This is a genomic window from Streptomyces sp. SLBN-8D4 (assembly GCF_049739545.1).
Taxonomy (GTDB): domain Bacteria; phylum Actinomycetota; class Actinomycetes; order Streptomycetales; family Streptomycetaceae; genus Streptomyces; species Streptomyces canus_C.
This window is the reverse complement of record NZ_JBMGQC010000001.1, coordinates 9,065,046-9,515,237: the sequence shown is the minus strand read 5'-3', so window position 1 is coordinate 9,515,237 and position 450,192 is coordinate 9,065,046. Positions and strand designations below refer to the sequence as shown.

Sequence of the window (450,192 nt, the reverse complement as noted above, 5' to 3'; positions counted from 1 at the left end):
GTGCATGCTGATCGACAGCTCTGTGCCGGTCAGCCGCAGTGTCAGGGCGCAGGGGCCGGGAGCATGCCGCAGAACGTTCGAGATGAGTTCGCTGACGACCAGTTCGGCGTCCGTGACCCGGGACGCCTGGACGGCGGGGCGGTCGCAGCGGGTAGCGTGGGCGAGGACGGCACGCACATCCCGCCGCGCCTCTGCGGCGTGGGCCATGCCGGGGCCCCAGGCCGCGGCATAGCACAGTTCCGCATGATCGTCCCTGCCCACCTCGTCTGCCGCCTGCTTCATAAGCGGGATGACCATGTGGAGCTCTTTCGTCGCTTTCACCACTCGTGGCTGCTTGCCGCTCCAGCGGCTACCCGGGCGCAGGGCTTCTACGCAGACCGTGCGTGGGCGGTCGGCAGATCGCGTCTGCGGGACGGGTGACGCGCCGAGCCGGACGGCGTGTTGTCAGGCCTGGCCGGCGCGGTCCGCGCGGACCCGCTGGGCGACGTCGCGCAGCTTGATGTTGTGCTGCTGCGAGATGCAGCGCAGCACGCTGAAGGCGTCGTCCTCGCTCAGCTTGTGCCGTTCCATCAGGATGCCCATGGCCTCGCCGATGGCATGGCGGGTCTTCATGGCGTCCTCGAGCTGGTCGATGGCGCGGGCGTCGGCCAGGGCGACGGCGGCGTGCGAGGCCAGCATCCAGCCGGCGGTCTCGATGTCCTTGCCGAAGGCTCCGGGGCGGCGGGAGTAGAGGTTCAGCGCGCCGAAGTCCTCGTCGTGGGTGTAGAGCAGGACCCCGGTCATACTGCCGATCCCCAGGTCGCGAGCCGCCTCGGCGAACCGCGGCCAGTCCGGCTGCGGCTGGGTGATGTCCGCGATCCGGAACACGCGCTCGCCGTTACCGCCCTTGGCGCGGGCGGCCAGATCGAAGCACGGGCCCTCTGCCAGCTCGCCCTGCAGCCGGTCGGACGACTCCACCACGTCGCCGCACGAGGACAACGTCACCGCCCGGCCCTTGCGGACCGCCAGGACCCCGGCCGCGTCACAGCCCTCCACGAGCTGCACCGCCGACGCCGCGATCTCGTCCAGCGTGCCCTGCACCGTCTCCTGCGCGAGCAACTTCCGCGCGAGCTGGGCCATCGCCTCGGCGAACTCCCGCCATTCCACCGCCACCACCCACCTCCACCGGTTCGGCCACCCTACCGCCGACCCGCTCTCCGTCTCGCACCGAGCCGCCGCAGCACGGTTCACACCGTCAGGGCTGCGGAGAAGGGTGGACCTCACCTGAACGCGGCCTCCCCGGCTCGTTGGCTGAACCGGAGAAGCCTGGCCGGTGCGGCCCCCATGGGTACGCCGCCACGCCCGGCCTGCCCTTCAAGTCCCCACCTCTGCCCGCGCTACTCCTGCGCAGCCGGCGCCGGAAGAGGCGGGGGCCTGAGCCGTACGGGAGCCGGCAGGTCGCCGGCCCTCATGAACGTTCCTCGTGCCGGACCCGGACGACGAGCTTGCCGGTGGCGCGGTCGTGTTCCATGTCGTCGTGGGCCTGCGGCACCTGGTCCAGGCCGTCGTAGACCCGGTCCACGGGAAAGGCCAGCCGGCCGGCGGCGACCGCGTCCAGGATCTCCTGGAAGGCATCCCGCGGCAGGTCGGACGCGTCGCCGAAGTAACCCGCGAGGCGTACGCCCCTCGGCAGGTACTCGTTCGGGGAGAAGTCCCGCACCGTCCACTGGTTGGAGAGGCTGCCGCCGAAGCAGCCCGTGCCGTGCACGCGTACCGCGCGCAGGGTGTCGGGCAGGGTCGGCGTGCCGACGAGGTCGAGGGCGGCGTCGACGCCGTCCGGGTACAGCTCGCGCACGGCGGGCGCGAGCTCGCCGGTGTCGAGCAGCGGGTGGTCGACGCCGTGCTCCGCCAGCAGGGCCAGGCGGTCGGCCCGCCGGGTGGAGGACAGCACCGTGGCGCCACGCCAGGTCGCCAGCGCGGCGGCTGCCAGGCCGACCGAGGAGGTGCCGCCGCGGATCAGCAGGGACTGGCCGGGCTTCAGGTCCAGGCCGACGGTGAGGGAGCCGTAGGCGGTCTGCACCATCTCCGGCAGGGCGCCCAGCACCTCCCAGGGCAGGTTCGTGTCGACGGGGATGACCTGGGACAGCGGCACCGAGGTGTACTCGGCGTAGCCGCCGTCGTAGGTGCGCCCCATGTCCCCCATCATCGCGACGACCTTCTGCCCGGGAGCCAGCCCGCTGCCGGCCGGGGCCGCGTCGACGATGCCTGCCGCCTCGATGCCGGGTACCCGGGGAAAGCTGACGCCCTCGCTCACACCCAGGCGGAGCTTCAGCTCCGAGCGGTTCAGGCCGAACGCCTCGACGCGGATGCGCACCCAGCCGTCCCTCTCGGGCGGGAGCGGCAGGATGGTCGGCCGCAGGTTGTCCACGGGGCCGGGAGCGGAGAGCCGGACGGCGCGCATCATGCGTGGCGAGGACGTCATGAGCCTGCTTTCTACCCGGTGACAGGAGAGTCGGTCGGCGGTGGACAACACGTTGCCGTTGCGGGTTCATTCCCAACGCGTCCGGACGATCACTCGTTCGAAAGCGACCCGCGTGACGGAGGTGACCGATTTCCTGAACACATGCGCGAGCTGAGCTACGCTCGTCTCCCGCCGGGGGGAACTGGCGTGCATCGAATGTGACTTCGGGGGATTTCTTGGCGGGACAGCGGCCGGCGTCGGCGGACGACGCGGCTGCCGCGCTGCGGCAGACCGGTGCCTTACCCCTGCGGCTCGGCGACCCGGGGCGCGTCGGCCCCTACGCGCCGGTGGCGCTGCTCGGCAGTGGCGGCATGGGAAGGGTCTTTCTGGCGCGTCCCGTGGACGACAGCCCGGGTCTGGTCGCGGTGAAGGTGATCAGGCCGGAGTACGCGGAGGATCCCAGGTTCCGGCGCCGCTTCGAGCGCGAGGCCGCCGTACACGCCCGACTTCGCACCCCGCACGCACCCCGACTGTGCGGCACGGGCTTCGAGGACGAGCTGCTGTGGATGGCCACGGAGTACCTCCCGGGCTTCGATCTCGCGGAAGCCGTCAAGGAGTACGGCGCCCTGGAGACGACCGCGGTGTGGCGGCTGGCGGCGGAGCTCGGGCAGGCACTCGCGGCCCTCGCCGTCGAGGAGATCGTGCACCGGGACCTGAAGCCGTCCAACGTGCTGCTGTCCGTCCGCGGCGCGCACGTGATCGACTTCGGGATCTCGAAGGCCGCGGACGCGAGTGCGATCACCGGCACGGGCAACCGGGTGGGGACCCCGGCCTACATGTCCCCCGAGCATCTGAGGGAGGGCCGGTCCGACACCGCCTCGGACGTGTTCTCGCTGGCCGGGACACTGGTCTACGCGGCGACGGGCCGTGCGCCGTTCGGCGACGGCACCGGGGTCGACGTGATGCACCGGGTGGCGTACGAGAACCCCAACCCCGAGGTCGTCGGCGAGATCTCGGCGGCGGACGAGGAGCTCGGTGCCCTGCTGACCGCCTGTCTGGACAAGGACCCCGCGCGGCGGCCCACCCCGCAGGAGTTGGTCGACGCCGCCCGGGTACGCCCGGTGACCGCCCCCTGGCCGGACCCCCTGGGCGGCAAGGTGCTCGCCCGACAGCGGGCGTACGAGGCGCTGCACCGTCTGCCCGTCGCGGACCTGAGCCGTTTGCGGTCTGCGGGCGACCTGCCGCTGCCCCTGTCCGCGCGTCTTCCCCGACCTGCTCCCCTGCCCGCCGCTCCCGATGCGCCGCCGCCCGTGAAGGCTGAGAACGCCCCTCCCCCGCCGGGCCGGTCCGGGGACCCGGCCCGGCATCGCAGGAAGGCGTTACTGGTCGTCGCCGCGGTTCTCACGATCTGTGTCGTGGCCGCGGTGGCGTTGCTGCTCGTCCGTCAGGACCCCCCTGCCGTCGCCTCTCCGAAAGCCGGCGCCACCAGTGCGGACGGCACCGGCCCCCGTGGCACCTCCCACGGCTCGGTGTCCCCGCGCGTCGGCGGACTGAGCCGCCCGGACGTCGACGGCGCCGCGGTGGAGGACCGCGACCCGACGGCGGGAACCGCCTCGGCGAAGCCCCAGGCCTCGGGCTCCGCAGGCGACCGGGGCGGCGACTCCTCGCCCCCCGGTCAGGCTCCGTCCACCACGCCGTCCGCCACCTCGTCCGCCGGCGCCCCCTCCGCCGGGACCGACACCGCTCCCTGGCTCTCGGAGTGCACGTACTACGGCGGCAACGGAAGCACTCGCCTCGGCGACAGCGGCAAACGCGTCCGGCAGGTGCAGTGCATGCTGACAGAGCGCGGATACAGCGTGGGAAGCACCGGCGTGGACGGGGAGTTCGGGTCCGGCACGGAGACCGCGGTCCGGGCCTTCCAGGACGAGCGGGGCCTTGACGCCGACGGCGTCGTGCGGCACGACACCTGGGTCGCGCTGCGCAGCGCCGAGTGAAGGCCCCCGCCCCGCGAGGGATGTGCCCCGCTCACTCGTCGATCACGGCGCCGAAGCGGGCGCCGTGGCCGCTGCCGCCGAGAGCGGCGGCACCGTAGGAGCGGGACCCGTCGGCGAGCAGACCGTCGCCGCTCGCGGGCAGCAGCCACACGGCGCCGTCACCGGCGTTCTCGTCGGGCGCCGCCGCCACCAGCTCGGCCCGGCCGTCGCCGTCGGTGTCCACGAGGCGCACCTGGGCGCCCCAGCCGTCACCGGCCTCGGCGGCACCGGGGATGCCCGGGGTGTTCTGGTCTAAGGACTGGGAGCCGGTGCCGGTCACGCCCTCCTGGGAGCCGCGCAGCAACCACACCGCGCCCGCCCCCTGTTCGCCGTCCGCGTCCTCGCCGGGCGCGCCGACCGCCACGTCGGCGAAGCCGTCACCGTCGACGTCGGCGACGGACAGGTCGTTGCCCCAGGCGTCGTGCTGCTCCCCCGCTCCGGGCACGCCCGGGGAGTTCTGCGACCACCACTGCGGGGCCGTGCCGGGGCCCTCCGTACCGGCGGGCCCCTCCCCGTCGCCGTAGTAGACGCCGACCAGGCCGCCGGGCGCGTCCGCGTCACCGGCCGTGTCGTCCACGCCGCTGAGCTGGCCGACGACGAGGTCGTCGTAACCATCTCCGTTGATGTCACCGGAGGCGGTGCCCAGGCCGCCGTGCAGGTCGTGCCGGTAACTCAGTCCCTCGACGCCACCCGCGTAGTAGGCGGACCAGCCCTTGGCGTAGTCGTCGTCGGGGCTGTAACCCGAGACCACGAGGTCGGCGAAGCCGTCACGGTCGTAGTCGCCGGTGGTCAGGTAGGCGCCCTGGAGGGTGTGGCCGGTGGCGTGCGGGGTGCCGACCTGGCGCAGGACACCCGCGTGGTAGGTGAAGACGTGCAGGCCCACCTTCTGGTCCAGGACGACGAGTTGGTCGCCGACGATGTCCCCCGTGAACCGGGCGGCGGCCGCCGCGTGGCCGAACCGGGCGCCCTCGGCGGGCTTGGCGGCGGTGAAGGTCGCGGTGCGCTGGGTGTCGAGGCCGTGCGCGGATCCGTAGACGACGGTCACCCGGCCCGCGTCCTCGAGAGTGCCCTCGTCCTCGCCGGGCGCGCCGATGACGGCGTCGCGAAGCCGTCACCGTCCAGGTCGCCGGTCGCGACGGCCTGTCCGAAGCGGTCACCGGTCCCGGAGGTGCCGGGCACGCCCTTGGTCGACTGTGCCGCAGCAGCGTGGCGACGGTCATCCCGGCCGGGCCCGCACCGATCACCACGACGGTCGTGGACTCGGGAGCGTCCTGCAACTCACTTGCCTGTACGGCCACTTGGGCACCTCCGGCGCCAGCCTGGCGAGGCCCGGCGCGCGCCCAGCCGGATTCGATCAGCAGCGTCCTCGCTGATCGAATCCGGCTCCCGGAACGGGGTGCGCTCAGCGGTGGCAGGTGGTGATACCCGGTCGCCAGGGGCAGGCGAGCCCGGCGAAGCCGCCGTTGGCCACGACGTCGACGGCGAGCGTGTCGCCGCCCCGCAGCACCCGCCGGTCCTGGACGAGACCGTCGGCCCCGTCCCGGATCGTCTCCACCAGCCACCGGCCCGGACCGAGGGACAGCGGTACCTCGGCCGTGCGTGCGGCACCTGCGTAGATCCCGCCCAGGAACCAGCGCGCTCCGCTGCGGCGGGCCAGCACGGCCTCCTGACCGGGTGCGCCCGCCAGGAGTCGGGTGTCGTCCCAGGCCGCGGGGATCTGGTCGAAGTAGGCCCGGGCGAGCGGCCTGGCCTCGTACGACTCCGGGGTGCCCGCCAGCATCTGCAGCCCCGACTCGTAGGCGACGGCGAGGCCGACCTCGGCCGCGTCCGAGTTGGGCCGCAGGCCCACGCGCTGGAAGGCGCCCGGTGTGAAGTCCATGGAGCCGATGACATTGCGGGTGAAGGGCAGCGTGGTGAGGTGGGCGGCGGTGTTGGTGCGCTTCTCCTCGCCCGCGACGCCTTCCAGGGTCATGACCTGCGGCCAGGTGCGCTGGATGCCCTTGGGGATCGTGGAGCCGTGGAAGTCGACCATGAGGTGGTGGGCGGCCGTCTCCGCGAGGATGGTGTCGTACCACTGGAGCATGGGCTGGGCCTCGGAGTTCATGAAGTCGATCTTGACTCCCTTCACGCCCCACTTCTCCAGGGTCGGCAGCCACTGGGCCCGCTCGGCGGGGGTGTCGAGGTCGCGCTGGTGGATCCAGACGATGATGCCGACGCCCTTGGCGCTGGCGTACCGGGCGAGTTCCGGCATCCAGCTGTCGGTCTGCCAGTCGGGGTCGGTTACGTCCCACTCCCCGGGCCGGTAGTACCAGCCGGCGTCAACTGCCTCGTAGGGCCAGTGGCGTTCGGCCGCGTAGTCGACGTAGGCCTTCTGCGCGGCGAGACTCTGACCCGCCTCCCGGCCGCCGGCGAGCCACGTCCACAGGACGGTACCGGGACGGATCCAGGAGCTGTCGCGGACCTTGGACGCGGGAGCGAGGTCGTCCGTGAAGGTGGAGCGGGTGACGGTGGCGAGGTCGCCGGTGACCATGGCCCGCCAGGGGGTGGTGAGGGGTCCGTCGCTCCGCACCCGCTCGTCGGCGAGTTCGACGCGGTAGGTTCCGGTGCCCTGGGTGTGGGCGAGGCGGGCGCCGGAGTAGGCGCCGGTGAGGTCGGACTCGGCGAGCAGGGCGTAGCCGCCGTCGGTCGAGAACAGGGCTTGGTCGGAGTACGCGCCGGTGGGTGCACTGGCGGCGGTGTACTGCGCGAACTGGCCCTCGTTGTCGACCCGGTAGGTGCCGAGCCATGCCTTCGCGTCAGCGGGGAGGTTGAAGGCGGACGCCTCGCCGAGGACGTCACCGGCTCCGGCGGGCAGGACGTAGCGGTAGGCGATGCCGTCCGCGGAGGCACGCACGACGAGGTCGAGACGGGCACCCGCGGCAGTGGCGAAGGACAGGCGGGTCTCGTTCATACGGACCCGGCGGTCCAGCCGTTTGCCGGACTTGGTGCGGTAACGCTCCTCCACCGTACGGTCCTTGCGGTGCAGGAAGCGCAAGTCCTCGGACAGGTCGGCCTGTTCGGTGACGAGGCCGACGGGTGACGGTTCGATGACCGTACGGCCCTCCCGGGACACCGCGAGGCTCAGCGTGCCAACGGTGTCGTCGAGCGTGATCTGTGCGCGCGGGGCGCGTACTCCCCCGGACAGGGACCAGGACTGGCCGTGCCGGTCGTGCTGTTCTGCTTGTGCGGGTGCTGTGGTGAGGAGTGCGGCCGCCAGCGAGGCGCAGAGTGCGGTGACCGCTGTTCTGATCGGAACTGCCATCAATGTCCTCCGAGTTGTGTTGCCTGTGCCGACCTTTACGGCAGTCCCCACGCCGGTCCCGGCTCGCTGACGGCGACGGGCGCGATGCTCAGGTCGGGACGGGAGCCGGTGTGGACGAGCACCTCGCGGCCGCGGGGCAGGTCGATGCCGAGGACGCCGTCACCGAGGTCGTGGGTGCGGGCCGCCGTGCCGTCCTCCAGTACCGCGGTGAGGCGGCCGGTGAGGCCGTGCCGGAGCTTGAGGGGTTCGCCCGCCAGGCTCTTGACCCTGATGAAGCGGGTGACTCCCGCCTTGCGGACGGCGCTGACCAGAAAGGCGCCCTGGGTGCGGAAGTTGTGCAGGGTGAGGTCCGCCCAGGCGGCCGGGACGGCCGGGAAGACACGGATCATCCCGCCCCAGCTCTGGCAGAACATGTCGTGCAGGGACTGCGAGGCGGACAGCGGGGTCTCGATGACCGGGCCGGCCTCGGTGTAGTGGGTGTTGGCCCGGCAGGGGTAGCGGGTGGTGGGGTCGAAGAACTTGCGGAGGTAGGTGATCGCGGTGTCGCCGTCACCGGTCATGGCGTACATGGAGGCGGCGCCGGTGTAGCTGTAGCCGCGGTGGGCGCCGGTCAGTTCGTGCCAGTGGACGACCGACTTGGTGATGAGGTCCCGGTTCTCGGGCTGGTCCCAGTTGACGAGGTAGAGGGGATAGACCATCAGCAGGTGGGAGTAGTGGCGGTGGGACTGGGCGTAGGGGGTGTCGGCGCCGATCATGAAGCCGTTGGCGTCGACCGGGTACGGCGTGAGCTTGGCCAGCACCTCCTGCCAGCGCGGCTTCAACTCGTCGTCGACACCGAGGCGTTCGGCGGAATCGAGAAGGGTCTGGCAGCCCCAGCGGATCAGGGCCAGGTCGTAGTTGGTGTCCTGCGGCGGGACGACGGGGTACTCGGGCGAGAGGGTGCTGGGCAGGTGGAGCCTGCCGTCGCTGCCCGGGGTGAGGAAGTGCAGGTAGTAGTTGATGGCGCGGCGCAGCACGGGGTAGATCGTGTCGCGCAGCAGGGACTGGTCCATGGAGTGGCGGTAGGACAGCCATACGTTGTGCAGGGCCCAGGTGAGGTCGCCGGTCTCGGCTCCGGTGCCCGGCCGGCCGACGCCGCGGTTGGCGAACATGTCGGAGCTGCGGCCGATGCCCGAGCTGTCGGTGCGGTAGGCGGCCGGCACGTTGGCGATGAGCTGTTCCTGGTTCTGGCGCAGGGTGGTGGCCAGGGAGTCGAGCTCCGGATGGTTGAAGGCGTGGATGAGCCAGTACTCCAGTTGGACGTTGAGGTTCCACCAGACCGCGGGCCAGGGTGTGGGCTCCAGCCAGGGTCCGCAGGTGGCCATGACGGGACCGCCCGCGCGGCTGGCGGAGGCGACCTTGTAGAGCTGGATCCAGTGGAAGCTCTGGAGGCGCTGGTCGGGGAACGACACGAAGCTCTTGCGGTAGAACGCGTGCCACCAGCTGGTATGCCGTTGCCTGAGCGCGTTGTACGACTTCGCGCGGCTCAGGTTGCGCAGCGAGTCGGCCTCCGCGGCGGTGTCGGACGGGTGGCTGTGACCGACGCTGAGCAGCAGGTCGTGGCCGGACCGGCGGTGGGCGGTGGCGGTCTGACCGCCGCCGGTGAGGGGCTGGAGCACCTGTGCGGTGCCGTCCGAGGCGGTGCGGGTGGTCCAGGGCGGGTTGGTGGTGTAGCCGGAGGGCGGTGCCTCGCTGATCTTGCGGGGGCTGATGGCTTCTTCGGGGTGGAAGGTCCAGGTGGCCCGTTCACCGCCGTCGGCTGTGACGCGTACGGCGAGAACCTCGTCGTGGACGAGGGCGGCGAGGGTGAGGGTGCCGGCCGTGGTGGTGACGGTGCCGGTGAGTTCGGCGTTCCACAGGCTCAGCCGCCAGTCGACGGCGGTGATGGTGCCGGCCGGTTCGAGGGTGAGGTGGCCGACGGGGAGGCGGCAGGTGCCCCAGCCGCTGCCGAACTCGGGCCGGTGGTCCTGGACTCGGCCGTGCTGGACGGTGAAGCGGATCCGGTTGGCGCCCGGCTCCTGGTAGATCATGCTGCCGAGTTGGCCGTCGCCGAGGAACGGGCCCTCGTGCCAGAGGGTGGGCAGCCTGGTCCACAGCAGGTCCTGCGCGCGCAGGAACCCCTCCCAGGCGCTGTCGGTGGTCATCGTGTCGCGAAGCTTCCAGGGGCGTCCGGTGCTCCCCTGCGCAGACGTCGGTGCTGCGGCGTGCGCCGTTCCGGGTAACGCGACCGCCGCGGCTCCGCCCAGCGCGGTGCCGAGTACGGCTCTACGGGGCGGCTGCGGGTGTTCCTCCGGCTGTGAGGTCATCGTCGTCCTCCAGGGCGGGTCCTTGATACATCGGGTGTATCGGGAACCTAAGAGAGGCTTGTATACCTGTCAATAACCTCAACACTCCTCGAATTTCTGCAGAGTTAAGCCTCATAAGGGGTCATTGGACTGAGGTCCGCACGTCAGCAGGCCTAGACCATCCTCCTGTGACCCCTCCGATGTATATTGCCTGACCGCATCAAAAGGACGGCCTGAAGGGGGCGTTGACACCCATCGGGTTCGGCGTCACGGTGAGGGTTCTCCCCGCGCATCGGGCTCGGAGGTCTTGTCTTGGCTGGTTCATCCGCACCGAACTCGGACGCCGAACTCGTCGAACGCGTACGGAAACTTCAGCCTCTCATCCGGTCGCACGCCCTGCGCACGGAGCAGGAACGCCGGGTGACCGGCGAGGTCGTCACCGCCCTCACGGACGCCGGGGTCCATCGCATGAACGTCCCCCGCCGGTACGGCGGTTACCAGTCCTCGGCGCGTACGCAGGTCGATGTGCTGAGCGAGGTCTCCGCCGCGTGCGGGTCGACCGGGTTCACGACGCTCATCCAGGCCGGGTGCGCGTTCATCGCGGCGCTCTTCCCGGACGAGGCGCAGGACGAGATCTTCGCCGACCCCTGCGTACGGGTCAGCGGCACCCTCGTCCCGAAGGCGAAGGCCCGTCCGGCGGAGGGGGGTTACGTGGTCGACGGCACCTCCCCGTTCGCGACCGGCTGCCAGGACTCCGACTGGCACCTGCTGACCACGGTCGCGGACTCCGGGGACGGCCGCCCACCGGAGCTGCTGTGGACGGCCGTTCCGATGACCGACCTCGACGTGGTCGACGACTGGCACGTGTCCGGTCTGGCCGGGAGCGGCAGCAACAGTGTCGTGGCCCGTGCCGTCCATGTCCCGGCCCACCGCGCACTGCCTCTGGGGCCGCTGCTGGGCGGCTCCTTCCCCTCTCGGCTCAACAGCGCCGACCCCTTCTACGGCATGCCCGTCCTCCTGCTGTTCTGCGTCTGGACGGCGGCCGGCGCCCTCGGTCCGGCCAGGACCGCGCTGGCCGAGTTCGGCGAGCTCATCCATCAGCGGGGCATCACCTACACGATCTACGAGCGTCAGCACGAAGCCCCCCTGACCCATCTGCAGTTCGCCGAGGCCGCGATGAGGATCTCCTGTGCCGAACTGCTCACCGCCGAGTTCGTCTCGCTGATCGACGCCCGTGCCGCCGACGGCAACCGGTACACGCCGGAGGAACGGGCTCGGATCCGCGCCCAGAGCGGTTACGTGGCGCGGCTGTGCAAGGAGGCCGTTGATCTGATCGGTTCCGCCTCGGGTGCGTCGTCGCTGCGCCTGGAGGTCCCCGTCCAGCGTGCCGTACGGGATCTCAACGCCCTGAATCTGCACTCCTTCGTCAACCCCGCAGCGAATCTGGAGTTGTACGGCAGGGTGTTGTCGGGGTTGGACGCCGGTACGCCGTTCCTCTAGGTGATGCACGTCGGCACCTGCGACTCCCTTTACTCAGGCCGGAGTTGAGTACGTGTGCTCATACCCGGCGCTCGCCGCGCGGGCAGGGTGGGTGCACGGCGCCACCGAGAGCGCCGGTGTGGTCCAACTGAACCTTTCGGGGGAATCCTCATGTCGCGTCGTATCGTTCTGTCGGTGGTCTCCGGTGTCGTCGTGCTCGGTGGTGCGGGTGCCTTCGCCCTCGCCTACGCCGGGGACCAGTCTCCGACGCTGGCGCACAGCACGGCCCGCTACACCGCTCCCGACGGGGACCGCGCCGGCTCGTTGACCTTCACCACCGACGTCACGGAGTCCTCAGGTGTCAAGAGCGTGAAGGTGCTGGCCTGGCCGGCGAACTCGTCCTTCGCCAAGCAGGGGCTGACCACCAAGGACATGGCCGCCGTGGAGTCGGCCGTCTGCAAGCCCTCGGGCGGGGACACCGAGCGATGCACCTACAAGGTCACCGTCACCCGCGCCGATGCCGACGACTCCCCGCAGGGTGCGTGGCACGTCGCCGTCCTGGCCACCGCCAAGGACGGCGACACGACGCTGGACACCAAGGCCGCCGACTTCAAGGTGGGCTGAATCCGCACGGCGGCGGGTGAGCGTCCGCTCGTCACTTGTGCGCTGTCGTCTCGACGGGAAGGGGTTCGCCTGAGCGCAGGTGCTCCCTCAGCCACTGCTCGGTGTTGCTCACATGCAGCAGCGCGGCGGCCTGGCTGAGGGCGGAGTCCCGAGTGGAGAGCGCCCTGAAGATCGCCTCGTGCTCGGCGAGGGTGCGGCCCGCGGCCTTGTCGTCGATCAGACCGCGCCAGATGCGGGCGCGCAGGGTGCGCCCGGAGATCCCTTCCAGGAGGGTGAGGAGGGTCTCGTTGCCCGTGGCCGAGACGACGGCGCGGTGGAAGGCGGCGTCGTGGGCGTTGAGCTGTGCGACGTCATCGCGGGCCTCGCGCATGGCGTCCAAGTGCCGCTTCACCTCGGCCAGTTGAGCGTCGGAGATCCGAGTGGCGGCAAGGGCCGTGGCCATCGGTTCGAGCAGCCGCCGTACCTCCATGAGGTCCTGCAGCGCGACCGAGTCGCCCTGCAGCAGTTCCACCGCACCGCCGAGCCCCTCCAGCAGCAGACTCGGCTGCAGGCTGGTCACATAGGTGCCGTCGCCCCGCCGGACCTCCAGGACCCGGGCGACGGCCAACGCCTTCACGGCCTCCCGGGCGAGGTTGCGGGACAGGCCCAGCTGGGCGGCCAGCTCCGGCTCCGGCGGGAGCTTCGAGCCCGGCGGCAGCGCACCGGACCGGATCAGCTCACGGATGTCCTCGATGGCCTTGTCCGTCAGAGACACCGCTCATCACTCCCCCCACCGTGCGCCGCGGGCGCGTCCGGCCTGATCAGAGCCCGAGTACGGAGAGCACCCCGGAGGCCGAGGGGAGTCTGCCGATCATGGTGTTCCACGTTCCGTCCGACCTGTTCGGGGTTCGCACGCCTGGGGCGACGTTGATGATACTGGGACGCGTCCGCGGCCCCGCAGGGTGGCGTGGAGAGGGCGCTCGGAGGGGCTGGACCATGGTGCGGTGTCGTCGGCGACACGTACCTCCGGGACAAGGGTGACGGCGCGCCGGTCAGCGGCTGACGCGGACATCCGAAGTCCGGTGACGAAGCCCGTTTCGGCGGTGAGCGCGTCCGCCACTTCGGACACGGCGACTTCGTCCAGAAGCTGCGCACCCGCTACGGGGCCGGCACGACCATCGTCGCGGTGGGCGCCGGCCAGTACGCCGGCCATGTCCAGCAGGTGGTCAGGGCGCGCAACGACCGCCTCATCGCCGACCGGCTCACCTCGTTCGTCGCCGGGCTACCGGCGGGCTGGTGAGGAGTGCAGGCACCTGGTGGGGCCCGGGACCGGGACGCACCGGCCGAGACGCCGTCCACCGGAAGCGGCTCTAGGCTGGAATCAGCCGCTGGAAACCAGCCCTGAGGTGATGGGCACGGCTGTCCGGACGGAGGAGTCGCGGATGGACATGGCCGACAAGAAGGATGCCCCCGCTGCCGCGCTCGTGGTGGGTCCGGACGGCCTGGTGAGCGGCTGGAGCGAGAGCGGACGTCTGCTGCTGGGCTGGACGGCTGAGGACGCGGTCGGTCGCCACCTGACCGACCTGCTGGCCGTTCCCCCACCACCGGGCTTTCCCGACAGCTTCGGCACCGGTCCGGATCACACGAGTCCCGTTTCCCTGCGTCACCGGGACGGCTCCACGGTGGACGCCATCGTGACGGCTCACCCATTGGGCGGCCCGGAGGGCAGGGCGCTGGGCCATGTGGTGACCGTCCAGCGCTGGGAACGTCGCCCGGTGATCGCCGACTGGGCCTTCGAGCAGTCCCCCTTCGCTCTGGGCGTCTACGACCCTGAGCTGCGGTTCCTGTGGATCAACGCCTCCTCGGGCCGGGTGATCGCGCACTCCGAGGAACAGGTGCTCGGCAGGAAGTACCGCGAGCTGTTTCCCGAATTCGATCGCTCGATGTTTCCCGAGAGGGACGACAAGCCGTACACCGACGCGCTCGCACAGGTGGCGAGGACGGGCGAGCCCACGCGGCTGATCACCGTCTTCCAGCCGCGCGGCAGCGACTACGCCAACGCCTGGGCGACCAGCATCTGGCCCGTACGGGATGCCGAGGGCCGGCTCCGCGCGGTCGCCAACTGGGGATTCGACATGAGCGCCGAGTACTGGGCTCGGCAACGCCTGCTCATCCTCAACCAGGCCAGCGGTGGCATCGGCCGGACACTCGACGTGGTCGGCACCGCCCAGGAACTGGCCAGGACCTCGGTGCCGGGATTCACCGACCTCGTCACCGTGGATCTCTTCGACGAGGTGCTGCGCGGGGAGGAACCGCCCTCCCCTGCCACGTTCGCTCCCGGCGACACCCTCACGCTCAGCCGTGCCGCCCGGCACAGTGCGCAGGAGGACACCGACCTGCCTGCCGGGACGGCGATGCCGGTCCGCCATGCTCGCGACTCCGCCGCCGCCCGCTGCCTGACCACCGGCCGCTCCACGGTCCAGCTCGCCGCCGAACCCAGCCAGGGCGGCGAATGGGCCTTCGGACCCGGGCTCGCCGCCGACCCGGCCCACTGGCCGCCGGGAAACCCGTTGATCGACGGGTCCATCGCCGCGGACGGGCTGACCGGCCGGATCACCGTGCCCCTCCGGGCCCGCGGCGCGCTGCTCGGCGTCGTCGCGTTCTCCCGCACCGACCGGCCCGAGGCCTTCACCGCCGACGACCTGATCCTCGCCGAAGAGCTGACCGCCAAGGCGGCCATCGCGATCGACAACGCCCGCCGGTACTCACGCGAGCGTGCGACGGCACTGACCCTGCAACGTAGCCTGCTGCCGCAGCGACTGCCGAGCCAGGAGGCCCTCGAGGTGGCGTCCGGCTATCTGCCCACCGGGACCGACGCGGAGGTGGGCGGTGACTGGTTCGACGTCATTCCGCTCTCCGGGGCCCGGGTCGGCCTGGTCGTCGGCGATGTGGTCGGCCACGGGCTGCACGCCTCGGCCAGCATGGGCCGGCTGCGCACGGCAGTCCGCACGCTGGCCGACGTGGACCTGCCGCCGGACGAGCTGCTCACCCACCTGGACGACCTGGTCCTCCACCTTGCCAGCGACCTCCAGCCCGCCGGCCCCTTCCAGCCGACCGGCGAGTTCGGGGCCACCTGCCTGTACACCGTCTACGACCCGGTCTCCCGCCGCTTCACGCTGGCGAGCGCCGGCCATCCGCTGCCGCTGGTCATCGCCCCGGACGGCACCCAAACCCCGGTGCACGCACAGCCGGGACCACCGCTCGGCGTCGGTGGGCTGCCTTTCGAGGCAACGGAGATCGAGGTGGCCGAGGGCAGCCTGCTCGCCCTCTACACCGACGGGCTGGTGGAAAGCCGCGAGCGCGACGTCAACCAGGGGGTCACCGAACTGCTGCGGGTCCTGAAACGATCCGCCACCTCGCTGGAGGACCTGTGCGACACGGTGATGAACGCACTGCTCCCCGAACGCCGCACCGACGACGCCGCCCTGCTGCTCGCTCGCACTCACGCCCTGGATCCCCAGCACGTCGCCGACTGGGACGTCGAGCCCGACCCCGCGCAGGTGCCGCGCGCCAGGAAGTTCGCCCTCGACCAACTGGACGCCTGGGGCCTGGACGAGGCCTCCTTCGTCACCGAGCTGGTGGTCAGCGAGCTGGTCACCAACGCCATCAGATACGGCGCGCCTCCGATCAAGCTGCGGCTGATCCGTGACACCTCCCTGATCTGCGAGGTCTCCGACGCCAGCAACACCGCCCCGCACCTGCGCCGGGCGCGCGCCTTCGACGAGGGCGGCCGGGGCCTGCTCCTCGTCGCCCAGCTCACCCAGGGATGGGGCACCCGGCACACCACCTACGGAAAAACGATCTGGTGCGCGCAGGCCCTCCCCGATCCCGAGCCGCGATGAGACCGGGAAAGCCGCACGCCACTTGAACCGGGGGCGCCCCGACCCGCATGATCCCTTCGGTCAACTCCCCTCAACGGCACAGGCGGTGCCGTTGAGGGTGTAGGAGGTGGGCGCGGCCGTGTCGCCCCCGTGTGGGTGGCCTGGAAGCCGATGCCCACGGAGGCGCCCGGGGCGATGGTGGCGTTGTGGGAGAGGTTGGTGGCCGTCACCTGACCGGAGGTGGGCGAGTAGGCCGCGTTCCAGCCGGACGTGATGGCCTGGCCGCCGGGCAGGGCGAAGACCAGGGACCAGCCGTCGATCGCGGTGGTGCCGGTGTTGGTGATGGTGATGTTGGAGGTCAGACCGCTGTTCCACGCGCTGACGGTGTCGGTGACCCGGCAGGTGGCGGTCCCCGGTGACGGGTCGGAGCCCTGGAACTGCGTGAAGAACTTCCACACCTCTCCCGGCAGCCAGGTCCTGCCGCTGTCACCGGGCGCCCCGTCCTGCGGAGCGGCGATGTGCCCTTCGTCGAACGCGGCCCAGGCGACCGGATGGCCGGCCGAGCAGCCCGAGTAGGTGGTGACCCGGTGCGTCAGGCTGCCCTGCGCGGGCTCGGGCGGGTTCTGGGGGGTGCAGCCGTTGTTCCTGACGAACCTGTCCCGCATCGCCCGTCCGCCGGAGATGGCGAGGACGTTGTCCCGGAGGCCGTGCACACCGAGGTAGGCGATGGGCTGCGTTCCGCCGCTGCATCCGCTCAGCTGCCCGCCGCTCTGGACCGCGACCGCGCGGAAGACCGTCGCGCGGGAACAGGCGAGGGCGTACGACATGGCGGCGCCGTAGCTGAATCCCAGAGCGAAGCGCTGGGTCGTGTCGACGCACAGGTCCGCCTCGATCCGCCGGATCATGTCGTCGACGAACGCGACGTCCTCCCCGCCGGAGTTGGCCCAGCCGTTGTCGAGGCCTTGGGGAGCCACGAAGATGGCGCTGTTGTTCGCCAGCCGCTGGAGCCCGTAGTAGGCCCAGGTGCCCGTCTCCACGGTGCGGCCCGTGGAGACGTCCGTGGAGGTGCCGCCCCACCAGTGGAACCCGAGGACCAGCCGGTAGCCGCGGTCGCGGTCGTAGCCGTCCGGGACCCGCAGGATGAAGCTCCGGTTCTTGCCGCCGCTCTGGATCGTGTACGTACCGCTCGTCAGGCCGGGTGCCTTGCCGCAGCCGGGGCTCGCGGCAGCGGTGCCGGAGGCCATGAGCGGGGTGTTCTGGCCCTGGCCGCGGCCCACTGCCGTGCCGCCCATGCTCAGCACGACAAGCACCGCGATCAGGGCGGGCCATAAGACGGATCGTGTCCTTGCCATCGTGCAACTCCCCTTCATGGCTGGTGGGTCGGGGCCGCGGTGGCGCCGGGAGTGAACTGCCACCAGTTCATGTTGAGCAGGTAGCCACTGCCGCCGGTGAATCGCAGGTAGAGGTCCTGGGTTCCGGTCGCGCCGCCGACCGGGCAGGTGACCGTCGTCCAGGTCTGCCAGCCCCCGGTGTTCGGCACACCGCACCGGCCCACGACGGTTCCGCTCGGGGAGCCGAGGCGCAGTTCGACAGTGCCGCCACCGCTGCCGGAGGCCACGCGCGCGGTGAAGGAGGACGCGCCTGTCCCGAAGGCCACGCCCTTGACCTTGATGTAGTCGCCGTTGTCGATCCAGCCGACGTTCATTCCGCCCTCGCCGGCCGGCTCGGTCTCGATCCCGGAACCCCAGGCGATCGTCTCGGCCTCCTGGCGCACGTACGGATTGAGCGTGCCGGCCTGGGGGGCGCCCGTGTTCGTCATGTTGATCGTCGGGATGGTGCCGTCGGCGTTGTAGGAGAACCTCTCCACCGCGACCGAGCGGGTGAAGCCACCGCCGCCCGGGAGCGCGCCGTTGTGGTAGAAGAAGTACGAACTGCCCTTGAAGTCCACGATCCCGGGGTGGTTGGTGAAGCTGCTGCCCTGGGTGGGCATGACCGTCCCGCGGTAGGTCCAGGGCCCGGTGGGGCCGGGTGCCGTGGAGTAGGCGATGAACTCCGAGCAGCACTTGGCCGCGAACACCAGGTAGTACAGGCCGTTCCGCTTGTAGACCCAGGGGCCCTCCTCGTACAGCGTGGGGCGGTTGGGGTCACCGGTGCGGGTGCCGAACCCCGCGGTGGTGAGCGGGATCCTGGTGGGGCTGCCCGAGTAGGAGGTCATGTCGGCGTTCAGCCTGACGTACGTCAGGTTCGGGTTGCCCCAGTACAGGTAGGCCTGGCCGTCGTCGTCGATGAAGACGGTCGGGTCGATCTCGCCGTTCTCGACCAGCGGACGGCCGAGGGCGTCCCGGAACGGGCCGGTGGGGCTGTCCGACACCGCCACGCCGATGGCCATCCGGCCGGTCGCCTTGTTCTTCACCGGCACGTACCAGTAGAACCGGCCGTTGCGCTCGACGGTCTGCCCCGCCCACGCGTCGGAAGATGCCCAGCTGAAGGTGGTCAGGCTGAGCGGGGAGCCGTGGTCGGTCCAGTTGACCATGTCGGCGGTGGACCAGACCCGCCAGTCCTTCATGGTGAAGTAGGTGGAGCCGTCCTCGTCGTGCCCGGTGTAGAGGTAGACCCGGCCGTCATGGACCAGCGGGGCCGGGTCGGCGGTGTAGACGTGCTGGACGATGGGGTTGTCGGCCCGGGCCGCGGTGGGCTGCACCGCGGCGGGGACGACGGCGAACACCAGCAGCAGGCCCACCACCCAGGCTGCTGCCCGGGTGAGCCTCGTACCGGTGGGGGGCAACGGTCGAGCCGTCATCATCGTGGCCTCCGGGGGTCGCCGGCTGGTGGGTGGGCTGCCGGCCAGTGCTCTGGGCCCCTCACGTGCGGGTCCACTTCTGGTTGGCCTGGCCGTTGCAGGTCCACAGGACCAGCGGGGTTCCGTTGGCGGTGGCGGCCCCGTTGACGTCGAGGCACAGCCCGGCCCGGACGTTGCGGATCGAACCGTCGGAGCCGACGGTCCACTTCTGGTTGTCCTGGCCGTTGCAGGGCCAGGTGATGACCCGGGTGCCGTTGGTGGTGCCCTGGTTGTAGGCGTCCAGGCACTTGTCGCCGTAGACGCGGATCTCCCCGCCCGCCCAAGTGGTCCACAGCTGGTTGGCGGCCGTGTGGCAGTCCCAGATCAGTGCCGTGGCCCCGGCGGCGGTGGAGGCGTTGTCCACGTCCAGGCAGCGGCCGGAGGCGCTGCCGCGCAGTCGTGAGGTGGTGGCGGCCAGCGGGCTGCCACCGCTCACCCGGAACACGGCCACGCCGTGCGCGGGGACGCTCGCCGAGATCTGCCCGGACGTACTCGACGTGCCGCCGGTCCACAGGTCGGTGAGGGTGAACGGCCCGCCGGACAGGCCGACTTGCGCGGCCGTGGCGGTGACCGTCGCGGTGCCGCCGCCCCGGTTGAACAGGCCCACCGCGACCGAGCCGTCGGACAGCGGCTTGGCGAACACCTCGGTGTCGCCGTCGTCGCGCACCCTGCGCCCGCCGGCGCCCAGCGCATCCTGGTTCACGGCCAGCAGGCGGGGGTTGCGCAGGATCGCGCTCACGTCGGCGGACATGGTGCGGATGTCGTTTCCGGCCATGAGCGGCGCGCTCAGCAGGGCCCACAGCGCGAAGTGGGAGCGGGACTCGGTCAGCGACAGGCCGGGGCGGCCGACGACCAGCATGTCGGGGTCGTTCCAGTGCCCCGGGCCCGACTGCGCCGCCAGCGGCGCGGTGATGTCCAGGACGTTGCCCACGCCCATCGGATAGCTGTTGGTGTTGCCGTTCTGCCAGATGTCGAGCAGGTCCTCGGTGGTCCGCCACAGGTCGGCGACCTCGCCCCAGTTGTAGGTGGCGCCGGTGATGGCGTGGAAGCTGTTGGGGTTGATGCTGTAGACGATCGGCCGCCCGGTGGCACGCAGGGCGTCACGCATCAGCGTGAAGCGCGCGACCTGTTCGTCGCGGGTACCGCTCGACGAACACCAGTCGTACTTGAGGTAGTCGACGCCCCACGAGGCGAACGTGGCGGCGTCCTGCGTCTCGTGCCCCCTGCTGCCCGTCGAGCCCGGATAGGCACCGCTGGTCTGCGCGCAGGTGCGGTCGCCCGGCACCTGGTAGATGCCGAACTTCAGACCCTTGCCGTGGATGTAGTCCCCGAGGGCCTTCATCCCGCCCGGGAACTTGGTCGGACTGGCCCGCAGGTTGCCCGCCCCGTCACGCTGCGGGTCGAACCAGCAGTCGTCGACCACGACGTACCGGTACCCGGCGTCCCGCATGCCCGAGGACACCATCGCGTCGGCGGCCTGCCGGACCTGCGCCTCGGTGACCCCGCACCCGAAGCTGTTCCAGCTGTTCCAGCCCAGCGGTGGAGTGAGTGCCGGGCTGCCCGGCGCGGCCGTGGCGGGGGTCTGGACCGCGGCCGTGACGGACGCGGCGACCGTCAGGACGGCGGACGCGAAGACACGGAGCAGTCGTCTGCCTGTTCGTCTGGACACGGGGGCTCCTTTCAGGGCGCCGCCAGACAGTGGATGACTGGAGTACGCCTGTCGGCTCATAGCAGGTGCATGACATTCACTGTCGTTCGAAATTTCGATCTCTTTCCGGACGTCGCCGCCACGGATACTAGGGAGGCTGACGGGGTTGTCAACCACACCGGTCATGCCAAATTCTCCTCGACGCGGCTCCGCCAGGTTCGGAAAAGGCGAAACATTTCGGTGTCCTCCACGAATCATGCGAGACATATTGACGGGAGCTCTCCACCCCCTACCATCCAGGGTGTCCCCCGGCCGACTAACGTTCGCAATTTCGAACAGGGGTTGGATTTGGAATGGATATGTCATGCTCTCGTCAACCCATGGACCGTCGCCGCGCCCTGGCCGCCGGCGCCGGCCTGGTCACCGGCGCCCTCCTGCCTCTGACCGGAGCCCCCCGGACCGCAGCGGCCGCCGAAGCCGCCGCGACGTACACGAACCCGGTCATCTGGCAGGACTTCGCGGACATCGACATCATCCGAGTCGGCGCCACCTACTACGCCTCGGCCTCGACGATGCACTACTCGCCCGGGGCGCCCGTCCTGCGCTCGTACGACCTGGTGAACTGGGAGATCGCCGGTCACTCGGTGCCCGTGCTCGACTTCGGCGCCAAGTACGACCTGAACGGGGCGCGCGGCTACGTCCGGGGCATCTGGGCCTCGTCGCTGGCCTACCGACCGAGCAACAGGACCTTCTACTGGCTCGGCCAGATCGACTTCGCCAGGACGTACGTCTACACCGCCACCGCCGCCGAGGGGCCCTGGAACCGACTCACGACGATCAGCACCCCGTACTACGACGCGGGACTGCTCGTCGACACCGACGACACGCTGTACGTGGCGTACGGCAACACCAACATCAGCGTGGCCCAGCTCTCGCCCGACGGACGCAGCCAGGTCCGTACGCAGCAGGTCTTCACCACACCGTCGAGCGTCGGCACCCTTGAGGGCTCCCGCTTCTACAAGATCAACGGGCAGTACTACATCTTCCTGACCCGCCCCGCGAACGGCCAGTACATCCTGAAGTCGTCGAGTGGCCCCTTCGGTCCCTACACCATGCGGCAGGTCCTCCTGGACCTGCGCGGGCCGATCCCCGGCGGGGGCGTCCCGCACCAGGGCGGACTGGTCCAGACCCAGGGCGGCGCCTGGTACTACATGGCCTTCGTCGACGCCTACCCGGGCGGCCGGATGCCCGCCCTGGCGCCGGTCACCTGGACCGCGGACGGCTGGCCGGTCGTCCAACTCGTGAACGGCGCCTGGGGCACGTCCTACCCCAGCCCGGCCGTGCCCACCCCGCCCCGCCAGGTCACCCCGATGACCGGCGTCGACACCTTCGACGGCACGAGCCTCAAGCCGAGGTGGGAGTGGAACCACAACCCGGACAACACCAAGTGGTCCGTGGACAACGGACTGACCCTGCGGACCGCGACCGTCACCAACGACCTGTACTGGGCCCGCAACACCCTCACCCACCGCATCCAGGGACCCACCTCCACCGCGACCGTCCAGCTCGACTTCTCGGCGATGCGGGACGGCGACCGGGCCGGACTCGCGCTGCTGCGCGACTCCTCCGCCTGGATCGGCGTCAGACGCGACGGCGGCGTGACCCGGGTGGCCATGGTCAACGGCCTGACCATGGACGGCAACTGGAGCACCACCGGTACCGGCACCGAGGCCGCGAGCGCACCCGTCTCCGGCGGCCGCCTCTGGCTGCGCGCGAGCGCGGACATCCGCCCAGGATCGGCACGTCCCGGCACCTTCTCCTACAGCACCGACGGCACGAACTTCACCCGCCTCGGCCCTTCCTTCTCGATGGGCAACGACTGGCGGTTCTTCATGGGCTACCGATTCGCCCTCTTCAACTACGCCACCCAGGCACTCGGCGGCTCGGTCCGCGTCCCGCGCTTCGAACTGTCGACGCCCTGATCCGGCCCTCTCGACCGCACCACCCAACCCCCCGCACACCATGGAGGACAACCATGAACCCGCTCACGCGGCTCGGCCGTCGCCGAGCCTCGGTGTTAACCCTGCTGGCCGTCGGCGCCCTGGTGACACCGGCGGCCGCGACCGCCGCATCCGCTGCACCCGACGCGGTCCGGGCCTCCACTCTGGGCGCCCAAGCGGCCCAGTCCGGACGGTACTTCGGCACCGCGGTGGCCTCCGGAAGGCTGGGCGACGGCACGTACACCGGGATCCTGGACCGCGAGTTCAACTCGGTCACCCCAGAGAACGAGATGAAGTGGGACACGACCGAGCGATCCCGCGGCTCGTTCAACTTCGGCCCCGCCGACCAGATCGTCAACCGCGCGGCCTCCCACGGTCAGCGCATGCGCGGCCACACCCTCGTGTGGCACAGCCAACTGCCCAGCTGGGTCGGCTCCATCAGGGACGCGAACACCCTGCGCAGCGTGATGAACAACCACATCACCCAGGTGATGAACCACTACAAGGGCCGGATCTACGCCTGGGACGTGGTCAACGAGGCCTTCGCCGACGGAGGCAGCGGCCAGATGCGCAGCTCCGTCTTCCGGGACGTCCTGGGCACCGGCTTCATCGAAGAGGCCTTCCGCACCGCGCGCTCCGCAGACCCGGCGGCCAAGCTCTGCTACAACGACTACAGCATCGAGAACTGGAGCGACGCCAAGACCCAGGGCGTCTACCGCATGGTCCGCGACTTCAAGTCCCGGGGCGTGCCCATCGACTGCGTCGGCTTCCAGTCCCACTTCGGCGCCGGCGGCCCGCCGTCGAGCTTCCAGACGACGCTGTCGAACTTCGCCGCGCTCGGCGTGGACGTCCAGATCACCGAGCTCGACATCGCGCAGGCGTCCTCAGCCGCGTACGCGAACACGGTGAGGGCCTGCATGAACGTGGCACGCTGCACCGGCATCACCGTCTGGGGCATCCGCGACAGCGACTCCTGGCGCAGCGGTGAGAACCCGCTGCTGTTCGACCGGAACGGTAACAAGAAGGCCGCCTACCAGTCGACGCTCACCGCGTTGGGCGGCGCCTGATCACGCCGAGGCCGGCCTCGGCAACGACCTGCCTGCCGACCGTGGCCCCCGTCAGGGCGCCGTCAGGGCGGTGACCAGTTCGGCCAGTCCACCGAATCGGCCGTCGAAGATGTCACGGCTCGTAGGCGGTTCCCCGACCGGCCGGTGGACGTAGGCGGTCCGCATGCCCGTCGCCTGGGCTCCGCGCAGGTCCCAGGCGTGGGCAGCCACCATGAGCACGCGGTCCGGCGCGCATCCGGCGGCGCCGAGGGCGAGTCGGTAGACCTCGGGCGCCGGCTTGTAGGCGCGGACGGTCTCCGCGGACAGGGCCTGGTGCCAGCGCAGTCCGGCATGGGCGTTGAGTCGTGGCAGAGCGGCGTGTGCCGCGTTGGAGAGCCCGAACACGGGGAACCACCGTGACAGCCGTTCGAGACCGGCGACGGAATCGTGCCACGGCGGCAGGCGCTGCCCCGCCGTGGCCAACCGAGCCACGGTCGAAGGATGCGTGCACCCGGCGCGGGCCGCGACCAGTTGCGCGGCCTCCGCGTCGAGAACCGAGCTGTTGACGTACGCGCGCTCCCCCTGGGCGATGCGGCGCCGCTCCCGCTCTCCGTGCCCCTGCCACAGAGCGAGCAGTTCGTCGACGCGCGCCTCGTCGGAGGCGGGCACCGCTTCGCGGATCCCCGCTCGGAGGCCGCCCGGTTCGTCGACAAGGGTGCCGAGGACATCGAGGACGACGACCTCGATGTCGCGGATCACGGCCATGCGGGCTTCCCTTCACGCCGCTGTCACCTACTCGACCGGTGATGATCCTGCCAGCCAGGATCATCACCGGTCAAGAGGGTCACGCGCGCGCTACAGGTCCGAGGGCCTCAGCCGTTGGCCAGGAGCTCCAGCGTGTCGATCACGCGGTTCGAGAAGCCCCACTCGTTGTCGTACCAGGCGACGACCTTCACATGGCGGCCCTCCACGCGGGTCAGGGCCGAATCGAAGATCGACGAGGCGGGGTTGCCCGTGATGTCCGAGGAGACGAGCGGGTCCTCCGAGTACTCAAGGACACCGGCCAGGGGCCCCTCGGCCGCCGTGCGGTACGCCGCCAGTACGTCCTCGCGGGTCACGTCACGGGAGACGGTCGTGTTCAGCTCGACGATGGAGCCGACCGGGACCGGGACGCGGATCGAGTCGCCGGACAGCTTGCCGTCCAGGTTGGGCAGCACGTGGCCGATCGCCTTGGCGGCGCCGGTCGTGGTCGGCACGATGTTGACGCCGGCGGCGCGGGCGCGACGGGCGTCGCGGTGCGGACCGTCCTGGAGGTTCTGCTCCTGCGTGTAGGCGTGCACGGTCGTCATGAAGCCGTGCTCGATGCCCGCGAGCTCGTCGAGCACCGAGGCGAGGGGCGCGAGCGCGTTGGTCGTGCACGAGGCGTTGGAGACGATCGTGTGCAGGTCCGGGTCGTAGGCGTCGGTGTTGACCCCGTACGCGAGCGTGACGTCGGCGCCGTCCGAGGGCGCGCTGACGAGGACCTTCTTCGCGCCCGCGTCGAGGTGGGCGCGAGCGGCCTTGGCCGAGGTGAACCGCCCCGTGGCCTCCAGCACGATGTCGACGCCGAGTTCGGCCCAGGGAAGCTGCGCCGGTTCGCGCTCGGCGAGCACGGTGATGCGACGGCCGTCGACGACCAGGGTATTCCCGTCGACGGTCACCGGACGGCCGAGTCGGCCGGCCGTGCTGTCGTAGGCGAGCAGCCTGGCGAGCGTGGCGGGCTCGGTGAGGTCGTTGACGGCGACGACCTCCAGCGCGCTGTCGCGTTCGAGGAGCGCGCGCAGCACATTGCGTCCGATACGGCCGAATCCGTTGATGGCGATGCGAGTCATGAATGGTGTCCCTTCCCTATGCCCACCAGGCTCGCGCGCGGCCTCCCCCGCTGACAGTGGCGCGATCGCCACGGTTCAAAAGGATCGCGCCAAGATCGGCACAGGTGCCACCTGGCCTGAGGGAGGGACTACTCGCCCCGGGTGAAGGTGCGCCGGTACTCGCTCGGCGTCGTCCCCAGGATCCGCTGGAAGTGCATCCGCAGATTCGAGCCGGTCCCGAGCCCGACGTCGGTGGCGATCTGCTCGACGCTCCGCTCGGAACGCTCCAGCAGCTCGCGGGCCATGTCGATGCGGGCGCGCATCACCCACTGCATCGGCGTGTATCCGGTCTCCTCGACGAAGCGGCGGGAGAACGTGCGCGGCGAGACCGCGGCCTGCCGCGCGAGGAGGTCGAGGGTGAGGGGTTCGTCGAGTCTGCGCAGGGCCCATTCCCGGGTGGCGGCGAAGCGCTCGCCGAGGGGCTCGGGCACGCTGCGCGGCACGTACTGCGCCTGACCGCCACTGCGGTAGGGGGCCGCGACCAGGCGCCGGGCGGCGTGGTTGGACGCGGCCACGCCGAGGTCGCCGCGCAGGACGTGCAGGCACAGGTCGATGCCGGAGGCGGCGCCGGCCGAGGTCAGCACGCTGCCCTCGTCGACGAACAGCACGTTCTCGTCGACCCGGACGAGAGGATGCTTCGCCGCGAGTGCCCTCGTGTAGTGCCAGTGGGTCGTGGCGCGCCGGCCGTCGAGGAGACCGGTCGCGGCCAGCGCGAAGGCGCCGGTCGAGATGGCGGCCAGCCGCGCGCCCCTGCCGTGGGCGGCGACCAGCGCTTCGACCACGGCCGGCGGCGGATCCTCCCGGTCCGGGAACCGGTAGCCCGGGATGAAGACGAGATCCGCCCAGGCGAGCGCCTCCAGACCGTGGGCGACGTGGTACGACAACCCGTCCCCACCGCTCACGAGCCCCGGTGCCGCACCGCACAGCCGTACCTCGTACGGCATGCTCGCGCGCGTGGTGAACACCTGCGCGGGGATGCCGACGTCCATGGGTTTCGCGCCTTCGAGCACGAGAACGGCGACACGGCGAAGGCGGGAGGCTGACACGGGGACAGGCTACGCAGAGCTCAGGCGTCCTCGACGGTCGCGGTGACCGGCGTGCCGATCTCGACCGTGCGGCTGACCGTGCACAGGCGGTCGTGGGAGGTCTTCACCGCCCGGGGCAGGATCGTGCGGGCCCGGTCCGCGCCCTCGCCGTCCGGGAAGGTGACGGTGAAGGTGACGGCGAGGTCGGTCAGTCGGTTGCCGAGTTCGTCGTTGACCTTGTTGCCGCTGACCTCGACGGAGAAGGAGTCGGGCTCGGCGTGGCGGGTGGTGGCGAGGTCGACGTCCACCGCCGTGCAGCCGCCGAGCGCGGCGAGCAGCAGTTCGACCGGGGTGAACTCGCCGTCGGAGCCGGTGCCGAAGCTGATGGTGCCGCCCCGGGCGTTGGTGGCGACGAAGTGGCCGGTGCCGGTGCGCTCGACGGTGACGGACCGCGCGGAGTTTTCGCTCATGCCGAGGACATTAGTGCCAGGTCAGCGAAGCTCGCAGATCACCACTCGTCCTTCAGCGCCTCCGTCAGCCGGGAGACGGCGGTCAGGTCGGGCAGGCCGCGCAGCTTGGCCACGGCCTCACGACTCCCGAACGCGCGCTGCTCGGCGGTCACCGTAGGATCGACCGCGCATTCGGCCTGTACGTAGACGTAGTTGAGGTCGGTCGCGAAGAGCATCGAGAAGGCGTCCACGCTCTTGACGGCCGCGCGGCCCCCGGCGTCCCGGTAGGCACGCACCAGGCGCCGTGCCGCATCGGCGTCGAAGCGGTTGCCGCCCGACCACACGTGGACGGCACGGGCCAGTTCGCGCTCGGCCGAGACGGGCCCGGCGTTGTCCCAGTCCAGCAGGACCGGTCCGTCCGGGCCGACCAGGACGTTCTGCGGACGCATGTCGAGATGGGAGGTCACCACGTCACCGGGAGACGACGGCGAGACATGCCGGGCCAGCTCTACGGCCGTCGCGGCCACGAACCGGCCCAGTTCGGCTGCCCAGGGCAGGCCGGCCCGCTCCACCTTGCCGAGCAGTGCGGCCCAGTCGGACTGCGGGTTGCACCGTTCGTACCAGCCGCTCGGAGTCCCGCTCGCACCCTGGCCCGCCTTGTGCAGGAGGGCGAGCGTACGGCCGCACCAGCTCAGGATCTCCGGGTCCGACGGGTCGGCCGGGGTGCCGTCGACCCAGTCGTACAGCTTCGCCCAGGAGCCCTCGGGGAGCCGTACGACATGGGCGCCGGTGCGGTCGGGCAGGAGACGGGGCGCGGAGACGCCCAGCGTCTCCGCCGCGTCGCGCAGTGCGGCCTCGGCGCGGACGTCCGGCTCGTTCTTCTCGAAGAGCAGCTCCTTCACCGCCCACGCGGTGCCGCTCCCGGACAGCTTCCAGATCTGTCCCAGGGCGCCGCGGGCGACGGGCGTCATCGTCCAGGTTCCCGCGCCGAGTTCATAGGCGTCCGCGATGAACGCGCCCGTGTTCCGCATACAACTCCCCGCTGCCGTAGGCCGGTTGACGAAGCCTATCCGCAGCAGTCCGGCGCGCCGGTGTCCAGTCGGCAGAAGCAGGACGCCTCGACCGGTACGTCTGCCAGCGCCAGGGCGATCCGCAGCTGCTGGGCGACGATCCGCGCCTCCCCTTCCTTCTTCCCGCGAATCAGGCACTCGTGGAGGCCGTGCAGCGCCCATACGTTGCCCGGGTGCTGGAGCGGACGCGGGAGGGTGTCGTCGAGACCGAGGTCGGCGCGGTAGACGGCCTCGGCCTCGGCGATACGGCCCTGTTCCAGCAGGAGGGCGCCGTAGGCGTGGCGGGTCGGCTGCATCCAGCCCCAGGGCTCGTCGTAGGGGAGGTTGTCGTCCAGCTCGACCGACCGTTCCAGCGCCGCGAAGGCGGTGTCGAACTCTCCCTTGCGATAAGCGAGTTCGCCGTCCAGCATCGCCGAGGCGATCGCCAGGACGTCGGCACACGTGTTGTTGAAGAGCATCCGGGTCTCAGGGACCCGGGCGACCGCCTCGTGGAACAGCGCGCGTTCGCCCTCGGCCTCGGTGATGCGGCCGAGCGCGGAGCAGGCGACCCCGCGGGCGTAGTGGAGCATCGCGGTCGTCACGCAGTACAGGCGCCGGTCGGTGGGCAACGGGAGGTCCAGGATCTCGGGCCAGCGGCCGAAGCGGATCAGGACGTGGACGCGCATCGCGAGGAAGGCCTCCAGCCAGTCGGCCATGGGCGGGCTCTCGACCCGCAGCAGGTCCTCAGGGATCGACTCCTCCAGCTGCGCGGCGGCCTCCTGGGCGGTCTCCGACTGGCCCAGGAACATCGCGCCGTAGATCTTGAAGTGGTGGTTGTGCGAGCGGTAGAGCGTGTAGAAGTTCATCGCTCCGGCCCGGGCCAGGGCCTTCTCGTCGGCGGCGATCGCGGCGCTGTTGTCCGCCACGACCCGCCGGTAGTCGCCGCACAGCACCTCCAGGTGCGAGGGCATGTGCAGGAGATGCCCGGCGTCCGGCACCAGGCCGCGCAGCCGGTCCGCGACGGGCAGGGCCACTTCGGGGGTGGGCGACATCTCCATGAGGTGGACGTACAGGTGCAGGACACCCGGGTGGGTGCGGCCGGTGGTGCCCGCCAGTGACCGTTCCAGCACGGCCCGGGCCTCGTGGGTGCGGGCGCCCGCGGCGGGCTCGCCGGTGCGCAGGTCCCACAGCTGCCAGGGCGTGAGGTTCATCAGCGCGTCCGCGTACAGCGCGGCCACGTCCGGGTCGTCCGGTGCGAGTCCGTGGACGGCGCGCATGCTGTCGGCGTACGGCACGTTCCACACCGCGCAGTCCTCGGCGGGCTTCGCCTGCGGGTAGCGGGAGCGCAGGGCGCCGATCAGGGCCCGCTCCACGACGGTGGCCCGGACGGCCGCCTTCTCGTTCGCCGTCTCGACCGCCGCATGGGTGCGTCGGACGGTCCGGGCCAGGTCCCGGTCGTCGAAGAACTCCCAGGGCTTGTTGTAGTTGGGGCCCAGCGCGTAGGCGATGCCCCAGTGGGCCATCGCGCAGTCCGGGTCGGCGGCGGCCGCCTTCTCGAAGCAGGCCACGGCCTCCTCGTGATGGAAGGCGTACGTCCACACCAGGCCGCGGTCGAACCAGAGTTGGGCCTCGGCGGAGTCGGTGGTGACGGGCCGGCCGTGGGGCCCGAGGTCGTAGTACTCCATACGCCGCTCCTCGTACCGCGCGCTGTGCTGTACGGGAGTCGATTCTGCCCGGAGAGGGGCCTTTCGGGCGCGTGCGCGGCGAGCTGTCCCCCGAACGAACGCAGGTGCCGGAGAGGGGACTCGTGAAGCCGTCAGTCCGCTCTCCGGCACCGGCCGGCCGGTGCTAAGCCGTCACACACGGAAGATCTCGAGGAAGCTGCTCCAGAAGCCCTTCTTGGCCGGCTTCTGGGCGGCCGCGGGTGCGGGGACGCGCGCCGCCTGCTGCGGCTGCTGGACGACGGTCGGGCGGGGCGCGGTGGGCACGCCGTACGCCGAGGCCATCCGGGTGGCCGGGGTGGGGCTGAACTGCACGGGAAGGGTGGCCAGGGCGCGGTGGAACGGGCCGGGACGCCACTGCAGTTCCTGGGCCGGGACGCTCAGGACCAGGTCGGGCAGCGCGTTGAGGATCAGCTCGATGGCCGTGACCGCGATGACCTGGGCCGGGCTCTTGGCCGGGCAGGCGTGCGGTCCCGCACCCCAGGCGAGGTGGGCGCCGCGGCTGTGGGCCTGGCCCGAGGAGGCGAGCGCGGGGTCGCTGTTGGCTCCGGCGAAGCTGATGACCAGGGGGGAGTTCGCCTGAACCACCACTCCGCCGAGGTCGACGTCCTGCAGCGGGAAGTGCGTCGCGTAGTTGGCGATGGGCGGGTTGTTGAGCAGGACGTGGTCGAGGGCGTCCTCGATCTGCATGCTCGGCCCGTCCTCGCCGTCCCGGTCCAGGAGCAGGAGCAGGGCGTTGGCGATGAGGTTGCGCTCGGGCTCCACGCCGGCGCCGATCAGCATCACCAGCTGGTCCTTGAGTTCCTCGTCGCTGAGGCCGGCGGGGTGCTGGACGAGCCAGGAGGTGATGTCGTCGCCGGGTTCGCGGCGCTTGAGGGAGACCAGCTCCATGAAGCAGGCGGTGAGTTCGTCGCTGGCTTTCAGCGCGTCCTTGCCGTCGAACATGTCGGCCATCGCGCTGGTGACCCGGTCGCCGATGGCGGCGGGGCAGCCGAAGAGCTTGTTGATCATCAGCAGCGGCAGCAGCTTGGCGTAGTCGTTGATCAGGTCCGCCCGGCCCCGCTCGCTGAACTGGTCGATGAGGTAGGCGGCGATCGGCTCGACGTCGCGGCGGATGCGGGTGACGTTGAGGCGGTCCAGGCTCTCGGTGACCGCCTTGCGCAGCCTGAGGTGCTGGGCGCCGTCGGTGAACAGGCAGTTGGGCCGGTAGGCCATCATCGGCAGGACGGGGCTGTCGAGGGGGACCCGGCCGTCGTTGAGGGCGGTCCAGCGGCGGCCGTCGCGCGCGAACAGGTTGGGGTTCTGCAGCACGCGCAGGGCCGTCTCGTGGTCGACGACCAGGGTGGCGTCGACACCGGGGGCCAGTTCGACCGGGCCGGCGGGGCCGTGCGCCCGGAGGTAGTCGTAGACCTTCTGCGGGTCGGCCGCGAAGGAGTCGTCGTACATGGGGCATCTGGCCGCACCGGCGGCGGCCGTGTCGTGAACGTCCATGTCTGTGTCCTTTGGTGGCCCGGACCGTGCGGTCCGGGCGGGGGGTGGTGGTTCAGGCGGCGCGGTCGAGCAGGTGGCGCACGAGGGCGATCAGGGCGCGGGCGGAGGAGCGCTGGTCGCGGGCGTCGCAGTAGATGACGGGGGTGTCCGGAAGCAGGTCGAGTGCTTCGCGGATCTCGTCCTCCTCGAAGTGGCTGGTCTGCGAGAAGGTGTTGACGGCGATCGCGTACTCGAGGCCGTACTCGTCGATCAGGTCGATGACCGGGAACGTCTCCTCAAGCCGCGAGGGGTCGACCAGGAGCAGGGCGCCGAGCGCGCCGCGCGCCATGTCCTCCCACAGCTGCATGAAGCGCTGCTGTCCGGGGGTGCCGAACAGGTACAGCACCAGCTCGTCGCTCAGGGTCAGCCGGCCGAAGTCCAGCGCCACGGTGGTGGTCGCCTTCTCCGGCGCTCCGCGCAGGTCGTCGACGTGCATGGACGCCTGGGTCATCTTCTCCTCGGTACGCAGAGGAGTGATCTCCGACAGGGACCCGATGAAGGTCGTCTTGCCCACAGCGAAGTGTCCGACCACCAGGATCTTCGCGGCGGTGGTCACCTCGGCGGACACGTAGATGGAGCCGTTCGCCCCGGGGTCAGCCGATGTTGAGGGTTTCGAGTCCATGCAGAACCTTCTCGAGTATCGCTCGGGGAACGTGCTGGGCGGGGGCCGGTTCAGCGCGGCGCAGGAGGTGCCCCTGCTCGAATAAATCGGACAGCAGCAGTCGGGCCACACCGACCGGCAGTCCCAGATGACCGGCGACTTCGGCGACCGACAGGTAGCCGCCCGAACAGAGCTCCCAGATGGCCCGTACCTCGGGGCCGGCCCCGAGCGGCAGGGTCCGGTCGGGGGCCAGGCACACAAGCGTGTGCAGGGCCAGGTCGTCGTCGGAGGGGAGACGACGACCGCCCGTGATGACGTAGGAGCGGACGAAGTCGCTGGTTACCGGAGCGTCCTCGCCTGGCCAGGTCATGCGTCTACGCCGGTGTTCTGGCGCGGGGTCGCGCTCATCGCCTTGGTCAGCGCGCCCACCGTCTTCTGCATCCGGATCGACATGGCCTCCATGTCGACGTCCAGCGCGGTCGATACGGCGAGGTAGGAGCCGCTGCCCCCGGCGATGAGGAAGATCCATCCGCCGTCGAACTCGATCAGTGTCTGCTTCCAGAGGCCCTTGCCGCCCCCCACGAAGGGGGCGACGCTGCGGCACAGGGACTGCAGGGAGCTCATCGCGGCGGCGTTCCGCTCGGCATCGTCACGGACGATGCCGTCGGACCGCTGCATCAGCAGGCCGTCCGCCGAGACGAGGATGGCGTGACGGGCTCCGCGTACCTCGAGCACGTCGTTCAGCACCCACGACAGGTCGGGATTCACTGGTTCTGAGGTCCTTCCGTGTTGTCCGAGTCCCGCCCGAGCAGGGTTCCGCGAGCGAATGCCTTGAGCCGTGAGGCGGTCTCCTCGCCGGCCGCGTCCAGGTCGGGAACCTCCGCGCCGGGCGTGGCGACCACGGAGACGGCGCCGTTCCGGCGCCGACGGCGCTTGGGCAGGCCTCCGGCCGTCTGTCCGACGACGAGGGAGGCGACCGGTGTGGGCTTGGCCGCCGCGGGCAGGCCCTCGTGGTCGTCGAGTTCGACGGGCGCGGGTGCGGGCACGTCCGCCGTCAGGAGGTTCTCGGGCACCCGGATCACGGCACGCACACCGCCGTAGGGGGAGACCGCGTCGACGGAGACGTGGAATCCGTAGTGGGCGGCGAGCTTCCCGGAGAGGGCGAAGCCGAACTTGGGCGGGTCGCCGAGGCTCGTGATGTCCACGGCCCCACCGGTGGTCAGCAGGGACGCGGCGCGGGCCTTGGTCTCCTGGTCCATGCCGAGGCCGGCGTCGTCGACGATCAGGCAGATCCCGGTGGGGACGGCCTGGATGTTGATCTCGACGGGGGTGCCGGGGGCGCTGTACTTGGTGGCGTTGTCCAGCAGTTCGGCCAGGACCATGGCGACCGGTTCGACCGCCCGGCTGGTGATGGCGACGTTGGCCTGCGCGTGGACCTTGACCCGCTCGAAGTCGCGGATCCGCCCCTGGGCGCTGCGGGCGACGTCGTACACCGAGGCGTCCCGGTCACGCCGGCCGAGCCAGCCGCCGCAGAGCACCGAGATGCCCTTGGTACGCCGGCTGAACTGGCTGCCGGTGTGGTCGACCAGCATCAGGTCGGCGAGGACCGCGTGGTCGTCGCCGTACTTCTGCTGGAGTCCGTCGAGCAGGGACAGCTGCTCCTCGGCAAGGGTCGCCAGGGTGCCGACGGCCGACTTCAGGGTTGCCTTGGTCGCCGACTCGGCGTCCTTGCGCACCTCCTCCAGATCCGCGGCGTGCCGTGCGCTCACCGACGAGTAGGTCGTCTGGAGCTCGGCGAGCTGACCTCGCACACTCGCCACGTCGCCGTGCAGTTTGTTGTTGTTCGCGCGGAGCTGGAGGTTGGTTCTCCGTGCGCGCATCACTGCGAATACCGCAGCGATGAGTACCACGAGCAGGACCCACAGGAGTGGATCTTCGAACAATGACGTCATGAGACTCTCTTCAAGTCGCCTCGCGTCGGGAGACTGACCGTGCATGGGACCCCCGGAACCGCCCGCCACCGTGCGGCGCGGACCTTACCGGCGGACCAACCGTCACTCCTTCACGATGGGGCCGTTTTGGCTGTCCCCCGTACGCGCGTATGACGCGTCATCAGCCTACTGAAAAGTGTAATGATCTTATCAGTCGTCACAGTGTCAACAGGCGTACCATGCGCCACACTTGACGACTCTCCACAAAGATCCCGCAAAGGCCCTGCAGGCGTTCATGATCAACAGCCGCAGCCTACCAAGGCCATGTGAACGCCTTCCCCCCGCTCACGCACAACTCGTTTGCGGCCGTCGCGCCCACCGACGCGCCGGCCGACCGGCCGCGTCTGGTGGCGTACGCCCTGGTGTGGGACGAATCGAAGGGCGAGCAGGCCGGTGAACTCCTCCTGGAGGCCGTCGAGACCAGGGCGCCCGAAAGGGCCCAGGCGAACGGTGCCTCGAAGGCCGTGCTCCATCTGCACCTGAACGCGGCGCCCACGACCGACCTGGCGCTGATACGGGCGCACGGCTGGTCGGTCGTACACAGCTATCACGTGCTGGAGCGGGCGCTGCGGTCCTGCGCGGGCCTGCGCCGACGAGGCCGACCGCAAGCAGACGCACGCCCTCTACCAGGCCGCCTTCGCCGAGCACTTCGACTTCCAGCCGCGCTCGCAGGAGCAGTGGCTGGCCGACATCCACGCCGACCGGCTCGACTGGTCCCTGGCGTGGCTCGTCTCCACCGAGGACCTCGGGGACGTCGGCTTCCTGATCGCCCGCGACGACCGCGAGGCCATGGGATGGATCCGCAGCCTCGGAGTCGTCCGCGAGGCCCGCGGCCAGGCCTCGGCGCGCTGCTGCTGCGGCAGGCGTTCGCGGCCTTCGCGGCCCGGGGGCGGGACACCGCGGGACTCGGCGTGGACACCGAGAACGCCACCGGCGCCCCCGCGTTGTACGCGCGCAACGGAATGTCGGTCCATTACGCTGTCGACACCTGGGAAATCGTGGTGAGTTGAATTCCTGCGGCAGCGGAAAAACGACTACCGATTCTTTCCGTGCAGCAATGCGCAGACGAAGTTCTCCTCAATGGCACGCATCTTCCCCAGCTTTTCCGCGTCGGAGGACTGGGTGATCTGGGCGGTGACCGAGAAGGTCAGTGAACGGCGGCCGTCGGGGGTGGCCGCGATCAACTGGGTGTACCCGAGCGTGTTGCCGGTGTGGCCGAGGACGACTCCGCATCGCGTCTCGTACCGGAAGAGGGCCAGGCCCGCGGAGTTGCGGCCCGGTCCGGCGGGTTCGGACGCGCCCTCGACCCACTGCCGCTGCTGCTCGACGACGGACTTGGCGTACAGCCGTCCGCCGGCGTAACCCCGGATGAAGCGGGTCATGTCGGCCGGGGTGGAGACGATGCCTCCGGAGGCCCAGACGCCCGACATGCCGATGACCTCGCTGACGTCCTCCGGGGACGCGGGCGAGCTCACGTCGTAGCCGTGCAGGTAGGGCACGGGCATCCGGTAGCCCTGCGGGAGGCTGGTGGAGTGCAGCCGCAGGGGTGCGTAGACGAGTTCGCGCAGGAGGTCCTCGTACGGCGTGTGGGTCGCCGCCTCCGCCATGAGGGCTACGGCGATGTTGTCCGAGTTCGAGTAGCGGTACTGCGAGCCCGGCTTGAACAGCAGGGGTTTGTCGGCGACGAAGTCGAGCAGGTGCCGGGAGTCGAAGTGGTGGTGCGGGTCGGCCCGCAGCTCGTCGACGAACCCGTCGCTGCGGGAGTAGTCCGGCAGTCCGCTTGTGTGCTTGAGGAGTTGACGGAGCGTCACCGCCCGCCACGCGGCGGGGAGTCGGGGAAGCCGTTTGCCCAGGGTGTCGTCCAGGCGCAGCGTGTGGTGGTCGACCAGGGTGAGGGCCACCGCCCCGCTGAAGGCCTTGGCCGTGCTCGCGATGCGCATGTGGTCGTCGGGGGCGGGCGAGCGACCCGTGCGGAGGTCGGCGACTCCGGCGCGCACGACGCGGGTCCCCCGCTCGGTCCGCAGGACGGCGATGGCTCCGGGTGGCCCGCCGGATTGGTGCACGAAGTCGTCGAGCTGGCGCTGAAGCGTCTGGTCACCCGACGGGCCGGCGGTGGCACCGGCCGTGGTCGGGGTCAGCGCGGTGAGGCAGACCGCGAGGGCGGACGCCGCTCGCAGGCGGGATCGGCGCAGAGACATGGGGGCTCCCGGAGGGGGACGACATGGCCCGTCAAGCCTCACCGGGAGCCATGAACCCCTGCATCCCGTGCTGCTGCATACGGACCAGTGGCAGGGCCACGGAGTGGTGCCGTGAAATTGTCCCGCGGGTATCAGCGGTCGCCCTTGTCCAGCTCGGCTCGCGGATACAACTGCATATCCCGAGGCGGCCGCCGGGGGTACGGTCCGAATTCGGTTTCCCAAACCAAGAATAACCACGTCGATCTCGAGGTGCCATGTCGGCGGGGGGCCGAGCAGGGGTGGCTGTCCGCCGATGGAGCCGCGCGGCGGACAGCCACTTCTGCTTCTGGTTCGAGCCGCTTCCGGCTCGTGCCGGTCGGTGTCACATGGAGCGGCGGCTGGTTCGTCGCAGGAGAACGAAGCCGGAGATCAGGAGGATCGCGCCGAGCGCGGCCGGCCACAACTGGGTGCCGGTCTCGGCAAGGCTGCCCTGGTTGCCCTGAGGTGCCGGCTGTGCGGCGAGAGGGGGCTGGGCGACAGCGCCGGGGGCCTCGGTGGTGGTGTCGTCCTGGGGGGTGGGCTGGGTCGCCTGGTCGTTGCCGTTCCCGTTTCCGCTTCCGTTGTTACCGGTCCCGGTCTCGCTCTTGGGCGAAGGGGCGGTCGTGCTGTGGGCGGTGGGTGAGCTGTAGGTCTTCGGCTCGTTGTCGGCCGGGGCGGTCGTCTGGCCGCCTGCCGGGGCTTCGGCGGTCTGCGTCGGCTGCTGCGGCTCGTCGCTGTTTCCGGGGTTGTCCTGGGAGCCGTTGCCGTTGCCGTCCCCGTTACCCGGGTCCTGGCTGGCGCCCGGGTCCGGGGCGGAGCCGCCGCCGTTGTCGCCGTTGCCGCCGCCACCGTTGCCGTTGCCGCCGCCACCGTTGCCGTTGTCGCCGCCGCCGTTGCCGTTGCCCGGGTCGTCCTGGCCCGTGCCCGCGCCGCACTCACGGCCGTCGTTGATGCAGCCGACCATCTCGTTCATCAGGTTCTCGTCGAAGACGTTGATGAAGTCGCCGTGGTCGGTGACGGGCTTGTGCAGCTGCTCCGGGAAGGAGTCGACCGCGAACAGCGGAGTCGTGCGGCCACCGTCGTTCAGGCTCGGTGCGTCGACGTCGTAGACGATCCGCTGGACCAGCTGCGGAATGGCCTTGAAGCCGTTCGGGCAGGTGCCGTCGTTCTGGGCGAACGCCACGTGGGTGCGGTGGTTGGCGCTGTCGATGTTGCGGCCGTCCCAGCAGCTCTGGAACTTGAAGGTGCGCACCACGTCGCTGCCCTGCGGGCACAGCGGGTACTTGTCCTTCAGCTGCCGGTCCTCGAACCCGGTGCAGCTCCAGGACGCGTTGGCGTTGGCGGTGCCGTTGACGAAGGCCTTGGCGTCGCCGGTGATGATGCGCAGCAGCCGCGGCATCGCGGTGACCTTGCTGCGGGGGTTGCCCACGAACGTCAGCGTCACCTCCTTGGGGGTGACGATCTTGCCGGCATTGCCCTCGACGCCGCCGCCGGGCTTGTTGGCGTCCTGCTCCTGCGTACCGTTCTGGAGCCGGATCACGGGCCAGTAGTACGTGGACTTGTCGCCCTGGTCGGCACAGCTCGTCTCGGCGTTCGCCAGGTCCTGGTCGCTCGCGAAGGCGGTGTTGGACTGGTTGCCGACGTAGTCGTGGAAGTGGTGCGCGCCGTTGGAGACACCCGGGGCGACGATGACGTTGTCCGAGTTGAACAGGCCGTTCGCGTTGACACCGCAGCTGGTGACGAAGGTGCCGCGGGAGGCGTCGCCCTGAGCCGGCGGGGCCTGTGCGGCGGGTGGGGCGCTGTTGATGTCGGCGTAGTCCGCGGCCACTGGACCGTTGCCGGCCTGCCCGCCGTTGCCCTGCTGCTGGCCGCCCTGGTCCTGGCCGCCGCCCTGCTGGCCGTCGCCCTGCTGCTGGTCCTGGTTCTGGCCGTCCTGGTTCTGGCCGTCGCCCTGCTGGTCGCCCTGCTGCTGGTCCTGACCGTCGCCGTTCTGGTTCTCGGTCTCGCGCAGGGTGCAGCCGGCCATGTCGCCGAGGCCGTCCGGCTTTCCTCCCGTGCGTTCGAGGGCCGCGGTGATGCGCTCGATCGTGGCGGCCCGGTTCTGCTGGAGCGGGTCGACGATACGGCTCTGCGCGGACTCGCGGTCCTGCACCGACGGGTCCTGGAGCTGCTGGTAGGCCTCGGCTATCTGCTGGTCCAGCAGCGCGAGTTCCTTGTCGACGTCCGCCCTCGACCCGTCGGGCACGTCGGTGAGCGTGTCGCCGACGTCCGGGCAGTCGATCGTGACCGCTCCCCACGACGTCTGCTGCGGCGTGCCGCTCTCCGTGGCGGAGGCGTACACGTTCACCGCGACCAGGCCACCACCCCCGAGCATCAAGGCCACTGCGGCGAAGGTCGCACGTCGTGCGCCTGTCGGTCGTCTGCGATTGCTGCGTCCCACGGATGTACTCCTGCGCGTGTCGGCTCTCCGGGCATGCAAGTCCCCCGCCCCATACGGACGGCGGGCGCCCTGTGTTCAAGCGCCTCGGAAATTCACAGCACTCTCATACGGAACACGGGGTTCCACCACCCCTTCCGAAGCGCCGTGCAGGGAAAACGAGATGACTCGCACACATCTGCCCCCCTACGGTCCTCGTCATGAACAGCACGTGCACCAAGCCCCTCCTGAACGTGGTGGACGTCGAAGCCACGTGCTGGCCCGGTTCCCCTCCCCCGCGCGCGGTCTCCGAGATCATCGAGATCGGGCTGACGGTCGTCGACCTGTCGACCGCCGAGCGCGTCGAACGGCACCGGATCCTGGTGCGCCCCGCCCGGTCCGAAGTGAGCGACTTCTGCACGGAGTTGACCGGACTCACCCAGGACGAGGTCGACGGGGGCCTGTCTTTCGGGGAGGCCTGCCGCCGACTGGCCTCCGAACACGCCTCCGGCGCCCGCCCATGGGCGAGTTGGGGTGACTACGACCGTCACCAGTTCGCCCGGCAGTGCGGGGCCACGAGGACGCCGTACCCCTTCGGCCGCCGCCACACCAACGCCAAGGCGGTCTTCACGGAGGTGCACGGCCTGCGCAAGCGCCCCGGGATGGCGCAAGCGCTCGGCATCGCGGGGCTGCCCCTCGAAGGGCGGCATCACCGCGGCGAGGACGACGCGTGGAACATCGCGGCCCTCGTGCTGCACCTGGCGGGGCGGGACGGCTGGCCCTCGGACCGAGCGAGCCCGTCACCGGGTCCGACGGCGGCACCCTCGTCGTGGCGGCCGCCGTGATCACCCACCCGGTCCCCACGCGTTCTCGTCTTTGCAGGACCGCGGGTCCTGACGTCTTCCACCTGCCTGGCCGCGAACCCGACCCGGGCAAGGACCTGGAGACGGCACTCCTGCGCACTCCGGGCTGTCGCAGCACCGTGCGTCGAGGATCCGCACGGGACCGGGCTGCCTCCATGCCCTGGGCCAGGGTGGCCAACCCGCCGCGATCTTCATGAATTTCGGCTACCCGGGCCCAGGCCGGAGTTCTGGGCGATCACGCCGGCGCCGGCAGGCCGGGCGCCCGAGGCGCTGCAACACCCGTTCGCAGCTCTCTCCAAGGGTCTGCCGATGCCCGTGGTGGTCGGCAACCGCGCCCGCCTGCGGCTGATGCGGACGCGTGCCGCTCCTGCGGTCCCGGGGCCGCCTTCTCGACTGAGACGCGACCCGGCCGGGGGGGTGCGGTATCGCTCGGGGCGGACCCGGCCGCATCTCCCCGGACCGAAGTCCGACACTCCCGCCACCGACCCCTCCGCCGGTCGAAGTCCGTCCCCCTGCCTCCACCACGGGCTGACCTCCCCTGGCCGGAGGCCGACAGCGCCACTTACCGAAGGCCGAGCAGTCCTCAGGCCGCAAACGGCCACACCAGCCGAAAGCCGACTCCTCCCCCACCGAAAGCTGACCTGTTCCCGGCCGACGGCCAACGCCCGCACCACCCCAAGACCCGGCCCCCTGGCCGCACCCCGACACATCCACCGGCCCTGGACCGACACCCACGCCCCCCAACGCCGACGTACCCCTGCCCCACCGGCCGAAGGCGACGGCTCGCGCCGAGCCCGATGTGCCGCCGTGTCGACGGCCGGGCCCCGGGTACTCGGGCCTCGCCGTCCCGGCCCCTCCGGTGTGGGCCGGTCAGGAAGGGGGCACTGATGACGCAGCACGCCGACGACGACGTCGCCCGCCACGGGGGCGCCGCCGGACTGCGACTGGCGACGGGGAGCGCCGCCGACGCGCTCGCCGCGAGCCTGCCCGTCGACCGCAACCAGGCGATCCTGGAGGCGGCCAAGCAGGTCGGCGCGATTCTGAAACGGGAAGGGCACCCGTTCGCACTCGCGGGCAGTGTCGCCGTGTACGCACATGGCGGCGCCCAGAACCTTCAGCACGACGTCGACTTCGCGATCCTCCCCGAGGACGCGCCGTCGGTGGCCGAGACCCTCCGCAAGGCGGGTCTTCAGGTGCGGACCCCTCCGGAGGACTGGCTGCTGAAGGCCGACTGCATGGGCCAGCAGGTCGACCTGATCTTCGAACTGGCCCATCAGCCCGTCACCAGGGAACTGCTGGCGCGGGCCCACGAACTCTCGGTGGACTCGGTGTTCATGCCCGTGCTGTCCCCGACCGACCTGCTGCACAGCCTGCTGTCCGCGTTCTCCGAGCACCACTGCGACTTCGGGGCCGTCCTGCCGATCGCCCGCGCGCTGCGGGAGAAGGTCGACTGGGACGCCGTACGCCGGGGCTGCGGGGACGCGCCGATGCCGGACGCGTTCTTCTACTTCCTGGAACGGCTGGAGGTCATCGAGCCGCGGAGCGAGGAGGAACGGTCATGAGCGGGTCCGCGCCCGAACAGTCCGAGGAGAACGTCGAGTACCGCGTCGCCCACCTGCGCGACCGGCTCGCCGCGGAGGAACTCGGCGAGCTGGGAGTGCGCGCCGAGGTGCGGGCCGGGGCCGTCGTGGTCACCGGCACCGTGCCGTCAGCGCAGTGCCGGGAGACCGTACTGCGGACCGTCCACGAGGAGTTGGCCGGGCTGTCCGTGCACACCGACGTGGTGGTCGCGGAGACCGCCACGCCCGACCATGCGGAGGAGCTGCCGTGATCCGCGTCGCCGCCGTGGGGGACATCCACATGGGCCTGGAGAGCCAGGGGGTGCTGCGTCCCGCCTTCGAGACCCTGCCCGACTGCGCCGACCTGCTCCTGCTGGCCGGGGACCTCACCCGGCACGGCACGCCGGAGGAGGCCCGGGTGGTGGCCCAGGAGGTACGGGACCTTCCGGTGCCGGTCGTGGCGGTGCTCGGCAACCACGACCACCACGACGAGCAGCCCGAAAAAGTCGCGGCCCTCCTGGAGGACGCCGGTGTGCGGGTCCTGGAGGGCGAGGCGACGATCGTCGAGTGCGGCGGCACGCGCGTGGGTGTCGCCGGTACCAAGGGGTTCGGCGGCGGGTTCGTGGGCCGCAGCGCCGGGGAGTTCGGCGAGCCGCTGATGAAGGAGTTCGTACGGTACTCACGGCGCTGCGCGGACGGACTGCGCACCGCGCTGGAGGAACTGGAGCGGCAGGGCTGCGGTACGCGGGTGGCGCTCACCCACTTCTCCCCCGTGGCGGACACGCTGGGCGGGTGAGCCGCCGGAGATCTATCCGTTCCTCGGCAGTTATCTGCTGGCCGAGGCGATCGACACCGCGGGGGCCGACCTGAGCGTGCACGGACACGCCCACGCGGGCACGGAGCACGGGATGACGGCCGGCGGCGTGCGGGTGCGCAACGTGGCCCAGCCCGTGATCCGGCGGGCGTTCAACGTGTACCACCTGCACGCCGACTGACGGTTCCTCGGAACACCGACCGGGGGCGCGCGCACCGGGTGCGGGCCCCCTCAGCCGCGGACGGACGCCCGGTCGTGGTCCTCCCACGCCGCGTCCCGCAGCTCCGGGCGCAACAGGACCTCCACCGCGGTACAGGCCAGCGCCTCCGCCGCCGCGAGCATCACCCGTCGGCCGCGCTCGGAGCCGGCCGCGACGGCGAACTCGGGAGTGTGGTCCGAACCGTCCTCCTCCATGATCGCCACGAACGGGTGGATGGCGGGCACCCGTCCGCTGACGTTGCCGGCGTCGGAGGAGCCCAGGTAGACGCCCGGCGCGGGCGGTGTCATCTCGATCCCCGTCCCCGTCAGGTGCCGGGCGAACCGCGCCGACAGCACTGTGCTGTCCCGGAAGTGCTCGTAGCGCGGCGTGGCCCGTTCCACCGTGACCGTCGTGCCCGTCGCCCGCGCGACCCCCTGGGCGCAGGTCAGCAGCTCCCCCGCCAGGTCCTCCAGGGCGGCCGTGGTCACCGCGCGCAGCCCGAAGAGACCTTCCGCGTACTCGGGGACGATGTTGGTGGCCTTGCCTCCGTCCGTGACGATGCCCTGCACATGCGAGCCCTCGGGCAGCCTGCGCCCGACCATGGCCAGGGTGTTGAACAGCTGGATGAGCGCGGCGAGCGCGTCGATGCCCTCGGTGGGATTCCCGGTCGGGTGGGCGGCGCGCCCGCGGAACCCGACCCGGTACTGGGCCTGCGCGGTCAGCGGCGCCCACTGCCAGCTGTGCACACCGGGGTGGAACATCAGTGCCGCGTCGACGTCGTCGAACACCCCGGCGTCGGTCTCGGTGACCTTGCCGCCACCGCCCTCCTCCGCGGGCGTGCCGATCGCCCACACGGTGCCCGCGTCCCGGTCGAGCACCGCTCGGGCGGCCAGCGCCGCGCCCAGGCCCGCCCCGGCGATCAGGTTGTGGCCGCAGGCGTGGCCGAGGCCGGGCAGCGCGTCGTACTCCAGCATCAGGGCCACCGCGGGGCGGGCCCTGGTGCCGGAGCGTGCGGTGAACGCGGTGGGCAGTCCGGCGATGTCCCGCTGCACCTTGAACCCCGCCCATTCGAGTTCGCCGCACAGCAGGGCGGCCGCCCGGTGCTCCTCGAAGGCGTACTCGGGGTCTGAGTGCAGCATCCGCGCCATGTCCCACAGCCGGTCCGCCCGTGCGGCCACCTCTCCGCGCACTCGCGCGAGCACGTCGTCCACGGCGTCGGTCACAAAGGCCTCCCAAGAGCGTCGTTCGGCTGTGTCCTGGTGCGGGTTCCTTCCGGCGGCCTCCCTTACACCCGGACACCGTTGGCAGGTGTTGTCAGGGAGGCCGCTCATGAAGGCGGACCGGATCGCGGATCCCTGGGGCGCCCGGACGCCGTACCGTCGCCACGAGGACCGGCCGCCCAGGGTGGACACGTATCTCGCGGAGGGCGTGGAGGCCGGCGCGGTGCGGAGGTGGGTGGGGGCGGCGTCGCTGCTGCACTCAGGCGGTGACGCCATGGACATCGCCGTCGTCGACGGCCGGATGGCGGGCATACGGGGACGGGCGAGGGACCGCGTCAGCCGGGGCAGGCTCGGGCCGAAGCACCTGTTCGGCTGGCAGGCGACACCTCGTCGGACCGGCTGACCAGGCCGTTCGTACGGTGCGACGGGCATCTCGTGGAGACGGACCGGGACTCCGCGATGGAGCCGGTGGCCGCCCGCACCCGGGAGCTGCTGGAGTTGTCCCCACAGGTCCTGACAAGCCTGTGACCAGGCGTAGAGGGTGCGGCACAGGGCACCCGGGGGACGGAGGTGAAAGAACATGGGACACGGAGGAAACGTCATCGACGAGCTGGTGACCGATCACCACGAGGTCGAGGAACTGTTCGGGAAGATCGAGGCGCTGGCGCCCGGTGAGAAGAAGCGGAAGGTGTACGCCGACCAGGCCACCATGGAGCTGATCCGGCACTCGGTCGCGGAGGAGGAGTACCTCTACCCGGCGGTGCGGAAGCACCTGGTCAACGGGAACACCATGGCCGACCGGGAGATCGAGGACCACTCCAAGGCCGAACAGCTCATGAAGGACCTGGAGCGCTGCGAGGCGGACGACCCCGAGTTCGACCGGCTCATCGGCGAGCTGATGGGCGAGGTCCGCTCGCACATCGCCGAGGAGGAGGAGACCCTCTTCCCGCAGTTGCGTGTCGCCTGCTCGGAGAAGGAGCTGAACGACCTGGGCGAGAAGGTGCGCCGCGCCAAGAAGACGGCGCCCACCCGCCCGCACCCGTCGGCCCCGGACACTCCTCCGGCGAACAAGCTGCTCGCTCCGGGAACCGGCCTGGTCGACCGGCTCCGGGACGCGCTCTCGGGCCGCGGCAAGGAGGACTGAGGTTCGGGGACGCGGGCGCCCGTTCTCAGGCGGCCAGCGCCTCGTCCGACCCCAGCCGGTCCAGCAGCTCGCCCCGGTGCAGCGCGGCCACTGTTGCGACCAGGTCGGGGTGGCGGAGCAGGGCGGCGGCATTCCGGTCCGTAGCGTCCGGGGCGAGCAGACGGCGGAACGCGGCCGGTGAGCCCGTCGTGTGCTCGCCCTGCGCGAGGTCGGCCACCGCCCGTTCGGCCAGTGCGGGGTCGGTGAGCAGACAGGCCGCCCAACTGGCCACGACCTCGTCCACCCAGGTACGCCAGGCACGGTCCTCGGCGTCCCGGTCGGTGGCGTCCGCGCCGGTGGCCCAGTCGAGTCGGTCGGAGCCGCCCGGACCCGCCATCCCGACGAGCGCGGCGTCCATCGCCGTCGGATAGCGCAGCCATGCGGCGACCGTCACGGCCTGCCGCGCCTGCACCTCGCACAGCGCGGCGGCCAGGGCGCCGCCCACGGGTGGATAGGCGCGGGTCAGCCAGTGAGCGGTCGCCGCGATGACCGGGGAGAGATCTGCTTGCACTGCCGGGCCGCCCGAGGTGCTGGGGAGAGGGGACTGCGCGAACCGTAGCCCGCGGTCCCGCCGGGAGGACATGGCTCCGGCCTCCCCCGGCACGTGGCTTCGGCCACACCTGCCCCTTCGCGCGTCTAGGCCTCCAGCCAGAACCGGGTGCGCCTCAACCACAGCTCCAGCAGCTCCGCGTCGCCCCGCGTCTCGACACCGGGCGCCGGGCGGGCGTAGAGGAACAGGAGCAGGTCAGTGACCGGCCCGCACACGCTCGCGGCGGCCACGCCGGTCCCGCGCCGCCACACCGGTCGATCTCCGCCGAGGTCGAGCAGCCACTCCCCCGCGACTCCCGCGTCGAAGCCCAGGATCCGCCGGTTCCCGAGCAGCTCGGGCACGCCCGGCAGCGGCTCGTAGGCCTCGGGAACGGTGGAGAACTCCAGCCACTCCTCCAAGGCGTCCACCGCGAGAGACTCCTCGACCACGAACTCCGCCCCGGTCACGAGTGCCGCGTCGGCCCGGTGCAGCAGGGTCTCGTACGTCATGCGCCGCGCCCAGAACATCGCGGACTGCTGGACCAGTTGCTCGTCGGCGGGGGTCCACACCGGCACGTCGGGCCCGGCCGCGCGCAGGGTGCCGGCCAGCCTCGTGGCGCCCTCGGCGAGCCAGTCGCCGAGCGCGGAGTCGTCGAGGCCGGCGTAGGCGGCGGGGTCGTTGACCGGGTCGTCGTCGAGCGGCTCGGTGGCCCGGGTCCGTACGATCTCCTCGGCCCAGCGGTGATCGCCGCCCACGTGCCGCAGCAGCCGGCCGAGGTCCCATCCGGGGCAGGTGGGCACCTGAGCGGCCGGGTCGGCGCCCTTGACGTGCCGGGTGAGCAGATCGGTCTGGGCGACGATCGCGTCGCAGTACTCGTCGAAGGTCAACAACGCTTCCCCCATCGCTGCACGATTCGTTGTTCGTGCCACCTAACCTGACTCCTTCGAGTACCACCACTGAATGGAGGGAGTCTCGGCCATGCTGGTCAGGGCGGGGAACACATGGCTTCGGATGGCCCATGCGGCGTTGCCGGCGGGTGTGCTGACGGGCTGTTCGGAGGCCGGCGAGAGGGACGACTCCACAGCGTCCGGGCGCCCGTCGGCGACAGCGGAGACTTCCGGCCGGGACCGCTCGGCCGTGAGCAGCGGCGGCACCATCGGCGCCGCCGGCTCGGCGTGCGAGCTGCCCGTCACCTTCGACCTCGCCGAGAGCTGGAAGGCCGAGGCGGTGAAGGCGCCGCTGAGCCAGGGGCCCGTCGCCCTGGCCTGCGAGATCGACGCCAAGCCGGCAGGCAGCATCGGCTTCCTGCGCGTGTGGACCGGAAGGTCCGGCGACGCCGACGCCCGGACCGCGCTGGAGGCCTTCGTCGCGGCCGAGGACGGAGTGAGCAAGGAGAAGTACAGCGCTTTCACGTCCGGTGGCCTCTCGGGGACGAAGGTCGAGTACCTCTACGCCAGTGAGCTCCTGGACGAGACGAAGAAGGAGAGCGCCTTCGCCGTCACCACCGCCAACGGGCCGGTGGTGGTGCACCTCGGCGGCCTCGACACCGAGGAACACGAGGAGATGCTCCCGGCGCACGAGCTCGCGCGGCGGACCCTGCGCGTCGGCTGAGCCGGAGCCGGGGCGTCAGGCTTCCGTTCCCGTGTAGAACGCGATCGTCGCGGCCGTCGTCCTCGCCGCCGTCTCCCGGTCCGCGCCGGAGGCGGCGTACGCCTCGCCCCACCCCTCGCCCGAACCGGTGATGAACGCGCTGCCGTCGGGCGTGGTGTGCCAGGTCGCGGCCTCCTCCTTGTCGAGGCCGCCGCCCGCGAGGTGCAGGGCGAGCCCGTAGAGCCCCAGGTCCCAGCCGACTCCGACGGCGCCGGGCCCGAACTGGTCCCAGAAGCCGTCCGGTACGACGGCCACGTGCTCCAGTTCGAGGACCGTGCGCTCCCCGTCCTCGGCGGTCAGGCGCACCTCGACCTCGCTGAAGCCCGGGTCGGGGCCGTACAGCCAGCTCACCCGCAGCCGCTCGGGTTCCACGCACTCGAGGATCTCGCCGCCCGCGTTGCCCTCCAGCTGGTAGCGGCCGCCGACCTTGAGCTCGCCGCTGACCGGCATGAACCAGCGCGCGATCCGCTCCGGAGAGGTCACGGCGTCCCACACGTCGGCGACCTCGGCGTCGTACGTACGGCGCAGCAGGACCGTGCGGGCCTCGCCGGCCTCGACCTGCCGGGTACCGACCCGCCGGTGCATACGGTTGATCGCGTCGGCGATCTCACTCATGCTCGCTCACCTCTCCTTGCAGCCTGCGCTCGCGTTTTCCTCGCGCGAGCTCCGTTCCGAGTGCGTCGAGCCGCTGGTCCCAGAAACCCCGGAAGCGCTCCAGCCAGGCATCCACCTCCCGGAGCGGGGCGGCCTCGACGGCGTACAGCCGCCGGTTGCCGTCGGCGCGCACCGAGGCGAAGCCGCTCTCCCGCAGCACTTTCAGATGCTGCGAGACGGCCGGCTGGGAGATCCCGAACTCGTCCCGGATCACGGCACTGACCTCGCCCGACGCCTGCTCGCCGGAGGCGAGCAGTTCCAATATCCGGCGTCGGACCGGATCTCCGAGTACGTCGAACGCGTGCACGTCACCCACTATGCCATCCACCGCTTATATAAGCCAAGCCTTAAACAGATGTCGGGCCGCGGAGTGTTCCGCGGCCCGACCTCAGCACGTGGTGGCGACGGTCACGCCGGCACCACCTCGGATCGCAGCGCCGGATGGCGCTCAGTGATCTCGTCCAGCACGGCGAAGGCACCGGTGAGGGTCAGGGCGTGCGGCACCAGCGCGGCGACGGTGGCCTCCAGGACCTCCGGCAGGTACCGGACCTGCTCGGCGGTCAGCCGCTCGTGCGCGAGCAGTTCACCGCTGTGCGCGGCCACATAACGCAGGGCGAACAGCCGGTGGAGGTGCTCCAGCAGGAGAGCCACCTGCGGGTCGGTCGCCTGCGCCGCCGCGGCAAGGAGTTGCTGTGCGGCCAGCCGGTGGACGTGGGCGTCGACCAGGGACAGCGCCGCGCCGGAGGCGCCGTTCCAGCGGTCGAGGGGCGAGCCGGCCCGTTTCGTGCGCAGACGGCCACGGGCCCGCTCGTGACGTATTCGCTCCAGGTCGCCCATCAGGTCGTGCAGGTGAGCCGGATCGTGCAGGCTCCGGGTGGCCGGGGGCACGTCGCTGGGGGGCGTCGGGCTGAAGCCGCCCAGCAGCATCTCCCCTGCCGCCTTGACCCAGATGACGGTGTTGTCGCCCTCCGCGGTGATCGTGCCCTCGTTGGCCGCGAGCTGGCCCGCGATCCCGTTGGAGAGCAACAGGCCCTGTGCTCCGCAGCGTTCCCGGCACTCGGTCATCACGGCTCTGGCCTGCCAGGTGATCCAGCCCTTGGCCACTGCCACCAGCCGCTCGGCCTCCTCGCGCTCACCCTCCGCCGCCTGCGCCCATCGCCGTACGACCTCACGCTGCAGCAAGGTGGCGGCGTAGGTCGTGGCGAGCGCCTCCACCAGCGGGGCGTGGTGGGTGCGATGCGCGAAAAGCGGCACCCGCTGCCCGCTGGTCATCCCCGAGGTGACCCGCTGATGGGCATGACGGACGGCGACGGTCAGGGCGTGCCGTGTCACCCCGAGGCTGTAGGCGCTCATGCACAGTTTGCCCATGGTCACGCGGCCGATGGAGCGCAGGAACCGTTTGCGCGGACTGCCCAGGCAGGAGACGAGCTCGCCCTCGTCCGTAAGCCGACCGTGTTCGCCCTGGAGCATGGCCGTCCGTGGCAACCGCACCCCGTGGAAGGAGGTGGCGCAGTGGTCGACCGGGCTGCTGGCCGTCTCGGGCAGCAACTCGACCTCCACGCCCGGCAGATGACGGCCGTTCCCGTCGGTCAGCGCGGTCAGGAAGAGGAAGACGCCCTGGTCCTTGCCGTCGATCACCAGACGGGCCGCGACCAGGGCGTCCTTCGGGCCGCCGGCCACGGAGGTGTTGGGCATCCACTTGCGGGCTCCCCGCGTCGGGGTGGTGAGCACGAAACCCCCCGTGGCCCGGTCCAGGGTCGCGGTGGTCTCCAACTGGGGGGCGTCGTTGCCGTGCGCCTGCTCGGTGCACAGGAAGGTGCCGATGCGTTCCATCCGCAGATAGGGGCCCAAGTCCCGGCCCTCGTGGTCGTGTTCGAGCAGACTGCCGAGGAACAGGTTGTAGTGGATGCTGGCGAGCGTCGTCATGCCGGCGTCCGCCACCCCGGCCCATTCGTGCAGGGCGCTCAGGGCGATCGGGTCGCGCGCCAGGGCCTGGGGATCGGGCACCGCCGCGTTCACCGTGCGTAGGCGTTGATAGGACAGTTCCGTGCGCTCCTGGTGGGTCAGCCCCTCGTGGTAGGCGAACACGTCGGAGCTGAACAGGCGTCGCCAGGGCTCGTGGATCTCTGGCTGCGCGCCGAAGAGGAGGTGCCGGATCGCGGCCGTCTCGGTCAGCGGGGGTGTCGTTACGGGGAGTTGAGAGGTGATCACAGCGGCAACGTAGTCCGAGACACCCTCTGATCACATCATGATCATCGCCACGATTGAACACCCGTGCGTGGTGGTAGTTACCCCTTAAACGGCCTCTGTAATACCACAAGTCACGATCTGCACAAGGGTGATTCCCCTCCCACGCGGCACTTTACGCCTGCCCGTCGGAGCGACATCGGTCACGGCCTCGGCGTGTCGTTCCTGCAGGGCAGACCGCCTTGCCCCGCCGACTCTTCCAAACACCCTACACAACCGCCCACTTGACGGAGATGACGGGGACGAGGGCGCATAGGGACGACGTGACGTGGGGCCGAGGGGGTGGCAGAACGCGCCTCGACACCTGGACGTGGCAACCGGATCACCACCCGCTGACGCGGCTCCAGAAGGCCTGGACGGCCGGCGCGCCGGCCGACGTCCGCGTGCTGTCGACGACGTGGTAACCGTGGTGCTGGGCCGCCGTGGCGCAGGCGTGGTTGGGCAGGATGCGCAGGCGGGTGCCGAGGGGCAGCTCGGGCAGGCGGGTGCCGTCGCGGGCGGTGAGGGTGCCGTGTTCCTGGCTGGCGGCCGTCATGACCAGGCCCGGGATCGGATTGCCGGCGAGGTCGGTGACCAGGCCGTATCCCTGGTCCTGCGCCTGGGCCGCGGTGCCGCGGTCGCGGGACATGGCCATCCAGCCACCGTCGGTGAGGAGCCAGCCGTACTCGGGGCGGTGTCCGATGACGGTGACGACGACCGACAGGGCGAGGTCCTCTACGCGGCAGACTCCGAGGCCGGCCATCACCAGGTCGAAGAACACGTAGTTGCCCGCGCGCAGTTCGGTGACGCCGGTGAGGTCCTCGGCGGCGTGGGCGGTGGGGGTCGAACCGACGCTGACGGTGGACACGGTCAGGCCCGCCGCGCGCAGTCGCTCGGCCGCGGCGACGGCACTGTCGCGTTCGTTCTCCGCGGCCAGGCGCTGCTCGTCGGCGGTGCGGGCGAAGTAGGACTCGCCGGCGTGGGTCAACACCCCGTCCAGGCAGCCCGCTTCGTGCAGGATGCGGCCGATCTCCGGGAGGCCGGGAGCGTCGGGCGTGAGACCGCCGCGGTGACCGTCGCAGTCGATCTCGATCTGGGTGGGGACGCGAAGTCCGGCCCGGCGGGAGGCCTCGGCCACGAACTCCGCCTGCTCCGCGCTGTCCAGCAGGACGCGCAGGGTGACGCCGCGACGCAACAGGGCGACGACGCGCGGGAGTTTGTGGGGGTCGATGCCCACGGCGTAGGTGATGTCGGTGTAACCGCCGTCGGCGAACGCCTCCGCCTCGGCCAGGGTGGACACCGTGACCGGGCAGGGCCGGTCGCCTGCGTGCAGGAGGGCGGCGACATCGAGGCTCTTGGCCGTCTTCACATGCGGCCGCAGGGTGACACCGAGCCGCTCGGCCCTGGCCGCCAGCCGCTCGACGTTGCGCCTGACCTTGTGGACGTCGACGACGGCGAACGGGGTGTCGGGATCGGCCAGGGTCCGCACGGCGGCGCCCGCAGCGGTCTGAACAGGGCTCACAGGACCAGGACTCACGCGGCTCACAGGGAGATGTCCATCTTCTCCAGTAGGGCCAGACCCAGATACAGGTCCTGCCCTCCGATCCCGGAGCTGTCGAAAACCGTGATGTCACCGTCGGCGGTACGGCCTTCCGTCCGACCGGTGAGGACGTCTCCGAGCGGGGTGAGGACCGTGTCCGCGGGGGCGTGCTGGCTCTCGCCCATACGGCGGGCCTGTTCGGGCAGGTCGCAGAACACGCGGGCGCGGGGGAACAGTTCGGGCGGGAGTTCCCGCTTGCCGGGTGCGTCGGCGCCCATGCAGGAGAGATGCGTGCCGGGGCGGATCCACGAGGCTTCGAACAACGGCGGGGTGTCGGCCCGTGCGGTGGTGGCGGTGACGATCACGTCGGCCCGTGCGCAGGCCTCCACGGCGCTCACGGCGCGGGCCTCATGGCCTTGTGCGGCCAGTGCCGCCGCGGTCCGCTCAGCGCGTTCGGCCGTACGTCCCACGACCAGGACCGCGCCGACGGCCCGGACCCGGCTGACGGCCCGCACCTCGTAGGCCGCCTGGTGCCCGGTACCGAAGACGGCGAGGGTGGTGGCGTCCGGACGGGCCAGCAGGTCGACGGCGAGGGCGTCGGCGGCAGCGGTCCGGTAGGCGTTCGCGATCCCGACCTCCAGAACGGCCGCGAGCCTGCCGGTGGTCTGGTCGAGCAGCAGCAGGGTGGAGTGGTGGCGGGGCAGCCCGTGCTCGGCGTTTCCCGGCCAGTACGTGCCGATCTTCACGCCGGCGTGCCTGGCGGACGCGGACGGCTTGAGGGTGAACCTGTTGCGCGGGTCGGATCCGTGCACGGCGAGCGAGGGAAAGACCGGGCCGTTCACCGTCGCGGCGAAGGCGGCGCGGGCCGCGTCCAGGGCCAGGTCCTCGTCGACGAGCGCGGCGGTCCGCTCCTCGGGGATGTGCAGCAGGGGGCGGGCGGCCGGTGGCGGGCCGGGGTGCGGTCCGGCGGTGGTCATGAGCAGCCCTTCATTTGCTGTAGTTGTAGACGGTCGCCCGGGACACGCCGAGCAGATCCGCGATCGTCTGTGCGGCGTCCCGCGAGTCGAAAAACCCGTCCCGGTGCAGCCGCCGTACGAGCGCCTTCTTGTCCTGTCTGCTCAGCGACCGGGGTGTGGCGGCGCGTTCCGCGGCCAACTCCTCCACCGTCCGGCGCAGTTCGCGGGTGGTGCGGTCCCGCAGGGTCTCCAGGGGCTGTTCGCGGTGCTCGGTGTCCGTGGCCACGAGGTTGGACAGGGCGAGCGTCACGGGTGACAGCACCGACACGTCGAGATTGAGACACAGGGCCGCGACGTACTCACCGGCCTCGTTCTTGATCCCGATGGACGTGCTCTTGGCCGGGCGGCCGTCGGGGAACCGATTGGGATAGTTCTGGAGGACGCTCGGGTACTCCGGATCGGCGATGCGGGCCAGTCCCAGCTCGGTCGCGGAGTCCCCGACCCGGCGGCCGGAGAGGTTGTTCTCGATCGCCCGGATCGCGTGCCGCGGATCCCGCAGGTCGTGCAGGACCACCTCGCACAGGCCCGGAAACATACGGCCGAGCGCGACAGCGATCTTCTCGGCCTCACCGATGAGGTGCTCGTCCGCACCGTCGACGACCTCTTCGAGCACCGGCACTCCGTCCGCGAGCCGCATAGACTCATTGTCTAGATCTGGACATTGAGACTAAGAGTCCGACCGACGGTTGTCCAGCGGAGTGAGCGAGGTGTACATATGAGCCGCCCGGGTGCGGGCCGGTGTCCTTGTGGCGCATTCTTGCTGTGTCGCCCGCGGGACGGTGCACGGACTAGGTAGGGCCGATGACTGGGAGCGTCGAGGACCCAGACCCGACGGCCGGGCGGCTGACGGCACTGCTGATCGACGCCTCGACGGAGGCGGTCAGTGCGGCCGGCGGCCACGCCGGAGGGGTCTATCTGCGCTCCCGCACGCCCGGACTGCTGCGGCTCGCCGTTCTGTCGGGACTGCCCGGACCGCTGTTCCGCCCGTGGTGGCGGCTGCACGTCGACCGTCCTTTCCCCGTCGCGGACGCCTACCGGCTCGGGGTCCAGGTGGTCCTGCCGAACGCCACCGAGACCATGCGGCGCTACCCGCAGTTCGCCGCCGGGCTGCCGTTCCAGTTCGGGTCGCTCTACGTGCCCGTCATCGGTGGTTCCACGACGTTCGGTGTGCTGGCCGTGCTGCGCCCGGCCGTCACCGACGCCGCCGAGGTGCTGGCCGGCCGGGACCGTATGGTGCGCCTCGCGCAGGAGCTGGGCGAGGCGCTGCGGGACCTGGAGGACGGGAAGCCGGACCAGGTCGCCTGGGAGGGGGAGCCGGTCTGTCTGCGGCCGCCGACCGCCTCCGCGTCCGTGGGACGCGCCGGGCGCTTCGCCTGGGACCCCGCGTCGGCCGGGATCACCCTGGACGAGGACCTGCACACCCTCCTGGGTCTGCCGCCCAGCGAGTTCGCCGGCACCGTCGAAGCGTTCGCCGAGGCCGTGGCCCCCAGCGACACGCACCGCATCCTGGCCACCCTGCGGGACACCGCCGCCGGCCGCCCTCCCGCGCTGCCCCTCTACCTGCGGGACAAGGACGGCGCGCTGCGCCTGCTGGACCTGTGGAACGCCTACGAACCGCCCGCCGCACCCGCGGTCCGGGGCGTCGTCGTGGCCCCGGGCCCCGCCCCCACGGCGGACTCGGCGGCCGACCTGCTGCCCGACGGCGTGTTCTGCGTGGACCGTCTTGGCCTGGTCGTCTACGCGAATCCGCGCGCCGCCGAGCTCCTGGGCCGCCCCCGCGCCGAGCTCGTCGGCCGCGACCTGTGGGAGGCCGTGCCCTGGCTGGCCCGCCCCGACTTCGAGGACCACCTGCGGGCGGCCCTGCTCACTCCCGACCCGGTCCACTTCCATCTCGTACGACCACCCACGCGGGAGCCCGAGCCGCGGCCCGCTGCCCAGGACAACGGGGCACTGCGGTCGGCTCAGGGCACCGGGTCACCGCGCTCCGAACGGGAGGACGCGCCGCCACGGGCCGACCAAAACGACGCACCGCCGCGGGCCAATCGGGACGACGCTCCACCGCGATCCGACCAGGACGACCCACCGCCACGGGCCGATCGGGAGGACGCGCCACCACGGGCCGAGCAGGACGACCCACCGCCGCAGGCCGACCGGGACGACGCGCCACCGCGATCCGACCAGGACGACGCTCCACCAGGGGCCGATCGGGAGGACGCGCCACCACGGGCCAACCAGGAGCACGTCCCACCGCGCTCCGCCAGAGATTCCGGGCCACAGCAGTCCGCTCGCCACGCCGAGTCACCACAGTCCGCTCGCCACGCCGAGTCACCGCCCGCCGCCGACACCCAGCCACCGCGGCCCGCGCCGGACGCCGCGACACCACCGCACGCCCACCACCCAGGGCCACCACCCACGGGCCAGGCCACTCAGCCATCACCCCCAGCCCGGCACGCCGAGCCACCGCCGCCCGCCGACGACGCCCAGCCACCCCCACCCGCACAGGACACCGAGCCCGCCCCGCAGCCGTACGAAGGCGACTGGCTCGCCCTGTCCGTGCATCCCGGTCCCGACCGGCTGACCTGCACGGTCCGGCCCGCGAGCCGGGTGGCGGGCAGTCCCGCGGCGCAGGAGACGGCCGAGGGCGCGAGCCCGCTGGCACCGCTGTACCGGCCGATCGCGCTGGCCATCGCCCTGACCGAGGCCGCCACCGCACGGCAGGTGTCCGCCGTCGTGATGCGGGAGCTGCTGCCCGCGTTCGGCGGCCGCCGGCTCGCGATCTACCTGCTCCAGGAACGACATCTGTACCTGGAGTGGGAGGCCGGCTTCCCCCAGGGCTTCCTCGCGCCCTTCGACGGCGTGGACATGGGCACGCACCTGCCCGGCGTGGAGACCCTCACCACCGGCCGTCCGCTGTTCTTCGACTCGATGGAAGAGCTGACGGCCGCCTACCCGGGCATCGCCCTGGACGCCACCGAGGGCGCCAGGGCCTTCCTGCCACTGATCGCCTCGGGCCGGCCGGTCGGCTCCTGCATCCTCGGCTTCGACCGGCCGCGCAGCTTCAGCACCGAGGAGCGCACGGTGCTCACCGCGCTGGCCGGACTCATCGCCCACGCCATGGAGAAGGCGCAGCGCTACGAGTCGGAGACGGTGCTCGCCCGCGGCCTCCAGCAGGCACTCCTGCCGCGCCGTCTGTCGGCGCACCCGCAGTTGGAGACGGCCGGGCGCTATCTGCCGGGCACCGCGGGGATGGAGGTCGGCGGGGACTGGTACGACGTCGTCGAGTCCGGCGACGGGCTGGCCCTGGTCATCGGGGACGTCCAGGGCCACGGCGTGCAGGCGGCGGCCACCATGGGGCAGCTGCGCAGCGCGGTCAGGGCGTTCGCGCTCGGCGACCGGCCGCCGGACGAGGTGATGAGCAGCACCAACCATCTGCTCATCGACCTCGACCCCGGTCTGTTCGCCAGTTGCTGCTACATCCGGCTCGACCCCGCCACCGGGGTGGCCAGGGCGGCCCGCGCCGGGCACCCGCCGCCCCTGCTGCGCAGCGCGGACGGCCGCACCCGAGTCCTGGACCTGCCCGGCGGGGTGGTCCTCGGGGTGGCCCCGCGGGCCCGATATCCGGTCACCGAGCTGCAGATGGAGCCCGGCGCGATCCTGGCGCTCTACACGGACGGGCTGGTGGAGCGGCCCGGGAGCGACATCGACGAGGGGATCACCGCACTGCGGGTGGCCCTCGCGAAGGCCGGCGCTCCGGCTGCCCGGCCGGGCAGCAGGTTCCTCGCCGGTGTGGCGGACCGGCTCACCGCGACCGCCCGGCACGCCCTGGACCGCCCCGACGACATCGCGCTGCTGCTCGCCACCCGGCGTGCGGCACCGTCCGGGTCCCCATGACCAGGGTCGGGCGGGTTTGTTCATGTTCTGTCACACCGCGTGACGCCCCTCGCCTCCTGGGGCGCGGCAGTGTAGACATGGGCACATGGTCCGACTCCTGGGCCGCTTCGGGGGCGGATCGGCCCGTCGCCCCGGCGGCCCCCGCCCACCGCAGACACCCGACCATGCTCACGACCGGCACGAGGTCCCGCTGAAGGGCAGTTCGCCCACGCGGGCGGAGCGCGACGGAGCCCGGACGCCACGGCGTCCGGGAGCCCTGCGGGCGGTGGTCGGCGGTCGCAGCGTGGCCGGCCAGGTGTTCGTCCTCCAGGTCGTGATCGTCCTGCTCCTGGTCGTGGCCGCGGTGGTGGCCCTGGTGCTCCAGGTGCGGCACGACAGCACCATCGAAGCCCGCAACCGTTCGGTGGCGGTCGCCCAGGCCTTCGCCAACGCCCCCGGCACCGCTGAGGCCCTCAGCGGTCCCGACCCCTCCGCGGTGCTCCAGCCACGCGCCGAGGCGGCCCGCAAGGCGACCGACGTGGACTTCATCGTCGTCATGGACACCAACGGCATCCGGTACACGCACCCCAAGCCGGACCGCATCGGCAAGAAGTTCGTCGGGAACATCGCCCCCGCGCTGGCCGGACGGGTGGTGACCGAGGACATCACGGGCACCATCGGACCGCTCGTGCAGGCCGTCGTCCCGGTCAAGGCCGACGACGGCAAGGTCGTGGGCCTGGTGTCGGCCGGCATCACCACCGCCAAGGTGGGCGGTACCGCCGACCAGCAGGTGCCGTTGCTCCTGATGGCCGCCGCGGTGGGACTCGCCCTGGCCACGGCGGGCACGGCGCTGGTCAGCCGACGGCTGCTGCGCCAGACGCACGGTCTGGGCCCGCACGAGATGACCCGCATGTACGAGCACCACGACGCGGTGCTGCACGCCGTACGCGAGGGTGTCCTGATCGTCGACGGCGAGGGCCGGCTGCTGCTCGCCAACGACGAGGCCCACCGGCTGCTCGACCTGCCCGCCGACGCCGAGGGCCGGCACGTCCTCGACCTCGGACTCCCCGCCGACACCGCCGGGCTGCTGGCTTCCGGACGGGTCGCCACCGACGAGGTGCACCGGGTCAAGGACCGCCTCCTGGCGGTCAACCAGCGGCCCACCGACATCCAGGGCGGCCCGCCGGGCAGCGTCGCCACCCTGCGCGACTCGACCGAGCTGCGGGCCCTGTCCGGGCGCGCCGAGGTGGCCCGCGAGCGCCTCGACATGCTGTACGACGCCACGGTGGGCATCGGAACGAGCCTGGACGTGACCCGCACAGCCGAGGAGCTGGCCGAGCTCGCCGTGCCGCGGTTCGCGGACTTCGCCACCGTCGACCTCTTCGACGCGGTGCTCAGCGGAGGCGAGCCGGAGGCGGCGACCACCCTGCGCCGCGTCGCGCTCAGCGGCATCCGTGAGGACGCCCCGCTGTACAAGGTCGGCGAGCGCATCCCCCTGGTCGACTCCGCTCCCCAGGCCCGCGGCATCAGCAGCGGCCAGGCCGTCCTCGAGTCGCGCCTCGCCGAGGCCACCGGGTGGCGCGCGCAGGACTGGGAGCGCTCCGCCCACGTCATCGAGTACGGCATCCACTCTCTGATCGCGGTCCCCCTGCGGGCCGGCCATCTCGTCCTGGGCACGGTCAGCTTCTGGCGCTCGGACAAGCCCCAGCCCTTCGACACCGAAGAGGTCGTGCTCGCCGAGGAGCTGGTCACCCGGGCCGCGGTCTCCATCGACAACGCCCGCCGCTACACCCGCGAGCACACCATGGCGGTGACGCTCCAGCGCAGTCTGCTGCCGCGTCGGCTGCCCGAGCAGGACGCCCTGGACATCGCCTACAAGTACCTGCCCGCGCAGGCCGGGGTGGGCGGCGACTGGTTCGACGTCCTGCCGCTGTCCGGTGCCCGGGTCGCGCTCGTGGTCGGCGACGTCGTGGGCCACGGGCTGCACGCCGCGGCCACGATGGGCAGGCTGCGCACGGCGGTGCACAACTTCTCCGCGCTCGACCTGCCGCCCGACGAACTGCTCGGCCTGCTCGACGAGCTGGTCGCCCGGATCGACCAGGACGAGGCGGAGGAGAGCGGCAACTCCCCCGTCACAGGCGCGACCTGCCTGTACGCCGTCTACGACCCGGTGTCCCGGCTGTGCACCGTCGCCCGCGCCGGACATCCCCCGCCCGCCCTCATCCACCCCGACGGCCGGGTCGAGTACGCCGACGTGCCCGCAGGGCCCCCGCTCGGCCTCGGCGGCCTGCCGTTCGAGACGGCCGACCTGGAACTCTCCGAGGGCAGCCGCCTGGTGCTCTACACCGACGGCCTCGTGGAGGACCGGGAGCGTGACATCGACGTGGGTCTGGAGCTGCTGCGCACCGCCCTGGAGCAGGCGGGGCCCTCGCCCGAGGACACCTGCCGGGCCGTACTGGACGCGCGGCCGCCGTCCCGGGCCACCGACGACATCGCCCTGATCGTGGCCCGCACCCGGGCGCTCGCGGCCGACCGGATCGCCGAGTGGCAGGTCCCCGCGGACCCGGCGGCCGTCTCGAACCTACGGGCGGCGGTGTCCCGGCAACTCGCCCACTGGGGCCTGGACGACCTCGCGTTCACCACGGAGCTGATCCTGAGCGAGCTGGTCACCAACGCGATCCGGTACGGCGGCGACCCCATCCACGTCCGCATGCTGTTCGACCGCACCCTGATATGCGAGGTGTTCGACAGCAGCAGCACCTCACCACATCTGCGGTACGCGGCCATGACCGACGAGGGCGGCCGCGGACTGTTCCTCGTCGCCCAGCTCAGCGAGCGCTGGGGCACCCGGTACACCCCGGAGGGCAAGGTCATCTGGGCCGAACAGCCGCTGCCGTGACGCGAATCGAGGACTTTCGGCCACTCATAAGGTGGTCTTATGAGCTCATAGATTGGACCCGCGTACCGACTTAGGCTTGCCTTAGCTTAGGCTTCCCCCGAGTTGATCTGTCACCGCTCGAAGGGAACCTGATCATGCCCCGCCCCCTGCGGGTAGCCATCGTCGGAGCCGGCCCCGCCGGGATCTACGCCGCCGACGCGCTGCTCAAGTCCGGTGTGGCCGCCGACCCCGGTGTGTCCATCGACCTCTTCGAGCGGATGCCGGCCCCGTTCGGACTGATCCGTTACGGCGTGGCTCCGGACCACCCCCGGATCAAGGGCATCATCACGGCCCTGCACCAGGTGCTCGACAAGCCGCAGATCCGCCTGTTCGGCAACGTCGACTACCCGACCGACATCAGCCTGGACGACCTGCGCGCGTTCTACGACGCCGTGATCTTCTCCACGGGCGCGACGGCCGACCGCGAGCTGCGCATACCGGGCATCGAGCTCGACGGCTCCTACGGCGCCGCCGACTTCGTCTCCTGGTACGACGGCCACCCGGACGTGCCGCGGACCTGGCCGCTTGAAGCCGAGAAGGTCGCCGTCCTCGGCGTCGGCAACGTCGCCCTGGACGTGGCCCGCATCCTGGCCAAGACGGCCGACGAACTCCTGCCGACGGAGATCCCGCCGAACGTCCACGAGGGCCTCAGGGCCAACAAGGCGCTGGAGGTCCACGTCTTCGGCCGCCGTGGCCCGGCGCAGGCGAAGTTCTCCCCCATGGAGCTGCGCGAGCTGGACCACTCCCCCAACATCGAGGTCATCGTCGACCCCGAGGACATCGACTACGACGAGGGCTCGATCGAGACCCGGCGCGGCAACAAGCAGGCCGACATGGTCGCCAAGACCCTGGAGAACTGGGCGATCCGCGATGTCGGCGACCGCCCGCACAAGCTGTTCCTGCACTTCTTCGAGTCGCCCACCGAGATCCTCGGCGAGGACGGCAAGGTCGTCGGCCTGCGCACCGAGCGCACCGCCCTGGACGGCACCGGCAACGTCAAGGGCACCGGCGAGTTCAAGGACTGGGACATCACCGCGGTCTACCGCGCGGTCGGCTACCTCTCCGACAAGCTGCCCAAGCTCCCCTGGGACATCGACTCGGGCACGGTCCCCGACCAGGGCGGCCGGGTCATGCAGGAGAGCGGCGAGCACCTGCAGTCGACGTACGTCACCGGCTGGATCCGGCGCGGCCCGGTGGGCCTGATCGGCCACACCAAGGGCGACGCCAACGAGACGGTGGCGAACCTCCTGGACGACTTCGCGAACGACCGCCTCCAGACCCCGGGCTCGCCCGAGCCGGAGGCCGTGGACGCGTTCCTCGCCGAGCGGAACGTCCGCTTCACCACCTGGGAGGGCTGGTACAGGCTGGACGCCGCCGAGAAGGCGCTGGGCGAGCCGCAGGGCCGCGAGCGGGTGAAGCTCGTCGAGCGCGAGGACATGCTGCGCGAGAGCGGCGCCTGATCCGCACCTGACGCCGGTCGCGCCGAGGCCCCGCAGGGGCGGTGCGACCGGCGTCGCGCTGGGCACGGAACCCTCGCCGCCGTCCCGTCGTTGCCTTCGTGTCCGTACGACCGTGCGGGCCGACGCGGGACGAACGGGGTGGGTGTGGCACGCGTACTGGTCATCGGCGGCGGGATCGGTGGTACGGCGACCGCTCTGGCACTGCACAAGGCGGGCTTCGAGACCGTCGTGCACGAGGCCCATCCCGATTCGGCCGAGGACATCGGCGCGTTCCTGACCCTGGCGAGCAACGGCATGCGCGCCCTGGCCCAGTTGGACGCCTCCGCGGCGGTCACCGCGATCGGCTTCCCGCTGACCTCACTGCGGGTCCTGGACGACACGGGCACCGAGCAGGCGCACGCACCCATGGGCGAGGTCTCCGACCCGCTGCTGCGGTACCGGTGCCTGCGCCGCGGCGACCTCAGCACCGCGCTCCAGGCGGAGGCCCGGCGCCGCGGCGTCCCCGTCCGGCACGGCGCGCGGCTCGCCTCCGTCGAGGACGGCCCCGACGGGGTCACCGCGCACTTCACCGACGGCACCACCGCGACCGGCGACCTGCTGATCGGCGCCGACGGCCTCAACTCCGCCGTACGACGGTCGGTCTCCCCCGGGACGCAGCCGTGCTACGCCGGCCAGTACGTCTTCTACGGCTACACGCGCACCGCGTCTCCTCCCGGCACGGACGCGTGCATCACCATGGTCCGCGGCAGCGGGGCCGCGTTCGGCTACGCGGTGTCGCCCGACGGGGAGGCGTACTGGTTCGCCCGGGTCACCGGCGATCCGCTGCCCGCCGAGGAGCTGGCGCAGGGCACGGCCACCGGCCGGCGCGATCTGCTGCTGCCGCTGCTGCGCAAGGACGCCACACCGGCGGCGGACCTCGTCGCGGCCACCGGCGACGAGCTCCTGGTCACCAACGCCACCGAGATCCCCACCGGCACCCCGTGGCGCTCCGGACGGACCCTGCTCATCGGTGATGCCGCCCACGCGGCCTCCCCGGCAACCGGCCAGGGTGCCTCGATGGCCCTGGAGGACGCGGTGGTCCTCGCCAAGGCCCTGCGGGACGCACCGGACACGGACAACGCGCTCGCCCTCTACGAGACGCTCCGCCGCCCCCGCGTGGAACACAACATCACCGTCAGCGGCAACATCTCCCGCGGCTCCCACACCCCCTCGGCCACCGCCCGCCCCTGCGACGAGGACCTCGCCCGTCTCCTGGAATGGGACACAGACCTCTGGGCCGCACGGCACCCTGTTTAGGAGTTTGGCCCCCTCAGGAGAACAGGGCCTGGATGTCCGGCTTCTTGCCGCCGAAGATGCCGTCCTTCTCACCGAGGGCGGCGAGCTTCTCGAGCGAGGCCACGTCGACCTGGGGCGGCCAGCTCGGGAGTATGAGCCTGGTCAGCACATCGCCGCTGATCTTGGTGTAGACGGTGAGGATCTGCCGGGCCTCGTCCGGATGGCCCGTGGCGTACTCCAGCGACTCCGTCATGGCCTCGGTGAACTTCTTCACCAGCTCCGGGTTCTGCTGCGCGATCTTCGTCGAGGTGAACCAGGTCGCGACGGTGAGCTTCGGATCGGTCTCGGCGAACGGCGAGGCGACGACCCGGGCGCCCTGCGCCTTGGCGACCGTCTGGGCCGGCTCGCCCATCCACGCCGCGTCCACGCGACCGCCGTCCAGCGCGGCCGGCATCTGGTCGAAGGGGATCTCGACGAACTTCACCTTCGCCGGATCGCCGCCGTCCTCGCGCACCGACTCGCGGACCGTGGTGTCCCCGATGTTCTGGAGGGTGTTCACCGCGACCGAGCGTCCGGCCAGGTCCTTCGCCGACTTCACCGGGCTGTCCTTCTTCACCAGGACACCGGTGACATCGGCCCCCACCTTCCCGTTGGAAGCCGCCCCGTTGACCACGGACTTCACGGGAACGCCCTTGGTCTGCGCGAGCATCAGGGACGTGGTGTTGCTGAAGCCGAACTGGAACTGACCGCTCACCACTCCGGGGATGATGGCCGCACCGCCCTGCGCGGTCACCATCTGCAGCTCGATCCCCCGACGGGCGAAGAAGCCCTTCTTCTGCCCCAGATAGAGCGGCGCCACGTCGACGATGGGGATGACACCGACCGTGACCTGCGTCTTCTTTCCTCCGCTCGCGGAGGACGTGCCGCCCCCGGAGTCCGACGACCCACATCCTGCGGCGCCCGCGAGGGTCACCACCGCAACGGCAAGTCCGAGCAAGCGCCTTCGCATGGGGCCCTCCTGACGAGGCGACAGAACGCCTCACGACCCGTCCACTGATGTTGTGCACATCATTGACGCCCGCAATGTACACGCCTACTTTCGCCGGTGTCAGTCCCCCCGACCGCAGGAAAAACGGACGGCCCCCAAGGAGCCCACGTCTCGTGATGCACCGCATCCGCACCCGTACGCTCGTCACCGTCGCGGCCCTGCTGCTCGCCGCCCCCCTCGCACCGGCCGCCCACGCCGCCGAGGACGTCCATGTCGAGGGCCGGCTGCCGTCCGGCGCGACCTACCTCATGGACGTACCGGCCGGCTGGAACGGCACGGTCCTCCTCTACAGCCACGGCTACACACCGCCCGGCGTCCCCAACCCGGCCCGCAACGCCCCCGACGACACCACGAAGTCCCTTCTCCTGAAGGAGGGTTACGCGCTGATCGGGTCCTCGTACGCCACCACCGGCTGGGCCGTCACCGAGGCCGTGCCGGACCAGCTCGCCACCCTCGACACCTTCACCGCCCGCTTCGGCCGCGCCGGCCGCACCATCGCCTGGGGCACGTCCTACGGCGGCCTCGTCACGACCGCTCTCGCGGAACGCCACGCGTCCCGCCTCGCCGGTTCGCTGTCGATGTGCGGGCTGGTCCAGGGCGGTGTCGCCAACTGGAACAGCACGCTGGACCCGGTGTTCGCGCTGAAGACGCTCCTCGCGCCCGGATCCGGCATCCGGCTGACCGGCCTGCCAAGCCCGGCCGCCGCGGCCCAGGCCTCCGACGCCATGACGGCCGTCCTCACCGAGGCCCAGCAGACCGCCGACGGACGGGCCAGGATCGCGCTCGCCGCGGCCCTGCACAACATCCCCGGCTGGAACGACCCTTCCCAGCCCCGGCCCGCACCCACCGACCGGGACGCCCAGCAGTCGAACCAGTACCAGGCCGTCGTCGGGCTGGTGAAGTTCCCCGCGTTCGTCTGGCGCCAGGAGGCCGAGTCCCGGGCGGGCGGCACCATGTCGTGGAACACCGGGGTCGACTACCACGCCATGCTCCGCAACTCCCCCTACCTCAAGGAGGTCAAGGAGCTGTACGCCAAGGCCCACCTCTCCCTGAAGTCCGATCTCCACGCCCTCGACAGGGCCCCGCGCTCCCGAGCCGACACGAACGCCGTCGACTGGGTGAGCCGCACGAGCTCCTTCACCGGGCGCCTCACCAAGCCCCAGCTGAACATCCACACCACCGGCGACGCCCTGATCCCGGTGCAGTCCGAGAGCGCGTATCGCCGGGCCGCCACCACCGCAGGCTCGGCTCCGCTGCTGCGGCAGCGCTATGTCGACAACGCGGGCCACTGCACCTTCAGCCCCGGCGAGCAGATCGCCGCCCTGCACACGCTGGAGGACCGGATCAGGAGCGGCCACTGGCTCGGCACTGACCCAGCCGCGCTCAACTCCCGTGCCACCGCAGCCGACCCGGCCTCACCGGCCCGCTATCTCCCCTACTCCCCGACCGCCTACCCCCGCCCCTACGACCGGGCACACCCGTCCGACGGGCCCCGGACCTAGTCCTCGGCCGTCACGGCTCCGAGGTCTCGGACTCCAGCGACGCGCGCGTCGCCCTGCCGTAGACGCCGGAGTCGTCCTGCAGGACGAAGCGGGTGACCTGGTAGGTGCGCACGGCGCTCTGGACCTGCTGGTCGAAGTCGCCGTCGGCCTCCCCGTCGTAGACGCCGACCTGCCGGAGCCGGAGCTGGAGTTCGACGACCTCGGGGCCGTGGTCGCCGAGGCTGAGCACGGGAGGCTGACCGCTCGACACGGTCGGGCCTGGGGCCACCGTGGCGGTGGCGGCGGCGCTGGACGGGGCCCCGACCGGGGTGGTGGTGCCCGTAGGTGACGCGCTGTCACTGGGCCGCGCGCTCGGTGAGGAGGAGGGCGGTGCGGACGACTGCGTCGAGGACGCCGCAGGAGAAGAAGCGGTGACGGACGGGCCGCTCGACGACGGCGGCGCCTCCGGCACGCCCGCGCGTACGCCGCCGGCCGCGGAACCGTCCCGTGAAGGTCCGTCGTAGGTGAAGAGTCCGCCGAGGAATCCGCCCGTGACGAGGACGGCGACGGCCGCTCCCGTCCCGGCGAGGAGCACCGTCCGCCGCCGACGGTCCGGGGCGATGTCGGCCGGGGACGCCACGGCCGGCTGCCCGATGGGCTCCTGTCCCGCGTCCGCCCCGATCGAGGTGTCAGCGGCCAAGTCCCTTGCAAGAGCGGGCAGTTCCGGCTCTTCGGCCGAGTCAGCCGGTTCCTCGCCGACCTCCACGAACGGCCGGATGCGCACCGGGTCGAAGTCCTCCGCCGCGGCCGCCTCGGCCGTACGGGACTCGCGGTGGGCCTCGGAGGCACGGTGCGCGCAGGCGCAGGAGGGAGTGCCGTCCGCCGCCCTGGGCGCCCCGCACTCCGGGCAGACGAGGACTGGTGGTTCACTCACGCGCGTCCCCTCTCCCTACGATCTTCATATCGTAGACAGATATGCCGCGCGGAAATTCCACAACTCGTATCCCTCGGAAACCCCGGCATCCACAGGGCCGAGATTCAGCCACCGTGCGTGACGGAGAGATGAACGGTGGCGGGCGCGGGGCCCCAACGACCCGTCAGACGCAGGGCACTTGACGAACCAGTGCCACGCAAGACCGCGACAACGAGGGGTAACCAGCGGTAACTTCTGTCCCGCCCCGCCCACCCCAACCGCGCCTCCCCAGGAGACACTCCCCATGCGCAGACTCCTCGCCGCCCTGGCGGCGACCACCGCCGTCCTCGGCGGACTCACCGCGGCCGCCCCGTCCGCCACGGCCGCCGACTCGGGCACCTTCAACGTCCTCGGCTACAACGTGGCCGGCCTGCCCGAGGCCATCTCCAGCGCACCGACGCCCCGCGAGTCGAGCACCACGACGATCGGCCAGCGCATCGCGCCGTACGACATCGTCCACGTCGAGGAGGACTTCAACTACCACGCCTTCCTCTACGCGGCCGACACGAACCACGCCTACCGCACCCCCACCAGCGGCGGCGCCGGCATCGGCAGCGGCCTGAACACGCTGTCGAAAATCCCCTACGACGCCGACGACTTCGAGCGGGTGCGCTGGAACTCCTGCCAGGTGGACTCGGGCGACTGCCTCACCCCCAAGGGCTTCACCTTCATGCGCGAACGCCTCGCCGAGGGCGTCTACGTCGACTTCTACAACCTTCACACCAACGCGGGCACCAACGACGGGGACCTCGCCTCGCGCGCGGACAACCTCAACCAGCTCACCGCGTTCATCAAGTCCCACTCCGCAGGCAACGCCGTCGTGGTCATGGGCGACACCAACACCCGTTACACCCGCTCCGGCGACACCATCGCCGAGTTCGCCGCCGCCAACGGCCTGACCGACCCCTGGGTCCAGCTGATCCGCGGCGGCACCCCGCCCGCCAAGGGCAGCGACGCCCTGGTCTGCGACCAGACCGGCACCACCGTCCCCAACACCTGCGAGGTCGTCGACAAGGTCCTCTACCGCGGCAGCAAGCTGGTTTCCCTCAACGCCACCTCGTACAACAACGAGCACGCCAAGTTCCTCACCAGCGACAACCTGATGCTCTCCGACCACGACCCGATCACCGTCGGCTTCACATGGTCGCGCAACTCCGCCTACCAGCTCAGCGACCAGTACGGCGGCCCGCACGGCGACTACTACAACGACATCACCAACGTCCCCGCCGGCGCCCGCGCCACCACCATCGGGCTGCGCAGCGGTTCCCGCGTCGACCAGATGAGCCTCACCCTGGCGAACGGCACCACGCTCGCCCACGGCGGGACCGGCGGCACCGCGTCGTCCCTGACCCTGGGCAGCGGGGAGTACGTGACCGCGGGCCAGCTCTGCCAGGCCGAGTACAGCGGCCACACGCGGATCTTCTACGCCAAGTTCACCACCAGCCTCGGCCGCACCCTGGCCGGCGGCACCACCACCGCCGACTGCGTGACCCGCACCGCCCCCTCCGGCTGGCAGATCGCCGGATTCCACGGACGCTCGGGAGACGCGGTCGACAAGATCGGCTTCATCTACACCCAGCGCTGACCCACCTGACCCGGGGCGCTCCCCCGCACCCCGGGTGCACAGGAATCACAAAAGAGTGACAGGACGATTGACGGGCTCATGGCCAGGCCCTTACCTTCTGATCGATTTGCCGAACCATGTTCGAAATACCGGTCATTGAGGTGCCCCCGCACGCCACCCTGGAGAGCACGATGAGCGCAAACCCCCACCTGTCCCGCCGCGGCCTCCTGGGCATGACGGCCGCCGTGCCGCTCGCCCTGACCCTCGGCGCGGGCACCGCGCAGGCCGCCGACTCGGCGTACGCGATGGTCTACTTCACCGAGTCGACCAAGCTCGGCGACGGCACCGACTACGGTCTCCACCTGGCCGTGAGCCCCGACGGGCTCAACTGGACCCCGCTCAACCAGAACAACCCCCTGGTCACCCCCACCGCCGGCGCCCTCGGCCTGCGCGACCCGTTCCTCATGCGCAAGCAGGACGGCACCTTCGTCGTCCTCGCCACCGACCTCAAGGGCACCGACTGGAACTACAACAGCCAGTACATCCACGTCTGGGACTCCGCCGACCTGCGCACCTTCACCGGCTACCGGCGCCTGAAGCTGCACGACATGACGACCCACAGCTGGGCACCCGAGGCGTTCTGGGACGCCGGCCGGGGTCAGTACGCGGTCATCTACTCCGCGGTGAACTCCAGCGGCCACAACGTGATCATGGTCAACTACACCAGCGACTTCGTCACCGCCTCCGCCCCGCAGGTCTTCTTCGACCCCGGCTACGACGTCATCGACGGCGACATGGCCGTGGGCGTGAACGGCTACAACTACCTCTTCTTCAAGAAGAACCAGACGCTGGTGAGTGCCCGATCCACCACCCTGAACCCGGGCAGCTTCACCGAGTACAGCGCGGGCGTGGCCCATGGCGGCACCGAGGCCCCCACCGTGGTCAAGTCCCTCACCTCCGGCACCTGGTGGCTGTGGGGGGACACCTACACCCCCAACGGCGTCTTCTACGCCTGGCAGTCGAGCAGCCCCGCCTCCGGCACCTGGACCGCCCTGGACCAGAAGACCTACACCCAGCCGGTCAACTCCAAGCACTGCGGCATCGCCACGATCACCACGGCCGAGTACACCAACCTGCTCGCGAAGTGGGGCGCGCCGGCCTGGAACCGGCTCAAGTCCTACAACTACCCGGCCCGTTACGTCCGCCACTCAGACTACGTGGGCCGCATCGACGAGTACCCCGTCGAGCCGTACAAGGACTCCCTGTGGACCCTCGTGCCGGGTCTCGCCGACAGCTCCGGCGTGTCCTTCCGGTCGGTCAACTATCCCGACCGCTATCTGCGGCACTACAACTACCAGCTCCGGCTCGACACCAACGACGGCACCTCCACCTTCGCCGGTGACGCGACTTTCTACCGCACGGCGGGCCTCGCGGACGCGAGCTGGGCCTCCTTCCGCTCGTACAACAACCCGACCCGATACATCCGGCACTTCGACTACGTCCTGCGCATCGACCCGGTCTCCACCGCCACCGAGAAGCAGGACGCCACATTCCGGGTAGGTTACTGATTCAACCGAAAAGCCCCCCTGGCGCTCCGCGTTTGTATACGCTCCAGGTCGTCTTCACCAGACCTTCACAGGGGGGCTTTTTCCATGCGCAGAGGACACATAGCCGCCGTCGCGGCCGCCGCGGGCGCGCTGACCGTGCTCGCCACGATCCCGGCCCACGCCGCCGAGTACTCGTCGGCGCTGAAGATCAAGGGCATCCAGTACGACGCCCCGGGCCGGGACTCCAACAGCTGCTCCACCGGCAACACCGACGAGGAGTACCTGACGATCAAGAACTACTCGCGGACCGCGACGGTGAACCTCAAGGGGTACGTCGTCAAGGACGCCACCGGCAACAAGTTCACGTTCACGAAGAACCACACGCTCCAGCCCGGCGACTACGTGAAGCTGCGCGGTGGCCGCGGCACCGACTCCGACGCGCACAACGTCGTGTACCGCAACAACTGCAACTTCATCTGGAACAACGACAAGGACACGATCTACCTGTACAAGCCGTCGGGCGCGCACGCCGACACCCACGCGTACACCGCGAGCGCCAACGACCGGGACGGCAACGGGTACATCACGTACCACGGCTGAGCAGGTCACGTCCGCTCACGACGGCCAGCGCGGCGGTCAGTGCGACCAGGGCCGCCGCCTGGGTCAGGACGCCCACGCGCAGCGCCCCGGGCAGGAGGTCGAGCCACGGGTAGACCGCGGTGATCCGGACCGCCAGGAGGAGCAGACCCAGCGCCGCGAGGGCGGCGGCCTCCGCGGCGGGGACGCGGTTCTCGCCGCGGGCGCGGTACAGCAGCCAGGCGAGGGCCGTCACGAGGTAGCACGTCACGAGGGCCCAGACGGTGTCGACCCCGCCGGGCAGTGCCACGACGGAGCCGCCCATCAGCACACAGCAGGCGGCGAAGACCAGGCCGGGCGCGCCCGCGGGCAGAGCCGCCGGGGGCGCGTCTCGGTGGTGGGCCGCGCAGAGCGCCAGCGCGGAGGCCCAGGCCAGCACGGCGGCCGCGACGACGTAGGCGGAGTCCGAGGGGGCGAAGTCGCGGGCCCAGAGATCCACCAGCGGAAAGAGCGTCGGCAGGGCCGCGACGAGCGCCGCCACCTGGGCGAGGCGGCGGTGATCGCGCAGCAGGGCGAAGTAGGCGACCGTCCACAGCAGCGGGAGGACCCACTGGGCGACCGCGCCGGCACCGGCCCACACTCCGTGGCCGGTGAAACCGTCCGTGAACAGGGCCCACTGGCTTCCGCCACGGGTCGACGCCCAGGTCAGCCCCAGAACCCGGTCGACCACGGCGGACGCCGCCTGGAGCAGGACGGCGAACAGGGCGAAGAGGCGGACGGCCGAGCCGAGTACGGCGTAGCGGCGGGGCGCGCCGCCCGCGCCGAGCCTGCTGCGCACGGCCAGCGCGAGGATGCTCGCCACCTCGCCGAGGGTGGGCCGGCTCTGCTCCTGGGTCTCCTGGTCGACGTCCCAGAGGTAGGTCTCGACCATCTCCTCCTCCCGCTCGCGCCGGTAATAGGCGGGCAGCAGGCGCAGGACGGCGCGGTAGCGGGATTCGAGCAGCGTGGTCATGCCAGACCTCCGGCGAGTCCGGGCCGCGTGGCGGGCTTGTCGGTCGTTCCAGGAGCACTTGCGGGGGTACGGCGTCCCTCGGCGATCCGCTTCTTCGCGGCGCTCGCTCCGGCGGCCAGCCGCTCCGCCTCGGCGGTCAGGGCCGCGGTCCCCTCGTCGGTGAGGCGGTAGTAGCGCCGGAGTCTGCCCTGCTGCACCTCCTCGCGGTCCAGCACGATCAGCGCGTCGGCGGTGAGCCGGTCCAGTACGCCGTACAGGGTGCCGACGCGCATCTGCACGGCCCCCTCGGAGAGTTCCTCGACCTCGCGCAGGATGCCGTAGCCGTGCCGCGGCTGATCGGCGAGGGCGGTCAGAACGAAGAACGCCGCCTGTGTCATGTTCCTCGGTGCCATGAACACGAATATATCGGCTCCCGATATATTCAGCCAGCCGAATCGCGGAGGCGGTCGGGGACGACGAACAGGGCCCGCCCCAATGCGGATGGTGGGCGGGCCCTGTTCGAGAGGTCATTTTGGCGTGCCGGGCCGCGGACCGGGCACGAGTGAACCGCGGCCACTCGGTGCGAAGCGTGTGCGCCCCGTGTGCGCGGGGCAGATCACGGTGAGCGTCCCGTGTCGGCGGACGCCCCCGCGCCGCACATGTCCGCCTGCCGGACCCGCCTGGTCCGCACGGGCCGCCGACGACGATACTTGGCCCCGGCACGCACCACTCCCTCTCACAGATGGACCCATGTCAAGCACTCCCACGGCAGACCCCACGGCACCCTCCACCGTCTGGCTGGCCCGCGGCCGCCATCTCGGATCCGACGCGGCCGACGTCCTGCGCCGGAATCTGGAGCTACTGAAGGAGAGCGCGACCCTCGACGACTTCCAGGAACCGTCCGAGACCGGGGACGCCCCGGAGCGGATCTTCGAGGCCCGCTGGCGGGTCGCCGACGAGGTGACCGTCCGGGCCCGGCTCTCCCTCGCCCCCGTGTCGAGCGGCGGACAGGAGTGGGTACTGGCGGCCGAGGCGGAGCAGCCGTGGGATCTGCGGTGGCCCTCTCCCGCGACCATGTTCTGGCCCGACAGCGACGACGTCTTCTGGGACCGTGACGCCGCCACCGGGCTGCGGCTCAGGGACCTGAGCGTGCTGCCCGAGGAGGACAAGGACGTACGGCGGGTGCTGCGGCAGGCCGTGCGCGGCAGCTGGGCGGTGCATGTCGTCGTCCACGAGGCCATGACCACCGACCAGCGCGGCCGGCGCCCGCTGGCGGACATGATGCCGCCGGGTCTGCGCCACCGGATCGTCGAGCACCGGGCGCTGCCGCACCAGCTGCGGGTCCTGAACTGGGCCGTGAAGGAGTTCGGCGTGGAGGTGCCGCGCGGCGGTGCCGTGGTGCTGCCCGGGACGCCGGTGCCGCCCGGCTACGACGGCCAGGACTTCTCCGTACGCAGCGTGTTCCTCGACGGTTCGGAGCCCACCGAGCTGATCGCGACCGTGACACGCTACGCGGCGATGCCCAAGCCGCTGCCGGAGGGCGGCGAGGCGGCCGTGACCGCGCTGCGGGAGCAGTGGCAGCTGCTGACGCCGGCGGAGGAGCTCGAACGCGAGCGGGCTCTGGTGGCGATGTACGCCGAGGCGCTGGAGGCCATGACGAAGTCCCGGGACCTGTACCGGGAGGCCGCCGAGCGGGCGAACGAGGCGCTGGCGATCTACCGCGAGAACGCCCCGGCACCGGAGCCCCGGACGGATCCGGAGGCCACCTCGCCGTTGCAGCAGCTGTCGAAGACGTTCGGGCGCTGGAAGGGCACCCTGCGGCCCCCGGCCCGCGACGAGGACCAGGACCGGCAGATCAGCTGAAGAGCGGAAAGCGGTCCGCGTCCGCGCCGAGGGCGAGCCGTTCGGGCTCTGTGAGCGGTGTGCGTCCGGTGGCCGCGCGGGCGTAGTGCTCGTCCTTCCAGTCCAGCGGGACGGGGCCCGCCGAGGAGCCCGTCCAGGGTGGCGCGCACCGCGGCCAGGCCCGCGGCGGACGGGCCGGGGGCCTCCGGCAGGTCGACGACGAGGTCGAGGTGGTGGACGGTGGCCTCGACGGCGAGCGTGAGCATCAGGTCCCCGGCCGTCAGCACATGTCCCTGCGTGGAGACCGGCAGCTCCGGCGGGGTGTCCGCGACGGCGTTCACAGTGGCCGCGGTGGTCTCCAGGTACAGCTCGCGCAGCTGGCGGAAGTCGAGGAACATGCTGGCGCTCACCCGGTTCCAGCGCTGGCCGTTCGCCGCGCCGACGGGGTCCGGCGCCCAGTCCCGCCAGTAGGTCACCGCGTCCAGGTCGGGCGGTCCGGCAGCGGGTGTGTGCAGGGCGACCAGGGCCCGCTGGGCGTCCCCGGCACAGTGGAAGACCAGGTCGCGCACGGCCCAGCCGGTGCAGCCGGTGGGCCGCCAGGACTCCTCGTCGCCGAGGGGGCGTACGACGGCCGTGAAGGCCTCGTAGGCGGCGCGCAGCACGTCGGCGTTCATGGCGCCAGCCAAGGGGGGCACTTTCCCGGGGTGACAGGAGGTGTCGGAGGGCCGACCGTGGATACGCGGTGGGGACAGCTCATCGGTTCGTCCGGAAGGTCACCTTCATCATGAGCCGCGAGAACAGCGACAGTGCCACCTGCTCCGGGACGACGCTCACGGTCAACGGCAAACCCCACACCCTACTGGTCGACCACCGGCGCGTCCTGCTCGACGTACTGCGCGAGGACCTGGAGCTGTGGGGTGCCAGGAAGGGCTGCGACCACGGGCAGTGCGGGGCCTGCACGGTCCTGGTGGACGGGCGCCGGGTCAACAGCTGCCTGCTGCTCGCGGTCGCCCTGGACGGCAGCGAGGTGCGTACTGTCGAGGGCCTCGGCGGCGACGGGGGCGAGCTGCATCCCCTCCAGCAGGCCTTCCTGGACCGTGACGCCTTCCAGTGCGGCTACTGCACCCCCGGCCAGCTCTGCTCGGTGATCGGCATGCTCGACGAGGCGGCGGCGGGCCACCCCTCGCGCGTCACCGGCGACACGCCCGACGGCGGTCCCGAAACCGGCCGTCCCCAACCGGACCGTTCCGCATCCGGCGGTCCCGTACCGCTGGACCGGGACGAGATCCGCGAACGGCTCAACGGCAACCTGTGCCGCTGCGGCGCCTATCCACGCATCGTCGACGCGGTCGAGGACGTGATCCGGTGAAGACCTTCGACTACGTACGGGCCGGCAGCCCCGAAGAGGCGGCGGAGCTCTTCGCCGCCCGGCCCGGCGCCCGCTATCTCGGCGGCGGCACCAACCTGGTCGACCTGATGAAGCTCGGCGTCGAACGGCCGGACGTGCTCGTCGACGTCAGCCGACTCCCCCTGGACGAGGTCGAGGAGCTCCCGGACGGCGCACTGCGCGTCGGCGCGACGGTCCGCAACAGCGACCTGGCGGCCCATCCGGCCGTCCGCGCCCGCTACCCCGCCCTCTCCCAGGCCCTGCTGGCGGGCGCCTCGGGCCAGCTGCGCAACGCGGCCACCACGGCCGGCAACCTGCTCCAGCGCACCCGCTGCCCGTACTTCCAGGACGTCTCCAAACCGTGCAACAAGCGGGCGCCGGGCAGCGGTTGCGGGGCACGCGAGGGCGTGCCCCGGGACCACGCGGTACTCGGACACTCCCCGCACTGCATCGCCACGCACCCCTCCGACATGGCGGTCGCGCTCGCCGCGCTGGACGCCCAAGTCGAGGTGTACGGCACCGAGGGCGCCCGGAGCCTACCCGTGGCCGACTTCCACCGGCTGCCGGGGGCCCATCCGGAGCGGGACACCGAGCTCCGCCCCGGCGAACTCGTCACCGGGGTGCTGCTGCCGGCGGCCTCGGCCGGGCTGCCGTCCGCCTATCGCAAGGCCAGGGACCGGGCGTCCTACTCCTTCGCCCTCGCCTCGGTGGCCGCCGTGGTGCGGGTGACGGACGGGGTGGTCGACCATGCCGGGATCGCCTTCGGCGCGCTGGCGCACCGGCCGTGGCGGGCCCGCCGGGCCGAGCAGGCGCTGGTGGGCGCCGCGCCCACGGCGGCCGCGTTCGAACACGCGGTCGACCTGGAACTCTCCGCCGCCGAGCCGTTGCGGGACAACGCCTTCAAAGTGCCCCTGGCGCGCTCGCTCGCCCTGGATGTCCTGACCCGGCTCACCGCGGCCGCCAGGACCTGAGGAGGACGCCATGGACGCCACCACCCGGGGCACGACCGCTCCTGCCTCCTCGCCCGCGCTGGGCGCTTCCGTCGAGCGCCGCGAAGGGCGCGAGAAGGTCACCGGCACCGCCCGCTACGCAGCCGAACAGCCCTGTCCCGGCCGTACGCACGCCTGGCCGGTGCCCGCCTCGATCGCCCGGGGACGGGTCACCGGCATCGACACCTCGGCCGCCCTGGAGGTGCCCGGGGTCCTGGCCGTGCTCACCCACGAGAACGCGCCGGAACTGTCCGAGCCGGACGACGCCACGCTCGCCGTGCTGCGCGACTCCCGTGTCCCGCACCGCGGTTGGTTCGTCGCCCTGGTGGTGGGCGAGACCCTGGAGGCCGCCCGCGCGGGTGCCGCCGCCGTCCGCGTCGACTACTCCGTCGAGGGCCACGACGTCACCCTGAGCTCCACCCACCCGGGCGCGTACGCGCCCGAGCAGGCCAACGACGGATACCCGGGGACCCGTGAACACGGCGACCCCGAGGGCGCGTTCGCGTCCGCCCCGGTCCGGATCGACACCGACTACCGGGTGCCCCCGCTGCACAACCACCCGCTGGAACCGCACGCGACGACGGCCGAGTGGCGCGACGGCCGGCTCACGGTGCACACCTCCACCCAGGGCGCCACGACCGTACGTACCGTCCTGGCCGGCCTGTTCGGCATCCCGGAGGATCACGTCACCGTCCGCGCCGAGCACGTGGGCGGCGGTTTCGGGTCCAAGGGCACGCCCCGTCCCGACGTGGTGCTCGCCGCGATGGCGGCCCGGCACACCGGACGGCCGGTCACCCTGGCGTTCCCCCGCCGCTTCATGCCCGCCGTCGTCGGACACCGCGCCCCCACCCTGCACCGGCTGCGCCTCGGGGCCCATCCCGACGGACGGCTCGCCTCCCTGATCCACGAGGTCACCACCCACACCTCGCGCGTCAAGGAGTTCGTGGAGCAGGCCGCGGTGCCCGCACGCGTGATGTACGCCGCCCCCGACTCCCGTACGGCGCACCGCGTGGTGCCCCTCGACGTGCCCACCCCGTCCTGGATGCGGGCCCCGGGCGAGGCGCCCGGCATGTACGCGCTGGAGTCGGCCATGGACGAGCTGGCCACCGAACTGGGCATGGATCCGGTGGAGTTGAGGGTCGTCAACGAGCCGGACACCGAACCCGACAGCGGCAAACCCTTCAGCAGCAGGCACCTGGTCGAGTGTCTGCGCGAGGGCGCCCGGCGCTTCGGCTGGGCCGGGCGGGACCCGCGACCGCGCTCCCGCGCCGAGGGCCCGCTGCTGGTGGGCTCGGGGGTGGCGGCCGCCACGTACCCCGTGCTGGTCCATCCGTCCACAGCGGCGGCGCGGGCCCTGCCCGACGGGACGTTCCTGGTAGGGATCAACGCCGCCGACATCGGCACGGGTGCCCGGACCGTACTCGCGCAGATCGCCGCGGACGCGCTCGGCGTGCCCGTGGACCGGGTGCGGACCGAGGTGGGCAGCAGCGACCTGCCCGCAGCCTCACTGGCCGGCGGCTCGTCGGGCACCGCCTCCTGGGGCTGGGCGGTGCACGAGGCCTGCGTCCGGGTCGCGGAGCGCCTGGCCGAAGGGCCGCTGCCCGCGGAGGGGATCGAGGTCCGCGCCGACACGGCCGGCCGGGCCGACGCCGACAGCCCGTTCGCCCGGCACGCCTTCGGCGCCCACTTCGCGGAGGTCGCCGTCGACACGGTCACCGGGGAGACCCGGGTCCGCCGTCTGCTGGGGGTGTATGCCGCCGGACACATCCTCAACTCCCGTACGGCGCGCTCCCAGTTCGTCGGCGGCATGACCATGGGGCTCGGCATGGCGCTCACCGAGGGCAGCACGATGGACGCCGCGTTCGGCGACTTCGCCGAATCCGACCTGGCCGCGTACCACGTGCCCACGCACGCCGACGTGCCCGACATCGAGGCGCACTGGATCGACGAGGACGACACCCGCCTCAACCCCATGGGCAGCAAGGGCATCGGCGAGATCGGCATCGTGGGGACGGCGGCCGCGATCGGCAACGCCGTCTTCCACGCGACCGGCGTGCGCCTGCGCGAGCTGCCCCTCACACCGGACCGCGTACTGAGCGGCCTCCGCGGGAGGGGCGGCTCCTAGGACAGAGGGGCGGCTCCTGGGCCAGGGGCCGGCGGGGCGTCGGCCGCCTTTCGGATGGCCTCCGCCGTCCGCCGTTCCGCCAGGACGCGTTCCGGCGACGGCGGCGTGGCGAGCTGCACCACGAGGGCGGTCAGGGCGGCCAGCGACGCGCCCACGGCCACCGTCCCCACGAGCCAGGCCCGCGCCAACGGCAGCTCCAGGACCCGGGAGAGCCCGGCCGAGCGGAACCGCCCGTCGAGCAACTGACCCGCGGCCACCGCCGCCGGTACGGCGACCGCGAGGGCCAGGACCGGAACGACGGGGCGCACCAGCAGCAGGGCGAGCAGGACGCACAGGACCGACACCCCGAGCGCGAACCCGTACACCTGCATGGATGCCCCGTCCCGGTGCGCGGGGAAGCACACGACACCGCAGACCAGCAGGGCCAGGGCGGCGATCCTGCTCGGCCAGGCCGGTGCCCTTCGGGTCGGCCTCGACGCGGGCGGATGCGGCGGCGGGGCCGGATAGGCATCCGCCCCCGGCATCTCCGGTTCGGACCGCCCCTCCTCGTCGTACAACTCGTGCTCCTCGAACAGCGGCTGCGGGGGTTCCTCCGTCGCCAGGCGTCCGATGAGCTCGACGAGTTCCTCGACGGGCCGTCCGGTCACTGCCGCGCGCACCGCCTCCTGCGCGCAGTGGGGACGCAGTTCGGACCGGTTCAGCAGGGCCACCAGACGGGTCACGTCCTCCACGGGACGGGACTCGGCGGCGGCCCGGATCGCCTCGTCGGCGCTGTCCGCGTCCCGCGGTGGCCGGGTCAGCAGGGAGACGAGCCGGGTGACGTCCTCCACCGACCGGTCCACGCCGACGGCACGGAGGGCCGCGACGGTGGCCTGCGCGTACTCGGGAGACTGTTCCAGCAGGGTGATCAGGTGGACGACGTCCTCCAGGGGACGGTCGGCCACGGCGGCACGCACCAGGTCGCCAACGGGATCGCCGTACGACCGGTCCATCGGTATGGCAGGTTCGTTCGGGTGAGCTGTCGGGCCGGTGGTCATGCTCTGCTCCAGACAAAGAGTGCGGTCACTCCTACGCGCCCCCGTCGTGCGCCCGCGACATTGCGATGCCCCATTCGTAAGCGGGTACCCGACGGCATGCCACTCGGATGAGCCACGGGTGTGAGGGCGGCCCCGGTGAGCCATAGGGCGACCGGATGCGGGAATCCGTCAGAGAGCGGGCCGTTCGGCGCCCGGAGGAGGAGGTCGGCCCGTGGATTCGACCACAGCACTGATCGTCGTCGTGGTGCTCGCGGCGCTGGCGCTGGCGGTGGCCGTGGGGCTGCTCGTACGGCTCGTGAGAACCCGCCGCGGTCTGCGGCGGGCGGGACTTCCCACCGGGCCCCGCTGGGTCTTCTGGGGTGCCCTGTTGTACTTCGTCCTGCCCACGGATCTGGTGCCGGATCCGGTGTACCTCGACGACATCGGTGTTCTGCTGCTCGCCCTGCGCACCCTGCGCGGTTCCCCGGCCGACCGGGCCGCCCTGCGGCTCGACGAGCGGGACCCGGAGGCCTCCCGCCGACCCTGATTACGCAGGGTAAGGAAACCAATCACTCGTTCGATTCGTATAAGTCTCTGGAAGCCGAAGGAAGTCGGCTGACCTGACGGCGTCGTGGGGTGACGTCCGTCCGGGAGAGGCAGTACCGGCGAGGGAGAGACGATGCAACCGTTCGCGCTCAACTACGCACGTCCGGCAGCGACGTCGGAGGCGACCACTCCGTACGCCTACGACTCCGGCATGCAGTTGAACGTGCTCATGGACGGCCGGGTCGCGGCCCGCGACCACGCGCTGATGAGGGAACTGGGGACCACCACGAGCACGGCGGGCTCCAAAACACACTTCGACGACTGAACACGGCCGACTGTCGATGACCGTGTTGATTCTTACCTGCGAAGAGGACGTGACGGCCGACATGGTCGTGGTGCACCTCAACGCCACGGGGGTACCGGTGGTCCGGCTGGACCCGGCCGACCTGACCGACGGGGTCGCGCTGTCCGGGGAGTACGTGCACGGCGGCTTCCGCGGCCATCTGTCGGCCGGCGGCCGTCTGGTGGGCATCTCCGGGCTGCGCTCGATCTGGGTCCGCCGCCCCGGCATCCCCGCGGCGCGGGCGGCCGCGCCCTCGGAGTGGCTGACCGAGGAGTCCGCCCAGGCGCTGTACGGCATGCTCCGGGGCAGTGACGCCCGCTGGATGAACCATCCGGACGCGGCCCGCCGGGCCCGTCACAAGCCCTGGCAGCTGCGGCTCGCCCAGCGCTGCGGCCTGCCCGTCCCGGCCACGATCGTGACGACGTTCCCGCAGGCCGCCCGGGAGTTCGCCGAGCGCTATCCCGACCTGGTGGTCAAGCCGGTCTCCGGGGCGCACCCGCAGGACCCGCCGCGGGCGGTGCCGACCAGCCGGGTCGCCCCGGACGCCGATTTCGCGGCCGTCGCGTTCGGCCCGACCCTGCTGCAACGGCGGGTGGCCAAACAGGCCGACATACGCCTGACCGTCGTGGGCGAGACGATGCTGGCCGCCCGGAAGGCAGCGGGCGCGGACGACGAGGTGGACGTCCGTTTCACCCCCTCCACATCTCCGTGGCAGCCCGCCGACGTCCCGCCACGGGTGGCCACGGCCGTCCGGGACTATCTCCGGGCGGCCGAACTGGCTTATGGGGCCTTCGACTTCGCCGAGGACGGCGACGGGACCTGGTGGTTCCTGGAATGCAACCAGTCGGGGCAGTTCGGCTTCGTGGAGGTGGAGACGGGCCAGCCGATCGCGCGCAGCATCGCGGAATGGCTGGCCCGGCCCGGTCCGGACCCGCGCTCCCGTGCCAACGGCGCCGACACCGCGGTGTCCTGAGACCGGATCAGTAGGGCCGCGGGGCTGCGGGCGGCAGGGCGGGCACCCATCCCTGCCCGGGCGAGGCCGGGCGCTCGGGGACGGGCGGGGGCATGAAGGACTGCAGCGGCCGCATGACGTACTCCAGTTCCCTGCGTACGCGCTCGGCCTCCCTGCGGGCTAGAGCGGGGACGTCGCCGCGCTCGGCGACGAGTCGGTCGTAGATGGGGGAATCCTGGAACACCCGTCAACGCGCCTTTCGTTTTCGCGGGCCCACGCGCATGGGCACGGCTGACGAGTCTAGGCGCCTCCACGTACCGACGTGCGAATTCCGAGTCGGGCTTGACGGCCCGCGGGGGGTCATGCGCCGGTGGTGGACCCCGGACGGACGATCATCAGGATGGTCACGGTCGCCCACAGAAGGTTGAAAATGCCCGTGAACATGGCCAGTTGGGCGGTGGCGCGGTGTTCGACGCTCCCCTGTCCGGTCAACTCCTCGAGGAGTTCGCTCTGCCGGGGAAGGACGAAGGCGGCGAGAACTCCCGCGGCCGCGGCCGTGAGAGCCATGGACGTGGTCAGCCAGGCGTCGCCCAGGACGCCCATCGCGGCTGCGGTGGCGATGCCTAGGACGGGGACCGCGATGCCGATGCCCGCGTAGACGCGGCAGATGCGGTGCAGCAGCCGTACCGTGCCGACGCCCGCCTCCTCCGCGTGGGCCCGGCGGGCCGCGGGCGGGAACATGCTGGCCGCGACGGTCACCGGTCCCACGGCGACGATGGCGACGAGGACGTGCAGGGCCAGCAGGAACTTGGTCATGGGGTGGCGTGTCCTTCTCCGGTGCGGTCGGCGGTGCCCGTCCACGCTAGGTACCCGCCGGGTGATCACACAGAGGCTGAAACGACAGCTTCCAACGGATTCCCGCCAACGCGTCCGACAGGGAGTTCCGCCTGATCCCGGGGTCGTGGCCATGGCGGGAATCCACCTATCGTGGCGGTCATGCACTCCGTGGCGATCCTGGTTCTCGACGACGTGGTGCCGTTCGACATGGCGGCGCCCATGCAGGTGTTCGACTGGACGCGGCTGCCCGACGGGCGCCCCGCCTACCGGGTCCGGCTGTGTGCCGAGTCGCCGGAGGTCCGTGCGGACGGCGGTTTCACCCTGCGGGTCGAGCACGGCCTCGAAGCCCTCACGGAGGCGGACACGATCGTCGTGCCGGGATGCTCCCCGGTGGCCGGACCGCCCTCTCCGCGCGTCCTGGCGGCGCTGCGGGAGGCCGCGGCGGCCGGCACCCGGATCGCGTCCGTGTGCGTGGGCGCGTTCGTGCTGGCGGAGGCAGGGCTCCTGGACGGGCTGCGCGCCACCACGCACTGGGTGGCCGCGGACGACCTGGCGCGCCGCTTCCCCGCCGTCGAGGTCCAGCCGGACGTGCTGTACGTCGACAACGGGCAGATCCTGACCTCCGCGGGTGCGGCCGCGGCCCTCGACATGTGCCTGCACATGATCCGCCGGGACCTGGGCTCGGCGGTCGCCGCGCATGCCGCCCGGATGTCGGTGATGCCACTCGAACGGGAGGGCGGACAGGCCCAGTTCATCGTGTACGACCACCCGCCCGTGCCCCGTGGTTCGACGCTGGAGCCGGTCCTGGAGTGGGTCGAGGACAACCTGGCCCACGAGATCACCCTCGGGGCGATGGCGGCCCGTTCGGGGATGAGCGAGCGCACCTTCAGCCGCCGTTTCCGCGAGCAGACCGGCAGCACGCCGCTGCAGTGGCTGCTCCGGGCCCGGGTACGGCGGGCCCAGTACCTGCTGGAGAACACCGGTCACCCGGTCGAGCGGATCGCGCGGCAGGCGGGGTTCGGCTCCCCCACGGCCTTCAGGGAACGCTTCCGCCGGGTCGTCGGCACGACCCCGCAGGCGTACCGCGCGGCCTTCCACGCGAAGGACGCGGTCCCGGCGGCGGCACGCTCCTGACCGCCCGCCGGGTCCGGCGTGGCGTCAACCGGCCAGCGGCAGGCTGCTCTCCCCGTCCGGGTCCGCGCATCCGGCGGCCGGCAGCAGGGCGTCGGCCCTGGCGACCGCTTCACGGACATCGTCGGTGCCCATCATCACGCACAGTGTGTAACTGACGTCCTCCAGCTCACGAGCCGTCGACGGCCTGTCCCTCTCCGCCTGGGCGATCCTCAGTGACGCGTAGCGGGTCAGCAGGGTTCTGACGGCCTTCGGGTCCGGAATGAGCACGAAGCGCCCCTCTCTCGAATTTTTCGCTGCGTATGCCCCCTCCGCACCGGCCCAATCCCATCCGCCGCTCCCCGGCACGCGATTGGCGCAATACCGTGCGGGCGGACCCGCTTCCCCAAGGGCCGCAAACCGTTGAACAAGGGGCATCCCTCGCACAGTGAACGGTATACGCCCATGAACCGCTCCGCAGGTCTCCTCAGCGCCCTCTATCTCGCGACGAGCACCGGACTCGCCTGGACAGCGGTCCTCGCGCTGCGCTCCGGCCCGCCGTGGGCCGTGTGTCTGTTCGCCGCCGCGAGCCTGGTCCCGGTCATCGCCGTCGTGCGCGAGAGCGTGCTCTGCGACCAGCGGCGCGCTCTGGCCGAAACGCGCAGGCGCGTCGCCGTCCCCGAAGGACCGGGCGCGGGAGCCGCCGACGACATCGTCCGCGCCGAACTCGACACCGCGTGCTGCGAACGCTGGTGGACGAGCTGCGGCACCGACCACGACTCGACATGCCCCCGCCGGGTGCCGAAAAGCAGCGCGGCCTGACACCCAGCAACCACACCGGGCGCACGGCCGCCGACGACACCGTCCGCCCCGAACCCGACACCACATGCCGCCAACACCGGTGCACGACCCGCGACCACAACTCGACGCGCCCCCGCAGAATGCCGAAAAGCAGCGCGCCCTGACACCCAGCAACCACACCGGGTACGGGGCCGCCGACGACACCGTGCGCGCCGAACCCGACACCGCGTGCTGCGAACGCTGGTGGACGAGCTGCGGCACCGGCCACGACACGACATGCCCCCGCCGGGTGCCGAAAAGCAGCGCGGCCTGACGCCCGGCAGGCGGGCCGGGGTTCAGGCGAGCTGTCCGGCGTGCAGCGCGGTGTAGGCGCCGCCGCGGCGCAGGAGTTCCTCGTGGGTGCCGGTCTCCAGGATCCGGCCCTCCCCCATCACCACGATCCGGTCGGCGCGCCGCACGGTCGACAGCCGGTGCGCGACCACGAAGGTCGTCCGTCCGTGCAGCAGCCGGGCGAGCGCCTGCTGGACGAGCGCCTCGGAGCGGGTGTCCAGGGCCGAGGTCGCCTCGTCGAGGACCAGCACCCGCGGGTCGCGGATCAGAGCCCGCGCGATGGCCAGGCGCTGGCGCTGCCCGCCCGACAGCCGGGCTCCGCGCTCGCCGACCAGGGTGTCCAGGCCCTGCGGCAGCCGGTCGACGAACTCCAGCGCGTTCGCGTCGCGCAGCGCCGCGCGTACGGTCTGTTCGTCGGCGTCGTCCATGCCGTAGGCGACGTTGTCGCGGATCGTGCCGTCGAACAGGACGGACTCCTGCGGTACGACGGACAGGAAGCGCCGATAGGTGCGCAGGTCGAGGGTGTTCATGTCGGTCCCGTCGAGCAGCAGCCGTCCCGAGGTGGGCCGGATGAAGCCGATGACGAGGTTGAGGACGGTGGACTTGCCCGCGCCCGACGCGCCGACCAGGGCGATGGTCTCCCCGGGGTCGACCGAGAGGGTGAAGTCCCGCACGGCGGACCGCCCGGCCTCGTACGAGTGACCCACACCCCGGAACTCGACGGCCCCGCCCACCGAGTCGACCCTGGCCTTGCCCTCGTTGTCCTCCAGTTCAGGGGCCTGGAGCACCTCACCGACGGAACGGACGGACTCCAGGCCCTTGGTGATGACCGGGGCGAGCCCCGCGAGCGTCGTCGTGGAGTTGGTGAGCGTGGTCAGGAACGCGCTCAGCATCACGACGTCGCCCGCGGTCACACCCCAGACGCCGTAGTACGACACCAGCGCGGCCCCGGCGAGGACCAGCACGCCGACCACGTTGAGCACGACCCAGGCCAGCGAGCCGAAGCGGCCGTTGACGAGGTCGAGGCGCATCCCGGAGGTCAGCAGCCGGCGCAGGGTGCCGTCCATGCGGCGCAGCGCCTTGCCCTCCAGGCCGTGGGCGCGGGTGACCGGGATGAGGCGGGTCATCTCGGTGACCTGGGACGAGAGGGTCTCGACCTCGTGCCGGAAGTGCTCGTTGTGGGTGCGCAGCCGGGCCCTGAGGCGGGCCACGACGAGGGCCCCGGCGGGCACCACGACGAGGAAGACCGGCACGAACTCCGGTGTCCGTACGGCGATGATGGCCAGTCCGCCGATCAGCACCGTGGTCGCGCCGAGGCCGGTCTCCGCGGTCTGCTGCACCATCTGTTCGACCGTCTCGACGTCCCGCACGACCTTGGCCTGGAGCACACCGGCGCTCACCCGGGAGTGGTAGCCGATGGACAGCTGTTGCATTCGGATGCACAGGGCGGAGCGCAGGGTGGTGCCCATGCGGCGGACGCTGCCGTACAGGAGGCGGACGTAGAGGAGGTGCAGGGGGTAGTTGATCAGCAGGATGAACAGGATGACGCCGGTGCTCGTCCAGAGGCGGGTGACCGGCTGGTGCTGGACGACGGTGTCGATGATGGACGCGGTGATCAGGGGCAGCAGCCAGATCGGGCTGTGTTTGACGGTGAACACCGCGACGGCCCCGGCCAGTCGGCGGCGGTCGGCGCGCAGCAGATAGGCGAGAGTGCGGATGGGGTGTTCGCCCCGGTAGCGATGGTCGAGCGGTCTTTCCAGCGACGACGCCATCGTCGGTGGTCCTTCCGGTTGCCGAGTCGAGGGCAAGCGCTTTCTGCCCCTCGTCGGCAAGGAGTACACCAGGTGGCGGCGAGCACTCCTACTCGTCCAGAGTGCGGGCGAGCTCCGTGGTGGCGTGGGCGATCTCGCTGTCGTCGTCGGCCATCAGCCGGCTGAGGACGCCGCTCTTGGCACGGACGGCCTGACGGGCCCGGCGCTCCCACACCACGGGGTTCTCACGGTGGTTGAGCAGCTTGGGGTAGACGGCCGCCGTGCTCTCCCACTGGCGGGCGCCGGCGATGCTCCTGAGCAGCTGGATGATCTCCGCCCGGCAGGTCACCTGGGGCAGTTGGGCCAGCTCCCAGAGGAAGGGGACCGTGGCGGCGGTGGCCTGCTCGACGACGAAGCCGTACTGGCAGATGCGACTGCGCAGGTCGCCGAGTGCGGCGCCGGCGGTCTCGCGGTCCCCCCAGGCCACGCTGTTGAGGAGCAGGGGGATGGCCGCGGCGCAGCCGGTGGAGTCCTGGATCTCGCCCCAGGGCACCCGGCTCAGCGCCGCGAGCGGCGTGGTCCGCGCCACCCCGGTCGTGGGAACGGGGCAGCTGGTGCGCTCGTTGCTCGGCTGGTCCGGAGCGGTGCGCATGGCGTGAAACCTTTCCGCGGCGGTCATGTCAGGGAGGAGGAGTGGTCGACAGCTTGGCCCAGACGGTCTTGCCGGCCGGGGGCCGTGAGGTCCAGCCCCACTCCTGGGCCAGGGCGTCGACGATGTACAGGCCCCGGCCGTGCTCCCGCAGGGCGGTGACATCGCAGGGCGTGTACGCGGGCGGCTCGTCACCGGGGTCGGAGACGGTCACCAGCAGATGGGTGGGGTCGAAGGACAACCCCAGCCACACCTCGGCCGAACCTCCCGGCGCGGGCCGGAGCACCGCGTGGGCCACGGCGTTGGCCGCCAGCTCGGTGATCACGAGGGTGGCGTCATCGCTGCGGTGGTCCAGGGACCAGCAGCTGAGCGTCTCGCGGGTGAAAGCACGGGCCCGGGCGAACCCCTCCGCGCTGCAACTGATGAGCAGCGCGGCGGAGACGACGGGGTCGAGCCCCGACGGTCGCCGCTGTGCGCCGGCGGCACCCGGGCGCCGCAGGGTCTCACCGGCCGGGCCCGCATCACCCACCTCCGGCACAGCCTGGCTCGGCGGCCGGAGCACGTGGTTCGCAGGTGACGACACGGCATCTCCTTGATGCGACGTCAAGACGGGGCGCAACCGCGGGGGTTGACGCCGGAGCTATTATCCACGCTGAAGGCGCCCGCGTGCAATTGCACGAGAAATTGCGCGAACGACGGATGGGGCCACGGAGGTTGCCGTGGCGCCCCTGACCGTCCCGCACGGCCGGGCACAGCGCCCGGCACAGAACGTGAACAGCAAGGAGACTGCAGTGCCAGCAGTGCAGAACGGAGTGCGGGCGAGTTCGCTCGACGCCCGCTGGGTCAAGAGCCGTCACAGCAACGCCGAGGGCAACTGCGTCGAAGTGGCCTCACTGATCGACGGCTGTGTCGCGCTGCGCAACTCCCGTGATCCCGACGGTCCCGCGCTGGTCTACACGCCGGCCGAGGTCGCGGCGTTCCTCGCCGGCGCGAAGGACGGGGAGTTCGACCACCTTCTGTGAGTGCCGGGGGCCCGGGGGCGACGGCGGCCCGAACTCCCGGGCCGTCACCGGCATCTACGGAATGGTGCGTCACGGCCACGCTGCGTGCGATAGTGTGAGTCGTCTCTGTGCCGCTTTACTGGGAGTCAGGATGTCAGCCGCGTCCCATCGCACCTCCCGCCTGGAACCGTATCTGGACCGCACCGAGCCGGCTCCCACGCTGCTGAAGATGCTGGTCGGCGTGCAGTTGGCGGGTTTCCGCGAGGATGCCGGGTACGCTCAGGACCAGGCGGCGCGGGCCCTCGGGTTCAGCCCGGCGAAGCTGTCCCGTATCGAGTCGGGCAAGGGCCGCAAGCCTCCGTCGGAGAGCGACGTCCGTGCCATCCTGGAGCTGTACGGCACCGAGGACTACGAGGCCTCGGTGCTCCTCAAGCTGCTCCAGCGCGCCGGCGACCCGGGCTGGTGGCAGCGGTACGACAAGCGGCTGATGCCCGAGTGGTTCGACCGGCTGGTCGGCCTCCAGGAGGCGGCCGCGGCCATCCGTACCTTCGAGATCCAGTACGTCCCCGGCCTGTTGCAGACCCCGGACTACACGCGTGCGGTCGTGCAGCGGGGGCTGCCGCACGCGGCGGCGAGCGAAGTGTCGCGCCGCGTCGAACTGCGCATGCGGCGCGCGCAGTTGCTGCTGCGCGAGGACGCACCGCAGCTGTGGGCGGTGATCGACGAGTCCGTGCTGCTGCGGGTGCTGGGCAGCCGGGAGGTCATGCGGGCACAGCTGGCCCACCTCGTCGAGATGGCCCAGCGCCCCAATGTGACGGTGCAGGTCATCCCCCTGGACGTGACGAACGCCTCCGCCCCGGCCATTCCGATCACGTATCTGCGCTTCGGCGGGCTCGACCTGCCGGACGTCGTCTACCTGGAGCACATCAAGAGCGCCAACTTCCTGGAGGACCGGGACGAGACGGAGGAGTACCGGCTCGCCCTGGACCGGCTGGCGGACGACGCGCTCGAACCCCGGGCCTCGCTGCAGCTGTTGGAACAGACGATGGAGCAGCGGTACGGCGGCTGAAGGGCCCCGGTCGATCAGTCGTCACGGCCGAACAGGCCCGTCCACAGGACCGGTTCGCCGAAGCAGTGGGACTCGGGCGTGCAGGCGAGACCGCCCTCGAGCCGCCCCTGTCCGTTGAAGTCCGCATCGGACAGTTCGGATCCCACCGCCCCCTCGGCGAAACAGGCGACGCCGAAGCGGCCGCCGGGCGCGAGGTGCCGTTCGAGGAGTGCCAGATAGCTGATTCGGCGGTGCGGCGGCAGATGGTGGAAGCAGCCGGAGTCGTAGATCAGTTCGTAGGTGCCGAGGAGTCCGCTGCCCGACAGGGCGAAGGCGTCACCGCACGGGAAGCGGATATCGGCCACGGCCCGGCCCGCAGCCGAGAGCGAGGCCGCGGCCGGTGCTGACGAGGCCGCGGTCGAGGTACGACACCAGGTTCTCGTCCGGCTTCGCCACGAAGAAGGGCACCGGCCTGGAGCGGTCCGCGTAGAAGCCGTCCCACCAGGAACGTCGACCTGGGGAGCGAAGGACCCGGATCTTGCCCGCTGCCGACGACACGCGTACGCCCCCGGCGCGGGACCTTCGCGGTGGCGCCTGGGGCGTTCGTGGGCCGGGTCAGACGATGCGGGCGACGCCGCCGAACTCGATCCACTCGTGCGTGAGTTGACGAGGGGCCACCTCGGTGTCGGGACGCCAGGTGGAGACCTCCACAAGACCCGGTTCGAGGACCTCCAGGCCCTCGAACCACTCGGCGACGTCCTTCTCCTGGCGCACCCGGCCCCAGTGGCCCTGGGTCGCCTGGTCCATGAAGTTGGTGACGAAGTCCCGGACCTCGGGGTCCTCGCTGACGAGCTGGCACATCACCATGAAGCTGCCGGGCGCGAGCCGCTCGCGCACCCGGCGGGCCAGAGCGGCCGGACCGTCCGTCTCGCTGTCGGGGATGCAGTGCATGACCGAGTTGAACAGCACGGCGACGGGCTGCGAGAAGTCGATCAGCCGCTGGGTGTCCCCGTGGGCGAAGATCGCGTCGGTCTCCCGCATGTCCGCGTGGATGACGGCGGTCCGCTCGTCCTGCTCCAGCAGCGCGCGGCCGTGGACGAGGACCATCGGGTCGTTGTCGACGTAGACCACATGTGTGGTGGGGTCGATGCGCTGGGCGACCTGGTGGACGTTGTCCTGGGTGGGCAGGCCGGAACCGTGGTCCAGGTACTGCCGGATGCCGAACTCCGTCGAGAGGGTCCGCACCACCCGCTGCAGGAAGTGCCGGTTGTTGACGGCGAGCCTGCGGGTGCTCGGGACGACCTTGTCGAGTTCCTCGCAGGCCGCCCGGTCGGCCGCGTAGTTGTCCTTGCCGCCGAGGTAGTGGTCGTACATGCGCGCGGCCGTGGGTACCGAGGCGTCGATCGACGTGGACAGGTTCTTTCCGGTGCTCATCTTTCCCCCAGCTTGTGCCGCCAACTGGCCCGGCAGGACAGGGAGTCCATCCTAGGGACACCGCGATCGCCGGTGCCAGTCCGCATGTGGGCGGACGAGGAGTCAGGCGGCGTCCAGCTCCGCGAGTTCGTCCTCGGCGAGCACGAGATCGGCCGCGGCGAGCGAGTCGCGGATCGTCTCGGGGCGGCTCGCGCCCGGGATCGGCACGACCACCGGCGACTTGGCGAGCATCCACGCCAGGCAGACCTGCTGCGGGCTCACCCCGTGCTTGTCGGCGATCCGTGCGAACGGGGCGTGCGCCGAACCCAGTTCACCCGCCCGGGAGATGCCGCCGAGGGGGCTCCAGGGCAGGAAGGCGATGCCGAGTTCGTCGCACAGGCGCAGTTCCGGCTCGCTGGAGCGGAAGGCCGGGGAGAACTGGTTCTGCACGGAGACCAGCCGGCCGCCGAGGACCTCGTTGGCGAGCCGGATCTGGTCGGGGTTCGCGTTGGAGATGCCCGCCCGGAGGATCTTGCCCTCGTCGAGGAGGTCGCGCACCGCGCCGACCGACTCCTCGTAGGGGACCCGGGGGTCGGGGCGGTGGAACTGGTAGAGCCCGATCGCCTCCACACCGAGCCGGCTCAGCGAGGCCTCGCAGGCCTCCTTGAGGTGGCGGGGGCTGCCGTCGAGCGTCCAGCTGCCGTCCCCGGGGCGCAGATGCCCGCCCTTCGTGGCGACGAGGACGTCACCGCCCCGGTCGTGGGAGGCGAGGGCCTTGGCGATCAGGGTCTCGTTGTGACCGACCTCGTCGGCGTCCCGATGGTAGGCGTCGGCGGTGTCGATCAGGGTCACGTCCGCGTCGATCGCGGCGTGGATGGTGGCGATGGAGCGTTCCTCGTCCGGTCGTCCCTCGATGGACATGGGCATCCCGCCCAGACCGATCGAGCTCACTTCGACATCACCGATACGGCGGGTGTGCATGACCTTGGACCTCTTTCGCCTGTCACGCGGATCTGGGCTCTCCTCAGCCTGGCCGCCGCACCCACCGAGGTCCAATAGAAGAACGAGAACGCATTCAGCGACGGGACTGCTGAATCCCGGACCGTGCCACCCCTCGTCGACCGGCCGGCGAGACGGGGTTGCGTGTCCGCACTGTCGGTGTGACACCCTCACCTCGACCGGGCAGATGGTCCAGACCGGTCATCGTGAGGTTCGGCAGTACGGCGAGAGAGGCGACGGCATGCGCATCGGACTGCTCGGCACCGGCCCCTGGGCCAGGATGGCCCACGCCCCCGCGCTCGGCGCGCATCCGGAGCTGGATTTCGTCGGAGTGTGGGGGCGTCGCGCGGAGGCCGCCAAGGAGCTGGCCGACGAGCACGGCACACGCGCGTACGACGACGTCGACGCGTTGTTCGCCGACGTGGACGCCGTCGCCGTGGCCCTGCCTCCGGCCGTGCAGGCCGGGCTCGCGGCACGGGCCGCACGGGCGGGCTGCCATCTGCTGCTGGACAAGCCCCTCGCGACGACCGTCGAGCAGGGACGGGCGGTGGTCGAAGCGGTCCGGGAGGCCGGGGTCGCCTCGGTGGTCTTCTTCACCTCGCGCTTCCTCGCCGAGACCGAGGCGTGGATCGGTGAACAGGCGGGCGTGGAGGGCTGGTTCACGGGGCGGGCCGAATGGCTCGGGTCGGTGTTCACCGAGGAGAGCCCGTTCGCCGACTCGCCCTGGCGGCAGGAGAAGGGCGCCCTGTGGGACGTGGGTCCGCACGCCCTCTCGGTGCTGCTGCCGGTGCTGGGCGAGGTCCGTGAGGTGGCGGCGGCCGCGCACGGTCCCGGTGACACCGTCCATCTGGTCCTCCGGCACACCGGCGGCGCGTCGAGCACCCTGACCCTGAGCCTCACGGCTCCGCCCGCGGCCGCGGGAGCCGGCGTCGAACTCCGGGGCACGGGCGGAGTCGCCCTGCTCCCGGAGTCCTCCGAGGGTGTCGTACCGGCCGTGCTCCGAGCCGCCGACGGCCTGCTCACCGCCGCCCGCACCGGCCGGCCCCACCCGTGCGACGCCGCGTTCGGACTGCGGGTCACCGAGATCCTCGTCGAGGCGGAGACCCTGCTGGACCGCGGAACCGCGGCGACCCCGGCGTAGACACCGACCGACGCCCTGCCTGAAGGCGGGTCACCAGGGATGCCTCGGATGCTGGGCAGCGGTCCGTGGCCCGCTGTGCGTGCCGGGACAGGTCACCAATGAGTTCTGGCCCGTCTCCTCGGCAACGAGGATTAGGCGCAGACGCCGTACCCGCCGAACGAGCGACGAGACCGACCCGCCCGCCGACGAGTACCGCCCGCCGACGCGCCGACAGCAGCGAATAGCCCAACGCCCGGGCCAACTGCGGGTCGGGTGCAGCCGCGTGCTCGCTACACGGTGTGGCGGACCACCTTCTTCACTGCAAGCTCCACGCCGGCCCGCACCGCGCCCTGCTCCTGCGCATGCACGGTGACCGCGCCCCGGACGTCTTGGGCCAGGTCACGCCATACCTGCCACGCGGTCTCGTAGGCGGGAGGGTCACCTTTGCTGCGCAGGGCTTGGACAGTCGCGTGCGCCTGGTCGGCGGCGCGTTGCTTCTCCACGAGTTCTTCGAAGGTGTGTGCCACGTAAGGACCTTAAGCCGTACACGACTGGTCCGCCCCGCGCCATGCGCGCGCCTGCTCCTCTATTGGGCCGTCGCCGCTCGCGCCCTGCCACCCGCCCCGAGCAGACGTTCACCCGGACGACCGGCATGGCACCCGGCACCGACAGCCGGACCTGGGCTCAGGCCGTGCGCGACGGCCAGTAGTTCAGGCGTTCCCGGACGACGGGATAGCCCGCCTTGGCGAAGTTCGCGGCCATGGGGAAGTTCCCCTGGTCCGTGGCGCCGGTGACGAACTCGGCGCCCTGCTGGACCAGGTAGTGGGTGCACTCGGCGAGCAGGTCGTAGGCGTAGCCGTGTCCGCGATGTTCCGGCACGACCCCGATGAACCCGACGCAGGGTCCCGACGGGTTGTGCAGCGGAATGTGGACCCCGGCCGGCTCGCCCTGCGGGGTGTACCCGATCTGCCACCACTCGCGGGGCGAGGGGCACCAGTGGAAGAAGTCGAGTTCCTCCTGGGCGGCCCGGTCGAGTCCGCCCTCCTCAATGGCCTTGAGGGAGTGCGCGTCGAGCGTGGCGGAGTGGATGCGGCGCAGCAGGTCGAAGAAGACCGCGTCATCCGGCTCGGGCCGGAACTCCAGGCGTCCGGGCCGCTCGGGCAGCCCGTGCTCCGGCGTCCACCGGTACAGGTACCGCTCGACCAGAAGTTCGTGTCCGGCCTTCTGGACGGCGGTGAAGCGGGCCTCGGCGGCGGCCCGCAGCCGGGGGTCCTCGCGCCAGCCCGCGGGCAGGTTCATCTCCAGCTCGACCTGCCAGGGCGCGGAGCGCAGGAGTTCGGCACCGGCCTCCTCCTCCCCTTCGGCAACGTCGAACCAGTTGATGTTGAGGGGTGAGGTGTCGTCGGGGCCGCCCCACCAGGCGCCGCGTGCCACGACCTCGCCGTCGCGCAGGGCGACGCGCTTCCAGTCGGGGCGGTGTCGGGTGAGCCGGTGGGCCTCACGGGCGCCGAGAGGGTCGGGAAGGGCGTCGAAGAGATGGGCTGTGCGCTCGTCGAGCGCACGGATGACCAGATCGGTCATGGGTGGATTCCTCCGGGATGCGTACTGCGGGGAGCGCTCCCGGTCAGACGAGGCACGCCGGGACGACGGAAAGGGAGCGCGGGACGGTCGTGAACTGCATGGCACTCGCCTCCTTCCGCTGGTCTCGGGGCGTGGCTGCTCACGCTACGGGATCCCCGGGGCCGCGTCCACCGGCTTTCCGCGGCCAACTCCGCTGCCTCTGGCGCCACTTAACCGGCCCTTAAGGCCGGATTAAACGCTGTCCGACGTCTGGGCCGCGGCACCCATGGTCCGTACCATCAGGCCTCACCCCCACATGAGAGCGCTCTCAAGAATCCGAGGAGACCCCCACATGACCCCTCGTCACCCGCGCCGGCTCGGCCGCCGCAAGGTCCTCTTCGCCCTCGGCGGCGCGATGGCGGCCGCCCCCGCCGTCGCCGCGCTGGCCCCCCACGCCCTCGCCGACAGCAACCGCACCACGGCGGCCGGGTCGCTGCCGCTGACCGTCGTCAACGACACGGGCGCCTTCGACAACGCGAACGTCCACGTCTACATCGTGGGCAACCAGGACGGCAGGCAGGTCCGTGTCACCCCGGACGGCACCCTCGCTCCGGTCGCCCTCTCCGACAACGGCGCCGACGGCTACACCGACTACGCGATAGGCCTGGCCGCAAGCGGCGAGACCAGCCTGTCCCTCCCCCACCTGTCCGGCCGGATCTACGTCTCCCTGGGCGCGAAGCTCAAGTTCAAGGTCGTCACCGACGGCAACGGCAATCCCGCCCTCCAGTACCCGGCCGGCTGGGTGGCCTCGGATCCCAACTACCCGGTGCTGCACGACTGCGCCGAGTTCACGTACAACCCGTCGGGCATGTTCTGCAACACGACCATGGTGGACATGTTCAGCGTGCCGCTGAGCATCCGGCTGACCGGAGCTCAGGACCAGACGACGGGCACCCTGCGCGCCGCCGGGCGGGCCGGCGTCTTCGCCGCCGTACGCCAGGTGGAGGAGTTCGCGCCCCTCGTCGTGGACGACACGCGGGTCATCGCGCCCGGTCACGGTCTGGACGCCGGCCTGTTCCCGGCGGACTACCTAGCGCCGTACATCGACGAGGTGTGGAGCACGTACACCGGCAGGGACCTGACCGTCACCACGAACGCGGGCGCCTTCACCGGCCGGGTGCGCGGCGGGCAGTTCGTGTTCACCGGGCCCGCGCAGGTCTCCTTCGCCCGGCCGTCGACTCGGGACGTGCTCTTCTGCGACGGCACCCTCGCCGCTCCCAACGACGGCACGACCGGGCCGGTCGCCGCGGTGCTCGGTGCCGGGTTCAACCGGTCGACGCTGGTCAGCACCTCCGCGCAGCCGACCACCGACCCCGCCTCCTTCTACCGGAACGCGTTCACCAACCACTACGCCAAGGCCGTGCACGCGGCCACGGCCGACGGCAAGGCGTACGGCTTCGCCTTCGACGACGTGGCCGACTTCGCCTCCTACGTCCAGGACACGGCACCGACGGGGATCCGGCTGACGCTCACCCCGTTCTAGCCACGGTTCGGCGTGCGGGGCCGGGCGGGTCGTAGCAGCGTGGTGGTGTGAGCGGAGTGCGCGAGCGTGACCGGCAGAGCTGGCTGCGGGGCGCGCCGCCGCCGGGCTGGGTACGGGTGCTGCCCGTCGCGCTGCTGGCGGGGGTGTGCGCGGCAGCCCTCGCGAGCCCGGAGCCGCTCGACATCGGGTTCCTGCTGGGAGCCATCCCGCCGCTGGCCGTGCTGTCGTACCGACCGCTGGCGACCGCCGTGCTCGGTGTGCTCGTCCTGGTCGTGCTGCACGTGCCGGCGTTCCGGCTGAACGACCCGGGCAGCACCGACGCACTGACCCTCGGTTTCGTCGCGGCGCTCAGTGTGGTCGTGTCGTTCGTCCGGAGCCGGCGGGACGCCCAGCTGGTGACCGAGCGCGCGATCGCGGAGGCCGTGCAGCGGGCCGTGGTGCCGCCGCTGCCCGAGCGGGTGGCGGGCGTGCGGTGCGCGGGGCTGTACCGGGCCGCGCAGCGCGGGACGCTGGTCGGGGGCGACTTCTTCGATGTGCGGGAGGGGCCCTGCGGGGTGCGGGTGGTGATGGGCGATGTGCAGGGGCACGGGCTGTCGGCCGTCGCCACCGTCGCCTCCCTGCTGGGGGCCTTCCGGGAGGCGGTCCTCGACCTGCTGGATCCCGAGTCGGTGGCCGCGCGGCTGGACCGCCGGCTGGTGGTGGACTCCGCGGCCGTACGGCACTCGGAGCTGTTCGCGACGGCGGTGGTGCTGGAGTTCGGCGCCGACGGGAGGGCCGTACGGATCGTGGCGTGCGGGCAGGCCGGTCCGGTCCTGCTGCGCGACGGGCGGGCCGTGGCACTCGACGTCCCGGTGGGCACCCCGCTCGGCCTGGGCCTGTCCGACGTCTCGCCGCCGACCGGGGTCACGGTCCGGCTGCGGCCCGGCGACCGCCTCTTCCTGGCCTCGGACGGCGTCTGGGAGGCACGTGACGCCTCTGGGGCCTTCTATCCGCTGCTCGACCGGATCACCGGGTTCGCGGGGGACCTCCCGGATCTCGCCGAGCGGGTCTGGGCCGACCTCGTCCGCTATGCCCCGGCACTCCAGGACGACGTCACGATGCTCGCTCTCGAGCCCGCTGCCCCGGAGACCCACTGACCGCTCCGTCCTGCTCCCCCTCGGCGTCGATGTGCGGCAGGATCCGGTCGAGCCAGCGCGGTGTCCACCAGGCGCGCGGGCCCAGCAGGGTCATGACGGCCGGGACCATGAGCAGCCGTACGACGGTCGCGTCGATCAGCACGCTCACCGCGAGGCCCAGTCCGAGCATCTTGACCACGATGTTGTCGCTGACGATGAAGGCGGCGAAGACGCTCACCATGATCAGGGCCGCGCAGGTGATGACCCGGGCGGTGATCTCCAGGGCGTGGGCCACGGAGTCCTTGGCGTCCCCGGTGCGCAGCCAGGCCTCGTGCACCCGGGAGAGCAGGAAGATCTCGTAGTCCATGCTCAGTCCGAAGATGATCGCGAACATCATCATCGGCACATAGCTCTCGATGGGCACCTTGCCGGAGACGCCGAGCGCGGGACCGCCCCAGCCCCACTGGAAGACGGCGACGACGACGCCGTAGGAGGCGGCGATCGACAGGACGTTGAGGACGGCCGCCTTCACTGCGACGAGCAGTCCGCGGAAGACCGCGAGGATGATCAGGAAGGCCAGGGCGACGACCACACCGATGATCAGGGGCAGCCGGCTGGCGACGATGTCGCGGAAGTCGACCTGGGCGGCGGTGGTGCCGGTGACGTACCCCTTGGCGTCGGTGCCCTTGACCGCGGTCGGCAGGGTGGTGTCGACCAGGCGGTTGGTGAGATCCGTGGTCGTGGCGCTCTGCGGGGACTGCTTGGAGTAGACGGTGGCGAGCAGGACGTCCCCGTCCTGGGTGGGGGTGAGCGAGGTGACCGCGGCGGCCCCGGACACGCCGGAGAGGGTCTTCTGCGCCTGGGAGGACAGGGCCGAGCGCTGGGAGGACGGTACGGACGTCTGGTCGATGACGACGGTGAGCGGGCCGTTGGAGCCGGGGCCGAAGGCGTCGGTCATCAGGTCGTAGGCCCGCCGGTCGGTGAAGGACGTCGGGTCGGCGCCGTCACCGATGTGGCCCAGTTGCATCGAGAAGACCGGGATGGCGAGGACCACGACGACCGTCACGCCCGCGGCCAGGTAACGCCACGGCCGCCGCTCGACTCTCTTGGCGTACCGGTGCCAGGTCCCGTGCGCCGTCTCGCCCTCGGCGGCGTCGGTCTCGGCGACCGGCTTGCGCACCCGGTAGCGGTCGATCCGGTTGCCGATCAGGCCCAGCAGCGCCGGGACCAGGGTGAGGGCGCCCAGGACGGCGGAGACGACCGTGACGGCGGCGGCGAGCCCGAGCAGCCCGATGAAGGACACCCCGGACGTGGACAGCCCGGCCAGGGCGATGATCACCGTGCAGCCGGAGACGAGCACGGCACGTCCGCTGGTGGCGGTGGCCCGGCCCGCCGACTGGACCGGATCCTTGCCGTCCATGAGGCTCTGCCGGTGGCGGGTGAGCTGGAAGAGCGCGTAGTCGATCCCGACGCCGAGTCCGATCATCGTGGCCAGGGTGGGCGAGACGGTGGCGAACGTGAACGCCGAGGCCAGCAGCCCCAGGCAGGCGAGCCCCCCGATGACGCTGATCAACGCGGTCACCAAGGGGATTCCGGCGGCGATGACACTGCCGAAGCCCACCAGCAGGACGACGATCGCCACGCCGAAGCCGATCAGTTCGCTCACTTTGTCGTTCGCGGCGGGCCGCGCGAGTTCGCCGAGCGGACCGCCGTACTCGACGTCCGCGCCTGCCGCCCGCAGGGGCTGTACGGCCTTGTCGACCCCGTGCAGGTAGCCGTCGCCCAGCGTCGAGGGCTGGACGTCGAAGCGGACCGTGATGTAGGCCGTCTTCCCGTCCGAGGACAGCGGGCCGACCTTCGAGGCGGGCGTGGACAACGGGTTCTGCGCCGACAGGACGTGCGGCAGTTTCTGCAGGTCGGTGACGGTCGTGGACATCTGCGAGCTCAGCGAGGAGAGCGCCTTGTCACCGTCGTGCAGCACGATCTGGCTGCCGTAGCCGCCGGCCGCCGGGTCGTGCTGCTTCAGCACGTCGAGGCCCTTCTGCGACTGGACGCCCGGCAGGGAGAAGTTGTCGGAGTAGTCCCCGCCGAAGGACCGGTTCAGAAACTGGAGGGCGACCAGTGCCACGAGCCAGGCCACCAGGACGATCACGAAGTGCCGGGCGCACCACTCCCCCAGTCTGCGCAGGCCGCCCTTGGAGCTGTTTCGCGTTCTGGCCATGGCATCGTCTTCCCTGCCGTACCGGGAAAGCAGTACTCCCATTACACGCCTTCACGATCATCCGGGCATCCCGGGCGCTTCCGGATGCAGGGTCGGCCCAGGCGTTGAATGGTGATACCAGACCCGTTGACACCACCGGGCCCGCACAGCGATCCGGATCCGAGGAGCACTCATGCCGACGTCACAGCCCGACGTGTCCGGGCCGTCCGAGGACCGCGCCACCCCGGACGACCTGCTCCACGCCCGTACCGGCACCGAAGTGTCGCCGGAGGACGTCGTCCTTGCCTCGGGCAAGGACATCACCCCGCAGAGTCTCGAATGGGCCCGTCGCAAGCTGGCGGCGGAGGGCCCGGCAGCGCTCGACAAGCTGCTGCCCTGACCACGACCGGGTGCTCGGCTGTCCCAGGGCGGCCGAGCACGCACAGCACACGCCGCACGCCCTCATGACACGGCGACCACGGCGTCGTGCGGCTCCTCAGCGCCCCGGCTCCGTGAACTCCTCGTCCAGGCAGACCACGTCGACCCGCTGCACGAGGTTGTTGGCGAATCCGCCCCGGTTCCAGGGCTGTTCCAGCGGCTGGGTGTGCCCCTCGGCGTCGGTGGCCCGCGCGCTGAGCACGAACTCCCCGGGTTCCGCACGCCAGTTGAAGTGCCAGCGCCGCCATGCCCAGCGGTGACCGGTGTCCGGTTCGAGGTCCGCCTCGTCCCAGGAGCGCCCCCCGTCCGTGCTCACCTCGGCCCGGGTCACCGGCGCCCGCCCCGACCAGGCCCGCCCCTCCAGCGTCACCGTGCCGGGCCGGACCACGCGGGCCCGGGACATGAAGTCCGGGAATCCGGGCGGGACGAGCAGGGCGCGCGGCGCGATCCAGGTGACCGGCTCGCCCTCGTCCCCCGGGTCCTGCCGGAGCCGGTAGGCGACGGTCTGCTGGAAGCCGGTGAACGGCGTGTCGGTGACGGTGAGCTCGCGCAGCCACTTCACATGGGCCATTCCGTACCAGCCGGGCACGACGAGCCTCAGCGGATGGCCGTGCTGCGGCGGCAACGGGGCGCCGTTCATCTCGTAGGCCACCAGCACCTCGGGTTCGGTGCCGGTGGCCACGTCGAGCGGCAAGGCCCGCTGGTAGTCCTGTTCGACACCGCGCTCGACGCCGTGGTCGGCGCCGGTGCCCACCACGTCGACGGCGCCGGTCCCCACCCCGGCCGCGGCGAGCAGGAGCCGCAGCGGTACGCCGGTCCACTCGGCGGTGCCTACGGCCTCGACCAGCCAGGGCTGGCTGACCGGGCGGGGCGTGAGCAGGGCCCGCCCGTTGCCCGCACATTCCAGCGTGACCCGCGTGGTGACCTGCGGAAGGGCCCGCAGGTCGGCCAGGTCCAGGGTGAGCGGACGGCGGACCCGGCCGCTGACGGAGAGTTGCCAGGGGGTGTCCTCGGGGACGTACGGGATGTCGTAGTGCGTGAGGACGTAGTGCAGGCCCGGCGGGGTGAGGTCGTGGCGCATCGCTTCGAGCGGCAGGCCGTGGTTGCGGGCGGCGAGCGCCAGTTCGTCCCGGCCGATGCCCTCGTCGGGGGCGGCGAGCCGGGCCGGGGTGCTCGTGTCGGCGAGTCGGTGACCCATGGCCGTATTGTCCCGCGGGCCGCCGGGGCTGTCGCGGTCTGCGGCACATTTCCGGCGGCCCGCTTCCGGCGGCCCGGCGGCAACTGGCCGCGCTCCGAGCCGATGCGGAGTTCGAACGCTTTGCCGCCCGCCCTATCGAAAGGGGCCCCGCGACTGCCAGACTTCCGAGGGTGCCCGACTTCGACATGCTTGTCATCGGATCAGGTCCGGGTGGCCAGAAGGCCGCCATCGCCGCGGCCAAGCTGGGCCGCCGGGTCGCCGTCGTCGACCGCCCCGACATGGTCGGCGGGGTCTCCATCCACACCGGCACCATCCCCTCCAAGACCCTGCGCGAGGCGGTGCTGTACCTGACCGGCCTCACTCAGCGCGACCTGTACGGCCAGAGCTACCGGCTCAAGGAGGACATCACCGTCTCCGATCTGACCGCGCGCACCCAGCACGTGGTCGGCCGTGAGGTCGACGTGATCCGCAGCCAGCTCTCCCGCAACCACATCTCCCTCCACGCCGGCACCGGCCGTTTCATCGATCCGCACACCGTCGCCCTGCGCGAGGTCACCGGTCACGAACGGCTGCTCAGCGCGGAGAACATCGTCATCGCCACCGGCACCCGCCCGGCGCGGCCGGACAGTGTGGAGTTCGACGGCCGTACGATCATGGACTCCGACAACGTCCTCGCCCTCGAACGCGTCCCGCGCTCCATGGTCATCGTCGGCGCCGGGGTCATCGGGATGGAGTACGCCTCCATGTTCGCCGCGCTCGGCAGCAAGGTGACGGTCGTCGAGAAGCGGCCCGGGATGCTCGACATCTGCGACGTCGAGGTCATCGAGGCGCTGAAGTACCACCTGCGGGACCTCGCGGTGACGTTCCGGTTCGGTGAGACCGTCGCCGCGGTCGAGCGCCACTCCCGCGGCACGCTGACCATCCTGGAGAGCGGCAAGAAGATCCCGGCCGACGCCGTGATGTACTCGGCGGGCCGGCAGGGCCTGACCGACGAACTCGACCTGGACAAGGCCGGGTTGACCGCCGACCGGCGCGGCCGGATCACGGTCGACGAGCACTACCGCACCGAGGTGCCGCACATCTACGCGGTGGGAGACGTGATCGGCTTCCCGGCGCTGGCGGCGACCGCCATGGAACAGGGCAGGTCGGCCGCCTACCACGCCTTCGGCGAGCCGGTCGGGCAGATGCACCACCTGCAGCCCATCGGCATCTACACCATCCCGGAGATCAGCTTCGTCGGGCGCACCGAGGACCAACTCACCGAGGACAGCGTGCCCTTCGAGGTCGGCATCTCCCGGTACCGCGAGCTGGCCCGCGGCCAGATCATCGGGGACTCCCACGGCATGCTGAAACTGCTGGTCTCCCCCGAGGACCGCACTCTGCTCGGAGTGCACTGCTTCGGCACCGGGGCCACCGAACTGATCCATATCGGGCAGACCGTGATGGGCTGCGGCGGCACGGTCGACTACCTGGTCGACGCGGTGTTCAACTACCCGACGCTCGCGGAGTCCTACAAGGTCGCGGCGCTGGACGCCACCAACAAACTCCGCCAGATCGACCGGATCGGGGACTGACGCCCGTCACAGTTCGTCGGGGTCCTCGACCACGTGGACGGCGGCCTCCTCCGCGCCGGCCGCGCCCGCGTCGATGCCGACGTCGGTGGCGACCTCGTCCTTCGTGGTGGTGGGATGGGCGCCCTCGTCGGGGGCGACGAGGCGTCCGGCGCGCTCGGTACCGGCCTGCGGGTCGACCGGCTCGCCCTCCCCGCCGGGCAGGTCACCGATCTCGTCGCCGAGGGGCGCGGTCGCCTCGGGGACCTCCTGGGCGAGGCGTTCGTCGAGGGTCTCGCCCTCGTGCTGTTCGGCGGCGGTGGTGCCGTGCCGGGTGACGCCGAGGGGTTTCTCCGGCGGCGAGTAGCCCTCGTCGAGGGTGTCGTCGTAGGTCCGTTCGTCGAGGGCGTCCTGGAGGTCCAGCGGGGCCGCGTCCTCCTGCTCCTCGTTGGTTCCGGTGGGCTGGTAGGCGTCGTCGGCCATCGGCTCGGCAGGTGTCGGTTCGGTGCCCATGGGCTGCCTCCCTCGCGCGTCGCGTACGGTTCCTGCGGTGTCCTGATCCGCGTTTCCCCGTATGCACTCGCCAACCTCAAAAGGCTGCCGGAGTAAGGCATTCCACAGCCGGAAGGTTACCCCCCAGTTAATCTTGAAGGGTCAAGGAATAGGGCTATCATCACTCGCACACACGGAGTGACCGGTCGTCCACGCAGCGGCGCACGGTTTCCGCACCCCCTTGATCCCTCCCTTCACCGCCCCTGCCCGAGGCCATCCCTCTCGCGGTCCGGAGCGGAGCCACCCCCCACCCCCTTTGCGCCGCACGGTCCCCTCCGCCGTGCGTCGTGCCCTACGGAAAGCAGCACAACCATGAGCATCAGCAGGGGCAGAGGGCTGCAGGCCAACGCCCTCGGTACCTTCGACACGGTAGTGATGGCCGTCGCGGGCAGCGCGCCGGCGTACTCGATCGCCGCGACCACCGCGGTCCTGGTCGGCTCGGTGGGCCTGGCCAGTCCGGCGGCTCTGCTGTACTGCGCGATACCCATGCTGGGCATCGCGCTCGCGTTCAGCTACCTCAGCCGGATCGACGTGAACGCGGGGGCCAGTTACTCCTGGGTGGGCCGTACTCTCCATCCCTTTCTCGGCTTCGTCTCCGGCTGGGCGCTGGTGATCTCGGCGACCATCTTCATGGTGGCCGGTTCGCTGCCCGCCGGTTCGATGACGCTGGCCCTCTTCGACGAGGGCCTCGCGGACAACACCGCGCTGTCGACGGTCGTGGGCGCGGCCTGGTTCGTGCTGATGCTGCTCGTGGTGCTCGGCGGCGCCCGGCTCACCGTGCGCGCCCAGCTCGTCATGTCGGGTGTGGAGCTGGCGATACTGGCCCTGTTCGCGGTCCTCGCCCTCTTCCACACGGGCAACGCGCGCACCTTCGAGTGGTCCTGGCTGGGCTTCGGCCACTTCGACGGCATGCAGGGCTTCGCGTCGGGCGCGCTGATCGCCGCGTTCTACTACTGGGGCTGGGACGTCACCAGCAACCTGAGCGAGGAGACCCGCAACAGCCGCCGTACGACGGGACTCGCGGGCCTCATCGGCGTCGGCATCGTCTTCCTCCTCTTCGAGGTGTTCACCATCGCGGTGAACGTCATCCTCACCTCGCGGCAGATCGAGGACAACGACGCCAACGTGCTGGCCGTGCTCGGTGAGGAGGTCTGGCCGGGCTGGGGCGGCAAGCTGCTGATCGTCGCGGTGATGCTGTCGACCATCGCCACGCTGGAGACCACGCTGATCCAGGTCACGCGCTCGCTGTTCGCGATGGGCCGGGACCGTACGATGCCGTCCGCGCTGGGCAAGGTGCACCGCCGCTGGAACACCCCCTGGGTGGCGATCGTGGTGGTCGGAGCGGTGGCGCTGATGATGTTCATCGCCTCCAACGCCCTGGGCTCGGTGGGCGACATCCTCTCCGACGCGATCTCGGCGATCGGTCTGCAGATCGCCGTCTACTACGGCCTCAGCGGCCTCGCGGTCGTCGTCGCGTACCGCAAGATGCTGCTGAAGTCCCCCACCGACTTCCTGCTCGGCGGGCTGTGGCCGCTGCTGGGCGCCCTGTTCATGTTCTGGATCTTCGTCGAGTCGCTGGGCGAGCTGAGCACCGCCGCGATCGCGATCGGCGTCGGCGGGCTGGCCGTGGGGCTGGTTCCGATGCTCTGGTACTGGAGGCAGGGCAGCGACTACTACCGGCCGGCACGGCTTGACGCGAGCCGTACCGTCGAGACGGACTACCTGCCCGACGGCGCGACGGCCGGGCCCTCGCTCGTCCACGAGGGTCTCCCCACCGACTTCTGAGGGGCTGTGCGATGGCGAGAGACCGTTTCGCCCCCGAATTCGATCCCGACTGCGGGGACGTCCCGCTCACCAGCGCCCGCCAGGACATCGTCATCGGGCGCTGGCAGGGCCTGCGTGAACTGCTGCGGGCCACCGGACCCGACTGGCTCTCGCGGGGCCACCGGGTGCGGATGCTCGCCCAGGCCTGCGCGGGCAGTTCGACGGTCGAGTCGTGGCTGGCGGCCGAGCCGCACAACGGGGACGCCCTCGTGCTGCGGGCGGCCACCGAGACGGCCAGGGCGTTCAACATGGCCATCGCCGCGGGCCGGGGTGTGCCGATCGACCAGCGGCGCGTCGACGCCGCGGTGATGGCCTGTCTCCAGGCGTCGGAGGCGTTCGTGGACGACCCCACGCCGTGGATCTCCCTGATCTCGGTGGCGCGGCTGTACCCGGCCGGGGTGCGGCGGCAGGAACTGGGGCGCTGGTGGGACGAGTTGCACGGGCGCGATCCGTACAGCGTCGAGGGCCACCTCCAGGTGCTGCACTACTACTCGGCCCGCTGGCACGGCTCGAACGGCCTGATGTACGACTTCGCCCGGGACGCGGCCGGAGTGGCGCCGCCGGGTTCCGCGCTGCCGGTGCTGGTGCAGTACGCGCGGGTCGAGGAGTACCGGACGGCGACGGACGCGGCCGAGGACCGCCGCACGTCCGTGGGGCTCGGGCAGCACTGGAAGAACGACGGGGCCATCAGTGACGTACGGCGCACCTGGCAGCGCTGGATCGTCGGCCGCGCCGACCGGACGGTGGCCCCAGGCGAGCTCCGCGACCTCAACTACCTGACCCACGCGGCCTGCCACGCGGGCCTCGCGGAGGTCGCCGTCCCCCTCCTGCGGTTGCTGGACCGCCGGGGCACCCGTACGCCGTGGTCCTACACCGGGGAACCGGAGCAGGAGTTCAGCAAATGGCGCAAGGAGTTCAGGGTGCGGGTGTGAGCCGGCGGGCAGGGGCCGGCGGGGCGTAGTTGTTGCGGTGACACTTTGGAATGGTCAAGGCGTGCTTGCCTGTTCCGTCGATGTCCGGGCCGCCATCCCCGCCGTCCACTTCTCCTCGATCCGGCCGACCTTCCACACCACCAGGGCGACGATCCACGTGGCGAAGAACAGGCCCACGATGACGAAGCCGAGGAGGTTGAGGTCGAGGCCGCTGATCCAGTCCCAGAAGGGGCCGTGGAGGCCGAGCCTGTCGGCGAGCAGGCCCAGGAGTTCGGCCGTGCCGATGAGGAGGGCCACCGCGACCGACAGACCGGTGATCGTGAGGTTGTAGTAGACCTTGCGGACCGGCTTGGAGAACGCCCAGCCGTAGGCGAAGTTCATGAAGGAGCCGTCGATCGTGTCGAGCAGGGACATGCCGGCCGCGAAGAGGACGGGCAGGGTGAGGATCGCGTACCAGGGCAGTCCCGAGGCCGCGCCCGACCCGGCCAGGACCAGCAGCGCGATCTCCGTCGCCGTGTCGAAGCCCAGGCCGAACAACAGACCCAGCGGGTACATCTGCCAGGGCTTGGTGATCGACTTCATGACACGGCCGAGCAGGCGGTTCATGAACCCGCGGTTGTTCAGCTGCTCCTCCAGCGCGGCCTCGTCGTAGCGGCCTGAGCGCATCCGCCGGAACACCTTCCAGATGCCCACCAGGACGACCAGGTTGACCGCGGCGATCAGATAGAGGAACGCGCCCGAGACGGTCGTGCCGATCAACGCGGTCACGTCATGGAGGCGGGAGTCGTCGTCCCGCACCGGTCCCGCGAGGGCCTTCACGCCGAGCGAGAGCAGCAGCGCCAGGACGAAGACCACGCTGGAGTGGCCGAGCGAGAACCAGAAGCCCACCGACAGCGGCCGCTGCCCCTCCCCCATCAGCTTGCGCGTGGTGTTGTCGATGGCCGCGATGTGGTCGGCGTCGAAGGCGTGCCGCATCCCGAGCGTGTAGGCGGTCACGCCGATGCCGATGCCGAAGGACTTCTCGCCGACCCCGTAGTGGTGGGGGGCGACGATCGCGACGAGGACGAACCAGCCGATCACGTGCAGCGCCAGCACCACCGCGGCCATGCCGCCCGCCCTGACCCACTCCTGCCGCGTCATGGAGCCACGGACGCGGTGCCATACCGAGCCCCTCGCGGGGACGGTGGCGGGGAGGAGGGGCGGAGCGGGGTCAGGGGCGGCCGTCATCGGGCGGAGAATCCTTCTGCAGGGGCTACGGCCGCGGTCAACAGCCTTGTGCCATCCTGCGGTACCTGCAAGTCATGTGCAGTAAAGGCAGTGACAGGTCTTTCCCACGACTGGGGAAAGTGCCCTGTCCACGGGGTATCGGGCCGCCAGGAAGCAGGGGCAGCCACACGGTCAGCAGCCGGTGGCCGAACATCGCGGAGGCGACTGCCACGGCGGGCACTGCCGGCGGTGAGGGCCAGGGCCCGTCGGCAGCGCGGCCACAGTGCGGTGCCCAGGAGCGGGACGAGCGCGACGGCGGCGACGGCCGGCCACACCGCCGGCAGGCGCAGCGGAGCGAGGACACCAGGGCAGGCCGTCGGGAGTACGGCGATCAGGGCGGACCGCACCAGCCCGCCCGCAGTGGCCTGCACCGCGAGTGCGGTCGCCGCGCGCCCCGCGGCCGAGCAACCAGCCCTGGTCGGCGACGGCCAGGACGGTGAGTGCGGGGGCGAGTCGCCCGCAGGCGCGTCCGCGGACGGAGGCGACGGCGGTCCGCTCGGCGGTCACCCCGGACCGTGTGCGCTCACGTTCGGCGCCACGTGGAGGTCCATCCCGGCGGCGGGCACGGTGGGCCAGTCGCGGGCGTAGGCGGGTGGCGCACCGCCGTGCCGGGTGAGGACGGCGACGGGCATACGGCGGGACGCCCCGACGATCCCGGACTCGGAGCTGTTGGTGTTGGGGCCCCGTGCCGCCGCGGAGCTGCACCCGGCGTAGTACGCGACGGGAACCGACAGATGGCCGGTGAGCAGACAGGGCGGGCGCACCCCGAGGCGGTGCAGCTCGGCCGCGGTGCGGGCCCAGTCGCGGTGGTGGCCCGTGGTGCGGTTCACCGTGCGCTCCAGCACCGCGAACTGCACCGCCAGGTGGCCCGTCAGCCCGATCGCGAGCAGCACCGCGGCGACCGGACGCCACCGCCCGGCCGGGGTGGTCGCGAGGTGGAACAGCGCGTCGGCGACCGGGATCGCGAGCAGGGCGTAGGCGGGCAGCAGGAAGCGTGGGGCCGCGTACCCGATGAGGAAGAGATAGGGCACGGCGGCCGTGGCGGCGCAGGCCAGCGGGACGAGGCCGGCCCGGGTGCGCCCGGCGCGGACGGCGACCGCCAGTCCGACGGCGGCCAGCAGCGGGAGGACCGCCCACCAGGCCATGACGGCGGGGTCCGGCAGCGGCCCGGTGCAGGGGCGGCACAGGGCGCGGCCGCCCAGGCTGCGCAGCTGGTCGTCGACGGCGAACTGCGGGCCGAGGCCGCCCTGGATACGGGAGCCCTCGTGCAGGCGTTCGATCAGACCGCCGTAGCTGACATACGCCTCGATCACCCACTGCGCGCCGCCCGCCACGAGTCCGGCGACGAGAGCGAGGGCGAATCGTGGGCGGCGGCGGACGGCGGAGGCGGCGAGCAGCGGGAGGGTGACCCACACGGCGTCGGTGGGCCGCATCCACGCCATGAGCGCGGCACCCGCCACGACCCCCCACAGGGCCCTCGGGTTCTCGCGGGCCCGTAAGAAGCAGCCGACCGCGGCCAGCCCGCCGACGGCCACCCAGTAGTTGGGCATGGCCTGCGGGCCGTAGAAGAGAGTGATCCACAAAGACGCGAACAGGGCGCCGCCTGCGGCGAGGACGCGGGCCGGGAAGAGGCCGCGCCAGGCGCGCAGGGCCAGGTAGAGGCCGAGGCCGGACAGCACGGCGAGATAGACGCGCAGGAGTTCCGTCGAGGTCGACCAGCTCGCGATCGGCGCCACCAGCAGGGACACACCGCGGGCGCGCGGGGCGCTGAAGAAGGCGGCCGGAGCCTGCGCACCGACCTGGCTGACGTACACGGTCTCGTCCCAGCCGAGGCCCATGCCGGGGCGGACGAGGACGAGTTGGGCCAGGGTGAAGGCGGCGGCCACCGCCGCCAAGGGCCAGTGGCCCCGAGCCGGCCGGGTACGGTCGGAGGCAACCGGCGGTGTTCGTCGGTTGCCTCCTACGAGCAGGGCACTGTCGCCGCGGGCCATAGTCCACCCCTCACCCCGTATGCCACGGGGACTTGGTCCGATCCACAAAGGCTCGGACAAGGTAACCCGCGGCAGGAGGGAGTGAGGGGCGGAGTTCGGCCAAGCGGCGCCTGTCCGGGGCGCCCGTCCGGGTCAGCGGGCGTGCGGGGCCCGGTGCGGGGGCTGGCTCGGGGCCGGACGGTCCCTCGGGGCCGGGACGGGGCGGACGACGGGACCGTCCCCGTTCACGGTGAGCGCGGTGCCGTGGTGGCGGATCGTCAGAGGCTCACCGGCCATCAGGGTGTACGTCGCCTTGTCCGGACCGATCTCCACGCGCAGACAGCGGCCCATGAGCTGGAGGTTGAAGGCGAGGCGGCTGAACCGCTCGGGCAGGCGGGGTGCGAAGCGGAGGGATTCGCCGTCGCGGCGCAGACCGCCGAACCCGGCGACGAGAGCCGTCCAGGTGCCCGCGAGGGAGGCGATGTGGAGCCCGTCGCGGGTGTTGTTCTCCAGGTCGGCGAGGTCCATCAGGGCCGCCTCGGCCGTGTAGGCGTAGGCGAGGGACAGGTGTCCCGCGCGGGCGGCGACGACCGCCTGGACGCAGGCCGACAAGGACGAGTCCCGTACGGTCAGGGGCTCGTAGTAGGCGAAGTTGCGGGCGATCTGCTCCTCGTCGTGGAACTCCTCGAACCAGCCGCTGCACAGGTACATCGCCAGCACCAGGTCCGCCTGCTTGACGACCTGCTTGCGGTAGATGTCGAAGTAGGGGAAGTGCAGCATCAGCGGGTACTGGTCGGCGCGGGTGCCGGCGAAGTCCCACCGCTGGTAGCGGGTGAAGCCCGCGTGCTGTTCGTGCACGCCGAGTTCGTCGTTGTAGGGGATGTGCACGGCCTCGGCGGCGTCCCGCCAGGCGGCGCTCTCCTCGACGCCGACGCCGAGCGCGGCGGCCCGCCCCGGATGCCGGGCGCAGACGTCGGCGGCCGCGAGGAGGTTCGCGCGGGCCATGAGGTTGGTGTACGTGTTGTCGTCGGCGACCGCGCTGTACTCGTCGGGGCCCGTGACGCCGTCGATGTGGAAGACGCCGTGGTGGTCGTGGTGGCCGAGCGAGCGCCACAACCGGGCCGTCTCCACGAGGAGTTCGACGCCGGTGTCCCGTTCGAAGTCCGTGTCGCCGGTGGCCTCGGTGTAGCGCACCACGGCGTCCGCGACGGCGGCGTTGACGTGGAAGGCGGCGGTGCCGGCGGGCCAGTACGCCGACCCTTCCGAGCCCTCGATGGTCCGCCACGGGAACGCGGCACCGTTCAGGCCGAGTTGTACGGCCCGCTCGCGGGCGGCGGGCAGTGTCCTCTGCCGCCAGCGCAGGGCCTCGGCCACGGCACGCGGCTCGGTGTAGGTGAGCAGGGGCAGCACGAAGGTCTCGGTGTCCCAGAAGGCGTGCCCGTCATAACCGGAACCGGTCAGTCCCTTGGCCGGAATGGCTCGTTGCTCCGCGCGGGCGCCCGCCTGGAGCACGTGGAAGAGGGCGAAGCGGACCGCCTGCTGGATCTCCTCGTCGCCGTCGACCTCGACATCGGCGCGGGCCCAGAAGTCGTCGAGGTAGCCGCGCTGTTCGTCCAGGAGGCCGTCCCAGCCGCTGTGGGCGGCGGCCGCCAGGGCCGCGTCGACCTGGTCGCTCATCGCGGGCCGGGAGCGAGCCCCGGACCAGCCGTGGGCGACCAGCTTCTCCACGCGCAGCCGCTGCCCCGGCTCCAGGACGGAGGTGACGGTCAGCCGGGCGAGGTCCACGGTCTCCTCGCTGCTCGTGGTGGTGCGTTCGGGCCCTTCGATCACATGGTCGGCGGCCACGGCGACCCGCAGTCCGCTCTGCCGGGTGCGGTGCACCAGGCGCAGCCGGGTGCCGTCGGCGAAGCCCTCCTCGTGCTCCAGCGGTGATTTGAGGGCCTTGGAGGCGCGCGGGTCGCCGTTCGGTCCTGGCAGGCTCTCGTTGGTGACGAGTTCGGACTGGATCACCACCCGGGTGCGGCTGTCGACGGGCTCCACCTCGTAGGCCACGGCGGCGACCGCCCGCTGGGTGAGCGAGACGAGCCGGGTCGAGCGCACCCGTATCCGCGAGCCGGCCGGCGAGACCCACTCGCAGGACCGCTCCAGGACGCCCCGGCGCAGGTCGAGGTTGCGTTCGTGGGCCACCAGAGTGCCGTAGCGCAGGTCGAAGGGCTCGTCGTCGACGAGGAGCCGCAGGATCTTGCCGTTGGTGACGTCGATGACGCTCTGGCCGGACTCCGGATAGCCGTAACCGGCCTCGGCGTACGGCAGCGGGTGCAGTTCGTGGACGCCGTTGAGGTAGGAGCCGGGCAGGCCGTGCGGTTCGCCCTCGTCGAGGTTGCCGCGCCAGCCGACATGGCCGTTGGACAGGGCGAACACGGACTCGCTCTGGGCCAGGACGTCGAGGTTCAGGGAGGTCTCGCGGACGGCCCAGGGCTCGACGGTGTAGGAGCGGTGGGTGATCACGCCTCTCCCCCCAGCTCGGCGAGGCCCTTCACGACGATGTCCGCGCCGTGCTCGTACAGGGCGTCGGTCTGTCCGACGCGGTCGAGGCCGACGACGTATCCGAAGCCTCCGGCGCGGCCCGCGTCCATACCGGCGAGGGCGTCCTCGAAGACGGCGGACCGCGCTGCGTCCAGGCCCAGGTCGTGGGCGGCGGCGAGGAAGGTGTCGGGGTGCGGCTTGCCGGGCAGCCCGCGCTCGGCCGCGACCACACCGTCGACGCGTACGTCGAAGAGGTCCTCGGCGTCGATCGCGCGCAGTACGTCACGGCAGTTGGCGCTGGAGGAGACGATCGCGGTGCGCAGGCCCCGGGCGCGGGCCGCGCGGATGTAGGTCAGGGTGTCGTCGTAAGCCTCGACGCCGTCCGTGCGGATCTTCTCCAGGACGAGGGCGTTCTTGCGGTTGCCGAGGCCGTGGACCGTCTCCGCGCCCGGTGGATCGTCCGGGTTCCCGTCCGGCAGTTCGATGCCGCGGGAGGCGAGGAAGGCGCGCACACCGTCGGCCCGCGGCAGGCCGTCGACGTACTCGTCGTAGTCGTGGTCGTCGAAGGGCCGGAAGTGTTCGCCCTCGCGTTCGCGCAGGAACGCGTCGAACATCTCCTTCCACGCGGCCGCGTGTACGACAGCCGTCCTGGTGACGACCCCGTCGAGGTCGAACAGGCAGGCCTTGATCTCTTCTGGCAGACCGAGCTCCGTCATACAGAACCCCGTTCCCTGCCAGGCGCCGTGTCAACAGACGGATTCAGTCGTGCGGGAAGGAGTGGTGCTCGTGAGACACCAGCCAACGGCCGCGCTCCTTGCGCAGACCTAAGGTGAGCCTGAGCCGGAAGCCGGGGTGGGCGGCGAGTTCCTGCGGGGTGGCGCAGCGCACCAGGGCGTGCGCGTAGGCGACATCGGTGCCCGCGGTGATGTGGAGGGACTCGATGTCGAAGCAGGCGCCCTGGGCCTGCCACGCGAAGAGGGGCGGCCAGGCCGCACGGTACGCGGCGAGGCCCCGGATGCCGTGCTGGGGCGACGCCACGTCGAACATCACGATGTCCTGGGCGTGGTCCGCGCTCACGCCGGCGAGGTCGCCGCGGTGGACGGCCGCGGCCCACGCGGTGATGAGGGCGCGGATCCGCACCTCGTCGTCAAAGTCATGGGGCACGGGCTGCCCTCCTTTCTCCCCCTTCCGCATCCAGGGTGCCTGGCCGACCCGCCTTCGCCGAATGGCAGACTCGGCGTGTGCCGCTGACCTTCGACGACCTCGTGACCCGCGCTCGCTCCCTCGTCCAGCCCGAGGGACGGGCCATCCTGGGTATTTCCGGCAGCCCCGGCGCGGGCAAGACGACCCTCGCCGAGCATCTGGTGCGGGCGCTGAACGGCCCGGGCGAGCCCTGGGTGGCGCACGTCCCCATGGACGGCTTCCACCTCGCCGACGCGGAACTGGACCGGCTCGGTCTGCGCGACCGCAAGGGGGCGCCCGAGACCTTCGACGCGGCGGGGTACGCGGCCCTGCTGCGGCGGCTGCGCGAGGAGACGGACGGGGACACGGTGTACGCGCCCGGATTCGAGCGGGTCCTGGAGCAGCCGGTCGCCGGGGCGATCCCGGTGCCGCCGACGGCCCGTCTGGTCGTCACCGAGGGGAACTACCTGCTGCTCGGCACCGGCGCGTGGAGGCGGGTCCGTTCGGCCCTGGACGAGGTGTGGTTCTGCGCGCTCGACGAGGACGCGCGGGTGCGCAGACTGGTCGCCCGGCACGAGGAGTTCGGAAAGACCCACGAGGAGGCGGTGGCGTGGGTGCTGCGCTCGGACCAGCGCAACGCGGAGTTGGTGGCGGCGACCCGGGACCGGGCCGACCTCGTGGTGTCGGTGTCGGCGCTGCCGCGCGTGGACGTGTGAGGGAGGGGGGCGCACCCCCTCGCGCCCCCTCCCTCGTGCGTCAGCAGGCGGACAGCGTCAGTTCCGGCTCGCCGTGGGCGTCGCCCGCCGGGTCGCCGATCCTCGCCGTGAACGCCTCGGTGCGTACCGTCAGTCCGGCGCCGTCGCGCGCGAAGGCCGCCGTCAGGACCGCTCCGGGGCCGTAGCGGACGGCGAAGGCGTGCAGGTCGTCCGGTGCGTCCGGGACGGGGTCGGCCTCCAGGGCCGTGGAACTGACCAGGTGGCGCCAGCCTTCGTCGGGGTTGCCGTAGCCGCGGGGGTCGGCGGCCAGGGCGAAGGCGGCCTGCTCCTGGGTCGTCTCCGAGCGGGCGTCGAAGTGGTCGACGCCCTCGGCCTCGGGGTGCGTCAGCCGCAGGGCGCCCACGGAGGTCACCGCGCCCTCGGCCGTGCGGCGCACCCGGTCGCCGTCGTCCTCGGCGTAGGGCAGGCCGGCCAGCAGGTAGGGCGTGCCCGGGAGGCGTTCCACGGTCACCGTGGTCCACAGGCTGGTGCCGTCGGTGACGTAGAGGGACTGGACGTGCCGCAGGACGTGGTCGCGGCCGACGACCGGCTTGGTGACGAGCTTGGCCGCGAGGCCGTCGGAGCGCACGTCACGGACCCGGACCTCGCCCATGGGGCGGCACAGCAGGAAGTCGTCGACGACCGGTCCGAAGCCGTGCTGGCGGTTGACGGCCGCGGGCAGGTAGTAGGTGCCCGCCGCCTCGACGACCGCGGGAGTCATCTTCGAGTCGAAGGCCACCGAGACCGTGCCCGCGCGCAGTTGGTGGCGGGCGGTGGCGGTGGACGGCTCCCGGTGCCAGCGCGAGGTGTCCTGGCTCTGCCAGACCAGCATCCAGGCGAAGTGGCCGTCCACCCCGCCGTCCTCCTTGACGGCATGCCGGGCCCAGCGGCTGTCGGCCCGGTAGCGGCCGAGGTCGGCGCCGATGCGGGCGCCGAAGTAGCGCAGGCCGAGGACCGACTCGAAGGCGGAGTGCTGCTCGCTGTAGCGCGGGCCGCCGTTGTCGAAGCCGCCGTTCGTCAGACGGGCGTCGAGGTAGCGGGCCAGCGTGTCGCCGTCCTCGGCGAACATCTCCTCACCGCTGATCCGGTGGGCCTGGGCGAGGAAGGACAGGGAGATCGGGCCGTAGTTGTTGTCGTACGCCCCGCCGTGCTCGGGCGGCAGCAGCGCGCCCCGGTCGCGGACCCGGTGGGCGCGGATCTCCTCGGTGTACAGCCGGAGCGCCCGCTCGCGGACCGACTCCCCTTCCCCGTCCGGCAGATGGTTCGCCAGCATCAGGCCGCCGACCACACAGCCGATCGCCTGGTTGCCGGCTTCCTGCGGGTTGAAGAAGGTGGCCTCGGTCAGCCAGCGCCAGTAGCCGCGGGCCACGTCGAGGAGTTCGGCCCGCCGGCCGTCGTCGACGAGTCCCTCCGCCGTGTCCAGCACGTTGACCGCCTGGAGCAGCGCCCACACCGTGCTCGGCCAGTCGCCGATGGGGTGGGCGCCCGCCGCCAGGGTGTAACGGGCGTACGGCAGACCGGAGTCGCGCACCCTCAGGTTCGGATAGCCCGGGTTGTCGTCGGTGTACACCCGCTCGCGCAGGTGGAAGGCGAGGCTGCGGGCGACCGCCTCCGGCAGCCTCGGGTCCTTGCCGCGCTGCCAGGCGTGGGCGAGCAGCGAGGTGATGCCGAGGGAGGTGTCGCCGATGTCGTCGTCGCAGTCGGGGTGTTCGAGGTTGCCCTCGGGGGTCAGCCGGGCGAGGGCCTGCTCGGTGACGTCGGCGAGGACGGCGTCGTAGGCCTCCGGGGTGTCCGGCAGGTCGTGCAGCGGCGCGAGCTGGCGAGGGAGGTGCAAGGAGATCAGCCCTTCATGCCCGGGAGGTGGCACGCAGTGTGAGAGTCAGTGTCTGCGGTCCGTGCCCACCGAGGTAGACGCGGTTTCCGGTCGTGGCGTCGGTGCCGCCGACCACGGTGTGGTCCTGCCCGGGGTCGTAGCGCAGTACGTCGCTCCGGTCCGGTCCGGCGAGCGGTTCGCCCGTCTCGACGGCGGCCTCGACCCGGATCTCGTCGTCGCCGACGCGGTAGGTCAACGGCTCGGTCGTCAGACACCAGCTTCCGTCGCCGAGCGGTACGGCGCCCTGCGGCTCGCCGCCCGGCCGGAAGGTCAGTTCGAGGGCCCAGGGCACCGGCGGGCCGCTGATGTCGATCCGAAGGTCGGCCCCGTCCTCCCGCAGGTCGACCTCGACCCGGGTCGTGTGGGAGATCTCGTCCTGAGGGCGGTCGGGGAAGGCCATCGCCGCGGAGAAGCGGCCCTCGTCCACCAGGCGGTAGGCGCCGTCGTCTCGCCTCCGGTCCTTCGGCAGCGGCTGGTAGTAGGCGGTGGTGAGGGTTTGGGTGAGCCGGTAACGGTTGCCGGCGAGCTGTTCCATGTCTGCGGCACGGAACGGACCCAGGTCGAAGAACACCCGCGAGAGGCGGACCGCGTCGAGGACGGCCTCGCCGGCGAACAGGCGCAGGAAGGTGGGGTTGCAGGCGAGGCCCGAGCGGATGCGCCGGTGCTCGGGCACGTCGGAGCCGCCGTACACCACGGTGTGCGCGGTGGCCGAGACGTGTGCGGCGAGACGTGCGGTGGGGAGGTACCGGTGGCGGGGGAGCTGCTCCGCGTCCGGGGCCGGCAGGGCGCGGCACAGATCCGGGGTGAGGAGGGTCTGGGCGAGCAGGTCGGGGTCGTCGATGCCGTCGGCGGCCGCCAGCCGGGCGGCGCGGGCGAAGTCGCCCCGGCCGGTGCGGATCGCGAGCAGCCGGTAGTGCGGCAGGTAGGGCCAGAGCGCGAACGAGAGCCTCTGGTCCTGGCGGCGCGAGTGGACCGTCTCCACCGTGCCGTCCGGCCTGATGAGGTCCAGCGTCGCGGCGAGGTTCCGTTCGACGACGTCCCGCAGGTCGGCGCGGTCGAGTACGTCGGCGAGGAGCAGCAGCGACGGGTTGGTCACGATGGACGCGTAGACGGCACTGCGTTCCGAGTACAGGCCGTCCGCGTCGATGTCGACGCCCTCGGCGAGCCACTCCTCGGCGCGGGCGAGCAGCCGGTCGTCGGGGAAGGACCGGTGTAGCCGGGCCAGGGCCGCGCTCAGCTCCCAGCGGTGGTTCGGGGTGTGCACCCCGCCGGTCAGGAGAGGGACGGTGGCGGCGCCCGCGATGTCGGCGAGCGCCGCCGTGACGTCAGCCAGTTCCGGCCCCGCGCCCGCGGCGAGGACGTGCGTGTCGCACACGTCGTTGACGGTGAACGCGGAGTCCGGCGGCGACTGCACGTTGTCGCCGCCCGCGAAGAGGCCGGAGGCCGTCTGCAGGGACCGCAGGGCACGGAGATGGGTCAGCGCGGCGGCGACGGCCCGCTCGCTGCCGTGCAGGGCCGACTCCGGCGAGCGGTACGCCGCGACCAGGGTCTTCACCCGCCGGGCCAGGGCACGGTGCAGTCCGATGAATTCCGTCGACGGGTCGGCCGCGAGCAGGGTTGCCGACCTGTCGGCGGCGAGCGCCGCTGCGCGGACGAACTCGTGGTCGCTCGGAGCGGGCAAGGTCAGTCCTTCAGTCCGGCATTGATGTCGGCGCCCATCACATAGCGCTGGAAGACCAGGAAGATCGCGATCAGCGGGATCATGGAGATGACCGACGCGCCCAGCAGAACCGACCAGTTGATGTTCTGCGCGCCGACGATGCTCTGGATACCGATCTGCACGGTGAACTTGTTCGGGTCGTTGAGCATCAGCAGCGGCCAGATGTAGTCGTTCCACCGCCACTGGAAGGACAGGATGGCGAGGGTCAGCATGATGGGCCGGGAGAGCGGCACCATGATCCGCAGGAAGATCGACAGTTCCTTGGCGCCGTCGATGCGTGCGGCCTCCACGAGCTCGTCGGGCACCGTCAGGAAGAACTGGCGGAACATGAAGCATCCGGTCGCGGTGAGCACGGCCGGGAGGATGATGCCGGCGAAGGAGTTGTAGAGGCCGAGGTTGCGGACCACCAGGAACTCGGGGGCGAGCATGACCTCGCCCGGCAGCATCGTGGTGGCCAGGATGCAGAGGAAGAAGGCCTTGAGCCATCTGTTGTCGTACTTGGCCAGCGCGTACCCGGTGCAGCAGCTGACCCCCACCGTGAGGATCGTCGTGATCACGCACACGAGGGCCGTGTTGATGAAGTACTGGGAGAAGTTGGCGCTGTCCCACGCTGCCCTGAATCCGGACAGGGTGGGGTTGTGCGGGACCAGCGTCAGCGGATAGGAGAACAGGTCGCTGGCCGGCTTGAAGGAGCTGAGGACGAACCACAGCACCGGGAACCCGTACAGGCACGCCATGATCCACAGCAGTGTCGTCGCGGACACCGCCTGCCTGAGCCCTCCGGTGGCCGTCTTGCGGGGCCGCTTCTTGGAGACGCTCCGTCCGGAGCCGACGTCGGCCGGGCGCGGGATGTCTGTGGTTGTCATCGGTTCTCCACCCGCCGGTTGACCATCAGCTGGACGACCGCGACGGCCATCAGGATGAGCATGAGCACGAACGACGCGGCGCTCGCGTAGCCGATCTGGCCCCGCTTGAAGCCGGTCTCGTAGATGTACTGGACGAGCAGGTTGTTCGAGGTGCCGGGTCCGCCGTTGTTGAGGGCGACGAACACCGGGTACTCCTTCATCGAGTTGATCGTGTTGAGCAGGATGACGATGAACGAGGTGGGCGCGATGCTCGGCAGCGTGATGCTGAAGAACTGGCGCCAGGGGCCGGCGCCGTCGAGCGAGGCGGCCTCGTAGTACGACACCGGCACGTTCTTGATCGCCGCGATGAACAGCAGCATCGTGAAACCGGTCCAGGCCCAGGCCGCCGCCATCACCACCACGAGCAACGAGAGGTCCGCGTTCGACTGCCACGGAATGGCGTCTCCGCCGAACTTCACGATGACGTAGTTGACCAGTCCGAAGTTCTCGCCGAACATCCACCGCCACAGGACACCCACGACGATGGGCGACAGCAGCCACGGGATGAAGAAGAGGACGCGGGCGACCGACCCGCCCTTGGCGTGCTTGCTCACCACCAGGTTGGCGGCGAGCAGCGAGACCACGAAGTTCAGCGGGACGAAGAGGACGGTGTACAGCAGGGTCCGGGTCAGCGCGTCGTAGAACGTGGAGTCCCCGAACAGGTGGTGGTAGTTGTCCAGTCCGACCCACTGGAACACCCCCACGCCCGTGTAGTTCGTGAACGAGTAGATGAGCCCGATCACCGCCGGCCAGACGAAGAACAGCGAGAAGAGCACGACGTTGGCCGCGATGAGGACGAGCGGCGCAAGGGTGTACTTACTGCGTCTCCTGGGCGGACTCGGCGGGCTCACAGACACGTCCGAGGCGCGTTTTGTCATCTTCCTGACTCCGTGCTGGTGGAAGGGATTGCGGTGGGCTCAGGCCGTGAGCCCGGCATCACGTGGCCGGCCGGGGCCGGGCGGCGGGGTCGGGACACCGCCGCCCGGGCGCTTGGGGCCTGCGATCAGCCGCCGACCTGCTGGTTGTAGCCGTCCACGATGTTCTGCAGGGCCTTGTCGGCCGACTGCTGGCCGTTGATGGCCTTGCCGAGTTCCGTCTTGGTCGGGTCCTCGGTGATGCTCTTGCCCTTCAGCACCCACTCCGTCTGCGCGTTGTTGAAGTAGCCGGAGATCGGGGCGTAGAGCGGGATCTCCTGGTTGTAGAGCTTGAACGCCGCCTGCGCCGCATCGGACTTGAAGGGGTACGTCGGGTTCAGACCGCTCTCGACCGGCAGGAACCCGGACGCCTCGCACAGGGCCTTGTAGTGGGCCGGCTCGTACAGCCAGGACAGGAACTTCGTGGCGGCCTTGGACGCGTCGCCGTTGTTGTTGAAGCCCACCACCATGCCGCCGCTGTTGACGTCGCTGGCCTGCACCGGCTGGGCGGGGGTCGGGACGCTCGCCCACTCGAACTTCTTGATGCTGTCCGCGAAGGAGGCGACCTGCCACACGCCGGACCAGTAGGCGACCACGTCACCGCTCTGGAACATGGCGGACGGGTCGGCGCCGCTCGTCCACACCGACTTCGGCATGGTCTTGTCGTCGTTCCATCCGACGAAGGTGTTCACGGCCTTCTTGGTCGCCGCGTCCACGGAGAACTTGCCGGAGTCGTCGGCGTGGACGTACTTGCCGCCCATCTCGTACACCATGGCGCGCAGCCGCGAGGGCGACTGGTCGAAGGTCAGGGAGTACTTGGCGCCGGTCTTCTCGCGGACCTTGTTGGCCGCGGCGATGAAGTCGGTCCAGGTCCAGGTCTTCGACGGCTCGGTCGGGAAGGAGACGCCGGCCTTCTCGAACAGCGACTTGTTGATGAACAGGCCGGAGGCGGTGACGTCCGAGGGGATGGACAGCACCTTCCCGGACGAGTCCTTCGCCAGGAAGTTGGCGTTGATGTTGTTGCTCTTGTTGTTGGCGATGGAGCTGAGGTCGAGCAGCTTGCTCGACCAGATCGGGTCCAGCGCCGGGACGGCCGCCACGTCGGGCAGGGAGTTCGCCTGCGCCGCGTTGTGCAGCTTCGTGGTGTAGCCGTCGTAGGGGATGTTGACGAGCTTGACGGCGACGCCGGTTTCCTTCTTGTACTGCGCCACCGACTTCTTCCAGCCCGCGTCCTGCCCGGGAACCGTGGAGATCCAGAACGTCAGGGACTTGGAGGTCCCGCCGGAGCCGCCGTCCCCGCCACAGGCGGTGAGCGTCAGAGCACCTGCCGCGAGAGCGGCAGCGAGGGAAACCAGGCGGCGCGTGCCGCCGCGGCCGAGACGGCTAGAGCGCCGCACACCCACAGTGGTCATCTTCGATCCCTTTTTTTCGTCGTAGGGGACGGAGCACGGCGCCGACCGAGGCGGCACGGGTGCATTTTGCAGGAAGGGTTGCTTTCCGAGGTCGCGGCCTCGCCCGGCCACGTCATCCTGGCGGGCAAGGGTCCCCGGCCGCTGTGGCCGTCACCGCACGGGCACGCCCTCGTGCGGTTGCCGTACGTCGAGTACGGGCGGGACGCTCGCCCAAGCCGGCGTCCCGGCCGACTTAGAAAGCGCTTGTCCGGACATTGGCAGACCGAGTCCGAAACCGTCAATCCTTCGTTCGCGCGGCCTCGGTCACGGTTTGGACTCCTCGGGCGACCGCGAGCCGTGCGGCGCCCACGACAGTGCCGAGATCACCGACCTGGCTGCTGACCACCTCGGTGGGCCAGCTCAGCCGCTCCAGCTCGGCCCGCACACCGGGCAGGAGCTGCGGATACGCGCCGGTGCTGCCGCCCAGCACGAGGAGTCCCGGGTCCAGCACCGCGGTCACGGCGGCGGCCAGCCGGCCCACGTCCACGGCATGTCTGGCGACGACCGCGTCGGCCGCGGCGCTGCCCTGTCCGGCGAGGGTGAAGAGCTGCTCGGCGGTACGAGGGCAGGCACCGTCGGATTCCGGCCAGGCCTCGGCGGCCCGGCGCAGCAGGGAGCGGGACCCGATGTACTCCTCCAGGGCCTCGTGCCGGGGCTCCAGGTCGTCGTCCCAGGGGTAGGGCAGTCTGGCGAGCTCTCCGGCGGCTCCGTTGGCCCCGGCCAGCACATGTCCTCCCACGACGATGCCGAGACCGATACCGACGCCGATCCGCAGGTAGCCGAAGGTGTGACGGCCGCGGGCCGCGCCCTCGTGCAGTTCGGCGAGGGCCGCGCAGTTGACGTTGTTCTCCAGGTGGACGGGGACTCCGGGCGGCAGCGCGACGGTCACCGCGTCGAAGACGGGTCCGGCCTTGGCCGTGGCGGGGCGCATGCGCTGCGGCGGGGTGACGTCACCGACGGCCACGACGATGGTGCGCAGCGGGGCGTCGGCGGGCAGCGCGGACAGGGCGTCGCGCACCACGTCGGCGGCGTCGTCCCGGGGTCCGGTGGCCTCGGCGAGCAGGGTGCCGTCGAGGGCGCAGCCGCGCACCCGGGTGAGGGCGGGGCCGAGATCGACGGCGAGCACGGCGCCCGCGGCCGGGCCGAGGCGGTACACGGCGGCGCTGCGGCCCGTACCGCCGGAGGAGGTGCCCGAGTGGGCCGCGAGATGGACGCCCTCCAGTTCGGCGACGGCGGAGGAGACCGTCGGCTTGGACAGGCGCGCGAGGCTCGCCAGCTGCGGCCGGGTCGCGGTGCCGGCGCCTGCGCCAGCACCGCGAACACCGCGCCGGCGCTCTCGGTCAGACGGGGGGCTCTTGCCACGTCGTGTTCCACACTTCCCCCAGGTCACAGGCCGCTCTCCCGGGCCGAGCGGCTCGGCGGGAGGCGGCGGCGGGTTGCTCCGGCGTCCTGCGTTCCCGCCCGGGACGGGGAGCCCGGGAAGTCAGGTGCGGGACGCCTATTGACAGGCACTGTACTTCGTTAGTTAACTTCCTAACGAACGTCACGGTACTCGCCTGCCGTGGTCCGTCAGAGGCCCGTCCCGGGGCTTCGCTAGTGCTTCAACTGCCTTGCCCTCAGACACGGTTCGCCCACCGTCGCAGCACACAGCGCAACGACGAAAGAGGTTCCGTGCAGGACACCGCACCCCTGGTTGTCGGCATCGACGTGGGCGGCACCAAGACGCAGCTGCGCGCGGTCGCGGGCGACACTCCTGTCGCCGATCACGTCCGGTCCAGCAGCGGCTGGCGGCCCCACGACCCGGTGGCCGCCGCCGGCTGGCTGGCCGCGCTGGCCGCCGACGCGCTTCCGGCGGGCGCCCGCCCGTCCGCCCTCGCCGTCGGCGGCCACGCCTGCGAGACCCCGCGCCAGTGTGCGCAGATCCGCACCGCTCTTCAACTGCACTTCGACGCGCCCGCACTGGTCGTGGGCGACGCCGAACTGCTCGTTCCCGCAGCGGGCCTGGACAAGGGCGTCGGCCTGGTCGCCGGCACCGGTTCGGTCGCCGTGGGCCGGTTCGCCGACGGCACACCGGTCCAGGTCGGTGGCTGGGGCGCGCTCCTCGGCGACGAGGGCGGCGCCGCCGGCCTGGTCCGCGAGGCCGTCCGGGCCGTATGGGCGGCGCACGACCGCGGCGAGGAGCCCGACGCGCTGGCGCTCGGTCTGCTGTCCGGGTTCGACGTCCCGGAAGTACCCGCGCTCGGCGCCGCGCTGGAGCACACCACGGCCGCCTCCGCGGACTGGGGCCGGCACGCCCCGGCCGTGTTCGCCGCCGCCGAGGCCGGATCCCCGCTCGCCCGCACCGTGATCGCCGAGGCGGGCCGCGCCCTGGCCGCGCTCGTCGAACGGCTCGCCGCCCGCGGGGTGGTGGTCGACGACGTCGTGGTCGCGGGCAGTACCGTCCTCGCCCAGCCTTCGCTGTACGACGCGTTCGTGTCGGCACTCGCGGACGGCGTACCGACGGCACGCCCGCGCCCCCTGCGCGCGCCGCCGGTGGACGGCGCGGTGGCGATGGCCCGTTCACTTCTGTGACATCCGCCGGCCGCCGACTCTCCTCCGGTCCGACATGACTCGCCAGTAGATCTACGCTCCTACGACTTTCAGAAAGCGCATTCGACCCACGCGTCGTCCAGCGCATCATGAGTCGCACCCGCACCAGCTCCCCGGCCGCACGGCCGCAGAACTCAAGAGAGGCCCACCCATGCCGTCTTCCGCCGGGCAGCACTCCCCCGCGCCGGTCACCGAACGTGCCATGCGACGCAGGGGATTCCTCAAGACGTCCCTGGGCGCCTCCGCCGGGGTCCTGGGCGCGCCGACCCTCGTCAGCTGGCTGACGGCCGCGGACGCGAAGGCCGCCGCCGCGACCCTCGCGTTCGTCGACGACTACAAGACCAACCTGTCCGCGAACCGCACGCCCGAGACCAACGCGGTCGTCCGGGCCCTCGGCGGCTTCGCGCAGATATGGAAGACCGGCGACGCGTGGAACAGCGGCACGCCGCTGCGCCACGACATCCTGCGCGCCAACGTGCGGTACTGCATCGACGTCACGACCCGGCGCACCCCGGCCGAGGCGAAGCTGGCGTTCCTCTACGACCGTATGCACCAGAGCTACTCGACGATCGACGGTCTCGGCCCGCTCTCCCCCCTGTACAAGGCGGGCGCCAAGGCGGTCACGTCGATCACCAGCGCGCCCGACGGCACGCCCCCGACCACGATCGACGACGCCGTGCCCGCGAACGCCCCGGCCGGCTCCGCGCTCGGCGCGGGCTCCCACGACTCGGCACTCGGCAAGGTCGCCGAACTGGTGGACACCCTGCGCGGCAACTGGGCGTCCGGCAACCCGTCGAAGTACGCCTATCTGTATCCACGCCCGTGGCGCATGAACGAGGACAGCCAGGTCGTCGACACCGGCAGGAAGGACGACCTCGGCTACCCGGTGTACGACTCGAAGGTGGTCGTCGCGCCCCAGCTGCTGCGCCAGCGCAGCAGCTCGCCGGCGGACGACGGCGGCTTCCCCAGCGGGCACACCAACGCCTACCACCTGGCCTCGCTGGCCTACGCCTACGCCGTGCCCGAGCGGTTCCAGGAGCTCGTCACACGCGCGATGGAGCTCAGCCACACCCGGATCCTGGCGGGCATGCACTCGACGGTCGACGTGATGGGCGGCCGGATCATGGCGACCGCCCTGGCCGCCGCCACGCTGGCGGACCCGGCGAACGCGGAACTCAAGGCAGCGGCCCGCGCCCAGGCACTGGCGTACTTCACCCAGCAGACCGGCACCACGGCCGACACCCTGTTCGCCTACGCCCACTCGGACCCGGCCGACGCCTACGCCGACCGGGAGGCGAACAAGCGCGCCGTCACGCCCCGCCTGACCTATGTGCTCAGGCGGGAGGGCCACGGCAAGCCCCTCACGGTGCCCAAGGGCGCCGAGGTGCTGCTGGAGACCCGGCAGCCGTACCTGGACGCCGCCCAGCGCCGTGCGGTGCTGCGGACCACCGCGCTGCCCTCCGGGTACGTCCTCCTCGACGGCTTCGAGCAGTGGGGCCGGATCGACCTGTTCGCCGCGGCGGACGGTTACGGCTCCTTCGAATCCGACGTCACCGTCACCCTGGACGCGGCCAAGGGCGGCTTCCACGCGGCCGACTCCTGGCGCAACGACATCGACGGCTGTGGCTCGCTGACCAAGCGGGGCAGCGGCACGCTCACCCTGACGGGGCACAACCGGTACACCGGCGGGACCGTGCTCAAGGAGGGCGTGCTGGTCGCGGGTTCGGCCCACGCCCTCGGTCACGGCGATGTGCGGGTGCAGGGCGGAAAGCTGGCGCTGGGCGGCGGGTCGCTCCAGGTCCACGGCACGTACGCGCAGGAGTCCGGCGCGCTGGAACTGACCCTGCGCTCGGGTCAGGAGCCGGTCCTGGAGGTGACCCGGCGGGCGGTGCTCGGTGCGGGCAGCGTGCTCTCGCTGAAGCTGGACGCGAAGAACCCCCCGAAGGCGGGTCGCACGGTCCGCGTTCTCGGCTGCCACGGTCTGCGCGGGCAGTTCGACCGCGTCGAACTGAACTCCGAGACCCTGCGGGCCGTACCCGTCTACACGACGGAAGGTCTGTCGGTACGACTCCTGAAGCGGTGACGCCCGCGGGGCGGGAGCTGATGCGAGAGTGGCCCTCATGAGGTGCCTGCGGATCGCTCCCGCCACCGCCCGGCCGGTCTCACCGCGGGGCGGATGATGGCGAGCGAGCAGCAGACGGTCCTGGACACGGTTCCCACGTCCGGGGCCCGCGACGACGAGGTGCGGCGGCCGCGACCGGTCCGGCGGTGGCTGGTGCCGCTCCTCGTCGTCGTGCTGCTCGGGCAGATGGCGGCCGCCATGGTGACGACCGCCGTGCAGCAGACGCCCACGATCGACGAACCGGTCTACGTGGCCACGGCCGCCGAGTACCTGCACGGTCAGGGCATCCGCTACAACCCCGAGCACCCGCCGCTCGGCAAGTTGGTGATCGCCGTCGGGGTGGCCATCGCCGACCCGCACGTGGACACGGCGTTCGACGGGCCCCAGATCGGCCTGGGCCCCCATCTGCTGTACGAGTCGGGCAACGACCCCTGGCGGCTGATGTTCTGGGCCCGGCTCCCGGTGATCGTGCTGACGCTGCTGTTCGGCCTTGTCGTGTTCGCCTTCGCCCGGGAACTCGCCGGGAGGGCGGCAGGGCTCGCGGCACTCGCCCTGTACACCTTCTCCCCCGACGTCGTCGCCCACGGTTCGCTGGCCACGCTCGACGTGCCGATGGCGGGCTTCCTGCTCACCTCGGTATGGCTGCTGTGGCGGGCCCGCGTACGGCCACAGCGGTACGTGCCCCTCGCCGGTCTGGCGCTCGGCGCGGCCCTGGCGACCAAGATGAGCGCGCTGCCGGCCGTGCCGGTCCTGCTGGGGCTGGCCGCCCTCTCGGTGTGGACCGCGCGTCGCGGTGACGAGAAGCGCCGGCGCCTGCTCCACGTGCTCGCCGGGGCCGCGGTCCTGACCCTGGCCGCCGTCGCCGTCGTATGGGCCTCGTATCTCGTCGTCGATCCGCGGCTGCGGTGGACCTCCCAGGACCAGGTGCCGGTGGTGCACGGGCTGCGCGGGCTCCTCGTCGATCTGCTGCCGTTCCCCCAGGCCTACGCGGACGGGATGCGGATCCAGTTCCACTTCGAGAACTACCCGTGGGAGGGCTTCCTGTTCGGGCGGGTGTACACCGGACACCTCTGGTACTACCTGCCCGCCGCCCTCCTGGTGAAGACGCCGCTGGGCCTGCTCGCGCTGTGGGCCGCGGGTGCCGTGGTGCTGGTGGCGGTACGGCGGCTGCGGCCGGCCGCGCCGTATCTGCTGGTGCCCGCCGGGGTGCTGCTCGCCTCGGCCATGACGGGCTCACGCGACTTCGGCACCCGGTACGCGCTCTTCCTGCCGATGTTCCTGACGGTGGCCGCGGGCTGTGTCCTCGCGGTGCGCCGACGCTGGGCGACGATCGCGACCGGGGCACTGGTGCTGTTCGTCGCGGTCAGTTCGCTGCTGACCTTTCCCTTCTATCTGCCGTACTCCAACGAGGCGTTCGGCGGACCGGCCCGTACCCATCTGCGGTTGCACGACTCCAACGTCGACTGGGGCCAGGACCTCGGCCGGCTCGCCGACCGGCTGCGCGAGCGCTACCCGGGCGAGCGGATCTGGCTCGTCTACAAGGGCAGCGGGGTGCCCTCCGTCTACGGCATCGAGGCCTCCGACCCGCGCGAGGCACCGGTGGGCGAGGTGCGCGGACTGCTGGTCGTCTCGGACTCCTCGGTCGCCAAGGCGAGGGGCCGGCTGGCCGAGTTGATCGACAGCAGCCGTCCCGTCGACGAGGTCGGTCACTCGATCACGATCTACCGCCGATGACCCCCGCGGCCCGCGTGACCCGTCTCCGTTCAGCGGACCGCCTGCTGGAACCCCTCGGCGCTCACGTGCGGCATCGCCCCGCTCGTCACGCGGTAACGGCCGTTGGGCACCTGGTCGGACCGGGAGATGTGCACGGTGAGCGGCCCCGCCCACTCGTAGCCCTGCCGCTCGCCGTGCCGGGCCAGGCTGTCCGTCAGCTCCTGGCCCACATCGCTGCCCCGGCGCACCAGTTCGTCGTAGGCGAAGTCCGCGAGCTCGACGTCGTACGCGTTCGGGACCACCACCCTGCTCTCACTGCACACCACCACATTGCTGTCGCACTCGCGGCGCAGCGCGTCGAGGAGTTCGACGGGTTCCCGGCCGACGACCCGGGCCCACAGCGTCTCCCACCCGTGCTCCATTGCCTGTTCCAGCGCGCTCAGCGCACCCATTGCGTCTCACCTGCCGAAAGCTCTGGTTTCCCGTCCGGTGTCATTCCTGGGCGAAGTCGTCGGGTTCCACGCGCGCTTCCTCGAACGCCTCGCGCAGGGTGCGTCCGCTGCCACCGGGGGCCGGGGCCTCGCTCTCCTCGTGGTGGTCTGCCAAGAGGCCGTCGGTGGTGCCGGTCTTGCGCCGGTTCTCCTCGGGGACCGTCATTCGGGGCTGCTCCTCAGGTGTCGTCGAAGGTCTTGCCCAGCGGCGGGTTCCCGCTCGGGCGCCGCGTACCCGTCCCGATCCACGCTCGCCGGACGCCTTGTACAAGCGCTGGTCATCGAGGGGTGTGAGCTATGTTGACTCCCCGTGGCAGACAAAGGAGGCGCCCCGGTGTCATCGCCGCAGCAGGCACGCGCCCAGGCATCCGCGATCACCTCGGGCAAGACCGCACCGGAGGCGGAGGCCGCCCCGGCCTCCCAGCTCAGGACACTCTTCGACCGGCCCCGGCTCTCCCCCGGGCAGCGGCGCATCGCGCAGTACCTGATCGAGCACATCACCGAAGCGGCGTTCCTCTCCATCACCGATCTCGCGGATCGCGTGGGGGTGAGCCAGCCCTCGGTGACACGGTTCGCCGCGGCCGTGGGCTTCAGCGGCTACCCCGCCCTGCGGGAGAAGCTCCAGGCCATCGCGCTCGGCACGCTCGCCGGCGGACCGGTCGCCGACGACGAGTCGCGGGGCAACGAACTCCAGGCCGCGGTTGACGCGGAGATCGAGAACCTGGAGAACCTGCGCCGCGACTTCGGCGACCCCGACCGGATGATCGAACTCGGCCGCAAGCTGTCCGAGTCGACCCCGCTGACCATCCTGGGCCTGCGCATCTCGGCGTCCCTGGCCGAGTACTTCGCCTACGCGGCACGCCGTATCCATCCCGACGTACGGCTGGTCACCCGCGGCGGCAGCGTCGCCTACGACGCTCTCCTTCAGTCACGCGAGGCGGGCGGCACCTGGGTGCTCGCGTTCTCGATGCCCCGGCACGCCCAGGAGACCCTCACCGCCCTGCGGGTCGCCCGCAGTGCCGGACTGAAGATCGCCCTCGTCACGGATCTGGCGCTCGGGCACGTGGCCGACGAGGCCGACGTCCTGTTCTCCACCGGCACGGGCTCCCGGCTGGTCTTCGACTCCTACGCCGCACCCGGTGTGATCGCCGCCGCCCTGCTCCAGGCCATGACCGACGCCGACCCCGAGCGCACCCAGGCGCGGCTGGAGGAGTACGAGCAGATCTCCGACCAGCACCAGTTCTTCCTCAGGGACTGACCCCTCCCACCCCGGCCATACGCCTTCAGACCAGGCCTATCCGTAATAAATCGAGCATGAATGTTTTCATACGCCTTGCCAAGCGCTCGGCATATATAAATACTGCTCACGGATCACCCCCGGACCACTCCGGGACCGTCCGCACCCCTGTCCCCGTCCCCACCCCCACAGCGCCCGAGAGGGCTCCTGTTACGGACATCCCGAGCCGTCGTCACCTACCCGCGTCGGCGCTTCGGGGTGTTCGGTAGGGCCTCGCCTGCACGCGAGCCCGTGGCGGCCCCGGTCATCCCCTAGACCGGGGCCGCCCAACCACGTCGGACCACCCGCCACGACGCCGCACACCCGGAAGCGAACACCATGGCTCTGATGACGACCACGCGCACCACCACCCGTCCTGGCCCGGACTGGCCCTGCCAGGTCAAGGCGCCCGGCAGCTACGACTGGGAGCGCTCCGCGGTCAAGTGGCTGCGCGAGCTGGTACCGGCGCGGTACGCGAGCTATCCGGCCCTGATGCGGCACACCGTCCTCCTCGCCCGGCACGCGCAGATCCAGGTCCAGCACGAGATCCGGGTCGCCCGCACCGCGCTGCAGACCGCCCGGGCGGACCTGCCGGCGCTCGGGCTGCCGGAGTCGGTCATCGAGCACACGATCAAGCTGTACGCGGCCGAGGTCCTCCAGCTCCAGCACATCGCCCGCAGCATCCGCGCGGTCACCCAGGCCCTGGTCGACCACCACCACGGGCGCTGACCCTCCCGCAGGGCATGACCCACGCCGTACGTGGGACCCGTGGTGAACATGAGCACCACCGACGTACGACGCGGCGATCCGGTCACCACGGTCCTCACCTGGGAGGTGCGCCCCGGCCGGGAGCAGGAGTTCGAGCGCTGGACGCTCGGGATCACCCGCTGTGCCCGGCGGTTCCCCGGCAACGAGGGCGTCTCCTGGCTGCGTCCCGAGGACGGCCACCGCTTCCACGCGGTACTGCGCTGGTCCGACTCCAGCCGGCTCAGCGCCTGGCTGGAGTCGGACGAGCGGGCGGCCTGGCACGCGCGGATCGACGGCATCGCCACGGAACTCGGCAGCGAACGGCAGTCGACGACGGGGCTCGAGACCTGGTTCAGTCTGCCCGGCACCACCGTGCGGCCCCCGGTCCGCTGGAAGATGGTGCTGACCACGTTCCTCGGCGCCTTCCCGTGCACACTGCTGATCCAGTGGCTGGTGGCGCCCCACACCGCCGCCTGGCCCCTGCCGCTGCGGGCCGCGGTGTTCCCGGTGGTGCTGCTGCCGGTGCTCACGTATCTGGTGATGCCCCTGCTGAGCCGGGTGCTGCGACGGTGGCTCTACCCGCCGCCCGACCACTGACCCGCGACGAACCGGGGGCCCGGCCGGTTTCGTCAACCGCCGGTGTCACCGGTGTGTGGGATGCGTGTTCACAACAGTGCGATCGGCACCTGGCCCATGTGCAATGCTCAACACGTGACGAGCGAGTCAACCGGCCCTACGCACGCCGGCACCGCGCCCGACATGGCCGCGCTGGCCAAGGTCGTGGCCAGACAACGTGCCGAAATGGACCGATTGCGGGACCAGGCCGTCACCTCGGCGGTGATGGAGCGTGCCAAGGGCGCGATCATGGCGCTGACCGGGTGCACTCCGGACGCGGCCGGCGAGGAACTGCTGCAGCGCGCCAAGGCCGGCGACCGCACGCTGCTGGAGGAGTGCTGGATCACCCTCGGCGCCCTGCCCCCACTCGGCACCGCGACGGAACCCCGCGTCGGCGACGACACTCCCGGCGCGACCCTGCCCGCGATCCCCGCCCCGGCATATCCCCTGTCCGTCCGGCCGGGTACCGCCGTTCCCGCCGGGCGGGACAGCTGTGACCTGGACGACGGCTTCACCGCGCTCGGCCGCCTCGGCAAGGCCCTCGTCCATGTGGCCACTGCCCAGGACCTGGCCGGCTCTCTCCTGGAGGAGCTCAGGGCGGACGTCGACGCCGACGCGCTCCTGCTCTTCCGTTCGCTGCAGGCCGGAGGGCTCGAACTGATCGGCCATGCCGGCATCGACGCCACGCTGGCCGCCCAGTGGGGGCGGGTACCCCCGCTGAGCGGCGTCGCCGCGCTCGAAGCGCTCCGGGCTCGGGAGCCCCGCTGGCTGGAGGACTTCGCGACGGACCGGGACCGGCATCTGCTGATAGGGAACCCGCCCGAGCGCTGGCTGTCCCGCGCCTGGCTGCCGGTGCCGGCCGGCGACGAGGCCGAGGTCTGCATCGGGATCCTGCGCACGCGAAGCGGGCCGTTCTCCGCGCAGGACCGACAGCTCCTGCGGGCCGTCGTCCGGCTGTGCGCGGGCTGGCTGCGGTCCTTCGGCGCCCGGTCGGAGCACAGCACCGCCGCGGCGACCGCCGCCGTCCAGCCCGTGTTCGAATCGCTGCCCGGCTCGGCGATGCTGCTCACGCCGCTGCGCGGCCCCGCCGGAGAGGTCGAGGACTACCGCATCGACGCCGCCACCGAGCAGGCCGTCGACGTCGTGGGCCGCACCGGCAGGCAGCTGCTCGGCCGACGCATCCTGGAGTGCTTCCCGAGCATCGCGGACGATGCGGTGTGGCACGGCTGTCTGCGCACCCTGGCCACCGGCGAGCCGTTCGAGGGCGAGCCGTTCGCCTACCAGGAGGTCGTGGACGGCGCCGCCGAACTGTCCACCTACGCCCTGCACGCGGCCCGCCTCGGCGGCGCCCTGGTCGTCACCTGGGTCCGCCACGACTCCTCCGACCGGCAGGAACAGCGCCTGGCGGACGTGCAGCGGCTGGGGAACCTGGGCTGGGCGAACTGGAACCTGGTCACCGGCGAGGGCAGCTGGTCCTCCCAAACCTTCCTCGTCATGAGCCGGGACCCCGTGCTCGGACCGGTCCGGCTGGCCGACCTTCCGGGGCTCGCACTGCCCGAGGACGCTCCGGTGCTGGCCCACGCCGTGCGGGAACTCCTGCGCTCGGGGCGCCAGTTCGACGTCCCGTTCCGGATCCGGGCCGGGGACGAGGTCCGCCATCTGCGGATGGTCGCCGAAGTGGTGACGGACACCGAGAACGAACCCGTGGAGGTGCACGGGTTCGTCCAGGACCTCACCGCGCAGCGCAGCGCCGAACTCGCCCTCGTCGAGAGCGAGCAGGAGATCGTGACGCAGCACGGGGTGCTGCACGCCGAGCGGACCCTGGCCGCCCGTCTCCAGCACGCGCTGCTGCCCCTGCCCACCCGGCCGGTCCGTCTCGCCGGCCTGCGGGTCGAAGTGGCCTATCTGCCCGCCCATTCGGGGATCCACGTCAGCGGCGACTGGTTCAGCGCCATGGAACTGCCCGACGGCGACGCCCTGTTCGTGGTCGGGGACGTCGCCGGGCACGGCATCGACGCCGTGGCCACGATGGCGCAACTGCGCTTCACCGCCAAGGGCATGGTCATCACGGGCTCGTCGCTGACCGGCGCGCTCGCCCGTCTCAACACCCTGCTGCTGCACTCCCGCGACTCCCACGGCACCGCGACCATGGTCCTGGCCCGCTACGACCCCGGTGAGCGCTGCCTGGTGTGGGCCCAGGCCGGTCATCCGCCACCGCTGCTGGTACGCGGTGGAGAGGTGCGCTATCTGGACCGCCCGCTCGGCATACTGCTGGGGGCGTGCTCCGATCCGGACTTCCAGGAGGCACGCTGCGTCCTGGAGCCGGGTGACCGCGTGCTGTTCTACACCGACGGCCTGGTCGAGCGGCCCTCGGAGGGCATCGACCTCGGTCTGGACCGGCTCGCCGCGGCCGTCGCGGTCCACCACACGGACGAGCCCGGCTCCCTCGCCCCGCTGCTGGCCTCGGTGCTGGAGGGCGAGCGGCGCGACGACGTCTGCGTGGTGGACATCCGGGTGCCGTCCGGGCCGGAGTGAGCCGCCGGAACAACGCGCGGTACGGGCGTCCGGGCTCAGTCCGCCGGGTGGCCGGGCGAGATAAAGGTCGCGTCCGACAGCCGCAGCAGCCTCGCGCCCTCGGTGTCCTCGCGTGCGCCCCACGTCTCCGGTTCCAGGACAAACCCCACGTGGTCGCCGCCCTCGACGCGCAGCACGACCGTGCCGACGAACCACGCCGCGGCCTCGTCCAGCACGACGGCCCCGCCGGCCTCCTCCCGCCAGCGGACCCGGGCGAACTTGTCCGTGCGGTCCCCCGTCTCCCCGCCGAACAGCTCGGCGAGGCCACGCTGTTCGCGGGTGAGCAGATGGACGGCGAGGCGGGGCGCGGTCCGGGCCACCCGGTAGGTGCGGTTGGCCTTCGACAGCCACACCGCGTACCGCACGGGCTCGATCGAGCACTGTGAGGCGAATCCGACGAGACAGCCCGCGCGGTCGCCGTCCGCAGCGGCGGTCACCACACACATGTCGGGATCGAGCCGGTCGATGAACGCGTCCATGCCCGCCATCCTCCCCGATCAGCCGCCCGTACGGGACTCCAGGTCACGCCGTGTGTCGTCGCCGTACACGCCGTCCTCGTCGCCGCGGATGCCGTACCAGAGCTGGAAACGGGCCACGGCTTCGGTCAGGGTCGTGTCGTAGGTGCCGTCGGTGGAGCCGTTGTCGTACACGTTCGGGATGTGCCGCAGACGTTCCTGGAGGTCGCTCACCTCGGGGCCGCTGTCTCCCTGGCGGAGCGTGCCGGAGCCGTCGGGGTCGGTGGCGCCCGAGGCCGTCGGGGTGGGTGTGGGGGCTGCGGACGGGGTCGCGGTCGGCCTCGGGGCCGCCGCGGCGGTGGTCTCCCCCCGGTCCGCGAGCAGGAGCGCGCAGCCGAAGCCGACCACCGCGGCCGCGGTCACGGCCATCGCGATCGCCGTACGGCGCAGTCCCGGCACCCGGCCGCGGGGGATGTCGCGGGAGCGTCGCGTGCGGTCGTGGTCGTCCCTGACGGGCGGCAGTTCCTGGGTCGACGCCTCGGTTCCCGACGGCGGCCCGGGCAAGGCGAAGGAGTCGTATCCGACCGGCGCCCGGGGCGGCATGTCCTTCATCAGCTCCGCGAGCGCGTCGGTACGGCGCGGACGCAGCACCCTGATGGGTTCGAGGGGCGTCCGGTCCGGCGACGCCCCTCGGTCGGACGGTGTCGGCATCCTGGTCTCCTTCCGTCCCGCGCACACGGGTCTGAGCCGGCCCCCGGCAAGTGATACGGCGCCGCGGGTCCTGGAGTTCAGCGCACGGAGAACAGCACTCAGTTCCCTGGGGGACTGCACCCAGTGCCATACGGCGTTTCAGGTGCTACGTTCGCGACCATGAGCTCCACCAAGCCCGCCATGCGGGACGCGCTGGTCGCGGCCGCCTTCCAGTTGTTCCTGGAACGGGGTTACGAGCAGACCACCGTCGACGACATCGTCACGCTCGCCGGGGTCGGGCGCCGCTCGTTCTTCCGGTACTTCCCGTCCAAGGAGGACGTGGTCTTCCCCGACCACGAGCGGTGCCTGACCGACATGACGGCCTTCCTGGCCGCGAGCGACCCCGGGTGCGACCCGCTCGAACGGGTCTGCGAGGCGGTGCGGCTGGTGCTGCGCATGTACACCGAGAACCCGACCTTCTCGGTCCAGCGCTACCGCCTCACCAAGCAGGTGCCGGGGCTGCGCGCCTATGAGCTGTCCGTGGTGTGGCGCTACGAGCGCTCCTTCGCCGAGTATCTGCGCGGGCGCCTGAAGGGGCTGCACGACGGAACGCTGCGGGCCGACGTGATCGCCGCCGCCGTGGCCGCGGCCCACAACAACGCCCTGCGCTCCTGGCTGCGCTCGGACGGGCAGGGCGACGCCGAGGAGGCGGTGGAGCACGCGCTCGGCTATGTCCAGGCCGCTTTCGGGGCGGCCGGAGCGCCGGCCGCCGACGCGCCGCCCGAGGACGTGGTGGTGATCGTCGCCCGCCGCGGCGCCCCTATGTGGCGCGTGGTCCAGGAGATCGAGTCCACGCTCGACCGGGACTGAGCCGCGCCGGAACCGGCCGGGGGAGCCCGCGAGCCGCCCGCCCAAAAAGAGGGTACGCAGTACCTTTACGGCCGACACTCAGTGCCATACGCTGACGATGTGCACGGCGGCACGAGGAGCCGCGCACGTCCGTGCACGGTTACCCGAGCACGTGGGATTCCGGCCGAGCGCAGGGAGTTGACCAGCGTGTACCACCACTCAGGAAGCATGGCTCGTCAGGCAGCCGGATCCGGGACGGGCTTGCTCGAGCCCGCCGCCCCGGCCACGGACGCGATCCTCTTCCAGCGCTGCACCTGGTGCGGCACGGCGATGTACCACCGGCTGCTGTGTCCGGTCTGCCAGGGCGGAGACCTGCGCACGGAGCGCAGCGAGGGGGTGGGCACGGTCCGCCACTCCACGGTGGTCCACCGCAACACCCCCGCGGCCCGCAATGTGTCGCTGATCGAGCTGGCCGAGGGCTTCGTCGTCCGGGGCCGGGTCATGGGCCCGCCCGCCGCGATCCACAGCGGTGACCGGGTGCGGATGTCGACGGCCAAGGACCCGGTCCGCGGCGAACCGGTGTTCCAGCTCCTCGACGAGCCCTACCGCGCCTGGAGCTGACGCGCCGTCGGTCCCGCGCGGGGCGCACGGGCCCGCATGTCTCACCATGCCCCGGGGATCAGATCGCGCACCCGCACCGGCTGCCCCGTCTCGAAGCACCGGTTGGCGGCGATGCCCACGCCCAGCGCCAGGGCACCGTCCCGTTCGGTGGCCGTCGGATGTGTCGCGGCACCGGCGTCCTCACTCGCGGGCACCGCACCGCTCTCCACCGGCCCGAAGAGGGCGTCGAGCATGCGCGGGTCTCCCCCGCCGTGCGCTTCGTGGGCGGTGACCAGCGGCACGTCGACCGGGGGCTGCCACAGGGGCCGCAGGGTGAGACGCGCGCCGCCCGCGTGGTCGGCCGCGGTGTCCCCGTGCAGCGCGCCGCTCGCCGAGGTGATCCTGGTCCGGGGCGCCTGCCAGCGGCTCTCCTCGACCTCCAGTTCCAGCCGGCCCGCGCTGCCGTTGAACATGACCCGGTAGCCCTCCCAGGGGGAGTAGGCGGTGAGGTGGTACGTCATCGTCGCCCCCCGGGCGTGGCGGACCACGAGTGCCATGTCGTCCTCGATGGTGACGGGCCCGTCGAAGACATTGCGGTCGCGCAGGTATCCGTCGTCCCGCTCCGCATCCAGATACAGGGCCCGCAGGGTGTCGTCGGCCGCGAGATCGAGGGCGAAGGGGTCGTCGGCGGCCGGGGCGGCCCCGTGCGCCCGGGTGTAGTCGCGGCGCAGGCCATGGCGTGCGCCCGCCTCAGGGCCGTAGAAGCCGAGCCGCCCGTAGCCGAAGACCTCCTGCGGCTCGTCGGCGAGCCACCAGTTGACCAGGTCGAAGTGGTGGCTCGCCTTGTGGACCATCAGGCCACCGCTGTACCGCTTCTCACGGTGCCAGCGGCGGAAGTAGTCGGCTCCGTGCCGGGTGTCGAGGAGCCATTCGAAGTGCACGGAGAGGATCTCGCCGATCGCCCCGTCGGCGAGCAGGGCACGCACCTTCTCGTGCACGGGGTTGAAGCGGTAGTTGAAGGCGACGGTGAGGGAGTTGCCCGTGGCCTTGACCGTGTCCAGGATGCGGGCGCAGCGGTCGGCGTCCACGGTCATCGGCTTCTCGGTGACCACCCGGCAGCCCGCCTGGAGCGCGGGGACGATGTAGCGGTCGTGTTCGGCGTCGACTGTGGTGACGACGACCTCGTCGATGCCCTCCTCGGCGAGCAGGCGGGCGAAGTGTTCAGGCTCCCCCTGGGCGGCGGCGGGTTCGCCGGCCTCGGCCAGCAGACGGTTGTGGAAGGCCATACGGGTGGGACTGGGATCGCACAGGGCGGCGACGCGGTGGCCGGGGCGTGCGGCGAGGGCCCGGGTGAACAGCTGGGCGCGGTGGCCGGTGCCGACGACGGCCGCGCGGAGGTGGGGAGTTCGGCTCATGGACAGCGCCTCCCCCGACCGGTGATCCGCTAGTCCCCGCGACGTCGTTGGCTTGTTCGCGTCGTCGGCCCGCGATCCCCGGTTGCGCACAGACAACCCACAGACACCCCTCCCCCGTCCTACGTGACGCGAGAGGCGCCCGGGACCGACGGGACGTCTGCGCACGGGGTTTTGAGGAGAGAACCATTGAACCCTGCCCGGCGAATATGCGTGACCGCCGTGGCGGTGCTGGCGGCCCTGGCGGGCTCGCCCGGACTGGCACAGGCTCAACAGCCGTCCCAGACAAGGCTGTTGAGCACTACGGACGACAACAGACTTCCGCGGGGATGGCGGATCGACGGGGAGCACGGGTCGCGTGAGCTGGTCTGGCGCGCGTCGAAGTCCGTGCCCACGGGGGACGCGCGCGTGGAGTTCCGCGCAGGCGACCGGCTGCTCGGTGTACCGAAGCCGGCGAAGGACGGGCGGACCTTCCGGCTCGCCCTCGACGAGGTCGGCTCCACCGCACTGACCGACCTGCAAGTCACCGCCGCGGGACGCCGGTTGGACGCGGCGGCCGACCAGCCGCGCGAGTCCGACGCACCAGGGGTGCGGCTCCCCGCGCAGGCACCGGCGAACGGTGTCGATCCCGGGAAGCCCGGCTCGTACCGCACGGTCAGCGGCTCGTACGACCTCGCCCCCGTGCGCCTGCCGGGCTTCGCCACCCCGGTCGAGATGCGGGCCCAGGTGGTGGCGCCCAAGGGTGCCGCCGGCAGCCGGCCCCTCGCGCTGTTCCTGCACGGCCGCCACTCCACCTGCTACAAGCCGGGCAGCGAGGACGACACGACCATCGACTGGCCCTGCGCGGACGGCTACAAGCCGATCCCCAGCGACAAGGGCTACCTGCGCGACCAGAAACTCCTGGCCTCCCAGGGCTATGTGACCGTGTCGATCTCGGCCAACGGCATCAACGCCCAGGACTGGCAGGCCGAGGACGCCGGCGCGCAGGCGCGTTCCTCGCTGGTACGGCAGCACCTCGCCCACTGGGCCGACTGGGCCGCCCACCGCTCCACCGCCCCGGCCGTCGTACGCCAGGCCCCGAAGGCCGACCTCTCCCGGGTCCTGCTCGTCGGCCACTCGCGTGGCGGCGAGGGCGTCAACCGGGCCGCCATGGACAGCCTCTACCCGCCGCCCGCCGCCGCGGACGGTTACCGGGGGCCGGTGCGCTGGAAGATCCGCGGGACCGTGCTGATCGGACCGACGATCTTCGGCCAGAATCCGGTCGCCGACGTGCCGTCCGTGACCCTGCTGCCGGGCTGCGATGGCGATGTCTCCGACCTCCAGGGCGAGGACTTCGTCGACGGCACCCGCGGTGTCAGCCGGGGCACCGCGCTGCACAGCGCGGTCTACGTGGTCGGCGCCAACCACAACTACTTCAACAGCGAGTGGACTCCGGGCCAGGCCGAGGCCCCGGCCCAGGACGACTTCGGGACCGACCCGGACCAGACCGACCCGGTGTGCACGCCGGGCGCCCCGACCCGGCTGACCGCCGCCCAGCAGCACAAGGCGGGATCCACCTACATCGCCGCGGCGGCCCGGCTCTTCGTCGCCGGGGACGACCGGGTGCGTCCGCTCCTCGACGGTTCCGGCAAGCGGGCCCCGTCCGCCGACCCGGCCCGGGTGCTGACCACCCCACGCCGTCGGCGGCCGCCGCGGCGGCGGCTTCCTGCCCGACGCCGGGGTCAAGGTGACCGGTGCCCGGCTGTGCTCGGCGATCGACCCCGATCCGGCTGTGGCCTGTCTGGACCCGGAGACCCCCGGCTCGTCCCCGCACTTCGCAGGGTGGGAGACGGAGAAGGAGACCGGCCGCGGCGCGGTGGACCTGAAGTGGTCCGCACCGGGCGCGGCCGCACGCGTCACCCCCGCCAAGCCGCTCTCCCTGCACGGCTCCCAGAAGCTCGCGCTGCGGGTCTTCGTTCCGCCGAACACGATCGGTACGAAGTTCGACGTGTCCGTCACCGACTCCGCGGGCCGTCGGGTGACGCTGGGCCGGGCCGAGGTGGCGGGCCTGCCGGGCTCCGCGAGGACCGCGTCCTACTGGGCCCAGGAACTGCGGGTCCCGCTGACGGCGGCGACCCGGGCCGGGCTCGATCTCCGGCACGTGAAGTCCCTTGAGCTGACGCCCCGTTCGCGGTCCGGGCGGGCCTGGCTGATGGACGCCTGGGGCTGGGCGCCGGGCACTCCCGCGGTCAAGGCGGCCGCGCTGCCCCGCGTCGACGTGGGGCGCACGATCGTCAAGGAGGGCGACTCGGGCACCCGCACCTACCGGATCCCGGTCAAGATCTCCGGGCACGGCAGCGGCCAGGTCCGGGTGTACGTCCTCGAACCGGACAGCGGCCGGGCCCAGAGCAAGCTGGTGACGGTGCGGCCCGGCAGCCACGCGATCGACGTGCCGGTCGAGGTGAAGGGCGACACGGTCTACGGCGAGGACGTGCAGCACGACATCGCGGTCAAGGCCGTCCACAGCGCCGTCATCGGCAGTCACCGGGGCGGGCTCACCGTAGAGAACGACGATCCCGAACCGGTGATCACCCTGTCGCCGGTCGCGGACCGGGTGACCGAGGGAGAGACGCTGACCTGGCGGCTGTCCATCGACGCGCCCGTGACGGTGGACATCTGGCAGCCGGTGCGGGTGCTTCCGGTCACCGAGGGCACCGAGCTGTCCACCAAGGACGTGGACCCGCAGTGGCTCAAGGACTGGTCCGGTGACGCGCCCGACCCCGAGCGCCGGCTGTCCGACGCGAACCTGTGGGTGTGGCTGAACATCCCGCCCGGGAGCACCAGCGTGGACTTCATCACGCCGACCGTCCGGGACCAGGTCGCCGAGCCGACCGAGTCGATGCGCCTGGCGCTGACCGACCGCAACGCCGACCCGCTGCCCGGCCGGCCGGCGCTGACGGGAACGGTGCTCGACCGGCCGTGAACCCGCTGCCGTCCGGCAGCTCGCGCTGACCCTCTGAGCGGGGCCCGGTCCGACCGGGCCCCGTTCGTCACAAGGTCACGCGGATTCCGACCGTCCCGTCCGTTCCCCGGCGCAGCCTGCTGCCGAGGAGCGTGAGCCGGCCGAGGATGCCGTACTTCCGGGCCAGGAGCTGCCGGTAGCGGGCGGTGGTCGCCGCGTCACAGATCTCCGCCGTGGCCGGGATCTGGTCGCCGGTCGGGTTGCCCCGCACGTCACAGGGGCCGACGAGGACGTCCGCGCGCGCCCTGATCCGCTTCACCTTCCAGGAGTCGGCGGCTGACCAGGCGCCGAGCGCCTCCCCGTCGCGGACCACCCAGACGGGGGTGGCGACCGGCGTGCCGTTCTTCCGGAAGCTGGTGAGCAGCAGGTACTTGCCGTTACCGAGCCGCTCCAGCGGCGTGTCGTCCATGCCGGAAGTCTAGGCAAACATGTTCGATCGGCGCAGGTGCGGTGCGCGCCGGTGCGGTGCGGGTCGCGGGGTGTGGAGCACGGGGGCGGGGCGCGTGCGTGCCCTTCATCGTGGACCACCCCGTCGACCTGCTGCTCGGCCCAAGGGATGGCAGGTCTTCCACATGGCGCCCCTCAAGTAGCGGCACATGCGGACCGGCGACGCCCCTTCGGCTCACGTGGACGTGTACGGGCGGGCCGCGCCCTGCCGACCGGAGCGCACAGCCCGGGTCTCACCGGAAGGGGGCCGTATGCGGGGAGATCCGGCCAACACAGGTCCACGCGTGGCTGGTTGAAGCGCCCCCGCAGGCCCCCGCCGTACAGGATCACCCCCTGTCGTGAACGCGCCCGGCCCGGGGCGCGTATGCAAGGAGGGTGCTCAACGACCGGAGGGCCCCGCGGTGCAGACACCGCTTGTTCTGGTTCGGGAGCCATGCATGAGGCACGCACGACGACGGGTCGTCCGGCGAGTGACACGGCTGGCGGCAGTCGGCGGACTCCTCCTGGGGGGTGCGATGGTCACGCGGGCCGTCGCCAGCGAGCCTCCCGCGACCACCGCCGTGCCGCGCACCTACGCCATGGAGGCGGGGCGGACGGGGGAGGATCTCGTGTCTCGGCTCGGCAGCTCCCGTACCGCCGGCACCTGGATCGGCGCCGACGGCAAGCCGGTCGTCGCGGTCACCGACGAGCAGGCGGCCGCCGAGGTACGCGCCGCGGGTGCCAGGCCGAAGGTCGTCGGGCACAGCATGGACGAGCTCAAGTCGGCGGCGAAGACGCTGCGTTCCGCGCCCCGGGTCGCCGGGACCGCCTGGTCCATGGACTACCGGACCAACGAGGTGGTGGTGCAGGGCGACAGCACCGTCTCGGCGTCCGACTGGGCCACGATGACGAAGGTCGCCCACGGCATCGGCGGCTTCGTCCGCATGGAGCGCACCGAGGGCAGCTTCACGCCCCGCCTGAACGGGGCCCAGCCGATCCTGTCGACCGGCGGACGCTGTTCGGCCGGCTTCAACGTGACCAACGGCCAGAGCGACTTCATCCTCACGGCCGGGCACTGCGGCCCCACCGGTTCGACCTGGTTCGCGGACACCGGGGGTACCAACCAGCTCGGCAAGACGGTCACGCAGAGCTTCCCGGGCAACGACTTCTCGCTGGTGCAGTACGCCGACGGGAAGGCGGGCGACGGCGCCGGTGTCGTCTTCATCGGCAACGGCAAGGGCGTGCAGATCACCGGCGCGGGCGATCCGTCCATCGGCCAGCGGGTGTTCCGCAGCGGCAGCACCAGCGGGCTGCGCGACGGTCAGGTGACAGGGGTCAACTCGACGGTGAACTACCCGGAGGGCACGGTCACCGGGCTGATCGAGACGAATGTGTGCGCCGAGCCCGGGGACAGCGGCGGTCCGATGTTCTCCGAGGGGATCGCGCTCGGCATCACCTCGGGCGGCAGCGGTGACTGCACCCAGGGCGGGACGACGTTCTTCCAGCCGGTGACGAAGGCGCTGACGGCACTGGGCATGCGTTTGATCGTGTCGAACCCGACGGCCGCCGGCGGGGCCTCCCCCGCACCGTCGGCCACCTCCGCACAGGGCTCGATCGCTCCCGGTGCCGCCTCTCCCGGTTCCTCGGCCGCGGTGCAGGGGGCCCAGGGCACGCCCCTGCTGAGCCGGCTCACGGACACCCGGAACGTGGGGCCCGGTCTGCTGGTCCTCGGCGGGAGTCTGATCGCGCTGGTGGCGACGCGGTACATCCGCTCGGAGCAGGACCGCAGGGCGTATCAGCGGTATTACGGGGCGACTTGGGGCTGAGCCACGGTCCTGCTCAGCCCGGGCTTCTCATCCCAGGCTGAGCAGGACCGTGGCGATCCCCGCCCCCAGCAGGCCCACCATCTGCTTGGGGCTCAGGCGCTCGTGCAGCAGGGCGAGTCCGAGGATCACGGGAAGGGCCGGGTAGAGGGAGGCCAGGACCACCGCGACGGCCAGCAACTGCCGCTGGGCGGCCAGCAGATAGAGGATGAGCGCGAGGGCGGCCCCCGCTCCGACGAGCACCGCCTGGACGGCGGGCAGAGGCGGCAGGCGCAGGCGCCGGGGGTGACGTGCCGCCGAGGGCAGCAGCACGAGTACGGCGGCCACCCGTCCGGCGGCCACCGGCCACAGTCCGCCAGCGGCACCGGCCTGGGCGAGGGCGATGTACTGGAGGGCGACGCCGGCACTGGCCAGCAGCCCGTCGGGGACGAGGACGATCCCCAGCCAGGCCACGGCCGTCGGCCGGTCCCCCAGCAGCACCCCGCACACCACGGAGAGGCCGACCCCGGTGACGGCGCTCACAGGTACGACGACGCTCATCGCGCCGTGGCTGAGGCCCCGGTTGAGAAAGTGCATGGCGGCGCCGCTCCCGACGCCGGAGAGCGCGCCCCACAGGAGGTCGACGGGCCGTACGGAGTCGGCGGGAAGGAGCAGCGCGGCCGTGGTCGCGAGCAGCAGGCCGCCGACCTGGCCGAGAAAGGTGACGGCCGCGAAGTGCGCGCGACGGGACAGCAGACCGCCGGTGAAGTCGACGATGCCGTAGCAGACCGCCGAGGTCAGTGCGAGGAGAGGGCCCATCCCGTCAGGGGTGCCCAGGGACGGGGCGGTGATGCCCCGGGGAGGTCCTCGGGGTCAGGCCGCCCGGACCGGCTGCGGAGCGGCGGCGGCCCACTCCAGGACGAGGCGCTGATATTCCTCGCGCTGCTCGCCGCTCAGTGTCCCGCCCGCCCGGCGCCACAGGGCCCGGATCTCCTCGTTGACCTCGTCGGCCGATCGATCGGTCACGGGTTCAACAGTGGTGGACATGGTGTGAAGCATACGGCTCCGGAAGTGAAGGCGCCGTGAGTAATCACAACAGAAACGGGCATATCGGATCGTGTTGCTGATCACGTCCCTGTGCTTGCGCCTCCCTGTCAAGACCTGTGGCCCGCTTCACACTTCGGCCACACCGAGGACCAGCACCTGGATCGCCAGTACGGCGGCTCCGCGGGCCCAGTCGTGAAAGTCGGACACTCTGGTCTCCAGGTCGATCGGGGTGGCCAGGGGGTGGCGGCGGGCGCGGATCGTGTCCTCCACGGTCTTGCCGGCCACGTCCATCAGCCCGACGCCCTCTCCGGCGAGCATGATCTTCTGCGGCATGGCGAAGTTGGCGATCTGGGCGACGAGGACACCGAGAGCGCGCCCGGCCTCGTCGATGACACGGGCGGGCATGGGGTCGCCCGCCGCGGCGAGGGCGAGGATCTCCTCGTAGCTGTGGTCGCGGCCGGTGGCGGCCTGCACCTGGTAGCGGATGTTGGGGATGGTGAGCAGGGAGACGGCGCTGCCGCGGTTGCCGTCGGGCGTGAGGGGCCCGTTGGGGTCGATGATCCAGTGCCGCCCGAAGCCCCGGTCCTCCTCGGCGTAGGGGACGCGCCGGCCGCCGAGGACCAGGCCGTAGCCGATGCCTGCGCCGATGGTGAGGACGACGAAGCGGTCGAGGCCGCGTCCCGCGCCGAACCACGTCTCGGCCTCGACGAGGGCGGCGACGTCGTTCTCGACGACCACCGGCAACCCCGTGCGCTCCTCGACGAGTTCTCCGAGGGGGACGTCCCGCCAGTGCAGGAACGGGGACTCGCCGACCACGGCACGCTCCTGGACGAAGCCGCCGACCCCGATGCCGATACCGGCGAGCCGCGGGTACGCGCGGGCCAGCTCGTGGGTCATCTCCGCGAGCAGGTCGGCGACTTCGGCGGGGTCGTGGCTGACAAGGGGCCGGTCGTGGCGGGCGACGATCTCGCTCCGGAGGGTGGTGACGACGCCGTAGACCATGTCCTCCGTGATCTTGAAGCCGATGAAGGACCGGGATTCGGCGACGACGTCGAGGGGCTGCGAGGGGCGCCCCTGGCGCACCTCGGCCGGGGTGCCCGCCTCGGGGACCTCGATCAGCAGACCCGACTCGATGAGCGGTTTGGTCAGCCGGGTGAGGCTGCCGGCGGAGAGGTCGAGGCGGCGGGCGAGTTCGGTACGCGACAGCGGGCCGTGGACGAGCACCTCGATCGCCACCGAGCGCTCACCGGCGCTCAGGGGTAGCCAGCTGGCGGCAACTGCGGTCATGAAGGTCAGACTCCCACATGATTTCTTTCACCATAAAAGCAATGCACCCAGATTAAGGTCACGAAGGCTGTCCTGAAAAGGCACCGCCCCACCTCTTGACGGTTGGATTCTTTCGAGACAAAAGTAAGTGGCCGAGGACGAGCCACCGAAGACGAGGGAGTCTCCCGATGACCATCGCCTCCAGCAGCCCTCCGTCGCGTCTGCCGCTCGGCGGCGCCGAGGGGGCACGGACCGAACCGGGCACGGACCGGCTCCCAGGCGGGTCGAACGGGGGTGACGGGCGTCTGGCCGCGGTGTTCATCGCCCCGGCCCTGGTGGGCTTCGTGGTCTTCCTGCTCTGGCCGACGCTGCGGGGCATCTATCTGAGCTTCACCCGCTTCAATCTTCTGACCCCGGCGGAGTGGGTGGGGTTCGCCAACTACGACCGGATGATCCACGACCCCATCTTCTGGGAGTCGCTGAAGGTCACCGTGGAGTACGTGGTCATCAACATCGGTGTCCAGACGGTGTCCGCCCTGGCCATCGCCGTGCTCCTGCAGCGCCTCACGCAGTCCCCGCTGCTGCGCGGGATCGTGCTGACGCCGTATCTGATGTCGAACGTCGTCGCGGGTCTGGTCTGGCTGTGGATCCTCGACAACCAGCTCGGCATCGGCAACGAGATCATCGCCGGGCTCGGCTTCGACCGCGTCCCCTTCCTCGCCGACGAGACCTGGGCGATCCCGACGATCGCCCTGATCAACGTGTGGCGGCACGTCGGCTACACCGCGCTGCTGCTGTTCGCGGGGCTCATGGCCATCCCGAACGACATGTACGAGGCGGCGAAGGTGGACGGCGCGAGCGAGTGGCGGATGTTCTGGCGGATCACGATGCCGCTGCTGCGTCCGGTCCTTGCGGTCGTCCTGATCATGACGGTGATCGGTTCGTTCCAGGTGTTCGACACGGTCGCCGTGACCACCGGGGGCGGCCCGGCGAACGCGACCAACGTGCTCCAGTTCTACATCTACCAATCGGCCTTCGGCCGCTTCCAGTTCGGCTACGCGTCCGCGATGTCCGTCGCCCTCCTTGTCGTGCTGAGCGCGATCACCGTCCTGCAGTACCGGCTCACCCGGGCCGGCCAGACCGATCTCGGCTGACCCGGAAGGAGTCCACATGGCTGCCGTGACCACCACCACGCCCACGACGACACGTGTACGGCCCACCGGGCGCCGCCCCCTCACCCCCGGCCGGGTCCTGGCCTGGACGGCGATGGGCGCGATCGTGCTCGTGACCCTGCTGCCGTTCTACTGGATCCTGCGCACCGCGCTGTCCACCAACTCCGGCCTCGCCGCCCACGCCTCCGACCCACTGCCGGTGGACCCGACCGGCACCGGATTCGCCCGCGCCCTGGGCCTGGAGTCCACGAAGGACGCGATCGCGCAGGGCGGTGCGGGCGGCGGGCTGAAGTTCTGGCGCTATCTGCTCAACTCGGTGATCGTCTCGACCCTGGTGACCGTCTGCCAGATCTTCTTCTCCGCGATGGCCGCCTACGCCTTCGCCCGGCTGCGCTGGCGGGGCCGCGACCAGGTGTTCGCGCTGTTCCTGGCCGGGCTGATGGTGCCGACCATCTTCACGCTGCTGCCGAACTTCGTGCTCATCAAGGAACTCGGTCTGATCGACAACCTGTTGGGCATCGCACTGCCGACGATGTTCATGACGCCGTTCGCGGTGTTCTTCCTGCGGCAGTTCTTCATGAACGTGCCCCGCGAGGTCGAGGAGGCGGCCCTGCTGGACGGCGCCGGGAAGGTGCGGATCTTCTTCCGGGTGCTGCTGCCGATGGCCTCCGCGCCGGTCCTCACCCTGGCCGTGCTGACGTACATCACGTCCTGGAACGACTACTTCTGGCCGCTGATGGTGTCCTACAGCGACGGCTCCCGCGTGCTGACCGTCGCGCTGGCCATCTTCCGGGCCCAGACCCCGCAGACGGGCGTCGACTGGTCGGGCCTCATGGCGGCGACGCTCATCGCCGCGCTGCCGATGCTGCTGCTGTTCGGGTTCTTCGCGCGCCGCATCGTGTCCACCATCAGCTTCACCGGGATCAAGTGAGGGACTACTGATGCGACTTCGTACGCTGACCGCTCTGGCCGGCGCACTGGCCCTGTGTCTGACGGGGTGTGCCCGAAGCGGCTCCGCCGGGTCGTCCTCGAACACGGTGACGTACTGGCTGTGGGACTCCAACCAGCAGCCCGCCTACCAGGCCTGCGCCGCGGACTTCGAGCGGCGGAACCGCGGACTCCACGTCAAGATAACCCAGTTGGGCTGGGACGACTACTGGACCAAGCTCACCGCCAGTTTCATCGCGGGCACCGAACCGGACGTGTTCACCGACCACATCCAGAAGTTCGGCCAGTTCGCCGACCTGAAGGTCCTCGAACCCCTCGACGACCTGGGCATCGACGAGTCCGCCTACCAGCCAGGGCTTGCGGCCAACTGGATGGGGCAGGACGGCCACCGCTACGGCGCCCCCAAGGACTGGGACACCGTCGCCCTCTTCTACAACAGGAAGCTGACCGACGCGGCCGGGCTCACGGCGGACCGGCTGAACAATCTGGCCTGGAACCCCAAGGACGGCGGCACCTTCGAGAAGGCCGTCGCCCACCTCACCGTCGACAGGAACGGCAAGCGGGGCGACGAACCGGGCTTCGACAAGCACAATGTCAAGGTCTACGGCCTCGCCACCAACGGCGGCGGGGACGGCGACGGCCAGACCCAGTGGAGCACCTTCACCGCCTCCGCCGGCTGGAGCTACACCGCCAAGAAGCGGTGGGGCACGAAGTACCGGTACGACGGCCCCGCCTTCCAGTCCGCCGTCAAGTGGTACTTCGGACTGGCGAAGAAGGGCTACATGGCGCCCTTCACCGACTACAACTCCCAGTCCAACCAGGCCAACACCCAGATCGCGGCGGGCAAGGCGGCGACCGCCTTCGACGGGGCCTGGATGATCTCGACCTACGCCGGGTTCAAGGGCCTCGACATGCGCACCGCCGTCACCCCCGAGGGCCCCACCGGCAAGCGGGCCACCATGATGAACGGGCTCGCCGACTCCATCACCAAGAACGCCCGCAACAAGGAGGGCGCCCGCAGGTGGGTGAAGTACCTGGCGTCCGACGAGTGCCAGAAGACGGTGGGCGGTTACGGCATCGTCTTCCCTGCCACTCCTGACGGCACCGCCGCCGCGGTGGCCGCCTACAAGAAGAAGGGGATCGACGTCACGGCCTTCACCGAGCCGGTCGCCGACAAGAAGGACTTCACGACCTTCTCCTACCCCATCACCAACTACGCGGCGGACGTGTACGCGTTGATGCATCCCGCCATGCAGGACATCTTCGGCAACGGCCGGTCCGTGACCAGCCTCGACGAGACCAACGACCAGATCAACCTGATCCTCTCGCAGTGATCCCGCGACCAGTGAAGGGCACGCACTCCATGACGTTCTCCCTCGGCATCGTCGGCGCCGGCCAGTTCTCCGGCCAGTTCGCCACGCTGTTCCAGGCCCACCCCGGTGTCGGCGACGTGTACGTCACCGATCTGCTGCCCGAACGGGCCGAGCAGCTCGCCTCGGCGCAGGGGCTGGCCGGCACCTTCCCCACGTACGAGGCCATGCTGGAGTCGAAGGAGGTCGACGCGGTAGCGATCTTCACCCAGCGCTGGACGCACGGACCCCTGGTGCTCCAGGGCCTGAACGCCGGCAAGCACGTGTACTCCGCGGTCCCCATGGCGATCACCACCGAGGAGATCGCGGCGATCATCGACGCGGTCCGGGCGACCGGGCTGACGTACATGATGGGCGAGACCAGCCAGTACAACCCCGCGACCGTGCACGCCCGCAACCAGATCGCCGAGGGCGCCTTCGGACGGCTCTTCTACGCCGAGGGCGACTACGTCCACGACATGGACCTGGGGTTCTACGAGGCGTACCAGTACAGCGGCGGCGAGAAGTGGAAGGAGACCGCCAGCTATCCCCCGCTGCTCTACCCCACGCACTCGGTGGGCGGGGTGCTCGGCGCCTGGCAGACGCACGCGGTGAGCGTGTCGGCGATCGGGGTGGTCGACGACCGCGGGGACGGCGTGTTCGACAGGGAGGTCAGCCAGTTCGGCAACGACTTCTCCAACGCGACCGCGCTGTTCGAGGTGGCGGGCGGCGGGTCGTTCCGTACGAACGAGTTCCGGCGGGTGGGCTACCCCTCCCACATCCGGGAGTCGCGTTTCCGGTTCTTCGGGACCGAGGCGAGCATGGAGCAACTCGCCACGGTCGCCCTGTGGCAGGACAAGAAGGGCGTGCAGGACATCAGCGAGCTCCTGGAACCCAAGCCCACCATGGCTCCTGACGATCCGTCACTCCAGCACATCGCGCCGGACCTGCGGGCCGCGTTCACGTCCGGGTCGGCGCCGGTGCACGACCGGGCGCGGCTGCCGCGGGAGTTCGACCACCTGCACAACGGCCACGAGGGCAGCCACCACTTCCTGGTGGACGACTTCGTGACCGCGGTGAACAGCCGCACCCTGGCGTCGGTGAACGCCTGGGTGGCGGCCCGCTACACCCTGCCGGGCATCGTCGCGCACGACTCGGCGCGGCAGGGTGGAGCCAGGCTGGAGATCCCGGACTTCGGGGACGCGCCCGAGGCGTGAGGAAGGCCTCGCGCCGGGCGCCTGGTGTCTCAGGTGCCCGGCTTGCGGCCGTACACGAAGACGTCGTCGCCCGTCTTGAGGAGGGACCAGTACTTCTTGGCGTCCTTGGGCGTCATGTTGGTGCAGCCGTGCGAGCCGGGCGGGTTCCACATGCTGAGATTCACCGAGTGGAAGGCCTGGCCGCCGTCGAAGAACTGGCTGTAGGGCATCGGCACGTTGTAGATGTTCGAGACGTGATCGATGTCACGCCAGTAGATCTTCTTCAGACCGGTGCGGGTCTCGTAGCCGTTGCGGCCCGTGCGGACCGGGACGGGGCCGTAGACGAGCCGGCTGCCGTCCTGGATCCAGCTCAGCTGGAGGGTGAGGTTCACGCAGGCGATGCGGCCCTTGTTGGTCGGGCACTTGCCGTCCCTGTTGGGGTTGCTGCCGACGGCCTTCTGCTTGTTCATGAGGTCCATCACGCCCCAGGTGACGGAGCCCGCGTACCCGATGTTCGGTGTGATGCCGTGCTTGGTCTGGAAGGCCCTGATCGCCGTGCAGTCGGCGGCGGACTGCCTGCCGTCGACCGGGCGGCCGAGGAACTTCTCGACCTGCTTCTGGTACGGCCCCGCCTGCGTGGTGCAGCCGGCCGCCTGCGCGGGCGCGGCGCCCAGCGCGATGGTCAGCGGTGCGACGAGTCCGGTGATCCCGAGCGCGACGGCACCCCGTCTGCGTATGTCCCCCATGGCCTGTCCCCTTCATAGGTCCTGCGATCTCTAACCTCTAGACAGGTCTTCGAGCCACTTCGTTGTACCGCGGGGGACGCTGGAACGGAACGGTGACAAATCTCATGACGGAGCCCCGCGGTCCGGATGGACCGTCGCGTGGAAGCCGGTGTTGACCGCGGTGAGGCCTCCGTCGACGACCAGCGCGGTGCCGGTGATCCACGCCGCGTCGCGGGAGGCGAGGAAGGCGACCGCGGCGGCGATGTCCTCGGGCTCGCCGACCCGGCCGAGAGGATACAGGCGCCGCATCTCGGTGAGCTCGCTCTCCCGCCCTTCCCAGGCCGAGGTGCGGACCGTGCCAGGGACGACCAGGTTGACGCGTACCCCGCGGGCGGCCGCGTGCCCGGCGAGGGTGCGGGTCAGGGAACCGAGACCCGCCTTGGCGGCGCTGTAGGCGTGGTTGCCGAAGTCCTGGAGGCCGTTGACCGAGCCGATGTTGACGATCGCCCCGCGACCGGAGGCGACCAGGTGCGGCAGCGCGGCCCGCGCGCAGCGATACGGTCCGCCCAGGGTGATGTCCAGGTCACGCGCCCACTCCTCGTCAAGGTCGTCCTCGAAGAGCGGGGTCTCCGGGGTGCACCGGGCGGCGCAGTTGACCAGGACGTCCAGCGAGCCGAACGCGTCGACGGTGTGGGCGACCGCTGCCTCGACGGCCGTACGGTCCGCCACATCGCACTCCAACGCCCGTGCGGTGAGGCCCTGTTCACGCAGGCGCGTGGCCGTGTCCTCGACCGTCTGCCCGTCGCGGTCGGTCAGCACGACCCGCGCCCCCTCCTCGGCGAGCCTGCGGGCCGCCGCCGCGCCGATCCCGCGGGCGGCGCCCGTGACCAGTGCCGTGTATCCCTCGAAGCGCTCGGTGTGGGTCATGGGCCGAAGATAGCTGCTCGGTGATCAACGGGGCAGATACCGTGCGCCCATGTCCGCGTTCATACAACAGCTCCCCGCGCTCATCGGCGTCGTCATCGGCGCACTCGGCTCCTACGCGGCGGTGGTGCGGGGCGACCGGGTGCGGTTCCAGCGGGAGCAGGCGGCCCGCTGGGAGGACCGCAAGTTCGCGGTGTACGCCGAATACGCACGGGCGTTGAAGAGGTCCGTCACGCTGACCTACCGGGTCGCCGCCCACTTCGGCAACGATCCGCACCCGCACCCCTTGACGCCCCAGGAGGCCGAGCCGCAGCTGGCCGAGGCGACGATCGCACGGGACCCGGCCGGGGAGGCGCTGATCCTGCTCGGCAGCCCCACGGTGGTGGAGCGGGCCCGGACGTGGGTCGTCACCGTGATGGAGATGGAGGCCTTCCTGCGGGCGGAGACCCGTGACCCGGCCGCGTGGCAGGCACTGATGGACCGGCAGCGCGCCGGACGCGAGGGGTACTACCGGGCCGTACGGGAGGATCTCGCGCTGCCGCCGGGCCACTCGGCGCGCTGGGCGCTGACGTCGAGCGGCCCGCCGTCTCAGCGGTAACCGGTCACATCCGCCGGCTTGTCCGCGTCCTGGACCTCGACCAGGTAGCGCCAGGCGTCGGGGCGGCTGCCGTCGAGGTCCGTGAAGCCGTACGTCCGGGCGAGCGAGCCGCTGTCGAGGGACTGGCCGTTCCAGCGGGCCACGTCAGGGTCGGCGGCCAGCGCGGCGACCGCGCGGCCCACGTAGTGCGGGGTCTCGGAGATGGCGAAGTGGGGGACGCGGTCGAGGGCGTCGCGCCAGTTGTCCTCCCGCACGCCGAAGGCGTCGAGCATCATCTCCGAGCGCAGCCAGCCCGGGGTGAGCGCGACGGCGGTGGCACCGCGCGGGCCGAGCTCGTGGCCGAGCGCGAAGGCCATGCGGATGACGGAGGTCTTGGCGAGGTCGTAGAAGAAGGAGTTGCGGTAGTTCTGGCGGTTGTAGGTGTCGGTTCCGTCGGTCATCTCGACGACCAGGCCGCCTGGGCGGCGCAGCAGCAGGGGCAGGGCGTGGTGGCTGGTGATGGCGTGGGTGTCGATCGCGAGCCTGAGCAGCCGCAGGCCGTTGTCGAGGTCGTGCTCCCATACGGGGCTGTCCCACTCGAAGAGGTGTTCGCCGCCCCAGATGTCGTTGACGAGCACGTCGAGGCGGCCCTGTTCGTCGGCGACGCGGTCGACGAGCGCGCGGACCTGCGCGGGGTCCAGGTGGTCGGTGGGTACGGCGATGCCGTGGCCGCCGGCCGCGGTGACGAGGTCGGCGGTGTCCTCGACGGTCTCGGGGCGGTCGTAGTCGGAGCGGCGGGCTCGGGTGCTGCGCCCGGTGACGTAGACGGTGGCGCCCGCCGCCCCCAGTTCCACGGCGATCCCGCGTCCGGCTCCGCGTGTGGCCCCGGCGACCAGCGCGACCCTGTCTGCCAGCGGTTGTGACATGTCCGACCTCCCGTTGTGTGCGATGTGGAGTCGAGCATCGCCGGAAAGTCGGACAACCTCTGTCGTGATTTACCGGAGAGTCACCCGGCCGCGCGCAGTTTCTCGTCCAGGGTGTCCAGATCGGGCAGGAACCAGATGTGGCCGCCCTGGTTGGTCTCGTGGACGAAGTCCCTGAGGGCCGTGCTGTCGTCGAGGTGGCGGGTGACGTCACCGACGACCGCCAGCCGGACCCGGTAGGTCACGAACTTCTGCATCACCGCGCCCGCGACCCCCGACCGCAGCCGGAAGAACTCCTCGGCGACCCGTGCCACGGGTACGGCGACCACCTGGGCGTCGCGGCCCATCGCGTCGCCGATCAGGTCGAGGGCCGCCCGCTCGCCGTCCAGCGGCGGGCCGTCGGGGGCGCAGTGCAGGACGTTCAGGCCGTTCAGGTGCACGAGGTCGTCAGTGGCCACGGTCGATCCATTCCTGCAGGTGCGGGGCCTCGGCGCCGATCGTCGTCGGGTCGCCGTGGCCGGTGAGGACCTTCGTCTCGGGCGGCAGGGCCAGCAGCCGCTCGCGGATCGAGTCGATGATCGTCGGGAAGTGGGAGTACGAGCGGCCGGTGGCGCCCGGACCGCCCTGGAAGAGGGTGTCGCCGGTGAAGACGGTGCCGAGGCCCGGGTCGTAGAGGCAGACCGCGCCCGGCGCGTGGCCGGGGGTGTGCAGCACCTGGAGGTCGATGCCCGCGGCCTCGATGACCTGGCCGTCGCGCAGATGGGCGTCGGGGTCGCGGTCGGGGTGGGTCTGCTTCCACAGCGGCAGGTCGTCGGGGTGGAGCCAGATCGTGGCGCCGGTGCGGTCGGCGAGGGCGGGCGCGGCGTCGATGTGGTCGTTGTGGGCGTGGGTGCAGACGATCGCGCTCAGCCTGCGGTCGCCCACGGCCTCCATAATGGCGTCGGCGTCGTGGGCGGCGTCGATGACGATGACCTCGTGGTCGTCACCGACGATCCAGACGTTGTTGTCGACGTCCCAGGTGCCGCCGTCGAGGCTGAACTGCCCTGAGGTCACGAGGCGTTCGATGCGGGCGGCCATCAGAACACCACCACCGAGCGCAGGACGTCGCCGTGGTGCATGCGCTCGAACGCCTTCTCCACCTCGTCGAGTTGGATGGTCTCGGTCACGAACGCCTCCAGGTCCAGGCGGCCTTGCAGATGCAGGTCGATCAGCATGGGGAAGTCGCGGGAGGGCAGACAGTCGCCGTACCAGGACGACTTGAGCGAGCCACCGCGCCCGAAGACGTCGAGGAGCGGCAGATCCAGCTTCATCTCCGGGGTCGGCACACCGACCAGGACGACCGTGCCGGCGAGGTCGCGGGCGTAGAAGGCCTGCTTGTACGTCTCGGGGCGGCCGACCGCCTCGATGACGACGTCGGCGCCGAAGCCGCCGGTCAGTTCGCGGATCGCCTCGACCGGGTCGGCGTCCTTCGAGTTCACGGTGTGGGTCGCGCCCATCGTGCGGGCCTTCTCCAGCTTCCGGTCGTCGATGTCCACAGCGATGATCTTCGCCGCGCCCGCGAGGTTCGATCCCGCGATCGCCGCGTCACCGACGCCACCGCAGCCGATGACGGCGACGGTGTCGCCCCGGCCGACGTTCCCCGTGTTGATCGCGGCGCCGATGCCGGCCATCACACCGCAGCCCAGGAGGCCCGCCACCGCGGCCGAGACCGAGGCGTCGACCTTGGTGCACTGTCCGGCGGCGACCAGCGTCTTCTCGGCGAAGGCACCGATGCCCAGGGCGGGCGAGAGCTCGGTCCCGTCGGTGAGGGTCATCTTCTGGCTCGCGTTGTGCGTGTTGAAGCAGTACCAGGGCCGACCGCGCCGACAGGCGCGGCAATTGCCGCACACGGCACGCCAGTTGAGGATCACGAAGTCGCCGGGCGCGACATCGGTCACCCCCTCGCCGACCGACTCGACGACACCGGCGGCCTCGTGACCGAGCAGGAAGGGGAAGTCGTCGTTGATCCCGCCCTGCTTGTAGTGCAGGTCGGTGTGGCAGACCCCGCAGGCCTGCACCTGTACGACGGCCTCCCCCGGTCCCGGATCGGGCACGACGATCGTCTCCACCCGCACCGGCTCGTCCTTGCCGGGTGCGATCACCCCGCGTACCTCCTGCGCCATGGCCCTGACCCCTTCCGTCGCCCGGTGTACGTCCCTTCGACCCTACGCGTGACTGATCAGTAACGGCACCGGTTCCAGGACGGAAAAATACCCCCGGGGGTACCTCACCCCGGGTTTTCGCGAGGCGAGGAGTGCTCTCGTGTACTTCGTCGACGCCATCGAGGTGCCGGGGCTGGGCAACCGCGGCTACCTGGCGGGCGGTGCCCGCAGCGCCGCGGTGGTGGATCCGCCGCGGGACGTGGACCGGGTGATCGCGGCCGCGGCCCGGCGCGGGGTGCGGATCACCCATGTCGTCGAGACGCACGTCCACAACGACTACGTGACCGGCGGCCTGGAGCTGACCCGGATCACGGGGGCCGCCTGTCTGGTGCCGGCCTTGGCGCGGGTCGCGTAGCCCGGACCCGGGTGCTCGGCACGGTGACCGGGGTGCTCGGCGCGGTGACCGGGGTCCTTGGCGTGGGCGGCGGATTTCTCGCCGTACCGGCCCTGGTGAATGTCCTCGGCCTGCGCATGAGGGCCGCCGTCGGCACCAGCCTCCTGGTCATCACCGTCAGCTCCCTGGCCGCACTGGCGGCCCGGGCGGGCACGACCGTGGACGTCGACTGGGGTGCCGTCACCCCCTTCGCGGGGACTGCGGTGCTCGGCGCGTGGGACGGCAGGCGCCTGGCGGCCAAGGTGTCGGCCGGCGCACTCCAGGGGACGTTCGCCGTGTCGCTGCCGGCCGTGGCCGCGTTCATGCTGGCGGACGCCGTCCTGTGACGGTCACGCCAGGGACAGGAACAGCTTCTCCAGCCGGGCCTTCATCTGCGCTGTCGTCTCGCCGTCGACCCGGTTCCCCTCGGGATCGGTCAGACACTGCTGAAGCCCGGTCGCGATGATCGCGAAACCGGCCCGGTCGAGGGCGCGGGAGGCTGCGGCGAGCTGCGTGACCACGTCCTCGCAGTCCCGGCCCTCCTCGATCATCTTGATCACTCCGGAGATCTGCCCCTGCGCCCGGCGCAGCCGGTTCAGCACGGACTTGAGCTCATCGCCCTCGAACTGAAGCTCCACCATCACTCCTCTGTATACCCGTGGGGGTATTTTACCTCCTCGGGTCACTTCCAGCTGTCATCAGCCTCTCAGGAAGGTTCACGTACGCCATGACCCATATGACCCCCATGACTCCCACCGCTCTCGACGCTTCGCAGGCAGCCGCCCGCCTGGACGAACTGACGGTCGTCGACGTCCGGACCCCGGGCGAGTACGCCTCCGGACATCTGCCCGGCGCGCTCAACATCCCCCTGGACCAGCTCGGTCGGGCCGTGCCCGCACTGCGGGAGCTCCGCCGCGGGCTTCTCGTCGTCTGCGCCTCCGGCGTGCGTTCACTGAACGCGTGCGGGGTCCTCGCCGAGCACGGCGTACGGGCCCTCACCCTGACCGGCGGCACCCAGGGCTGGGCGGCGGCCGGGCAGCGGCTCGACCGGCCGGCCGCGGGCGCCCGTGCCGTCTGGGCCATGGAACGCCAGGTCCGCCTCACCGCGGGCACCGTGGTCCTGGCCGGGCTCGGGCTCGGACTCCTGCACCCCGCCTGGCAGTTGCTCTCCGCGGCGATCGCGGGCGGACTGGTCTTCTCCGCGCTGACCAACACCTGCGGCATGGCCGCCCTGTTGGGCAGGCTGCCGCTCAACCGGTCACGGGCCACCGACCTCGACACGACCCTGGCCGCGCTCGCCCACCGCTGACCCCGGCGGCGCCGGAACCGGCGAGCCCCGCGGGAGAGCGCCGACGTAGCCTGAAGGCTTCGCACACCGCCGGGACCCGAGGAGCACCGTGAGCAGCACCGAGACGGAGACCGGGCCGCCGACCTGGCGGCTGCTCCTCGGATACGTACGGCCGCATCGGTGGACTCTCCTCCTGGGTGCCGTGCTCTCGCTCCTGACGGGGGCCACGGGTCTGCTGCTGCCGCTGGTGGCACGGGAGTTGATCGACGATCTGTCCCACGACCGCACGATCACCGGCGCGTTGTTCGTGATGTCGGGGCTGGTCGTCGCCAACGCGGCGGTGGGCGCGCTGGGTTCGTACGTGCTGCGGCGCACCGCGGAGTCGGTGGTGCTCGGAGCGCGGCGCGCGCTGTCGTCGTATCTGCTGCGCCTGCGCATCACGGCCGTGGACCGCACCGAACCCGGCGACCTGATGGCCCGGATCACCTCGGACACCACCCTGCTGCGCGAGGTCACCACCGACTCGCTCGTGGGCCTCGGAACCGGCGGGCTCACGCTGGTGGCGACCGTGGTGATGATGGGCCTGGTCGATCCGGTGCTGCTGGGCGTCACGCTGGCGGTGATCCTGGTCGCGGGCACGGTCCTCGGGGTGATCGTGCCGCGCATCAACCGGGCGAGCCGGCAGGCCCAGGACGCCGTCGGTGTGATGGGTGCCGCGCTGGAACGCATCCTCGGGGCGCTGCGCACGGTCAAGGCGTCCGGTGCCGAGCACCGCGAGGAGCGTTCGCTGCACGCGGCGGCCGAGGAGTCGTGGCGGCAGAGCGTGCGGGCCGCCAAGTGGTCGGCGGCCGCGGGCAACACGGCGGGGCTCGCGATGCAGATCGCGTTCATCACGGTGCTCGCGGTGGGCGGCGCGCGGGTCGCCACCGGGGCCATCGAGGTCGGCACGCTGGTCGCGTTCCTGCTGTACGTCTTCTATCTCATGTCGCCGATCCAGCAGGTGGTCGGTGCGATCACGCAGTACCAGACCGGGTCCGGGGCGCTCGCCCGTATCCAGGAGGCGCTGCGACTGCCCGCCGAACCGGCCGCGCTGCCCGCGCCGTTGCCCGCCGACGGGGCCGCACCGGCGTCCGTCGCCTTCACGGACGTCCGGTTTCGGTATGCCGACGATCTGCCGTATGTCCATCACGGGGTGACCTTCGATGTCCCGGCGCGGGGGATGACGGCGTTCGTCGGGCCGTCGGGGGCCGGGAAGACGACGGTGTTCTCGTTGATCGAGCGGTTCTACGATCCCGGGGCCGGGGTCGTGACGGTGGACGGGCGGGACCTCGCGGAGTGGGATCTGCCGCAACTCCGGTCCGCGATCGGGTATGTGGAGCAGGACGCTCCCGTCCTGTCGGGGTCGCTGCGGGAGAATCTGCTGCTCGGCAATCCGGAGGCGGACGAGGACGCGGTGACGCGCGTCCTGAAGACGACGCGGCTCGACGGTCTGGTGGCCGAACTGCCCAGCGGGTTGGAGACGCTGGTCGGGCACCGTGGGACCAAGCTGTCGGGCGGGGAGCGCCAGCGGGTGGCGATCGCCCGGGCGTTGCTGCGCCGGCCCCGGCTGTTGCTCCTTGACGAGGCGACGTCCCAGCTGGACGCGGTGAACGAGGCGGCCCTGCGGGACACGGTGGCGGATGTCGCGCGGACGACCACGGTGCTGGTCGTCGCGCACCGGCTGTCCACGGTGACGATGGCCGACCGGATCGTGGTCATGGACGCGGGACGAGTGCGGGCGGTGGGGACGCATCGGGAGCTGGTCGCCGGGGACCCCTTGTACGCGGAGCTCGCGGCTACGCAATTCCTGGCCACCGCGGGGTGAGCGCACTGCCGGGCCTCGCCCGTCAGCACCCCGGCCGCTCTCCGTCGCCCGCGCGAGGGCGCGGCGGCATGGGCGTCGACTACGCCGACCCGGAGCGCCGCTTCGACTGGACGGCGTACGGCGAGGGACTGGCCCGGCTGTCCGACACGCACCGCCTGGGCGTCGCCGTGACTGCGCTTCACGTCCAGCACCTCGCTCATGTATCAGCCGCAGTACGCCGTCAGCGCCCGGTACTGGCCGTGGACGACTGGCCGCATCCCTGGCCCCGGCCGGCCGCCGCGGGTGAGCGGGTGCTGTTCTCGCTGGCCGGCGCCTACGCGTGGAACATCTCGCACCACGACTCCCTGATGCACCCCGGCCCGGGCTCCACTTCCTGGACGCGTGAGACGACATGCGTCGAGGGCCGCCCGGTGATCCGGGCGGCCCTCGGTTCTTGTCCGGGAGGGTCAGTGGACGGCCGGCACCAGCCCGGTGACGGGGGCGACGAGGCCGGTGACCTGGCCCAGCTGGTTCAGGTCGTTGACCCGGTTGAGGCCGGCCAGCTGCCGGGAGACCGGCGGGATCTCGTCCTTGTGCTCCGCGGGGATGTCACTCATCGCGAGCGAGTCGATCACCGCGATCGGGGTGAGCCGCCCGGCGTTCGGGGCGGCCGCGTCGGCCGCGTTCGCGAGGGGGGCGGCGATGCCGGTGACGCCGACGGCGAGACCGACGGCGGCGACGATACGTCGAGTTGAGATCATGCTCTCAGCAACGCGGTCGGGCCCCTCGCGGTCACGGCCGCCTGCCGCCCCTCACCCGTCAGGCGGAGCGCCCGCTCTGCGCTTGCCGTGGTCGCCGGGGCGGAGGAGTCTCGAAGAAACAGGGCCTGCGCGGTCCGCTCTTCGTCGGGCCGGGCCCTCGAAGGAGGTCACCATGGGCACCGCGGCAAGCTCGGGCTTCGACACCGACACCCTGCGCCGGGGCATCGAAGGGCACACCCCCGAGACGCTTCTGTCTCTGTACGCGGACGACGCGGAGATACGCCTCGTCAACCGGAACGCCACACCCAGCCACCCCAAGGTCCTGCACGGCCGTGACGAGATCGGCGAGATGCTGAGCGACGTCTACAGCCGCGACATGACCCACAAGCTGGAAGGGTGCGTGGTCCAGGGCGATCGCGCGGCCTACAGCGAGTCCTGCCAGTACTCGGACGGAATGCGCGTCCTGTCGGAGTCGATGGTCACCCTGCGCGACGGCAAGATCTCCGAGCAGATCATGGTCGAGGCGTGGGACGAGTAGGAAACCCGAACCGAGGGGGCCCGTCGTGTCACGACTGTGACCTGGGCCTTCTCGGTCCGTCCGGGGCGGACTCGGCGGCACGATCCGTTTCCGCAGCAGCCGCGCGAAGCCGGCAACTGCGGCTGCGGTCCTGGCCCGGGAGATCGCCCCGGCTCCCGGGGCCGCCCGGACGGCTCCGCCACAGGAGAGGTTAATGTGAGCGCCGGACCGTGACTGGCGCTGAGGTGGAGCACCACCGTGGAGCGGTCCGCACACTCGATGCCGTGCGCCTGGGCGATTCCTTCGATCGGCTCAGGAGTGGATCATGTCTCAGGCACGGCTCATTGACGGCACCGCGCTCGCCCGGCGCATCGTCGAGGACACCGCGAAGCGGGCGGCCGACCTCACCGGGCGCACTGGACAGGCGCCCTGTCTCGCGACGGTCCTGGTCGGCGAGGACCCCGCCTCCGTCACCTACGTCCGGATGAAGCGCAACCGGTGCCGCAAGGCCGGTATCGAGTCGCGGCACGTGGAGTTGCCCGCTGCCACCACCACCGAGGAACTGGTCGGCACCCTGCGCGTCCTCTCCGCCGACCCCACCGTGCACGGCATCCTGCTCCAGCACCCGATGGGCCCGCACATCGATGAGCGGGCCGCGTTCGAGGCGATCGCGCCGGAGAAGGACGTCGACGGGGTCACCTTCGCCTCCTTCGCGACGATGAGTTTCGGGCTGCCGGGCTTCGTGTCGTGCACGCCCGGCGGGATCATGCGGCTGCTCGACGAGTAGGGCGTCGACCCGGCCGGAAAGCGGGCCGTGGTCGTGGGCCGCAGCGCGATCCTCGGCAAGCCGGCCGGGATGCTGCTGCTCGCCCGGGACGCCACGGTGACCTACTGCCACTCCCGTACGGCGGACCTGTCGGCGGCCGTACGGGAGGCGGACATCGTGGTCGCGGCGGTGGGCCGGCCCCGGCTGATCCGGGGCCAGGACATCAAGCCCGGCGCGGTCGTGGTCGACGCCGGCTACAACGAGGGGAACGTCGGTGACGTCGACTTCGACTCCGCGGTGGAGCGGGCCTCGCTGATCACGCCGGTGCCGGGCGGGGTCGGTCCGATGACCATCGCCACGCTGCTGGAACAGACCGTTCGTGCAGCGGAGGCGGCCGCCCGGCAGGGCTAGGTCAGCTCAGCGTCCACTTCTGGTTGGCCTGGCCGTTGCACGACCACAGCACCGTCTGGGTGCCGTTGGCGGTCCCCGCGTTGTAGGCGTCCAGGCAGAGACCGGCGTTGACGTTGGTGATCGTGCCGTCGCTGTTGACGTTCCACTTCTGGTTGTTCTGGCCGTTGCAGTCCCAGATCACGACCTTGGTGCCGTTGGTCGTGCCGAGGTTGTAGGCGTCCAGGCACTTGTTGCCGTAGACCACGAGTTCCTTGCGGGAGGTGTACGTCCACTGCTGGTTCTGGCCGCCGTTGCAGTCCCACAGCTCGGCCTGGGTGCCGTTGCCGATGGTGTTGTCGTAGAGGTCGAGGCAGCGGCCCGACTGGGTGCCCACGGCGAGGGTGCTGTCGGTGCCGGGCAGCGGGTGGACCGTGATGTCGGCGAGTGTCGGGGCGCCCGTGAAGGTGAGCGTGTTGGTGGCGCCCTTGGACAGGCCGGCCTGGACCGAGACGGTGCCCTGGGAGGAGCCGGTGGGCGGGAAGGAGACCGTGGTCGCGCCCTGGCCGTTGACCTTGAGGGTCGCGGTGCGGGGTGCCGAGGTGTTGTTGGTGTAGGCGATGTCGACGGTCTTGATCCCGGTGTTCCCGGCGACCACTCCGGAGAAGCTCGACGTGCCGGTGTAGGTGCTGCTCGCGGCCTCGGTGCCGCCGGTGACCGTGAGCATCACCGAGCCGCCGGCCGGAACGCTGCTGGTGTAACCCGTGCCGTACGAGCCGACGTCGGCGCGCGCCCACAGGTCACGGACGGAGGCGTTCGCGCCGGTGAGGCCCAGGTCGGACCAGCGGACGGTGATGTTCTGGGCGGCGGAGGTGCGGTTGAGGAGGACGACGGCACGGTTGCCGGTGCCGGACAGGACCTTGCCGTAGACCTGGAGTCCGGTGGTGTCCTCGGCGACCTTGACGCCCTGGAGACCGCGCGGGTCCTGGTCGACGGCGACGACCTCGGGGTTCTTGAGGATGTTCGCGGTCTCGGTGGTCATGGTGGCCAGGTTGTTGCCGGCCAGGAGCGGGGCGCCGGACACGGCCCACAGGTTCATGTGGGTGCGGTTCTGGGCGGCGGTGAAGCCGTCCATGCCGACCATCAGCATGTCCGGGTCGTTGTAGTAGCCGGTGTGCTGGGCGGTGGGGTGGAGGTTGCGGTCGTAGTTGGTCAGCAGGTTCGTCATCGACGGCTTGTTGCCGTAGAAGATGATGTCGTCGTTGGTCCGCCACATCGCGCCCTGCCCCGGGGCCCAGTTCCACGGGTTCTGGCGGCCCCAGTTGCACAGCGACAGGGTCATCGGCCGACCCGTGGTGGCGGTGGCCCTGGTGATCGCGTCGCTGATCGACTGGTACGTCGTCTTCGCGTCGAGTCCCTCCGCGTCACCGCCGCACCAGTCGACCTTCACGAAGTCGAAGCCCCATTGGGAGAACTGGAGCATGTCCTGGTCGTAGTGGCCCTCGCTGCCGGAGCCGGGGGCGGCGGGGCGGCCCGTCGGGTAGTAGTAGCCGCAGCCGTCCTTGCCCGCGTCCGTGTAGATGCCGGCCTTGAGGCCCTTGCCGTGGATGTAGTCGGCGATGGCCTTCATGCCGCCGGGCCACTCGGACTCGTCGACGGTGATGTTCCCGGCGCTGTCGCGCGTGCCCTGCCACCAGCCCTCGTCGATGTTGATGTACTTGTATCCCGCCGCCGGGAGGCCGGACGCGACGAACGCGTCGACCTGCGCCTTGATGACGCTGTAGTCGATCTTCGCGGCGAAGCTGTTCCACGAGGCCCAGCCCATCGGTGCCGAGGGCACCGGTATCTGCCGGGAGGTGGCGGCCTGCGCCGGGGCCGGCGGGGCGAGGAGCAGTGCGGCGCAGGCGGTCAGGGCGAGGACGAGAGCGCGGACGGTCGCGGCTCGGAAGCGTCCTGCGAGACCTCTGCGGGTCGTTCGCGGCGGGGGGTACATGCGGCTCCTTCGGCGGGGGGACACCGACATATGGTCGATATTTCGAACGCGGGCCGGTGATTCGAACATCGTGCGCGCTGAAGCTAGAGCCACGTGAGGGTGAAGTCAACGGCTGCGACAAGGGTGAACTGGCCTGAGAGCACAGGCCCTTCGTGCGGGACAGCCGCCCGCGGCGCCATACTGTCCGGCGTGCGAGTAGCGATCATGACAGCGGGTTCCCGGGGCGACGTGGCCCCGTTCACGGGGTTGGGGCACGGTCTGGCACGGGCCGGCCACGAGGTCACCCTGGTCACCCACGAGCGCTTCGAGCCGCTGGCGACGCGGGCCGGCATCGGCTTCCACGCGCTGCCGGTCGATCCCCGGGCGGAGCTGGAGTCCTCGCGCGGGCAAGCGCTGCACCGCAGCACGACCGGAGTGGGCAAGATGGTGCGGGTGGTCGCGATGGCCCGGTCCCTGGCCGGGCGGATGGCGGACGAGCTGGTGACAGCCGCCCGGGCGAGTGACGCACTGCTCCTGTCCGGATCGGTGGCCCCGCTGGGCCATGCCGTCGCCGAGGGCCTGAGACTGCCCAGCCTCGGGCTCAACCTCCAACCCCTCGCGGCCACCCGGGAGTTCGCACCACCCATGCTGGGCGTCGGCTCCTGGGGGCCGTTCGGCAACCGGGTCGCCGGGCTGGGCCTGAACCTGGCGGTGGAGCAGGTCTTCGGCGCGGCCCTCCCGCCGGTCCGGGCCCGCCTCGGTCTGCCCCCGCTGGGTACGGCGGCGGCACTGCGCATCCGCGAGCGGCAGGGCTGGCCGGTCCTGCACGGCTTCAGTCCCCGGGTGGTCGCCCGGCCCCGCGACTGGCGGTCCGGACTCGACGTGGCGGGCTACTGGTGGCCGTACGACGGCGACGCCCCGCTCCCCCACGACCTGCGGGCATTCGTAGAGGCCGGCCCTCCCCCGGTCTTCGTGGGCCTGGGCAGCGCGACCGTACCCGAACCCGCGCGCCTCAGCGCCGAGATCGTACGGGCGCTGCGCCGGGCCGGGCTGCGCGGTGTGATCCAGCGCGGCTGGGCGGGTCTGACGGCGACGGGGGACGACCTGCTGACCATCGACGAGGTACCCCACTCCGCGCTGTTCCCCCACATGGCGGCGGTCGTGCACCACGCGGGCGCGGGCACGACGGCCGCGGGCCTGCGCGCGGGAGTTCCGGCGGTGCCGGTGCCGATCCAGTTCGACGAGGGCTTCTGGGCCGCACGGCTGGTCGCCCTGGGCGTGGCCCCGCGCGCCCTGCCTTTGCGGCAGCTGACCGCCGAGGCGCTGGGGGAGGCACTGGTCCGGGCGACGAAGGACGCGGGACATCGGGAGCGGGCGCGGACGCTGGGCGCACACATCCGGGCGGAGGACGGCGTGACCCCCGTGGCGGAAGCGGTGAACCGACTGGAAGGCTGACGACGGCGTCGTTTCGGGGACACCGTCGGCCGGGTCGAACGCCGACGTGGCCGCGTGGGACGGGACCGCCCCCGAGCACCGCCCCCCTCACCCCGGGGCCGGCTCCCACCCCGCCGGCCGGAGAATCCCCAACAGCTGCCCCACCAGCTCCTCCACGACCTCGTCCAGCGTCGCGTCCACCCACCCCGCGCTCCAGTCGTGCAGCAGCCCGTTCACACTGCCGATGAACCCGGTCGCCGCGAGCCGGTAGTCCCGCGGGGCCGCCTCCCCCCGCCCGACGGCCCGGTTCGCCTCGGCGCACACCAGGTCGACCCAGTGCGACCGGCGGGCCAGCCGTTGCTGCTCCAGACGCGGACTGACGCCGATGATCTCCACGAAGGTGATCCGCACACGGCGTGGATCGGAGGTGACGTTCGCCGCGTAGGCGCGGAAGATCGCGGCCGCGCGCTCGGCGAGCGGCAGGTGGTCGGCGTCGGCCACCGCGGCCACCACGGCCGCCGTCGCCCAGTCGTTGACCTCCAGGTGAAGCGCGGCCAGGACGTCCTCGAGGGTGCGGAACTCCTCGTAGAACTGGCGGGTGGAAAGGGCCGCGGCCTCGCTGAGGGCCGCGACGGTCGTGCCGCGGTAGCCGGGAGCGTCCCCGAAGAGCTGGAGGGCCGCGTCCAGGAAACGGCGGCGCCGCTCGGCCTGCCGCTCCGCGGCCGTCTTGCCGCCGTAGCGACCGGTCGGGGCCTTGAGCCTGCCCGTCACCGCACCTCCCACCCGGGCCGGCACGTCCGGCCTTCCGTATGAGCGCCAAGTTTGTCGCGTACGCAGTCTTGTGGAGAAGGGCCCCCCTTCCTTACTTTTCAGTAAGTTGACTCTGAAAGCACCCGTCTTCAGTTTTGCCGCCTTGGCATGCCCCCGTCATGAGCCGCCCAGAGGGAGACCCGTCATGCCTGTTCTCAACCCCAGACACCTGTGTGCCATGGCCGCAGCCGTCGTCCTGACCGTCACCGTCCCCGCGACCGTGGCCTCCGCCGCGGACACCGCCGCCCTGCGCGAGGTGCTGTTCGTGGGCAACAACTGGGACGGCACCGCCGACGTCATCAAGTCCTCCGGCGACCTGGCGAAGATCGGCCGGATCAACGTCGTCCCCGACAAGGACGCGCGGATGGCGGAGATCAACGCCGACCCGATCAAGTGGATCTACTTCATGGCGATCCGCAACAGCGTCGGCGAGGGCCACGACCAGTTCGTCGACGACATGTACTCCACGCCGGACGGCAGGTCGGTGGTCGTCTCACGGCCGAGCTTCGCGGACGTGGTCTCGATCGACCTCGCCACCGGGAAGATCAACTGGCGCTTCAAGGTCTCGGGTTACCGCGCCGACCACATGGCGGTCTCCCCCGACGGCACCCGGGTCGCGGTGTCGGCCTCCACCGCCAACACCGTGCACGTGCTGAACATCAACACCGGACAGCAGCTCGGTTCGTTCGCCACCGGCGACAAGCCGCACGAGAACATCTTCACCAGGGACGGCAAGTACATCTGGAACATGGCGATCGGTGACGTGAACACCGACTCGGACGCGCCCTGGCTGGACTGGACGAAGGGCGACCGGCACATCACGGTGGTGGACGCGACCACCTACAAGCAGGTCAAGACCATCGACATGCGGGACAAGCTGAACGCGATCGGCCTCACGGACTACTCCGACGCCGTCCGGCCCGCCGTGTTCTCGCCGGACGAGTCCAAGCTCTACTTCCAGGTGTCGTTCTTCAACGGCTTCTTCGAGTACGACCTCGCCACCGACAAGATCACCCGTACGAAGACCCTGCCGAAGAACCCGGCGACCAGCGACGACCGCACCACCATGGTCAACGACTCGCGCCACCACGGCCTGTCGATGAGCCCGGACGGCAGCAAGCTGTGCGTCGCGGGCACGATGGACGACTACGCGACCGTCGTGAACCGGACCACCCTCCAGGAGGGCCCGCTCGTCCCCGCCTCGAAGCCCTACTGGGCGACCGTCAGCGGTGACGGCAAGAGCTGTGTCGTGTCCGAGAGCGGTGCCGACCAGGTCACCGCGATCGACTTCGCGACCGGCCAGAAGACGGCGTCCGTGCCGGTGGGCGACCATCCGCAGCGGGTGCGACTGGGCCACGTGGCCGCGGACTGGACCAGCCCCTCCTCGTAGGCCGCGGGAATCCGGAGCGTCGGAAGCCGGGTACCGCCTCCGGGAGGAGGCGGTACCCGGCTTCGTGTGTCGGACCGGGCCAGACGGCTCCGGAGGGGCCGGCCGCCGGACAAGCCGGCCCCGCCGTGCTCAGCCGATCTTCTGGGCCACCCAGGTGGCGAGTTCCGACTTGGCCGCGCTCAGCTGGGACGCCGAGGGCGAGGTCGCCCCGTTGGTCACCAGCGCGTAGTGCAGGACGCCGGAGTCCGCGTCGGTGAGCAGCAGGCGGCGGCTGCCGGTGCCGCCCGGTTCGACCGCCGCGCCGACCGGGGTGGACGAGGTGTAGGACGGCGGGCCGTACACCGTGCCCAGGTCGGAGACGACGGTGGTGGCCGCGGTCGGGAAGGAGGCGGGCAGATGGAGTTCGGTGGGCGCCGAGCCGCTGCCCGAGCGCCACACGAGCACGGAGTACTGGCCGGACCCGACCAGTGACGAGACGTTGGGCAGGCTGCTCGGCACCGGGTTCCAGGTCAGGGTCGTGGAACCGTCGCGTGAACGGTCCTCGTAGGTGAAGGCGACCGTGGAGCCGGAGGTGGCGCTCGGGTAGACCCGGTCGAGGAGCCGGGCGTCCTGGCGCAGTACCGCCGCGCCCGAGTCGTTCAGCTTCACGGCGGACAGGTCCTCGCCGTTCCAGGCGTCGCCCGAGGTCATGACCTTGTCGGGGTTGTCGTTCATCAGCTCGTGGTGACGGCCGTTGTAGATGTCCCACTGCCACTGCGTACCGGAGAGGACCGCTCCCGAACCGGCGGGCGTGGACCACCAGTTGGCGCCCTTCACCCGGGAGTCGAGGGCCTGGTACATGGCCTTGAGGACGGTGGGCGCCTTGCCTGCGGTCGAGCCGTTCAGCGGGTGCCCGAACTCGCTGACCACGGCCGTGGTCCCGGCCGCCGCCGCACGGTCGCGGACCGTGCCGAAGTCACCGACGTACTGGCCGTCGGAGGCGTTGCCCCACATCAGGATGCCGGAGATGGCCTTCTGGTCGTAGAAGTGGGTGTTGAAGACGTACCGGGAGCCGAGCGTCCCGGCGTCGAGGAGGCCGCCCTCCTCCTTGCTGACGTTTCCGTTCCAGAAGAGGTTCGGCTCGACCAGGGCGGGCTTGTCCGTCCAGCCCGCCGCGTCCATCCGGGCCCGGAACTTCACGTAGAAGGGCCACAGCAGGTCGCGTTCCCAGGTCCGGCTGTTCTGCCCGGAGTCGTAGCCGCCGGCGTAGGGCTCGTTGTAGGGGTCGAAGCCGACCACGCCGGCGAACTCCTCGCCGGCGAGGTTCGCCTTGAGGTAGGCCATGGTCTTCTGGGCGGTGGCGAGGAAGGAGTCCTGGAGGCCGTACCTGTTGTGCCAGAAGTCGTACTGGCCGGCCTTCACCGCGCCGTTCTGGGTGATGTTCTGGCCCCACATGATGCAGATGCCACAGGACTCGGCGGAGTAGTTGCCGAGCGCCACGGCCCAGGCGGGGGCGCCGTCGCCGGTGTACCAGCTGCCCGAGTTGAACAGCCAGCGGGAGTACAGGTCCTGGTGGAAGTCGGGGTAGACCCGGATGCCCGCGTCGAGGAAGGCCCGCATCTGCGCGGTGGCGTTCGCCAGGTACGTGGTGTCGACCTGGCCCTTCACCGGCTCCGCGTAGGCCCAGGAGAGCAGGAACCGCACGGAGTTGCCGCCGCCGAGGGCTCTGAGCGCGGTGGCCGACTTCCTGGCGTCGGCGACCGAGGCGAAGGGCAGGCCCTTGTTCTCGGCGAGCTTGGTCTCGCCGGAGACGTTGTAGCCACGCAGCACGACCTCGCGGCCGTTGCCGTCGACGAACCGTCCGTTCTGGACGGTGAGGGGGGTGTCGTCGAACGAGAGGGAGTCGGTGAGGGCGTCGGCGGGGGCGGGCCGGGCGCCCGCGACCGTCAGGAATCCACAGAGGACAACCAGAACAACGAGCAGACGTGCGCGTTTATTCGGCATGTCCATTACAGTCCGACCATTTCGGTACAACGTCAACACCATCTGACTGATGAGTAAGTTTCACTTTCGTCGCATCTGACACCTCATCCGCCGACTCGACGTGTCACGTTCAACAGATACTCCTGCCGGTTGAGGGGGTTGTGATCACTGCGTGGGCGTCGCGGAACGGTTCCGTGGGAGACCGGCGCGTAGTGGTCGAAGCCGGTCTCCAACTCCCCCTCGCCGCGCGTCAGTCCGGGCAGCCGCTGCTCCAGTCCGTGCACCCGGGCGGCCGGCACCGCCCCCTCCAGGACACACAGGTCGCCCGCGGTCCGCGTCGTCTGCGGTACGGCCCGCAGCGCGGCCAGCACCGGCAGCAGGGCGCCGAGGGTGTCGGCCGGGGCCTCGACGCGGAACCGGTGCATCGGCTCGTACACCCGGGTGCCCGCCCGGCGCAGCGCCTCGACGAGGACCAGCGGGGTCGGGCCCCGGAAGTCGGCTCCGGTGCTGGACATGCTCTTGTCGAAGCCCTGGTGGGCGTGGCTCTGCCGGGGGCATTGACATGCTCCTCGCCCTGAAGGGCGAGGTTCCGGCCTTCCCTGACTGGCTACTGTGACGCTACGTGGCACAGTAGCCAGTCAGGGAATCCGTGGCTTCCTGTTTCTTCGCGCTGCGCCAGAACGGGTTCTGGTCTTACCGGCGCTCCGCAGGCTGATACCGCCAGTCCGGCGGCCGTTTTGACGTTGATCGCGGCGTTGGTGTCCCGGTCGTGGACAGTGCCGCAGGCGCTGCATGTCCATTCCCGGACGCCGAGGGGTTTGGGCCCGTCCTTGACTCCACAAGTGGAGCAGGTCTGTGAGGTCGGTGTGAACCGGCCGATCTTGACCAGGGTGCGGCCGTACCGTTCCGCTTTGTATGCCAACATGCCGATGAAGGATGACCATCCGGCGTCGTGCACGGACTTGGCCAGCCTGGTGCGGGCCAGGCCGGCCACCGAGAGGTCCTCCACGACGATCCCTTGGTTCTCGGAGATCAGCCGCGTGGAGAGCTGGATGGGGGTCCCCCCGCGCGAGCGCAGCCGAGCGTGGGGGAGGAACTCACGGCGGGCGTCAGCGACTCCGGCGTGGGCGCGGGCGACCTTCAGGCGGGCCTTGGCCCGATTCTTGGATCCCTTCTGCTTGCGGGACAACTCCTTCTGGGCATTCTTCAGTTTCTTCTCCGCGCGCCGCAAAAAGCGCGGGGAGTCGATCTTCGTGCCGTCGGACAGGACCGCAAAGTGGATCAGGCCGAGATCGATGCCGCTGATGCGGTCGCTCTCCGGCATCCGCATCGCGTCGGCGGCGGGGTCGGTGTCAATGACGAAGGAGGCGAAGAATCTGCCGGCCGCGTCCTTGACGACGGTGACGGAGGTGGGGGTGCTGGGCAGCGTGCGGGACCACTTCACCTTCACCGCGCCGATCTTCGGCAGCTTCAGACGGCCACTGCCGGTGATGCTCCAGCGAGCGTTGGCAGTGAACCGGATCGGCTGCCGGGCATCCTTACGGGACTTGAACCGTGGTGCTCCCGCCTTCCGTCCCTTGCGCTTGCCTTTGAGGGACTCGAAGAACTTGCGGTACGCGCTCTCGGCGTCCCGCAGGGACTGCTGGAGCACCACCGCGGAGACCTCACCCAGCCAGGACCGCGCGGCAGTCCGTTTCGCCTCCGTGATCAGCCGCGTGGACAGCTGACCGGCCGTCGGGAAAGGCTGCCCGGCCTTACGGGCGTCCTCACGGGCACGCACCGCGTCGTTGAACACGACACGGGCGCACCCGAACGCCCGGACCAGCGCGGCCTGTTGCGTGGCATCGGGGTACATGCGGAAGCTGTACCGGAGCTGTATGGCGATCACACTAGGCACGTCGAACCCATGTCGTCACCGGGAACGTGTGAACGATCCGTCACCGTCGCGAGCAGGGTCTGGCTCCGCCGGAACGAGACCGCGACACGGCGTCGCAACCACAAGATTCGCTTCACCCCGGCCTGAAGGACTCTGCTGAGAATTCCGCGAATCGGGCTGTCAGGCCGCGAGTGTGAGGGCTTCGAGGTGGGAGGTGCGGGTGGCGCCGAGTGGGTGCCGGTCAGCCATCGGTCGATGCGGATGATGTTGATCGCGGTGCCGGCGAAGGCGTGACCGAGGCGGGTCGCCAGCAGGTTGCGGTAGCGGGTGCAGCGGAAGGTCGGTGACTTGGACGGCCTGGGAGATCGTGCCTTCGACCCCGGCCGCACCAGCTCCCCGGCGGTCGATCTTGTTGACGAAGACCAGGGTCGGGATGCGCAGCCGCTCCAGGGTCCGCATCAGGACCCGGGTCTGCGCCCCAGGGGTTCACCGTCGCCACCCGGCTGACCGCGTCACCCGCGAGCTCTCGCACCGCGATCCGACCGGGCGATGGCGGCGCTCGCCGCCGCGGTGCCCGACTGGCGCGGGGGTACCCGGCTCGGTGAGCTGCGTGCGCGGGTTCCTGGACCGCTGGGAGCAGCGGGGGACGGCTCGCGGGGCGGTCGTGGTGGTGCTGTCGGACGGCTGGGAGCGTGGCGATCCGGAGCTGCTCGCGGCCCGGATGCGACGCTTGCACCGGCTGGCGCACCGGGTGATCCGGGCCGCGCCGCTCAAGGCGCGCCCCGGTTACGCGCCCCTGGCCGTCGGGATGGCGGCCGCGCTGCCGAGCGTGGACGCGTTCGTCGAGGGGCACGGCCTGGCCGCGCTGGAGCGTCTGGCGGCGGTGGTGAAAGGAGCCGGCGATGCGTGACATCCTCCCGGTGCTGAACGGCTGGTACACGGCAGGGCTGCCGTTCGGACTGGCCACGGTCGTCTCCACGAGCCGCAGCGCGCCGCGCGATCCGGGCGCGGCCATGGCTGTCGGCCCGGACGACGAGGTCGTCGGCAGTGTGTCCGGCGGCTGCGTGGAGGGGGCCGTCTTCGAACTGGCCCAGGAGGTCGTGGCGAGCGGCGAGGCCCGCCTGGAGACCTTCGGCTACAGCGACGAGGACGCGTTCGCGGTCGGACTGACCTGCGGCGGGGAGATCACCCTGCTCGTCCGGTCCGTGACGGCCGCCGGCGACCCCGCGTTCGCCGAGATCGCGGAGTCGGTCGCCGCGGGCCGCCCGGTGACCGTGGCGACGGTGGTGGACGGCCCGGCGCCCCGCGGTGCCACGCTCGCCGTGTGGCCGGACCGCGTCGCGGGCACCCTCGGCACCACCGGCCTCGACGTGGCGGTCACCGCCGACGCGCGCGGTGAACTCGCTCTGGGCGCCACGGGGTTGAGGCACTACGGCCCGCGCGGGGAGCGGCGCGAGGACGCGGTCGGCGTCTTCCTGCACTCCTTCGCCCCGCCGCCGCGCATGCTGGTCTTCGGCGCGATCGACTACGCCGCCGCGGTCGCCCGGATCGGCGCCTTCCTCGGCTACCGGGTCACGGTCTGCGACGCCCACCCGGTCTTCGCCACGCCGAAGCGCTTCCCGGCGGGCGTGGAGGTCGTCGTGGACTGGCCGCACCGCTACCTCGGCGGCACCGCCACCGACGATCGCACGGTGATCTGCGTCCTGACCCACGACCCGAAGTTCGACGTGCCCCTGCTGGAGGAAGCGCTGCGCCGGCCGGCGGCGTACATCGGGGCGATGGGCAGCCGCCGTACGCACGACGACCGGATGAAGCGGCTGACCGCATCGGAGCTCACCGAGGCCGAGCTGTCACGGCTGCGCTCGCCGGTCGGACTGGACCTCGGGGCCCGTACGCCCGAGGAGGTCGCCGTGTCCGTGGCCGCCGAGATCGTCGCCCTGCGCTGGGGCGGCAGCGGGGTCCCGCTGACCGCGACGGCGGGGGCGATCCATCCGTCCTCGTGAAGCCTGCCTGTTCGTGAAGCCTGCCTGTTCGTGAAGCCTGCCGGGAGGAAGTCATGGAACCGCACCACGAGTTCACCGTGCCCGTCCCGGTCGACGAGGCGTGGCGGACGCTCGTCGACATCGAGCGGGTCGCGCCCTGTATGCCCGGGGCATGGTCGAGGACTACGACGGCAAGACCGTGACCGGCTCCGTGAAGATCAAGGTCTGGCCGATCACCGTGACGTACTGGGGGACCACCGTCTTCGAGGAACAGGACGAGGCCGCGCACCGCATGGTGCTGATCGCGAGCGGCAGGAAGATCCGCGGCCAGGGCGCCGCGCGGGCCTCGGTGACCGGCTGGTCGGCCGGTTCGCCGTGTGTCTGGCGGAGCGGCTGGGCGAACGCGAGGACGCCCCGGAAGCGGCCCGGCCGGCCCTGGAAGCCGACGACGAACCGCTCGACCTGCTGCGCGCGATCGGCGTACCGGTCGCCAAGCGGTCGGCGGCCGCGCGGGCGGCCACCGCCGTCGTGGTGGTCGCGGTCACGGTGGTCGCGGTCGCGCGGATACGACGACGGATTCGAAAAGTTTGAGGCGCAAAAGTGTGAGGCGCGCTCGAAGGGGTAGTCGCCGAGTACGGGAGAGGGCGTCCGAGCCCTCACCCCGCCTCCATCGGGAAGGAGGTCCGTGAAAGCGCACACTCGCAGCGTCCGGGCCGCTTCCTTGTACACGGAGCGGCCCGGATCTCATGAGCGCCGGTGGGCCGGTGCGAGCGCGCCCGGCAGCGGAGTCAGCGCCGGCACGGCGGCGGCCGCGTAGAAGCAGGCCGCGCCGAGGGCCACGGCGTAGCCGCCATGTATCCGTCGTATCAGCCGGCACTGACAGTGCGGGCCGGCAGGCGGAGCAGCGTCACGTCCGTGAGACGGCCGTCCGACACGGTGGCCGTCATGTAGGTGCAGTGGGGCTGGCGGCGGCGGTCGGTCGGCGAGCCGGGGTTGAGCAGCCGCAGTCCGCCGGGGGCGGTGGTGTCCCAGGGAATGTGGCTGTGGCCGAAGACCAGGACGTCGGCGTCGGGATACCGGGCGGCGCAGCGGGCCTCGCGCCCCTGGGCGGCACCGGTCTCGTGGACGACGGCGAAGCGCAGGCCGCCCAGCTCGACGTACGCCACCTCGGGCAGCCTGGCGCGCAGCTCGGGCCCGTCGTTGTTGCCGTGGACGCCGACCAGCCGTGCGCTGCGGCTCTCCAGCAGGTCCAGGGTGGCGATGTCCACCCAGTCTCCGGCGTGGAACACGACGTCGGCGCGCGGGAGTTCGGCGAGCAGCGGGGCCGGGAGCTGCTTGGCACGCTTGGGAAGGTGGGTGTCGGACATCAGCAACAGGTGCACGGCGTCACCCTAGAGGGGTGCGAGGCCGGCCCCGGTCATCTGCGGGGCGCGCCTGTGCCTGCCTCGAAGTCCGTGTCGATGTCGCGGAACCGGCGACGCCCGTCTGCCATCTTCATCAACGCAGTACCACGATCGCGGCGTCGGCCGTCGCCGCCTCGCCGCCGCGGGTCCGCAGCGCGTCGCGCCGTCGCCCAGTGTGCCGGCGGTCAAGGCAGCCTGCTGCCACGGCACTTGCTCGGCAGCGTTAACATCGGCGCACAACGCGTCAATCCGTGACGTAAGCCACAAGCCACCCAAGGAGTCCGGACACCGATGCCGGTCAAGGTCAGCGTCGTCATCCCCGTCTACAACCCGGGGAACTACATCGAGGACTGCGTCGCCTCGCTGCGCAGGCAGTCCCTGCCCCCGGACGAGTTCGAGGCGATCTTCGTCGACGACGGTTCGACCGACGACACGCCGGCCCGGCTCGACGCGCTGGCCGCCGAGGTCGAGAACATCACGGTCATCCACCAGGAGGCCTCCGGCTGGTCGGGCAAGCCCCGCAACGTCGGGATCGAGGCCTCCCAGGGCGAGTTCGTCATGTTCGTCGACAACGACGACTACCTCGGCGACGAGGCCCTGGAGCGGATGTACGACTACGCGGTCGCCCACGGCGCCGACGTGGTCGTGGGCAAGATGGCCGGCCAGGGCCGGGGCGTCCCGGTGGAGCTGTTCCGCCGCAACCACCCCCGCGCCACCGTCGACAACGCCCCGCTGATCGACAGCCTGACCCCGCACAAGATGTTCCGGCGGGCCTTCCTCGACCGGATCGGTCTGCGCTTCCCCGAGGGCAGGCGCCGCCTGGAGGACCACGTCTTCGTCACGGAGGCGTATCTGCGCGCGGACAACGTCTCCGTGCTCAGCGACTACGTCTGCTACTACCACCTCAAGCGCGACGACGCCTCCAACGCGGGCTTCCAGCGCTTCGACCCGGTGGGGTACTTCGCGAACCTGCGCGAGGCGCTCGACGTCGTCGAGAAGTACACCGAGCCGGGGCCGACCCGCGACCGGTTGTTCCGTCGCTGGCTGCGCAACGAGATGGTCGAGCGGATGCGCGGCAGGCGGCTGCTCGCCGCGCCCGAGGACTACCGCAAGGAGCTCTTCACCGAGATCCGCGGCGTGGTCGTCGAGCGCTTCGGCCCCGGGGTCGCGGCCGGTCTCCAGCCCACCCAGCAGGTCGTGGCCGCGCTGATCGCCGACGGCCGGCTCGACGACCTGGTCGCCTTCGCGGAGTGGGAGGCCTCCGTCGCGTCCGTCGTCGAGCCGGACGGCGTCGAGTGGGACGGGGGTGTGCTGCGGGTCGGCCTGTCCGCCGAGCTCGCGTCCGGCGGTACGCCGATGACGTTCCCCGCCGAGGGCAGCTCCGCCCCGCTCACCGAGCCGCCGGCTTCCGTGGCGGAGGCCGTGGACCGGGTCGGCGCCCACAGCGTGGCCGGTTTCAAGCGCGCCACGGTGGACCTGCTGCTGCGGGAACGCTCCAGCTCCGCCCAGTACTTCCAGCCGGTGGAGTTCACCCGGGAGACCGTTCCGGCGCAGGACGGCCGGGTGCGGCTGGTGCTGCGGGGCACGGCAGCCCTGGATCCGGCCACCGCGGCCGACGGCGGCCCCCTCGACGCCGGGCTGTGGGACGTGTTCGTCCGCGTCAAGCTGGGCGGCTGGACCAAGCAGTCCCGGCTGGGGCCGGTCTCCCTCAGGGGACGTACGGCCGCGGACGCCGGTGTGGCGGGCGGCCGGGTCGTGCTGCCGTACTGGACCGCGAAGCAGGGCACCCTCGCCCTGGACGTCGACATGGCGGGCGAGCGCCTGGAGCTCGGGCGGGTCACGCCCGGGGAGGTCACGGTCACCGGTGACCGCGTCGAGGTGCCGGTGCCCTTCCACGTGCCCGGTGACACGCCGGTGCTGCTCAAGCTCACCGGTGGTTCCGGCGCCGCGCCCGCCAAGGAGGTGCCCGGCACCCTGCGTCCCAAGGGCTCCGCGGCCCTCCTGGAGGCGGTGCTGCCGGTGGGCGACCTGACCGGAGGGGCCTGGCGGGTCGCGCTGAGCCCGGCGCCCGACGCCGAGGAGCCCCGCTTCCATCCGCTGCCGTTCACACTGCGGGTGAAGGGTGGCAGCGTCCAGGTCGTGGCCGTGCGCCCGCCCCGGAGGCCCGCCGCCGGACAGCCGCTGGTCCGCAGGGCGAGGCGGCTGGCCGGAAAGCTGGTCCGCCGGCTCAGGGCACGCGGCAGGTAGAAGCCGGGCCGCAGGGCGAAACAGAGCCGGGGAGGACGCGTCCGCGTCCTCCCCGGCTCTGTGCGCTCGGCTCAGCCGGCGTCGCTGAGCTGCTGCAGGCTGGTGCGCAGGTGCTCCCAGCTGCGGTCCCGCTTGCTGCCGCGGTTGCGGGCGTTCACCAGCGCCTTCCAGAAGGCGGCGTCGATCAGCGTCTCCGGCTTGATCGCCACGGTCCGCTCCAGGACCGTCTCCGGCACCTTCTGCGGGTCGGGGACCACGTACTCCGCGATGATCTCGTCGTACTTGTCCTTGAGCACCGTGTTGGTCGGGTCCGCGCCGAAGACGACGAGCTGCCCGGTGGGCTCGGTGTCGACCAGGACCGTCACCAGGTCGGGCCGGTAGCGGTTCAGGACCTCGATGACCTTGTAGACGTCACCGGTCCAGGCGTTGGTGTGCCGGTCGCGGGCCGCCTCGTCCACGTTGCGCGGGAGCATGTCGTCGAAGACGATCACGCTGGCCCAGTCCGCGTACTTCTCGACGTTGATGAAGTCGCGCAGCGCGTACTCGAACAGGTGCATTCCGTCGATGAACGCCAGGTCGAGCGTGACGTCCTTCCAGTAGCCGAACGGGCTGCGGTTGCGGACGATGTTGCGCAGCGGGTGGCGGCCGCCCTTGAGGTGCTGCAGCGGGTTCTCGCGCGCGAAGAAGTCGTCGCTCGTGGCCTTCGCCAGATGGACGTCGCAGCGGATCTCCGAGACCACCTTGAACGCCGGGTCGATCGCGATGCTCGGTACCCGGGAGAACGTCAGGCTGCGGCCGTCGTTGACGCCGATCTCCAGGTAGTTCCGGTTCGCGCTGGCTTTGTGGAGCCCCCGCAGGAACTCGTGACGTTTCACTGGGAATTCTCCTTGCGGATGTGTGGCAGTGCTTCGTGCAGGGCGGACCGCCGGTCCCGGTGCGAGGCCGGCGCGACCTCCGTCCACCGTCGTGCCCTAGGGCGCTGTAGGCGGGGCGTGGTGCGGGCCCGCTCACGGCCCCGCTGCTGATGGGGCCGTCCCGGTCCGGGTCGGCCGAGGTGCCGGGACAGTCCCCGCCCCGGTCCGTACCGGCTGCCCGGGCCGGAACCGGTTTCCGTGGAACATACCTGCTGTGAGCTTCCCATGACAGGACTTCGCGCCGAGGAGCGTGATCCGGAGGGAAAAGACGGGCAAAGTGCGGAAAGACGGAGGGTGGCGCTCCGGGTGAGGGGCGCGGTGCCGGGCTCGTCGGCGCGGACGGATGCGGCGGCAAGGAGACTCATGAAGAGATCCGCACCTCGCCGTGGTCTCCACGGACAGGGACGGGGCGGTGACGCAGGGGCACGCCCGCCAGGTGCCGGCGGGCGTAGGCGATGTCCAACTCGCCTCGCCGGAACGGCTCGATGGCCCGTACGGCGTCGGGGAGGACGGGCGGGCACAGAGGCACGCCATGGTGGGCGCGGTCGTTCCCGGGCTGCTCCGGCTCTTCCTCCGGGCCGAACCCGGGTCTGTCGCCGACGATCACCTGAACCTGGGTGGCCCTCACGTCGGTGAGGGAATCCAGGCCGCCGGACAGCGCGAGAGCCTTCATCTGCGCCACCCTAGCCCGGATCAGGAAGAACCAGCCATGGCAGGGGTGCGACTTGGGAGTGGCGCGGGGTGGACGCTCAGTCCTCGCCGCGGAAGATGTTGTCCTCTCCCGTGTGCGACGTGGTGGGTCCGACCCGGTCCGCCACCGCGGGCAGGCAGGTCCGCAGGTCTCCCTTGCCGTGCAGGCGGCGGGCCCTGGACCAGCCCGACTCGGGCCGGCGTGCGACGGATTTCTGAACGGTCTGCGGGGTCACGGCGGTTCACCGTCCTTCCATGCTGCCCTCCGGGTCCCCCGGAGGGCGCGGGACAAACGGACCGGGTGACCCGTCGGCCCCTCGCCCCGCACACACATTCGTCGAGGAACCAGGGCGCCGGAACTTGACGGCCCGCCGAACCGGCCTGCCAGGCTCAGGTGTTGGGCCGTGCCACGCTGACGTCGCCCAGAGCCGATCCGGGATCGCGTTCCATGGCCGTGTCGCCGAGGGAGACGATGCCGACGGCGTGACGGCCACCAGGTCGTCGCTGCACGCGCCGGCCACGGTGATCTGTTCCGGGTCGCAGCCCTCGGCCAGGGAGCGCACGACGAGGTCGCGGTCGGTGGCCAGGCCGCGCAGTTCGTCGCCGTCGCTGACCAGGACGGCGCCGAGGTCCTGGTCGCGCATGATCCTGGCGACGGCCGTCACGGAGGTCTGCGGTTCCACGATGACCGGGGCGCTGGTCATGATGTCGCTGACGTGCTGAGTCATGACGTACCTCGCCGTCTGCGGGGACGGTCCGCTCCGGGTACCCCTCCTCAGCCGTCGAGCGCGATCTCGCTCCACACCTGTTTGCCGCCGCTGACGGGGACGCTGCCCCAGACCGCCGACACGGCCTCGACGAGCAGGATGCCGCGGCCCCCGGTGGCCTCCCACCCGATGTTGGTGGGCTTGACGGGGGTGCGCGGCGAGGTGTCGGCGACGGAGACGCGCAGCCGCCTGCCGATGAGGGTGAGGTCGAGGCGGACCTGGCCGCCGGTGTGCACGAGGGCGTTGGTGACGAGTTCGGAGACGACGAGCAGGGCGGTGTCCATGGCGTCCTCGGGGACGCCCCAGACGCGCAGGGTGCGACGGGTGAAGCGGCGGGCGTGCCGGGCGGCCTCGGGGACCCGCCAGACCGTCCAGGTCTCCCGGAGCGGGTGGGTGGCCATGCCGTCGTAGCGCAGCAGGAGCAGGGCGACGTCGTCGCTGCGGCGGGCGCCGCCGAGCAGCACGTCCGCGACGAGGCCGAGGTGACCCGGGTCGGACACGCCCAGCCCGTGCGCGAAGCGGTCCATGCCCACGTCGATGTCGGCCTCGGTGGACTCGACGAGGCCGTCGGTGGTCAGGGCGACCACGGTGCCGGGGCGCAGCCGGAGCGGGGTCATGGGGAAGTCGGCCTGGGCCACCACGCCGAGCGGGGGGCCGCCGTCGCTCTCGGCGATCTCGGTGCTGCCGTCGGGGTGGCGCAGCACCGGCGGCAGATGTCCGGCGCGGACGCACCAGGCGGTGCCCTCCTCCATGTCGAGGTCCACATAGGTGCAGGTGACGAAGAGGTCGGTCTCCAGGTCCATGAGGAGGCGGTTGGCGTGGGCGACGACGACGTCCGGGGGGTGGCCCTCCACGGAGTAGGCGCGCAGGGCGGTGCGCATCTGGCCCATGAGGGTGGCGGCGGCGGCGCTGTGGCCCTGGACGTCGCCGATGACCAGGGCGACGTGGTTGTCGGGCAGCGGGATCACGTCGTACCAGTCGCCGCCGAGCTCCAGGCCCGCGGTGCTGGGCAGATAGCGGGCGACGGCGACCGCGCCGGGCAGGTGGGGCAGCCGGCGCGGCAGCAGCTGGCGCTGGAGCATGCCGACGAGTTCGTGCTCGGCGTCCAGGGCGTGGGCGCGCATCAGCGCCTGTCCCGCGAGACCGGAGGAGGCGGTGAGCAGGGCGCGTTCGTCGGCGTCGAAGTGGTGCGGGGTGTCCCAGCCGATGAGGCAGGCACCGGCCATGCGGCCCGCGGCGGGCAGCGGCAGGACGGCGAGGCCGCCGGGGCCGACCTCGGCGAGAGCGGGTTCGAGGACGGTGCCGGCCGGCCAGATCTGGGCGCGGCCCTCCCGCAGGGCGGTGGCCAGGGTGGGCATGGCCCGGACGGGTGCCTCGGGCCACTCGCTGCGCCACTCCAGGCGCCACAGCTCGGGCCAGGACTCCGGTTCGGGCGGGTCGAGGACGGTGACGACGAGCCGGTCGTTCTCCAGCTCGGCGAGGGCGATGCGGTCGGCCCGGAGCGGGGCGCGCAGGGCGGAGACGACGGCCTGGCTGACGTCGCGGACGGTGCCGGCCATGGCGAGGGCGGCGGCCAGGCGCTGGACGCGGGCCACGTCGGTGACGTCGGAGCGCAGGGTGGAGGCGTCGGCGACGGTGCCCACGAGCCGGGCGGGGCGGCCGTCGCCGGCCGGCATGCGGCCGCGCAGCCTGAGCCACTTGGGCGGCCCGGAGGGCTGGAGGATGCGGAACTCCAGCTCACGGTCGCCGACGGACAGGTGACCGGCCTCGAACAAGGACATCAGCGAGGGCAGGTCCTCGGGCACGGTCAGGCCGAGCAGGGTCTCGATCCTGCCGTCGAAGGCGGCCCGGCTCAGGCCGAACAGCTCCAGGATCGCGTCGCCGACCTCGACCCGGCCGGTGTCGACGGCGAGGCTGAACGCGTTGGAGCCCAGTTCCGCACCCTCCGGGGCGGGGACGGGCACGGGGCAGACGACCGCGTCGGCGATCAGTTCGAGGCACTTGCGGTCCTCGTCGTCGAAACCGTGCGGGTCCTCGCTGACGGCGACGAGGCAGGCCCGGCTGTCGTCACCGTGCGCGGGCAGCACGGCCAGGTGGAAGTCCCGCCGGGCCACCCTGCGGGACTCGGCGCAGCCGGCGAGTTCCTCCGGACCGAGGAAGACCGGCCGGCCCGAGCGGTACGCGTCGGCGGGCGGGGAGTCGCCGGAGCCCGCATAGCTGTCGCGCAGCCCGTAGACCGTCCGGGGGACGCCGGCCGACTCGACGAGGTACAGCTGGTCGCCGTCCTCACCGGGCCGGTACACGGCGGCGAGGGTCGCCCCGGTGAAGACGAGCGCCTGTTCCAGGACGCGGCGCAGCCTTTCCGGCGATTCGGGACCGTCCGTGAGCGAGGTCAGGGCGTTTTCGGCACGCAGTGCTCTCGTTTTGCGTCCCGTAGCGCCCTCACTCACCACTTGGCCATTACAGCGCTAATACGGCACGTGCGCAGCCCCTGTGAGCGTTCCGTGGAGCGCCCCCGGCCCCCGCGCTCGAAACCCCTCGAACAAATCTTGACGCATGCGTTTCGCACGGTGATCTCGTGACAGCCGTGACTGTCCGTGGCCACCTCCGCGCTGGAAGGCTCTGGGGCGGGCCAAGAAGGGGGACGCATGGACAAGCGCTACGAGGTGTACGCGCTCGCCGACAGACACTTCTACGAGACGCCCGACCGGATCTCCGCCGGTGAGGCGCCCGTCTACGAGACGGCGCGCCGCGCGGTGCCGGCCGGCTGGGACGCGGCACGCATCGGTGACTGGCTGACGCTGACTCCGCTCGGCGCGGACGGGAAGCCGGCGCCGGGCCCCTCGCAGGGCTGGAAGATCCACGCCTCGGCCACCCGGGCGAACGCGGAGCGGATCGCCGCGATCGTGTGGGACTACTGCGTGCCCCGGCGCATCTCGTTCAAGTTCGTTCCGGGCCCGCATCTGCTGCACCTGCGCAACACCAAGTACGCGGCCCGCGACACCAGCGGCAAGTTCGTCACGATCTACCCGGCCGACGAGGAGCAGCTGCACGAGGTGCTCCGTGACCTGGGCAAGCTCCTGGAGGGCTTCGAGGGGCCGTACATCCTCACCGATCTGCGCTGGGACGAGGGCCCGCTCTACGTCCGCTACGGCGCGTTCGCGCGCATGTTCGTCGTCGACGACCGGGGCTCACTGGTGCCGGCGGTGCGGGACGGCGAGGGCAAGCTGGTGCCGGACCGGCGCGAGCCGTCCTTCCAGGTGCCCGACTGGGTGACCCTCCCGGACTTCCTGAAGCCGCATCTGGAGGCGCGCAACACCACGACGGTCGGCGAGCTGCCGTACAAGATCGAGAAGGCACTGCACTTCTCCAACGGCGGCGGGGTCTACACGGGCACCGACACCCGCGACGGGCGCAAGGTCGTCCTGAAGGAGGGCCGGCCGCACGCGGGCCTGGCCGCCGACGGGGCGGACGCGATCGCCCGGCTGGAGCGGGAGAAGGACGCCCTGGAGCAGGTGGCGGGAACGGGCGTGGTGCCCGAGGTGCGGGACTGGTTCACCCTCGGCGACCACCGGTTCCTCGTCATGGACTTCCTGGAGGGGCGCCCGCTGAACTCGTTCTTCGCCGAGCGGCATCCGCTGCTCGGTCCGGACCCCGATCCGCAGGCCGTCGCCGACTACACGGCGTGGGCGGTGCGGATCCACGGGGCGGTGGAGCGGGCCGTGGAGGCGGTGCACACGCGCGGGATCGTCTTCAACGATCTGCACGTCTTCAACATCATGGTCGGCCCCGACGAGGCGTCGGTCTCCCTGCTCGACTTCGAGGCGGCGGCCCCGGTCGAGGAGAACGGCCGCCAGGTGGTCGCCCACCCCGGCTTCTTCGCCCCGCCGGACCGCAAGGGCATCGACGTCGACCGCTACGCCCTGGCCTGTCTGCGGATCGCCCTGTTCCTGCCGGTGACCACGCTGTTCGTGGTCGACCGCGGGAAGGCGGCCCATCTGGCCGAGGTGATCCTGCGTCAGTTCCCGGACGTGCCCAAGGAGTTCCTCGACGAGGCGGTCGCGGAGATCACCCGGGACATCGCCACCGACACCGGCGGCGAGCGTACGACCCCGAAGGCGGTGCCGTCCTTCGTCGAACCCGGCGACTGGCCCTACAGCCGCGACTCCATGGTCAAGGCGCTCCTCGCCTCGGCCACCCCGGAGCGCGAGGACCGGCTCTTCCCCGGTGACATCACGCAGTTCAACGACGGCGGCGGCCTCGGGCTCGCGCACGGCGCGGCCGGGGTGCTGTACGCACTGGACGCGGTCGGCGCGGAGCGGTACGAGGAGGGCGAGCGCTGGCTCCTGGCCCGCACCGCGCCCCCGCCCACGGGCACACCGCTCGGGCTCTACGACGGTCTCGCGGGCGTCGCCCACGTCCTGGACCGGCTCGGACACCGGCAGCGCGCCCTCGACCTGGTCGAGCGCGTCCTCGCGGAACGCTGGCAGAACCTCGCCTCCGACCTGCACGGCGGCCTGGCCGGGCTCGGCCTGGTCCTCGGCGAACTGGCCCGCACGACCGGCGAGTCGGAGCTGCGGGAGCGGGCCGCCGAGGCCGCCGACGTCCTCGTACGGCGGCTCGCGCAGCCCCTCGCGGACACCCCCAGGCGGCGCCGGGCCGGTTTGCTGCGAGGGTGGACCGGGCCCGCGCTGTTCCTGCTGCGGCAGTACGAACACACCCATGAGCCCCTGCTGCTGAGGGCGGCCGAGGTGGCGTTGCGCAGGGATCTGGAGTGCTGCGTGACGCACCCGAGCGGCTCACTGGAGGTGGACGAGGGCTGGCGGACGCTGCCCTACCTCGGCGAGGGAAGCACCGGCATCGGGATGGTCCTGGACGACTACCTCGCCCAGGGCGCCGACACCGAGGGCGAGTTCGAGCGGGCGCGCGCCGGGGTGCTGACCGCCGCCACCAGCCGCTTCTACGTCCAGCCCGGTCTCTTCCAGGGCCGTGCCGGGATGATCCTGCACCTCGCCCGCACGGACACCCCCGGCACGACCCGCGAGCGGCTCGCCGAACAGATCGACGGGCTCGGCTGGTTCTCCATGGACTACCAGGGCCAACTGGCCTTCCCGGGCCACCAGATGATGCGGCTGTCGATGGACCTGGGCACCGGAACGGCAGGGTGCCTGCTCGCGCTCGGCGCGGCCCACGCGGCCCCCGGCGCCCCGGCCACCGCACACCTGCCGTTCCTGCCGCCGCTCCGGCGGCCCCACGAACGCGGTTCCGCGATGTGACGGAGCCGTGAACCCAACCCCGTCCCCACGGGTGGACGACACCGAGGAAAGGAAACCGAGATGGCACTTCTCGACCTGCAGACGATGGAGTCCGACGAGCACACCGGCGGCGGCGGCAACAGCACCCTGAGCCTGCTGTCCTGCGTCAGCGCCGCGAGCGTCACGCTCTGTCTCTGACGGGCATAGTGCGCCCATGACTCCGGGCGGTCCACTCCCGCGAGGGAGGGACCGCCCGGGGTTCTGCACACCTCCGGAAGGCCGCCGTATGACGACTCGCACCTCGCCTCCGGCCCCGCACGGCCTCCTGGGTCCGGCCCCCGCCCGCTGTCTGCTCCTGTGTCTGGTGAGCACGGCGGCGACCGGCGCCGGACTGCTGCTGCCCGCGGCCCTCGGCCGCACCCTGGACCTGCTGCTGGCGCAGGCGCCGGCGACCCGCTGGGTCCTCTGGTGCGCCGGACTGGTCCTCCTCATCGCGCTGCTCGACGCCGCGGAGACCGTCCTCGGCGGCACCCTCGACGCCCGCACCACCGCCTGGCTGCGCCGCCGCCTCACCGGTCACGTCCTGGCCGTCGGCCCGCGCGCCACCGCCCGCTTCGGGCCCGGAGACCTCGTCGCCCGCCTGGTCGGCAACGCCGCACAGGCCGGCACGGCACCGACCGCCCGCGCCGCCCTGCTCGCCGCGCTCGCCGGACCGGTGGGCGCCGTGGTGGCCCTCGGTCTCGTCTCCCCCTGGCTCGCGGCCGTGTTCCTGGCCGGAGCACCGGTGCTCGCCCTGCTGCTGCGTGCCTTCGCCCGGGACACCCGGGAATGCGTGACGCGCTACCAGGAGGTGCAGGGGCGCATCGCGCAGGCCCTCTCGGAGGCCGTCGGCGGACACCGCACCATCCGGGCCGCGGGGACGGAGGACCGGGAGACGGCCCGCATCCTGCGCCCGCTGCCCGAGCTGTCCGAGGCCGGTCACCGCATGTGGCGGGTGCAGGGCCGGGCCTCGGGCCAGTCCGTCGCCGTGGCCCCGCTGCTCCAGCTCGGGGTCCTCGCCGTGGCCGGGGTCCTGCTCGCCCGGCACCGCATCACGGTGGGCGAGGTCCTCGCCGCCTCCCGGTACGCGGTCCTCGCCACCGGCGTCGGCGTCCTGGTGGGACAGCTGTCCGGCCTGGCCCGGGCCCGGGCGGCGGCCGGCCGGCTGGACGAGGTCCTCGCGGAACCGGCCGTCCGGCACGGCGAGCGCGGGCTGCCGCCCGGGCCCGGGCGCCTCGAACTGCGGGGCGTCACCGCCCTGCGCGGCGCGCGTGCGGTGCTCGACGGGGTCGACCTCGTCGTACCGGGCGGGACGACCCTCGCGGTGGTGGGCCGCTCGGGGGCGGGCAAGTCCCTGCTCGCCGCGGTCGCCGGGCGACTCGCCGAACCGGACGCCGGGGAGGTGCTGCTCGACGGGGTGCCGCTGCGCGAGCTCACACCACGACGAACTGCGCCGCTCGATCGGCTACGCCTTCGAACGCCCCGCCCTGCTCGGCGGCACCGTCGAGGAGGAGATCGGCCTCGCCCTCCCCTCCCCCGCCCCCGCCCTCGTCCGGGAGGCCGCCCGCACGGCCCGTGCGGACGACTTCGTGCGCCGCCTGCCCAGCGGTTACGACACCCTCGTCGCCGACGCCCCGCGCTCCGGCGGGGAGTCCCAACGGCTCGGTCTCGCCCGGGCGTTCGCCCACGGCGGCCGGCTGCTCATCCTCGACGACGCCCTCTCCAGCCTCGACACGGTCACGGAGGCGCGCATCGCCGACGCCCTGGTGAGCGGCGGGGCGGGCGGCACCCGCCTGCTCGTCGCCCACCGCACCGCCACGGCGGCCCGCGCGGACGCGGTGGCCTGGCTGGACGGGGGGCGCGTGCGGGCGGTGGGACCGCACGAGGAGCTGTGGCGGCTGCCCGAGTACCGGGCGGTGTTCGGGGGCGGGGCGGACGCCGCGGACGGGGGGCCGGCGTGAGCGACGGCTCGGCACCCGGCGGGATCCACAGGCGCGGTCTGCGGTACCTGCGGGCCCGGTGGCGGGTTCTCGTCCGGCTCGGCGGGTGGTCCGTGCTGGAGACCGGACAGACCTTCCTCACCGGGTACGCGCCCGCCCGTGCCCTGGACGAGGGGTTCCTGGCCGGGCGGCCCGGCGTCGGACTCGGGTGGCTCGGGGTGGCCGGGATCGGCGTGCTGGTGGGCGCGTTCGGAACGGTGCGGGTGTACGCCGCCGTCGCCGCGCTGGTCGAGCCGCTCCGGGACGTCCTGGTCGGGCGGGTCGTGGAGCGCGGGGTGCGGGAGGCGGACGCGGGGGCGCTGTCCGGGCTGACCCAGCAGGTGGAGATCGCCCGGGACACGTTCGCCGGGCTGGTGATGGTGTCGCGCTCGTTCGTGTTCACAGCCGTCGGCGCGGTGGTCGGACTGGCCTCGCTCGACCCGCTGCTCCTGCTGGTCGTGCTGCCGCCGCTTGCCGCCGGACTGGGCCTGTTCGCGGCCACGTTGAGGCCGCTTGCCCGCCGCCAGGAGGAGTTCCTCGTCGCCGACGAGGCACTGGCGGACGGACTCGGCAGGGTCTGCCCGGGGCTGCGGGACATCACGGCGGCCGGTGCGGAGGCTCGGGTCGCCGCCGACACGGGCCGTCTCGTCGACACCGAGCAGCGGGCCGCGTACTCCCTCGCCCGCTGGTCCGTCCTGCGCGTGGCCTCCCTCGCCCTGGGCGGCCAGCTCCCGATCGTCCTCCTCCTCGCCTGCGCTCCCTGGCTCCTGGCCCGCGGGGTCACCACGGGCGCCCTGGTCGGCGCCCTCGCTTACGTCACCCAGTCCCTCCTCCCCGCCCTGCGCAACCTCGTCCACGGCCTGGGCACGAGCGGCTCCCGGCTGGTGGTGGTGCTGCGGCGACTGGTCCGCGAGCCTGCGGCAGCTCCGGCCGAAGGAGGGCAGGCCGTGGCGGCCCCGGGCGGGCGGGTCGTGGCAGGGGCACCACACGGCACCCCCGCGCCGCACGGCCGCACGGACACGCCCGGCCCGGACGACGGCCCCACCGACGCGAAGCCCGCCGCCCGGTACGGCCCCGGCAGCGCACCCCACCCGGCAGACCGGGCCCCCGCCCTCTCCCTCACCGCCGTCTCCTTCGCCTACGGCCCCGCCGCCACCCCCGTCGTCGACCACCTCGACCTCGCCCTGCCGGCCGGCGCCCACCTGGCCGTCGTAGGCCCCAGCGGCATCGGGAAGTCCACGCTCACCGCTCTGGTCGCCGGTCTCCTTCAGCCCACCGGCGGAAGCATCCGGTTGTGCGGACACCCCGTGCCCTCCCCCGACGCGGCCGCCCTGCGCGTGCTCATTCCGCAGGAGGCGTACGTCCACACCGGCACCCTCGCCGAGAACCTCGGGCACCTGCGCACGGACCCGGTGCCCGAGCCGGAGCTGCTCGCGGCGGCGGAGGCCGTCGGGCTGGCCCCGCTCCTCGAAGCGCTCGGCGGGCCGCAGGCGAGCGTCGACCCGGCCGCCCTGTCCGCCGGTGAGCGGCAGCTCGTGGCGCTGACCCGGGCCTATCTGTCGTACGCCCCCCTCGTCCTGCTCGACGAGGCCACCTGTCATCTGGACCCCCGGGCCGAGGAGCGCGCCGAGCGGGCCTTCGCCACCCGGCCCGGCACCACGCTGGTGGTCGTCGCCCACCGGATCAGCTCGGCCCGCCGTGCCGGCCGCGTGCTGCTGATGGACGGCTCGCGCACGGCGTACGGCACCCACGACGAGCTGGTGCGCGACTCGCCCGCGTACCGCGAACTCGTGGGCGGCTGGACCGCCGTACCCCCGAAGCGGTCAGAGCCAGCCCTGCCCCTGGGAGATCCGGATCGCGTCGATGCGGTTGCGGGCCCCGGTCTTGCGGGTGATCGCGGCCATGTAGTTGCGCACGGTCCCGTGCGACAGGCACAGGTTCCCCGCGATCTCCGCGATGGAGGCCCCCTCGGCCGCGAGGGATAACACGCTCAGCTCCCGTCTGGTCAGCGGCATCTCCGCGGCCTGGAGGAAGCCGAAGCCCAGCGAGTCGTCGACGAAACGTTTCCCCTCGGCAACCCGACGGATTCCGCGCACGAGCCGCTCCGGCGCCGCCCCCTCCTTGTCCACGTACCCGAGCGCCCCCGCCTCGACGGCCCGCTTCAGCAGTCCCGGCCGGTTGGCGCTGGCCATCACGAGAAGGCGCGGCGGACTGCGGTCCGGCTCGCGCACGGCTAACTCCCCCAGCGGCGGGATGCCGTACGTGTCCGTGCTGTCGAGGTCGGCCGCGCAGACGTCGGGCCGCACGGTCCGCAGACGACCGGGCGCGCTGTGCCACGGGGTGTCGAACACTCCGAGATCGGGTTCCCGGCGGAGCCACTCCGCCAGGGCCGATCTCACCAGACACGCGTCGTGCACCAGAAGCACCCGGATCACTGTTGGTCCCCCTCGATTCGCCGTACTCGGTTCCGTGGGCATGAAACGCGTGCCCCATTGTTCGGGTCCCGGACCGACCTCGGGCGCGAAGAATTGGCCATCAGGGTGCGCGGGGGCGCACGAACGGCGCCCGTGTGCCGTGTCGCGCTTCGACTGTGGGGGCATGGGCCGGGGCCGAGGGGGTACACGGCCGTCCTCGCCGTCACGTGGGCACTCGTGTGCCCGCACCCGGAAACGCTCGCCGTGCGGGACGCTCCGTAAGGGTGGAGATTTGATCCTTGGGGGCCCGGCGTGCGACAGCGGCCCGCGCTCCTTCCGGGCCGCGCCCGTGCGAGGAGGTGGTCGGCGTGTCCGACGGGCATACGTCCCCGGCGCCGGCGAGCGCCCGCACCCGGGTGGGACGGCCGCTGCTCTCCCTCGCCCTGGCGTCGATGATGGACGAGGTGCACGCCCACTCCGGAGCCGTGTATCTCATGGCCGCCGACGAACCCGTACTGGAGATGGCGGTGATGGCGGGCCTGCCGCGGGCGTTCGCGGCGCCCTGGGAGCGGGTGGGGCTGAGCGCGCCGATCCCGGTGGCGGAGGCGGTGCGGGAGCGGCGGCTGGTGTGGGTGGGCGGTGAGCACGAGATGGCGCGCCGCTATCCGCGGATCGCCGTGGTGCTGCCCTACCCCTTCGCGCTGGCCGCGGTGCCGGTGGCGACCTCGTCCAAGGTGTACGGCGCGGTCTTCGTGACCTGGCCCGGTTCGCACCCCCCGGAGCTGACCGACCGGGAGAGGGACCATCTGACGGCCGCCTGCGGGCGGCTCGCGGTGCGGCTGGAACGGGCGGTGGAGGACAGCGTGTCGCCGCACGCCGAACCCGATCTGCTGGCCTCGGCCCAGGTCGGCGGCGCGGCCGGGACGCTGGGCACGGTCGAGGCGGCGCGGATGGTGGCGCGGCTGCCGTACGGGCTGTGCTCGCTCGATCTGCACGGGCGGATCTCCTTCGCCAACGCCGCGGCGGCCGAGCTGATCGGCGTCCCGGCCTCCCAGTTGCTGGGCTCGCAGCTGTGGGCGGCGGCACCCTGGCTCAACGACCCTGTGTACGAGGACCGTTACCGGGCCGCGCTGCTCAGCCAGCACAGCACGTCGTTCGTGGCGCTGCGGCCGCCCGGGGACTGGCTGTCGTTCCGGCTGTACCCGAGCACCACCGGGCTGAGCGTCCGGGTCAGCCGGGCGCGGGCGGTGGCGGAGATGAGCCGGGCGGGTCCGCAGCCCGGGGACGCGCCGTCCCGGCTGGTCACGATCTCGCAGGTGCTGAGCCTGGCCGGGGCGCTGACCGAGGCGGTGGGCGTGCAGGACGTGGTGCAGCTGGTGGCGGACGAGGTCGTCCCGGCGGTGGGGAGCCAGGCGGTGGTGATGCTCGCTTCGCGGGCCGGACGGCTGCGCGTGCTCGGGCACCGCGGGTATCCGGACGCACGGGTCGTGGAACGGTTCGACGGAATGCCGCTGACCGAACCGACGCCCGGCACCCATGCACTGAACACCGGGGCGCCGGCGTTCTTCGACTCCAGGGAAGAGCTGGAGCGCCTGTATCCGATACGGCACGCCACCCCCGACGGGTTCGCGGCCTGGGCCTATCTGCCGCTGATCGCCTCCGGCCGCCCGGTGGGCACCTGTGTGCTGGCCTACGCCGAGCGGCATCCCTTCCCCGCGGACGAGCGGGCGGTGCTCACGAGTCTGGGCGGACTGATCGCGCAGGCGCTGGAGCGGGCCGTCCTGTACGACGTGAAGCACCAGTTGGCGCACGGTCTCCAGGCGGCCCTCCTGCCGCACACCCTGCCGTCGCTGCCCGGCATCGACGCGGCGGCCCGCTATCTGCCGGCCACTCAGGGCATGGACATCGGCGGCGACTTCTACGACCTGGTGCCGGTCTCCGGGCTGGCGGCCGCCGTGATCGGGGACGTGCAGGGCCACAACGTGACGGCGGCCGGGCTGATGGGGCAGATCCGGACGGCGGTACGGGCGTACACGACCGTCGGCCAGAGTCCGGAGGAGGTCATGCGCTCGACCAACCGGCTGCTGATCGACCTCGGTGCCGAGCTGTTCGCCAGCTGCCTGTACCTGCGGCTCGATCCGGAGCGGGGGCGGGTGGTCATGGCCCGGGCGGGGCATCCACCGCCGCTGCTCCGGCGGCCGGACGGCCGGGTGCGGGTGCTGGACCTGGCCGGAGGCCCGCTGCTGGGCATCGACGGCTCGGCCGTCTACCCGACGACGGAGGTGAAGCTCGCGCCCGGTTCCGTCCTCGTCCTCTACACGGACGGCCTGATCGAGTCTCCCGGCGTCGACATCGAGGACGCGCTCGCCGAACTGGGACGGCAGCTCGCCGAGGCCGGTGACCGTCCGCTCGACGAGCTGGCCGACGAGCTCGTCCGCCGCAGCGCTGCCGCGCGGGAGCGGATCGACGACGTGGCGCTGCTGTTGCTGCGGGCGGACGGCTGACACGGCGGTCCCCCACACACCGCCCGGTCTGCCGGAGAGCGCGCCGGTCCGGCCCTCCCGCCGGAGGGCCGGACCGTTGCACCTCCCGGGCCGGAACCGCAGGGTGGCCGGGAGGTGGTCTTATGGCCTGCGTCGGCAGCGGAGGGTGTGGGGGGGGCCGCTGCCGACGCGGCCGGTTCACGGTGTGGTGCCGGACCCGAGCGGTCAGTTGTGCGACTGGCCCGTGGCGTCGCCCGTGGCATCGCCGGCGCCGTTTCCGGTCGCCTGGCCGTTGCCGGTTGCCTGGCCGTTTCCGGCCTCCTCGCCGCCGATCACGTCACCGCCGGCCTGGTCGCCGCCGACTTCCTGACCCGCGCCGGCCTCGCCACCGGGGCTCGCGCTGGCGTCGCCACCGGCGCCCGCCTCGCCACCGGGGCTCGCGCTGGCGTCGCCGCCGACGCCCGCCTCACCACCGGCACCGGCACCGGCACCGGCACCGGCCTGGTCGCCCGCGCCGCCAGCCGCGTCACCCGCGCCGAGCGTGGCGCCGACCGCCTGGAGGGCGGTGGTGACCGGCTGGAAGAAGGTCTCGCCGCCGACCGTGCAGTCGCCGCTGCCACCGGAGGTCAGGCCGATCGCCGAGCCGTCCTGCGTGAACAGCGAGCCGCCGCTGTCGCCGGGCTCGGCGCAGACGTCGGTCTGGATGAGGCCGGTGACGGTGCCCTCGGGGTAGTTCACGGTGGCGTCGAGTCCGAGGACCTGGCCGTCGGCGAGGCCCGTGGTGCTGCCCATCCGGAAGACCTGGAGGCCGACCTCGGCGTCCGCCGCCTGGCTGATCGCGACGGTCTGGCCGCCGCCGACGTTGACCTCACTCGGTGCCTGGGTCGCCGGGTCGTCGTACTTGACCAGGGCGAAGTCGCCGTCGCCGGGGAAGGTGGCCTGGTCGACGGTGGCGATCGGCTGGCCGTCCTGCGTGTCCGACCACTGCTTGGCCGCGACCCCGCAGTGACCGGCGGTCAGGAAGGCGGGGCTGCCGTCGCCCGCGGTGACGTTGAAGCCGAGCGAGCAGCGGGCGCCGCCGCCGAAGATGGCGTCACCGCCGGACACGAAGGTCTTGAAGGTGCCGGCCGACTTCTTCACGGTCGCCATGCCGGAGCCGAGGCTCTTCACGGTCGACTCGAGGGTGTTCCACTTGTCGCCGGTGACCGTGCTGTCGGCGGTCACCAGGATCTTGTTGGTGCGCGGGTCCACGGCCCAGGCGGTGCCCGGGATGGTGGCCTCTTCTTTCAGGGTTTTCGCGCCGGCCGCCAGTTCGGTGAGGCTGTTGTCGACCTCGCGGACCTTGGCGCCGGCCTTCTTCGCCTGGACGACGACGTTGCTGTCGCCGGATATGACGTTCACGACGAGCTGTCGGCTGTCGGCGTCGTAGTAGGACCCGGCGAAGGCGTCACCCAGCGCCTTCTGGAGCTGCGAGGCGAGGTCCGAGGCGTCCGTCGCCTTCAGAGTCTTCGGCGCGATGGCCGCCGCGTCGTTCGACGAGCCGTCCTGGGACGCGTTGGCGTTGGGCAGCAGAATCGCGGCGGCGCCGAGCGCCACCACGGTGCCTGCCGCGAACGCGGCCTTGCGCTTCGGAATTCGCTTGTGACTCAAACTTCTCGACCTCCTGGGGGACCGGAGTCTGTGACCGCCGTACGGCAGTCGGTTGTTCGGGGCGCCTGGATGGCCATGGGTACGCACGGTGTGCGCGGGGCGTTCAATGCCGTTTCTTTACGCACCGGTTGCCACGCCTATTCGGCCACGGCTCGTGCCGGGCGGGCGGCGGGCGGGAACAATCCCCCATATGACGATGACGCCCGCCGAAGCCGACAAGGTCCTCGCCGACAGCTTCGCCCCTTGGGTCCTCGACCTCGGCCTGACGGTCGAGACGCTCGGCGGCGACCATGCGGTGCTGCGTCTGCCCTGGTCACAGCGGTTGGCTCGGGAGGGCGGCGCGTTGTCGGGCCAGGCTCTGATGGCCGCCGCCGACACCGCCACCGTGATCGCCGTCTCGGCGGCCCGGGGCGCCTACGGACCGATGACGACGGTGCAGCAGTCCACGAACTTCCAGCGGGCGGTGACCGGTTCCGATGTCCTGATCAGGGCGGTCGTCACCAAGCTGGGCCGCCGCATGGCGTTCGCCGACATCACGATGACCGACTCTGCGACGGGCGACCTCGCGGCCCGCGCGAGCACGGTCTATGCACTTCTGGACTGACACGCTCAGCAATCGGTCGACAGCGGTCCGTTGTGAACACCGCCTCGAATCCTCCCTTCAGCGAATCTGCACATCGAATGCGCAACCAAGTCACCGCAAGCGGGAGTTCTGCACAAGCGCGGACCCGCACCCATGCCATTGGCGAGGTGTGTCGCATTCGCCACGACGACAACAAAGGCCGCTTCACGCCGCCGTGACGTCACATGTGAAGAAGTCGGCACCAAGGCGTGCGCACGCCTGCACGGATGGAGGCTTCTGTGACTCAAGTGCCCTGGTGAGACCGCTGGTTAATTGGAAGGGCGGAGCCGCAGCGTGCTTTGATCCATCGCACCGCAGGGTCGTTGGGTTTCCCGGAAACGGGATCCGGCGCCATGCGATTGCGGCCGTCACTGTCCCCAGAGGGGGCCGCTCCCCCCTTGTGAAATACCCATACGAAGGGAAGTTCCATCATGAACTCCACCCCCCAGGTTGAGACCGTCGAGATCTCGGACGCCGACCTCGACAACGTCTCCGGCGGCCTGCAGCTGAACGCCCTCGGCACCGTCACCAGCCTGGTGGACGGCGTTGCCCCGGTTTCCGGCCTGGTCAACACGGCCGTCGGCACGGTCGAGGGTGTCACCGGCCTGAACACCGCCCCGGTCACCGGCCTGGTCGCTGGTCTCTGATCACATTCTTCGTGATCTGATCACTGTCTTGTGGTCGACCCGTCCCGGAGCCGCAAACCGGCGGTTCCGGGACTCTTGGGTGTCGTAGTCCGGCCGGCTCGCGCGAGCCGGTCCTTTGTCATTGGCAGCATGCGTAGCAATTCGCACGCTTTCGCAGGTGAGGGAAGACCGTGCAGTTCCGCCAACAGGCCCTCGCCAAGCTCCAGTCACCGGAGGAGCTCGACCTTCCGGTGCGCTTCGCCCGCCCGCAGGGCTGGCTCGTGATGTCCGTGACGGTGGTCGTGATGGCCGCCGCCTCCGTGTGGGCGGTGACCGGCTCGGTGGCCTCCACGGTGAGCGCGCCCGCCATCCTCACGCACGGGCAGGGCAGTTACATCCTGCAGAGCCCGGTCGCGGGCCAGGTCACCCAGGTGATCGCCAAGGAGGGTCAGCAGTTGCCCGCCGACTCCCCGGTGCTGAAGGTCCGTACGTCGCAAGGCGACACCGTCGTCCGCACGGTGGCGGCCGGCCGGGTCACCGCCCTCGCGGCCACCATCGGTCAGATCATCTCGACCGGAGCGAACGTCGCCGCGGTGGAGAAGGTCGCCCACACCTCCGATCCGCTGTACGCCACGGTGTACGTGCCCGCCGAGAACGCGGCCTCCATACCGGATGACGCGGCCGTGGACCTCACCGTCTCCTCGGTGCCCACCCAGGAGTACGGGGTGCTGCGCGGCCATGTGAAGTCGGTGGACCGTTCGGCCCAGTCGGCCCAGCAGATCGCCGCCTTCCTCGGGGACAGCCAGCTCGGTGAGCAGTTCACCAAGGGCGGCCGTCCCGTCGCGGTCCTGGTGAAGCTGGACAAGTCGAAGGGCACGAAGAGCGGTTACCAGTGGTCCTCCGCGGACGGTCCTCCCTTCGCCCTCACCTCCATGACCGTGGCCTCGGGTTCGATCCGGCTGGCCGATCAGCGCCCCGTCGATTGGCTGCTGCCGTGAGCACCGCACAGGACACCCGCAGCAGGCGCCGCTCCGCCCCGCCCAAGCGGCCGGTCCCCACGGGGAAGGCGAAGACGGTCCGCACGCCCACCGTCCTCCAGATGGAGGCCGTGGAGTGCGGCGCCGCGTCCCTCGCCATGGTCCTCGGCCACTACGGCAAGCACGTCCCGCTGGAGGAGCTGCGCATCGCCTGCGGTGTCTCCCGGGACGGCTCGCGCGCCAGCAACCTCCTCAAGGCGGCCCGCAGTTACGGCCTGACGGCCAAGGGCATGCAGATGGACACGGCCGCGCTCGCCGAGGTGAAGACGCCGGCCGTGCTGTTCTGGGAGTTCAACCACTACGTCGTGTACGACGGCATGGGCCGCCGCTTCGGCCGCCGCGGGGTCTACATCAACGACCCCGGCAAGGGCCGCCGCTTCGTCCCCATGGAGGACTTCGACGGCAGCTTCACCGGTGTCGTCCTGGTGATGGAGCCCGGCGAGGGCTTCACCCGGGGCGGCCGCAAGCCGGGCGTCCTCGGCGCGATGCCGGCCAGGCTGCGCGGCACCGCGGGCACCATGCCGGCGGCGGTCCTCGCGAGCCTGCTGCTGGTGCTGGTCGGCGCGGCCACTCCCGCGCTCTCCCGCACCTACATCGACATGTTCCTGATCGGCGGGCAGACCTCGCTGCTCGGCGTGCTGTTCGCGTCGATGGGGGCCTGCGTGGCCCTCACCCTCGCCCTGACCTGGCTCCAGCAGGCGAACCTGCTGCACGGCCGCATCATCTCCTCGACGCTCTCCAGCGCCCGCTTCCTGCGCCACCTGCTCCGCCTGCCGGTGACGTTCTTCTCCCAGCGCAGCCCGGCCGACCTGGTCCAGCGCCTGCAGTCCAACGACCAGGTGGCCGAGACCCTGGCCCGCGACCTCGCGGCGGCGGGCGTCGACGCCGTGGTCGTGGTCCTGTACGCGATCCTGCTCTACACCTACGACCCGCAGCTCACCTACGTCGGCATCGGTGTGGCCCTGCTCAACGTGGTGGCCATGCGGGTCGTCATCCGGCTGCGCTCCACCCGTACCGCGAAGCTGCGTGCCGACAGCGCCCGGCTCACCAACACGGCTTACACCGGCCTTCAGTTGATCGAGACGATGAAGGCGACCGGCGGTGAGGACGGCTACTTCCGCAAGTGGGCGGGCCAGCACGCCACCACGCTGGAGGAGCAGCAGCGGCTCGGGGTGCCGAGCGCCTGGCTGGGTGTGGTCGCGCCGATGCTGGCCACCTTCAACAGCGCGCTCATCCTGTGGATCGGCGGCATGCGGGCCATCGAGGGCGGCATCTCCGTCGGCCTGCTGGTCGCCTTCCAGGCCCTGGTCACCCGCTTCACCGCGCCGATCACCCGCCTCAACGGCGTGGCGGGCCGCATCCAGGACTTCGCGGCCGACGTGGCCCGCCTGAAGGACGTCGAGAACTTCAAGGCCGACCCCCTCTACGGCCGTCCCGGCGCCGGCGACTCGACCCGCCGGCTGCACGGCCATGTCGAGCTGCAGAACATCACCTTCGGTTACAACCCGCTCGACAAGCCGCTGCTCACCGGCTTCGACCTGACCGTCGGCCCGGGCCAGCAGGTGGCGCTGGTCGGCGGCTCGGGCAGTGGCAAGTCGACCGTGTCCCGGCTGATCTCGGGGCTGTACGCGCCCTGGGAGGGCGTGATCCGCATCGACGGCCGGCGCCTGGACGACATCCCGCGCGGCGCGCTCGCCGCCTCGGTGTCCTTCGTCGACCAGGACGTCTTCCTCTTCGAGGGCTCGGTCCGTGACAACGTGGCCCTGTGGGACCCGTCGATCCCGGACGACGCCGTGGTGGACGCGCTGCGGGACGCGGCCCTGTACGACGTGGTCATGCGGCGGCCCGGCGGCATCCACAGCAGGGTCGAGCAGGACGGCCGCAACTTCTCCGGCGGTCAGCGTCAACGCCTGGAGATCGCACGGGCGTTGGTGCGCCGGCCCAGCATCCTGGTCCTCGACGAGGTCACCAGCGCGCTGGACGCGGAGACCGAGCAGGTCGTCATGGACAACCTCCGCAAGCGCGGCTGCGCCTGTGTGGTGATCGCGCACCGGCTCAGCACCGTGCGCGACAGCGACGAGATCGTCGTACTCCAGCACGGCACGATCGTGGAACGCGGGCGGCACGAGGAGCTGGTGGCGCGCGGCGGCGCGTACGCGGCGCTGGTCAAGGAACGGTGAGATGACTACCGCACACGAAGGGGACGTGGTCCTCACCTCCCTCGGTCAGATGGGCACGCGCATCGACTGCGCGGGGTTCAACCGCATCGACCTCGAAGGGCCGCAGGTGCTGTGGCTGGTCGTGTCGGGCGCGGTGGACCTGTTCGCGGTGGACGCCGAACAGCAGGGCCACTGGCACCACCTGGGCCGTCTGGAGCCCGGCGCGCTGCTGCTCGGCCCGGTGCCCGGCCCGCAACACACCCTGGTGGCACGGCCCTTGCGGGACTGCGTCGTCCACCGCATCGGCCTGCGCGAACTGTACGAGCCCGCGCACACCCAGACCTGGTCGTACGACGAGTACGGCAACCCCCAGTACGTGCCGCCGACGACGAGCCCGCTGGAGTACGCCCTGGCCCTCGGTGTGGGCCGGAGCCTGTCGATCCTCTTCCAGGCGCCGATGGCCGACGAGCGGGCCGCCGCCCCGACCGACGACGACGTCTTCTGGATGCAGGTGCCGCCGGGCAGCGTGCAGTACGGCTCGCTCTACGGCGCCGAGGCGGCCGCCGACCTGCTGATGGACCCGGCGGTCTGGCAGTCCATGGTCGACCAGCAGTACCGGCTGCTGACCACGCTGGACCGCTGGATCGAGCAGTTGGAGCGCACCCACGAGACCCGGACGGCCGCCGGTATCAAGGCCGGTGAGGCGGTGCGCGCCCAGGCCGACCGGACCCTGCTGGCGTCCATCGGCAGGTCCAAGCAGCGCGCGACGACCGCCGACGCGGACGCCAGCTACGCCGCGTGCAAGCTGGTCGCCGACGCGGCCGGGATCCCGCTCGCCGAGAACGCCCAGAGCGGCACCGAGAGCGACCGCCTCGACCCGGTCGAGCGCATCGCCCTCGCCTCCCGCGTCCGCATCAGGTCCGTACGCCTGGACGGCCCCTGGTGGCGGGACAACATCGGCCCGCTGGTCGGTCACCGGGCCCTGTCGGGCGCGCCGGTCGCGCTGCTGTGGCGGCGCGGCGGCTATGTGGCCGTCCATCCGGCGACGGGCCGTGAGACACCGATAGAGAAGGACAACGCGGAGGAGTTCGAACCGCGCGCGGTGATGTTCTACCGCCCGCTGCCCGACCGGAAGTTGAGCCCCCTCGGTCTGCTGCGGTTCAGCATGCGCGGCACCGGTGGCGATGTGACCAACCTGCTGCTCAGCGGCCTGGTCACGGTGGCGATCGGCGCGCTGGTGCCCATCGCGACCGGCAAGGTGCTCGGCGAGTTCGTGCCCAGGGCGCAGACCGCTCTGATCGTGCAGGTGTGTCTGGCCGTGATGGTCAGCGGTGTGGTGACGGCGGCCTTCATGCTGCTCCAGAACCTCACGATGCTGCGCCTGGAGGGCCGTATCGAGGCGACCCTCCAACCCGCGGTGTGGGACCGGCTGCTGCGGCTGCCGACGAAGTTCTTCACCGAGCGCTCGACCGGCGAACTCGCCAGCCAGGCCATGGGGATCAGCTCGATCCGCAGGATGATGGCGGGCATCGGCCCCACGGTCGCCCAGTCGGTGACCATCGGCGCGATGAACCTGGGACTGCTGTTCTGGTACAGCGTCCCGATGGCGATGGCGGCGATCGGCATGCTCGTCGTCATCGCCGCCGGGTTCCTCGGCCTCGGCCTGTGGCAGGTGCGCTGGCAGCGGCGGCTGGTCGTGCTGAGCAACAAGCTGAACAACCAGGCGTTCCAGACGCTGCGCGGTCTGCCCAAGCTGCGGGTGGCGGCGGCGGAGAACTACGCGTACGCGGCCTGGGCCTCGGAGTTCGCCCGCAGCCGCGAGCTCCAGCAGAAGGTGGGCCGGATCAAGAACCTCACCTCGGTGATGGGCTCGGTCTACCTCCCGCTGTGCACCCTGCTGATGTTCATGCTGCTCGCGGGTCCGGCGCGCGGCTCGATGTCGGCGGCGGAGTTCCTCACCTTCAACACCTCGGTGACGATGCTGCTGACCGCGGTCACCCAGCTCACCGGCGCCTTCGTCTCGGCGGTGGCCGCGCTCCCCCTGTTCGAGGAGATCAAGCCGGTCCTGGAGGCGCAGCCGGAGGTGCGCACGGCGAGCACCCGGCCGGGACTCCTCACCGGGGCGATGGAGGCCCGCAGGCTCTCCTTCCGCTACTCGGACGACGGCCCCCTGATCCTGGACGACGTGTCCTTCGAGATCCGGCCGGGCGAGTTCGTGGCGATCGTCGGCCCGAGCGGCTGCGGCAAGTCGACCCTGCTCAGGCTGCTGATCGGCTTCGACCGGCCGGTCTCGGGGAGTGTCCTGTACGACGGCCAGGACCTGGCCGCCCTCGACCAGTCGGCGGTGCGCCGGCAGTGCGGTGTCGTCCTCCAGCACGCCCAGCCCTTCACCGGCTCCATCCTGGACGTCATCTGCGGCACCGAGCCCTACACGCCCGAGGAGGCGATGGCGGCGGCCGCGATGGCGGGGCTCGCGGAGGACATCCAGCGGATGCCGATGGGGCTGCACACCATCGTCTCGGGCAGCGGGGCGATCTCCGGGGGCCAGCGTCAACGGCTGATGATCGCCCAGGCGTTGATCCGGCGGCCGCGGATCCTCTTCTTCGACGAGGCGACCAGCGCCCTGGACAACGACACCCAGCGCACGGTCATCGAGTCCACCAAGGCCCTGAACGCCACCCGGATCGTCATCGCCCACCGGCTGTCCACGGTGCTGGACGCCGACCGCGTGATCGTGATGGAGAACGGCAAGGTCGCCCAGCAGGGGCCGCCCGCGCAGCTCCTCGCGGACACGGGCGGGCGGCTGCACGAGCTGGTGCGGCGGCAGATGGCGTGAGGGGTCAGTCCATGCCGGGGACCGGCGCCCCCGAGGGCACTCCCGCGTCGACGTACGCCTGATAGAGCTCCTTCCACGGGGGTCCGTCCCGGTGCTCGCCGCGGACCCGTGCGTCGAGGCCGGTCAGGCACACCTCCCACCCGGCGCCGTTGCGGGCGGCGGTGTCGGCGGCGGTCAGGACGTTGGTGAGCGTGAAGCGCGTCCGCTTCTCGTCCACCGGCTCCAGGTCGAAGTGCAGCTCGTCGCCGCCCCATTCGAGGGACAGATGCCGGGGTTCGTCGACGGCGAGCACCCGGCCCGTGGAGTCCTCCATGTGGGGGTCGCCGCTGAACTTGACGGTGCCGCCGGGGCGCAGCTCGATCTCGGCGCGGGACGGGAACCAGTGGGCGAGTTCGTCGGCGTCGGTCACGAGCTGCCAGACGCGGGCGACGGGGTGGTCGTAAGTGCGGCTGAAGCGGACGGCGGGGCGTCCGTCGTCCAGGGTCAGGTAGGTGCCGGTGAGGTCTGCGGCCATGGTGGATCAGTCCTTCGGGGCGGGTTCCTCGGGGGTGTCCGGCGCCGTCTCGTCGAGGCGGTCGCCCAGGGCGTCCAGGCTCGTGTTCCAGAGCTTGCGGTAGGGGGCCAGCCAGGCGTCCAGTTCGGCGATCGGGCCCGGGTCCAGGGCGTAGACGCGCCGCTGCGCGTCCTGCCGTACCCGGACCAGGCCCGCTTCCCTGAGCACCTTGAGATGCTTCGAGGTGCCCGGCTGGCTCAGTCCGCACGCCTCCACGATCTCCCCGACGGGCCGGGGCCGCTCCAGGAGCAGCGCGACGATGGCCCGCCGGTGCGGGTCGGCGAGGGCGGTCCAGAGCAGGGCGTCGGACATGAACCCAATATGCCTCGCCAGTTATATGCCGGTCAAGACATGCAGTCGGGGCCGTCCGGACATCCACCCCTCTAGCGAAACGTTGCCGTTTCGTTCGGCGTGGTCTAGTCTCGACGCGTACGAAACCGTTTCGTTTATGAACCGGACGTGTCCGGCCGACTTTCCCTGGAGTTGTTCCCATGTCCCAGAAGACTCTGACCGAGAGCGGGCGGGACGGTGCTGTCGCGGCACCGGCCGACGCCTCGGCCAAGCGGTGGTGGATCCTCGCCGTCATCGCGCTCGCCCAGCTGATGGTGGTCCTCGACGCCACCATCGTGAACATCGCCCTCCCCTCGGCCCAGGCCGACCTCGGCTTCTCCGACGGCAACCGGCAGTGGATCGTCACGGCCTACGCGCTGGCGTTCGCCTCCCTGCTGCTGCTCGGCGGCCGGATCGCCGACCTCTTCGGCCGCAAGACGGCCTTCCTCGTCGGGGTCGTCGGCTTCGCGGCCGTCTCCGCGCTCGGCGGTGCCGCCACCAACTTCGAGATGCTGGTCACCGCCCGCGCCCTGCAGGGCGCCTTCGGCGCGCTCCTCGCGCCGGCCGCGCTCTCCCTGCTCAACACGACGTTCACCGACGCCCGCGAGCGGGCCAGGGCGTTCAGTGTGTACGGCGCCATAGCCGGCGCCGGTGGCGCGGTGGGCCTGCTGCTCGGCGGCGTCCTGACCGACGCGCTCGACTGGCGCTGGACGCTCTACGTCAACGTCGTCATCGCCGTCGTCGCCTTCGCGGGCGGCTGGATACTGCTGCACAACCACCGTGACGCCGCGAACTCCAAGCTGGACGTGCCCGGCACCCTGCTGGTCGCCGCCGGTCTCTTCTCCCTGGTGTACGGCTTCTCCAACGCCGAGACGCACGACTGGAGCTCTCCCGAGACCTGGGGCTTCCTGATCGCGGGCGGTCTGCTGCTGGCCGCCTTCGCCTGGTGGCAGACCCGCGCCGCGCACCCGCTGCTGCCGCTGCGGATCCTGCTGGACCGCAACCGGGCGGCCTCCTTCCTGGCCGTGCTGATCTCCGGCGGCGGCATGTTCGGGGTCTTCCTCTTCCTCACCTACTACCTCCAGCTGAACCTGGGCTTCAGCCCGACCAAGACCGGTGCCGCCTTCCTGCCGATGGTCGCCGCGCTGATGGTCGCGGCCCAGGTCAGCACCACGATGCTGGTCCCGCGGATCGGACCGAAGGTGGTCATCCCGGCCGGCTTCGCGGTCGCCGCGGCCGGCATGGCCTGGCTGACCGGGATCGGCGTCGGCTCCAGCTACGTGTCCCACGTACTGCCGCAGCTGATCGTGACCGGCTTCGGCCTCGGCCTGGTCATGCCGCCGGCCATGCAGCTGGCCACCGGCGGGGTCGCGGCCGAGGACGCGGGAGTCGCCTCCGCCACCGTCAACGCCATGCAGCAGGTGGGCGGTTCGATCGGGACGGCGCTGCTGAACACGCTGGCCGCGAGCGCCGCCACGGACTACCTGGTCGGCAAGGACCCGACGAACAAGCTGGTCCAGGCCCACGCGACCATCGAGAGCTACACCACCGCCTTCTGGTGGTCGGCGGGCCTGTTCGCCGCCGGCGCGCTGATCGCCTTCCTGCTCTTCCGGCGCGGGGTGCCGGAGCAGGACGCGGACGCCGCACCCGTCATCCACATGTAGCAGCCGCCGCAGGAGCCGCCGGTACCGGAGGGCCGCCGTCCGCAGGGAGACGGCGGCCCTCCTCGCTGTCCACTGCCACCGCTGTCCGCAGCGCGTCCCACGTACTGTCGACACGCGGTGGCCGAGAGTGACGCCCTGTCAGATCGCCTGACGTTGGAAGGGGTTCTGCGTGGGTACCCACAGAGCCATGCGGATAAGCGTGGTGGATGTGGGTTCGAACACGGTGCGACTGGTGGTGGCGGACGCCGAGGACGGGGTGCCATTGCCGGTGCACACCGCGAAGTGGCGGCTGAGACTCGCCGATCATGTGCGGCCGGGCGGCCCGGTGCCCGAGGAGGCCGTGGAACAGTTGGTGGAGGCGGTGGAAGGCGCGTGCCGGACCGCCGCGAGATGGGGCGCGGCAGGCCCGCTGGCCTTCGCGACCGCGGTGGTGCGCTCCGCGCCGAACCGCCAGGAGGTGCTGCGCACCGTCCGCACCCGGACCGGCATCGGGCTGTACACCCTGCCGGGCGAGGTGGAGGCGGAGCTCACGTTCCTCGGGGCCCGGCGCTGGATGGGCTGGCGTGCGGGGCCGCTCGCGCTGTTCGACATCGGTGGCGGATCGCTCGAAGTGGCCTTCGGACGCGGGCGGTTGCCTGACTACGTCGCCTCGCTGCCGCTGGGCGCGGGGCGGCTCACCCACGAGTTTTTCGAGGGGGAGGACCCGCCGCTCCCGGAGGCGATCCGGGCACTGCGCCGCAAGGTCCGCCACCAACTGCGGGACGTGGCGTCACGGATCCGCTGGGAGGGACCGCGCACCGCGGTGGCCACCTCACGCACCTTCGAGCAGCTGGGGCGGCTGTGCGGGACCCCGCCCGGGCGGCGCGGACCCTTCGTGGAACGCCGGATGCACCGCGCCGATCTGCGGGAGGCCGCCGAGCGCCTGGCCGCCCTCCCGGCCGCGCGGCGCGCCGAGCTGCCCGGCATCTCCGCCCCGCGCGCCGCACAGAGCCTGGCCGGCGCCGTGGTGGGCCACACGGCGATGAAACTCACCGGGATCAGAACCGTCACCATCTGCCCCTGGGCGATCCGCGAGGGGGTTCTGCTGCGGCACATCGAGGACGGCCCCTCCTGGTGGGCCGAGATCGCCCGCCGCAACGAGGACGACGCCGTTCCCCCCGAGCCGGTGACCCTGCGTATCGCGAGCGCCACCACCTGAACGAGGAAGAAGGGAGGACGACCGTGCCGGAGAACAAGCAGAAGCAGAAGCCCGACACCGCCCTCGACGAGGTCCTGCACGAGGTCGAGGACGCCGAGAAGCGCGTCCGGGACTCCGACGGGGAGCGCGCACACAAGGGCGAGGCCGGGGACGCGACCACTCCCAATCAGCACGCCCAGGAGGAATCCGCCGGAGAGTGACCCTTGCCCGGTCCCGGGCGGGCGGAGAGTGACCCTGGACCGGTCCCGGGCGGGCGGGGGGTGATCCGCCGACGCCCGGGTACTCGGGGCCCATGCCTCAGGACCCTCGAGAACCACAGCTGCCGCAGGCCCGGGGCCCGGTCTCCGCCGCAGTCCAGGAATATCTGCTCGGCGCCGGACCACTGCCGCCTGACGAGACCGTCGCCAGGGCGGACGTGTACGGCGACGACCTCCAGCTGGCCCTCTACATCTGCTACGAACTGCACTACCGCGGCTTCGCGGGCGTCTCCTGCGACCTCGAGTGGGACCCCGGCCTGCTGCGCACCAGGGCCGCCCTGGAACACCGCTTCCTCTCCGCCCTGCGCACGGACACCCCGGTCCACGACAGCGTCGAGGACGCGCTCGCCGGGCTCCTCGTGGAGCCGGTCGACGGCACGGGAGTCAGTCACTTCCTGAGCAAGGAGGGCGAGCTGTGGCACGTGCGCGAGTACGCGGCCCAGCGATCGCTCTATCACCTCAAGGAGGCCGACCCGCACGCATGGGTACTGCCGCGGTTGTGGGGCAGGGCCAAGGCGGGCATGGCCGCGGTGGAGTTCGACGAGTTCGGCGGCGGCCGCGCCGACCGGGTCCACGCCCTCCTCTTCGCGAACCTGATGACGGACCTGGGCCTGGACACGACGTACGGGCACTACCTGGACGCGGCCTGCGCGGAGATGCTCGCGACGGTGAACCTCATGTCCCTGCTGGGCCTGCACCGCAGCCTGCGCGGAGCCCTCGTGGGCCATTTCGCGGCGGTGGAGATCACCTCCTCCCCCGGCTCCCGGCGACTGGCCGAGGCGATGCGCCACACCGGCGCGGGAGCGGCCGCCGAGCACTTCTACGACGAGCACGTCGAGGCCGACGCCGTCCATGAACAGGTCGTACGCCACGAGGTGATCGGCGGCCTGGTGGCCGAGGAACCGCACCTCGCCGCCGACGTCGCCTTCGGCATTGACGTCACCGGACATGTCGAGGACCGGCTCGCCGACCGCCTGCTGCGCGACTGGGCGCAGGGACGCTCGTCCCTGCGCACTCCCCTTCCTTCCGAAATCCACCATATTTCCTGAATGTCGGGGTACTTGAGCAAGGTGAGATCACTGAACCCCCCACTGGTCCTCCCCGGCGTCTACGGCCCTCAGGAGGACACCGCGCTGCTGGCCGGAGCCCTGTCCGAAGAACCGCTGCCGCCCGGCGCGGACGTCCTGGACGTGGGCACCGGGACGGGTGCGCTCGCTCTCCAGGCGGCACACCGGGGCAGCCGGGTGACCGCGGTCGACGTGTCGTGGCGCGCGGTGTGCACGGCCCGGGCGAACGCCTGGCTGACCGGTGCGTCCATCCGCGTCCGGCGCGGAAACCTCTTCCGCCCCGTGCGGGGTCAGTCGTTCGACCTCATTCTGAGCAATCCGCCGTACGTGCCGGCGCCGACGGGCGTCCGGCCGCCGCGCGGAAGGGCCCGGGCCTGGGACGCGGGCCACGACGGGCGTTTCGTGCTGGACCGCGTCTGCCGGGAGGCGCCCGCCCTGCTGCGTCCCGGAGGAGTGCTGCTGATCGTGCACTCCGAACTGAGCGACTCCGGACGGACGGTGGGGCATCTGCGCGAGGCCGGCCTCAAAGCCGCCGTGACCCGCCGTCACCGCATCGCGTTCGGGCCGGTGTTGCGCACCCGGAAGGACTGGCTGCGGGAGCGCGGTCTGCTCTCCCCCGCCGATGAGAAGGAAGAGCTGGTGGTCGTCCGTGCCGAACTCCCCCTCTGACTCCGGCCGGCCGTGCCGCATCCGGGTCCAGCACCGCGGCCCGCTGCTCGTGGAGGGCCCCGTGGAAGTGGAGCTGGAGGACGGCTCCACGGTCGTCTCCGACCGCTTCCGGGTGGCCCTGTGCACCTGTCGGCGCAGTCGTCGCTACCCGTGGTGCGACACCAGCCACCGGGAGCGGACCCGTTCATAGACAAGAAGTCGACGCACTTGAGTCGGCGTTCCCCGATTTCTCGAGTTCCCCGATGCTCCGAACAAACAGTGACCCGAAGGTCCGGCGGACGGCCCCACTCCGTCCGCCGGCCCTCGGTGCGGGATCACGGGGGTTCCGTGAGAGGGGCGGCACTCCCCAACTGCGGGCCCCTCGGGCAGATCACGGGCACCACGCGACCCCGGTCCCTCAGAACGCGAAGAGACTCCCGTAGGAGTTCTTCACGCACTCGTTGGCGAAGGTCCGTTCGTAGGAGACGCGCTGGCCCCGCCAGACGCCGTCGACCGTGACCACCACGGGGTGGTACTCCCTGGTGCACAGGGCGTCGGAACCGGCTCCGAGAGCGTCGAAGTCCCCTCCGGTCGCGCGCAGTTCGGCGCAGGCCGGAGCCGCGGCCGGATGGGTGCCCGAGGAGGTCGGGGCACAGGTCAGGGTCACGGCACGTTCCGGGGTTGCGGTGGCGGCGCTCTCGCCGTGGCCGAGGGTGAGCACGAGGGCCGACGGAGCGTAGAGGCCCGAGGCGGCGGCCGGTTCGGCGAGAGCGGCTCCGGTCAGGGGTCCGCAGACGGCGGTGGCCGTGAGGCCGAGGGTCGCTGCCCAGCGCGCGGTGTTCCGCATTGTGTGCATCCTTCCGCTGGATTCGAGGGTGTGCCCTCCGACTCGGTCGGTGCCGGAGCGGCGACGGTGAGTCTGCCGACTCCTGGCTCCGACTTCACATCGACCCCACAGCTTTCAGTAACCTTGCGTGTTGAATCAGTGGCGTGAAGTCACATCATCCGAACAGCTGAGCCCTTTGACTGGGCGGTTCTTGATCGCCCGATCCGGCCGTATGGCCTGAAAACCCCACCTCGGCAATAGGCCTGAAACATTCCGCTTCAGCCGTCAGCGCACACCGTCACGACCCCTTGCGTTCATGAAGCGGCGGAGTAATCGTCATTACATGATTACCGACGAACAGCGAGAGAAGCTGCGCGGCTGGTTCACCGGCCGCTTGCCCGACGACCTCTTCGAGGCCCTGGTCGAGGTGGTGGTCGACCGCGAGGAGATCACTGTGATCGGCCGCATCCCCGGCCCTCGGCTCGCCGAGGGCGTCTCGGCCGCCGAGCGGGAGGCGGCCGTGCAGGGCCGGATCCAGGAGTTCCGGGAGCGCACCCGGGAGGACCGCGTCGAGGTCGCCCGCGAGGCCGAGCACAAGTTCCGCCGCAAGGTGTCCTGGGGCGTGGAGTGCGACGGCGACCGTGCCCTGTTCACGCATGTGGCCGCGCCCGTGATGACCCGGCTGCGCCAACCCGAGCGCCAGGTCCTGGACACCCTGATCGCCGGCGGGGTCGCCCGCAGCCGCAGCGACGCGCTCGCCTGGTGCGTCCGGCTGGTCCAGCGGCACACCGACGACTGGCTCGCCGAGCTGCGGGAGTCCCTGGAGCACGTCCAGCGGGTGCGGGAGCGGGGTCCGGACTCCGAGGGGGTGGCCGATTCCTCCGCAGGGGACCCGGAAGACGAATAGGACATGCGGTGCCCCACGCTGCCGCGGGTCCGTGCCCGTCCGTCCTGGTGCACTGCAACCCCCTAGGGACGCGGGGAACTGCGCGACCAGCCACATCGGGCCCGCACCCGCCCAACAACCGAACCAGGCACCCCTGCAGGCGCCCGGGGAGCCGTCAGTGCCGTCGGCTACGTTGCGGACATGACTCACTTCGTACTGGTGGCAGGAGCAAGGCTCGGGGCGTCCGCGTGGGACGAGGTCGCGGCCGAGCTGCGCGCGGCCGGGCACCAGCCCCATCCGCTGACCTTGTCGGGCCTCGCCGAGAAGCAGGGTGTCCCGGTGGGCCGGCAGACCCATGTGCGGGACATCGTCGACGAGGTCGAGCGCCTGGACCTGCGCGAGGTCGTGCTGGTCGGGCACAGCTACGCGGGCGTCCCCGTGGGCCAGGCGGCCGAGCGGATAGGTGACCGGCTCGCGCGGGTGGTGTTCGTGGACTCCAGCGTGCCCGTGGACGGGGAGTCGTTCCTGTCGGGGTGGCCGAGCGACCACGTACGCGAGGAGATCGAGGAGCACGACGGCTATTGGCCGCCGGCGGGCGCGGACCACTACGCCGACCAGGGGCTGACGGACGAGCAGATCGCCCGGATCATCCGGTGCTCGTCCCCGCACCCGGGAGCGACGCTCACCGAACCCGCGGTCCTCACCCGTCCGCTGGGCGAGCTTCCGGCGACCTACCTCAAGTGCCTGCTCGACGACGAGGAACCGATGCCCGTCGTGGCCGAGCTGCTGAAGAGCGAGCAGTGGGAGCTGGTCGAGATGGACACCGGCCACTGGCCGATGTTCTCCCAGCCGGTCGAACTGGCCCGGATCCTCGCCGAAGTCGGCGCGGCCTCCTGAGCCGAGGCGGGCGCCGCCTCCTGACCCGCGCCTGCCCCCGGATATCGTCGGCGCACCCGACGAGGAGAGGCGGTTCGGACGGATGGCCAAGCACTGGGCGGACTTCCAGTACGAGATCTATCTGAGCGGGATGTCGGGCGCGGTGCCCCGGCTGCCCACCGACCTGACCCGGCTGGAGGAGCTCACGGAGCAGCGGCTCGGCCCCGGGCCGGTGGGTTATGTGGCGGGCAGTGCGGGGGACGGCAGTACGGCGCGGGCGAACCGGGCGGCGCTGGAGCGGCGTCGGATCGTCCCGCGCATGCTGCGGGACGTCCACGAACGCGACCTGTCGGTGGAGGTGCTGGGCCGCCCGCTGCCCGCCCCGCTGGCCCTCGCCCCGGTCGGCGTCCTGTCGATCATGCATCCCGACGCGGAACCGGCGGCGGCCCGGGCGGCCGCGGCGCAGGGCGTGCCGTACATCCTGTCGTCCGCCTCCAGTACACCGATGGAACAGGTCGCCGAGGCGATGGGGGACGCCGAACGCTGGTTCCAGCTGTACTGGCCGAAGGACCCGCAGGTGGCCCTGAGCTTCCTGAACCGGGCGAAGGCGGCCGGGTTCACGGCCCTCGTGGTCACCCTGGACACCCCGTTGCTGTCCTGGCGGCCCCGCGATCTCGACCAGGCGTATCTGCCGTTCCTGCGGGGCGTGGGCACCGCCAACTACTTCTCCGACCCGGCCTTCCAGGCGGGTCTGGCCAAGCCCGTGCACGAGGATCCCGACGCGGCCGTGCTGCACTTCGTCGGCATGTTCGCGGACCCCGGCAAGACCTGGCCCGACCTCGCGCTGCTCAGGGAGAACTGGGACGGGCCGATCGTCCTCAAGGGCGTCCTGCACCCGGACGACGCCCGCCTCGCCGCGGACGCCGGGATGGACGGGGTCGTGGTCTCCAACCACGGCGGTCGACAGGTCGCCGGGGCCGTCGCGGCGGCGGACGCGCTGCCGCGGGTGGTGGAGGCGGTCGGCGACCGACTGACCGTGCTCTTCGACAGCGGTGTCCGCACCGGCGACGACGTCTTCAAGGCCCTCGCGCTCGGCGCCCGCGCGGTGCTCCTCGGACGGCCCTACGTCTACGGCCTCGGACTCGACGGGCAGGCGGGCGTCGAGCACGTGATCCGCTGTCTGCTCGCGGAGTTGGACCTCACACTCGCCCTCTCGGGTCACGCGAGCCCGGCCTCGGTCGGCCCCGACGACCTCGTGGAGGACCACGCCTGAGGGGTGGACCCCGCCCGAGGGGAGCCCTCCGACGAAGGGAGGCCTCCATCAAGAGGCCTCCCCGCCCTCGGCGGACCTGCGACGGAACCGTCCCTATACCCGGTCCGTGAGCTGCGCGGGCCGGGCCCGCGGGGCCTCGGTCCCGGTGACCGACAGCGAGCCGGGGTTGGCGCCGGAGGCCGCGTCGGTCAGCCACCGTTGCTGGTCCGAGCGGTCGCGGACCTTGACCACGACATCGGCGCCCGGGTCCGCGCCGGTGGAGGCGAGGGCGAGTTGCTCGTCCCAGCGGGGCAGTAACTCCCCCTGCACCGTGAGGTCGTAGCGCACGTCGCCGGCCCGCTTCGCCTTGGCGTCGGCGCATTGGCCGAGGATGACCACGCCCGCGTCCGCGTGCGAGTCCAGGCACAGCTCGGGATCCGCCTCGCTGCGCAGCAGACCGTCCTCCTCGTACGACCACTGCTGGGTCCGCTCGGTCGAGCAGGCCGCGAGTTCGGTGCCCGCGCCCGCTTTCACCGCGCCCCGGATGTCGAGGCAGAGGTCGGCGGCGGCGTTGCGCAGCCGGGTCACCGCCGGTGCGGTGGGCAGCTGGGCGGTGCCCGGAGTGCCGGCGCCCGGGACCGTGCCGCTTCCACTGGCGCTGGTGGAGGCGGCCGGGTCGGCGCCGCCGTCGTGCGACCACAGGCCGGCGGCGAGCATGGCCGCGAGGAGACCGGCGGAGGTGAGGCCCACTCCGGTGAGCAGCGTCCGTGAGGACCGCAGGCCCCCGCTCTCTCCGGGAGCGCGGCGGCCGGGAGTCGGGATGCGGTCGAGGAGACGACGGCGTTCCGCGCCGTGCCGGCCGGCGCCTCGGCCGCGGGCCGGCGTCTGGGGCGTACGCCCGGCGCGCAGTTCGAGATAGCGGCGGGCACCCCAGCCCAGCACCGCCTCGGCGATCAGGATGCCCAAGCCGCCCTCGAAATGGCTCAGTTGTTCCGCGGCGGAACGGCAGTAGCGGCACTCCGCGAGATGCTGCTGGACATCCGGCAGCAGGGCTCCACCGCGGCGAATCGGAACGTCTAGGAGGCGGTTGTAGAAGCGGCAATCCTTCGTGGGCGCGAGTTCCCGATGGGCATGTACACATCCTTCGCGGAATTTTTCACGCGCCTGTTCGAGCGCTGCCGACGCCGTGTCGGTATCCATGCCGAGGAGCGCGGCGGGCACGGCAATCGACTCCGCCTCCACCTCGGTGTGCCACAGCAGACAGCGGGCGAGTCCGGGAAGCGACTGGAATGACCGTTCGGCGAGCTTGCGATTTTCGGGGGTCATGGACTTCGCGGCCCGCATACCGCGGCCGCCGTTCGGTTTCACCAGGTCCGGCAGAACAGCGGTCGTCCGGTCCTCGGCCGCCCACTCCTTGACCGTGTCCCGCACGGCCACGAGGGTTCTGGGGCGCAGCGCGAGGGCCGGTTCGCCGAGCGCGAGCCGGTCCAGGACCTGGTGAAAAGCGGCCGCGGCCACCATCGAGGCGGTCTCGGAGGGAGAGGCGAGGCAGATGACCGCGTAGTCGTGCGCCGGTTTCCAGTGGCGCGCCATGAGCAGCGCGACGGCCTGGGCCGCCTCACCGTCGGGGCGGCCCCTGAGCCGGGCGGCGAGATCCTCGTCGGATTCTCCGGAGGCGCCGCCGGGCGGAGGGTAGGGAGGGAGCGGTGGGTGGGGGGTTGGCACTGAGCGGGTTTCCTTCCCACAGACATGGGACTCACAGAAGTTCTCCTGCCGAAAAGGAGTGCCGAAGACGCATCCCTTTTGGGCGGGCGAGTGGGAAGCACGAATTCGCCGACGCCCCTCCGCCCCGGTTCCCCACGGGACGAATGCGACCCGGCCCTTGCCCCCCACACAGGTGGTTCACCCTTGCACAAGTCACTCACGGCCAACAAGGCACCTGGGCAACATCCGCGTCAATTGAAAGATAGTCAGACAGCGTCGCAACTGCGTGCCTTCGCACCGGCTTTCGACATTTCATGCGCCCCGTGTGAAACCCGCGCACGCGCCGGAGCTCCGCGCACGCTCCCCCGGCGCGGTGACCGGTAGTCCACTGGAAGCGGCCCTTCTCGGAGGCCCCGCGCGGGACGGCGGCTCTCCCGCGCGAAACCCCGGCCGCCGACCCCGTTCCTCCCGCCCTCGGTCGGCGGCCCCGGGGGCGAGGTGGTCGGCGTCCGGCCGGGGCACCCCGCTCCGGCCGCGGCTCGCTGCCCGTGCGGACGGGCCGGACAGGTGGACGGGGGCTCAGATCTGCCAGGAGCGCAGCCGGTCGGCCGCGCCGTACACGTCGGTCTTGCCGGAGATCAGGTCGCGGGCGAGGTCGACGAGGGCGCCGTAGGGCGGGTCGATGCCGACGCCGCTGACGAACATGTAGGCCACGGCGGTGGCGCAGGCGAAGCGGGCGTTGGCCGACGGTAACGGCTTGAGCAGGGCCAGGGTGTGCAGGAGGGCGGCGGCGCGCCAGGCCGGGTCGGAGTCGACGCCGAGGCGGGGCGGGTCGACGCGGTGCCGGGCGACGGCGGCGACGAGGGCCGAGAAGTCGTTGATCGTGGGCTGGTCGGGCAGGACCTCTTCGTGCCGCTGGAGCAGCCAGGGCACGTCGATGTGAACCACGGAAGCCATCGGTCAGCCGACCCGCCCCGCACCCTTGGCGGCCGGTTCGTCCTCGGGGAAGGCGGCCGCGAACTCGTCGGCGTGGGCGGAGAAGAACCGCCGGAACGCCTCCGCGCCTTCCTGCAGGGCCCGGTGCCGGGCGATGTCGGCCGCGGCGGCCTCCCGTACCAGGGCCTTCATCGACGTACCGCGCTCCTTGGCGATCTGCCGCAGGTCCTCTAGCTCGCGATCGCTGAACTCCACGTTGAGAGCTGGCATGCCTTCACGGTACCTCGCGGGTACTTACCCGTAAATACCAGCAGGTCAAGATGGTCTTCGCGCGGTACCGGAGCGTCCGAGCGCGGTGTCCGATTCCCGCCGGACCGGCGGGGGACCGGGGCCCACACTCGAAGGGGAGGAGGAAACGACATGACCGTCACCCCCGACCTGGCCGCCGCCCGGGTCGCCGAGACCGACTGGGCCGCCCTCGGCGCCGAGTTGGACGTCCACGGCTGCGCGCCCACGGCGCCGCTGCTGACGCCCGCCGAGTGCCGGGGCCTGACGGCGCTGTACGAGAAACCGGAGCTGTTCCGGACCACCGTGGACATGGCACGCCACCGCTTCGGATCGGGCGAGTACCGCTACTTCACCCACGCGCTGCCCGCCCCGGTCGCCGCCCTGCGCGCCGCGCTCTACCCCCGTCTGCTGCCCGTCGCCCGCGACTGGGCGGCCCGTCTCGGACGCCCGGCCCCCTGGCCGGACTCCCTGGAGGAGTGGCTGGAGCGCTGTCACGCGGCCGGGCAGGACCGCTCGGCGCAGATCCTGCTGCGCTACACCGAGGGCGACTGGAACGCGCTGCACCGGGACGTCTTCGGTGACCTCGTCTTCCCGCTCCAGGTGGTGGTGGGGCTGGACGAGTACGGCGCCGACTACACCGGCGGCGAGTTCCTGATGGTCGAGCAGCGGCCCCGCGCCCAGTCCCGGGGCACGGCGACCGTGCTCCCCCGGGGCCGTGGTGTGGTCTTCACGACCCGTGAACGGCCGGTGCGTACACAGCGCGGCTGGTCGGCCGGCGCGATGCGGCACGGGGTGAGCGTCGTGCGCTCCGGCCGGCGGCACGCGCTCGGGATCGTGTTCCACGACGCGTCCTAGCCGCCCGCCCCCGCCCCCGCCCCCGGTGAGGCGTGGGTCACATTCCGGCCGGGGATGTCACATTCCGGGGCCTCAAGGCCTCGCAGTAGTGAGCGCGCTACTGGGAGGCCACACGAGATGTCCGAGATCCCCGTTCCCGACGCCGAGGCGGCGACCGGTGTCTTCGTCGAGCACCGGGAGCTGTTGTTCGGTGTCGTCTACAACATGCTGGGCAGCGTCGCCGACACCGAGGACGTGCTCCAGGACACCTGGCTGTCGTGGTCGCGCCGGGGGGCGGGCGGGATCGACAACCCCCGTGCCTACCTGGTCCGGATCGCCGTCAACCACGCGCTCCAGCGGCGGGCCGTGGTCAGCCGCCGCAGGGAGACCTATGTCGGCCCCTGGCTGCCCGAGCCCCTGGTCGCCGACGAGGACGGGGCCGACGACCCCGCGCTGCGGACCGAGTCCGTGTCGCTGGCGATGCTGGTGGTCCTGGAGTCGCTGTCCCCGCTGGAACGCGCGGTGTTCGTGCTGCACGAGGTGTTCGGGTACGCCCACACCGAGATCGCCGGGATCCTGGACCGCACTCCGGCCGCCGTACGGCAGCTGGCGCACCGCGCGCGGGCCCATGTGCATGCCCGCCGGCCGCTGTACGAGGCGCACCCCCGGGTCCGCCGGGAGGCGACGGAACGTTTCGTGCGGGCCGCCCTCGGCGGGAACATCGCGGAGCTGATGGAGATCCTCGCGCCGGACGTGACGGTGTGGACGGACGGCGGCGGCAACCGCAAACCCTCGGCCCTGCGCCCGGTGCACGGCCGCGACAAGGCCGTACGGCTGCTCACCGGTTACGCGAGGCGGGGCGCCGAGCAGGGCGGGGCCGGAGCGCACGTGCCCGCTCTGGAGCTGCGTTACCGCAGGGTCAACGGCGACGACGCGGCCGTGCTGTTCCAGGACGACGCGCCGTACGCGGTGATCGTCCTGGACCTCACGCCGGAGGGCGACCGGGTCTCGGCCCTCTTCGTCGTGAGCAATCCCGACAAGCTCACCCATGTGCAGAAGGAGGAGGCGTGACCGCCACGGAACGCCCGGCGGAGCCGGGGAAGGGCGAGCGGCTGTCCGGCTGGCTCGACGGACGGCTCGGCACCCGCACGCTGGGCGCGAAGTACCTGCGCAAGGTCTTCCCGGACCACTGGTCCTTCCTGCTCGGCGAGATCTGCCTGTACAGCTTCGTCGTGCTGGTCCTGACCGGGGTGTGGCTGACGCTGTTCTTCCACCCTTCGATGAACGAGGTGACGTACCACGGCAGTTACACCCCCCTGAACGGCGTGCGCATGTCGGAGGCCTACGCCTCGACGCTGGACATCAGCTTCGACGTGCGCGGCGGGCTGCTGATCCGGCAGCTGCACCACTGGTCGGCGCTGATCTTCGTCGCCGCGATGCTCACGCACATGATGCGGCACTTCTTCACCGGGTCGTTCCGCAAGCCGCGCGAGGTCAACTGGCTGTTCGGCTGGCTGCTGCTGTTCCTGGGCCTGTTCGAGGGCCTCTTCGGCTACTCGCTGCCCGACGACTTGCTGTCGGGCACCGGCCTCAGGTTCGTGTACGGCGCCACCTTGTCGGTGCCGGTCGTCGGGACGTATCTCGCGCTGTTCCTGTTCGGCGGCGAGTTCCCGGGACACGACATCGTGGCCCGCTTCTACTCGCTGCACATCCTGGTGATCCCCGGCATCATGGCCGCCCTCGTGGTGGCCCACCTGATCCTGGTCGTGTACCACAAGCACACCCAGTTCGCGGGCCCCGGAAAGACCGAACGCAACGTGGTCGGGACGCCGTTCTTCCCGGTGTACCTGGCGAAGGCGGGCGGCTTCTTCTTCCTGGTGTTCGGGGCACTGACCCTGATCGCGGCCGTGGCGTCCATCAACCCCGTCTGGTCGTACGGCCCCTACCGCGCCGACCAGGTCTCCACGGGTGCCCAGCCGGACTGGTACCTGGGGTTCGCGGAGGGACTGGTGCGGGTGATGCCGGGCTGGGAGGTCACCCTGTGGGGCCACACACTGATCCTCGGGGTACTGATCCCGGTCGTGATCTTCCCGCTCCTGCTGGTCTTCATCGGGGTCTATCCGTTCCTGGAGGCCCGGTTCACCAAGGACCGGAGCGAGCACCACCTCCTGGACCGCCCGCGCAACCGTCCGGTGCGTACGGCGATCGGCGCGTCCTGGATCAGCCTGTATCTGATCCTGCTGGCGGGCGGCGGCAACGACATCGTGGCAACCCGGCTGCACCTGTCGATCAACACCGTCACGTGGGCGGTCCGGATCGGGATGTTCGTCGTCCCGGCGGTCGTCTTCGTCGTCACCCGGCGGGTCTGTCTGGGCCTCCAACTCCGGGACCGGGAGCTGGTGTTGCACGGCCGGGAGACCGGCGTGATCAAGCGGCTGCCGCACGGTGAGTACGTCGAGGTGCACCAGCCGCTCGATCAGGCCCGGCTCCACACGCTCACCGCGCACGAGCGGCCCGGTGAGCTGGTGGAGCATGCTCAGGTCAGTCTTGATCCGCCACGAAGGACGCCATCCGGGTCAGAGCGGAGTTCCAGTTGATGGTGTGCTCGTTGGTCGACCAGGACTGGATGTCGTCGATGTAGCAGAACTGGCCGACGCAGCCCTGGAGTTTGCTCTGTGCGTAGGGGTCCTGGATGCCCGAGTTCGGCCCGCCCGCGAGGGTGCCCTTCGGCGGGTTCGGCATGTTCGGGTCGAGCTGATGGGCGTACCAACGGGCGTGCTGGTTGTGGGAGTTGACCTCGCCGTAGCCGGTCACGTACGAGATGTTCAGCGCGTTGCGGCCGAAGATGTAGTCGATGCCCTGGAGAGCGCCGTCCCGGTACTTCGAGGCGCCGGTGATGTCGTAGGCGGTGGCGATGACGATCCCGTTGTGCAGGATCTGGTGGTTGGAGCCCCAGTCGTAGAGGTTGCCCTCCGGGGCGTACGGCATGCCGTACGGGTGGGCCTTCAGGGTGGCCAGGTAGCGGTCGGCGCCCTTGACGACCGACTGGCGGACCTTGGCACGGCCGGGCAGCCTGCTCGGCACGGTCGCCAGGTCCAGCCGGGCCGCCGCGGCCGTGCGGGCCCAGTCGTAGCCGACGGGGCTGAAGATGTCGGCGGTGTGGACGGGTGAGGCGAGCACGTGGTCCTGGAATGCCTTCTCGCCCGTGGTGAGGTACAGCTCGGCGGCTGCCCAGTAGAACTCGTCGCTGACGTTGTTGTCGGCGTAGGTGCCGCCTCCGGTGCCGTCGCTCTCCGAGGCGTACAGGTCGGGGTGGGCGAGCGCCGCGGTCCAGGCCTTGCGGGCGGCCGCCAGGGCCTTGGCCGCGAACGCCTTGTCGTACGGTTTGTACAGGCGGGCGGCCTGTGCGGCGGTGGCGGCCAGGTTCAGGGTCGCCGCGGTGGACGGCGGGTGCAGTTCGCGCTTCTGCGGGTCGTCGCTCGGCAGGAGCGGCAGGCCGGTCCACTGCTCGTCGTGGATCTTGTGATGGGCCATCCCGGCCAGCGGCTGCCCGTCCGGCACCTGCATCTTCAGCAGGAAGTCCAGCTCCCAGCGGGCCTCGTCGAGGATGTCGGGCACCTTGTTGCCGCTCTCGGGGATGGCGAGGGTGCCGTCGCCGAGCTTCGCGGGCTGCCCGGTGCGGGCCAGCAGTTCGCGTTCGTACGTGCTCAGCAGCTCCCAGGTGGAGATGCCGCCGTTGACGACGTACTTGCCGTGGTCGCCGGCGTCGTACCAGCCGCCGGAGACGTCGAGGGTGTAGTCGCACACGCCGGGCTGGCAGGGCACGTTCTTGTCGCCCTGGTTGGGGGCCACGTTCACGTGGCCGGCGGGGCGGCCGTAGCCCGGGCGCAGGTCGTCGCGGATCGCGATGCCGCTGCGCTGGGTGTAGTAGTACTTCGCCGCGTCGAGGCGGAGCTGTTCGTAGGCGCGCGTGCCGATGTCGAAGGGCCGGCTGGTCTCGCCGTCCGCGACCAGGGTGAGGCCCGTGCCGCGCTTCCTGTAGGCGCCGAAGTCGATGGAGTGGACGTTCTGCCCCGAGGAGGCGTCGATGCCGCGCGGCAGGGTCCAGCCGTGGGCGACGACGGCGCCGGAGGCACTCTTCAGCTGCCAGGGCAGCTTCGTCGTGGCGTCGGTGACCAAGGTGGCGTTCTTCGGCCCGGCGGGCAGATAGGCGACCTGGTTGACCCGCACCCGCGGTCCGGTGTCGGGCTCGTACACCTCGGGCGGGACCCCGCCCAGCAGGGAGGCGTCGTCCATGCAGAAGCGGAACGGGTCGGCGCTGCCGCCGAGTTGGAAGCCGACCTGGCCCTGGGCGGTGTCGACGGGCGAGGTGAACGTGTAGGAGTAGGAGTTCCCGGAGACGCTCAGCTGCGGGCTCACCTCGAAGTAGGTGTCGTAGGGCGCCACTTGCAGCCCCACGATCGCCCGCACGACGTGCCCTTCGGGCGAACCCTTCGCGGTGAAGGAGAACTTGTACGACTGCCCCTTCACCAGGGAGACGTCGTTCTGGCCGACGGCGGCGTCCCAGCGGTTGGCGGTGCCGCCCGGCACGTCCGCGCAGAGCTGTCCGTCGGACAGGCCCGCGGTGACGTTGCTGGTCGTCCACCAGGGCTCGGTGGTGGTGTCGAAGGTGCCGTTCTTGAGCTGCTCGACCTCGTCGGCCGTGGCCGGGGAGGCGGGCGAGGCCACAAGTGCCGCTCCCAGCAAGGCGGTCAGGGTCAGCAGGGCGGTTCTGCGTCTGTTCACGTCCGGGCTCCTCGGGGGAGTTACGGGCGGCGCCCAGCATGGGAGCGCTCCCAATCGACGGTCGCAGGCCATGCTTGTTGCAGGCATGACACCTCGTCAACGGTCCGGACGGGACTGATTTCCCGTCCGGACCGCCCGTGGCGGGATCAGCTCCCCGGCACCTCCAGCCTGCCGATGCGCGCCGCGCCGCGGGTCTCCCCCGGATACGCGCTGGTCAGCGTGAGCCGGAGCCGGGAGGCGCGAACGGCGTCGAAGGTGATCACCGTGGGTTCGTCGGAAGCGGTGGCCCAGGCGACGGAGACGCCCTCGACCGGCACGTATCGCGTCCCGTCCCACACCGCGGCCTCGACGGAGGCGGGCAGGCTGTGGGTCGCGCTCAGGGTGAAGGAGATCTCCGCGCGGTCGAAGGTCCTGGTCCGTCCGAAGTCCACCGAGACCCAGTCCTCGGCCCGCGCGCCGCTGAAGGCGGGCAGCAGGGCGGTGGCGGCCTTGCTGAAGGCGTTGGACCAGCCGGTGGCGGGGTCGCCGTCGAGCATCGCGGCCGGGAGGGTGTCCGGGCGGCCGGAGTAACTGGCGTCCGCCACGGGGTAGTTCGGAGGGGCCGGATGATCGGGGTTGAAGGCGGCCGGCTCGGTGAGGGCCATCGAGCGGGACGGGGTGGTACGCACTTTCGCGGTACCCGCCCGCAGCCCGTCCGCGCGCGCCGTCACCTTCAGGACGCCCGGCTCGGTGCCGGCCCGCACGATCGCGAGGGCCTTGCCGTGGAACGCGGTGCGGGTACTGGCCTGATAGCGCTCGGCACTCTCCTCACGGCCGTTGTCGAGCCCGGCGAGCGAGCCGCCGGCGACCGCGAAGGAGATCAGGTGCTCGGCGTCGGGCACGACCACTCCACGGGCGTCGACGACGTCCGCGGTGACGAAGACCAGTGAACGGCCGTCCGCGGCCAGGGACGTACGGTCGGGGGTGAGGCGTACGGCGTGGGGCCGGCCGGCCGTGCGCAGCACGTCGGTGGCCACCGTCCTGCCGTTCCTCCTCGCCACCGCCTTCAACTCGCCCGGCGCGTACGGCACTTTCCACGTCAGATGCAGCTTGCCCGCGCTGCCGTTCGGGCTGGTGTAGCTGCCGGGGTAGGGGCCGTCGGTGAAGGTCTTGTCGTCGCCGGTGGCCTCCGTGGTCTCCAGGTAGGCCCGGCCGTCGGTGGTCTTCTTGGTGTCGAAGGTCCGGGTGCCGAGGGACCTGCCGTTGAGGAACAGCTCGACCTCGGGGACGTTGGCGTACGCCCACACCTCGACCGTGTCGCCCTTCCCGTGGTTCCAGGTCATCGGCACGAGATGGACCATCGGCTCGTCGACCCACTGGCTGCGGAAGAGGTGGTACATGTCCTTCGGGAAACCGGCGGTGTCGACCGCGCCGAAGAAGGACGCCTTCACCGGGAAGACGTCGTACGGCGTCGGCTCCCCGATGTAGTCGATCCCCGACCACAGGAACTGCCCGGCGAACCACTCGCGGTCCCGGTCCTTCTTGTGGCCGTACTCACCGCTCATGGTCCAGGAGGCGAGGTTGTTGTCGTAGGACGAGGTCTCCCGCCTGCCGGGGGTGTGGTTCTCGCCGGTGTTCAGGTGCTCGGGCTCCTGGTAGGCGCCCCGCGTCGAGGTCTCGGAGGACGACTCGGACTCGAAGAGGAACAGGTGCGGGTAGGCGGTGTGCAGCTGGTCCACCGACTTGGCCGTGTTGTAGTTCAGACCGAGGCCGTCCAGCTTGGCCAGCATCAGATCGGCCGCCGAGCCCTTGGCGGGCAGGCGGCGGTACTTGTCGGAGCCGATGATCAACGGGCGGGTGTCGTCGGCCGCCTTGATCGCGGCGATGATCCGGTCGGCCATGGCGAGTCCGGCGGTGGAGGTGGAGTCGGGGATCTCGTTGCCGATCGACCACAGCAGCACCGCGGGCGAGTTGCGGGCCGCGAGGACCATCTCGGTCGCGTCCCGCTCGCACCACTCGTCGAAGAACCGGCCGTAGTCGTAACGGGTCTTGGGGGTCTTCCAGCAGTCGAAGGCCTCCACCAGCATCACGATGCCCAGTTCCTCGCAGACCTGGATCATCTCCGGGGAGGGCGGGTTGTGGGAGGTGCGGAAGGCGTTGACGCCCATCGACTTCATGAGGGTCATCTGTCTGCGGATCGCGTCGATGCTGACGGCCGCGCCGAGGGCGCCGAGGTCGTGGTGGAGGTCGACGCCCTTGAGCTTGTGATACGTGCCGTTGAGGTGGAAGCCCTCGTCCGGGTCGAAACGGAAGGTGCGGAAGCCGAGGGGGGTGGTGTACGTGTCCGTCGTGGTGCCGCCGACCCGCAGCTCGGTCCGCACGGTGTACCGGTGCTGCGGTGTCCCGAGGTCCCACACCTTCGGTTCGGGGACCGTGAGTTCGTGGGTCTCGGTGACCCTGTCGGTGACGGCGACCGTGGAGGAGACACGGGCGACCGTGCGGCCGTGGGGGTCGACGATCCGCGTGACCACCTCGACGTCGGTACCGGGTGCCGGACGCGTTCACCACGGACGTCGCCACCCGGACCAGGCCGCGCTCCTCGGTGAGCTCCGGAGTCGTGACGCGGGTGCCCCAGCGCTCCACGTGCACCGGGTCGGTGACCACCAGGCGGGCCTCGCGGTAGATGCCGCTGCCCGAGTACCAGCGGCTGCTGGGGAGCCGGTTCTGCACCTTGACCGCGATCACGTTCTCGGTGGTGCCGTCGGTGTGGAGCAGGTCGGTCAGGTCGAGGGCGAAGCCGGTGTAGCCGTAGGGGTGGCGGCCGGCCTCGGTGCCGTTGCAGTAGACGTACGCGTCCATGTACACGCCGTCGAACTCCACCGAGATCCGCTTGCCGGCGAGGGCGGCCGGCAGGGTGAACGCGAGGCGGTACCAGCCCAGGCCGCCGGGGAAGAAGCCGGTGCCGCTGGTGGTGCCGTTCTGCGGGGTCGGGGCGAGTTCGATGCTCCAGTCGTGCGGGACGGCGATCTCACGCCACTCCGCGTCGTCGTAGCCGGGGGCGGCGGCCTCCGCGTACTCCCCCGTCGGGTCCGTGATCCCGGCCGGATCGACCAGCGCGAAGCGCCAGCCGTCGCGCAGCGCGACCGTACGGCGTCCGGACCCGTGCCCGGACGACTCGGCCGCACCGGCCGCGGGAGGGGCCAGGAGAACGCCCGCGGCCGGTGCGGCCGTGGAAGCGAGCAAAACCGTTCTGCGTGTGACCGTCATGGCGGCTCTCTCTCATCGGGCCCAGAAGTACTCACAACTGATCGTGAACAAACACAATCTGACGGTGAGCCACTTGTGGCAGTCAAGGGTGCGGTGAGCCGCCTGCGTCCCAGGCGTCACCTCGACCGGATTTCCCTCTTGACGGCGCCCCGGCCAGGGGTGGGGCGTACACAGGGGTTCACCGTCCGCGGGTGAGCGCGACCCACTACGCTGGAACCCAAGTGACGTGTTTGTTCACTGAGAGTGCGCGCAATGGAGTGGCGGCGATGACCCTCGTGTACCCGTTCGACGACGCGGCGACGGCTCGGGCCGTCGTCGGTGAGGACGGCACGCTGGTCGCGTGGAACGCCGGGGCGCAGCGGCTGCTGGGCTGGTCGCCCGTCGAGGTCGTGGGCAGACCGGCGGTGAACCTCCTGGTCAGCGGGGGCGAGGAGACACCCGACGGGCCCGTGGGCGGCCGCTGGGACGGCACCCTCACCCTGTGCCACCGCGACGGCACCGCCGTATCGGTGTGGCTGCTCGCCCACCACCAGCACTCCTCCGACGGCGGCCCCGGGCACTGGCTCGTGGTCACCCCGCTGGACCCCGGCGGCCCCCGCTCCCCCGACGACCCGCTGGGCGCGGCCGTACTGACCCAGTCGCCCTGTGCCCTCGCCGTCTACGACGAAGAGCTGCGGCTGCGCCGGGTCAACGACGCCATGGCCGACGTGATCGGGCTGCCCGAGAAGCGCATCCGGGGCCTCAGACTCTCCGAGATCGGCGGCAAGCGGCAGAGCGAGGAACTGGAGGGGCACCTGCTGGAGGTGCTCACCACCGGCCGGGCCAAGGACGTGCAGACGTACATGCGGACCGGGGGCGAGGACGGCGCGCACGCCTGGCTGGCCCGGATGGCGCCCGTCACCGACCCGGCGGGCCGGGTGCGGGGCGTGTGTCTGGCCGCCCACGACTTCTCCGACAACTTCCTCGCCCGGGAGCGGCTCCAGCTGGTCAACGAGGCGAGTGTGCGCATCGGCACCACCCTCGACGTCACCCGCACGGCCCAGGAGCTGGCGGATGTCTGCATTCCGGCGCTCGCCGACTTCGTCAGCGTCGACCTGCTGGACCCGCAGGAGAACGGCGAGACACCGGCGACGCTCACCGCGCCGGTCGAGCTGCGCCGCGCCGCCCACCAGTCGGTGGACCCCGGCAATCCCCTGGCCGTGGTCAAGCCCGGGCACTCGGAGGTGTATCCGGCCACCTCGCCGCAGGCGGACTCGCTGACGGCGGGCCGCACCATCTCCGCCACGGTCGCCTCCGGGCGCCTGGACCGGTGGCTCAACTGGAACAGGACACGCGGCGAGCGGGTCAAGGAGTACGGCGTCCACTCCACGATGTCCGTGCCGATCCAGGCCCGCGGCCAGACCCTCGGGGTCGCGGTCCTCACCCGCTACCGCCGGCCCGACCCCTTCACCCCGGACGACGTGCTGCTCGCCGAGGAGATCACCGCGCGCGCCGGGATCTGCATCGACAACGCCCGCCGCTTCTCCCGCGAGCGCGAGACCGCCCTCGCCCTCCAGCGCAGCCTGCTGCCCCGCTCCCTGCCGCGCACGGCCGCCGTGGAGGCGGCCTCCCGCTATCTCCCGGCCGCGCGCGCCGGAGTGGGCGGCGACTGGTTCGACGTGATCCCGCTGTCGGGCATGCGGGTCGCGATGGTCGTCGGGGACGTGGTCGGGCACGGCATCCAGGCCTCGGCGACGATGGGCCGGCTGCGCACCGCCGTCCGCACGCTCGCCGACATCGACCTGGCCCCGGACGAGCTGCTCACCCACCTCGACGACCTGGTCGTACGGCTGTCCGCGGAGGCCGGCGGTGAGGGCAGTCCCGGTGAGGTCGGGGCCACCTGTCTGTACGCGGTGTACGACCCGGTGTCGCGGCGCTGCACGCTGGCCCGTGCCGGGCATCCGGCGCCTGTGATGCTGATGCCGGGCGGGGTGGCACGCCAGGTGGACCTTCCGGCGGGGCCGCCGCTGGGCCTGGGCGGGCTGCCGTTCGAGTCCGCCGAGCTGGCGCTGCCCGAGGGGACCGTGCTGTCCCTGTTCACGGACGGGCTGATCGAGTCCCGGGAGCGGGACGTGGACGCCAGTCACGCGCTGCTGTGCGAGGCCCTGGCCGCGCCCTCCGACTCCCTGGAGGAGAGCTGCGACCGCATGCTGCACACGCTGCTCCCGGCGGGCGGGTCCACGGACGACGTGGCCCTGCTGCTGGCCCGCACCCTGGGGCTGCCCGCCTCCCAGGTGGCGACCTGGGACATCCCCGCCGACCCGTCGCTGGTGGCGCCGGTCCGCAAGCAGGTTGTGGAGCAGCTGGGCCGCTGGGACCTGAGCGAGGCGTCGTTCACGGCCGAACTGGTGACGAGCGAGCTGGTGACGAACGCGATCCGGTACGGCGCCCGTCCCATCCGGCTGCGGCTCATCCATGACGCGACCACGCTGATCTGCGAGGTCTCCGACACCAACCACACCGCACCGCATCTGCGACGCGCCAAGACGTGGGACGAGGGCGGCCGGGGACTGCTCCTGGTCGCTCAGCTCACCCAGCGCTGGGGCAGCCGGCACACGCCCGACGGCAAGACGATCTGGGCCGAGATCGGGCTCCTCGACCTGGAGTAGAGCCTCGCGCGGGCCGCCCGGCCCGACACCGGGAAGGCGGCGCTTCGGTGGCCGGCCGGCTCCCGGCGGCCGTATACGTCCGGAAGTGAGCGAACTTTTCCGGGCCGTCCCGCATCGGAGCTTGGTGACAGGGCATGCGCGGTACGCGCGCGTGCGTGGATTCTCCGGGAGTGTGGAGACATGACGAACAGGTTCCTGGGTGTGCGGCGGACGGCACTGCTCGCGAGTTCGGTCGCGATGCTCGGCCTCCTGGCGGGTTGCGGCGACGGGGACGGCACGGCGAGCGCCCCGTCCACGGAGTCCGGCACGGCGGCCTCCGCGACCGGCACCGCGACGCCGTCCGACTCCGGCACGGGCAGCGGGGTGCCGACCGACGCGGTGAGCAACTCCCTCACCCCGTCCGCATCGCCCTCCCCCGCCGGTGGAACCCGCTGCCACACCTCCGAGCTGAGCGCCTCGGTGGGCCGCAACAACCCGGGTGCCGGGCAGGAGAACTTCCCGGTCGTGCTGACGAACGAGTCGAGCCGCACCTGCACCCTGCACGGCTATCCGGGCACCGCGTTCGTCGACGCGGCCGGCAAGCAGCTGGGCCCGGACCCCAAGCGCTCCGCCACCGAGCCGGAGACCGTGAAGCTGGCGCCGGGCCAGAGCGCCTGGGCCGGGCTGTCCTTCTCGAACCCTGAGGTCAGCGGGGCGGGCACGGCCACCCCTGCCGCCCTGCTGGTGACCCCGCCGGACGAGGAGGACCCGCTGAAGGTGACGTGGAAGGCCGGGCGGATCCCGGTGTCCGGCAACGAGTCGTCGGTGCGGCTGATCCCCTTCAGTCCCGGCACCGGGGCCTGAGCGGCCGCGGTCGGGGTATTGGCAGGTTTCTTACTTCCGCCTGGTTTCATGACCGCGCACGAGCTGCACACGTACCGAAGGATCTGCCCTGAACACCCCGCTCGCCGAAGCCCTGTCCGTCGTCCTGCTCGCCGCCGTCCTCGTATGGGCGGTTCTGCGTCCCTTCGGCCTCCCGGAAGCGGTGGTCGCCGTCCCGGCGGCCGGGCTCGCGGTCGTGACCGGGGCGATCTCCCCGGAACACGCGTGGGCGGAGGCCGAACGCCTTGGACCGGTGGTCGGATTCCTGGCCGCGGTCCTGGTGCTCGCCCACTTCTGTGACGTCGAGGGGCTGTTCCATGCCTGTGGCGCCTGGCTGGCACGGCGGTCCGCCGGCTCTCCGGGGCGGCTGCTGACCGGTGTGTTCGGGCTGGCCTCGGTGATCACGGCGGTGCTCAGTCTGGACGCCACCGTGGTGCTGCTGACGCCGGTGGTGCTGGTCACCGCGTCCCGGATGGGGGCCCGTGCGAAGCCGCACGTCTACGCGTGCGCGCATCTGTCGAACACGGCCTCGCTGCTGCTGCCGGTGTCGAACCTCACCAACCTGCTGGCCTTCGAGGCGAGCGGGGTGAGCTTCACCCGGTTCGCGCTGCTGATGACGCTGCCCTGGCTGGCGGCGATCGCCGTCGAGTACGCGGTCTTCCGGCGCTTCTTCGATACCGACCTCACCGTCGTCGACCACTCCCCCGAGCCGTCCGAGGAACCCGCGCTGCCGTTGTTCGCGCTGATCACCGTCGGCTGCACACTGGCCGGGTTCGTGGTCGCCTCCGCGTTCGGCGTCGATCCCGCCTGGGTCGCCTGCGCGGGGGCGCTCGTGCTGGCGGGCCGCGCTCTCGTCCGGAAGCAGGCCACCCCCGCCTCGGTGGTGCGGTCGGCGGCCCCGGCCTTCCTGGCGTTCGTGCTCGCCCTCGGCATCGTGGTGCGTGCCGTCGTCGACAACGGGCTCGCCGACGCCCTGGGCCGCGTCCTGCCCGAGGGCACGGGGCTCGTCGCGCTGCTGGGGATCGCCGCGCTGGCCGCCGTCCTGGCGAACCTGATCAACAATCTGCCCGCGGTGCTGGTCCTGCTGCCGCTCACCGCCGCGGCCGGACCCGGCGCGGTCCTCGCCGTGCTGCTCGGGGTGAACATCGGCCCGAACCTGACCTACGCCGGGTCCCTGGCCACGCTGCTGTGGCGGCGCATCCTGCACCGCGACGACCACGAGGTCGGGCTCGGGGACTTCACCCGGCTCGGCCTGCTCACCGTACCGACCGCGCTCGCCGCCGCGGTGGTGGCCCTGTGGGGCTCGCTCCAGCTCGTCGGGGCCTGAGCGGGCTCAGCGCCCGCCTCCGTAGCCGCCGCCGTAACCGGGGCCACCGGGATAGCCGTAGCCGCCGGGGGAGCCGTACCCGCCGCCGGGTCCGCCGTTCTGGCCGCCCCAGTTGCAGTAGTACGGGTTGGTGGCGCAGTTGTCGCCGGGGGACGCGCTGCTCGACGGGGTCGTCGTGGCCGTCGGTGTGGCGGACGCCTTCGGGGTCGGTGGAGTCGTCCGGGAGGGCGCGGGGGCGGACTTCGGGGTCGGCGTGGGGCTGCTGTCCGCGTCCCAGTTGACCGCTTCCATCTGGGGGTCGGGCTTCGAGGTGTCGAACACCCAGCGCTGGGCGGGGCCGTCGTCGCGGTTCTTCACGACCAGCGCGCCGGATCCGTCGGTTGCGGCGGGAGTCAGGGCGAGGTCCTGGCCCCAGCGCGGTACCAGGGTGCCCTGGAGGGTGAAGTCGTAGCGGATGTTCTTGGCGTCGGGCGCGGTGGCACCCGTACAGGTCGCGAGCCGCACCGAGAAGCCGAGGTGGGAGTCCAGGCACAGGTCGGGGTCGGCGGCGCTGCGCAGGAGTCCGTCGGTCTCGTACGTCCACTGCTGGCCCTCGTCCGCGGAGCACTCGGCGAGCTCGGTCTCGGCGCCCTGGGCGATCTTCTTGCCGACGACGCCGACGCACAGCCCGGACTCGACGTTGTGCAGGCGGCCGCGCAGGTCGCCCTGGCGTGCCTCGCCCGCTCCGGCCCGGGACGGGTCCGTGGTCGAGGAGGCCGTGTCCGAGCCGGGCGCCTCGGAGGGGGCTGCCTCCGCCGGGCCGCTGCCGTCCGAGTGGAACGAGGACCACATGACCAGGGGGAGGACGACGAGTCCGCTCACCGTCAGGACGGCCGCGGTGAGGTTGCGGCGGGAGGTGCGGCGGGCGGCCTTGTGGGCCGAGCGGCGGGCGGCCGAGCGCGTACCGGCACGGGAGCCGGGGGCCGCGGGCGCCGCGTCGGCGAGTCCGGTAGCGGCGGCCGCACCCGGGGCGGGGAAGGGCATCGGAGCGCCGAAGGCCTCGGCCACGAACGGCCTTTCCGGCGCGTGCTGCCGGGCCTCCCGCGCCGCTCCCGCGTCGTCGACGCTCAGCCGTGCCTGCACGTAGGCGGCGGCCCCCCAGCCGAGTACGGCCTCGGCGAGCGCCAGGCCGAGCTGCCCGTTGAACTGGTGCAGTTGGTCGGCGGTGTGCAGGCAGTGCCGGCACCGCTCCAGGTGCTCGCGCAGGTCGGGGTCGAGTTCGACACCGCCGCGCCGGTAGGTCACGTCGAGCAGCCGCAGATAGTGCCGGCACTCCTGCTCGGGGGCGAGTTCGCGGTGGACCTGGAGGCACTCCTCGCGCAACCGCTCGCGGGCCCGGCGCAGTTCGACGCGGGCGTCCTCCTCGTCCAGGCCGAGGAGGGCCCCGGGGACGCCGATCGGCTCGGCCTCGACCTCGGTGTGCCACAGCAGGCAGCGGGCGGACTGCTGCAGGCGCTGGAAGGCACCGGACAGCAGACGCCGCTCGGCGGGGGGCAGCAGGCGGGCCGCGGCTCTGTCGCCGCCCCCCTCGGTTCTCAGCGCGGGGTGGAGCATCTCCCGCCGGCCGTCGGAGTCCCACTCGGCCGCGATCCGGCGGACGGTGACGAGCAGATGGGGGCGCCACGCGGCGGTCGGCCCGGTGTGCCGCAGGGATTCGCCGAAGAGGCGGGTGAAGGCTGCCGTGGTGAGCATGCCCGCGGGGCGGGGACCGTCGGTGCACAGCCGCGCGTAGGCGAAGGCGGCTTCCCAGTGCCGGTCTAGGAGTTCACCGACGGGCTGCAGGGCCGGCGTCGTGCCGCTCCACTTCTTGAGCTCTGCGCTCAGCTGCTCGTCCGTGACGTCGTACGGGCGAACCGGAGACGGGGAATTCGACAGTCCTGCGTCATTCACGGCGGCATTTCCTCCCGAGGGCATGCTGCATTGCTTAAAGTCCATACCAATGGGTGCGTCCGCCTGGGACAGCTCTTTTGAAGCGCGAAGGGCGTACGGAGGGGGTCATGAGCACACAGCGGAAATAAGCATTGTCTGTGTGCTGACAACGCACACCTTTGCACAGGTCAGGGACGCCCAACAAGTGATCCCACCGTTTTGCGCATCCTGTCGGCCCGCTGTAGATAGACAATTCGTCAACACCGACGGCTCGACGATTGCCGCTCTCCTGACGGCGTAAAGGGAAACGGGATTCAGTCAACTCCGCGAAGAGTTCCAGCCAACCATTGAACATCCACTACACAGCCCATCCGGTGGCCCCACTGGTTCATGCCTCAACCATTGAGCCGGCCGACCCGGTAGGCCCCGGGCGGTGTCCCGTAGCGGTCGCGGAAGACGCGGTTGAAGTGGAAGGGGCTGGCGAAGCCCGACGCGGCGGCGACGCGTTCCACGGACAGGTCGGTGCTTTCCAGCAGCCGGGCGGCGTGCCGCAGGCGTGCCTCACGCAGTGCCCGCATGGGCGAGCGGCCCACCTGCTGCGTGAAGAGATGGGCGAACCGGGTCGGTGACAGCGACACCTCGACGGCGAGCGACCGGACCGTGTGCGGGGCGCCGGGGTCCGCCGCGATCAGCTCCTGGGCGCGCTGTACCCGGGGGTCGACACCGGTCCCGGTCCGGGACACGCGCGCGGCGCCGGCGGTGAGCAGGACGACCTCCTCCAGCGCCCCCAGGGCGAGTTCCCGGGCGGTGGTGCCGTGGGCCACGGCGACGGCGACCCGGTCGTCGGGCTGGGCGGTGTCGGGCGGAGTGCCGGTGCCGGTCCAGCGGGCGTCGGCGAGCATCCGGCGAAAGGCCGCCTCGATGCGGGCGTGCGGGCCGCCGTCCGTGGGGTCCGGGGTGACGACGTACAGGCCGTCCCCCCTGCCGTGCCGCCCCAGCCAGGCCGTCCAGGCCGGTCTGGCTCCGCAGTGCGCCCACCAGAACTCCCAGTGGTCGGCGCCCTGTTGGACGCCGTAGCGGTGCGGAGTACCGGGAGCGAGCACCACCAGGTCCCCGGCACCGGCCCCGGTCTCGGCCCGTCCCTGGCGCAGGGTGCCCCGGCCGCCCACCGTCCAGGTGAACAGCCAGCTGTCGGCGCCGCGCGGTCTCTGGACGGCGTAGCCCGGGAGTTCGTCGTAGCGGCCGACGACCACGAGGTCCGGCGGTGGGCCGGGGTCGCCGGGCGCAGCGGTCTCGGGCAATGCGTCGGCGGTCACGGGCATCCTCCTTGCACGGGCTGCGGCCTAGCGTGACGAGTGGAGCACATCCGACCAGGGACGACCAGGGAGTGGCCGCATGACAGTCACGGGCATCGAGACAGGGTTCCGGCAGTTCCAGGAGGACGGCTTCATGGTCGTCCGCGGGCTGTTCGCACGCGACGAGATCGACCGGCTGTGCGGAGAGTTCACGGCACTGCACGCCGGCGGTCCGGTGCCGGGGCACTTCGAGCCGAGTGCGCCGAGCGGGTCGACGGACCCGCTGCGCAGGTATCCGCGCGTGATGCAGCCGCACGAGATCAACGAGCTCGCGCTGCGGTTCCTGCTGGACGCCCGGCTGCGGGAGGTGCTGGAGACGCTGCTCGGGGAGGAGGTGCTGGCGGCGCAGAGCATGTTCTACTTCAAGCCGCCGGGGGCGCGGGGGCAGGCGCTGCACCAGGACAACTTCTATCTGCGGGTCGAGCCGGGCACATGTGTCGCGGCCTGGGTGGCCTGCGACGAGATCGACCGGGACAACGGCGGCCTCGAAGTCGTCCCGGGCACGCACCGGATGGACCTGTTCTGCCCCGAACTCGCGGACTCCGAGGTGTCGTTCGCCCGGGAGTACGTGGCACCGCCGCCGGGGCTCACCGCGGTTCCCGTCGACATGGCGCCCGGGGACGTCCTGTTCTTCAACGGCAGCCTGGTGCACGGGTCGCAGCCGAACCGTACGGCCGAGCGGTTCCGGCGGTCGTTCATCGGGCACTACGTGGGAGCTGCCACCGAGCGGATCGGGCACTACTACCGGACGTTGTCGATGAGCGGTGCGCGGGTGCCGTTGGCGGAGAGCGAGGGGGCGGGTCCGTGCGGCACGGAGTTCGCACCGCACGGACCGCACTAGTCAGCCGTGACCGAACTCAGCCGTGACCGACGATGGGGCGGGCCGTGTACGGCCCCTCCAGCTCCTCGATCTCCTTGTCGCTGAGCTCCAGTTCGACCGCCGCCACCGCGTCCTCGATGTGGTGCGGCCTGCCCGCGCCCACGATCGGGGCCGCCACCGTGTCCTGGGCCAGCAGCCAGGCCAGGGCCACCTGGGCGCGGGGGACGCCCCGCTCTCCGGCGATACGGGTGACGGCCTCGACGATGGTGCGGTCGCCCTCCTGGTAGAGACGGCTGCCGAAGTCGTCGGCGGAGCTGCGGTCGGTGACCGTGCCCCAGTCCCGGGTCAGGCGGCCGCGGGCCAGCGGGCTCCACGGCAGGGCGCTGACCCCCTGGTCGGCACAGAGCGGCAGCATCTCGCGCTCCTCCTCGCGGTAGAGGAGGTTGTAGTGGTTCTGCATGGAGACGAACTTCGTCCAGCCGTGCCGCTCCGCCGTGTACTGCATCTTGGAGAACTGCCAGGCGTACATCGAACTCGCCCCGATGTAGCGCACCTTGCCGGCCTTCACCAGGTCGTGCAGCGCCTCCATCGTCTCCTCGACCGGGGTGTGCGGGTCGAAGCGGTGGATCTGGTACAGGTCGACGTAGTCGGTGCCGAGGCGCCTGAGGCTGTGGTCGATCTCCGTCATGATCGCCTTGCGGGACAGCCCGGCGGCGTTCCGTCCGGAGCGCATCCGGCCGTGCACCTTGGTCGCGAGCACGATCTCGTCGCGGTTGGCGAAGTCCGCGAGGGCCTTGCCGACGATCTCCTCGCTGGTGCCGTCGGAGTAGACGTTGGCGGTGTCGAAGAAAGTGATCCCGGCGTCCAGGGCCTGCCGTATCAGGGGCCGCGACGCCGCCTCGTCGAGGGTCCACTCGTGCACGCCGCGGTCCGGCAGGCCGTAGGACATGCAGCCCAGACAGATCCGCGAGACGTCCAGGCCCGTCGAACCGAGCTTCACGTACTGCATCGTTGCTGCTCCTGCCTTCGAGAGGGGTCCGAAGGGGAGCCTACGACTTCGGGTGCGCCCGGTGTCCCCGAGTCGCGGACCCGCGTTCACCAGCCTTTCGGCTCGACCAGGTCCAGCGCCCGTTCCCAGCCGAACTCCTCGCCCTCGGCGCCCTGGTAGGGGTATCCGAACCGCACGCCCATCCCCCGTAGCCGGATCAGACTGTCCTGGTAGGCGGGGTGGCCGGCGAGGTCGTCGGAGACACAGGTCAGGACGCCGACCGGGACGCCCCGGCCGACCACCTCGCACAGCGTGCCCACGGCGAGGGTGTCGGCGATTCCGGCCGCCCACTTGTTGATCGTGTTGAAGGTGGCCGGGGCTACCACGACGGCGTCCGGGTCCGGGAAGGGCCGCGCGTCCCCCGGGCGGCGCCACGCGGAGCGGACCGGGTAGCCGGTCTGCGCCTCGATGGCGGCCGTGTCGAAGAAGCCGTTCATGGCGGTGGGCGTGGCGATGACACCGACGTGCCACTCCCGCTCCTGCGCGGCGGTGATCAGCTTGCCGACGCCCGCCGCGATGCCGGCGGCGCAGACGACGACGTACAAGAAGGGCGGTATCTCGTCCTGTTCGGTCACGCCGGAACCCTACTGAAGCGGGAAGGACAGCCCTCGCTCGCTCTCGGGTCGCGGTCCTTGGATCCGGCGCTCGTTCGCCTCGATGGGCACGTCGTTGATGCTCGCCTCGCGCCGGGTCATCAGGCCGTGCTCGTCGAACTCCCACAGCTCGTTGCCGTACGACCGCCACCACTGCCCTTCGGCGTCCTGGCACTCGTACTGGAAACGGACCGCGATGCGGTTGCCGTCGAACGCCCACAGGTCCTTGCGCAGCGCGTACTCCCGCTCGCGCGCCCACTTCGCGGTGAGGAACGCGACGATCTCGGCGCGGCCGGTGACGAAGGTGCCGCGGTTGCGCCACGCGGAGTCCTCGGAGTAGGCGAGTGCCACCCGCTGCGGATCGCGGGTGTTCCAGGCGTCCTCGGCGGCCTGCACCTTCTGGGCGGCGCTCTCGCGGGTGAAGGGCGGCAGGGGCGGGCGGTCGGTCATGTCGTCCTCCGTGGCCGAGGCGGCCGGAAAAGGGGGAGAACGTACGTTCTCCAGGTGCCTGCTACCGTAGGAGAACGCACGTTCTCGCGTCAAGGAGGGGTCGTCCATGGACAGCGCAGTGGCCCGTGAGCGGGTGCTGGACGCCGCCGAGGAGCTGTTCTACGGGCGGGGCATCCAGTCCGTCGGCATGGACGACATACGGGGCGCGTCGGGCGTCTCCCTCAAGCGGCTCTACCAGCTGTTCCCGGCGAAGGAGCAGCTGGTGGAGGCCTATCTGGAGCGGCGGGACGGACGATGGCGGAGCCGGCTGGCCGAGTTCGTGGACCTCCGCCCGGCGCCTGAGGAGCGGCTCCTCGCGGTCTTCGACTGGCTGGAGGAGTGGTTCGGCGAGGAGGGCTTCCGCGGGTGCGCGTGGATCAACTCGTACGGAGAACTGGGCGCGACCTCGGACCGGGTGGCGACCCAGGTCCGGGCGCACAAGAAGGCGTTCGGGGACTACCTCGCCTCCCTCGTGACCGCGGCGGGACGGCCCGCGGCGCTGGCCGGGCCGCTCTTCCTGCTCGCCGAGGGGGCCATGGTGACGGCGGGGATCACACGGAGCACCCGCCCGGCCGCCGAGGCGCGCGAGGCGGCCAGGCTGCTGCTGGACTCCCGCTGAGGTCAGCCGGTGGCGAGTGCCTTGACGCGGTCACGGGCCTGCGCGAAGGAGTCGGCCTCAGCTCGGCTCCCCGGAGGACGCGGCCGTGCTTGCCGAAGAAGCTCGCCGGCCGGGGCCCGGCCGAAGGTCCGGGGCGCTCCCGCCGTCCCGGGGGCGGGGCTCGACCGGCATGGACGGCTGGTGGAGGCCTTCCTGGCCGCCGCGCAGGGCGGTGATTCGGCCGCTGGACGTGCCGGCACCTGATGCGGTGCGCCGGGCCGGGCCGGTCGCGCTGCCGCCCGGAGTGCCGGTGGAGCTGCGGGACGCACGGGCGGTGGCCGAGGGGACCTTGGCCCTGCGTGAGCGGTCCCGATTCGCGGCCGGCAGCGGGGACCTCGGCCCCGTCGCCGCCCCGGGCGAGCGGCTGCTGCGCGCACTCACCCTCACCGTCACGGGCGGACGGATCACCACCTACGACGTGATCACCCAACCGGGCAGGCCGCGGCGGGCCGAACTCGGGGCGCTCGACCCGCCTCGCCGGATCAGCTCGTCGTCTCCGACACGGTGATGGCGCCCACAGGACAGGCCCGGGCGGCCTCCCGGACCCTGGGGTCGCCGCCGCCGTCCTCCCTGCCGGGCAGGAGCGTGCTGAAGCCGTCGTCGTCCTGGGTGAAGACGCCCGGGGCGGCCAGGGCGCACTGGCCCGCCCCGATGCAGACGTCCTTGTCGATGTCGATGTCGTCGATGTCCCTGTGCATCGTCGGAGCCTCTTACCAGGTCACGGGGAGTTCCAGCATCCCCTGGATCGTGTCGCCGGGTTTGAAGGGGATCTCCTCGGCGGGGGCGGCGAGACGCAGGGTGGGCAGCCGGTCGAAGAGGGTGTGCAGGGCGATCTCCAGTTCGGCGCGGGCGAGGTTCTGGCCGAGGCACTGGTGGATGCCGAAGCCGAACGCGATGTGGTGGCGGGCGGGCCGGTGCCAGTCGAGGGTGTCGGGGTCGGCGTAGACGTCCTCGTCCCGGTTGACGACCGAGGTCGAGAAGACGACCCCCTCGCCCGCCCGGATCGTCGTGCCGGCCACCTCGATGTCCTCCAGGGCCATCCGCAGCAGTCCGTCGGCGATGGACAGCATCCGCATGAGCTCCTCGACCGCGTTCGGGATCAGCGCGGGGTCGGTGCGCAACTCGGCGAGCCGGTCCGGGTGCTGCAGGAGGGTGAAGGTGCCGAGCGAGATCATGTTGGCGGTTGTCTCGTGGCCGGCGACCAGCAGGATGATCGCCAGGGAGATCAGCTCCTCACGGTTCACCTCGCCGTCCCGCAGCTGCCGATGGACGAGTTCGTCGAGCACACCGTCGCCCGGCTCCGGCTGTTTCTGTTTGCGGTCGATCAGCTCGTCGAAGTACTCCTCGAGCTGGTCACGGGCGTCCATGACGTCGTCGGCCGTGGGGCCGCGCAGCAGGCGCCGGGACTGTCCTTCGAAGAAGTCGTGGTCGGCGTAGGGGACGCCGAGCAGGGCGCAGATCACGGTCGAGGGGACGGGCAGCGCGAAGGCGCTCACCAGCTCGGCCGGCGGCCCCTGGGCGATCATCGCGTCGACGCGTTCGTCGACGATCTCCTGGATGCGGGGGCGGAGCTCGGCGGCCCGGCGGAGCGTGAAACCGGGCACCATCATGCGCCGCTGGACGCGGTGTTCCGGGTCGTCGACACCGAGCAGCGCGGTCCTCCGGTTCCTGACCGCAGCGAAGCGTGCCGTGGGCGCGGGAAAGCCGTCTCGGGTGCGGTCGGTGGACAGCCGGGGGTCGGCGAGCAGGGCGCGGGCGGTGCCGTGTCCGGTGACCAGCCAAGCCGGACGGCCGTCGAAGAGGGTGATCCGGGACAGCGGGCGGTCGGCGCGCAGGGGGTCGTAGCCGGTCGGCGGGTGGTAGGGGCAGGTCCGGTCCTGGGGGAAGGCGACGGGTTCCGTTTCCGTCATGGAAGACCTCGCAGACGAAGGGTGCGTCGTGCAGATCCTCATTAGATGCCCGGGGCATCTATAGGGCGACGAGAAGTTCGGCCAGATCGGTGGCGGGGTCAATCTGGCCGGAGATCGCCGCCGTGGGGCGGGCTGCGGAGGGCGGCCTTCACGGCGGGGCGGCCGTGGGCCGGTCTGCTGCCGCACCTGGCGGGTACGGAGCCTGCCGTCTCGGCCGCCGTGGCGCGTCCGCCGCCCTCGGTATCCGGCCACGCCCCGTTCGCCCGGCCCACGCCCGGGTGGCCATGATCCGCCGTCCCCGAAGGCCGGTGGGTCGAACCCGGAGTCCCGGGGAACCCGGAGGGGATGATTCCCGTTCAGAACGGTGTTGAAGTCCCGTGCGGGAACCCCGTAGCAGACAGCGAGGAGACGGAAACCATGCCTCTTGAGGGCGAGTACGAGCCCAGCCCGACCCAGTGGGTGCGTGAGCAGGTGGAGTTGTACGAGAGCTCCGGCGGCACCAAGGGGAACACGCTCATGGACACGGGGATGCCGGTCATCCTGCTGACGACCCGCGGCGCGAAGAGCGGCAGCCTCCGCAAGACGCCGTTGATGCGGGTCGAGCACGACGGGCGGTACGCGGTGGTCGCCTCGCTGGGCGGCGCGCCCAAGCACCCGGTCTGGTACCACAACGTCAAGGCCGACCCGCATGTCGAGCTCCAGGACGGCACGGCCAAGCGGGACTTCGTCGCCCGCGAGATCACCGGCGCCGAGAAGGACGAGTGGTGGGAGCGCGCCGTCGCCGCGTACCCGCCGTACGCCGACTACCAGAAGAAGACCGACCGGGTGATACCCGTCTTCGTTCTGGAGCCCGTCGACGGGGACTGACCGCCCTCGGAAAATTTCTTCGGCCCAGGACGCATGAAGCGGCTTCGGCCGGGCAGCCGAGCGTCAGGCCCCGCCGCGTTCCCCCGTCGCGGCGGGGCTTTCTCGTGCCTCCTCGGCCGGCCGGTCGGTCACGTCGAGGAAGATCTGGTCCGCCTCGGGCACGGTCCGGGAGATGGACCGCTTGATCCGTACGGCGACCTCCTCGACCCGCTCGCTGTCCAGGCCCGGCACCAGGTCGACCCGGGCGGCCACCAGGACCGAGTCCAGCCCCATCTTCATGGTGAACAGTGCCTCCACACTGTCGATCTCGGGCTGCGCGTCCAGCACGGCCCGGATCTTGGCACTGGTCTCCGGGTCGGCGGCCTCGCCGATGAGCTGTCCCTTGGCCTCGCGGCCCAGCCGGTAGGCCACGTAGACCAGCAGCACCCCGATGGCCAGCGAGGCGGACGCCTCCCACACGACCTGCCCGGTGACCATGTGCAAGGCCATGCCGGCCATGGCCAGGGTCACGCCGAGCACCGCCGTGCCGTCCTCCGCGACGACCGTGCGCAGGGCCGGGTCGCGCATCCCCTGGGCGGCCCCGCCCTGCTTGTGCACCTGGTGCAGCGCCCGCAGCAGCGAGATCCCCTCCGCGACGAAGGCCACGCCCAGCACGATCAGGCCGGCCACATAGCCGCTGAGCTCCTCCTCGGCGCCGTTGCGCAGTGCCTCGACCCCCTGGAAGACGGAGAAGCAGCCGCCCATCACGAAGATCCCGACGGCGGCGATCAGCGACCAGAAGAACCGCTCCTTGCCGTAACCGAAGGGATGGCGCCGGTCGGCGGGGCGGCGGCTGCGGCGCAGCGCGGCCAGCAGGAAGACCTCGTTGAGGCTGTCCGCGACGGAGTGCGCCGCTTCCGACAGCAGTGCGGGCGAGCCCGCCAGGAGGCCGCCGACTGCCTTGGCCACCGCGATCACCAGGTTCGCAGCGAGCGCCACCAGTACGGTGACGCGTGTTTTCCGGTCCGCTTTGTCGTTCGTCGATGTCCCGCTCACCCACGCCGACTGCCCGCCCCCGGGGCACTCACACCGTGCCGATCGCCGAAAACGGGGAACGCGTCCACCAGGACAGGCACAGACAGGAGGAAGCATGGGCAGCGCCGACGACGGCAACAGCGCGTACGGCCACAAGGCGTTCAAGCGGTCCAAGAGCCATTTCACGGACCGGGTCACCGCCGACGGCCGGGACGGCTGGCCGGTGGAGGCCGGCCGCTACCGCCTGGTGGTCAGCCGCGCGTGTCCCTGGGCGAGCCGGGCCGTGATCTCGCGGCGGCTGCTCGGGCTGGAGGACGCGCTCTCGATGGCGATCGCCGACCCGATCCAGGACGACCGCAGCTGGCGTTTCACCCTGGACCCGGACGGCCGCGACCCGGTCCTCGGCATCCGCTACCTCGGCGAGGCCTACGACAAGCGGGAGAGCGACTATCCGGGCGGGGTGAGCGTGCCCGCGCTCGTGGACATCCCCAGCGGGAAGCTCGTCACCAATGACTACCAGCAGCTCACCCTGGACCTCGCCACCGAGTGGACCGCCCTGCACCGGGAGGGAGCGCCCGACCTGTATCCGCGGGCCCTGCGCGACGAGATCGACGCGGTGATGGCGGACGTCTACGAGGACGTCAACAACGGTGTGTACCGGGCGGGTTTCGCCTCCGGCCAGGAGGAGTACGAGGAGGCCTGCGCGGGCGTGTTCCGCCGGCTCGACCTGCTGACACCGCGGCTGGCACGGCAGCGGTATCTCGTCGGGGACACCATCACCGAGGCGGACATCCGCCTGTTCACCACACTGGTACGTTTCGACGCCGTCTACCACGGTCACTTCAAGTGCAACCGCTGGAAGCTGGCGGAGAACGAGGTGCTGTGGGCGTACGTCCGCGACCTCTACCAGACGCCGGGCTTCGGTGACACGGTCGACTTCGACCACATCAAGCGGCACTACTACCAGGTGCACACCGGTATCAACCCGACCGGCATCGTGCCGCTCGGGCCGGACCTGGCGGGCTGGCTGGCGCCCCACCACCGTGAGCAGCTCGGCGGCCGTCCGTTCGGCGACGGGACCCCGCCGGGGCCGGCGCCGACGGCCGAGGCGGTCCCCGCGCACCACCGACCCACCACCGACCAAGGAGACTGACGTGGCAAAGAAGAAGAAGCTGCCCCTCGCCTACAAGCCCCTCGGCTTCGTACTGGGCTGGACGAGCGGAACGCTGGCGGGACTGGCCTTCCAGAAGACCTGGAAGGCGATCCGGCACGAGGACGACGCGCCCGACGCCCTGGACCGTGACCGCGGCTGGGGAGAGATCCTGCTGGCCGCGGCGGTCCAGGGCGCCATTTTCGCCGTGGTCCGCAGCGCGGTGGACCGCGCGGGCGCCACAGCCATCGAACGCTCCACCGGAGTCTGGCCGACCGACGAGAAGGGCGGCCGCGACTGACTCAGCCCTGCACTGACTCAGCCCTGCTTGGGCGCGGTCGGGGTGACCAGGCGCAGCGTGAAGGAGTGTCCGGCGGGGTCGGCGTACCCGCGTTCCTCGAACGGCCCCGCCGCGTCCTTCGTCTCCAGTGGGCGTCCGCCGAGCTCCACCACCTTGCGCTCGACCTCGTCCAGGTCCTCCACCACGAAGTCGATGTGGGCCTGGAGGGAGTTCTCGGGGCGGGGCCAGCTCGGCGGTGTGGCGTTCACGTCACGGCGGAACGCGAGCCGGAAGCCGTCCGCTCCCCTGATCTCCACGCGGTTCGCGGTCGCGTCGGTCTCCTCGGCCGCCAGCAGCTCCTTGTAGAACACGGCGAGCTTCTCGGGCTCGGCACAATCGAGCACGACGACCCCCGCTTTCACCAGTGCCATGTCTCCTCCGAAGGGTCCGGCCACGGGGCGCCTGCGCCCCGCGGCCCTGTACCTTGCGGATATCCCGGCACGGCCGATTCAGTCGGCGACCAGCCACTGTCCGTCCCGCATGAGCACACGCCCCGTGAGTTCGTTCTCCTCCCGCCAGGCCTGGACGCGCCGTGGATGGACACGGAAGTACAGGTAGGGCGTGGTGAGTTGCCGGGGGTCGAACCCGGTCCGCTCGGCGAACCGGTCCCCCTCCTCCGCGGTCAGTTCGGCCTGGGTGATGGTGTCGACGGTCCCGTCGATCATCACGACGTCCCGGGTGGGCCCGAGGCCGAGCCGCACTCTGCCGGTCGATCTGAGGTTCCGTCCGGTGGGGCTGCCGGCAGGGGTGGCGAGGAGAAGGGCGGAGCCGTCCCAGAGGAACGAGAGCGGGACCAGATACGGCACACCCGAACCGTCGTCCGGGGCGGTGGCGACCCAGACGTCCTCGTCGTGCTCCAGTCGGTGCAGGGTGTCCTGCTTGCGCTGCTCGGCGGGGCGTGGCGGTTGCGGGGCCATCGGCGTGCGTCCTCCTGCTGGATCATCGGCTGACGGCATCAGTCTGGCCGTTCGGACCGGGTTCCACCTCCCTCTTTCGACCTGAGGCGTGCCGACGCGTCACGGCGGGCGTCCTGAGCGGCGGCTGCCGGCCCTCGGCGGCCGTCCAGCGGCGTACGACACGGCCGGGTGCCCCCGTCACCACGGCATGGCCGGGCACGGCACACCGGACTCTGCGCGCGGGGTGTGTGGAAGCTGTGTTCTTAGCCCCGACCGAGCGTGCGCGATTCACCCGCCACGGATGAGGCGAAGGCGCCGGAGCCGTGCTGCGATGGTGGGATGATCTGGCGCAGCTTGGTGGATCCCTTCGACGTCACCGGACGGCTGACGCGCTACGCACTGGGCACCGTCGGCCCGGTCGTCGACCGTCTCGTCCGCGCGGGGACGGCCGCCGTCGTGGACCGGCTCGACCTCGACGGCCTGGCCGCGCGTCTCGACGTCGACCGGATCGCCGACCGGATCGACGTGATGCGCGTCGTGCGGCGCGTCGACATCGACCTGATCGCGGACCGGGTCGACGTGGACCGCATCGCCGACCGCGTGGACGTGAGCCGGGTGACTGCCCGGGTGGATGCGGACGAGATCGCGGCCCGGCTGGACGTGGACCGGATCGCGGCGCGCATCGACGTCGACCGGATCGCGGCGCGCATCGACGTCGACCGGATCGCCGCCCGGCTGGACCTCGACGCCGTGATCGCCAGGATCGACCTGGTCTCGCTCACCCGGGCGGTGCTGGAGGAGATCGACCTGGGCCGGATCGTCCGGGACACCAGCGGCGGGATGGCCGAGGAGACGGTCGACGCGCTCCGGCTGCGCAGCATGCGGGCCGACCGGATGGTGAACCGCGTCACCGACCGGCTCCTGCACAGATCCGGCGTGGCCCCGGCACACTCCGACGGGCACGGGCAGCCACCGTGACGCAGGGGGACCGGGACTTTGGGGCCGACACCGCGGGAATGGTGTCGCGATGCCTCGCGGCGCTGGTCGACGTGATCGTGGTGGCCGCCATCGGGCTCGCCGTGCAGTTCGCGTACGGCGGTCTCCGGCTGCTCGTCGCCGGGCCCCCGTTCCGTATGCCGGACCCGTCCGCCTGGCTGACGGGTGTGCTCGGCTGGGCTGTCGCCGTGCTCTATCTGAGCGTGAGCTGGGCGTCGACCGGCGGCACCCTCGGCGACTGGCTGCTGGGCCTGCGGGTCACCGGCCGCGCCGGGCGGCTGCTGGGCGCCCCCCGAGCGCTGCTGCGGGCCGTGCTGTGTGTCGCCTTCCCCGTGGGCCTGCTCTGGATTCCCTTCAGCCGGCGCCACGCCTCGGTCCAGGACGTGGTCATGGCCAGTGCTGTGCGGTACCACCGGTTCTGACGAGAGGCCCGCACGGTGGCGTCCGGCGAGGGTCCTCGGCGCGGCGGCCGGCGCGAGGAGCAGGGCCGGTTCCCGTGGTCACCCTTACGAGGTGACGACCGGCTCGTGCGGGACGTGTAGGAGTCGGAGGAAGCATCGCACCGGCCATGACCGTGACCTGGGCTCGGGTGCTCGGCTGACACGTCCGAAGGAGGTCCGCCATGGCAGACACCGGAGGCCGTTACGTCCCGCCCGGGCTGCGCACGCTGTCGGCGTACCGGCGCGAGTGGCTGGTCAAGGACGTCGTCGCGGGCGTCGTCCTCACCACGCTGCTGGTCCCGCAGGGCATGGCCTACGCGGAACTGGCCGGGCTGCCCGCGATCACCGGGCTGTACACGTCGGTGCTCTGCCTTCTGGCGTACGCGGTCTTCGGGCCGTCGCGGATCCTGGTGCTCGGTCCCGACTCCTCGCTCGGCCCGATGATCGCGGCGACGATCCTGCCGCTGATCGCCTCCGACGGAGACAGCGGGCGGGCGGTGGCGCTCGCCTCGATGCTCTCCCTGATGGTCGGCGCCATCACGATCCTGGCCGGGGTGTGCCGCCTGGGCTTCATCGCCGACCTCATCTCCAAGCCCACCATGATCGGCTACATGAACGGGCTGGCGCTGACCATCCTGATCGGGCAGCTGCCGAAGCTGTTCGGCTTCAAGACGGATGCCGACGGGCTCGTCGCCGAGGTGCGCGCCTTCGTCCGGGGGCTGGCCGACGGCAAGGCGGTGGGGGCCTCGGTGGCGGTCGGGGTGGCGGGGATCGTCCTGATCCTGGTACTTCAGCGGTGGCTGCCCAAGGTGCCCGCGGTCCTGGTCATGGTGGTGCTCGCGATCGCCGCAACCTCGGCCTTCGACCTGGGTCGGCACGGGGTCAGCCTGGTCGGCGAACTCCCTCGGGGATTCCCGCCGTTGAGCCTGCCCCACGTGCACTGGGGCGACTTCGGGCCGCTGTGCGCCGGAGCGCTCGGCATCGCCCTGGTGTCCCTCGCCGACACCATCTCCAACGCCTCCGCGTTCGCCGCACGCACCGGCCAGGAGGTACGCGGCAACGAGGAGATGACGGCGATCGGAGCGGCCAACGTGGCGGCCGGGCTGTTCCAGGGGTTCCCCGTGAGCACCAGCGGCTCACGGACGGCGGTGGCCGAACGGGCGGGCGCCAAGAGCCAGTTGACGGGAATCGTCGGCGCGGGCCTGATCGTGCTGATGCTCGTTCTGCTGCCCGGGCTCTTCCGCAACCTGCCACAGCCGGCCCTCGCGGCCGTCGTCATCACGGCCTCGCTCTCTCTGGCCGACATCGCAGGCACGGGACGCCTGTGGCACCAGCGCAAGGCGGAGTTCCTGCTGTCGATCACGGCCTTCCTCGGGGTGGCGCTGCTCGGCGTGCTGCCGGGCATCGCGGTCGCCGTCGGCCTGTCGATCCTGAACGTCTTCAGGCGGGCCTGGTGGCCGTACAACACCGTGCTGGGCCGGGTGCCGGGACTGCCCGGTTATCACGACGTCCGCTCCTACCCCGAGGCCGAGCAGCTGCCGGGCCTGGTGATCCACCGCTTCGACGGGCCCCTGTTCTTCGCCAACGCCAAGGCCTTCCGCAACCACATCATGCGGCTGACCCGCTGCGAGCCGCCGCCGGTGTGGGTGCTGCTGGCGGCCGAGCCGATGACGGACGTGGACACCACGGCGGCCGACGAGCTCGAGGAGCTCGACGAGGCACTGAACGAGCGAGGGATGAGCCTGGTGTTCGCCGAACTGAAGGATCCGGTGCGGCGCAAGATCGAGCGCTATGAACTGACCCGCACCATCGATCCGGCCCACTTCTACCCGACGCTGGAGGCCGCGGTCGCCGCATACCGCGCGCAGACCGGCGCTCGGTGGACACCGGCCGCGGACGGGCGGTCCCCGGCGGAGACCGCTCTGGAGAAACCGCCGAGCGGCTAGGGCGTCTCGGAGGGCGGTCGGCCCCAGTGGACTTCCTGGACAGGTGTCCCGCTATAGTGGACACACGTCCACGAAGTGAGGGAAGCTGATGGAGATACTGGCGAATGTGCTGGTCGGCCTGGTGGCGGCGCTGCACGTGTACATCCTGGTGATGGAGATGTTCCTGTGGCAGAAGAAGCCGGGGATGTCCTTCCACGGATTCGACCGGGAGATGGCCAGGGCCACCGCCCCGATGGCCGCCAATCAGGGGCTGTACAACGGCTTCCTCGCGGCCGGGCTGGTGTGGGGGCTCGTCGCCGGGGACCCGACCGGGTTCCGGGCTCAGGTGTTCTTCCTGGTGTGCGTGATCGTCGCCGGTGTGTACGGCGCCGTGACCGCCAACGTCCGGATCCTCGCCGCTCAGGCCCTGCCGGGTGCGCTCGCCCTGGCCGCCGTCCTCGTAGCGCAGTGAACCGCCCCGCACCCGAGGACCCGCGGGCGGCCCGCACCCGGGCGCGGCTGCGGGAGGCCCTGCTCGCGGAGTGCGCCGAGCGGCCGCTGGAGGAGGTCGGCGTGGCCGCCCTGGTGCGGCGGGCCGGGGTCGGCCGGGCCACCTTCTACGTGCACTACGACGGCCTGGAGGCGCTCGCGGTCGACGCCTGCGCGGACGTCGTACGGGACGCCGTGGAGGCGCTGCACGCCTGGCGCGGGCGGCCCGACCCGGTGCACGCGCCGCCCGCGCTCGCGGAGTTCTTCGCCTCGCTCACCCCGCACGCCGCCCTGTACCGGTCCCTGCTCGCCCCGGGCGGCGGTGGACCCTTGGGCAGGGTGCTGCACCGGGATCTGCGGGCCTACAGTCTGCGGGAGCGGGAACTCGCGGGTGCCGCCGACGCCCCCCTGATCGCCTCCGCGGTCGCGGCCACCTTCGCCGGCGTCCTCGCCGACTGGCTGCACGACCTGCTCGACGCCTCCGCGGCCGACATCTCCGACCAGGTCTGGCAGTTGCTGGTCGCCCTGCACGCCAGCCGGTGAACTCGCCTTACATGCAGGCCACTCGCTCCTTGATCAGGGGCCAGGCGTCCACACCGTCGGGGGTGCGGACGTACGCCGTGCGGTGGTCGTCCGTCAGCCACAACTCCTGGTCCCCATACCGGTATCCGGTGTCGCGGGCGTCCGCCGGCAGGGTGGCCGAGCCGTCGTAGGGCGCGGTGAGCAGGCCGGGTTCGAGCAGGCCCTCCGGGTCACGGGCGTACCTGCGCCCGCCGAGGTCGAGGAAGTGCACCTGCCGCCAACCACAGTGGTCGTCCCCCGCGCCGCTGCTCACCTCGGTGGTCGGCACCCGCCGGCCCGCACGGTCGGTCCAGATCTCGTAGCCGTGGGAGGCGGTCCACGCGGCCGGGAGCTCGGACGGGTCGCAGGACGCGCTGGTCTCCGGGCCCCAACCGGGCCTGCCCTGCTGGTCCTTGGCGACCACGACCGCCACCTTGGTCCGGCCGCCCACGTCGTAGGAGTACAGCACGCGGTCCGCCTCCCGGCGCTCCACGCGGTAGCCGGAGCGGGGCTCGCCCGGGTCGAACAGGTCGAAGTACAGCTCCAGTCCCTCCTGCGGACTGCTCCCGCCGTCGTCCCTGCTCCACCCGTCGGGGCCGTTGCCGTTGGCGATCTCCCCGGCGCACTCCAGGGCCCGTCCGGCGGCCCCCGAGGCGAGCCGCAGCGCCTGCGGAGTGTGCTCGTCCAGTTCCTTCGTGGGGACGTCCATCGGCCCGTCGTAGACAGTGACCGGTGCCGTGCCCTCGACCACCAGGCCCTCTCCCGACTCGCAGCCCACCACCGTCATGGCAACCGCCGCCAGCACCACCCACGGCCCTCTGCGCATTCCCGCCCCCTGTACACCGTCCGGCTTCGTGATCCTTCGACGCCCCGGAGGCCGGGAACGTTCAGCGCGCCGCCGTCTGGAACGTGCGGCGGTACACCTGAGGTGACACCCCGATCGCCGCGTGCAGGTGCTGGCGCAGGGACGCGCCGGTGGCGAAGCCGACGCGGCCGGCGATCTGGTCGACCGACAGATCGCTGGACTCCAGGAGGTGCCGGGCCCGGGCCACGCGCTGCTGGATCAGCCAGCGGCCGGGACTGAGGCCGACCTCCTCGTTGAAGCGGCGGGCGAAGGTGCGCAGGCTCATCCGGGCGTGCGCGGCCAGGTCGCCGAGGGTCAGGGGCTCGTCGAGGCGCCCCAGCGCCCAGGCGCGGGTGCCGGCCGTGCTCGCGGCGCCCTGCTCCGGGACGGGCTGCTCGATGTACTGGGCCTGGCCGCCGTCCCGGAACGGCGGGACCACACAGCGGCGGGCGACCTTGTTGGCGAGTTCGCTGCCGTGGTCCTTGCGGACGAGGTGCAGGCAGATGTCCACGCCGGAGGCGGCTCCGGCCGAGGTGAGGATGCGGCCGTCGTCCACGAAGAGCACATCGGGGTCGAGGTCGACGTGCGGGTACATGATCCGGAACATGTCCGCGAGCTGCCAGTGGGTGGTCGCCCGGCGGCCTTCCAGGAGACCGGCGGCGGCGAGGACGAAGGCGCCGGTGCAGATGGAGACGATCCGGGCGTCGGGGCGGATGTGGGCGAGGGCCCGGCGCACCTCCTCCGGGAGCTCGGCGGGCATCCGCTCCGCCGAGACGGGGGTGATCACCACGGTGTCGGCCGTGGCGATGATCTCGGGCCCGTGTTCGACGCCGATCGTGAAGTCGGCGTTGCTGCGCACCGGTCGGCCGTCCACGCTGCAGGTCACCACCTCGTACCGGCCGTCGGCGGCGCCGAGGATCCGGCTGGGGATGCCCAGCTCGAAGGGGTACACGCCGTCCAGGGCCAGCACCACGACCCGCTCGGTCCGCTCCACATGTCGCATGGCACGATCCTATCGAAGCTTGGCAATCGTGCCATTTCCCGGACGGGCGCGGCCGGGCAGGCTGGACGACCATGAGCACTGTGAACACCATGCGAGCCATCAGCCAGGACACCCTCGGCGGTCCCGAGGTCCTCAAGGAGATCGAGGTCGAACGCCCCGCGCCGCACCCGAACCAGGTACTGGTCCGGGTGCGGGCGGCCGGACTGAACCCGACCGACTGGAAGCATCGCGCCACCGGCGGCTTCCTCGGCGAGCCGCCGTTCGTCCTCGGCTGGGACGTCTCCGGCGTGGTCGAGGCGGTCGGCATCGGCGTCGCCACCTTCAAGCCGGGCGACGAGGTGTTCGGCATGCTGCCGTACCCGTGGGGCCACGGCTCGCACGCCGAGTACGTGATCGCGCCGGTGCGGGCCCTCACGCACAAGCCGGCCTCGATCGACCACGTCCAGGCGGGCGCACTGCCCCTCGTGTCGCTGACCGCGTGGCAGGCGCTGGTCGAGAACGCGGAACTCCGGCCGGGACAGCGGGTGTTGATCCACGCGGCGGCCGGCGGGGTGGGTCATGTGGCCGTGCAGATCGCCAAGGCCCGGGGCGCGTACGTGATCGGCACCGCGAGCGCGGGCAAGCACGACTTCCTGCGCGAACTGGGCGCGGACGAGGTGATCGACTACCGGGAGACGGACTTCACCGAGGCGGTGAAGGACGTCGACGTGGTGCTGGACACGCTCGGCGGCGACACGTCCGTGGACTCGCTGCGGGTGCTGCGGCCGGGCGGGATCGTGGTGTCGATCCTGCCGGTCGGCTCGGACGAGTTCGGCACGGAGGCCGAGCGGCTCGGGGTGCGGGCCGTACGCATGCTCGTGGACGCCGACCGGGCCGGAATGCAGGCGATCGCCGAACTGGTCGAGAAGGGCGAGCTGCGGCCGACGATCGCGGGGACGTTCCCGCTGGCCGATGCCGCTAAGGCGCATGCGCTGGGCGACACCGGCCGGACGACGGGAAAGCTGGTCCTCGTGACGGACTGACCCGGGCTCAGAACGTCAGCACGGGTTTGATCGCCTTGCCCGCGCCCATGTCCCGTACCGCCTGGTCGATGTCCGCGAACGGATAGGTGCTGATCAGGCGGTGCAGCGGGAGCCGCCCCTCCTTCACCAGACGGACCAGGGCGGGGATGAAGCTCTGCGTCTCGGCGTCACCGAGGGTGAGTCCGACCACCCGCTTGCCGCCGAGCAGCCCGTTGACGTCGAGGGAGACCTCGGTGCCGAACGGCGGGGCGCCGACGACGACCAGGGTGCCGCGCGCGCCGAGCGCGTCGACGCCCTGGCGCAGGACGGCCACGTTGCCGGTGGTCTCCACGATGCCGTCCGCGCCCTGGCCGCCGGTGATCGCGGCGAGCGCCTCGCCGAGGTCCTCCGCGGCCGCGTCGACGGTGTGGGTGGCGCCCAATTCCTTTGCCAGGGTGAGGCGTTCGCCGACACGGTCGACGGCGACGATCGTCGTGGCCGGGGTGAGGGCGGCCGCCATCACCGCCGACAGGCCGACCGCTCCGGCGCCGAGCACGACGATGGTGGAACCGGTGACCGGCTTCAGTACGTTCCAGACGGCACCGACTCCGGTCTGCACTCCGCAGCCGAGCGGGGCGATGGACTCCAGCGGCACGTCCGGATCGACCTTGACGAGGCTGCGCTCGTCGACCAGCGCGCGCTCGGCGAAGGAGGACTGGCCGAAGAAGTGCCCGCCGAGAGGTTCGCCGTCCCGGCTGATGGTGCTGGTGCCGTCGGCCCGGCGGCCGCCGAGGAGGTTCAGCGGCAGCCAGCCGGCGCAGTAGGCGGGGTGACCGCCGTCGCAGTTGCGGCAGTCGCCGCAGGACGTGAACGACAGCACGACATGGTCGCCGGGAGCAATGCCGGTGACGGCCGGGCCGACGGCCTCGACGACTCCCGCGCCCTCGTGCCCCAGGACTCCGGGCAGCGGGAAGGGCAGCCCGCCGCTCGCCACGCCGAGGTCGGTGTGACACAGGCCGGTCGCGACCATCCGGACGAGGGCCTCACGGGGTCCGGGCTCGTCGAGGGTGACGTCGGAGAGGGTGAAGGGTGCGCCGCCGGACTCGACCACTGCGGCACGGGTGGTGATGGACATCGTACGAACTCCTCTGCGAGCGCTCAGTCGAGCGAGACGACGACGGACTTGACCTTGGTGTAGGCGTCGAGCGCCTCGGGGCCGTACTCGCGGCCGTAGCCGGAGTCCTTGACCCCGCCGAAGGGCACCGCGGGGTCGAGCATCGCCCAGTCGTTGACCCAGACGATGCCCGCCTGGAGGCGGTCGGCGACCCGGTGCGCGCGGGCGAGGTTGGTGGTCTGGACGCCCGAAGCCAGGCCGTAGGGCGTGGAGTTGGCGAGCGCGACGGCCTCGTCCTCGGTGTCGAAGGGCTGCACGGTCAGGACCGGACCGAAGATCTCCTCCTGCACGACCCGGGAGTCGTTGGAGAGGTCGGCGATCACCGTGGGCCGGTAGTAGAAGCCGCCGTCGAGGTCGAGGCGTTCACCGCCGCAGACGATCCGGCCGCCCTCCTTGCGCGCCAGGTCGACGTACTCCTCGACCTTCTTCAGGTGCTTCTCCCCCGCCATCGGACCGACGACGGTCCCGGGGTCGCGCGGGTCGCCGACCGGTACGCCGGGCACGGCCTCGGCGAGGATGCCGAGCAGGGTGCTGTGGACCGAGCGGGCCACGAGCAGGCGCGGGCCGCCCATGCAGAACTGGCCGGTGTTGAAGACGAACGCCTTGATGATCGCCCCGACCGCCTTCTCCAGGTCGGCGTCCTCGAAGACGATGTTGGCCGCGTTGCCACCGAGCTCCATGGTGACGGGCTTGAGGGCCTCGCCCGCGGTGGCCGCCACGTGCCGGCCGACCGCGGTGGAGCCGGTGAAGGCCACCTTGTCGACCCCGCGGTGGCGCAGCAGGGCCTCGCCGGCCACCGGTCCGGTGCCGGTGACCACGTTGACGACCCCGTCCGGGACGCCGGCCCGCTGGAGCAGTGCGGCCAGGTAGAGGGCGCTGAGCGGCGTCTCGTCGGCCGGCTTGTGCACGACCGTGTTGCCGGCGGCGAGCGCGGGGCCGATCTTGGAACCGGCGAGGATCAGCGGGAAGTTGAACGGGGTGATCGCGGCGACCACGCCGAGCGGCTCGCGCTTGGTGTAGGCGAGGGCGTTCATGGGCGTGTTGCGGACGGCGCCGTCCAGGGAGTGGGCGAGGGCCGCGAAGTGCTCGTAGTCGTTGGCCGCGTTGGTCACGTCCACGGCGTGGCACAGCGAGATCGGCTTGCCGACGTCCAGGCTCTCCAGCTGGGCGAGTTCGTCGGCGTTCTCCCGGATCAGCTCGGCGACCCGGTGCAGGATCCGGCCCCGCTCGCGGCCGCTGAGGCCTGACCAGGCGCCGCCGTCGAAGGCCTCCCGTGCGGCGCGGACGGCCGCGTCCACGTCGGTGGCGCCGGCCTCCGCGACGGTGGTGACGACCGCACCCCGGGACGGGTCGACCACCTCGGTGCGCGCTCCGTCGGCGGCCTCGCGCCACTGGCCGCCCACAAACAGCCGTCCGGGTTCGATCTCGATGGAGGACATCGCCGCTCCTCAGCTTCGTCGCCAAGATTTCAACAAACAGGATTCCTGTCGGTTCGCAGTCTCTTTACAGACAGGTTTCCTGTCAATGGTCTAGCCTGAACCCATGCTCGACACACAGGTGACCAAGGCGCCCCCGTCGCTCCTCTACATGGTGAAACAGGTGGAGCTAGTCGTCCGTTCCCATCTGGACGAGCTGGTCAGGCCGTCAGGGATCACCGCTCTGCAGTACACGGCCCTCACCGTCCTCGAGCGGCACGACGGGCTGTCGGCGGCGCAGCTGGCGCGGGACTCCTTCGTCACCGCCCAGTCGATCGCCGACCTCGTGCGCTCCCTGGAGACCCGCGGGCTGGTGCGCCGGGAGCGCAATCCGAGGAACCGCCGGGAACTGCTGATCCTGCTGACCGAGGAGGGGCGCGCACTGCTCGCCCAGCACGCGGGCCCCGTGCGGGAGCTGGAGGAACGGATGGTGCGGGACCTCACCGCGCACCAGACCGAGCAGTTCCGTCAAGCGCTGACCAGGGCCTGGCACGCCCTGTCGTGAGCCGGGCGCGAGCCCCGCGTGAACCCAGCGCGAACCGACGGTCGCAATTCGAAGACATATGTCAATCGAACATGCTCAAATTCACTCCATCGAGGGTAACTTGCAGAGCGGGGAACGGATTTGCATGCCCCCGGGGCACGGTGACCTGCACCCCGTGCCGCCTGTGCAGTCGGTTGGAGGCGATGTCGTCGTGCAGCAGGAACCTGCGCCGCTGTCCCGGCATCTGCGCATCCACGAGGAGCGCGGTCACACCGTGCTGCAGTTCCACGGGGAGATCGACATCGCCGCTGCCGTCGAGCTCCTGCCCGTCCTGGACCGGGTCACGGGGCATCCCGACGCGCGGCTGGTGATCGACCTCAGTGCCGTGGAGTTCTTCGACTGCTCCGGGCTGCGGCTGCTGTACCGGGCCCGCTCGCGGGTGCTCGCCAACAACGGACGGCTGCTCCTGGTCTGCACCCACCCGCTCACCCTGCGGATCATCCGGGCGACCGGCCTTTCCCGGCTGCTGCCTCCGCTGCCGTCGCTGGACGCGGCCCTCAGTCGGCCCGAGGCCACGTCCGAGACGTTATGACCGTCCACCGCTTCGCACTTCTCGCCGGGCTACTCGTTCCGCGGCGCGTCGAACAGGGCGCTGACGGACTCGCCGTTGTGAATGCGGCGTACGGCCTCTGCGAGCGCGGGCGCGATGGACAGGATCCGCAGCTTGTCGGTGCGTTCCTCGACCGGGACCGGCACGGTGTTGGTGCACACGATCTCCAGGACGTCGGGCTGCTCGCCGATCCTCTTGAGGGCACCGTCGGCGAACAGCCCGTGCGTACAGGCGACCCGGATGGAACGCGGGCCCAACTCCCTTAGACGATCCAGCAGTTCCAGGACCGTGCTGCCCTTGGCGATCTCGTCGTCCAGCACGATGACGTCCCGGCCTGCGACCTCGCCGATGACGTCGCTGATGCTGACCCGGTCGTCGGCGAAGCGCTGCTTGGCGCCCGCGGCCACCTGGGCGCCGATCAGCCGGGCGAAGGCGGCCGCCTCCTTGGCGTTGCCGAGGTCCGGGGAGACGACGGTGGTGCGCGAGAGGTCGTACTGCCGGAAGTGCGCGGCCAGCTCGCGCAGGGCGTGCAGGTGGTCGACGGGCACCGAGAAGAAGCCGTGCACCTGCGGGGAGTGCAGGGTCATGGCGAGGACGCGGCCGGCTCCGGCCGACACCATCAGGTCGGCGACGAGCCGCCCGCCGAGGGAGATACGGGGCTCGTCCTTCTTGTCGGAGCGGGCGTAGGAGTAGTGCGGCATGACGACGGTGATCCGGCGCGCGGAGGCCCCGCGGGCCGCGTCGCACATCAGCAGCAGCTCCACCAGGTGCTCCTGCACGGGCCTGACCAGCGGCTGAACGAGGAAGACGTCCCGCTCCCGGCAATTGGCCTGGAGCTGTACCTCCAGGCAGTCGTTGGCGAACCGGCTGACCCGGGTGGGGCTGAGCGGCACACCGAGATGCGCGCAGACCTCCGCCGCCAGCTCGGGGTGGGCGCTACCGCTGAACACGGCGATGTCTCGCACGGACCTGCTCCTAGGATGATCATCTCGGGTTGCCCGGCTCATGCTACTGGCCCGCCCGCCGGCCGCCCGGCGGCAGAAATTCGGTTGCGGTGGCCGGGCCTGCGGACGCCATCATGGCCAACGTCCGTGTTCCCTCCCGTCAGGATCCCTCGCATGCGCCGACTCCTCGAATCGACCCAGCGCCCCCTTCGGCCCACGGTTCTCGAGGACTCGACCCCGTATGCACCCCCTGAACATCGGAATTCTGGCCCACGTCGACGCCGGTAAGACCAGTCTCACCGAGCGGCTCCTGTTCGACCACGGCGCGATCGACCGGCTCGGCAGCGTCGACACCGGCGACACCCGCACCGACGACGGCGCGATCGAGCGGCAGCGCGGCATCACCATCCGCTCCGCGGTCGCGTCGTTCACCGTGGGTGACACCCGGATCAACCTCATCGACACCCCCGGCCACTCGGACTTCGTCGCCGAGGTCGAGCGCGCCCTGGAGGTCCTCGACGGGGCGGTGCTGCTGCTGTCCGCCGTGGAGGGCGTCCAGGCGCAGACCCGTGTGCTGATGCGGACCCTGCGCAGGCTGCGGCTGCCCACGCTGATCTTCGTCAACAAGATCGACCGGGCAGGTGCCCGGGACGAGGGCCTGCTCGCCGACGTCCGGCGCAGGCTGACGCCGTACGTCGCCCCGCTCACGGAGGTCACGGGCATCGGCACGACCGGCGCCGGGGTGACCGCCCTGCCCGAGGACGGCCGCCTGGCCGACGCGCTGGCCGAGGTCGACCAGGACATCCTGGCCGCGCTGGTGGACGGCCCCGAGCCCACCCGGGACGACCTGCGCACGAGCCTCGCCGCCCGCACCGCCGACGGCTCCTTCCACCCGGTGTTCTTCGGCTCCGCTCTCGGCGGCCAGGGTGTGAGCCACCTGGTGGAGGGCGTGACCCGGCTGATCCCGGCCGGGACCGCGACACCGGAGGGCGAACCACGCGGCACGGTGTTCGCCGTACGCCCCGGACCCGGCGGGGAGCGCACCGCGTATCTGCGGCTGTACGGCGGTCAGGTGACGGAACGTCAGCGGCTGACGTTCCTGCGCCGCGAGGCCGACGGCGAGACGAGCCGGGTCCGCGGGCGGGTGACCCGCCTCAGCCAACCGCTCACCGCCGGCACCATCGCGGCACTCACCTTCTCCCCCGGCCTCCGCGTGGGCGACCGCCTCGGCGAACTGGCGGACCGCGCACCGCAGTTCTCGCCCCCGACCCTGCAGACCCTGGTCACCGCCCGCCACCCCGAGCAGGCGGCCCGGCTGCGCTCGGCCCTGCTGACCCTCGCCGACCAGGACCCCCTGATCCACGCGCGCCCCGCACCGGGAGGCGGCACCTCGCTGCTCCTCTACGGCGAGGTCCAGATGGAGGTGCTCGCGGCCACCCTCGCCCAGGACTTCGGTGTCGAGGCGGACTTCGAGCCCGGCCGGGTGCGGTACCTGGAGCGTCCGCGCGGTACGGGGGAAGCGCGCGAGGAGAACCCCTGGCATCTCGGGGCCCGTTACTGGGCGACGATCGGACTGCGGGTCGAGCCGGGCGAGCGGGGCTCCGGCGGGGTCTTCGGGTACGAGACCGAACTCGGCGCGCTCCCCCGGGCGTTCCACCAGGCCGTCGAGGAGACGGTCCACGCGAGCATGCGGACCGGGCTGACGGGTGCGACCGTGACGGACTACCGGGTCGCCCTCGTCCGCTCCGGTTTCGTGGGCCCGCTCAGTACCGCCGCCGACTTCCGCGGGCTCACGCCGATCGTGCTGCGTCGGGCCCTGGAGCGGGCCGGGACGCGGCTGTTCGAGCCGTGCCACGCGTTCGAGGCGGAGATCCCCCTCGATGCGCTGGCCCCGGTGACCTCGCAACTGGCTGCAGCGGGTGCGGAGTTCAAGGGCACGACCGCATCCACCACCGCATGGCTGATCACCGGGGAACTCCCGGCCCGGCGGGTACGCGAGGTCGAACTGCGCCTGCCCGGGCTCACGCACGGTGAAGGGGTGTGGTGGTCCAGGCCCTCGGGCGACCGGGAACTCACGCCCCACTAGGAGTGCTCACCAGGACACCGGCAGCCGGCGCGGCCCCCGGGTCATCTGTCCCGCCCGCCACGCGATCGTCTCCGGGGTGAACTCGGCCCGCAGGCCCGGGAACCGGACCGCCAGCCGGTGCAGGGCCAGGCCCAGCTCCAGGCGGGCCAGCCACGCGCCCAGGCAGTGGTGGGGGCCGGCGCCGAAGACCACGCTCGGTGTCGTCAACGGGGCGAACAGGTCGGTCTCCTCGGGCCGCGGAAAGACGTCCGGGTCCCTGTTCGCCGCGTTGGTCTGGACGGCGACCACCGCCCCGGCCGGAATCGTCACCCCGCCCACCTCGACCTCCTCGACGGCCCGGCGGATCAGGCCGGGCAGCACCCTGCCCTCGCTCAGCGGGATCGTCCGCAGGAGCTGTTCGACGGCGGTCTCGGCGGCCTCCTGGCTCTCGGCGAGCCCGGGCCAGGCATCCCGGCCGTCGGTGAGGAGGTGGACGACGATGTTGCCGAGGGCCGTCATCGTCGTCTCGTGGCCGGCGACGACGAGGCCGAGGACCAGGACGGCCAGTCGGGGCTCCTCGATCCCGAGGCCGTCGCCCGCGACGACCAGGGCGCTCACCAGGTCGTCGCCCGGCTCCTTGCGCCGCTCGGCGATCAGTTCCGCGCAGAACAGGCCGAACTCCCGCATGGCCGCACCCACTTCCTCGGCGGTGTGCGCGCCGCCGGACAGGGCGTGGTCGGCCCAGTCGCGGATGCGCTCCCAGTCGGCGTGTTCCAGCCCCATCAGCCGGGAGATCACGGAGACCGGCAGGCGGCGGGTGAACGCCTCGACGATGTCGGCGGGCTGCGGCTGCCGGGCCAGGTCGTCGAGGAGGGTCTCCACCACGGAGGCGGTCCAGGGCCGCCAGCGGGCGATCGCGCGCGGGGTGAAGGCCCGCTGGACCGTGCCCCGCAGCAGTTGATGGGGCGGTCCGTCCTGGTTGAGGAGGCCGTCCGGGGAGTCCAGCAGGTTCGGCACGAGGAGCAGCGGCGGGGCGTCCTCGTCCCGGAGCGACTTCCGGTCGAAGCGGGGGTCCATGAGCACCTGGCGCACGTCGGCGTAGCGGGTGACGAGCCAGACCGGAGTGCCGGTGGCCAGGGTGGTGAGCCGGGGTGGGCCGTTCTCGGGCAGGGGGATGCGGTGCATGGGACGAAGGGTCCGGGCTGTGCTGTCTGTGCTCATCCGGGTCTCCAGACGCGCCGGTACGCAGAGTTCCCCACGGTAGTGCGCCCCCCTGTGTCCCGGCAGTGTCCCAATCAGCCAACAAGACGGTCCCGCGGGGCTTTTGGGGGTCATCCCTGGGCATCCGTGCAGTAGGAAGGAGGGCCGTCGCATGACGACTCCCATCAGGCGCGTGTCCAGGCGCATGCCCGGCTGGGCGAAGATACTGACCGCCGTCGTGGTGGTGCTCGTGGTGTTCTTCGCCGGGATCCGGTTCAGTGTGCTCCCTGGCCTCAAGGACCTGTTCGGCACCGAGACCCACGACCGTACGGGTCCCGCACTTCTGGAGTCCATCCAGGACATCAGCCGTTACGACGCCGCCTCCGGCAACTTCCAGGTCGTCGTGGACCTGGAGAAGGACACGAAGTTCCTGCCCGACGCGATCCGCGGCTCGCGCACCCTGTACGTGGGGGCGGGCGCCGTCGACGCCTATGTCGACCTCGGCAAGGTCGCCAAGAACGACGTGACGGTCAACGAGGACCGCACGGCCGCCACCCTGCATCTGCCGCACGCCCAGCTGGGCAAGGCCACGCTGGACGCCGACCGCTCCTACGCGGTCTCCAAGCAGCGCGGTCTGCTCGACCGGCTCGGCGACTTCTTCTCCGACAACCCCAACAGCGAACAGGCCGTGCAGAAACTCGCGGTGAAGCACATCACCGAGGCGGCGAAGGAGAGCGAGCTGACCAAGCGGGCCGAGACCAACACCACCAACATGCTCAAGGGACTGCTGAACTCGCTCGGCTTCAAGAAGGTCGAGGTCACCTACGGCACCTGATCAGCCGCCGAGCATGCCCGGCAGGGTGAGGGCGCCGAGCACGGTGGTGCCGACCAGCACCCACGCCACGTAGTCGCCGACGTGCCCGGACTGCAGGCGCCTGAGCCACAGCGCCCGGTCCGGTGCGGCGAACGCCTTCGGGCGGGCGACGGCGAGGAGGGCGAGGACCCCGGCCAGCAGGGTCGAGACGAGGCCCAGCAGGACGCCGGCCGGGGTCCAGTGGACGGACGTGAACACGCCCGCGGAACCGGTCTCGTTCACGGCACGCGCGGCCACCTTCGCGAAACCGGGGGCCACGCCGACAGCGACGGCTCCGGCGAGCAGGACGGCGGGCACCGCGGTCATGGTGTCCGGAATCCGGCTGAGCCGGTGCCGGGTCTCGGGCCGCTCGCCGGAGCCGGTCGTCTCGTACCCGGAACCGGTCTCGGGCCTGGGGCCGAGGCCGCGGAAGACCCGGGCGGCGACCCGCAGGACGGCCGCGGCGGTCACCGCGCTCGCGGCCACGTAGAGCACGGTGAGCGGTCCTCCCACGGCCTCCTCGGTGACGGACTTGCCCAGTGCCGTGCCGAACGGCGGCAGGCCCGCGAGGCCGAGGGCGCCGAGGACGAACAGCACGGCGACGCCCTTGAGTTCGCGGGCCCTGCCGTGCAGGGCGTGCTCGTCGACGCTGCCGTAGCGGTCGAGGAGGATGCCGGTGCACGCGAACAGGGCGGCTTTCACTCCGGCGTGGCCGAGGACGTACAGGGCGATCCCGTCGTCGGCCTCGGGCTTCAGGACGCCGATACCGATGAGGAAGAGCCCGGTGTGGGCGACCGTCGAGTAGGCCAGGAGCCGCTTGATGTGCCGCTGGTACCAGCACATCACGGCTCCGATCACTGCCGTCAGCGCGCCCAGCGTGACGAGGGCCCGCTCGAACTCCGGGGCCGGGACGCCGCCGGGTCCGGAGAAGACCGTGCCGTACACGCGCCAGACGCCGAAGGTGCCGAGTTCGACCATGACACCCGAGAGCAGCATGCACACGGGGGTGGGGGCGACGGCGTGCGCGTCGGGGAGCCAGAAGTGGAAGGGGACGGCGGCCGACTTGACCAGCAGCGCGGTCATGACCAGCACGAAGGCGGCGAGGACCAGGGCGTCGGGGTGTCCGTGCGCGTCCAGCCCCCGGCCGATGGCGTGCATCCCCAGTTCACCGGTGCGCGCGTACAGCAGCCCGATGCCCATGAGCATGGCGTAGGCGCCGAGCGAGGTGACGACCGCGAAGGTCAGCGCCCCCTGGACGGCCCTGGCCTCCTCGACCCGGTGGCCGGTGAGGGCGTACGCCACGACGCTCATCAGCTCGAACCACACGAACGCGTTGAACAGGTCGCCCGCGATCGCGAACCCGCACATGCCGCCCTGGAACAGCAGCAGGAGCGCGGGGAAGGACCCGGCGTGACCGCTGGGCGGCTCGTCGAAGTAGTGCCAGGAGTACGCAAGTGACGCCAGGGTGAGCAGCGAGGCGAGCGCCGCCATGCCGAGACCGGGCCCGTCGCCGATCAGGACGATGCCGACGCTCTGTCCCTCCACGGGGGTCCAGCCGCCGGACCACTCCAGGAAGGGCGGCGAGGAGTTCAGCAGGAGGACGAGGGCGAGGGCGGCCGTGCCCGCGGAGACCGCGCAGCCGACGGACTCGGCGACGGGCCGGGGCACCAGGCGGCCGCCGGCGACGAGCAGGGCGGCTCCGAGCAGCGGTACGGCCACCAGCAGGGGCAGCGAGGCGTCCATCAGCCGCGCAGCTCGGAGAGTTCGTCGGGGTCGACCGTGCCGTGCCGTTTGGAGATCTGCACGACGAGGGCGAGCAGCAGGGCGGTGACGGTGGCGCCGACGACGACGTCGGTCAGCGTCAGGGCCTGCACGACCGGGTCGACGACCGGGCGCGCGCCGGGTTTCAGGTCCGAGAAGACCGGGGCGGTGGCGCCGTCGCGGTAGCCGACGGCCAGCAGCAGGACATAGGTTCCGGCCTGGCACACGGACAGGCAGCCGACGGCGTGGATCAGGTTCCGGCTGGTGGCGAGGCCGTGGCAGCCGACCAGGAAGACCCACCCGGCGACCAGATAGGGAAAGACGTCCATCACTTCCCGTTCCCCTCCTCGATCTCGACGGTCTGGTCCAGGAAGCGGGCGAGCAGGACGACGACCGCGCAGGCCACCTCCATGCCGACGGCCGCGTTCAGCAGGGGGACGGTGCCGCCGGAGGACAGCGTGTTGAAGGTGCCGTACGGCAGCACGGTGTTGGCGAGGAAGGCCGAGCCGCCGATCAGTCCGGCGAGGCCGGTGACGACGTAGGCGGAGGTCGCGATCGCGTCGCCGGTCTCGTACAGGGCGACCGGCCGGACGCGTTCCAGCGCGCGGTAGTCGGCGCCCAGGTAGAGCAGGTGCAGAGAGGTCGCGGCGACCACCCCGCCCTGGAAGCCGCCACCCGGACTGAGCTGCCCGTGGGCGATCACGTAGAGGCCGGTGAGGAGGGCGACGGGGAGCACGAGGAGGGCGTACCGGCGGACGGGACCGGCCACGTTCTCCGGGGCGGGGCGGCCGCGGTGTTCGTCATGGGTCCTGCGCAGCAGGATCACGCAGCCGATGACGGCGGCGAAGAGGATGGTCATCTCGCCGAGGGTGTCGAAGGCACGCTGGTCGAAGTTGACGGAGGCGATGACGTTCGCGGTGCGCCGGGCCAGGGAGGCGTGGACGGCCCGGTCACCGTAGGGGTGGTGGTCGCCGCCGAAGGCGGGCAGGTCGAGGGCGGCGGCCACGAAGAGGGCCGCCAGACCCGCGCCGCCCACCGCCACGAGCCACAGCCGGGCGCGGCGGCTCACCGGTGGGGTCCTTCCTTCTTGCCGCGCCGCCTGACCTTCTGGACGGCGAGCAGCAGCAACAGCGGGGTGAGCGCGGAGCCCACGGCCAGCTGCGACAGGGCCACGTCGGGGGCCTGGAGCACGGTGAACAGGACCGCGAGGACCAGGCCGAGCACGGACAGGACCAGGGCCTGGCGCACGGGGTCACGGACGGCCACCGCCGCGGTCGCGGAGAGGGCGACCAGGAGCAGTGCGACGACGATCACCGCGTCAGCCACGGCGGACCTCCGGGAAGGTGCCGGACAGGGCGCGTGAGGCGATGACGTTCCCGCCGATCAGCAGGGCTCCCACGACCAGCAGCTTGGCCAGGGCCCGGCTCGGTCCGGTGGCCACGCACAGCGCGGGGACGACCACCGCGCCGACCGCCGCGGCCGCGTAGGTCAGGCCCCAGGCGCTCGGCGGGTCCTCGGCCAGTTCGTCGGCGAGCAGCCGGGCGAAGACGAGGGTGCCGACCGGGCCGAGCAGGGCGAGGACCAGGGCGAGATCGACGTAGGAGGGGCGGTCGTAGCCCTGGGAGAGCAGCAGGAGGGCGGGGCAGGCGAACGCGGTGCACAAGTTCTGCGCCACGACCCGGCGCCTGAGCGGCCCGGTGGCGACGCCCCACACGGTGGCGCCCACTCCCCCGCCGAGGACGACGGCCGCCGCGAGGATCCAGCCGTTCACCGTCCGGTCACCGCCCGCCGGGCGGCCCGGGCGGCGAGTGCGCCGAGGCAGGCGGCGCCCGCGCCGACCGCGAGTTCCAGAGAGTCCACGGTGCTGATGAACACGAGCCAGAGCACAGCGAGCGCGGCCCACCAGCCGAGGAGTTCGGCCGAGGCGAGGAGTGTCGTACGTCCGTTCATGCGCCACCTCCTCCGCGTCGCGACCCGGGAATCGTCCGTCGCGCGCCATCCAAACACCGGCCGGAGGGCGTGCGGTGGCGACGCGCGCGGTACTCAGCCCCCAGTGCCCCGAGCGTACGAAGGAAAACCGGGGGTCGGTCGGTGCGCTGCGGCATTGTCGCGCCGTTCAGGGGTAATCGCCCCACGACACCGGGAAGTTGGAGAGTGGAGGACTAATGGCCTGGGCGCCCTCACGTTCGCGAGCGGGGTCAGACGCCGGCACCGCCAAGGACGAGCGCGCGGCGAAACCCGACCGCCCCCGGCGAGGTCCGCTCTCCCTCGTCGTCCGTTTCGTGGCGATGGTGTTCGCATTCGTGTTCATGGTGGCGTTCGCCGTCGTCCTGGCCCGGCTGACCCTCGAACCGTCGCCCGCGTCGGTGGATCTGACGCACACCAATCTGCACCCCGGTGCCTCGCTCAAGGCCTATCTGGACCAGCCCGAGATGCGGGACGCCTTCAAGCAGATCGGCGGGAACATCCTGCTGGGCATCCCGTTCGGCATCCTGGTTCCGATCATCGCCCCGAAGACCCGCGGGCTGCTGCGGATCCTGCTGCTGACGGCCGTGGTGATGCTGTTGGTGGAGTTCGCGCAGGGTGCGCTGGTGGAGGGGCGGGCCTTCGACATCGACGACGTCATCCTGAACACCTCCGGCGCCCTGATCGGTTATCTGCTGCTGGGGCGGCGGCTGAGCCGGGCGGTGCACAAGAAGCCGGTCGCCAAGCCGGCGAAGTAGGAGTGAGGAGTACGGACCAGGCTCAACTTCTGGTCCGTACCAAAGTATTGACCACCCCTTAACTCACCCCTTAAATCAAGAGGCGACACCTTCACCCCCCACCCCGAAGGAAGAGCCGTGGCCGCCTCACGCCTGCTCCGCAGATGTCTCCTCGCCGCGCTGTCCGCCGTACTGATCTCCGCCGGGACCGCCGAGGCGGACCCGCCCACCGCCTCCTCCGCCGATGCCGCTGCCAGTGCCGCCGCGGTGACGTTCTCCGACACCTTCGACGGGCCCGCCGGAGCCGCCGTCGACTCCTCGAAGTGGCAGATCGAGACCGGCGACAACGTCAACAACCACGAGCGGCAGTACTACACGTCGGGCAACAAGAACGCGGCACTGGACGGCCAGGGTCATCTGGTGATCACGGCCCGGCGCGAGAACCCCGCGAACTACCAGTGCTGGTACGGCACCTGCCAGTACACCTCGGCCCGGCTGAACACCTCCGGGAAGTTCACCGCGCAGTACGGGCACGTCGAGGCGCGCATGAAGATCCCGCGCGGACAGGGCATGTGGCCCGCGTTCTGGATGCTCGGCACCCCGGTCAACTGGCCGGACTCGGGCGAGATCGACATCATGGAGAACGTCGGCTTCGAGCCCTCGACCGTGCACGGCACGATCCACGGCCCCGGCTACTCCGGCTCGGGCGGCATAGGCGCCGGCTACTCCCTGCCGAACGGCCAGGCCTTCGCGGACGCCTTTCACACCTTCGCCGTCGACTGGGCACCGGACTCGATCACCTGGTCCGTGGACGGGAACGTCTACCAGCGGCGCACCCCGGCCGACCTGGGCGGCCGCACCTGGGTCTTCAACAAGCCGTTCTTCCTGATCCTCAACCTCGCGGTCGGCGGCTACTGGCCCGGCGACCCGGACGGCTCCACGGCCTTCCCGCAGCAACTCGTGGTGGACCACGTGTCGGTGACCACCGGCGACACGGCCACCGGGGCGGCGATCCGGGGTCTGGCCGGCAAGTGCGTGGACGTGGCCGGGGCGAACCCCGCGAACGGGACCGCCGTACAGCTCTACGACTGCAACGGCACCGCCGCCCAGCAGTGGACCGTCGGCGCGGACGGCACGATCCGCGCGCTCGGCAAGTGCCTGGACGCGGCGAGCGGCGGCACCGCGGACGGGACGGCGGTCCAGCTCTACGACTGCAACGGCTCCGGGGCCCAGCGCTGGACCGTCACGGGCGCACACGACATCGTCAACCCGCAGGCCGACAAGTGCCTCGACGTGACCGGCAACAGCTCGGCCAACGGCACCCGGCTGCAGTTGTGGACCTGCACGGGCGGCGCCAACCAGAAGTGGACCGTCGGCTGAGCCTGCGGGTCAGTGCCGGGTCCAGGTGAACTTGTCGCCGCCCACCCAGCGCACCACCTCCGGGTCGTCCAGGTCGTGGACCGTGATGCCGAAGGCGGCGGCCGCCTCCAGCACGTCGGTGACGGCCCTCGCCTCACAGACCACTTCCCCGTCGATCTCCACGATCCGGAAGGGCGGCGTGGTCGGCTGGACCCCGAGCACGATGATCCGCGGGCGCGCGATGTGCGGGCTGGCGATTTCGGTCATGGAACGAGCGTAGAACGCATCCCGCGGGAGGGAGAGGCGGGCGCCCCTGCTCCGGGTACGCGGGCAACCGGTCCCCGCGGTGCCCGCGGTGCCTGCGCGCGGGATACGACGATCAGGGCGTCCTCGTCCCCGAGCAGACGGCCCGACTCGGTGCCGGTGCGCGGTCTTCAGGGGCGCCGCCACTCGTCGCCGCCGAGGTGCGAGCCGGCCTGCGGGCCCATGCGGAGCATCCCGCCGTCGACGCTCCAGGACGCGCCGGTGACGTAGGTGGCCTCGGGGCCGGCGAGGAAGGCGATCACGGCGGCGACCTCGCGGGCGTCACCCGGGCGGCCGAGCGGGACCCCCGGGCGCTCCTCGGTGTGGACGTCGGTGTCCTCCTGGCCCGCCATCGGGGTGGCGATCTCAACCGGGCGCGACCGCGTTGACGGTGATGCCGTGCTCGGCGAGTTCCAGGGCCATGACCTGGGTGAGCAGTCCCGGGCCGCCCTTGGCCGCGCAGGACGGGGCCGCGCCGACCCGGGGCTGGTGCTCGTGGACGGAGGTGACGTTGACGATCCGGCCGCCTTCGCCCTGGCGGACCATGTGCCGGGCGGCCCGCCGGCCGCACAGGAAGGGGCCGGCCAGGTCGACGCCGAGGACCTCGCGGACCGTGTCGAGCTCCAGGTCGAGGAAGGGCGTCATGGTGCCGGTGCCCGCGTTGTCGACCAGGACGTCGAGGCGGCCGAGCCGGTCGCACAGCTCGTCGACGGTGCCGGCGGCGACGGGCAGCCGGGTGAGGTCCATCTGGGCCACGGCGGCCCGCTGTCCGAGCGCGCGGACCTCCTCGGCGGTCTCCTCGGCGCCCTTGAGGTCGCTGTGCCAGGTGATCCCGATGTCCATCCCCGCCCGGGCCCGCCGGACGGCGGTGGCCCGCCCGGTGCCGGAGTCGGCTCCGGTGATCACGGCCACCTGCCGCGGGGAGGGGTGGGGTCCGAGATCAGAGGGAGGTCCGACGCGCCATCGCGGTACCCGGCGGCGAACCCGACAAACCGCTCGTCCGTCGTGCGGGCCCCGGGCGCCTGGGGAACTCTGGAGGTGGAGGTGGCGATGGATCCCGTCGAGGCCCTGGAACGGATCGCCTTCCTGCTGGAGCGGTCCCTGGCACCGACGTACCGCGTCCGTGCCTTCCGTACGGCGGCCCGGGTGCTGACCGGGCTGCCCGCGGACGAGGTGCGCGAGCGCGCGGCGGACGGGTCGCTGGAGTCGCTCAAGGGCATCGGCCCCAAGACGGCCCAGGTGGTGCGCGAGGCGCTGGCCGGAGGCGTGCCCGGTTACCTGGAGAAGCTGGAGGCGGAGTCCACCGCGCCCCCGGCCCGGGGCGGCGAGGAGCTGCGGGCGCTCCTGCGCGGCGACTGCCATCTGCACTCCGACTGGTCGGACGGCGGCAGCCCGATCGAGGAGATGGGCCGCACCGCGGCGGAGCTCGGCCACGAGTGGGCGGTGCTGACCGACCACTCACCGCGGCTGACCGTGGCCCGGGGACTGTCCCCGGAGCGGCTGCGGGAGCAGCTGGACGTGGTGGCGGCGCTGAACGGGACCTGGGCGCCCTTCCGGCTGCTCACCGGCATCGAGTGCGACATCCTCGACGACGGCTCCCTGGACCAGGAGCCCGGACTCCTGGACCGCCTGGACGTGGTGGTCGTGTCCGTGCACTCCAAGCTGCGCATGGACGCCCGCTCGATGACCCGGCGCATGGTGGCCGCCGTACGCGATCCGCACGCGAACGTCCTCGGACACTGCACGGGACGGCTGGTGACCGGGCGGGGGCGGCCCGAGTCGGAGTTCGACGCGGACGAGGTGTTCGCCGCGTGCGCCGAGTCGGGCACGGCGGTGGAGATCAACAGTCGCCCGGAGCGCCTCGACCCGCCGCGCCGGCTGCTGCGCCGGGCGGTCGACGCGGGCGTGCTGCTCTCCGTCGACACCGACGCGCACGCGCCCGGCCAGCTCGACTGGCAGATCCTCGGGTGCGCGCGGGCGCAGGAGTGCGGGGTGCCGGCCGAGCGGATCGTGACCACCTGGGACCTCGACGAACTGCTGGCCTGGTCCCGGGAGGGCCGGATACCGGCCCGAGTGGCGGGCGCCTGAAGTGGTACCCGTGCGACCCGACAGCGAAGGAGCGGTACATGGAACGGGCGGCAGTGTTCGACGTCGACGGCACCCTGGTCGACACCAACCACCTGCATGTGACGACCTGGTGGGAGGCACTGCGGCAGGCGGGCCACCGGGTACCCATGCACGCCGTCCACCGGGCCATCGGACTCGGCTCCGACGACCTCGTCGCGCATCTGCTCGGCGAGGACCGCGACAAGGACCGGGACGAGGAGCTCAGCGCCGCCCACAAGGCCCTGTACGGGCAGTACTTCGACCGGCTGCCCGCCCTCCAGGACGCGGGCCGGCTGCTGCGGCGTCTCGACCAGGAGGGCTGGCGGGTGGTCCTCGCCACCTCGGCGGGCGGCGCGGAACTGTCCGCGCTGCGCCGGGCGATCGACGCGGACGACGCGATCATGGCCACCGCCAGCGCCGACGACGTCGAGCAGGGCAAGCCCGCCCCCGAGCCCGTCCAGCACGCCCTGGAGCTGGTCGGGGTGCCCGCCGGGCGCGCGGTCTTCGTCGGCGACACCGTCTGGGACATGCGGGCCGGCACCCGCGCGGGCGTGCGCTGTGTCGGCGTGCTGTGCGGCGGCATCCCCCGCGCCGACCTCAAGGAGGCGGGCGCGCAGGCGATCTACGACGATCCGGCCCACCTGCTGGCGTCCCTTGCGGACAGTCCCTTGGCATGACCTGCCGGACCGCACGGAACCCACTGCTCATGACAGGTGTGACAGAAGCTCTCCGCCGACCGCCCCGTCCCACGCAGACGCTCCGGCAGAAGGCCGGTGCGGTCGGCCGGGCCGCCAGCGCCGCCTGCCGCGGGCCGGGACGCGAGCGCGATCTTCTCGTGCAGTCGCTCAAGGCCTCGGCCGCCGCGATCCTCGCCTGGCTCGTGGCGGGCGTGTGGATGGGCGATCCGATGGCCCTGATGGCGCCCTGGGTGGCGGTGGTGCTGGTGCAGGCCACCGTCTACAGCTCACTGATCCAGGGCGCGCGGCAGCTGGCGGCGATCTGCTGCGGGACCGTGCTGGCGTCGGTGGCACTGGCCGTCACCGGAAGCACGCTGGGCGCCGTGGCCCTGTCCGTGCCGCCGCTGGTGCTCCTGGCGAACTTGCCGCGCTTCGGCGACCAGGGGATCTACGGCGCCACCACCGCGCTGTTCACCCTGGCCACCGGGGCCGCCGGGGCGTCCGCCGTCGGCCACCGGGTGGGACAGGCCGCGCTCGGCGCGGTCATCGGTGTCGCCGTCAACGCGTTCGTCCTGCCGCCGATCCATCTGCGGGACGTACGGGAGAACCTCGCGGCACTGGCCCGGGAGGCGGGCGACACCCTGCACACCGTGGCCGGTGACCTGCGGGACGGTGAGTGGGACACACAGCGCTGGTCGCACGCCTCGGCCCGGCTGGAGCGCCGGCTGGGGGCGCTGCGGTCCGCCCGCGGCTGGAGCCGGGAGAGCCTGCGGCTGACCGCCGCCCCGCTGCGAGCCGTACGGCGGCCTCCCGCGTCGCTCCCGCCGGAGGAGGACGACGAGCGCTGGAGCCGGGTCACCGGGCACATCGGCGCGCTGACCCGGACCCTGACCGTGGCCGCCGACGAGGGCCGCGCGCCCGCCCCGCCCGCCGGGCCCGTACTGGACTCGTACGCCGACCTCCTGCAGCTGATCGGCGACGCCTGCCACGCGGAGAGCGACCGGCTGCTCGCGGCCGGCGGTGCGGGCCGGCCGGACGACCACGCCCAGGCGGCGATGCGGGAGCTGCGCGATCAGCTCCAGGACGGGCTCCGGGAGCACGCCGGGCAGGGGGCCGAGGGCACGACCGTGCTGGGGACCCTGCTGCTGCAGGCCGAGAACCTGTGGAGCGAGACCGTTCCGACCGGTCGGAACGGGTGACGCAGCTCACCCGGGAACACGCCGAACGGCGGAACACCCCAGGGTCGTTGCCCGTTGAACAGACCGTGGGTGCGGATGGGACAGTGTCCCCGGGCCTCACCTTTTGCGCACAGGGACGATCGTTCGGCTGAAGCCCTGTGGAGCCTTTCGCCGAGAGGCGACCGCCATCCGTGCCCACCACTTGACCGCCCCGACCGTGATTCCCCCGTCCGGTCGGGGCTTCCCCTTTTCCGGGCCGGTGCCCGGCGGGGCGCGCTTGACTTCGAGAGCACTCCAATTCGTAGCGTTCCCGTCATGAGCACTGCACAGCACAAGATCGGTTCGGGGTTCGACGCCCACAGCACGGCAGACGACGTCCTCGCGGGCACGGACCTGTCCGGCAAGCTCGCGATCGTCACCGGCGGCTACTCGGGGCTCGGCCTGGAGACCACCCGGGCACTCACGAAGGCGGGCGCCCGGGTGGTCGTCCCGGCCCGGCGTCCCGACACCGCCTGGAAGGCCCTGGCGGGGCTGAACGGCGTGGAGCTGGACGAGCTCGACCTCGGTGACCTGGAGAGCGTGCGCGCCTTCGCCGAGCGGTTCCTCGACTCGGCCCGCACGGTCGACTTCGTCATCGACAGCGCCGGGATCATGGCATGCCCGGAGACCCGGGTCGGGCCCGGCTGGGAAGCCCAGTTCGCGACCAACCACCTCGGGCACTTCGCGCTGGTCAACCGGCTGTGGCCGGCCATCGAGCCCGGCGGCGGCCGGGTGGTCTCGGTGTCCTCGCGCGCCCACCACTTCTCCGGCATGCGCTGGGACGACGTCCACTGGCGGAGCGGCTACGACAAGTGGCAGGCGTACGGCCAGGCCAAGACGGCGAACGTCCTGTTCGCCGTCCACCTCGACCGGCTCGGCGCCGAGCGCGGGGTGCGGGCCTTCTCGCTCCATCCGGGCGGCATCCTGACCCCGTTGCAGCGCCACCTCCCCCAGGCGGAGATGGTGGAGCGCGGCTGGATCGACGAGCAGGGCAACGTGCTCAACCCCTCCGGCTTCAAGAGCCCGGAGCAGGGCGCGGCCACACAGGTGTGGGCGGCGACCTCGCCCCAGCTGGCGGGGATGGGCGGCGTCTACCTGGAGGACTGCGACATCGCCGAGCCCGCCGTCGAGGGCGACCAGAGCAACGGCGTCAGGGCGTGGGCGACCGACCCGGAGCAGGCGGAGCGCTTGTGGACCCTGTCGGCGGAGCTGACGGGTGTGAACGCGTTCGCCTGAGCCGACGCCTCTACAGCCGATCGAGTTCCTTCGTCCCGTACAGCGCGGCGGGTGCCCCCGTCTCCAGGGCCCAGTAGCGGTCGCCGTACGACCAGTGCCACCACTCGGTCGGGTAGTTGACCAGGCCCGCCGCGCTCAGTGCCGCGCCCAGCAGGGCACGGTTGGCCCTCGCCTCCTCGGTGATGTTGCCGGCGCCCGTGTAGCAGGCGCCGTCGCTCTCCTCCGGGCTGGCGTTCATGGCGGTGCCGAGGTCGAGTTCGCGGCCGCCGGCGTCGGTGAGGGTGAGGTCGACGGCCGCGCCGGCGCTGTGCGGGGCTATGTCGGGCGGGGAGACATAGCGGCTGGCCGCGGTGTGGATCCGGTCCGCGGACCAGTCGGGGTGGGCGACGCGCAGTTCGGCCGCGTACTGCTCGAAGTAGTGCCGCTGGAGCGCGGGCGGCCGGTAGCCCTCCACGAAGAGCAGGCGCAGGCCGTCGGGCAGCATGGCCTGCGCGCGGAGCAGCCGGTCGAGGACACCCTGGCGCAGCTGGATCTCGGCGCCCAGGGAGTCCTCGTGCTTGCGGTCGTCGACCAGGAGGTGCTCGCGGACGTCCACGAGTGGTTCGCCGTTCTCCTCGACGGGGACGGCGGCGACTCGGGCGTCGGACATCAGGATGATCTCACTCATGGGGTGATCATCCCGTTGCCGCGGGCCGGGCCGTGCACCGCGTGCCCCGCGTGCACCGCCGGAGGCCGGGTACCCGGGCGGTTCCCCGCCCCAGCGGCCCGAAGGAGCCGAAGGTGAGCACTTCAACCGGCAGCAGGATCGTGGTCACGGGCGCCACCGGCAACGTGGGAACCAGCGTGGTGCGCCTTCTCTCGGAGGATCCGGAGGTGGGCTCCGTACGGGGCCTGGCCCGGCGGATCCCGGACTGGTCGCCCAGGAAGACGGAGTGGTCCGCGGTCGACCTGTCATCGGAACGGACGGATCTGACCGAGGAGTTCGCGGGCGCCGACGCGGTGGTCCATCTGGCGTGGGCGTTCCAGCCGACGCACGACCCGGCGGTGACCTGGCGCACCAACGTCCTCGGCTCGATCCAGGTGTTCGAGGCGGTGGCGGCGGCCAAGGTGCCGACGCTGGTCCACGCGTCGTCCGTGGGCGCGTACTCGCCGGGCCCCAAGGAGCACGCGGTCGACGAGTCGTGGCCGACGCACGGCTGGCCGGACGCCGCGTACTGCCGGGAGAAGGCGTATCTGGAGCGGGCCCTGGACACCTTCGAGCGCGACCACCCCGCTGTCCGGGTCGTCCGGATGCGTCCGGCGTTCCTCTTCAAGCGGGAGTCGGCGAGCGAGCAGCGCCGCATCTTCGGCGGCCGGTTCCTGCCGGGCCAGCTGGCCCGGCCCGACCTGCTGCCCTTCCTCCCCGACATTCCCGGCCTGCGGGTGCAGGCGCTGCACACCGACGACGCCGCCAAGGCCTACGCGCTGGCGGTGCGCTCGGAGGTGCGGGGCGCCTTCAACCTGGCGGGCGAGCCGCCGGTCGACGCCGAGCTGCTGGGCGAGCTGCTCGGCGCCCGTCCCGTACGGCTGCCGCGCACCGCGGCCCGTTCGGCGATCGCGGCCGCGTGGGGTCTGCATCTGCTGCCCGCGTCGCCGCATCTGTTCGACGCGGTCCTGCGGCTGCCCCTGATGGACTGCACGCGTGCGCGTACGGAACTCGGCTGGCGTCCGGAGCACACCGCGGCGAAGGTCCTGGAGGAGTTCCTGCATGGGATGCAGCAGGGCGCGGGGGCGCGGACGGAGCCGATGAAGGGCCGGAAGGTGGGCTGAGACCCCGGCCGGCCCAGGGGCCCGCCGATCAGGGCGGGCCCGCGGGTCAGCCGGAGGACTCCTCGGCGCCCGGGTGCTCGGGATGCACGGTGTCCGACCGCGGCGCGCCCTGCCGGCTGGTCCCCGCCTCGTCGGTGTCCGGGACGTCCTCCGGCTTGTCGGTGCCGGGCTCCTCGTCCGGGACACTCGCGACCTCCCAGGGGTCCTCGCCCTCGCCCGCCTGCTGGTCCGGCAGATCCCGCGGGACGGGATCGCCGTTCTCGCCCGGTCCCTCGTTGCGGTGGTCCACGGCGTCCTCCGTTCGTGTTGATGGCGGGAGCGCGAGTACCTCCGCGCAGATCGGCGAAACGTCAGTGCGGGGAGCGCTCCTCCAGGGCGGCCCGCCAGGCCGGTGCCGGTCCCTCGGGCGCGGGTTCGGGGCGCCGGCCGCCGCGGGCGAAGAAGTCGGCGAGCGGAAGGATGGCCGCGCCCACGGTGACCGCGTCGGGTCCCAGGCGGCCGAGGTCGACGGTGACCTTCTCCGCCGGGTACCGCAGCGCGTACGCCGTCGCGTGGCGCCGTACGGCGGGCAGGAACCGTGCGCCCAGCTGGAGCCCGGCCCAGCCGCCGACGATGATCCGCTCGGGCTGGAACAGGTTGATCAGGTCGGACAGGCCGGCGCCCAGGTACTCGGCGGTCTCCTCCAGGACGGCAAGCGCCACGGGGTCGCCCGGGCTGTCGTCGGCGGGGTGTGCGGCGGCGAGCATGGCGGTCAGCGCGGTCTCCTCGTCGACGCCCTCGGGCGGCCGTCCCCCCTCCTCCCGCCAGCGCTCCAGCAGCGACTCGGCGCCCGCGTAGGCCTCCAGGCAGCCGAGGGCACCGCAGCGGCAGCGGCGCCCCCTGACCCGTACGGTCAGATGCCCCCACTCGACCGCGCGACCGTGCTCCACCTCGGGCGTCACCAGGCAGGCGCCGACGCCGGAGCCGAAGAGGACCACGACGGCGCTGCGGGCACCGCGGCCGCCACCGAACCACATCTCGGCCTGGCCGAGGGTCTTGGCGCCGTTGTCGATGAAGTAGCGGACGCTGCCGGGCAGCGGGGAGCCGGTGCGCAGCAGTGCCTCCAGCGGGACGGCGTCCCAGCCGATGGTCTGGCCGTGCACGACGGCCCCGCTCTCGGGGGTGTGGGCCACGATGCCGGGCACTCCGATGCCGACGCCGAGCAGCGCCTCGGGCTCGATCGCGGCACCGGCGAGCACTTCGGCGATGCCGTCGCGGATGTGCCCGACGATGGCCTCGACGTCGTAGCTCAGCTGGGTCAACGGCCGTTCCGCGCGGGCCAGTTCGGTGAGGGTCAGGTCGAACAGCTCGACGCGTACCCGGGTCTCGCCGACGTCGACGCCGATCATGTGGCCGCTGCCGGGCGCCACCCGCAGCAGGGTGCGGGGGCGTCCGCCGTCGGAGTCGACGCTGCCGGCCTCCTCCAGCAGGCCGTCGGCCACCAGGTCGGCGACGACGTTGCTGACCGAGCCGGAGCTCAGTCCGGTGACCGGGCCGAGTTCGAAGCGGCTGAGGGGTCCGTCGAAGTAGAGGCGCTGCAGCACGGCCGTGCGGTTGGCGCGTCTGAGGTCGCGTACGGTGCGTCCGTTCAAGGGTGTTCAGGCTCCCGTGACCCTGGTGAGGGCCTCGATCTCGTCCAGGGCGGCGACGAGTTCCGGGGCCACCGCCGACTGGACCCAGCGTTCCTTCTCGTCGTCGACCGCCCGGGGGACGGTCTCGGTGAGCATGATCAGGTAGAGGTAGGCGCGGTAGAGGGCCAGGCGCGCCCGGGCCGGGACGTCGAACGCGGCCCGACCGCCCGCCTCCCGGTAGCCCGCGAGGAACGCCTCGTCCTTCTTGATGTCGCCGAGCAGCGCCAGGGAGACGAAGTCGGCGAGGGGGTCGCCCCAGAACATCCGCTCCCCGTCGATGAGCCCGCCGACCCGAAGCTCCCCGTCGGCCGGGCGGTGCAGCAGGATGTTCCCGTCCCACAGGTCGAAGTGGACCAGGGCGGGCACCGTGATCTCGTCGAGGGCGGGGAAGCCGGCCCGGAGTGTGCCGGCCACCTGATCGACGGAGCGCGGCAGTCGCGCCTCGTAGTCCCGGGCGTCGTCCAGGATCGCCTCGATCATGGTGGTGAACGCGGTCCGCCAGTCGGGGGCGAGCGGGCCGAGGGCGCCGGAGGGGTAGCCGAAGCCGGGCCCGGTCACCGTGTGCAGCCGCGCCACCTGTCGGCCCAACTCCCTTCGCAGCGGGGCCCGTTCGGCTTCCGTGACCGACGCGTCCCAGGGCTCGCCGGGACACGCCGTCATCAGCAGATGAGGTACGGCGGTGTCCCCGCCGAGGGCCACCACGCGTGGTGCCGGGACCTCGGCCACGGCGGCCGCGCGGTAGAACTCCGCCTCGGAGAGCAGGAGTTCACGCTCGTAGCGCAGGCCCGGGACGGTGGACGCGGGCGGGACCTTGAGGACGTAGCGGGTGCCGTCGGTGAGCAGGAGCTCCTCGACCGAGTTGTACGTGCCGCCGCTCAGCGGCCGCAGACCGGCGAGGAGGCCGGGGTCGAGACCCGCGCCCTCCAGTGCCCGCCGGGCCCACTCCCAGGAGTCCACCAACGTCCCGCCCCTTCTCTCACCCGGCGGCGTACACGTCCTCGATGTAGCGCCCGTCCAGCACCGGCCCGGCGAGCCACCGCTCGGCGGCCGTCTCGTCGGCGTCGGACATGTGCTCCCGGAACAGGGTACGGAATGCCTCCCGCACGCCGGACGCCCTACGGTGATCCGTCTCCGCAGACGTACACACGAGCGCCGGCCCGGAGAAGTTCCCGGACCTCCTCGCCCGGGCTGACGACGGACGGGGGCAGCCACCGACTGCGGCGGCTGTCGGCGCGGTGGGACGCGGGAAACCGGACGGAACCGGTCACGCGGGCCTACGCGCCCGGCGTGCTGACCACCGGCGTCCGGCCCCCGGTGACCTCCCCTGCGTGAGCCGCCCCCTCCGGGGTGCCGAAGCGGGCCAGCGTGTGCCAGACCATCTTCAGGTGCTGGAGTTCGTAGCGGCCCGTCCGGGCGGCGTCACCGATGATGCGTGGGTCGACCCGTCCGTCCTCGGCGATGCTCGCGCCGCGGTCGGCGTACTCCTGTCCGCGGTAGTCGGCGTGGCGGTGCAGTTCGGCCACCGTGATCCGGTGACCGGGGTGCCACTCGACGGGGACGGGCAGCAGGCGCGCCGCGGCCTCGACGGGGGTGTTCCGGTAGCTCGCGTCGAGGACGAGGGCCTCCACATCGCGGGCCAGGTCGACGCCCCCGTGCACCTGGGCCTCGATGTAGTCGTCGAGGGCGTCCCGCTCGTCGGCCTCCGCGAGGGCGATCAGGGACATGCCGGCGGCCACCCCGAAATGGACCGGCTCGGCCGCGCTGTCGGGGTAGCAGAAGGTGGCGCGGGCGAGCGAGGCGCCGGTCAGCCGGAAGTGCGAGGAGCCGAACCGCGGGGCGGCGCCCACCACTTGACGGCGGAAGTTCAGCGCACCGTACACGGGCCGCTCATGGGCGTCCGCGTCGTCGTAGGCGCCGCCGAAGATCCGGCTCTCCCAGCGCCAGCGGTCACCGCCGGGGTGCGCGGTCAGACCGCCGTTGCTCGTGCCGGTGACGAACTGGGAGTGGTAGACGCCGTCCTGGGCGAGCGCCTCCAGGAGGGGCAGGCCGCGCGCCAGGCGGTCCGGGTGGAAGTTCAGCGTGATGCGCACGTCCGGGTCGACGGGCGGACCCTGCGACGCCGCCGCCACATGACTCAGCGCCGCCCGCGCTCGTGCCGACGCGACTGGACTCACCGGGGCCTCCCCACTCCTGACTCACCCACGCCTCAGATGATCACCTGCCGAGGAGGGCGCCCGCACCTCATTTGCTGATGTCCGGCCCGACGGCGAGCACGATCTTGCCCCGGTTGTCACGCCGTTCCAGCCGCTCGTGGGCGGCCCGTGCCTCTTCCAGGGGTACGACGGTCTCAATCGGTACGCGGTAGACGCCTGCGGCGACTCGCTCGGCCAGTTCTCGCAGGTCGGGACGCGGGTCGTAGCCATGGATCTGCAGGTTGGTGAGCTGGAAGCCGAGGATCGAGGCGTTCTTGGGATAGAAGTCGCGGGTGTCGACGGTGCTCGGTTCCAGGGCGACGTTGGCCAGGGCCACCACCCGGCCGCCGTGGGCCACTTCGCGCAGGCTGCGCCCGAAGGCCCGGCCGCCGACCGTGTCCAGGACGACGTCGGCGCCCCGGCCGTCGGTGAGCCGCAGCACCTCCTCGACCTCGGCGTCGTCGGGGTGGGCGGAGGTGTCGAGGGTGACGTCGGCGCCGAACTCCCCTGCCCAGGCGGGGGCGGAGGTGTCGAGGGTGACGTCGGCGCCGAACTCCCCTGCCCAGGCGGCCTTCTCGGCCGAACCGGCGAGGGCGATCACCCGCGCCCCGGTCTCGGCGGCGATCTGCACGGCCGCCGTGCCGACGCCGCTCGCCGCCGCCTTCACCACGACCGTGTCGTCCTTGGTGACGCGGGCGAGACGGCGCAGGCAGTACCAGGCGCTGAGCCAGGCGACCGGCAGCGCGGCCGCCCGGGTCAGGTCCACGGCCTCGGGGAGTACGACCAGATGGGTGGCGGGCACGGTGGCCAACCGGGCATAGAAACCGGATGACTTGCCGCCGTCGAGGGCCATGACCCGCTGTCCCGGCACGACTTCGGTCACTCCCTCCCCCACCTCGACGACGACTCCCGCCGCCTCGACGCCCGGGACGAGCGGCGGACGCCCGGCACGGTGGTAGAGGCCGGCGCGGAGCAACGCGTCGGCCCGGTTCACCCCGGCCGCGGCGATCCGCACCAGCACCTCTCCGGGGCCGGGCACCGGGTCGGGAACGTCGACCGGTACCAGTACCTCCGGCCCACCGAAGCTGTCGATCCGCACCGCACGCATACCGCACCTGCTCCCTGCCCGGTCACCCGAGCAACTGACACCGGTTGAAGTGGTGTCACTCTCTGACACCACTTCAACCGGTGTCAAGAGGCTTCGCGCCACGATCCGACACCGCATGAACCGGTGTACTCTCGACGGCATGACCGGCAGCCCCGCCCCCGCCGACCCGGCCCTCGCGTTCCCGTTCATCGGCGGCCGCCCCTGCCTGGACTTCGCGGCCACCCTCGGCAAACGGCACACCACCCCGCTGGAGCGGCTCCCCGACACCGCCGCGCTCGCCCGCTGGTTCACCGAGGCCGAGCTGACGACCGACGAGGGCCAGGTGCGGGTCACCGCGCGCGACCTGACGGAGGCCCGTCTCCTGCGCGAGGCCCTGTACTCCCTGGTCCGCGCCGCGATGGCCGGGCGGGAGCCGGACCCGTCCGACGTGGAGCGGGTCAACGCGGCCGCCGCCCAGCCGGACCTCGCACCCCAGCTCGGCCCGGCCCGCTGGACGGCGCGCAGCCCCGCCCGCGCGGCCCTGGCGACGGTGGCGCGGGACGCTGTACTCCTGGTGCGGGGTTCGCTCCTGGAGCGGGTCAAGGAGTGCGAGAACCCGAACTGTTCGCTGCTGTTCCTGGACGACTCGCAGGCCCGCCGCCGCCGTTGGTGCTCGATGGACCGCTGCGGCAACCTCGCGAAGATCGCCGGTTACCGCTCCCGCAGCCGGGCCGCCTCCACTCGGTGAAGGCGGGTCAGGACAGCGAGGGCGCGGACGTCGGGGTGGGCGCGGCCGATCCGGTAGACGGGACGGACCCCGCCTGGCCAGGCGCCGGCCGGTGACGGGTAGCAGGTCGAGTGCGTCGTCGCGGTACCGCACCCGGTCGAGGGGCCGCTCGCCGCTGCCCGCGGCGGCCGTGCCTCGACTGTCCGCGGCTCATGGCGTGGATGCGGGCGCGAGCGGCTGGCCGGGCTGTTCCGGGGGCGCGGTCCGGCAGGCCACCGGAGCGGTGAGGCGAGCGCGGTACGCGCAGTCAGAGGCCTCGACGGCGGAGACGCCGGTGCCAGGGGGCGCCACTCCCGGTACGGCCGTGCAGGGGGTGGCGAGCAGGGTCAGGATGGTGGTGGGCCGTATGCAGGTCGCCGCCCCGCGCTTTCGCCCCGGGTCGGCGCGGGCCACCGTCGAGTGGTGCTCTCAGAGATCACCCGAGGTGGTGCCCGGGTGTCCGCCGTCACTGCCCGGGGTCCTTGCTGTGAGCCGGACGCAGCCCACAATGGGGGCACGCTTGCGGACCGTCACAGTCCGTATACGCGTTCACCGGACGCCTACGTGGAAGAGGAACACACTGAGGATGCGAGAGGTACGTGAGGCGACGGCGTCCCTGGTGCGGTTCGTGAAACGGCGCCGGGACCCCGTGATCGTGCAGACACTGCGGTCGGCGGCCGCGGCGACGATCGCCTACGTCATCGCACTGCGGCTCAGCCCCGAGGCGGCCCCGCTCACCGCGCCCCTGACCGCGCTGCTCGTCGTACAGGTCACCCTCTACTCCACTCTCACCACCGGCATCCGCCGGGTGAACTCGGTGGTCACCGGTGTCCTCGTCGCCATCGCCTTCAGTCTGCTGGTGGGCCTGACCTGGTGGAGCCTCGGTCTGCTGATCGTGGCGTCGCTGGTGGTCGGACGGCTGGTGAAGGTCGAGGAGTTCGTGCCCGAGGTGGCGATCAGCGCCATGCTGGTGCTGGGGGTGACGACCGTCGGGGACACCGCCTGGGCACGGATCGTGGAGACACTGATCGGCGCGGTCGTCGGACTGGCCTGCAATCTGCTGCTCGCTCCCCCGGTGTGGGTGGACGAGGCCGGCGAGTCGATCGAGGGGCTGGCCCGCCGGCTGCGGAAGCTGATGCTGCGGATGGGCGAGGAGGCCGCGGGCCGTACGCCCGTGGAACTGGCGACGGCCCGGCTGTACGAGGCGCGCGAGCTCGACCACGACATCGTCGAGGTGGACGCGGCCCTCCGGCAGGCCGAGGACAGCCTCAAGCTGAACCCCAGGGTGAAGGAGGGCCTGCTGCACCGGGTGGTGCTGCGCACCGGCCTGGACACCCTGGAGATCTGCACGGTCGTGCTGCGGGTCCTCGCCCGCACCCTCACCGACCTCGCCAAGGAACGCGACCCCTTCGCCGACGACCCGCATCCGCTCGACAAGGACCAGGCTCCCGAGCCCCTGTTCGGGCCGGAGACCGGTCGGACCGTGGAGCAGCTGCTGTCCGAGATCGGCGACGCCGTGGTCAGCTTCGCGGTGCTGGTGACCACCCATGTGAGTGTGAGCGCCGAGTCCGCGGAGGCCCGCCTCACCGCCGAGCTGCGCCAGGCCTCGGCGACCCGCGACAAACTGGCCCAACTGCTCCTGGAGGAGGTCCAGCGGGACACCCGCCAGTGGCACCTGCACGGGGCCGTGCTCACCGAGGTCAACCGCATCCTCGACGAGCTGGACACCGAGCATCGCTCCCGCCGTCTGCTGGAGGAGCTGGACCGTGCGTCCAAGGAGCAGCGCGAGCGGATGCCGCATCTGACCCGGATGCAGGAACGCTGGCGCAGGAACCGCTCGGCACTCTCCGGTCGTTCCAGGTGACACAGGCACACCGGACAATCACAGGGGGCGGGTCGATGACCGACACGAGCGTGCGGATCGACGGGAACACACTGCGGCTGCCGGGCGGTGCGGCGGTGCGGTTCGTCCGCACCCTGCGGCTGCCCGAGACGGGCACGCATCCGCTGCCGCCGGGGCTCGGTGAGTTCCCGGTGCGCCGCGTCTCCGACTATCCGGACACCGTGCCGGAGCAGTGGCGGGCCCGCGGCGGGGTGATGCTGCCGGTGTATCTGCGCGAGGCCATGTGGCTGAGCTTCGGGGGCACCGTCGAGCCCGCCGCCCTCCAGGTCGGGGTGGGCAAGGTGTGCGCGGTCTCCGGGAAGCCGTGGAGCGACCGGCTCGCCCGTGACCCGCAGAACTACGTGGTGCTGCCCCGCCAGCCCTGGCTGGACGGCATCAACTCGGGCAAGGGGACGGTCCGCCAGTTCGTCGCGGTGCCGCTCGGGCTGGGCGCGACCGTCGAGGGGCAGGTCACGGGCGAGGAGGTCTGGGGCGGCGTACAGCTGCAAGCCTTCCGGCTGGTCGAGGAGCGTCTGAGCCAGTGGCGGCAGGCGCAGGAGCGGATGCGGTCGGCGAGCGGGCCCGGCATGGCCTACGGCGCGGCCGTGCCCATGGCCATGGCGGCGCCGGCCGCTCCGGGGGGCCCGCCCCGCAGCGCCCCCGCGATGGGGCTCGGCGTCGGCGGTTCCCTGCGCCAGGAGGTCTACCGGGACGACCGGCCGCTGTCGGACTGGGCGGACACACCGGCCGGGCGGGTCTTCGTGCACCTGGTGACACCGCCCGAGTGGCGCCGTATCACCGGCGAGGCGCCCCCGCCGTCCCCCGTGGACCGGGCGGCCTACACCAGGGCGGGGCTGCCCTGGTTCGACTACTACGACCAGGACGCGGAGGATCTCGCCCCTACGGAACCGCTGGAGGGCGTGAAACCGGTGGGCGAGTGGCTCGGTGACGATCACGAGCCCTGGCAGCAGCCCACCTCGCAGCAGGTCAAGCCGCTGGGGGACGCGCCGGGCAAGCCGGTCGAGGACGGCGACTGGTAGGGGGCGGCGGGGCTCGGGTTGCACCGGCCGGGCGATCCGGGTGAAGGTGGCTGTCCAGGTCCGAGAGGGTCCGACACCATCGATCACCCGGGGTGCGCAGGGATGAGCAGTGCGAACGGCGGCTGGAGCAGGCGCCGGTTCGTCGGCGTCCTCGCAGGTGCGGGCTCGGGGCTCGTCGGCTGCGCGACGTCCTCCGGTCCTTCGTCGGCGTCGGCGCCCTCCAAGGCTCCCGGCTCCACCGGGTCCGCCTCACCGAGCCGGACGCGAACACCGTCCGCCCCGGCTCCGACCGGCCCCCGCCCCCTCTATCTCGGTACCTACACGTCCGTCGAGGGCGGCGGCACCGGGATCGGCATCGCCGCCTACGACGCCGGGAGCGGCCGGATCACCGGCAAGGGCACGATCACCGGTGTCACCAACCCGTCGTATCTCGCGGCGCACCCCGACGGCCGCACGCTGTACGCGGTCGCCGAGCGCGACGCCGGTGCGGTGACCGCCGTACGCCTGTCCGACCGCAAGATGCTGGGGAGCCGGAGCACCGGCGGGGCGGGGCCGTGTCATCTGTCGGTGCATCCGGGCGGGCGCTGGCTGCTCAGCGCGAACTACGGCTCCGGCAGTGTGGCCGTGCATCCCATCGACTCCTCGGGCGCGCTCGGCGAGCTCAGGGACTCGGTCACGCACTCCAGTCCGGCGCCGGGGCCCGGCCAGGAGGGGCCGCACGCCCACCAGTTCCTCACCAGTCCGGACGGCGGCCATGTGCTGGCCGTCGACCTGGGCACGGACACCGTCTACAGCTACCGCCTCAACGAGCGGACCGGCACCCTCACGGAGGTCTCGCGGGCCCGGACCCGTGCGGGGGCCGGGCCACGCCATCTCACCTTTCATCCGGGTGGCCGGTACGCCTATCTCGCCAACGAGGTCGACAACACGGTGGCGGTGTGCGCGTACGACCGCAGGACGGGCCATGTCTCCATCGGAGGGCCGCAGTCCACGGGGACGGGCTCGGGCACGAACTACCCGGCGCAGTTCCTGGTCACCGCGAACGGCTCGTACGCCTATCTCGCCAACCGGGGCGACAACAGCCTCACGCGGTACGCGGTGGAGGCGGACGGCGCCCGGCTCAGGCTGCTCGACACCGTGCCGGTGCACGGTGACTTCCCGCGGCAGATCTCCTTCTCCCCCGACGGCAGACTGCTCTTCGCGGCGAATCAGAGGTCCGGCACCGTCAGCGTCTTCCACGTGAACACGACGAGCGGTGACCTGCGACTCGCCGGAGAGCCGTTCGCCTCACCCGTCGCCGTCTGTGCGCTGCCGCTGTAGGGCACGCGGACAGGACGCGGCGCTCGCCTGGGTGAGCAGCACATGCATGCGCTCGGTCAGCCCCGCCACGTCGTCGGCGGGCGCGTGGAAGGGCAGCCGTACGTCGCCGTGGGCGCGGGCGCGCTCGATGCGCAGGGTCAGTCCGTGCCGGTCCACGGCGAGAGGCTGGACGCGGACCGCGCCGTGGAGGCTGTCGGGCTCGACGAGCCTCGTGAGCCGCTCGACCGCGTCGGGGTGGCAATCGGCGAGGTGGGTGAGCAGCCGGGCCTCGGCCGTGGCGAGCGGGTCGGGTGCGGCGGCGGCGAACTCGTCGAGGTCGACGACCACCGCGCCGGACGGCCGGCGCAGCACCACGCGCGTGGCCTCGAACGCCAGCCGGCCGTCCCCTGCGGCGAACCAGCCGGCGATCCACAGCCGGGCGCGGATACGGCTGCGCAGGGGAACGGGTGCCACGTCGGCGAACTCCAGGACGGCGGACGGCTCGCCGCGGGGCGCACAGATCGCGGCCGCGACCAGAGTGCTGTCCTCGGGCACCTCCAGGGTCACCCGCCCGTCCTCGGCGACCTTGTGCGCGCCGACGAACTCCTCGCGGCCGCCCTCGGCGGTCACCGCGCAGGACCACGCGGCGGCGAGCACCGACCGGGCGTGTTCCGCCGCGGAAGGCGCGGCCGTCCAGGTTTGGCTGTCACCCATCCATTGCCTCCTAAGGTAAGCCTTGCCTAACTTAGCGAAGATCGGCGACGAAGCCAACCACGGAGGGCGTGACGGACGTGCTGATTCCGGTCAGGGCCTGAGAACGCCGAGCAGGGCCCGCGCGCACAGGTCGCGCACCTGTTCCCGGGAGAGGTCCGCACCCCGCAGCCACTCCAGGCAGACGGCCGTGGTGAAGGCCAGCCAGCCCCGGACGGCCAGCTGAAGGTCGGGGCGCTCCTGCGCCTGTGCGCCGAACTCCGGATCCGCGGCCAGCGCCGCCAGGATCTGCCGCTCCTGTGCGGCCAGCGCCCGGTGATAGACCCGGCGCACGGCCTGGTCCCCGGCGGCGTCGGCGCGATGGAAGGCACGGAAGCCGTGGGCGTGGGCGTGGACGTACTCCAGATACGTGTCCAGCCCCGCTGTCAGCTGCTCGCGCACCGGGACGCCGGGCACGGCCGCGGTCATGGCCAGCATCCGCTCGCTCTCGCGCTCGACGACCGCCGCGAAGAAGTCCTGCTTCGTCGAGAAGTAGTGGTAGAGCAGCCCGCGCGAGACGCCGGCGATCTCGGCGACCTGCTCGATCCACACGTCGTCGTACGGACTCTCCGAGAACAGCCTCGCCCCCACCGACAGGAGCTGCTCCCGGCGCTCCCCGGTGCTGAGCCTGCGGCGCGCGCGCTCGCCCTGCTTCCCGGCCATGCCCGCACTTTACTTGACGCCGATTCAACAAGGGGACCAGACTGAGCGCGCTGTTGAACCCACGTACAACGCGCCCAACTGCCGCTGGATCAAGGGAGATCTCGTCATGGCGGAGACGACGACAACGGCCACGCGACCGACGGGTTTCCGCAGCGCCGAGCTGGGCTGGCCGCAGCTGCACCGCATTCCGCATCCGCCGCGTCGGCTCCCCCTGCTCGGCGACGTGCTGGGCGTCAACCGGGCCACCCCGCTCCAGGACTCGCTGCGCTTCGCCCGCGGGCTGGGACCGATCTTCCGGCGCAGGGCGTTCAACCGGGAGTTCGTGTTCACCTGGGGAGCCGAGCTGGTGGCGGACCTGGCGGACGAGTCGCGGTTCGCCAAGCACGTGGGCCTCGGGGTCGCCAATCTCCGGCCGGTCGCGGGCGACGGGCTGTTCACCGCGTACAACCACGAGCCGAACTGGCAGCTGGCGCACGACGTCCTGGCACCGGGCTTCAGCCGGGAGGCGATGGCGGCCTACCACCCGATGATGCTGGCCGTGGCCGGGCAACTGACGGACCACTGGGACCGTGAGCAGACGGCGGGCCGGTCGGTGGACGTGCCCGGGGACATGACCAAGCTGACCCTGGAGACCATCGCGCGGACCGGGTTCGGGCACGACTTCGGCTCCTTCGAACGGGAGCGGCTGCACCCCTTCGTGACGGCGATGGTCGGCACCCTGACCTACGCGCAGCGCCTCAACTCCGTGCCCTTCCCCGCTCTGGTCCGGCGTGCCGCGCGGCGCAACGCCGACGACATCGCCTACCTCAACCGCATGGTCGACGACCTGGTCCGGGCCCGGCGCGGGGCGCGCGGGGACGGTGACCTGCTCGACCGGATGCTGGAGACGGCCCACCCGGAGACCGGTGAGCGGCTGTCGCCGGAGAACGTCCGCCGGCAGGTCATCACCTTCCTGGTGGCCGGCCACGAGACCACGTCAGGCGCGCTCTCCTTCGCGCTGCACTACCTCTCCCGCCACCCCGAGGTCGCGGCACGCGCGCGTGACGAGGTGGACCGCGTGTGGGGCACCACCGACGCGCCGGGGTACGACCAGGTGGCGAAGCTGCGGTATGTGCGCCGGGTGCTGGACGAGTCGCTGCGCTTGTGGCCGACGGCGCCCGCGTTCGCCCGCGAGGCGGTCGAGGACACCGTGCTGGCCGGTCAGCACCCGATGCGCCGCGGGGCCTGGACGCTGGTGCTCACGCCGATGCTCCAGCGCGATCCCGAGGTGTGGGGCGCCGACGCCGAGCGGTTCGACCCGGACCGCTTCGACCCCAAGGCCGTACGGTCGCGTCCCCCGCATGTCTTCAAGCCGTTCGGCACCGGGGCCCGGGCCTGCATCGGGCGCCAGTTCGCACTCCACGAGGCCACGCTGGTGCTCGGTCTGCTGCTGCGCCGCTACGAGCTGCGGGCCGACCCCGGCTACCGGCTCAGCGTGACCGAGCGGCTGACGCTGATGCCGGACGGGCTTCGGCTGCACCTGGAACGGCGGGCGGGCAGCGCCGCCATGGCCGCCCCCGTGGCGAATCCGGACGAGGCCCCGGTTCAGGCCTCCGAGTCACGCTGTCCAGTGCACAGGGCGGGTGACTGACTCCGGCAGCCGGGTTCCGGCGCTGCCCCTGGCCGCGTTCAGCTGGGGCTGGGTGAGGAAGAACGCGCCGGTCAGGTCCGCGTCCGTCAGATCGGTGTCGCGCAGGTCGGCGCCGATCAGATCCGCGCCGCGCAGGTCGGCGCCGCTGAGGTCGGCCGCTATGAGGTAGGCGCCGCGGAGACTGGCGCCGCGCAGGTCGGCGCCCTTGAGACGGGCACCCATCAGGTCGGCGCCCCGGCGGTTCTTCTTCTTGCTCCCGCCGCCGAGGCCGGCCCGCACCAGCTCGCTGGTGCGCAGCAGGAGGACGTTGACCTGCTGCCGGTGCGCGGGGACGTCCAGAGCCGCGAGCTCTTCGGCGGTCCCCCGGGTGAGCGCCTCGGTCCGCTCCAGCATGCGGCGCAGGTCGGCGTGGACCGGGCGGGCGGCGGGCAGGGTGAGCGCCTCGGTGAGGTACCAGAGCAGTTCGTGGAGCTGGCGCACGACCGGGAAGACGTCGAACATCCGGCGGGCGTCCGCACGCGGACCGTCACGCCAGTCCCGGCCGCCGAAGGTGACCTGCGAGACCTTCTGCCCGGCGCCGAAGCAGTCGTAGACCGTGCATCCGGTGTAGCCCTTGTCCCGCAGCCTGGCGTGGATGCCGCACCGGTGGTCGTCCCGGAGGTTGGGGCAGGGCGTGCCGGCCGGCTTGTCGCGGGCGAAGTCCGCGGAGGCGGTGAAGGGCAGAGCGACACAGCACAGGCCGAAGCACCGTGCGCAGTCGCCCCTGAGGTCGATCATCTGTTCTGGCATCACAGCCAGCCTAACGGGCCCCGGGGACCGGCCTGCCCGACAGGAACTCACTGACGAGTTTCCGGCGATGTGGGGGTCTCCTCATCCGACGGAAAACAAACTCCGCTACCACAGAGACACCGGCCGACCGAGGCAGGAGCCGAACGCATCGAGGAGGCGTCATGTGCAGCCACCAGCCCCCGTGCCCCACCGTCGACAGCCCCGACCACCACACCGCGGTGATCGTCTCCGCCCATCCCGAACAGGGCTGGAGCCTGCTGTGCAACGGCACCGTCGTCTTCGACGACACCGGTGAACTTCTGCCGGACGGACGGGTCGTGAGCCCGCATCGCACGTCCGGGGCACCGGCCGTGGCGGCCTGAGTCGGCGGGCGCCGCCCGGCAGGTCGAGCCGGTCGTCCGTGGAAGCGAGACGATCACATGATGCACGGCGTGGATCAATAACGTTGCGCCTTCGCCAGCTTGGGCGTCAGCACCGGGTCGGCGGGCTTGCGGCTGACAGCGACGGGCTGGGCCTTCTCCCCCGGCTTCAGGTCCTCGGCGCCGACGTACCGGGTCTCCACCACCTTGCCCGACGAGTCCAGGAAGTCGACCTGGACGGCGTACGAGGCCGTCGCGTCGGTCTTGTTGGTGATGGTGACGACGACGGCGAGCAGGCCGCCGGTCCCGGAGCGCGGCTTGCCGGTCATGGTGACCTCGGACCTGGCGTTGCCCGGTCCGTCCACCTTCGCGAGCTCGGTCCGCGCGGCCTTGGCGGCGCGTGCCGTCTCGGCGGAGACGGCTGCCTCGAAGGAGGAGGCGGCCGCCGAGGCGGACGCTGCCAGTTCGGAAGCCTTGGCCCGCGCCGAGGCCTCGGCGGACGCGAGCGCGGAGGCCGCGCTGCCGAAGAAGGAGGCGGTGTCCGGGGCGGTCGGCCGTTCGGTGGAGACCGACGTGCCACCGGAGTCGTCGCCGCTGCCGCACGCCGCCAGGGTGAGCGTGCCCGCGGCGGCCATGACCACGGCGAGGGCGGCGATCCGGGACCGTCCGTGGGGTGACGGTGGGCTCATCGGTGACGTCCTCTCGACTCCGGCGTCGGCACTTGATCGAAATGAACCTTATGCCGGAATCGAAAGGGGGGCATGTCGTCGCCCACGGGCCGCCCGCGCCCACGGACGGCGCCGGTCTTCGGCGTCAGACCTCGCCGCGGACGAGGGAGAGCAGCCGGTCCAGTACCCGCGGGCCGCCCGCACGGACGCCGTCATGCTCGAACTCGTCCGTCACCCAGGTGCGCAGACCGCGGATCGCGCGGGCGGTCCGAAGGGAGTGGGCCGTGTCGACGTACATGTCGTCGTGGTAGACGGCGGCGGCGACCGGAACCTCGTTGGTGGCGAGGCGGGCCGGGTCGTACAGAGGCTGCCAGTCGGTGCGGGCGGCGAGGAGTTCGGCGGTCTCGCGCAGCGGCCGCAGGGCCGGGTCGCAGTCGAACAGCCAAGGGTGGATCGACTCGCCGGTGAACAGCAGCGGCTCGTCGCCGGCGAGGGACTTGGCCGCGTCGAACTGCGGGAACTCGGCGCGTACCCGTTCGGCCGACCAGGCGGTGGGCCGCCCGTCCTGGCCGTAGGTGGCCTCGTGGACGAGGGCGTAGAGCGGGTGGGGCGCGTAGGAGAGGAGGCCCTGGACCTCTTCCTGGAAGGCGTCGGAGAGCTCCGGGCCCCGCGGGGTGCGGACGAAGGCGTGCTCCAGGAGGAAGTGCAGCCGGTGGCTGCCCTCGCTGCCGCCCAGGAGGATGCCGAGCGACTGGAAGGCCTCGACGGTCAGCCGATAGCCGTTCGGCAGGGTCACCTCGTGGGTGAGGAGGTGGTCGGCGATACGGCGGGCCCGCTCGACGTCCTGCGGATAGCGGGCGTAGTGCGCGGCGACCTTGCGCTCCACGCGCGGGTAGGCGGCCCGGTAGACGTCGTCGGCGTGGGCGCCGAGGGAGGGCAGACCGCCGGTGATGACGGCGGCGGCGAGGCCCTCGGAGGCGAGGGACAGATAGGTCGTGGCGCAGAAACCGCCGAAGCTCTGACCGAGGACGGTCCAGGGGGCGCCGCCCGTCACCTGGGGGCGGATCGCCTCGCAGTCGCGGACGATGGAGTCGGCGCGGAAGCGGGCCAGGTACTCGGCCTGTTCGGCGGGGCCGCCGCGCAGCGGGAGGGTCTGGCGGTTGGCGGGGCTGGAGTGGCCGGTGCCGCGCTGGTCGAGCAGGAGGACGCGGTACTCCTTCAAGGCCCGGCCGAACCAGCCCCCCTTGCCGACGAATCGGTTCGCCCCGAAGCCGGGGCCGCCCTGGAGGTAGACCAGCCACGGCAGGTTCTGGCCCGCCTTGTCGCTCGCCACGGCCTCACGGGCGTAGAGCTCGATCGTCTCCCCGGCCGGGTCGTCGTGGTCGAGGGGGACGCTGAAGCGGCGGTCGGTGAGGACGAGGCCGGGCTGGCGGTAGGTCGCGGACAACTGGGCTCCCGGGACGGACGGATTCTTCAGGGCGCGTCCCAGTTCAGCACATGTTCGTCCGCCGTCGGACCCCTTCGATCATGAAATCTTACTGACTTGCGGGTCAGCGGGCGGCCAGGCTGGAGCGCCGCACCACCAGTTCGGGCTGGAGCACCACCCGGCGGTGCTCGTGGCGCTTGCCGGTGGTCTCCGCCTCCGTCTCCTCCAGGAGCAGTTCGGCGGCCAGGGCGCCCATGGTGACGGCGGGCTGGCGGACCGAGGTGAGCGGGACGGCCGCGGCGGCGGCGAACTCGATGTCGTCGTAGCCGACGATGGCGAGGTCGTCGGGGACCGTGATCCCCGCCGCGTACATGGCCTGCAGCACGCCGAGGGCGAGCAGGTCGTTGGCGCAGAACACGGCGGTCGGGCGGTCCGCGAGGCCGAGCAGGCGGGCGCCGGCGTCCCGGCCCGCGGCCACGTCGAGCCGTTCGGTGGGCAGCTCGCGCAGGTGGTCGGGGCCCAGGCCCGCCTCGGCGAGAGCGTTCAGGGCGCCGGTGCGGCGGTCGCGGACCTGGTTGAGGCCGGGCGGGCCGCTGACGTAGGCGATGGAGCGGTGCCCGGCGTCCACGAGGTGGCGTACGGCCAGCGCGCCGCCGGCGACGTCGTCGACGGAGACCGAGCACTCGGTGGTGCCCTCGGCGACCCGGTCGACGAGGACGAAGGGGATGCCGTGGCGGCGGAAGGAGTCGATGTTGCGACCGGAGGCGTCGGTCGGGGTGAGCAGGACGCCGCGCACCCGCTGCTCGGCGAAGAGGGACAGGTACTCCGCCTCCTCGCTCGCGCTCTGGGCGCTGTTGCAGACCATCACGCCGAGGCCGTCGTCGCGGGCGGCCCGCTCGGCGCCGCGTGCGACGTCGACGAAGAAGGGGTTGCCCATGTCGAGCACGAGGAGGCCCATGATCCGGCTGCGGCCCGCGCGCAGCTGGCGGGCGGACTCGCTGCGGACATAGCCGAGCCGGTCTATCGCGGACAGGACGCGCGCCCGGGTCTCGGTGGCGACGGAGTCCGGACGATTGATGACGTTCGAGACCGTGCCGACGGAGACTCCGGCGGCTCGGGCGACGTCCTTGATACCCACCGACTGGGCCATCGGGCAGGGACCTCCAGGGAGACGAGGGGCGACAGGACGACCTTCACATTATCGTCGAGCCGCCCCCACACCGGTCACGATCAGGTGGGCAACGCGAAGTCGACGACGTGGAGCGCCGAGGGGGTCGTACCGCTGGATTTCTCCTGGTACATGAACGACAGCACGTTGTCCTGCGCCACCCGCGTCTCGTCGATCACGACCTCGCCGAAGGCGTTGAGGCCGCTGCCGTCGAACAGGATCTTCCAGTCGGTGTACCCGGACGCCTTGGACGCGGCGGCGATCCGGCCGAACGGGAAGATCGCGTAGGCGTTGTCGTACTTGTCCAGGATCAGCTTGGTGCGCTGGCTGGAGCCGAGCACGACCGGGATCTCGGTCTTCTGCCAGGTGCCCGAGGAGTTCTTGCGGACGTGGAAGGCGCGGCCGCCCGCGGTGCGGTCGGAGACGTAGTCGGTGGTGCACTGGCCGAAGCGTCCTGGGACGTAACTGATGATCGCGTGCGGCAGGCCCGAGGAGTCCGTGGACTGGCTCTCCTGGTTCATCAGGGAGTGGTCCGGGTTCAGCGCGTCGATGACCAGGCCGCTGTCGGTGACGGCGACCTTGTCGGAGCCGCCGGTGCTGCCCACGACGGTGCCGGCGTTGTTGCGCCAGGTGCGGCCGCGGTCGTCGGAGTAGACGTAGCCGGTGTCGTGGTTGGTGATGCCGCCGCTGTTGCACATCACGGCGCCGTTCTGCTCGCGCCAGGTGAAGAAGGAGTGCAGCCGGCCGTTCTTGTCGTAGTCGATGCCGTGCAGGTACATGTTGCGGGCCGTCGAGGAGCCGTGCTCGCTGGTGTAGGTGCCGGTGGAGGCGGACCACTCGCCGAGGTCGGTCCAGGCCGAACCGTCGTACTCCGCGAGGGCGTTGCGGCCGTTGCCGGATATCCCGCGCCGGTAGCTGAGCTGGAGTTTGCCGTCCGGGGTGGAGACGAACTGCGGGTAGGTGAACTGCGACGTGAGGGCCACGCCGTCCAGGGTGGACTGGGGTGCCCCGAACCGGGCGGCGGTCCAGCTCAGTCCTGACGGGTTGTCCAAGAGGCCCGCGACCGACTTGACGTAGGTGAAGCCGTCGCTGTGCGAGTCCATGTTGAGGTGGAGGCGGCCGTCCACCTTGGAGACGCCCATGGAGATGACGTTGTGGGAGTCGCTGGTCTTGAGGGTGTGTCCGACCTGGACGGTGGACCAGGTGCTCCCGCCGAGGACGCGGCGGCCGACGACGGCGTTCTTGTCGGCGGTGTACCAGACGGCGTACTGGTAGCCCTTGTAGGTCAGCAGGCCGTTCTTCTGGAACGAGTTGTTGTTGACGAGGCCGTCGTAGGAGACGAAGAAGACCGCCTGGCTGTCGAGCGTGGTGGTGCCGGTCCGGGTGACGGAGGGACCGGGACCGGCGGCGCGGGCGGTGCCGCCGGTGAGCGCGGTGGTGGACATGGCGGACACGATGGCACCTGCGAGCAGCGTGCGTCTTTTCATGGTGCGGCTCCTGTGGTCCTGATGGGGAGGTTGTCAGGCGAGGTGGAACACCTCGGTGAGCGGTTTCATCGCCTCGTCCGGGCGGGCTCCGTCGAGTGACTCGAAGAACTCGCCCATCTCGGCCTGCCAGCGGGCGTTGACCTCGGTGGCTTCCATACCGGCCTTGGCGGCCTCGAAGTCCTCGGTCTCCAGATAGCCCACGAGCAGGCCGTCGTCGCGCAGGAAGAGCGAGTAGTTGTGCCAGCCGGTGGCCGAGAGTGCGTCCAGCATCTCCGGCCACACGGCGGCGTGTCGTTCGCGGTACTCGGCGAGCTTGTCCTGACGGACCTTGAGGAGGAAACAGACGCGCTGCATGAAGTACCGCTCCGGAACTAGAAGTTGAACTGGTCGATGTTCTTGGCGGTGAACACGGTCGGCTTGCCGAGGTTGATCACGCCGTCCTTGCCGATGGTGTACGTGGTGCCGCCGGCCTTGAAGGTCTCGCCCTCCTTGCCGGTGATCTGACCGGAGACCAGCGCGACGGCGGTCTGGGCGGCCAGCGCGCCGAGCTTCGCCGGGTCCCACAGCTCGAAGCCCTCGACGGTGCCGTTCTTGACGTACTTGCGCATGTCGTTGGGGGTGCCGAGGCCGGTCAGCTTGACCTTGCCCTTGTACTTGGAGCCGGAGAGGTACTGGGCAGCCGCCTTGATGCCGACCGTGGTCGGGGAGATGATCCCCTTCAGGTTCGGGTACTCCTGGAGCAGGCCCTGGGTCTGCTGGAAGGACTGCTGGGCGTCGTCGTTGCCGTACGCGACCTTGACGAGCTTGATGTTCTTGTACTTGTCGCCCTTCAGTTCGTCCTTCATGAAGTCGATCCAGGTGTTCTGGTTCGTCGCCGTCTGGGCGGCGGACAGGATCGCGATCTCTCCCTTGTAGCCGATCTGCTCGGCGAGCAGTTGCACCTCGGTGCGGCCGAGGTCCTCGGCGGAGGCCTGCGAGACGAAGGCGTTGCGGCAGTCGGCCTTGGTGTCGGAGTCGTAGGTGACGACCTTGATGTCGTTCTTCATGGCCTGCTTCAGCGCGGTGCACAGGGCGCCCGGGTCCTGCGCGGACACGGCCATCGCGTTGACCTGCTGCTGGGTGAGCGTGTTGACGTAGGAGACCTGGCCGGCGGTGTCGGTGGCGCTGGACGGACCGACCTCCTTGTACTTCGAGCCCAGCTCCGTCAGGGCCGTCTCGCCGCCCTTGTCGGCGGAGGTGAAGTACGGGTTGTTGACCTGCTTGGGCAGGAACCCGACGGTCAGGCCCTTCTTCGTGGCCGCGTTCGGGTCGGCCTTGGCGGTGGAGGCCGCCGACGCGCCCTCGTCCTGCACGTCCTTCTTGGTGGTGCCGCCGCACGCGGTGAGCGCGAGGGCGAGCGAGGTGCCGGCGGCGAGGGCCGCGCAGGAACGGCGGAGGGATGACTTGCGCATGACGGATCTTCCTTACGAGGGTGAGCGGATACGAGGTTTCCTTGAACGCCCGGGCCTATGCGGCCGGGGTGGGCGCCTTGGACGCCGGTGTCGAGGCGGCTCGGCGGCCGGCCCTCGCAACCGAGATCTGCCGTGCGACCCGGGGGCCGAGCACGGAGAGGACGAGAAGAACGCCGGTGACGACGATCTGGGACTGGGCGGAGACGTCCTGGAGGCTCATCACGTTCTGGAGGGCGCCGAGGAGGAAGACTCCCGCGATCGCGCCGCCGAGCGTGCCCTTGCCGCCGTCGAAGTCGATGCCGCCCAGCAACACGGCCGCCACGACGGAGAGTTCGAGCCCCGTGGCGTTGTCGTAGCGGGCGCTGGCGTAGTGCAGTGCCCAGAAGATCCCGGTGAGTGAGGCCATCAGGCCCGTCACCGTGAACAGGATCAGCTTCTGGCGCTTGACCCGGATGCCGGCGAACCGCGCCGCCTCCTCGCTCGCTCCGGTCGCGAACACCGACCGCCCGAACGGCGTGGCGTGCAGGACGACCACGGCGATCGCGAGCAGGACGAGGAAGGGCAGGAAGGCCTGCGGGATGAACGTGTCCCCGATCCGGCCCGCCGCGAAGTCCAGGTACTGCGTGGGGAAGTCGGTGACCGCGTCGGAGCCCAGCACGATCTGTGCGATGCCCCGGTAGGCGGCGAGGGTGCCGATGGTGACGGCGAGGGAGGGCAGGCCCAGGCGGGTCACGAGCAGACCGTTGACGAGTCCGCATGCCACGCCCAGCACCAGGCAGATCGGGATGATCACCTCGATCGTCAGGCCCTGGTTCCACAGGGCGCCCATCACCGCGCCGGACAGGCCGGCGGTGGAGGCGACCGAGAGGTCGATCTCGCCGGAGACCACGAGCAGGGTCATGGGCAGGGCGATCAGCGCGATCGGCAGGGTGTTGCCGATCAGGAAGGACAGGTTCAGCGCGTTGCCGAAGCCGTCGACCGTACCGAAGGACAGCAGGAGCACGACGATCAGTAGGGCGCCGACCACCGTGTCCCAGCGGATCGCGCGGCTGAGGGACTCAGGCATGGCGGGCGTTCCTCTTCTTCAGGGCCAAGGCCACGCGCAGCGCGACGATCCGGTCGACCGCGATGGCGAGGATGAGCAGGATGCCGTTGATGGCGAGCACCCAGACCGAGCTGACGCCGAGGGCGGGCAGCACGCTGTTGATGGAGGTCAGCAGCAGGGCGCCGAGGGCCGCGCCGTAGACGCTGCCGGAGCCGCCGGTGAAGACAACACCGCCGACCACGACCGCGCTGACGACGGTCAGTTCGTAGCCGGTTCCGGTCCCGGAGTCGACGTTGCCGAACCGGGCCAGGTACATCGCGCCGGCGAGGCCGGCGAGGCCACCGCAGAAGGTGTACGCGGCCAGGATCCGCTTGCGCACCGGGATGCCGGCGAGCCGTGCGGCCTCGGGGTTGGAGCCGAGCGCGTACAGCTCGCGTCCGCTGCCGAAGTGCTTGAGGTAGTAGGCGGTGGCGACGAGAACGGCCAGCGCGATCAGGGCCAGCCACGGGACCGCGGAGATGCCGCCGGAGCCGAAGTTCACGAAGCTGTCCGGGAGGTCGGCCGCCGTGATCTGGCGGGAGCCGACCCAGATGGAGTCGATGCCCCGGATGATGTAGAGCGTGCCCAGGGTGACCACCAGCGCGGGCACCTGGCCGAGGCTCACGAGGAGGCCGTTGAGCAGGCCGAAGCCGATGCCGAGCAGGACCGCGAGGACGATCGCCAGGACGGGGTTGCCGCCGCCGTGCAGGTAGGTGCCGGTGGCGAAGGCGCTGATGCCGAGGATGGAGCCGACCGAGAGGTCGACGTTCCTCGTGATGACCACCAGCGACTGGCCGGTGGCGACCAGCACCAGGATCGTGGCGTTCAGCAGCAGGTCCTTGATGCCCTGCTCGGTGAGGAAGTCGCTGTTCCCGATCTGGGTGACGACGATCATCACCAGGAAGACGACCAGGATGGCGAGCTCGCGCATCTTGAAGACGCGGTCGACCAGCCGGGTGCCGCTGGACTTGGGTACGTCGGTCACGGGGGCCTGGTTGGGAGTCGTCACCGTCATGCGGCGGCCCTCCCGGTGGCTGCGGCCATCACGGTTTCCTCGGTGGCGTCGGAGCGCGGGATCTCGGCGGTGAGGCGGCCCTCGTGCATCACGAGCACGCGGTCGGCCATGCCGAGGATCTCGGGCAGGTCGGAGGAGATCATCAAGATGGCCACCCCGTCGGCGGCCAGCTCGCTCAGCAGCCGGTGCACCTCGGCCTTGGTGCCGACGTCGATACCGCGGGTCGGCTCGTCGACGATGAGCACCTTGGGGCCGGTGGCCAGCCACTTGGCGAGGACGACCTTCTGCTGGTTGCCGCCCGACAGGGTGTTGACGGTGTCGGCGATCCGGGCGTACTTCACCTGGAGCTTGACGGCCCAGTCGAGGGAGCGGCTGCGTTCGGCGCCGCGGTCCATCAGGCCCGCCTTGACGGTCGTGCGCAGGCCCGTGAGGCCGATGTTGCGCTCGATGGACATGTCCATCACGAGGCCCTGGGCGCGCCGGTCCTCGGGGACCAGGGCGAGGCCGGCGGCCATCGCGGTGGACGGGGCGCCGTTGACCAGCGCCCTGCCGTCCACGGAGACCTCGCCGGCGTCCCAGCGGTCGATGCCGAACACGGCGCGGGCGACTTCGGTACGGCCCGCTCCGACGAGTCCCGCGAGACCGACGATCTCGCCTCGCCTGACCTCGAACGAGACGTCGGTGAAGACTCCCTCCCGGGTCAGCCGGCTCACCGTGAGCGCGACCTCGCCGGGGCGTACGTCCTGCTTGGGGTAGAGCTCTTCGAGGTCGCGGCCGACCATACGGCGGACCAGGTCGTCCTCGGTCATGCCCTCGATCGGCTCGCTGGCGATCCAGGCGCCGTCGCGCAGGGTGGTGACCCGCTGGCAGATCTGGAAGATCTCCTCCAGCCGGTGCGAGATGAAGAGCACGGCGGCACCCTGCTCACGGAGCGCCTTGACGACGCCGAAGAGCCGGGCCACCTCGCTGCCGGTCAGGGCCGCGGTGGGCTCGTCCATGATCAGGACGCGGGCCTCGAAGGACAGCGCCTTGGCGATCTCGACGATCTGCTGGTCGGCGATGGACAGGCCGCGCGCCGGGCGGTCGGGGTCGAGCTCGACTCCGAGGCGCTGCATCAGGGCCAGGGTCGCGGCGTGCGTGGCCTTGTGGTCGATCCGGCCGAGGGCCCTCCGGGGCTGGCGGCCCATGAAGATGTTCTCGGCGATCGACAGGTCGGGGAAGAGCGTGGGCTCCTGGTAGATCACGGCGATACCGGCGTCGCGGGCGTCACCGGGACCGTGGAAGACGACCGGCTCACCGTCGAGCACTACCTGGCCGGTGTCCGGTCGGTGCACCCCCGCGAGGGTCTTGATGAGGGTCGACTTGCCCGCGCCGTTCTCGCCGGCGAGGGCATGCACCTCCCCGGGAAACAGCTCCAGGGAGACGTCCCGCAGGGCGCGAACCGCGCCGAAGGACTTCGAAATGTCCTTGAGCGCGAGAACCGGGGCCGGACCCGTGGTGGACGGGTGGGTCATTGGGGGCTCCTCGACGACGCCGGCGGGACGGCCCTCACGGCGTCGTGAAAGGTTTCAACTTGGTTGCCGGGACGTTAGGCATGGAGCGCATGTCACGTCAATGGGTTCGTGTCGAAAAATTTCGATGAACTCAGGTCACAGGGGGGTCACGGGCAACAGCCTTGGTCGCAGGGGTTGACACCCCCGCAGGGGCCCCATACTTTCCCGTCTTGAATCGTTTCATAGGGAAGCAGTTCGAACAGCCCTCAAGACCCGACGTCACAGGAGCCCTCAAGTGACCGAGCTCGCCGCGGTGAAGGCCGCTCTCAAGACCCAGGCCGTCGAGACGCCGTCGTGGGCGTACGGGAACTCGGGAACCCGCTTCAAGGTGTTCGCCCAGCAGGGCGTACCGCGTACCCCGCAGGAGAAGCTGGAGGACGCGGCACAGGTGCACGCGTTCACCGGGGTGGCCCCGACCGTCGCCCTGCACATCCCCTGGGACAAGGTCGAGGACTACGCCGCGCTGGCGAAGTTCGCCGAGGAGCGCGGCGTGAGGCTGGGCGCCATCAACTCCAACACCTTCCAGGACGACGACTACAAGCTGGGCAGCATCTGCCATCCGGACGCCTCGGTGCGCCGGAAGGCACTGGACCACCTGCTGGAGTGCGTCGACATCATGGACGCCACGGGGTCCACGGACCTGAAGCTGTGGTTCGCAGACGGGACGAACTACCCCGGTCAGGACGATCTGCGGGCCCGGCAGGACCGACTCGCCGAAGGTCTCTCCGAGGTGTACGACCGTCTCGGTGACGGGCAGCGGATGCTCCTTGAGTACAAGTTCTTCGAGCCGGCGTTCTACTCGACCGACGTGCCGGACTGGGGGACGGCGTACGCGCACTGTCTGAAGCTCGGACCCAAGGCGCAGGTCGTCGTCGACACCGGGCACCACGCTCCCGGGACCAACATCGAGTTCATCGTCACCACGCTGCTGCGGGAGGGGAAGCTCGGCGGGTTCGACTTCAACTCGCGGTTCTACGCCGACGACGACCTCATGGTCGGTGCCGCCGACCCCTTCCAGCTGTTCCGGATCATGTACGAGGTCATCCGGGGTGGTGGCTACACGCCGGACGTCGCCTTCATGCTCGACCAGTGCCACAACATCGAGGCGAAGATTCCGGCGATCATCCGGTCGGTGATGAACGTGCAGGAAGCGACGGCGAAGGCGTTGCTGGTCGACCGTGATGCGCTTTCTGCTGCGCAGGCTTCCGGGGACGTTCTTGAAGCGAACGCTGTGTTGATGGATGCGTACAACACGGATGTGCGGCCGTTGCTTGCGGAGGTGCGGGAGGAGATGGGGCTTGATGCGAACCCCATCGCTGCGTACAAGCGGTCCGGGTGGGCCGAGAAGATCGTGGCCTCGCGAGTGGGCGGGGAACAGGCTGGTTGGGGGGCGTAAGCGTCTGCCTGGATCTGTCGTCTGCGGGGTGCGGGTCCGTTGTGGCTGGTCGCGCAGTTCCCCGCGCCCCTAAGTAGGAAATCTCCCCCCTCTTTCAAGAAGGACTGACGTTCATGGCACTCCACCCCGAAGCCGCCGCCCTGCTCGCCCGCTCCCATCGGCTGGGCTCCGACCCCCGTAACACCAACTACGCCGGCGGCAACGCGTCCGCCAAGGGCACCGACACCGATCCCGTCACCGGGGGTGATGTCGAGCTGATGTGGGTCAAGGGGTCCGGGGGTGACCTCGGGACGCTGACCGAGGCCGGGCTGGCCGTGCTGCGGCTGGACCGGATGCGGGCGCTCGTCGACGTGTACCCGGGCGTCGAGCGCGAGGACGAGATGGTCGCCGCGTTCGACTACTGCCTGCACGGCAAGGGGGGCGCCGCTCCCTCCATCGACACCGCCATGCACGGGCTCGTCGAGGCCGCGCACGTCGATCACCTGCACCCCGACTCCGGGATCGCGCTGGCCTGCGCCGCCGACGGGGAGAAGCTGACCGCCGAGTGTTTCGGCGACACCGTGGCCTGGGTGCCGTGGCGGCGGCCCGGGTTCCAGCTGGGGCTGGACATCGCCGCCATCAAGGCCGCCAACCCGCAGGCGATCGGGGTCGTCCTCGGCGGCCACGGGATCACCGCCTGGGGTGACACGGCCGAGGAGTGCGAGAAGAACTCGCTGCACATCATCCGGACCGCCGAGAAGTTCCTGGAGGAGCGCGGCAGGGCCGAACCCTTCGGGCCCGTCATCGAGGGGTACGGCGCGCTCGGCGAGGCCGACCGCAGGGAGCGGGCCGCCGCCCTCGCGCCGTACGTCCGCGCGATCGCCTGCCAGGACAAGCCGCAGGTCGGGCACTTCAACGACTCCGAGCCGGTGCTGGAGTTCCTGGCCCGGGCCGAGCACCCGAGGCTCGCCGCGCTCGGAACCTCCTGCCCCGACCACTTCCTGCGGACCAAGGTGCGGCCGCTCGTCCTCGATCTGCCGCCGACCGCTCCTCTGGAGGAGGCCGTCGCGCGGCTCGACGAACTGCACGCCGAGTACCGCGAGGAGTACGCCGCCTACTACCAGCGGCACGCCCTGCCCGACTCCCCCGCCATGCGCGGCGCCGACCCGGCGATCGTGCTGATCCCGGGTGTCGGCATGTTCTCCTTCGGCAAGGACAAGCAGACCGCCCGGGTCGCGGGTGAGTTCTACGTCAACGCCATCAACGTGATGCGGGGCGCCGAGGCCGTCTCGTCGTACGCGCCCATCGAGGAGTCCGAGAAGTTCCGCATCGAGTACTGGGCTCTTGAGGAGGCCAAGCTCCAGCGGATGCCGAAGCCCAAGCCGCTCGCGACGCGGGTGGCGCTGGTGACCGGTGCCGGCAGCGGGATCGGGAAGGCCATCGCGCAGCGCCTGGTCGCCGAGGGCGCGTGTGTCGTCGTCGCCGACCTCAACGCCGAGAACGCCGCCGCGGTCGCCGAGGAGCTCGGCGGACCGGACAAGGCCGTCGCGGTGACCGTGGACGTGACGGACGAGGAGCAGATCACCGGCGCGTTCAAGGCCGCCCTGCTGGCCTTCGGCGGCGTGGACCTCGTCGTCAACAACGCCGGTATCTCCATCTCCAAGCCGCTCCTGGAGACCTCCGCCAGGGACTGGGACCTCCAGCACGACATCATGGCGCGCGGCTCCTTCCTGGTGTCGCGGGAGGCGGCCCGGGTGATGATCGCCCAGAAGCTGGGCGGCGACGTCGTCTACATCGCCTCCAAGAACGCCGTGTTCGCCGGCCCCAACAACATCGCCTACTCCGCCACCAAGGCCGACCAGGCCCACCAGGTGCGGCTGCTGGCCGCGGAGCTGGGCGAGCACGGCATCCGCGTCAACGGCGTCAACCCGGACGGCGTGGTGCGGGGGTCGGGCATCTTCGCCGGCGGCTGGGGCGCCCAGCGGGCGGCCGTGTACGGCGTGCAGGAGGAGAAGCTCGGCGAGTTCTACGCCCAGCGGACCATCCTCAAGCGCGAGGTGCTCCCCGAGCACGTGGCCAACGCGGTGTTCGCACTGACCGGCGGGGAGCTGACGCACACCACCGGGCTGCACGTCCCGGTCGACGCCGGCGTCGCGGCCGCCTTCCTGCGATGAGCGCGTCCGTGAAGTCGTACGCCGCGGTCGACCTCGGCGCGTCCAGCGGACGTGTCATGGTCGGCCGCGTCGGCCCCGACAGCCTGGAGCTGTCCGAGGCACACCGGTTCGTGAACCGTCCGGTCCGCGTCCCGGAGGGCCTGCGCTGGGACATCCTCTCGCTGTACGGCGGTGTCCTGGACGGGCTCAGGGCCGCCGGGCAGGTCGACTCGGTCGGCATCGACAGCTGGGCCGTGGACTACGGGCTGCTGGACGCCGACGGGGCGCTGCTCGGCAACCCGGTGCACTACCGGGACCCCCGCACCGAGGGGGTCGCGCAGAAGGTGTGGGCGACCGTGCCCGCGCCGGAGCTCTACGCGGCGACCGGGCTCCAGTACGCGCCCTTCAACACGCTGTACCAGCTCGTCGCCGACCGACTCAACGGTGCGCACAGGCTGTTGCTCATCCCCGACCTGCTCACCTACTGGCTGACCGGCGAGCAGGGCACCGAGCTGACCAATGCCTCGACCACCCAGCTGATCGATCCCCGGACGCGCGGATGGTCGTACGACCTCGCCTCGCGCCTCGGCATCGACCTGGGGCTGTTCGCGCCGCTGCGGCAGCCCGGTGACCCGGCCGGTCTGCTCCGGCCCGAGGTGCTGGAGGAGACCGGTCTTCAAGGGCCCGTGCCGGTGACGGCCGTCGGGTCGCACGACACCGCCTCCGCGGTGGCCGCCGTCCCCGCCTCCGGTGAGCGGTTCGCCTACATCTGCACCGGCACCTGGTCCCTGGCGGGGCTCGAACTGGACGCGCCGGTGCTGACGGAGGAGAGCCGGGCCGCCAACTTCACCAATGAGCTGGGGCTCGACGGCACGGTCCGGTATCTGCGGAACATCATGGGGCTGTGGCTGCTCCAGGAGTGCGTACGGACCTGGGGCGACCCGGATCTGGGCGAGCTGCTCCCCGAGGCGGCCGAGGTGCCGGCGCTGCGGTCGGTGGTGGACGCCTCCGATCCCGTCTTCCTGCCGCCGGGGCGGATGCCGGAGCGGATCGCCGAGGCCTGCCGTGCCTCGGGGCAGCCGGTGCCCGTCACCCCCGCCGAGGTCACGCGCTGCATCCTCGACTCGCTGGCCCTGGCCCACCGCAAGGCGGTGGAGGAGGCGCAGCGGCTGGCCGACCACCCCGTGGACGTCGTGCACGTCGTCGGGGGCGGGACGCGCAACGCCCTGCTGTGCCAGCTGACCGCCGACGCCTGCGGGCTGCCCGTGGTGGCGGGGCCGACCGAGGCGGCCGCGCTCGGCAACGTCCTGGTCCAGGCGCGGGCCCACGGGCTCGTGGGCGACCTCGCGGGCGGGCGCGAGCTGCTCGCCCGTACGCAGCCGCTCACGCGGTACGAGCCGCAGGGCGACACCGCGCGCTGGCGCGAGGCACAGGCCCGCCTCGCCGGGGCCTGACCGGGGTCTCCCCCGGGCGGCGCCCCCCGACTACGCTTCACCCATCCGATGATCGACCACAAGGAGCCGCGATGCGTGTCGCCCTGTTCCTGACCTGTGTCAACGACACGCTCTATCCGGACACCGGGCGCGCTGTGGTGAAACTGCTGACCAGGCTGGGCGTGGACGTCGACTTCCCGATGTCGCAGACCTGCTGCGGGCAGGCGCACTACAACACCGGCTACCGGCATGAGGCGGAACCGCTGGCCCGGCATTTCTCCGATGTCTTCCGGGACTACGAGGCGATCGTGACACCGTCCGGCTCGTGCGGGGCGATGGTGCGGGAGCTGTATCCGCGGATGGGTGAGCGGGCCCGGGCCGAGGGGCGCGGGGAGAGCCTCGCGGCCGTGCTGGCGCCCGTGGTGCCCAAGACGTACGAGCTCACGGAGTTCCTGGTGGACGTGCTGGGGCTGACGGACGTCGGGGCGTACTACCCGCACACGGTGACCTATCACCCGACCTGTCACGGACTGCGCGGCCTGGGGCTGGGTGACCGGCCCCGGCGGCTGCTCCAGGCGGTCAAGGGCCTTGAGCTGAAGGAGCTTCCGGGCGCCGACGAGTGCTGCGGCTTCGGTGGCACCTTCGCGCTGAAGAACTCCGATGTCTCGGCGGCGATGGGCACGGACAAGGTGCGCAACGCCGAGTCGACGGGCGCCGAGGTCCTGTGCGCGGCCGACAACTCGTGCCTCATGCACATCGGCGGCACGATGGGCCGGCTGGAGTCGGACATGCGGCCGGTGCACATCGCGGAGATCCTGGCGAGCACGGAAGAGGAGCCGGCCGTATGAGCGGGACGTATCTGGGGATGCCGGCCTTCCCCGAGGCCGCGCACGAGGCCGTGGGCAACAAGACGCTGCGCGGCAACCTGCGCCACGCCACGCACACCATCCGCGCCAAGCGGGCGAACGCCGTCGCGGAGGTCTCCGACTGGGCGGAGCTGCGCGAGGCCGGCAAGCAGATCAAGGACCACACGCTGCGCCATCTCGACCGGTATCTGGTGCAGTTGGAGGAGTCGGTCGTCGCGGCGGGCGGCACCGTCCACTGGGCCGCCGACGCCGACGAGGCCAACGCGATCGTGACGCACCTCGTCAAGATGACCGGCGAGTCGGAGGTCGTCAAGGTCAAGTCGATGGCCACGCAGGAGATCGGCCTCAACGAGGCGCTGGAGGCCGAGGGCATCCGGGCCTACGAGACCGATCTCGCCGAGCTGATCGTGCAGTTGGGCAAGGACCGGCCCTCGCACATCCTCGTCCCGGCCATCCACCGCAACCGGAGCGAGATCCGGGACATCTTCGAGCGGGAGATGAGCGAGTGGGGCCGCCCGGCACCCGAGGGCCTCACCGACACGCCAGCCGAACTGGCGGAGGCGGCACGGCTGCATCTGCGGGAGAAGTTCCTGCGCGCCAAGGTCGGCATCTCCGGCGCCAACTTCATGGTCGCCGACACCGGCACCCTGGTGGTCGTGGAGTCCGAGGGCAACGGACGGATGTGTCTGACCCTGCCCGAGACGCTGATCTCGGTCGTCGGCATCGAGAAGATCGTGCCGAGCTGGCAGGACCTGGAGGTGTTCCTCCAGACGCTGCCCCGCTCCTCGACCGCCGAGCGCATGAACCCGTACACGTCCACGTGGACCGGCACCACCGACGAGGACGGCCCGCAGCACTTCCATCTGGTGCTGCTCGACAACGGCCGCTCCGACACCCTCGCCGACGAGGTCGGCCGCCAGGCCCTGCGCTGCATCCGCTGCTCGGCCTGTCTCAACGTCTGCCCGGTCTACGAGCGGGCCGGCGGCCATGCCTACGGCTCGGTCTATCCGGGTCCGATCGGCGCCATCCTCAGCCCCCAACTCCGGGGTACCGCAAGCGAGATCGACGCCTCGCTGCCGTACGCCTCCTCGCTGTGCGGGGCCTGCTACGAGGTCTGCCCGGTCGCCATCGACATCCCCGAGGTGCTGGTGCATCTGCGGGAACGGGTCGTCCAGGGCGGGCCGGTGGTCCGCGAGGGCAACAAGGTGGTGCTCAAGCCCGCCAAGGGGCACGCGGCCGAGCGGGCCGCGATGCGGGCGGCCCGCTGGGCGTTCTCCCATCCCGGTGTCCTGCGCACCGGCCAGCGGGCGGCGTCACGGACTCGCCGGGTCCATCCCCGCACCCTGCCGGGCCCCGGCAAGGCGTGGAGCGGCACGCGGGACCTGCCTGCCGTGCCCGCGGAACCGTTCCGCGACTGGTGGCAGCGCACAGGCGGCGGCAAGGAGGGCAGCAAGTGAGCAGCAGGGAGCGGATTCTGGGCCGGGTGCGGCGCGCGCTGGCCGATGCCAGGGGGGCCGACACCCCGATCGAGCGCGCGTACCTGCGGGAACACGGGGACCGCGGTGTCGAGGAGACGGTCGAACTGCTGGCCGAGAACCTCGCCGACTACCGGGCGATCGTGCACCGCTGCACCTCGGCCGACCTGCCGGCGACACTCGCCGGAATGCTGGCGGCCCGGGGGGCGAAGACCGTCCTCGTGCCACCGGGTCTTGATCCGGCGTGGCTCGCGGACGCCGACACCGAACAGGTGCAGGACCTGGCCGAGAGCACCCCGCACGAACTGGACCGGATCGACAGCGTGGTCACGGCGTGCGCGGTGGCCGTCGCCGAGACCGGCACGATCGTGCTGGACGGCGGCCCGGACCAGGGCCGCCGCCGCATCACCCTGGTCCCGGACCACCACGTCTGTGTCGTACGCGTCCCGGACCAGGTCGTCTCCTCCGTGCCGCAGGCCCTCGAACGCCTCGACCCGGTACGCCCGTTGACATGGATCTCCGGCCCCTCGGCGACCAGTGACATCGAGCTGGACCGGGTCGAGGGGGTGCACGGGCCGCGTACCCTGGAGGTGGTGCTGGTGGACTCTCAGGCGAGTGAGGACGTCAACTCGTAGTGCCCGGAGGGCAGTTCGTACGAGGCGACACCATCCTCGAAACCCAGGTACGTCACCCCCGGCACGCGTGACAGGAGGGTGCCGCCCTCGCGCACGGAGTCGGGGTCGGCCGTGGGGATGCGCAGGGTCGCGGTGCTGTTGGCGGGGACCGCGACCCGGTGCGTGAACGCGCTCTCCCGCACCGTCCATGCGCTGACGATCTCGCCGTACGGTGACCGGTGCGAGCCGGTGACCGTGGTGATCCTGCCGGTCGGGTCGAGGTGGGGCCGCAGGAAGAAGTGCCGGAAGCCCGGGTGGGCCGGGTCCTTGGCGATGCCGGCCATGCTCTCGTACATCCACTCCATGATCGCGCCGTAGGCGTAGTGGTTGAAGGAGTTCATCTCGACCGGCCCGAAGCCGTCCTCCTTCGAGTACGAGTTCCAGCGCTCCCAGATCGTGGTCGCGCCGTTCCGCACCGAGTACAGCCAGGACGGCATCGCGTCCTGGTGCAGCACCTTGTAGGCCAGCTCCACCTGTCCCTCCTCGGTGAGCACGGGCGCCAGGACGTTCACCCCGAGGAAGCCGACGGAGAGGGTGTTCTCGGCGTGTCCGACACGGGTGCTGTCCGGGTGGGCGGCTTTGTAGGCGGCGGAGTTGCCGATGTTCTGGACGAGGAGCTCGACGATCGCGTGCCGCTGGGCCTCGGTGTCGTACAGGCCGAGTTTGAGGACCCAGAGCAGGGCGGTCTGGCTGTCGTCCTCGGTCCGGGTGGGGCTGCCTCCCGGGGTCCAGGGCGGCGGGGAGCCGAGGCTGGAACGCACGGTGAGCCTGCCGTTCTCGGTGCTCAGGTACTTGGTGACGAACGCCCGCTTGATGTGCGAGAACAGCTCCTCGTAGGCCTGGGCCTCGGCGGTGCGGCCGGTGGCGCGGGCCATGTCCGCCATGAGCCGGGCGCTGTAGGCGTAGTAGGCGTCGCTGACGAGCTGGGTGCTGGTGACCTGGAAGGCCAGCCAGTCACCGAAGATCGCGCCCTGTCCGGCGTGGGTGTCGCCGGTGCACGCCCGGATCCAGTCCATGTAGGCCGTCATCGCGTCCCAGCTACGGTCGACGACGGTGGTGTCCCCGCTCATCTGCCACACCGTCCAGGGCACGACGACCCCGCAGTCCGCCCAACCGCTCGCCGGAACCGGCTCGTTGTAGCGGGCGCCGGGCGCGATCCAGGTGAACTGGGCGCCGTCCGCGCCGTAGGTGCGCTGGGAGTCGATCAGGATGTCCTGGAAGTGACTCAGGAAGGAGACCGCGTCGGTGTTGTAGAGGCCGGTCTGGGCGAACAGCTGGGTGTCGCCGGTCCAGCCGCAGCGCTCGTCGCGTTGCGGGCAGTCGGTGGGCACCCAGAGGTAGTTGCCGCGCTGGCCCCAACGGACGTTGCTGATCAGCTGGTTGACGTCGGCATCGTCCGTCTCGACGGTGCCGATGTCGTGGAGGGCGGAGGTGGCGACCCGGCCGGTCAGTTCGGTGAGGGTGACGGTGGCGGTCGTGGTGACGGAGACGTAGCGGAAGCCGTAGAAGGTCAGGGAGTCCTGGTGGGTCTCGCCCTCCGGATCGCCCTTGAGGATGTAGGTGCTCGTCGCCCGGGCGGTGCGGAGGTTGGCCCGGTAGACGGAACCCTCGGGGCCGTCCGCGCCCGCACCGGTGTCGTTGAGCATCTCCGCCGGTTCAAGGGCGACTTCGGCTCCGGCGGGGCCGCGGAGGGTGCAGCGGGCAACGCCGACGAGGTTCTGGCCGAGGTCGATCACGGCGGTGTCGCCGGGGTGCAGGGTGAGGGGGGCGGAGGCGGCCCCGGTGGGGTCGGTCACCGTGCGGGCAGGGTCGGCGACGAGATCGCCGCCACCGGTATAGACGGTGATCGACCGTGGCCTGCGGTCCCACGCGGGCATCAGCCGGGCCGACTCGCCCGGGTAGGCGACCAGTCGGGCGTCGGGGAACCGGGTGGTGAAGTCGTGCTCCTCCACTCCGGACCAGGCGGAGGCGTCGAAACCGTTGGCGGTCCAGCCGGGCAGTTCCCGGCGGGCGTCGTAGGTCTGACCGTCGTAGATGTCGTCGGCACGGTAGGGGCCGGTGTCCGTGGCCCTCCAGTCGTCGCCGGACGTGGTCACGACACTCTGGCCGGAACCGTCCTCGTAGCGGATCAGGAGCTTGGCCTTGAGGGCGAGGCGGTTGCCGGACTCCGCGTGGTAGACGCTGTTCTCGGAGACGCGGCCGTTGTACCAGCCGTTGCCCAGCACGGCCGCGAGGGTGACCTGCGGCCGGCCCGCCAGCAGGTCCGTCACGTCGTAGGTGAAGTAGCTGACGGTGGTGTCGTAGTTGGTCCAGCCCGGGGTGAGCAGTTCGTACGTGGTGCCGCCGTCCTGGGGCACGCCGACCCGTTGGCCGTTGACATGGGCCTCGTACACGCCGAGCGCGGAGACGTAGAGCCGGGCGTCGCGCACGCGGCCGGCCTTCAGCGCCGTCTGCCTTCTCAGGAGCGGCGAGCCCGGGCTGTGCGGCGCCTTGCCCGCCATGCTGATCCACTGCGCGCCGTCCCAGCCGCGCACGCCGTCGGCGCTGAGCAGGCCCGTCTCGAAACGGGCGACCGGGGCGTCGGGGAGCCTGCGGCCGCTCTCGTCCCAGACCTGGACCGTCCAGTGGTAGCGGGTGGAGGCGTGCAGTTCGGGGCCCGCGTAGCGCACCGCCACCGAGTCCGCCGAGTCGGTCCGGCCGCTGTCCCAGACGTCCGCGCGGCCCTCGGCCAGACGGTCGGGGCCGGACGCCACCAGGATGCGGTACGCCGTCTGCCGCCGGCCGCGGACCCGGGACGCGGTGCGCCAGCCGAACCGAGGGCGGGCGGCGTCCACGCCGAGCGGATCGGTGCGGTGCTCCACCGTGAGGCCCTCGACGTCGGTGCGGTGGACTCCGTCGGTCATGCCGTGGTCCCTTCGGCTGTGCGGCTGTTCGGCTGTTCGGCGTTGTATCGATTCAGCCGGGTCGGCGCTTGAAGCTAGTGGCAGATGGGAGGGGTGTCCACCGTCCGCGCCGCGAGGTGAAACCGTTCAGGACCGGCGGTCTCACCTCACCGTCGCGTCAGCTGTAGACGATCGGGCAGCCGCGCCGCAGGGAGTGCTGGGCGGCACGCAGGTACAGCGCCACGTAGAACGCGGCGTCCAGGTCCTCGGCCCAGGGTCCGGGCCGTGCGGCGGCGACCCGCTTCGCCTCACCGTCCAGGAACCACATGGTGAGGTCGAGGTTGTCGCAGGCTTCGGGTATCTCGTCGAGGGGCAGGCACACGGCTTCGGCCAGTCGTCGCGCGAGATCGAGGATCTGTGGGGCTCCGGCGATCACCGTGGTGTCCGAGTAGGAGGACTCGATGGGCAGTTCGATCTCCACGTCGAGCGGCACCGGCACCAGTACCGACCAGTCGAGAAGGGCCTCCGGCTCCGAGGGCGCCAGCCGGTCACGCGCCAGCCGCAGAAGGCCCTCCATGGACGGCACCAGCTTCTCCTCGAACCGCAGCCCCGACCCGCGGACGAACTCCGTCTCTTCGGGCAGGGACTCGTACGGCGGCAGCCCCCGGCGGCGCAGTTCCGCGTTCAGCCCGGCGGCGACAGCCCCCCTGCCCTCCTCCTCGTCGGTGTCGAACCACTCCCGCGCGCCCACGCTCACCAGATAGATCCCCATGCGCCGAAAAGTACAGCGCCCCACTGACAACGGCCTCAGCCGTCAGGGGCCGGTCAGCAGGAGCGTGGGCAGGGTGTCCTCCAGGATCCGCTCGCGGGGCAGGGTGAGGCCGAAGTGCCGCTGGAGCACCTCCAGACAGGCCCGGTGCACGGCACGGTCGTCCAGGTCCTCGTCGGGCAGTCCGGCGGCCGTGAGCCGCTGCTGGACGGCGGCGACCACGTCGGGGTCCCCCTCGGGACTGCCGTACCCCCAAGTGCCGTCCAGGTGCAGGTTGAACGCGCACATCAGGTTCTCGTCGTGGCGGTAGGCGAAGTTCGGGGGCACCGGCTTGCCGTTCTCCTCCTCGTACTCCAGGTGGTAGACATGCAGGCCGCCGTGGTCGACCGGCCGGGTGCCGGTGCCGAACTCGCCCTGCCAGCCGCCGTACTTGATGACGTAGGACCACTCGTCGAGCTCGCCGTGGCGCAGGGCGATGCCGTCCAGGACCTCGCCGTACAGGCCTTCCAGCAGGTCCTGCGCCTGGCGTCCGGTGAGTTCCCCGATGGCGCGGGGCCGGTAGGGCCGGTGTGCGGTCCCGGCGATCCGTCGCGCCAGGGATTCCGATTCGAGGTCGGGGGCGATCACCACGCTGTAACCGCCCCAGGCGATGGACTGCGGTTCGGCGAGCCAGGCTATTCCGTCGGTCATGGCGGTCAACCCTGCCGTATCCGCCGGACGGTGTCACTGAGTACACCTCGCAAGACGGGTTCTACGCCCAATGTCCTGCGACCTGCGGCTCCGTAGCTTCTTCTACGAGGCACACGGCGTGCCGGACGAAGGGGGACGACGATGTTTCGCACAGGTTCAGGACGTACGCACGACACGGGACCCGCCGCGGAGGCGCTGCGGCTGGTGAAGGTCAGCAGGACCTACGGCACGGACGACAGTGCCGTGACCGCTCTGGACGGGGTCACGCTGAGCCTGGCCCGGGGCACCTTCACCGCGGTGATGGGTCCGTCGGGGTCCGGCAAGTCCACGCTGCTGCAGTGCGCTGCCGGTCTCGACCGGCCGGACAGCGGGATCGTCCGGGTGGACGGCACGGAGCTGACGGGCGGCGGCGAGGCGGAGCTGACGCGGTTCCGGCGCGGCCGGGTGGGGTTCGTGTTCCAGCAGTACAACCTGCTGGAGACGCTGACCGTCGCCCAGAACACCGTCCTGCCGCTGAAGCTCGCCGGCCGGAAGGTCGACCGGAAGCGGGTCAGGGAAGTCCTGACGGCTGTAGGTCTCGGTGACCGCCTCGGGCACCGGCCCGACCAGCTCTCCGGCGGTCAGCGGCAGCGGGTGGCGATCGCCCGCGCGCTGGTCGCGGACCCCCGGGTGATCTTCGCGGACGAGCCGACGGGCGCCCTCGACACCCGGAGCGCGCGGGACGTGCTGCGGCTGCTCCAGGAGGCGGTGCGGGTGCACGGCAGGACCGTGGTGATGGTGACCCACGACCCGGTCGCCGCGTCGTACGCCGACTCCGTGCTGTTCCTCGCGGACGGCCGGCTCGCGGGCCGGATGGACGCGCCGACGCCGGACGCGGTGGCCGAGCGCCTCGCGCACCTGGGCGACGACGTGACGGCGGGGGTGTGAGCGATGTTCATGCTGGCGATGCGGTCGATACGGCAACGGCCCGGACGGTTTCTCGCGACCCTGCTGGCCGCCTTCCTGGGCGCGGGGATCATCATGACGTTCAACTCGCTGTACGACACGGCGGGCCGGCCGGGTGTCGACCCGGTGAGCTCGGACACCCTGACGACCTCGGCGAGTGTCGTCGGCGGCTACGGGACCCTGCTGGTGTTCTTCGCCGTGGCGTCGACCTTGACGGTCAACATCCGTCAGCGGGCGGGTGAGTTGGAGCTGCTGCGCTGTTCGGGGGCGACGCCGGGGCAGATCAGGCGGATGGTCGTGGGCGAGTCCGTGGCGGTCGCCCTGATCGGTGCCGTGCTGGCGATCGGTCCGGCGATGCTCGGCGGGCGGGCGCTCCTGGACGTCTTCCAGGACAGCGGGCAGGTCGCGGAGAGCGTCGAGCCCTCCTTCGGTCTCGTGGCGCTGATGTCGGGCGTCGACATCACGCTGGTCGCGGCGACGGGCGCCGCCTTCCTCGCCGTACGACGGGCCACCCGCGCGCGTCGGCAGCGGGGTAGGGCGCGCACGCTCCTCGCGTACGCGGCACTCGGCACCGGGGCCGTCTCGGTGACCTCCACCTTCGCCTTCTCGGCGACGGACGGGGCGCTCATGGCGACTCCGGCGTACGGGGCGATCCTGCTGTCCGTGGGGTGCGCGCTGCTCGCGCCGCGGCTGCTGAAGGGGGTCCTGGACCGGCTGCCGCTGACCGGGGCGAGCGGCTGGCTGGCCGTGCGGAACCTGCGCCGGCGGGCGGACCACCTCTCCGGGATCCTGATGTCGCTGATCCTGTTCACGGCGGTGTCCGTCGCCACGCTGTACATGCAGGGTGTGGAGAGCGACGCCGTGCAGGCCTCGGGCGCGGTGAAGACGGTCGACGCGAAGAACCTGCAGACGCTGAACCTCACGGTCGTCGGCATCATCGTGGTGTTCGTGTGCGTGATGCTGGTCAACTCGCTGTACGCGGCGACGACCTACCGCAGTCAGGAGTTCGGCCGGCAGCGGCTGGCCGGGGCGAGCCCGCGGCAGGTGCTGGGCACGGTGGGCGTGGAGGGGCTGATCCTCACGGCGGTCGGGCTGTTCTTCGGAACGGTGGCGGCGCTGGCCGGGATCATCCCGTTCACCCTCGTCCGCACCGACTCGGTGCTGCCCCACCAGGGGCTCGGCATCTGGCTGGCGGTGGTGGCGATCGCGGTGGCCGCGACGATCGGGACGAGCCTGGCCACGGCCCGCAGGGTGCTGCGCACTCCGGCGGTGGAGGCGGTGGGACTGGCGGCGTGAGAAGCACCGGCGGGCGACGGGCGTCACCTCGGTGACGTCCGTCGCCGTGCTCTTACCACCACGTGACAGAACCGGTGAACAAGCGCTTAGATAGTTGGCGGAACGAGTTCGCGCCGCCCTGGAGGCCCCGTTGCTGTTCACATCCGTCGACGACGTCTCCGCACGCCTCGCCGAGACCGGCTACCTCGCCTCGCCCGCGGTCGCCACGACCGTCTTCCTGGCCGACCGGCTCGGCAAGCCGCTCCTGGTCGAGGGCCCCGCCGGGGTCGGCAAGACGGAGCTGGCCAAGGCGGTGGCCGAGGTCGCCGGGGCGCGGCTGGTCCGGCTCCAGTGCTACGAGGGCGTGGACGAGTCCCGGGCGCTGTACGAGTGGAACCACGCCAAGCAGCTGCTGCGGATCAGCGCCGGCCGGGACGAGAGCTGGGACGAGGCGCGCACGGACATCTTCAGCGAGGAGTTCCTGCTCTCCCGGCCCCTGCTGACGGCGATCCGCGGCGACGAGCCCAAGGTGCTGCTGATCGACGAGACCGACAAGGCGGACGTCGAGGTCGAGGGCCTGCTGCTGGAGGTCTTGTCCGACTTCCAGGTCACGGTCCCCGAGCTGGGCACGATCACCGCGTCCCGCCGCCCCTTCGTCGTCCTCACCTCCAACGCCAGCCGCGAGCTGTCGGAGGCGCTGCGCCGCCGCTGCCTGTTCCTGCACATCGGCTTCCCCGAGGAGGAGCTGGAGCGGCGGATCGTACGGCTGAAGGTGCCGGGTCTCGACGAGACGCTGGCGAAGTCCGTGGTCCGGGTCGTGGGGGCGCTCAGGGCGATGGACCTGCGCAAGGTGCCCTCGGTCGCGGAGACCATCGACTGGGCGCGCACGCTGCTCGCGCTCGGCGCGGACCACCTCGAAGAGACGGTCGTACGGGACAGCCTGGGCGTGCTGCTCAAGCACCAGGACGACATCCTCAAGGCGGGGGCCAAGCTCGACCTGGACGCGGTGTGAGCACCGCCGAGCGGCTCACCTCCCTGGTCGGCGCCCTGCGCGCGCACGGTGTGCGCATCGGGACGGGTGAGACCGTGGACGCGGCGCAGGCGGTCGAGGCGCTCGGGTTCGCCGACCGCGAGCGACTGCGGGAGGGCCTGGCGGCGACCCTGCTGCACAGCACGGCCCAACGGCCGGTGTTCGACCCGGTGTTCGACCTGTACTTCCCGCGGGGCGTCGGCGCGCCCGACACCGGCCCTGCGGACCGGGAGGAGCTGCGCGAGCGGCTCGCCAGGGCTCTGGCCGCGAACGACGAGACCTTGATGGCCCGCCTCGCGGCGGAGGCCGTCGACGGGTTCGGCGGATACGGCAACTCCCCTTCCTCGGACGGCTGGTCGTCGTACCAGACGCTCGACCGGTTGCGCCCGCAGACCCTGCTCGCGCGCGTCCGGGACGACGTGCGGGGGCAGCAGGGCGTGTCCGGGTTCACCGACCGGCTGCTGGAGGACGAGATCCGGCGGCGCATCGAGGCGTTCCGCGCGCTGGTGGCGGCGGAGGCCCGGCGGCGGGTCGCGGAGCGGCGGGACCGGGACGAGATCGCGCGGCGGGCGGTGGCGCCGACGTCCGACCGGGTCGACTTCCTGTTCGCGGGGAAGGACCGGCTGGCCGAACTTCGGCGCACGGTGCAGCCGTTGGCCCGCAAGCTCGCCACCCGGCTCGCGGCCCGCCGCCGGCGTGCCGCGCGGGGCAGTATCGATCTGCGGCGGACGCTGCGCGGTTCGCTGTCGACGGGCGGGGTGCCGATGAAGCCGGTGCTGCGCAGGCGCCGCCCGGCCCGGCCCGAACTGGTGCTGCTGTGCGATGTGTCGGGCTCGGTGTCGGGGTTCTCGGACTTCACGATGCTGCTGGTGCAGGCGCTGCACGACCAGTTCAGCAAGGTGCGGGTGTTCGCCTTCGTCAACCGTCTCGACGAGGTCACCCGGCTCCTCGAACACGGGGCGGCCGACACGGAGGGGCTGGGTGCCCGTATCCGGGCCGAGGCCACGCTCACGGGGTGGCACGGCAGCAGCGACTACGGCGTGGCGCTGGGCGAGTTCGCGTCGCTGTACGGAGACGCGCTGAGCCCGCGCACGACGGTGTTCGTCCTCGGTGACGCCCGCACCAACATGAGCGACCCGAACCTGCCCGCCGTCCGGGAGATCGCCGAACGGGCCCGCCGCGTCTACTGGTTGAACCCGGAGGCGGGTGCGCACTGGGGCACGGGCGACTCGGCGGCGTACGAGTACGCCGAGTTGGTGGAGATGCACGAATGCCGCAATGTCCGCCAGCTCAGCGCCCTGGTGGGGCGGCTGCTGCCGATCTGACGAGCCGCTTGGTGCCCGTGCCGCGAAATTCCTTTGCCGGGCGAACACCCCCGGCGAGCGCATCCACCGACGGACCCCGCCACGCACCTCCAGGTGACTCAGGCCGCCAACTGCGGATACAGCGCTCCCAGGTCCGCGGCGAGGCCGGCCTTCACCTGGCGGGTCAGGTCGTCGGCGAGTACCTCGAAGGCGCCGGACTCGATGCCGTCGAGGGCCTGAGCTGCCACGCTCTCCGGCGTGACCTTCGGGGCGTCGATCTTCGCGGTCATCTCCGTGTCGACGTACCCGACATGCAGTCCGGTGACCTCGATGCCTCGCGGCCTCAGGTCCAGGCGCAGGGAGTTGGTCTGCGACCACAGCGCGGCCTTGGAGGCACTGTAGGAGCCGGCGACGCCGAGCCACGACAGCACCGAGTGGACGTTGAGGATGTGGCCGCCGCCGTTGCGTTCGATGACCGGCACGAAGGCGCGGGTCACGAGCAGCGGGCCGTAGAAGTTGGTCTCGAACTCGCGGCGGACGTCCTCGACGGGGGCGTCCAGGAAGCTCGCGTTCACGGACGCGCCGGCGTTGTTGATCAGCAGGGTGACGTCCTGGGCCTGTTCGGCGGCGGCCGCGACGGAGGCGGGGTCGCTCACCTCCAGGGCGAGCGGCACCGCGTCGGGGTGGGTGACGGTCCTCGGGTCGCGGGCGGTGGCGTACACCTTCTTCGCCCCACGCTCGTACAGGGCGGTCACCAGCGCCCGACCGATGCCGCGGCTGCCGCCGGTGACCAGGGCGACGGAACCTTCGATGGTGGTCATGAAAAGTCTCCAGGAACGTCGAGAAACCGATTGGTTTACCTACGCCCCACAGAGTAAACCGATCGGTTTCCGATGGCAAGGCGGGACCTCTTCCCTACGCTCCGAAGCGACGGAGGGGGACCCATGAAGGCAGTTGTCCAGGACCGGTACGGCTCGGCGGACACACTGGAGTTGAGGGAGGTCGAGCAGCCCGTGCCGGCCGCCGACGAGGTGCTCGTGCGCGTGCACGCGGCTTCGGTCAACGCCTACGACTGGCACTACCTGCACGGCGACCCGAAGATCGCCCGGCTGTCGTTCGGACTGCGCGCGCCGAAGGTGCGGATCCGGGGCCGGGACTTCGCGGGCCGCGTCGAGGCGGTCGGCGCCGAGGTCAGGGGACTGCATCCGGGAGACGAGGTGTACGGCGAGGCGGACGGGACCTTCGCCGAGTTCGTGTGCGCCAAGGACAGCGAGACGGACCTCAAGCCCGCCGGCCTCTCCTTCGAACAGGCGGCCGCGATGCCGCTGGCCGCGAACACCGCGCTCATCGGACTGCGGGACGTGGCCGGAGTCCGGGCCGGGCAGTCCGTCCTGGTGAACGGCGCCTCGGGCGGTGTGGGGACCTTCGCGGTGCAGCTCGCGAAGGCGTACGGCGCCGAGGTGACCGGCGTGTGCGGCGCGCGCAACGTCGAACTCGTCGCGTCCCTCGGGGCGGACCAGATCGTCGACTACACCCGGGAGGACTTCACCCGCGCCGGACGCCGCTACGACGTCGTCCTGGATCTGGTGGGCAATCGTTCACTGCGCGATCTGCGGCGTGCCACGGCCGCGGCCGGAACGGTCGTCCTGTCCGGCGGTGGTGTGTACGAGGGCGGCAGTGTGCTGGGCCCGGTGCGGCTCATCCTCCGGGGCCTGCTCCTCTCCCCCTTCGTCCGGCAACGGGTGCTCCAACTCCCGGCGCGGCCACGCAAGGAGAATCTCGGGGCTCTGCGGGAACTCGCCGAGGCAGGGAAGATCGCCCCGACCGTCGAGCGGACGTACCCGCTCAGCGAGGCGGCCGAGGCCATCCGGCATCTGGAGGTGGAACACGCGCGCGCGAAGATCGTCGTCACGGTGTGAGCGGTGAGTGCGGTGCGAGCGGGGACGTCACGGCGTGGGAGACGACGGTCCGGGACCGGTGTGTCTCACTCGCCCTTGGCGTAGTCCTTCGCCATGCCGCCCGCGAAGTCGTAGACCACGCACTGCTCGTCGCCGACGACCCAGGCGTCGTGCCCGGGTGACACCACGAAGATGTCGCCGGGGCCCACTTCGCCCTCGCCGCCCTCGTCCATGACGATGTGCATGCGGCCCGAGACCACATAGCCGTTGTGGTGGACCTCGCAGCTGCTGGTGCCCGCGATGGGTGCCACGGACTCGGACCAGCGCCAGCCCGGTTCGAAGGTGCCCACGGCGAAGTCCAGTCCGCTCATGTGGACCGCTTCGAGGTGGCCCCGCGGGAAATCACGGCGCTCGTCCGGCTTGTCGAGCGTCTTCACCTCAAACATGACGGCTCTCCTTTCCGGCCGTGTTGCGGTACGGCCGGGGCCGGTCTCCGTCTCCCGCCCGTTCTGGGCAGCACCGGCGGGGGCCGGGCCCCATCACCCCATCGTCCGCCCGTCCAGCCGGGCCCGCCATTCGGGTGATGGCCGGTCGTGTCAGTCCCCGCCCGCGCAGAGCCGCACGAAGCGGTCCGCGTCGACATTGCCCCCGGAGACGATCACCCCGACCCGGTCCGGCAGGCCGCTCACCCGGCCGCCGAGCAGGGCGGCCAGCGGGCTCGCGCCGCTCGGCTCGACGACGATCTTCAGCCGCTCGAAGGCGAACCGCATGGCCGCGCGGATCTCGTCGTCGGAGGTCAGCGCGATCTCGTCGACCAGTCGCCGGTTCACCGAGAAGGTCAGCTCGCCTGGCGTGTGCAGGGCCTGTCCGTCGGCGATGGTCTTCGGCACCGGGATGCTGATGCGCCGCCCCGCCTCCAGGGACCGCTTGGTGTCGTCGCCGGCCTCCGGTTCCACGCCGATCATGCGGATGCCCGGGCGCAGGCCCTTGGCGGCGGTCGCGCTGCCCGCCATGAGGCCGCCCCCTCCGACGGGCGTGAGCAGCGCACCCAACTCACCTGTCTCCTCCAGGAGTTCGAGGGCCGCCGTGCCCTGTCCCGCCATCACGTGCGGATGTTCGTACGGCGGGATGAGCGCCAGGCCCCGCTCGGCGGCCAGGGCCTCCGCGATGGCCTCGCGGTCACCGGTGTAGCGGTCGTACGTGACGATCTCGGCGCCGTACCCCTCGGTGGCCGCCCGCTTGGAAGCCGGGGCGTCCTCGGGCATGACGATCACCGCGCTGGTGCCGAGCTCGCGGGCGGCCAGGGCGACGGCCTGGGCGTGATTCCCGGAGGAGTAGGCGGCGATGCCCCGGGCCAGTTGCGCCGGGGTCAGCCGGGAGGCCGCGTTGTAGGCACCGCGGAACTTGAAGGCGCCGACCCGCTGGAAGTTCTCGCACTTGAGGAAGACCTCGGCGCCGACCAGGGCGTCGAGGGTCCGCGAGCGCAGCACCGGCGTGCGGTGCGCGACGCCCTTGAGCCGGGCGGCCGCCTCCCGGACGTCGTCCAGGGTGACCGGCGGGGTGGTGGTCGTCACGAGGGCCCTCCAGTGTTCGCCTGTTTTCGGGACTGGGACAGATAGCTGTACGCGGAGGCGCGGGAGATCCCGAGCCGTCCGGCCACCTGCTCGATCGCCCGCCGGACCTCGAACACGCCCCGTTCGTCCAGGCTGCGGAACAGGTCCAGGCGCCCGGCGCGGTCGAGCAGCGCCCACGACTGGTGCCGGTGCGCGTCGAGCATGACGTCGACGACGGAGTCGATGTCGTCGCCGAAGGTGGTGACGGGCGGTTCCGCGGGGGCGGTGCCGATCCCGGCGAGGGCGCCCAGCAGGGCATGGACCTCGCTCGCCGCGGTGACGTCGACATTGACGCACAAGGCGCCGAAGACCGCGCCCGAGGAGTCCCGCAGCAGCATCGTCGACGACTTGAGGAGCTTGCCGGTGTCGGTCCGCGTGACGTAGTTCAGCTCGTCGGCCGCCTCGTCGCCGCGGGCGAGCATCCGCAGGCCGATCTCGCTCATCGCCCCGCCCACCGTGCGCCCGGTCACCGAGCCGGCGAGGGCCACCACCGAGTTCTCCGGTCTGCGGTAGTCGTGCAGCACCACCTCGCACACCGGTCCGAAGGTGGCCGCGATCCCGTCGACGACCGATGTGAGCGCGGCGATGATCGCGTCCCGCTCGGCCTCCATCACGGCCTCCCCTCCACCAGTCCCTCTAGACTAGCAATCCAGCCACTGGACCACTAGTCCAATCGAACCACCCTTTCCGTCTTTGTCCACAGATCTTGACGGCCCGCATGTTACCGGTAACATCACTTCTCATGTCCTCGACTCTGGCTGCACCGGTCCTCCCCCGGCGCCCGACGGGCCGGTGCCGTGGTCGCCGCCTCGATGGTCGGCGGTGTGGCGGCCGGACCGGCGCTGGGCAAGGCCGTCGAGTGGTCCGGGATCCGGGCCGTCCCCCTCCTTCTGAGCGCTGTCTCGGCACTGTGCCGTGGCTCTCCGGCTCATCCGCAGCACCCGAAACTCACTGAAGTCCCGCTGACTCGAAGGGATGCCCCGCATGCCCGCTCTGACGACGTCCTCCCACGGCTTCCTCCTGCACGGTGAGCCGTTCCGGATCATCTCCGGAGCCATGCACTACTTCCGTATCCATCCCGACCAGTGGACCGACCGGCTGCACAAGGCCCGGCTGATGGGCCTCAACACCATCGAGACGTATCTGCCGTGGAACCTCCACGAGCCCGAGCCGGGCGAGCTCGTCCTGGACGGCTTCCTCGATCTGCCCCGCTGGCTGCGCCTGGCCCAGGACGAGGGCCTGCACGTCCTGCTGCGCCCGGGCCCGTTCATCTGCGCCGAGTGGGACGACGGCGGCCTGCCCGCCTGGCTGCTCGCGGACCCCGACATCCGGCTGCGCAGCAGCGACCCGCGGTTCACGGCGGCGTTCGACGGCTACCTCGACCGACTCCTGCCCGCACTGCGGCCGTTCATGGCCGCGCACGGCGGCCCGGTGATCGCCGTGCAGGTGGAGAACGAGTACGGGGCGTACGGCGACGACACCGCCTATCTCAAGCACGTCCACCAGGCGCTGCGCGACCGCGGTGTCGAGGAGCTGCTGTACACCTGCGACCAGGCGGGCGCCGAGCACCTTGCGGCCGGCACCCTCCCGGGCACGCTCGCCACGGTCACCTTCGGCAGCCGCGTCGAGGAGAACCTGGCCGCCCTGCGCGCCCACCAGCCCGAAGGTCCGCTGATGTGCTCGGAGTTCTGGGTCGGGTGGTTCGACCACTGGGGCGGTCCGCACCACGTACGGTCCGCCGCCGACGCCGCGGCCGACCTGGACCGCCTGCTGTCGGCCGGTGCCTCGGTCAACATCTACATGTTCCACGGCGGCACCAACTTCGGCTTCACCAACGGCGCCAACCACAAGCACGCCTACGAGCCCACCGTCACGTCCTACGACTACGACGCCCCGCTCACCGAGAGCGGCGATCCCGGCCCGAAGTACCACGCCTTCCGCGAGGTGATCGCCCGCCACACGGCCACGCCCGACGAGCCGGCGCCCGCGCCCGCGCCCAAGCTCCCGGTCACCGACGTCGACCTGGATCACCGGGCGCCGTTGCTGCCGTACGTCCGCGGGCTGCCGTCGACGCACACCGACACCCCGGTGACGATGAACGCACTGGGCGTGCACACCGGTTACGTGCTCTACCGCACCACGCTGCCCGGCTCGGGCGACGGTCTGCTGCGCTTCCCGGGCGGCGTCGGCGACCGCGCCCAGGTCTTCGTGGACGGCGCCTCCGTGGGCGTACTGGAGCGTGAGCGGCACGACGAGACGCTGTCCGTTCGGGTCCCGCACGCCGGTGCCGTCCTCGAGGTCCTGGTGGAGAACATGGGCGGCGTCAACTACGGCCCGCGCATCGGGGCGCCCAAGGGGCTGCTCGGCCCGGTGTCCTTCCAGGGCACCGAGCTGCGCGGCTGGGAGTGCCGTCCCGTGCCGCTGGACGACCTGACCGCCGTGCCGTTCGGCCCGTCCGAGGCGGCCACGGACGCGGTACCCGCCTTCCACCGGGGCACCTTCGAGGTGGACAGCCCGGCGGACACCTTCCTCTCCCTGCCCGGCTGGACCAAGGGCCAGGCCTGGGTCAACGGCTTCCACCTCGGCCGCTACTGGAACCGCGGCCCCCAGCACACGCTGTACGTCCCCGCCCCCGTCCTGCGCCCCGGCGCCAACGAACTGGTCCTCCTTGAGCTGCACGCCACCACCGGTACGCGCGCCCAGCTCACCGACACGCCCGACCTCGGACCGGAGACCGACTGATGGCCCACCCGCACCACCTGCGCCTCCCCTCCCCCGCCGGGCCTCCGCTGACCGGGCACCTGCCCTTCGCGGACGCCCCCGGGGTGCCCGATCCGATCGCGGTCACCAGCCGCTGGCTCACCCGCGGCGGCCGTCCCTGGTTCCCGGTGTCCGGCGAGTTCCACTACTCCCGCTACCCCGCCGGGGAGTGGGAGGAGGAGCTGCTGAAGATGAAGGCGGGCGGGGTCACGGCCGTCGCCGCCTACATCATCTGGATCCACCACGAGGAGGTCGAGGGCCGCGTCCGCTTCGACGGCGACCGCGACCTGCGCCGCTTCGCCGAGCTGTGCGCCCGGCACGGCCTGGACTTCATCCCCCGTGTCGGTCCCTGGTCGCACGCGGAGGTCCGGAACGGCGGCCTGCCCGACTGGGTACTGGCCCGCGGCTGGGTGCCCCGCACCGACGACCCGCTGTACCTGGCCGCCGTACGTCCCTGGTTCGCGGCGATCGCCGAGCAGTTGGACGGCCTGGACCGGGCCCACGGCGGTCCGATCGTGGCGATCCAGATCGAGAACGAGCTCTACGACCAGCCCGGTCACCTGCTGACGCTGAAGCGGATGGCTCAGAAGGCCGGCCTGAGCGCGCCCCTGTGGACCTCGACCGCCTGGGGTGGTGTCCAACTCCCGCCGGACGAGCTCCTTCCGCTGTACGGCGGCTACACCGAGGCCTTCTGGACCGAGGCCGACGGCGGCTGGCCCGACACCTGCCGAAAGCACTTCTTCTTCACCCATCAGCGCGACGACGAGGGCATCGGATCCGACCTGCGCCCGGTGCGGGTGCGCGGCAGCGAGCCCGACGCGTTCGCGGACCGATTCCCTTGGGCCACCTGCGAGTTGGGCGGCGGCATGGCGGTGTCGTACCACCGGCGCCCGTACGTCGATCCCGACGACATCGGGGCGCTCGGCCTCACCAAGATCGGCTGCGGCTCGGTGTGGCAGGGCTATTACATGTTCCACGGCGGCACCAACCCGGCGGGTGAGCTCAGCACCCTCCAGGAGTCGCACGCCACCGGCTATCCCAACGACCTGCCCGTCCTGACGTACGACTTCCAGGCACCGCTCGGCGAGTACGGTCAGTACCGGCGGACCTACCACGAACTCCGGCTCCAGCAGCTGCTGTTGGCGGACTTCGGGCATCTGATCGCCCCCATGGAGTCCGTGCTGCCCGAGCGGCGGCCGGACGGGCAGTTCGACCGGGAAACCCTGCGCTGGGCGGTGCGCGGTGACGGCACCTCGGGCTTCCTGTTCGTCAACAACCACCAGCCGCACGAGCAGCTGCCGGAACACCCCGAGACGTCGTTCATGGTCGAATTCGCTTCTGGTGGCGGTGAGTTGACTCTGCCCAGCACTCCCGTCACGGTCCCGAGCGGCGCGTACTTCTGCTGGCCGCTGCGTCTCGACGTGGCCGGCCTGCGGCTGGAGTGGGCCACCGCCCAGCCGGTGTGCACGGTCGACGTAGACGGCCGTACGGTCCTGGTGCTGGCCGCGACGGACGGCATCGCGCCCGAACTCGTGCTCGACGCGGCCACGGTGTCGGTCGTGCGCACGCCCACCGGCGATGTCGTCCCGGTCGGCGACCGGCTGCTGGTGACGGGGCTGCGTCCCGGCACCGACGCCCTCGTGGAGGTGGACACCGCCGAGGGCGGAGGGGTCGGCCTGCTGGTGCTGGACGCGGCGACGGCCCGTACCGTCTACCGGGGCGAGGCGTGGGGTGCCGAGCGCCTGGTGCTGAGCGGGGACGGTGTGGTCTTCGACCGGGACGAGGTACGGCTGCACGGGTCGGGGAGGGCGACGTCGTTCGCCGTGCTGCCCGCGCCCGAGCGGGCGCCCCTGGTGGACGGGGTGCGGGCGGAGGCGGTCACGGACGGGGTGTTCACCCGTTACGCGGTCCCGGCGGCGCGGGCCGTCGAGAGCTCCGCGCCCGAGGTCACCCTCGTGGGGGCCGCCGGACCCGCCCCCGAGGCGGTCACCGGCGTCCAGGGCCGGGCGAGCGTACCGGCCGACAAGTGGTTCGACACCGTGGCCGCCGAGTACCACGTCGAGGTGCCGGACGGGCTGCCGCCCGGGACGCTGCTGCGGCTGCACTGGAGCGGGGACGTGGGGCGGGCGTACGTCGGGGGCACGCTGGTCGCCGACCAGTTCTGCGCGGGGCGGGTCTGGGACATCGGCCTGGACCGGCTTCCCTCGGACGCGCTGCGCGCCGAAGGCCTGCGGCTGCGGGTGCTGCCGCTGCACCCGCAGGCGCCGGTTCATCTGCCCGAGCAGGAGCACGGTGCGCGCGGGACGGCCGCCGTCACGCACGCCGAGTGGATCACCCGGCACACCTGGTCGGTTCCGGCGGTCTGACCAGCCGTGGAGCCCCGTCCATCTGCCGGATCCCCCGTCCCGGCCCGCCTATGCTGTGCTCCCCGGGCGGGCCGGGACCGCCGTACCACCGCCACCACCACGTCGAGGACACCGCCACCATGAGCCCAAGCCCCGCCGAAGGAGCCGTGCCGAAGGGGCGCAGCCGGCGCAACTTCGCCGGTTCGCGTCCGGTGATGGACGACGTGGCCCGGCTGGCGGGTGTCTCCAAGCAGACCGTCTCCCGGGTGCTGAACGAGCATCCGTCCGTGCGCCCCGAGACCCGCGAGGCGGTCCTGACGGCCATGCGGACCCTCGGCTACCGGCCCAGCCGCAGCGCCCGGTCGCTGGCCAGCGGGCGGACCCGGATGCTCGGGGTGATCAGCTTCGACGCGGCGCGCTACGGGCCGGCCGCGATCCTCACCGCCATCAACACCGCGGCCCAGGAGGCCGGTTATCTGCTGAGCTCCATCTCCCTGGACTCGGCCGAGCACGGCACGGTCGTCGAGGCCGTCGACCGGCTCTCCGCCGAGGGCGCCGACGGGGTGATCGCCATCGCCCCGCAGCTGTGGGTGGGCCGCGCCCTGGCGGACACCCGCCTGGACACCCCGCTGGTGGTGCTGGAGAACGGCTTCGACGCGGAGACCGAGCGGGTCACCGGTGACTCACGCGAGGGCGCTCGCAAGGCCACCGAGCATCTGCTGGGGCTCGGCCACCGGACCGTCTGGCACATCGCGGGCCCGAGCGGCTGGACCTCCGCCGACCAGCGTCTGGCGAGCTGGCGCGCCACGCTGGAGGCGGCCGTAGCGCCTGTCCCCGAGCCGCTGTTCGGCGACTGGAGCGCCGACTCCGGCTACCACCTGGGGCGCCGGCTGGCCCGGCGCGCGGACGTCACCGCGGTGTTCGTGTCCAACGACCAGATGGCCCTCGGCGTCCTGCACGCCTTCCACGAGGCGGGCCGTTCCGTGCCGGGCGAGATCAGTGTGGTGGGCTACGACGACATCCCCGAGGCCCGGCATCTGCTGCCGCCGCTGACGACCGTGCGCACGGACTTCGCGGAGATCGGCACCCGGTCCCTGCGGCTCCTGCTGAGCCGGATCGACGACTCGGCACAGCCGCCGCCTCCCGACTCCCTCGTCCCCGTCGATCTCGTGATCCGTGCGAGCAGCGGAGCGGCGCCGGGGCGCTGAGGCGGTGCCGACCCGGTCCCGGAAACCTCACGAGTCCGTGGACGCCCGGACGATCATGTCGATGGCCAGGGTGCGGGTGGTGCCGCGCGGTGCCTCGCCGGAGAGCAGGTCGCAGAGCAACCGAACGCACTCCGCACCCATGTGACGGGGTCTCAGGTCGATCGAGGTGATCGGTGGTTCCGCGGTCCGCATCGCCAGGCTGTCCACGCAGGACGCCAGCAGCAGGTCCTCGCCCACGACCCGGCCCGCCGACCCGATCTCGGGCAGGACGGCCACCGCGGCCCCGTCGGCCGCGCACACGATCGCGTCGGTCTCCGGCGGCCCGGCGAGCAACTCCCCCACTACGGCCCGCAGCACGTCCGGCGAGGAGCCGAACGGCGCCTTGCGCAGCAGCCGTTGGACGCCGTGCTCGGCGCACCAGCGCGCGTAGGCGTGCTGGAGGGTGAGGGCCCAGTCGGCGGTGGAGTCGGAGGCGATGAGCGCGGGCCGGCGGGCGCCCCTCGCGCGCAGGTGGTCGAGGAGTTCCCTCAGGGAGGTTTCGTGGTCGGACCAGATCACGCCGGTGGGCCGGCTGTCGCCGCCGTAGCGCTCGGCCGTGACGACCGGGAGCCCCGCGGTCATCAGCTGGTCCACGACCGGGTTGTCCGGCATCGGGTCGCACAGGATCAGTCCGTCGGCCTGCGGGAGGCGTCCGGATGACACCAGGGTCACGTTCAGCCCGGCTCGCGCGGCCTGTTCGGCGACGCCGAACACGAACGACATGTAGTACTCGGCGCTGGTGAGGAACTCCGGGATGTGCAGCGCGATGGTGTCCGTCACGGAGGTGCGCAGGCTGCGGGCGCTGCGGTTGGGCGTGTATCCGAGGCGCCGGGCGGTGTCCAGGACGGCCCGGCGGGTCGCGTCGGACACCCGGCCGTGGCCGCGCAGCGCGTCCGACGCGGTGGTCTTGGAGACGCCCGCCCCACGGGCGACGTCGGCGAGGGTGGCGGACGCACCGGGTCCGGTCGGCGTGCGGGGGTTCGTGGCCGGCACCCGCCTCACCAGCCGTGGGTCAGCACGTCGTCCAGGGCGGCGGCGAACACGTCGGCGCTCCGCCGGGTCAGGCACAGCGGTGGCTTGATCTTCAGTACGCACTGTCGGTCCGAGGTCGGCTGGACGATCACGCCGAGCTCGCGCAACCGGTCGCAGATCGCGGCGGTCTCCTCGGTGGCGGGCTCCAGGGTCTCGCGGTCCCGGACGAACTCGACGCCCAGATACAGTCCGGAGCCGTGCACCGCGCCGATCAGCGGGTGCCGGGCGGCGAGTTCCTCCAGCCGCCGCTTCAAGTACCCGCCCGTCTCCAGCGCGTTGTCCTGGAGCCGCTCGTCCCGCAGCACGTCCAGCACGGTCAGCCCGACCACACTGCTGACCGGGCTGCCCCCGGCCGAGGAGAAGAAGTAGCCCTGGCTGCGGTAGGCGTCGGCGATCTCGCGCCGGGTGATCACCGCGCCCAGCGGATGCCCGTTGCCCATCGCCTTGGCGACGGTGACGACGTCCGGCACCACGCCCTGCTGCTCGAAGCCCCAGAAGTGGGTGCCGAGTCGGCCGTAGCCGACCTGCACCTCGTCCGCGATGCACAGACCGCCGACGGCGCGGGTGGCCTCGTAGACCTCTCGGAGGTAACCGTCCGGGAGGGGAAGGCCGCCCGCGTTGCCGTAGAAGGGCTCGCAGATGAAGGCGGCGGGCCGGTGGCCCTGTGCGGCGAGTTCGGTGATCCGCGCGGCGGCCTCGGGACCGTAGCGCCGTGCCTCGGCACCGCGGTGGCGGCCCCGGTAGGAGTTGGGGGCGGCCACGGTATGAATCCAACTCGGGCGTGAGGAAAGGGCGTTCGGGTTGTCCGCGATCGAGGTGGAGACCGCGTCGCTCGCGTACGTCCATCCGTGGTACGCCTCCTCGACCGCGACCGTGTCCTGCCGTCCCGTCGCCGCCCAGGCCAGGCGCAGGGCGAGGTCCACGGCCTCGGAGCCGCTGTTGACGAGGAAGACGGTGTCCAGTTCCGCGGGCAGGAGTGCGGTGAGCCGCTCGGAGAGTTCCACCACCGAGCCGTAGTGGAAGCGGGAGTTGGTGTTGAGGCGCCGCCACTGCCGGTGCACGGCGTCGCTCAGCCCGGGATGGCCGTGGCCGAGAATGGTCACGTTGTTGAGCATGTCGAGACAGCCGCGGCCCTGGGTGTCGACGAGGTGGTGGCGCCAGCCGCGTTCGATGCGGGGCGGCTCGTCGTAGTAGTGCTCCTGCACGGCGGCGAAGGCGCGGGCGCGGCGGCCGAGAAGGTCCTCGTCCGCGGCGGGCTCCCCCAGGTCCCGCCCGGTGATCAGTGCCGTCGGGTCCGGGCTCACCGCCAGCCAGCCGGCAGCCAGGTCCGGGGTGGCGAACCGAGGGGGGCGCCGGTCGGCCAGCGTCGACAGCTGGAGGCCGAGGGTGTGCCTGCCGTCCCGTTCGGCGACTGTGCCGAGGGGCTGCCCTGCGGCGACCGGACCGGATGCGGCCGGGCTGTCGACGCCGTACAGCCGCAGGACGGGGCCCTCGCCGCGCAGGTCGAGCGTGCCGTCGGCGTGCCGGGCGAGCGTGCCCGCCCAGGGCGCGCGCACCTCCAGCGGGGCCGCGAGATGCAGGTCCACTCCGAGGGCGCAGGTCGCCGGGAGATCCGTGGTGTCGAGCGTGGTCCGGGTGAGGCGGAACTCGCCGTGCCGGGTGCGTGCCGCCGCCAGGCCGGACGCCTGGGCCGTCTCGGCGTCGGCCTCGAGCCACCGGCCCGTGTGCAGGTCGTCGCTCTGCGCGGAGAGGTCGAGCGCCGGGATGTCGTCGGGCAGCTCCGGCAGCATGCGGTGGGCGGGGACGACGGCGACCTGGGGCAGGGGGCGGCCGAGTGTCTCCCGCAACTGGGCCGTCATCACCTCCGCCGGGACGGAGGCGGCCGACTCGAACATGGTCCACTCCCGGTCCAGGGCGGCGGACGCGTAGCCGTTGTCCGGGTCCTGGAGGACGTCGTACTGCCCGCTGACCACCATGACGGCCGCCCGCAGCACGACGAGCGGCCACAGCGCGGCCGCCTCGCTGTCGGAGAGCGGGCGTACGGCGTCGAAGGCGCGGACGGCGGGCAGGACGGAGGAGGGGCCTGCGCCGTGGTGGTGCAGGACGGAGGTGCAGGTGACGGCCAGTTCCGCCACGGTCCAGCCGGTGCCGAGGTCCCCGAAGTCGATCACGCCGACGGGCATCCGCCGGCCGTCCTTCGCCGGCTCGCAGACGACGTTGTTGTCGGTGATGTCGCCGTGGACGAACTGGACCGGCAGGTCCTTCGCGTGCGACTCCACGAGGGCGTGCGCGGCGCGGGCGGCGCTCAGCACCTGGTCGGCGCGGGCCCGGTCGGGCCAGTGCGGGGCGAGGGCCTCGACCACGTCGAGGGCGTTGCGCAGGTCCCAGGGCCGGAAGCGGTCGGGGCCGGGGGCGGTGAAGTCGGCGAGGGCCGCGGCGATCTGCCCGGCGAGGGCGCCGAGGCGGGCGACGACGGCGGGGGCGAGGTAGCGGCTGTCCATGATCGGCTCACCCGGCACGAAGTGCAGCAGCCGGCAGGCGAGTTCGGCCCCGTCCAGGGGGAATGGCTGCACCACGTCACCGTCGCTGCCGGGGATCGCCCGGGGCAGCCGGAGGTCGGGCAGCGCATCCGCCAGGTGCTCCACCGCGTCGCACTGGGCCCTCAGCTCGGCCGTCCCGGTGGCCGGGTTGGCGACTTTGAGGACGTACTCCCCCGCCTCGCCGCCCACCCGGTAGTTGCGGTCCTGCTGGCTGCCCAGGTCCCGCACGGTGCCCCGCACGCCGAACCGGGCCGCCAGCACGGCCGACGCGGTGGCTTCGTCGATCGGTGCGACGGGTCGCACCAGCCAGTCCGTGGACGACAGGCCCATGGGTCCGCTCCGCTCCGCATCCGCGGCGAGGCGCCGCCGCTCCATTGCCGGAACGTTCCGGCACTTCTTGGGACGACGGTAGGGGGAAGCGTGTTCCCTGGTCAACGGTCTGACGGGTGAGTCGGTCCGGCCGGTTGGGTGCTCTCCCGTCTCACCCGTCACGATTCACCAGGATTACCCCTGGGGATGTGGGTTACCCGCACGATGGGTCCCTGGGGAGCCGCGGCGGCGGTCCACGGTGGCTTGTCCCGTGTGTGCCCGCGGTGTGGGGCTGCCGGCACACAGCGGCGTCGGCCCGCTCAGAAGGTTCGAGCGGGCCGACGCGCTCCTTCGCGAACGAACCCCCTGTCGTGCGGCGGCCGATCCGCCCGTCCCTCCCTCCACGCGGCGGGCCGTCGCGTCCCCGGCGGCTATGGCCAGTGGCGCAGGAACAGCGCCGGGGCACGACGCGCCAGCCAGGCACCGCCCAGGCCGATGACGGCACCGGCGGCGACATCGCTGGGATAGTGCGCGCCCGACTGCACCCGTTCGACGGCGACCATGGTGGCCGGCAGCGCGCACAACGCGCCCGCTGCGGGCCAGGTGGGGGCGACGGCCGCGGTGAAGGCGACCGCGGCCGCCGTGTGCCCGGAGGGGAACGAGGAGGAGTCGGGGCGGTCGGCGACCTCGTCGTGCGGGATCCACTCCGCCGGTGGCCTGGGACGGCCGGCCAGTTGCTTGCACAGGCCGTTCGACACCAGCTGGGCGACGGCCAGGGCCGCCAGTCCGGCGGCCGCCGCCCTGCGGCCCCGCCACCCGCCCTTCCACGCCATCACGGCGGCGGCACCGCACCACAGCTTGGTGCTCTCCGCAGACTCCTCCGCCGCCGACAACACCTTGGCCACGCCCGGCGGGATCCGGGATGCCGCCCGCCGGGTCAGAGCCCCGTCGATCTCACGCAAGTCCGTCAGCAACCTCATGACCTGCGGTTGTCCCGAGCTCCCCGAGATAAGCCGTCCGGATCCCAACTCGTCACTCGCCCGACGCTGTCCCTGAGTCGTCCAGCCTGCGAAGGTCCTGCTCGTCCCACGTCCTGGTGTCGCGCGGCTCCGTGTAGGGCTCCTTGTCGGGCGGCAGCCCTCCGGCGATGGCCCGCTGCCGGACGGTCTCGGCGTCGAACTCCAGGCCCAGGAGGATCGCCAGGTTGCTGATCCACAGCCACACCAGGAAGACGATGACGCCGGCCATGGTGCCGTAGGTCTTGTTGTACGAGGCGAAGTTGGCGACGTAGAACGCGAATCCGGCGGACGCGGCCAGCCAGATGACCAGGGCGAGGAAGCTGCCCGGTGTGACCCACCTGAACCCCTTCACCCGGGCGTTCGGGGTGGCCCAGTACAGGAGCGCGATCATGACCGTGACCAGGACCACCAGGACGGGCCACTTGGCGATCGACCACACCGTCAGGGCGGTGTCGCCGACCCCGAGCGCGCTGCCCGCCTTGTGGGCGAGGGTGCCGGTGAAGACGACGATCAGGGCGCTGACGACAGCGAGCACCATCAGGACGACCGTGAGACCGACCCGCACCGGAAGGATCTTCCAGATGGGGCGGCCCTCCGGCATGTCGTAGACCCGGTTGGCCGAGCGGATGAACGCGGCCACGTACCCGGATGCCGACCACACCGCCAGGACGAGGCCGACGATCGCCATGACCGACCCGACGCCGGCCTTGTTCTGGAGCTGTTCGACGGCGTTGGTGATGATGTCGCGGGCGGAGCCCGGGGTGAACTGCTTGAGGTTCTTCAGCACCGTGTCCGTGGCGGACTTGCCGGTCAGGCCGAGCATCGACACCAGGACCAGGATGGCCGGGAAGAGCGACAGCAGACCGTAGTAGGTCAGCGCCGCGGCCCGGTCGGTCAGTTCGTCGTCCTTGAACTCCCGCAGGCTGCCCCGCAGTACAGCCCCCCACGCCGTCTTCGGCAGTTGCGACGGCGTGTCCGGGGCACGCTCCTCAACGGCGGCCCCGGGGCCCACCTCCTCCGACGACGGGACCTCCCGCTCGGGAGCCTCGTCGCCGCCGTCGTGGTCTTTCCGTCCAGGAAGATGCAGCTTCATGCGCGTCGAGTACCCCCGGACCCCCGCCCAATCAGGACACCGGTGGGGAGTCGCGCGAGCGTCCCGACGGTGCTCCGGGACGGCACCGCGGAGTGCGACGGGCCCGGCTTCAGCAACTCAGGTCCGGGCGAGCTCCGTAGATCATGAAGCGCCACGCGGAACTGTCACGCCGCGTCGAGACGTCGCTCATGCCGCCGTTCGGCAGAACCGCGCCCGGTGCGGGACGGGGCGCCGCCACGGATCAGCCGGAGGTGACGTCCTCTCGCGTGACGCGGCGCCGACGACCTGGCCGACAATCGGTCCTCGATACGGTCCATGGCGTACAGCAGCACCCCTAAGGCGGGCAGCAGCGACACAGCGACGGCGATCACAACGCGGGTTCCCTCCCGGCGACAACATGCACCCGGGTGCCCGCCCACGGCCGCTCAAGGCCCCCCGAACCGGAAACTTCTCGCGCCCCAGCGCCCCAGCGCCCCCGGTCGGCGGTGAGACGGGGCGGTCCACGGGATCCCTCACGTTCAACCACCTTCCCTCAAACCTTACTTCATCTCTTGACGTAAGTGGTCCAGACCTTTAGGTTCACGGGTCAGCCAGACACCTCGCGACACCCTCACCCCCCATGAAGGGCTCTGCGCATGCACACCCTCGCGCACCTCCGCAGATCCGGCGCCGCCACCCTCGTCACCGTGGCCGCCGCGTCCGCACTGACCTCTCTGTCCACGCCGGCCGAGGCCGCCGCCACCGCACTGCCCACCGGCTTTTCGACTGTCATGAACGCGGCAAGCGGTCGGTGTCTGGACGCCAGGTCGGCCGGCACCGCCAACGGCACCGTCGTCCAGCAGTACGCGTGCAACGGCAGCACGGCCCAGCAGTGGAGTTTCACCGCCACGAGCGACGGCTACGTCCGCATCGACAACCGCAACAACACCAGCCAGGTCGCGGACGTGGCCGACGTCTCCACCGCCGACAACGCGCCCGTGCACCTGTGGGCCTACGGCGGCGGCGCCAACCAGCAGTGGCTGCCCGTCCACGACGGCGGCGGCGCCTACCACTTCGTCAACCGCAACAGCGGCAAGTGCCTGGACGACCCGGGCGCCTCGACCGCCGACAGCGTGCAGTTCGTGCAGTACACCTGCAACGGCAGCGCGGCCCAGCGCTTCCAGGTGGTCCCCGTGACCCAGTCCGCCGGCAACCCCGACCTCGGCCCCAACGTGGTCGTCTTCGATCCGTCGATGCCGTCCTCGACGATCCAGTCGAGGCTGAACTCGATCTTCCAGCAGCAGGAGACCAACCAGTTCGGCTCCCAGCGCTACGCCGTCCTGTTCAAGCCGGGCTCCTACACCGCGGACGCCAACGTCGGCTTCTACACCCAGGTCGCGGGGCTGGGCCTGACCCCGGACGCGGTCACCGTCAACGGTGCGGTGCACGCCGAGGCCGACTGGTTCCAGGGGAACGCGACCCAGAACTTCTGGCGCGGGGCGGAGAACCTGTCCGTCAACCCCACCGGCGGCAGCGACCGTTGGGCGGTCTCCCAAGCGGCGGCCTACCGCCGGATGCACCTGCGCGGCAACCTCGCCCTGGACGACAACGGCTGGTCCAGCGGCGGACTGCTCGCCGACACGAAGGTCGACGGTCAGGTCAACTCCGGCAGCCAGCAGCAGTGGTTGACCCGCAACTCCCAGCTCGGCAGCTGGACCGGCTCGAACTGGAACATGGTCTTCGTCGGCAGTCAGGGCGTCCCCGGCACCACCTTCCCCAACCCGCCCCACACCACCGTCGCGCAGTCCCCGGTCAGCCGCGAGAAGCCCTTCCTGTACGTCGACGCCGACGGCGCCTACAAGGTGTTCGTACCGTCGGTGCGGACCAACTCCACGGGCACCAGCTGGGCCAGCGGCTCCCCGCCCGGCAGCTCCCTGTCCCTGGACACCTTCTACGTCGTCAAGCCGGGCGCGAGCGCCGCGGACCTCAACACGGCGCTGGCGGCGGGCAAGAACCTCCTGGTCACCCCGGGTGTGTACCACCTGAACCAGACGCTCCAGGTGACCCGCCCCGACACCGTCGTCCTCGGCCTGGGACTCGCCACGTTCGTGCCGGACAACGGCGTCACCACGATGAAGGTGGCCGACGTCGACGGCGTGAAGGTCGCCGGCGTCCTCTTCGACGCGGGCACCACCAACTCGCCCACCCTGATGGAGGTGGGGCCGGCCGGCTCCTCCGCCTCCCACGCCGCCAACCCGGCCTCCCTGCACGACGTGTACTTCCGCGTCGGCGGCGCGGGCGTCGGCAAGGCGACCACCAGCCTCGTGATCAACAGCGACAACGTCATCGGCGACCACATGTGGATCTGGCGCGCCGACCACGGCAGCGGTGTCGGCTGGACCACCAACACCGCGGACACGGGCCTGATCGTCAACGGCGACAACGTGACGGCGTACGGGCTGTTCGTCGAGCACTACCAGAAGTACCAGACCGTCTGGAACGGCAACGGCGGCCGCACGTACTTCTACCAGAACGAGATGCCCTACGACCCGCCCAACCAGGCGGCCTGGACGAACGGTTCCACCCAGGGCTACGCCGCCTACAAGGTCGCCGACTCCGTCACCAGTCACCAGGCCTACGGCCTCGGCAGCTACTGCTACTTCAACGTGAACCCGGGCGTGGTCGCGGAACGGGCCATCGAGGCGCCGAACACGTCCGGTGTGCGCTTCCAGAGCATGGTGACCGTCTCCCTCGGCGGCACCGGCACCATCCGGCACGTCGTCAACGGCACCGGTGGCCCGTCCAACTCCTCGACCAACGTGGCGAATCTGACCAGCTATCCGTAAGGCTCCGCCCTTCGGCCGCCCCTCTCCTCACCGAGGGGGGCGGCCTCCCCCACCCCCCTCAAGGAGCGTGCCCGCCCATGCCCTCATCCCTCCGCAGAGGCCGCCTCGCGGTCTTCGCCGTCCTCACCGCCGTGCTCACCGCGCTGCTCACGGTGACACCCGCGCACGCCGCCTCCGGCACGATCACCGGGCTCGCCGGAAAGTGCGTCGACGTGGCGGGAGCGTCCACCGCCAACGGCACGGCCGTTCAGCTCTACGACTGCAACGGCACCGGCGCCCAGATCTGGTCCAACCCCGGTGACGGGACCCTGCGGGCGCTCGGCAAGTGTCTGGACATCGCCGACCGCAGTACCGCCGACGGGGCGGCCGTACAACTCTGGGACTGCTCCGGCGGCGCCAACCAGCAGTGGGTGGTCTCCGGCGCGCGCGACATCGTCAACCCGGCCGCGAACAAATGCCTGGACGTCCGGGACAACAACAGCGCCAACGGCACCCGGCTCCAGCTCTGGACCTGCTCCGGTACGGCCAACCAGAAGTGGAACGCGCCCGCGAGCGGCGGCGGGAGCACCCCGTCCGGATTCGTCGTCACCGAGGCGCAGTTCAACCAGATGTTCCCGAACCGGAACTCCTTCTACACCTACGGCGGTCTGGTCGCGGCGCTGAGCGCGTACCCCGGCTTCGCCACGACCGGCAGCGACACGGTGAGGAAGCAGGAGGCCGCGGCCTTCCTCGCCAACGTGAACCACGAGACCGGGGGGTTGGTGTACGTCGTCGAGCAGAACACCGCCAACTACCCGACCTACTGCGACTGGAACCAGCCGTACGGCTGCCCGGCGGGGCAGGCGGCGTACTACGGTCGCGGCCCGATCCAGCTGTCCTGGAACTTCAACTACAAGGCCGCGGGCGACGCGTTGGGGATCGACCTGCTCAACAACCCCTGGCTGGTGCAGAACGACTCCGCGGTGGCCTGGAAGACCGGTCTCTGGTACTGGAACACCCAGTCCGGGCCCGGCACCATGACCCCGCACAACGCCATGGTCAACCAGGCCGGCTTCGGACAGACGATCCGCTCCATCAACGGTTCCCTGGAGTGCGACGGGCGCAACCCGGCCCAGGTGCAGAGCCGGGTGGACGCCTACAACCGCTTCACGTCGATCCTCGGGGTCACCCCCGGCGGCAACCTCTACTGCTGAACAGGGGCACGACATGCGCACGTTGAGATCCCTGACCACGGCTCTGGGCGCCGCCCTGGCGCTCGTCGTGGCGATCCCCGCGACCGCCCACGCGAACGTCCTGACCCTGCTCCCGCAGAACGCCGACGGCCTGGAGCAGACCTTCTCCCCCGCCTACGACTACGACCGCGACGGCTGCTACGCCACCGCCGCGATCGGTGCCGACGGCACGATCAACCCCGGGCTGAAGCTCGGCGGAGACGTCAACGGCAAGTGCCACGACTACGCCCAACTCGCCAACGCCAACACCTACTCGCGGGCGAAGTGCGACAACGGCTGGTGTGCCGTGATGTACGCCAGCTACTTCGAGAAGGACCAGGCGACCCTCGGCCCGGCGGCCATCGGGCACACCCACGACTGGGAGCACGTCGTGGTGTGGGTCTTCGACGACCAGGTCCAGTACGTGTCGGTGTCCCAGCACTCCGGGTACCAGGTGGCCGCCCGCTCGGCGGTGCGGTTCGACGGCACCCACCCGAAGATCGTCTACCACAAGGACGGCGTCTCCACGCACTGCTTCCGGTTCGCGAGCAGCAACGACGAACCGCCGGAGAACGCCACGGGCGGCTGGTTCTTCCCGCGGCTCGTCGGCTGGAACGGCTATCCCGCCGGGTACCGGGAGAAACTCATAGGGGCGAACTTCGGCTCCGCCACCCTGAAGATCGACGACGGTGACTTCCAGTACGCCCTGGACCACTCGAAACCGTCGGGGATCCCCTTCGACGCCTACGCCTGACTGCTCGCTCTCTCGCGACAGAGCAGGGTCGTACGGGCTTGGCCACCGCCGCGTGCGTCACGGTCGGCTTCGGGGCGGTCAGTAGCCGTTGCCGCCTCCCGACCCGCTTGACGAGGGGCTGGGCGCGGAGCTGGTGATCGCGGTGCCGCTCGGGCCGACCACGTACCAGGCGCCTCCGAAGGCCGTGCTGCCCTGGCCGGTGGTGTCGCCGGGCTTGGTGTCCTGGACGAAGCGGTAGAGGGGGTGGCCGTTGTAGGTGACCTGGGTGGTGTGGTCCTTCCGGGGGGTGGTGCCGACCATGGTGGAGTTCAGGCCGTGGACGCTGGGGTGTCCGGTGGTGGTGTCGGGTGGCCATGCCTGGGCGCAGCTGCCGTAGCACTGCGACGTGGTGCCGCTGTCGGCCTGGAACAGGTACAGGGTCCGGCCGGCTCCGTCGACGAGGATCCGACCGAGGGAGGAGCTGTGCGCCTGCAGCGAGCCGGATCCGCCGGTGGCGGGCGACGCGCTGCTGGACGGGGGTGCCGAGCTGGTGGGTGGCGACGACGAGCTGTTGGTGCCGGAGCTTCCGCAGCCGACAGCGAAGGCCGCGATGGCGGTCGCAGCCGCGGTGATGGTGGCAGCGCGGTTCATGACGGTTCTTCTTTCCGCTGGGGCATCCTGCCGCGACGTGTGCGGTAGGGCTGGTCCACGGGCCCGACGTGGGGCGGGTCTGCAGTTGGATACATGGTTCGATACGTCTGGTACGCGCTTTTGATTCACTTTTGCAGCTGCCGTTTTCGCCGTATTTGCGATATTCCATCGCCGGGCGGGGCGCCAGATGAATCCGGGGCACTCGATGCACGTATGTCACGTTGTAGACGCCTTGTGCATTCATGCGTCCGTTCGTTCGGTAAGGGGGGCGGAGGTGGGGTGACGGCGCGATGGCGTGTCGCGAGAGCCTGGCTCTCGGCGCCTACGTGCTGGGAGTGCTCGAGCCGGAGGAGTGCTCGGCCGTGGAGCGCCACGTGGACCGCTGCGCGGAGTGCCACGCCCAGCTGACGGAGCTGGCGCCGCTGGTCGGGCTGCTGCGGCAGGTGCCCTTCGAGGGGCCGGAGCAGAGGGCGCAGGCCGGTCCGGCACCGAAAGTCCCGGTCGCGGCGCCCGAGCCGGTCGGCACGGCTCAGGCCGTGTCCCGCTTCGTACGACGCACAAGGGCGCGCCGGCTCCTGATCGCCGGCGCACTCGCAGTCTCAGCGGCCGTCACAGGCGTCGGCGTCTATCTGGGGTCGCAGAACAGCCACCCGGCGGCGGTCCCCTCGGCGGTCACGGCCTCCGTCACCGACCCGACCACACACGTGACCGCGTCCGCCGTACTCACCCCGGCCGCGACGGGTACGGCGATCCGGCTCCGCCTGTCAGGACTGCCCCCTGCCCTCTGCCGACTGGTGGTGCACGCCCGCGACGGCCGCACCGAGACGGCGGCCACCTGGACGTCCGGCTACGCATCCGCGGTCAGCGTCCCGGGGTCGACCGCGCTCGGCGTGCGCGACATCGCCCGCATGGATGTCGTCACCAGCTCCGGCCGACTCCTCGCCGAGCTCCGGCCCCGAGATGGCGGACTGAAGGGCGCCCCCTGAATGTCACCGGATCCGGACCACGCGAACCGTGCGAGGCGTGGCGGGTACTCGCCCCGAGCGCCAGCTTGTGCGCGCTTCGTCTGCTCACCGCTGCCGCTGGGCCGCTCCTGACCCGCCGCCTGCGCACGCGTTCCCGCGGCGGTGGCCGTGGGGCAGTCCCGGCGCTCATCGACGCACGATCGACGTGATGTGCCGTCACGCGAGACGCGCGCCGCGCAGGAGCAGGAGGGCTACGTCGAAGGCGGCCAGACCGAGACAGGCGAGGAAGGGGGCGCGGCTCCGCCCGGCCGGCCACAGGGCGACGGTGAGCGAGAGCGCGCAGGTCGCGGCCAGTCCGGCTCGTCCGGTGATGCCGACGGGACCCGCCGGGCCCAGCACCAGCACGGCCGAGCCCGCGGCGAGCGCCGACGCCGCCAGCGCCCGCGCGCCGCGGAGGCCGCAGCGTTGGGGCAGGCCGCGGATGTTCACCGCGAGGTCGTCGTCGATGTCCGGCAGGACGTTCGCGGCGTGGGCGCCCACGCCCAGCAGTGCGGCACCGGCCGGCGCCCACCAGTGCGGCCATGGGGCGCCCGGCAGGGAGAGGGTGACGAACGCGGGCAGCAGCCCGAAGGCGACCGCATACGGCAGCCACGACCAGACGGTGCCCTTGACGCCGAGGTTGTAGCCCCAGGCCGCGGCCACACCGATCAGATGGACGCCGCCCGCCTGCCACCCGTTCGCGAGGGAGAGCGGCACACAGGCCATGAGGGCGCAGCCCGCTGCGATCGTCACCGCCCGCACCGAGGCCGCTCCGGTCGCCAGGGGTTTGTCGTGCCGCGTGGCGGCCACGTCCCGGTCGACGTCGATCAGGTCGTTGCTCCAGCCCACCGACAGCTGACCGGTGAGCACCGCCGCCGCGATCAGCACCGTACCCGCGCCGCCCCGCCCGGACGCGGCGGCCAGCGCGGAGACCACCGCGGTCACCGCGGCCGAGGGCGCGGGGTGGGCAGCCTTCAGGAGGCCGATCGCGCGGGCGGTTCCGCGGCGGTGAGGCCCCGCGGCGGCCGGGATCGGCGACGTCTCGACGCTGTGCACGCCCCGAATGCTAGGCGCGGGCGGCTTGCTCCCCCAGCTCCCACACTGGCGAAATGCCGTTGATATGCGCCTTGTGAGGATTTTTGTAGATCATCCCTATTCTTGCCGAATGACGCGTATCGCCGCTGTCCACGGAGTGCTGCCGGCCCACCACTACGACCAGCGTGAGATCACCGACGCGCTCGCGGCGATGTGCCCTCCCGGAGCCGGCGCCCCGGAGCGGGGCCGTGGTGTGCTGGACCGGCTGCACGCCGCGGCGTGTGTCCGCACCCGCCATCTCGCCCTGCCGCTGGAGCGGTACGGCCGCCTGGATGGTTTCGGTCAGGCCAACGACCTGTTCATCGAGGAGGGCCTGCGGCTGGGCGAGGAGGCACTGAGGACCGCCCTGGACCAGGCCGGACTCGCCCCGTACGAGGTGGACCTCGTCTTCGCCACCTCGGTCACCGGGATCGCGGCCCCGTCACTGGAGGCCCGGCTGGCCGGGCGCCTGGGGCTTCGCCCGGACGTCAAGCGTGTGCCGGTCTTCGGCCTGGGCTGCGCGGCCGGCGCCGCCGGGCTGGCCAGGGTCCACGACTATCTGCGGGGACACCCGGACCAGGTCGCGGTGCTGCTCTCGGTCGAGCTGTGCTCCCTCACCCTGCAGCGCGGTGACACCTCCGCGCAGAACATGGTGGCCGGTGCGCTCTTCGGTGACGGGGCCGCCGCGCTGGTCGCTGTCGGCCGGGGCCATCCCCGCGTCCAGGAGTACGCCGGACCTCAGGTGGTGGCCACCCGCAGCCGCCTGTACCCGGGCACCGAGGACGCCCTCGGCTGGGACATCGGCGACCGGGGTTTCACGATCGTGCTCGGCACCGAACTGCCGGAACTGGTCCGGCTCCACCTGGGCGAGGAGGTGCGGTCCTTCCTGGCCGCACACGACCTGAAGCCGGACGACATCACCGGCTGGGTATGTCATCCCGGCGGCCCCAAGGTGCTGGAGGCGCTCCAGGACACACTCGGCCTCGGGCCCGACGCGCTGGCACTGACCTGGCGTTCCCTCGCCGAGGTCGGCAACCTCTCCTCCGCCTCCGTGCTGCACATCCTGCGCGACACCCTGGCCCTGCGTCCGCCCCCGGCCGGCACCCCCGGCCTGCTGCTGGCGCTCGGGCCGGGCTTCAGTTCCGAACTCGTGCTCCTGCGCTGGTAGGTGAGGGATGACCGCTTACACCGTACTGATCCTGCTGGTGGCCGCCGAGCGGGTCGCCGAGCTCGTCGTCGCGCGCCGCAACGCCTCCTGGAGCCGCGCGCACGGCGGCGTGGCGTACGGGGACGGCCACTATCCGGTGATGGTCGCCCTGCACACCGGGCTGCTGGCCGGCTGTCTCGCCGAGACCTGGCTCGCCCCGCGACCCTTCCAGCCGTTGCTCGGCTGGCCGATGCTGGCCCTCGTGCTCGGGGCGCAGGCGCTGCGCTGGTGGTGCATCAGCACCCTCGGACCGCGCTGGAACACCCGCGTCATCGTCGTGCCCGGCCTGCCGCTGGTCAGCGCCGGCCCCTACCGGCTGCTGCGCCACCCCAACTACCTCGCCGTGGTCGTGGAGGGACTCGCCCTGCCGCTGATCCACGGGGCATGGCTGACCGCGACCGGCTTCACGCTGCTCAACCTGCCCCTCCTGACCGTCCGGCTCCGCTGCGAGAACGCGGCACTGGCCCGGTCCGCCCCGACCCCGGCCCCCGCGACGCCGCCATGCTCGACCTGCTGATCGTCGGCGGCGGGCCGGCCGGACTCGCCACCGCGATCCACGCCGCCCGCGCCGGACTCGACGTGGCCGTGGCCGAGCCCCGGCCGACGCCGGTCGACAAGGCCTGCGGCGAAGGGCTGATGCCGGGCGCGGTGCGGGCCCTGGCCGAACTGGGCATCGCCCCGCCCGGGCACCCTCTGCGCGGCATCCGCTACCGGGACGCCGGGGACGACGCCCGGCAACACGCCGAGGCGGGCTTCCGGCACGGCCCCGGTCTGGGCGTGCGGCGTACGGACCTGCACGCGGCGCTCGCCCGGCGGGTGGCGGAGCTGGGCGTCCCGGTCCATCCGGTCAAGGTCGATCCGGTGACGATCCGTCAGGACGCCGGCAGTGTCACCGCAGCCGGGTTCACGGCCCGATACCTCGCCGCCGCCGACGGCTTGCATTCACCCGTCCGCCGACACCTCGGCCTGGACCTGACCGACCCGCGCCCGTCCCGCTACGGGCTGCGCAGACACTTCGCCCTCGCGCCCTGGACGGACCATGTCGAGGTCCACTGGTCCGCGCGAGCCGAGGCCTACGTCACCCCGCTGGGGCCCGAGTTGCTCGGCGTGGCCATCCTGACCGGCGAGCGGGCACCGTTCGACGTACAGCTCGCCCGCTTTCCGTCCCTGGCCGCCCGCCTGCCCCCGCACGCCTCCTCATCCGTCCGCGGCGCCGGACCACTGCGGCAACGGGTCCGCGGCCGGGTGGCCGGACGGGTCCTGCTGGTGGGCGATGCCGCCGGTTACATCGACGCGCTCACCGGCGAAGGCATCTCGCTCGCCCTGGCCGGTGCCGCCCAGCTGGTCCGCTGCATCCGACGTGACCGGCCCCGGGCCTACGAGCACGCCTGGCGCCGGGCCTCCCGCCGCCACCGTCTGCTCACCGACACCCTGGTACGCCTCCGCGCCCACCCCCGGCTCACTCCCCTGATCGTCCCCACCGCGGTGCGTCTGCCCTCGCTGTTCGCGGGGCTGGTCAACGGCCTGGCGTGAGGCCCGCTCCGCCCTCTCGCCCGTCTCCCAGCGGGCGGACGCCGACGTCGAGTGACGCGAAGGCATCGACGCCCGCCGAGATGATCAGGGCGGGTGCGGGGACTGCCGCTGTCCCGCCCCGAGCGCGCGCGGCGCCTGCTTCGCTCGGCCGGCGTGTTCACGGCGCGGTCCGCCTTCAGCCTCTCGTCAAAGGCTGAGAAATTGTTGAGGCAGTCACCAATAACCGCTGCCCACCAGGTAGGTGATGTCGGCGACAGCGGCAAGGATCAGCGCCGGGATCGCCAGCCCCTTCGCTACCGAGGCCAGAGTGCGCGTACCACTCGCCGCCCGCTGCGTGTAGTGCTCCCGCCGTGTTCCCAGATCGTGCCGGGCGAGCGCGCCGACGACCAGTGCCACCGCACCGGTGATCAGACACACGGTGAGTGGCGTGAGCGCTCCGTGAGCGCGGAGATTGTCCTCTACGTTTCCGGACGTCCCTTCGTCGCTGCGCTCCGTGATGGCCACCACCGCCGCCTGGATGGCCAGGACGAGCGTGGCGACCGCCGTGACCGCGAGGGCGAGGGCAGCACCGGCGAGGGCGGGAGCGCGTCGGGACCGGGGTGGCTGGTTCGTCGGAGGGCGGGGTGCAGTGGTCCTGGGTGGCGTCTCGGGAGGGGGCGGGATACGCGGGGCCCCGACGACCACCGTCTCCCGCTTGTCGGCCGGTACGCGCGGCGGCCTTGCGGAACGGTTCGAGGGTCCGGGTCCAGGTCCGGGTCCGGGCTCCGTGCGGCGTCCCGACTCCACCCTCGCCTCGACGTGGATCAGCGACTCGTCGGCCACCCCCTTCAGCACGATGTCGCCGGACAGGTGACCTTCGGCGGCCGTGTCGACGTGGACCTCCAGACCGCTCGGGGTCGGATCGACCCGCAGCCACGAATGTTTGGGCTGGGCCACGCAGTGGCGGGCCAGGGGCGGGCCGTGCATGGCCACGGACAGCTTCTTCTGGGGAGAGCCCCTCGACACCAGGCCGAAGTCCAGTCGGTCCGGGGACGGTGCCAGCCGGATCTCACTCAGGGCGTCGGACGCCAGATCGGCGATCTGCTGGATGTCGTTGCGCGCGACCTCCTCCAAGTGCTGACGCGCCCCTTCCGCGATGGGCAGCTCCGGGTGCTGCAGTCGTCTCCGCAGCTCCATCACGGCGCCCTGTCGGGTAAGGACGTCGGCGCTGTTCAGGGCCGCCTGCAGGGAGGGCGGCGAGGGAATGGCGACGATCTTGATGCGGCCGCGCCGACTGTGCGCCAGATGCAGATCCCCGCGCAGCTCTGCCGTCTTTTTCGGCGTCTGATGGGGGTTCTGCTCCCGTACGTGTCTGTAGACGTACTCGTACAGGTCATCGAAAGAGACCATCCCGTCCGCGTCGAGGTCCGCCTCCCCGGTCTCCAGACCCTCGACCACCGCATGTGTGAACACCGAAGGCCGCAGAGCGGAGTTCTCGGAGAGTCTGTTGCCTTCGAAGGCGTACTCCATGGAGTCGGACGCGGTGATGACGGCCCAACCCCGCGCGCTGACCGGCTCGTCCTCGGCGAACGACTCGAGGACGTGGACGTCTCCGGAGGCGCGCACGGAGGACGAGCCCCGGGAGAAGGCGCCGCCGTAGCAGCAGTCGAGGAACAGGACGGTGCTGCCCGCCCGGGTGCCGGCCATGCAACTGCGGACGAACTGGGAGGCGACAGCTGTGGCGGCCAGCAGCGGGGGCTCGGTGTCGCTCGCGGCGAAGTACAGCTCGCCGGACTCGCTCTTGAGGCCGTGGCAGGAGAAGTGCAGCAGGAGCGTATCGGCGCGGCTGCGGTCGTTGAAGAAGCGCTCGATGCGCCTGCGCATGAGGTCGGCCGACGCGTTGCGCACGACCTTCACCTCGAAGTCGCCGATCTGCGGATCGTGCAGCACCCTCTCAAGGGCCTCGGCGTCCTGGGCGGGCGCCTCGAGCTTCTTGAGCCCCTGGTCGGCGTACTGGTCGTTGGCGATGATCAGCGCGTGTCTGGAATCCGTCATGGCTCGGCTCCAGCCGTGGAATGGCGCTGGACGAAGATCTTGAACGCCTCCGCGACCTGGTCGTCGGTCGCGTGGGACACCTCCAGGACGTCGTCGCCCATCTGCACGTGCAGGGACGAGTGGGTGCCATGGCGCCGGCCCAGCCACGACCGGACCACGGTCATCACCTGGTTCAGGGCGGTTGCCGAGCTGCCCAGAGTCACCAGCAGGGCACCGATCTGAGCAACGTCCACGGCCCTCGCTCCGGGCGGGACTTCCCCGCCGGGGAGTGCCGTGACATCGTCCACGTCGAGGTCGAGCAGCTCGTCGCGCAGGTAGCCGGTCAGCTCCGCGACGCGTTCGGGTTCCGCGTCCTCTTCGGTGAGGAGGATCTGCAATGTGTTCTCCACCGGGTCAGCCCCTTTGCTCGTGCTCGTCGAGGGCGGCGCAGAGTCGGACCATCGGTGGGCTCTACGTCATCACTTTCAAGTTTCCGCTGCTCAGAGCAGGGCAGCAACTCGGCCACGAGGGAGTTAGTTTCACGTTCAACGGCAAGCTTCCGCGTCCCACCAGGACGGCTCGCCGTCGCCAACGCCCCTATTCCCAAGGGTGATTCCTCAACCGCCTTACATATGAACCGTGTTGGCCATGAGTACGCCCAGCACGTCACCGCCCAGGGCCGCCGCGGCCAGGGAGGCAGAGGTGGTGCCGGCCGACCGGCCTTGTGCCCTTCTCCCGTCGTGTGACCGAGCAGGGTGGCGGGAGAACGGGTCGATGACCATGGCCGGATCCAGCGTGGCCTCGCAATGAAGGTGATCGACACACCTGGGACCCGTACCCTCGACGACGGCTCCACCACCGAGGGCTTCCTCCTCGTCAACCACCCCACCCTGACCACAGAGAACGGGATCGACGCCCGCTTCACCGGCCGGTCGGTCGCCTTCCGCCCGGACTCGAGCGCCTAGGCGGCCCTGTCGTGTGGATCAGCCCGGCGTCGCGGGGGCTGGCATGCGCTCGGCCAGCGGGGGTGGCCCCAGCCGCGTTGTCGTCGGTCGCCGGCTGCCTCCTCCGCCGTATAGCTTCACGCACCAGACCCCGCTCGGGTCGCCCGGAAGGCACCGCACATCACAGCCGGCCCGATCCGAACGACAGAGCCCAGAGGCAGGACAGTCAGTCGAGGTCGGGCAAGGGGCGCCGGGCGACCTCGTGTGCTTCGTCCGGTGACAGCCCCAGCATGCGCAGGACCATCTCGGCGAGGTTCACCGCAGCCTCGTCGCCGTCCACCTCCGGGCGGGCAAAGCGCAGCTCCACCAGCGACAGCAGGGTTCCGCCCAGCGCGGCGAGGGCGACCACTGGGTCGAGGGTGGTGAATCGACCGGAGGCGATGCCGACCTGGAGATCACGCAGGGCGCGTCGGGACAGTCCGTTGTCCGAGTGGATGTGCCCGAGGCCACGGCGGCGCAGGACCTGCATCAGCTCCGGGTGCGAGTCGGCCATCCGGGCACTGAGCCGGAAGCCGGCCGCGAGCAGCTCCGCCGGGTCGTCGATCCCCGTCAGACGCTCGTCGAAGGCCTGCCCGAACTCCTCCAGGGCGTCGACCACCGCTGTCTCGAACAACTCCGCCTTGGAGTCGAAGTGGTTGTAGAAGGAGCCGAAGCCCACGTCCGCGCGCTCGGCGATCGCCTGGATGCTCGCGCTGGTGTCGCCGCTCTCGGCGAGTATCTGCCGGGCCGCTCGCACGAGTGCTCCACGGGTCTCCGCACGACGCCGCTCGAACCGGTTGCTGGGCAGGGCTGACGTAGACATGCGCAGAGTCTAGCCGTCGGACGATAGCGATCGCAGTCCTGATGAATTCATCATTTCCTGCCGCGAACATCTTGACGACAGAACTGTCACAGTTGATGATTTCCTCATTACGGCAATGTTGCTCGGAGGGCACCATGTCTGAAATCCGCGTCAACGGGGCCGACGTCTTCACGGCCCATCAGGACCTCCACAGCGAGCAGGGCGCCCTGCGTGGAGAACACCCCGGCCGCTCCCGGAACCCGGTCATCAAGGTGGCCGACCTGGCCTGGCTGGAGTTCGAGAAACCCGACCTGGACCGTGCCGAGGTCTTCGCCCGGGACTTCGGGTTCGCCGTCGCCGCCCGTAGCGAACGGGAGTTGTGGCTGCGCGGCACTTTCGCCGGCTCGCCCTGCATGGTGATCCGGCGCGGCCGTACGTCCCGTTTCATCGGCCCGGCGTTCCGGGCGGCGGAGCGGGCCGACCTGGACCGGCTGGCCCGCGCGACGGGCAGGGACGTGCGGGACGCCGACGTTCCGGGTGGTGGCAAGGTCGTCGACCTGCTCGACCCGTCGGGCTTCCCGGTCCGGGTCGTGCAGTGTGCCGAACAGCTGCCCGCGCTGCCGGAGCAGCAGCCGCTGCTGCTCAACTTCGGCACGGATCACCGTCGTACGAACACCACGCAGCGCCCGCCGCGCGAGCCGTCCCGAATTCAACGCCTGGGCCATGTGGTCCTGGAGACACGGGTGTTCGGCCGGGCCCTGGACTGGTACCTGGACACCCTCGGGATGATCGTGTCCGACTTCCTGTTCCTGGACGGGCAGCGCGGCCGGGGTCCGACGATGGCGTTCATCCGCTGCGACCTGGGTGGCGTGCCGGCCGACCACCACACCCTCGCGATGCACCTGGGGCCGGGCACGGGGTACGTCCACTCGGCCTACCAGGTCACCGACCTCGACTCCATCGCCGCCGGTGGCGAATACCTCAAGGAGCGCGGATACAAACGCAGTTGGGGCATCGGACGGCACATCCAGGGCAGCCAGCTCTTCGACTACTGGCGCGATCCGGACCACTTCATGCTGGAGCACTTCGCCGACGGCGACCTGTTCTCCTGCGACGTGGAACCCGGCTGGGCGCCCATGTCGACCAGCGGCCTCGCCCAGTGGGGCCCGCCCGCCACCCGCGACTTCCTCGGCGCCGGCCCCTCCCCGCAGCGGATCCGCGACGTCGTCGAGGCACTGCGCGGCGACAACGAGATGGACCCCGCGCGACTCTTCGGCCTGCTCAAGGCCGCCAATTCCTGACCCGTCCCTCTGAAGAAGGCACTGATATGAGCACCAATGTCCTGCGCACGGCCGACGGCTGGTGGGTCGTCCGAGGCGACCGGGCCGTTCCCGTCGAGACCAAGGCCGTGACCACCGCCGAGCTGCTGGCCGACCGGGACGCCGTCCGTGAGGCCGCTGCCTCCGGCGAGCCGGGCACTCCGGTCGCCGATCTGGTCGCGCTCTCCCCGGTCACCACGCCCTGCCGGGTGGTCGCCCAGATGGTCAACTACCGTAGCCACGCCCGCGATTCGGGCTTCAAGGGCGACATCCCGCCCGCGTTCTTCCGCAAGGCGTCCGGCTCGGTCAGCGGGCCCGGCGAGGCCGTCGTCCGGCCGTCGCACGTGAAGTTCCTCGACTACGAGATCGAACTCGGGCTCGTCATGGGCGCGCCCCTGCCTGTCGGGACCGTGGTCGAGGAGCGGGACCTGCCGTCGTACGTCGCCGGACTGGTGATCACCAACGATGTCAGCGCCCGTGAGGTGCAGCTGACCAAGACGCAGTTCTACGAGAGCAAGTCGTACCCGACCTTCACGCCGACCGGCCCGTACCTGTCGTTGCTGGAGCCGGAGGACTTCACCCATCTCCTGGACCTGCGGCTGAAGTTGAGCGTCAACGGCGAGCTGCGCCAGGACCGCACACTCGCCGACATGATCGTTCGCCCGGCACAGGCACTCACCCTGCTGGCCCGCTTCCAGACCCTCGACGCCGGCGACCTGCTGCTCACCGGCACCCCCGGCGGCACCGCCCTGAAGGCCCCGCCGAAGGCCGTCGAGAAGATCGGCGCGCTGCTGCCTCCCGCCGTGAAGTGGAAGGCCTTCTTCAAGAGCCAGGCCAAGAACCCGCACTACCTGAACCCGGACGACGTGATCACGGCGACGATCGCGACCCCCGACGGCCGCATCGACCTCGGCGAGCAGCGCACGCCCGTCGCGGCCGCGAACTAATACCCGAGGTGAGCCGCACATGAACGTCGACGAAGCCGCACGTGTGCCCGTCGTGATCGTCGGCGCCGGGCCGGTGGGCGTGACCGCCGCCCTTCTCCTGGCCCGGCACGGAGTCCGCAGTGTCGTCCTCGAACGCCACCGGGACGTCTACCCGCTCCCGCGCGCCGTCGCCAATGACGATGAGATCCACCGGATCCTCCAGGCCGCCGGAGTCGGCGAGGAGTTCACCGCGATCTCCCGCCCGGCGAAGGGACTGCGGCTGCTGGACGCCCGGCACCGGGTGATGGCCGAGTTCCGCCGCTCCCCGCAAGGGCACCACGGGTATCCGCAGTCCAGCATGTTCGACCAGCCCGAGCTGGAACGCGTGCTGCGCGACGCCCTGGCTCAGCGCCCGGAGTGCGAACTGCGCGGCGGCGTCGAGGTCACCGGTGTCGGCCCGGACACCACCGGCCCCGTACGTGTCACCTACCGCGACGACGAGCGCGAGCATGAGCTGTGGGCCGACGCGGTCCTCGGCTGCGACGGCGCGGGCAGCCTCACCCGCGAAGCCATCGGCGGCGTCTGGGAGGACCTGCACTTCGAGGAGAAGTGGACCGTCATCGACGCCGAGACGACGGGCCCCGTCCGTTGTTGGGAGGGCGTCGACCAGGTCTGCGACCCGGACCGGCCGGGGACCTTCATGCGGGTGAACGAGAACCGCTACCGCTGGGAGTTCCGGCTCGGGGAAGGACAAGAGACCGTCCGTGAGCTGGTCGCCCCGTGGCTGCCGTCCTCGTACGGCGGGGACTTCGAGGTGGTCCGCGAGACGCAGTACACCTTCCGGGCCCGCGTCGCCGACCGCTGGCGCCACGGACGGGTCTTCCTGCTCGGCGACGCCGCCCACCTCACCCCGCCCTTCATCGGACAGGGCCTGTGCTCGGGACTGCGGGACGCCTACAACCTCACCTGGAAACTCGCCCGCGTCCTCCAGCAGGGCGGCGACGAAAGGCTGTTGGACACCTACGAGAGCGAACGCAGGCCGCACGCCCGGCATGTGGTCCGCCTCGCGGTCGCCATGGGCTGGGCCATGACCGGCGGCCAGGACGGCGCCGCCGCGATCCGCCGCCGGGCACTGGCCGCCGCCTGCCGCATACCCGGCCTGACCGAGCTGGCCGACCGCGATCTCAGCCCGCCCCTGACCGCCGGACCGCTCGTACGGCGCGGGGTCCGCCGACGCCTGGCGGGCACGCACTGTCCGCAACCGTGGGTGAGCGTCGACGGACGGCGTACCCGTCTCGACGAGCTGCTCGGCGACTCCTTCACCGTGCTGACCGCCACCGAACCCGGCCCCTCCCTGACCGCGCTTGCCCACAGCCTCGGCATACGCGCGCTCTCCGTGGCCGGCCTCGGCGACGACGGCACCCTCGCAGCCTGGCTGCGCGGCGGACGCGCGGACGCGGTCCTGCTGCGGCCCGACCGCGTCGTGATGGACGTCGTCCCCTCGGGCAGTCACGACTTCACGTCGACCGCCGCCTGGGCCTCCGCGCTGCACACCACCCGAAGCCCCGTCCCTGCCGAACGGACGGCACCGAAAAGCCTGTTGAGGAGTACGACGCGATGAGCACGCCCTTCTTCACACCCGACCCGGAGACGGCGGCCGCCAGTCGCATCGCGGACTTCGCCCGGCGTCAGGGCATCGCCCCCGACGACTACGCCGCCCTGCACCGCTGGTCGGTCACCGATCTGGAGGGCTTCTGGGGCGCGGTGTGGGAGTACTTCGACATCGACGCCGACACCCCCTACGAGAGTGTCCTGGCGGAGGAGCGGATGCCCGGCGCCCGCTGGTTTCCCGGCGCCACCCTCAACTACGCCGACCACGCCCTGCGCAATCTCGCCGACGAGGCCGTGGCGATCGTCGCCCTCGACGAGACCGGTTCCGGGTACGAGGTGACCGGCGCCCGGTTGCGTGCCCTGGTGGCGTCCGTGGCCGCCACCCTGCGCGACCTCGGCGTCGGCAAGGGCGACCGGGTCGTCGGCTATCTGCCCAACACCCCGCACGCCATCGTCACGTTCCTCGCCGCCGCGAGCCTGGGCGCCGTGTGGTCGGTGTGCGGTCAGGACTACGCGCCCAAGGCCGCCGCCGACCGGTTCGCCCAGCTCGAACCCACCGTGCTGATCGCCGCCGACGGCTACCTCTTCAACGGCACCACCCACGACCGCCGCGACGCAACCCTCGAACTCGCGGGCGCGCTGCCGACGCTGAAGGCCACCCTGCTGGTGGACCACGTGGGCCTGCCGTGGCCGGCGCAGGCGCACCCGTCGCTGGTGGTCCCCTGGGAGGACGCCTCCAGCCGTACCGAGGAACTCGCCTGTGTACCGGTGCCGTTCGACCACCCGCTGTGGGTCGTGTTCTCCTCCGGCACCACCGGCCTGCCCAAGGGCATCGTCCACGGCCACGGCGGCGTGCTCCTGGAGCACCTCAAAACCCTCGGCCTGCACTCCGACCTCGGCCCCGGCGACCGCCTCCTCTGGTACACCACCACCCACTGGATGATGTGGAACCTGGTCGCCTCCACCCTCCTCACCGGCGCCACGACCTGCACCTACGACGGCAGCCCCGCCCCCTTCGCCAAGCTCGACCGCCTATGGGAACTGGCCGCCCGCCACCGTGTCACCGTCTTCGGCACCAGCCCCCAGTACCTGCTGGGCATGGCCAAGTTCGGCATCGACCCGTCAGTCCACGACCTGTCGTCGATCCGCGTCGTCGGCTGCACCGGCTCCGCCCTCCCCGCCTCCGCCTACCCCTGGGTCCGCGAACACGTCGGCGAGCACGTCCTGCTGGCCTCCATCAGCGGCGGCACCGACATCGTCTCCGGCTTCGCCGGCAGCGCACCCAACACGCCCGTCTGGGCCGGGGAGTTGTCCGCACCCCACCTGGGCGTGGCGCTCGCCGCGTACGACGCCGAGGGCTTCCCCGTCATCGACCAGGTCGGCGAGCTGGTCGTCACCCGGCCCATGCCGTCGATGCCGCTGTACTTCTGGAACGACCCCGAGGGCACCCGCTACCGCGACGCCTACTTCTCGGCGTACCCCGGGGTGTGGCGACACGGCGACTGGATCACGGTCACGGGGCACGGCTCGGTGATCATCCACGGTCGCTCCGACTCGACGCTCAACCGCAACGGCGTCCGGCTCGGCAGCGCCGACATCCATGACGTCGTCGAACGTCTCCCCGAGATCACAGAGGCTCTGGTCATCGGTGCGGAGGAGCCGGACGGCGGCTACTGGATGCCGCTGTTCGTGGTCCCGGCGGCCGGGGTGACCCTGGACGACACCCTGCGCGAGAAGATCCGCGACGCCGTCCGCACCGGCGCCTCACCCCGCCACGTCCCCGACGAGATCCTCGAAGTGCCGGGCATCCCGCACACCCGCACCGGCAAGAAGCTGGAGGTCCCGATCAAGCGGCTGCTCCAGGGGGCCGCGGTGGAGCAGGTCGTCAATCCGGCCAGTGTGGACAGCCCCGAACTCATCGACCACTACGCCCGGCTGGGCGAGGAGCGCCGCAAGGGCAGGTCCGCCTCATGACCACCGTGCTCGCTGTCGCCCTGTCCCTGGTCTTCCTTCCGCTGGGGCTGGCGAAGCTCGCCTCGGCGCCGTTCATGCGCCAGGCGGCGGCCCATCTCGGCATGTCGGTACGGCTCTATCGCGTCGTCGGCGCGCTGGAGGTGGCCGGGGTCGCCGGACTGCTGACGGGGCTGACCTGGATGCCGCTGGGCGTGGCCGCCGCGACAGGCCTCGCCCTGCTGATGGCCGCGGCGGCGGTGGTCCACCTGCGCCACGGCGACCCGCCGCCCCGAGCCGTCCCGGCCGCCGTACTGGCCCTGATCTCCTTGACGTACGCGGCAACGGCGATGGCCGCCGGCTGACGCGACCTGTACGGCCGGCCGCAGGCAGCCCCCAGTCTGATTCATCGCCCGCCTCTGGCCGGTGGCGCACCGGTAGCGAGTGCTGCGTCGACGTCGCCACCGAGAACCCGGCGCCCATGGCCGACCTCGCGCTCCGGGCCGGCCTGGAAGCCCGCGGTTGGTAGGTGCAGGCGCTGGAGACCGTCCCGCTGTCCGCCCGCTTCAGCGTGTCCGACCCGGCCACCGGGCAAGGAGGCGAAGTCGACATTCTCAAGGAAATCTTCTGACGGCCGGGCATCCAGAGCCCGTAGGGGCTGCCCTCGCGGAGGAGGACGTGATCGGGACCAAGGTCCGCGCCCTCGCCGACCGCGGAGCACCCCGTACGAGCCCCGGCACCCCCGCAGAGGGACCTCGCGGGAGCGGACGCCGCCCCAACTCGGCCGTCGAGTCACCCCCGAGCGGCCTCCTGTGAAGTCGGCGTCCGTCGCAGGAGAGGCAGCAGTCCGATCGCCACGACCGCCGAGGCGAAGCCGAGGCTGCTCACGGCGGTGGTGCGGAGACCGGTGGCGGACTCCATCGCCATCAGGGTGAACGGGCAGAGGAACTGGCCTAGGAAGAACGACGCGATCCACAAGCCGGTGACGCGGCCACGGTTGGCGTACTCCAGCTTGGACGTCGCCCAGGTGAGCAGTGAGGGCAACAGGAAACCGGTGCCGATGCAGTTGAGGAACGTGCCGAAGATCAGGACTGCCACATTGTGGGCCAACCCGATCATGACAAACCCCGCCCCGCACAGGGCGAAGATCGCGGGCAGCCTGCGCTCCGGCGTGCCGATCATGGAGGCGAAGATGACGCTCCCGCAGACGGTACCCGCGCTTGCGATCGCCGTGACCATGCCGATGAGGCCGCTTGACTCTATGCCCAGGCCATTCATCAGATACGCCGTTTCCACCGGGACGGCATAGAACACGATGCCGCCGAAAACCGAGAGCACGCAGACGCCCGCCAGCCGGAGGGACGAGGCCGGCTGCCGCGCGACGTCGAGCGCCTCCTCCACGGCACCATTCGATCTGGCGGCCTTCGACCCGGACCTGGGCAGGAACGCAGCCATCGCGGGGGCAAGGAGCAGCCCGACGGCGTAGAGCCGGAACGGGCCATGCCAGTCCGAGGCACCCATGGCGCCGCCGAGGATGATGAAGGCGGTGGCCGAGACAGTGGCACACACGGTCTGCAGGGCCAGGTACTGGTCGCGCGCTCGGCCCTGGTAGAAAATCGCCGATCATCGTCGTGCAGGCGGTCATGATGAATGCCTCCGTGACACCGAGCAGGGCTCGGCCGGCCACAACGGCATGAAGCGAGTCCAGCCACAGGGGGGCGGTGCCGAACAGCGCGTACAGAAGCGTCGCGACCACCAACAGGCCTTTGCGCCCGAAGCGGTCGATCATGACACCCGCGAGGGGAGCGAACAGGGCGAGCGTGAGCGCGGGGACCGTGAGGATCATCGGGACCAGCGCGTCCGCGTCGGATACCGTACCGAAGCTCTCCTGCAGCTTCGACAGCATCGGCGCGAGCAGCACCGCGCCGAGGACCGGCAGGCAGCTGCCGACCATCAGGAGCGTCACGCGCACACGGCTCCCGGCTTCAGGCACGGGCTCGGTGCTCTGCACGATGAGATCGTCGGCGGGTACGGGCGGCGGAGCGAATCCAGGCATGCGAGGTCTCCACGAAGGCGGTCACCAAGGCGCGCAGTGGGGTACCGCCGTGGCCGTGCCAGGAAAAGGGGTATCAGGGCCTGCATGACTATGGGTCAAATTGCACCTCGCGCCTACCCCTTGACCCATTTGGCTCACCTATAACGGACATCCACCTCGTGAATTTCTCGGGCCGCCACGAAGGGCGTCGGGCTGCCGCCGAGCCGATTGGCCACCGGTATGCGGCAGCGGGCGATGTTCGCGGCCCGCAGGAAGGTCAGCCGAACCACGTGGCTCCGGTGCGTCTTGAGGACGGTCGCCAGGGGCCGGTCGGTCGTCGCCCTGCGGCGCAGCACGTAGCCGACGACGGCGAGTCCGACGCCGATGACGAAGGGGATCCGCCAGGCCGAGGAGACGAAGGCGTCCTGGCCCATCATGCTGCGCAGCCCGAGCAGGGTCACCGCGACGGCCCGGCGGCGCGTACTCCATGGCCATGATGTGCGCCGCCGTGGACTCGCGCTCAGGCTGAAGCCCCGTACGCGGGGCAGCTGGATCAGCAGACGCCGAGCCGGTCCCCCAGGCCGGCGAAGACGAGTCGAGGACACGAACCTCTCCCACTTGGTGCCGAGGTCGGGGCACCCGTCACGGCCGCCATCGGGAGCCTCCCGCGAAGCGGCACGCGCCGGGCCCGCCGACGGCACCTCCGGCGACAAAGGCAGCGACTCACAAGGTGTTCACGACTTCCGGATCAGAGGTGCGTCGGTGCGGGCGGCGATGTCCGAGGCGGTGACATCCGGCGCGCATTCCACGAGAGCGAGGCCCTCGGGTGTGACGTCGAGGACGCCGAGGTCGGTGATGATGCGGTGGACGCACTGTTCGCCGGTGAGCGGCAGGGTGCATTCGGTGAGGATCTTCGGGCTGCCGTCCTTGGCGGTGTGTTCCATCAGGACGATGACGCGGCGGGCGCCGTGGACGAGGTCCATCGCGCCGCCCATGCCCTTGACCATCTTGCCCGGGATCATCCAGTTGGCCAGGTCGCCCGCGGCGGAGACCTGCATCGCGCCCAGCACGGCAGTGTCGATGTGGCCGCCCCGGATCATGCCGAAGGACAGGGCCGAGTCGAAGAAGGAGGCCCCGGGCAGCACCGTGACGGTCTCCTTGCCCGCGTTGATCAGGTCGGGGTCGACCTCGCCCTCGGTCGGGTACGGGCCTGTGCCCAGGATGCCGTTCTCGGAGTGCAGGACCACATGGACGTCCGGGGGCAGGTGGCCGGGGATGAGGGTGGGCAGGCCGATGCCGAGGTTGACGTAGGAGCCGTCGGTGAGTTCGGCGGCGGCGCGGGCGGCCATCTGGTCCCGGGTCCAGCCCAGTTGTGTTCCGAGGATGGTGCTCATGCGCGTACGGCCCCTCGTGTCGAAGACGCGGAAATGGTAAGGCGCTCGATCTGCTTGTCGGCGGCCTCGGTCGGGGTGAGGACCACGATCCGCTGGACGAAGATGCCCGGCAGGTGGATTTCGTCCGGGCTCAGCGCGCCCGGCTCGACGAGTTCCTCCACCTCGGCGACGGTGATGCGGCCCGCCATCGCGGCCAGCGGGTTGAAGTTGGCGGCGGACTTACGGAAGACCAGGTTTCCGTGGCGGTCGCCGCGCCAGGCCCGTACGAGGGCGAAGTCGGTGGTGATGCCGTGCTCCAGGACGTACGCGCGGCCCGCGAAGTCGCGGGTCTCCTTGGGCGGGGAGGCCACCGCCACCGTGCCGTCGGGCCGGTAACGCCAGGGCAGCCCTCCCCTGGCCACCTGGGTGCCCACCCCTGCCGGGGTGTAGAAGGCGGGGATGCCCGCTCCCCCGGCGCGCAGCCGTTCGGCCAGCGTGCCCTGCGGCACCAGCTCCACCTCCAGCTCGCCCGACAGGTACTGACGGGCGAACTCCTTGTTCTCGCCCACGTAACTGCCCGTGACACGGGCGATCCGGCCGTCGGCCAGCAGGACTCCCAGTCCGCGCCCGTCCACACCGCAGTTGTTCGACACGACCTCCAGGCCGGTGGTGCCCTGGGCGTGGAGTGCCTGGATGAGCACGCCTGGGATGCCGCTGAGGCCGAAGCCGCCGACGGCCAGCGACGCGCCGTCGGGGATGTCGGCGACCGCCTCGGCGGCGCTAGCGCGGACCTTGTCCATGAGAGAGGGCCTTTCTGTCGTGGCTGTCCTGCGTGGTCGCCGGTTCAGGCGTCCGCGCGCAGGGCGTCAGAGATCGACTTGGCGCCGCCGTGCGCGGTGAGTCCGCCGTCGACCGGTATCTCGGCCCCCGTGATGAAGGACGCCTCGTCGGAGAGAAGGAAGACGACGAGCGGGGTGATCTCGTCGACGGTTCCGGTGCGGCCGAGCGGTGTCTCGCGGACGTTCGCCTCTCGGAAGCCGGGCGCCGCGGAGGCGGTCACGTCCGTTTCGATGAAGCCGGGGTGGACGATGTTCACGCGGATGCCGACGGGTCCCAGTTCCATGGCGGCGGTCCGCGACAGGCCGCGCAGCGCCCACTTGCCGGCCGTGTAGGCGACCGGGTAGTGGCCGGTGAGCGCCGCGGACGAGCCGACGTTCACGATCGAGGAGCCGGGTGGCATCAGCCGGGCAAGGTGCTGGATGCCCAGCAGCGGGCCGGTGACGTTGACCGCGTGGACCCGGGCCATGTCCTCGGGGCGTACCTCGTCGATCCGGGCCCGCCAGGTGACGCCCGCGTTGTTGACCAGGCCGTGTACCTGCCCGTACGCCTCACGCAGGTCGGCGGCGAGTTCCGCCCAGTCCTTCTCGTTCGTGACGTCGAGACGGCGGCAGCCGGATGACTCCGAGACGTCGGTGGCGATCACCCGGGCGCCCTCGCGGGTCAGCGCCTCGGCCTCCGCGGCGCCCTGGCCACCGGCCGCGCCCGTGACCACGACGACCCGGCCGAGGAGCCTTTTGGGATGGAGATCGGTCACGGCCGTTGCCTCGTGCGGTGTCGGGCGACGGGGACGGTCTTGGGGTCCGGGCCGGCCACCACGGTGTTGGAGACGGAGCCGATGCCCTCGACGGTGAGGGTGACCGTGTCGCCGGGCTTCAGGGGAGGCGGGGACTGCTCACCCCGTACACCCCACAGCTCGGCGAGGCAGCCGCCGTTTCCGCAGGTCCCGGAACCGAGGACGTCGCCGGGGCGGACGACGGTGCCGCGGGAGGCGTAGGCGGCCATCTCCTCGAAGGTCCAGCTCATGTTGGACAGCAGATCCTTGCCCACGACGTCGCCGTTGATCTCGGCGGTGAGCGCCAGGCCCAGGAAGCCGTCCGCATCGCGGTACTTCTCCAGCTCGTCGGCGGTGACCAGGTAAGGACCCAGCGTGGTGGCGGTGTCCTTGCCCTTGCAGGGGCCGAGGCCGACCTTCATCTCGGCGGACTGCAGGTCCCGTGCCGACCAGTCGTTGAAGACGGTGTAGCCGACGATGTGCTCGCGGGCCTGCTCGGGCGTGAGGTCGCGGCCCTCCTTTCCGATCACGGCGGCGACCTCCAGCTCGAAGTCGAGCACGCTCGACCCCGGCGGCATGGGGATGTCGTCGTGCGGCCCGTACATCGCGTAGGGGTTGCCGAAGTAGAACGTCGGGGCCGCGTACCACCGCTCCGGTACCCCGGCAGCCCCGTCCACGGACCGCCGTACGCCCTCGACGTGTTCCTCGAAGGTGACGAAGTCCCGCACGGTGGGCGGCTGGAGCGGCGCCAGCAGTCGTACGTCGGAGATGTGGGGGCCGGCCGGGACGTCGAGGGTCGCGGAGCCCGCGTCGAGCAGTTCGGGCAGGCCGCCGCCCTCGGCGAGCAGGCCGGTCAGTGAGCTGACGCCGGGCAGGGGGTGGAGCGTGCCGTCCTCTGAGACGACGGCCACGTGGCGTCGGTTGCGGTACTCGTACGCGGCGAAACGCATGGGAGTTTCCTGTCGGCTGTCGGCGTGAGGGGTGGCACCAAGGCCGGGGGCACGGCATGGGAGTCAGGGCAGTTGACAGGGCAACCGCACCCCCGGGGACTGAAGGCTCCGCCGATCAGACCGGCGGAGCGACGAAGACGCCGCGGTCGACGTCGTTGAAGGACTCCTTGGTCACCAGTTCGTTCATGGGGTTGGCGGTGCCCCACTGGTCGGTGACCTCGGGCTTCGAGAAGTCGTAGACGTGCGGGTGCCAGGTGTCCTCGTCCAGCAGCTCCAACTCCGTCGTGTACTCAACCGTGTTGCCGTGCGGGTCGAGGAAGTAGGTGAAGGTGTTGTCGCCCGCCATGTGCCGGCCCGGCCCCCAGATCTTGCGGGCGCCGGAACGGATGACACGGCCGGAGCCGCGCATGTACTCGTCGATTCCGCGCATCTCGAAGGAGATGTGGTGCAGCGAGGTGTGCGGGCCCTTGGCGATGGCCATGGAGTGGTGCTGGTTGCTGATCCGCATGAAGTGCATGACGTCGCCGATGTGAGGATGGCCGAGCGTGTCGGACAGCCGGAAGCCGAGGTGCTCCTCGTACCACGCCTTGGTCCTGTCCAGATCCGGCGAGTTGAGGACGACGTGCGACAGCTTGACCGGGATGGACTCCTTCTCCTCGATCTTGCGGTGCTGCCGCACCTCGACGTCGGCCGAGACCTCGATGGTGCGCCCGTCGACGTCGAAGAAGCGGAAGCCATAACCGCCGCCGGGTGTTTCCACCTTGCCCGGCTGGTGGATCAGCTGGACGCCCCCGGCGAGGAGTTGCTCGGCGAGCGTGTCCACGTCGGCCGGGCTCGCGGCGCCGTAGGACACGAGGTCGAGGCGCTTCTCCTCGGCCTTGCGCAGCCGTACGACGTACTGCTCCGGGCTGCCCTCGGCGGCGAGGAAGGAGATGCCGGAGTCCTCGGCGACCTTGGTCAGGCCCCAGACGCCGGCGTAGAAGTCGAGTTGCTTGTCGTAGTCCGGCACGGCGAGGTCGACGTGGCGGAGGTGGGTGAGCAGGCGGTTGTTCATGGGGGGTCCTCCTCAGACGAGGTTGAGCAGAGCGGCGGCGTTTGTGCCGCGGACGGAGTGGAAGTCGGTGTCGGGCAGGTCCGCTGCGCGCAGCGCGCCGAGCGGGTCGTCGGTGCCCATGTCGAAGGGGAAGTCGGAGCCGAGCAGGACCCGTTCCGGGCCGACCACTCGCAGCAGCTCCCGCAGCACCTGGGGGTCGTGGACGAGGGAGTCGAAGTACAGCTGCTTCAGATAGCTGCTTGGTTCCCGCTCACAGCCCCGGGCGTCGGGGCGGGCCCGCCAGGCGTGGTCGGAGCGGCCGATGTGGGTGGGCAGGTAGCCGCCGCCGTGCGCCGCGATCAGCTTCAGGCCCGGATGACGGTCCAGGACGCCGGAGAAGATCAGGTGGGAGAGGGCGACCGCGTTCTCGGTGGGCTGGCCGACGGTGTTGGACAGGTACCAATGGTCCAGGCGCTCGTCGAGGGTGCAGCCGAACGGGTGCAGGAAGACCAGGGCGCCGGTCTCCTCCGCACGGGACCAGAAGACTCCGTACGCCGGGTCCGACAGTTCGTGGCCGGGCGCGTGCGAGGAGATCTCCACGCCCTTCAGCCCCTGGTCCATGGCGTGGTCGAGCAGGCCGACCGCGAGGTCGGGATGCTGGAGCGGGACCAGGCCCAGGCCGTGCAGGCGGTCGGGAGCCTTCGCACAGTGTGCGGCGGTGCCTTCGTTGGCCAGTCGGCAGACCTTCTCAGCCAGTTGGGGCTCGGCCCAGTAGTGGTAGTGGGACGGCGAGGGGCTGACCAGCTGAATGTCCACGCCCTGCGCGTCCATGGCCGTCAGGCGCACCGCGGCGTCCGTCAGCTTCGGCACGCGCGCGCCGACCATCGGACCGTTCACTGCCAGGGCCGCCGGGCCGTTGCGGCGCGCGTCGAGGGCGCGGGCCTCGGCGAGACCGGGATGACCGGCGACGGCCTCCTCGACCTCCGGGAGCAGGAGGTGGGCGTGGACGTCGATGGTCGGCGCGGAGGATGCGGTGATGGTCACGGGCGCTCCTTGAGGAGGTTCATGGTGCGGCCGACCAGCCCGGCCATGTCGGCGTCGCGTACACCGTCCAGCTGCCACTGGCCGATCTGCATGGATGCCTCGACGACGGTGCGCACCCGGGGGATGCGGCGGTCGTGGTAGGCCTGGAGCAGCTCGTCGTCCCAGTCCCGGCCGTCGGCCAAGGCCTCGCTGAGCAGCTCGGCGAGGACGAGGGCGTCCTCCAGGGACATGGCCGCGCCCTGGGCCATGGTGGGCGGGCAGCAGTGGGCGGCGTCGCCGATGAGCACGACCCGGCCCCGGTGCCAGGAGTCCTCGACCAGCAGACGGTCGAACCAGGTGTAGTTGACCTTCTTCGGGTCGGTGATGTGCTCGGTGATCTCCGGCCAGACCCCGCCGTAGCTCCGCGCCAGGCGGCGCATCTCCTCGGCGTAGGTGGCCGGGTCGATGGAGGCGCGGTCGCGGCACCCTTCGACGACGTAGGCGTAGATGGTGTTCTCGCTGGTGGGGCAGTAGCCGGCGATGTAGGCGGGGCCGCCGTAGGCGAGGTCGGTGCGCGTCACGCTCTCGGGCCGCGGGGCGGCGATGCGCCAGATGGCCATGCCGGTCGGCTCGGGTTTGTCCGTGATGCCGATCGCGGCGCGGGTGGCGGAGTTGACTCCGTCGGCGCCGATCACCAGGTCGTAGCGGCCCTCGCTGCCGTCGCTGAAGCGCACCGACACGCCGTCGGCGTCCTGCTCCAGCGCTTCGGCGGTGGTGCCGAGGCGAACGCCGGCGCCGGAGGCACGGACCGTGTCAATGAGGATCTGCTGCAGCTGGGGGCGCTGCATTCCGAGGGTGGCGGGCAGGTCCTCGCCGCCGGTCCGGATGTCTTCGGCGACGAACAGGACGGTGCCGTCGGGGGTGGTCACGCCCAGCGAGCCGAAGGCGTATCCGGAGGCTTTCACCTGTTCCCACACGCCCAGTTCGCGCAGGACCCGCAGGGCGTTGCCCTGGAGGGTGATGCCGGAGCCGGTGGTGGCGTTCCAGTCCGGCTTGGCCTCGACCAGGTCGACGGCGATGCCGGCGCGGCGCAGCAGGATGGTGACGGCGTTGCCTGAGGCGCCCCCGCCGATGACCAGGACGGTGGGTGTGCCCCCGGCCGGAGGCCGGGAGAGAGTGCGGCTGTCAGCCATGTCGGGGATTCCTCCCGGGTTTGGGCCGCGCGACTTCGGGCGGCGGGGGCTGCGGCTCGCCCGCTGCGAGTGCGGGCCAGAGGTGGGGACGGGTCACCCGGCGAAGCGGGTGGTGCGGCGGGGGCCGGATGCGCCGCTGCTGTCCGGGGAACGGCGCATCCGGCAGTAGTGCGGGTTACTTGACGGCGATCGGGTTGACCGGGGAGCCGACGGCTCCGGTGATGGGGAGGGGAGCGGCGGTGAGCCAGAACTCGTACACGCCGTCGTCGGCGCAGTCGGCGGCGAGTGCGTCGAGGTCCCACATCTCGCCGATCAGCAGGCCCATGTTGGGGATGACGACCTGGTGCAGCGGCTGGAAGGCGTTGTCGAACTCGTTGGGGCGGACCTCGAAACCCCAGGTGTCGGTGGCGATGGCGGCGATCTCGGTGCCGTGCAGCCAACCGGCGGCGGTGAACGACAGGCCGGGCGCGGGGCCGCCCGCGTAGTCGCCCCAGCCGTCGCGGCGGGCGCGGGCGAGATGTCCGGTACGGACGAGGACGATGTCGCCGGGGCCGACGGTCACGCCGTGGGCTTCGGCGGTCACGGTCAGATGTTCCTCGGTGATCGCGAACCCGTCGGCCAACTCGCCGTCGACACCGATGACTTGCCCTACGTCCAGCAGCACCCCACGCCCGGCGACGTGCGGCGCCATGTGCTCGATGCCGGTGACGAGGTCGCCGTCGGAGGTGACCACCTGCTCGGCCGCCCGTCCGTTCCACGCCTTGCCGTGGTCGAAGATGTGCCCGAGCCCGTCCCACTGGGTGGAGCACTGCAGCGGCATCGCGATCACGTCGTCCGCGCCGCCGATGCCGTGCGGGAAACCCTGGTTGCCCAGCGCCGCGTCGGTCCCCGTGTCGAGCATGGTGTGCACCGGGTTGGTCCGCCGGCGCCAGCCCTTCTGCGGGCCGTTCATGTCGAACCGCTGCGACAGCGAGAAGCTCACGCCGCGGCGCACGAGCGCCGCGCCCTCGCGCCGCTTGGCCTCGTCGAGGAAGTTCAGTGTGCCGAGCACGTCGTCCTCACCCCAACGCCCCCAGTTGGAGTACGCCTTGGCGGCCTCGGCTATCGCGCCCTCGGGGTCGCGGCGGTCCAGGCTCATGCCGTTCCCTCAGCGACACAGCGGGTGCGCTGCACGCCCAGACCGGTGATGGAACCCTCCATGACGTCGCCGTCGCGCAGCAGGCGTCCCCAGTGGATGCCGTTGCCGGCCGGGCTGCCGGTCAACACCAGGTCACCGGGCAGGAGTTGAGCCGTCTGCGAGGCGTACGACACCAACCGGGCGACTCCGAAGAGCATGTCCTTGGTGGACTCGTCCTGCATGGTCTCGCCGTTCAGCTTGAGCGTGACCCGCAGGTCACCGGTGTCCGCGATCGACTCCGCGGGTACGAGCCACGGGCCGAGCGGCGTGAAACCGGGAGCGTTCTTGCAGCGCAGCCAGTCGGTGCGATGGCCTTCATGTCCCGGCGGAACACGGTGGCACGGTCGGTGAGGTCGTTGGCGATGGTGTACCCGGCGACGTACTCCAGGGCCTCCTCGACCGTCACCCGGTAGGCGGGCTTGGCGACGACGGCCGCCAACTCCAGCTCCCAGTCCGGCTTTTCGGCCCAGGCGGGCAGGACCACGTCGTCGTAGGGGCCCGTGATCGCGCTGGGCAGGCCGATGAACACGTAGGGCAGGTCCTCGGCGGCCCGGCGGTCCATGACCGCGGCGATCTCCGTGCGCGCCTCCTCGACGGTGCGGGGGTCGTCGGGGGAACGGTGGGCGACCTCCAGATCGATCACGTGCTGCCGGTAGTTGGCTCCGGACTGGAAGATCTGCCGCGGCTCGATGGGGGCGTGCACGCGCAGGCCCTCCAGTGGCAGCCGGCCGAGGGAGTCGTCGTCCGCCAGGGTGCGCAGGACGGGGAGGGTCTCCTCCCACCGCTCCAGGACCGCGCGCAGATCCGACGGCGCCCAGTCCAGGGCGCTGCGCAGATCGAGTACCCGGTCATTGGCCAGGAGGCCGGGAAACGACTCCCCGTCCCGAGCGGAGAACGTGCCGAGCGCGAACGGGCCGGCTGATTGCGCGAGCATTGCCATCAGATTTCCTCCTGCGGGGTTGGGGTCTACTCTGACCCCGATCGGCCAATCACGGAAATTAATCCTGTGGATGTGTCGAATCCACGTCATGGATGACTCTCGTCGCTAGGTGGTTGCCGGTGAACCTGTCCCGACTCGACCTCAATCTGGTCCTCGCCCTTCGCGCGCTGCTGGAGGAGCGCAATGTCACCCGGGCCGGTGAGCGCATCGGTCTCAGCCAGCCGGCCATGAGCGCCGCACTGTCCCGGCTGCGCCGCCATTTCGACGACGAATTGCTCGCCCGCACCGGCAACGCCTACGAGCTGACTCCGCTCGGCGCCGCCCTGCGCGACCGCAGCGCCACCGCGTGCGACCTGCTGGAGCGGGTCTTCTCCAGCCAGGCCGACTTCGACCCGGCGGCGGAGTCACGTGAGTTCACCCTGCTCGCCTCCGACTACGGGGCGGCCGTGTTCGGTGCCGCACTCGCCCGCGCCCTGCACGAGGAAGCGCCCGGCATCCGGCTCACCTTCCAGCACCCGGCACCGTCCGTCGTGGAGAACACCGCCGCGGTGCTGAGCACCGTCGACGGACTGCTGATGCCGCACGGCGTCATCGACGGCTTGCCCACCGTCGACCTCCACCAGGACCGCTGGCTGTTCCTGGTCGCCGACGATCACCCCGAGATCGGTGACGAACTCTCCCTGGACCAGCTGGGGCGTCTGCCCTGGGCCGTCTACCAGCGTCCCTACGACGCCCCGGCCGCCCGCCAGCTCAGCATGATAGGGATCAGTCCCCAGGTGGAGGTGTCCGTGCAGACCTTCCAACTGCTGCCCCTCATGGTCGAGGGCACCCGCCGGATCGCGATGATCCAGGAGCGCCTGGCGCGCAAGGCGGTCCGATCGGCCGCGGTGCGCGTCCTGCCCTGCCCCTTCGAGGCGGTACCGGTGCGGGAGGCGATGTGGTGGCACCCGGTGCACGCTCAGGACGCGGGCCACATCTGGCTGCGGCAGAAGGCCGCGGAAGTGGGCGCGACGCTGGCGGGCAACGGCTACAGCTAGGGCAAGGCCCCAGGGAAGGCCGTGCCCGTCGACCAGAACGCGGGGTTGCCGCCGACCCGGCTCTGACCGGGCCCGGCGGCAGCCCGTGATCGACGCGCTCTCGGTGGTCTTCCCGCACACCCTCAGGCCAACTGCTCCGGCAACGGCCGGGGATCGACGGCGCCCACCCGGCGGCGGGCCGCCCACAGCCCCGCCGCGACGAGGGCGGCGGCCAGCCCCAGCACGCCCACCGCACCGGCGAGACTGCCGACCGCGGACTCCCCGGCGAGCAGCACCAGCGGGCAGATGAACTCACCGCCGAAGAAGGCCGCCGTCCACAACCCCGTCCCACGACCGCGGTCCTCGAACGCCAGGCGGGACATGGCACTGGTGAGAAGGGCGGGCAGCAGCATGCCGGTGCCCACACAGTTGACGACCGCCCCGATGACCAGCAGCGGGGCACTGCCCGCGAGGAACATCACCCCGAAGCCGACCGCGCAGACCGCGAAGACGGCGGGCAGCATCGGGCCGGGAGAACGCCCCAGCCGGGCGAAGGTGACCGCTCCGCCCACGGTCGCGGCACTGGCGATCGCGGTGGCCAGTCCGATCACGCCGGTGTTCTCCACCCCGAGGTCGTCGAGCAGGTACGACATCTCCACCGGGACGGTGTAAAAGACCATCGCCCCGAAGAAGGTGAGGGCACAGATGCCGCCCAACTGCCGCCAGGGGAACGAGCGGCGGGCCTCCGTCTCGGCCGGAGTCTCCTCGCCGTCCGCACGGGCCGCCGGGTTGGGCAGGGCGGTCGCCATCAGCGGGGCGAGCGCCAGGCTCACGGCGTAGACCCAGAAGGGCACGCGCCAGCCCGCCGATCCGGCGGCGCCGCCGAGCACGAAGAAGACGGTGGCCGACGCGGAGGCGCACATGGTCTGCAGGGCGAGGTACTTCACCCGCCGGCGACCGCTGTAGTAGTCGCCGATCAGAGTCGTGCAGCAGGTCATGATCGCGGCCTCGGCGACTCCGACCAGGGCGCGGCTGGCGATGATGCCGCCCAGAGAGTCCAGCCACAGCGGTGCCGTGCCGAACAGCGCGTACAGGACGGTCGCCACGACCAGCAGGCGCTTGCGGCCCACCCGATCCACGATCACCCCGGCGAACGGGGCCAGCAGCGCCAGCGCCAGCGCCGGGACGGTCAGCGCGAGGGGCACCAGCGCCTTGGCCCCCGGGACCGACGCGAAGTGGTCCTGCATCTTCGGCAGTACCGGGGCGATCAGCACCGCCCCCAGGATCGGCAGACAGCTGCCCGCCATCAGAAGGGTCACCCGCAGCAGATGGGCCGGGCCCGAGACGGCGACGGCTGGCTGAGTGGTGGCATCGACCGCCGCGTGAGGCGGCGGGGGCACGGAACCGGGCATGGCGACTCCAGGGGGCGGTGTAAGGGAGTGGGCATGCCTCACGGGCGCCGACGGCGCACGGCATGCTGGGGAAGCTCGCACGCCGACGGCATCCGGACAGCGGTGTGCGGTAGCGACGACTATGGGGGCGCCAATGCGCCGGTGCCATCCCCTGCGCGATCCGAATCCCGTATCCGGGTCATCCACACCGTGGATGGGATGGGCAACCGTCACGCGGACGGAAGACGTGCACGACCGTCGCTGCGCGCGAACAGCGGTGTCCCGGAGCCCGGTCGTCCCGGCCTCCAGGACACCGCCGGCACGTCGCGCACGCCTGGCAGCGTCAGCGGACAGGCAGCGGCAGGACGCGCCGACAGGCGGCGACGGCGACGACCGCGACCACCACATGCATCACCATCAGCGCGGCGACGGCCAGCGGCCCACTGCCGGGCGTACCGCCACCGAGCAGGGACAGGTCGGGCCCGAACGACACGACCACGAGCACGGGCACCAGCCACCGCAGCAGCCCCGCCGGGTTCTTGGCGACACGACGGACGACCGCCCAGCCTATGGCGCCGAGGACGACGCCGAACACCGTCAGCGGCCCGTACGCGGAGAGGTGCAGCGGAGCGAAATCGCCCGACGCCCCCGCCGCGCGGGCGAGCAACGCGACCACCACGTTTCCGAGGACGGCCACGACAGCCGCTGCGAGAAGCCCCGCGACCACGGTCAGGCCGCGGGAGCGCGGGGCGGACGGGGCGGACGGGGCGGCTTCGGGGACGGAACCGGACATGGGGACCTCCTGCGGAGAGCTCAAGAACGACAGGTGCGGCGCCGGAAAGGCAGGCGGCCGGAAAGGCAGGCGTTTGATTCCTCAAACATGCGGGACGCTACCCCGAAGCGTTTGATCAGGCAAACATCTCGGTTAGAGTGGCCGCCATGACATCCCCCCGGTGGCTCACTCCCGAAGAGCTGCGAGCCTGGATCAACTTCCTCGACTGCTCGACACTGCTGAACGACTACCTCGATCAGCAGTTGCGGCGCGACGCGGCCATGACGCACGCGGACTACAGCCTGCTGGCCCGCCTGTCCGTGGCACCGGACCGCGCCCTGGGAATGTCCTCGCTCGCCGAGGAGTTGAAGTTCACCCGCAGCCGCCTCACGCGCGCGGTGATCCGCCTGGAGGAGTCGGGCTACGTGCGGCGCCGGGAGGATCCGGCCGACGGACGCGGACAGCTGGCCGAACTCACCGATGCCGGCATGGAGTTGATGGCCAAGGCCGCCCCCGGCCATGTTGCCGCCGTACGCCGCGTGGTGTTCGACGCCCTCAGCCCCGAACAGGTGGAGCAACTCGCCACCATCACCGTCACCGTGGTCGCCTCCCTCAAGCAGGCCGGCGAGGAGGACGCCTACCCGGCGGCCTTGCCGTGGCATCGCCGCTGACGCCGAGAACCTGCCCCGTTCACACCGCTCGATGGCCGCGTGCTGCTGGTCGCCGCGTACTGGCGGACTGACCTGACCCTGCACCGGCCGGCGCCGCTGTTCGGGGTGTCCGAGTCCGCAGCCGACCGCATCATCGACCACCTCGGACCTGCGCTCGCCGTCCAGTGACGCAAGCGGTTCCGCAAGGACACCGTGCCGGTCGTGGACGGCAACCTGGTCCCCACGGTCGATCACAGCGCCGCCGAGCAGCCGGAGAATTACCGGTACTCGACCAACCACCGGGTCGGCATCAGGTCAGCAAGAGTCCTGCCGCAGCCGCCCACACCGTGGAATCGCCACCCGTACCGGCCTGAGCCAGCCAGCCGTTTGGACGCCTTCCGGCAAGCGAGTGGAAGACCGTGAGCATTCCCCGACCGCCTTCCGCCCTGCGGCCACCAACGCTGACGCGTTTCAGCAGGTCAGCGCACCCTCCCCCGCGGCTTCAACGGCAGCGGCGGCAGTTCCGGAGCCGGCAGCGGAGCTCCGTCGTACCCCTTCACCTCACCGAAGCGGGACCCCGTCATCCAGTCCTGACGCGCCTGTTCGATCTCCTCCTGCGACCGCCCGATCCAGTTCCAGAACATGATCAGTTCCTCCTCGAACGGCTCACCGCCCAGGAGCATCAGGCCCGCGTCCGACTCGGCACGCAGCGGGAGTTCGGTGCGGCCGCAGCCGAGGTAGAGCATCGAGCCGGGCAGCACGGGCACCCCGTCCACGTGGGCCTCGCCGGACATGGACAGGACGGCGTACTCGAAGTCAGGTTCCAGCGGCAGGCGTACGTCCGTGCCGCGGGCGAGGCTCAGGTCGGCGCCGACGATGGGGGTGTACGCCGTTCCGGGTGAGCGTGCGCCGTCGAGTTCGCCCAGGATGAGCGTGGCCGTCAGACCCGGGGCCGTGATCTGCGGCAGCCCGGTGTGGTGCTCGAAGTGCGGGTCGGTGTGGCGGTGCCCGTCCGGGAGGGCGACCCAGAGCTGGGCGCCGTGCAGGAACCGGGCGTGCGGCTTCGGGCTCTCCTCGGAGTGGCTGATCGCGCGGCCGGAGGTCATCAGGCCCAGTTCACGGGGGCGGATGGTCTGGAGGCTGCCGGTGGAGTCGCGGTGCAGGACCTCGCCCTGGTGCAGCCAGCTCACCGTCTGCAGGCCCATGTGCGGGTGCGGGGGCACCTGCATGCCCGGCTCGTCGGCGATGTCGTCGGGGCCGTAGTGATCGACGAAGCACCAGGCGCCGACCATACGGCGGCCCAGGTTGGGCAGCAGCCGGCGCACCTCGCCGGCCTCGCCCAGCTTCACGCGGCGGGGGCTGAGGAGTTCGCGCACGGGTTCCGCCACCACGAAGCCGCGGCCGCCGCACAGGGCGGGAACCGCCTGGCGATCAAGATTGCTCATGACGCCCAACCTAGCCCCGTGAGGCGTTTCCCGTCAGGCCGTCCCCCCGGGCTCCGTGACGGGTGGTCGCCGGCCGGTCCGCGGACGCCGCTGAAAATAGTAGCAATGGACATAGTAGCCATGTACTGTATCGAGCATGAGTACGGCAGCCGAGGGCGCGACGCCCGGTTTTCTGGTCTGGCGACTGTCGATGAAATGGCGGGTCGCGGTCGATCGCGCGGTGGCGCCGCTCGGCCTGACGCACGCCCAGTACTCGCTGGTGGCCTCGCTGTACGGCATGCAGCACGGTGGCGAACGCCCCAGCCAGCGGCGTCTCGCCGACCGGACCGGCCTCGAACCGCTCTACGTCTCCAAGCTGGCGCGCGCCCTGGAGAGCGCCGGGCTCCTGGAGCGCGCTCGCGACCCACGCGACCCGCGCGCGGTGCAACTGGCGCTCACCGAGGAGGGCCGCGAGCGGACCCGGCAGGCCATCGAGGTCGTCCAGGGGCTCCTGGAGCAACTGCTGGCACCCCTCGGCGGCCTGGACAGCGCACGCACGCGGGAGTTCAAGCGTGAGCTGACGACCCTGCTCGACGCACCTCTCGACCCGACGAACGAGAACCCCAAGGAGCAGTAATGACCACCACCACTCCCGTCCTCACCCCCCGCGTCATAGCCCTGGCCCACTACGCCGCCCGCGCACTCCTCGAGAACGCCCTGGCCCGCCACGGCGTGACCTTCCAGCAGTCCGTCACCCTGCGCCTGGCCGCCGTGGCGGAGGGACCGGTCGAGCGTGACCGCATCGTCGAGCACGTCGTCGGCGCGCTCAAGATCGACCCGGCTCAGGCGCACTCCGTGGTCGACGAACTGGTCGCCAAGGGACTGGTGGCTCCCCAGGGACCGTCCCAGGGGCCGTCCCAGCTGCGGATCACGGACGCCGGCCGGGCGCTGTTCGAGACGACCTCCGCCGAGACCGCCCCCATCAGCGCCCGGGTCTACGCCGGCATCCCGGCCGAGGACCTCGCGGTCGCCGGACGCGTACTGAGCCTCATCACCGAGCGGGCCGACGCGGAGCTCGCCGCCCTGACCAAGTAGCGGGACAGCACGTAAGTCTCAGGTCGCCGCCACGCCCTTCTTGCCCCGCCGGTGCGCGATCTCGCCGAGGATCACGTCGGCGACGACGAAGCCGGCCAGCGGAATGCCGAGCAGTGGCACGAAGTAGCCGAGGACTGCGACGACCACCACGCCGGGCACCAGGATCTGCGGCGGGACCTGCTGCCAGGCGCCGCGCGGGATCGGCCGGCCGAAGGCGGAGCCCCGGCCGCGCTGCCACCACATGCGGTAGCCCCACACGATCAGCAGGACCAGCGACAGCGCGAGGACCATCAGGACGACCTGGTTGACCAGCCCGAACAGGACACCGGTGTGCAGGTCGATGCCCCAGCGGGTCAGCTTCGCGAGCAGCGGGTAGTCCGCGAACCGCACGGTGTCGGTGACCTCGCCGCTGCTCGGGTCGACGGCGACCGAGTCCTGCTTCTCGGGCCAGCTGCGCTGCACCTGCCGTACGACATAGGCCGACGACGCGTCGGCGGGCGGCACGATCTCGACGGGGTCGCCGAGGCCTTCGGCGCGGGCCGCGGCCAGCACCTTGTCGAGGCCGACGCCGTGCTCGGCGTCCCCGGCCGAGGCGGACGCGCCGTGGCCCGAGTGGTCGCCGCCCGCGGCCGCGGAGACCGAGGGCGTGGACTGGCCGAGCGAGGTGCGCAGTTCGTCGATGTTGGCGCCGGCGTACGTCGACCAGGTCAGTCCGGTGGCCGACAGGAAGAAGAACCCGGCGGCCGCCCAGACGCCGACGCTGCCGTGCAGGCCCAGGGTGCGACGGCGCCCGCTGGTGCCGCGGACCTTGCGCAGGGCGCGGCGGCGGGAGAACCACAGCACGATGCCGCCGCCCGCGGTCACCCACAGCCAGCTGGCGGCGAACTCGCTGTAGAGGCGGCCGTTCTCACCGAGGTGCAGGTCGCGGTGGAACTCGTCGATCCAGGTCCGCAGCGGCAGCGCGCCGGTCGAGCCGTACTGCTCCAGCGCTCCGCGGACCTTCCCGGTGTACGGGTCGACGAACACGGCGAGGGTGTGGTTCGGGTCGACTCCCTTCACCCCGGACAGCAGCACCCGGGTCGTCGCGTCGGCCGCGGGCGAGGGGCGTATCGCCGAGACCGTGCCCTCGGGGTGCGCCTTGCGGGCGGCGTCCACCTGCTCGGAGACGGGCAGCTTGCTGTCGCCGACGGCGGCGACGGTCATCTCGTCCCGGTAGGCGATCTTCTCGGCCTGGAAGGCGCCCGCGTACAGGAACCCGGTGACGGCGGCGACGAGGAGAAAGGGCGCCACGAAGACACCGGCGTAGAAGTGCAGACGCAGCACGAGCGGGCGCAGCGGGGCCCATCTGCTGGGGGCCGGCGCCGGGGCGGCCGGCTGCGGGACCTCGTCCTTGGTGGTCGAGGGGGCGATGGACATCGGCGGCTTCTCCGAGGGCTGGGGACGGGGGCGGTCCAGTAGTCGGAGGGAGGGGGCGCCGAGTTCCCGGGCCCCCTCGTGACCTGCATCACAGGGCACTCCGTGGCATCCTGGCGCGATGTCAACTCCGAGTCATCGCGCGCCCCTTGCCGAGCTGGTCGAGGAACTCCTGGCCGCGGACGGTCCGCTGCCGATCATGGCGGCCGGCGAGCCGGTCCTGCGAGGCGGGACCGAGCGTTACGACGGCCAGCTGGACCCCGCGCTGCTGTCCCGTTTCGTCGAGGCGCTGCGTCTGACCATGCACGCGGCGCCGGGTGTGGGACTGGCCGCCCCGCAGGTGGGGGTGCCGCTGCGCATCGCGGTCGTCGAGGACCCGGCGCCCGTACCGGAGGAAGTGCGGCTGGCGCGGGGGCGGGTGCCGCAGCCGTTCCGCGTCCTGGTCAATCCGTCGTACGAGCCGGTCGGCACCGAGCGGGTGGCGTTCTTCGAGGGATGTCTGAGTGTGCCGGGGTGGCAGGCCGTGGTGGCGCGGCCGGCCGAGGTCCGGCTGACGTGCGAGGACGAGAACGGCCGCGCGGTGGACGAGGTGTTCGGCGGCTGGCCCGCGCGGATCGTCCAGCACGAGACGGACCACCTCGACGGCGTGCTCTATCTCGACCGCGCCGAGCTGCGCTCGCTGTCCTCCAACCAGACGGTGGCCGAGCGCTGGACGCAGCCGACGCCGGGGCTGGCGGCCGCGTCCCTCGGCTTCGAGCTGCCGGGCTGACGGACGACGGCGCGGGCCTGCCGGGATCCGCGGGTCGGCGACGGTGCGGAAGCCCGCCGCACCCTTCCCCGCTCCCGCTGACCCGCGCCGAGCGCGGACCGACGATGCCCCGGCCGGGGAGGGTCACCGATTCCGCCGGCGCCGCCCCGGCCGAGCACCCCGAGCGCCGTCCGTCAGTTGTCCCGGTACGCCTCCAGCAACCGGAGCCACACCTCGCTGATCGTCGGGTACGCCGGGACCGCGTGCCACAGCCTGCTGATCGGGACCTGGCCCGCGACCGCGATCGTCGCGGAGTGGATCAGTTCGCCGACGCCGGGTCCGACGAAGGTGACGCCGAGGAGGATCTCGCGTTCCAGGTCGACGACCATGCGGGCGCGGCCGCGGTAGCCGTCGCCGTAGAGGCCGGCGCCCGACACCGAGGCGAGGTCGTAGTCGACCGCGCGGACCCGGTGGCCCGCCTGCTCGGCCTCCGCCAGGGAGAGGCCCACTGAGGCGGCCTCCGGGTCGGTGAAGACGACCTGGGGCACGGCGTCGTGGTCGGCGGTCGCGGCGTGGGCGCCCCACGGGTCCGTCTGGACCGGGGCTCCCGAGGCGCGGGCGGAGATGGCGGCGCCGGCGATGCGGGCCTGGTACTTGCCCTGGTGGGTGAGGAGCGCGCGGTGGTTGACGTCGCCGACCGCGTAGAGCCAGTCGCTGCCGGTCACACGGAGGCTGTCGTCGACCTCCAGCCAGCTGCCGGGCTTCCGGCCGATGGTGTCGAGACCTATGTCGTCGGTGTGCGGGGCGCGTCCGGTGGCGAAGAGGATCTCGTCGGCCTCGATGCGGTCGCCGGTGCCGGTGACGACCACGACCGTGCCGTTCTCCCGGGTGACCGACTCGACCGAGGTGCCGGTGCGGACGCTGACGCCCGCCTCGGTGAGCGCCTCGGCGACGAGCTCGCCCGCGAACGGCTCCATGCGGTTGAGCAGGCCCTTCCCGCGGACCAGGAGCGTCACCTGCGATCCGAGGGCCTGCCAGGCCGTGGCCATCTCGGTGGCGACCACTCCCCCGCCGACCACGACCAGGCGTCCGGGTGCCGCCTTGGCGCTGGTGGCCTCGCGGCTGGTCCAGGGCTTGACCTCGTCGAGGCCCGGCAGGTCGGGCAGCACGGCCCGGGTGCCGGTGCAGACGGCCACGGCGTGCCGGGCGGTCAGCACCTTCTGTGTGCCGTCGGGGGCGGTGACCGTGACCGTGCGCTCCCCGCTGAGACGGCCGTGGCCGCGGTGGATCTCGGCCCCGATGCCCTCCAGCCAGCCGACCTGGCCGTCGTCCTTCCAGTCCGAGGCCCAGTAGTCCCGGCGGGCGAGGACCGCGGCCGCGTCGAGGGGGCCCTGCACCGAGGCGCTCAGGCCGGGCAGGCGGCGCGCGTCCGCCTGTGCGATCACCGGCCGCAGCAGGGCCTTGCTGGGCATACAGGCCCAGTAGGAACACTCTCCGCCGATCAGCTCGCTCTCCACGACCGCGGTGGAGAGGCCGGCCGCGCGGGTGCGGTCGGCCACGTTCTCCCCCACGGGCCCGGCACCGAGCACCACGACGTCGTAGGTGCTGTGGGCGATGTTTTCCGTTTCCGTCATGGGCCCAGTCTGGTGGGTGGTGTGCGCTCGGGCCACCAGGGGTACGCGCGCCGGATACCGCGAGGTGACAGCTGTGGAATACCCGGCCGACAAGCCGTGTTGTGCCGACGGCTTCGCTCCGAGACCAGGAAGAGGGATCACGTCATGAGCAGCACCGTGGAGCTCACCAAGGAGAACTTCGACCAGATGGTCACGGACAACGAGTTCCTCCTGATCGACTTCTGGGCGGCCTGGTGCGGTCCTTGCCGCCAGTTCGCGCCGGTATACGAGAAGGCCGCCGAGGCCAACCCCGACCTGGTGTTCGGCAAGGTGGACACCGAGGCGCAGCCGGAGCTGGCCGCGGCCTTCGGTATCCAGTCGATTCCGACGCTGATGATCGTCCGCGACCAGGTCGCGGTGTTCGCCCAGCCGGGCGCGCTGCCCGAGTCCGCCCTGACGGACGTCATCGGGCAGGCCCGCAAGCTCGACATGGACGAGGTCCGCAAGTCCGTCGCCGAGCAGCAGGCCCAGGCCGAGCAGAACGACCAGTAGTTCTCAGAACGGGTACGTCGCCACGTCCGCGCGCACCGTCGTCCAGCGCACGTCGGTGAAGGCCTCCACATTGGCCTCGCCGCCGAACCGGGCGCCGGTGCCGGACGCGGCGATACCGCCGAAGGGCGCGACCGCCTCGTCGTTCACGGTCTGGTCGTTGATGTGCACGATGCCGGTCGGGATCCGCTCCGCGAGGTCCAGCCCGCGGGCCGCGTCCCCGGTGACGATGCCGAGCGAGAGGCCGTAGGGCCCCGCGGCGGCCAGCGCTGCCGCCTCGTCGACCGTGCTGAAGGACCGTACGGGAGCGACGGGGCCGAAGACCTCCTCCGCGTAGGCGGGCGTGCTGTCGTCGAGGCCCGCGAGGACCGTCGGACGGTAGAAGAGCTTCTCGTGCGTACCGCCGGCGGCCAGCTTGGCGCCCTGGGCGGTGCTGGCGTCGACCAGGCCGCGCACCTTGGCGAGCTGGTTCTCGTCGATGATCGGGCCGAGGTGGACCTGCTCCAGGTTCGGGTCGCCGACGGCCAGCGAGTCGGCCTTGGCCGCCAGCCGCTCGATGTACTCCTCGTACAGCGACGCGTGGACCAGGTGGCGGCCGGTCGTCATGCAGATCTGGCCCTGGTGGAAGAAGGATCCCCAGGCCGCCGTGGAGATCACGGCCTCGATGTCGGCGTCCTCCAGGACGATCAGCGCGGAGTTGCCGCCCAGTTCCAGATGGGCGCGCTTGAGGTGGCGTCCGGCCGCCTCCCCCACCGCACGGCCCGCCGCGGTCGAACCGGTGAAGGAGATGACGGGGACGTGCGGGTCGGCGACCAGGGCCTGGCCGACGTCCGGGCCGCCGGGCAGGACATGGAACAGACCCTCCGGCAGCCCGGCCTCGGCGAAGACCGCGGCGAGCGAGAGACCGCCGCAGACCGCGGTGCGCGGGTCGGGCTTGAGGATCACGGCGTTGCCGAGGGCGAGGGCCGGGGCGACGGAGCGGATCGAGAGGATCAGCGGAGCGTTGAAGGGCGCGATCACGCCCACCACGCCGACCGGGACCCGGCGCGTGTAGGACAGCCGGGGCGCCTCGCTGGGCAGGACCTGGCCGGCGGGCCGGGAGGCGAGGGCGGCGGCCTCGTAGCACTCCTGGGCGGCCACGTGCAGCTCGAAGTCGGCCTTGCCGGGAATCGACCCGGACTCGCGGACGAGCCATCCGCGCAGCTCGTCGGCGTGCGCGGCGAACAGGTCACCGGCCTTGCGCAGCACCCCGGCGCGCACGAAGTGCGGAAGCCGGGCCCACTCGGCCTGAGCGGCGCGGGCTGCCTCGGCGGAGCGCTCCACGTCCTCGCCCGAAGCGAGGGTGACGGTGGCGAGCGTGTCGCCGGTCGCGGGTTCGGTGACCGCGTACTCAGGTCCCGAAAGGGGGTGGGGCTGCCAGCTCTTGGGGTCGAGCAACGACATGACGGCTCTCCGTTCGATCACCGGTGGGACTCACACGGCGAGCGGTAGTCCCGTGTAGTTCGCGGCCAGTTCGGCGGCCGCATGGCGGGATGCGGTGATACGGCGCAGCCGCGCGAGCTGCATCCGGCTCTCGAACGCATCCCCATTTGGTTGAGCATGCAACATCCTAGTCATCTCGTACGAGAACCGCGTGGCCTGCCACACACGAGAAAGACACAACTCCGAATATCTGTCGATCAGTTGTGTCGACCCTGTGCGGTGCACATCGGTCAGGGCCCGGGCGAGCAGGGACACGTCCGACACGGCGAGGTTGAGCCCCTTCGCCCCGGTCGGCGGCACTATGTGCGCGGCGTCACCGGCGAGCAGGAGACGGCCGTGCCGCATCGGTTCGTGGACGTGACTGCGCATGGGCGTCACGGACTTCGCGGTGATCGGCCCCCTCGCGAGGGTCCAGTCGGCGTCGATCGCGAAGCGGGCGGCGAGCTCGTCCCAGATCCGCTCGTCGGACCAGTCGTCCGGGTCGGTGCCGTTGGGGACCTGGAGGTAGAGCCGGGACACGGCGGGCGAGCGCATGCTGTGCAGGGCGAAGCCGCGCTCCCCGCGGGCGTAGATCAACTCCTCGCAGGACGGGGCGACATCGGCGAGGATCCCGAGCCAGGAGTACGGGTAGTCGTGCGTGTACGTCCGGCCGGCCCCCGCCGGGAAGGCCCCGCGCGAGATGCCGTGGAAGCCGTCGCAGCCCGCGATCCAGTCGCAGGTCAGCGTCTGTTCGCGGCCCTCGTGCAGGAACCGCGCCACGGGGGCGTCGCTCTCCGGCTTCTCGACCGCCAGGGCCTTGGCCTCGAACAACAGCGGCGGCCCCTCGGCCAGCTGGAGCGCGACCAGGTCCTTCACGATCTCGGTCTGGGCGTAGATGGTGACGGTACGACCGCCCGTGAGGACGGGGAAGTCGAGGTGGTGCCGCTCCCCGGCGAACCGCAGTTCGATGCCCTGGTGGACGAGCCCCTCGGCGTCCAGACGCCCGGCGGCACCGGCCGCGCGCAGGGCGTCGACCGTGCCCTGCTCCAGCATCCCGGCGCGCTGGCGGTGCTCGACGTACTCCCGCGTCCTGCTCTCCAGGACCACGCAGTCGATGCCGGCCAGGTGCAGCAGGCGGGCGAGGAGCAGTCCGGCGGGGCCGCCGCCGATGATCCCGACCGTGGTGCGCATGGCAGGCCTCCCTGCGTCAGCTGGAGTCGCGGTGCACCACCGTGGCACCCAGCACCGTGTGCGTCTCGGTCGCGGCGCCCGGTTCGCGCACCGCGCGGTCGACCAGTTCGGCGAGGTCACGGCCGGACGGGAGCTCGATGTGGACCGTGCTCAGCCTGGGCCGCAGCAGTCGGCCGAGGAGCAGGTCGTCGGCACCGATCACCGCCGTGTCCTCCGGGATGCGCACGCCCTCGTCCTGGAGGGCGCGCATTAACAGCATCGCGTATTCGTCGTTGTACGCGAACACGGCGTCGAGGCCGAGGTCCCGCCAGCGCACGGCGAGCTTGGCCGCGGCCTGCTCCTCGTAGGCGAGGGGCAGCTCGGTCAGTGTGGCGTCCGTGCCCTGGAGAGCCCGGCGCACACCGGCGAGGCGGGGCAGCGAGAAGGCCTCCAGGCCGGACTCCTCGGGCACCACGACACCGATCCGGCGCCGGCCGCGGGCGTACAGGTGGCCGGCGGCGCTGTGGCCGACGCCCGCGTGGTCCATGAGCAGGGCGTGGGCCCCCTCGACCGCCTCAGGAGCGAGGGTGACCACGGCCCGGGCACCGGAGCGCCGGAGCAGGGCCACGCCCTGCGGGCCGAGTCCCACGCCGGGCACCAGGACGGCGACCGGGCGCAGCTCGGCCCAGGCGCGGGCCGCCTCGTCGCCCTGGAGGCCGACACTGCCGTACTGCACGACCGTGTAGTCCAACCGGCCCAGGGCCCACTGGAGTTCACTGATGAACTGGCTGTAGAGCGGTCCTACCGGGATGGACGGGGCGGGCATCAGGACCATCCGGCTGTGGCCGGCGCGCAGGCTGCGGGCGGCCGCGTGCGGGACGTACCCGAGTTCCTTGGCGGCCTCGTGGACACGGCGGCGCGTGGGCTCGCTGATCCGGACGGCGCTGGTGTTGTTGAGGACGTAGGAGACGGTCGCACGCGAGACGCCGGCCACGCGGGCCACATCGGCGCTCGTGGGAACCGGGCGCGTGACCGAGGACGCGGACGTGTTCTGTATCTGCACCATGACGATCGTCATCTTTGCAGAAGCTGTGACGGTTCCCACATCAGGGTTGCCGCTTTGGCTCAGCGTGACCCATCGGCGCCGGTCACCCGGGCGACGAGGTCATTCCAGCCGGCCTCCAGGCGCCCCAACGGCATTCCGCACTGCCGGGTGAGGTGGTGGATGAGGGCCGGGTCGAGATACCCCATCAGCGTCTGGGCCAGGAGGTCGCAGTCGGCGTCCGGGAGGATCTGCCGCAGCAGCATGGTGGTGTGCATGTGCAGCGCCCGGATGGACGGGTGGGAGTGGCGGCGGGTCGGCTCCGACTGTGCGGCCAGCAGCAGGTCCAGCTGTTCGGCGGAGCGGTACAGCACGGCCACGCCGAGCGCCCGCAGCCGGTCCACCGCGGGGGCGCCGGGCCCCAGGGGCGGCGGGCCGCCGAGGAAGTCCGCCTGGAGCGTGTGCGCGGAGTGGTCCAGAAGCGCCATGAGCAGTCCGGTGCGGTCGCCGAAGCGGCGGAAGACGGTGCCCTTGCCGACGCCGGCCGCCGTGGCCACCGCCTCCATGGTGACGCCCGCCACACCATGCTCCGCGATCAGCCGGGTCGCGGCCTCCAGCAGACGGGCACGGTTGCGGGCCGCGTCGGCGCGAAGGCAGGGCTCGTCGGGTGCGGAACCGACCGCCAGCAGTCGGGGCGTGTCGAAGGGCTCCTCTGGCGTGGGGAACGGCGGCAGGGTCGCGGACATGAACCCAGCGTAAAGCATCGGGAAGAAAACTGGACCCCGGTCCGTTTAGGATGCTAGAAACGTAACCGGACCCCGGTCCGGAACATTACCGCCGTGTTTCAGCCCCCCTTGGAGTTACGCATGTCTGTTCGCATCCTTGCGCTCGTCGGATCCCTTCGCGCCGGTTCGCACAACCGTCAGCTCGCCGAGGCGGCCGTCAAGCACGCCCCCGAGGGCGCGGAGGTCGTGCTCTACGAAGGCCTGGCCGAGATCCCCTTCTACAACGAGGACATCGACGTCGAGGGCAACGTCCCCGCGGCCGCCGCCAAGCTGCGTGAGGCCGCCCAGGCCGCCGACGCGTTCCTGTTCTTCTCCCCCGAGTACAACGGCACCATCCCGGCCGTTCTGAAGAACGCCATCGACTGGCTGTCGCGCCCGTACGGCGCCGGCGCCTTCGCCGGCAAGCCGGTCGCCGTGGTCGGTACCGCCTTCGGTCAGTTCGGCGGCGTGTGGGCGCAGGACGAGACCCGCAAGGCCGTGGGCATCGCCGGCGGCAAGGTGCTCGAGGACGTCAAGCTGTCCATCCCGGGTTCCGTGGTCCGTTTCGCCGAGACCCACCCGGCCGACGACGCCGAGGTGGCCGCGCAGCTGACCGAGGTCGTCGCTCAGCTGCACAGCAACACGGGTGAGGTCGCCGCCGCCTGAACCTGCGGCGCGTGAACGGGTTTCCTGACAGGGGCCGGAGTGTTGGCACTCCGGCCCCTGTCGTGTTCTGTCTGCGGGCCGGTGGGGGCTGGTCGCGCAGTTCCCCGCGCCCCTGAGGGGCGCCCACCTCGACGCGTCTCAGGCCACCGCCGTGGGTGCCAGGTCCCGTAGTACTCCGAGTGCGACGGCGATCGCGGGGCGTTCGTGGCCGCCGTGCCGGGTGCAGGTCAGCAGCCTTCGGTGGGGGTCGCCCGCGCAGCGGACCCTCGTGATCGGCAGGTTCGGGGTCAGGTGGGCCAGGCGGGGGATCAGTGCCACGCCCAGGCGGTGGGCGACCAGGTGAGCGGTGACGTTCCAGTCCCGGGCGTGGTGGACCACGCTCGGGGTGAAGCCGGCCGCGCCGCAGGCCGACATGACGTGCGTGCGGCAGGGGCTGTCCGCGAAGGGGGCGATCCAGTCCTCACGGGCCGCGTCCGCGAGATCCACGCGGTCGCGGTCGGCCAGCGGATGGTCCGCGGGTACGACCAGGTCGAACGGATCGTCCAGCAGCGGCTGTTGGTCGTAGCGGGTGTCGCTCAGCGGCGGGTTGTGCGGAGTCGCCTCCACGACCGCCAGATCGATCTCCCCCTCGAAGAGCAGGTCGAAGCTCTCCGGCACGCCCGCCTCCTGGATGCTGACGGTCAGCCGGCGGTGCCGTTCGCGCAGCCGGGCCGCCATCGGGGCGAGCAGGGCCGACACGGCCACGGACAGACCGCCCGCCCGCAGCGGACCCGCGGGCTCGCCGTGGTCGGCGCGCAGATCGAGTTCGGCCCGTTCCCACCGCGCCTGGATGGCGTCGGCGTGCGCGAGCAGGCTCTCGGCGGCCGGGGTGAGCCGGACCCCGCGGCCCTGGGGTTCGAGCAGGTCGACGTCCAGGTCGCGGGCGAGCTGGCGGATCTGCTGGGACGCGGCGGACGGGGTGAAGTGCAGGGCGCGGGCGGCCGCGGTGACCGTGCCGTAGTGGGCGACCGCCCTCAGGACGTGGAGCCGGCGCAGGTCAATCATGAAGCCCACGCTTCAAGGTCGGGTCCGGGAAGTCAACCTGGACGTGTACGAAGACTCCGCAGCATCCTGGATCGTGTCGCGACGGCCGTACACAGCCACATCCGGCCCTCCCGGGCCGCCTAACAACTTACGGAGTCACCATGACCAGCACGACCCGCGCCGTCTGCCCGCACTGCGGCTGGCCGGACGGAGCCGAACCCTTCCAGGTGGTGTCCCGACACGGCACCGCGGCGGGCGGGACGGTGTGGACCCGCTGCGCGTGCGGCTCGTTGCAGGTCCGCGTGAGCGACGGCTGCGGGACGCGCGTCGTCTCCCGCAGCCGGCCATCCGGCGCGCGGGCGGGTTAGTCCAGTTCCGCGAGCCGCTCCACGGACGGTGCGACGAAGCGTTCGATCCACTCGGCTGGAGCACCGATGCGTGGGGCGAGGATGACCGTGTCGATGCCGAGCTTGGTGTAGCCGGTGATGTCCCGGGTGAAGGCCTCCAGGTCACCCTCGGTGGCCGGGTCGCCCGAGTAGGTGACGGTCTTGCGGATCTCCTCGTAGTCCCGCCCCTCGGTGTCGCAGTGGCGGCGCAGCACGTCGAGCTTGTGCGTGACCTCCTCGGGCGAGGTGGCGAACAGGTTGCAGGCTCCGGCGTAGCGGGCGACCAGGCGGAGCGTCTTCTTCTCACCGCTGCCGCCGATCATGATCTCGGGGTGCGGGCTGCTGACCGGGGCCGGTACGCACAGGGTCTCGGCGAGCCGGTAGTGGGTGCCCTCGAAGGGGCCGTTGGCCGCCGGGTCCCACATCTGGAGGCAGATCCGCAGGGTCTCCTCCAGCCGCTCGAAGCGCTCGGCGAGGGGCGGGAAGGGCACACCGAGCCCTTCGTGCTCACGGTCGTACCAGGCGGCTCCGATACCGAGGGCGGCCCGGCCGCCGGAGAGCACGTCCAGCGTGGTCGCGATCTTGGCGAGCAGGCCGGGATGGCGGTACGTCACTCCGGTCACCAGCGCGCCGAGCCGGACCGTCTCGGTGTGGGCCGCGAGGAAGCTCAGGGTCGAGTAGGCCTCCAGCATGGGGTCCTCGGCGCCGCCGTTGAACTCCATCTGGAAGTAGTGGTCCATCACCGACAGCCAGCTCACCCCCGCCGCCTCCGCCGCGGCACCCGAGGCGGCCAGCTCGGCACCGAGAGCCGGGGCGCCCGCGGGGTGGTTGAAGCGGTTGATGTGCACGCCCACGCGCATGTTCGTCTCCGTTCGGGGGACCTTCGCCGACCCTGACGAAGCTAGAACCTGGAGTGCTCTCGAAGTCAAGGGCGGACTGTTCCGAGCGCGCGTGGAGCACGCGCCCCCGTCACGCCACGCGTTCCGCCTCCACCGGATCCTGCTTCTTCGAGGCGCGCAGGCTCGTCAGGGTGGTGATGGTCAGGACGAGGACGATGAAGCCGAGGGAGAAGGGGATGCTGATCTCGGGCACGTGGACGCCGGACTCGTGCAGGGCGTGCAGGACGAGTTTCACGCCGATGAAGCCGAGGATGATCGAGAGGCCGTAGGAGAGGTGGACCAGCTTCTTCAGCGGCGATGGCAAGGAATCGCAGGTCATACGAGAACATGGCGGATTCTCGACGCTCACCACCCGCCGTACGGCGGGCAGGTTCCGCCGTACGGCGGCGCCCCGGACGGACGCCGCTGCCCCGATCATGACGCCACGAGCCGCCACGCCCCGCGTGAGGAGAAGCCATGACGCAAGTGCCGCCCCCGTTCGACCCCGAGCTCGGTGCCGCCCTGGATCTGATCAAGGACGTGATCTCACCCGGCCTCGCCCTGGACGAGATCGACGACGTGCGCCAGGGGCCGGGCATCGCGATGCTGGCAGACCTGGACCTGACACTGGACGGGTTCTTCGAGGTGGAGGACCGCTCGGTGCCGGGGCCTGAGGGTGCCCCCGAGATCTCGCTGCTGATCTGCCGGCCCACCGCCCCGGCGCCGGCGGGCACCAGGCGTCCGGTGATCTACCACGTCCACGGCGGGGGCATGGTCATCGGCACCAACCGCGTCGGCGTGGACGGTCCGCTGGCCTGGGCGAGGGAACTGGACGCGGTCGTGGTCTCGGTGGAGTACCGGCTGGCTCCCGAACACCCGCATCCGGCGCCGATCGAGGATGTCTACGCCGGGCTCGTGTGGACGTCCGAGCACGCCGGGGAGATCGGGGGCGACCCCGAGCGGATCGTCATCGCCGGTGCGAGCGCGGGGGGCGGGCTGTCGGCGGCGCTGGCGCTGCTCACCCGGGACCGCAAGGGGCCGCGGCCGCTGGGCCAGTTGCTGATGTGCCCGATGCTCGACGACCGCAACGACAGCCCCTCGGCGTACCAGATGGCGGGACTGGGCGTCTGGGACCGCACGGCCAACGAGACGGGCTGGACGGCGCTGCTGGGTGAGCTGCGGGGCGGCCCCGACGTTCCGGCGTACGCGGCACCGGCCCGGGCCGAGGACCTGTCGGGACTGCCGCCCGCCTTCCTCGACGTGGGGTCGGCTGAGACGTTCCGGGACGAGGTCGTCACGTACGCGTCCCGGATCTGGCAGGCGGGTGGGGTGGCGGAGCTGCACGTGTGGCCGGGGGGCTTCCACGGCTTCGACGGGTTCGCTCCGCAGGCTGCGTTGTCGCAGGCGGCGCGGGCGGCGCAGGTGGCGTGGTTGCGGAGGCTGTTGGGCAGCTAGGGGTGGTGTTGGGGGGCGCGGGAGGAAGTGCCGCAGAGGGCCCGTCGGCGGCTGCGGCGGTGACGTGGCTGGTCGCGCAGTTCCCCGCGCCCCTACCGGGTGCCGAAGGGCCGTGGGCAGTGCTTGCGGGAGCGGCGCGGGAGGAAGTGCCGCGCAGGGGCCGTCGGGCGGCTGCGGCGGCATCGCGGCTCGTCGCGCAGTCCCCGCGCCCCTACCGGGCGCTGCCGGGCCGTGGGCTGGATAGGCCGCGAAGTCTTCACTGGACATCGAACCGTCGTGCCTACGGCTGTCCGGGCGGCGCAAAACCGGACGGGGACTCCTCCTGCCCCGACCCATGGCGCACCATGGGCGTATGAAAGAGCTGGCCGGGCGGCTGACCGCCCTGGATCCGGATGCCGGAGCTGCGGTTCGGGTGATCGCCTACTTCGATCGGCTGTCCGAGTCCCGTGCCGGGCTGGAGGCTCTGGTGCGGGGAGCCGCCGTGCTGGCCGGGGTGCCCGCGCGGCTGGTCGATGCCGAGCGGCGGGTGCAGGTCCGGGTCGAGACCGACGGGACGCGCCGGGACTCCGGGGCGCCGCCCGACCCCGGCTGGCCCTCCGCCGCGCTCACACCCGGTGGTGCCGCCGTGCTGTGGCTGGAGCGGGCCGGGGCGGCGCCCAGTGTCGTCGACGCGGTGATCCTGGAGCGGGCCGCGGGAGCCGTACGGATCGTTCTGGACCGTACGCGGGGACGCGCGCCCGCCGATGATCCCGCACTGGTCGAGACCGTGCTGGATGCCGCCGCCCCCGAGGCCGCCCGGCTGCACGCCGTACGGGGGCTCGGACTGAACCCCGCGGCGCCCGCGCGTGCGCTGGCCCCGCTCGACGGGCGGCCCCGGATCGTGGCCGGGCGGACGGACGCCGAACTGCCCGCGGAGCGGGTCGGAGTGGGCCCCGCCGTGCCCGTGCTCGATCTGCCGCGGTCCTGGGCGGACGCCCGCACCGCGCTACGGTTCACCGCACAGGGCACGGCTCAGGATCCCGGCCCGAAGGTCGTGTACGCCGACGAACTGGGCGGTGTCGCGCTGCTGGCCGACCTCGTCGTACCGGGCGCGGAGCCGCCGCCCGACGTCCGGGTGCTGGAGGCGGCGGGGGCGAGCACACCCTGGCTGCTCGCCACGCTGCACGCCGTGGTCTCGACGGTGAGCCTGCGGGCGGCCGCGGCCGAGATCAACGTCCACCACTCCACACTCCAGGACCGGCTGTCCCACGCGGAACATCTGCTGGGCTGGCCGCTGCGCACGCCTCAGGGGCGACTGCGGCTGCAACTGGCCCTGGTGATGCGGCACTTGGCACGGCCGTAGCGGCGACTCACCGGCTCACAGGCTCATCGGAACTCGTGCATGACGTCGATGCGGCCGACGATGTGCGCGTTGAAGTCGTCTAGCTCCTCGGCCGGGACCCACAGTTCGAGGATCGTGCGGCCGCCCGCCTGCTGGACGGGATAGCGGCTCAGGAAGTCCGTCTCGACCTCGAAGCGGGTCACGAAGCCGGCGCCGTCGTGCTTGACGTTCCAGTCCCTGGCGATCTTGATCGCGTAGTCCTCGTCGAGGACCGGGTAGAAGATCGGCTGCTCGGGCAGCCTCGGCGGCCAGGCGCGCCAGTCGAGCTCGCGGACCAGGTCCAGCTCCTTGGGGCCGGTCGGGCGCCAGAGGGTCGTGGTGGAGGGCCGGGTCGTCATCGGAGTCGGTCGCTCTCCGCGGTGGTGGGTGGGGCATGGGGCGTGGGGCACGCGTGCTGCGGGTGCGGGTGCGGACGCGAGTACGGACGCCGCCCCGATAGTTGCGCACGCACTATAGAAGCAGACGCTGAAAGTTTCAGCGATGCAATATCCTGGGGGTATCCGTATCGGGACGGAGGAAGCAGGCCCCATGACCGCCACAGACCCCTCGCTCACCGCCCTCGCCCAGGGCTGGTGCGCGCTCTCCCTGCTGCACGGACGGATCGAGGCCCACATCGAGAAGGCCCTGCAGTCCGCCCACGACCTCAGCGTGCGCGAGTACTCCCTGCTCGACGTCCTGGGCCGCCAGCACGACGGCGAGGGCGGACACCTGCAGATGAAACAGGTCGCCGACGCCGTCGTCCTCAGCCAGAGCGCCACCACCCGCCTGGTCACCCGCCTCGAGGACCGCGGCCTGCTCGCCCGCTACCTCTGCCCCACCGACCGCCGCGGCATCTACACCGACGTCACCGACACCGGCCGCACCCTCCTCGACCAAGCCCGCCCCACCAACGAGAAGGCCCTCCGAGAAGCCCTCGACCAAGCCGCCACCCAACCCGAACTCGCCCCCCTGGTAAGGGCTTTGGAAGCCCATGGCGTGCCTGCCTGAGCCAGTCCCCCGTTCATCGGGGTGACCGCCTCACCCGCGGCCGCCGGAACTGAGCGGCGCGCCGAGAGGCCGTACAAAGGGGCGCGAGCGGGCTCGCCGATCTGCCTGAGGTGGTGAACGGCACAGGTCACGGGGCTGTGGCAGTCGTTGACGCCCCCTCGGACGCGACCGTAGAAAGGGCCGCATGAGCCTGCCGCAGTTTCCCCTGTCCGGAGTCACGGTGGTCAGCCTGGAGCAGGCCGTGGCCGCGCCCTACGCGACCCGTCAGCTCGCCGACCTCGGTGCCCGGGTGATCAAGGTGGAGCGGCCGGGCGACGGTGACTTCGCCCGCCGCTACGACACGACCGTGCACGGCCACTCCAGCTACTTCGTGTGGCTCAACCGGTCCAAGGAGTCGCTCACCCTGGATCTGAAGGACCCACGCGGCCTGGAGATCCTGAACCAACTCCTCGACGGCGCCGATGTGTTCGTCCAGAACCTGGCTCCGGGCGCGGCCGACCGGCTGGGCCTGGGCGTGGACGTCCTCGCCGAGCGCCGGCCGCGGCTGATCCCGTGCACGATCTCCGGGTACGGCACGGACGGGCCGTGGGCCGACCGCAAGTCGTACGACCTGCTGGTGCAGTGTCAGACGGGCCTGGTGTCGCTGACCGGGACCGCCGAGGAGACCGCGCGGGTCGGGATCTCCGTCGCCGACATCGCGGCCGGGATGTACGCCTACAGCGGCATCCTGACCGCCCTGTACACCCGCGCCACCACCGGGAGGGCCCACGCGGTGGAGGTGTCCCTGTTCGAGGCACTGGCCGAGTGGATGAGTCAGCCGGCCAACTACACCCGCTACGGAGGCAGTCAGCCGCCGCGTCTGGGCACCCAGCACGCCACCATCGCCCCGTACGGCGCCTTCACGGCTGCCGACGGCCACGACGTGCTCTTCTCCATCCAGAACGAACGCGAGTGGATCGTCCTGTGCGCCGATTTCCTACGGCGGCCCGAGCTGGCCGAGGATCCGCGCTTCGCCACCGGCCCGGCCCGGGTCGCCCACCGCGACGAACTCAACGCGGTGGTCGCCGAGCGGATCGCGCGCTCCGACGCCGCGCGGGTCCTGAAGGACCTGGAGGGCATCGGCATCGCCTGCGCCGGGGTCAATGACGTCGCCGCGTTCCTCGACCACCCGGTCCTGGCCGCCCGCGGCCGCTGGCACGAGGTCGCCGTCCCCGGCGGGGCCACGGTGGAGGCCCTGCTGCCCCCGGCCGACCTCGCGGGAATGCCCGCCCGCATGGATCCGGTCCCCGGAGTGGGCGAGCACACCGAGGCGATCCTCACGGAGCTTGGCCGCACCGGCGACGACATCGCGGCGCTGCGTGCCGACGGGGTCGTCTGAACCCCGCAGTCACCAGGGCAGCCGGCCCTTGGCGTCGAAGTAGCCTCCGGTCGGGCCGTCCGGGGCCACCTGTGCCATGCGGACGATGATCTCGGCGCCCTCCGCCACGGTCTGCGTGCCCGTGTTCCCGTTCAGGTCGGTCTTGGTGAAACCCGGCTCCACGGAGTTGATCCGCATGGCCGGGAAGGCCTTCGCGAACTGCACGGTGAGCATGTTGACCGCGGTCTTGGACGTCGGGTAGGCGATGCCCGGGTAGAAGTGCGCGGGGTGGTCCGGGTCGGAGAGGTGGGTCAGCGAGGCCAAACCGCTGCTGACGTTGACCACCACGGGGGCGGCCGAGCGCTGGAGCAGTGGCAGGAACGCGTGCAGGACGCGGACGACACCGAAGACGTTCGTCTCGAAGGTGGTGCGCATCTGGTCGGCGGTGACGGTCGCCGCGACCGGCACGCTGTTGTCCTCGGTCCGTGTCTCGATACCCGCGTTGTTGATCAGGACGTCCAGGCCGCCCGCGGCCTCCAGGGTCTTGGCGGCGGCCTCGACGGAGGCGTCGTCCGTGACGTCGAGCCGCACGAACCGCGCTCCGAGTTCGTCCGCGGCGCGGCGGCCGCGGTCGGCGTCACGGGCGCCGACGTAGACGGTGTGGCCGGCTTCGACGAGCCGGCGGGCGGTCTCGAAGCCGAGGCCCTTGTTCGCTCCGGTGATGAGTGTTGTCGTCATGCCACCCAGATTGCTGTGGCGTGGCGGGGGCAGCCAGAAGACCCTTCTTCCTGGGACTGGCGGTACCAGGCACATCCGCGGCCCACGGTGTTGACTGAGGAGCATGGCGGCAACAGAACTGGGACAGGCGCTGCGACGCTGGCGCGACCGGGTCCCCCCGGACGCGGCCGGACTCCCGTCGGGGGGCCATCGGCGCGCGGCCGGGTTGCGGCGCGAGGAGCTGGCCCTGCTGGCCGGTATCTCGGCCGACTACATCACGCGGCTCGAACAGGGGCGCGCGGCCAACCCGTCCGGGCAGGTCGTCGAGGCGCTGGCCCGGGCGTTGCGGCTCTCGGGGGACGAGCGGACGTACCTCTACGGTCTCGCGGGACTGGTGCCGCCGGGCCCCGACGTCGTGCCCGGCTTCATCACGCCCAGCGTGCAGCGGCTGCTGGACCGGCTGGTCGACACTCCCGTCGCGGTCTCCGACGCGGCCATGACGCTGCTGCTGGCCAACCCGATGTACGCGGCTCTGATGGGTGATCAGTCCGTCCTGCGCGGCTTCGAACGCAACGGCGTGTGGCGCAACTTCACGGGCATGCCGACCCGGGTACGGCACACCCGGGAGGAACGGCTCGCCTTCGAGGCGGGCATGGTCGCCGAACTGCGCGCCACCACCGCCCGCTATCCCGCCGACCGCCAACTCGCTCTGATGGTCACGGAGTTGCGCACCAGGAGCGACAGATTCGCCGAGCTGTGGGACGCCGGGGTGGTGGGCCGTCTCGCCACCTCGCACAAGACGATCGAGCATCCGCAGGCCGGCATGCTCACGCTGGACTGCGACCTGCTCCGGGTGGAGGAGAACGACCTCCACATCCTCGTGTACTCGGCCGAGCCCGGCACCGAGGCCGCCGAGAAGCTGCGGCTGATCTCGGTGCTGGGCACGCAGAGCTTGGTGGAGAGCGGCTAGGCGACTCTCCATTCGTCGTACGTCACCTCGGCCGCCCGCGTTCTCAGTAGCCGTACCGGCTCTTCAGGTGGCGCCAGAAGTCGCGCAGCATCCACTGGTCGAAGTCGGTGATCCGGGTCGCGCTGCCCGCGTTCATCAGGAAGCAGCACTGGCCGGTCGGGGTCCAGTCGTAGAAGTCGTCGAGGCCGAAGGTGTGGCCGACTTCGTGGAGGTAGATGTGGATGTCCTCCTGGGCGAGGGCCCCGGTGAAGTACTCCTGGCCGACGCGCTGGCCCCAGTCGCCGCCTGCGCCGCCCTGGAAGCCCTTGGTCAGCCAGAGCGACTGGTCGTAGTGGCGGGCCGCGCCGCCGGGGCACTTCGCGTAGTTGCCGTCCTGGTGGAAGAAGCGGCCGCAGTCGGGGGCGCACTGCGGGGCGCCGCCGGAGTCGAGGTTCCCGGCGTAGATGTCGACCGAGTTGTCGGTCCATTGCAGGGTCGAGCGGTTCTTCACGGCCCAGCCGACGATGTTGACGGGGACGGTGGTGTACGGCCAGGCGTTGGTGCCGGTGCCGTTGTCGAGCATGGCCGCCGTCCACTTGCCGAACTGCTTCTTCAGCGCGGCGTGGACCTGGTCGCGGAGGGCGGCGCTCACCGGTTGGTCCGACTCCCAGCGGACGCAGTAGTTGACGCTGCCCTTGTTGGCCATGATCTGGTCCCAGCCGTAGTTGCGGAAGCCGTAGAGGTCGGGGTAGGTCGACTCGACGTGCTTCCAGACCTCGTTGAGCGGCTGGACGAGGTTCGCGGGCGGGTTCCAGTTGTCCGCCGCCTGGGCCGGCGTCGCCGAGACTGCGGGCGTGGCGAACACCGCGAGCAGGGCGGCGAGGACGGTGACGAGACGCACGATGCGGGTGCGCATGGAGTGAACTCCCTTCGTGGGGGCGGGATTCACTGTGGGGTCGTCACGGGACCGGCCGGGGTTGCCCCCCGGCCGCACATTGCTCGGAGGCACTGGCCCAGCGCCGCGAGGAGTGCACACCGCCGGGATGCTGCACCGTGAGCACGCGGAGCGCACGGCTCCCTGGGGCACACCCCCTGCGCGGCGCTGCGACACGCCCTCCCCGCTCCTCACCAGCCATGCCGACACTTTCGAGAGCCGAAACGCGAAGGGAATGTGACCCACCCCACGACAGATACGCTCCCGTTTCGATAGCGCCGGGACTAATCTGATCTCAACGAGAACGAAACCGTTTCGTTCAGCATGCTTCTCCGCTGGACGAGGATGGAGCACGCACGCCATGACCAGCGTCCTCATCGCCACCGGCCAGTCACTTCAGCGTGTCGGCCTCCGAATGCTCCTCGAGTCCCAGCCCGACCTGACCGTCGTCGGCGAGGCGGCTCACGGGCCGGAAGCGGTCCGGCTGAGCGCCCTGCTCCGGCCGGACATCGTCCTGCTGGACGGCCGCAGCACCGGCGCGGACACCGTGGAGACCGTCCGCCGCCTCGTCCACGCGCCGGACGGGCACGCACCGCACGTCCTGTTGCTCACCACGAGCGACGACGCCCACCCGTACGGGGCCCTGCGCGCCGGGGCCGCCGGACACCTTCGCGAGGACGCCACCGCCGACGAACTGGTCGCGGCCGTCCGGGTCGTCGCCGCCGGTGACGTCGTCGTCTCCCCCGGACTGGCCCGCGCCCTCATCGACGCCGTCCGCAGCCGGCGCGCCGTCGAGAACTCCGCGCCGGGCAACCGCCTGGACACCCTCACCGGACGCGAGCGCGACGTGCTCACCGCGGTCGCCTCCGGCGACTCCAACGCCGAGATCGCCGACCGGCTCTGCATCGCCCCGACCACCGTGAAGTCCCACGTCAGCAACATCTTGACCAAGATCGGCGCCCGCGGGCGGGTCCAGGCGGTGGTGTTCGCCTACGAGTCAGGACTGGTCCACCCCGCACAGCAGCACGTCCTGCACGCGTGAGCGGTCCCGATCAAGCCGCCGTATAGCCGAGTTGGCGCCTCATGTAGGGCGTCATGAGGGTCTTCGCCTTGGCCAGGGTGCTGGTGCGGCTGCCCAGCACCGCCGTCTCGCCTCCCGGCACCGGCAGCATGGTCACCCCGTCGGCGGGGCCGAAGGGCACGATCAGCGGGGTGCGGTGGAAGGGCCGGTACAGGCGGGGCTCCTTGCGGTGCCGGCCCGAACTGTTCAGGTGCGTGCGGATGTTCCAGGCGGCGAGGTCGGCCTGGGCGAGCGCCGCCGGGGTGATCTTGAGCTCGGTGGCGTCGTTGACGTCGCCTACCGCGAAGACGTCCAGCTGCCCCTCGACCCGCAGCGAGCGGTCGACCTTGACATGCCCGGAGTGGGTCAGCCAGTCGCCGTGTCCGCACAGACGCAGCCAGAGCGTGTTGGGAGTGGTACCCGTGGCCCAGAAGGAGAGGTCCGCGGCGATGACGTCGCCGCGGGCGTCGCGGTAGGTGCCGAAGTCGTTGCCCGGCGACATGAAGGAGTCCAGCCGTACCTCCACGTCGTGGGACTCCAGCCAGGCGCGCGCCTTGCGGCCGGCCCGTTCGCTGCCTGTGCTGCTGAGCAACGCGGGGCCGGAGTGCGCGAGCGTGACCCGGGCGTCCGGCCGGGCCAGCCGGATCTCGGCGGCGAGTTCGACACCGGAGGGCCCGCCGCCGACGACGAGGACGTCTTCCGCGAAGGCGATCTTCTGCTGGTGCTCGGCGAAGGACTTCATCGCCTCCTCAGTGGTGGTCCCGGCGAAGCGGGCCGGTTCCGGGTAGTCGGCGCCGGTCGCGATCACCACCACGTCGTAGGGCAGCCGCGTGCCGTCGGCCAGCACGACCTGTCGCTCGGCGGTGTCGATGCGCAGCACCTTGCCCACGACGACCCGGCCGCGGCTCAGCAGCCGGTCGTACGGGATGAAGGGGGTCGCGCTCCACTCCTTGCGAACTCCCGCCCGCAGGGAGGAGATACGGTGAAAGAAGACCTCCTTGCGGTCCACCAGTGTGACCCGGGCCGTCGAGTCGAGCCGTTTCGCCAGCCGGACGCCCGCATAGCCGCCGCCGATCACCACTACGTCGCCGTCACTCACGCCGAGTCTCCTGAACCGTGGGGGGAGGGAGCGCCATGGCGGACGAGCCGCTCCCCCGAGCACTCGGATGACGGCGAGCGTAACGCTTGAAACATAAAGTTTCGGTTGGGTCGTGTGAGTTTTCCGTGGAGAACGAGAACGTCCTCCTCGGCTCGGCCCTCGGCCCTCGGCCCGGGGTCAGCCGAACTCGTAGTCGAGCCAGATCCGGTGGGTGCCGTCTGCGTCGACCGTGAGGCCTCCGGTGCCGGAGATCCCCGCCAGGTCCCCGGTGCCGCTGGAGGGGACGATCGTGAAGAACTCCGCGGTGCGGTCGCTGCCGGAAGTCGTCGCCGAGTGCGCGAAGTTGAAGGCCCCGGACCGGTCGTGCACCGAGCCCTCGAAGGACTCCATGGCCACATAGGTGCCGACTCCGGACTCCTGGTCGTACGCGGCGGTGAACAGGGTCGCCGAGCGGCCCGAGACCTCGCCCTCGAAGTGCTTCTCGATCGTCGCGACACCGACCGGGAGCCCGGTGGCCACGGCGGGCTCGGGCGTCAGCTCGGTCGGGACGAACGCTTTCACGCTGAATGTTCCGTCGGCTCTCATGGGCCGACCGTACCGACCGGGTCTGACAATGCCCGGCTGCCCGTCCCGTCTACTCCGGCGGGGTCGGCGTGTCGTGGGTGCGGTACATCGCCTGGACGTCCAGTTCCAGCTGGACCGTGGGACCGACCACCGCGATGCCCCGGGCCAGCATCGACCGCCAGTTCAGCGTGAAGTCCTCGCGGTGCAGCTCGGCCGTCGCGAGGGCCGCGCAGCGCAGTTCCTCGCCGTAGCCGCCGTTGACCGTGCCCAGGTAGGTCGTGTCGAGGGCGACCGAGCGGCTCACGCCGTGCATGGTCAGGCTGCCCTGCAGGGTCCACTTGCTGCCGCCCCGGTAGGCGAAGCGGCTGCTGACGAAGTCGATGTGGGGGAAGCGCTCCACGTCGAGGAAGTCGGCGGAACGCAGATGGTTGTCGCGGGTGGTGTTGCCCGTCGTGATGCTGGCGGCGTCGATCCGGACCTGCACCCGGGACTGGGACATGTCCTGCGCGACCTGGATGCCGCCCTCGAAACGCTCGAAGCGGCCGTGGACGTGCGCCATGCCGACGTGCTTGGCGATGAAGCGGATCGCGGTGTGCGGCGGATCGAACAACCAGACGCCGGGCGAGGGCAGTTGGAGCGCCTGCGCCGGCTGGAGCCAGACCCGCTCGGCGGGCGCCCCGCCGCTCGACCCGACCTCGACCGTCTCACGGTGCGGCTGGAGTCCCTCGGCCGCGGCCATCAGGCTGTAGCGGCCGGGCGGCAGTACGGCCACGAAGTAGCCGTAGGGGTCGGTCATGCCGCGGGCCGCGACCCGGTGGGTGTCGAGGGCGGTGACGGTGACGTCCGCGCCCGCCATGGGCGAGCCCATCGGGTCGACGATCTCGCGGGTCACGGCGCCCGCCCCTTCGGGGAGGGGGACGGAGAGGCCCGCCGCCTCGGCAAGGGCAGCCTTGGACCGCCGACGCCTGAGGAGTGCGAGGGCCATGATGTTCACCTTTCCTAGGGGACTTGCTGTTGTGCTGCGGGACTCACGGTCGACGGCCCTCGTAGGCCGCCTGGAGTACCTCCCGCACCCCTTCCGCGGTCACGGGACGCGGGTTGGCGTACGGCTGTCCCGCCACCTGTACGGCCGCCTGAGCCAGGTCGGTCTCCCGGAGCCCGAGTTCGGCGAGGGAGCGCGGGGCGTCCAGGCGTCCGGCCAGCTCCCAGAGGGCTCCTGGCGGGTCGTCGGCATCGAGTGCCCGGCCCAGCGCGGTCAACGCGTCGGGAGCGGCGGGGGCGTTGTACGCGAGCGCGTACGGCAGGACGACCGTGTGCGTCTCGGCGTGCGGCAGCCCGAAGGTGCCGCCCAGGACGTGGCACAGCTTGTGGTGCAGGCCCATCGTCGTCGCCCCGAGGCACGTACCGCACAGCCAGGCCCCGTACAGCGCCCGGCTGCGCGCCTCCAGGTCCCCGGGGTCGACGGCCAGCAGCGGCAGCGCCTCGGCCGTCGCCCGTACGCCGTCCTCGGCCATCAGCGCGATCAGCGGCGAGGTGTCCGGGGCGTAGAGCGCCTCGACCGCGTGCGCGAGGGCGTTGACGCCGCTGGTCACGGTGAGCGGTACCGGCAGGGAGAGGGTCAGTTCGGGGTCGTAGACGACACTGCGGGGCTGGACCCTCGGGTCGCGGCCGGTGCGCTTGGCGCCGCCCTCGGTCAGGCCCCAGACGGGGGTCATCTCGGAGCCCGAGTAGGTCGACGGCACAGCGATCAGCGGCAGTCCGGTGCGCAGGGCGATCGCCTTGCCGAGGCCGATGGAGGAGCCGCCGCCGACCGCGACGACACCGTCGGCCCCGGCCTCGCGGGCCACCGCCACGGCCCGGTCGGCGTCCTCGACGGGTACGTGCATACGCGCTTCGGCGTGCAGCCCCGCGCAGGAGTCGCCGAGCGCGTCCGCCACCGCCCGCGCGACGGCCTCGCCCCGGCTGCCGCACACCACCAGGACCCGCCGCAGGCCGAGGTGTTCGACCTCCGCGGGGGTCGCGGTCACGGCGGCGCCCGGCCGGAACACGACCCGCACGGGACGGCTCTCGTAGCTGAAGTCGCCCATGAACATCATGCGTTCGGCTCCAGTACGAGGTCGAAGCGGGCGTGCCGGAAGGGGCTCGGCATGCCGAACTCCGCGGCAAGGGACGGATCGTCGGTCCTCGCGAAGTCCTGGACCAGGCTCCCCTTCACCGCGAAGACGGCGTCGGAGTCGAGATAGTCGCTGCCCGCGACGAAGATGTGGGTGGTGACGGGGGTGTGGCCCTCGGCGCCGACGATGAAGTGGATGTGCGCGGGCCGGTAGGGGTGCCGGCCGGTCGCGCGCAGCAGGTCACCGACCGGGCCGTCGGTGGGGATCGGGTAGGGCGCCGGGACGCAGGTGCGGAACCAGAAGCGGCCCTCGGCGTCGGCGGTGAACAGTCCGCGTCCGTTGCCCGCGGGCTGAACGTCGGGCTGCTGGACGTCGTAGAAGCCCCGGTCGTCGGCCTGCCAGACGTCGAGGACGGCGCCGGGCAGCGGGGTGCCGTCCGCCGACAGCACCCGGCCGCTGACCACACAGGGCTCGGCGCCGCCCACCAGGTCGATGTCGTCGCCGAGTTCCCGGACGGGCGACTCGGTCATGTGGAAGGGGCCGAGCACGGTGGACTCGGTGGCGCCCTGCACGCGGTCGCCGTTGACGGTCTCGACGAGCATGGACAGTCCGAGGACGTCCGACAGGAGGATGAACTCCTGCCGGGTGTCGGTGCACGTCTGCCCGGTCGCCGTCAGGAAGGCGATCGCCCGCTCCCACTCCTCCTGGGTGAGCCGGGTCTCGCGCACGAAGTCGTGGAGATGACCGATCAGAGAGGCGAGCAGTTCGCGCAGTCGTGGATCGGCGGTCGCGTGGAGGCTCGCGACCGCCTCCTCGGTGACGCTGGTTCCGATCGCGTCGCTGGTCATCCCGGCTCCTCGTGCTCTACGGCGTTCCGCTTCTGCCATGGTCGCGCGTTCTCAGGCGTGACCGAGGATCCGCCGCAGCGCGTCCGAGAGCAGGGCCTCGGCGTCCGGGGCGGCGGTCGCGTGCCGGAAGGCGACGAACCCGTCGGGCCGTACGAGCAGGGCGCCGGCGTCGGAGATCCCGCTCAGGCGCGCCCAGTCGCCGTAGGGGTCCTCGTACCGCTGCCCGGGACCGACGACCACGGTGGCGATCTCGACTTCCTGCGCCTCGGCGGCCCGGATCCAGCCCTCGCCGCCGATGCCGGTCAGCAGGGTGAAGCGGCCCTTTCCGACGGTGTCGAGGGTGGAGAGGGTGCGGGTGCCGGAGGTGAGCCAGGCGTGCGGGATGCGGGCGCCGGGGCGGGAGGTGGGCTGGTGGTGGAGTTCGGGGTCGCGCGCGAAGCTCTCGTCGGGGGTGCCGTCGGGGACGACGGCGTCCGAGGTGTAGCGCTGGTTGAGGTCGACGCCGTGCGCGTTGAACTCGTACACCTTGAAGGCGATGGCCTCGCGCAGCCTGGCCCGCTGCTTCTCGGCGGCCTCGGTGGCGTCCTTGCGGGCGGCGATGTTGGCCCACAGCTGTTCGGGGGTCTGCGGGGAGAGTCCGTCGAGGGCCTCGAAGATCGGGGCTGTCTCGCCGATGGACCGGTTGGCGCGGGTGACGACCTGCTTGCCGACGGGGGCGCGTTCGGCGGTGTAGGTGTCGAGGAGTTTCGGTGCGGCGGTGCCGTCGAGGACGAGCTTCAGCTTCCAGGCGAGGTTGTAGGAGTCCTGGATCGAGGTGTTGGAGCCGAGGCCGTTGGACGGCGGGTGGCGGTGGGTGGCGTCTCCGGCGCAGAAGACACGGCCCACGGAGTAGGTCTCCGCGTACATCTCGTTGACGGTCCAGGCCGAGGACGACTTGATCGTCACGGGGATCTCGTCGTCGCCGACCAGCTGCCGTACGACGGACTCGGCGTACTCGGTGGTCAGGTCGGGGGCGCCCGCCGTGACGTCGTACCCCCACACGATCAGCCACTCGTTCCACGGCCGCACACAGCGCACCAGGCCCGCGCCGATGCCGCCGACGGTCGCGCCCGGGGCGAGGACCCAGTAGAGGGTGGAGGGCCGATGGGCGGTGTACTGGGCGAGATCCGCCTCGAAGACGATGTTGATGCTGCCGGCCACGCCCATCTGGCCGCTCATCGGGAGCCCGGCGTCCTCGGCGACCTTGGAGCGGCCGCCGTCCGCGCCGATCAGGTACTTCGCCCGGATCTCGTACGTGTCCCCGCGCAGCCGGTCCCGCACGGTGACCGTCACGCCGTCGGCGTCCTGGACGTGGGAGAGGTACTCGGTCTGGAAGCGCAGGCTGGTGCCGCGGGCGACGGCCGCGTCGACGAGGACCGGCTCCATGAGGTGCTGCGGCATGTCGCACATGCGGGTGGGACTGGCGAGTTCGTGGGCGGCCTGGACGAGCGGGTCGTTGCCCCACGAGCGCACCCGGCCCAGTTCCTCGCCCGCCAGGCTGGTGCAGAAGGTGGTGTTGCCCATCAGGTGCTGCGGGGTCGCCTGCGCGATGACGTCCTGCTCCACGCCGAGGTCGCGCAGCACCTCCATCGTGCGCTGGTTGGTGATGTGCGCGCGGGGGGTGTCGGCGAGGCTCGCGTAGCGGGTCACGACGATGTTGGGCACGCCGTAGGTGCTCAACGCGAGCGCGGCCGAGGCTCCGGCCGGCCCGCTGCCTACGATCAGGACGTCGGTCTCGACGACGGTGGACACGGGGGCTCCTGGCGGGGGCTCAGAGATGGCGGACGGTATTGATCATGGTGGGGTTCGGCGCGGTGTGGGTGTCTCAAAACGAGTCAATTGGTTGCGTGGGGCAGGCGGCGCGATACGGAACCCGGTTTCCGCGCCGGGCGTGAATCGCCCCGGATACGGGACAGCCGCCCGGGGCGGTCGTTGCCCGTTCAACTGAACCCGCTACGGTGGGTGGGTCGTGACCACCACAGAGCCCTCCCCCGCAGTCCACGCCCGCCCACCGCTGCGAGTGGCGCGCGAGCGCTTCCTGGCCGGGCGCCCGCTGCCCGACGGGGTGCCGGAGGAGGTCCTCGCGGCGTGGCGGCGGGCCCGGTTCTTCGGGGTGCCGCACGACTTGAAGGGGCCCGCCGCCGATCCGCCCCGGCCGGTCGAGTCGGCGCTGCTCGGCGCCGCCCGTCCGGTCCTCGAACGGATCGCCCCCGCGCTGGGCCCCGGCCACTCCGTCCTCCTCCTCACCGACGCGCGGCTGCGCGTGCTGTGGACGTCCGGGAGCACACCCGGGCTCGCCCCGTGCCCGGGACTGTCGGAGCAGGAGGTCGGTCACAACAGCGCGGCCCTCGCCCTGCGCAGCCGGCGCCGTGCCGAGGTGCACGGGCCCGAGCACTTCCTCGACGTGTGGCAGGACGTGTCGGCGGTCAGCGTTCCCGTTCTCGCGCCGAAGAGCGGTCAGGCACTCGGCACCCTCACCGTCGCCTCCCACCTGTGCGGCGGACGCCCGCCCCACCCGCAGGCGGCGCTCGCCGAGGCCGCCGCCGCCGCGGTCGAGGCGGCGCTGCTGGCCCGCGCGGGACGGCCCGAACAGGTGCTTCTGGACGCCTACCTGCGCGCCACGCGAGGAGAGAGCCGGGCGGTGGCCGCGCTGGACGGCCGCAACCGTCTGATCAGTGCGGCGGCGGAGCGGCTGGCGACTCCGGAGGTGCTTCGGGTTCTTGAACGTACGGCCACGGCGGCACGGCACACGGATGCGCCGGCGATCGCCGAGTTGCCCGAAGGCGCGGGGTGCAGCGCCCGGATCGACCTGGTGCGTCAGGAGGGCGCGGTCCTGGGGATCGTGGCCGTCCTGGAGCCGCGGGACGAGGGCACCCCGAGTCCCCGGCCACGCCCGCTGCCCTGTCTGACCGGCTCCTCCCTTCCGTGGCGGTACGCCGTGGAGCGCGCAGCCGAACTGGCCCGCTCCCCCGAACCCGTGCTGCTGACCGGTGAACGAGGGACGGGGAAGGCCGCGCTGGCCAGGGAGTTGCTTGGACCTGGAGACCTTCAGCTGGTCGACGCGGCCGAGGACGGCGGGCTCGAAAGGGACTTGGCGGAATGGGCCGCCGGGAGCCCCCTGGTCCTCCGGCACGCCGAGCGGTTGACGCAGCCCGCCGTGGCCACGCTCAACTCCCTCCTCGAAACGCACCCGGACGCCCGGCTGCTGATCACCCACACCCCGGGGACTGCGCCCGGCCCCTGCCTCCAGCGGCTCCTCGACAAGCTGGCCGCCCGCACGGTCGTACTGCCGCCGCTGCGGGAACGCACCGAGGACATCAGGGAGTTGCTGTCGGCCCTCGCACCACGCCCCGCACCGGGAAGCCCTCCGCTGACCTGGACCCTGGACGCCCTGCGCGCGCTCGAACAGCATCCGTGGCCCGGGAACGTCACCGAACTGGCCCATGTGGTCCAGGCGTTGGCGGAACACCGGCGGGTCTGGGGACCGGTCCGCCGGGCCGAACTCCCGGACAGCGTGCGGGAAGGCCCCGCCGCCCGTCCGCTCAGCCCGATGGAACACGCCGAGCGCGCCGCGATCCTGGAGACCCTGCACCGCCACGGCGGCAACAAGTCCCGCGCGGCGGCGGCACTCGGCATCGGGCGGGCGACGCTGTACCGCAAGCTGCGGGAGTACGCGGGCTGAGCCTCCGGGGTCGACCGTGCTCGACTTCGAGCCGGGGGTCGCCCGCCGTGATCGGCAGGGAGGGCCGCCGCGGTGGTGGACCGCACCCACCCGGTACGGGTACCGGCCGCCTCCGCCGCACACGAGAAAGGCGCTGGCGAACGGCCCCGGTCGGCGGGGCGCCGCGCCCGGCCGGAGCGGTCCTGCATACCGTAGAGGCAGATCACCATCTGCCCGGGAGCGCGCATGACCGGTAGCCGCCGTAAGAGCCCCGGCGACACCTTCGACGCCATCGAGCCCCCTGACGACGCCGAACTGGTCGCCGGGGTGGTGACCGTGACCGCCCTGGTCGAGGTCCTCGGCGTGCTGTCCGGGTCCGAGGTGTGGCTCCTGGGGCTCCTGGTGTTCCTGCCGGGCGCCGCCTCGGCGCTGGGCACGGTCCGGCAGACGACGTTCGTCGCCGTGTGGACGACCGTCGTCGTCACCGCCAGCGTGCTGCTGCGGGACCGCGGCGGGGGCCACTGGCTGGACCGGCTGCTGCTGATCCTGTTCACCGTCGTCCTTGCCGCGACCTCCGTCTACGGATGCCACCGCCGGATCAGACGCGAGGACGCGATGCTGCGCCTGCGCTCCACCGCCGCGGCCATGCAGCGGCACATCCTGCATCCCCTCCCCCTGCTGACCGACGACGTCCTGGTCAACGGCGTGTACGAGCCGCTCCAGGAGGAGCGGCTGGTCGGCGGGGACATCTACGACGTCGTCGACTCGCCCTTCGGGACCCGGGTGCTGATCGGGGACGTGCAGGGCAAGGGGCTCGCCGCGGTGGGCTCCGCGTTCGCCGTCATCGGCGCCTTCCGGGAGGCGGCCCACCGCGAACCCACCCTCACCGCGCTCGTGGACGTCCTGGACGCGGCCGTCGTACGGCACAACTCGTATGCCGCCCACACCGGCGACGACGAACGCTTCGTCACCGCCCTCATCATCTGCGTCGACGCGGAGACCGAGGTGCAGGCCGTCAACTGCGGACACATCCTGCCGCATGTGCTGCACCACGGGACGGTCAGCACGCCCGAACTCGATCCCGGCGTCCCGCTGGGCCTGGCCGAGCTCGCCCACGAGCCCACCACCGTGGGCTGGTTCGACTTCCCCGAGGGCGCGACGCTGCTGCTGAGCACCGACGGCCTGACGGAGACCCGCTCCGACGACGGCACCTTCTACCCCGTGGACGAACGCCTGTCGAAGTACGTCGGCCTCTCCCCCACCGAGCTGCCGCAGGCCCTGCACGAGGACGCCCGCACGTTCGCCGGCCACGGTGGCCCGCACGACGACATCGCCGTCCTGACGGTCCGCCGCTCCCCGCGTCAGTGAGGCCGCTCAGCCGCCTCGCCATGGGCCGGTGACCCCGGCGGGGTGCGCGGCGGCCGTAGCATCGGCTCCATGGACAAGCTTCCGCCGCCGGCCGACGGTTCTCTCGACGAGGAGGCGGACGCGTTCCAGCGACTGCGTCCCCGGCTGTTCGGGATCGCGTACCGGATCCTGGGCAGTGTGTCCGAGGCCGAGGACGTGGTGCAGGACGTGTGGCCGCGGTGGCAGGACACCGACCGGAGCACGGTGCTCAAGCCCGGGGCGTTCCTGGCGAAGATCACCACGCGGCTGGCGATCAACGTGGCCCAGTCGGCGCGGGTGCGCCGGGAGGCGTACGTCGGGCCCTGGCTGCCGGAGCCCGTGGACACCAGTGTGGATCCGCAGGTCGGCGCGGAGCGCGGCGAGGCGCTGGAGCTGGCCGTGCTGCTGGTCCTGGAGAAGCTGAATCCCGTGGAGCGGGCGGCCTATGTGCTGCGGGAGGCGTTCGACTACCCGTACGACGAGATCGCGGGCATCGTGCAGCTGACCCAGGCCAATGTGCGGCAGATCGTCAGCCGGGCACGCAAGCGCCTGTCCGCCGAGCGCCGGGGGCCCGTCGACACGGCGGAGCATCGCCGGCTTCTCGACGCCTTCGTCGCGGCGGCGCAGCACGGTGACGTGGCGGCTCTGGAGAGCGTGCTGTCGGCCGACGTGGTGGCCTACGCGGACGGCAACGGGCTGCGCGGCGTGGCACGCGTGGAGGTGGTGGGCGCGGGCCGGGTGGCCAGGATCAGCGCCTTCGTCGACAAGCTCATCCCGGGGGCCGAGTTCGCCCTCGCCGAGGCCAACGGTCTGCCCAGCCTGCTCATCCGCAAGGACGGGGAGACCGTCGGCCTGTTGAGCGCCACGGTCGGGGCGGACGGCATCGACGGCCTGTACTGGGTGCTGGCGCCGGAGAAGCTCCGGGCGTACGAGCGGTCGTCGGACCGGCTCATACGCCAGGGGCCCTAGCCTCTGTGCGGCCGCCGCGGGGGCGTGTCGTCCGAGCCCTCGGTGGCCGGCCGCCGTCAGCACACTCCTCAGCCGGCAGCCCGGCCCATTCCGGTCAGGAGCGGTGCCTCACTCCCGGGGCCTCGGCGCTGCCGGCCCGCAGACCGAGCCGCCGGAGGTCCTCCTCGGCCCGGTCAGTTCCGCTTGAGCCAGTCCTCGTACCGGGTGGCCGCCGTGTCCACGGTGTCGTCGCCGGTCAGGACGCCGTCCGGGATGCCCGCGAACATGCCGGCGCTCTCGTCGGTGACGACGGAGCGGCCGTCCGGCTTCGCCGCCAGGGTGATCTCAGCGAGCCGGTCCAGGCGGTGGATCTCGGGGCCCGCCTTGAGGCGCAGGCCGTTCGCGGGCTCGCCCAGGGCCGTCTCGGCGACGACGGCGGCGACGTCCGCGGCGGCGATCGGGCGCAGCTGCGTGGAGGGCAGGTGCACCTCCTGGCCCTGGGTGGTCAGGTCCATCACCGGCGCGACGAACTCGAAGAACTGCCCGACCCGCACGATGCTGAAGGGCACGCCGCTCGCGCGCACGGCCTCCTCCTGGGCGACCTTGGCCAGGTAGTAGCCGAGCTCGGGCACCTCGTCGACGCCGATGATGGAGAGCGCCACATGGTGGCGGACACCGGCCTCGCGCTCCGCCGCGGTGAGATTGCGCATGGCGCGGGTGAAGAAGTCGAGGGCGGCCTCCTTCTCGAAGGACGGGGAGTTCGCCACGTCCACGACCACGTCCGCGCCCTTGAGCACCTCCGTCAGGCCCTCCCCCGTGAGGGTGTCGACACCCGTGCTGGGCGCGGCCGCCACGGCCTCGTGACCGCGGTCCTGGAGCAGGTTCACCACCTGTGACCCGATGCGGCCCGTACCTCCGACGACGACGATCTTCATCTCTGTCTCCTTCTTGTGTTCGGGATTCCCCAAGCAGGACAGGACAGCGACGGAATCTGTGACAGTGGGGCGGCATCCGACGTGGACGAAACGACCATCAGTGGGCCGATCTGAACAACCACCCCGGTGCGCCACGTTCTTAGGGGTGGACGCGAGGCGAACCAGAACCGTGAGGCCATCTTGTCGAACACACCGACCGCCACCAGCCGGGGCTGGGGAACCCGCAACTGGCGTGTGGCCAGAAAACTCCAGGCCATCCTCCTCATTCCGGTGATCGTGGCCCTTGTCCTCGGCGGCATACGGGTCAAGCGCTCCGTGGACACCTGGCAGGACGCCGACGACGCGGTCCGCGTGGCCGAACTGGTCCAGGCGGCCAACAAGTACGCCAGCGACGCCATCGACGAGCGCGATGTGTCGGTCATCCCCCTGGTCAAGGGCGACCGGACGTCGAGCGTGGTCGCGAAGGCCCGCGCGGTCACCGACACGGACGCCAGGACGTTCAACGAGGCGGTGCAGCGGATGCCGCAGACCGCCGGGCTGCTGCGCCGGGTCGAACTCGTCCGCATCGGCGAGAAGCAGCTCGCGTCCGTGCGCGCGAACGCCTTCACCTCCCGGCTGACCGGCGTGCAGACCGAGGAGAGCTACCACGCCGTCCAGCACCCGCTGATGGAGCTCTCCAACGAGCTCGGCTACGGCAGCAGCAACCAGGCGAGCTTCGGCCGCACCCTGTACGCCGCTTCCCTCACCCAGGCCGCCGAGTCCCTGATCCGGGCGATCGGCACCCACCTCCTGGTCGAGGACCGCGGCAAGCTCGCCCCGGGCGAACTCCAGGCCCAGCTCGGCTCGTTCAGTTCCTACGTCTATCTCGAACAGGTCGCGCTCCAGGAGTACGCCGGCGCCGGCACCGCCGGGGACATGACCCGGCTGCGCAAGGCGCTGTCCGACGCGGAGAAGCTGGGCAGGGAGCAGGCCGCCGAGGCCCGGACGCAGGCCGAGGCGGCGGGGAGGACCTTCGTGGCCCCGCCGAGCCTGGAGAAGATGGCCGCCGAGATCGCCTCGGGCAAGTCGGCGGCGCAGCTCGCCGCGCAGGGCATCACACCCGAGGCGTTCTTCGCCGCCTCCACCCTCAGCTTCGACGCGTACCGCGGTGTCGAGGTGAACCTCACCGACAGTGCGCTGGCGGACGCCCACAGCATCGCCGACGGCGCCCGCAACGACGCCGTCCTCAACGCCGCCCTGGTACTGGCCGCGGTCCTCGCCGCGTTCCTGCTCGCCGCCTGGGTGGCCCGGACGATGAGCAGCAGCATGCGCCGGCTGAGCGCCTCGGCCCACGAGATCGCCCAGCAGCGTCTTCCCGCGCTGCTCACCCAGCTCACCCGGGCCATCCCCGGACGGGTCGACGCCCAGGTCGCGACGATCCCGATCACCACCACGGACGAGATCGGCGAGGTCGCCCGCGCCTTCGACCATGTGCACCGCGAGGCCGTCAGGCTCGCCGCCGAACAGGCCCTGCTGCGCGCCAACATCAACACGATCTTCAGCAACCTGGCCCGCCGCAACCAGTCGCTGATCGAGCGTCAACTCGCCCTGATCACCGAGCTGGAGGGCAAGGAGGCCGACCCGGACCAGCTGGAGAACCTCTTCAAGATGGACCACCTCGCCACCCGCGTGCGCCGCAACGGCGAGAACCTGCTGGTGCTGGGCGGCGAGACCCCCGCGCAGCAGTGGGACCAGCCACTCCCCCTGGTCGACGTGATCCGCGCCGCGGCCTCGGAGGTCGAGCAGTACGAGCGGGTCGAGCTGTCGGGTGTCCCGGAAGCCGAGATCCACGGCCGCGCGGTGACCGACCTGGTGCACCTGCTGGCCGAACTCCTGGAGAACGCGACGACGTTCTCGCCGCCGCAGTCCTGGGTCCGGGTCACCGCGGCGCGGCTGCCCGACGGCCGGATCATGGTCGAGATCCACGACCGGGGCATCGGGCTGCCGCCGGAGGAGCTGGCCGACATCAACCACCACCTGGCCGAGCCGCCCACCGTGGACGCGGCGATCTCCCAGCGCATGGGCCTGTACGTGGTCGGCCGGCTCGCGGACCGGCACGGCATCCGCGTCCAGCTGCGCCCGTCCGAGGAGGGACAGGGCACGACGGCTCTGGCGATGCTCCCGGACACGATCACCTATCGAGGAACGGGAACGGAGTCCGACGTCGACACGATGGCCCTGGCCGCCTACGCGGACACCGGCTTCCCCGAGGGCACCGCCCACGGGTACGAGGCCTGGAACGACAGGTGAAGGAACCCCTGCGCCGGTAATCGCCTGGCGGAACCGGCTCGGGAAGACCGATGTGCGCGTCACGGGCTGGGCTTCGGCGGCGGTCCGCTCGGCGGGCTCTTCGCACCACTGGACGACGAGACGGCTGCGGGCGCCCTGGAGGCGGCCCGGGACAGCGGGATCCGCTACCACGGCGGCGTTCGGCGCGCAGATCCCGGCACAGCTGTGGGACGACCTGCGGGGCGAGGGACTCCTGGACGAGCGGGCCGGCCCGTGACGGGGCTGGACCGGCCACCACGACACCTCCACGGTTCCGGAGATGCCGGGCCGCGGATCCGCCCTCCTGGCAGGATGGCCGGCATGGAACGTGTGCTTGGAATCGGCGGATACTTCCTCAGGGCTGCCGACCCCGTGGCCCTGAGCGCGTGGTACCGCGACCAGCTGGGCCTGGAGGCCGACGAGAACGGCCTGTGGGAGCAGGAACCCGGGCCCACGGTGTTCGCGGCGTTCGAGTCCGCGACCGACTACTTCGGGTCCCGCACCCAGCAGACCATGCTCAACTTCCGGGTCCGCGACCTGGAGGCGATGCTCGCGCAGTTGCGCGCAGGCGGAGCCGACGTGGCCGAGGAGACGCAGGACATGGAGGGTGTCGGCCGGTTCGGCTGGGTCACCGATCCGGAGGGCAACCGCGTCGAGTTGTGGCAGCCCGCCGACTGACCGGCCGAAGCCCCGCCTCTCCGGGGCGGGACGGACGAGGCACCGGCTCGGATCTCAGCCGGTGTACCGGATCCGGAAGCGGCCGGGTTCCGCCGGATCCCGGTCGACGACCTGGACCGGCGCCCGGTCCCACTGCCAGACACTGATGCCGGGCCTGCGGGAGAACCGGATCCGCCCGCGGGTGCCCTCGACTGCGACGCGCGGCCAGGCGGCGATGTCCGCCCGGTCCGTCCCGTGCGAACGCAGCACGTCGGCGAGGACGGCGATCGTGTCGTAACCCTCGAAGGCCACGAAGGAGGGTTCTGCGGCCAGCCGCTCGCGCAGGGCCGCCTCGACCCGCGCACCGAGAGGGCCCAGACGCTCGGGCAGATAGCGCAGGAACGGGATCGCGGCACCGTCGTCGCCCAGCGCCCTCGCCCATGCGTCGAACTCGGGCTGCCCGGCCGGCGCGCCCACCAGGATCTCGGCGAGGCGCTGGTCACGGCGGACGGACCTGACGAGCGACACGGCCGGTTCGGGGAAGCCGGCCAGGAGCAGAAGGGCCGTCGCACGCTGGTCGACGAGTTGCTCGCACACGGCCTCGGGGGTGAGTGCCCGGGCATCGAGTTCGATGAGGGTGCCGCCGCGTGGAGCGAGGTGGTCCCGCAGGACGCGGGCCCCCGCCCCCCAGTAGACGCTCGGTTCGGCCGCCACGGCGATACGGCTGTGGCCCGCCCGGAGGAGGAAGTCCGCGTAGACCTGCCAGCCGTGGGACTGCGGCGGAGGGAGTCGCGCCACCCATTCCGTCGGCCGTTCGGTCAGCGCGTCGAGAACCGCCGACGAACAGAGGAACGGCAGGCCGAGGGCGTCGGCCCTGGCGGCCGCGGCGCGGGCGACGACACTGTGATACTCGCCCGCCATCGCGGCCACGCCCAGCTGAGCCAGTTCGTCCACGGCCGCCGCGGCCCGCTGCGGATCGGCCGCGGTGTCCCGGACGAGCAGTTCGAGCGGTCTTCCGCCGATCCCGCCGGCCTCGTTGACCTCACCGACGCCCAGTTCCAGACCGGCGAGCAGGTGCCGGCCCGCCTCGACCCAACCGGGCCGCGTCAGCGGAACGAGAACGCCGATCCGAACCGGCCGGGCCGCACTCACCTTGGTGATCATGCCGGACATTGCATCCGTCACTCTCGCCCACGGGCAACCCATTTGACGCTCACTCGTCGTCCGGGAACTCCCCCGCGAACGCCCCGGCCATCCGCAGCCAAGTCTCCGCCTCCTCGGGACGGCCCAGTCGTTGCAGGGTGCGTCCCAGCATCAGGTGGGCGTAGTGCTCCACCGGATCGCGCTCGACGATCACCCGCAACTGGTCCTCCGCACGGCGCAGTTGTGCGGAGTGGTAGTAGGCGCGCGCCAGCAGCAGCCGGGGGCCGGTCTGTTCCGGGGCTTCCTCGACGACCTGGGCCAGGAGCTTCGCGGCACCGCTGTAGTCCCGCGCCTCGAACAGCAGCCCGGCCCGCTCCCAGCGCTCGACGGTGGTCTCCTCGTGCGGCACGCCGACGCCGTCGTCGAAGAGGTGCAGCGCGCTCGCCCAGCGGTCGGGCGCCACCCCGCCGGTCGCCGGGTACGCGTTGAACTGGTCGGTCATGATTCCTCCCTCTCCCGGACGCGTCCTCACGCGGGCCGGAGTGCGGTCAGTGGCTGTTCGAACGGTCAGAGCGCCGGTTCGGCGGTCGCGGCCCGCTCCGCCTCGCGGGCGGCGAGCAGGGAGGCGTGGGTGGGGGCGCCGGGCACATCGGCCGGCCGGTGCCTGGCGAACTCCTCGCGAAGCACCGGTACGACCTCCTCGCCCAGCAGGTCGATCTGCTCCAACGCGGTCTTCAGCGGGATGCCACCGCCGTCCACCACGAACAGCTGGCGCTGGTAGTCACCGGCGTACGCACGGAAGGACAGGGTCTTCTCGATGACCTGGTCCGGTGTGCCGACGGTGAGCGGGGTCTGTCGCATGTACTCCTCCATCGAGATCCCGCCTCCCATCACCGGTGAGTGGTCGAAGACCGGGCGGAACTCCCGGACGGCGTCCTGCGAGTTGTGGCGCATGTAGACCTGGCCGCCGAGGCCGACGACGGCCTGCTCGGGGGTGCCGTGGCCGTAGTGCGCGTACCGCTCCCGGTACAGGTCGATCAGCTTCCCGGTGTGCTCCTTGGGCCAGAAGATGTTGTTGTGGAAGAACCCGTCGCCGTAGTAGGCGGCCTGCTCGGCGATCTCCGGCGAGCGGATGGAGCCGTGCCAGACGAACGGCGGTACGCCGTCCAGCGGCCGGGGCGTCGAGGTGAAGCCCTGGAGCGGCGTACGGAACTTGCCCTCCCAGTTCACGACGTCCTCGCGCCACAGCCGGCGCAGCAGGGCGTAGTTCTCGACGGCGAGACCGACGCCGTCGCGGATGTCCTTGCCGAACCAGGGGTAGACCGGGCCGGTGTTCCCGCGGCCCATCATCAGGTCGACGCGCCCGTCGGCCAGGTGCTGGAGCATCGCGTAGTCCTCGGCGATCTTCACCGGGTCGTTCGTGGTGATCAGCGTGGTGGACGTCGAGAGGATGACGCGTTCGGTGCGCGCGGCGATGTACCCGAGCAGGGTGGTCGGCGACGAGGGCACGAACGGCCGGTTGTGGTGCTCACCGGTCGCGAACACGTCGAGCCCGACCTCCTCGGCCTTCTGCGCGATCGCGGTCATCGCCTTGATCCGCTCGCGCTCGGTCGGGGTGCGACCCGTGTTCGGGTCGGTGGCCACGTCCCCGACGGTGAAGATGCCGAACTGCATCGCCCTCAGCCCCTCTGTCGGTTGATACGTCAACTATGCCGCTCCAACACGCCCCCTCCCTCGGCTATTCCGCTCCCGCGAGGGCGGGTGAACAGGCGGGCTCCAGGACCTTCACTCGGTACCAGGCCGATGATCAGGAGCGTACGGCCGACCGCGCACCGCGGGAGCCCGGCCGAAGAACCCACCGTGCTGGGCGGAGCCGCTGGACCGGGGGTGCGTGACCAGGGCCCTCATCACCTGGGCGGTGCCCGGCACCGGCACGCTGCCGCCGGCACTCGCCTCCGGTGGGGTCAGACCGTGTCCTCGTCCAGCTTGGCGAGGACGCGCTCGGAGACCTCGGCCAGGACCCGCAGCTCAGCCGGCGTGACATGGTCCACGAACAGGTCGCGCACCGCCTCGACATGGCGTGGGGCCGCCGCCTCGATGGCCGCCCGGCCGGCGTCCGTGATGACGACGAAGGCACCGCGCGCGTCCTCGGCGCACTCCTCCCGGACCACCAGGCCCCGGCCCGCCATCCGCGCGATGTGGTGGGACATCCGGCTCTTCTCCCACTCCAGCGCCCGCGCCAGGTCCTGGTACCGCTGCCGCCCCTCCGGGGTGTCCGTCAGATGGACCAGCACCGCGAAGTCCGCGGGCGACACCTTGGACTCGGACTGCAGCAGGCGTCCGAGCCGGCCGCCGAGCCGCTCATGCAACCGGACGAAGCCCCGCCACGCGCGCTGCTCCTCCGGCGTCAGCCATCGCACCGTCTCACCCATGCAAAAAGTGTAGACATAGTTGACAGGTCACCGAACAGTGCGGGGCGGGCCGCGAACCCGGTCCGGGCTACTCCCCGGTTCCCGGCGCCGGGATGCTGCCCGTCGTCGCCAGTTCCCGGTACCACAGGGCGCTGTCCTTCAGGGTGCGGCGCTGGGTCTCGTAGTCGACGTGGACGATGCCGAAGCGCTTCGAATAGCCGTAGCCCCACTCGAAGTTGTCCATCAGCGACCACACGAAGTAGCCACGCAGATCGACGCCCGCGGAGAGCGCCCGGTGGGCGGCGAGGAAGTGCCGGTGGAGGTAGTCGACGCGCTCCGGGTCGTGCACGGCGTGGCTGCCGTCGGGGCGGGTGACGACATGGTCCTCGAATGCCGCTCCGTTCTCGGTGATGACCAACGGCTGGTCCGGGAACCGGGTGTGCAGGTCCAGGAGGAGCTCTTCGAGTCCGTCGGGGTCGATGTTCCAGCCCATAGCGGTGTGCGGGCCCTCCTGCGCGACGAACTCGACCTGGGGTGAGCCGGGCCAGGCCGAGCCGCCCATGTCCTTGTGCCCGTCGTGGTTCTGGCGTGCCGTCGTGCCGTCCCACAGACGAACCCTGGTGGTGGCGTAGTAGTTCACGCCGAGCAGGTCCAGGGGCTGGTGGATCAGGGCGAGGTCACCGTCCTCGACGAACGACCAGTCCGTGACGGCCGCGGTGTCCGCCAGGAGGTCCTGCGGATAGTGGCCGCGCAACAGGGGTTCGGTGAAGGCGCGGTTGGCCAGCGCGTCGATCCGGCGTACGGCCTCCTCGGCGCCGTCCCCCTCACCGCGCAGGACGTGGAAGTTGAGGGTGACCGAGTACTGCGGATCGTTGGTGGTGACCTCCCGCAGCTGCTGGACCGCCAGCCCGTGGGCGAGGTTGAGGTGGTGGACCGCGGTCAGCGCCGCGGCGCCGTCGCTGCGGCCGGGGGCGTGGGCTCCGGCGCCGTAGCCGAGGTAGGCGGAGCACCACGGCTCGTTCAGCGTGGTCCAGATCGCGACCCGGTCGCCGAGGGCTTCGCCGACGACACGGGCGTAGTCGGCGAAGGCGAAGGCGGTCTCGCGGTTCGTCCAGCCGCCCTGGTCCTCGAGGGCCTGCGGCAGGTCCCAGTGGTACAGGGTCGCGACGGGGGCGATGTCCCGCTGCAGCAGGCCGTCGACCAGGCGGCTGTAGAAGTCCAGCCCCTTGGGGTTGGCCGGGCCCCGGCCGGTGGGCTGGATGCGCGGCCAGGCGATGGAGAAGCGGTAGGCCTTCAGGCCCAGGGACGCCATGAGGTCGAGGTCCTCGTCGAGGCGGTGATAGTGGTCGGCGGCCACGTCACCGGTGTCGCCGTTCCACGTCTTGCCCGGCGTGTGGGAGTAGGTGTCCCAGATGGAGGGACCGCGTCCGTCCTCGTCGGCGGCGCCCTCGATCTGGTAGGCGGCGGTGGCGGAGCCGAGGAGGAAGTGTGCGGGGAAGGACAGGGGCTGGGCTGTCGGCATGCGGGTCGCTTTCCGGTAATGGCCGAAGGAGGGGGACGGCGTCCTGGAACCACGGTGATGTTAACGTTAACAAGCTGTCAAGGCCCTCGCCCCGGCCAAATCCGCTCCCGCCCCCGTCCGCCTCGGAGTGCGCCCGTGACGACCTTCTCCCACCCCGTGCCGACCTTCTCCAACCCCGTTCTCCCCGGCAGCCGTCCGGACCCCTCGATCTGCCGGGTCGGGGAGGACTTCTACCTGGTCACGTCGTCGTTCGCGTACTACCCGGGGCTCCCGGTGTGCCACAGCCGCGACCTGGTGCACTGGGCACCGCTCGGGCATGTGGTGGACCGCCCCTCGCAGGTGTCGCTGGCCGGCCTCGACGTCTCGGACGGCCTCTGGGCCGCCACGATCCGTCATCACGAGGGCACCTTCTACGTGGTCGTGGCCCTGGCGAGAGGCCGCCAGGGCAGCAGCACGTATCTCTTCACAGCCTCCGACCCGGCGGGGCCGTGGTCGGACCCGGTCGTCCTGGAGGCGGAGGGCATCGACCCGTCGCTCTTCTTCGACGACGACGGCCGCTGCTGGTTCACCGCCTGCCGCGACGCCGCCGAGCCGGAGGTGACGGGCCCGGGCGAGCTGTGGATGCGCGAACTCGACCTGGCCACCCTGGAGTTGACGGGACCGACCCATGCCCTGTGGTACGGCGCGATGCGCGGCGCCTGGGTGGAGGCACCGCACCTGTACAAGCGGGACGGGGTGTACTGGCTGATCGGCGCGGAGGGCGGGACCGAACACCATCACGCCGTGACCGCGGCCCGCGCCGACGCCGTCACCGGTCCGTACAGCACCGACCCCAGGAGTCCGCTGCTCACCCACCGCCACCGCGGCGCGGCGGAGCCGATCCACAACGTCGGGCATGTCGACCTCGTAGACACGCCTGCCGGGGAGACCTGGGCCGTGGCACTGGGGACACGACCGGTCGACGGCACGCACACGCTGGGTCGCGAGGTGTTCCTGGTCCCGGTCGAATGGACCGCCAGGGGGCCGGTGTTCGCGCCGGACACCGGCCGGGTGCTGCTGTCGGAGCGGTTGCCCGCGGGGACCGTCGCGGTGCCCGAGGTCGCGGAGGGGCCGGTGCGGGACGACTTCACCGGACCCTCGCTCGGGCCGGAATGGAGCAGCCTGCGCGGACCGGTCGACCACCTCGTCTCACCCCTGGCCGGACAGGGCGGCCTGGCCCTTCGCCTCTCCCCCGAGCCCCTCACCTCGACCGGAACCCAGGCGTTCGTCGCACGCCCTCAGCGGCATGTGCGCATGCGCGCCGCCGCCCGGATCCGTTTCGACGCCGCCGCGCCGACGCAGGAGGCGGGGCTGGTCGTCTTCCAGAACCACCGGCAGCACGCCACCCTGGCCCTCACCATCGACACCGCCGGAACGCGGCAGGTCGTCCTCACCGCTGTGGAGGCAGGCACCGCCACCTGTCTCGCGTCCGTCCCCGTGACCGACAGCGAGGTGGTCCTCGCGGTGGAGAGCGACGAGTCCGGCTACACGTTCCACGTCGAGAACGTCGAGAGCGTGGAGAACAGCCCCGTGGGCAGCATCGAGCGGCCCTTCTTCAGCACGGAGCGCGCCGGCGGGTTCGTCGGCGTCCACCTCGGCCTGTACGGCGTGGGCGGCGCCGAGCCCGGGGCGGGCGAGGCCCGTGTGCGGTGGTTCGAGTACGCGAGCCGGTGAGGGCGCCTTCGTCGAGGGCGACGCTTCAGGAGTCGGCGCGGGGTACGGCGGTGCTGTGCCGTACGACGAGCTGCGGCGTGATCTTCTGCTGTTGTGCCGGGTCCCCGCCAACCATGCGCACCAGCAGCTCGATGGCGCTGCTGCCGAGGTGGGCGAAGTCCTGGCGGACCGTGGTCAGGGCGGGGACCAGGTAGCCGGCGCCCTTCATGTCGTCGAAGCCGACGACCGACACGTCGTGCGGCACCTTCACGCCTCGTTCGGCGAAGGCGGCCAGCACGCCCATGGCCATCTGGTCGTTCCCAGCGAAGACCGCGGTGGGCGGGCCGCTGTCGGCGTCGCAGAGCTCGTGGGCCAGGCGGAACCCGCTGTCCGCGCTGAAGTCGCCCTCCAGCCGGGCTCCTTCGGCTGCCGCGGCGGTGAGTTCGGCCTGCCAGCCGTCGACGCGGGCCCGGGCGTCGAAGGTACGCAGCGCACCCGTCAGATGAGCGATGTCGCGGTGTCCGAGGTCGAGGAGGTGCCGGACCGCGAGCCGGGCGCCGAGTTCCTGGTCGACCTCGACGAAGCTCAGGTCGGGGTTGGGCACGTTGCCGGACATCACCACCGCCACCGGTACCCCGAGGGAGAGGCCGGACAGTGCCTCCACCGTGCCGGGCCGGTCGGCGACGACCGCGATCGCCTCCACGGACTGGTCGGTGAGCCGTTGCAGCGTCTCCAGGAGGTCGCCGGTGGTGCCCTCGCCCTGCCGGCTGGCCAGGCTCACCCAGTAACCGGCCTGCTTGGCCGCGGTCTCGACGCCGAGGAGGATGCGCGGCAGCTCGAACAGTTCCGACCCGACGATCACCACGCCGATCGTCGAGGAACGCCGGCTCTTGAGGGCCCTGGCGACGCTGTTGCGGCGGTATCCCAGCTTCTGGATCGCCGCCTCGACCCGGGCCCGGGTCTCCGGCCGGACCGACGGATGGCCGTTGACGACACGGGAGACGGTGATGTGGGAGACGCCGGCCTCCCGGGCCACGTCCATCATGCCCGGCGGCCGGTCCATGTCACTCGTCCTCTGCCCTCGACCCCAGCAGGCGGGCTCACGCCCACTGCCGATACTGTCACAGGCGCCGGGCCGCCTCTCCGCCTCCGGCGGCTGGACGAACGGTTCACGGACGACTCGAACCGGGTACCGAGCGCTTCGGAGAACTCCGCACGACCGAACGCGGGCCCGGGGTTCAGGCCGTGTACCGCGGTGTCCACTGGGTCTCGGCGATCGCTTCACGCAGTTCGGACTCCGTCGCCTCGGGCGCGACGCCGTCCTCCACGGCGGCCTGCGCCACCGCGAGCGCGATCTCGCGGGCCGCGTCCCGCATGCTCGCCAGCGGGGGCAGCAGCGGAGTGGCTCCGTCGGTGCCCGCCCGTACCGCGCAGTCCCCGACCGCACGGGCCGCCGCGACCATCATGCGGTCGGTCACCCGGCGGGCCCGGCAGGCGGTGACGGCCAGGCCGACAGCGGGGAAGACATAGACGTTGTTGGCCTGCGCGACCGGCACTTCGCGGCCGTCCACCTTGAGCGGCGGGAAGGGCGAGCCGGCGGCGATCAGGGCCCTGCCGTCGGTCCAGCGGGCCAGGTCGGCGGGGTCGGCCTCGGCGTTCGAGGTCGGGTTGGACAGCGGGAGGATCACCGGCCGGTCGCAGGAGTCGGCCATGGTCCGCACGATCTCCTCGGTGAAGGCGCCGTGGGCCGTGGACAGCCCGATCAGCACCGTCGGCCTCACCTCGCCGACGACCCGGGCCAGGTCGGGCGCATCCCCGCCCCACTGCCGTACGTCCGCCTCGTCGCGCGCGTAGACGCGCTGCTCGGGGGTGAGGTCGGTGCGGGAGTCCACCAGCAGGCCGTCGATGTCGACGAACCAGAACCGGTCGGCCGCCTCCTCCTCGGAGAGGCCCTCCTCCACGAGTGCGGCGCGGATCATGTCGGCGACGCCGATCGCCGCCGATCCCGCGCCCAGGACCACGATCCGGTGGTCGGTCAGGGAGGTTCCGGCGACCTTCGTGGCGGTGGTCAGCGCGCCCAGCGCGACGGCCGCCGTGCCCTGGATGTCGTCGTTGAAGGTGAGCAGCCGGTCCTGGTAGCGGCTGAGGATCGGGCGGGCGTGGGCGGTCGCGAAGTCCTCCCACTGGAGCAGGGTGCCGGGGAGTTCGGCCTCCACGGCGGAGACGAACGCCTCGATCATCTCGTCGTAGGCCTCGCCGGTGACGCGGTGCTGCCTGCGGCCGAGGTAGTGCTGGTTCTTCAGGAGCTGCTCGTTGTCGGTGCCGACGTCGAGGAGGATCGGCAGGGTGCGGGCGGGGTGGATGCCGCCGATGGCGGTGTAGAGGCTGAGCTTGCCGATCGGGATGCCCATGCCGCCGACGCCCTGGTCGCCGAGGCCGAGGATGCGCTGGCCGTCGGTGACGACGATGACGTCGACCTCGCCGCCCGGCCGGTTGCGCAGGATCTCCCGGAAGCGGTGGCGATCCTCGTAGGTGAGGAACAGTCCGCGCGGCCTGCGGTAGATCTCGCTGAAACGGCGGCAGGCCTCGCCGACCGTCGGCGTGTAGACGACCGGCAGCATCTCCTCCAGATGGCGGGCGAGCAGGCCGTAGAAGAGCACCTCGTTGGTGTCCTGGAGCTGGCGCAGGTAGATGTGCCGGTTGAGGATCTTGTCGTAGCCGAGGAACGCCTCGTAGGCCCGGCTGGTCTGTTCCGCGAGAGTCTCCGTCGCCGGTGGCAGCAACCCGTCCAGGCCGAGTTCGGCGCGCTCCTCGGAAGTGAAGGCGGTGCCCTTGTTGAGGAGGGGATCGGCGAGCAGGGCCGCTCCGCGGACCTGGGCGGGGCTGTGTGGTGCCATGACGTTCCTCGGGTCGACGGGTTTCAGACCAGCTACTCCTGTGCCCCGTCGACCGCCATCCGAATCAGCCGCCCCGCACGGCCGTCCGGCCGGCTCAGGCGTCGCCCGCCGCGTGGACCCGCCGCCCTTCGACGAAGGTCTGCAGGACACGCGTGGCGGCGATCTCCTCGGGCGGTCCTGCGAACGGGTCGCGGTCGAGGACGACGAGGTCGGCCGACTTGCCCACGGCGATGCTGCCGGTGACGTCGTCGAGGTGGTTCACGTAGGCGCTGCCCGCGGTGTACGCGGCGAGGGCGGTGCCCAGATCGAGGCGCTGTCCCGGGAGGAACTCCGGGGTGCCCTCGGGGGCGCCGGGGGCGATCCGGTTGACGGCGACATGGACGGCCTGGAACGGGTCGGGGCTGCTGACCGGCCAGTCGCTGCCGGCGGCCAGGGTGGCGCCGGCCCGCAGCAGGTCGCCGAAGGGGTACTGGCGTGCGCCGCGTTCGTCGCCGAGGAAGGGCAGGGTCAGTTCGTCCATCTGCGGTTCGTGGGCGGCCCACAGCATCTGGAGGTTGGCGCTCGCGCCCAGAGCGCGGAACCGGGGGATGTCGTGCGGGTGCACGACCTGGAGGTGTGCCAGGTGGTGCCGCGTGTCGCGCCGTCCGTTGGCCGTGCGTGCGGACTCCACGGCGTCCAGCGCCTCGCGCACCGCGCGGTCGCCGAGCGCGTGGAAGTGGACCTGGAAACCGGACGCGTCCAGTTCGGTGACGTACTTCCTCAGGTCGCCCGGCTCGACGAAGCTGATGCCGCTGTTGTCCGAGGCGCAGCCGCAGCCGGCCAGGTAGGGGTCGAGCATCGCGGCGGTGTGGTTCTCCGCGACGCCGTCCTGCATGACCTTCACGGTGCCCGCCCGGAACCGGCCCCGGTCCAGCTCCTCGCGGCGGGCCACGAGTTCGGGGATCTGCTCGGCGCCCCGCTCGCGATCCCACCACAGGGCGCCGACGACCCGGGCGGTGAGCAGGCCCCGGTCGAGGGCCGCGAGGTAGGAGGGCGCCGGGTCGGTCATGTTGGCGTACGTGCCGACGATGGCGTCCTGCCAGGCGGTGACGCCGTACGAGTGCAGCACGGCCTGCGCCCGCAGGAGGGCCGTGAGTTGGTCCTCCGGGGTGGGGTCCGGGACGAGCCTTCCCACCAGGTGGACGGCGCCCTCCTGGAGCATGCCGGTGGGGGTGCCGTCGGCGTCGCGTTCGATCCGGCCGTCTGCGGGGTCAGGGGTACGGGCGTCGATGCCCGCGCGCTCCAGTGCCCGGCTGTTGACCCAGGCGCCGTGGTGGTCGCGGTTGGGCAGGAAGACGGGCCGGTCGGGGACGACCGCGTCGAGGGCGGCGGCGGTGGGCGCCCCGCCGGGGAACGCCTCAAGGGACCAGCCGCCGCCGGTGATCCACTCGGCGTCGGGGTTCTGGTCGGCGTACGCCTTGATCCTGCGCAGGTACTCGGCCGGGTCGACGGTGTCGGCGAGGTGGCACAGGCCGAGTTCGAGGCCCGCGCCCTGCGGGTGGACATGGGCGTCCTGGAAGCCGGGGAGCAGCAACTTCCCCGCGAGGTCGACGACTTCGGTGTGCGGGCCGATCAGCTCGTGCACCTCGTCGTGGCCGACGGCGGCGATCCGCCCGTCGCGCACGGCCACGGCGGTGGCGCGGCTGCGGGCGGGATCGACGGTGTGCACGGGACCGCCGGTGAGGACGAGGTCCGCGGTGTGTGACATGGGGGTGAACTCCAGGGGGGTCAGACCGCCGTACGGTCCATCGGCAGGGTCAGGGACTCGGCGTCGGTGCCGCGGCCCGTGGTGAAGTACGGCGAGTGCCGCACGTACTTGGCGACGGCGGCCATGCCGAGGCCGGCGAGGACGATCGCGGCGGGCAGCGAGAACATGAACCAGCCGTTGTCCGGGCTGAGTTCGAAGTGGTCGCTCATGGTCAGGTAGGAGTATCCGAGGTACCCGCCGAGGCCGAGCAGGATCAGGCCGGACACGGCGGGCACGCCGATCGCGAGCAGCGCCTCCCGTGCTCCCTCGTGGCGCGCGGAGCGGAAGCGCACGGCGCAGGCGAGCGCGGTGAGGCCGTAGTAGAGGGCGACGATCAGTCCGATGGCGTTGACGGCGGCCAGCAGCATGTCGCTCAGCTTGGGGATCGCGACGGCGAGCACCGCGATCGCACCGGCGACGGACATCACGACGACCGTGCCGGCGGCGGGGGTGCCGTAGCGCGGGTGGACGCGGGTCCACACCGGCCCCATCGTGCGGTCGCGGCTCATCGCGAACAGACCGCGTGCGGTGGGGATCAGGGTGGCCTGCACGGAGGCGACCGCGGAGAACATCAGCGCGACCAGGGGGAGGGTGGCCCAGGGTTCGGCGGCCAGTTTCTCGCCGAGGTACGGCAGGGCCTGGGGGCCGTTTTTGACGAGTTCGGCCAGGCTCATCTCCCGCTGGAAGGCGACCGAGGCGAAGAGGAACAGACCGAGCATGGCGAAGAGGGCGATGAGGCCGCCGCGGGCCGCGTCGCCCGGGCTCTTGGTCTCCTCGTTGACGCTGAAGGCCGCGTCCCAGCCCCAGAAGAAGAACACCGCGAGGACCATGCCCTGGGCGAAGGCGGTGCCGCTGGAGATCTCGAAGGGGTTGAACCAGGACAGGGACACGGCGTGGTCACCGGTGATCAGGGCCCAGCCGCAGAAGGCCAGCAGCACGGTGTACTCGAAGACCAGGAGGGCGAACTGGAAGCGGGTGGCGGCCCGCACGCCGGTGACGGCCAGGGCGGTGAGGGCGAGGAGGATCACCAGGCCGACCGCCGTGGTGACACCGGTGGACGTCGGATCGAGGGCGAAGCCGGCGACGCTGTGCAGACCGGCCTTGTTGGCGAAGGCCAGGACGACCGAGCCCATGATCGCGCTGGTGTAGGCGCAGAAGATGACCGAGCCGACCAGGGTGACCCAGCCGGTCAGGAAGCCGGGCCAGGGGCCGAGTGACCTGCCGACCCAGACGTAGCCGTTGCCGCAGTTCGGCTCCGAGCGGTTCAGGCGGGCGTAGGCGGTGGCGATACCGAGGACCGGCAGGAAGGCCAGGAGCAGCAGCGCCGGGGCGTGGAGGCCCACGATGGTGGCGATCGTGCCCATGCCGATGGCGATGCTCGTGGTGGCCGCGGTGCTGGACGCGGCGATGGCGACGCCGTCGACGACGCCGAGGGAACGGCGCAGATCGGGGCTCGGTGCGCTCGGTGCGGAGGAGAGGGGCGGTCTGGACGACATGGAAGGCTCCTCGGGGGACGGGAGACGGGGAAGAGCCGCGCGGTGAGGTGATGGAACAGCCGACGTCCACATTGGGTCAACCCTGTTGACGTAAGGCGGTCGCGGGTCGTTCACTGAGGGCCCCAGCGAGAGGAACCGGTCGTGTCCAGCCGTGTCCCCGAGGAACGCCGTCGCCGGCGGCCCACCCGCTCCGGAGTCCTGCTGTCCGAGGACCTGATCGTCGGGACCGCCCTGCGGCTGATCGGCGAGCACGGTTCCGAGGCGTTGAGCGTGCGAAGGCTCGGTGCGGCGCTGGGCTGCGACCCGACCGCTCTCTACCGCTACTTCCACGACACCGACGACCTGGTGCTCGCCATCGCGGACCGGATCATCGGCGACGCGATGGCGGGGTTCGCGCCCGGGGACGACTGGGTGGCCTCGCTGCGCGAGATGGCCCTGCGGGTCCGTGCCGGATACCTCGCCCATCCGCGGGCGGCCGCCCTGGCCGCGCACCGGGTGACCCGGCGCACGAGCGAGATCCAGGCGGTGGACACGGGGATCGGCCTGCTGCTGTCCGCGGGCTTCGAGCCGGCCGCCGCCGCACGCCTGTACCTGGCCTTCATCGACACCGTGCTCAGCCACGCGGCGACGGAGGCCGCGTTCCTGGCACTCCCCGGGCAGCAGCGCGAGGCCGACCGGCGGGCGTGGCGGGAGGTCTACCAGGACCTGGACCCGGTGGCGTACCCGGCGCTCACCGCGGTACGCCGCGAGCTGCCGGGGATGGCGGACAGTTCGTTCGAGGAGGCGGTGGACCTGCTCCTCGAGGCGTTGGCGGCACGCGCGCCGACGCACCGGGCGGCCACGGGGGGTTCGTCTCCCGGCTGAGTTCTTCCGTACGTTGCGTGGGGCGGCGGCGGTTGGCCGGTGGGGCCGGACGGTGGCAACGACCAGATCGCGCACCCGGTCCACAGGGGGCCCGGCCGGACCAACATCGAGGGCGTGGCCGGAAAGTACGCCGCCGGCGACACCGATCCCGGGCCCTTCGGCTACGTCCACCGGGTCGACACCGGGGTGTTCACGCTCCCGCCCGCCGTCCGCGACAGCGCGGCGGCACCGGCCGATGCCGCCAGTCCCCACGGCGTCAACCACGCCACCCTCTGGACGGTCCGGCACGGCTGACTTTGGAGGGGTTCCCGAGGCGGGCTGACGTGCCTGGCAGCACCGGCCCGGCGGCGCTGCCCCGGTCACGGCGAACTCGCCGTGACCGGAGCCGCGCCGCCGGACAAGTGACGTGAATGCGACGTACACCCCTCGCTTCCACCGCACCCCTCGGACATCTGCGCAGGAGCATCACACAGGCTGCACATGGCCCTTCGAAAGCCTCGCTACTTTGGCCTCGGCTCGATCCTCCGTGCGAACGAGACCGGCCACGGCCATCGGGCCGATGGTGCAGTCGACTCAGGAAGACCAGATGGACTACTGCTCCTCGTGCCGTCGGTATCTCAACGGCGCCCTGGCGTGCCCCGGATGCGGCGCCTACGCCCCGGACATCGCTCCCCCCGCCCACGTCTACACGACGACCGGCACGGCGGCCGCAGCGTGGGACGAAGCACCCAAGTGGCACGACGCGGGCCTCCCCGAGGCGCCGGCGACCGACCCCGGTGCCCCGTCGGAGGACGTGGCGGACGTGGCGGACGCGCCGGTGGTGGCGGAGGGGCGGGCGGCACGGCGGCGCCAGCGGGCCCGCTGGAAGAAGAACCAGCGCAAGGCCGTGGTCGCGACCGCGGTGGCCCTCGTCGGTGGCGGCCTGACCGTCTCCGCGATGAACCAGCAGTCCAACACCCGGACCCAGGCGTCCACCTCGCCCGACAACCGGTCCATGGGGGTGGCGGAGCTGCCCACCTCGGACGACGACCTTCCGGCGTCGACGCCGGACAAGGCACGACAGGCGCCCACGACGACCCCCTCCACGAAGGTCGGCTCGCACCGGCGGACGGTCGACTCGGCGTCCAATACGACCCGGTCGTCGGTCCACACGGACTCCGCCGCCTCCCCCACGCCCACGGCGAAGGCCGCCTCGCGGTCGCAGTCCCAGGGGACGCTCTCGACGTCGGTCGCGACCGGCGCCGACACCGGCGGCACGACCGGTACGACCACCACGACATCGGGCACGACCGGCACGACGACGGGGCAGACCTCTTCGTCGTCCAACGGCACGGACAGCACGACAAGCACGAACACGAACACGAGCTCGAACGGCGGCAGCTCACAGACTTCGCAGAATTCGCAGACGACCACGTCGTCATCCGCGAGCGATCCGGCGGGGCTGTGCGTGCTCAACCTGCTCTGCATCAGCTGAAACGGGAACGGCTCCCCCGTTTCCCGAACAGTCACGTATGCCGGAGAGGTTGCCGTAGCGGCGTCGTCGAGTCCGACGCCGACGCCGGTGCATGAGTCCGGATCTTCGGGGTAGCTGAGCGATGCTTACCCGGAGGAAGGGCCGTCTCACCTGGGGAGGTCAAGGCGGCCCTTCCTCCACCCCTTGGCCCGTGGCGGGCCTCCAATGTGGTTGACGCGGCCGTGGCCGTGGCCGTCCGGGGTGCGCAGCATGGCGACGTCCTGCCGGACGTCGTCCATCCGCTGGATCGCCATACGGGATCTCCTTGGTCCCGGACGGTGTTACAGGCCGAACAGACTGTGCGCGTTGTCGTGGCACACGGCCCGCAGCCACTCCGGTCCGAGGTCCAGGCGTTCCAGGGCGTGGAGCTGGTGCAGGTAGGGGTACGGGATGCTGGGGAAGTCGGAGCCGAGCAGAACGCGGTCGCCGAGCGCGGCGAGCCGGGGCAGGGCCCGGCGCGGGAACGGCATGAAGTCCTCGGTGAAGTCGGTGAACGCCATCGTCGTGTCCAGCCGGACCTGGTCGTACCGCTCGGCGAGGTCGAGGAACTCCTCGTACTCGGGCATGCCCATGTGCGCGACGACGAGCCGCAGCTTCGGGTTCCGGGCCAGCACCCGCGCGATGGGCTCGGGGCCGGTGCGCTTGCCGGGGGCGGGCCCGGAACCGCAGTGAATCACCACGGGGACGCCGGCCTCGGCCAGCAGCCCCCAGGTCCGCCGGAGTTGGTCGTCGGCAGGGTCGTACCCGCCCACCTGGACGTGTGCCTTGAACACCCGGGCCCCCGCTTCGACGGCCTCGCGGACGTATGTCTCGACGTCGGGCTCGGGATGGAGGGTGGCGGTGTGCAGACAGTCGGGGGTGCGGCGGGCGAAGTCGGCCGCCCACTCGTTCAGCCATCTGGCCATACCGGGCTTGTGGGGGTAGAGCATCCCGGTGAAGGCCCTGACCCCGAATCCCCGCAGCAGGGCCGTTCTCTCCTCCTCCCCCTTCCGGTAGGTGATCGGCCATCCGAGGCCGCCGATCAGCGGCCCGTTGGTGTCGAAGTACTCCCAGACCTTGTGCAGGACCCGTTCGGGCATGAAGTGGGTGTGCACGTCGATCAGCCCCGGCAGACCGAGCCCGCCCCAGAAACGGCGGACCTCACCGGCCTCCTCGTTCCTCGCCATGTCGCGATCGTCCATGTCGATCAGGCGTTCAGCGCCGCCAGCACCACGGACCTGGCCTCCTCCTGGACCCGGCTCAGATGGTCCGGGCCGAGGAAGGACTCCCCGTAGATCTTGTAGACGTCCTCGGTGCCCGAGGGCCGGGCCGCGAACCAGGCGTTGGCGGTGGCCACCTTGATGCCGCCGAGGGCTGCGCCGTTGCCGGGAGCCTCCGTGAGGACCGTGGTGACCGGCTCTCCGGCGAGAGTGTCGGCGGTGACCTGGCGCGGGGACAGCTTGGCGAGCAGGGCCTTCTCCTCACGGGAGGCCGGGGCGTCCACGCGCGCGTAGGCGGGGGCGCCGAAGCGGTCGGTGAGCGCGGCGTAGTGCTGCGAGGGGGTCTTGCCGGTGACCGCCGTGATCTCGGAGGCGAGCAGGGCCAGGATGATGCCGTCCTTGTCGGTGGTCCACACCGAGCCGTCGCGGCGCAGGAAGGACGCCCCGGCCGACTCCTCGCCGCCGAAGCCGATCGTGCCGTCGGACAGGCCGTCCACGAACCACTTGAAGCCGACGGGGACCTCGACCAGCGTCCGGCCGAGGTCCGCCACGACCCGGTCGATCATGCTGGACGACACCAGGGTCTTGCCGATCCCGGCCGCCGCGGGCCACTGCTTCCGGTGCGCGAACAGGTACGAGATCGCCACGGCGAGATAGTGGTTGGGGTTCATCAGGCCCGCGTCCGGCGTGACGATGCCGTGCCGGTCGGCGTCGGCGTCGTTGCCGGTGGCGATGTCGAAGCGGTCGCGCTGCTCGATGAGCGAGGCCATGGCGTACGGCGACGAGCAGTCCATGCGGATCTTGCCGTCCCAGTCGAGCGTCATGAAACGCCAGGTGGGATCGGTGAGCGGATTGACCACCGTCAGGTCGAGCCGGTGCTGTTCGGCGATACGGCCCCAGTAGGCGACCGAGGCGCCGCCCAGCGGGTCGGCGCCGATGCGCACGCCGGCGGACCGGATCGCCTCCAGGTCCAGCACGTTCGGCAGATCGGCCACGTAGGCGCCGAGGAAGTCGTGGCGGCCGGTGCCGGGGGCGGCCAGGGCTCGGGCGTAGGGGATGCGCCGTACGTCCTTCAGGCCACCGGTGATGATCTCGTTGGCGCGGTCCTGGATCCAGGAGGTCGCCTCGGAGCCGGCGGGGCCGCCGTTCGGCGGGTTGTACTTGAAGCCGCCGTCGGCGGGCGGGTTGTGAGAGGGAGTGACGACGACCCCGTCGGCGAGCGCCGAGGTCCGGTGCCGGTTGTGGGTGAGGATGGCGTGCGAGACGGCGGGGGTGGGTGTGTAGCCGTCGGCCTGGTCGATCAGGACGGTCACGTCGTTGGCCGCGAACACCTCCAGGGCCGTGATCCGGGCGGGCTCGGACAGGGCGTGGGTGTCGGCGCCGAGGTAGAGGGGGCCGTCGGTGCCCTGTGCGGCGCGGTACTCGCAGATGGCCTGGCTGGTGGCGGCGATGTGGTCCTCGTTGAAAGCCGCATTGAGGGACGAACCGCGGTGTCCGGAGGTGCCGAAGGCCACCCGCTGTCCCGGTTCGGCCGGGTCGGGGTGCAGCGCGTAGTACGCCGTGACCAGACGGGCCACATCGACGAGGTCTTCGGGCCCGGCGACCTGCCCTGCTCGCGCGTTCTGCATTTCCCGCTCCTCCGCAAGGGTCGACCGTTGGGTACGCCTCATTCTCCCCTGACGGGGCGGCGGGGACGCGCGTGGGGGCGCGGTTGCGTCCTCACCGTGCCCGGCAAGGGGGACCCGACCGGCGAACCCGCCGACGAGGCGGGAGATGGGGGTTCAATGGCCGTCATGATGCGTAGAGGCACGTCATCCACCGCCGCCGTCGCCACTGTTGCCGCTTGCCTGTTCGCCGTTCTCACCGCGTGTTCCTCCGATTCCCGGGACGGATCCCCCGCCGAGGGCAAGGGCCGGCCGAAAGGGTCCGGGTCGGCGTCCGGCCCCACACACACGCCCACACGGTCGTCCACGCCCTCGCCCTCGCCCTCGCCGTCCGGGCCGTGTGCCGACGGGACCTGCGAGATCAAGGTCGCCGTGGGAGACGTGGTGAACGTGCCGGCGGCGTACGGCCTGGGGCCGATCAAGGTGACGGCGATCGGTGGCGGCAAGGTCGACATGGTCGCCGGGCTGACCGGGTCGGGCTACAGCGTCTCGGGCTGTTCCGGTGGCGGCGGTGTGTCGTCGGCGGGCGGTGGCGGTGTCGGGTTGAGCTGCGAGGAGGGCCCCGCCGCGACCATCAACGACGCCATGAGCCTGAAGGTGCTCGACGTCCTCGACGCGGCCGCCGTCCTGCGCATCGAACCCGCCCGGTGACGTACGGCCCGGCTCTCGCGGCCGGGCCGTTACCACGTTCCTCATCGACGCCGAGGCTCTCGTCCACGGGTGTCCCATGCGGAACACGCGGAAGTCGAAGGCTGGGGGGCATTCCCGGCCGGACCCGCCTCGCGGCCGGCAGGACCGGGGCGCCGGCCTGTCAGCAGGACGAGGGCCAGAGCGCCGGCGGCCGGCTGGCATACGGAGGTCCCCAGCATCAGAGGTACGGCTCCCAGCCCGCTGAGGGCTCCCGCCGCCCCCGCCCCGGCGGCAGCGAAGGTGCTCTTGAGCCCGGCACCGAGCGTGAAGATCTGGGTGCGGGCACCCGGCGGTGCGTACCGCTCACGGCTGGCCAGCAGCGCGCTGAACAGCGGGCCGGTGCAGAAGCCGGCCAGGGCGAACAGGGCGGCCGCGGCCACGGCGTCACCGGCCCACGGCACCATCGCCAGGGGGACCCCGGTCGCCGGCAGACCCCAGAGCACCACACGCTCCGGGTGGTGCCGGCCGACGGGGCGGTAGGCATAGCTCAGGGAGCCCGCCAGAGCACCGGCGGCGAACGCGGTCATCAGCCCGCCCGTCGCCCAGGGGGCGTGGTACTCGGCGGCGAGCAGGACGCTCACCACGGGCAGCGCCCCCACACCCAGCTGTGCCACGCCGCTTCCCCAAGTGACCGACCTCAGCGGGGAGTTGCGGACCAGCTCGACCGCTCCCCGCGCCAGGTCGGCAGCGCGGAGGCGTCCCGGTCCGGTGTGCCCGGGCGATCCGGCAGGTCCGGCAGGTCCGGGTGGTCCGGTCTGTTCGGGGGACCGTGGACGCAGCCGCAGCGAGAACAGCAGGAGCCCACCCGTCATCGCTCCGGCCCCCAGAACCGCCAGGGCCGCTCCCGCGCCCACCGCCGTGCCCAGAGCCGCCGCGACAGCGGGCCCACAGATGCCCGCCAGGTTGTACGACACCGCGTCGGCGCTGAAAGCCCTGGTCAGCCGTTCCTTGCTGAGCAGATCCGCCAGGAGACCGGTGAGACCGCCGGTCAGCAAGGGGGCGACGCACCCGGCGGCAACGGCCAGCGCCAGCACCACGGCGTCGTCGGCCCTGCCCACCAGGAAGGCCAGGGCGACGAGCGCGGCACCGTAGAGCGCCACAGCGCCGCCGTGGAAGAGACGGCGTCGCCGCACCGAGTCGGCCAGAACGCCGACCACGGGTGCGGCCGCCACGTGCGGGATCATCAGCGCGGCCACCAGGGCGCCGCCGAGCGTCGGGCTGTGGGCGCGCTGGGCGGCCAGCATGACGAGGGCGACGCGGGCTCCGTCGTCGGCGGTCCGGACGAGGACGGCCGAGGTCAGGTAGACGGGGAGCCGCGAGGGACCTCCGCTGCGGGGCGCCGGTCCGGTCATGGGCGTCGGGGCCCTTGGAGGGGCTGCTGATGGCGGTGCAGCACCCTGCCGTCGGTGTCCTCGGCGTCCTCGGCGTCCTCGGCGTCCTCGGCGTCCTCGGTGTCCTCGGCGTACTGGCTGCGGATTCGGCTGACGGTGCCGGTCGCGAGGGACGACCTGGTCAGCACGGATGTTCCATGGGTGAGGGACCGGGGGTGGCGGTCAGGGCGATCAGGGCGGTGATGCGCTTGCCGACTCTCAGCCGCTGGATGTGGAGGCCCTGGGCGACGGCCCTGACGATCTCCAAGCCGTGCCCGCCGACGCGGTCCGGGTCGGTGGGCTGCGCCGACGGCAGCGTGGGGTTGCTGTCCCCGACGACGACCTCCACCCGGGCACCGGTGCTGCGCAGCTCCATGACGACAGGTCCCGGGGCGTATTTGAGGGCGTTGGTGACCAGCTCACTGACCACGAGCTGGGTCGTTCCCACGGTGTACGGGGAGACGTCCCGGCCGTACTCGTCCCGGAGCCGGGCGAGGAAGTCGGCCGCGTGACGCCGGGCCCGGGCGATGCATCCCTCGTCCCCGGCCAGGGCGAAGCCGACATGTGCCAGGTCGCCGTCGTGCTCGGTACAGTCCTCGTCCTCGGATCGCGAACCCATCGGCATCAACCGTTTCCTTCCCGTCTCCGCGCGCGAGTGCCCACAGGGGCGCATCGGATGCGCACCCGAGGCGATGTTCGGCACAGCGGCCTGGTGCAGCCGACCGGGCTGGTGGGGCACAATCGTCCGCGAACGCTGCCCCGGCAGCCCGGCTCAGGTGAGGAACGGTGACCGACATATCGCCAACAGAGCGACCAGAGCGGTTGTTCGTCGCGCGGACGACTGCCGACGGCATCCGCGTGGTGACCCTGCGTGGAGACATCGACCACGATGTCAAGGACGCGCTGGCCACGGCACTGCTCCCCCCGGACGGTGCTGACGACGGTCAGGCACCCCGTGTCGTGGCGGACCTCAGCGGCGTGACCTTCCTGGACTCCACCGGCATCAACGTCTTCGTCCAGGTCTACCAGCAGGTCAGTGCGGCCCAGGGGTGGCTGCGCCTCGCCGCGGCCCGGGAATCGGTGACACGGGTGTTCGAACTCGTCGGCCTGGACACTGTCATCGCCTGCCATCCCACGGTCGAGCAGGCCCTGAACCCCTGACCTGCGACGCCGGTGCGCTGGGCGCCCCTCGCGGGCCTCTGCGGGACATGAAGATCACGGGCGCGACGATTCTTCGCCGACCGGAGTCGGCGAAGAATCACCGAGAGGCTGTCTGCTCAACCTCACGTCAGCCGAGTCGCCCTCATCGCCCCGCTCACACTTGCCGCTCACCCTTGCCGCTCACGCTTCTTCGACCGGTCGGCGTCGATCGCCGTGCCAGTCCAGGATCATGACCGTGGCATCGTCGCGAAGGCTGCCGTGGCAGGCATCGAGCACCGCGGCGGTCAGGGCTCTGACGGCTTCCCTCGGATGCAGCTCACCGGTGTCGTGAATCACCGAGGTCAGGTCCGCCACCGCGGCACCGCGTTCCAGCATGCCGTCGGTGAGCAGGATCAGGCGGTCGCCGGGACGCAGTTGCAGCTGCTGGAGTCGGTAGGACGAGGGTGCCGCCACACCGAACGGCAGATTGACGGCGAGCTTGACCTCCTCGACGGTGCCCTCACGCAGCAGCAGCGGCCAGGGGTGGCCGGCGTTGACCAGTTCGCACAGGCCCGTCTCCAGGTCGACGCACAGCAACTGCCCGGTGGCCAGCCCGCGGCTGTGGCTCAGCAGAGCCTGATGGGCGTGGTCGGCCTGCTTGAGGGCGTCGCAGCCGCTGCGGCGCGCCCGCCGCAGCGCACTGACCAGCAGGGTGGCCAGCAGAGCGGAGTTCGTGTCGTGACCCATCGCGTCGGTGATGGACAGATGCAGGGTGTCGCGGTCGAGGGTGTAGTCGTAGGTGTCGCCCCCGATGTCGTCGGCCGGCACCAGCCCGGCGGCCAGGGTGAACTGGACCGCCTCGCAGCAGGGGGCCGCGGGGAGCAGCTGGTGCTGGATCTCCGCTGCCAGGCTGGTCTCGGTGGTGCGCCTGCCCAGGTGGTACAGGTCGGTGAAGCGCCCGTCCGTGACGATGATGTAGGCCAGCGCGTGTGCCGCGTCGCGGACCTGCCGCAGCACGGTGTCGTCGGCGCACTGCAGGGTCACCTCCAGGACGCCGAGGCAGTCGCCGCGGTTGGTGACCGGCGTGATGACGCGCCGTCCGCCCTGACCGTCCGGTTCCACATGCTGGCGCTGGCTCCGCAGCACGCTGTCGTAGACGCTGCCCTGCAGGTCGATCGGCTCGGCGCGGTCCGTGCCGTCGGCCGGGGCGAGCCGTACCAGTCGCTGACCGATGAGGTCGACGAAGAGAAACGACACCCGCTCCGCACCGAACCGCTTCTGCAGGTCGCGCGCCACCACGTCGACGGACTCACCGGGCGGGGCCGCTTCCGCAGCGGCCAGCAATTCGCCCAGTTCCAGATCTGCACCCTCCACAGCAACCTCCCATCGGCTGCCGCAACTTCTTCCCCGCATCTGCCCAGCCTCACCTCAAAGGGTCGTCTTGGCTGGTCGAAGGCAGACCCATGCCGCCGGTCGAAGACAGCCCCATGCCCACCGCCCACGACCCGAAGGCCAGCGGCGCCTGTTGATCCACACCTGTTGATCCACACCCATAACGGGTAGACGCGACGGCATGGCTGAAGTGGTACAGGCTGGACTGTGGGGACTGGTGGCGGGCTCCGCGCTGCTGCTCGGGGCGGCGCTGGGGTACGGGCTGCGGGTGCCGCAGAAGATCATCGCGACCGTGATGGCCTTCGGTGCCGGGGTGCTGTTGTCCGCGGTCTCCTTCGAGCTGGTCGGGGAGGCGTACGACCAGGCAGGGCTGACTCCCGCGGTCGTCGGCACCCTCATCGGCGCCCTGGCCTACACGGCGGGCAACGTGTGGCTGGCCCGCCGGGGTGCCCGGCACCGCAAGCGCTCCGGTCACCAGCAGTCGGCGGCACAGCCCTCGGAGGCCCAGCAGGGCGGCTCCGGGACGGCGCTCGCGCTCGGCGCGTTGCTCGACGGTGTGCCGGAGTCCGCGGTGATCGGCGTCAGCCTGCTCGACGGCGGGGCGGTCAGCCTGGTGACCGTCGCGGCGGTGTTCATCAGCAACGTGCCGGAAGGGCTGTCCAGTTCGGCGGGGATGAAGAAGGCCGGCCGCACCAAGGGATACGTGTTCGGCGTCTGGGCCGCGATCGCCGCCGCGAGCACCGTGTCGGCCGTCCTCGGCTACACCGTGGTCGGTTCCTTCTCCCCCGCCTTGATCGCCGTGGTGACCGCCGTGGCCGCCGGGGCGATCCTCGCCATGATCGCCGACACGATGATCCCCGAGGCGTTCGAGAACGCCCACCTGGCCATCGGGCTGATCACCGTGAGCGGCTTCCTGGTCTCCTTCGCTCTGTCTCACGCCTGACCAGCCGCTCAGCCCACTCGGCCCACTCGGCCGGGAGCCGCTCCAGGTCGGTCCGCCGTGGGCGGAGTCTTCGGTGCGCGCGGCAGGGCGCCGACCGCCGCAACGACAACGACGGCACACACGGTGATCAGGGAGGCGGACAGGCCGTCCATGAACGCGGACTTGCCGCCGTCGGCGAGAGCCTGGCCCGGTGCCCCGAGGTGGTCGGCGACGTGGAGGCCGGCGGCGGCCGAATGACGTACCGACTCGGCGGCGTCGGCGGGGAGTTTGCCGACCGAGTCGGGCAGGGAGGAGCGGTAGTGGCTGCCGTAGATCGAGCCCATGAGGACGATCCCGACCGCGGAGCCGACCTCCCGATGTGCAGTAGTAGAGGTCCGTTCTCGGCAGCGGTGCGTCCGTGCGGTCGAGCCACCCCAGGAAGGGGGCGATCCCGATTCCCGCGCCGATCCAGATCTGGCGGGGCCAGCCGAGGGTGTGATCGAACATGCCGTAGGGGCCGCTGAGGGTGGCGGGGGTCCCGGACAGCAGATCGGCGTGGAGATGTCGGGTCGCGTCGCCGAGTGCGCGGGTGGTGAGACGGACCGCCCCTTCGCCGTCGACGCCGGCGACGCTGAACGGGTGCTCGTGCCAGGCGTGGTGAGGCCGGCGGCCCGGTGATCCCGTCATGAGTGGATGCGGTCGTGCCGGGCCGTGATGAAGGACGACAGCAGGTCCGCGGTGTGCGCGGGACGCTCGTACGGAGCCATGTGCCCGCAGTCCTCGATGATTTCGGTGCGCGTCGGCCGGACCAGGTCACGCGCTCGGTCGAACCCGCTGATGGGGGTGACCTGGTCCTCGGTTCCCCACGCCAGCAGGGTCGGTATGCCGAGGCCGCCGGTCCGCCGGTAGAGGTCCTCGCGGCCGGAGATCGGGTAGTTCTGCAAAGTGGAGAAGAAGCAGTACATCGATCCCTCGAACCGGTAGCAGTCCGAGATCATCGCGGTCAGGGGCTCGACGAGGGCGGGATCGGAGACATTGCGCCCGAGATGGCCGAGCAGGATCTTGCGGCCGAAGCGCCGGGCGGCGAACGAGGCGATCGGGTTGGCCTTCAGCGCACGCTGCTGCAGCGCGGTGTCGGTGGACAGGCCGGCCGGCCCGATGAGCGTGAGGGTCCGGACCGTCTCGGGGCGGTCCAGGAGGTAGGCCATCGCGCCCAGCGCACCCATCGACGTCCCCACCAGGTTCACCGGCGTGCCGATGCCGAGGAACGCGAGCAGCTCGCGGAGCTGGCGCACGAACATCGCCTCGTCGTACCGGCCCTGCGCGCGGTCGGAGTAGCCGCGGCCGTACGCACTGAAGGCCAGCGTCCGAATGCCCCGCGCGTGCAGCTTCGGCGCCACACCGTCCCAGTAGAACAGCGGAATGGTCAGTCCCGGCACCAGGACGGCGAGTTCACCGGTGTCGGGACCGCGCAACTCGTAGTGCGTGTACCCGTCGGACAGCTCGGCGAAGTCGCCGCGCAGCGATTCACGGGCGTGCGCGTCGAGTTGGAGAGTCTCGTCCGGCATCACGAAATACTTCATCGGGGTGTCTTCCTTCGAGATGTCTGGAGGAACTCGGTCAGCGTCCCCCCGACCCGGAGACCAGAAACTCATAACGGTTACAATGTTGCCGTTATGTGGCTCATGTCAAGCAGGCATACTTTTCGGGTGCCAACATCACGAGATCAGACGCGAGGAGGCGGGTCGCCGGTGCGGCGCTCCCCCGGCCGTCCGCCCGTTCCGCTGGAGCGGATCATCGACGCGGCGGTGCAGATCGTCGACGAGGAGGGCGCCGACGCCCTGTCGATGCGGACGCTCGCCCAGCGCCTGGGCTCCGGCACGGCCACCCTCTACCGACACTTCGACAGCCGGTCGGCTCTGGTGGCCCACGTCGTGGACCGCATGTTCGGCGGGATCGAGATCAGCGACGCCGAGCTCGCCGCCATGGGCTGGCGGGACGCGTGCCGTACGACGGTGCAGGCCATGTTCGACGCCGTGAGCCGGCACGAGAAAGTGGCGCCCCTGCTTGTCGAGGGGATCCCCGTCGGCCCGAACGCGATGGCGATGCGGGAGCGCTGCATCGCCCTCCTGCTCGCCGACGGATTCCCGCCGCAGGTCGCCGCGCGCGCCTACGCCACACTGTCCCGCTACGTGCTCGGCTTCGCGATTCAGGTCCGCGGGCACCACGACGCGGAACAGACCTCCAAGGACTCCCAGGCGTCCGCAGTCCTCCACGCAGCGGATCCCTCTCTGTACCCCGCCACCGCGGCGGTGGCCGACTGGATGCCGGTGCCGCTGGAGGACGAGTTCCGCTTCGGCCTGGAACTCGTCCTCGACGGGCTCGGTCGGCTGCGCGACGCCGACTGACGGTCCAGGAGACGGGTGGACGGAATCGCCGTGACCGGCGGCGTGGACGACATGGGTAAGTTCTTCGGCAACCGCCCCGGCGGCTGGAGGCCGCCCCTCGGTGCGGTCATGTACGCCGTTCCTCTCCCGGGCGGGGCCCGCGGGGGCGGCCCACGCCTCGCAGGCGGCGACTTCGTGCAGTACCGGCGCGTGTCGAAGGAGCCGATACCGCAGCCGCTGAGGCGGAAGGGGCGGCTGCGCAGCAACGAGGCGGGTACGGCAGCTTGTTCGCCGGCGACGGAGCCGATCTCCACGTAGCCGGTGGCGCCGTTGCTGTGGGCCGGCGCCACCGGCTTCCTGCTCAAGGACGCCCGGCCCGAGGAACTCGTGGCAGGCATCCGCGCGGTCGCGACAGGCGACGCCGTCGTGGCCCCTCGCCTGACCCGGCGGCTCCTGGACTCCTACGCCCACCAGGTCCTCTCCCCGGCCGGCGGGACTGCCCCCGACGATCCCCGCCTGGAGTCCCTCAGCGACCGCGAACGTGAGGTCCTGGTCGCCATCGGCCAGGGCTGGACGAACACCGAGATCGGCGAACGGCTCGTCCTCAGCGAGTCCACGGTGAAGAAACACGTCGGACGGGTCCTCGCCAAGGTCGGTGCGCGGGACCGCATCCAGGCCGTGATCATGGCGTACGACACCGGGCTTGTCAGGGCCAGGTAGCTCGGGGGCCGGGCGGGATGTCCGGCGCGGTCCAGAGCCTCCATCAGCCCCGGTGTGCCTCTGGCCAAGGCGCCTCGGCGTACCGTCGGGATCGGCCACCGGCGGATCTCCGGCTCAGGTCTCCAGCTGGTCAGTGCCGTCGCCGCCTTGGAGCATGTGGCGACGTTCCTGTTCGCGCTTGGAGTAGGCGGCTGCCCGGATCGCCTCGTCGCTCTCCAGGCCGGATCCCAGGGCCCCGCCCACCGTGGCGACCGAGGCCACGAACCAGGACAACGTCCAGTAGTCCATCGAGTCCAGCGGAGTTTGTGTCATGGAGGCGAACACCTGGTCGTTGAGGATGAACAGCGCCCAGACCAAGTTGATGACCATCAGACCCGCGTAGCACACGATCACACCAATACCCACGGTCAGGACGGTCGAGGCGTTGTAGAGCCTCATCCTCTGCCTCGCCTCCCGCGAGACCTCCGCCGATCGGTGCCACAGCTGCGCGTCCACGATCAGCCAGCCGATCATGAGCGCGACGGATCCGACCATGGCGATCACGAGGCGCGGCACGCTCAGGGCCTCGGCCAGGCCCCAGACGGTGGAGTTCACGGTGGCGACCGCTCCCGTGGCGAGTGCGGCCGCCAGGGCTTTCGACAATCCCGGCACCAACCGCCACGGCTGGTTGGCGCGGACCATACCGACGAGCACTCTCAGGTAACCGCGCGGCCCCCTGAGGACGTACCGAAGATCAGCGGTCTCCTCCGCACCGACAGCGCCCGGGTGAACGGGCGCGAGACGACTGACGAAGCGCCCCAGGGGCGGCTGACTCTGCGGAGGCCCTTCACCCCCGGAGACCCGCTGACGCGCCAGGCCGAGCACGGCTTCCTCCACGGCCCGCCGGGCCCTCGTCTGCAGACGCAGACCCCCCAGCGTGGGGAGTGACAGCAGCGCCAAGCCGTGTTCGTGACTCAGATCCACCACGAGCTTGTGCCCGTGCCAGTGCAGCGGAAGATCGGTGAGAGCCACGACGATGTCCCAGTTCTCCGCTCTTCCGCGGTCCATGAGCCGACCCATCAATGTGGGCAGGTCCTCCGTCCCCGCGGTGAAGGGCTCACTGACCACCTCGACGTCGAACCGCCGCCCCTGGCCCGACTTGTCGGCGAGCCGACCGGGAAGTGTCCGGGCCATGCGCTGAGCGACCTCCGTGGGCGTGTCCGGATCCGCCAGGAGAACCACCAGCGTGACGTCCTGAGGCGACACCCGCATGACTGGCTCCTTCTCGTCGGCTGACTGACCCCGCTACGACGAGTGCCCAGGATGCCCCCGAGGTGACATCGGTGCCGCGTGACACTCTGGCTCCCGTCGGCGGATGCGGGCGCTCCGGCCGGACCGGCCCACGATCGCGTGCGCCGCCGTGAGCACCCGCTCCCGCTCCACTTCAGGGTCAACGCCAGGACACGGCCCGGCCCGTCACCGGCCGGGGCCCCTCGGGGCCCGCGGTGCGGACCAGGTTGCCCGTGTTTTCCCGGTGGTCGCGCACGAGGCGGATCGCCATGCCACCCTCACCGGCCGCCGAGGCCACCCGTTCGACCGAGCCAACGACCTCGCGAACGCCGAGGACCGGCTCAACCTCCAGGTGGCGACCCGAGTGCGGAAGATCGTGCTGGGCGGACCCGGCTGACAGCCCGCCGGATCGACTCAGGCCCAGGCGGTCACCGGCACGAACGAACTGTCCTGCCGGGAATGTCGCACGCCACGAGTGGCCCCCGCCTGACCTGCGCAGTGGCCCGCTCCTGCAGCACCCGTCGCACATTCCTTGCACATTTTCGGCAACCGACCGTGACTCGCAGTCTGCGTGCAGGATTGCTTCAGAGGTCACGACTCCCTCCTTCCCTTTTGCCTTGTAGCGACCGACCTTGAGTCCCGCTTCCGCGCACGAGGCCGACCGTTCTCCGTCCCCTCTGCTCGTCGCGAGATCCGCTCCGAACGAGGCACCAAAGCCTGCGCAGGCAGCCCCGGAGGGGACACGGCGGGGCGGCACCCCGGCAGCGATCAGAACAGCGTCCATGAAATCCCTCAGGTCCCGGAACGTGGCCGAGGGCGGGATCTTCACCCCGTTGGCGCGCGCTTGCCTCTTCGCTCGATTAAACGCCTCGGACAGCGTGTTCCTCCGTGTCCCGCGCCGGGTCACAGTGACGAGTTGGTCGTACTCCCCAGGCCGAAGGCAGGGCCGATGTGCTCGGCCGGGCGGCGACGGCGCAGCACGGCCCGTATCCGCGCCAGCAGCTCGGCGAGCCCGAAAGGTTTGACGAGGTAGTCGTCGGCGCCCTCGTCCAGAGCGACCACCCGGTCGGCCTCCTCACCCCGCGCGGTCACCGCGATGATCGCGGCGTCCGACCGGGCACGCAGCCTCCGGCACAACTCGACACCGTCGATGTCCGGCAGGCCCAGAACCAGCAGGACGACGTCGGGTGTGGGCGCCGACAGCGCCGCCCGCCCGGTCCGGACACCTTCGACTCCGTATCCAGCCTGCCGCAGGCCGCGCACCAGGGACTCCGCGATGCCACGGTCGTCCTCCACGACCAGCACCCGCGTCTCCTCGGCACCACCCCTGGTCTGGGCATTCATACCTCTGCCCGCCTTCCGAGCGAGGGCGACCGCTGCCCTGATTCCCCCAGGGTGCGTCGGCGCCTTCGCTGACGGTACGGGTCAAGCGTCCCCCGTCGAAGGATCACCTCGTCTCGCTGGTAGCCGTGGTGTCGACGAGAGCCGCCCGGCCGGCCTCCAGACGTGCCGCCGGGATGCGGAAGGGCGAGCAGGAGACGTAGTCCAGGCCCGCCCGGTGGAAGAAGTGGATCGAGGCCGGATCGCCGCCGTGCTCGCCGCACACGCCCGTCTCCAGTCCCGGGTCGATCTCGTGGGCCGCCGTGACGGCGAGTTCCACCAGCCTGCCCACGCCCTCCTGGTCGATCGACTCGAAGGGCGAGACCGCGAAGACGCCCTTGTCCAGATAGAGCGGGAAGAAGGAGGCCTCGGCGTCGTCGCGGGAGAGCCCCCAGGTCGTCTGGGTCAGGTCGTTCGTGCCGAAGGAGAAGAAGTCGGCGGCCTCGGCGATCCGGGCGGCAGTGAGCGCGGCGCGCGGCAGCTCGATCATCGTGCCGATCGGGCAGTCCAGCGGCGTGCCGGTCTCGGCGGCGACCTCGGCGAGGACCCGTTCGGTCTCCGCGCGGGCCAGGCGGAGTTCCTCGACCGTGCCGACCAGCGGGATCATGATCTCGGCGCACGGTCGGCCGCCGTCGCGCAGACGCCGTACGACCGCCTCGGCGATCGCCCGCACCTGCATGGCCATCAGGCCGGGCACGGCCAGGCCCAGCCGCACCCCGCGCAGGCCCAGCATGGGGTTCTGCTCGTGCATCCGCTCGACGGCGTGCAGGAGTTCACGGTCGTGGAGGTCCGGATGGACGGACTGGGCGAGGCGGACGGCGAGTTCGGTGCGGTCGGGCAGGAACTCGTGCAGCGGCGGATCGATGAGCCGGATCGTCACCGGCAGGCCGTCCATCGCCTCCAGGATGGCGGTGAAGTCGGCGCGCTGGAGCGGCAGGAGGGCATCCAGGGCCTCCGCGCGCGCGGTGTCGTCGCGGGCCAGGATCATCGCCTCGATCAGGGTCCTGCGCTCGCCGAGGAACATGTGCTCGGTGCGGCACAGTCCGATGCCCTGGGCGCCCAACGCCCGTGCCCGTACGGCGTCCTCGGGTGTGTCGGCATTGGCGCGCACCTCCAGACGGCGTACCGCGTCGGCGTGCGCCAGTGCGCCGAGCACGGCCTCGGTGAGCGCTCCCTCGCCCGTACCGGACTCCAGGGCCCGTCCGACGTCGGACGCGGTCAGCGGCAGGGCGCCGAGGTGGACGGTACCCGCGGTGCCGTCCACGGAGACCGTGTCGCCCTCGTGGACCATCGTGCCGGAAGGGGTGGTGAACCGGCGGGCGACGGGGTCGACGGCGAGTGCCTCCGCGCCGCACACGCACACCTTGCCCATGCCGCGGGCCACGACCGCCGCATGACTGGTCTTGCCGCCCCGGCTGGTCAGCACCGCCTGGGCGGCGATCATGCCGGGCAGGTCGTCGGGGGTGGTCTCCCGGCGGACCAGGACCACCTGTTCACCGGCGGCGGCCCGCCGTACGGCCTCGGCGGAGTCGAAGACGACCGCGCCGACTGCGGCACCCGGCGACGCGGAGATCCCTTGGGCGAGTGGCGCGTCGGTGGCCTTGGCGTCGAAGCGGGGGAACATCAGGCGGGTGAGTTCGGCGCCGCTCACCCGGGTGAGGGCTTCGTCCGCCGTGACGACGCCCTCCTCGCGCAGGTCGTGGGCGATGCGGAAGGCGGCCTCGGCGGTGCGCTTGCCGACGCGGGTCTGAAGGATCCACAGCCGCCCGCGTTCGACGGTGAACTCGACGTCGCACAGGTCCCGGTAGTGGCCCTCCAAGGTCCGCAGGTGGTCGCCCAGTTGGACGTAGGAGCGGGGGTCGAGCTGCTTCATCTCGCTGATCGGCAGCGCGTCGCGCACGCCTGCGACGACGTCCTCGCCCTGGGCGTCCGGCAGGTAGTCGCCGTAGAGCCCGCGTTCGCCGGTGGCGGGATCGCGGGTGAAGGCGACTCCGGTGCCGGAATCCGGACCGAGGTTGCCGAAGACCATGGCCTGCACGTTGACGGCCGTGCCGAGGTCCTCGGGGATGTGCTCGCGGTGGCGGTAGACGCGGGCACGTTCGCCGTTCCAGGAGTCGAAGACGGCACGGACCGCGCGGGCGAGTTGCTCAGCCGGGTCCTGGGGGAAGTTCTCACCGGTCTCTCGGCGGATCAGGTCCTTGAACTCCCCCACCAGCGCCACGAGTTCGGTGGTCGCGAGTTCGTGGTCGGTGGCCACTCCCAGCGCGGTCCGGCGTGCGGCGATGGCTTCCTCGAAGAGGTCGCCGTCCACGCCCATCACCGTGTGGCCGAACATCTGCACAAGGCGCCGGTAGGAGTCCCAGGCGGAGCGCTCGTCGCCCGTCACCTTGGCGAACCCGGCGACGGACTCGTCGTTCAGGCCGATGTCGAGGATCGTGTCCATCATGCCGGGCATCGAGAAGCGGGCGCCCGAGCGGACGGACACCAGTAGCGGGTCGGCGGCGGCGCCGAGGGTGCGGTCCATGGCGTGTTCCAGTCCGGCCAGGGCACGGGCGGCCTCGACGCCCAGTTCGGGCGGCTCCTCGCCGGTGGCCAGATAGACCTTGCAGGCCTCGGTCGTGACCGTGAAGCCGGGCGGCACGGGCAGTCCCAGCCGAGTCATCTCGGCCAGTCCTGCGCCCTTGCCGCCCAGGAGTCCTGCCATCTCCCGGCTGCCCTCGGCGAACGTGTACACGTACTTCGTCGGCGTGCTCATCACGGCTCCAGACCTCTCGCTCGCGGGATCACACTCATGGCTCTCACTCATGGCTCTCACTCATGGGGAACGACGGCCACGGGGCAGCCGGCGTGGTGGATGACTGCGTGTGCGACGGGCCCGGTACGGGCGAGCGCCGGGCCCTGAGTGGTCCGGCGGCCCACGACGAGCAGGCTCGCTCCGGAGGTCGCGCGGATCAAAGGAGAGGCGGGTCGGCCCTCGGTGAGGGTCTCGACGACTTCGACGCCGGGGTACTTGTCGCGCCAGGGCTGGAGGACGGCGGCCATGAAATCCCGCCACTCGACGGCGCGCCACGGCTCCTCGATCAGGCCGATCTCCCCGGGACCGAGTCCGAACGGCCCAGGCGACTGCCAGGCGTGCACCGTCCGCAGCCGGCTCCCGTGATCCCGTGCGGCCTCGAAGGCGAACTCGATCACCTCGTCGCACGGGTCCGCCAGGTCGAGCCCCAGCACGACGTCCCGCCGACCACTCCCCTCGGGCCCGGCGGTCTCGTACGCGCCCGCGCCCTCACCGACCGCCGGTACGAGGACGACGGGCCGGGCGGCTCGCGCGACGACGCCGAGGGCGACCGAGCCCACCAGGAATCCCGTGAAACCGCTAAGCCCTCGTGAACCCAGCACCAGCACGTCCGCCTGTGCGGCCGCCCGCAACAGGGCCGCGGTGGCGGGCCCCTCCACCTGCTCCTCCTCGAAGCGCACCTGAGGACAGGCCCGGCCGATGCGCTCCTCCGCCTGTCGCAGAGCTCGGCGCGCCGCCAGACGCTGGGCCGCGGTGGCGGGCTCACCGTCCTGGCGGGGATGCCAGCTCCAGGCATGCACGAGCCGCAGCGACCGGTTCCGCCGTACGGCCTCGCGGGCGGCCCACTCGGCCGCCGCGAGGCTCTCGGCCGATCCGTCGACTCCGGCGATGACGGGCGGGGGCATGGCGTGCACCTCCTGCGCTTCGACTGCTCCTCGCTGCCAGCGTCGCTCCGGCGCCCCTCCCTCGGTATGGGCCGCCAGGGCTCGGGCCGGGTCCGTTCGGCCCCTGTGGGGCCGGCCGGCGGTGGGGCACCGTGAGGGCATGAGGGCGTGTACGCGGATCGCCGTCGTCGGCGTGGGCAACGAGTTCCGGCGCGACGACGGGGTGGGCTGGGCCGTCGTGGCCCGGCTGAGGGAGCGGGCCACACGGGAGTCGTGGCCGTCGGATGTCGTGCTGGCCACCTGCGACGGAGACCCCGCGCGGCTGATCGGCCTGTGGGAGGGCGTGGATCTGGCCGTCGTGGTGGACGCGGCCCACGCCCACCCGGGCACACCGGGCCGGGTCCACCGCCTCGCCCTGCGCGAGGCCCGCCTGTCCGGGCCGACGACCACCAGTTCGCACGGCCTGGGGCTCGGTGAGGCCGTGGAGCTCGCGCGCGTGCTCGGCCTCCTGCCGCGCGAACTCGTCGTCTACGCCGTGGAGGGCGCCGACGGCGACTTCGGTACCGGTCTGTCCCCCGCCGTGGCCGCCGCCGTGGACCCGCTCGCCGACGCCGTCGAGAGCGACATCGCCCGACTGCGGCATCCGCTGTCCGGGAGCCGGCCGTGAACGCCCGGCGCTTCGAGGTGTACGGCACCGTCCAGGGGGTCGGCTTCCGTCCCTTCGTGTACCGCACCGCGGCCGAGCTCGGGCTGACCGGCTGGGTGGCCAACGTCAACGGTCACGTGGAGGGCGAGGTCGCCGGACCCGCCGGCCGTATCGAGGCGTTCGCCGACCGGCTGCGGTCCGCCGCGCCGGCCCTGGCCCAGGTGCGCCGGGTCCGGCTGACCGAGGGCACGCGGCCGTCGTACGGCGAGGGGTTCCGGGTGCGCCACAGCGTGCCCGCATCCTGCGACCCGGCCGCGCGCGAGATTCCGCCCGACGCCGCGATCTGCGCTGCATGCTTGAGCGAGCTGCGTGACCCGGGCGACCGCCGACACCGCTATCCCTTCGTCAACTGCACGGACTGCGGCCCCCGCGCCACGATCATCGAGGACCTGCCCTACGACCGGATCCGCACCACGATGCGGGCGTTTGCGCTGTGCCGCGACTGCGCCGCCGAGTACGCCGATCCCGGAGACCGGCGCTTCCACGCCGAACCCGTGGCCTGCCCGGTCTGCGGCCCCCGGCTCGCCTGGCAGGACCTGCGCGGGGAGGAGGCGCTGGGGGCGGCGGTCGCGACGATCGCCCGCGGCGGGATCGTCGCCCTGAAGGGCCTGGGCGGTTACCAGCTGGTGTGCGACGCCGGTGATCCGCGCGCGGTGGCCGAGCTGAGGCGCCGCAAGCACCGTCCGGCCAAGCCGTTCGCCGTGATGGTCGACGGACTGCGCACCGCGTCACGCCTGGCCATGATCGGCGCGACGGAGGAGCGCGCCCTGACGTCTCCGGAACGTCCCGTCGTGCTCCTGGCCCGCCGCGGTACGCGAGGGAACTCCCGGCTGGCCCCGCAGGTGCACCCCGGGCTCGCGCGCGTCGGCCTGTTCCTGCCGACCACGGGCCTGCACCACCTCCTCCTCGACGACCTGGCCCGGCCCCTCGTGGTCACCAGCGGCAACTTGAGCGACGAGCCCATCGCCGTGGACGACGCCGAGGCCCGCCGTGCCCTGTCAGGTGTGGCGGACGGGTTCCTCACCCACGACCGCCCGATCCGGGCACGCTATGACGACTCCGTGGTGCAGTTCGCCGGCCGGACCCGCATCACCGTCCGCCGCGCCCGCGGCCTGGCCCCCGCGCCGCTGCCCCTGCACGTGCGCGAACCGGTCGCCGGAGCCGGGGCCCAGCTCAAGCACACCTTCACGCTGGCCGCGGACGGCCGTGCCGTGCTCGGCCCGCACACCGGTGACCTGTCCGGCCTGGCGTCCCACGAGGCGTTCCAGGCCTCGTACGGCCATCTCAAACGCCTCACCGGCATCGAGCCGGGCGTCCTGGCGCACGACCTCCACCCCGGCTACCTGTCCACCCAGTGGGCCCAGGCACAGCCCCTGCGCCGCGTCGCGGTGCAGCACCACCACGCGCACGTGGCCGCCTGCGCGGCCGAGCACGGTGTACGCGGACCCTTCCTCGGCATCGCCTACGACGGGCTCGGGCTCGGGGACGACGGCACCCTGTGGGGCGGCGAGATCCTCGTCGCCGATCTGACCGGCTACCGCCGCGTGGGCAGGTTCGCGACCGCGCCCCTGCCCGGCGGCGACGCGGCGGTACGCCACCCCTCCCGCACGGCCCTCGGCCATCTGCTCGGTGGCGAGACGCTGGGCTCGCCCCGGCCCTACCCGTGGCTGACCCGTGCCTTCACCGACCGGCTCGACCCGCGCGAGGTCACCGCCGTGACCGCCATGGTCGCCAGGAACGTCAACTGCCCCCGGGCCTCCAGCGCCGGACGGCTCTTCGACACGGTAGCCTCCCTGCTCGGCCTCGCCGACCACGTCGGCTACGAGGGCGAGGCGGCCGTCCTGCTGGAGGCGGCGGCCGGTGACACGCACGCCGTGCCGCTCGCCCACCGGCTGGTGCGAGTGGAGGGGCTGTGGGTGTACGACCCGGCCCCGACCCTCACCGACCTGCTGGCACGACAGCTCGACGGGGAGCCGGTCGCCCCACTTGCCGCGGCATTCCATCTGACCCTGGCGATCGTCACCGCCGGCCTCGTCGCCCACGCGGTCACCGAGGGCGCGCCGCACACCGTGTGCCTGGGCGGCGGCTGCTTCGTCAACCGGCGGCTGCTGACCGAGGTACGGCGCCGGCTGCGCGCGCAGGGGCTGCGGGTACTGGTCGGCGGACAGGTGCCCGTCGGGGACGGCGGCATCAGCTACGGCCAGGCGGCGGTCGCGGCCGCCCGGCTGACCGGGAAGGAGTGAGGACGGATGTGTCTGGGGATCCCGGGGCTGGTGCTGGAGGTCCACGACGACGCGGGGCTGCGGATGGCGACCGTGGACTTCGGGGGGATACGCCGCGAGGCGTGCCTGAGCTGCACGCCGGAGGCGGACGTCGGGTCGTACGTGATCGTGCACGTCGGGTTCGCCATCACGCTGGTCGACGAGGCGGAGGCCCGGCGGACGCTCGAAGTGCTGCGGGCCATGGCGGGGGCGGTGGAGGGGGAACTGGGTGAGCCGTTGCCGTCCGCCGAGGGGCGGGACGTGCGTGATCCGGCCGGCTGAACAGTGCGGGCGGTCCCGCGGCCGGGGCCTGACGGCCCCATGAGGGGACGGTCGGCCCATGCCCCGGACAGCGGTCCGGCCACACGCTGGAAGTGGAACCGTCCGAGCCGAGGAGGACCGTCATGACCGCCGCCGTCGACACCGCCGTACTGGACCGGGACGGGCTCGGTTCGCTGGTCGACGCTCTCGTCGGCGACGGGCGGACCGTCGTCGGGCCCACCGTCCGGGACGGGGCCGTCGTGCTCGCCGAGCTGGCCTCCGCGGACGAACTGCCCTACGGGTGGGGCGTCGAGCTGGACGCCGGGCGATACCGGCTGGTCCCCCGTGACGACGGGGCCGTCTTCGCGCACAGCGCGGGGCCGCAGTCCTGGAAGTCCTATCTGCATCCGGCGCGGGAGCGGCTGTGGAGCGCCGACCGTACGCCGGAGGGTGACGTGTCCTTCGAGCGGCACACCCCCGAGGCGCCGGCCTACGCGTTCCTCGGGGTACGGCCCTGCGATCTGCGGGCCATCGCGATCCAGGACCGTGTCCTGACCGGCGGACGGTACGCGGACGAGGGGTACGGCGCCCGCAGGCGGCGCGCGCTGCTCATCGCAGCCGAGTGCACCGAGCCCGGCGCGACCTGCTTCTGCGTCTCCACGGGCGGCGGCCCCGCGGCCGACCCCGGATACGATCTCGCGCTCACCGAGGTTGTCGACGACGACGGCCACCGGTTCTTCGTGCGGATCGGCAGCGAGGAGGGCGCACGGCTGCTGGAGCACGTGCCCCACCACGACGCCGACATGGTCACCGAGGCCGTCGCACGCGCTTCGGTCGACTCCGCCCGGGACCGCATGGGCCGTGCGCTGCCGCCGGTCGACCTGCGCACGCTGCTGGGCGCGAGCCTGGAGGCCGACCGCTGGGACGACGTCGCCCAGCGCTGTCTGACCTGCGGCAACTGCACCCTGGTCTGTCCCACCTGCTTCTGCACCACCACCGAGGAGGTCACCGACCTCACCGGCGACCACACCGAGCGCTGGCAGCGCTGGGACTCCTGCTTCGACCTGGACTTCTCCTTCCTGCACGAAGGGCCGGTGCGCCCCTCGGCGAGGTCCCGCTATCGGCAGTGGCTCACCCACAAACTCTCCACCTGGCACGACCAGTTCGACAGCTCCGGCTGTGTCGGCTGCGGGCGGTGCATCGCCTGGTGCCCGGTCGGCATCGACATCACGGAGGAAGTCACCGCCCTGCACGCCGAGTCCGAGTCCGAGTCCGAGACGGAGGCCTGAGCGATGACCCCCTCGATCGCCCTGCGCCTGACCCACGCGCTGTCCCCCGCGCACCGGGAGCGGCTCCTGCGCGTGGCCCACGAAGTGGACCTCCCGCCTGGCGCACGCCTCTTCGACGAGGGCGGGCACGCCGACCGGTTCTGGATCGTGCGCGAGGGCACGGTCGCCCTCGACCTGCATGTGCCCGGCCATCGCACACCCGTCATCGAGACGGTGGGCACCGGGGATCTCGTGGGCTGGTCGTGGCTGTTCGCGCCGTACGTCTGGCAGCTGGGCGCCTGCACGGTGACGCGGGTGACGGCCTACGAGTTCGACGCCGTGGCGGTGCGCCTGATGTGCGAGGACGACGCCGAATTCGGCCGGGACATCGCCGTGTGGCTCGGCCGGGTGCTGTCCCAGCGGCTGAGCGCGGCCCGGACCCGGCTGGTCGACCTGTACGGGGCTCCGGCGGGCGGTGACGGGCGATGACCGCCGTACCCGTCCCGTATCTCGTGGTCGATCACCGGCGGGAGACCTCGGAGTCGGTCACCCTGTGGATCGAACCGCTGGCCGAGGCGCTGGACGACTTCGCGCCGGGTCAGTTCGCCATGGTGCACTGCTTCGGGCGCGGGGAGATCCCGCTGTCCGTGAGCTCGGTGCAGGCCACGGGCGGGCTCGCCCACACGGTCCGCAGCGTCGGCGCGGTCTCCGCGGGACTGTGCGAGGCCCGCACCGGGGACGTGCTCGGGCTGCGCGGACCGTACGGCACCGGCTGGGAGCTGGAACGGGCCCGCGGCCGGGACCTGTTGGTCGTCGCGGGTGGCATCGGGCTCGCCCCGCTGCGGCCGCTGGTCCTGAGCGCGCTGGCCGAGCCGGAGGCGTACGGGCGGATCAGTGTGCTGATCGGCGCCCGGACCCCGGCCGACCTGATCGCCCGCGAGGAGCCGAAGCTCTGGCGCACTGCGTACACCGGGGTGATCGTCGACTGGCCCGACGCGGACTGGCGCGGCGACGTGGGCGTGGTCACCCAGCTGCTGGACCGGGCTCCCTTCGAACCGGCGAACACCTGCGCGTTCGTCTGCGGCCCCGAGCCGATGATCCGCGCCACCGCCCGTGAGCTCGCCCGGCTCGGCGTGCCCCCGCAGCGGGTCCGGGTCTCGCTGGAACGGAACATGCGCTGCGCCACCGGGCACTGCGGACACTGCCAGCTCGGCCCGCTGCTGGTGTGCCGGGACGGACCGGTCGTCGGCTGGGACCAGGCCGAAGCCCTTCTCTCCGTACGGGAGTTGTGACATGAGCACCCCGACCCTCGCCGTGTTCAAACTGGCCTCCTGCGACGGCTGTCAGCTCACCCTGCTGGACTGCGAGGACGAACTCCTGGCGCTGGCGGGCGGGGTCCACATCGCCCACTTCCTGGAGGCGTCCAGCGCGGTGGAGCCCGGACCGTACGACCTGACGCTCGTCGAGGGCTCGGTCACCACGCCCGAGGACGCCGAACGGATCCGCGCGATCCGTGCCGCCTCCCGCCGCCTGGTGACGATCGGCGCGTGCGCGACGGCGGGCGGCATCCAGGCCCTCAGGAACTTCGCGGACGTGGACGAGTTCCGGCGCGTGGTCTACGCCCACCCCGAGTACATCTCCACGCTCGCCACCTCCACGCCGGTCTCCGCCCACGTGGACGTCGACTTCGAGCTGCGCGGCTGCCCGGTCGACCGGCGTCAGCTGCTCGAAGTGATCACGGCGTTCCTCGCCGGGCGCAAGCCCGACGTGCCGAACCACAGCGTGTGCTTCGAGTGCAAGCAGCGCGGCACGGTGTGCGTCACCGTCGCGCACGGCACGCCCTGCCTCGGGCCGGTCACCCATGCCGGCTGCGGGGCGCTGTGCCCCGCGTACGGGCGCGGTTGCTTCGGCTGCTTCGGGCCGTCCGGGTCCGTCAACCTGCCCGCACTCATCCCCCTGCTGCGCCGCGACGGTCTCGACGAGGACGCCGTGGAGCGCTTCCTGCACACCTTCAACGCCGCCGCGTTCGATGAGGAGTTGAGGACGTCGTGACGCACCGCGGATCCCGTGTCCTGCATGTCGGCTCGCTGTCCCGGGTCGAGGGCGAAGGTGCGCTGCGCCTGCGTGTCGAGGGCCGCACGGTCACCGAGGCGCATCTGGAGATCTACGAACCGCCGCGCTTCTTCGAGGCGTTCCTGCGCGGCCGCTCCTACACGGAGCCTCCGGACATCACCGCGCGGGTGTGCGGGATCTGCCCGGTGGCGTACCAGATGAGCGCCTGCGCGGCGATCGAGGACGCCTGCGGAGTGAGCGTCGATCCGGTGATCCGTGATCTGCGTCGGCTGCTGTACTGCGGGGAGTGGATCGAGAGCCAGGCCCTGCACCTCTATCTGCTCCACGCCCCGGACTTCCTGGGCCGGGCGAGCGCCATCGAGCTGGCGCGGACCCACCGGGCCGAGGTGGAGCGGGGGCTGCGGCTGAAGAAGGCCGGCAACTCGTTGATGGAGGTGCTCGGGGGGCGGGCCATCCATCCCGTGAACGTGCGTCTCGGCGGCTTCCACCGGGCCCCGACCCGCAGCGAACTCCGCTCCCTTTCGGAGGAGTTGAAGCGGGCGCTCGACGACGCCTGGGCCACCGTGCGCTGGGTGTCCGGGTTCGAGTTCCCTGATGCGCACACCGACGCCGCCCTGCTCGCGCTCGCCTGTCCGGACACGTACGCGATAGAGAGCGGTACTCCGACCGTGCTGCGCGCCGACGGCACCTGGGGCTCCTTCCCGGTGCGGGACTTCACCGAGCGGGTCCGCGAGAGCCATGTCCCGCACTCCACCGCGCTGCACTCCCGGCTCGACGGAGACCTGCACCTGACCGGTTCCCTCGCCCGGTTCGCCGTCGGTGGCAGGCGGCTGTCGCCGGTCGCGATCCAGGCGGCGGTCGAAGCCGGACTGGGCGATCCGCGCCGGGGTGCCGTGTGCCGCAACCCCTACCGGTCCATCCTGGTGCGGGCCGTGGAGATCGTCTACGCCGTCGGTGAGGCGCTGCGCATCATCCAGGGGTACGAGCCTCCCGAGCACTCCTTCGTCGAGGTGCCGCCCCTCGCGGGCATCGGCCACGGCGCCACCGAGGCGCCCCGCGGGCTCCTCTACCACCGCTACGAACTGACCGGGGACGGGACAGTGACCGACGCGCTGCTGATACCGCCCACCGCCCAGAACCAGGGGGCGATCGAGCACGACCTGCTCCGGCTCGCGCAGCGAGCCCTGGCCGAACACGACCCGGGAGACGAGGAGTTGACGGCCCTGTGCGAGCGGGCGATCCGCAATCACGACCCTTGCATCTCCTGCTCCACCCACTTCCTCGACCTGACGGTCGTCCGCACCCCGGGAGGCTCTCATGCCTGAATCCCCGTACACCGTGAGCGACGTGATGACCCACACCGTCATCGCCGTCGGACGCGACGCGCCCTTCAAGGAGGTCGTCGAGCTCATCGACCAGTGGAAGGTCAGCGCCCTGCCCGTCCTGGTGGGTGAGGGGCGGGTGATCGGAGTGGTCTCCGAGGCCGACCTGCTGCCCAAGGAGGAGTTCCGCGACACCGACGAGGGCGATCCGGCGGAGCGGGCCAAGGCCGACGGTGTCTCCGCGGGCGAGCTGATGAGCACCCCGGCCGTGACCGTGCACGCGGATGCCTCGCTCGCCGAGGCGGCCCGGATCATGGCCCGGCGGCACGTCAAGCGGCTGCCCGTCGTGGACGGCGTGGGCATCCTCCAGGGCGTGGTCAGCCGAGGCGATCTGCTCAAGGTCTTCCTGCGCGGGGACGAGGAGATCGCCGAGGAGATCCGGCACGCCGTGCTGTCCCGGCTCCCGGTCACCACCGGCGCCCTGACCGTGACCGTGGCCGAGGGCGTGGTGACCCTCCGCGGCTCCCTTCCCCAGCGGACTCTGGTGCCCGTGGTGGCCCGCGCGGTCCGGGCGGTCGAGGGAGTCGTCGACATCCGGCTGGATCTGACGCACCGATGAAGTACCTCGACGAATACCGGGACCCCGTGCTCGCCCGGCGTCTGCTGGGCGAGCTGCGGGAGGTCGCCACGCAGCCCTGGCGGATCATGGAGGTGTGCGGCGGGCAGACCCACACCCTGGTCCGCCAGGGCATCGACGAACTGCTGCCCGCCGGAATGCGCATGATCCACGGCCCCGGCTGTCCCGTCTGCGTCACACCGCTGGAGACCCTGGACCGTGCCATGGCCGTGGCCGCCCGTCCCGGCGTGATCTTCACCAGCTTCGGCGACATGCTGCGCGTCCCCGGTACCGACACGGACCTGTTGTCCCTGCGGGCGCGGGGCGCGGACGTACGGGTGGTGTACGCCCCGATGGACGCCGTGCGCCTGGCCGCCGGCCATCCCGACCGCGAGGTGGTCTTCCTCGCGGTCGGATTCGAGACGACGGCCCCCGCCAACGCCATGGCCGTGCTGCATGCCGCCCGTCTGGGCCTCACCAACTTCTCGATGCTCGTCAGCCATGTCCTGGTGCCGCCCGCGATGACCGCGCTGCTCGACGACCCGGACTGCGAGGTCCAGGCGTTCCTGGCGGCCGGACATGTGTGCGCGGTGATGGGCTGGCGCGAGTACGAGCCGATCGCCGACCGCTACCGGGTGCCGATCGTGGTCACCGGATTCGAGCCGCTGGACCTGCTGGAGGGCATCCTGATGTCCGTACGGCAGCTGGAGGCGGGCCGGCACGAGGTGGAGAACCAGTACGTGCGGGCCGTGCGGAGGTCCGGCAACACCGCCGCCCAGGACGCGGTCCGCGAGGTCTTCCGGGTCACTGACCGGTCCTGGCGAGGGATCGGCGCGCTGCCCGCGAGCGGCCTCGAACTCACCGACGCCTACGCCCGGTTCGACGCCTCGCGCCGCTTCGACGTGACCGGGCTGTGCCCGGTCGAGGACGCCGAGTGCGTCGCGGGCGCCATCCTCACCGGAGCGAAGCTGCCCACCGACTGCACCGCGTACGGCACCCGCTGCACGCCCCGTCATCCGCTCGGCGCGCCGATGGTGTCGTCCGAGGGCACCTGCGCCGCGTTCTTCGCGGCCGGACGGACCAGGAGTACGACATGAGCGTCGAATGCCCCACCCCGAACCACGAGGACGAGGTCGTGCTGCTGGGCCACGGAGCCGGCGGCCGGCTCACGGCGGAGCTCCTCGACGAGATCGTCCTGCCGTCCCTGGACGGTGAGCGCGGTCCCATGGAGGACGCGGCGCTGCTGCCCGGGTACCGGGAGCTGGTGATCAGCACCGACAGCTTCGTCGTCAGTCCGCTGTTCTTCCCCGGCGGCGACATCGGGTCCCTGGCCGTGCACGGCACGGTCAACGACCTCGCCATGCGGGGCGCCTGGCCCGTCGCCCTGTCGGTCTCCCTCATCATCGAGGAGGGTCTGCCGCTGGCCGAACTCCGTTCCGTGATGCACTCGTTGGGCAAGGCCGCGCAGAGCGTCGGGGTTCCGGTGGTCACCGGGGACACCAAGGTCGTGGGGCGGGGTGCGGCGGACCGGCTGTTCGTCAACACCACCGGTGTCGGGCAGCGGCACGGTTCCCTGCACCCGTCCGCCGCGCTGGCCCGGCCAGGGGACGCGGTCCTGCTGTCCGGTCCGGTCGGGCTGCACGGCACGACCGTGCTCAGCACCCGCGAAGGCCTCGGCTTCGAGGGGGACATCGCCTCCGACAGCCGGCCGCTGCACCGGCTGGTGGGCGCGCTGGCGCCGCTCGGTGCGGCGGTGCACGTGCTGCGCGACCCGACACGTGGCGGCCTCGCCGCCGCACTGAACGAGATCGCCCGCGACTCGTCCGTGGCCGTGGAGATCGAGGAGGGCGCCGTGCCCGTGCCCGGACCGGTCGCCGCCGCCTGCGACCTGCTCGGTCTGGACCCGCTGGTCGTCGCCAACGAGGGCTGTCTGGTCGCCTTCGTCGAGGCGGCCGCCGCCGAGGAGGCACTCACCGCGCTGCGGTCACTGCCCGAGGGCTCCGGGGCCGTACGCATCGGCGAGGTACTGCCCGAGGGCCCGCCCGGGCGGGTGACCCTGCGCACCCTCGTGGGCGCCCGGCGGATCGTGGACATGCCCTTGGGCGAGCAACTCCCCCGCATCTGCTGACGTGTCCGCCGATCCCGGTCATCCGGTCCCGGTCATCGGACGAGCGGGAGCGGACGCTGTGTGAGCACCTGGTCGAGCGGGCGACGCAGCGTCGAGCCGACATACGGAGGGCGGCCCAGGCGCAGCACCATCTGCGGGTGGCGGCCAGCCGTGACCTCCCGGCGCACCTTCTCGCGCAGGTCGGGCCGTTCGAGGGGCTGGGTGTGGAAACCCGCCATGACTCCGTGCCCGGCTGCGTGCAGCAGGACGTGCTGGAGCGCCTGCCCCGCGAGGAGCCAGTCGGCCCGTTGGTCGTAGGGCGTGCACAGGACGGCGATGATCCCCGTTCCGACGCCGCGTCGGCGTTGCGGAACGGTGTACCGGCGGGACAGCCCGAGATAGTCACGGCCCGCCAGGAGGGTGAGGTCGGGGTGGGCGCGGCACGCCGTGACCGGTACGCCGGTCGGCCCCACCCGGTGCGCCGGCTCGACGGCACGCCACAGGTCCGCGCGGTCGGCCCGCTCCGCGGTGTCCACCGTCCGGGCCAGCAGCTCCACCTTCTCCGGGACGTCGAGCACCTGGAGGATCGCGCCCTCCGACCGTGCCCGGTCGCGCAGGTCCGCGAGCAGCGCCTCCGTCACCGGCTCGGGCCCGAACGGCCCTCGATGGGTGTGCCGCAGGGGCAGGGCCCGCGCCAGGGTCTCCTCGTCGTCGGTGGGTGCGGCATGGGCCCCGAAAGCGACCCGGGCGAGGAAGTCCTGGTCCGCGGGTTCGGGCAGCACCTCCACGATGGGGCGGAAGCCCAGATGACGTACGGCCGTCCGGACGTTGAAGAGGGCGGCCCCGCAGGCGATGACCATCTCCCGCCCGCCCGGATCGGTCAGGGGCATCCGGCGCCCGGCGTCCGCGTGCACCTCGAAAGCCCGGTCATGGCCCTCCTCGACGAAGAACCAGGGCTGGCTGTTGTGCGGCGAGGGGGCGAGGGAGGCGGCACGCGCGAGGTGGAGCGCCGCGTGACCGGGTTTCCCGCCGGTGACGGTCATCGTGGGTACCGCCTTTCGTGAGGCGTGCGCTCTCGGCCCCGGTGCCGTGGCCGCGGCGGGACGGGACGGGCCCTTCGGCCCTCGGAACACGGTGTCGCGGAAGAACCGTGCCGCCGGCCGTCGAGCACCGAGTCCGGCTCCGGCTCGCGACGCGGAGATACCCCGGCGCGGGCTCCGTGCGCCGGGGATCGTCCATGCATCGGCGTCATCGGACGGTCAGTCCTTCCGCGCACCGGCCAGTTCCTGGGCGACCTGTGCCGCCCACTGCTCGATCGCGGTGAAGTCGCGGAAGTCGCCGCCCTTTCCGCTGCGAAGGATCATGCCCGCGACACGGCCCTTCGCGCCCTCCTCCAGGCAGCCGCCGAAGGTGACGTGCCCGCGGACGTCGAACCGGGTCATGGCCCGCCGTACCGCCGGAACGGGCGGGATGTCCCGCTCGGCGGCCGAGGCGTCGAGCGGGCCGCTGCTGAACAGCCACAGGGGGCGTTCGGCCAGGGCGCGGCGGTGCCGGCGCAGGAAGCGGCGGGCGTCCTTGTGCCAGCGGCCGGCGTACAGGGCGCCGCCGACCACGACGGCGTCGCAGTCGCCGAGGTCGTCGACGGATCCGGCCGGACGCGCTCGGGCCGTGAGCCCCTCCTTGTTCAACACCTCGGCCACGGCCTCGGCGATCTGCGCGGTGGATCCGTTCTTGGTGCCGTAGGCGACCAACACATCGGTGGTCATGGCGGGTCCGCCTCCTCTCGGGTCATGTCCGGCGCAGCCAGTCGTCGGCCACACCGTGCAACGCCTGCTCGTCGGGCTCGATCCGGGCGTCATCGAGCCGGTAGGTGAGCTTGTCGACGACGGCGACCACTCCGTCGGCCCGAACCGTCATGGCGACCGCGATCTCGGTCTCGCTCTTGCGTTCCATCTGGCCGGTCAGCGTGACCACGCCGTCGGTGACCGAGACGTCCACGCTGCGTGGCGCCAGCCACAGCGCCCGCACCAGGACCTCGTCGATCACTTCCTTGCGGATCTCCGCGTCCGGACGCAGGAACACCTGGAGCAGGTCGCGCCGGGTGACGATGCCGACCAGCCGGCCCTCCTCGTCCAGGACAGGCAATCGCTCCACACGGTTCTTGGCCATCGTGCGGGCCGCCTCGACGATCGTGTTGTCGGCATGCACCGTGATGGGCGGTTCGCTCATGAGCTGTCCTGCGGTGCGCGCCTTCGCCTTCGCCACCTGCCGGCGCGCGGCGGGTGTCAGGCCGGCGAGCCGGAAGCGCTTCTTCGGCTCGTACGGGTCGGGCAGCTGGGCTTGATGGGTCATCAGGTCGGTTTCGGAGATGACTCCGATGACCTTGTCGTCCTCGTCGACCACCGGCAGTCCGCTGATGCGGTGTTCGCGGAGCCTACGGGCCACTTCCTTGAACGGGGTGCCGTACGTGGCGCGGACGACCTCCATCGTCATGACGGAGCCCACTTTGCTGTGTTTCATCGGGGCCTTCCTTCGTGGATACCCCGGCCTTCAGGCCGGGGAGGAATCGAAGCTCCTGCGGAGTAGGGCAGTGGAAGTCGGTTCGCCGCCAGGGCGGGCCGACGCCCACCGTCCACCGTCCAACACCCTGCGCTCACATGGGAGCTGATAGAGTGTGAGGTATGGCAGGGCAGGTCAAGCGGGCTTTCAGGTACCGCTTTTACCCCACAGTCGAGCAGGCGGCGGAGCTGTCGCGCACGTTCGGCTGTGTCCGCCTGGTGTACAACAAGGCGTTGGAGGAGCGCACTCGGGCCTGGTACAGGGAGCAGCGCCGGATCTCCTACGTGCAGTCCTCCGCCGCACTGACCGAGTGGAAGAAGACGGAGGAACTCGCCTTTCTGACCGAGGTGTCCTCGGTTCCGCTGCAGCAGGCGCTGCGTCATCTGCAGACGGCGTTCGCCCACTTCTTCGCCAAGCGCGCGCAGTATCCGCGCTACAAGTCGCGGAAGAAGTCCCGCGCGTCGGCCGAGTACACCCGCAGCGCCTTCACCTGGCGCGACGGACAGCTCACGCTGGCGAAGATGGCCGACCCGCTGGATATCCGCTGGTCGCGTCCGCTGCCGGAAGGTGCGGAGCCGACCACGGTGAGCGTGTCCCGCGACGCGGCGGGCCGCTGGTTCGTGTCCCTGCTCGTCGAGGACACCATCGCCCCGGCCCCCGCCACAGATGCGGCGGTCGGCATCGACGCCGGGATCGCCTCCCTGGTGACCCTGTCCACCGGGGAGAAGATCGCCAACCCCCGACACGAACGTCAAGACCGCGCCCGCCTCGCCAGGGCACAGCGGGAGCTGTCCCGCAAGGCCAAGGGCTCCGCGAACCGGGAGAAAGCCCGGCGTCGTGTCGCCAAGGTCCATGCGCGGATCGCCGACCGGCGGCGCGATTTCCTGCACAAACTGACCTCGCGCATCGTCCACGAGAACCAAGTGGTCGTGATCGAGGACCTCACCGTCCGCAACCTGGTGAAGAACGGCACGCTCGCGCGCGCCATCTCGGATGCGGCCTGGACGGATCTGCGCTCCATGCTGGAGTACAAGTGTGCCTGGTACGGGCGCGAACTCGTCGTGATCGACCGCTACTTCCCCTCCAGCAAGCTGTGCGGAAGCTGCGGCACGGTCCGCGGGAAGCTGCCGCTGAACGTCCGCGAGTGGACGTGTGCCTGCGGCGCGGTGCATGACCGCGACGTGAACGCGGCACGCAACATCCTGGCCGCCGGGCTGGCGGCGTCTGCCTGTGGAGACGGTGTAAGACCTCAACGGGAGTCCTCCCGGACGGGGCGGTCGTCGGTGAAGCAGGAACCTCAGCGGGCGACCGCTGGAATCCCCCGCCTTTAGGCGAGGGAGGAAGTCAAGGCTGTCTCCTCCTCAACGGAGCCGGCGAAGGTAGGGGTCCTGCGGCCGGCGCGGCAGCAGGCGGACGCGCGCGTCGAGGACGGTCACCCCGCCCGGCGCGGCGAGTACGGGGTTGAAGTCGGCCTCGGCGAGTTGCGCCACGTCGCTCGCCATCCGGGAGAGCCGGTGCAGCAGCTGTTCGAGACCCGGCAGGTCGACGGGTCCGCCACCGGCCGCGCCGAAGAGCAGGGGGGCGCAGCGCGGGGACGTGATCAGGTCGTGCACGTCGTGGTCGGTGAGCGGTGCGAGGCGGGCGGCGTGGTCGGCGAGGATCTCGGTGGCGGTGCCGCCCAGGCCGAACAGGACGAGGGGTCCGAAGACCTGGTCCTGGACGACACCGGCGAACAGTTCGGTGCCGCGGGCCGCGAGCGGCTGGACCACGACGCCGGTGAGCAGTCCGGCGAACCGGGTCTCCAGGTCGCGGAACGCTGCGCGGACCTGGCTGTCGCCGCGCAGGTCCAGATGGACCGCGTGCTGTGCGCTCTTGTGGAGCAGACCGGGCCAGTAGCCCTTCATGACCACCAGGCCGTCGGGACCGCGCATCCGGTCGGCGGCCAGGACGGCCTCGTCCTCGGTCGTGGCCCAGGCCCAGGGCAGCTGGGGAATTCCGTAGCAGTCGAGAAGCTCGGCACAGGTGCGCGGGTCGAGCCAGCCTCCGTCGGGGTGGGCCTCGAGGTAGGTCTCGACGCAGGCGTGGGCACGGCCCGCGTCGATGCCGTCGAGGTCGGGGACGGTGCCGGCGGGGCGGGCGAGCCACGCTGCCCGGCGGGCGGCGTGGGCCAGCGCCCGGGCCGCGGCCTGGGGTTCGGCGTACGCGGGTACGGTGCCGCCGCCGGTGCGGGGCAGCAGCTCCACGGGCAGCGCCTGTTCGAGGCGTACGACGACGACCGGCTTCGGCCGGTGTCCCGGCCTTGCGGTGACGGCCTTGACGAGGTCGTCACCCGTGGCGGCCGCGACCGCGGTGGGGACGAGGGCCACCAGGACGGCGTCGACGCCCGCATGCCGCATGATCCGGTCCACGGAGTCGCCCAGTTGTTCCTCCGTGACGGCGGCTGTGGCGTCCACCGGGTTGCCGATCGCGGCGCCGTCGGGCAGCACGGCGAGCAGGTCGTCGACGAGCGCGGCGGTGGGCGTCGGCAGAGTGAGTCCGGCTTCCGCGCAGGCGTCGGCGCTGAGCACACCGGCGCCGCCGGCGTTGGTGACGATCGCCACCCGCGATCCGGCCGGGAGCGGCTGGGAGTGCAACAGGGCTGCGGTCTCCAGGAGTTCGCCCACCGAATGGGCGGCGGTGATGCCGGCCTGGGTGAACAGGGCCTGGCGGGTCATGGTGCGGGTGGCTGCCGCCGCGGTGTGCGAGGCGGCGGCGCGGCGCCCGGCGTCGGTGCGCCCGGCGTCCACGGTGAGCACCGGCATGCGCCGGGTCACCCGGCGGGCGGTGCGGGAGAAGGCACGCGGGTTGCCGAACGACTCGAGGTGCAGCAGGGCGAGGTCGGTGTGTGCGTCGCTCTCCCACCACTGGAGCATGTCGTTGCCGCTGATGTCGTACTTGTCACCGAGCGAGACGAACGAGGACACGCCGATGCCCAGCCGGGACAGTCCGTCGAGCAGGGCGATGCCGACGCCGCCGGACTGCACGGCCACTCCGGCGGTGCCGGGGCTGGGGTGGTTCGCGGCGAAGGTCGCGTCGAGGCCGAACTGCGGGTCGGTATTCGAGATGCCCAGGCAGTTGGGTCCGACCATCCGCATCCCGTACGTGCGGCAGGCGGTCAGCAGAGCCTGGGCCTGATCCGCGTCCAGCCCGGCGGTCACGACGAGCAGCGCACGCACACCTGCCTTGCCGCACTCCTCGGCGGTCGCGGGAACCGCCGCGGCGGGTACGGCGACCACCACGAGGTCGGGAGTCCGGGGCAGGGCGCCGATGCTCGGGTGGGAGGGTACGCCGAGGATGGACGTCGCCGCGGGGTTCACCGCCCACAGCCGGCCGGTGTAGCCGCCGGCCTTCAGCTGGTGCAGGAGGGCGCGGCCCACGGAGCCCGGCTTGCGGCCGGCGCCGACCACGGCGACCGCGGCTGGCCGCAGCAGGGGGCGCAGGCTCTCCACGTCGGCGGCCCGCCCGCGCTCCTCCACCGCCGTCAGATAGGTGTCGTCCTCGTCCAGCGCGATCGTGCAGCGCACTTCCGGTCCCTCGAAGCGGCGGGCCGTGCGCAGACCGAGGTCGGCGAAGAGACGCAGCACCTCCTGGTTCTCGCTCAGGGCGTCGGCGGTGAAGGAGGTGACGCCGTCGGCGCGGGCCGCGGAGACCAGGTGCTCGACCAGGAGCGTGCCCACGCCCCGGTGGTGCAGTCCGTCGGCGACCGCGATGGACATGTCGGCCTCGGTTCCGGTACCTCCGGTGTCGTACTCGGCGAGGCCGATCACCTGTCCCGTCCGTTCGGCCAGCAGGGCGCGGTAACCGGCGCGCGGTGTGGCGCAGGCGCGGTCGGCGGCCATCTCGGCGGAGCGTCGGCTTGCCGCGAAGAACCTCAGCCGCAGGTTCTCCGGGGACATCTCCTCGTACAGGCCCTGCAGTTGGTCGTGGTCTGCCGCCGCCACGGGGCGGATGCACACGGTGGTGCCGTCCGCGAGCAGGGCATGGGTCCGGGGGCCGCTGAGCGTGTCGTCCTTCATCGCGGTTCTCCTCCAGGTCTCTGGGCACTTCGAGCGTCCAGCGGAACGGGGCGGGGGCCCATGGGCTGACCGGCGGTGATGCGAGGGCCGGTCGGCCCTTCGGTGGCCGCGCGTCGGGGCCGGCCCGGAGCCCGGGCGAGGCCCTCCCCGATCGCGGTCAGTGGTGCGGGAGCACGGCGACCGGGACGGCGGAGTGGTGCAGGACCGCGTGGGTGACGGGTCCGATGTGGGCGCCGAAGGACCTGCGCCGGACCCGGCGGCCCACGACGACCAGGGAGGCCTCACGGGACGCGTCGACCAACAGGCGGCCCGGGCTGTCGGAACGGGACACCTCGACGACCTCCACCGACGGGTGCTTCTGCCGCCAGGGACGCAGGACCTCGCTCAGCCCGGCGGCCTTCTGACGGGCGATCTCGTCGTGGAACTGCGGGTCGAGGGAGAGGCCGTATACGTAGTACGGCGGCAGGTTCCAGCCGGACACGGCCCGTAGGGCGGTCTCGCGTCGGGCGGCCTCCTCGAAGGCGAACTCGATCATCGAGTCGTCGGGGTCGTCGACGTCGAGGCCCAGCACGACGGGGCGGAACGCGGTACCCGCCGACGGGACGCCCACGAGGTCCGGCTCGTGCTCGTCGGCGGCCTGTTCCCCTGCACGGACCAGGACAACCGGCCGTTCGGCGTGCGCCACGACCGCCAGGCCGACGGAACCGGGCAGGAATCCGGTGATCCCGCTCAGCCTGCCCGAGCCGAGGACGAGCAGTTCGGCGTCCCTGGCCGCCTCCGCCAGGATGTCGGCCGGCCGGCCGGGCACGGTCCGCATCTCGACTTCGAGGCCAGGGTGCCGCAGGCGGATGCCGTCCGCCGCGTCCCGCGGGATCTTCTCGCTCCAGTACTGCAGGGTCTCACCGCCGAGGAGCGGTGCCTGGGCCATGGGTTCGGGCACGGGCTCCGAGACGTGGAGCAGCTTCAGCGGCAGGTTTCGCGAGGCGGCTTCGCGGGCCGCCCACTCGGCGGCCGCGCGGCTTTCGGCGGAGCCGTCGAGACCTGCGACAACGGTGCGGACCATGGTTCTGCCTCCTGATCTGGACGTCTGTCTCCAGCCTGGTGCGGGCAGGCCCGGTGAGGCAGGGGCCGCTGGTCCCGGGACCTGGCCGACCGGCCCCACCGGGCGTGACGCGGCGGGCCGCGGTCGGGGCCCGCCGTGCCGTTGCGGGGTCACTGGAGCCAGTGGTTGCGGCTGACGAAGGGCAGACGTGCCCACACCTTGCCCAGCCCCCAGACCGCACCGGCGCCCGCGGCCGCCAGGGCGATGAGGACGACGGCGTAGATCAGGTGGTAGTCCACGAACGGGTTCGTCGACATGCTCGGCGAGCCGTCCGAGAGGTGCTTGGCAGGCGGCCACTCCGCGATCCACATCAGCGCCATCATCGCGGTACCGGCGACGGCGGCGAGCCGCAGGCCGATCCCTGCGATCAGGGCCAGACCGACGCCCAGCAGACCGAGCATGAACAGCCAGTCGGCCCACGCGTCCCCGGCCCACGCGTGGAAGGTGGACTCCATCGGACCGGCGGCCACGCCGCTCAGGAAGCCCTTGGTCGGCGAGCCGCCGTCGATCCAGCCCTTGCCGGACTGGGTCGCGTAGCCGAAGCCGAACGTCTTGTCCAGGAACGCCCACAGGAAGACGAACCCGGTCAGCAGCCGCAGTCCGGCGAACACGTACGCGCTGGTCGCCGTCGTCGTGGCGGCCGCGTCAGCCGTTCCCGTCCGCCGCAGCGACGGGAACCGGAAACCTGCGTGTCGGTGCGGGTGATCGTGGACAGCCATGGTCGTGATCCTTTCGGGAGTCGGTGCGTTCACTCGTTCCTTGCACCGACCAATCTGCTCGCCGCGGGGCAGCCGCGCCGCAGGCCGAAGGTCGGGGCCCGGTGGGCTGAACGGCCCCTTCCGCAGGACCTGTCGGGCCCGGCCGCAGGGAGGCGACACCGTGAAGGCCCGGACGTCGATCGTGGTTCTCCCGCAATGGGACCGATCGGCCCTGGTGCATTCGGTCCCCGCACGTGACCATCGTCCCAACGGCGGCCCGCAGACGGGGACGTTACCGGGAGCGAGGGAGTCGAGATGACCGAGGCACGCACCTTCACCACGCAGGACCCCATCCGGGTCTTCCTGCTCGACGACCACGAAGTCGTCCGCCGCGGCGTGATGGACCTCCTGGACGCCGAGGACGACATCAGCGTCGTCGGCGACGCCGCCAACGCCGAACACGCACTCCTGCGCGCACCCGCCGTACGCCCCCACGTCGCCGTCCTCGACGTCCGCCTGCCCGACGGCGACGGCATCACCGTCTGCCGCGAACTACGCAGCCGCATGCCGGACCTGGCCGTCCTGATGCTCACCTCGTTCGACGACGAGGACGCCCTCCTCGACGCCATCATGGCCGGCGCCTCCGGATACGTCCTCAAACAGATCAAAGGCACCGACCTGGTCTCCGCCGTCCGCACCGTCGCCTCCGGCCAGTCCATGCTCGACCCCGCCACCACCGCCCGCCTCATGCGATCACTACGCACCGAACCCACCGAAACACCCACCCTCGCCCCCGAACTCGCAAGCCTCTCCCCCCGCGAACGCGACATCCTCGCCCTCATCGGCGACGGCCTCACCAACCGCGAGATCGGCAAACAGCTCTACCTCTCCGAGAAAACCGTCAAAAACCACATCTCCCGCCTCCTGTCCAAACTCGGCGTCCAACGCCGCGTCCAAGCCGCCGTCCTCGCCACCCACCTGCAACAACCCGACGTCTGACGCGTCGACGCAGCAGGTCCGTCGTCAGCGCACGAGCCGCTTGACCGCGCGCACGAGGAGCTCGACCAGGAGCACCGTGGCCGCCGTGCCCAGGCACAGGGCCCACTGGACCGGGTCGAGTGGCTGGGTGCCGAACACCGTGCGTGCCCATGGCAGATGGACCGCGGCGATCTGTACGACGAGGACGCCCGCCAGACACCACCACAGGGTGCGGTTGCGCAGTTGGTGGCGGCCGAGCAACGGGCCCTGATCGGCGCGGGCGTTGAACGCGTTGAAGAGCTGGAACAGGACGAACGTGGTGAACGCCATCGTCAGCGCGGTGTCGGTACCGGCCCACGGCCGGGCGAAGGCCAGCAGACCGACGGTGCCGAGGGCCATGACGGCGCCCGCCCTGCCGATCGCGATCAGACGGCGGGCGTCCAGGATCCGCTCGGCGGAGTCCCTCGGCGGGTGTCGCATCACGTCGTCCTCGGCCGGATCGACGGCCAGGGCCATCGCCGGCGGCCCGTCCATGATGATGTTGATCCACAGGAGTTGGGCCGCCGTGAGGGGCGCGGGCAGTCCGGCCGCCGCAGCGCCCAGCAGGCTCAGGATGGCGCCGATGTTGGTGGCCAGCTGGAAGCGGACGAACTTGACGATGTTCGCGTAGATGGCGCGCCCTTCACGCACGGCACGCACGATGGTGGAGAAGTCGTCGTCGGTGAGCACCATGTCGGCGGCTTCCTTCGCCACGTCGGTCCCGGTGACTCCCATGGCCACGCCGATGTGCGCGGCCCGCAGCGCTGCCGCGTCGTTGACGCCGTCACCGGTCATGGCGACGACATGGCCCCGCTCGGACAGCGCCCGCACGATGGCCACCTTGTGCTCCGGGACGACGCGGGCGAACACGCCGATGTCGTCGATGCGCCGGGAGAGCTCTTGCGGTGTCATCAGGTCGAGCTCCGCCCCCGTCACCACGTCTCCGTCGATGTCCAGCTCTCGTGCGATGGCCGCCGCGGTGTCCGCGTGGTCGCCCGTGATCATCTTGACGGTCACCCCTGCCGTGCGGCACAGGGCGATCGCGTCCCGTGCCTGCGCGCGCGGTGGATCGGCGATTCCGGCGACGGACACCAGGGTCAGGCCGTTCAGCGACGCCTGATCGGGCGCACCGTCCGCGACGGCCGTGGCGGCGCCGAGTACGCGCAGTCCCGAGCCGCCCAGCTGCCGGGTCACGTCCAGGACCTCGCCGCGGCACCGGTCATCGAGTTCGCTCACACCGTCCTCGGTCACCACCTCGGAGCACAGCCCGAGCAGCACGTCCACGGCGCCCTTGACGTAGACACGCGTACGACCGTCCGGTTCCCGGTGGAAGGTGGCCATGTACTTGGTGGCCGCGTCGAAAGGAAGCTCGCCGGTGCGCGGCAGTTCTACCCGCAGCCCGTCGGCGTCCAGGCCCGCCTTCGCCGCGAGGACGACCAGAGCGGCCTCGGTGGGATCACCGACGAAGCCGTCGTCGGTCAGGTGCGCGTCGTTGCAGAGGGCGAACGGCAGCAGCGCGGACACCAGTGTCGCCTCGCCACCTCGCACCACGCCGTTCGTGCCGTAGCCCTCGCCGGTGACCTCGTGCAGCCGTCCGCCGGACCAAAGAGCCCGTACGGTCATTTCGTTGAGGGTCAGGGTGCCGGTCTTGTCGCTGCACACGACCGTGGCCGAGCCCAGCGACTCCACCGAGGCCAGTCGTTTCACGATGGCTCCGCGGCGGGCCATCCGGTACACGCCGAGTGCCAGCGTCAGCGCCAGGACGGCCGGCAGCCCTTCGGGGATCGCCGCCACGGCCAGGGCCACGGCACGCAGCGCGATGTCCGCGAGGCTCTCGCCCCGGGTCAGGGCGACGAGCGCGTAGGCGGCGACCGCGACCCCGCTGAGCAGGGCCAGGCGCCGGCCGAGGCTGTCCAGCTGGATCTGGAGCGGGCTCGGCGGTTCCGCGTCGGCGCGCAACGCCTCGGCTATGGAACCGAGTTCGGTACGCATGCCGGTGGCGGTGACGATCATCTCGGCACGGCCGCGGGTGAGGGCGGTGTTCATGAACAGCATGCCGGTCCGCTCGGCCAGCGGCACCGGGCCGGTCACGGCGGTGCTCTTGGCGACCGGCTGCGACTCGCCGGTCAGGGCCGCCTCGGCGACCTCCACCGTCTCCGCGACGATCAGCCGCCCGTCGGCCGGCACCCGGTCGCCCGCTTCCAGCAGGACCACGTCCCCGGGCACCAGGATGTCGGCCTCCACCAGCTGCTCCGTGCCGTCTCGGCGGACCCTGGCGGTCGGCACCAGCATCCGGCGCAGCGCCTCCAGGCTGCGCTCGGCACGCCGCTCCTGGAGGTAGCCGAGGACGGCGTTGATCTGGAGGACGACGGTGATCACCAGTGCGTCCCTGATGTCGCCGATCGCTCCGGCGACCACGGCCGCGATGATCAGGATGCCGATGAGCCAGTTGCGGAACTGGTCCAGGAACTTCAGCCATTCCGGACGCCGGGCGGGTTCGGCGAGCTGGTTCGGGCCGTGGACGGCGACGCGTTCGGCGGCCTCTCGCGAGCTCAGGCCGACGCCCGGGTCGACCCCGAGGCCGGTTTCCACCTGCGCCGGGGTCAACTGGTGGGCGTCCCGGGGGGTGTCCGCCCGCGAGGGGGTCCGCTCGGTCTGCGCGGCGGTCAGGCCGTCCACGGTCACGCCTTCCGGAGCGGGATCACGGCGACGGGGCAGTGTGCGTGATCGACGAGGATCCGGGCCGCGGAGACCCGCAGTGTGTCAGCGATCCTGTGCTGCCGGGCCCCGATCACCACGAGTTGGGCGGTGCCGCTCGCCTCGACGAGGGCGTGCCCGGTCCAGGAGTCGGCCCGGCGTTCGCGCACGACGATGTCGGGATGCTTCTTCCGCAGCGCGGACAGGGGCCGTGCGGCCCTGGTGCGCGGGTGCAGGACGACCAGGTCGGTGCCGCGTCGGATGGCCTCCGAGAAGGCGAACTCGGCAGCCTCCCGTGACAGGTCATCACCCAGGACCACCGGGCCGTCCGGCCCGGGCCTGCCCCGTATCACGAGCAGCGGGCCGCGGCTGCGGGCGGCCAGCTGTCCGGCGACGGAGGGCCGGAGCCGGCCGCCGACACCGTCCGCCGGGCCGCTGCCCACCACGGTGAGCGAGGCCGTGCGCGACTGCGATTCCAGTACGGCCGGCGGCTCGCCGATCAGGACGTCCTGCGTGACGGCCACCCCGGGGGCGATACGCCGGGCCGCTCGTTCGGCCTCGTTCAGAGGGCCCGTGAGCCTCACACGTGCCGCGGCCCCGTCCCGGTCCCAGGGCGGCACTCCGGGCGGGAGGTGCGCCGACGACCAGGTGAGGGCGTGGGCCAGCCTGAGCCCCGTGCCCAGCCGCTCGGCCTCCCTCGCCGCGGCTTCCACGGCGGCCAGGCTCGACGAACTGTCGACTCCCACAACGACCGGACCCCTCATGGCGGCCCTCCCCTTTCCCTTGTCGGGCTGTCTCCGCCCCACGGGACGACGGCAGCGCCGAGCGGCCGGGGCCGGGCGATGCACCATCGGCCGGGCGGCCCCGTCTGACGTCCACGGCTTCAGCATCCGCTCGACGGCGCGGCACCGCAGTGGGCCG

Annotated in this window: 397 protein-coding genes, 24 pseudogenes and 1 riboswitch (1 of these 422 cut by a window edge); of the genes and pseudogenes, 196 read left to right on the top strand and 225 right to left on the bottom strand. The window is 71.6% G+C overall.

From position 1 onward, the window contains the following. The 3 genes from RKD20_RS43170 to RKD20_RS43160 all read right to left on the bottom strand — a co-directional run. Positions 1–297 carry the 5' end (the start) of an ATP-binding protein gene (locus tag RKD20_RS43170; protein WP_424882494.1) on the bottom strand. 345 nt of this gene lie to the left of the window's left edge, so only the first 297 of its 642 coding nucleotides appear in the window; the start codon lies at positions 295–297; its stop codon lies beyond the left edge, outside the window. Positions 298–444: 147 nt separating this feature from the next. Further along, the gene (locus RKD20_RS43165) at positions 445–1,146 is read right to left on the bottom strand and encodes a GAF and ANTAR domain-containing protein (protein ID WP_424883458.1); all 702 of its coding nucleotides are present in this window, start codon (positions 1,144–1,146) and stop codon (positions 445–447) included. Positions 1,147–1,447: 301 nt separating this feature from the next. After that, positions 1,448–2,443, bottom strand: a complete 996-nt coding sequence (locus tag RKD20_RS43160) for a zinc-binding dehydrogenase (protein WP_424883457.1) — start codon at positions 2,441–2,443, stop codon at positions 1,448–1,450. A 233-nt stretch (positions 2,444–2,676) separates the two neighbouring features. Between RKD20_RS43160 and RKD20_RS43155 the strand changes: the two genes are divergently transcribed. Next, positions 2,677–4,434 (top strand): protein kinase domain-containing protein, encoded by a 1,758-nt coding sequence (locus tag RKD20_RS43155; RefSeq protein ID WP_424882493.1) that lies wholly within the window; start codon positions 2,677–2,679, stop codon positions 4,432–4,434. 31 nt (positions 4,435–4,465) lie between these two features. Here the strand turns inward: RKD20_RS43155 and RKD20_RS43150 are convergent, their stop codons facing one another. The 3 genes from RKD20_RS43150 to RKD20_RS43140 all read right to left on the bottom strand — a co-directional run bounded on the left by RKD20_RS43150 (position 4,466) and on the right by RKD20_RS43140 (position 10,119). Then, positions 4,466–5,518, bottom strand: a complete 1,053-nt coding sequence (locus tag RKD20_RS43150) for an FG-GAP repeat protein (RefSeq protein ID WP_424882492.1) — start codon at positions 5,516–5,518, stop codon at positions 4,466–4,468. A gap of 357 nt (positions 5,519–5,875) precedes the next feature. After that, entirely contained in the window at positions 5,876–7,774 is a 1,899-nt protein-coding gene (locus tag RKD20_RS43145) for a glycoside hydrolase family 97 catalytic domain-containing protein (protein ID WP_424882491.1), read from the bottom strand. Between the two features lie 35 nt (positions 7,775–7,809). Further along, complete coding sequence (locus tag RKD20_RS43140) at positions 7,810–10,119, bottom strand: glycosyl hydrolase family 95 catalytic domain-containing protein (protein WP_424882490.1); 2,310 nt, start codon at positions 10,117–10,119, stop codon at positions 7,810–7,812. A gap of 291 nt (positions 10,120–10,410) precedes the next feature. On the opposite strand from RKD20_RS43140, the gene RKD20_RS43135 reads away from it, so the two are divergent. Both RKD20_RS43135 and RKD20_RS43130 read left to right on the top strand, forming a co-directional pair. Continuing rightward, complete coding sequence (locus RKD20_RS43135) at positions 10,411–11,598, top strand: acyl-CoA dehydrogenase family protein (protein ID WP_424882489.1); 1,188 nt, start codon at positions 10,411–10,413, stop codon at positions 11,596–11,598. 150 nt (positions 11,599–11,748) lie between these two features. Beyond that, on the top strand, positions 11,749–12,201 hold the full coding sequence (locus tag RKD20_RS43130; RefSeq protein WP_424882488.1) for a DUF5707 domain-containing protein: 453 nt from the start codon (positions 11,749–11,751) through the stop codon (positions 12,199–12,201). Positions 12,202–12,232: 31 nt separating this feature from the next. Here the strand turns inward: RKD20_RS43130 and RKD20_RS43125 are convergent, their stop codons facing one another. Further along, on the bottom strand, positions 12,233–12,955 hold the full coding sequence (locus tag RKD20_RS43125) for a FadR/GntR family transcriptional regulator (protein ID WP_424882487.1): 723 nt from the start codon (positions 12,953–12,955) through the stop codon (positions 12,233–12,235). 667 nt (positions 12,956–13,622) lie between these two features. Here RKD20_RS43125 and RKD20_RS43120 point away from each other — a divergent pair. Continuing rightward, a complete protein-coding gene (locus RKD20_RS43120) occupies positions 13,623–16,082 on the top strand; it encodes a SpoIIE family protein phosphatase (protein WP_424882486.1) in 2,460 nt (819 codons plus the stop codon). Positions 16,083–16,142: 60 nt separating this feature from the next. On the opposite strand, the pseudogene RKD20_RS43115 reads toward RKD20_RS43120, so the two are convergent. From RKD20_RS43115 to RKD20_RS43105, 3 genes and pseudogenes are all read right to left on the bottom strand, one after another. Next, positions 16,143–17,371: pseudogene (locus tag RKD20_RS43115) on the bottom strand (cellulose binding domain-containing protein). 56 nt (positions 17,372–17,427) lie between these two features. Next, a complete protein-coding gene (locus tag RKD20_RS43110) occupies positions 17,428–18,864 on the bottom strand; it encodes a glycoside hydrolase family 43 protein (protein ID WP_424882485.1) in 1,437 nt (478 codons plus the stop codon). A 58-nt stretch (positions 18,865–18,922) separates the two neighbouring features. Then, a complete protein-coding gene (locus RKD20_RS43105) occupies positions 18,923–20,569 on the bottom strand; it encodes a glycoside hydrolase family 27 protein (protein WP_424882484.1) in 1,647 nt (548 codons plus the stop codon). A 359-nt stretch (positions 20,570–20,928) separates the two neighbouring features. Here RKD20_RS43105 and RKD20_RS43100 point away from each other — a divergent pair, with 359 nt between their 5' ends. Then, positions 20,929–22,530, top strand: a complete 1,602-nt coding sequence (locus RKD20_RS43100) for a glycoside hydrolase 43 family protein (protein WP_424882483.1) — start codon at positions 20,929–20,931, stop codon at positions 22,528–22,530. Positions 22,531–22,583: 53 nt separating this feature from the next. Continuing rightward, positions 22,584–23,609 (top strand): annotated as a pseudogene (locus RKD20_RS43095) (endo-1,4-beta-xylanase); the annotation flags it as partial. A 57-nt stretch (positions 23,610–23,666) separates the two neighbouring features. Here the strand turns inward: RKD20_RS43095 and RKD20_RS43090 are convergent. The 11 genes from RKD20_RS43090 to RKD20_RS43040 form a co-directional block, all read right to left on the bottom strand. Further along, the gene (locus tag RKD20_RS43090; RefSeq protein WP_424882482.1) at positions 23,667–24,359 is read right to left on the bottom strand and encodes a haloacid dehalogenase type II; all 693 of its coding nucleotides are present in this window, start codon (positions 24,357–24,359) and stop codon (positions 23,667–23,669) included. 107 nt (positions 24,360–24,466) lie between these two features. After that, entirely contained in the window at positions 24,467–25,465 is a 999-nt protein-coding gene (gap, locus tag RKD20_RS43085; protein WP_020117327.1) for a type I glyceraldehyde-3-phosphate dehydrogenase, read from the bottom strand. Between the two features lie 128 nt (positions 25,466–25,593). After that, positions 25,594–26,550 carry a GlxA family transcriptional regulator gene (locus RKD20_RS43080; RefSeq protein WP_424882481.1) on the bottom strand — a complete coding sequence of 319 codons (957 nt, stop codon included), beginning with the start codon at positions 26,548–26,550 and terminating at the stop codon, positions 25,594–25,596. Between the two features lie 20 nt (positions 26,551–26,570). Then, positions 26,571–26,999 carry an OsmC family protein gene (locus tag RKD20_RS43075; RefSeq protein WP_424882480.1) on the bottom strand — a complete coding sequence of 143 codons (429 nt, stop codon included), beginning with the start codon at positions 26,997–26,999 and terminating at the stop codon, positions 26,571–26,573. 38 nt (positions 27,000–27,037) lie between these two features. Then, on the bottom strand, positions 27,038–28,009 hold the full coding sequence (locus tag RKD20_RS43070; protein ID WP_424882479.1) for a phosphotransferase enzyme family protein: 972 nt from the start codon (positions 28,007–28,009) through the stop codon (positions 27,038–27,040). Positions 28,010–28,044: 35 nt separating this feature from the next. Continuing rightward, positions 28,045–29,712: a hypothetical protein gene (locus tag RKD20_RS43065; RefSeq protein ID WP_424882478.1), complete on the bottom strand. Its 1,668-nt coding sequence runs from the start codon at positions 29,710–29,712 to the stop codon at positions 28,045–28,047. 171 nt (positions 29,713–29,883) lie between these two features. Next, positions 29,884–31,239, bottom strand: coding sequence for a cytochrome P450 (locus RKD20_RS43060; protein WP_424882477.1), 1,356 nt, complete (start codon positions 31,237–31,239; stop codon positions 29,884–29,886). A 52-nt stretch (positions 31,240–31,291) separates the two neighbouring features. Further along, positions 31,292–31,900 carry a GTP-binding protein gene (locus RKD20_RS43055; protein ID WP_028807646.1) on the bottom strand — a complete coding sequence of 203 codons (609 nt, stop codon included), beginning with the start codon at positions 31,898–31,900 and terminating at the stop codon, positions 31,292–31,294. After that, on the bottom strand, positions 31,872–32,249 hold the full coding sequence (locus RKD20_RS43050) for a DUF742 domain-containing protein (RefSeq protein WP_007386762.1): 378 nt from the start codon (positions 32,247–32,249) through the stop codon (positions 31,872–31,874). The genes RKD20_RS43055 and RKD20_RS43050 overlap by 29 nt, the downstream gene beginning before the upstream one ends. Beyond that, complete coding sequence (locus RKD20_RS43045; RefSeq protein WP_007386761.1) at positions 32,246–32,647, bottom strand: roadblock/LC7 domain-containing protein; 402 nt, start codon at positions 32,645–32,647, stop codon at positions 32,246–32,248. Before RKD20_RS43045 ends, RKD20_RS43050 begins: the two co-directional genes overlap by 4 nt. After that, the gene (locus RKD20_RS43040; RefSeq protein ID WP_424882476.1) at positions 32,644–33,831 is read right to left on the bottom strand and encodes an ATP-binding protein; all 1,188 of its coding nucleotides are present in this window, start codon (positions 33,829–33,831) and stop codon (positions 32,644–32,646) included. The genes RKD20_RS43045 and RKD20_RS43040 overlap by 4 nt, the downstream gene beginning before the upstream one ends. Before the next feature lie 305 nt (positions 33,832–34,136). On the opposite strand from RKD20_RS43040, the pseudogene RKD20_RS43035 reads away from it, so the two are divergent. Next, a pseudogene (locus RKD20_RS43035) lies at positions 34,137–34,880 on the top strand (GNAT family N-acetyltransferase). Positions 34,881–34,904: 24 nt separating this feature from the next. Here the strand turns inward: RKD20_RS43035 and RKD20_RS43030 are convergent. Together RKD20_RS43030 and RKD20_RS43025 are read right to left on the bottom strand one after the other, a co-directional pair. Then, positions 34,905–36,068 carry a serine hydrolase domain-containing protein gene (locus tag RKD20_RS43030; RefSeq protein ID WP_424882475.1) on the bottom strand — a complete coding sequence of 388 codons (1,164 nt, stop codon included), beginning with the start codon at positions 36,066–36,068 and terminating at the stop codon, positions 34,905–34,907. A gap of 361 nt (positions 36,069–36,429) precedes the next feature. After that, positions 36,430–38,460, bottom strand: a complete 2,031-nt coding sequence (locus tag RKD20_RS43025; RefSeq protein WP_424883456.1) for a DUF1996 domain-containing protein — start codon at positions 38,458–38,460, stop codon at positions 36,430–36,432. Between the two features lie 263 nt (positions 38,461–38,723). Between RKD20_RS43025 and RKD20_RS43020 the strand changes: the two genes are divergently transcribed. The 4 genes and pseudogenes from RKD20_RS43020 (at position 38,724) to RKD20_RS43005 (ending at position 41,919) form a co-directional block, all read left to right on the top strand. Then, a complete protein-coding gene (locus tag RKD20_RS43020; RefSeq protein WP_424882474.1) occupies positions 38,724–39,347 on the top strand; it encodes an exonuclease domain-containing protein in 624 nt (207 codons plus the stop codon). Between the two features lie 905 nt (positions 39,348–40,252). After that, a complete protein-coding gene (locus RKD20_RS43015) occupies positions 40,253–40,927 on the top strand; it encodes a nucleotidyltransferase domain-containing protein (RefSeq protein WP_424882473.1) in 675 nt (224 codons plus the stop codon). Further along, positions 40,924–41,196 (top strand): BON domain-containing protein, encoded by a 273-nt coding sequence (locus RKD20_RS43010; protein WP_424882472.1) that lies wholly within the window; start codon positions 40,924–40,926, stop codon positions 41,194–41,196. Before RKD20_RS43015 ends, RKD20_RS43010 begins: the two co-directional genes overlap by 4 nt. Further along, positions 41,193–41,919 (top strand): annotated as a pseudogene (locus tag RKD20_RS43005) (metallophosphoesterase family protein). Before RKD20_RS43010 ends, RKD20_RS43005 begins: the two are co-directional and overlap by 4 nt. A gap of 50 nt (positions 41,920–41,969) precedes the next feature. On the opposite strand, the gene RKD20_RS43000 reads toward RKD20_RS43005, so the two are convergent. Next, positions 41,970–43,160 (bottom strand): amidohydrolase, encoded by a 1,191-nt coding sequence (locus RKD20_RS43000; RefSeq protein ID WP_424882471.1) that lies wholly within the window; start codon positions 43,158–43,160, stop codon positions 41,970–41,972. A 106-nt stretch (positions 43,161–43,266) separates the two neighbouring features. On the opposite strand from RKD20_RS43000, the pseudogene RKD20_RS42995 reads away from it, so the two are divergent. Together RKD20_RS42995 and RKD20_RS42990 are read left to right on the top strand one after the other, a co-directional pair. Beyond that, positions 43,267–43,655 (top strand): annotated as a pseudogene (locus tag RKD20_RS42995) (nitrate reductase); the annotation flags it as partial. An 82-nt stretch (positions 43,656–43,737) separates the two neighbouring features. Next, positions 43,738–44,301 carry a hemerythrin domain-containing protein gene (locus RKD20_RS42990; RefSeq protein ID WP_424882470.1) on the top strand — a complete coding sequence of 188 codons (564 nt, stop codon included), beginning with the start codon at positions 43,738–43,740 and terminating at the stop codon, positions 44,299–44,301. A 25-nt stretch (positions 44,302–44,326) separates the two neighbouring features. Here the strand turns inward: RKD20_RS42990 and RKD20_RS42985 are convergent, their stop codons facing one another. Together RKD20_RS42985 and RKD20_RS42980 are read right to left on the bottom strand one after the other, a co-directional pair. Next, complete coding sequence (locus RKD20_RS42985) at positions 44,327–44,851, bottom strand: hypothetical protein (RefSeq protein ID WP_424882469.1); 525 nt, start codon at positions 44,849–44,851, stop codon at positions 44,327–44,329. A gap of 125 nt (positions 44,852–44,976) precedes the next feature. Next, complete coding sequence (locus RKD20_RS42980; protein WP_424882468.1) at positions 44,977–45,771, bottom strand: maleylpyruvate isomerase family mycothiol-dependent enzyme; 795 nt, start codon at positions 45,769–45,771, stop codon at positions 44,977–44,979. A gap of 76 nt (positions 45,772–45,847) precedes the next feature. On the opposite strand from RKD20_RS42980, the gene RKD20_RS42975 reads away from it, so the two are divergent. Beyond that, positions 45,848–46,480 carry a lipoprotein gene (locus RKD20_RS42975; protein ID WP_424883455.1) on the top strand — a complete coding sequence of 211 codons (633 nt, stop codon included), beginning with the start codon at positions 45,848–45,850 and terminating at the stop codon, positions 46,478–46,480. Between the two features lie 15 nt (positions 46,481–46,495). On the opposite strand, the gene RKD20_RS42970 is transcribed toward RKD20_RS42975, so the two are convergent. From RKD20_RS42970 to RKD20_RS42945, 6 genes are all read right to left on the bottom strand, one after another. Beyond that, positions 46,496–47,134, bottom strand: a complete 639-nt coding sequence (locus tag RKD20_RS42970; protein ID WP_424882467.1) for an SRPBCC family protein — start codon at positions 47,132–47,134, stop codon at positions 46,496–46,498. Continuing rightward, the gene (locus tag RKD20_RS42965; protein ID WP_007386745.1) at positions 47,127–47,489 is read right to left on the bottom strand and encodes an ArsR/SmtB family transcription factor; all 363 of its coding nucleotides are present in this window, start codon (positions 47,487–47,489) and stop codon (positions 47,127–47,129) included. The genes RKD20_RS42970 and RKD20_RS42965 overlap by 8 nt, the downstream gene beginning before the upstream one ends. Before the next feature lie 92 nt (positions 47,490–47,581). Continuing rightward, positions 47,582–49,384, bottom strand: a complete 1,803-nt coding sequence (locus RKD20_RS42960; protein ID WP_424882466.1) for an acyl-CoA dehydrogenase — start codon at positions 49,382–49,384, stop codon at positions 47,582–47,584. A 358-nt stretch (positions 49,385–49,742) separates the two neighbouring features. After that, the gene (locus RKD20_RS42955) at positions 49,743–50,888 is read right to left on the bottom strand and encodes a DSD1 family PLP-dependent enzyme (protein WP_424883454.1); all 1,146 of its coding nucleotides are present in this window, start codon (positions 50,886–50,888) and stop codon (positions 49,743–49,745) included. 53 nt (positions 50,889–50,941) lie between these two features. Beyond that, positions 50,942–51,916, bottom strand: a complete 975-nt coding sequence (locus RKD20_RS42950; protein ID WP_424882465.1) for an ornithine cyclodeaminase family protein — start codon at positions 51,914–51,916, stop codon at positions 50,942–50,944. Positions 51,917–51,926: 10 nt separating this feature from the next. Continuing rightward, positions 51,927–52,592: a helix-turn-helix transcriptional regulator gene (locus tag RKD20_RS42945; RefSeq protein WP_424882464.1), complete on the bottom strand. Its 666-nt coding sequence runs from the start codon at positions 52,590–52,592 to the stop codon at positions 51,927–51,929. 164 nt (positions 52,593–52,756) lie between these two features. Here RKD20_RS42945 and RKD20_RS42940 point away from each other — a divergent pair, with 164 nt between their 5' ends. The 4 genes from RKD20_RS42940 to RKD20_RS42925 all read left to right on the top strand — a co-directional run bounded on the left by RKD20_RS42940 (position 52,757) and on the right by RKD20_RS42925 (position 61,519). Then, a complete protein-coding gene (locus RKD20_RS42940) occupies positions 52,757–55,846 on the top strand; it encodes a SpoIIE family protein phosphatase (protein WP_424882463.1) in 3,090 nt (1,029 codons plus the stop codon). A gap of 85 nt (positions 55,847–55,931) precedes the next feature. Further along, positions 55,932–58,724: a SpoIIE family protein phosphatase gene (locus RKD20_RS42935; protein WP_424882462.1), complete on the top strand. Its 2,793-nt coding sequence runs from the start codon at positions 55,932–55,934 to the stop codon at positions 58,722–58,724. A 134-nt stretch (positions 58,725–58,858) separates the two neighbouring features. Beyond that, positions 58,859–60,223 (top strand): FAD-dependent oxidoreductase, encoded by a 1,365-nt coding sequence (locus RKD20_RS42930; RefSeq protein WP_424882461.1) that lies wholly within the window; start codon positions 58,859–58,861, stop codon positions 60,221–60,223. Positions 60,224–60,367: 144 nt separating this feature from the next. Beyond that, positions 60,368–61,519 (top strand): FAD-dependent oxidoreductase, encoded by a 1,152-nt coding sequence (locus RKD20_RS42925; protein ID WP_424882460.1) that lies wholly within the window; start codon positions 60,368–60,370, stop codon positions 61,517–61,519. Between the two features lie 13 nt (positions 61,520–61,532). Here RKD20_RS42925 and RKD20_RS42920 read toward each other — a convergent pair whose 3' ends face one another. After that, positions 61,533–62,507, bottom strand: a complete 975-nt coding sequence (locus RKD20_RS42920; protein ID WP_424882459.1) for an ABC transporter substrate-binding protein — start codon at positions 62,505–62,507, stop codon at positions 61,533–61,535. Between the two features lie 155 nt (positions 62,508–62,662). Here RKD20_RS42920 and RKD20_RS42915 point away from each other — a divergent pair, with 155 nt between their 5' ends. Next, the gene (locus RKD20_RS42915; protein ID WP_424883453.1) at positions 62,663–64,048 is read left to right on the top strand and encodes a hypothetical protein; all 1,386 of its coding nucleotides are present in this window, start codon (positions 62,663–62,665) and stop codon (positions 64,046–64,048) included. A gap of 10 nt (positions 64,049–64,058) precedes the next feature. On the opposite strand, the gene RKD20_RS42910 is transcribed toward RKD20_RS42915, so the two are convergent. Beyond that, complete coding sequence (locus RKD20_RS42910) at positions 64,059–64,961, bottom strand: peptidoglycan-binding domain-containing protein (RefSeq protein WP_424882458.1); 903 nt, start codon at positions 64,959–64,961, stop codon at positions 64,059–64,061. Between the two features lie 283 nt (positions 64,962–65,244). Between RKD20_RS42910 and RKD20_RS42905 the strand changes: the two genes are divergently transcribed. The 3 genes from RKD20_RS42905 (at position 65,245) to RKD20_RS42895 (ending at position 68,711) form a co-directional block, all read left to right on the top strand. After that, complete coding sequence (locus RKD20_RS42905; RefSeq protein WP_424882457.1) at positions 65,245–66,585, top strand: jacalin-like lectin; 1,341 nt, start codon at positions 65,245–65,247, stop codon at positions 66,583–66,585. A gap of 170 nt (positions 66,586–66,755) precedes the next feature. Further along, positions 66,756–68,132: a glycoside hydrolase family 43 protein gene (locus RKD20_RS42900; protein WP_424882456.1), complete on the top strand. Its 1,377-nt coding sequence runs from the start codon at positions 66,756–66,758 to the stop codon at positions 68,130–68,132. 84 nt (positions 68,133–68,216) lie between these two features. After that, a complete protein-coding gene (locus tag RKD20_RS42895; RefSeq protein WP_424882455.1) occupies positions 68,217–68,711 on the top strand; it encodes a lamin tail domain-containing protein in 495 nt (164 codons plus the stop codon). Here RKD20_RS42895 and RKD20_RS42890 read toward each other — a convergent pair. Together RKD20_RS42890 and RKD20_RS42885 are read right to left on the bottom strand one after the other, a co-directional pair. Continuing rightward, the gene (locus RKD20_RS42890; protein WP_424882454.1) at positions 68,695–69,699 is read right to left on the bottom strand and encodes a hypothetical protein; all 1,005 of its coding nucleotides are present in this window, start codon (positions 69,697–69,699) and stop codon (positions 68,695–68,697) included. The genes RKD20_RS42895 and RKD20_RS42890 overlap by 17 nt on opposite strands. Continuing rightward, the gene (locus RKD20_RS42885; protein WP_351987050.1) at positions 69,696–70,076 is read right to left on the bottom strand and encodes a PadR family transcriptional regulator; all 381 of its coding nucleotides are present in this window, start codon (positions 70,074–70,076) and stop codon (positions 69,696–69,698) included. The genes RKD20_RS42890 and RKD20_RS42885 overlap by 4 nt, the downstream gene beginning before the upstream one ends. Before the next feature lie 352 nt (positions 70,077–70,428). On the opposite strand from RKD20_RS42885, the gene RKD20_RS42880 reads away from it, so the two are divergent. Then, positions 70,429–71,541: a hypothetical protein gene (locus RKD20_RS42880; protein ID WP_424882453.1), complete on the top strand. Its 1,113-nt coding sequence runs from the start codon at positions 70,429–70,431 to the stop codon at positions 71,539–71,541. 260 nt (positions 71,542–71,801) lie between these two features. Here the strand turns inward: RKD20_RS42880 and RKD20_RS42875 are convergent. Continuing rightward, positions 71,802–72,194, bottom strand: a pseudogene (locus tag RKD20_RS42875) (maleylpyruvate isomerase N-terminal domain-containing protein); the annotation flags it as partial. Positions 72,195–72,304: 110 nt separating this feature from the next. Here RKD20_RS42875 and RKD20_RS42870 point away from each other — a divergent pair. From RKD20_RS42870 to RKD20_RS42860, 3 genes are read left to right on the top strand one after another with little or no spacing between them, the layout of a single operon-like run. Next, positions 72,305–72,889 (top strand): (2Fe-2S)-binding protein, encoded by a 585-nt coding sequence (locus RKD20_RS42870; protein WP_424882452.1) that lies wholly within the window; start codon positions 72,305–72,307, stop codon positions 72,887–72,889. Continuing rightward, positions 72,886–73,878: an FAD binding domain-containing protein gene (locus tag RKD20_RS42865; protein ID WP_424882451.1), complete on the top strand. Its 993-nt coding sequence runs from the start codon at positions 72,886–72,888 to the stop codon at positions 73,876–73,878. Before RKD20_RS42870 ends, RKD20_RS42865 begins: the two co-directional genes overlap by 4 nt. A 10-nt stretch (positions 73,879–73,888) precedes the next feature. Continuing rightward, positions 73,889–76,021, top strand: a complete 2,133-nt coding sequence (locus tag RKD20_RS42860; RefSeq protein ID WP_424882450.1) for a xanthine dehydrogenase family protein molybdopterin-binding subunit — start codon at positions 73,889–73,891, stop codon at positions 76,019–76,021. On the opposite strand, the gene RKD20_RS42855 is transcribed toward RKD20_RS42860, so the two are convergent. Continuing rightward, the gene (locus tag RKD20_RS42855) at positions 76,018–77,058 is read right to left on the bottom strand and encodes a hypothetical protein (protein WP_424882449.1); all 1,041 of its coding nucleotides are present in this window, start codon (positions 77,056–77,058) and stop codon (positions 76,018–76,020) included. The genes RKD20_RS42860 and RKD20_RS42855 overlap by 4 nt on opposite strands. A 211-nt stretch (positions 77,059–77,269) precedes the next feature. Here RKD20_RS42855 and RKD20_RS42850 point away from each other — a divergent pair, with 211 nt between their 5' ends. From RKD20_RS42850 to tgmB, 3 genes are all read left to right on the top strand, one after another. Then, entirely contained in the window at positions 77,270–77,584 is a 315-nt protein-coding gene (locus tag RKD20_RS42850) for a YkvA family protein (RefSeq protein ID WP_424882448.1), read from the top strand. Between the two features lie 132 nt (positions 77,585–77,716). Beyond that, positions 77,717–77,908, top strand: a complete 192-nt coding sequence (gene tgmA, locus RKD20_RS42845; protein ID WP_424882447.1) for a putative ATP-grasp-modified RiPP — start codon at positions 77,717–77,719, stop codon at positions 77,906–77,908. Positions 77,909–77,924: 16 nt separating this feature from the next. Continuing rightward, the gene (gene tgmB, locus RKD20_RS42840) at positions 77,925–78,899 is read left to right on the top strand and encodes an ATP-grasp ribosomal peptide maturase (protein ID WP_424882446.1); all 975 of its coding nucleotides are present in this window, start codon (positions 77,925–77,927) and stop codon (positions 78,897–78,899) included. Positions 78,900–78,906: 7 nt separating this feature from the next. Here the strand turns inward: tgmB and RKD20_RS42835 are convergent, their stop codons facing one another. Both RKD20_RS42835 and RKD20_RS42830 read right to left on the bottom strand, forming a co-directional pair. Next, positions 78,907–79,122 (bottom strand): hypothetical protein, encoded by a 216-nt coding sequence (locus RKD20_RS42835; RefSeq protein WP_020117276.1) that lies wholly within the window; start codon positions 79,120–79,122, stop codon positions 78,907–78,909. A gap of 116 nt (positions 79,123–79,238) precedes the next feature. After that, positions 79,239–79,694: a hypothetical protein gene (locus RKD20_RS42830; protein WP_424882445.1), complete on the bottom strand. Its 456-nt coding sequence runs from the start codon at positions 79,692–79,694 to the stop codon at positions 79,239–79,241. Between the two features lie 180 nt (positions 79,695–79,874). Here RKD20_RS42830 and RKD20_RS42825 point away from each other — a divergent pair, with 180 nt between their 5' ends. Then, the gene (locus RKD20_RS42825; protein WP_424882444.1) at positions 79,875–80,849 is read left to right on the top strand and encodes a GlxA family transcriptional regulator; all 975 of its coding nucleotides are present in this window, start codon (positions 79,875–79,877) and stop codon (positions 80,847–80,849) included. Positions 80,850–80,873: 24 nt separating this feature from the next. On the opposite strand, the gene RKD20_RS42820 is transcribed toward RKD20_RS42825, so the two are convergent. Next, complete coding sequence (locus tag RKD20_RS42820) at positions 80,874–81,116, bottom strand: DUF5133 domain-containing protein (RefSeq protein WP_020117273.1); 243 nt, start codon at positions 81,114–81,116, stop codon at positions 80,874–80,876. Between the two features lie 174 nt (positions 81,117–81,290). Between RKD20_RS42820 and RKD20_RS42815 the strand changes: the two genes are divergently transcribed. Continuing rightward, the gene (locus RKD20_RS42815) at positions 81,291–81,647 is read left to right on the top strand and encodes a hypothetical protein (protein ID WP_424882443.1); all 357 of its coding nucleotides are present in this window, start codon (positions 81,291–81,293) and stop codon (positions 81,645–81,647) included. Between the two features lie 64 nt (positions 81,648–81,711). After that, positions 81,712–81,939: a hypothetical protein gene (locus RKD20_RS42810; RefSeq protein ID WP_424882442.1), complete on the top strand. Its 228-nt coding sequence runs from the start codon at positions 81,712–81,714 to the stop codon at positions 81,937–81,939. Between the two features lie 22 nt (positions 81,940–81,961). On the opposite strand, the gene RKD20_RS42805 is transcribed toward RKD20_RS42810, so the two are convergent. From RKD20_RS42805 to RKD20_RS42795, 3 genes are all read right to left on the bottom strand, one after another. Then, on the bottom strand, positions 81,962–83,728 hold the full coding sequence (locus RKD20_RS42805) for an ABC transporter ATP-binding protein (RefSeq protein WP_424882441.1): 1,767 nt from the start codon (positions 83,726–83,728) through the stop codon (positions 81,962–81,964). Positions 83,729–83,816: 88 nt separating this feature from the next. Continuing rightward, entirely contained in the window at positions 83,817–84,359 is a 543-nt protein-coding gene (locus RKD20_RS42800; RefSeq protein WP_424882440.1) for a hypothetical protein, read from the bottom strand. Between the two features lie 28 nt (positions 84,360–84,387). After that, positions 84,388–84,939: an ATP-binding protein gene (locus RKD20_RS42795; RefSeq protein ID WP_424882439.1), complete on the bottom strand. Its 552-nt coding sequence runs from the start codon at positions 84,937–84,939 to the stop codon at positions 84,388–84,390. A 208-nt stretch (positions 84,940–85,147) separates the two neighbouring features. Between RKD20_RS42795 and RKD20_RS42790 the strand changes: the two genes are divergently transcribed. Both RKD20_RS42790 and RKD20_RS42785 read left to right on the top strand, forming a co-directional pair. After that, the gene (locus tag RKD20_RS42790; protein WP_424882438.1) at positions 85,148–85,378 is read left to right on the top strand and encodes a DUF397 domain-containing protein; all 231 of its coding nucleotides are present in this window, start codon (positions 85,148–85,150) and stop codon (positions 85,376–85,378) included. A 130-nt stretch (positions 85,379–85,508) separates the two neighbouring features. Beyond that, positions 85,509–86,426, top strand: coding sequence for a helix-turn-helix domain-containing protein (locus RKD20_RS42785; protein ID WP_424882437.1), 918 nt, complete (start codon positions 85,509–85,511; stop codon positions 86,424–86,426). Between the two features lie 14 nt (positions 86,427–86,440). On the opposite strand, the pseudogene RKD20_RS42780 reads toward RKD20_RS42785, so the two are convergent. The 3 genes and pseudogenes from RKD20_RS42780 to RKD20_RS42770 all read right to left on the bottom strand — a co-directional run bounded on the left by RKD20_RS42780 (position 86,441) and on the right by RKD20_RS42770 (position 88,799). Next, a pseudogene (locus RKD20_RS42780) lies at positions 86,441–86,963 on the bottom strand (hypothetical protein). A gap of 57 nt (positions 86,964–87,020) precedes the next feature. Then, positions 87,021–87,839: an SAM-dependent methyltransferase gene (locus RKD20_RS42775; RefSeq protein WP_424882436.1), complete on the bottom strand. Its 819-nt coding sequence runs from the start codon at positions 87,837–87,839 to the stop codon at positions 87,021–87,023. 102 nt (positions 87,840–87,941) lie between these two features. Beyond that, positions 87,942–88,799 (bottom strand): aldo/keto reductase, encoded by an 858-nt coding sequence (locus tag RKD20_RS42770; RefSeq protein ID WP_424882435.1) that lies wholly within the window; start codon positions 88,797–88,799, stop codon positions 87,942–87,944. Between the two features lie 259 nt (positions 88,800–89,058). On the opposite strand from RKD20_RS42770, the gene RKD20_RS42765 reads away from it, so the two are divergent. Then, the gene (locus RKD20_RS42765) at positions 89,059–89,958 is read left to right on the top strand and encodes a Gfo/Idh/MocA family protein (protein ID WP_424882434.1); all 900 of its coding nucleotides are present in this window, start codon (positions 89,059–89,061) and stop codon (positions 89,956–89,958) included. Between the two features lie 269 nt (positions 89,959–90,227). On the opposite strand, the gene RKD20_RS42760 is transcribed toward RKD20_RS42765, so the two are convergent. Further along, a complete protein-coding gene (locus tag RKD20_RS42760) occupies positions 90,228–90,464 on the bottom strand; it encodes a hypothetical protein (protein WP_424882433.1) in 237 nt (78 codons plus the stop codon). 157 nt (positions 90,465–90,621) lie between these two features. Then, entirely contained in the window at positions 90,622–91,518 is an 897-nt protein-coding gene (locus RKD20_RS42755) for a GNAT family N-acetyltransferase (protein ID WP_424882432.1), read from the bottom strand. A 331-nt stretch (positions 91,519–91,849) separates the two neighbouring features. Between RKD20_RS42755 and RKD20_RS42750 the strand changes: the two genes are divergently transcribed. Further along, positions 91,850–93,040, top strand: a complete 1,191-nt coding sequence (locus RKD20_RS42750; protein WP_424882431.1) for a glycoside hydrolase family 64 protein — start codon at positions 91,850–91,852, stop codon at positions 93,038–93,040. 56 nt (positions 93,041–93,096) lie between these two features. Next, positions 93,097–94,176, top strand: a complete 1,080-nt coding sequence (locus RKD20_RS42745; RefSeq protein WP_424883452.1) for a PP2C family protein-serine/threonine phosphatase — start codon at positions 93,097–93,099, stop codon at positions 94,174–94,176. Here RKD20_RS42745 and RKD20_RS42740 read toward each other — a convergent pair. Next, on the bottom strand, positions 94,133–96,376 hold the full coding sequence (locus RKD20_RS42740) for an MMPL family transporter (protein ID WP_424882430.1): 2,244 nt from the start codon (positions 96,374–96,376) through the stop codon (positions 94,133–94,135). The two genes, RKD20_RS42745 and RKD20_RS42740, sit on opposite strands and share 44 nt — an antisense overlap. 172 nt (positions 96,377–96,548) lie before the next feature. Between RKD20_RS42740 and RKD20_RS42735 the strand changes: the two genes are divergently transcribed. After that, positions 96,549–96,755, top strand: coding sequence for a hypothetical protein (locus RKD20_RS42735; RefSeq protein ID WP_020117257.1), 207 nt, complete (start codon positions 96,549–96,551; stop codon positions 96,753–96,755). Positions 96,756–96,851: 96 nt separating this feature from the next. Here the strand turns inward: RKD20_RS42735 and RKD20_RS42730 are convergent, their stop codons facing one another. Further along, positions 96,852–97,991, bottom strand: a complete 1,140-nt coding sequence (locus RKD20_RS42730; protein WP_424882429.1) for a sulfite oxidase — start codon at positions 97,989–97,991, stop codon at positions 96,852–96,854. 170 nt (positions 97,992–98,161) lie between these two features. Here RKD20_RS42730 and sthA point away from each other — a divergent pair, with 170 nt between their 5' ends. Beyond that, a complete protein-coding gene (sthA, locus tag RKD20_RS42725; RefSeq protein ID WP_424882428.1) occupies positions 98,162–99,565 on the top strand; it encodes a Si-specific NAD(P)(+) transhydrogenase in 1,404 nt (467 codons plus the stop codon). Between the two features lie 6 nt (positions 99,566–99,571). Here the strand turns inward: sthA and RKD20_RS42720 are convergent, their stop codons facing one another. Further along, entirely contained in the window at positions 99,572–100,054 is a 483-nt protein-coding gene (locus tag RKD20_RS42720; protein ID WP_424882427.1) for a DUF5709 domain-containing protein, read from the bottom strand. 351 nt (positions 100,055–100,405) lie between these two features. Between RKD20_RS42720 and RKD20_RS42715 the strand changes: the two genes are divergently transcribed. Beyond that, complete coding sequence (locus RKD20_RS42715; RefSeq protein ID WP_424882426.1) at positions 100,406–101,878, top strand: APC family permease; 1,473 nt, start codon at positions 100,406–100,408, stop codon at positions 101,876–101,878. A gap of 11 nt (positions 101,879–101,889) precedes the next feature. Next, entirely contained in the window at positions 101,890–102,849 is a 960-nt protein-coding gene (locus tag RKD20_RS42710) for a hypothetical protein (protein WP_424882425.1), read from the top strand. A gap of 54 nt (positions 102,850–102,903) precedes the next feature. On the opposite strand, the gene RKD20_RS42705 is transcribed toward RKD20_RS42710, so the two are convergent. From RKD20_RS42705 to RKD20_RS42685, 5 genes are all read right to left on the bottom strand, one after another. Beyond that, a complete protein-coding gene (locus tag RKD20_RS42705) occupies positions 102,904–104,076 on the bottom strand; it encodes a HoxN/HupN/NixA family nickel/cobalt transporter (protein ID WP_424882424.1) in 1,173 nt (390 codons plus the stop codon). A 542-nt stretch (positions 104,077–104,618) separates the two neighbouring features. Then, entirely contained in the window at positions 104,619–106,106 is a 1,488-nt protein-coding gene (locus tag RKD20_RS42700; protein ID WP_424882423.1) for a hypothetical protein, read from the bottom strand. Between the two features lie 132 nt (positions 106,107–106,238). Next, on the bottom strand, positions 106,239–108,593 hold the full coding sequence (locus tag RKD20_RS42695) for a glycoside hydrolase family 65 protein (protein ID WP_424882422.1): 2,355 nt from the start codon (positions 108,591–108,593) through the stop codon (positions 106,239–106,241). Then, the gene (locus RKD20_RS42690) at positions 108,590–109,327 is read right to left on the bottom strand and encodes a beta-phosphoglucomutase family hydrolase (RefSeq protein ID WP_424882421.1); all 738 of its coding nucleotides are present in this window, start codon (positions 109,325–109,327) and stop codon (positions 108,590–108,592) included. The genes RKD20_RS42695 and RKD20_RS42690 overlap by 4 nt, the downstream gene beginning before the upstream one ends. Before the next feature lie 43 nt (positions 109,328–109,370). Next, positions 109,371–109,805: a nuclear transport factor 2 family protein gene (locus RKD20_RS42685; RefSeq protein ID WP_424882420.1), complete on the bottom strand. Its 435-nt coding sequence runs from the start codon at positions 109,803–109,805 to the stop codon at positions 109,371–109,373. Between the two features lie 47 nt (positions 109,806–109,852). Here RKD20_RS42685 and RKD20_RS42680 point away from each other — a divergent pair, with 47 nt between their 5' ends. Beyond that, positions 109,853–110,509, top strand: a complete 657-nt coding sequence (locus RKD20_RS42680) for a nucleoside/nucleotide kinase family protein (protein WP_424882419.1) — start codon at positions 109,853–109,855, stop codon at positions 110,507–110,509. A gap of 40 nt (positions 110,510–110,549) precedes the next feature. On the opposite strand, the gene RKD20_RS42675 is transcribed toward RKD20_RS42680, so the two are convergent. The 6 genes and pseudogenes from RKD20_RS42675 to RKD20_RS42650 form a co-directional block, all read right to left on the bottom strand. Continuing rightward, positions 110,550–112,382 (bottom strand): hypothetical protein, encoded by a 1,833-nt coding sequence (locus RKD20_RS42675; RefSeq protein ID WP_424882418.1) that lies wholly within the window; start codon positions 112,380–112,382, stop codon positions 110,550–110,552. A 13-nt stretch (positions 112,383–112,395) separates the two neighbouring features. Continuing rightward, entirely contained in the window at positions 112,396–114,102 is a 1,707-nt protein-coding gene (locus tag RKD20_RS42670; RefSeq protein WP_424882417.1) for a hypothetical protein, read from the bottom strand. Positions 114,103–114,104: 2 nt separating this feature from the next. Further along, positions 114,105–115,007, bottom strand: coding sequence for a carbohydrate ABC transporter permease (locus RKD20_RS42665; RefSeq protein ID WP_424882416.1), 903 nt, complete (start codon positions 115,005–115,007; stop codon positions 114,105–114,107). Further along, on the bottom strand, positions 115,004–115,924 hold the full coding sequence (locus tag RKD20_RS42660) for a carbohydrate ABC transporter permease (RefSeq protein ID WP_424882415.1): 921 nt from the start codon (positions 115,922–115,924) through the stop codon (positions 115,004–115,006). Before RKD20_RS42660 ends, RKD20_RS42665 begins: the two co-directional genes overlap by 4 nt. 125 nt (positions 115,925–116,049) lie before the next feature. Beyond that, entirely contained in the window at positions 116,050–117,372 is a 1,323-nt protein-coding gene (locus RKD20_RS42655; protein ID WP_424882414.1) for an ABC transporter substrate-binding protein, read from the bottom strand. A 277-nt stretch (positions 117,373–117,649) separates the two neighbouring features. Next, positions 117,650–118,785, bottom strand: a pseudogene (locus RKD20_RS42650) (ROK family protein). A gap of 297 nt (positions 118,786–119,082) precedes the next feature. Between RKD20_RS42650 and RKD20_RS42645 the strand changes: the two are divergent. The 3 genes from RKD20_RS42645 (at position 119,083) to RKD20_RS42635 (ending at position 123,856) form a co-directional block, all read left to right on the top strand. Then, entirely contained in the window at positions 119,083–119,982 is a 900-nt protein-coding gene (locus RKD20_RS42645; protein WP_424882413.1) for an N-acetylglucosamine kinase, read from the top strand. Positions 119,983–120,151: 169 nt separating this feature from the next. Then, entirely contained in the window at positions 120,152–122,083 is a 1,932-nt protein-coding gene (locus RKD20_RS42640; RefSeq protein WP_424882412.1) for a phosphatase PAP2 family protein, read from the top strand. A gap of 93 nt (positions 122,084–122,176) precedes the next feature. Then, on the top strand, positions 122,177–123,856 hold the full coding sequence (locus RKD20_RS42635) for an ArnT family glycosyltransferase (RefSeq protein ID WP_424883451.1): 1,680 nt from the start codon (positions 122,177–122,179) through the stop codon (positions 123,854–123,856). 29 nt (positions 123,857–123,885) lie between these two features. Here the strand turns inward: RKD20_RS42635 and RKD20_RS42630 are convergent, their stop codons facing one another. Then, the gene (locus tag RKD20_RS42630) at positions 123,886–124,287 is read right to left on the bottom strand and encodes a DUF3662 domain-containing protein (protein WP_402262406.1); all 402 of its coding nucleotides are present in this window, start codon (positions 124,285–124,287) and stop codon (positions 123,886–123,888) included. 40 nt (positions 124,288–124,327) lie between these two features. Then, positions 124,328–124,492, bottom strand: coding sequence for a hypothetical protein (locus RKD20_RS42625; protein ID WP_389809136.1), 165 nt, complete (start codon positions 124,490–124,492; stop codon positions 124,328–124,330). A gap of 168 nt (positions 124,493–124,660) precedes the next feature. Here RKD20_RS42625 and RKD20_RS42620 point away from each other — a divergent pair, with 168 nt between their 5' ends. The 4 genes from RKD20_RS42620 (at position 124,661) to RKD20_RS42605 (ending at position 129,499) form a co-directional block, all read left to right on the top strand. Beyond that, positions 124,661–125,584 (top strand): MurR/RpiR family transcriptional regulator, encoded by a 924-nt coding sequence (locus tag RKD20_RS42620; protein ID WP_424882411.1) that lies wholly within the window; start codon positions 124,661–124,663, stop codon positions 125,582–125,584. 366 nt (positions 125,585–125,950) lie between these two features. Continuing rightward, positions 125,951–126,331 carry a hypothetical protein gene (locus RKD20_RS42615; protein WP_424882410.1) on the top strand — a complete coding sequence of 127 codons (381 nt, stop codon included), beginning with the start codon at positions 125,951–125,953 and terminating at the stop codon, positions 126,329–126,331. 48 nt (positions 126,332–126,379) lie between these two features. Then, positions 126,380–126,946, top strand: coding sequence for an antibiotic biosynthesis monooxygenase (locus RKD20_RS42610; protein WP_424882409.1), 567 nt, complete (start codon positions 126,380–126,382; stop codon positions 126,944–126,946). Between the two features lie 162 nt (positions 126,947–127,108). Next, positions 127,109–129,499 (top strand): SpoIIE family protein phosphatase, encoded by a 2,391-nt coding sequence (locus RKD20_RS42605; RefSeq protein WP_424883450.1) that lies wholly within the window; start codon positions 127,109–127,111, stop codon positions 129,497–129,499. 35 nt (positions 129,500–129,534) lie between these two features. Here the strand turns inward: RKD20_RS42605 and RKD20_RS42600 are convergent, their stop codons facing one another. Both RKD20_RS42600 and RKD20_RS42595 read right to left on the bottom strand, forming a co-directional pair. Continuing rightward, positions 129,535–130,026: a flavin reductase family protein gene (locus tag RKD20_RS42600; RefSeq protein ID WP_424882408.1), complete on the bottom strand. Its 492-nt coding sequence runs from the start codon at positions 130,024–130,026 to the stop codon at positions 129,535–129,537. Positions 130,027–130,035: 9 nt separating this feature from the next. Continuing rightward, positions 130,036–130,704 carry a peptidoglycan-binding domain-containing protein gene (locus RKD20_RS42595; protein WP_424882407.1) on the bottom strand — a complete coding sequence of 223 codons (669 nt, stop codon included), beginning with the start codon at positions 130,702–130,704 and terminating at the stop codon, positions 130,036–130,038. Between the two features lie 159 nt (positions 130,705–130,863). Here RKD20_RS42595 and RKD20_RS42590 point away from each other — a divergent pair, with 159 nt between their 5' ends. Continuing rightward, on the top strand, positions 130,864–131,553 hold the full coding sequence (locus RKD20_RS42590) for a TetR family transcriptional regulator (RefSeq protein WP_424882406.1): 690 nt from the start codon (positions 130,864–130,866) through the stop codon (positions 131,551–131,553). A 186-nt stretch (positions 131,554–131,739) separates the two neighbouring features. Then, positions 131,740–132,153 carry a Zn-ribbon domain-containing OB-fold protein gene (locus RKD20_RS42585; RefSeq protein ID WP_391173952.1) on the top strand — a complete coding sequence of 138 codons (414 nt, stop codon included), beginning with the start codon at positions 131,740–131,742 and terminating at the stop codon, positions 132,151–132,153. 41 nt (positions 132,154–132,194) lie between these two features. Here RKD20_RS42585 and RKD20_RS42580 read toward each other — a convergent pair whose 3' ends face one another. Beyond that, the gene (locus tag RKD20_RS42580; RefSeq protein ID WP_424882405.1) at positions 132,195–133,547 is read right to left on the bottom strand and encodes a Gfo/Idh/MocA family protein; all 1,353 of its coding nucleotides are present in this window, start codon (positions 133,545–133,547) and stop codon (positions 132,195–132,197) included. Between the two features lie 210 nt (positions 133,548–133,757). Between RKD20_RS42580 and RKD20_RS42575 the strand changes: the two are divergent. Then, positions 133,758–136,506 (top strand): annotated as a pseudogene (locus RKD20_RS42575) (hypothetical protein). A gap of 67 nt (positions 136,507–136,573) precedes the next feature. Here the strand turns inward: RKD20_RS42575 and RKD20_RS42570 are convergent. After that, positions 136,574–136,954, bottom strand: a complete 381-nt coding sequence (locus RKD20_RS42570) for a PPOX class F420-dependent oxidoreductase (RefSeq protein ID WP_424882404.1) — start codon at positions 136,952–136,954, stop codon at positions 136,574–136,576. Between the two features lie 475 nt (positions 136,955–137,429). On the opposite strand from RKD20_RS42570, the gene RKD20_RS42565 reads away from it, so the two are divergent. Further along, positions 137,430–138,797 (top strand): S1 family peptidase, encoded by a 1,368-nt coding sequence (locus RKD20_RS42565; RefSeq protein ID WP_424882403.1) that lies wholly within the window; start codon positions 137,430–137,432, stop codon positions 138,795–138,797. 27 nt (positions 138,798–138,824) lie between these two features. On the opposite strand, the gene RKD20_RS42560 is transcribed toward RKD20_RS42565, so the two are convergent. The 3 genes from RKD20_RS42560 to RKD20_RS42550 all read right to left on the bottom strand — a co-directional run bounded on the left by RKD20_RS42560 (position 138,825) and on the right by RKD20_RS42550 (position 141,107). Beyond that, positions 138,825–139,592, bottom strand: coding sequence for an EamA family transporter (locus tag RKD20_RS42560; protein WP_424882402.1), 768 nt, complete (start codon positions 139,590–139,592; stop codon positions 138,825–138,827). A 54-nt stretch (positions 139,593–139,646) separates the two neighbouring features. Further along, entirely contained in the window at positions 139,647–139,832 is a 186-nt protein-coding gene (locus RKD20_RS42555) for a hypothetical protein (RefSeq protein WP_007386663.1), read from the bottom strand. 114 nt (positions 139,833–139,946) lie between these two features. Further along, positions 139,947–141,107 carry an ROK family protein gene (locus RKD20_RS42550; protein WP_424882401.1) on the bottom strand — a complete coding sequence of 387 codons (1,161 nt, stop codon included), beginning with the start codon at positions 141,105–141,107 and terminating at the stop codon, positions 139,947–139,949. Between the two features lie 167 nt (positions 141,108–141,274). On the opposite strand from RKD20_RS42550, the gene RKD20_RS42545 reads away from it, so the two are divergent. The 4 genes from RKD20_RS42545 to RKD20_RS42530 are packed head-to-tail and all read left to right on the top strand — an operon-like array spanning position 141,275 to position 145,772. Then, the gene (locus tag RKD20_RS42545) at positions 141,275–142,240 is read left to right on the top strand and encodes a carbohydrate ABC transporter permease (protein WP_424882400.1); all 966 of its coding nucleotides are present in this window, start codon (positions 141,275–141,277) and stop codon (positions 142,238–142,240) included. Positions 142,241–142,256: 16 nt separating this feature from the next. After that, positions 142,257–143,189, top strand: coding sequence for a carbohydrate ABC transporter permease (locus RKD20_RS42540; RefSeq protein WP_424882399.1), 933 nt, complete (start codon positions 142,257–142,259; stop codon positions 143,187–143,189). 10 nt (positions 143,190–143,199) lie between these two features. Further along, positions 143,200–144,540: an ABC transporter substrate-binding protein gene (locus tag RKD20_RS42535; RefSeq protein WP_424882398.1), complete on the top strand. Its 1,341-nt coding sequence runs from the start codon at positions 143,200–143,202 to the stop codon at positions 144,538–144,540. 29 nt (positions 144,541–144,569) lie between these two features. Then, the gene (locus tag RKD20_RS42530; RefSeq protein ID WP_424883449.1) at positions 144,570–145,772 is read left to right on the top strand and encodes a Gfo/Idh/MocA family protein; all 1,203 of its coding nucleotides are present in this window, start codon (positions 144,570–144,572) and stop codon (positions 145,770–145,772) included. A gap of 29 nt (positions 145,773–145,801) precedes the next feature. Here RKD20_RS42530 and RKD20_RS42525 read toward each other — a convergent pair whose 3' ends face one another. Then, positions 145,802–146,497, bottom strand: a complete 696-nt coding sequence (locus RKD20_RS42525) for a L,D-transpeptidase family protein (protein ID WP_424882397.1) — start codon at positions 146,495–146,497, stop codon at positions 145,802–145,804. 102 nt (positions 146,498–146,599) lie between these two features. Further along, the gene (locus tag RKD20_RS42520) at positions 146,600–147,403 is read right to left on the bottom strand and encodes an SDR family NAD(P)-dependent oxidoreductase (protein ID WP_424882396.1); all 804 of its coding nucleotides are present in this window, start codon (positions 147,401–147,403) and stop codon (positions 146,600–146,602) included. A gap of 49 nt (positions 147,404–147,452) precedes the next feature. Between RKD20_RS42520 and RKD20_RS42515 the strand changes: the two genes are divergently transcribed. After that, the gene (locus RKD20_RS42515) at positions 147,453–147,998 is read left to right on the top strand and encodes a hypothetical protein (RefSeq protein ID WP_424882395.1); all 546 of its coding nucleotides are present in this window, start codon (positions 147,453–147,455) and stop codon (positions 147,996–147,998) included. Here the strand turns inward: RKD20_RS42515 and RKD20_RS42510 are convergent. The 4 genes from RKD20_RS42510 to RKD20_RS42495 all read right to left on the bottom strand — a co-directional run bounded on the left by RKD20_RS42510 (position 147,989) and on the right by RKD20_RS42495 (position 151,062). Beyond that, positions 147,989–148,903, bottom strand: a complete 915-nt coding sequence (locus RKD20_RS42510) for an SDR family oxidoreductase (RefSeq protein WP_424882394.1) — start codon at positions 148,901–148,903, stop codon at positions 147,989–147,991. The genes RKD20_RS42515 and RKD20_RS42510 overlap by 10 nt on opposite strands. Positions 148,904–148,983: 80 nt before the next feature. Beyond that, positions 148,984–149,358, bottom strand: a complete 375-nt coding sequence (locus RKD20_RS42505) for a DUF4180 domain-containing protein (protein ID WP_424882393.1) — start codon at positions 149,356–149,358, stop codon at positions 148,984–148,986. Next, a complete protein-coding gene (locus RKD20_RS42500; protein WP_424882392.1) occupies positions 149,348–149,977 on the bottom strand; it encodes an MBL fold metallo-hydrolase in 630 nt (209 codons plus the stop codon). Before RKD20_RS42500 ends, RKD20_RS42505 begins: the two co-directional genes overlap by 11 nt. Beyond that, a complete protein-coding gene (locus tag RKD20_RS42495) occupies positions 149,977–151,062 on the bottom strand; it encodes an S-(hydroxymethyl)mycothiol dehydrogenase (RefSeq protein WP_424882391.1) in 1,086 nt (361 codons plus the stop codon). Before RKD20_RS42495 ends, RKD20_RS42500 begins: the two co-directional genes overlap by 1 nt. Positions 151,063–151,201: 139 nt before the next feature. Between RKD20_RS42495 and RKD20_RS42490 the strand changes: the two are divergent. After that, a pseudogene (locus tag RKD20_RS42490) lies at positions 151,202–151,453 on the top strand (MBL fold metallo-hydrolase); the annotation flags it as partial. A 38-nt stretch (positions 151,454–151,491) separates the two neighbouring features. Further along, positions 151,492–151,821, top strand: a pseudogene (locus RKD20_RS42485) (TSUP family transporter); the annotation flags it as partial. A 3-nt stretch (positions 151,822–151,824) separates the two neighbouring features. Here the strand turns inward: RKD20_RS42485 and RKD20_RS42480 are convergent. Continuing rightward, positions 151,825–152,112 carry a metal-sensitive transcriptional regulator gene (locus tag RKD20_RS42480; RefSeq protein ID WP_326672755.1) on the bottom strand — a complete coding sequence of 96 codons (288 nt, stop codon included), beginning with the start codon at positions 152,110–152,112 and terminating at the stop codon, positions 151,825–151,827. 98 nt (positions 152,113–152,210) lie between these two features. Between RKD20_RS42480 and RKD20_RS42475 the strand changes: the two genes are divergently transcribed. Beyond that, a complete protein-coding gene (locus RKD20_RS42475; RefSeq protein ID WP_424883448.1) occupies positions 152,211–152,783 on the top strand; it encodes a rhodanese-like domain-containing protein in 573 nt (190 codons plus the stop codon). A gap of 88 nt (positions 152,784–152,871) precedes the next feature. Next, positions 152,872–154,626 carry an ABC transporter ATP-binding protein gene (locus RKD20_RS42470; protein WP_424882390.1) on the top strand — a complete coding sequence of 585 codons (1,755 nt, stop codon included), beginning with the start codon at positions 152,872–152,874 and terminating at the stop codon, positions 154,624–154,626. Between the two features lie 446 nt (positions 154,627–155,072). On the opposite strand, the gene RKD20_RS42465 is transcribed toward RKD20_RS42470, so the two are convergent. Further along, entirely contained in the window at positions 155,073–155,366 is a 294-nt protein-coding gene (locus RKD20_RS42465; protein WP_424882389.1) for a hypothetical protein, read from the bottom strand. Positions 155,367–155,538: 172 nt separating this feature from the next. Between RKD20_RS42465 and RKD20_RS42460 the strand changes: the two genes are divergently transcribed. Both RKD20_RS42460 and RKD20_RS42455 read left to right on the top strand, forming a co-directional pair. Then, positions 155,539–155,904, top strand: a complete 366-nt coding sequence (locus RKD20_RS42460) for a nuclear transport factor 2 family protein (RefSeq protein ID WP_020117193.1) — start codon at positions 155,539–155,541, stop codon at positions 155,902–155,904. Positions 155,905–156,103: 199 nt separating this feature from the next. Beyond that, a riboswitch (ZMP/ZTP riboswitch) is annotated at positions 156,104–156,186 on the top strand. A 22-nt stretch (positions 156,187–156,208) separates the two neighbouring features. Next, a pseudogene (locus RKD20_RS42455) lies at positions 156,209–157,060 on the top strand (bifunctional 5,10-methylenetetrahydrofolate dehydrogenase/5,10-methenyltetrahydrofolate cyclohydrolase). Position 157,061: 1 nt separating this feature from the next. On the opposite strand, the gene RKD20_RS42450 reads toward RKD20_RS42455, so the two are convergent. Then, entirely contained in the window at positions 157,062–159,029 is a 1,968-nt protein-coding gene (locus tag RKD20_RS42450; protein WP_424882388.1) for a ricin-type beta-trefoil lectin domain protein, read from the bottom strand. 204 nt (positions 159,030–159,233) lie between these two features. Here RKD20_RS42450 and RKD20_RS42445 point away from each other — a divergent pair, with 204 nt between their 5' ends. Beyond that, on the top strand, positions 159,234–160,463 hold the full coding sequence (locus RKD20_RS42445) for a glycosyltransferase (RefSeq protein WP_424882387.1): 1,230 nt from the start codon (positions 159,234–159,236) through the stop codon (positions 160,461–160,463). Positions 160,464–160,550: 87 nt separating this feature from the next. Here the strand turns inward: RKD20_RS42445 and RKD20_RS42440 are convergent, their stop codons facing one another. Further along, positions 160,551–161,213 (bottom strand): TetR family transcriptional regulator, encoded by a 663-nt coding sequence (locus RKD20_RS42440; protein ID WP_424882386.1) that lies wholly within the window; start codon positions 161,211–161,213, stop codon positions 160,551–160,553. A 184-nt stretch (positions 161,214–161,397) separates the two neighbouring features. Between RKD20_RS42440 and RKD20_RS42435 the strand changes: the two genes are divergently transcribed. Next, positions 161,398–162,642 (top strand): YncE family protein, encoded by a 1,245-nt coding sequence (locus tag RKD20_RS42435; RefSeq protein ID WP_424882385.1) that lies wholly within the window; start codon positions 161,398–161,400, stop codon positions 162,640–162,642. A 129-nt stretch (positions 162,643–162,771) separates the two neighbouring features. Here RKD20_RS42435 and RKD20_RS42430 read toward each other — a convergent pair whose 3' ends face one another. The 3 genes and pseudogenes from RKD20_RS42430 to RKD20_RS42420 form a co-directional block, all read right to left on the bottom strand. After that, complete coding sequence (locus RKD20_RS42430; protein ID WP_424882384.1) at positions 162,772–164,631, bottom strand: cellulase family glycosylhydrolase; 1,860 nt, start codon at positions 164,629–164,631, stop codon at positions 162,772–162,774. Between the two features lie 77 nt (positions 164,632–164,708). After that, positions 164,709–165,158, bottom strand: a pseudogene (locus RKD20_RS42425) (GTP-binding protein); the annotation flags it as partial. Positions 165,159–165,211: 53 nt separating this feature from the next. Then, positions 165,212–166,483 (bottom strand): RNA-guided endonuclease InsQ/TnpB family protein, encoded by a 1,272-nt coding sequence (locus RKD20_RS42420; protein WP_424883447.1) that lies wholly within the window; start codon positions 166,481–166,483, stop codon positions 165,212–165,214. 430 nt (positions 166,484–166,913) lie between these two features. On the opposite strand from RKD20_RS42420, the gene RKD20_RS42415 reads away from it, so the two are divergent. From RKD20_RS42415 to RKD20_RS42405, 3 genes are read left to right on the top strand one after another with little or no spacing between them, the layout of a single operon-like run. Then, the gene (locus tag RKD20_RS42415; protein ID WP_424882383.1) at positions 166,914–167,390 is read left to right on the top strand and encodes a VWA domain-containing protein; all 477 of its coding nucleotides are present in this window, start codon (positions 166,914–166,916) and stop codon (positions 167,388–167,390) included. Then, positions 167,383–168,483, top strand: a complete 1,101-nt coding sequence (locus RKD20_RS42410; protein ID WP_424882382.1) for an XdhC family protein — start codon at positions 167,383–167,385, stop codon at positions 168,481–168,483. Before RKD20_RS42415 ends, RKD20_RS42410 begins: the two co-directional genes overlap by 8 nt. A 53-nt stretch (positions 168,484–168,536) precedes the next feature. After that, a complete protein-coding gene (locus tag RKD20_RS42405; protein ID WP_424882381.1) occupies positions 168,537–168,665 on the top strand; it encodes a hypothetical protein in 129 nt (42 codons plus the stop codon). Here the strand turns inward: RKD20_RS42405 and RKD20_RS42400 are convergent. Both RKD20_RS42400 and RKD20_RS42395 read right to left on the bottom strand, forming a co-directional pair. Then, positions 168,646–169,122, bottom strand: a complete 477-nt coding sequence (locus RKD20_RS42400) for a hypothetical protein (protein ID WP_424882380.1) — start codon at positions 169,120–169,122, stop codon at positions 168,646–168,648. The genes RKD20_RS42405 and RKD20_RS42400 overlap by 20 nt on opposite strands. 206 nt (positions 169,123–169,328) lie before the next feature. Beyond that, positions 169,329–169,844 (bottom strand): metallophosphoesterase family protein, encoded by a 516-nt coding sequence (locus tag RKD20_RS42395; protein ID WP_424882379.1) that lies wholly within the window; start codon positions 169,842–169,844, stop codon positions 169,329–169,331. Positions 169,845–170,156: 312 nt separating this feature from the next. Between RKD20_RS42395 and RKD20_RS42390 the strand changes: the two genes are divergently transcribed. Next, positions 170,157–172,112 (top strand): glycosyltransferase family 2 protein, encoded by a 1,956-nt coding sequence (locus tag RKD20_RS42390; protein ID WP_424882378.1) that lies wholly within the window; start codon positions 170,157–170,159, stop codon positions 172,110–172,112. A 71-nt stretch (positions 172,113–172,183) separates the two neighbouring features. On the opposite strand, the gene RKD20_RS42385 is transcribed toward RKD20_RS42390, so the two are convergent. The 5 genes and pseudogenes from RKD20_RS42385 to RKD20_RS42365 all read right to left on the bottom strand — a co-directional run bounded on the left by RKD20_RS42385 (position 172,184) and on the right by RKD20_RS42365 (position 176,936). Then, positions 172,184–172,987 carry a class I SAM-dependent methyltransferase gene (locus RKD20_RS42385; protein ID WP_424882377.1) on the bottom strand — a complete coding sequence of 268 codons (804 nt, stop codon included), beginning with the start codon at positions 172,985–172,987 and terminating at the stop codon, positions 172,184–172,186. Positions 172,988–173,387: 400 nt separating this feature from the next. Further along, the gene (locus tag RKD20_RS42380) at positions 173,388–173,699 is read right to left on the bottom strand and encodes a hypothetical protein (RefSeq protein WP_424882376.1); all 312 of its coding nucleotides are present in this window, start codon (positions 173,697–173,699) and stop codon (positions 173,388–173,390) included. 76 nt (positions 173,700–173,775) lie between these two features. Then, positions 173,776–173,952, bottom strand: a complete 177-nt coding sequence (locus RKD20_RS42375) for a hypothetical protein (RefSeq protein WP_424882375.1) — start codon at positions 173,950–173,952, stop codon at positions 173,776–173,778. 154 nt (positions 173,953–174,106) lie between these two features. Then, a pseudogene (locus RKD20_RS42370) lies at positions 174,107–174,444 on the bottom strand (CBS domain-containing protein). 47 nt (positions 174,445–174,491) lie between these two features. Further along, positions 174,492–176,936 (bottom strand): SpoIIE family protein phosphatase, encoded by a 2,445-nt coding sequence (locus RKD20_RS42365; protein ID WP_424882374.1) that lies wholly within the window; start codon positions 176,934–176,936, stop codon positions 174,492–174,494. Between the two features lie 195 nt (positions 176,937–177,131). Here RKD20_RS42365 and lanKC point away from each other — a divergent pair, with 195 nt between their 5' ends. From lanKC to RKD20_RS42345, 4 genes and pseudogenes are all read left to right on the top strand, one after another. After that, the gene (gene lanKC / locus RKD20_RS42360) at positions 177,132–179,759 is read left to right on the top strand and encodes a class III lanthionine synthetase LanKC (RefSeq protein WP_424882373.1); all 2,628 of its coding nucleotides are present in this window, start codon (positions 177,132–177,134) and stop codon (positions 179,757–179,759) included. A 60-nt stretch (positions 179,760–179,819) separates the two neighbouring features. After that, complete coding sequence (locus RKD20_RS42355) at positions 179,820–179,936, top strand: SapB/AmfS family lanthipeptide (RefSeq protein WP_020117173.1); 117 nt, start codon at positions 179,820–179,822, stop codon at positions 179,934–179,936. 88 nt (positions 179,937–180,024) lie between these two features. After that, positions 180,025–181,738, top strand: a pseudogene (locus RKD20_RS42350) (ABC transporter ATP-binding protein). Next, entirely contained in the window at positions 181,735–183,741 is a 2,007-nt protein-coding gene (locus RKD20_RS42345) for an ATP-binding cassette domain-containing protein (protein ID WP_424882372.1), read from the top strand. Before RKD20_RS42350 ends, RKD20_RS42345 begins: the two are co-directional and overlap by 4 nt. On the opposite strand, the pseudogene RKD20_RS42340 reads toward RKD20_RS42345, so the two are convergent. Then, positions 183,664–183,948, bottom strand: a pseudogene (locus RKD20_RS42340) (LuxR C-terminal-related transcriptional regulator); the annotation flags it as partial. The gene RKD20_RS42345 and the pseudogene RKD20_RS42340 overlap by 78 nt on opposite strands. Positions 183,949–184,529: 581 nt before the next feature. On the opposite strand from RKD20_RS42340, the gene RKD20_RS42335 reads away from it, so the two are divergent. Beyond that, positions 184,530–186,674: a SpoIIE family protein phosphatase gene (locus RKD20_RS42335; protein ID WP_424882371.1), complete on the top strand. Its 2,145-nt coding sequence runs from the start codon at positions 184,530–184,532 to the stop codon at positions 186,672–186,674. Positions 186,675–186,878: 204 nt separating this feature from the next. Here the strand turns inward: RKD20_RS42335 and RKD20_RS42330 are convergent, their stop codons facing one another. Continuing rightward, positions 186,879–188,303, bottom strand: coding sequence for a S1 family peptidase (locus RKD20_RS42330; RefSeq protein WP_424882370.1), 1,425 nt, complete (start codon positions 188,301–188,303; stop codon positions 186,879–186,881). A gap of 190 nt (positions 188,304–188,493) precedes the next feature. Between RKD20_RS42330 and RKD20_RS42325 the strand changes: the two genes are divergently transcribed. From RKD20_RS42325 to RKD20_RS42305, 5 genes are all read left to right on the top strand, one after another. Then, on the top strand, positions 188,494–188,907 hold the full coding sequence (locus RKD20_RS42325) for a PaaI family thioesterase (RefSeq protein WP_424882369.1): 414 nt from the start codon (positions 188,494–188,496) through the stop codon (positions 188,905–188,907). Positions 188,908–189,356: 449 nt separating this feature from the next. Next, positions 189,357–189,572 carry a hypothetical protein gene (locus RKD20_RS42320; protein ID WP_020134776.1) on the top strand — a complete coding sequence of 72 codons (216 nt, stop codon included), beginning with the start codon at positions 189,357–189,359 and terminating at the stop codon, positions 189,570–189,572. A 170-nt stretch (positions 189,573–189,742) separates the two neighbouring features. After that, positions 189,743–190,549 carry an HlyD family efflux transporter periplasmic adaptor subunit gene (locus RKD20_RS42315; protein WP_424882368.1) on the top strand — a complete coding sequence of 269 codons (807 nt, stop codon included), beginning with the start codon at positions 189,743–189,745 and terminating at the stop codon, positions 190,547–190,549. Beyond that, positions 190,546–192,768 carry an NHLP family bacteriocin export ABC transporter peptidase/permease/ATPase subunit gene (locus tag RKD20_RS42310; protein ID WP_424882367.1) on the top strand — a complete coding sequence of 741 codons (2,223 nt, stop codon included), beginning with the start codon at positions 190,546–190,548 and terminating at the stop codon, positions 192,766–192,768. Before RKD20_RS42315 ends, RKD20_RS42310 begins: the two co-directional genes overlap by 4 nt. Before the next feature lies 1 nt (position 192,769). Then, positions 192,770–195,583 carry an NHLP bacteriocin export ABC transporter permease/ATPase subunit gene (locus RKD20_RS42305; protein WP_424882366.1) on the top strand — a complete coding sequence of 938 codons (2,814 nt, stop codon included), beginning with the start codon at positions 192,770–192,772 and terminating at the stop codon, positions 195,581–195,583. 4 nt (positions 195,584–195,587) lie between these two features. Here the strand turns inward: RKD20_RS42305 and RKD20_RS42300 are convergent, their stop codons facing one another. Both RKD20_RS42300 and RKD20_RS42295 read right to left on the bottom strand, forming a co-directional pair. After that, on the bottom strand, positions 195,588–196,097 hold the full coding sequence (locus tag RKD20_RS42300) for an SRPBCC family protein (protein WP_424882365.1): 510 nt from the start codon (positions 196,095–196,097) through the stop codon (positions 195,588–195,590). A gap of 6 nt (positions 196,098–196,103) precedes the next feature. Further along, positions 196,104–196,448 (bottom strand): ArsR/SmtB family transcription factor, encoded by a 345-nt coding sequence (locus tag RKD20_RS42295; RefSeq protein ID WP_424882364.1) that lies wholly within the window; start codon positions 196,446–196,448, stop codon positions 196,104–196,106. A 179-nt stretch (positions 196,449–196,627) separates the two neighbouring features. On the opposite strand from RKD20_RS42295, the gene RKD20_RS42290 reads away from it, so the two are divergent. From RKD20_RS42290 to RKD20_RS42265, 6 genes are all read left to right on the top strand, one after another. Next, positions 196,628–198,130, top strand: a complete 1,503-nt coding sequence (locus RKD20_RS42290; RefSeq protein WP_424882363.1) for an MFS transporter — start codon at positions 196,628–196,630, stop codon at positions 198,128–198,130. A gap of 187 nt (positions 198,131–198,317) precedes the next feature. After that, positions 198,318–199,328 (top strand): Ppx/GppA family phosphatase, encoded by a 1,011-nt coding sequence (locus RKD20_RS42285; RefSeq protein WP_424883446.1) that lies wholly within the window; start codon positions 198,318–198,320, stop codon positions 199,326–199,328. A gap of 23 nt (positions 199,329–199,351) precedes the next feature. Further along, the gene (locus RKD20_RS42280; RefSeq protein WP_424882362.1) at positions 199,352–199,528 is read left to right on the top strand and encodes a hypothetical protein; all 177 of its coding nucleotides are present in this window, start codon (positions 199,352–199,354) and stop codon (positions 199,526–199,528) included. 92 nt (positions 199,529–199,620) lie between these two features. After that, complete coding sequence (locus tag RKD20_RS42275; RefSeq protein ID WP_424882361.1) at positions 199,621–200,634, top strand: iron-containing redox enzyme family protein; 1,014 nt, start codon at positions 199,621–199,623, stop codon at positions 200,632–200,634. After that, positions 200,635–201,321 (top strand): HemK2/MTQ2 family protein methyltransferase, encoded by a 687-nt coding sequence (locus RKD20_RS42270; protein WP_424882360.1) that lies wholly within the window; start codon positions 200,635–200,637, stop codon positions 201,319–201,321. It begins immediately after the preceding gene. Beyond that, positions 201,302–201,511: a CDGSH iron-sulfur domain-containing protein gene (locus RKD20_RS42265; RefSeq protein ID WP_007386614.1), complete on the top strand. Its 210-nt coding sequence runs from the start codon at positions 201,302–201,304 to the stop codon at positions 201,509–201,511. Before RKD20_RS42270 ends, RKD20_RS42265 begins: the two co-directional genes overlap by 20 nt. Before the next feature lie 207 nt (positions 201,512–201,718). Here RKD20_RS42265 and RKD20_RS42260 read toward each other — a convergent pair whose 3' ends face one another. Then, positions 201,719–202,147 (bottom strand): protease inhibitor, encoded by a 429-nt coding sequence (locus RKD20_RS42260; protein ID WP_424882359.1) that lies wholly within the window; start codon positions 202,145–202,147, stop codon positions 201,719–201,721. Positions 202,148–202,469: 322 nt separating this feature from the next. On the opposite strand from RKD20_RS42260, the gene RKD20_RS42255 reads away from it, so the two are divergent. The 3 genes from RKD20_RS42255 to RKD20_RS42245 all read left to right on the top strand — a co-directional run bounded on the left by RKD20_RS42255 (position 202,470) and on the right by RKD20_RS42245 (position 205,161). After that, entirely contained in the window at positions 202,470–203,033 is a 564-nt protein-coding gene (locus RKD20_RS42255) for a hypothetical protein (protein ID WP_424882358.1), read from the top strand. A gap of 180 nt (positions 203,034–203,213) precedes the next feature. Then, a complete protein-coding gene (locus RKD20_RS42250; protein WP_424882357.1) occupies positions 203,214–203,909 on the top strand; it encodes an alpha/beta fold hydrolase in 696 nt (231 codons plus the stop codon). Positions 203,910–203,991: 82 nt separating this feature from the next. Beyond that, entirely contained in the window at positions 203,992–205,161 is a 1,170-nt protein-coding gene (locus tag RKD20_RS42245; protein ID WP_424882356.1) for a lactate 2-monooxygenase, read from the top strand. A 93-nt stretch (positions 205,162–205,254) separates the two neighbouring features. Here the strand turns inward: RKD20_RS42245 and RKD20_RS42240 are convergent, their stop codons facing one another. The 3 genes from RKD20_RS42240 to RKD20_RS42230 form a co-directional block, all read right to left on the bottom strand. After that, on the bottom strand, positions 205,255–206,865 hold the full coding sequence (locus RKD20_RS42240) for an RICIN domain-containing protein (protein ID WP_424882355.1): 1,611 nt from the start codon (positions 206,863–206,865) through the stop codon (positions 205,255–205,257). Between the two features lie 558 nt (positions 206,866–207,423). Next, positions 207,424–207,801, bottom strand: a complete 378-nt coding sequence (locus tag RKD20_RS42235; protein WP_007386606.1) for a hypothetical protein — start codon at positions 207,799–207,801, stop codon at positions 207,424–207,426. A 3-nt stretch (positions 207,802–207,804) separates the two neighbouring features. Next, positions 207,805–208,050, bottom strand: coding sequence for a hypothetical protein (locus RKD20_RS42230; RefSeq protein WP_007386605.1), 246 nt, complete (start codon positions 208,048–208,050; stop codon positions 207,805–207,807). 150 nt (positions 208,051–208,200) lie between these two features. On the opposite strand from RKD20_RS42230, the gene RKD20_RS42225 reads away from it, so the two are divergent. The 3 genes from RKD20_RS42225 (at position 208,201) to RKD20_RS42215 (ending at position 211,499) form a co-directional block, all read left to right on the top strand. Further along, the gene (locus RKD20_RS42225) at positions 208,201–208,923 is read left to right on the top strand and encodes a 2OG-Fe(II) oxygenase (protein WP_424882354.1); all 723 of its coding nucleotides are present in this window, start codon (positions 208,201–208,203) and stop codon (positions 208,921–208,923) included. 117 nt (positions 208,924–209,040) lie between these two features. Beyond that, entirely contained in the window at positions 209,041–209,973 is a 933-nt protein-coding gene (sigJ, locus tag RKD20_RS42220) for an RNA polymerase sigma factor SigJ (protein ID WP_424882353.1), read from the top strand. Continuing rightward, the gene (locus RKD20_RS42215) at positions 209,970–211,499 is read left to right on the top strand and encodes a cytochrome b (RefSeq protein WP_424882352.1); all 1,530 of its coding nucleotides are present in this window, start codon (positions 209,970–209,972) and stop codon (positions 211,497–211,499) included. The genes sigJ (RKD20_RS42220) and RKD20_RS42215 overlap by 4 nt, the downstream gene beginning before the upstream one ends. On the opposite strand, the gene RKD20_RS42210 is transcribed toward RKD20_RS42215, so the two are convergent. Then, positions 211,444–213,687 carry a glycoside hydrolase family 9 protein gene (locus RKD20_RS42210; RefSeq protein ID WP_424882351.1) on the bottom strand — a complete coding sequence of 748 codons (2,244 nt, stop codon included), beginning with the start codon at positions 213,685–213,687 and terminating at the stop codon, positions 211,444–211,446. The two genes, RKD20_RS42215 and RKD20_RS42210, sit on opposite strands and share 56 nt — an antisense overlap. 146 nt (positions 213,688–213,833) lie before the next feature. Further along, a pseudogene (locus tag RKD20_RS42205) lies at positions 213,834–216,933 on the bottom strand (glycoside hydrolase family 2 TIM barrel-domain containing protein). Between the two features lie 266 nt (positions 216,934–217,199). On the opposite strand from RKD20_RS42205, the gene RKD20_RS42200 reads away from it, so the two are divergent. The 3 genes from RKD20_RS42200 to RKD20_RS42190 all read left to right on the top strand — a co-directional run bounded on the left by RKD20_RS42200 (position 217,200) and on the right by RKD20_RS42190 (position 221,769). Beyond that, the gene (locus RKD20_RS42200) at positions 217,200–219,581 is read left to right on the top strand and encodes a SpoIIE family protein phosphatase (protein ID WP_424882350.1); all 2,382 of its coding nucleotides are present in this window, start codon (positions 217,200–217,202) and stop codon (positions 219,579–219,581) included. A 180-nt stretch (positions 219,582–219,761) separates the two neighbouring features. After that, positions 219,762–220,424 (top strand): DUF4232 domain-containing protein, encoded by a 663-nt coding sequence (locus RKD20_RS42195; protein ID WP_424882349.1) that lies wholly within the window; start codon positions 219,762–219,764, stop codon positions 220,422–220,424. An 88-nt stretch (positions 220,425–220,512) separates the two neighbouring features. Next, entirely contained in the window at positions 220,513–221,769 is a 1,257-nt protein-coding gene (locus RKD20_RS42190; protein ID WP_424883445.1) for an SLC13 family permease, read from the top strand. Positions 221,770–221,775: 6 nt separating this feature from the next. Here the strand turns inward: RKD20_RS42190 and RKD20_RS42185 are convergent, their stop codons facing one another. Beyond that, on the bottom strand, positions 221,776–223,698 hold the full coding sequence (locus tag RKD20_RS42185) for a ricin-type beta-trefoil lectin domain protein (protein ID WP_424882348.1): 1,923 nt from the start codon (positions 223,696–223,698) through the stop codon (positions 221,776–221,778). A gap of 374 nt (positions 223,699–224,072) precedes the next feature. After that, positions 224,073–224,999 (bottom strand): helix-turn-helix domain-containing protein, encoded by a 927-nt coding sequence (locus RKD20_RS42180; RefSeq protein WP_424882347.1) that lies wholly within the window; start codon positions 224,997–224,999, stop codon positions 224,073–224,075. Between the two features lie 73 nt (positions 225,000–225,072). Between RKD20_RS42180 and RKD20_RS42175 the strand changes: the two genes are divergently transcribed. Beyond that, positions 225,073–225,873 carry a phytanoyl-CoA dioxygenase family protein gene (locus tag RKD20_RS42175; RefSeq protein WP_424882346.1) on the top strand — a complete coding sequence of 267 codons (801 nt, stop codon included), beginning with the start codon at positions 225,073–225,075 and terminating at the stop codon, positions 225,871–225,873. Between the two features lie 16 nt (positions 225,874–225,889). On the opposite strand, the gene RKD20_RS42170 is transcribed toward RKD20_RS42175, so the two are convergent. The 3 genes from RKD20_RS42170 to RKD20_RS42160 form a co-directional block, all read right to left on the bottom strand. Further along, a complete protein-coding gene (locus RKD20_RS42170; RefSeq protein ID WP_424882345.1) occupies positions 225,890–226,861 on the bottom strand; it encodes an aldo/keto reductase in 972 nt (323 codons plus the stop codon). An 86-nt stretch (positions 226,862–226,947) separates the two neighbouring features. Continuing rightward, positions 226,948–227,475, bottom strand: coding sequence for a flavoprotein (locus RKD20_RS42165; RefSeq protein WP_424882344.1), 528 nt, complete (start codon positions 227,473–227,475; stop codon positions 226,948–226,950). A gap of 9 nt (positions 227,476–227,484) precedes the next feature. After that, entirely contained in the window at positions 227,485–227,943 is a 459-nt protein-coding gene (locus RKD20_RS42160) for a DUF1348 family protein (protein ID WP_424882343.1), read from the bottom strand. 106 nt (positions 227,944–228,049) lie between these two features. Between RKD20_RS42160 and RKD20_RS42155 the strand changes: the two genes are divergently transcribed. Continuing rightward, on the top strand, positions 228,050–228,601 hold the full coding sequence (locus tag RKD20_RS42155; protein ID WP_424882342.1) for a TetR/AcrR family transcriptional regulator: 552 nt from the start codon (positions 228,050–228,052) through the stop codon (positions 228,599–228,601). A 229-nt stretch (positions 228,602–228,830) separates the two neighbouring features. After that, positions 228,831–229,148 carry a hypothetical protein gene (locus RKD20_RS42150; RefSeq protein WP_424882341.1) on the top strand — a complete coding sequence of 106 codons (318 nt, stop codon included), beginning with the start codon at positions 228,831–228,833 and terminating at the stop codon, positions 229,146–229,148. Here RKD20_RS42150 and RKD20_RS42145 read toward each other — a convergent pair. Beyond that, positions 229,123–229,338, bottom strand: a complete 216-nt coding sequence (locus tag RKD20_RS42145; RefSeq protein ID WP_424882340.1) for a ferredoxin — start codon at positions 229,336–229,338, stop codon at positions 229,123–229,125. The two genes, RKD20_RS42150 and RKD20_RS42145, sit on opposite strands and share 26 nt — an antisense overlap. A gap of 12 nt (positions 229,339–229,350) precedes the next feature. Further along, positions 229,351–230,550: a cytochrome P450 gene (locus RKD20_RS42140; protein WP_424882339.1), complete on the bottom strand. Its 1,200-nt coding sequence runs from the start codon at positions 230,548–230,550 to the stop codon at positions 229,351–229,353. Positions 230,551–230,967: 417 nt separating this feature from the next. On the opposite strand from RKD20_RS42140, the gene RKD20_RS42135 reads away from it, so the two are divergent. Next, a complete protein-coding gene (locus tag RKD20_RS42135) occupies positions 230,968–231,417 on the top strand; it encodes a nitroreductase family deazaflavin-dependent oxidoreductase (protein ID WP_424882338.1) in 450 nt (149 codons plus the stop codon). 63 nt (positions 231,418–231,480) lie between these two features. On the opposite strand, the gene RKD20_RS42130 is transcribed toward RKD20_RS42135, so the two are convergent. Then, complete coding sequence (locus RKD20_RS42130; protein WP_424882337.1) at positions 231,481–232,548, bottom strand: cation diffusion facilitator family transporter; 1,068 nt, start codon at positions 232,546–232,548, stop codon at positions 231,481–231,483. Between RKD20_RS42130 and RKD20_RS42125 the strand changes: the two genes are divergently transcribed. Then, positions 232,547–233,584, top strand: coding sequence for a glutathione S-transferase family protein (locus RKD20_RS42125; RefSeq protein WP_424882336.1), 1,038 nt, complete (start codon positions 232,547–232,549; stop codon positions 233,582–233,584). The two genes, RKD20_RS42130 and RKD20_RS42125, sit on opposite strands and share 2 nt — an antisense overlap. A 1-nt stretch (position 233,585) precedes the next feature. Further along, positions 233,586–233,882: a DUF4235 domain-containing protein gene (locus RKD20_RS42120; RefSeq protein ID WP_020117129.1), complete on the top strand. Its 297-nt coding sequence runs from the start codon at positions 233,586–233,588 to the stop codon at positions 233,880–233,882. A 17-nt stretch (positions 233,883–233,899) separates the two neighbouring features. Here the strand turns inward: RKD20_RS42120 and RKD20_RS42115 are convergent, their stop codons facing one another. Beyond that, entirely contained in the window at positions 233,900–234,292 is a 393-nt protein-coding gene (locus tag RKD20_RS42115; protein WP_020117128.1) for a VOC family protein, read from the bottom strand. Between the two features lie 78 nt (positions 234,293–234,370). Beyond that, entirely contained in the window at positions 234,371–234,838 is a 468-nt protein-coding gene (locus tag RKD20_RS42110; protein ID WP_424882335.1) for a pyridoxamine 5'-phosphate oxidase family protein, read from the bottom strand. A 318-nt stretch (positions 234,839–235,156) separates the two neighbouring features. On the opposite strand from RKD20_RS42110, the gene RKD20_RS42105 reads away from it, so the two are divergent. The 5 genes from RKD20_RS42105 to RKD20_RS42085 all read left to right on the top strand — a co-directional run bounded on the left by RKD20_RS42105 (position 235,157) and on the right by RKD20_RS42085 (position 239,210). After that, positions 235,157–235,795 carry a hypothetical protein gene (locus RKD20_RS42105; RefSeq protein ID WP_424882334.1) on the top strand — a complete coding sequence of 213 codons (639 nt, stop codon included), beginning with the start codon at positions 235,157–235,159 and terminating at the stop codon, positions 235,793–235,795. Between the two features lie 38 nt (positions 235,796–235,833). After that, positions 235,834–236,235, top strand: coding sequence for an RDD family protein (locus tag RKD20_RS42100; protein WP_424882333.1), 402 nt, complete (start codon positions 235,834–235,836; stop codon positions 236,233–236,235). Positions 236,236–236,435: 200 nt separating this feature from the next. Continuing rightward, positions 236,436–238,199 carry a SulP family inorganic anion transporter gene (locus RKD20_RS42095; RefSeq protein WP_424882332.1) on the top strand — a complete coding sequence of 588 codons (1,764 nt, stop codon included), beginning with the start codon at positions 236,436–236,438 and terminating at the stop codon, positions 238,197–238,199. A gap of 88 nt (positions 238,200–238,287) precedes the next feature. Beyond that, the gene (locus tag RKD20_RS42090; RefSeq protein ID WP_424882331.1) at positions 238,288–238,650 is read left to right on the top strand and encodes a DUF1304 domain-containing protein; all 363 of its coding nucleotides are present in this window, start codon (positions 238,288–238,290) and stop codon (positions 238,648–238,650) included. Beyond that, positions 238,647–239,210, top strand: a complete 564-nt coding sequence (locus RKD20_RS42085) for a TetR/AcrR family transcriptional regulator (protein WP_424882330.1) — start codon at positions 238,647–238,649, stop codon at positions 239,208–239,210. Before RKD20_RS42090 ends, RKD20_RS42085 begins: the two co-directional genes overlap by 4 nt. Positions 239,211–239,217: 7 nt before the next feature. Here the strand turns inward: RKD20_RS42085 and RKD20_RS42080 are convergent, their stop codons facing one another. Both RKD20_RS42080 and RKD20_RS42075 read right to left on the bottom strand, forming a co-directional pair. Beyond that, complete coding sequence (locus RKD20_RS42080) at positions 239,218–240,054, bottom strand: hypothetical protein (RefSeq protein WP_424882329.1); 837 nt, start codon at positions 240,052–240,054, stop codon at positions 239,218–239,220. Positions 240,055–240,115: 61 nt separating this feature from the next. Beyond that, positions 240,116–241,075 carry a GlxA family transcriptional regulator gene (locus tag RKD20_RS42075; RefSeq protein ID WP_424882328.1) on the bottom strand — a complete coding sequence of 320 codons (960 nt, stop codon included), beginning with the start codon at positions 241,073–241,075 and terminating at the stop codon, positions 240,116–240,118. A 71-nt stretch (positions 241,076–241,146) separates the two neighbouring features. On the opposite strand from RKD20_RS42075, the gene RKD20_RS42070 reads away from it, so the two are divergent. Next, the gene (locus tag RKD20_RS42070) at positions 241,147–242,097 is read left to right on the top strand and encodes an NADP-dependent oxidoreductase (RefSeq protein WP_424882327.1); all 951 of its coding nucleotides are present in this window, start codon (positions 241,147–241,149) and stop codon (positions 242,095–242,097) included. Positions 242,098–242,104: 7 nt separating this feature from the next. Here RKD20_RS42070 and RKD20_RS42065 read toward each other — a convergent pair whose 3' ends face one another. Then, entirely contained in the window at positions 242,105–243,211 is a 1,107-nt protein-coding gene (locus RKD20_RS42065; RefSeq protein ID WP_424882326.1) for an NAD(P)-dependent alcohol dehydrogenase, read from the bottom strand. A 23-nt stretch (positions 243,212–243,234) separates the two neighbouring features. Continuing rightward, positions 243,235–244,689 carry an aldehyde dehydrogenase family protein gene (locus RKD20_RS42060; RefSeq protein WP_424882325.1) on the bottom strand — a complete coding sequence of 485 codons (1,455 nt, stop codon included), beginning with the start codon at positions 244,687–244,689 and terminating at the stop codon, positions 243,235–243,237. A gap of 103 nt (positions 244,690–244,792) precedes the next feature. Between RKD20_RS42060 and RKD20_RS42055 the strand changes: the two genes are divergently transcribed. Beyond that, positions 244,793–245,230: a MarR family winged helix-turn-helix transcriptional regulator gene (locus RKD20_RS42055; RefSeq protein ID WP_007386573.1), complete on the top strand. Its 438-nt coding sequence runs from the start codon at positions 244,793–244,795 to the stop codon at positions 245,228–245,230. Between the two features lie 124 nt (positions 245,231–245,354). Then, the gene (locus RKD20_RS42050; protein ID WP_424882324.1) at positions 245,355–245,801 is read left to right on the top strand and encodes an anti-sigma factor antagonist; all 447 of its coding nucleotides are present in this window, start codon (positions 245,355–245,357) and stop codon (positions 245,799–245,801) included. Between the two features lie 29 nt (positions 245,802–245,830). Here RKD20_RS42050 and RKD20_RS42045 read toward each other — a convergent pair whose 3' ends face one another. Further along, positions 245,831–246,784: a ribose-phosphate diphosphokinase gene (locus RKD20_RS42045; RefSeq protein ID WP_020117115.1), complete on the bottom strand. Its 954-nt coding sequence runs from the start codon at positions 246,782–246,784 to the stop codon at positions 245,831–245,833. A gap of 220 nt (positions 246,785–247,004) precedes the next feature. Between RKD20_RS42045 and otr(A) the strand changes: the two genes are divergently transcribed. Further along, complete coding sequence (gene otr(A) / locus RKD20_RS42040) at positions 247,005–248,849, top strand: tetracycline resistance ribosomal protection protein Otr(A) (protein ID WP_424882323.1); 1,845 nt, start codon at positions 247,005–247,007, stop codon at positions 248,847–248,849. A 6-nt stretch (positions 248,850–248,855) separates the two neighbouring features. Here otr(A) and RKD20_RS42035 read toward each other — a convergent pair whose 3' ends face one another. Next, positions 248,856–250,049 (bottom strand): cytochrome P450, encoded by a 1,194-nt coding sequence (locus RKD20_RS42035; protein WP_424882322.1) that lies wholly within the window; start codon positions 250,047–250,049, stop codon positions 248,856–248,858. A 151-nt stretch (positions 250,050–250,200) separates the two neighbouring features. On the opposite strand from RKD20_RS42035, the gene RKD20_RS42030 reads away from it, so the two are divergent. Continuing rightward, positions 250,201–250,863 (top strand): DUF4230 domain-containing protein, encoded by a 663-nt coding sequence (locus RKD20_RS42030; RefSeq protein WP_007386567.1) that lies wholly within the window; start codon positions 250,201–250,203, stop codon positions 250,861–250,863. Here the strand turns inward: RKD20_RS42030 and RKD20_RS42025 are convergent, their stop codons facing one another. Genes RKD20_RS42025 through RKD20_RS42000 form a run of 6 tightly spaced genes read right to left on the bottom strand, consistent with a single transcriptional unit; the run spans position 250,864 to position 254,592 of the window. Continuing rightward, positions 250,864–252,624 carry a complex I subunit 5 family protein gene (locus tag RKD20_RS42025; RefSeq protein WP_424882321.1) on the bottom strand — a complete coding sequence of 587 codons (1,761 nt, stop codon included), beginning with the start codon at positions 252,622–252,624 and terminating at the stop codon, positions 250,864–250,866. It abuts the gene before it with no gap. After that, complete coding sequence (locus tag RKD20_RS42020) at positions 252,624–252,971, bottom strand: sodium:proton antiporter (RefSeq protein ID WP_424882320.1); 348 nt, start codon at positions 252,969–252,971, stop codon at positions 252,624–252,626. The genes RKD20_RS42025 and RKD20_RS42020 overlap by 1 nt, the downstream gene beginning before the upstream one ends. After that, entirely contained in the window at positions 252,971–253,711 is a 741-nt protein-coding gene (gene mbhE / locus RKD20_RS42015) for a hydrogen gas-evolving membrane-bound hydrogenase subunit E (RefSeq protein WP_424882319.1), read from the bottom strand. Before mbhE ends, RKD20_RS42020 begins: the two co-directional genes overlap by 1 nt. Then, complete coding sequence (locus RKD20_RS42010) at positions 253,708–253,968, bottom strand: Na(+)/H(+) antiporter subunit B (RefSeq protein ID WP_424882318.1); 261 nt, start codon at positions 253,966–253,968, stop codon at positions 253,708–253,710. The genes mbhE and RKD20_RS42010 overlap by 4 nt, the downstream gene beginning before the upstream one ends. Further along, positions 253,961–254,413 carry a monovalent cation/H+ antiporter complex subunit F gene (locus RKD20_RS42005; RefSeq protein ID WP_424882317.1) on the bottom strand — a complete coding sequence of 151 codons (453 nt, stop codon included), beginning with the start codon at positions 254,411–254,413 and terminating at the stop codon, positions 253,961–253,963. The genes RKD20_RS42010 and RKD20_RS42005 overlap by 8 nt, the downstream gene beginning before the upstream one ends. Next, a complete protein-coding gene (locus RKD20_RS42000; protein ID WP_424882316.1) occupies positions 254,410–254,592 on the bottom strand; it encodes a hypothetical protein in 183 nt (60 codons plus the stop codon). Before RKD20_RS42000 ends, RKD20_RS42005 begins: the two co-directional genes overlap by 4 nt. A gap of 215 nt (positions 254,593–254,807) precedes the next feature. Between RKD20_RS42000 and RKD20_RS41995 the strand changes: the two genes are divergently transcribed. Together RKD20_RS41995 and RKD20_RS41990 are read left to right on the top strand one after the other, a co-directional pair. Next, entirely contained in the window at positions 254,808–255,365 is a 558-nt protein-coding gene (locus RKD20_RS41995) for a VanZ family protein (protein WP_424882315.1), read from the top strand. A gap of 117 nt (positions 255,366–255,482) precedes the next feature. Continuing rightward, the gene (locus tag RKD20_RS41990; RefSeq protein ID WP_424882314.1) at positions 255,483–256,724 is read left to right on the top strand and encodes an RICIN domain-containing protein; all 1,242 of its coding nucleotides are present in this window, start codon (positions 255,483–255,485) and stop codon (positions 256,722–256,724) included. A gap of 9 nt (positions 256,725–256,733) precedes the next feature. Here the strand turns inward: RKD20_RS41990 and RKD20_RS41985 are convergent, their stop codons facing one another. Both RKD20_RS41985 and RKD20_RS41980 read right to left on the bottom strand, forming a co-directional pair. Beyond that, on the bottom strand, positions 256,734–256,970 hold the full coding sequence (locus RKD20_RS41985) for a hypothetical protein (protein WP_424882313.1): 237 nt from the start codon (positions 256,968–256,970) through the stop codon (positions 256,734–256,736). Between the two features lie 167 nt (positions 256,971–257,137). Continuing rightward, positions 257,138–257,918: pseudogene (locus RKD20_RS41980) on the bottom strand (SDR family oxidoreductase). Between the two features lie 138 nt (positions 257,919–258,056). On the opposite strand from RKD20_RS41980, the gene RKD20_RS41975 reads away from it, so the two are divergent. From RKD20_RS41975 to RKD20_RS41960, 4 genes are all read left to right on the top strand, one after another. Continuing rightward, complete coding sequence (locus RKD20_RS41975; RefSeq protein ID WP_424882312.1) at positions 258,057–259,094, top strand: PHP domain-containing protein; 1,038 nt, start codon at positions 258,057–258,059, stop codon at positions 259,092–259,094. A 38-nt stretch (positions 259,095–259,132) separates the two neighbouring features. Continuing rightward, positions 259,133–259,789 carry an HAD family hydrolase gene (locus RKD20_RS41970; RefSeq protein ID WP_424882311.1) on the top strand — a complete coding sequence of 219 codons (657 nt, stop codon included), beginning with the start codon at positions 259,133–259,135 and terminating at the stop codon, positions 259,787–259,789. A gap of 29 nt (positions 259,790–259,818) precedes the next feature. Continuing rightward, the gene (locus RKD20_RS41965) at positions 259,819–260,988 is read left to right on the top strand and encodes an aromatic acid exporter family protein (RefSeq protein ID WP_424882310.1); all 1,170 of its coding nucleotides are present in this window, start codon (positions 259,819–259,821) and stop codon (positions 260,986–260,988) included. 294 nt (positions 260,989–261,282) lie between these two features. Continuing rightward, positions 261,283–262,242, top strand: a complete 960-nt coding sequence (locus tag RKD20_RS41960; protein ID WP_424882309.1) for an SDR family NAD(P)-dependent oxidoreductase — start codon at positions 261,283–261,285, stop codon at positions 262,240–262,242. Positions 262,243–262,252: 10 nt separating this feature from the next. Here RKD20_RS41960 and RKD20_RS41955 read toward each other — a convergent pair whose 3' ends face one another. After that, the gene (locus RKD20_RS41955; protein ID WP_424882308.1) at positions 262,253–262,909 is read right to left on the bottom strand and encodes a M15 family metallopeptidase; all 657 of its coding nucleotides are present in this window, start codon (positions 262,907–262,909) and stop codon (positions 262,253–262,255) included. A gap of 113 nt (positions 262,910–263,022) precedes the next feature. On the opposite strand from RKD20_RS41955, the gene RKD20_RS41950 reads away from it, so the two are divergent. Next, on the top strand, positions 263,023–264,051 hold the full coding sequence (locus tag RKD20_RS41950; protein ID WP_424882307.1) for an SDR family oxidoreductase: 1,029 nt from the start codon (positions 263,023–263,025) through the stop codon (positions 264,049–264,051). Between the two features lie 46 nt (positions 264,052–264,097). On the opposite strand, the gene RKD20_RS41945 is transcribed toward RKD20_RS41950, so the two are convergent. From RKD20_RS41945 to RKD20_RS41925, 5 genes are all read right to left on the bottom strand, one after another. Then, on the bottom strand, positions 264,098–264,340 hold the full coding sequence (locus RKD20_RS41945) for a hypothetical protein (protein ID WP_020117096.1): 243 nt from the start codon (positions 264,338–264,340) through the stop codon (positions 264,098–264,100). Positions 264,341–264,401: 61 nt separating this feature from the next. Continuing rightward, positions 264,402–265,682, bottom strand: a complete 1,281-nt coding sequence (locus RKD20_RS41940) for an ROK family protein (RefSeq protein WP_424882306.1) — start codon at positions 265,680–265,682, stop codon at positions 264,402–264,404. A gap of 6 nt (positions 265,683–265,688) precedes the next feature. Then, positions 265,689–266,681, bottom strand: coding sequence for a phosphotransferase family protein (locus RKD20_RS41935; protein ID WP_424882305.1), 993 nt, complete (start codon positions 266,679–266,681; stop codon positions 265,689–265,691). A gap of 314 nt (positions 266,682–266,995) precedes the next feature. After that, positions 266,996–267,895, bottom strand: a complete 900-nt coding sequence (locus RKD20_RS41930) for a DUF3626 domain-containing protein (RefSeq protein ID WP_424882304.1) — start codon at positions 267,893–267,895, stop codon at positions 266,996–266,998. Between the two features lie 67 nt (positions 267,896–267,962). Next, on the bottom strand, positions 267,963–269,021 hold the full coding sequence (locus RKD20_RS41925; protein WP_424882303.1) for a quinone oxidoreductase family protein: 1,059 nt from the start codon (positions 269,019–269,021) through the stop codon (positions 267,963–267,965). 139 nt (positions 269,022–269,160) lie between these two features. Between RKD20_RS41925 and RKD20_RS41920 the strand changes: the two genes are divergently transcribed. Then, positions 269,161–269,748, top strand: coding sequence for a CGNR zinc finger domain-containing protein (locus RKD20_RS41920; protein ID WP_424882302.1), 588 nt, complete (start codon positions 269,161–269,163; stop codon positions 269,746–269,748). Positions 269,749–269,937: 189 nt separating this feature from the next. Here the strand turns inward: RKD20_RS41920 and RKD20_RS41915 are convergent, their stop codons facing one another. Beyond that, the gene (locus RKD20_RS41915; RefSeq protein ID WP_424882301.1) at positions 269,938–270,180 is read right to left on the bottom strand and encodes a hypothetical protein; all 243 of its coding nucleotides are present in this window, start codon (positions 270,178–270,180) and stop codon (positions 269,938–269,940) included. Between the two features lie 172 nt (positions 270,181–270,352). Here RKD20_RS41915 and RKD20_RS41910 point away from each other — a divergent pair, with 172 nt between their 5' ends. From RKD20_RS41910 to RKD20_RS41900, 3 genes are all read left to right on the top strand, one after another. Continuing rightward, a complete protein-coding gene (locus tag RKD20_RS41910) occupies positions 270,353–271,630 on the top strand; it encodes an aromatic acid exporter family protein (RefSeq protein ID WP_424882300.1) in 1,278 nt (425 codons plus the stop codon). Between the two features lie 35 nt (positions 271,631–271,665). Then, a complete protein-coding gene (locus RKD20_RS41905; protein WP_424882299.1) occupies positions 271,666–272,688 on the top strand; it encodes a hypothetical protein in 1,023 nt (340 codons plus the stop codon). A 102-nt stretch (positions 272,689–272,790) separates the two neighbouring features. Continuing rightward, positions 272,791–274,008, top strand: coding sequence for a lactonase family protein (locus RKD20_RS41900; protein ID WP_424882298.1), 1,218 nt, complete (start codon positions 272,791–272,793; stop codon positions 274,006–274,008). On the opposite strand, the gene RKD20_RS41895 is transcribed toward RKD20_RS41900, so the two are convergent. Then, positions 273,976–274,701, bottom strand: coding sequence for a DUF2470 domain-containing protein (locus RKD20_RS41895; protein WP_424882297.1), 726 nt, complete (start codon positions 274,699–274,701; stop codon positions 273,976–273,978). The genes RKD20_RS41900 and RKD20_RS41895 overlap by 33 nt on opposite strands. Positions 274,702–274,791: 90 nt before the next feature. Further along, on the bottom strand, positions 274,792–275,400 hold the full coding sequence (locus tag RKD20_RS41890; RefSeq protein WP_020117085.1) for a TetR/AcrR family transcriptional regulator: 609 nt from the start codon (positions 275,398–275,400) through the stop codon (positions 274,792–274,794). 106 nt (positions 275,401–275,506) lie between these two features. Between RKD20_RS41890 and RKD20_RS41885 the strand changes: the two genes are divergently transcribed. Further along, positions 275,507–277,030, top strand: coding sequence for a cytochrome P450 (locus RKD20_RS41885; protein ID WP_424882296.1), 1,524 nt, complete (start codon positions 275,507–275,509; stop codon positions 277,028–277,030). On the opposite strand, the gene RKD20_RS41880 is transcribed toward RKD20_RS41885, so the two are convergent. Beyond that, a complete protein-coding gene (locus RKD20_RS41880; protein WP_424882295.1) occupies positions 276,998–277,819 on the bottom strand; it encodes a pentapeptide repeat-containing protein in 822 nt (273 codons plus the stop codon). The genes RKD20_RS41885 and RKD20_RS41880 overlap by 33 nt on opposite strands. A gap of 161 nt (positions 277,820–277,980) precedes the next feature. Between RKD20_RS41880 and RKD20_RS41875 the strand changes: the two genes are divergently transcribed. After that, positions 277,981–278,181, top strand: coding sequence for a DUF5999 family protein (locus RKD20_RS41875; protein ID WP_020117082.1), 201 nt, complete (start codon positions 277,981–277,983; stop codon positions 278,179–278,181). Positions 278,182–278,255: 74 nt separating this feature from the next. Here RKD20_RS41875 and RKD20_RS41870 read toward each other — a convergent pair whose 3' ends face one another. From RKD20_RS41870 to RKD20_RS41830, 9 genes are all read right to left on the bottom strand, one after another. Beyond that, complete coding sequence (locus RKD20_RS41870) at positions 278,256–278,867, bottom strand: FxLYD domain-containing protein (RefSeq protein WP_424882294.1); 612 nt, start codon at positions 278,865–278,867, stop codon at positions 278,256–278,258. A gap of 124 nt (positions 278,868–278,991) precedes the next feature. Continuing rightward, entirely contained in the window at positions 278,992–280,293 is a 1,302-nt protein-coding gene (locus RKD20_RS41865) for an alpha/beta fold hydrolase (RefSeq protein ID WP_424882293.1), read from the bottom strand. 103 nt (positions 280,294–280,396) lie between these two features. Further along, positions 280,397–281,422 (bottom strand): LacI family DNA-binding transcriptional regulator, encoded by a 1,026-nt coding sequence (locus RKD20_RS41860; protein ID WP_424882292.1) that lies wholly within the window; start codon positions 281,420–281,422, stop codon positions 280,397–280,399. 80 nt (positions 281,423–281,502) lie between these two features. Next, positions 281,503–282,927 (bottom strand): BNR repeat-containing protein, encoded by a 1,425-nt coding sequence (locus RKD20_RS41855; protein ID WP_424882291.1) that lies wholly within the window; start codon positions 282,925–282,927, stop codon positions 281,503–281,505. Positions 282,928–282,960: 33 nt separating this feature from the next. After that, on the bottom strand, positions 282,961–283,281 hold the full coding sequence (locus RKD20_RS41850; protein ID WP_062040203.1) for an L-rhamnose mutarotase: 321 nt from the start codon (positions 283,279–283,281) through the stop codon (positions 282,961–282,963). A gap of 17 nt (positions 283,282–283,298) precedes the next feature. Beyond that, positions 283,299–284,378 carry a rhamnose ABC transporter substrate-binding protein gene (gene rhaS / locus RKD20_RS41845; RefSeq protein WP_424882290.1) on the bottom strand — a complete coding sequence of 360 codons (1,080 nt, stop codon included), beginning with the start codon at positions 284,376–284,378 and terminating at the stop codon, positions 283,299–283,301. A 55-nt stretch (positions 284,379–284,433) separates the two neighbouring features. After that, a complete protein-coding gene (locus tag RKD20_RS41840) occupies positions 284,434–285,444 on the bottom strand; it encodes an ABC transporter permease (RefSeq protein ID WP_424882289.1) in 1,011 nt (336 codons plus the stop codon). Continuing rightward, on the bottom strand, positions 285,437–286,477 hold the full coding sequence (locus RKD20_RS41835; RefSeq protein ID WP_424882288.1) for an ABC transporter permease: 1,041 nt from the start codon (positions 286,475–286,477) through the stop codon (positions 285,437–285,439). The genes RKD20_RS41840 and RKD20_RS41835 overlap by 8 nt, the downstream gene beginning before the upstream one ends. Next, the gene (locus RKD20_RS41830; protein ID WP_424882287.1) at positions 286,474–287,991 is read right to left on the bottom strand and encodes a sugar ABC transporter ATP-binding protein; all 1,518 of its coding nucleotides are present in this window, start codon (positions 287,989–287,991) and stop codon (positions 286,474–286,476) included. The genes RKD20_RS41835 and RKD20_RS41830 overlap by 4 nt, the downstream gene beginning before the upstream one ends. Before the next feature lie 274 nt (positions 287,992–288,265). Between RKD20_RS41830 and rhaI the strand changes: the two genes are divergently transcribed. From rhaI to RKD20_RS41800, 6 genes are all read left to right on the top strand, one after another. Beyond that, entirely contained in the window at positions 288,266–289,426 is a 1,161-nt protein-coding gene (gene rhaI, locus RKD20_RS41825; RefSeq protein WP_424882286.1) for an L-rhamnose isomerase, read from the top strand. Positions 289,427–289,539: 113 nt separating this feature from the next. Further along, positions 289,540–291,579, top strand: coding sequence for a bifunctional aldolase/short-chain dehydrogenase (locus RKD20_RS41820; RefSeq protein WP_424882285.1), 2,040 nt, complete (start codon positions 289,540–289,542; stop codon positions 291,577–291,579). Continuing rightward, on the top strand, positions 291,576–293,012 hold the full coding sequence (locus RKD20_RS41815; protein ID WP_424882284.1) for a rhamnulokinase: 1,437 nt from the start codon (positions 291,576–291,578) through the stop codon (positions 293,010–293,012). The genes RKD20_RS41820 and RKD20_RS41815 overlap by 4 nt, the downstream gene beginning before the upstream one ends. A gap of 71 nt (positions 293,013–293,083) precedes the next feature. Next, the gene (locus RKD20_RS41810; protein ID WP_020117069.1) at positions 293,084–293,839 is read left to right on the top strand and encodes a (Fe-S)-binding protein; all 756 of its coding nucleotides are present in this window, start codon (positions 293,084–293,086) and stop codon (positions 293,837–293,839) included. After that, positions 293,836–295,314, top strand: a complete 1,479-nt coding sequence (locus tag RKD20_RS41805) for a LutB/LldF family L-lactate oxidation iron-sulfur protein (RefSeq protein WP_424882283.1) — start codon at positions 293,836–293,838, stop codon at positions 295,312–295,314. Before RKD20_RS41810 ends, RKD20_RS41805 begins: the two co-directional genes overlap by 4 nt. Then, a complete protein-coding gene (locus tag RKD20_RS41800; RefSeq protein ID WP_424882282.1) occupies positions 295,311–295,967 on the top strand; it encodes a LutC/YkgG family protein in 657 nt (218 codons plus the stop codon). Before RKD20_RS41805 ends, RKD20_RS41800 begins: the two co-directional genes overlap by 4 nt. Here the strand turns inward: RKD20_RS41800 and RKD20_RS41795 are convergent. The 3 genes from RKD20_RS41795 to RKD20_RS41785 all read right to left on the bottom strand — a co-directional run bounded on the left by RKD20_RS41795 (position 295,940) and on the right by RKD20_RS41785 (position 300,347). Further along, on the bottom strand, positions 295,940–298,909 hold the full coding sequence (locus RKD20_RS41795; protein ID WP_424882281.1) for a family 78 glycoside hydrolase catalytic domain: 2,970 nt from the start codon (positions 298,907–298,909) through the stop codon (positions 295,940–295,942). The genes RKD20_RS41800 and RKD20_RS41795 overlap by 28 nt on opposite strands. Before the next feature lie 157 nt (positions 298,910–299,066). Next, complete coding sequence (locus RKD20_RS41790; protein WP_424882280.1) at positions 299,067–299,660, bottom strand: hypothetical protein; 594 nt, start codon at positions 299,658–299,660, stop codon at positions 299,067–299,069. 42 nt (positions 299,661–299,702) lie between these two features. Next, on the bottom strand, positions 299,703–300,347 hold the full coding sequence (locus RKD20_RS41785) for a hypothetical protein (RefSeq protein WP_424882279.1): 645 nt from the start codon (positions 300,345–300,347) through the stop codon (positions 299,703–299,705). A 141-nt stretch (positions 300,348–300,488) separates the two neighbouring features. Between RKD20_RS41785 and RKD20_RS41780 the strand changes: the two genes are divergently transcribed. The 4 genes from RKD20_RS41780 (at position 300,489) to RKD20_RS41765 (ending at position 304,922) form a co-directional block, all read left to right on the top strand. After that, positions 300,489–301,274: an ABC transporter ATP-binding protein gene (locus RKD20_RS41780; RefSeq protein ID WP_424882278.1), complete on the top strand. Its 786-nt coding sequence runs from the start codon at positions 300,489–300,491 to the stop codon at positions 301,272–301,274. Positions 301,275–301,277: 3 nt separating this feature from the next. Then, positions 301,278–302,588: an FtsX-like permease family protein gene (locus RKD20_RS41775; protein ID WP_424882277.1), complete on the top strand. Its 1,311-nt coding sequence runs from the start codon at positions 301,278–301,280 to the stop codon at positions 302,586–302,588. A 133-nt stretch (positions 302,589–302,721) separates the two neighbouring features. Beyond that, positions 302,722–303,579 (top strand): AAA family ATPase, encoded by an 858-nt coding sequence (locus RKD20_RS41770; RefSeq protein WP_424883444.1) that lies wholly within the window; start codon positions 302,722–302,724, stop codon positions 303,577–303,579. Beyond that, positions 303,576–304,922, top strand: a complete 1,347-nt coding sequence (locus RKD20_RS41765) for a vWA domain-containing protein (RefSeq protein ID WP_424882276.1) — start codon at positions 303,576–303,578, stop codon at positions 304,920–304,922. Before RKD20_RS41770 ends, RKD20_RS41765 begins: the two co-directional genes overlap by 4 nt. A 98-nt stretch (positions 304,923–305,020) precedes the next feature. Here RKD20_RS41765 and RKD20_RS41760 read toward each other — a convergent pair whose 3' ends face one another. After that, positions 305,021–305,722 (bottom strand): SDR family oxidoreductase, encoded by a 702-nt coding sequence (locus RKD20_RS41760; RefSeq protein WP_424882275.1) that lies wholly within the window; start codon positions 305,720–305,722, stop codon positions 305,021–305,023. A gap of 123 nt (positions 305,723–305,845) precedes the next feature. Between RKD20_RS41760 and RKD20_RS41755 the strand changes: the two genes are divergently transcribed. After that, the gene (locus RKD20_RS41755; protein WP_424882274.1) at positions 305,846–306,820 is read left to right on the top strand and encodes an NAD(P)-dependent alcohol dehydrogenase; all 975 of its coding nucleotides are present in this window, start codon (positions 305,846–305,848) and stop codon (positions 306,818–306,820) included. A 65-nt stretch (positions 306,821–306,885) separates the two neighbouring features. On the opposite strand, the gene RKD20_RS41750 is transcribed toward RKD20_RS41755, so the two are convergent. The 3 genes from RKD20_RS41750 to RKD20_RS41740 form a co-directional block, all read right to left on the bottom strand. Next, positions 306,886–307,245 (bottom strand): cupin domain-containing protein, encoded by a 360-nt coding sequence (locus RKD20_RS41750; protein WP_424882273.1) that lies wholly within the window; start codon positions 307,243–307,245, stop codon positions 306,886–306,888. 150 nt (positions 307,246–307,395) lie between these two features. Beyond that, positions 307,396–308,373 carry a threo-3-hydroxy-L-aspartate ammonia-lyase gene (locus RKD20_RS41745; protein WP_424882272.1) on the bottom strand — a complete coding sequence of 326 codons (978 nt, stop codon included), beginning with the start codon at positions 308,371–308,373 and terminating at the stop codon, positions 307,396–307,398. After that, positions 308,370–309,023, bottom strand: coding sequence for a helix-turn-helix transcriptional regulator (locus RKD20_RS41740; RefSeq protein ID WP_424883443.1), 654 nt, complete (start codon positions 309,021–309,023; stop codon positions 308,370–308,372). Before RKD20_RS41740 ends, RKD20_RS41745 begins: the two co-directional genes overlap by 4 nt. A 373-nt stretch (positions 309,024–309,396) precedes the next feature. Here RKD20_RS41740 and RKD20_RS41735 point away from each other — a divergent pair, with 373 nt between their 5' ends. The 3 genes from RKD20_RS41735 (at position 309,397) to RKD20_RS41725 (ending at position 314,725) form a co-directional block, all read left to right on the top strand. Further along, positions 309,397–311,154 (top strand): beta-galactosidase, encoded by a 1,758-nt coding sequence (locus tag RKD20_RS41735; RefSeq protein ID WP_424882271.1) that lies wholly within the window; start codon positions 309,397–309,399, stop codon positions 311,152–311,154. Next, positions 311,154–313,538, top strand: a complete 2,385-nt coding sequence (locus RKD20_RS41730) for a beta-galactosidase (protein WP_424882270.1) — start codon at positions 311,154–311,156, stop codon at positions 313,536–313,538. The genes RKD20_RS41735 and RKD20_RS41730 overlap by 1 nt, the downstream gene beginning before the upstream one ends. A 119-nt stretch (positions 313,539–313,657) precedes the next feature. Beyond that, positions 313,658–314,725, top strand: a complete 1,068-nt coding sequence (locus tag RKD20_RS41725; RefSeq protein WP_424882269.1) for a LacI family DNA-binding transcriptional regulator — start codon at positions 313,658–313,660, stop codon at positions 314,723–314,725. A gap of 27 nt (positions 314,726–314,752) precedes the next feature. Here the strand turns inward: RKD20_RS41725 and RKD20_RS41720 are convergent, their stop codons facing one another. The 4 genes from RKD20_RS41720 to RKD20_RS41705 form a co-directional block, all read right to left on the bottom strand. After that, complete coding sequence (locus RKD20_RS41720) at positions 314,753–315,757, bottom strand: LacI family DNA-binding transcriptional regulator (protein ID WP_424882268.1); 1,005 nt, start codon at positions 315,755–315,757, stop codon at positions 314,753–314,755. A 5-nt stretch (positions 315,758–315,762) separates the two neighbouring features. Further along, complete coding sequence (locus RKD20_RS41715; protein WP_424882267.1) at positions 315,763–318,666, bottom strand: aminotransferase; 2,904 nt, start codon at positions 318,664–318,666, stop codon at positions 315,763–315,765. Between the two features lie 410 nt (positions 318,667–319,076). Beyond that, a complete protein-coding gene (locus RKD20_RS41710; protein ID WP_424882266.1) occupies positions 319,077–319,625 on the bottom strand; it encodes a phosphatase PAP2 family protein in 549 nt (182 codons plus the stop codon). A gap of 52 nt (positions 319,626–319,677) precedes the next feature. Then, positions 319,678–320,757 carry a YihY/virulence factor BrkB family protein gene (locus RKD20_RS41705; RefSeq protein WP_424882265.1) on the bottom strand — a complete coding sequence of 360 codons (1,080 nt, stop codon included), beginning with the start codon at positions 320,755–320,757 and terminating at the stop codon, positions 319,678–319,680. A 635-nt stretch (positions 320,758–321,392) separates the two neighbouring features. On the opposite strand from RKD20_RS41705, the gene RKD20_RS41700 reads away from it, so the two are divergent. The 3 genes from RKD20_RS41700 (at position 321,393) to RKD20_RS41690 (ending at position 325,547) form a co-directional block, all read left to right on the top strand. After that, on the top strand, positions 321,393–323,582 hold the full coding sequence (locus RKD20_RS41700) for an RICIN domain-containing protein (protein ID WP_424882264.1): 2,190 nt from the start codon (positions 321,393–321,395) through the stop codon (positions 323,580–323,582). A gap of 77 nt (positions 323,583–323,659) precedes the next feature. After that, positions 323,660–324,775, top strand: a complete 1,116-nt coding sequence (locus tag RKD20_RS41695) for a glycoside hydrolase family 19 protein (protein ID WP_424882263.1) — start codon at positions 323,660–323,662, stop codon at positions 324,773–324,775. Positions 324,776–324,788: 13 nt separating this feature from the next. Next, the gene (locus RKD20_RS41690; protein ID WP_424882262.1) at positions 324,789–325,547 is read left to right on the top strand and encodes an NPP1 family protein; all 759 of its coding nucleotides are present in this window, start codon (positions 324,789–324,791) and stop codon (positions 325,545–325,547) included. A gap of 78 nt (positions 325,548–325,625) precedes the next feature. On the opposite strand, the gene RKD20_RS41685 is transcribed toward RKD20_RS41690, so the two are convergent. Continuing rightward, complete coding sequence (locus tag RKD20_RS41685) at positions 325,626–326,177, bottom strand: hypothetical protein (RefSeq protein WP_424882261.1); 552 nt, start codon at positions 326,175–326,177, stop codon at positions 325,626–325,628. A gap of 290 nt (positions 326,178–326,467) precedes the next feature. On the opposite strand from RKD20_RS41685, the gene RKD20_RS41680 reads away from it, so the two are divergent. After that, a complete protein-coding gene (locus RKD20_RS41680) occupies positions 326,468–327,163 on the top strand; it encodes an anti-sigma factor family protein (RefSeq protein WP_424882260.1) in 696 nt (231 codons plus the stop codon). A gap of 195 nt (positions 327,164–327,358) precedes the next feature. Here the strand turns inward: RKD20_RS41680 and RKD20_RS41675 are convergent, their stop codons facing one another. Then, complete coding sequence (locus RKD20_RS41675; RefSeq protein WP_424882259.1) at positions 327,359–328,237, bottom strand: UbiA family prenyltransferase; 879 nt, start codon at positions 328,235–328,237, stop codon at positions 327,359–327,361. Positions 328,238–328,346: 109 nt separating this feature from the next. Here RKD20_RS41675 and RKD20_RS41670 point away from each other — a divergent pair, with 109 nt between their 5' ends. Genes RKD20_RS41670 through RKD20_RS41660 form a run of 3 tightly spaced genes read left to right on the top strand, consistent with a single transcriptional unit; the run spans position 328,347 to position 330,995 of the window. Continuing rightward, positions 328,347–329,423, top strand: coding sequence for a type III polyketide synthase (locus RKD20_RS41670; protein ID WP_424882258.1), 1,077 nt, complete (start codon positions 328,347–328,349; stop codon positions 329,421–329,423). Between the two features lie 7 nt (positions 329,424–329,430). After that, on the top strand, positions 329,431–329,979 hold the full coding sequence (locus RKD20_RS41665) for an isoprenylcysteine carboxyl methyltransferase family protein (RefSeq protein WP_424882257.1): 549 nt from the start codon (positions 329,431–329,433) through the stop codon (positions 329,977–329,979). Beyond that, positions 329,964–330,995, top strand: coding sequence for an NAD(P)/FAD-dependent oxidoreductase (locus tag RKD20_RS41660; protein WP_424882256.1), 1,032 nt, complete (start codon positions 329,964–329,966; stop codon positions 330,993–330,995). Before RKD20_RS41665 ends, RKD20_RS41660 begins: the two co-directional genes overlap by 16 nt. A gap of 213 nt (positions 330,996–331,208) precedes the next feature. On the opposite strand, the gene RKD20_RS41655 is transcribed toward RKD20_RS41660, so the two are convergent. Together RKD20_RS41655 and RKD20_RS41650 are read right to left on the bottom strand one after the other, a co-directional pair. Next, a complete protein-coding gene (locus RKD20_RS41655; protein ID WP_424882255.1) occupies positions 331,209–333,029 on the bottom strand; it encodes a caspase family protein in 1,821 nt (606 codons plus the stop codon). Beyond that, positions 333,026–333,418, bottom strand: a complete 393-nt coding sequence (locus RKD20_RS41650; protein WP_424882254.1) for a hypothetical protein — start codon at positions 333,416–333,418, stop codon at positions 333,026–333,028. Before RKD20_RS41650 ends, RKD20_RS41655 begins: the two co-directional genes overlap by 4 nt. Before the next feature lie 396 nt (positions 333,419–333,814). On the opposite strand from RKD20_RS41650, the gene RKD20_RS41645 reads away from it, so the two are divergent. Further along, a complete protein-coding gene (locus RKD20_RS41645) occupies positions 333,815–333,973 on the top strand; it encodes a hypothetical protein (protein WP_424882253.1) in 159 nt (52 codons plus the stop codon). 205 nt (positions 333,974–334,178) lie between these two features. Here the strand turns inward: RKD20_RS41645 and RKD20_RS41640 are convergent, their stop codons facing one another. After that, complete coding sequence (locus RKD20_RS41640) at positions 334,179–334,814, bottom strand: TetR/AcrR family transcriptional regulator (RefSeq protein ID WP_424882252.1); 636 nt, start codon at positions 334,812–334,814, stop codon at positions 334,179–334,181. Positions 334,815–334,948: 134 nt separating this feature from the next. Here RKD20_RS41640 and RKD20_RS41635 point away from each other — a divergent pair, with 134 nt between their 5' ends. From RKD20_RS41635 to RKD20_RS41610, 6 genes and pseudogenes are all read left to right on the top strand, one after another. After that, the gene (locus tag RKD20_RS41635; protein WP_424882251.1) at positions 334,949–336,094 is read left to right on the top strand and encodes a VOC family protein; all 1,146 of its coding nucleotides are present in this window, start codon (positions 334,949–334,951) and stop codon (positions 336,092–336,094) included. A 26-nt stretch (positions 336,095–336,120) separates the two neighbouring features. Further along, a complete protein-coding gene (locus RKD20_RS41630) occupies positions 336,121–337,059 on the top strand; it encodes a fumarylacetoacetate hydrolase family protein (RefSeq protein WP_424882250.1) in 939 nt (312 codons plus the stop codon). Between the two features lie 19 nt (positions 337,060–337,078). After that, positions 337,079–338,659, top strand: a complete 1,581-nt coding sequence (locus RKD20_RS41625) for a bifunctional 3-(3-hydroxy-phenyl)propionate/3-hydroxycinnamic acid hydroxylase (protein ID WP_424882249.1) — start codon at positions 337,079–337,081, stop codon at positions 338,657–338,659. Then, the gene (locus tag RKD20_RS41620) at positions 338,656–340,623 is read left to right on the top strand and encodes an acetoacetate--CoA ligase (RefSeq protein WP_424882248.1); all 1,968 of its coding nucleotides are present in this window, start codon (positions 338,656–338,658) and stop codon (positions 340,621–340,623) included. The genes RKD20_RS41625 and RKD20_RS41620 overlap by 4 nt, the downstream gene beginning before the upstream one ends. Continuing rightward, positions 340,620–340,964: a DoxX family protein gene (locus RKD20_RS41615; protein ID WP_424882247.1), complete on the top strand. Its 345-nt coding sequence runs from the start codon at positions 340,620–340,622 to the stop codon at positions 340,962–340,964. Before RKD20_RS41620 ends, RKD20_RS41615 begins: the two co-directional genes overlap by 4 nt. A gap of 86 nt (positions 340,965–341,050) precedes the next feature. Continuing rightward, a pseudogene (locus RKD20_RS41610) lies at positions 341,051–341,325 on the top strand (hypothetical protein); the annotation flags it as partial. Between the two features lie 66 nt (positions 341,326–341,391). Here the strand turns inward: RKD20_RS41610 and RKD20_RS41605 are convergent. The 12 genes and pseudogenes from RKD20_RS41605 to RKD20_RS41550 form a co-directional block, all read right to left on the bottom strand. Continuing rightward, a complete protein-coding gene (locus RKD20_RS41605) occupies positions 341,392–342,120 on the bottom strand; it encodes a hypothetical protein (RefSeq protein WP_424882246.1) in 729 nt (242 codons plus the stop codon). A gap of 142 nt (positions 342,121–342,262) precedes the next feature. Next, positions 342,263–342,505, bottom strand: a pseudogene (locus RKD20_RS41600) (MFS transporter); the annotation flags it as partial. A gap of 284 nt (positions 342,506–342,789) precedes the next feature. Continuing rightward, positions 342,790–343,095, bottom strand: coding sequence for a hypothetical protein (locus tag RKD20_RS41595; protein WP_424882245.1), 306 nt, complete (start codon positions 343,093–343,095; stop codon positions 342,790–342,792). A gap of 273 nt (positions 343,096–343,368) precedes the next feature. Continuing rightward, positions 343,369–344,004 carry a CoA transferase subunit B gene (locus RKD20_RS41590; protein WP_424883442.1) on the bottom strand — a complete coding sequence of 212 codons (636 nt, stop codon included), beginning with the start codon at positions 344,002–344,004 and terminating at the stop codon, positions 343,369–343,371. 20 nt (positions 344,005–344,024) lie between these two features. Continuing rightward, positions 344,025–344,807, bottom strand: a complete 783-nt coding sequence (locus RKD20_RS41585; protein WP_424882244.1) for a CoA transferase subunit A — start codon at positions 344,805–344,807, stop codon at positions 344,025–344,027. 44 nt (positions 344,808–344,851) lie between these two features. After that, positions 344,852–345,601 carry an SDR family NAD(P)-dependent oxidoreductase gene (locus RKD20_RS41580; protein WP_424882243.1) on the bottom strand — a complete coding sequence of 250 codons (750 nt, stop codon included), beginning with the start codon at positions 345,599–345,601 and terminating at the stop codon, positions 344,852–344,854. Further along, positions 345,598–346,569 carry a fumarylacetoacetate hydrolase family protein gene (locus RKD20_RS41575; RefSeq protein WP_424882242.1) on the bottom strand — a complete coding sequence of 324 codons (972 nt, stop codon included), beginning with the start codon at positions 346,567–346,569 and terminating at the stop codon, positions 345,598–345,600. Before RKD20_RS41575 ends, RKD20_RS41580 begins: the two co-directional genes overlap by 4 nt. A gap of 115 nt (positions 346,570–346,684) precedes the next feature. After that, positions 346,685–347,623, bottom strand: coding sequence for a VOC family protein (locus RKD20_RS41570; protein ID WP_424882241.1), 939 nt, complete (start codon positions 347,621–347,623; stop codon positions 346,685–346,687). Positions 347,624–347,635: 12 nt separating this feature from the next. Further along, a complete protein-coding gene (locus tag RKD20_RS41565) occupies positions 347,636–348,646 on the bottom strand; it encodes an amidohydrolase family protein (RefSeq protein WP_424882240.1) in 1,011 nt (336 codons plus the stop codon). Then, positions 348,643–349,818 carry an FAD-dependent oxidoreductase gene (locus tag RKD20_RS41560; RefSeq protein WP_424882239.1) on the bottom strand — a complete coding sequence of 392 codons (1,176 nt, stop codon included), beginning with the start codon at positions 349,816–349,818 and terminating at the stop codon, positions 348,643–348,645. Before RKD20_RS41560 ends, RKD20_RS41565 begins: the two co-directional genes overlap by 4 nt. A gap of 175 nt (positions 349,819–349,993) precedes the next feature. Next, positions 349,994–350,956: a cyclase family protein gene (locus tag RKD20_RS41555; RefSeq protein WP_424882238.1), complete on the bottom strand. Its 963-nt coding sequence runs from the start codon at positions 350,954–350,956 to the stop codon at positions 349,994–349,996. Next, a pseudogene (locus RKD20_RS41550) lies at positions 350,953–351,935 on the bottom strand (fumarylacetoacetate hydrolase family protein). The gene RKD20_RS41555 and the pseudogene RKD20_RS41550 overlap by 4 nt, the downstream one beginning before the upstream one ends. Positions 351,936–352,054: 119 nt before the next feature. On the opposite strand from RKD20_RS41550, the gene RKD20_RS41545 reads away from it, so the two are divergent. Further along, entirely contained in the window at positions 352,055–352,972 is a 918-nt protein-coding gene (locus tag RKD20_RS41545) for a LysR family transcriptional regulator (protein WP_424882237.1), read from the top strand. A 122-nt stretch (positions 352,973–353,094) separates the two neighbouring features. Here RKD20_RS41545 and RKD20_RS41540 read toward each other — a convergent pair whose 3' ends face one another. Together RKD20_RS41540 and RKD20_RS41535 are read right to left on the bottom strand one after the other, a co-directional pair. Further along, positions 353,095–354,363, bottom strand: coding sequence for an MFS transporter (locus RKD20_RS41540; RefSeq protein ID WP_424882236.1), 1,269 nt, complete (start codon positions 354,361–354,363; stop codon positions 353,095–353,097). Between the two features lie 322 nt (positions 354,364–354,685). Next, a complete protein-coding gene (locus RKD20_RS41535) occupies positions 354,686–355,135 on the bottom strand; it encodes a DUF6069 family protein (protein WP_424882235.1) in 450 nt (149 codons plus the stop codon). Between the two features lie 146 nt (positions 355,136–355,281). Between RKD20_RS41535 and RKD20_RS41530 the strand changes: the two genes are divergently transcribed. Both RKD20_RS41530 and RKD20_RS41525 read left to right on the top strand, forming a co-directional pair. After that, positions 355,282–355,785 carry a MarR family winged helix-turn-helix transcriptional regulator gene (locus tag RKD20_RS41530; protein ID WP_424882234.1) on the top strand — a complete coding sequence of 168 codons (504 nt, stop codon included), beginning with the start codon at positions 355,282–355,284 and terminating at the stop codon, positions 355,783–355,785. A gap of 24 nt (positions 355,786–355,809) precedes the next feature. Then, positions 355,810–356,076, top strand: a pseudogene (locus RKD20_RS41525) (helix-turn-helix domain-containing protein); the annotation flags it as partial. Between the two features lie 167 nt (positions 356,077–356,243). Here the strand turns inward: RKD20_RS41525 and RKD20_RS41520 are convergent. Further along, complete coding sequence (locus RKD20_RS41520; protein WP_424882233.1) at positions 356,244–357,209, bottom strand: pirin family protein; 966 nt, start codon at positions 357,207–357,209, stop codon at positions 356,244–356,246. A 136-nt stretch (positions 357,210–357,345) separates the two neighbouring features. On the opposite strand from RKD20_RS41520, the gene RKD20_RS41515 reads away from it, so the two are divergent. Further along, positions 357,346–357,825, top strand: a complete 480-nt coding sequence (locus tag RKD20_RS41515) for a MarR family winged helix-turn-helix transcriptional regulator (protein ID WP_424882232.1) — start codon at positions 357,346–357,348, stop codon at positions 357,823–357,825. Further along, positions 357,825–358,283: a MarR family winged helix-turn-helix transcriptional regulator gene (locus RKD20_RS41510; RefSeq protein ID WP_424882231.1), complete on the top strand. Its 459-nt coding sequence runs from the start codon at positions 357,825–357,827 to the stop codon at positions 358,281–358,283. Before RKD20_RS41515 ends, RKD20_RS41510 begins: the two co-directional genes overlap by 1 nt. A gap of 18 nt (positions 358,284–358,301) precedes the next feature. On the opposite strand, the gene RKD20_RS41505 is transcribed toward RKD20_RS41510, so the two are convergent. Beyond that, complete coding sequence (locus RKD20_RS41505; protein WP_424882230.1) at positions 358,302–359,699, bottom strand: PepSY-associated TM helix domain-containing protein; 1,398 nt, start codon at positions 359,697–359,699, stop codon at positions 358,302–358,304. A gap of 118 nt (positions 359,700–359,817) precedes the next feature. Between RKD20_RS41505 and RKD20_RS41500 the strand changes: the two genes are divergently transcribed. Then, a complete protein-coding gene (locus tag RKD20_RS41500; protein WP_424882229.1) occupies positions 359,818–360,465 on the top strand; it encodes a peptide deformylase in 648 nt (215 codons plus the stop codon). Positions 360,466–360,638: 173 nt separating this feature from the next. Here RKD20_RS41500 and RKD20_RS41495 read toward each other — a convergent pair whose 3' ends face one another. After that, entirely contained in the window at positions 360,639–362,078 is a 1,440-nt protein-coding gene (locus tag RKD20_RS41495; protein WP_424882228.1) for a dihydrolipoyl dehydrogenase family protein, read from the bottom strand. Positions 362,079–362,222: 144 nt separating this feature from the next. Here RKD20_RS41495 and trxA point away from each other — a divergent pair, with 144 nt between their 5' ends. After that, entirely contained in the window at positions 362,223–362,609 is a 387-nt protein-coding gene (trxA, locus tag RKD20_RS41490; protein ID WP_424882227.1) for a thioredoxin, read from the top strand. Positions 362,610–362,612: 3 nt separating this feature from the next. On the opposite strand, the gene RKD20_RS41485 is transcribed toward trxA, so the two are convergent. The 4 genes from RKD20_RS41485 to RKD20_RS41470 are packed head-to-tail and all read right to left on the bottom strand — an operon-like array spanning position 362,613 to position 367,043. Next, a complete protein-coding gene (locus tag RKD20_RS41485; protein ID WP_424882226.1) occupies positions 362,613–364,049 on the bottom strand; it encodes an aldehyde dehydrogenase family protein in 1,437 nt (478 codons plus the stop codon). 30 nt (positions 364,050–364,079) lie between these two features. Next, positions 364,080–365,258, bottom strand: a complete 1,179-nt coding sequence (locus RKD20_RS41480) for a 4-hydroxybenzoate 3-monooxygenase (protein ID WP_424882225.1) — start codon at positions 365,256–365,258, stop codon at positions 364,080–364,082. Between the two features lie 16 nt (positions 365,259–365,274). Then, positions 365,275–366,303, bottom strand: a complete 1,029-nt coding sequence (locus tag RKD20_RS41475; protein WP_424882224.1) for a LacI family DNA-binding transcriptional regulator — start codon at positions 366,301–366,303, stop codon at positions 365,275–365,277. 59 nt (positions 366,304–366,362) lie between these two features. Beyond that, a complete protein-coding gene (locus RKD20_RS41470; RefSeq protein WP_424882223.1) occupies positions 366,363–367,043 on the bottom strand; it encodes a TetR/AcrR family transcriptional regulator in 681 nt (226 codons plus the stop codon). Between the two features lie 102 nt (positions 367,044–367,145). Here RKD20_RS41470 and RKD20_RS41465 point away from each other — a divergent pair, with 102 nt between their 5' ends. Next, positions 367,146–367,709, top strand: a complete 564-nt coding sequence (locus RKD20_RS41465; RefSeq protein ID WP_424882222.1) for an NAD(P)H-dependent oxidoreductase — start codon at positions 367,146–367,148, stop codon at positions 367,707–367,709. A 138-nt stretch (positions 367,710–367,847) separates the two neighbouring features. Here the strand turns inward: RKD20_RS41465 and RKD20_RS41460 are convergent, their stop codons facing one another. Beyond that, positions 367,848–368,753 (bottom strand): LysR family transcriptional regulator, encoded by a 906-nt coding sequence (locus tag RKD20_RS41460; protein ID WP_424882221.1) that lies wholly within the window; start codon positions 368,751–368,753, stop codon positions 367,848–367,850. 140 nt (positions 368,754–368,893) lie between these two features. Between RKD20_RS41460 and RKD20_RS41455 the strand changes: the two genes are divergently transcribed. After that, positions 368,894–369,100: a hypothetical protein gene (locus RKD20_RS41455; protein WP_424882220.1), complete on the top strand. Its 207-nt coding sequence runs from the start codon at positions 368,894–368,896 to the stop codon at positions 369,098–369,100. Here RKD20_RS41455 and RKD20_RS41450 read toward each other — a convergent pair. Together RKD20_RS41450 and RKD20_RS41445 are read right to left on the bottom strand one after the other, a co-directional pair. Then, complete coding sequence (locus tag RKD20_RS41450) at positions 369,097–369,978, bottom strand: LLM class F420-dependent oxidoreductase (protein WP_424882219.1); 882 nt, start codon at positions 369,976–369,978, stop codon at positions 369,097–369,099. The two genes, RKD20_RS41455 and RKD20_RS41450, sit on opposite strands and share 4 nt — an antisense overlap. A 109-nt stretch (positions 369,979–370,087) precedes the next feature. Continuing rightward, positions 370,088–370,309: pseudogene (locus RKD20_RS41445) on the bottom strand (TerC family protein); the annotation flags it as partial. Between the two features lie 164 nt (positions 370,310–370,473). Between RKD20_RS41445 and RKD20_RS41440 the strand changes: the two are divergent. Both RKD20_RS41440 and RKD20_RS41435 read left to right on the top strand, forming a co-directional pair. Beyond that, positions 370,474–371,451, top strand: a complete 978-nt coding sequence (locus RKD20_RS41440; RefSeq protein ID WP_424882218.1) for an alpha/beta hydrolase — start codon at positions 370,474–370,476, stop codon at positions 371,449–371,451. Between the two features lie 352 nt (positions 371,452–371,803). Beyond that, positions 371,804–372,793 (top strand): helix-turn-helix domain-containing protein, encoded by a 990-nt coding sequence (locus tag RKD20_RS41435; RefSeq protein ID WP_424882217.1) that lies wholly within the window; start codon positions 371,804–371,806, stop codon positions 372,791–372,793. Positions 372,794–372,816: 23 nt separating this feature from the next. Here the strand turns inward: RKD20_RS41435 and RKD20_RS41430 are convergent, their stop codons facing one another. Next, a complete protein-coding gene (locus tag RKD20_RS41430; protein WP_424882216.1) occupies positions 372,817–373,170 on the bottom strand; it encodes a hypothetical protein in 354 nt (117 codons plus the stop codon). A gap of 190 nt (positions 373,171–373,360) precedes the next feature. On the opposite strand from RKD20_RS41430, the gene RKD20_RS41425 reads away from it, so the two are divergent. Both RKD20_RS41425 and RKD20_RS41420 read left to right on the top strand, forming a co-directional pair. After that, complete coding sequence (locus tag RKD20_RS41425) at positions 373,361–373,819, top strand: MarR family winged helix-turn-helix transcriptional regulator (protein ID WP_424882215.1); 459 nt, start codon at positions 373,361–373,363, stop codon at positions 373,817–373,819. Positions 373,820–374,003: 184 nt separating this feature from the next. Next, positions 374,004–375,197 carry a CaiB/BaiF CoA transferase family protein gene (locus tag RKD20_RS41420; RefSeq protein WP_424882214.1) on the top strand — a complete coding sequence of 398 codons (1,194 nt, stop codon included), beginning with the start codon at positions 374,004–374,006 and terminating at the stop codon, positions 375,195–375,197. A 9-nt stretch (positions 375,198–375,206) separates the two neighbouring features. Here the strand turns inward: RKD20_RS41420 and RKD20_RS41415 are convergent, their stop codons facing one another. After that, the gene (locus tag RKD20_RS41415) at positions 375,207–375,914 is read right to left on the bottom strand and encodes an SDR family oxidoreductase (RefSeq protein WP_424882213.1); all 708 of its coding nucleotides are present in this window, start codon (positions 375,912–375,914) and stop codon (positions 375,207–375,209) included. A gap of 103 nt (positions 375,915–376,017) precedes the next feature. Here RKD20_RS41415 and RKD20_RS41410 point away from each other — a divergent pair, with 103 nt between their 5' ends. Beyond that, positions 376,018–376,863 carry a helix-turn-helix transcriptional regulator gene (locus tag RKD20_RS41410; protein WP_424882212.1) on the top strand — a complete coding sequence of 282 codons (846 nt, stop codon included), beginning with the start codon at positions 376,018–376,020 and terminating at the stop codon, positions 376,861–376,863. Between the two features lie 43 nt (positions 376,864–376,906). Here the strand turns inward: RKD20_RS41410 and RKD20_RS41405 are convergent, their stop codons facing one another. Then, positions 376,907–377,758 (bottom strand): hypothetical protein, encoded by an 852-nt coding sequence (locus RKD20_RS41405; RefSeq protein WP_424882211.1) that lies wholly within the window; start codon positions 377,756–377,758, stop codon positions 376,907–376,909. Between the two features lie 379 nt (positions 377,759–378,137). Between RKD20_RS41405 and RKD20_RS41400 the strand changes: the two genes are divergently transcribed. Continuing rightward, positions 378,138–378,818 (top strand): LuxR C-terminal-related transcriptional regulator, encoded by a 681-nt coding sequence (locus tag RKD20_RS41400; RefSeq protein WP_424882210.1) that lies wholly within the window; start codon positions 378,138–378,140, stop codon positions 378,816–378,818. Positions 378,819–378,828: 10 nt separating this feature from the next. On the opposite strand, the gene RKD20_RS41395 is transcribed toward RKD20_RS41400, so the two are convergent. From RKD20_RS41395 to RKD20_RS41370, 6 genes are all read right to left on the bottom strand, one after another. Further along, positions 378,829–379,935, bottom strand: coding sequence for an NAD(P)/FAD-dependent oxidoreductase (locus RKD20_RS41395; protein WP_424882209.1), 1,107 nt, complete (start codon positions 379,933–379,935; stop codon positions 378,829–378,831). Between the two features lie 177 nt (positions 379,936–380,112). Then, entirely contained in the window at positions 380,113–380,520 is a 408-nt protein-coding gene (locus RKD20_RS41390) for a DUF3224 domain-containing protein (RefSeq protein WP_424882208.1), read from the bottom strand. Between the two features lie 49 nt (positions 380,521–380,569). Next, positions 380,570–381,484, bottom strand: a complete 915-nt coding sequence (locus RKD20_RS41385) for a YceI family protein (RefSeq protein ID WP_424882207.1) — start codon at positions 381,482–381,484, stop codon at positions 380,570–380,572. A 43-nt stretch (positions 381,485–381,527) separates the two neighbouring features. Then, positions 381,528–382,595 (bottom strand): maleylacetate reductase, encoded by a 1,068-nt coding sequence (locus RKD20_RS41380; protein ID WP_424882206.1) that lies wholly within the window; start codon positions 382,593–382,595, stop codon positions 381,528–381,530. Next, positions 382,592–383,461, bottom strand: coding sequence for an intradiol ring-cleavage dioxygenase (locus RKD20_RS41375; RefSeq protein WP_424882205.1), 870 nt, complete (start codon positions 383,459–383,461; stop codon positions 382,592–382,594). The genes RKD20_RS41380 and RKD20_RS41375 overlap by 4 nt, the downstream gene beginning before the upstream one ends. A gap of 51 nt (positions 383,462–383,512) precedes the next feature. Next, a complete protein-coding gene (locus tag RKD20_RS41370; protein WP_424882204.1) occupies positions 383,513–385,252 on the bottom strand; it encodes an FAD-dependent oxidoreductase in 1,740 nt (579 codons plus the stop codon). Positions 385,253–385,469: 217 nt separating this feature from the next. Between RKD20_RS41370 and RKD20_RS41365 the strand changes: the two genes are divergently transcribed. From RKD20_RS41365 to sigJ (RKD20_RS41355), 3 genes are all read left to right on the top strand, one after another. Then, positions 385,470–387,182 (top strand): sigma-54-dependent Fis family transcriptional regulator, encoded by a 1,713-nt coding sequence (locus tag RKD20_RS41365; RefSeq protein WP_424882203.1) that lies wholly within the window; start codon positions 385,470–385,472, stop codon positions 387,180–387,182. A 225-nt stretch (positions 387,183–387,407) separates the two neighbouring features. Beyond that, the gene (locus tag RKD20_RS41360) at positions 387,408–388,529 is read left to right on the top strand and encodes a PP2C family protein-serine/threonine phosphatase (protein ID WP_424882202.1); all 1,122 of its coding nucleotides are present in this window, start codon (positions 387,408–387,410) and stop codon (positions 388,527–388,529) included. 69 nt (positions 388,530–388,598) lie between these two features. After that, positions 388,599–389,516, top strand: a complete 918-nt coding sequence (gene sigJ, locus RKD20_RS41355; protein ID WP_424882201.1) for an RNA polymerase sigma factor SigJ — start codon at positions 388,599–388,601, stop codon at positions 389,514–389,516. A gap of 173 nt (positions 389,517–389,689) precedes the next feature. Here sigJ (RKD20_RS41355) and RKD20_RS41350 read toward each other — a convergent pair whose 3' ends face one another. Continuing rightward, the gene (locus tag RKD20_RS41350) at positions 389,690–390,430 is read right to left on the bottom strand and encodes an SDR family oxidoreductase (protein WP_424882200.1); all 741 of its coding nucleotides are present in this window, start codon (positions 390,428–390,430) and stop codon (positions 389,690–389,692) included. 180 nt (positions 390,431–390,610) lie between these two features. Between RKD20_RS41350 and RKD20_RS41345 the strand changes: the two genes are divergently transcribed. Continuing rightward, positions 390,611–392,719 (top strand): nitrate- and nitrite sensing domain-containing protein, encoded by a 2,109-nt coding sequence (locus RKD20_RS41345; protein WP_424882199.1) that lies wholly within the window; start codon positions 390,611–390,613, stop codon positions 392,717–392,719. Positions 392,720–393,058: 339 nt separating this feature from the next. Next, the gene (locus RKD20_RS41340; RefSeq protein ID WP_028807592.1) at positions 393,059–393,415 is read left to right on the top strand and encodes a VOC family protein; all 357 of its coding nucleotides are present in this window, start codon (positions 393,059–393,061) and stop codon (positions 393,413–393,415) included. Between the two features lie 54 nt (positions 393,416–393,469). Here the strand turns inward: RKD20_RS41340 and RKD20_RS41335 are convergent, their stop codons facing one another. From RKD20_RS41335 to RKD20_RS41315, 5 genes are all read right to left on the bottom strand, one after another. Beyond that, the gene (locus RKD20_RS41335) at positions 393,470–394,567 is read right to left on the bottom strand and encodes an ABC transporter substrate-binding protein (RefSeq protein WP_424882198.1); all 1,098 of its coding nucleotides are present in this window, start codon (positions 394,565–394,567) and stop codon (positions 393,470–393,472) included. Positions 394,568–394,607: 40 nt separating this feature from the next. Beyond that, the gene (locus tag RKD20_RS41330) at positions 394,608–395,039 is read right to left on the bottom strand and encodes a tetratricopeptide repeat protein (RefSeq protein WP_424882197.1); all 432 of its coding nucleotides are present in this window, start codon (positions 395,037–395,039) and stop codon (positions 394,608–394,610) included. Between the two features lie 65 nt (positions 395,040–395,104). Next, positions 395,105–396,211, bottom strand: coding sequence for an LLM class flavin-dependent oxidoreductase (locus RKD20_RS41325; RefSeq protein WP_424882196.1), 1,107 nt, complete (start codon positions 396,209–396,211; stop codon positions 395,105–395,107). Between the two features lie 290 nt (positions 396,212–396,501). Further along, on the bottom strand, positions 396,502–396,969 hold the full coding sequence (locus RKD20_RS41320; RefSeq protein WP_424882195.1) for a MarR family winged helix-turn-helix transcriptional regulator: 468 nt from the start codon (positions 396,967–396,969) through the stop codon (positions 396,502–396,504). A gap of 67 nt (positions 396,970–397,036) precedes the next feature. Then, the gene (locus RKD20_RS41315) at positions 397,037–398,470 is read right to left on the bottom strand and encodes a GH1 family beta-glucosidase (RefSeq protein ID WP_424882194.1); all 1,434 of its coding nucleotides are present in this window, start codon (positions 398,468–398,470) and stop codon (positions 397,037–397,039) included. 135 nt (positions 398,471–398,605) lie between these two features. Here RKD20_RS41315 and RKD20_RS41310 point away from each other — a divergent pair, with 135 nt between their 5' ends. Next, on the top strand, positions 398,606–400,183 hold the full coding sequence (locus tag RKD20_RS41310) for a glycoside hydrolase family 43 protein (RefSeq protein ID WP_424882193.1): 1,578 nt from the start codon (positions 398,606–398,608) through the stop codon (positions 400,181–400,183). Positions 400,184–400,208: 25 nt separating this feature from the next. Here RKD20_RS41310 and RKD20_RS41305 read toward each other — a convergent pair whose 3' ends face one another. The 4 genes from RKD20_RS41305 to RKD20_RS41290 all read right to left on the bottom strand — a co-directional run bounded on the left by RKD20_RS41305 (position 400,209) and on the right by RKD20_RS41290 (position 406,341). Beyond that, positions 400,209–401,225, bottom strand: a complete 1,017-nt coding sequence (locus RKD20_RS41305; protein ID WP_424882192.1) for a LacI family DNA-binding transcriptional regulator — start codon at positions 401,223–401,225, stop codon at positions 400,209–400,211. Positions 401,226–401,400: 175 nt separating this feature from the next. Then, entirely contained in the window at positions 401,401–403,059 is a 1,659-nt protein-coding gene (locus RKD20_RS41300) for an NAD-dependent malic enzyme (RefSeq protein ID WP_424882191.1), read from the bottom strand. Positions 403,060–403,153: 94 nt separating this feature from the next. Then, the gene (locus tag RKD20_RS41295) at positions 403,154–404,806 is read right to left on the bottom strand and encodes an amidohydrolase (protein WP_424882190.1); all 1,653 of its coding nucleotides are present in this window, start codon (positions 404,804–404,806) and stop codon (positions 403,154–403,156) included. Between the two features lie 20 nt (positions 404,807–404,826). Then, a complete protein-coding gene (locus RKD20_RS41290; protein ID WP_424882189.1) occupies positions 404,827–406,341 on the bottom strand; it encodes an APC family permease in 1,515 nt (504 codons plus the stop codon). A 141-nt stretch (positions 406,342–406,482) separates the two neighbouring features. Between RKD20_RS41290 and RKD20_RS41285 the strand changes: the two genes are divergently transcribed. The 3 genes from RKD20_RS41285 to RKD20_RS41275 all read left to right on the top strand — a co-directional run bounded on the left by RKD20_RS41285 (position 406,483) and on the right by RKD20_RS41275 (position 408,679). Next, positions 406,483–407,205, top strand: a complete 723-nt coding sequence (locus RKD20_RS41285; RefSeq protein WP_424882188.1) for a TetR/AcrR family transcriptional regulator — start codon at positions 406,483–406,485, stop codon at positions 407,203–407,205. A 39-nt stretch (positions 407,206–407,244) separates the two neighbouring features. Beyond that, positions 407,245–407,499: a hypothetical protein gene (locus RKD20_RS41280; protein ID WP_424882187.1), complete on the top strand. Its 255-nt coding sequence runs from the start codon at positions 407,245–407,247 to the stop codon at positions 407,497–407,499. A gap of 265 nt (positions 407,500–407,764) precedes the next feature. After that, positions 407,765–408,679 carry an SCO2400 family protein gene (locus tag RKD20_RS41275; RefSeq protein WP_424882186.1) on the top strand — a complete coding sequence of 305 codons (915 nt, stop codon included), beginning with the start codon at positions 407,765–407,767 and terminating at the stop codon, positions 408,677–408,679. 146 nt (positions 408,680–408,825) lie between these two features. Here RKD20_RS41275 and RKD20_RS41270 read toward each other — a convergent pair whose 3' ends face one another. The 3 genes from RKD20_RS41270 to pgm are packed head-to-tail and all read right to left on the bottom strand — an operon-like array spanning position 408,826 to position 411,545. After that, positions 408,826–408,972 (bottom strand): hypothetical protein, encoded by a 147-nt coding sequence (locus RKD20_RS41270; RefSeq protein ID WP_424882185.1) that lies wholly within the window; start codon positions 408,970–408,972, stop codon positions 408,826–408,828. Between the two features lie 27 nt (positions 408,973–408,999). Continuing rightward, positions 409,000–409,884 carry an amidohydrolase family protein gene (locus tag RKD20_RS41265; RefSeq protein ID WP_424882184.1) on the bottom strand — a complete coding sequence of 295 codons (885 nt, stop codon included), beginning with the start codon at positions 409,882–409,884 and terminating at the stop codon, positions 409,000–409,002. Between the two features lie 20 nt (positions 409,885–409,904). Beyond that, on the bottom strand, positions 409,905–411,545 hold the full coding sequence (gene pgm, locus RKD20_RS41260) for a phosphoglucomutase (alpha-D-glucose-1,6-bisphosphate-dependent) (RefSeq protein ID WP_424882183.1): 1,641 nt from the start codon (positions 411,543–411,545) through the stop codon (positions 409,905–409,907). A 408-nt stretch (positions 411,546–411,953) separates the two neighbouring features. Between pgm and RKD20_RS41255 the strand changes: the two genes are divergently transcribed. Further along, entirely contained in the window at positions 411,954–412,232 is a 279-nt protein-coding gene (locus RKD20_RS41255; protein WP_424882182.1) for a hypothetical protein, read from the top strand. Between the two features lie 41 nt (positions 412,233–412,273). Here RKD20_RS41255 and RKD20_RS41250 read toward each other — a convergent pair whose 3' ends face one another. The 3 genes from RKD20_RS41250 to RKD20_RS41240 are packed head-to-tail and all read right to left on the bottom strand — an operon-like array spanning position 412,274 to position 414,266. Continuing rightward, positions 412,274–413,623 carry an MFS transporter gene (locus RKD20_RS41250; protein WP_424882181.1) on the bottom strand — a complete coding sequence of 450 codons (1,350 nt, stop codon included), beginning with the start codon at positions 413,621–413,623 and terminating at the stop codon, positions 412,274–412,276. Beyond that, positions 413,620–413,790 (bottom strand): hypothetical protein, encoded by a 171-nt coding sequence (locus tag RKD20_RS41245; protein WP_424882180.1) that lies wholly within the window; start codon positions 413,788–413,790, stop codon positions 413,620–413,622. The genes RKD20_RS41250 and RKD20_RS41245 overlap by 4 nt, the downstream gene beginning before the upstream one ends. Continuing rightward, positions 413,784–414,266 (bottom strand): ATP-binding protein, encoded by a 483-nt coding sequence (locus tag RKD20_RS41240; protein WP_424882179.1) that lies wholly within the window; start codon positions 414,264–414,266, stop codon positions 413,784–413,786. The genes RKD20_RS41245 and RKD20_RS41240 overlap by 7 nt, the downstream gene beginning before the upstream one ends. A 161-nt stretch (positions 414,267–414,427) precedes the next feature. On the opposite strand from RKD20_RS41240, the gene RKD20_RS41235 reads away from it, so the two are divergent. After that, positions 414,428–414,802 (top strand): STAS domain-containing protein, encoded by a 375-nt coding sequence (locus RKD20_RS41235; RefSeq protein ID WP_424882178.1) that lies wholly within the window; start codon positions 414,428–414,430, stop codon positions 414,800–414,802. 180 nt (positions 414,803–414,982) lie between these two features. Here the strand turns inward: RKD20_RS41235 and RKD20_RS41230 are convergent, their stop codons facing one another. After that, entirely contained in the window at positions 414,983–416,155 is a 1,173-nt protein-coding gene (locus RKD20_RS41230; protein WP_424882177.1) for a PP2C family protein-serine/threonine phosphatase, read from the bottom strand. 199 nt (positions 416,156–416,354) lie between these two features. Between RKD20_RS41230 and RKD20_RS41225 the strand changes: the two genes are divergently transcribed. Then, entirely contained in the window at positions 416,355–417,116 is a 762-nt protein-coding gene (locus RKD20_RS41225) for a ZIP family metal transporter (protein ID WP_351991205.1), read from the top strand. Positions 417,117–417,124: 8 nt separating this feature from the next. Here the strand turns inward: RKD20_RS41225 and RKD20_RS41220 are convergent, their stop codons facing one another. Together RKD20_RS41220 and RKD20_RS41215 are read right to left on the bottom strand one after the other, a co-directional pair. After that, positions 417,125–417,439, bottom strand: a complete 315-nt coding sequence (locus tag RKD20_RS41220) for a hypothetical protein (RefSeq protein ID WP_424882176.1) — start codon at positions 417,437–417,439, stop codon at positions 417,125–417,127. Positions 417,440–417,778: 339 nt separating this feature from the next. Further along, positions 417,779–418,678: an alpha/beta fold hydrolase gene (locus tag RKD20_RS41215; protein ID WP_424882175.1), complete on the bottom strand. Its 900-nt coding sequence runs from the start codon at positions 418,676–418,678 to the stop codon at positions 417,779–417,781. Positions 418,679–418,846: 168 nt separating this feature from the next. Between RKD20_RS41215 and RKD20_RS41210 the strand changes: the two genes are divergently transcribed. The 3 genes and pseudogenes from RKD20_RS41210 to RKD20_RS41200 all read left to right on the top strand — a co-directional run. Beyond that, positions 418,847–419,503, top strand: coding sequence for a TetR/AcrR family transcriptional regulator (locus RKD20_RS41210; protein ID WP_424882174.1), 657 nt, complete (start codon positions 418,847–418,849; stop codon positions 419,501–419,503). 15 nt (positions 419,504–419,518) lie between these two features. Further along, complete coding sequence (locus RKD20_RS41205; RefSeq protein ID WP_424882173.1) at positions 419,519–419,800, top strand: hypothetical protein; 282 nt, start codon at positions 419,519–419,521, stop codon at positions 419,798–419,800. A 15-nt stretch (positions 419,801–419,815) separates the two neighbouring features. Next, positions 419,816–420,202: pseudogene (locus tag RKD20_RS41200) on the top strand (LuxR C-terminal-related transcriptional regulator); the annotation flags it as partial. Between the two features lie 114 nt (positions 420,203–420,316). Here the strand turns inward: RKD20_RS41200 and RKD20_RS41195 are convergent. Next, complete coding sequence (locus RKD20_RS41195) at positions 420,317–421,453, bottom strand: hypothetical protein (RefSeq protein ID WP_424882172.1); 1,137 nt, start codon at positions 421,451–421,453, stop codon at positions 420,317–420,319. A 262-nt stretch (positions 421,454–421,715) separates the two neighbouring features. Between RKD20_RS41195 and RKD20_RS41190 the strand changes: the two genes are divergently transcribed. Next, positions 421,716–421,868, top strand: coding sequence for a hypothetical protein (locus RKD20_RS41190; RefSeq protein WP_424883509.1), 153 nt, complete (start codon positions 421,716–421,718; stop codon positions 421,866–421,868). Positions 421,869–422,374: 506 nt separating this feature from the next. On the opposite strand, the gene RKD20_RS41185 is transcribed toward RKD20_RS41190, so the two are convergent. The 3 genes from RKD20_RS41185 to RKD20_RS41175 all read right to left on the bottom strand — a co-directional run bounded on the left by RKD20_RS41185 (position 422,375) and on the right by RKD20_RS41175 (position 426,550). Next, positions 422,375–422,815: a response regulator transcription factor gene (locus tag RKD20_RS41185; RefSeq protein WP_424882171.1), complete on the bottom strand. Its 441-nt coding sequence runs from the start codon at positions 422,813–422,815 to the stop codon at positions 422,375–422,377. A 103-nt stretch (positions 422,816–422,918) separates the two neighbouring features. Next, positions 422,919–425,606 carry a pyruvate, phosphate dikinase gene (ppdK, locus tag RKD20_RS41180; RefSeq protein ID WP_424882170.1) on the bottom strand — a complete coding sequence of 896 codons (2,688 nt, stop codon included), beginning with the start codon at positions 425,604–425,606 and terminating at the stop codon, positions 422,919–422,921. Between the two features lie 56 nt (positions 425,607–425,662). Further along, on the bottom strand, positions 425,663–426,550 hold the full coding sequence (locus RKD20_RS41175) for a universal stress protein (protein WP_424882169.1): 888 nt from the start codon (positions 426,548–426,550) through the stop codon (positions 425,663–425,665). Between the two features lie 139 nt (positions 426,551–426,689). Between RKD20_RS41175 and RKD20_RS41170 the strand changes: the two genes are divergently transcribed. The 11 genes from RKD20_RS41170 to hypE all read left to right on the top strand — a co-directional run bounded on the left by RKD20_RS41170 (position 426,690) and on the right by hypE (position 437,164). Then, positions 426,690–427,196 carry a hydrogenase maturation protease gene (locus RKD20_RS41170; protein WP_424882168.1) on the top strand — a complete coding sequence of 169 codons (507 nt, stop codon included), beginning with the start codon at positions 426,690–426,692 and terminating at the stop codon, positions 427,194–427,196. After that, positions 427,193–429,478 (top strand): carbamoyltransferase HypF, encoded by a 2,286-nt coding sequence (hypF, locus tag RKD20_RS41165; protein WP_424882167.1) that lies wholly within the window; start codon positions 427,193–427,195, stop codon positions 429,476–429,478. Before RKD20_RS41170 ends, hypF begins: the two co-directional genes overlap by 4 nt. A 6-nt stretch (positions 429,479–429,484) precedes the next feature. Then, positions 429,485–429,778, top strand: coding sequence for a HypC/HybG/HupF family hydrogenase formation chaperone (locus RKD20_RS41160; protein WP_424882166.1), 294 nt, complete (start codon positions 429,485–429,487; stop codon positions 429,776–429,778). A gap of 122 nt (positions 429,779–429,900) precedes the next feature. Continuing rightward, positions 429,901–431,046, top strand: a complete 1,146-nt coding sequence (locus tag RKD20_RS41155; RefSeq protein ID WP_424882165.1) for a 4Fe-4S dicluster domain-containing protein — start codon at positions 429,901–429,903, stop codon at positions 431,044–431,046. Between the two features lie 3 nt (positions 431,047–431,049). Beyond that, on the top strand, positions 431,050–431,514 hold the full coding sequence (locus RKD20_RS41150) for a Crp/Fnr family transcriptional regulator (RefSeq protein ID WP_424882164.1): 465 nt from the start codon (positions 431,050–431,052) through the stop codon (positions 431,512–431,514). Beyond that, on the top strand, positions 431,511–432,317 hold the full coding sequence (locus tag RKD20_RS41145; RefSeq protein ID WP_424882163.1) for an FAD/NAD(P)-binding protein: 807 nt from the start codon (positions 431,511–431,513) through the stop codon (positions 432,315–432,317). The genes RKD20_RS41150 and RKD20_RS41145 overlap by 4 nt, the downstream gene beginning before the upstream one ends. A 1-nt stretch (position 432,318) precedes the next feature. After that, on the top strand, positions 432,319–433,077 hold the full coding sequence (locus RKD20_RS41140; RefSeq protein WP_424882162.1) for an oxidoreductase: 759 nt from the start codon (positions 432,319–432,321) through the stop codon (positions 433,075–433,077). Further along, entirely contained in the window at positions 433,074–434,423 is a 1,350-nt protein-coding gene (locus tag RKD20_RS41135) for a Ni/Fe hydrogenase subunit alpha (RefSeq protein WP_424882161.1), read from the top strand. The genes RKD20_RS41140 and RKD20_RS41135 overlap by 4 nt, the downstream gene beginning before the upstream one ends. After that, positions 434,416–435,039: a CBS domain-containing protein gene (locus RKD20_RS41130; RefSeq protein WP_424882160.1), complete on the top strand. Its 624-nt coding sequence runs from the start codon at positions 434,416–434,418 to the stop codon at positions 435,037–435,039. The genes RKD20_RS41135 and RKD20_RS41130 overlap by 8 nt, the downstream gene beginning before the upstream one ends. Further along, positions 435,036–436,133, top strand: a complete 1,098-nt coding sequence (gene hypD, locus RKD20_RS41125; protein ID WP_424882159.1) for a hydrogenase formation protein HypD — start codon at positions 435,036–435,038, stop codon at positions 436,131–436,133. Before RKD20_RS41130 ends, hypD begins: the two co-directional genes overlap by 4 nt. Next, a complete protein-coding gene (gene hypE / locus RKD20_RS41120) occupies positions 436,130–437,164 on the top strand; it encodes a hydrogenase expression/formation protein HypE (protein WP_424882158.1) in 1,035 nt (344 codons plus the stop codon). Before hypD ends, hypE begins: the two co-directional genes overlap by 4 nt. 32 nt (positions 437,165–437,196) lie before the next feature. Here the strand turns inward: hypE and RKD20_RS41115 are convergent, their stop codons facing one another. From RKD20_RS41115 to RKD20_RS41105, 3 genes are all read right to left on the bottom strand, one after another. Beyond that, on the bottom strand, positions 437,197–438,186 hold the full coding sequence (locus RKD20_RS41115; protein ID WP_424882157.1) for an Acg family FMN-binding oxidoreductase: 990 nt from the start codon (positions 438,184–438,186) through the stop codon (positions 437,197–437,199). A 216-nt stretch (positions 438,187–438,402) separates the two neighbouring features. Continuing rightward, a complete protein-coding gene (locus RKD20_RS41110) occupies positions 438,403–438,909 on the bottom strand; it encodes a flavodoxin domain-containing protein (protein WP_424882156.1) in 507 nt (168 codons plus the stop codon). A 22-nt stretch (positions 438,910–438,931) separates the two neighbouring features. Next, positions 438,932–439,663, bottom strand: coding sequence for a CBS domain-containing protein (locus RKD20_RS41105; RefSeq protein WP_424882155.1), 732 nt, complete (start codon positions 439,661–439,663; stop codon positions 438,932–438,934). 161 nt (positions 439,664–439,824) lie between these two features. Between RKD20_RS41105 and RKD20_RS41100 the strand changes: the two genes are divergently transcribed. Further along, positions 439,825–441,033 carry an RNA-guided endonuclease InsQ/TnpB family protein gene (locus RKD20_RS41100; RefSeq protein ID WP_424882154.1) on the top strand — a complete coding sequence of 403 codons (1,209 nt, stop codon included), beginning with the start codon at positions 439,825–439,827 and terminating at the stop codon, positions 441,031–441,033. Between the two features lie 30 nt (positions 441,034–441,063). On the opposite strand, the gene RKD20_RS41095 is transcribed toward RKD20_RS41100, so the two are convergent. The 3 genes from RKD20_RS41095 to RKD20_RS41085 all read right to left on the bottom strand — a co-directional run bounded on the left by RKD20_RS41095 (position 441,064) and on the right by RKD20_RS41085 (position 445,578). Next, positions 441,064–443,757: a GNAT family N-acetyltransferase gene (locus tag RKD20_RS41095; protein ID WP_424882153.1), complete on the bottom strand. Its 2,694-nt coding sequence runs from the start codon at positions 443,755–443,757 to the stop codon at positions 441,064–441,066. A gap of 157 nt (positions 443,758–443,914) precedes the next feature. After that, on the bottom strand, positions 443,915–444,820 hold the full coding sequence (locus RKD20_RS41090) for a universal stress protein (RefSeq protein ID WP_424882152.1): 906 nt from the start codon (positions 444,818–444,820) through the stop codon (positions 443,915–443,917). A 149-nt stretch (positions 444,821–444,969) separates the two neighbouring features. Next, complete coding sequence (locus RKD20_RS41085; protein ID WP_424882151.1) at positions 444,970–445,578, bottom strand: hypothetical protein; 609 nt, start codon at positions 445,576–445,578, stop codon at positions 444,970–444,972. A 294-nt stretch (positions 445,579–445,872) separates the two neighbouring features. Here RKD20_RS41085 and RKD20_RS41080 point away from each other — a divergent pair, with 294 nt between their 5' ends. Beyond that, the gene (locus RKD20_RS41080) at positions 445,873–446,556 is read left to right on the top strand and encodes a response regulator (RefSeq protein WP_424882150.1); all 684 of its coding nucleotides are present in this window, start codon (positions 445,873–445,875) and stop codon (positions 446,554–446,556) included. A gap of 24 nt (positions 446,557–446,580) precedes the next feature. Here RKD20_RS41080 and RKD20_RS41075 read toward each other — a convergent pair whose 3' ends face one another. Together RKD20_RS41075 and RKD20_RS41070 are read right to left on the bottom strand one after the other, a co-directional pair. Then, entirely contained in the window at positions 446,581–449,253 is a 2,673-nt protein-coding gene (locus RKD20_RS41075; RefSeq protein ID WP_424882149.1) for a cation-translocating P-type ATPase, read from the bottom strand. 2 nt (positions 449,254–449,255) lie between these two features. Further along, the gene (locus RKD20_RS41070; RefSeq protein WP_424882148.1) at positions 449,256–450,035 is read right to left on the bottom strand and encodes a universal stress protein; all 780 of its coding nucleotides are present in this window, start codon (positions 450,033–450,035) and stop codon (positions 449,256–449,258) included. Positions 450,036–450,192 lie beyond the last annotated feature (157 nt).

What these genes read in the sequence shown, in the direction of transcription:
- RKD20_RS43160 (WP_424883457.1), bottom strand. Translation starts at nt 2,443, where the DNA reads ATGATGCGCGCCGTCCGGCTCTCCGCTCCCGGCCCCGTGGACAACCTG.
- RKD20_RS43145 (WP_424882491.1), bottom strand. Translation starts at nt 7,774, where the DNA reads ATGGCAGTTCCGATCAGAACAGCGGTCACCGCACTCTGCGCCTCGCTG.
- RKD20_RS43140 (WP_424882490.1), bottom strand. Translation starts at nt 10,119, where the DNA reads ATGACCTCACAGCCGGAGGAACACCCGCAGCCGCCCCGTAGAGCCGTA.
- RKD20_RS43130 (WP_424882488.1), top strand. Translation starts at nt 11,749, where the DNA reads ATGTCGCGTCGTATCGTTCTGTCGGTGGTCTCCGGTGTCGTCGTGCTC.
- RKD20_RS43120 (WP_424882486.1), top strand. Translation starts at nt 13,623, where the DNA reads ATGGACATGGCCGACAAGAAGGATGCCCCCGCTGCCGCGCTCGTGGTG.
- RKD20_RS43110 (WP_424882485.1), bottom strand. Translation starts at nt 18,864, where the DNA reads ATGATGACGGCTCGACCGTTGCCCCCCACCGGTACGAGGCTCACCCGG.
- RKD20_RS43100 (WP_424882483.1), top strand. Translation starts at nt 20,929, where the DNA reads ATGGACCGTCGCCGCGCCCTGGCCGCCGGCGCCGGCCTGGTCACCGGC.
- RKD20_RS43090 (WP_424882482.1), bottom strand. Translation starts at nt 24,359, where the DNA reads ATGGCCGTGATCCGCGACATCGAGGTCGTCGTCCTCGATGTCCTCGGC.
- gap (WP_020117327.1), bottom strand. Translation starts at nt 25,465, where the DNA reads ATGACTCGCATCGCCATCAACGGATTCGGCCGTATCGGACGCAATGTG.
- RKD20_RS43075 (WP_424882480.1), bottom strand. Translation starts at nt 26,999, where the DNA reads ATGAGCGAAAACTCCGCGCGGTCCGTCACCGTCGAGCGCACCGGCACC.
- RKD20_RS43070 (WP_424882479.1), bottom strand. Translation starts at nt 28,009, where the DNA reads ATGCGGAACACGGGCGCGTTCATCGCGGACGCCTATGAACTCGGCGCG.
- RKD20_RS43065 (WP_424882478.1), bottom strand. Translation starts at nt 29,712, where the DNA reads ATGGAGTACTACGACCTCGGGCCCCACGGCCGGCCCGTCACCACCGAC.
- RKD20_RS43060 (WP_424882477.1), bottom strand. Translation starts at nt 31,239, where the DNA reads ATGGACGTTCACGACACGGCCGCCGCCGGTGCGGCCAGATGCCCCATG.
- RKD20_RS43055 (WP_028807646.1), bottom strand. Translation starts at nt 31,900, where the DNA reads ATGGACTCGAAACCCTCAACATCGGCTGACCCCGGGGCGAACGGCTCC.
- RKD20_RS43050 (WP_007386762.1), bottom strand. Translation starts at nt 32,249, where the DNA reads ATGACCTGGCCAGGCGAGGACGCTCCGGTAACCAGCGACTTCGTCCGC.
- RKD20_RS43040 (WP_424882476.1), bottom strand. Translation starts at nt 33,831, where the DNA reads ATGACGTCATTGTTCGAAGATCCACTCCTGTGGGTCCTGCTCGTGGTA.
- RKD20_RS43030 (WP_424882475.1), bottom strand. Translation starts at nt 36,068, where the DNA reads ATGTCTCTGCGCCGATCCCGCCTGCGAGCGGCGTCCGCCCTCGCGGTC.
- RKD20_RS43025 (WP_424883456.1), bottom strand. Translation starts at nt 38,460, where the DNA reads ATGCTCGGGGGTGGTGGCCTGGTCGCGGTGAACGTGTACGCCTCCGCC.
- RKD20_RS43020 (WP_424882474.1), top strand. Translation starts at nt 38,724, where the DNA reads ATGAACAGCACGTGCACCAAGCCCCTCCTGAACGTGGTGGACGTCGAA.
- RKD20_RS43015 (WP_424882473.1), top strand. Translation starts at nt 40,253, where the DNA reads ATGACGCAGCACGCCGACGACGACGTCGCCCGCCACGGGGGCGCCGCC.
- RKD20_RS43010 (WP_424882472.1), top strand. Translation starts at nt 40,924, where the DNA reads ATGAGCGGGTCCGCGCCCGAACAGTCCGAGGAGAACGTCGAGTACCGC.
- RKD20_RS42990 (WP_424882470.1), top strand. Translation starts at nt 43,738, where the DNA reads ATGGGACACGGAGGAAACGTCATCGACGAGCTGGTGACCGATCACCAC.
- RKD20_RS42980 (WP_424882468.1), bottom strand. Translation starts at nt 45,771, where the DNA reads ATGGGGGAAGCGTTGTTGACCTTCGACGAGTACTGCGACGCGATCGTC.
- RKD20_RS42975 (WP_424883455.1), top strand. Translation starts at nt 45,848, where the DNA reads ATGCTGGTCAGGGCGGGGAACACATGGCTTCGGATGGCCCATGCGGCG.
- RKD20_RS42970 (WP_424882467.1), bottom strand. Translation starts at nt 47,134, where the DNA reads ATGAGTGAGATCGCCGACGCGATCAACCGTATGCACCGGCGGGTCGGT.
- RKD20_RS42950 (WP_424882465.1), bottom strand. Translation starts at nt 51,916, where the DNA reads ATGACCACCGCCGGACCGCACCCCGGCCCGCCACCGGCCGCCCGCCCC.
- RKD20_RS42945 (WP_424882464.1), bottom strand. Translation starts at nt 52,592, where the DNA reads ATGCGGCTCGCGGACGGAGTGCCGGTGCTCGAAGAGGTCGTCGACGGT.
- RKD20_RS42940 (WP_424882463.1), top strand. Translation starts at nt 52,757, where the DNA reads ATGACTGGGAGCGTCGAGGACCCAGACCCGACGGCCGGGCGGCTGACG.
- RKD20_RS42935 (WP_424882462.1), top strand. Translation starts at nt 55,932, where the DNA reads ATGGTCCGACTCCTGGGCCGCTTCGGGGGCGGATCGGCCCGTCGCCCC.
- RKD20_RS42930 (WP_424882461.1), top strand. Translation starts at nt 58,859, where the DNA reads ATGCCCCGCCCCCTGCGGGTAGCCATCGTCGGAGCCGGCCCCGCCGGG.
- RKD20_RS42920 (WP_424882459.1), bottom strand. Translation starts at nt 62,507, where the DNA reads ATGCGAAGGCGCTTGCTCGGACTTGCCGTTGCGGTGGTGACCCTCGCG.
- RKD20_RS42915 (WP_424883453.1), top strand. Translation starts at nt 62,663, where the DNA reads ATGCACCGCATCCGCACCCGTACGCTCGTCACCGTCGCGGCCCTGCTG.
- RKD20_RS42905 (WP_424882457.1), top strand. Translation starts at nt 65,245, where the DNA reads ATGCGCAGACTCCTCGCCGCCCTGGCGGCGACCACCGCCGTCCTCGGC.
- RKD20_RS42900 (WP_424882456.1), top strand. Translation starts at nt 66,756, where the DNA reads ATGAGCGCAAACCCCCACCTGTCCCGCCGCGGCCTCCTGGGCATGACG.
- RKD20_RS42895 (WP_424882455.1), top strand. Translation starts at nt 68,217, where the DNA reads ATGCGCAGAGGACACATAGCCGCCGTCGCGGCCGCCGCGGGCGCGCTG.
- RKD20_RS42890 (WP_424882454.1), bottom strand. Translation starts at nt 69,699, where the DNA reads ATGACCACGCTGCTCGAATCCCGCTACCGCGCCGTCCTGCGCCTGCTG.
- RKD20_RS42885 (WP_351987050.1), bottom strand. Translation starts at nt 70,076, where the DNA reads ATGACACAGGCGGCGTTCTTCGTTCTGACCGCCCTCGCCGATCAGCCG.
- RKD20_RS42880 (WP_424882453.1), top strand. Translation starts at nt 70,429, where the DNA reads ATGTCAAGCACTCCCACGGCAGACCCCACGGCACCCTCCACCGTCTGG.
- RKD20_RS42870 (WP_424882452.1), top strand. Translation starts at nt 72,305, where the DNA reads ATGAGCCGCGAGAACAGCGACAGTGCCACCTGCTCCGGGACGACGCTC.
- RKD20_RS42860 (WP_424882450.1), top strand. Translation starts at nt 73,889, where the DNA reads ATGGACGCCACCACCCGGGGCACGACCGCTCCTGCCTCCTCGCCCGCG.
- RKD20_RS42855 (WP_424882449.1), bottom strand. Translation starts at nt 77,058, where the DNA reads ATGACCACCGGCCCGACAGCTCACCCGAACGAACCTGCCATACCGATG.
- tgmA (WP_424882447.1), top strand. Translation starts at nt 77,717, where the DNA reads ATGCAACCGTTCGCGCTCAACTACGCACGTCCGGCAGCGACGTCGGAG.
- tgmB (WP_424882446.1), top strand. Translation starts at nt 77,925, where the DNA reads ATGACCGTGTTGATTCTTACCTGCGAAGAGGACGTGACGGCCGACATG.
- RKD20_RS42830 (WP_424882445.1), bottom strand. Translation starts at nt 79,694, where the DNA reads ATGACCAAGTTCCTGCTGGCCCTGCACGTCCTCGTCGCCATCGTCGCC.
- RKD20_RS42825 (WP_424882444.1), top strand. Translation starts at nt 79,875, where the DNA reads ATGCACTCCGTGGCGATCCTGGTTCTCGACGACGTGGTGCCGTTCGAC.
- RKD20_RS42815 (WP_424882443.1), top strand. Translation starts at nt 81,291, where the DNA reads ATGAACCGCTCCGCAGGTCTCCTCAGCGCCCTCTATCTCGCGACGAGC.
- RKD20_RS42810 (WP_424882442.1), top strand. Translation starts at nt 81,712, where the DNA reads ATGCCGCCAACACCGGTGCACGACCCGCGACCACAACTCGACGCGCCC.
- RKD20_RS42805 (WP_424882441.1), bottom strand. Translation starts at nt 83,728, where the DNA reads ATGGCGTCGTCGCTGGAAAGACCGCTCGACCATCGCTACCGGGGCGAA.
- RKD20_RS42800 (WP_424882440.1), bottom strand. Translation starts at nt 84,359, where the DNA reads ATGCGCACCGCTCCGGACCAGCCGAGCAACGAGCGCACCAGCTGCCCC.
- RKD20_RS42785 (WP_424882437.1), top strand. Translation starts at nt 85,509, where the DNA reads ATGTCAGCCGCGTCCCATCGCACCTCCCGCCTGGAACCGTATCTGGAC.
- RKD20_RS42775 (WP_424882436.1), bottom strand. Translation starts at nt 87,839, where the DNA reads ATGAGCACCGGAAAGAACCTGTCCACGTCGATCGACGCCTCGGTACCC.
- RKD20_RS42770 (WP_424882435.1), bottom strand. Translation starts at nt 88,799, where the DNA reads ATGCACACCCGCCGTATCGGTGATGTCGAAGTGAGCTCGATCGGTCTG.
- RKD20_RS42765 (WP_424882434.1), top strand. Translation starts at nt 89,059, where the DNA reads ATGCGCATCGGACTGCTCGGCACCGGCCCCTGGGCCAGGATGGCCCAC.
- RKD20_RS42755 (WP_424882432.1), bottom strand. Translation starts at nt 91,518, where the DNA reads ATGACCGATCTGGTCATCCGTGCGCTCGACGAGCGCACAGCCCATCTC.
- RKD20_RS42750 (WP_424882431.1), top strand. Translation starts at nt 91,850, where the DNA reads ATGACCCCTCGTCACCCGCGCCGGCTCGGCCGCCGCAAGGTCCTCTTC.
- RKD20_RS42740 (WP_424882430.1), bottom strand. Translation starts at nt 96,376, where the DNA reads ATGGCCAGAACGCGAAACAGCTCCAAGGGCGGCCTGCGCAGACTGGGG.
- RKD20_RS42735 (WP_020117257.1), top strand. Translation starts at nt 96,549, where the DNA reads ATGCCGACGTCACAGCCCGACGTGTCCGGGCCGTCCGAGGACCGCGCC.
- RKD20_RS42730 (WP_424882429.1), bottom strand. Translation starts at nt 97,991, where the DNA reads ATGGGTCACCGACTCGCCGACACGAGCACCCCGGCCCGGCTCGCCGCC.
- RKD20_RS42720 (WP_424882427.1), bottom strand. Translation starts at nt 100,054, where the DNA reads ATGGGCACCGAACCGACACCTGCCGAGCCGATGGCCGACGACGCCTAC.
- RKD20_RS42715 (WP_424882426.1), top strand. Translation starts at nt 100,406, where the DNA reads ATGAGCATCAGCAGGGGCAGAGGGCTGCAGGCCAACGCCCTCGGTACC.
- RKD20_RS42710 (WP_424882425.1), top strand. Translation starts at nt 101,890, where the DNA reads ATGGCGAGAGACCGTTTCGCCCCCGAATTCGATCCCGACTGCGGGGAC.
- RKD20_RS42705 (WP_424882424.1), bottom strand. Translation starts at nt 104,076, where the DNA reads ATGACGGCCGCCCCTGACCCCGCTCCGCCCCTCCTCCCCGCCACCGTC.
- RKD20_RS42700 (WP_424882423.1), bottom strand. Translation starts at nt 106,106, where the DNA reads ATGGCCCGCGGCGACAGTGCCCTGCTCGTAGGAGGCAACCGACGAACA.
- RKD20_RS42690 (WP_424882421.1), bottom strand. Translation starts at nt 109,327, where the DNA reads ATGACGGAGCTCGGTCTGCCAGAAGAGATCAAGGCCTGCCTGTTCGAC.
- RKD20_RS42685 (WP_424882420.1), bottom strand. Translation starts at nt 109,805, where the DNA reads ATGCGGAAGGGGGAGAAAGGAGGGCAGCCCGTGCCCCATGACTTTGAC.
- RKD20_RS42665 (WP_424882416.1), bottom strand. Translation starts at nt 115,007, where the DNA reads ATGACAACCACAGACATCCCGCGCCCGGCCGACGTCGGCTCCGGACGG.
- RKD20_RS42660 (WP_424882415.1), bottom strand. Translation starts at nt 115,924, where the DNA reads ATGACAAAACGCGCCTCGGACGTGTCTGTGAGCCCGCCGAGTCCGCCC.
- RKD20_RS42655 (WP_424882414.1), bottom strand. Translation starts at nt 117,372, where the DNA reads ATGACCACTGTGGGTGTGCGGCGCTCTAGCCGTCTCGGCCGCGGCGGC.
- RKD20_RS42640 (WP_424882412.1), top strand. Translation starts at nt 120,152, where the DNA reads ATGCCGTCTTCCGCCGGGCAGCACTCCCCCGCGCCGGTCACCGAACGT.
- RKD20_RS42635 (WP_424883451.1), top strand. Translation starts at nt 122,177, where the DNA reads ATGATGGCGAGCGAGCAGCAGACGGTCCTGGACACGGTTCCCACGTCC.
- RKD20_RS42630 (WP_402262406.1), bottom strand. Translation starts at nt 124,287, where the DNA reads ATGGGTGCGCTGAGCGCGCTGGAACAGGCAATGGAGCACGGGTGGGAG.
- RKD20_RS42625 (WP_389809136.1), bottom strand. Translation starts at nt 124,492, where the DNA reads ATGACGGTCCCCGAGGAGAACCGGCGCAAGACCGGCACCACCGACGGC.
- RKD20_RS42615 (WP_424882410.1), top strand. Translation starts at nt 125,951, where the DNA reads ATGACGACCACGCGCACCACCACCCGTCCTGGCCCGGACTGGCCCTGC.
- RKD20_RS42610 (WP_424882409.1), top strand. Translation starts at nt 126,380, where the DNA reads ATGAGCACCACCGACGTACGACGCGGCGATCCGGTCACCACGGTCCTC.
- RKD20_RS42605 (WP_424883450.1), top strand. Translation starts at nt 127,109, where the DNA reads ATGGCCGCGCTGGCCAAGGTCGTGGCCAGACAACGTGCCGAAATGGAC.
- RKD20_RS42600 (WP_424882408.1), bottom strand. Translation starts at nt 130,026, where the DNA reads ATGGCGGGCATGGACGCGTTCATCGACCGGCTCGATCCCGACATGTGT.
- RKD20_RS42595 (WP_424882407.1), bottom strand. Translation starts at nt 130,704, where the DNA reads ATGCCGACACCGTCCGACCGAGGGGCGTCGCCGGACCGGACGCCCCTC.
- RKD20_RS42590 (WP_424882406.1), top strand. Translation starts at nt 130,864, where the DNA reads ATGAGCTCCACCAAGCCCGCCATGCGGGACGCGCTGGTCGCGGCCGCC.
- RKD20_RS42580 (WP_424882405.1), bottom strand. Translation starts at nt 133,547, where the DNA reads ATGAGCCGAACTCCCCACCTCCGCGCGGCCGTCGTCGGCACCGGCCAC.
- RKD20_RS42570 (WP_424882404.1), bottom strand. Translation starts at nt 136,954, where the DNA reads ATGGACGACACGCCGCTGGAGCGGCTCGGTAACGGCAAGTACCTGCTG.
- RKD20_RS42565 (WP_424882403.1), top strand. Translation starts at nt 137,430, where the DNA reads ATGAGGCACGCACGACGACGGGTCGTCCGGCGAGTGACACGGCTGGCG.
- RKD20_RS42560 (WP_424882402.1), bottom strand. Translation starts at nt 139,592, where the DNA reads ATGGGCCCTCTCCTCGCACTGACCTCGGCGGTCTGCTACGGCATCGTC.
- RKD20_RS42555 (WP_007386663.1), bottom strand. Translation starts at nt 139,832, where the DNA reads ATGCTTCACACCATGTCCACCACTGTTGAACCCGTGACCGATCGATCG.
- RKD20_RS42550 (WP_424882401.1), bottom strand. Translation starts at nt 141,107, where the DNA reads ATGACCGCAGTTGCCGCCAGCTGGCTACCCCTGAGCGCCGGTGAGCGC.
- RKD20_RS42545 (WP_424882400.1), top strand. Translation starts at nt 141,275, where the DNA reads ATGACCATCGCCTCCAGCAGCCCTCCGTCGCGTCTGCCGCTCGGCGGC.
- RKD20_RS42540 (WP_424882399.1), top strand. Translation starts at nt 142,257, where the DNA reads ATGGCTGCCGTGACCACCACCACGCCCACGACGACACGTGTACGGCCC.
- RKD20_RS42535 (WP_424882398.1), top strand. Translation starts at nt 143,200, where the DNA reads ATGCGACTTCGTACGCTGACCGCTCTGGCCGGCGCACTGGCCCTGTGT.
- RKD20_RS42530 (WP_424883449.1), top strand. Translation starts at nt 144,570, where the DNA reads ATGACGTTCTCCCTCGGCATCGTCGGCGCCGGCCAGTTCTCCGGCCAG.
- RKD20_RS42525 (WP_424882397.1), bottom strand. Translation starts at nt 146,497, where the DNA reads ATGGGGGACATACGCAGACGGGGTGCCGTCGCGCTCGGGATCACCGGA.
- RKD20_RS42520 (WP_424882396.1), bottom strand. Translation starts at nt 147,403, where the DNA reads ATGACCCACACCGAGCGCTTCGAGGGATACACGGCACTGGTCACGGGC.
- RKD20_RS42515 (WP_424882395.1), top strand. Translation starts at nt 147,453, where the DNA reads ATGTCCGCGTTCATACAACAGCTCCCCGCGCTCATCGGCGTCGTCATC.
- RKD20_RS42510 (WP_424882394.1), bottom strand. Translation starts at nt 148,903, where the DNA reads ATGTCACAACCGCTGGCAGACAGGGTCGCGCTGGTCGCCGGGGCCACA.
- RKD20_RS42500 (WP_424882392.1), bottom strand. Translation starts at nt 149,977, where the DNA reads ATGGCCGCCCGCATCGAACGCCTCGTGACCTCAGGGCAGTTCAGCCTC.
- RKD20_RS42495 (WP_424882391.1), bottom strand. Translation starts at nt 151,062, where the DNA reads ATGGCGCAGGAGGTACGCGGGGTGATCGCACCCGGCAAGGACGAGCCG.
- RKD20_RS42475 (WP_424883448.1), top strand. Translation starts at nt 152,211, where the DNA reads ATGACCCCCATGACTCCCACCGCTCTCGACGCTTCGCAGGCAGCCGCC.
- RKD20_RS42465 (WP_424882389.1), bottom strand. Translation starts at nt 155,366, where the DNA reads ATGATCTCAACTCGACGTATCGTCGCCGCCGTCGGTCTCGCCGTCGGC.
- RKD20_RS42460 (WP_020117193.1), top strand. Translation starts at nt 155,539, where the DNA reads ATGGGCACCGCGGCAAGCTCGGGCTTCGACACCGACACCCTGCGCCGG.
- RKD20_RS42450 (WP_424882388.1), bottom strand. Translation starts at nt 159,029, where the DNA reads ATGTACCCCCCGCCGCGAACGACCCGCAGAGGTCTCGCAGGACGCTTC.
- RKD20_RS42445 (WP_424882387.1), top strand. Translation starts at nt 159,234, where the DNA reads ATGACAGCGGGTTCCCGGGGCGACGTGGCCCCGTTCACGGGGTTGGGG.
- RKD20_RS42435 (WP_424882385.1), top strand. Translation starts at nt 161,398, where the DNA reads ATGCCTGTTCTCAACCCCAGACACCTGTGTGCCATGGCCGCAGCCGTC.
- RKD20_RS42430 (WP_424882384.1), bottom strand. Translation starts at nt 164,631, where the DNA reads ATGGACATGCCGAATAAACGCGCACGTCTGCTCGTTGTTCTGGTTGTC.
- RKD20_RS42415 (WP_424882383.1), top strand. Translation starts at nt 166,914, where the DNA reads ATGCGCAGCCGCTCCAGGGTCCGCATCAGGACCCGGGTCTGCGCCCCA.
- RKD20_RS42410 (WP_424882382.1), top strand. Translation starts at nt 167,383, where the DNA reads ATGCGTGACATCCTCCCGGTGCTGAACGGCTGGTACACGGCAGGGCTG.
- RKD20_RS42405 (WP_424882381.1), top strand. Translation starts at nt 168,537, where the DNA reads ATGGAACCGCACCACGAGTTCACCGTGCCCGTCCCGGTCGACGAGGCG.
- RKD20_RS42390 (WP_424882378.1), top strand. Translation starts at nt 170,157, where the DNA reads ATGCCGGTCAAGGTCAGCGTCGTCATCCCCGTCTACAACCCGGGGAAC.
- RKD20_RS42380 (WP_424882376.1), bottom strand. Translation starts at nt 173,699, where the DNA reads ATGAAGGCTCTCGCGCTGTCCGGCGGCCTGGATTCCCTCACCGACGTG.
- lanKC (WP_424882373.1), top strand. Translation starts at nt 177,132, where the DNA reads ATGGACAAGCGCTACGAGGTGTACGCGCTCGCCGACAGACACTTCTAC.
- RKD20_RS42355 (WP_020117173.1), top strand. Translation starts at nt 179,820, where the DNA reads ATGGCACTTCTCGACCTGCAGACGATGGAGTCCGACGAGCACACCGGC.
- RKD20_RS42325 (WP_424882369.1), top strand. Translation starts at nt 188,494, where the DNA reads ATGACGATGACGCCCGCCGAAGCCGACAAGGTCCTCGCCGACAGCTTC.
- RKD20_RS42320 (WP_020134776.1), top strand. Translation starts at nt 189,357, where the DNA reads ATGAACTCCACCCCCCAGGTTGAGACCGTCGAGATCTCGGACGCCGAC.
- RKD20_RS42305 (WP_424882366.1), top strand. Translation starts at nt 192,770, where the DNA reads ATGACTACCGCACACGAAGGGGACGTGGTCCTCACCTCCCTCGGTCAG.
- RKD20_RS42300 (WP_424882365.1), bottom strand. Translation starts at nt 196,097, where the DNA reads ATGGCCGCAGACCTCACCGGCACCTACCTGACCCTGGACGACGGACGC.
- RKD20_RS42295 (WP_424882364.1), bottom strand. Translation starts at nt 196,448, where the DNA reads ATGTCCGACGCCCTGCTCTGGACCGCCCTCGCCGACCCGCACCGGCGG.
- RKD20_RS42290 (WP_424882363.1), top strand. Translation starts at nt 196,628, where the DNA reads ATGTCCCAGAAGACTCTGACCGAGAGCGGGCGGGACGGTGCTGTCGCG.
- RKD20_RS42285 (WP_424883446.1), top strand. Translation starts at nt 198,318, where the DNA reads ATGCGGATAAGCGTGGTGGATGTGGGTTCGAACACGGTGCGACTGGTG.
- RKD20_RS42275 (WP_424882361.1), top strand. Translation starts at nt 199,621, where the DNA reads ATGCCTCAGGACCCTCGAGAACCACAGCTGCCGCAGGCCCGGGGCCCG.
- RKD20_RS42270 (WP_424882360.1), top strand. Translation starts at nt 200,635, where the DNA reads ATGTCGGGGTACTTGAGCAAGGTGAGATCACTGAACCCCCCACTGGTC.
- RKD20_RS42260 (WP_424882359.1), bottom strand. Translation starts at nt 202,147, where the DNA reads ATGCGGAACACCGCGCGCTGGGCAGCGACCCTCGGCCTCACGGCCACC.
- RKD20_RS42255 (WP_424882358.1), top strand. Translation starts at nt 202,470, where the DNA reads ATGATTACCGACGAACAGCGAGAGAAGCTGCGCGGCTGGTTCACCGGC.
- RKD20_RS42250 (WP_424882357.1), top strand. Translation starts at nt 203,214, where the DNA reads ATGACTCACTTCGTACTGGTGGCAGGAGCAAGGCTCGGGGCGTCCGCG.
- RKD20_RS42245 (WP_424882356.1), top strand. Translation starts at nt 203,992, where the DNA reads ATGGCCAAGCACTGGGCGGACTTCCAGTACGAGATCTATCTGAGCGGG.
- RKD20_RS42235 (WP_007386606.1), bottom strand. Translation starts at nt 207,801, where the DNA reads ATGGCTTCCGTGGTTCACATCGACGTGCCCTGGCTGCTCCAGCGGCAC.
- RKD20_RS42230 (WP_007386605.1), bottom strand. Translation starts at nt 208,050, where the DNA reads ATGCCAGCTCTCAACGTGGAGTTCAGCGATCGCGAGCTAGAGGACCTG.
- RKD20_RS42225 (WP_424882354.1), top strand. Translation starts at nt 208,201, where the DNA reads ATGACCGTCACCCCCGACCTGGCCGCCGCCCGGGTCGCCGAGACCGAC.
- sigJ (WP_424882353.1), top strand. Translation starts at nt 209,041, where the DNA reads ATGTCCGAGATCCCCGTTCCCGACGCCGAGGCGGCGACCGGTGTCTTC.
- RKD20_RS42200 (WP_424882350.1), top strand. Translation starts at nt 217,200, where the DNA reads ATGACCCTCGTGTACCCGTTCGACGACGCGGCGACGGCTCGGGCCGTC.
- RKD20_RS42195 (WP_424882349.1), top strand. Translation starts at nt 219,762, where the DNA reads ATGACGAACAGGTTCCTGGGTGTGCGGCGGACGGCACTGCTCGCGAGT.
- RKD20_RS42180 (WP_424882347.1), bottom strand. Translation starts at nt 224,999, where the DNA reads ATGCCCGTGACCGCCGACGCATTGCCCGAGACCGCTGCGCCCGGCGAC.
- RKD20_RS42175 (WP_424882346.1), top strand. Translation starts at nt 225,073, where the DNA reads ATGACAGTCACGGGCATCGAGACAGGGTTCCGGCAGTTCCAGGAGGAC.
- RKD20_RS42170 (WP_424882345.1), bottom strand. Translation starts at nt 226,861, where the DNA reads ATGCAGTACGTGAAGCTCGGTTCGACGGGCCTGGACGTCTCGCGGATC.
- RKD20_RS42160 (WP_424882343.1), bottom strand. Translation starts at nt 227,943, where the DNA reads ATGACCGACCGCCCGCCCCTGCCGCCCTTCACCCGCGAGAGCGCCGCC.
- RKD20_RS42155 (WP_424882342.1), top strand. Translation starts at nt 228,050, where the DNA reads ATGGACAGCGCAGTGGCCCGTGAGCGGGTGCTGGACGCCGCCGAGGAG.
- RKD20_RS42145 (WP_424882340.1), bottom strand. Translation starts at nt 229,338, where the DNA reads ATGCACAGGGACATCGACGACATCGACATCGACAAGGACGTCTGCATC.
- RKD20_RS42140 (WP_424882339.1), bottom strand. Translation starts at nt 230,550, where the DNA reads ATGACGGAAACGGAACCCGTCGCCTTCCCCCAGGACCGGACCTGCCCC.
- RKD20_RS42135 (WP_424882338.1), top strand. Translation starts at nt 230,968, where the DNA reads ATGCCTCTTGAGGGCGAGTACGAGCCCAGCCCGACCCAGTGGGTGCGT.
- RKD20_RS42125 (WP_424882336.1), top strand. Translation starts at nt 232,547, where the DNA reads ATGGGCAGCGCCGACGACGGCAACAGCGCGTACGGCCACAAGGCGTTC.
- RKD20_RS42130 (WP_424882337.1), bottom strand. Translation starts at nt 232,548, where the DNA reads ATGCTTCCTCCTGTCTGTGCCTGTCCTGGTGGACGCGTTCCCCGTTTT.
- RKD20_RS42115 (WP_020117128.1), bottom strand. Translation starts at nt 234,292, where the DNA reads ATGGCACTGGTGAAAGCGGGGGTCGTCGTGCTCGATTGTGCCGAGCCC.
- RKD20_RS42110 (WP_424882335.1), bottom strand. Translation starts at nt 234,838, where the DNA reads ATGGCCCCGCAACCGCCACGCCCCGCCGAGCAGCGCAAGCAGGACACC.
- RKD20_RS42105 (WP_424882334.1), top strand. Translation starts at nt 235,157, where the DNA reads ATGATCTGGCGCAGCTTGGTGGATCCCTTCGACGTCACCGGACGGCTG.
- RKD20_RS42100 (WP_424882333.1), top strand. Translation starts at nt 235,834, where the DNA reads ATGGTGTCGCGATGCCTCGCGGCGCTGGTCGACGTGATCGTGGTGGCC.
- RKD20_RS42095 (WP_424882332.1), top strand. Translation starts at nt 236,436, where the DNA reads ATGGCAGACACCGGAGGCCGTTACGTCCCGCCCGGGCTGCGCACGCTG.
- RKD20_RS42090 (WP_424882331.1), top strand. Translation starts at nt 238,288, where the DNA reads ATGGAGATACTGGCGAATGTGCTGGTCGGCCTGGTGGCGGCGCTGCAC.
- RKD20_RS42080 (WP_424882329.1), bottom strand. Translation starts at nt 240,054, where the DNA reads ATGCGCAGAGGGCCGTGGGTGGTGCTGGCGGCGGTTGCCATGACGGTG.
- RKD20_RS42075 (WP_424882328.1), bottom strand. Translation starts at nt 241,075, where the DNA reads ATGCGACATGTGGAGCGGACCGAGCGGGTCGTGGTGCTGGCCCTGGAC.
- RKD20_RS42070 (WP_424882327.1), top strand. Translation starts at nt 241,147, where the DNA reads ATGAGCACTGTGAACACCATGCGAGCCATCAGCCAGGACACCCTCGGC.
- RKD20_RS42065 (WP_424882326.1), bottom strand. Translation starts at nt 243,211, where the DNA reads ATGTCCATCACCACCCGTGCCGCAGTGGTCGAGTCCGGCGGCGCACCC.
- RKD20_RS42060 (WP_424882325.1), bottom strand. Translation starts at nt 244,689, where the DNA reads ATGTCCTCCATCGAGATCGAACCCGGACGGCTGTTTGTGGGCGGCCAG.
- RKD20_RS42055 (WP_007386573.1), top strand. Translation starts at nt 244,793, where the DNA reads ATGCTCGACACACAGGTGACCAAGGCGCCCCCGTCGCTCCTCTACATG.
- RKD20_RS42050 (WP_424882324.1), top strand. Translation starts at nt 245,355, where the DNA reads ATGCCCCCGGGGCACGGTGACCTGCACCCCGTGCCGCCTGTGCAGTCG.
- RKD20_RS42035 (WP_424882322.1), bottom strand. Translation starts at nt 250,049, where the DNA reads ATGAGCACAGACAGCACAGCCCGGACCCTTCGTCCCATGCACCGCATC.
- RKD20_RS42030 (WP_007386567.1), top strand. Translation starts at nt 250,201, where the DNA reads ATGACGACTCCCATCAGGCGCGTGTCCAGGCGCATGCCCGGCTGGGCG.
- RKD20_RS42025 (WP_424882321.1), bottom strand. Translation starts at nt 252,624, where the DNA reads ATGGACGCCTCGCTGCCCCTGCTGGTGGCCGTACCGCTGCTCGGAGCC.
- RKD20_RS42020 (WP_424882320.1), bottom strand. Translation starts at nt 252,971, where the DNA reads ATGGACGTCTTTCCCTATCTGGTCGCCGGGTGGGTCTTCCTGGTCGGC.
- RKD20_RS42000 (WP_424882316.1), bottom strand. Translation starts at nt 254,592, where the DNA reads ATGAACGGACGTACGACACTCCTCGCCTCGGCCGAACTCCTCGGCTGG.
- RKD20_RS41995 (WP_424882315.1), top strand. Translation starts at nt 254,808, where the DNA reads ATGGCCTGGGCGCCCTCACGTTCGCGAGCGGGGTCAGACGCCGGCACC.
- RKD20_RS41985 (WP_424882313.1), bottom strand. Translation starts at nt 256,970, where the DNA reads ATGACCGAAATCGCCAGCCCGCACATCGCGCGCCCGCGGATCATCGTG.
- RKD20_RS41975 (WP_424882312.1), top strand. Translation starts at nt 258,057, where the DNA reads ATGGATCCCGTCGAGGCCCTGGAACGGATCGCCTTCCTGCTGGAGCGG.
- RKD20_RS41970 (WP_424882311.1), top strand. Translation starts at nt 259,133, where the DNA reads ATGGAACGGGCGGCAGTGTTCGACGTCGACGGCACCCTGGTCGACACC.
- RKD20_RS41965 (WP_424882310.1), top strand. Translation starts at nt 259,819, where the DNA reads ATGACAGGTGTGACAGAAGCTCTCCGCCGACCGCCCCGTCCCACGCAG.
- RKD20_RS41960 (WP_424882309.1), top strand. Translation starts at nt 261,283, where the DNA reads ATGAGCACTGCACAGCACAAGATCGGTTCGGGGTTCGACGCCCACAGC.
- RKD20_RS41955 (WP_424882308.1), bottom strand. Translation starts at nt 262,909, where the DNA reads ATGAGTGAGATCATCCTGATGTCCGACGCCCGAGTCGCCGCCGTCCCC.
- RKD20_RS41925 (WP_424882303.1), bottom strand. Translation starts at nt 269,021, where the DNA reads ATGCGTGCGGTGCGGATCGACAGCTTCGGTGGGCCGGAGGTACTGGTA.
- RKD20_RS41920 (WP_424882302.1), top strand. Translation starts at nt 269,161, where the DNA reads ATGACCGGCAGCCCCGCCCCCGCCGACCCGGCCCTCGCGTTCCCGTTC.
- RKD20_RS41910 (WP_424882300.1), top strand. Translation starts at nt 270,353, where the DNA reads ATGCGAGAGGTACGTGAGGCGACGGCGTCCCTGGTGCGGTTCGTGAAA.
- RKD20_RS41905 (WP_424882299.1), top strand. Translation starts at nt 271,666, where the DNA reads ATGACCGACACGAGCGTGCGGATCGACGGGAACACACTGCGGCTGCCG.
- RKD20_RS41900 (WP_424882298.1), top strand. Translation starts at nt 272,791, where the DNA reads ATGAGCAGTGCGAACGGCGGCTGGAGCAGGCGCCGGTTCGTCGGCGTC.
- RKD20_RS41895 (WP_424882297.1), bottom strand. Translation starts at nt 274,701, where the DNA reads ATGGGTGACAGCCAAACCTGGACGGCCGCGCCTTCCGCGGCGGAACAC.
- RKD20_RS41890 (WP_020117085.1), bottom strand. Translation starts at nt 275,400, where the DNA reads ATGGCCGGGAAGCAGGGCGAGCGCGCGCGCCGCAGGCTCAGCACCGGG.
- RKD20_RS41885 (WP_424882296.1), top strand. Translation starts at nt 275,507, where the DNA reads ATGGCGGAGACGACGACAACGGCCACGCGACCGACGGGTTTCCGCAGC.
- RKD20_RS41880 (WP_424882295.1), bottom strand. Translation starts at nt 277,819, where the DNA reads ATGCCAGAACAGATGATCGACCTCAGGGGCGACTGCGCACGGTGCTTC.
- RKD20_RS41875 (WP_020117082.1), top strand. Translation starts at nt 277,981, where the DNA reads ATGTGCAGCCACCAGCCCCCGTGCCCCACCGTCGACAGCCCCGACCAC.
- RKD20_RS41870 (WP_424882294.1), bottom strand. Translation starts at nt 278,867, where the DNA reads ATGAGCCCACCGTCACCCCACGGACGGTCCCGGATCGCCGCCCTCGCC.
- RKD20_RS41860 (WP_424882292.1), bottom strand. Translation starts at nt 281,422, where the DNA reads ATGGCCCAGTCGGTGGGTATCAAGGACGTCGCCCGAGCCGCCGGAGTC.
- RKD20_RS41855 (WP_424882291.1), bottom strand. Translation starts at nt 282,927, where the DNA reads ATGAAAAGACGCACGCTGCTCGCAGGTGCCATCGTGTCCGCCATGTCC.
- RKD20_RS41850 (WP_062040203.1), bottom strand. Translation starts at nt 283,281, where the DNA reads ATGCAGCGCGTCTGTTTCCTCCTCAAGGTCCGTCAGGACAAGCTCGCC.
- rhaS (WP_424882290.1), bottom strand. Translation starts at nt 284,378, where the DNA reads ATGCGCAAGTCATCCCTCCGCCGTTCCTGCGCGGCCCTCGCCGCCGGC.
- RKD20_RS41840 (WP_424882289.1), bottom strand. Translation starts at nt 285,444, where the DNA reads ATGCCTGAGTCCCTCAGCCGCGCGATCCGCTGGGACACGGTGGTCGGC.
- RKD20_RS41835 (WP_424882288.1), bottom strand. Translation starts at nt 286,477, where the DNA reads ATGACGGTGACGACTCCCAACCAGGCCCCCGTGACCGACGTACCCAAG.
- RKD20_RS41830 (WP_424882287.1), bottom strand. Translation starts at nt 287,991, where the DNA reads ATGACCCACCCGTCCACCACGGGTCCGGCCCCGGTTCTCGCGCTCAAG.
- RKD20_RS41820 (WP_424882285.1), top strand. Translation starts at nt 289,540, where the DNA reads ATGGCACTCCACCCCGAAGCCGCCGCCCTGCTCGCCCGCTCCCATCGG.
- RKD20_RS41815 (WP_424882284.1), top strand. Translation starts at nt 291,576, where the DNA reads ATGAGCGCGTCCGTGAAGTCGTACGCCGCGGTCGACCTCGGCGCGTCC.
- RKD20_RS41810 (WP_020117069.1), top strand. Translation starts at nt 293,084, where the DNA reads ATGCGTGTCGCCCTGTTCCTGACCTGTGTCAACGACACGCTCTATCCG.
- RKD20_RS41805 (WP_424882283.1), top strand. Translation starts at nt 293,836, where the DNA reads ATGAGCGGGACGTATCTGGGGATGCCGGCCTTCCCCGAGGCCGCGCAC.
- RKD20_RS41795 (WP_424882281.1), bottom strand. Translation starts at nt 298,909, where the DNA reads ATGACCGACGGAGTCCACCGCACCGACGTCGAGGGCCTCACGGTGGAG.
- RKD20_RS41790 (WP_424882280.1), bottom strand. Translation starts at nt 299,660, where the DNA reads ATGGGGATCTATCTGGTGAGCGTGGGCGCGCGGGAGTGGTTCGACACC.
- RKD20_RS41785 (WP_424882279.1), bottom strand. Translation starts at nt 300,347, where the DNA reads ATGACCGACGGAATAGCCTGGCTCGCCGAACCGCAGTCCATCGCCTGG.
- RKD20_RS41780 (WP_424882278.1), top strand. Translation starts at nt 300,489, where the DNA reads ATGTTTCGCACAGGTTCAGGACGTACGCACGACACGGGACCCGCCGCG.
- RKD20_RS41775 (WP_424882277.1), top strand. Translation starts at nt 301,278, where the DNA reads ATGTTCATGCTGGCGATGCGGTCGATACGGCAACGGCCCGGACGGTTT.
- RKD20_RS41760 (WP_424882275.1), bottom strand. Translation starts at nt 305,722, where the DNA reads ATGACCACCATCGAAGGTTCCGTCGCCCTGGTCACCGGCGGCAGCCGC.
- RKD20_RS41755 (WP_424882274.1), top strand. Translation starts at nt 305,846, where the DNA reads ATGAAGGCAGTTGTCCAGGACCGGTACGGCTCGGCGGACACACTGGAG.
- RKD20_RS41750 (WP_424882273.1), bottom strand. Translation starts at nt 307,245, where the DNA reads ATGTTTGAGGTGAAGACGCTCGACAAGCCGGACGAGCGCCGTGATTTC.
- RKD20_RS41740 (WP_424883443.1), bottom strand. Translation starts at nt 309,023, where the DNA reads ATGGAGGCCGAGCGGGACGCGATCATCGCCGCGCTCACATCGGTCGTC.
- RKD20_RS41735 (WP_424882271.1), top strand. Translation starts at nt 309,397, where the DNA reads ATGCCCGCTCTGACGACGTCCTCCCACGGCTTCCTCCTGCACGGTGAG.
- RKD20_RS41730 (WP_424882270.1), top strand. Translation starts at nt 311,154, where the DNA reads ATGGCCCACCCGCACCACCTGCGCCTCCCCTCCCCCGCCGGGCCTCCG.
- RKD20_RS41725 (WP_424882269.1), top strand. Translation starts at nt 313,658, where the DNA reads ATGAGCCCAAGCCCCGCCGAAGGAGCCGTGCCGAAGGGGCGCAGCCGG.
- RKD20_RS41715 (WP_424882267.1), bottom strand. Translation starts at nt 318,666, where the DNA reads ATGGGCCTGTCGTCCACGGACTGGCTGGTGCGACCCGTCGCACCGATC.
- RKD20_RS41710 (WP_424882266.1), bottom strand. Translation starts at nt 319,625, where the DNA reads ATGAGGTTGCTGACGGACTTGCGTGAGATCGACGGGGCTCTGACCCGG.
- RKD20_RS41705 (WP_424882265.1), bottom strand. Translation starts at nt 320,757, where the DNA reads ATGAAGCTGCATCTTCCTGGACGGAAAGACCACGACGGCGGCGACGAG.
- RKD20_RS41700 (WP_424882264.1), top strand. Translation starts at nt 321,393, where the DNA reads ATGCACACCCTCGCGCACCTCCGCAGATCCGGCGCCGCCACCCTCGTC.
- RKD20_RS41695 (WP_424882263.1), top strand. Translation starts at nt 323,660, where the DNA reads ATGCCCTCATCCCTCCGCAGAGGCCGCCTCGCGGTCTTCGCCGTCCTC.
- RKD20_RS41690 (WP_424882262.1), top strand. Translation starts at nt 324,789, where the DNA reads ATGCGCACGTTGAGATCCCTGACCACGGCTCTGGGCGCCGCCCTGGCG.
- RKD20_RS41685 (WP_424882261.1), bottom strand. Translation starts at nt 326,177, where the DNA reads ATGAACCGCGCTGCCACCATCACCGCGGCTGCGACCGCCATCGCGGCC.
- RKD20_RS41680 (WP_424882260.1), top strand. Translation starts at nt 326,468, where the DNA reads ATGGCGTGTCGCGAGAGCCTGGCTCTCGGCGCCTACGTGCTGGGAGTG.
- RKD20_RS41670 (WP_424882258.1), top strand. Translation starts at nt 328,347, where the DNA reads ATGACGCGTATCGCCGCTGTCCACGGAGTGCTGCCGGCCCACCACTAC.
- RKD20_RS41665 (WP_424882257.1), top strand. Translation starts at nt 329,431, where the DNA reads ATGACCGCTTACACCGTACTGATCCTGCTGGTGGCCGCCGAGCGGGTC.
- RKD20_RS41660 (WP_424882256.1), top strand. Translation starts at nt 329,964, where the DNA reads ATGCTCGACCTGCTGATCGTCGGCGGCGGGCCGGCCGGACTCGCCACC.
- RKD20_RS41655 (WP_424882255.1), bottom strand. Translation starts at nt 333,029, where the DNA reads ATGACGGATTCCAGACACGCGCTGATCATCGCCAACGACCAGTACGCC.
- RKD20_RS41645 (WP_424882253.1), top strand. Translation starts at nt 333,815, where the DNA reads ATGAAGGTGATCGACACACCTGGGACCCGTACCCTCGACGACGGCTCC.
- RKD20_RS41640 (WP_424882252.1), bottom strand. Translation starts at nt 334,814, where the DNA reads ATGTCTACGTCAGCCCTGCCCAGCAACCGGTTCGAGCGGCGTCGTGCG.
- RKD20_RS41635 (WP_424882251.1), top strand. Translation starts at nt 334,949, where the DNA reads ATGTCTGAAATCCGCGTCAACGGGGCCGACGTCTTCACGGCCCATCAG.
- RKD20_RS41630 (WP_424882250.1), top strand. Translation starts at nt 336,121, where the DNA reads ATGAGCACCAATGTCCTGCGCACGGCCGACGGCTGGTGGGTCGTCCGA.
- RKD20_RS41625 (WP_424882249.1), top strand. Translation starts at nt 337,079, where the DNA reads ATGAACGTCGACGAAGCCGCACGTGTGCCCGTCGTGATCGTCGGCGCC.
- RKD20_RS41620 (WP_424882248.1), top strand. Translation starts at nt 338,656, where the DNA reads ATGAGCACGCCCTTCTTCACACCCGACCCGGAGACGGCGGCCGCCAGT.
- RKD20_RS41615 (WP_424882247.1), top strand. Translation starts at nt 340,620, where the DNA reads ATGACCACCGTGCTCGCTGTCGCCCTGTCCCTGGTCTTCCTTCCGCTG.
- RKD20_RS41605 (WP_424882246.1), bottom strand. Translation starts at nt 342,120, where the DNA reads ATGGGTGCCTCGGACTGGCATGGCCCGTTCCGGCTCTACGCCGTCGGG.
- RKD20_RS41585 (WP_424882244.1), bottom strand. Translation starts at nt 344,807, where the DNA reads ATGGACAAGGTCCGCGCTAGCGCCGCCGAGGCGGTCGCCGACATCCCC.
- RKD20_RS41575 (WP_424882242.1), bottom strand. Translation starts at nt 346,569, where the DNA reads ATGCGTTTCGCCGCGTACGAGTACCGCAACCGACGCCACGTGGCCGTC.
- RKD20_RS41570 (WP_424882241.1), bottom strand. Translation starts at nt 347,623, where the DNA reads ATGAACAACCGCCTGCTCACCCACCTCCGCCACGTCGACCTCGCCGTG.
- RKD20_RS41560 (WP_424882239.1), bottom strand. Translation starts at nt 349,818, where the DNA reads ATGGCTGACAGCCGCACTCTCTCCCGGCCTCCGGCCGGGGGCACACCC.
- RKD20_RS41555 (WP_424882238.1), bottom strand. Translation starts at nt 350,956, where the DNA reads ATGAGCCTGGACCGCCGCGACCCCGAGGGCGCGATAGCCGAGGCCGCC.
- RKD20_RS41540 (WP_424882236.1), bottom strand. Translation starts at nt 354,363, where the DNA reads ATGCCCGGTTCCGTGCCCCCGCCGCCTCACGCGGCGGTCGATGCCACC.
- RKD20_RS41535 (WP_424882235.1), bottom strand. Translation starts at nt 355,135, where the DNA reads ATGTCCGGTTCCGTCCCCGAAGCCGCCCCGTCCGCCCCGTCCGCCCCG.
- RKD20_RS41530 (WP_424882234.1), top strand. Translation starts at nt 355,282, where the DNA reads ATGACATCCCCCCGGTGGCTCACTCCCGAAGAGCTGCGAGCCTGGATC.
- RKD20_RS41520 (WP_424882233.1), bottom strand. Translation starts at nt 357,209, where the DNA reads ATGAGCAATCTTGATCGCCAGGCGGTTCCCGCCCTGTGCGGCGGCCGC.
- RKD20_RS41515 (WP_424882232.1), top strand. Translation starts at nt 357,346, where the DNA reads ATGAGTACGGCAGCCGAGGGCGCGACGCCCGGTTTTCTGGTCTGGCGA.
- RKD20_RS41510 (WP_424882231.1), top strand. Translation starts at nt 357,825, where the DNA reads ATGACCACCACCACTCCCGTCCTCACCCCCCGCGTCATAGCCCTGGCC.
- RKD20_RS41505 (WP_424882230.1), bottom strand. Translation starts at nt 359,699, where the DNA reads ATGTCCATCGCCCCCTCGACCACCAAGGACGAGGTCCCGCAGCCGGCC.
- RKD20_RS41500 (WP_424882229.1), top strand. Translation starts at nt 359,818, where the DNA reads ATGTCAACTCCGAGTCATCGCGCGCCCCTTGCCGAGCTGGTCGAGGAA.
- RKD20_RS41495 (WP_424882228.1), bottom strand. Translation starts at nt 362,078, where the DNA reads ATGACGGAAACGGAAAACATCGCCCACAGCACCTACGACGTCGTGGTG.
- trxA (WP_424882227.1), top strand. Translation starts at nt 362,223, where the DNA reads ATGAGCAGCACCGTGGAGCTCACCAAGGAGAACTTCGACCAGATGGTC.
- RKD20_RS41485 (WP_424882226.1), bottom strand. Translation starts at nt 364,049, where the DNA reads ATGTCGTTGCTCGACCCCAAGAGCTGGCAGCCCCACCCCCTTTCGGGA.
- RKD20_RS41480 (WP_424882225.1), bottom strand. Translation starts at nt 365,258, where the DNA reads ATGCGCACCACGGTCGGGATCATCGGCGGCGGCCCCGCCGGACTGCTC.
- RKD20_RS41475 (WP_424882224.1), bottom strand. Translation starts at nt 366,303, where the DNA reads ATGGTGCAGATACAGAACACGTCCGCGTCCTCGGTCACGCGCCCGGTT.
- RKD20_RS41470 (WP_424882223.1), bottom strand. Translation starts at nt 367,043, where the DNA reads ATGCTTTACGCTGGGTTCATGTCCGCGACCCTGCCGCCGTTCCCCACG.
- RKD20_RS41465 (WP_424882222.1), top strand. Translation starts at nt 367,146, where the DNA reads ATGTCTGTTCGCATCCTTGCGCTCGTCGGATCCCTTCGCGCCGGTTCG.
- RKD20_RS41460 (WP_424882221.1), bottom strand. Translation starts at nt 368,753, where the DNA reads ATGATTGACCTGCGCCGGCTCCACGTCCTGAGGGCGGTCGCCCACTAC.
- RKD20_RS41455 (WP_424882220.1), top strand. Translation starts at nt 368,894, where the DNA reads ATGACCAGCACGACCCGCGCCGTCTGCCCGCACTGCGGCTGGCCGGAC.
- RKD20_RS41450 (WP_424882219.1), bottom strand. Translation starts at nt 369,978, where the DNA reads ATGCGCGTGGGCGTGCACATCAACCGCTTCAACCACCCCGCGGGCGCC.
- RKD20_RS41440 (WP_424882218.1), top strand. Translation starts at nt 370,474, where the DNA reads ATGACGCAAGTGCCGCCCCCGTTCGACCCCGAGCTCGGTGCCGCCCTG.
- RKD20_RS41435 (WP_424882217.1), top strand. Translation starts at nt 371,804, where the DNA reads ATGAAAGAGCTGGCCGGGCGGCTGACCGCCCTGGATCCGGATGCCGGA.
- RKD20_RS41430 (WP_424882216.1), bottom strand. Translation starts at nt 373,170, where the DNA reads ATGACGACCCGGCCCTCCACCACGACCCTCTGGCGCCCGACCGGCCCC.
- RKD20_RS41425 (WP_424882215.1), top strand. Translation starts at nt 373,361, where the DNA reads ATGACCGCCACAGACCCCTCGCTCACCGCCCTCGCCCAGGGCTGGTGC.
- RKD20_RS41420 (WP_424882214.1), top strand. Translation starts at nt 374,004, where the DNA reads ATGAGCCTGCCGCAGTTTCCCCTGTCCGGAGTCACGGTGGTCAGCCTG.
- RKD20_RS41415 (WP_424882213.1), bottom strand. Translation starts at nt 375,914, where the DNA reads ATGACGACAACACTCATCACCGGAGCGAACAAGGGCCTCGGCTTCGAG.
- RKD20_RS41410 (WP_424882212.1), top strand. Translation starts at nt 376,018, where the DNA reads ATGGCGGCAACAGAACTGGGACAGGCGCTGCGACGCTGGCGCGACCGG.
- RKD20_RS41405 (WP_424882211.1), bottom strand. Translation starts at nt 377,758, where the DNA reads ATGCGCACCCGCATCGTGCGTCTCGTCACCGTCCTCGCCGCCCTGCTC.
- RKD20_RS41400 (WP_424882210.1), top strand. Translation starts at nt 378,138, where the DNA reads ATGACCAGCGTCCTCATCGCCACCGGCCAGTCACTTCAGCGTGTCGGC.
- RKD20_RS41390 (WP_424882208.1), bottom strand. Translation starts at nt 380,520, where the DNA reads ATGAGAGCCGACGGAACATTCAGCGTGAAAGCGTTCGTCCCGACCGAG.
- RKD20_RS41385 (WP_424882207.1), bottom strand. Translation starts at nt 381,484, where the DNA reads ATGGCCCTCGCACTCCTCAGGCGTCGGCGGTCCAAGGCTGCCCTTGCC.
- RKD20_RS41380 (WP_424882206.1), bottom strand. Translation starts at nt 382,595, where the DNA reads ATGATGTTCATGGGCGACTTCAGCTACGAGAGCCGTCCCGTGCGGGTC.
- RKD20_RS41375 (WP_424882205.1), bottom strand. Translation starts at nt 383,461, where the DNA reads ATGACCAGCGACGCGATCGGAACCAGCGTCACCGAGGAGGCGGTCGCG.
- RKD20_RS41360 (WP_424882202.1), top strand. Translation starts at nt 387,408, where the DNA reads ATGACCGGTAGCCGCCGTAAGAGCCCCGGCGACACCTTCGACGCCATC.
- sigJ (WP_424882201.1), top strand. Translation starts at nt 388,599, where the DNA reads ATGGACAAGCTTCCGCCGCCGGCCGACGGTTCTCTCGACGAGGAGGCG.
- RKD20_RS41350 (WP_424882200.1), bottom strand. Translation starts at nt 390,430, where the DNA reads ATGAAGATCGTCGTCGTCGGAGGTACGGGCCGCATCGGGTCACAGGTG.
- RKD20_RS41340 (WP_028807592.1), top strand. Translation starts at nt 393,059, where the DNA reads ATGGAACGTGTGCTTGGAATCGGCGGATACTTCCTCAGGGCTGCCGAC.
- RKD20_RS41335 (WP_424882198.1), bottom strand. Translation starts at nt 394,567, where the DNA reads ATGTCCGGCATGATCACCAAGGTGAGTGCGGCCCGGCCGGTTCGGATC.
- RKD20_RS41330 (WP_424882197.1), bottom strand. Translation starts at nt 395,039, where the DNA reads ATGACCGACCAGTTCAACGCGTACCCGGCGACCGGCGGGGTGGCGCCC.
- RKD20_RS41325 (WP_424882196.1), bottom strand. Translation starts at nt 396,211, where the DNA reads ATGCAGTTCGGCATCTTCACCGTCGGGGACGTGGCCACCGACCCGAAC.
- RKD20_RS41320 (WP_424882195.1), bottom strand. Translation starts at nt 396,969, where the DNA reads ATGGGTGAGACGGTGCGATGGCTGACGCCGGAGGAGCAGCGCGCGTGG.
- RKD20_RS41315 (WP_424882194.1), bottom strand. Translation starts at nt 398,470, where the DNA reads ATGCCGACAGCCCAGCCCCTGTCCTTCCCCGCACACTTCCTCCTCGGC.
- RKD20_RS41305 (WP_424882192.1), bottom strand. Translation starts at nt 401,225, where the DNA reads ATGGACCGGCCGCCGGGCATGATGGACGTGGCCCGGGAGGCCGGCGTC.
- RKD20_RS41300 (WP_424882191.1), bottom strand. Translation starts at nt 403,059, where the DNA reads ATGGCACCACACAGCCCCGCCCAGGTCCGCGGAGCGGCCCTGCTCGCC.
- RKD20_RS41295 (WP_424882190.1), bottom strand. Translation starts at nt 404,806, where the DNA reads ATGTCACACACCGCGGACCTCGTCCTCACCGGCGGTCCCGTGCACACC.
- RKD20_RS41290 (WP_424882189.1), bottom strand. Translation starts at nt 406,341, where the DNA reads ATGTCGTCCAGACCGCCCCTCTCCTCCGCACCGAGCGCACCGAGCCCC.
- RKD20_RS41275 (WP_424882186.1), top strand. Translation starts at nt 407,765, where the DNA reads ATGGTGCAGTCGACTCAGGAAGACCAGATGGACTACTGCTCCTCGTGC.
- RKD20_RS41270 (WP_424882185.1), bottom strand. Translation starts at nt 408,972, where the DNA reads ATGGCGATCCAGCGGATGGACGACGTCCGGCAGGACGTCGCCATGCTG.
- RKD20_RS41265 (WP_424882184.1), bottom strand. Translation starts at nt 409,884, where the DNA reads ATGGCGAGGAACGAGGAGGCCGGTGAGGTCCGCCGTTTCTGGGGCGGG.
- pgm (WP_424882183.1), bottom strand. Translation starts at nt 411,545, where the DNA reads ATGCAGAACGCGCGAGCAGGGCAGGTCGCCGGGCCCGAAGACCTCGTC.
- RKD20_RS41250 (WP_424882181.1), bottom strand. Translation starts at nt 413,623, where the DNA reads ATGACCGGACCGGCGCCCCGCAGCGGAGGTCCCTCGCGGCTCCCCGTC.
- RKD20_RS41240 (WP_424882179.1), bottom strand. Translation starts at nt 414,266, where the DNA reads ATGCCGATGGGTTCGCGATCCGAGGACGAGGACTGTACCGAGCACGAC.
- RKD20_RS41225 (WP_351991205.1), top strand. Translation starts at nt 416,355, where the DNA reads ATGGCTGAAGTGGTACAGGCTGGACTGTGGGGACTGGTGGCGGGCTCC.
- RKD20_RS41220 (WP_424882176.1), bottom strand. Translation starts at nt 417,439, where the DNA reads ATGGGCTCGATCTACGGCAGCCACTACCGCTCCTCCCTGCCCGACTCG.
- RKD20_RS41215 (WP_424882175.1), bottom strand. Translation starts at nt 418,678, where the DNA reads ATGAAGTATTTCGTGATGCCGGACGAGACTCTCCAACTCGACGCGCAC.
- RKD20_RS41195 (WP_424882172.1), bottom strand. Translation starts at nt 421,453, where the DNA reads ATGCGGGTGTCGCCTCAGGACGTCACGCTGGTGGTTCTCCTGGCGGAT.
- RKD20_RS41185 (WP_424882171.1), bottom strand. Translation starts at nt 422,815, where the DNA reads ATGAATGCCCAGACCAGGGGTGGTGCCGAGGAGACGCGGGTGCTGGTC.
- ppdK (WP_424882170.1), bottom strand. Translation starts at nt 425,606, where the DNA reads ATGAGCACGCCGACGAAGTACGTGTACACGTTCGCCGAGGGCAGCCGG.
- RKD20_RS41175 (WP_424882169.1), bottom strand. Translation starts at nt 426,550, where the DNA reads ATGCCCCCGCCCGTCATCGCCGGAGTCGACGGATCGGCCGAGAGCCTC.
- RKD20_RS41170 (WP_424882168.1), top strand. Translation starts at nt 426,690, where the DNA reads ATGAGGGCGTGTACGCGGATCGCCGTCGTCGGCGTGGGCAACGAGTTC.
- RKD20_RS41160 (WP_424882166.1), top strand. Translation starts at nt 429,485, where the DNA reads ATGTGTCTGGGGATCCCGGGGCTGGTGCTGGAGGTCCACGACGACGCG.
- RKD20_RS41155 (WP_424882165.1), top strand. Translation starts at nt 429,901, where the DNA reads ATGACCGCCGCCGTCGACACCGCCGTACTGGACCGGGACGGGCTCGGT.
- RKD20_RS41150 (WP_424882164.1), top strand. Translation starts at nt 431,050, where the DNA reads ATGACCCCCTCGATCGCCCTGCGCCTGACCCACGCGCTGTCCCCCGCG.
- RKD20_RS41145 (WP_424882163.1), top strand. Translation starts at nt 431,511, where the DNA reads ATGACCGCCGTACCCGTCCCGTATCTCGTGGTCGATCACCGGCGGGAG.
- RKD20_RS41140 (WP_424882162.1), top strand. Translation starts at nt 432,319, where the DNA reads ATGAGCACCCCGACCCTCGCCGTGTTCAAACTGGCCTCCTGCGACGGC.
- RKD20_RS41130 (WP_424882160.1), top strand. Translation starts at nt 434,416, where the DNA reads ATGCCTGAATCCCCGTACACCGTGAGCGACGTGATGACCCACACCGTC.
- hypD (WP_424882159.1), top strand. Translation starts at nt 435,036, where the DNA reads ATGAAGTACCTCGACGAATACCGGGACCCCGTGCTCGCCCGGCGTCTG.
- hypE (WP_424882158.1), top strand. Translation starts at nt 436,130, where the DNA reads ATGAGCGTCGAATGCCCCACCCCGAACCACGAGGACGAGGTCGTGCTG.
- RKD20_RS41115 (WP_424882157.1), bottom strand. Translation starts at nt 438,186, where the DNA reads ATGACCGTCACCGGCGGGAAACCCGGTCACGCGGCGCTCCACCTCGCG.
- RKD20_RS41110 (WP_424882156.1), bottom strand. Translation starts at nt 438,909, where the DNA reads ATGACCACCGATGTGTTGGTCGCCTACGGCACCAAGAACGGATCCACC.
- RKD20_RS41105 (WP_424882155.1), bottom strand. Translation starts at nt 439,663, where the DNA reads ATGAAACACAGCAAAGTGGGCTCCGTCATGACGATGGAGGTCGTCCGC.
- RKD20_RS41100 (WP_424882154.1), top strand. Translation starts at nt 439,825, where the DNA reads ATGGCAGGGCAGGTCAAGCGGGCTTTCAGGTACCGCTTTTACCCCACA.
- RKD20_RS41095 (WP_424882153.1), bottom strand. Translation starts at nt 443,757, where the DNA reads ATGAAGGACGACACGCTCAGCGGCCCCCGGACCCATGCCCTGCTCGCG.
- RKD20_RS41090 (WP_424882152.1), bottom strand. Translation starts at nt 444,820, where the DNA reads ATGGTCCGCACCGTTGTCGCAGGTCTCGACGGCTCCGCCGAAAGCCGC.
- RKD20_RS41085 (WP_424882151.1), bottom strand. Translation starts at nt 445,578, where the DNA reads ATGGCTGTCCACGATCACCCGCACCGACACGCAGGTTTCCGGTTCCCG.
- RKD20_RS41080 (WP_424882150.1), top strand. Translation starts at nt 445,873, where the DNA reads ATGACCGAGGCACGCACCTTCACCACGCAGGACCCCATCCGGGTCTTC.
- RKD20_RS41070 (WP_424882148.1), bottom strand. Translation starts at nt 450,035, where the DNA reads ATGAGGGGTCCGGTCGTTGTGGGAGTCGACAGTTCGTCGAGCCTGGCC.